The organism is Mesorhizobium sp. M1252 (genome assembly GCF_040318265.1).
Classification (GTDB): Bacteria; Pseudomonadota; Alphaproteobacteria; order Rhizobiales; family Rhizobiaceae; genus Mesorhizobium.
Genome location: NZ_JAMYLX010000004.1, coordinates 1 through 450,601, shown reverse-complemented (window position 1 = coordinate 450,601; position 450,601 = coordinate 1). Strand labels below are relative to the sequence as shown.

The 450,601-nt window shown below is 62.7% G+C and carries 432 protein-coding genes, 3 tRNA genes and 2 pseudogenes (1 of these 437 cut by a window edge); 200 read left to right on the top strand and 237 right to left on the bottom strand.

The window, feature by feature from the left end:
- On the top strand, positions 1–974 hold the end of the coding sequence (gene gltB, locus NKH22_RS11385) for a glutamate synthase large subunit (protein WP_352909562.1). Its footprint begins 3,778 nt before the window's first position; only the last 974 of its 4,752 coding nucleotides appear in the window; the start codon falls outside the window, past its left edge; the stop codon is at positions 972–974.
- A 140-nt stretch (positions 975–1,114) separates the two neighbouring features.
- Positions 1,115–2,569 carry a glutamate synthase subunit beta gene (locus NKH22_RS11380; RefSeq protein ID WP_023710939.1) on the top strand — a complete coding sequence of 485 codons (1,455 nt, stop codon included), beginning with the start codon at positions 1,115–1,117 and terminating at the stop codon, positions 2,567–2,569.
- Here NKH22_RS11380 and NKH22_RS11375 read toward each other — a convergent pair.
- Positions 2,566–3,771 (bottom strand): SGNH/GDSL hydrolase family protein, encoded by a 1,206-nt coding sequence (locus NKH22_RS11375; RefSeq protein WP_023710940.1) that lies wholly within the window; start codon positions 3,769–3,771, stop codon positions 2,566–2,568. The two genes, NKH22_RS11380 and NKH22_RS11375, sit on opposite strands and share 4 nt — an antisense overlap.
- 103 nt (positions 3,772–3,874) lie before the next feature.
- On the bottom strand, positions 3,875–5,098 hold the full coding sequence (locus NKH22_RS11370) for a lytic murein transglycosylase (protein WP_023691763.1): 1,224 nt from the start codon (positions 5,096–5,098) through the stop codon (positions 3,875–3,877).
- A gap of 207 nt (positions 5,099–5,305) precedes the next feature.
- Here NKH22_RS11370 and galU point away from each other — a divergent pair, with 207 nt between their 5' ends.
- Positions 5,306–6,211: a UTP--glucose-1-phosphate uridylyltransferase GalU gene (gene galU / locus NKH22_RS11365; protein WP_352909560.1), complete on the top strand. Its 906-nt coding sequence runs from the start codon at positions 5,306–5,308 to the stop codon at positions 6,209–6,211.
- Here the strand turns inward: galU and NKH22_RS11360 are convergent, their stop codons facing one another.
- Positions 6,212–7,996 carry an outer membrane beta-barrel protein gene (locus tag NKH22_RS11360; protein WP_352909558.1) on the bottom strand — a complete coding sequence of 595 codons (1,785 nt, stop codon included), beginning with the start codon at positions 7,994–7,996 and terminating at the stop codon, positions 6,212–6,214.
- 150 nt (positions 7,997–8,146) lie between these two features.
- On the opposite strand from NKH22_RS11360, the gene NKH22_RS11355 reads away from it, so the two are divergent.
- A complete protein-coding gene (locus NKH22_RS11355) occupies positions 8,147–9,142 on the top strand; it encodes a KpsF/GutQ family sugar-phosphate isomerase (RefSeq protein ID WP_352757774.1) in 996 nt (331 codons plus the stop codon).
- Positions 9,143–9,225: 83 nt separating this feature from the next.
- Here NKH22_RS11355 and NKH22_RS11350 read toward each other — a convergent pair whose 3' ends face one another.
- The 12 genes from NKH22_RS11350 to NKH22_RS11295 all read right to left on the bottom strand — a co-directional run bounded on the left by NKH22_RS11350 (position 9,226) and on the right by NKH22_RS11295 (position 23,538).
- A complete protein-coding gene (locus tag NKH22_RS11350; protein WP_352909556.1) occupies positions 9,226–9,690 on the bottom strand; it encodes an NfeD family protein in 465 nt (154 codons plus the stop codon).
- A gap of 37 nt (positions 9,691–9,727) precedes the next feature.
- Positions 9,728–10,678: an SPFH domain-containing protein gene (locus tag NKH22_RS11345; RefSeq protein WP_023695711.1), complete on the bottom strand. Its 951-nt coding sequence runs from the start codon at positions 10,676–10,678 to the stop codon at positions 9,728–9,730.
- Positions 10,679–10,836: 158 nt separating this feature from the next.
- A complete protein-coding gene (hemH, locus tag NKH22_RS11340) occupies positions 10,837–11,901 on the bottom strand; it encodes a ferrochelatase (RefSeq protein WP_352909554.1) in 1,065 nt (354 codons plus the stop codon).
- A 156-nt stretch (positions 11,902–12,057) separates the two neighbouring features.
- Positions 12,058–14,085, bottom strand: a complete 2,028-nt coding sequence (locus NKH22_RS11335) for a bifunctional metallophosphatase/5'-nucleotidase (RefSeq protein WP_023823290.1) — start codon at positions 14,083–14,085, stop codon at positions 12,058–12,060.
- Positions 14,086–14,282: 197 nt separating this feature from the next.
- Positions 14,283–14,660, bottom strand: coding sequence for an Omp10 family outer membrane lipoprotein (locus NKH22_RS11330; protein ID WP_023735034.1), 378 nt, complete (start codon positions 14,658–14,660; stop codon positions 14,283–14,285).
- A 188-nt stretch (positions 14,661–14,848) separates the two neighbouring features.
- Complete coding sequence (locus NKH22_RS11325) at positions 14,849–16,294, bottom strand: homospermidine synthase (protein ID WP_023691759.1); 1,446 nt, start codon at positions 16,292–16,294, stop codon at positions 14,849–14,851.
- A 126-nt stretch (positions 16,295–16,420) separates the two neighbouring features.
- A complete protein-coding gene (locus NKH22_RS11320; RefSeq protein ID WP_352909552.1) occupies positions 16,421–17,659 on the bottom strand; it encodes a hypothetical protein in 1,239 nt (412 codons plus the stop codon).
- Positions 17,660–17,661: 2 nt separating this feature from the next.
- Positions 17,662–18,585, bottom strand: coding sequence for a heme-dependent oxidative N-demethylase family protein (locus NKH22_RS11315; RefSeq protein WP_352909550.1), 924 nt, complete (start codon positions 18,583–18,585; stop codon positions 17,662–17,664).
- A 52-nt stretch (positions 18,586–18,637) separates the two neighbouring features.
- On the bottom strand, positions 18,638–19,300 hold the full coding sequence (locus tag NKH22_RS11310; protein ID WP_031201345.1) for an aminotransferase class IV family protein: 663 nt from the start codon (positions 19,298–19,300) through the stop codon (positions 18,638–18,640).
- Positions 19,249–20,394, bottom strand: a complete 1,146-nt coding sequence (locus NKH22_RS11305) for an aminodeoxychorismate synthase component I (RefSeq protein ID WP_352909548.1) — start codon at positions 20,392–20,394, stop codon at positions 19,249–19,251. Before NKH22_RS11305 ends, NKH22_RS11310 begins: the two co-directional genes overlap by 52 nt.
- Before the next feature lie 163 nt (positions 20,395–20,557).
- Positions 20,558–21,286 carry a helix-hairpin-helix domain-containing protein gene (locus NKH22_RS11300; RefSeq protein WP_352909546.1) on the bottom strand — a complete coding sequence of 243 codons (729 nt, stop codon included), beginning with the start codon at positions 21,284–21,286 and terminating at the stop codon, positions 20,558–20,560.
- 413 nt (positions 21,287–21,699) lie between these two features.
- On the bottom strand, positions 21,700–23,538 hold the full coding sequence (locus NKH22_RS11295; protein WP_023814610.1) for a M3 family oligoendopeptidase: 1,839 nt from the start codon (positions 23,536–23,538) through the stop codon (positions 21,700–21,702).
- Positions 23,539–23,683: 145 nt separating this feature from the next.
- Between NKH22_RS11295 and NKH22_RS11290 the strand changes: the two genes are divergently transcribed.
- The 3 genes from NKH22_RS11290 (at position 23,684) to NKH22_RS11280 (ending at position 27,626) form a co-directional block, all read left to right on the top strand.
- Complete coding sequence (locus tag NKH22_RS11290) at positions 23,684–25,222, top strand: sigma-54-dependent transcriptional regulator (protein WP_352909544.1); 1,539 nt, start codon at positions 23,684–23,686, stop codon at positions 25,220–25,222.
- Positions 25,223–25,611: 389 nt separating this feature from the next.
- The gene (gene mepK / locus NKH22_RS11285) at positions 25,612–27,432 is read left to right on the top strand and encodes a peptidoglycan L,D-endopeptidase MepK (protein ID WP_352909542.1); all 1,821 of its coding nucleotides are present in this window, start codon (positions 25,612–25,614) and stop codon (positions 27,430–27,432) included.
- Between the two features lie 120 nt (positions 27,433–27,552).
- Positions 27,553–27,626, top strand: a tRNA-Gln gene (locus tag NKH22_RS11280).
- A 138-nt stretch (positions 27,627–27,764) separates the two neighbouring features.
- Here NKH22_RS11280 and NKH22_RS11275 read toward each other — a convergent pair.
- Positions 27,765–28,403 (bottom strand): 2-dehydro-3-deoxy-phosphogluconate aldolase, encoded by a 639-nt coding sequence (locus NKH22_RS11275; RefSeq protein WP_023710948.1) that lies wholly within the window; start codon positions 28,401–28,403, stop codon positions 27,765–27,767.
- A gap of 174 nt (positions 28,404–28,577) precedes the next feature.
- Between NKH22_RS11275 and trhO the strand changes: the two genes are divergently transcribed.
- On the top strand, positions 28,578–29,504 hold the full coding sequence (trhO, locus tag NKH22_RS11270; protein ID WP_023817277.1) for an oxygen-dependent tRNA uridine(34) hydroxylase TrhO: 927 nt from the start codon (positions 28,578–28,580) through the stop codon (positions 29,502–29,504).
- 23 nt (positions 29,505–29,527) lie between these two features.
- Here the strand turns inward: trhO and NKH22_RS11265 are convergent, their stop codons facing one another.
- Positions 29,528–29,890: a YybH family protein gene (locus NKH22_RS11265; protein ID WP_023817278.1), complete on the bottom strand. Its 363-nt coding sequence runs from the start codon at positions 29,888–29,890 to the stop codon at positions 29,528–29,530.
- A 205-nt stretch (positions 29,891–30,095) separates the two neighbouring features.
- On the opposite strand from NKH22_RS11265, the gene NKH22_RS11260 reads away from it, so the two are divergent.
- Complete coding sequence (locus tag NKH22_RS11260) at positions 30,096–30,833, top strand: tellurite resistance TerB family protein (protein ID WP_352498655.1); 738 nt, start codon at positions 30,096–30,098, stop codon at positions 30,831–30,833.
- Positions 30,834–31,190: 357 nt separating this feature from the next.
- Complete coding sequence (locus tag NKH22_RS11255) at positions 31,191–31,952, top strand: SDR family oxidoreductase (protein ID WP_023710952.1); 762 nt, start codon at positions 31,191–31,193, stop codon at positions 31,950–31,952.
- Positions 31,953–31,964: 12 nt separating this feature from the next.
- Here NKH22_RS11255 and NKH22_RS11250 read toward each other — a convergent pair whose 3' ends face one another.
- A complete protein-coding gene (locus tag NKH22_RS11250) occupies positions 31,965–33,149 on the bottom strand; it encodes a pyridoxal phosphate-dependent aminotransferase (protein WP_023710953.1) in 1,185 nt (394 codons plus the stop codon).
- Between the two features lie 83 nt (positions 33,150–33,232).
- On the opposite strand from NKH22_RS11250, the gene NKH22_RS11245 reads away from it, so the two are divergent.
- The 4 genes from NKH22_RS11245 to denD are packed head-to-tail and all read left to right on the top strand — an operon-like array spanning position 33,233 to position 36,166.
- On the top strand, positions 33,233–33,919 hold the full coding sequence (locus NKH22_RS11245; protein WP_352909540.1) for a GNAT family N-acetyltransferase: 687 nt from the start codon (positions 33,233–33,235) through the stop codon (positions 33,917–33,919).
- Between the two features lie 15 nt (positions 33,920–33,934).
- The gene (locus NKH22_RS11240; protein ID WP_023686391.1) at positions 33,935–34,906 is read left to right on the top strand and encodes a cation diffusion facilitator family transporter; all 972 of its coding nucleotides are present in this window, start codon (positions 33,935–33,937) and stop codon (positions 34,904–34,906) included.
- A gap of 58 nt (positions 34,907–34,964) precedes the next feature.
- On the top strand, positions 34,965–35,171 hold the full coding sequence (locus tag NKH22_RS11235) for a hypothetical protein (RefSeq protein ID WP_023686390.1): 207 nt from the start codon (positions 34,965–34,967) through the stop codon (positions 35,169–35,171).
- Positions 35,172–35,182: 11 nt separating this feature from the next.
- Positions 35,183–36,166, top strand: a complete 984-nt coding sequence (gene denD / locus NKH22_RS11230; protein ID WP_023733467.1) for a D-erythronate dehydrogenase — start codon at positions 35,183–35,185, stop codon at positions 36,164–36,166.
- A 10-nt stretch (positions 36,167–36,176) separates the two neighbouring features.
- Here denD and NKH22_RS11225 read toward each other — a convergent pair whose 3' ends face one another.
- From NKH22_RS11225 to NKH22_RS11210, 4 genes are all read right to left on the bottom strand, one after another.
- Positions 36,177–37,349 (bottom strand): nickel/cobalt transporter, encoded by a 1,173-nt coding sequence (locus tag NKH22_RS11225; RefSeq protein WP_502900247.1) that lies wholly within the window; start codon positions 37,347–37,349, stop codon positions 36,177–36,179.
- Between the two features lie 8 nt (positions 37,350–37,357).
- Positions 37,358–38,026, bottom strand: coding sequence for a DUF1007 family protein (locus tag NKH22_RS11220; protein ID WP_023695722.1), 669 nt, complete (start codon positions 38,024–38,026; stop codon positions 37,358–37,360).
- An 89-nt stretch (positions 38,027–38,115) separates the two neighbouring features.
- Complete coding sequence (locus NKH22_RS11215; protein WP_023671925.1) at positions 38,116–39,015, bottom strand: LysR family transcriptional regulator; 900 nt, start codon at positions 39,013–39,015, stop codon at positions 38,116–38,118.
- Positions 39,016–39,017: 2 nt separating this feature from the next.
- Positions 39,018–40,217 (bottom strand): amidase, encoded by a 1,200-nt coding sequence (locus NKH22_RS11210; RefSeq protein WP_023695723.1) that lies wholly within the window; start codon positions 40,215–40,217, stop codon positions 39,018–39,020.
- A 539-nt stretch (positions 40,218–40,756) separates the two neighbouring features.
- On the opposite strand from NKH22_RS11210, the gene odc2 reads away from it, so the two are divergent.
- Both odc2 and NKH22_RS11200 read left to right on the top strand, forming a co-directional pair.
- Positions 40,757–41,890 (top strand): ornithine/lysine decarboxylase, encoded by a 1,134-nt coding sequence (gene odc2, locus NKH22_RS11205; RefSeq protein ID WP_023671923.1) that lies wholly within the window; start codon positions 40,757–40,759, stop codon positions 41,888–41,890.
- 90 nt (positions 41,891–41,980) lie between these two features.
- Positions 41,981–42,577 (top strand): GNAT family N-acetyltransferase, encoded by a 597-nt coding sequence (locus tag NKH22_RS11200; protein ID WP_023728392.1) that lies wholly within the window; start codon positions 41,981–41,983, stop codon positions 42,575–42,577.
- A 69-nt stretch (positions 42,578–42,646) separates the two neighbouring features.
- On the opposite strand, the gene NKH22_RS11195 is transcribed toward NKH22_RS11200, so the two are convergent.
- The 8 genes from NKH22_RS11195 to flhA all read right to left on the bottom strand — a co-directional run bounded on the left by NKH22_RS11195 (position 42,647) and on the right by flhA (position 48,219).
- Positions 42,647–42,931, bottom strand: a complete 285-nt coding sequence (locus NKH22_RS11195) for an SCP2 sterol-binding domain-containing protein (RefSeq protein WP_023683274.1) — start codon at positions 42,929–42,931, stop codon at positions 42,647–42,649.
- Positions 42,932–43,126: 195 nt separating this feature from the next.
- Complete coding sequence (locus tag NKH22_RS11190) at positions 43,127–43,675, bottom strand: hypothetical protein (RefSeq protein WP_352802932.1); 549 nt, start codon at positions 43,673–43,675, stop codon at positions 43,127–43,129.
- Between the two features lie 28 nt (positions 43,676–43,703).
- Positions 43,704–44,120, bottom strand: a complete 417-nt coding sequence (locus tag NKH22_RS11185) for a hypothetical protein (protein ID WP_352909537.1) — start codon at positions 44,118–44,120, stop codon at positions 43,704–43,706.
- 13 nt (positions 44,121–44,133) lie between these two features.
- The gene (locus NKH22_RS11180) at positions 44,134–44,706 is read right to left on the bottom strand and encodes a rod-binding protein (protein ID WP_023671918.1); all 573 of its coding nucleotides are present in this window, start codon (positions 44,704–44,706) and stop codon (positions 44,134–44,136) included.
- 89 nt (positions 44,707–44,795) lie between these two features.
- Complete coding sequence (locus NKH22_RS11175) at positions 44,796–44,930, bottom strand: hypothetical protein (protein WP_023691742.1); 135 nt, start codon at positions 44,928–44,930, stop codon at positions 44,796–44,798.
- 67 nt (positions 44,931–44,997) lie between these two features.
- Positions 44,998–45,381, bottom strand: coding sequence for a hypothetical protein (locus tag NKH22_RS11170; RefSeq protein WP_023691741.1), 384 nt, complete (start codon positions 45,379–45,381; stop codon positions 44,998–45,000).
- A 1-nt stretch (position 45,382) separates the two neighbouring features.
- Positions 45,383–46,135 (bottom strand): flagellar biosynthetic protein FliR, encoded by a 753-nt coding sequence (gene fliR / locus NKH22_RS11165; RefSeq protein WP_023691740.1) that lies wholly within the window; start codon positions 46,133–46,135, stop codon positions 45,383–45,385.
- The gene (gene flhA, locus NKH22_RS11160; protein ID WP_023671908.1) at positions 46,132–48,219 is read right to left on the bottom strand and encodes a flagellar biosynthesis protein FlhA; all 2,088 of its coding nucleotides are present in this window, start codon (positions 48,217–48,219) and stop codon (positions 46,132–46,134) included. Before flhA ends, fliR begins: the two co-directional genes overlap by 4 nt.
- A 123-nt stretch (positions 48,220–48,342) precedes the next feature.
- On the opposite strand from flhA, the gene NKH22_RS11155 reads away from it, so the two are divergent.
- The gene (locus NKH22_RS11155; protein ID WP_023671907.1) at positions 48,343–48,642 is read left to right on the top strand and encodes a putative quinol monooxygenase; all 300 of its coding nucleotides are present in this window, start codon (positions 48,343–48,345) and stop codon (positions 48,640–48,642) included.
- 39 nt (positions 48,643–48,681) lie between these two features.
- On the opposite strand, the gene NKH22_RS11150 is transcribed toward NKH22_RS11155, so the two are convergent.
- A complete protein-coding gene (locus tag NKH22_RS11150; protein ID WP_155921527.1) occupies positions 48,682–48,996 on the bottom strand; it encodes a hypothetical protein in 315 nt (104 codons plus the stop codon).
- A 170-nt stretch (positions 48,997–49,166) separates the two neighbouring features.
- On the opposite strand from NKH22_RS11150, the gene NKH22_RS11145 reads away from it, so the two are divergent.
- From NKH22_RS11145 to NKH22_RS11110, 8 genes are all read left to right on the top strand, one after another.
- On the top strand, positions 49,167–49,451 hold the full coding sequence (locus tag NKH22_RS11145) for a hypothetical protein (RefSeq protein ID WP_023671906.1): 285 nt from the start codon (positions 49,167–49,169) through the stop codon (positions 49,449–49,451).
- 71 nt (positions 49,452–49,522) lie between these two features.
- A complete protein-coding gene (locus NKH22_RS11140) occupies positions 49,523–50,176 on the top strand; it encodes a helix-turn-helix domain-containing protein (RefSeq protein WP_027049833.1) in 654 nt (217 codons plus the stop codon).
- A 37-nt stretch (positions 50,177–50,213) separates the two neighbouring features.
- Positions 50,214–51,290, top strand: coding sequence for an extracellular solute-binding protein (locus NKH22_RS11135; RefSeq protein WP_023686368.1), 1,077 nt, complete (start codon positions 50,214–50,216; stop codon positions 51,288–51,290).
- A 22-nt stretch (positions 51,291–51,312) separates the two neighbouring features.
- Positions 51,313–52,185 carry an ABC transporter permease gene (locus tag NKH22_RS11130; RefSeq protein ID WP_023671903.1) on the top strand — a complete coding sequence of 291 codons (873 nt, stop codon included), beginning with the start codon at positions 51,313–51,315 and terminating at the stop codon, positions 52,183–52,185.
- Positions 52,185–52,982, top strand: coding sequence for an ABC transporter permease (locus NKH22_RS11125; RefSeq protein ID WP_023671902.1), 798 nt, complete (start codon positions 52,185–52,187; stop codon positions 52,980–52,982). Before NKH22_RS11130 ends, NKH22_RS11125 begins: the two co-directional genes overlap by 1 nt.
- Positions 52,979–54,094 (top strand): ABC transporter ATP-binding protein, encoded by a 1,116-nt coding sequence (locus NKH22_RS11120; protein WP_023735029.1) that lies wholly within the window; start codon positions 52,979–52,981, stop codon positions 54,092–54,094. The genes NKH22_RS11125 and NKH22_RS11120 overlap by 4 nt, the downstream gene beginning before the upstream one ends.
- 35 nt (positions 54,095–54,129) lie before the next feature.
- Positions 54,130–55,515, top strand: a complete 1,386-nt coding sequence (locus NKH22_RS11115; RefSeq protein WP_023710965.1) for an NAD(P)/FAD-dependent oxidoreductase — start codon at positions 54,130–54,132, stop codon at positions 55,513–55,515.
- A 58-nt stretch (positions 55,516–55,573) separates the two neighbouring features.
- Positions 55,574–55,942 carry a cupin domain-containing protein gene (locus NKH22_RS11110; protein WP_081725355.1) on the top strand — a complete coding sequence of 123 codons (369 nt, stop codon included), beginning with the start codon at positions 55,574–55,576 and terminating at the stop codon, positions 55,940–55,942.
- Between the two features lie 23 nt (positions 55,943–55,965).
- On the opposite strand, the gene NKH22_RS11105 is transcribed toward NKH22_RS11110, so the two are convergent.
- The 32 genes from NKH22_RS11105 to NKH22_RS10950 form a co-directional block, all read right to left on the bottom strand.
- Positions 55,966–57,609 (bottom strand): MFS transporter, encoded by a 1,644-nt coding sequence (locus tag NKH22_RS11105; RefSeq protein ID WP_023671898.1) that lies wholly within the window; start codon positions 57,607–57,609, stop codon positions 55,966–55,968.
- A gap of 223 nt (positions 57,610–57,832) precedes the next feature.
- A complete protein-coding gene (gene asnB / locus NKH22_RS11100; protein WP_352909535.1) occupies positions 57,833–59,701 on the bottom strand; it encodes an asparagine synthase (glutamine-hydrolyzing) in 1,869 nt (622 codons plus the stop codon).
- A gap of 71 nt (positions 59,702–59,772) precedes the next feature.
- Positions 59,773–60,039 (bottom strand): flagellar biosynthesis protein FliQ, encoded by a 267-nt coding sequence (gene fliQ / locus NKH22_RS11095; RefSeq protein WP_023671896.1) that lies wholly within the window; start codon positions 60,037–60,039, stop codon positions 59,773–59,775.
- Between the two features lie 24 nt (positions 60,040–60,063).
- Positions 60,064–60,471, bottom strand: a complete 408-nt coding sequence (gene flgD, locus NKH22_RS11090) for a flagellar hook assembly protein FlgD (protein WP_023671895.1) — start codon at positions 60,469–60,471, stop codon at positions 60,064–60,066.
- A complete protein-coding gene (gene flbT / locus NKH22_RS11085) occupies positions 60,471–60,914 on the bottom strand; it encodes a flagellar biosynthesis repressor FlbT (RefSeq protein ID WP_023671894.1) in 444 nt (147 codons plus the stop codon). The genes flgD and flbT overlap by 1 nt, the downstream gene beginning before the upstream one ends.
- Entirely contained in the window at positions 60,911–61,258 is a 348-nt protein-coding gene (flaF, locus tag NKH22_RS11080) for a flagellar biosynthesis regulator FlaF (protein ID WP_023671893.1), read from the bottom strand. Before flaF ends, flbT begins: the two co-directional genes overlap by 4 nt.
- Positions 61,259–61,288: 30 nt before the next feature.
- Positions 61,289–62,332, bottom strand: coding sequence for a flagellar hook-associated family protein (locus NKH22_RS11075; protein ID WP_023671892.1), 1,044 nt, complete (start codon positions 62,330–62,332; stop codon positions 61,289–61,291).
- 3 nt (positions 62,333–62,335) lie between these two features.
- Positions 62,336–63,790 carry a flagellar hook-associated protein FlgK gene (gene flgK, locus NKH22_RS11070; protein ID WP_352909533.1) on the bottom strand — a complete coding sequence of 485 codons (1,455 nt, stop codon included), beginning with the start codon at positions 63,788–63,790 and terminating at the stop codon, positions 62,336–62,338.
- A 176-nt stretch (positions 63,791–63,966) separates the two neighbouring features.
- Positions 63,967–65,220 (bottom strand): flagellar hook protein FlgE, encoded by a 1,254-nt coding sequence (locus NKH22_RS11065; protein ID WP_023671890.1) that lies wholly within the window; start codon positions 65,218–65,220, stop codon positions 63,967–63,969.
- Between the two features lie 94 nt (positions 65,221–65,314).
- Positions 65,315–65,983: a response regulator transcription factor gene (locus tag NKH22_RS11060; RefSeq protein ID WP_023683295.1), complete on the bottom strand. Its 669-nt coding sequence runs from the start codon at positions 65,981–65,983 to the stop codon at positions 65,315–65,317.
- 221 nt (positions 65,984–66,204) lie between these two features.
- Positions 66,205–66,792 carry a transglycosylase SLT domain-containing protein gene (locus tag NKH22_RS11055; protein WP_373420117.1) on the bottom strand — a complete coding sequence of 196 codons (588 nt, stop codon included), beginning with the start codon at positions 66,790–66,792 and terminating at the stop codon, positions 66,205–66,207.
- Positions 66,725–68,110: a flagellar hook-length control protein FliK gene (gene fliK, locus NKH22_RS11050; protein ID WP_352909532.1), complete on the bottom strand. Its 1,386-nt coding sequence runs from the start codon at positions 68,108–68,110 to the stop codon at positions 66,725–66,727. Before fliK ends, NKH22_RS11055 begins: the two co-directional genes overlap by 68 nt.
- On the bottom strand, positions 68,107–69,537 hold the full coding sequence (locus tag NKH22_RS11045) for a MotC family chemotaxis protein (RefSeq protein ID WP_023820678.1): 1,431 nt from the start codon (positions 69,535–69,537) through the stop codon (positions 68,107–68,109). The genes fliK and NKH22_RS11045 overlap by 4 nt, the downstream gene beginning before the upstream one ends.
- On the bottom strand, positions 69,534–70,880 hold the full coding sequence (locus NKH22_RS11040; protein ID WP_023686352.1) for a MotB family protein: 1,347 nt from the start codon (positions 70,878–70,880) through the stop codon (positions 69,534–69,536). The genes NKH22_RS11045 and NKH22_RS11040 overlap by 4 nt, the downstream gene beginning before the upstream one ends.
- 31 nt (positions 70,881–70,911) lie before the next feature.
- A complete protein-coding gene (locus tag NKH22_RS11035; protein WP_023710971.1) occupies positions 70,912–71,538 on the bottom strand; it encodes a hypothetical protein in 627 nt (208 codons plus the stop codon).
- A gap of 3 nt (positions 71,539–71,541) precedes the next feature.
- Entirely contained in the window at positions 71,542–73,182 is a 1,641-nt protein-coding gene (gene fliF, locus NKH22_RS11030; protein ID WP_023820679.1) for a flagellar basal-body MS-ring/collar protein FliF, read from the bottom strand.
- Between the two features lie 192 nt (positions 73,183–73,374).
- Positions 73,375–74,259 (bottom strand): flagellin N-terminal helical domain-containing protein, encoded by an 885-nt coding sequence (locus NKH22_RS11025; protein ID WP_023683302.1) that lies wholly within the window; start codon positions 74,257–74,259, stop codon positions 73,375–73,377.
- Between the two features lie 282 nt (positions 74,260–74,541).
- On the bottom strand, positions 74,542–75,426 hold the full coding sequence (locus tag NKH22_RS11020; RefSeq protein WP_023683303.1) for a flagellin N-terminal helical domain-containing protein: 885 nt from the start codon (positions 75,424–75,426) through the stop codon (positions 74,542–74,544).
- 210 nt (positions 75,427–75,636) lie between these two features.
- The gene (gene fliP, locus NKH22_RS11015; protein ID WP_023686348.1) at positions 75,637–76,368 is read right to left on the bottom strand and encodes a flagellar type III secretion system pore protein FliP; all 732 of its coding nucleotides are present in this window, start codon (positions 76,366–76,368) and stop codon (positions 75,637–75,639) included.
- Positions 76,365–76,865 carry a flagellar basal body-associated FliL family protein gene (locus tag NKH22_RS11010; protein WP_023673655.1) on the bottom strand — a complete coding sequence of 167 codons (501 nt, stop codon included), beginning with the start codon at positions 76,863–76,865 and terminating at the stop codon, positions 76,365–76,367. The genes fliP and NKH22_RS11010 overlap by 4 nt, the downstream gene beginning before the upstream one ends.
- A 17-nt stretch (positions 76,866–76,882) precedes the next feature.
- Complete coding sequence (gene flgH / locus NKH22_RS11005; RefSeq protein WP_023691727.1) at positions 76,883–77,587, bottom strand: flagellar basal body L-ring protein FlgH; 705 nt, start codon at positions 77,585–77,587, stop codon at positions 76,883–76,885.
- Positions 77,584–78,165, bottom strand: a complete 582-nt coding sequence (locus NKH22_RS11000; protein WP_027049841.1) for a MotE family protein — start codon at positions 78,163–78,165, stop codon at positions 77,584–77,586. Before NKH22_RS11000 ends, flgH begins: the two co-directional genes overlap by 4 nt.
- Before the next feature lie 3 nt (positions 78,166–78,168).
- Positions 78,169–79,407, bottom strand: a complete 1,239-nt coding sequence (locus NKH22_RS10995) for a flagellar basal body P-ring protein FlgI (RefSeq protein ID WP_352909531.1) — start codon at positions 79,405–79,407, stop codon at positions 78,169–78,171.
- A complete protein-coding gene (gene flgA / locus NKH22_RS10990) occupies positions 79,404–79,931 on the bottom strand; it encodes a flagellar basal body P-ring formation chaperone FlgA (protein ID WP_023807240.1) in 528 nt (175 codons plus the stop codon). Before flgA ends, NKH22_RS10995 begins: the two co-directional genes overlap by 4 nt.
- A gap of 6 nt (positions 79,932–79,937) precedes the next feature.
- Positions 79,938–80,726: a flagellar basal-body rod protein FlgG gene (gene flgG, locus NKH22_RS10985; RefSeq protein WP_023673650.1), complete on the bottom strand. Its 789-nt coding sequence runs from the start codon at positions 80,724–80,726 to the stop codon at positions 79,938–79,940.
- A 12-nt stretch (positions 80,727–80,738) separates the two neighbouring features.
- Positions 80,739–81,074: a flagellar hook-basal body complex protein FliE gene (gene fliE / locus NKH22_RS10980; protein ID WP_023673649.1), complete on the bottom strand. Its 336-nt coding sequence runs from the start codon at positions 81,072–81,074 to the stop codon at positions 80,739–80,741.
- Entirely contained in the window at positions 81,074–81,490 is a 417-nt protein-coding gene (flgC, locus tag NKH22_RS10975; RefSeq protein ID WP_023686341.1) for a flagellar basal body rod protein FlgC, read from the bottom strand. The genes fliE and flgC overlap by 1 nt, the downstream gene beginning before the upstream one ends.
- 2 nt (positions 81,491–81,492) lie before the next feature.
- Positions 81,493–81,873, bottom strand: a complete 381-nt coding sequence (gene flgB / locus NKH22_RS10970) for a flagellar basal body rod protein FlgB (protein ID WP_023691724.1) — start codon at positions 81,871–81,873, stop codon at positions 81,493–81,495.
- Positions 81,874–81,957: 84 nt separating this feature from the next.
- Positions 81,958–82,824, bottom strand: coding sequence for a hypothetical protein (locus NKH22_RS10965; RefSeq protein ID WP_031192940.1), 867 nt, complete (start codon positions 82,822–82,824; stop codon positions 81,958–81,960).
- Entirely contained in the window at positions 82,811–84,232 is a 1,422-nt protein-coding gene (gene fliI, locus NKH22_RS10960) for a flagellar protein export ATPase FliI (protein ID WP_023691722.1), read from the bottom strand. The genes NKH22_RS10965 and fliI overlap by 14 nt, the downstream gene beginning before the upstream one ends.
- Before the next feature lie 4 nt (positions 84,233–84,236).
- The gene (flgF, locus tag NKH22_RS10955) at positions 84,237–84,962 is read right to left on the bottom strand and encodes a flagellar basal-body rod protein FlgF (RefSeq protein WP_023691721.1); all 726 of its coding nucleotides are present in this window, start codon (positions 84,960–84,962) and stop codon (positions 84,237–84,239) included.
- 7 nt (positions 84,963–84,969) lie between these two features.
- A complete protein-coding gene (locus NKH22_RS10950; protein ID WP_023820680.1) occupies positions 84,970–86,781 on the bottom strand; it encodes a DUF1217 domain-containing protein in 1,812 nt (603 codons plus the stop codon).
- Between the two features lie 144 nt (positions 86,782–86,925).
- Here NKH22_RS10950 and motA point away from each other — a divergent pair, with 144 nt between their 5' ends.
- Genes motA through NKH22_RS10920 form a run of 6 tightly spaced genes read left to right on the top strand, consistent with a single transcriptional unit; the run spans position 86,926 to position 91,783 of the window.
- Positions 86,926–87,801: a flagellar motor stator protein MotA gene (motA, locus tag NKH22_RS10945; RefSeq protein WP_023691719.1), complete on the top strand. Its 876-nt coding sequence runs from the start codon at positions 86,926–86,928 to the stop codon at positions 87,799–87,801.
- Positions 87,802–87,836: 35 nt separating this feature from the next.
- Positions 87,837–88,769 carry a FliM/FliN family flagellar motor switch protein gene (locus NKH22_RS10940; RefSeq protein ID WP_023671752.1) on the top strand — a complete coding sequence of 311 codons (933 nt, stop codon included), beginning with the start codon at positions 87,837–87,839 and terminating at the stop codon, positions 88,767–88,769.
- 33 nt (positions 88,770–88,802) lie between these two features.
- The gene (fliN, locus tag NKH22_RS10935) at positions 88,803–89,192 is read left to right on the top strand and encodes a flagellar motor switch protein FliN (protein ID WP_023671753.1); all 390 of its coding nucleotides are present in this window, start codon (positions 88,803–88,805) and stop codon (positions 89,190–89,192) included.
- A gap of 44 nt (positions 89,193–89,236) precedes the next feature.
- On the top strand, positions 89,237–90,253 hold the full coding sequence (locus NKH22_RS10930; protein WP_352909527.1) for a flagellar motor switch protein FliG: 1,017 nt from the start codon (positions 89,237–89,239) through the stop codon (positions 90,251–90,253).
- A gap of 13 nt (positions 90,254–90,266) precedes the next feature.
- Positions 90,267–91,349: a flagellar biosynthesis protein FlhB gene (gene flhB / locus NKH22_RS10925; protein WP_023691718.1), complete on the top strand. Its 1,083-nt coding sequence runs from the start codon at positions 90,267–90,269 to the stop codon at positions 91,347–91,349.
- A complete protein-coding gene (locus NKH22_RS10920; protein ID WP_023820681.1) occupies positions 91,346–91,783 on the top strand; it encodes a BspJ family T4SS effector nucleomodulin in 438 nt (145 codons plus the stop codon). Before flhB ends, NKH22_RS10920 begins: the two co-directional genes overlap by 4 nt.
- 33 nt (positions 91,784–91,816) lie before the next feature.
- Here the strand turns inward: NKH22_RS10920 and NKH22_RS10915 are convergent, their stop codons facing one another.
- Together NKH22_RS10915 and NKH22_RS10910 are read right to left on the bottom strand one after the other, a co-directional pair.
- Positions 91,817–92,587: a helix-turn-helix transcriptional regulator gene (locus tag NKH22_RS10915; protein WP_023740997.1), complete on the bottom strand. Its 771-nt coding sequence runs from the start codon at positions 92,585–92,587 to the stop codon at positions 91,817–91,819.
- Positions 92,584–93,294, bottom strand: a complete 711-nt coding sequence (locus NKH22_RS10910; protein ID WP_352909525.1) for a helix-turn-helix transcriptional regulator — start codon at positions 93,292–93,294, stop codon at positions 92,584–92,586. The genes NKH22_RS10915 and NKH22_RS10910 overlap by 4 nt, the downstream gene beginning before the upstream one ends.
- Before the next feature lie 507 nt (positions 93,295–93,801).
- On the opposite strand from NKH22_RS10910, the gene NKH22_RS10905 reads away from it, so the two are divergent.
- Entirely contained in the window at positions 93,802–96,708 is a 2,907-nt protein-coding gene (locus tag NKH22_RS10905; RefSeq protein ID WP_352909524.1) for a M16 family metallopeptidase, read from the top strand.
- A gap of 61 nt (positions 96,709–96,769) precedes the next feature.
- Positions 96,770–97,963 (top strand): TMEM43 family protein, encoded by a 1,194-nt coding sequence (locus NKH22_RS10900; protein ID WP_023820684.1) that lies wholly within the window; start codon positions 96,770–96,772, stop codon positions 97,961–97,963.
- An 87-nt stretch (positions 97,964–98,050) separates the two neighbouring features.
- On the opposite strand, the gene NKH22_RS10895 is transcribed toward NKH22_RS10900, so the two are convergent.
- Both NKH22_RS10895 and NKH22_RS10890 read right to left on the bottom strand, forming a co-directional pair.
- Positions 98,051–99,082, bottom strand: a complete 1,032-nt coding sequence (locus NKH22_RS10895; RefSeq protein ID WP_023671761.1) for a histone deacetylase family protein — start codon at positions 99,080–99,082, stop codon at positions 98,051–98,053.
- A 24-nt stretch (positions 99,083–99,106) separates the two neighbouring features.
- Positions 99,107–99,760 carry a TetR/AcrR family transcriptional regulator gene (locus NKH22_RS10890; RefSeq protein WP_023686329.1) on the bottom strand — a complete coding sequence of 218 codons (654 nt, stop codon included), beginning with the start codon at positions 99,758–99,760 and terminating at the stop codon, positions 99,107–99,109.
- 277 nt (positions 99,761–100,037) lie between these two features.
- On the opposite strand from NKH22_RS10890, the gene NKH22_RS10885 reads away from it, so the two are divergent.
- The 8 genes from NKH22_RS10885 to NKH22_RS10850 all read left to right on the top strand — a co-directional run bounded on the left by NKH22_RS10885 (position 100,038) and on the right by NKH22_RS10850 (position 110,656).
- Positions 100,038–101,717 (top strand): amidohydrolase, encoded by a 1,680-nt coding sequence (locus tag NKH22_RS10885; protein WP_023737690.1) that lies wholly within the window; start codon positions 100,038–100,040, stop codon positions 101,715–101,717.
- Between the two features lie 156 nt (positions 101,718–101,873).
- The gene (locus NKH22_RS10880; protein WP_023699750.1) at positions 101,874–102,974 is read left to right on the top strand and encodes an ABC transporter ATP-binding protein; all 1,101 of its coding nucleotides are present in this window, start codon (positions 101,874–101,876) and stop codon (positions 102,972–102,974) included.
- Between the two features lie 2 nt (positions 102,975–102,976).
- Positions 102,977–103,897, top strand: coding sequence for an ABC transporter permease (locus NKH22_RS10875; RefSeq protein WP_023828190.1), 921 nt, complete (start codon positions 102,977–102,979; stop codon positions 103,895–103,897).
- Positions 103,890–104,690: an ABC transporter permease gene (locus tag NKH22_RS10870; RefSeq protein ID WP_023671766.1), complete on the top strand. Its 801-nt coding sequence runs from the start codon at positions 103,890–103,892 to the stop codon at positions 104,688–104,690. The genes NKH22_RS10875 and NKH22_RS10870 overlap by 8 nt, the downstream gene beginning before the upstream one ends.
- A gap of 23 nt (positions 104,691–104,713) precedes the next feature.
- The gene (locus NKH22_RS10865) at positions 104,714–105,748 is read left to right on the top strand and encodes an ABC transporter substrate-binding protein (protein WP_023683465.1); all 1,035 of its coding nucleotides are present in this window, start codon (positions 104,714–104,716) and stop codon (positions 105,746–105,748) included.
- Between the two features lie 59 nt (positions 105,749–105,807).
- Positions 105,808–107,004 carry a serine hydrolase domain-containing protein gene (locus NKH22_RS10860; protein ID WP_352909522.1) on the top strand — a complete coding sequence of 399 codons (1,197 nt, stop codon included), beginning with the start codon at positions 105,808–105,810 and terminating at the stop codon, positions 107,002–107,004.
- A 34-nt stretch (positions 107,005–107,038) separates the two neighbouring features.
- Complete coding sequence (locus tag NKH22_RS10855; protein ID WP_352909520.1) at positions 107,039–108,220, top strand: serine hydrolase domain-containing protein; 1,182 nt, start codon at positions 107,039–107,041, stop codon at positions 108,218–108,220.
- 117 nt (positions 108,221–108,337) lie between these two features.
- Positions 108,338–110,656, top strand: coding sequence for a Tex family protein (locus tag NKH22_RS10850; RefSeq protein ID WP_352909518.1), 2,319 nt, complete (start codon positions 108,338–108,340; stop codon positions 110,654–110,656).
- A 39-nt stretch (positions 110,657–110,695) separates the two neighbouring features.
- Here the strand turns inward: NKH22_RS10850 and NKH22_RS10845 are convergent, their stop codons facing one another.
- Genes NKH22_RS10845 through NKH22_RS10835 form a run of 3 tightly spaced genes read right to left on the bottom strand, consistent with a single transcriptional unit; the run spans position 110,696 to position 112,215 of the window.
- Positions 110,696–111,007 carry a type II toxin-antitoxin system RelE/ParE family toxin gene (locus NKH22_RS10845; protein ID WP_352909516.1) on the bottom strand — a complete coding sequence of 104 codons (312 nt, stop codon included), beginning with the start codon at positions 111,005–111,007 and terminating at the stop codon, positions 110,696–110,698.
- 3 nt (positions 111,008–111,010) lie between these two features.
- Positions 111,011–111,265: a type II toxin-antitoxin system ParD family antitoxin gene (locus NKH22_RS10840; RefSeq protein ID WP_352909514.1), complete on the bottom strand. Its 255-nt coding sequence runs from the start codon at positions 111,263–111,265 to the stop codon at positions 111,011–111,013.
- A gap of 53 nt (positions 111,266–111,318) precedes the next feature.
- Positions 111,319–112,215 carry a LysR family transcriptional regulator gene (locus NKH22_RS10835; protein WP_352909512.1) on the bottom strand — a complete coding sequence of 299 codons (897 nt, stop codon included), beginning with the start codon at positions 112,213–112,215 and terminating at the stop codon, positions 111,319–111,321.
- A 161-nt stretch (positions 112,216–112,376) separates the two neighbouring features.
- Between NKH22_RS10835 and NKH22_RS10830 the strand changes: the two genes are divergently transcribed.
- From NKH22_RS10830 to amaB, 8 genes are all read left to right on the top strand, one after another.
- Positions 112,377–113,573 (top strand): acyl-CoA dehydrogenase, encoded by a 1,197-nt coding sequence (locus NKH22_RS10830; RefSeq protein WP_352909510.1) that lies wholly within the window; start codon positions 112,377–112,379, stop codon positions 113,571–113,573.
- Between the two features lie 248 nt (positions 113,574–113,821).
- Entirely contained in the window at positions 113,822–117,181 is a 3,360-nt protein-coding gene (locus NKH22_RS10825) for a transglutaminase family protein (RefSeq protein WP_352909508.1), read from the top strand.
- Positions 117,182–117,187: 6 nt separating this feature from the next.
- Entirely contained in the window at positions 117,188–119,599 is a 2,412-nt protein-coding gene (locus NKH22_RS10820) for a circularly permuted type 2 ATP-grasp protein (protein ID WP_352909506.1), read from the top strand.
- A 1-nt stretch (position 119,600) separates the two neighbouring features.
- Complete coding sequence (locus NKH22_RS10815) at positions 119,601–120,485, top strand: transglutaminase family protein (protein WP_352909504.1); 885 nt, start codon at positions 119,601–119,603, stop codon at positions 120,483–120,485.
- A 59-nt stretch (positions 120,486–120,544) separates the two neighbouring features.
- Complete coding sequence (locus NKH22_RS10810) at positions 120,545–121,645, top strand: DNA topoisomerase IB (protein ID WP_352909502.1); 1,101 nt, start codon at positions 120,545–120,547, stop codon at positions 121,643–121,645.
- 82 nt (positions 121,646–121,727) lie between these two features.
- Positions 121,728–122,102, top strand: a complete 375-nt coding sequence (locus tag NKH22_RS10805) for a YciI family protein (RefSeq protein WP_023671781.1) — start codon at positions 121,728–121,730, stop codon at positions 122,100–122,102.
- Positions 122,099–123,373 (top strand): RNA polymerase sigma factor, encoded by a 1,275-nt coding sequence (locus tag NKH22_RS10800; RefSeq protein WP_023707663.1) that lies wholly within the window; start codon positions 122,099–122,101, stop codon positions 123,371–123,373. The genes NKH22_RS10805 and NKH22_RS10800 overlap by 4 nt, the downstream gene beginning before the upstream one ends.
- Positions 123,374–123,548: 175 nt before the next feature.
- Positions 123,549–125,063: an L-piperidine-6-carboxylate dehydrogenase gene (gene amaB, locus NKH22_RS10795; RefSeq protein ID WP_023671784.1), complete on the top strand. Its 1,515-nt coding sequence runs from the start codon at positions 123,549–123,551 to the stop codon at positions 125,061–125,063.
- A 207-nt stretch (positions 125,064–125,270) separates the two neighbouring features.
- Here the strand turns inward: amaB and NKH22_RS10790 are convergent, their stop codons facing one another.
- Complete coding sequence (locus tag NKH22_RS10790) at positions 125,271–126,140, bottom strand: hypothetical protein (protein ID WP_023671785.1); 870 nt, start codon at positions 126,138–126,140, stop codon at positions 125,271–125,273.
- 298 nt (positions 126,141–126,438) lie between these two features.
- Between NKH22_RS10790 and asnB (NKH22_RS10785) the strand changes: the two genes are divergently transcribed.
- Genes asnB (NKH22_RS10785) through nadE (NKH22_RS10770) form a run of 4 tightly spaced genes read left to right on the top strand, consistent with a single transcriptional unit; the run spans position 126,439 to position 131,234 of the window.
- Positions 126,439–128,376 carry an asparagine synthase (glutamine-hydrolyzing) gene (asnB, locus tag NKH22_RS10785; RefSeq protein ID WP_352909501.1) on the top strand — a complete coding sequence of 646 codons (1,938 nt, stop codon included), beginning with the start codon at positions 126,439–126,441 and terminating at the stop codon, positions 128,374–128,376.
- Between the two features lie 22 nt (positions 128,377–128,398).
- Entirely contained in the window at positions 128,399–128,662 is a 264-nt protein-coding gene (locus NKH22_RS10780) for an acyl carrier protein (RefSeq protein ID WP_023671787.1), read from the top strand.
- Positions 128,663–128,685: 23 nt separating this feature from the next.
- Positions 128,686–130,233: a class I adenylate-forming enzyme family protein gene (locus NKH22_RS10775; protein WP_352802866.1), complete on the top strand. Its 1,548-nt coding sequence runs from the start codon at positions 128,686–128,688 to the stop codon at positions 130,231–130,233.
- Positions 130,230–131,234, top strand: coding sequence for an NAD(+) synthase (gene nadE, locus NKH22_RS10770; RefSeq protein ID WP_352802863.1), 1,005 nt, complete (start codon positions 130,230–130,232; stop codon positions 131,232–131,234). Before NKH22_RS10775 ends, nadE (NKH22_RS10770) begins: the two co-directional genes overlap by 4 nt.
- A gap of 70 nt (positions 131,235–131,304) precedes the next feature.
- Here the strand turns inward: nadE (NKH22_RS10770) and NKH22_RS10765 are convergent, their stop codons facing one another.
- The 5 genes from NKH22_RS10765 to NKH22_RS10745 form a co-directional block, all read right to left on the bottom strand.
- The gene (locus tag NKH22_RS10765) at positions 131,305–132,420 is read right to left on the bottom strand and encodes a hypothetical protein (RefSeq protein ID WP_352802861.1); all 1,116 of its coding nucleotides are present in this window, start codon (positions 132,418–132,420) and stop codon (positions 131,305–131,307) included.
- On the bottom strand, positions 132,417–133,145 hold the full coding sequence (locus tag NKH22_RS10760; RefSeq protein WP_023696869.1) for a N5-glutamine methyltransferase family protein: 729 nt from the start codon (positions 133,143–133,145) through the stop codon (positions 132,417–132,419). Before NKH22_RS10760 ends, NKH22_RS10765 begins: the two co-directional genes overlap by 4 nt.
- Before the next feature lie 169 nt (positions 133,146–133,314).
- The gene (locus NKH22_RS10755; RefSeq protein ID WP_352909498.1) at positions 133,315–134,421 is read right to left on the bottom strand and encodes a glycosyltransferase; all 1,107 of its coding nucleotides are present in this window, start codon (positions 134,419–134,421) and stop codon (positions 133,315–133,317) included.
- Between the two features lies 1 nt (position 134,422).
- Positions 134,423–136,036, bottom strand: coding sequence for a GumC family protein (locus tag NKH22_RS10750; RefSeq protein WP_031197769.1), 1,614 nt, complete (start codon positions 136,034–136,036; stop codon positions 134,423–134,425).
- Between the two features lie 218 nt (positions 136,037–136,254).
- The gene (locus tag NKH22_RS10745) at positions 136,255–137,517 is read right to left on the bottom strand and encodes a VpsF family polysaccharide biosynthesis protein (protein WP_023671794.1); all 1,263 of its coding nucleotides are present in this window, start codon (positions 137,515–137,517) and stop codon (positions 136,255–136,257) included.
- 382 nt (positions 137,518–137,899) lie between these two features.
- Between NKH22_RS10745 and NKH22_RS10740 the strand changes: the two genes are divergently transcribed.
- Positions 137,900–139,003, top strand: coding sequence for an acyltransferase family protein (locus NKH22_RS10740; RefSeq protein WP_196815211.1), 1,104 nt, complete (start codon positions 137,900–137,902; stop codon positions 139,001–139,003).
- 42 nt (positions 139,004–139,045) lie between these two features.
- Here NKH22_RS10740 and NKH22_RS10735 read toward each other — a convergent pair whose 3' ends face one another.
- Positions 139,046–140,086 carry a glucosamine inositolphosphorylceramide transferase family protein gene (locus NKH22_RS10735; protein WP_023686303.1) on the bottom strand — a complete coding sequence of 347 codons (1,041 nt, stop codon included), beginning with the start codon at positions 140,084–140,086 and terminating at the stop codon, positions 139,046–139,048.
- Between the two features lie 609 nt (positions 140,087–140,695).
- On the opposite strand from NKH22_RS10735, the gene wecB reads away from it, so the two are divergent.
- From wecB to NKH22_RS10720, 3 genes are read left to right on the top strand one after another with little or no spacing between them, the layout of a single operon-like run.
- The gene (gene wecB / locus NKH22_RS10730; protein ID WP_352909497.1) at positions 140,696–141,850 is read left to right on the top strand and encodes a non-hydrolyzing UDP-N-acetylglucosamine 2-epimerase; all 1,155 of its coding nucleotides are present in this window, start codon (positions 140,696–140,698) and stop codon (positions 141,848–141,850) included.
- Positions 141,843–143,180 (top strand): UDP-N-acetyl-D-mannosamine dehydrogenase, encoded by a 1,338-nt coding sequence (gene wecC / locus NKH22_RS10725; protein WP_023820697.1) that lies wholly within the window; start codon positions 141,843–141,845, stop codon positions 143,178–143,180. The genes wecB and wecC overlap by 8 nt, the downstream gene beginning before the upstream one ends.
- Positions 143,177–143,980: a WecB/TagA/CpsF family glycosyltransferase gene (locus NKH22_RS10720; RefSeq protein ID WP_023725122.1), complete on the top strand. Its 804-nt coding sequence runs from the start codon at positions 143,177–143,179 to the stop codon at positions 143,978–143,980. The genes wecC and NKH22_RS10720 overlap by 4 nt, the downstream gene beginning before the upstream one ends.
- Positions 143,981–144,020: 40 nt before the next feature.
- Here NKH22_RS10720 and NKH22_RS10715 read toward each other — a convergent pair whose 3' ends face one another.
- The gene (locus tag NKH22_RS10715; RefSeq protein WP_023804770.1) at positions 144,021–145,460 is read right to left on the bottom strand and encodes a lipopolysaccharide biosynthesis protein; all 1,440 of its coding nucleotides are present in this window, start codon (positions 145,458–145,460) and stop codon (positions 144,021–144,023) included.
- 168 nt (positions 145,461–145,628) lie between these two features.
- On the opposite strand from NKH22_RS10715, the gene NKH22_RS10710 reads away from it, so the two are divergent.
- Positions 145,629–146,747 (top strand): glycosyltransferase family 4 protein, encoded by a 1,119-nt coding sequence (locus NKH22_RS10710; RefSeq protein ID WP_023671802.1) that lies wholly within the window; start codon positions 145,629–145,631, stop codon positions 146,745–146,747.
- Between the two features lie 18 nt (positions 146,748–146,765).
- On the opposite strand, the gene asnB (NKH22_RS10705) is transcribed toward NKH22_RS10710, so the two are convergent.
- Positions 146,766–148,655, bottom strand: a complete 1,890-nt coding sequence (gene asnB / locus NKH22_RS10705; RefSeq protein ID WP_023820698.1) for an asparagine synthase (glutamine-hydrolyzing) — start codon at positions 148,653–148,655, stop codon at positions 146,766–146,768.
- Positions 148,656–148,877: 222 nt separating this feature from the next.
- The gene (locus tag NKH22_RS10700) at positions 148,878–150,080 is read right to left on the bottom strand and encodes a glycoside hydrolase family 5 protein (protein ID WP_032901950.1); all 1,203 of its coding nucleotides are present in this window, start codon (positions 150,078–150,080) and stop codon (positions 148,878–148,880) included.
- Between the two features lie 55 nt (positions 150,081–150,135).
- Here NKH22_RS10700 and NKH22_RS10695 point away from each other — a divergent pair, with 55 nt between their 5' ends.
- The 3 genes from NKH22_RS10695 (at position 150,136) to NKH22_RS10685 (ending at position 154,489) form a co-directional block, all read left to right on the top strand.
- A complete protein-coding gene (locus NKH22_RS10695; RefSeq protein WP_245260519.1) occupies positions 150,136–152,142 on the top strand; it encodes a heparinase II/III family protein in 2,007 nt (668 codons plus the stop codon).
- A 203-nt stretch (positions 152,143–152,345) separates the two neighbouring features.
- Positions 152,346–153,338 carry a sterol desaturase family protein gene (locus NKH22_RS10690; RefSeq protein WP_023820700.1) on the top strand — a complete coding sequence of 331 codons (993 nt, stop codon included), beginning with the start codon at positions 152,346–152,348 and terminating at the stop codon, positions 153,336–153,338.
- Entirely contained in the window at positions 153,335–154,489 is a 1,155-nt protein-coding gene (locus tag NKH22_RS10685) for a GNAT family N-acetyltransferase (protein ID WP_023820701.1), read from the top strand. The genes NKH22_RS10690 and NKH22_RS10685 overlap by 4 nt, the downstream gene beginning before the upstream one ends.
- Positions 154,490–154,799: 310 nt before the next feature.
- Here the strand turns inward: NKH22_RS10685 and NKH22_RS10680 are convergent.
- Positions 154,800–154,876: transfer RNA gene (locus tag NKH22_RS10680), tRNA-Met, on the bottom strand.
- 236 nt (positions 154,877–155,112) lie between these two features.
- On the opposite strand from NKH22_RS10680, the gene NKH22_RS10675 reads away from it, so the two are divergent.
- On the top strand, positions 155,113–156,072 hold the full coding sequence (locus tag NKH22_RS10675; RefSeq protein ID WP_023699712.1) for a Gfo/Idh/MocA family protein: 960 nt from the start codon (positions 155,113–155,115) through the stop codon (positions 156,070–156,072).
- 64 nt (positions 156,073–156,136) lie between these two features.
- On the opposite strand, the gene mnmA is transcribed toward NKH22_RS10675, so the two are convergent.
- Positions 156,137–157,327, bottom strand: a complete 1,191-nt coding sequence (gene mnmA, locus NKH22_RS10670) for a tRNA 2-thiouridine(34) synthase MnmA (RefSeq protein WP_023683624.1) — start codon at positions 157,325–157,327, stop codon at positions 156,137–156,139.
- A 257-nt stretch (positions 157,328–157,584) separates the two neighbouring features.
- On the opposite strand from mnmA, the gene sciP reads away from it, so the two are divergent.
- Positions 157,585–157,860, top strand: a complete 276-nt coding sequence (sciP, locus tag NKH22_RS10665) for a CtrA inhibitor SciP (protein ID WP_013529904.1) — start codon at positions 157,585–157,587, stop codon at positions 157,858–157,860.
- A gap of 66 nt (positions 157,861–157,926) precedes the next feature.
- On the opposite strand, the gene NKH22_RS10660 is transcribed toward sciP, so the two are convergent.
- A complete protein-coding gene (locus tag NKH22_RS10660) occupies positions 157,927–158,856 on the bottom strand; it encodes an NADP-dependent oxidoreductase (RefSeq protein ID WP_023821626.1) in 930 nt (309 codons plus the stop codon).
- A 91-nt stretch (positions 158,857–158,947) separates the two neighbouring features.
- On the opposite strand from NKH22_RS10660, the gene NKH22_RS10655 reads away from it, so the two are divergent.
- On the top strand, positions 158,948–159,349 hold the full coding sequence (locus NKH22_RS10655; protein ID WP_023691645.1) for a winged helix-turn-helix transcriptional regulator: 402 nt from the start codon (positions 158,948–158,950) through the stop codon (positions 159,347–159,349).
- 108 nt (positions 159,350–159,457) lie between these two features.
- Here NKH22_RS10655 and NKH22_RS10650 read toward each other — a convergent pair whose 3' ends face one another.
- A complete protein-coding gene (locus NKH22_RS10650) occupies positions 159,458–159,835 on the bottom strand; it encodes a flagellar export protein FliJ (RefSeq protein WP_023669945.1) in 378 nt (125 codons plus the stop codon).
- 449 nt (positions 159,836–160,284) lie between these two features.
- On the opposite strand from NKH22_RS10650, the gene ctrA reads away from it, so the two are divergent.
- The gene (gene ctrA / locus NKH22_RS10645) at positions 160,285–160,980 is read left to right on the top strand and encodes a response regulator transcription factor CtrA (protein WP_006203583.1); all 696 of its coding nucleotides are present in this window, start codon (positions 160,285–160,287) and stop codon (positions 160,978–160,980) included.
- Positions 160,981–161,065: 85 nt separating this feature from the next.
- On the opposite strand, the gene NKH22_RS10640 is transcribed toward ctrA, so the two are convergent.
- Together NKH22_RS10640 and chpT are read right to left on the bottom strand one after the other, a co-directional pair.
- Positions 161,066–161,434 carry a response regulator gene (locus tag NKH22_RS10640; RefSeq protein WP_023821625.1) on the bottom strand — a complete coding sequence of 123 codons (369 nt, stop codon included), beginning with the start codon at positions 161,432–161,434 and terminating at the stop codon, positions 161,066–161,068.
- A gap of 244 nt (positions 161,435–161,678) precedes the next feature.
- The gene (chpT, locus tag NKH22_RS10635) at positions 161,679–162,308 is read right to left on the bottom strand and encodes a histidine phosphotransferase ChpT (protein WP_023669947.1); all 630 of its coding nucleotides are present in this window, start codon (positions 162,306–162,308) and stop codon (positions 161,679–161,681) included.
- A 391-nt stretch (positions 162,309–162,699) separates the two neighbouring features.
- Between chpT and NKH22_RS10630 the strand changes: the two genes are divergently transcribed.
- Both NKH22_RS10630 and NKH22_RS10625 read left to right on the top strand, forming a co-directional pair.
- Positions 162,700–163,236: a DUF1134 domain-containing protein gene (locus tag NKH22_RS10630; protein ID WP_245259859.1), complete on the top strand. Its 537-nt coding sequence runs from the start codon at positions 162,700–162,702 to the stop codon at positions 163,234–163,236.
- A 155-nt stretch (positions 163,237–163,391) separates the two neighbouring features.
- Entirely contained in the window at positions 163,392–164,606 is a 1,215-nt protein-coding gene (locus NKH22_RS10625; protein ID WP_023821624.1) for a coiled-coil domain-containing protein, read from the top strand.
- Here the strand turns inward: NKH22_RS10625 and NKH22_RS10620 are convergent.
- From NKH22_RS10620 to NKH22_RS10595, 6 genes are all read right to left on the bottom strand, one after another.
- Complete coding sequence (locus NKH22_RS10620; RefSeq protein WP_023691642.1) at positions 164,591–165,385, bottom strand: TrmH family RNA methyltransferase; 795 nt, start codon at positions 165,383–165,385, stop codon at positions 164,591–164,593. The two genes, NKH22_RS10625 and NKH22_RS10620, sit on opposite strands and share 16 nt — an antisense overlap.
- A gap of 71 nt (positions 165,386–165,456) precedes the next feature.
- On the bottom strand, positions 165,457–165,795 hold the full coding sequence (locus tag NKH22_RS10615; RefSeq protein WP_023669951.1) for an ArsR/SmtB family transcription factor: 339 nt from the start codon (positions 165,793–165,795) through the stop codon (positions 165,457–165,459).
- 153 nt (positions 165,796–165,948) lie between these two features.
- Positions 165,949–166,719: a HugZ family pyridoxamine 5'-phosphate oxidase gene (locus tag NKH22_RS10610; RefSeq protein ID WP_023691641.1), complete on the bottom strand. Its 771-nt coding sequence runs from the start codon at positions 166,717–166,719 to the stop codon at positions 165,949–165,951.
- Positions 166,720–166,754: 35 nt separating this feature from the next.
- The gene (locus NKH22_RS10605; protein ID WP_023691640.1) at positions 166,755–167,921 is read right to left on the bottom strand and encodes a CaiB/BaiF CoA transferase family protein; all 1,167 of its coding nucleotides are present in this window, start codon (positions 167,919–167,921) and stop codon (positions 166,755–166,757) included.
- A gap of 6 nt (positions 167,922–167,927) precedes the next feature.
- The gene (locus NKH22_RS10600; protein WP_023691639.1) at positions 167,928–168,689 is read right to left on the bottom strand and encodes a 3-hydroxyacyl-CoA dehydrogenase; all 762 of its coding nucleotides are present in this window, start codon (positions 168,687–168,689) and stop codon (positions 167,928–167,930) included.
- Between the two features lie 106 nt (positions 168,690–168,795).
- Positions 168,796–169,332: a GNAT family N-acetyltransferase gene (locus tag NKH22_RS10595; RefSeq protein WP_023691638.1), complete on the bottom strand. Its 537-nt coding sequence runs from the start codon at positions 169,330–169,332 to the stop codon at positions 168,796–168,798.
- A gap of 271 nt (positions 169,333–169,603) precedes the next feature.
- Between NKH22_RS10595 and NKH22_RS10590 the strand changes: the two genes are divergently transcribed.
- Entirely contained in the window at positions 169,604–170,590 is a 987-nt protein-coding gene (locus tag NKH22_RS10590) for a glutathione S-transferase family protein (protein WP_023821623.1), read from the top strand.
- A gap of 16 nt (positions 170,591–170,606) precedes the next feature.
- On the opposite strand, the gene NKH22_RS10585 is transcribed toward NKH22_RS10590, so the two are convergent.
- On the bottom strand, positions 170,607–171,107 hold the full coding sequence (locus tag NKH22_RS10585) for an NUDIX domain-containing protein (protein WP_031195394.1): 501 nt from the start codon (positions 171,105–171,107) through the stop codon (positions 170,607–170,609).
- Between the two features lie 71 nt (positions 171,108–171,178).
- Between NKH22_RS10585 and NKH22_RS10580 the strand changes: the two genes are divergently transcribed.
- On the top strand, positions 171,179–172,105 hold the full coding sequence (locus NKH22_RS10580; RefSeq protein WP_023683636.1) for a metallophosphoesterase family protein: 927 nt from the start codon (positions 171,179–171,181) through the stop codon (positions 172,103–172,105).
- On the opposite strand, the gene NKH22_RS10575 is transcribed toward NKH22_RS10580, so the two are convergent.
- The 4 genes from NKH22_RS10575 to leuA form a co-directional block, all read right to left on the bottom strand.
- Positions 172,106–172,723 carry a hypothetical protein gene (locus NKH22_RS10575; RefSeq protein WP_023817388.1) on the bottom strand — a complete coding sequence of 206 codons (618 nt, stop codon included), beginning with the start codon at positions 172,721–172,723 and terminating at the stop codon, positions 172,106–172,108.
- A gap of 84 nt (positions 172,724–172,807) precedes the next feature.
- Positions 172,808–173,611, bottom strand: coding sequence for an alpha/beta fold hydrolase (locus NKH22_RS10570; protein ID WP_023817389.1), 804 nt, complete (start codon positions 173,609–173,611; stop codon positions 172,808–172,810).
- A gap of 103 nt (positions 173,612–173,714) precedes the next feature.
- Entirely contained in the window at positions 173,715–175,484 is a 1,770-nt protein-coding gene (locus tag NKH22_RS10565) for a tetratricopeptide repeat protein (protein ID WP_352909491.1), read from the bottom strand.
- Positions 175,485–175,676: 192 nt separating this feature from the next.
- Positions 175,677–177,353, bottom strand: coding sequence for a 2-isopropylmalate synthase (gene leuA, locus NKH22_RS10560; RefSeq protein ID WP_023821622.1), 1,677 nt, complete (start codon positions 177,351–177,353; stop codon positions 175,677–175,679).
- Between the two features lie 482 nt (positions 177,354–177,835).
- Between leuA and NKH22_RS10555 the strand changes: the two genes are divergently transcribed.
- From NKH22_RS10555 to NKH22_RS10545, 3 genes are read left to right on the top strand one after another with little or no spacing between them, the layout of a single operon-like run.
- Entirely contained in the window at positions 177,836–179,002 is a 1,167-nt protein-coding gene (locus NKH22_RS10555; RefSeq protein WP_023821621.1) for an ATP-grasp domain-containing protein, read from the top strand.
- Between the two features lie 5 nt (positions 179,003–179,007).
- Positions 179,008–179,784 (top strand): esterase family protein, encoded by a 777-nt coding sequence (locus tag NKH22_RS10550; RefSeq protein ID WP_023821620.1) that lies wholly within the window; start codon positions 179,008–179,010, stop codon positions 179,782–179,784.
- Positions 179,784–180,098 (top strand): nuclear transport factor 2 family protein, encoded by a 315-nt coding sequence (locus NKH22_RS10545; protein ID WP_031198271.1) that lies wholly within the window; start codon positions 179,784–179,786, stop codon positions 180,096–180,098. Before NKH22_RS10550 ends, NKH22_RS10545 begins: the two co-directional genes overlap by 1 nt.
- A 10-nt stretch (positions 180,099–180,108) precedes the next feature.
- Here the strand turns inward: NKH22_RS10545 and NKH22_RS10540 are convergent, their stop codons facing one another.
- Positions 180,109–181,644, bottom strand: coding sequence for an MFS transporter (locus tag NKH22_RS10540; RefSeq protein ID WP_023821618.1), 1,536 nt, complete (start codon positions 181,642–181,644; stop codon positions 180,109–180,111).
- Between the two features lie 146 nt (positions 181,645–181,790).
- Between NKH22_RS10540 and NKH22_RS10535 the strand changes: the two genes are divergently transcribed.
- Positions 181,791–182,687, top strand: coding sequence for a LysR family transcriptional regulator (locus NKH22_RS10535; protein WP_023821617.1), 897 nt, complete (start codon positions 181,791–181,793; stop codon positions 182,685–182,687).
- A 53-nt stretch (positions 182,688–182,740) separates the two neighbouring features.
- On the opposite strand, the gene NKH22_RS10530 is transcribed toward NKH22_RS10535, so the two are convergent.
- The 5 genes from NKH22_RS10530 to NKH22_RS10510 all read right to left on the bottom strand — a co-directional run bounded on the left by NKH22_RS10530 (position 182,741) and on the right by NKH22_RS10510 (position 186,377).
- Positions 182,741–183,493 (bottom strand): SDR family NAD(P)-dependent oxidoreductase, encoded by a 753-nt coding sequence (locus tag NKH22_RS10530; RefSeq protein WP_023669968.1) that lies wholly within the window; start codon positions 183,491–183,493, stop codon positions 182,741–182,743.
- A 45-nt stretch (positions 183,494–183,538) separates the two neighbouring features.
- Positions 183,539–184,627, bottom strand: a complete 1,089-nt coding sequence (locus tag NKH22_RS10525; RefSeq protein ID WP_023711109.1) for an AbrB family transcriptional regulator — start codon at positions 184,625–184,627, stop codon at positions 183,539–183,541.
- An 80-nt stretch (positions 184,628–184,707) separates the two neighbouring features.
- On the bottom strand, positions 184,708–185,016 hold the full coding sequence (locus NKH22_RS10520) for a putative quinol monooxygenase (RefSeq protein ID WP_023691624.1): 309 nt from the start codon (positions 185,014–185,016) through the stop codon (positions 184,708–184,710).
- A gap of 79 nt (positions 185,017–185,095) precedes the next feature.
- Positions 185,096–185,875, bottom strand: a complete 780-nt coding sequence (locus tag NKH22_RS10515; protein ID WP_023686180.1) for an SDR family NAD(P)-dependent oxidoreductase — start codon at positions 185,873–185,875, stop codon at positions 185,096–185,098.
- A gap of 73 nt (positions 185,876–185,948) precedes the next feature.
- Positions 185,949–186,377 carry a DsrE family protein gene (locus NKH22_RS10510; protein ID WP_023686179.1) on the bottom strand — a complete coding sequence of 143 codons (429 nt, stop codon included), beginning with the start codon at positions 186,375–186,377 and terminating at the stop codon, positions 185,949–185,951.
- Between the two features lie 100 nt (positions 186,378–186,477).
- On the opposite strand from NKH22_RS10510, the gene NKH22_RS10505 reads away from it, so the two are divergent.
- The 3 genes from NKH22_RS10505 to NKH22_RS10495 all read left to right on the top strand — a co-directional run bounded on the left by NKH22_RS10505 (position 186,478) and on the right by NKH22_RS10495 (position 188,260).
- The gene (locus NKH22_RS10505; protein WP_023817394.1) at positions 186,478–187,566 is read left to right on the top strand and encodes a hypothetical protein; all 1,089 of its coding nucleotides are present in this window, start codon (positions 186,478–186,480) and stop codon (positions 187,564–187,566) included.
- Positions 187,567–187,631: 65 nt separating this feature from the next.
- Positions 187,632–187,877: an antitoxin gene (locus NKH22_RS10500; RefSeq protein ID WP_023724992.1), complete on the top strand. Its 246-nt coding sequence runs from the start codon at positions 187,632–187,634 to the stop codon at positions 187,875–187,877.
- On the top strand, positions 187,874–188,260 hold the full coding sequence (locus NKH22_RS10495; protein WP_023821616.1) for a type II toxin-antitoxin system VapC family toxin: 387 nt from the start codon (positions 187,874–187,876) through the stop codon (positions 188,258–188,260). The genes NKH22_RS10500 and NKH22_RS10495 overlap by 4 nt, the downstream gene beginning before the upstream one ends.
- 6 nt (positions 188,261–188,266) lie before the next feature.
- On the opposite strand, the gene NKH22_RS10490 is transcribed toward NKH22_RS10495, so the two are convergent.
- Together NKH22_RS10490 and NKH22_RS10485 are read right to left on the bottom strand one after the other, a co-directional pair.
- Positions 188,267–189,196, bottom strand: a complete 930-nt coding sequence (locus NKH22_RS10490; RefSeq protein WP_196815238.1) for a cation diffusion facilitator family transporter — start codon at positions 189,194–189,196, stop codon at positions 188,267–188,269.
- A gap of 23 nt (positions 189,197–189,219) precedes the next feature.
- The gene (locus NKH22_RS10485) at positions 189,220–191,409 is read right to left on the bottom strand and encodes an anthranilate synthase (RefSeq protein WP_352909488.1); all 2,190 of its coding nucleotides are present in this window, start codon (positions 191,407–191,409) and stop codon (positions 189,220–189,222) included.
- Between the two features lie 321 nt (positions 191,410–191,730).
- Here NKH22_RS10485 and NKH22_RS10480 point away from each other — a divergent pair, with 321 nt between their 5' ends.
- Positions 191,731–192,501, top strand: a complete 771-nt coding sequence (locus NKH22_RS10480) for an isocitrate lyase/PEP mutase family protein (protein WP_023691619.1) — start codon at positions 191,731–191,733, stop codon at positions 192,499–192,501.
- A 1-nt stretch (position 192,502) separates the two neighbouring features.
- Here the strand turns inward: NKH22_RS10480 and NKH22_RS10475 are convergent, their stop codons facing one another.
- The 4 genes from NKH22_RS10475 to NKH22_RS10460 form a co-directional block, all read right to left on the bottom strand.
- Positions 192,503–193,558: a succinylglutamate desuccinylase/aspartoacylase family protein gene (locus tag NKH22_RS10475; protein ID WP_023691618.1), complete on the bottom strand. Its 1,056-nt coding sequence runs from the start codon at positions 193,556–193,558 to the stop codon at positions 192,503–192,505.
- Between the two features lie 91 nt (positions 193,559–193,649).
- Positions 193,650–194,828: an MFS transporter gene (locus tag NKH22_RS10470; RefSeq protein ID WP_023691617.1), complete on the bottom strand. Its 1,179-nt coding sequence runs from the start codon at positions 194,826–194,828 to the stop codon at positions 193,650–193,652.
- A 115-nt stretch (positions 194,829–194,943) separates the two neighbouring features.
- Positions 194,944–196,335 (bottom strand): FAD-containing oxidoreductase, encoded by a 1,392-nt coding sequence (locus NKH22_RS10465; RefSeq protein ID WP_023807263.1) that lies wholly within the window; start codon positions 196,333–196,335, stop codon positions 194,944–194,946.
- Positions 196,332–196,793 (bottom strand): membrane protein, encoded by a 462-nt coding sequence (locus tag NKH22_RS10460; protein ID WP_023669981.1) that lies wholly within the window; start codon positions 196,791–196,793, stop codon positions 196,332–196,334. Before NKH22_RS10460 ends, NKH22_RS10465 begins: the two co-directional genes overlap by 4 nt.
- Before the next feature lie 153 nt (positions 196,794–196,946).
- Here NKH22_RS10460 and NKH22_RS10455 point away from each other — a divergent pair, with 153 nt between their 5' ends.
- Positions 196,947–197,504 (top strand): sugar O-acetyltransferase, encoded by a 558-nt coding sequence (locus tag NKH22_RS10455; RefSeq protein WP_023728279.1) that lies wholly within the window; start codon positions 196,947–196,949, stop codon positions 197,502–197,504.
- A gap of 15 nt (positions 197,505–197,519) precedes the next feature.
- Here NKH22_RS10455 and NKH22_RS10450 read toward each other — a convergent pair whose 3' ends face one another.
- The gene (locus NKH22_RS10450) at positions 197,520–198,515 is read right to left on the bottom strand and encodes a helix-turn-helix domain-containing protein (protein ID WP_023821615.1); all 996 of its coding nucleotides are present in this window, start codon (positions 198,513–198,515) and stop codon (positions 197,520–197,522) included.
- Positions 198,516–198,638: 123 nt separating this feature from the next.
- Here NKH22_RS10450 and NKH22_RS10445 point away from each other — a divergent pair, with 123 nt between their 5' ends.
- Positions 198,639–199,277, top strand: a complete 639-nt coding sequence (locus tag NKH22_RS10445) for an isochorismatase family protein (protein WP_023821614.1) — start codon at positions 198,639–198,641, stop codon at positions 199,275–199,277.
- A gap of 74 nt (positions 199,278–199,351) precedes the next feature.
- Here NKH22_RS10445 and NKH22_RS10440 read toward each other — a convergent pair whose 3' ends face one another.
- The 3 genes from NKH22_RS10440 to NKH22_RS10430 form a co-directional block, all read right to left on the bottom strand.
- Positions 199,352–201,031: a formate--tetrahydrofolate ligase gene (locus tag NKH22_RS10440; RefSeq protein WP_023821613.1), complete on the bottom strand. Its 1,680-nt coding sequence runs from the start codon at positions 201,029–201,031 to the stop codon at positions 199,352–199,354.
- A gap of 312 nt (positions 201,032–201,343) precedes the next feature.
- Positions 201,344–202,468 carry a DUF2333 family protein gene (locus NKH22_RS10435; protein ID WP_023686165.1) on the bottom strand — a complete coding sequence of 375 codons (1,125 nt, stop codon included), beginning with the start codon at positions 202,466–202,468 and terminating at the stop codon, positions 201,344–201,346.
- Positions 202,469–202,484: 16 nt separating this feature from the next.
- Positions 202,485–203,789 carry a DUF6638 family protein gene (locus NKH22_RS10430; RefSeq protein WP_023683664.1) on the bottom strand — a complete coding sequence of 435 codons (1,305 nt, stop codon included), beginning with the start codon at positions 203,787–203,789 and terminating at the stop codon, positions 202,485–202,487.
- A gap of 127 nt (positions 203,790–203,916) precedes the next feature.
- Between NKH22_RS10430 and NKH22_RS10425 the strand changes: the two genes are divergently transcribed.
- Complete coding sequence (locus tag NKH22_RS10425) at positions 203,917–204,054, top strand: hypothetical protein (protein ID WP_023701543.1); 138 nt, start codon at positions 203,917–203,919, stop codon at positions 204,052–204,054.
- A gap of 68 nt (positions 204,055–204,122) precedes the next feature.
- Here the strand turns inward: NKH22_RS10425 and NKH22_RS10420 are convergent, their stop codons facing one another.
- The 6 genes from NKH22_RS10420 to NKH22_RS10395 all read right to left on the bottom strand — a co-directional run bounded on the left by NKH22_RS10420 (position 204,123) and on the right by NKH22_RS10395 (position 210,913).
- Positions 204,123–206,033 (bottom strand): AAA family ATPase, encoded by a 1,911-nt coding sequence (locus tag NKH22_RS10420; protein ID WP_352909484.1) that lies wholly within the window; start codon positions 206,031–206,033, stop codon positions 204,123–204,125.
- A 24-nt stretch (positions 206,034–206,057) separates the two neighbouring features.
- The gene (locus NKH22_RS10415) at positions 206,058–207,203 is read right to left on the bottom strand and encodes a hypothetical protein (RefSeq protein ID WP_352909482.1); all 1,146 of its coding nucleotides are present in this window, start codon (positions 207,201–207,203) and stop codon (positions 206,058–206,060) included.
- Positions 207,204–207,230: 27 nt separating this feature from the next.
- Positions 207,231–208,319 carry a hypothetical protein gene (locus NKH22_RS10410; RefSeq protein ID WP_023669990.1) on the bottom strand — a complete coding sequence of 363 codons (1,089 nt, stop codon included), beginning with the start codon at positions 208,317–208,319 and terminating at the stop codon, positions 207,231–207,233.
- A 321-nt stretch (positions 208,320–208,640) separates the two neighbouring features.
- Positions 208,641–209,024 carry a c-type cytochrome gene (locus NKH22_RS10405; RefSeq protein WP_023669991.1) on the bottom strand — a complete coding sequence of 128 codons (384 nt, stop codon included), beginning with the start codon at positions 209,022–209,024 and terminating at the stop codon, positions 208,641–208,643.
- Positions 209,025–209,108: 84 nt separating this feature from the next.
- On the bottom strand, positions 209,109–210,287 hold the full coding sequence (locus NKH22_RS10400) for a glycosyltransferase (protein WP_352804000.1): 1,179 nt from the start codon (positions 210,285–210,287) through the stop codon (positions 209,109–209,111).
- A gap of 14 nt (positions 210,288–210,301) precedes the next feature.
- Positions 210,302–210,913 (bottom strand): thymidine kinase, encoded by a 612-nt coding sequence (locus NKH22_RS10395; RefSeq protein ID WP_023683669.1) that lies wholly within the window; start codon positions 210,911–210,913, stop codon positions 210,302–210,304.
- Between the two features lie 237 nt (positions 210,914–211,150).
- Between NKH22_RS10395 and NKH22_RS10390 the strand changes: the two genes are divergently transcribed.
- From NKH22_RS10390 to choV, 3 genes are all read left to right on the top strand, one after another.
- Positions 211,151–212,086 carry a choline ABC transporter substrate-binding protein gene (locus NKH22_RS10390; RefSeq protein WP_023686157.1) on the top strand — a complete coding sequence of 312 codons (936 nt, stop codon included), beginning with the start codon at positions 211,151–211,153 and terminating at the stop codon, positions 212,084–212,086.
- Between the two features lie 137 nt (positions 212,087–212,223).
- Positions 212,224–213,078, top strand: coding sequence for a choline ABC transporter permease subunit (gene choW / locus NKH22_RS10385; protein WP_352510465.1), 855 nt, complete (start codon positions 212,224–212,226; stop codon positions 213,076–213,078).
- Positions 213,075–214,256: a choline ABC transporter ATP-binding protein gene (gene choV, locus NKH22_RS10380; RefSeq protein ID WP_023669996.1), complete on the top strand. Its 1,182-nt coding sequence runs from the start codon at positions 213,075–213,077 to the stop codon at positions 214,254–214,256. Before choW ends, choV begins: the two co-directional genes overlap by 4 nt.
- Before the next feature lie 97 nt (positions 214,257–214,353).
- Here the strand turns inward: choV and NKH22_RS10375 are convergent, their stop codons facing one another.
- On the bottom strand, positions 214,354–216,369 hold the full coding sequence (locus tag NKH22_RS10375) for a transcriptional regulator (RefSeq protein WP_352909480.1): 2,016 nt from the start codon (positions 216,367–216,369) through the stop codon (positions 214,354–214,356).
- A 215-nt stretch (positions 216,370–216,584) separates the two neighbouring features.
- Here NKH22_RS10375 and NKH22_RS10370 point away from each other — a divergent pair.
- A pseudogene (locus NKH22_RS10370) lies at positions 216,585–217,669 on the top strand (PLP-dependent cysteine synthase family protein).
- Between the two features lie 19 nt (positions 217,670–217,688).
- Complete coding sequence (locus NKH22_RS10365; protein ID WP_352909479.1) at positions 217,689–219,158, top strand: pyridoxal phosphate-dependent decarboxylase family protein; 1,470 nt, start codon at positions 217,689–217,691, stop codon at positions 219,156–219,158.
- A 27-nt stretch (positions 219,159–219,185) separates the two neighbouring features.
- On the opposite strand, the gene NKH22_RS10360 is transcribed toward NKH22_RS10365, so the two are convergent.
- The 3 genes from NKH22_RS10360 to NKH22_RS10350 all read right to left on the bottom strand — a co-directional run bounded on the left by NKH22_RS10360 (position 219,186) and on the right by NKH22_RS10350 (position 221,806).
- Positions 219,186–219,590, bottom strand: coding sequence for a YciI family protein (locus tag NKH22_RS10360; RefSeq protein WP_023733367.1), 405 nt, complete (start codon positions 219,588–219,590; stop codon positions 219,186–219,188).
- 93 nt (positions 219,591–219,683) lie between these two features.
- Entirely contained in the window at positions 219,684–221,093 is a 1,410-nt protein-coding gene (locus NKH22_RS10355; RefSeq protein ID WP_023670001.1) for an ATP-binding protein, read from the bottom strand.
- A complete protein-coding gene (locus tag NKH22_RS10350) occupies positions 221,090–221,806 on the bottom strand; it encodes a response regulator (RefSeq protein WP_352909477.1) in 717 nt (238 codons plus the stop codon). The genes NKH22_RS10355 and NKH22_RS10350 overlap by 4 nt, the downstream gene beginning before the upstream one ends.
- 258 nt (positions 221,807–222,064) lie before the next feature.
- On the opposite strand from NKH22_RS10350, the gene NKH22_RS10345 reads away from it, so the two are divergent.
- The 4 genes from NKH22_RS10345 to clpS all read left to right on the top strand — a co-directional run bounded on the left by NKH22_RS10345 (position 222,065) and on the right by clpS (position 223,578).
- Entirely contained in the window at positions 222,065–222,367 is a 303-nt protein-coding gene (locus tag NKH22_RS10345; RefSeq protein ID WP_023705925.1) for a hypothetical protein, read from the top strand.
- 39 nt (positions 222,368–222,406) lie between these two features.
- On the top strand, positions 222,407–222,637 hold the full coding sequence (locus NKH22_RS10340; protein ID WP_023670004.1) for a hypothetical protein: 231 nt from the start codon (positions 222,407–222,409) through the stop codon (positions 222,635–222,637).
- Between the two features lie 154 nt (positions 222,638–222,791).
- Positions 222,792–223,139, top strand: a complete 348-nt coding sequence (locus NKH22_RS10335) for a hypothetical protein (protein ID WP_023705924.1) — start codon at positions 222,792–222,794, stop codon at positions 223,137–223,139.
- 133 nt (positions 223,140–223,272) lie between these two features.
- A complete protein-coding gene (gene clpS / locus NKH22_RS10330) occupies positions 223,273–223,578 on the top strand; it encodes an ATP-dependent Clp protease adapter ClpS (protein WP_023683679.1) in 306 nt (101 codons plus the stop codon).
- Positions 223,579–223,766: 188 nt separating this feature from the next.
- Here clpS and NKH22_RS10325 read toward each other — a convergent pair whose 3' ends face one another.
- From NKH22_RS10325 to NKH22_RS10310, 4 genes are read right to left on the bottom strand one after another with little or no spacing between them, the layout of a single operon-like run.
- Complete coding sequence (locus NKH22_RS10325; protein WP_023748150.1) at positions 223,767–225,851, bottom strand: membrane protein; 2,085 nt, start codon at positions 225,849–225,851, stop codon at positions 223,767–223,769.
- 4 nt (positions 225,852–225,855) lie between these two features.
- A complete protein-coding gene (locus tag NKH22_RS10320; RefSeq protein WP_023691600.1) occupies positions 225,856–228,681 on the bottom strand; it encodes a DUF4159 domain-containing protein in 2,826 nt (941 codons plus the stop codon).
- Entirely contained in the window at positions 228,678–229,592 is a 915-nt protein-coding gene (locus NKH22_RS10315) for a DUF58 domain-containing protein (RefSeq protein WP_023683683.1), read from the bottom strand. The genes NKH22_RS10320 and NKH22_RS10315 overlap by 4 nt, the downstream gene beginning before the upstream one ends.
- Positions 229,592–230,596, bottom strand: a complete 1,005-nt coding sequence (locus NKH22_RS10310) for an AAA family ATPase (protein WP_023670009.1) — start codon at positions 230,594–230,596, stop codon at positions 229,592–229,594. The genes NKH22_RS10315 and NKH22_RS10310 overlap by 1 nt, the downstream gene beginning before the upstream one ends.
- A gap of 144 nt (positions 230,597–230,740) precedes the next feature.
- Between NKH22_RS10310 and NKH22_RS10305 the strand changes: the two genes are divergently transcribed.
- From NKH22_RS10305 to NKH22_RS10295, 3 genes are read left to right on the top strand one after another with little or no spacing between them, the layout of a single operon-like run.
- Positions 230,741–231,370, top strand: a complete 630-nt coding sequence (locus NKH22_RS10305) for a DUF1285 domain-containing protein (protein ID WP_023670010.1) — start codon at positions 230,741–230,743, stop codon at positions 231,368–231,370.
- The gene (locus NKH22_RS10300) at positions 231,370–232,002 is read left to right on the top strand and encodes a CoA pyrophosphatase (protein WP_023691599.1); all 633 of its coding nucleotides are present in this window, start codon (positions 231,370–231,372) and stop codon (positions 232,000–232,002) included. The genes NKH22_RS10305 and NKH22_RS10300 overlap by 1 nt, the downstream gene beginning before the upstream one ends.
- Positions 231,999–233,270: a CCA tRNA nucleotidyltransferase gene (locus NKH22_RS10295; RefSeq protein ID WP_023691598.1), complete on the top strand. Its 1,272-nt coding sequence runs from the start codon at positions 231,999–232,001 to the stop codon at positions 233,268–233,270. The genes NKH22_RS10300 and NKH22_RS10295 overlap by 4 nt, the downstream gene beginning before the upstream one ends.
- Positions 233,271–233,276: 6 nt before the next feature.
- Here the strand turns inward: NKH22_RS10295 and NKH22_RS10290 are convergent, their stop codons facing one another.
- The 3 genes from NKH22_RS10290 to hemF form a co-directional block, all read right to left on the bottom strand.
- The gene (locus NKH22_RS10290) at positions 233,277–233,462 is read right to left on the bottom strand and encodes a DUF1059 domain-containing protein (RefSeq protein ID WP_023670013.1); all 186 of its coding nucleotides are present in this window, start codon (positions 233,460–233,462) and stop codon (positions 233,277–233,279) included.
- 231 nt (positions 233,463–233,693) lie between these two features.
- On the bottom strand, positions 233,694–233,954 hold the full coding sequence (locus NKH22_RS10285; protein WP_023691597.1) for a DUF1344 domain-containing protein: 261 nt from the start codon (positions 233,952–233,954) through the stop codon (positions 233,694–233,696).
- A 238-nt stretch (positions 233,955–234,192) separates the two neighbouring features.
- Positions 234,193–235,107 (bottom strand): oxygen-dependent coproporphyrinogen oxidase, encoded by a 915-nt coding sequence (gene hemF / locus NKH22_RS10280; RefSeq protein ID WP_023821609.1) that lies wholly within the window; start codon positions 235,105–235,107, stop codon positions 234,193–234,195.
- 275 nt (positions 235,108–235,382) lie between these two features.
- On the opposite strand from hemF, the gene NKH22_RS10275 reads away from it, so the two are divergent.
- On the top strand, positions 235,383–235,640 hold the full coding sequence (locus NKH22_RS10275) for a hypothetical protein (protein WP_023683688.1): 258 nt from the start codon (positions 235,383–235,385) through the stop codon (positions 235,638–235,640).
- On the opposite strand, the gene soxR is transcribed toward NKH22_RS10275, so the two are convergent.
- A complete protein-coding gene (soxR, locus tag NKH22_RS10270) occupies positions 235,637–236,083 on the bottom strand; it encodes a redox-sensitive transcriptional activator SoxR (protein ID WP_023691595.1) in 447 nt (148 codons plus the stop codon). The genes NKH22_RS10275 and soxR overlap by 4 nt on opposite strands.
- A 146-nt stretch (positions 236,084–236,229) precedes the next feature.
- Entirely contained in the window at positions 236,230–236,688 is a 459-nt protein-coding gene (locus NKH22_RS10265; protein WP_352909475.1) for a tRNA (cytidine(34)-2'-O)-methyltransferase, read from the bottom strand.
- Between the two features lie 445 nt (positions 236,689–237,133).
- Here NKH22_RS10265 and NKH22_RS10260 point away from each other — a divergent pair, with 445 nt between their 5' ends.
- The 5 genes from NKH22_RS10260 to NKH22_RS10240 are packed head-to-tail and all read left to right on the top strand — an operon-like array spanning position 237,134 to position 242,148.
- A complete protein-coding gene (locus NKH22_RS10260; protein ID WP_023821607.1) occupies positions 237,134–237,541 on the top strand; it encodes a hypothetical protein in 408 nt (135 codons plus the stop codon).
- Positions 237,542–237,568: 27 nt separating this feature from the next.
- A complete protein-coding gene (locus NKH22_RS10255; protein ID WP_352673265.1) occupies positions 237,569–239,464 on the top strand; it encodes an ABC transporter ATP-binding protein in 1,896 nt (631 codons plus the stop codon).
- Positions 239,465–239,474: 10 nt separating this feature from the next.
- Positions 239,475–241,358: an ABC transporter ATP-binding protein gene (locus tag NKH22_RS10250; protein ID WP_023821606.1), complete on the top strand. Its 1,884-nt coding sequence runs from the start codon at positions 239,475–239,477 to the stop codon at positions 241,356–241,358.
- Positions 241,359–241,361: 3 nt separating this feature from the next.
- Positions 241,362–241,838 (top strand): GNAT family N-acetyltransferase, encoded by a 477-nt coding sequence (locus NKH22_RS10245; protein ID WP_023821605.1) that lies wholly within the window; start codon positions 241,362–241,364, stop codon positions 241,836–241,838.
- Position 241,839: 1 nt separating this feature from the next.
- On the top strand, positions 241,840–242,148 hold the full coding sequence (locus tag NKH22_RS10240; RefSeq protein ID WP_023821604.1) for a DUF6665 family protein: 309 nt from the start codon (positions 241,840–241,842) through the stop codon (positions 242,146–242,148).
- Between the two features lie 21 nt (positions 242,149–242,169).
- Here NKH22_RS10240 and NKH22_RS10235 read toward each other — a convergent pair whose 3' ends face one another.
- Positions 242,170–242,514, bottom strand: coding sequence for a cupin domain-containing protein (locus NKH22_RS10235; RefSeq protein ID WP_352909474.1), 345 nt, complete (start codon positions 242,512–242,514; stop codon positions 242,170–242,172).
- A 314-nt stretch (positions 242,515–242,828) separates the two neighbouring features.
- Here NKH22_RS10235 and petA point away from each other — a divergent pair, with 314 nt between their 5' ends.
- The 5 genes from petA to NKH22_RS10210 all read left to right on the top strand — a co-directional run bounded on the left by petA (position 242,829) and on the right by NKH22_RS10210 (position 247,532).
- On the top strand, positions 242,829–243,389 hold the full coding sequence (gene petA, locus NKH22_RS10230; protein ID WP_023670027.1) for a ubiquinol-cytochrome c reductase iron-sulfur subunit: 561 nt from the start codon (positions 242,829–242,831) through the stop codon (positions 243,387–243,389).
- 16 nt (positions 243,390–243,405) lie between these two features.
- A complete protein-coding gene (locus tag NKH22_RS10225; RefSeq protein WP_023670028.1) occupies positions 243,406–244,749 on the top strand; it encodes a cytochrome b in 1,344 nt (447 codons plus the stop codon).
- A 23-nt stretch (positions 244,750–244,772) separates the two neighbouring features.
- Entirely contained in the window at positions 244,773–245,645 is an 873-nt protein-coding gene (locus NKH22_RS10220) for a cytochrome c1 (protein WP_023670029.1), read from the top strand.
- 186 nt (positions 245,646–245,831) lie between these two features.
- Positions 245,832–246,977, top strand: a complete 1,146-nt coding sequence (locus NKH22_RS10215) for an alpha-hydroxy acid oxidase (RefSeq protein ID WP_023821603.1) — start codon at positions 245,832–245,834, stop codon at positions 246,975–246,977.
- Between the two features lie 9 nt (positions 246,978–246,986).
- A complete protein-coding gene (locus tag NKH22_RS10210; protein ID WP_013529989.1) occupies positions 246,987–247,532 on the top strand; it encodes an adenine phosphoribosyltransferase in 546 nt (181 codons plus the stop codon).
- 100 nt (positions 247,533–247,632) lie between these two features.
- On the opposite strand, the gene NKH22_RS10205 is transcribed toward NKH22_RS10210, so the two are convergent.
- The 7 genes from NKH22_RS10205 to NKH22_RS10175 all read right to left on the bottom strand — a co-directional run bounded on the left by NKH22_RS10205 (position 247,633) and on the right by NKH22_RS10175 (position 253,973).
- The gene (locus NKH22_RS10205) at positions 247,633–248,097 is read right to left on the bottom strand and encodes a MaoC family dehydratase (protein ID WP_023748156.1); all 465 of its coding nucleotides are present in this window, start codon (positions 248,095–248,097) and stop codon (positions 247,633–247,635) included.
- Positions 248,094–248,555, bottom strand: a complete 462-nt coding sequence (locus tag NKH22_RS10200; protein ID WP_023670033.1) for a MaoC family dehydratase — start codon at positions 248,553–248,555, stop codon at positions 248,094–248,096. Before NKH22_RS10200 ends, NKH22_RS10205 begins: the two co-directional genes overlap by 4 nt.
- A gap of 78 nt (positions 248,556–248,633) precedes the next feature.
- The gene (corA, locus tag NKH22_RS10195; protein ID WP_023701569.1) at positions 248,634–249,608 is read right to left on the bottom strand and encodes a magnesium/cobalt transporter CorA; all 975 of its coding nucleotides are present in this window, start codon (positions 249,606–249,608) and stop codon (positions 248,634–248,636) included.
- A gap of 209 nt (positions 249,609–249,817) precedes the next feature.
- Positions 249,818–250,921, bottom strand: coding sequence for a redox-regulated ATPase YchF (ychF, locus tag NKH22_RS10190; RefSeq protein ID WP_352909472.1), 1,104 nt, complete (start codon positions 250,919–250,921; stop codon positions 249,818–249,820).
- 95 nt (positions 250,922–251,016) lie between these two features.
- Positions 251,017–251,757 carry an aminoacyl-tRNA hydrolase gene (pth, locus tag NKH22_RS10185; RefSeq protein ID WP_023701571.1) on the bottom strand — a complete coding sequence of 247 codons (741 nt, stop codon included), beginning with the start codon at positions 251,755–251,757 and terminating at the stop codon, positions 251,017–251,019.
- 21 nt (positions 251,758–251,778) lie between these two features.
- Positions 251,779–252,423: a 50S ribosomal protein L25/general stress protein Ctc gene (locus NKH22_RS10180; protein WP_023686131.1), complete on the bottom strand. Its 645-nt coding sequence runs from the start codon at positions 252,421–252,423 to the stop codon at positions 251,779–251,781.
- A 263-nt stretch (positions 252,424–252,686) separates the two neighbouring features.
- Positions 252,687–253,973 carry an ROK family transcriptional regulator gene (locus NKH22_RS10175; RefSeq protein WP_023825363.1) on the bottom strand — a complete coding sequence of 429 codons (1,287 nt, stop codon included), beginning with the start codon at positions 253,971–253,973 and terminating at the stop codon, positions 252,687–252,689.
- Between the two features lie 187 nt (positions 253,974–254,160).
- On the opposite strand from NKH22_RS10175, the gene NKH22_RS10170 reads away from it, so the two are divergent.
- From NKH22_RS10170 to NKH22_RS10155, 4 genes are all read left to right on the top strand, one after another.
- Complete coding sequence (locus NKH22_RS10170) at positions 254,161–256,722, top strand: ATP-binding cassette domain-containing protein (RefSeq protein WP_023821601.1); 2,562 nt, start codon at positions 254,161–254,163, stop codon at positions 256,720–256,722.
- Positions 256,719–257,708 carry an ABC transporter permease gene (locus NKH22_RS10165; RefSeq protein ID WP_023691580.1) on the top strand — a complete coding sequence of 330 codons (990 nt, stop codon included), beginning with the start codon at positions 256,719–256,721 and terminating at the stop codon, positions 257,706–257,708. Before NKH22_RS10170 ends, NKH22_RS10165 begins: the two co-directional genes overlap by 4 nt.
- Positions 257,709–257,754: 46 nt before the next feature.
- The gene (locus NKH22_RS10160; RefSeq protein WP_031198263.1) at positions 257,755–258,756 is read left to right on the top strand and encodes a rhamnose ABC transporter substrate-binding protein; all 1,002 of its coding nucleotides are present in this window, start codon (positions 257,755–257,757) and stop codon (positions 258,754–258,756) included.
- Positions 258,757–258,934: 178 nt separating this feature from the next.
- Positions 258,935–259,696, top strand: coding sequence for a glutamine amidotransferase (locus NKH22_RS10155; protein WP_023691578.1), 762 nt, complete (start codon positions 258,935–258,937; stop codon positions 259,694–259,696).
- Between the two features lie 22 nt (positions 259,697–259,718).
- On the opposite strand, the gene NKH22_RS10150 is transcribed toward NKH22_RS10155, so the two are convergent.
- On the bottom strand, positions 259,719–260,150 hold the full coding sequence (locus tag NKH22_RS10150) for a MarR family winged helix-turn-helix transcriptional regulator (RefSeq protein ID WP_023705903.1): 432 nt from the start codon (positions 260,148–260,150) through the stop codon (positions 259,719–259,721).
- 151 nt (positions 260,151–260,301) lie between these two features.
- Between NKH22_RS10150 and NKH22_RS10145 the strand changes: the two genes are divergently transcribed.
- Positions 260,302–261,144, top strand: a complete 843-nt coding sequence (locus tag NKH22_RS10145) for an alpha/beta fold hydrolase (RefSeq protein WP_155929564.1) — start codon at positions 260,302–260,304, stop codon at positions 261,142–261,144.
- Between the two features lie 80 nt (positions 261,145–261,224).
- On the opposite strand, the gene NKH22_RS10140 is transcribed toward NKH22_RS10145, so the two are convergent.
- Both NKH22_RS10140 and NKH22_RS10135 read right to left on the bottom strand, forming a co-directional pair.
- Positions 261,225–262,139 (bottom strand): alpha/beta fold hydrolase, encoded by a 915-nt coding sequence (locus NKH22_RS10140; protein WP_352909469.1) that lies wholly within the window; start codon positions 262,137–262,139, stop codon positions 261,225–261,227.
- A gap of 141 nt (positions 262,140–262,280) precedes the next feature.
- Entirely contained in the window at positions 262,281–263,525 is a 1,245-nt protein-coding gene (locus NKH22_RS10135) for an MFS transporter (RefSeq protein ID WP_023670046.1), read from the bottom strand.
- 203 nt (positions 263,526–263,728) lie between these two features.
- On the opposite strand from NKH22_RS10135, the gene NKH22_RS10130 reads away from it, so the two are divergent.
- Positions 263,729–264,601 (top strand): AraC family transcriptional regulator, encoded by an 873-nt coding sequence (locus tag NKH22_RS10130; protein WP_023711149.1) that lies wholly within the window; start codon positions 263,729–263,731, stop codon positions 264,599–264,601.
- Positions 264,602–264,637: 36 nt separating this feature from the next.
- Here NKH22_RS10130 and NKH22_RS10125 read toward each other — a convergent pair whose 3' ends face one another.
- The 9 genes from NKH22_RS10125 to NKH22_RS10085 form a co-directional block, all read right to left on the bottom strand.
- Complete coding sequence (locus NKH22_RS10125; RefSeq protein WP_023691573.1) at positions 264,638–265,609, bottom strand: Bug family tripartite tricarboxylate transporter substrate binding protein; 972 nt, start codon at positions 265,607–265,609, stop codon at positions 264,638–264,640.
- A gap of 146 nt (positions 265,610–265,755) precedes the next feature.
- Positions 265,756–266,271 carry a hypothetical protein gene (locus tag NKH22_RS10120; RefSeq protein WP_023686120.1) on the bottom strand — a complete coding sequence of 172 codons (516 nt, stop codon included), beginning with the start codon at positions 266,269–266,271 and terminating at the stop codon, positions 265,756–265,758.
- A 92-nt stretch (positions 266,272–266,363) separates the two neighbouring features.
- Positions 266,364–267,299, bottom strand: coding sequence for a ribose-phosphate pyrophosphokinase (locus tag NKH22_RS10115; RefSeq protein ID WP_023686119.1), 936 nt, complete (start codon positions 267,297–267,299; stop codon positions 266,364–266,366).
- Between the two features lie 141 nt (positions 267,300–267,440).
- Positions 267,441–268,037 carry a hypothetical protein gene (locus NKH22_RS10110; RefSeq protein ID WP_023713943.1) on the bottom strand — a complete coding sequence of 199 codons (597 nt, stop codon included), beginning with the start codon at positions 268,035–268,037 and terminating at the stop codon, positions 267,441–267,443.
- 55 nt (positions 268,038–268,092) lie between these two features.
- Positions 268,093–269,244, bottom strand: a complete 1,152-nt coding sequence (locus tag NKH22_RS10105) for a M24 family metallopeptidase (RefSeq protein ID WP_023683716.1) — start codon at positions 269,242–269,244, stop codon at positions 268,093–268,095.
- Positions 269,244–270,038, bottom strand: coding sequence for a peptidoglycan editing factor PgeF (gene pgeF, locus NKH22_RS10100; protein WP_023695793.1), 795 nt, complete (start codon positions 270,036–270,038; stop codon positions 269,244–269,246). The genes NKH22_RS10105 and pgeF overlap by 1 nt, the downstream gene beginning before the upstream one ends.
- A gap of 151 nt (positions 270,039–270,189) precedes the next feature.
- Positions 270,190–271,254 carry a class I SAM-dependent methyltransferase gene (locus NKH22_RS10095; RefSeq protein WP_352626093.1) on the bottom strand — a complete coding sequence of 355 codons (1,065 nt, stop codon included), beginning with the start codon at positions 271,252–271,254 and terminating at the stop codon, positions 270,190–270,192.
- Positions 271,251–272,135 (bottom strand): prolipoprotein diacylglyceryl transferase, encoded by an 885-nt coding sequence (gene lgt, locus NKH22_RS10090; RefSeq protein ID WP_023672032.1) that lies wholly within the window; start codon positions 272,133–272,135, stop codon positions 271,251–271,253. Before lgt ends, NKH22_RS10095 begins: the two co-directional genes overlap by 4 nt.
- Positions 272,136–272,238: 103 nt before the next feature.
- Positions 272,239–272,478, bottom strand: a complete 240-nt coding sequence (locus NKH22_RS10085; protein WP_023683720.1) for a BrnA antitoxin family protein — start codon at positions 272,476–272,478, stop codon at positions 272,239–272,241.
- A 397-nt stretch (positions 272,479–272,875) separates the two neighbouring features.
- Between NKH22_RS10085 and NKH22_RS10080 the strand changes: the two genes are divergently transcribed.
- The 3 genes from NKH22_RS10080 to NKH22_RS10070 all read left to right on the top strand — a co-directional run bounded on the left by NKH22_RS10080 (position 272,876) and on the right by NKH22_RS10070 (position 274,361).
- On the top strand, positions 272,876–273,178 hold the full coding sequence (locus NKH22_RS10080; protein ID WP_023672029.1) for an accessory factor UbiK family protein: 303 nt from the start codon (positions 272,876–272,878) through the stop codon (positions 273,176–273,178).
- Between the two features lie 316 nt (positions 273,179–273,494).
- A complete protein-coding gene (locus NKH22_RS10075; protein WP_006202532.1) occupies positions 273,495–273,995 on the top strand; it encodes a type III secretion system chaperone family protein in 501 nt (166 codons plus the stop codon).
- A gap of 6 nt (positions 273,996–274,001) precedes the next feature.
- Complete coding sequence (locus tag NKH22_RS10070) at positions 274,002–274,361, top strand: tRNA-binding protein (RefSeq protein ID WP_023672028.1); 360 nt, start codon at positions 274,002–274,004, stop codon at positions 274,359–274,361.
- A gap of 10 nt (positions 274,362–274,371) precedes the next feature.
- Here NKH22_RS10070 and NKH22_RS10065 read toward each other — a convergent pair whose 3' ends face one another.
- The 4 genes from NKH22_RS10065 to NKH22_RS10050 form a co-directional block, all read right to left on the bottom strand.
- On the bottom strand, positions 274,372–275,394 hold the full coding sequence (locus NKH22_RS10065; protein WP_023821595.1) for a glycosyltransferase family 4 protein: 1,023 nt from the start codon (positions 275,392–275,394) through the stop codon (positions 274,372–274,374).
- Between the two features lie 222 nt (positions 275,395–275,616).
- Positions 275,617–277,032 (bottom strand): ATP-binding protein, encoded by a 1,416-nt coding sequence (locus NKH22_RS10060; protein ID WP_023672026.1) that lies wholly within the window; start codon positions 277,030–277,032, stop codon positions 275,617–275,619.
- 75 nt (positions 277,033–277,107) lie between these two features.
- Positions 277,108–277,827: a response regulator gene (locus NKH22_RS10055; RefSeq protein ID WP_023672025.1), complete on the bottom strand. Its 720-nt coding sequence runs from the start codon at positions 277,825–277,827 to the stop codon at positions 277,108–277,110.
- A complete protein-coding gene (locus NKH22_RS10050) occupies positions 277,814–278,347 on the bottom strand; it encodes a MarR family winged helix-turn-helix transcriptional regulator (RefSeq protein ID WP_023683723.1) in 534 nt (177 codons plus the stop codon). Before NKH22_RS10050 ends, NKH22_RS10055 begins: the two co-directional genes overlap by 14 nt.
- A gap of 244 nt (positions 278,348–278,591) precedes the next feature.
- On the opposite strand from NKH22_RS10050, the gene NKH22_RS10045 reads away from it, so the two are divergent.
- From NKH22_RS10045 to NKH22_RS10035, 3 genes are all read left to right on the top strand, one after another.
- Positions 278,592–279,485 carry a branched-chain amino acid aminotransferase gene (locus NKH22_RS10045; RefSeq protein ID WP_023691566.1) on the top strand — a complete coding sequence of 298 codons (894 nt, stop codon included), beginning with the start codon at positions 278,592–278,594 and terminating at the stop codon, positions 279,483–279,485.
- Between the two features lie 145 nt (positions 279,486–279,630).
- Positions 279,631–279,945, top strand: a complete 315-nt coding sequence (locus tag NKH22_RS10040; protein ID WP_023821594.1) for a hypothetical protein — start codon at positions 279,631–279,633, stop codon at positions 279,943–279,945.
- A 230-nt stretch (positions 279,946–280,175) separates the two neighbouring features.
- Entirely contained in the window at positions 280,176–280,814 is a 639-nt protein-coding gene (locus tag NKH22_RS10035; protein ID WP_023711154.1) for an MBL fold metallo-hydrolase, read from the top strand.
- A 65-nt stretch (positions 280,815–280,879) separates the two neighbouring features.
- Here NKH22_RS10035 and NKH22_RS10030 read toward each other — a convergent pair whose 3' ends face one another.
- The 3 genes from NKH22_RS10030 to NKH22_RS10020 all read right to left on the bottom strand — a co-directional run bounded on the left by NKH22_RS10030 (position 280,880) and on the right by NKH22_RS10020 (position 282,275).
- Entirely contained in the window at positions 280,880–281,305 is a 426-nt protein-coding gene (locus tag NKH22_RS10030; RefSeq protein ID WP_023672020.1) for a BA14K family protein, read from the bottom strand.
- Positions 281,306–281,497: 192 nt separating this feature from the next.
- Positions 281,498–281,710: a cold-shock protein gene (locus NKH22_RS10025; protein ID WP_023672019.1), complete on the bottom strand. Its 213-nt coding sequence runs from the start codon at positions 281,708–281,710 to the stop codon at positions 281,498–281,500.
- 352 nt (positions 281,711–282,062) lie between these two features.
- Entirely contained in the window at positions 282,063–282,275 is a 213-nt protein-coding gene (locus NKH22_RS10020) for a cold-shock protein (RefSeq protein WP_006202520.1), read from the bottom strand.
- Between the two features lie 473 nt (positions 282,276–282,748).
- Between NKH22_RS10020 and NKH22_RS10015 the strand changes: the two genes are divergently transcribed.
- Positions 282,749–283,165, top strand: a complete 417-nt coding sequence (locus tag NKH22_RS10015) for a Kazal-type serine protease inhibitor domain-containing protein (RefSeq protein ID WP_023821592.1) — start codon at positions 282,749–282,751, stop codon at positions 283,163–283,165.
- A gap of 554 nt (positions 283,166–283,719) precedes the next feature.
- On the opposite strand, the gene NKH22_RS10010 is transcribed toward NKH22_RS10015, so the two are convergent.
- From NKH22_RS10010 to NKH22_RS10000, 3 genes are read right to left on the bottom strand one after another with little or no spacing between them, the layout of a single operon-like run.
- The gene (locus tag NKH22_RS10010) at positions 283,720–283,857 is read right to left on the bottom strand and encodes a hypothetical protein (protein ID WP_023683725.1); all 138 of its coding nucleotides are present in this window, start codon (positions 283,855–283,857) and stop codon (positions 283,720–283,722) included.
- Between the two features lie 37 nt (positions 283,858–283,894).
- Positions 283,895–284,161, bottom strand: coding sequence for a hypothetical protein (locus NKH22_RS10005; RefSeq protein WP_023683726.1), 267 nt, complete (start codon positions 284,159–284,161; stop codon positions 283,895–283,897).
- Positions 284,158–284,427, bottom strand: a complete 270-nt coding sequence (locus NKH22_RS10000; RefSeq protein WP_023672014.1) for a hypothetical protein — start codon at positions 284,425–284,427, stop codon at positions 284,158–284,160. The genes NKH22_RS10005 and NKH22_RS10000 overlap by 4 nt, the downstream gene beginning before the upstream one ends.
- A 327-nt stretch (positions 284,428–284,754) precedes the next feature.
- Here NKH22_RS10000 and NKH22_RS09995 point away from each other — a divergent pair, with 327 nt between their 5' ends.
- Both NKH22_RS09995 and NKH22_RS09990 read left to right on the top strand, forming a co-directional pair.
- Positions 284,755–284,928: a hypothetical protein gene (locus NKH22_RS09995; RefSeq protein WP_245260589.1), complete on the top strand. Its 174-nt coding sequence runs from the start codon at positions 284,755–284,757 to the stop codon at positions 284,926–284,928.
- Between the two features lie 203 nt (positions 284,929–285,131).
- Positions 285,132–286,766, top strand: a complete 1,635-nt coding sequence (locus NKH22_RS09990; protein WP_352909464.1) for a tetratricopeptide repeat-containing sulfotransferase family protein — start codon at positions 285,132–285,134, stop codon at positions 286,764–286,766.
- 7 nt (positions 286,767–286,773) lie between these two features.
- Here the strand turns inward: NKH22_RS09990 and NKH22_RS09985 are convergent, their stop codons facing one another.
- Both NKH22_RS09985 and NKH22_RS09980 read right to left on the bottom strand, forming a co-directional pair.
- Positions 286,774–287,127, bottom strand: coding sequence for a DUF1428 domain-containing protein (locus tag NKH22_RS09985; RefSeq protein ID WP_023683729.1), 354 nt, complete (start codon positions 287,125–287,127; stop codon positions 286,774–286,776).
- Between the two features lie 71 nt (positions 287,128–287,198).
- Complete coding sequence (locus tag NKH22_RS09980) at positions 287,199–287,627, bottom strand: VOC family protein (RefSeq protein ID WP_023821590.1); 429 nt, start codon at positions 287,625–287,627, stop codon at positions 287,199–287,201.
- 215 nt (positions 287,628–287,842) lie between these two features.
- On the opposite strand from NKH22_RS09980, the gene NKH22_RS09975 reads away from it, so the two are divergent.
- Positions 287,843–288,457, top strand: a complete 615-nt coding sequence (locus NKH22_RS09975; protein WP_023728227.1) for a glutathione S-transferase family protein — start codon at positions 287,843–287,845, stop codon at positions 288,455–288,457.
- Positions 288,458–288,506: 49 nt separating this feature from the next.
- Here the strand turns inward: NKH22_RS09975 and NKH22_RS09970 are convergent, their stop codons facing one another.
- The 4 genes from NKH22_RS09970 to NKH22_RS09955 form a co-directional block, all read right to left on the bottom strand.
- Positions 288,507–288,680, bottom strand: a complete 174-nt coding sequence (locus NKH22_RS09970) for a hypothetical protein (RefSeq protein ID WP_023672009.1) — start codon at positions 288,678–288,680, stop codon at positions 288,507–288,509.
- A 148-nt stretch (positions 288,681–288,828) separates the two neighbouring features.
- A complete protein-coding gene (locus NKH22_RS09965) occupies positions 288,829–290,355 on the bottom strand; it encodes an ABC-F family ATP-binding cassette domain-containing protein (RefSeq protein WP_352909462.1) in 1,527 nt (508 codons plus the stop codon).
- Between the two features lie 340 nt (positions 290,356–290,695).
- Positions 290,696–293,872, bottom strand: coding sequence for an excinuclease ABC subunit UvrB (gene uvrB / locus NKH22_RS09960; protein ID WP_023821589.1), 3,177 nt, complete (start codon positions 293,870–293,872; stop codon positions 290,696–290,698).
- Positions 293,873–293,994: 122 nt separating this feature from the next.
- Complete coding sequence (locus NKH22_RS09955) at positions 293,995–295,260, bottom strand: hypothetical protein (RefSeq protein WP_352909460.1); 1,266 nt, start codon at positions 295,258–295,260, stop codon at positions 293,995–293,997.
- Between the two features lie 146 nt (positions 295,261–295,406).
- Here NKH22_RS09955 and NKH22_RS09950 point away from each other — a divergent pair, with 146 nt between their 5' ends.
- Positions 295,407–296,453 (top strand): CapA family protein, encoded by a 1,047-nt coding sequence (locus tag NKH22_RS09950; protein WP_023741082.1) that lies wholly within the window; start codon positions 295,407–295,409, stop codon positions 296,451–296,453.
- Between the two features lie 46 nt (positions 296,454–296,499).
- Positions 296,500–297,477, top strand: coding sequence for a DUF3137 domain-containing protein (locus NKH22_RS09945; protein ID WP_023741083.1), 978 nt, complete (start codon positions 296,500–296,502; stop codon positions 297,475–297,477).
- Positions 297,478–297,505: 28 nt separating this feature from the next.
- On the opposite strand, the gene NKH22_RS09940 is transcribed toward NKH22_RS09945, so the two are convergent.
- From NKH22_RS09940 to NKH22_RS09930, 3 genes are all read right to left on the bottom strand, one after another.
- Positions 297,506–298,507 (bottom strand): serine hydrolase domain-containing protein, encoded by a 1,002-nt coding sequence (locus NKH22_RS09940; RefSeq protein WP_023823422.1) that lies wholly within the window; start codon positions 298,505–298,507, stop codon positions 297,506–297,508.
- A gap of 11 nt (positions 298,508–298,518) precedes the next feature.
- Complete coding sequence (locus NKH22_RS09935; RefSeq protein ID WP_023823423.1) at positions 298,519–299,013, bottom strand: YegJ family protein; 495 nt, start codon at positions 299,011–299,013, stop codon at positions 298,519–298,521.
- A 101-nt stretch (positions 299,014–299,114) separates the two neighbouring features.
- On the bottom strand, positions 299,115–299,630 hold the full coding sequence (locus NKH22_RS09930) for a hypothetical protein (protein WP_023672002.1): 516 nt from the start codon (positions 299,628–299,630) through the stop codon (positions 299,115–299,117).
- A gap of 287 nt (positions 299,631–299,917) precedes the next feature.
- Here NKH22_RS09930 and NKH22_RS09925 point away from each other — a divergent pair, with 287 nt between their 5' ends.
- Complete coding sequence (locus NKH22_RS09925) at positions 299,918–300,550, top strand: hypothetical protein (RefSeq protein ID WP_155923215.1); 633 nt, start codon at positions 299,918–299,920, stop codon at positions 300,548–300,550.
- 118 nt (positions 300,551–300,668) lie between these two features.
- Here NKH22_RS09925 and NKH22_RS09920 read toward each other — a convergent pair whose 3' ends face one another.
- Complete coding sequence (locus tag NKH22_RS09920; protein ID WP_023683739.1) at positions 300,669–300,905, bottom strand: hypothetical protein; 237 nt, start codon at positions 300,903–300,905, stop codon at positions 300,669–300,671.
- 659 nt (positions 300,906–301,564) lie between these two features.
- Between NKH22_RS09920 and NKH22_RS09915 the strand changes: the two genes are divergently transcribed.
- A complete protein-coding gene (locus NKH22_RS09915) occupies positions 301,565–302,503 on the top strand; it encodes a diacylglycerol/lipid kinase family protein (RefSeq protein WP_023689702.1) in 939 nt (312 codons plus the stop codon).
- A 92-nt stretch (positions 302,504–302,595) separates the two neighbouring features.
- Here the strand turns inward: NKH22_RS09915 and NKH22_RS09910 are convergent, their stop codons facing one another.
- The 3 genes from NKH22_RS09910 to NKH22_RS09900 are packed head-to-tail and all read right to left on the bottom strand — an operon-like array spanning position 302,596 to position 306,337.
- Entirely contained in the window at positions 302,596–303,513 is a 918-nt protein-coding gene (locus NKH22_RS09910) for an NAD(P)-dependent oxidoreductase (RefSeq protein WP_023683741.1), read from the bottom strand.
- The gene (locus NKH22_RS09905) at positions 303,510–304,724 is read right to left on the bottom strand and encodes a mandelate racemase/muconate lactonizing enzyme family protein (protein WP_352789464.1); all 1,215 of its coding nucleotides are present in this window, start codon (positions 304,722–304,724) and stop codon (positions 303,510–303,512) included. The genes NKH22_RS09910 and NKH22_RS09905 overlap by 4 nt, the downstream gene beginning before the upstream one ends.
- Positions 304,721–306,337, bottom strand: a complete 1,617-nt coding sequence (locus NKH22_RS09900) for a GMC family oxidoreductase (protein ID WP_023724935.1) — start codon at positions 306,335–306,337, stop codon at positions 304,721–304,723. Before NKH22_RS09900 ends, NKH22_RS09905 begins: the two co-directional genes overlap by 4 nt.
- 224 nt (positions 306,338–306,561) lie before the next feature.
- On the opposite strand from NKH22_RS09900, the gene NKH22_RS09895 reads away from it, so the two are divergent.
- The gene (locus tag NKH22_RS09895; RefSeq protein WP_023671995.1) at positions 306,562–306,957 is read left to right on the top strand and encodes an acyl-CoA thioesterase; all 396 of its coding nucleotides are present in this window, start codon (positions 306,562–306,564) and stop codon (positions 306,955–306,957) included.
- A 500-nt stretch (positions 306,958–307,457) separates the two neighbouring features.
- Here the strand turns inward: NKH22_RS09895 and NKH22_RS09890 are convergent, their stop codons facing one another.
- A complete protein-coding gene (locus tag NKH22_RS09890; RefSeq protein ID WP_023683744.1) occupies positions 307,458–307,826 on the bottom strand; it encodes a winged helix-turn-helix transcriptional regulator in 369 nt (122 codons plus the stop codon).
- A gap of 89 nt (positions 307,827–307,915) precedes the next feature.
- Here NKH22_RS09890 and NKH22_RS09885 point away from each other — a divergent pair, with 89 nt between their 5' ends.
- Positions 307,916–308,521, top strand: coding sequence for an NADPH-dependent FMN reductase (locus NKH22_RS09885; protein ID WP_023671992.1), 606 nt, complete (start codon positions 307,916–307,918; stop codon positions 308,519–308,521).
- A 165-nt stretch (positions 308,522–308,686) separates the two neighbouring features.
- On the opposite strand, the gene NKH22_RS09880 is transcribed toward NKH22_RS09885, so the two are convergent.
- Positions 308,687–309,982, bottom strand: a complete 1,296-nt coding sequence (locus tag NKH22_RS09880) for a glucoamylase family protein (protein ID WP_352909457.1) — start codon at positions 309,980–309,982, stop codon at positions 308,687–308,689.
- Positions 309,983–310,239: 257 nt separating this feature from the next.
- Between NKH22_RS09880 and NKH22_RS09875 the strand changes: the two genes are divergently transcribed.
- Positions 310,240–311,118, top strand: a complete 879-nt coding sequence (locus NKH22_RS09875) for a DMT family transporter (protein ID WP_050588054.1) — start codon at positions 310,240–310,242, stop codon at positions 311,116–311,118.
- A gap of 28 nt (positions 311,119–311,146) precedes the next feature.
- Here the strand turns inward: NKH22_RS09875 and NKH22_RS09870 are convergent, their stop codons facing one another.
- Both NKH22_RS09870 and NKH22_RS09865 read right to left on the bottom strand, forming a co-directional pair.
- Positions 311,147–312,457 (bottom strand): hemolysin family protein, encoded by a 1,311-nt coding sequence (locus NKH22_RS09870; protein WP_023683747.1) that lies wholly within the window; start codon positions 312,455–312,457, stop codon positions 311,147–311,149.
- A gap of 70 nt (positions 312,458–312,527) precedes the next feature.
- Positions 312,528–313,235 carry an LssY C-terminal domain-containing protein gene (locus NKH22_RS09865; RefSeq protein ID WP_023711169.1) on the bottom strand — a complete coding sequence of 236 codons (708 nt, stop codon included), beginning with the start codon at positions 313,233–313,235 and terminating at the stop codon, positions 312,528–312,530.
- 112 nt (positions 313,236–313,347) lie between these two features.
- On the opposite strand from NKH22_RS09865, the gene NKH22_RS09860 reads away from it, so the two are divergent.
- Complete coding sequence (locus NKH22_RS09860) at positions 313,348–314,091, top strand: gamma-glutamylcyclotransferase (RefSeq protein WP_023821585.1); 744 nt, start codon at positions 313,348–313,350, stop codon at positions 314,089–314,091.
- On the opposite strand, the gene NKH22_RS09855 is transcribed toward NKH22_RS09860, so the two are convergent.
- The 3 genes from NKH22_RS09855 to NKH22_RS09845 all read right to left on the bottom strand — a co-directional run bounded on the left by NKH22_RS09855 (position 314,088) and on the right by NKH22_RS09845 (position 316,712).
- Positions 314,088–314,879, bottom strand: a complete 792-nt coding sequence (locus NKH22_RS09855) for an extensin-like domain-containing protein (protein WP_023821584.1) — start codon at positions 314,877–314,879, stop codon at positions 314,088–314,090. The two genes, NKH22_RS09860 and NKH22_RS09855, sit on opposite strands and share 4 nt — an antisense overlap.
- Positions 314,880–315,011: 132 nt before the next feature.
- Positions 315,012–316,088 (bottom strand): extensin-like domain-containing protein, encoded by a 1,077-nt coding sequence (locus NKH22_RS09850; RefSeq protein WP_023748179.1) that lies wholly within the window; start codon positions 316,086–316,088, stop codon positions 315,012–315,014.
- Positions 316,089–316,286: 198 nt separating this feature from the next.
- The gene (locus NKH22_RS09845; RefSeq protein ID WP_023683751.1) at positions 316,287–316,712 is read right to left on the bottom strand and encodes a DUF3775 domain-containing protein; all 426 of its coding nucleotides are present in this window, start codon (positions 316,710–316,712) and stop codon (positions 316,287–316,289) included.
- Between the two features lie 248 nt (positions 316,713–316,960).
- Between NKH22_RS09845 and NKH22_RS09840 the strand changes: the two genes are divergently transcribed.
- Positions 316,961–317,497 carry a tetratricopeptide repeat protein gene (locus tag NKH22_RS09840; protein ID WP_023683752.1) on the top strand — a complete coding sequence of 179 codons (537 nt, stop codon included), beginning with the start codon at positions 316,961–316,963 and terminating at the stop codon, positions 317,495–317,497.
- Positions 317,498–317,785: 288 nt separating this feature from the next.
- A complete protein-coding gene (gene greA / locus NKH22_RS09835; RefSeq protein WP_023683753.1) occupies positions 317,786–318,259 on the top strand; it encodes a transcription elongation factor GreA in 474 nt (157 codons plus the stop codon).
- 24 nt (positions 318,260–318,283) lie between these two features.
- Here greA (NKH22_RS09835) and waaC read toward each other — a convergent pair whose 3' ends face one another.
- The 3 genes from waaC to rfaD are packed head-to-tail and all read right to left on the bottom strand — an operon-like array spanning position 318,284 to position 321,185.
- A complete protein-coding gene (gene waaC, locus NKH22_RS09830) occupies positions 318,284–319,258 on the bottom strand; it encodes a lipopolysaccharide heptosyltransferase I (RefSeq protein ID WP_352909456.1) in 975 nt (324 codons plus the stop codon).
- Positions 319,255–320,262, bottom strand: a complete 1,008-nt coding sequence (gene waaF / locus NKH22_RS09825) for a lipopolysaccharide heptosyltransferase II (RefSeq protein ID WP_023828098.1) — start codon at positions 320,260–320,262, stop codon at positions 319,255–319,257. The genes waaC and waaF overlap by 4 nt, the downstream gene beginning before the upstream one ends.
- Positions 320,235–321,185, bottom strand: coding sequence for an ADP-glyceromanno-heptose 6-epimerase (gene rfaD, locus NKH22_RS09820; RefSeq protein WP_023683756.1), 951 nt, complete (start codon positions 321,183–321,185; stop codon positions 320,235–320,237). Before rfaD ends, waaF begins: the two co-directional genes overlap by 28 nt.
- Positions 321,186–321,319: 134 nt before the next feature.
- Between rfaD and NKH22_RS09815 the strand changes: the two genes are divergently transcribed.
- The 5 genes from NKH22_RS09815 to NKH22_RS09795 all read left to right on the top strand — a co-directional run bounded on the left by NKH22_RS09815 (position 321,320) and on the right by NKH22_RS09795 (position 325,984).
- The gene (locus NKH22_RS09815; RefSeq protein WP_023754553.1) at positions 321,320–321,952 is read left to right on the top strand and encodes a LysE family translocator; all 633 of its coding nucleotides are present in this window, start codon (positions 321,320–321,322) and stop codon (positions 321,950–321,952) included.
- Between the two features lie 124 nt (positions 321,953–322,076).
- Positions 322,077–323,570, top strand: a complete 1,494-nt coding sequence (gene rfaE1 / locus NKH22_RS09810) for a D-glycero-beta-D-manno-heptose-7-phosphate kinase (RefSeq protein WP_023671976.1) — start codon at positions 322,077–322,079, stop codon at positions 323,568–323,570.
- An 8-nt stretch (positions 323,571–323,578) separates the two neighbouring features.
- Positions 323,579–324,151, top strand: a complete 573-nt coding sequence (locus NKH22_RS09805) for a D-sedoheptulose-7-phosphate isomerase (RefSeq protein WP_023671975.1) — start codon at positions 323,579–323,581, stop codon at positions 324,149–324,151.
- The gene (locus tag NKH22_RS09800; protein WP_023754552.1) at positions 324,144–324,797 is read left to right on the top strand and encodes a D-glycero-alpha-D-manno-heptose-1,7-bisphosphate 7-phosphatase; all 654 of its coding nucleotides are present in this window, start codon (positions 324,144–324,146) and stop codon (positions 324,795–324,797) included. The genes NKH22_RS09805 and NKH22_RS09800 overlap by 8 nt, the downstream gene beginning before the upstream one ends.
- 206 nt (positions 324,798–325,003) lie before the next feature.
- Entirely contained in the window at positions 325,004–325,984 is a 981-nt protein-coding gene (locus NKH22_RS09795) for a phosphodiester glycosidase family protein (RefSeq protein WP_245260033.1), read from the top strand.
- Positions 325,985–326,406: 422 nt separating this feature from the next.
- Here NKH22_RS09795 and NKH22_RS09790 read toward each other — a convergent pair whose 3' ends face one another.
- Positions 326,407–326,883, bottom strand: coding sequence for an Lrp/AsnC family transcriptional regulator (locus tag NKH22_RS09790; RefSeq protein ID WP_023689719.1), 477 nt, complete (start codon positions 326,881–326,883; stop codon positions 326,407–326,409).
- A gap of 256 nt (positions 326,884–327,139) precedes the next feature.
- Between NKH22_RS09790 and trxB the strand changes: the two genes are divergently transcribed.
- On the top strand, positions 327,140–328,114 hold the full coding sequence (gene trxB / locus NKH22_RS09785; RefSeq protein ID WP_023711176.1) for a thioredoxin-disulfide reductase: 975 nt from the start codon (positions 327,140–327,142) through the stop codon (positions 328,112–328,114).
- Positions 328,115–328,194: 80 nt separating this feature from the next.
- The gene (locus tag NKH22_RS09780) at positions 328,195–329,091 is read left to right on the top strand and encodes a LysR family transcriptional regulator (RefSeq protein WP_023671970.1); all 897 of its coding nucleotides are present in this window, start codon (positions 328,195–328,197) and stop codon (positions 329,089–329,091) included.
- A gap of 22 nt (positions 329,092–329,113) precedes the next feature.
- Here NKH22_RS09780 and NKH22_RS09775 read toward each other — a convergent pair whose 3' ends face one another.
- The 3 genes from NKH22_RS09775 to NKH22_RS09765 form a co-directional block, all read right to left on the bottom strand.
- The gene (locus NKH22_RS09775; RefSeq protein WP_023711177.1) at positions 329,114–329,611 is read right to left on the bottom strand and encodes a methyltransferase family protein; all 498 of its coding nucleotides are present in this window, start codon (positions 329,609–329,611) and stop codon (positions 329,114–329,116) included.
- A 725-nt stretch (positions 329,612–330,336) separates the two neighbouring features.
- Entirely contained in the window at positions 330,337–332,388 is a 2,052-nt protein-coding gene (locus NKH22_RS09770; protein WP_023683761.1) for an elongation factor G, read from the bottom strand.
- A gap of 246 nt (positions 332,389–332,634) precedes the next feature.
- Positions 332,635–333,495, bottom strand: coding sequence for an alpha/beta fold hydrolase (locus tag NKH22_RS09765; protein ID WP_027049932.1), 861 nt, complete (start codon positions 333,493–333,495; stop codon positions 332,635–332,637).
- A gap of 148 nt (positions 333,496–333,643) precedes the next feature.
- Between NKH22_RS09765 and NKH22_RS09760 the strand changes: the two genes are divergently transcribed.
- Both NKH22_RS09760 and NKH22_RS09755 read left to right on the top strand, forming a co-directional pair.
- Positions 333,644–334,195 carry a methyltransferase family protein gene (locus NKH22_RS09760; protein WP_027049933.1) on the top strand — a complete coding sequence of 184 codons (552 nt, stop codon included), beginning with the start codon at positions 333,644–333,646 and terminating at the stop codon, positions 334,193–334,195.
- Positions 334,196–334,243: 48 nt separating this feature from the next.
- Positions 334,244–334,639: a (R)-mandelonitrile lyase gene (locus NKH22_RS09755; RefSeq protein WP_023683764.1), complete on the top strand. Its 396-nt coding sequence runs from the start codon at positions 334,244–334,246 to the stop codon at positions 334,637–334,639.
- 59 nt (positions 334,640–334,698) lie between these two features.
- Here the strand turns inward: NKH22_RS09755 and NKH22_RS09750 are convergent, their stop codons facing one another.
- A complete protein-coding gene (locus NKH22_RS09750) occupies positions 334,699–335,901 on the bottom strand; it encodes a pyridoxal phosphate-dependent aminotransferase (RefSeq protein WP_027049934.1) in 1,203 nt (400 codons plus the stop codon).
- 274 nt (positions 335,902–336,175) lie between these two features.
- Between NKH22_RS09750 and NKH22_RS09745 the strand changes: the two genes are divergently transcribed.
- A complete protein-coding gene (locus tag NKH22_RS09745) occupies positions 336,176–337,075 on the top strand; it encodes an EAL domain-containing protein (RefSeq protein WP_023691538.1) in 900 nt (299 codons plus the stop codon).
- Positions 337,072–337,932, top strand: a complete 861-nt coding sequence (locus NKH22_RS09740; protein ID WP_023689726.1) for an EAL domain-containing protein — start codon at positions 337,072–337,074, stop codon at positions 337,930–337,932. Before NKH22_RS09745 ends, NKH22_RS09740 begins: the two co-directional genes overlap by 4 nt.
- A 100-nt stretch (positions 337,933–338,032) precedes the next feature.
- Here NKH22_RS09740 and NKH22_RS09735 read toward each other — a convergent pair whose 3' ends face one another.
- Entirely contained in the window at positions 338,033–338,233 is a 201-nt protein-coding gene (locus NKH22_RS09735; RefSeq protein ID WP_023689727.1) for a hypothetical protein, read from the bottom strand.
- A 230-nt stretch (positions 338,234–338,463) separates the two neighbouring features.
- On the bottom strand, positions 338,464–338,676 hold the full coding sequence (locus tag NKH22_RS09730) for a cold-shock protein (RefSeq protein ID WP_015316174.1): 213 nt from the start codon (positions 338,674–338,676) through the stop codon (positions 338,464–338,466).
- Between the two features lie 298 nt (positions 338,677–338,974).
- Between NKH22_RS09730 and NKH22_RS09725 the strand changes: the two genes are divergently transcribed.
- Positions 338,975–339,301 (top strand): hypothetical protein, encoded by a 327-nt coding sequence (locus NKH22_RS09725; RefSeq protein WP_023689728.1) that lies wholly within the window; start codon positions 338,975–338,977, stop codon positions 339,299–339,301.
- A gap of 164 nt (positions 339,302–339,465) precedes the next feature.
- On the opposite strand, the gene NKH22_RS09720 is transcribed toward NKH22_RS09725, so the two are convergent.
- A complete protein-coding gene (locus NKH22_RS09720; RefSeq protein WP_023691537.1) occupies positions 339,466–340,047 on the bottom strand; it encodes a methylated-DNA--[protein]-cysteine S-methyltransferase in 582 nt (193 codons plus the stop codon).
- A gap of 177 nt (positions 340,048–340,224) precedes the next feature.
- On the opposite strand from NKH22_RS09720, the gene NKH22_RS09715 reads away from it, so the two are divergent.
- Both NKH22_RS09715 and NKH22_RS09710 read left to right on the top strand, forming a co-directional pair.
- Positions 340,225–341,154 (top strand): lytic transglycosylase domain-containing protein, encoded by a 930-nt coding sequence (locus NKH22_RS09715; protein ID WP_023805970.1) that lies wholly within the window; start codon positions 340,225–340,227, stop codon positions 341,152–341,154.
- Positions 341,155–341,159: 5 nt separating this feature from the next.
- Positions 341,160–341,648, top strand: a complete 489-nt coding sequence (locus NKH22_RS09710; protein WP_023711187.1) for a GNAT family N-acetyltransferase — start codon at positions 341,160–341,162, stop codon at positions 341,646–341,648.
- A gap of 287 nt (positions 341,649–341,935) precedes the next feature.
- Here NKH22_RS09710 and NKH22_RS09705 read toward each other — a convergent pair.
- Positions 341,936–342,275: pseudogene (locus tag NKH22_RS09705) on the bottom strand (hypothetical protein).
- 332 nt (positions 342,276–342,607) lie between these two features.
- Here NKH22_RS09705 and NKH22_RS09700 point away from each other — a divergent pair.
- From NKH22_RS09700 to NKH22_RS09680, 5 genes are all read left to right on the top strand, one after another.
- Positions 342,608–343,159, top strand: a complete 552-nt coding sequence (locus NKH22_RS09700; RefSeq protein ID WP_023691533.1) for a DUF4142 domain-containing protein — start codon at positions 342,608–342,610, stop codon at positions 343,157–343,159.
- Positions 343,160–343,458: 299 nt separating this feature from the next.
- Positions 343,459–343,923 carry a cupin domain-containing protein gene (locus tag NKH22_RS09695; protein WP_023724916.1) on the top strand — a complete coding sequence of 155 codons (465 nt, stop codon included), beginning with the start codon at positions 343,459–343,461 and terminating at the stop codon, positions 343,921–343,923.
- A gap of 238 nt (positions 343,924–344,161) precedes the next feature.
- A complete protein-coding gene (locus tag NKH22_RS09690) occupies positions 344,162–344,554 on the top strand; it encodes a Rid family hydrolase (RefSeq protein ID WP_023672419.1) in 393 nt (130 codons plus the stop codon).
- Positions 344,555–344,824: 270 nt separating this feature from the next.
- Complete coding sequence (locus NKH22_RS09685; protein WP_352909453.1) at positions 344,825–345,760, top strand: HD domain-containing protein; 936 nt, start codon at positions 344,825–344,827, stop codon at positions 345,758–345,760.
- Positions 345,757–346,710 carry a hypothetical protein gene (locus tag NKH22_RS09680; RefSeq protein WP_352909452.1) on the top strand — a complete coding sequence of 318 codons (954 nt, stop codon included), beginning with the start codon at positions 345,757–345,759 and terminating at the stop codon, positions 346,708–346,710. The genes NKH22_RS09685 and NKH22_RS09680 overlap by 4 nt, the downstream gene beginning before the upstream one ends.
- 28 nt (positions 346,711–346,738) lie before the next feature.
- Here the strand turns inward: NKH22_RS09680 and carB are convergent, their stop codons facing one another.
- The 3 genes from carB to NKH22_RS09665 form a co-directional block, all read right to left on the bottom strand.
- Positions 346,739–350,242: a carbamoyl-phosphate synthase large subunit gene (gene carB / locus NKH22_RS09675; protein ID WP_023823448.1), complete on the bottom strand. Its 3,504-nt coding sequence runs from the start codon at positions 350,240–350,242 to the stop codon at positions 346,739–346,741.
- 221 nt (positions 350,243–350,463) lie between these two features.
- Positions 350,464–351,516 (bottom strand): SH3 domain-containing protein, encoded by a 1,053-nt coding sequence (locus NKH22_RS09670; protein WP_352626131.1) that lies wholly within the window; start codon positions 351,514–351,516, stop codon positions 350,464–350,466.
- A gap of 248 nt (positions 351,517–351,764) precedes the next feature.
- Positions 351,765–352,541, bottom strand: a complete 777-nt coding sequence (locus NKH22_RS09665; RefSeq protein ID WP_023705854.1) for a metallophosphoesterase family protein — start codon at positions 352,539–352,541, stop codon at positions 351,765–351,767.
- 179 nt (positions 352,542–352,720) lie between these two features.
- Between NKH22_RS09665 and NKH22_RS09660 the strand changes: the two genes are divergently transcribed.
- Entirely contained in the window at positions 352,721–353,191 is a 471-nt protein-coding gene (locus tag NKH22_RS09660; protein ID WP_023691527.1) for a nucleoside deaminase, read from the top strand.
- Positions 353,192–353,211: 20 nt separating this feature from the next.
- Here NKH22_RS09660 and NKH22_RS09655 read toward each other — a convergent pair whose 3' ends face one another.
- Complete coding sequence (locus NKH22_RS09655; protein WP_023689740.1) at positions 353,212–353,568, bottom strand: ArsR/SmtB family transcription factor; 357 nt, start codon at positions 353,566–353,568, stop codon at positions 353,212–353,214.
- A gap of 200 nt (positions 353,569–353,768) precedes the next feature.
- On the opposite strand from NKH22_RS09655, the gene NKH22_RS09650 reads away from it, so the two are divergent.
- The gene (locus NKH22_RS09650) at positions 353,769–354,947 is read left to right on the top strand and encodes an MFS transporter (protein WP_023683782.1); all 1,179 of its coding nucleotides are present in this window, start codon (positions 353,769–353,771) and stop codon (positions 354,945–354,947) included.
- Between the two features lie 29 nt (positions 354,948–354,976).
- Here NKH22_RS09650 and NKH22_RS09645 read toward each other — a convergent pair whose 3' ends face one another.
- Positions 354,977–355,441 (bottom strand): MarR family winged helix-turn-helix transcriptional regulator, encoded by a 465-nt coding sequence (locus tag NKH22_RS09645; protein WP_352909449.1) that lies wholly within the window; start codon positions 355,439–355,441, stop codon positions 354,977–354,979.
- Positions 355,442–355,622: 181 nt separating this feature from the next.
- On the opposite strand from NKH22_RS09645, the gene NKH22_RS09640 reads away from it, so the two are divergent.
- Positions 355,623–356,417, top strand: a complete 795-nt coding sequence (locus tag NKH22_RS09640; protein ID WP_023689743.1) for an SDR family NAD(P)-dependent oxidoreductase — start codon at positions 355,623–355,625, stop codon at positions 356,415–356,417.
- A 162-nt stretch (positions 356,418–356,579) separates the two neighbouring features.
- On the opposite strand, the gene NKH22_RS09635 is transcribed toward NKH22_RS09640, so the two are convergent.
- The gene (locus NKH22_RS09635) at positions 356,580–357,179 is read right to left on the bottom strand and encodes a LysE family translocator (RefSeq protein ID WP_023689744.1); all 600 of its coding nucleotides are present in this window, start codon (positions 357,177–357,179) and stop codon (positions 356,580–356,582) included.
- Positions 357,180–357,266: 87 nt separating this feature from the next.
- Here NKH22_RS09635 and NKH22_RS09630 point away from each other — a divergent pair, with 87 nt between their 5' ends.
- Complete coding sequence (locus NKH22_RS09630; RefSeq protein WP_444848984.1) at positions 357,267–358,145, top strand: LysR family transcriptional regulator; 879 nt, start codon at positions 357,267–357,269, stop codon at positions 358,143–358,145.
- A gap of 63 nt (positions 358,146–358,208) precedes the next feature.
- Here NKH22_RS09630 and NKH22_RS09625 read toward each other — a convergent pair whose 3' ends face one another.
- The 3 genes from NKH22_RS09625 to NKH22_RS09615 all read right to left on the bottom strand — a co-directional run bounded on the left by NKH22_RS09625 (position 358,209) and on the right by NKH22_RS09615 (position 361,245).
- Entirely contained in the window at positions 358,209–358,859 is a 651-nt protein-coding gene (locus NKH22_RS09625; RefSeq protein ID WP_023731609.1) for a dihydrofolate reductase family protein, read from the bottom strand.
- Positions 358,860–358,975: 116 nt separating this feature from the next.
- Complete coding sequence (locus NKH22_RS09620) at positions 358,976–359,833, bottom strand: protein-L-isoaspartate O-methyltransferase family protein (protein WP_023821924.1); 858 nt, start codon at positions 359,831–359,833, stop codon at positions 358,976–358,978.
- A gap of 53 nt (positions 359,834–359,886) precedes the next feature.
- The gene (locus NKH22_RS09615) at positions 359,887–361,245 is read right to left on the bottom strand and encodes an Nramp family divalent metal transporter (RefSeq protein ID WP_023672432.1); all 1,359 of its coding nucleotides are present in this window, start codon (positions 361,243–361,245) and stop codon (positions 359,887–359,889) included.
- 257 nt (positions 361,246–361,502) lie between these two features.
- Here NKH22_RS09615 and mntR point away from each other — a divergent pair, with 257 nt between their 5' ends.
- Positions 361,503–361,958, top strand: coding sequence for a manganese-binding transcriptional regulator MntR (gene mntR / locus NKH22_RS09610; RefSeq protein WP_023672433.1), 456 nt, complete (start codon positions 361,503–361,505; stop codon positions 361,956–361,958).
- A 91-nt stretch (positions 361,959–362,049) separates the two neighbouring features.
- On the top strand, positions 362,050–362,238 hold the full coding sequence (locus NKH22_RS09605; protein WP_023672434.1) for a hypothetical protein: 189 nt from the start codon (positions 362,050–362,052) through the stop codon (positions 362,236–362,238).
- A 28-nt stretch (positions 362,239–362,266) separates the two neighbouring features.
- Here the strand turns inward: NKH22_RS09605 and NKH22_RS09600 are convergent, their stop codons facing one another.
- Positions 362,267–364,333 (bottom strand): hypothetical protein, encoded by a 2,067-nt coding sequence (locus tag NKH22_RS09600; RefSeq protein WP_352909448.1) that lies wholly within the window; start codon positions 364,331–364,333, stop codon positions 362,267–362,269.
- A 188-nt stretch (positions 364,334–364,521) separates the two neighbouring features.
- On the opposite strand from NKH22_RS09600, the gene ypfJ reads away from it, so the two are divergent.
- The 3 genes from ypfJ (at position 364,522) to NKH22_RS09585 (ending at position 367,816) form a co-directional block, all read left to right on the top strand.
- The gene (gene ypfJ / locus NKH22_RS09595; RefSeq protein ID WP_023672436.1) at positions 364,522–365,457 is read left to right on the top strand and encodes a KPN_02809 family neutral zinc metallopeptidase; all 936 of its coding nucleotides are present in this window, start codon (positions 364,522–364,524) and stop codon (positions 365,455–365,457) included.
- A gap of 176 nt (positions 365,458–365,633) precedes the next feature.
- On the top strand, positions 365,634–366,899 hold the full coding sequence (locus NKH22_RS09590; RefSeq protein ID WP_023713902.1) for a TCR/Tet family MFS transporter: 1,266 nt from the start codon (positions 365,634–365,636) through the stop codon (positions 366,897–366,899).
- Positions 366,896–367,816: an aldo/keto reductase gene (locus NKH22_RS09585; protein ID WP_023713901.1), complete on the top strand. Its 921-nt coding sequence runs from the start codon at positions 366,896–366,898 to the stop codon at positions 367,814–367,816. The genes NKH22_RS09590 and NKH22_RS09585 overlap by 4 nt, the downstream gene beginning before the upstream one ends.
- Positions 367,817–368,078: 262 nt before the next feature.
- On the opposite strand, the gene carA is transcribed toward NKH22_RS09585, so the two are convergent.
- A complete protein-coding gene (gene carA, locus NKH22_RS09580; RefSeq protein WP_031197557.1) occupies positions 368,079–369,296 on the bottom strand; it encodes a glutamine-hydrolyzing carbamoyl-phosphate synthase small subunit in 1,218 nt (405 codons plus the stop codon).
- A gap of 260 nt (positions 369,297–369,556) precedes the next feature.
- On the opposite strand from carA, the gene NKH22_RS09575 reads away from it, so the two are divergent.
- Both NKH22_RS09575 and NKH22_RS09570 read left to right on the top strand, forming a co-directional pair.
- Positions 369,557–370,006 (top strand): GatB/YqeY domain-containing protein, encoded by a 450-nt coding sequence (locus NKH22_RS09575; RefSeq protein ID WP_031197556.1) that lies wholly within the window; start codon positions 369,557–369,559, stop codon positions 370,004–370,006.
- Positions 370,007–370,115: 109 nt separating this feature from the next.
- Entirely contained in the window at positions 370,116–370,673 is a 558-nt protein-coding gene (locus NKH22_RS09570; protein WP_023672441.1) for a GNAT family N-acetyltransferase, read from the top strand.
- A 7-nt stretch (positions 370,674–370,680) separates the two neighbouring features.
- Here the strand turns inward: NKH22_RS09570 and NKH22_RS09565 are convergent, their stop codons facing one another.
- Together NKH22_RS09565 and NKH22_RS09560 are read right to left on the bottom strand one after the other, a co-directional pair.
- Entirely contained in the window at positions 370,681–371,862 is a 1,182-nt protein-coding gene (locus NKH22_RS09565; RefSeq protein WP_023751200.1) for an MFS transporter, read from the bottom strand.
- 95 nt (positions 371,863–371,957) lie between these two features.
- Positions 371,958–373,622: a Na/Pi cotransporter family protein gene (locus NKH22_RS09560; protein WP_352497543.1), complete on the bottom strand. Its 1,665-nt coding sequence runs from the start codon at positions 373,620–373,622 to the stop codon at positions 371,958–371,960.
- 388 nt (positions 373,623–374,010) lie between these two features.
- On the opposite strand from NKH22_RS09560, the gene NKH22_RS09555 reads away from it, so the two are divergent.
- From NKH22_RS09555 to NKH22_RS09535, 5 genes are all read left to right on the top strand, one after another.
- Positions 374,011–374,379: an RcnB family protein gene (locus tag NKH22_RS09555; protein WP_023697079.1), complete on the top strand. Its 369-nt coding sequence runs from the start codon at positions 374,011–374,013 to the stop codon at positions 374,377–374,379.
- Positions 374,380–374,550: 171 nt separating this feature from the next.
- A complete protein-coding gene (dnaG, locus tag NKH22_RS09550) occupies positions 374,551–376,491 on the top strand; it encodes a DNA primase (protein WP_352909445.1) in 1,941 nt (646 codons plus the stop codon).
- Positions 376,492–376,903: 412 nt separating this feature from the next.
- Positions 376,904–378,928: an RNA polymerase sigma factor RpoD gene (rpoD, locus tag NKH22_RS09545; protein ID WP_023672446.1), complete on the top strand. Its 2,025-nt coding sequence runs from the start codon at positions 376,904–376,906 to the stop codon at positions 378,926–378,928.
- A gap of 190 nt (positions 378,929–379,118) precedes the next feature.
- Positions 379,119–379,412, top strand: a complete 294-nt coding sequence (locus tag NKH22_RS09540; RefSeq protein WP_023672447.1) for a GYD domain-containing protein — start codon at positions 379,119–379,121, stop codon at positions 379,410–379,412.
- A 69-nt stretch (positions 379,413–379,481) separates the two neighbouring features.
- Complete coding sequence (locus NKH22_RS09535) at positions 379,482–379,862, top strand: thiol-disulfide oxidoreductase DCC family protein (protein WP_023697082.1); 381 nt, start codon at positions 379,482–379,484, stop codon at positions 379,860–379,862.
- Between the two features lie 44 nt (positions 379,863–379,906).
- Here NKH22_RS09535 and NKH22_RS09530 read toward each other — a convergent pair whose 3' ends face one another.
- Positions 379,907–380,164 carry a DUF2798 domain-containing protein gene (locus tag NKH22_RS09530; protein WP_023683797.1) on the bottom strand — a complete coding sequence of 86 codons (258 nt, stop codon included), beginning with the start codon at positions 380,162–380,164 and terminating at the stop codon, positions 379,907–379,909.
- Positions 380,165–380,436: 272 nt separating this feature from the next.
- Here NKH22_RS09530 and NKH22_RS09525 point away from each other — a divergent pair, with 272 nt between their 5' ends.
- From NKH22_RS09525 to greA (NKH22_RS09515), 3 genes are all read left to right on the top strand, one after another.
- Complete coding sequence (locus tag NKH22_RS09525) at positions 380,437–381,114, top strand: PadR family transcriptional regulator (protein WP_023689755.1); 678 nt, start codon at positions 380,437–380,439, stop codon at positions 381,112–381,114.
- Positions 381,115–381,215: 101 nt separating this feature from the next.
- On the top strand, positions 381,216–381,509 hold the full coding sequence (locus tag NKH22_RS09520) for an HlyU family transcriptional regulator (RefSeq protein WP_023672451.1): 294 nt from the start codon (positions 381,216–381,218) through the stop codon (positions 381,507–381,509).
- 101 nt (positions 381,510–381,610) lie between these two features.
- Positions 381,611–382,093: a transcription elongation factor GreA gene (gene greA / locus NKH22_RS09515; protein ID WP_023683799.1), complete on the top strand. Its 483-nt coding sequence runs from the start codon at positions 381,611–381,613 to the stop codon at positions 382,091–382,093.
- A 47-nt stretch (positions 382,094–382,140) separates the two neighbouring features.
- Here the strand turns inward: greA (NKH22_RS09515) and NKH22_RS09510 are convergent, their stop codons facing one another.
- The gene (locus NKH22_RS09510) at positions 382,141–382,719 is read right to left on the bottom strand and encodes a hypothetical protein (protein WP_245260622.1); all 579 of its coding nucleotides are present in this window, start codon (positions 382,717–382,719) and stop codon (positions 382,141–382,143) included.
- A 218-nt stretch (positions 382,720–382,937) separates the two neighbouring features.
- On the bottom strand, positions 382,938–383,573 hold the full coding sequence (locus NKH22_RS09505) for an FMN-dependent NADH-azoreductase (protein WP_023689756.1): 636 nt from the start codon (positions 383,571–383,573) through the stop codon (positions 382,938–382,940).
- A 109-nt stretch (positions 383,574–383,682) separates the two neighbouring features.
- Between NKH22_RS09505 and NKH22_RS09500 the strand changes: the two genes are divergently transcribed.
- A complete protein-coding gene (locus NKH22_RS09500; RefSeq protein WP_023683802.1) occupies positions 383,683–384,639 on the top strand; it encodes a LysR family transcriptional regulator in 957 nt (318 codons plus the stop codon).
- Here NKH22_RS09500 and NKH22_RS09495 read toward each other — a convergent pair.
- Entirely contained in the window at positions 384,572–385,198 is a 627-nt protein-coding gene (locus tag NKH22_RS09495) for a TetR/AcrR family transcriptional regulator (RefSeq protein ID WP_023672456.1), read from the bottom strand. The genes NKH22_RS09500 and NKH22_RS09495 overlap by 68 nt on opposite strands.
- A gap of 66 nt (positions 385,199–385,264) precedes the next feature.
- Between NKH22_RS09495 and NKH22_RS09490 the strand changes: the two genes are divergently transcribed.
- Both NKH22_RS09490 and NKH22_RS09485 read left to right on the top strand, forming a co-directional pair.
- Positions 385,265–385,690: a VOC family protein gene (locus NKH22_RS09490; RefSeq protein ID WP_023689757.1), complete on the top strand. Its 426-nt coding sequence runs from the start codon at positions 385,265–385,267 to the stop codon at positions 385,688–385,690.
- Positions 385,691–385,784: 94 nt separating this feature from the next.
- Entirely contained in the window at positions 385,785–386,768 is a 984-nt protein-coding gene (locus NKH22_RS09485; protein ID WP_352909443.1) for an arginase family protein, read from the top strand.
- Here NKH22_RS09485 and NKH22_RS09480 read toward each other — a convergent pair.
- Positions 386,700–387,650: a S1C family serine protease gene (locus NKH22_RS09480; protein WP_023689759.1), complete on the bottom strand. Its 951-nt coding sequence runs from the start codon at positions 387,648–387,650 to the stop codon at positions 386,700–386,702. The genes NKH22_RS09485 and NKH22_RS09480 overlap by 69 nt on opposite strands.
- A 169-nt stretch (positions 387,651–387,819) precedes the next feature.
- Between NKH22_RS09480 and NKH22_RS09475 the strand changes: the two genes are divergently transcribed.
- The 3 genes from NKH22_RS09475 to NKH22_RS09465 all read left to right on the top strand — a co-directional run bounded on the left by NKH22_RS09475 (position 387,820) and on the right by NKH22_RS09465 (position 390,394).
- Positions 387,820–388,692, top strand: a complete 873-nt coding sequence (locus tag NKH22_RS09475) for a S1C family serine protease (RefSeq protein WP_023689760.1) — start codon at positions 387,820–387,822, stop codon at positions 388,690–388,692.
- Positions 388,693–388,700: 8 nt separating this feature from the next.
- On the top strand, positions 388,701–389,408 hold the full coding sequence (locus tag NKH22_RS09470) for a helix-turn-helix transcriptional regulator (RefSeq protein ID WP_155922376.1): 708 nt from the start codon (positions 388,701–388,703) through the stop codon (positions 389,406–389,408).
- Between the two features lie 119 nt (positions 389,409–389,527).
- Entirely contained in the window at positions 389,528–390,394 is an 867-nt protein-coding gene (locus NKH22_RS09465) for an SDR family oxidoreductase (protein WP_023672462.1), read from the top strand.
- A 130-nt stretch (positions 390,395–390,524) separates the two neighbouring features.
- Here the strand turns inward: NKH22_RS09465 and NKH22_RS09460 are convergent, their stop codons facing one another.
- Together NKH22_RS09460 and NKH22_RS09455 are read right to left on the bottom strand one after the other, a co-directional pair.
- Positions 390,525–391,040 (bottom strand): TIGR00645 family protein, encoded by a 516-nt coding sequence (locus NKH22_RS09460; protein ID WP_023672463.1) that lies wholly within the window; start codon positions 391,038–391,040, stop codon positions 390,525–390,527.
- A gap of 326 nt (positions 391,041–391,366) precedes the next feature.
- Complete coding sequence (locus NKH22_RS09455) at positions 391,367–393,562, bottom strand: OmpA family protein (protein WP_023691506.1); 2,196 nt, start codon at positions 393,560–393,562, stop codon at positions 391,367–391,369.
- A gap of 202 nt (positions 393,563–393,764) precedes the next feature.
- Between NKH22_RS09455 and NKH22_RS09450 the strand changes: the two genes are divergently transcribed.
- Complete coding sequence (locus NKH22_RS09450; RefSeq protein WP_023672465.1) at positions 393,765–394,211, top strand: YcgN family cysteine cluster protein; 447 nt, start codon at positions 393,765–393,767, stop codon at positions 394,209–394,211.
- 220 nt (positions 394,212–394,431) lie between these two features.
- Complete coding sequence (locus NKH22_RS09445; protein WP_023672466.1) at positions 394,432–394,776, top strand: hypothetical protein; 345 nt, start codon at positions 394,432–394,434, stop codon at positions 394,774–394,776.
- Positions 394,777–395,044: 268 nt separating this feature from the next.
- On the opposite strand, the gene NKH22_RS09440 is transcribed toward NKH22_RS09445, so the two are convergent.
- A complete protein-coding gene (locus tag NKH22_RS09440) occupies positions 395,045–395,755 on the bottom strand; it encodes an SIMPL domain-containing protein (RefSeq protein WP_352909441.1) in 711 nt (236 codons plus the stop codon).
- 134 nt (positions 395,756–395,889) lie between these two features.
- On the opposite strand from NKH22_RS09440, the gene NKH22_RS09435 reads away from it, so the two are divergent.
- The 3 genes from NKH22_RS09435 (at position 395,890) to NKH22_RS09425 (ending at position 397,501) form a co-directional block, all read left to right on the top strand.
- Positions 395,890–395,965 (top strand) — tRNA-Ile (locus NKH22_RS09435).
- A gap of 521 nt (positions 395,966–396,486) precedes the next feature.
- The gene (locus NKH22_RS09430) at positions 396,487–396,678 is read left to right on the top strand and encodes a hypothetical protein (protein ID WP_023670878.1); all 192 of its coding nucleotides are present in this window, start codon (positions 396,487–396,489) and stop codon (positions 396,676–396,678) included.
- Between the two features lie 637 nt (positions 396,679–397,315).
- The gene (locus tag NKH22_RS09425; protein ID WP_023681021.1) at positions 397,316–397,501 is read left to right on the top strand and encodes a hypothetical protein; all 186 of its coding nucleotides are present in this window, start codon (positions 397,316–397,318) and stop codon (positions 397,499–397,501) included.
- A 173-nt stretch (positions 397,502–397,674) separates the two neighbouring features.
- Here NKH22_RS09425 and NKH22_RS09420 read toward each other — a convergent pair whose 3' ends face one another.
- A complete protein-coding gene (locus NKH22_RS09420) occupies positions 397,675–397,878 on the bottom strand; it encodes a hypothetical protein (protein WP_155921622.1) in 204 nt (67 codons plus the stop codon).
- Between the two features lie 371 nt (positions 397,879–398,249).
- Positions 398,250–398,621 carry a response regulator gene (locus NKH22_RS09415; RefSeq protein ID WP_023670881.1) on the bottom strand — a complete coding sequence of 124 codons (372 nt, stop codon included), beginning with the start codon at positions 398,619–398,621 and terminating at the stop codon, positions 398,250–398,252.
- 486 nt (positions 398,622–399,107) lie between these two features.
- On the opposite strand from NKH22_RS09415, the gene NKH22_RS09410 reads away from it, so the two are divergent.
- A complete protein-coding gene (locus tag NKH22_RS09410; RefSeq protein ID WP_352909439.1) occupies positions 399,108–399,800 on the top strand; it encodes a N5-glutamine methyltransferase family protein in 693 nt (230 codons plus the stop codon).
- Between the two features lie 54 nt (positions 399,801–399,854).
- Here NKH22_RS09410 and NKH22_RS09405 read toward each other — a convergent pair whose 3' ends face one another.
- The 5 genes from NKH22_RS09405 to NKH22_RS09385 are packed head-to-tail and all read right to left on the bottom strand — an operon-like array spanning position 399,855 to position 407,484.
- On the bottom strand, positions 399,855–400,121 hold the full coding sequence (locus NKH22_RS09405) for an acyl carrier protein (RefSeq protein WP_023670883.1): 267 nt from the start codon (positions 400,119–400,121) through the stop codon (positions 399,855–399,857).
- Between the two features lie 55 nt (positions 400,122–400,176).
- Positions 400,177–401,733, bottom strand: a complete 1,557-nt coding sequence (locus NKH22_RS09400) for a class I adenylate-forming enzyme family protein (RefSeq protein WP_352909438.1) — start codon at positions 401,731–401,733, stop codon at positions 400,177–400,179.
- On the bottom strand, positions 401,723–403,750 hold the full coding sequence (gene asnB, locus NKH22_RS09395; protein WP_352909437.1) for an asparagine synthase (glutamine-hydrolyzing): 2,028 nt from the start codon (positions 403,748–403,750) through the stop codon (positions 401,723–401,725). Before asnB (NKH22_RS09395) ends, NKH22_RS09400 begins: the two co-directional genes overlap by 11 nt.
- Positions 403,751–403,756: 6 nt before the next feature.
- A complete protein-coding gene (gene nadE, locus NKH22_RS09390) occupies positions 403,757–404,737 on the bottom strand; it encodes an NAD(+) synthase (RefSeq protein WP_352909591.1) in 981 nt (326 codons plus the stop codon).
- Positions 404,734–407,484 carry an AMP-binding protein gene (locus NKH22_RS09385; protein ID WP_502908567.1) on the bottom strand — a complete coding sequence of 917 codons (2,751 nt, stop codon included), beginning with the start codon at positions 407,482–407,484 and terminating at the stop codon, positions 404,734–404,736. Before NKH22_RS09385 ends, nadE (NKH22_RS09390) begins: the two co-directional genes overlap by 4 nt.
- A gap of 338 nt (positions 407,485–407,822) precedes the next feature.
- Between NKH22_RS09385 and NKH22_RS09380 the strand changes: the two genes are divergently transcribed.
- Positions 407,823–408,569, top strand: a complete 747-nt coding sequence (locus NKH22_RS09380; protein WP_352909434.1) for an AAA family ATPase — start codon at positions 407,823–407,825, stop codon at positions 408,567–408,569.
- Between the two features lie 60 nt (positions 408,570–408,629).
- Here the strand turns inward: NKH22_RS09380 and NKH22_RS09375 are convergent, their stop codons facing one another.
- Together NKH22_RS09375 and NKH22_RS09370 are read right to left on the bottom strand one after the other, a co-directional pair.
- Positions 408,630–408,842 carry a DUF768 domain-containing protein gene (locus tag NKH22_RS09375; protein ID WP_023670889.1) on the bottom strand — a complete coding sequence of 71 codons (213 nt, stop codon included), beginning with the start codon at positions 408,840–408,842 and terminating at the stop codon, positions 408,630–408,632.
- Positions 408,843–408,931: 89 nt separating this feature from the next.
- A complete protein-coding gene (locus tag NKH22_RS09370) occupies positions 408,932–410,410 on the bottom strand; it encodes a M10 family metallopeptidase C-terminal domain-containing protein (protein ID WP_352909433.1) in 1,479 nt (492 codons plus the stop codon).
- Positions 410,411–411,412: 1,002 nt separating this feature from the next.
- Between NKH22_RS09370 and NKH22_RS09365 the strand changes: the two genes are divergently transcribed.
- The 6 genes from NKH22_RS09365 to NKH22_RS09340 all read left to right on the top strand — a co-directional run bounded on the left by NKH22_RS09365 (position 411,413) and on the right by NKH22_RS09340 (position 421,762).
- On the top strand, positions 411,413–412,639 hold the full coding sequence (locus tag NKH22_RS09365) for a glycosyltransferase family 4 protein (RefSeq protein WP_352909432.1): 1,227 nt from the start codon (positions 411,413–411,415) through the stop codon (positions 412,637–412,639).
- Positions 412,636–413,895, top strand: a complete 1,260-nt coding sequence (locus NKH22_RS09360; protein ID WP_352909430.1) for an O-antigen ligase family protein — start codon at positions 412,636–412,638, stop codon at positions 413,893–413,895. The genes NKH22_RS09365 and NKH22_RS09360 overlap by 4 nt, the downstream gene beginning before the upstream one ends.
- A gap of 1 nt (position 413,896) precedes the next feature.
- Positions 413,897–415,894, top strand: coding sequence for an asparagine synthase (glutamine-hydrolyzing) (asnB, locus tag NKH22_RS09355; RefSeq protein WP_352909428.1), 1,998 nt, complete (start codon positions 413,897–413,899; stop codon positions 415,892–415,894).
- A 1-nt stretch (position 415,895) separates the two neighbouring features.
- Positions 415,896–418,097, top strand: coding sequence for a GumC family protein (locus NKH22_RS09350; protein ID WP_352909426.1), 2,202 nt, complete (start codon positions 415,896–415,898; stop codon positions 418,095–418,097).
- Between the two features lie 69 nt (positions 418,098–418,166).
- Positions 418,167–420,335 (top strand): polysaccharide biosynthesis C-terminal domain-containing protein, encoded by a 2,169-nt coding sequence (locus NKH22_RS09345; RefSeq protein ID WP_352909425.1) that lies wholly within the window; start codon positions 418,167–418,169, stop codon positions 420,333–420,335.
- 221 nt (positions 420,336–420,556) lie between these two features.
- Entirely contained in the window at positions 420,557–421,762 is a 1,206-nt protein-coding gene (locus NKH22_RS09340) for an acyltransferase family protein (RefSeq protein ID WP_081731308.1), read from the top strand.
- 49 nt (positions 421,763–421,811) lie between these two features.
- Here the strand turns inward: NKH22_RS09340 and NKH22_RS09335 are convergent, their stop codons facing one another.
- Both NKH22_RS09335 and NKH22_RS09330 read right to left on the bottom strand, forming a co-directional pair.
- Entirely contained in the window at positions 421,812–422,948 is a 1,137-nt protein-coding gene (locus tag NKH22_RS09335) for an NAD-dependent epimerase/dehydratase family protein (protein ID WP_081731307.1), read from the bottom strand.
- A gap of 159 nt (positions 422,949–423,107) precedes the next feature.
- The gene (locus tag NKH22_RS09330; RefSeq protein ID WP_023689781.1) at positions 423,108–423,785 is read right to left on the bottom strand and encodes a helix-turn-helix transcriptional regulator; all 678 of its coding nucleotides are present in this window, start codon (positions 423,783–423,785) and stop codon (positions 423,108–423,110) included.
- 254 nt (positions 423,786–424,039) lie between these two features.
- Between NKH22_RS09330 and NKH22_RS09325 the strand changes: the two genes are divergently transcribed.
- Positions 424,040–425,758 (top strand): sensor histidine kinase, encoded by a 1,719-nt coding sequence (locus NKH22_RS09325; protein WP_023689782.1) that lies wholly within the window; start codon positions 424,040–424,042, stop codon positions 425,756–425,758.
- 96 nt (positions 425,759–425,854) lie between these two features.
- On the opposite strand, the gene NKH22_RS09320 is transcribed toward NKH22_RS09325, so the two are convergent.
- The gene (locus NKH22_RS09320) at positions 425,855–426,532 is read right to left on the bottom strand and encodes a LuxR C-terminal-related transcriptional regulator (RefSeq protein WP_023681040.1); all 678 of its coding nucleotides are present in this window, start codon (positions 426,530–426,532) and stop codon (positions 425,855–425,857) included.
- Between the two features lie 633 nt (positions 426,533–427,165).
- Here NKH22_RS09320 and NKH22_RS09315 point away from each other — a divergent pair.
- The 9 genes from NKH22_RS09315 (at position 427,166) to NKH22_RS09275 (ending at position 437,735) form a co-directional block, all read left to right on the top strand.
- Positions 427,166–427,894: a nucleotidyltransferase family protein gene (locus NKH22_RS09315; protein WP_023681041.1), complete on the top strand. Its 729-nt coding sequence runs from the start codon at positions 427,166–427,168 to the stop codon at positions 427,892–427,894.
- Positions 427,895–427,943: 49 nt separating this feature from the next.
- Positions 427,944–429,095, top strand: a complete 1,152-nt coding sequence (locus NKH22_RS09310; RefSeq protein ID WP_023681042.1) for a DegT/DnrJ/EryC1/StrS family aminotransferase — start codon at positions 427,944–427,946, stop codon at positions 429,093–429,095.
- A complete protein-coding gene (locus tag NKH22_RS09305; protein ID WP_023681043.1) occupies positions 429,092–429,766 on the top strand; it encodes a sugar transferase in 675 nt (224 codons plus the stop codon). The genes NKH22_RS09310 and NKH22_RS09305 overlap by 4 nt, the downstream gene beginning before the upstream one ends.
- Before the next feature lie 44 nt (positions 429,767–429,810).
- Positions 429,811–430,815 carry an SDR family NAD(P)-dependent oxidoreductase gene (locus NKH22_RS09300; RefSeq protein ID WP_023691489.1) on the top strand — a complete coding sequence of 335 codons (1,005 nt, stop codon included), beginning with the start codon at positions 429,811–429,813 and terminating at the stop codon, positions 430,813–430,815.
- Positions 430,812–432,089 carry a hypothetical protein gene (locus NKH22_RS09295; RefSeq protein WP_023821910.1) on the top strand — a complete coding sequence of 426 codons (1,278 nt, stop codon included), beginning with the start codon at positions 430,812–430,814 and terminating at the stop codon, positions 432,087–432,089. The genes NKH22_RS09300 and NKH22_RS09295 overlap by 4 nt, the downstream gene beginning before the upstream one ends.
- The gene (locus tag NKH22_RS09290; RefSeq protein WP_023821909.1) at positions 432,076–433,335 is read left to right on the top strand and encodes a polysaccharide biosynthesis/export family protein; all 1,260 of its coding nucleotides are present in this window, start codon (positions 432,076–432,078) and stop codon (positions 433,333–433,335) included. The genes NKH22_RS09295 and NKH22_RS09290 overlap by 14 nt, the downstream gene beginning before the upstream one ends.
- A gap of 72 nt (positions 433,336–433,407) precedes the next feature.
- Positions 433,408–434,322 (top strand): class I SAM-dependent methyltransferase, encoded by a 915-nt coding sequence (locus NKH22_RS09285; protein ID WP_023727376.1) that lies wholly within the window; start codon positions 433,408–433,410, stop codon positions 434,320–434,322.
- Positions 434,323–434,658: 336 nt separating this feature from the next.
- Positions 434,659–436,371, top strand: a complete 1,713-nt coding sequence (locus NKH22_RS09280; RefSeq protein WP_023737037.1) for a type I secretion system permease/ATPase — start codon at positions 434,659–434,661, stop codon at positions 436,369–436,371.
- Positions 436,372–436,397: 26 nt separating this feature from the next.
- On the top strand, positions 436,398–437,735 hold the full coding sequence (locus NKH22_RS09275; protein ID WP_023701101.1) for an HlyD family type I secretion periplasmic adaptor subunit: 1,338 nt from the start codon (positions 436,398–436,400) through the stop codon (positions 437,733–437,735).
- A gap of 289 nt (positions 437,736–438,024) precedes the next feature.
- Here NKH22_RS09275 and NKH22_RS09270 read toward each other — a convergent pair whose 3' ends face one another.
- Positions 438,025–439,455 (bottom strand): coiled-coil domain-containing protein, encoded by a 1,431-nt coding sequence (locus tag NKH22_RS09270; protein WP_023821907.1) that lies wholly within the window; start codon positions 439,453–439,455, stop codon positions 438,025–438,027.
- A 481-nt stretch (positions 439,456–439,936) separates the two neighbouring features.
- On the opposite strand from NKH22_RS09270, the gene NKH22_RS09265 reads away from it, so the two are divergent.
- A complete protein-coding gene (locus NKH22_RS09265) occupies positions 439,937–440,407 on the top strand; it encodes a pyridoxal phosphate-dependent aminotransferase (RefSeq protein WP_081726094.1) in 471 nt (156 codons plus the stop codon).
- A 1,129-nt stretch (positions 440,408–441,536) separates the two neighbouring features.
- Here NKH22_RS09265 and NKH22_RS09260 read toward each other — a convergent pair.
- On the bottom strand, positions 441,537–442,049 hold the full coding sequence (locus NKH22_RS09260; protein WP_023753040.1) for a response regulator: 513 nt from the start codon (positions 442,047–442,049) through the stop codon (positions 441,537–441,539).
- Positions 442,050–442,228: 179 nt separating this feature from the next.
- On the opposite strand from NKH22_RS09260, the gene NKH22_RS09255 reads away from it, so the two are divergent.
- From NKH22_RS09255 to NKH22_RS09245, 3 genes are all read left to right on the top strand, one after another.
- Positions 442,229–442,525 carry an ATP-dependent DNA ligase gene (locus NKH22_RS09255; RefSeq protein WP_023821906.1) on the top strand — a complete coding sequence of 99 codons (297 nt, stop codon included), beginning with the start codon at positions 442,229–442,231 and terminating at the stop codon, positions 442,523–442,525.
- The gene (locus NKH22_RS09250) at positions 442,512–442,745 is read left to right on the top strand and encodes a hypothetical protein (RefSeq protein ID WP_023733242.1); all 234 of its coding nucleotides are present in this window, start codon (positions 442,512–442,514) and stop codon (positions 442,743–442,745) included. The genes NKH22_RS09255 and NKH22_RS09250 overlap by 14 nt, the downstream gene beginning before the upstream one ends.
- 97 nt (positions 442,746–442,842) lie before the next feature.
- Positions 442,843–443,088 carry a hypothetical protein gene (locus tag NKH22_RS09245; RefSeq protein ID WP_023714697.1) on the top strand — a complete coding sequence of 82 codons (246 nt, stop codon included), beginning with the start codon at positions 442,843–442,845 and terminating at the stop codon, positions 443,086–443,088.
- A gap of 69 nt (positions 443,089–443,157) precedes the next feature.
- On the opposite strand, the gene NKH22_RS09240 is transcribed toward NKH22_RS09245, so the two are convergent.
- The 8 genes from NKH22_RS09240 to NKH22_RS09205 form a co-directional block, all read right to left on the bottom strand.
- On the bottom strand, positions 443,158–443,478 hold the full coding sequence (locus NKH22_RS09240; RefSeq protein WP_352909422.1) for a hypothetical protein: 321 nt from the start codon (positions 443,476–443,478) through the stop codon (positions 443,158–443,160).
- 352 nt (positions 443,479–443,830) lie between these two features.
- Positions 443,831–444,070 (bottom strand): hypothetical protein, encoded by a 240-nt coding sequence (locus NKH22_RS09235; protein WP_023696398.1) that lies wholly within the window; start codon positions 444,068–444,070, stop codon positions 443,831–443,833.
- A gap of 101 nt (positions 444,071–444,171) precedes the next feature.
- On the bottom strand, positions 444,172–444,924 hold the full coding sequence (locus tag NKH22_RS09230; RefSeq protein ID WP_352909420.1) for a GGDEF domain-containing protein: 753 nt from the start codon (positions 444,922–444,924) through the stop codon (positions 444,172–444,174).
- Between the two features lie 165 nt (positions 444,925–445,089).
- Complete coding sequence (locus NKH22_RS09225) at positions 445,090–445,797, bottom strand: thermonuclease family protein (protein WP_352909419.1); 708 nt, start codon at positions 445,795–445,797, stop codon at positions 445,090–445,092.
- Between the two features lie 13 nt (positions 445,798–445,810).
- On the bottom strand, positions 445,811–447,010 hold the full coding sequence (locus NKH22_RS09220) for an ABC transporter substrate-binding protein (protein ID WP_352909417.1): 1,200 nt from the start codon (positions 447,008–447,010) through the stop codon (positions 445,811–445,813).
- 98 nt (positions 447,011–447,108) lie between these two features.
- A complete protein-coding gene (locus NKH22_RS09215; protein ID WP_460221843.1) occupies positions 447,109–447,645 on the bottom strand; it encodes a lytic transglycosylase domain-containing protein in 537 nt (178 codons plus the stop codon).
- A 258-nt stretch (positions 447,646–447,903) separates the two neighbouring features.
- Positions 447,904–448,272, bottom strand: coding sequence for a hypothetical protein (locus NKH22_RS09210; protein WP_023821900.1), 369 nt, complete (start codon positions 448,270–448,272; stop codon positions 447,904–447,906).
- 72 nt (positions 448,273–448,344) lie between these two features.
- A partial coding sequence (locus NKH22_RS09205) for a beta strand repeat-containing protein (protein WP_352909415.1) occupies positions 448,345–450,601 on the bottom strand: 2,257 nt, incomplete at its 5' end.

The window sequence follows — 450,601 nt, the reverse complement described above, 5'->3', positions numbered from 1 at the left end:
GCAAGATGTTCTTCAAGCCGGACGCGCCGCATGAGGCGGTGCACTGGACCGAACGGCAGAAACACCCGATCGACGATGTACTCGATCGCAAGCTGATCGAACTGGCGAAGCCCGCGCTCGAAAGCAAGCAGCCGGTCAAGATCGAGGTCGACATCCGCAATGTCGATCGCTCCACGGGCGCCATGCTGTCGGGCGAAGTCGCCAAGCGCTTCAGGCACAAGGGCCTGCGCGAGGACACGATCCAGGTGAAGCTGACCGGCACCGCCGGCCAGTCGTTCGGCGCCTTCCTGGCGCGCGGCATCTCGTTCGATCTCGTCGGTGCGGCCAACGACTATGTCGGCAAGGGCCTGTCGGGCGGACGCATCGTCATCCGGCCGCCGGAGGAGTCCAGGATCGTCGCGGCGGAATCGATCATCGTCGGCAACACCGTCCTCTATGGCGCGACCGAGGGCGAGGCCTATTTCGCAGGTGTCGCCGGCGAGCGCTTCGCGGTGCGCAATTCGGGCGTCGCCGCCGTCGTTGAAGGCGTCGGCGATCATGGCTGCGAATACATGACCGGCGGCATCGTCGTCGTCATCGGCCAGACCGGTCGCAACTTCGCTGCCGGCATGTCGGGCGGCGTGGCCTATGTTCTGGATGAGGCCGGCGATTTCGCCGCGCGCTGCAACATGGCGATGGTCGAGCTGGAGCCGGTTCCGGAAGAAGACGATCTGATGGAAAGGCTGCTGCATCATGGCGGTGACCTCGACCACAAGGGTCGCGTCGACGTCTCGGGCGACATGACCACCCATGACGAGGAACGGCTTTACCAGCTTATCTCGAACCACGTCCATTTCACCGGTTCGGTACGCGGCCGCGAGATACTCGACGACTGGACGACCTTCCGGCCGAAATTCCGCAAGATCATGCCGGTCGAATACCGCCGCGCGCTGATCGAGATGGAACGCATGCGCATGGGCGTGGCGGCGGAATAGGTTTTTCGACTTGCCGGGAGGCGCAGGCTTCCCGGCGGAACTTTCAGCGACAGTTTGACCTCGGATGCAAGGTTGCCACGGCTGCCTCAAGGGGTTAACGGGTGCGAAAACCGCACCATCTGGACAGCAGGAACTGGACTATGGGCAAGGTAACAGGCTTTCTCGAAATCGACCGGCAGGTGCACAAGTACCAGCCGGCCTCCGACCGCATCCGGCATTTTCGTGAATTCACGCTGCCGATGTCGGACAAGGAGGTCGAGAAACAGGCCGCGCGCTGCATGGATTGCGGCATCCCGTTCTGCCACGGGCCGACCGGTTGCCCGATCCACAACCAGATCCCGGACTGGAACGACCTCGTCTACAATGGCGACTGGGACAATGCGATCCGCAACCTGCATTCGACCAACAATTTCCCCGAGTTCACCGGCCGCATCTGCCCCGCGCCCTGCGAGGAAGCCTGCACGCTGAACCTCGAGGACATTCCGGTTGCCATCAAGACTGTCGAACAGGCAATCGCCGACAAGGCTTATGAAACCGGCCATATCCGGCCTTATCCGCCAGAGAAGAAGACGGGCAAGCGGGTCGCTGTCATCGGCTCCGGCCCGGCAGGGATGGCGGCGGCGCAGCAGCTTGGCCGCGCCGGCCACGAGGTCAGCGTCTATGAGCGTGAGAGCCGTCCCGGCGGGCTGATGCGCTACGGCATTCCCGACTTCAAGATCGAGAAGCACTATATCGACCGCCGCATCGAGCAGATGCAGGGCGAGGGCGTGACCTTCCATTGCGGCGTCAATGTCGGCGTCGACAAGCCGGTGGCAGAGTTGCTCGCCGGATACGATGCGGTGCTCTATTGCGGCGGTTCGGAATCGCCGCGTCCGGCCAACATTCCGGGCGACGATCTCGGCGGCGTCTATGACGCCATGCCCTATCTGGTGCAGCAGAACCGTCGCGTCGGCGGCGAGCCGATCCAGTCGGTGGCCTGGCCGTCGCATCCGATCATCGCCGGCGGCCAGCATGTCGTCGTCGTCGGCGGCGGCGATACCGCGTCCGACTGCGTCGGCACCGCCTTCCGCCAGGGCGCGGTGCGCGTCACCCAGCTCGACATCCGCCCGCAGCCGCCGGAGAAGGAAGACAAGCTTTCGGTCTGGCCTTACTGGGCGACCAAGATGCGCACCTCGTCCTCACAGGCCGAAGGTGCGGAGCGCGAATTCCAGGTGGCGACGCTCGAATTCATCGGCGAGGACGGCCAACTGACCGGCGTCAAGTGCTGCGAGGTCGACGAGAAGCGCAAGCCTATCCCCGGCACCGAATTCGTCATCCGTGCAGACCTCGCCTTCATCGCCATCGGCTTTGCCGGCCCGGCCGCCGTGGGCGTCGCGAAAGAGCTGGACGGTGAGATGAAAATCACCACCGACAGCCGCCGTTCCCGCAATGTCGAAGCCAACGATCGCGACTACAAGACCAGCGTCGACAAGCTTTACGCCGCAGGCGATGTGCGCCGCGGCCAGTCGCTGGTGGTGTGGGCGATCCGCGAAGGCCGCCAGGCCGCGCGCTCGATCGATGAAGCGCTGATGGGGTCGACGGTACTCCCCCGTTAACGGTTGATCGCCGTCGTCGTATCCGTCGCGGCAGCGGCCTTGGGCGGCCACGAGAAGTCGTCGGCGCGGCCGGGCGAGGCCTCGGGCGCCTTGCCTTCGAGGATTAGTTTTTCGCCGGGCAGATCCGGATTGGCTTTCGGCGCCGCCGCCGCACCGAGAAGCTCGGTCCCGCCGTCGAGCGCCGGATCGTTGAGCAGCATTGGAACGGTGCGGTCGACCACGATCGGGGCGGCGGGCAGCGACGGCGCCTCGACCGGGGCGCCGGCCGGCGCGGCAGCCGTCACCACGCTTCCCGGCGCTGCCAGGCCGAGGATCTTGGCCAGCGGCTTTTCGGTGTAGAAGGCGAGCTTTCGCTTGCCGGCTTTCGAGACGTTGATGCCGTCGTCGGAGCGCAGCCGCACGGCCTGGCCGTTAATGTCGGGGCCGGTCGAGACAAAGGCGCCGTTCTCGTCGACGAACCCGTCCCAGACATCGACGAATTCGCCGCCGTTCTTCTCGGCTGCCGAGTGGTAGATGTCGTTGAATGCCAGCATGTCGGAGGTCATCTTCGGCGTCTTGAAGGCTGGCATGCCGACCCACAGATAAGGCACCTTGGTCGCCGCCAGTGCCTTTCCCAAGGCTTCGGTCCGGCGTTCGTATTCCTTGGTCCAGTTCTCGGAGCGCGGCTGCTCGCGCACATCGTTGACGCGCATCTGCTGGCGGTCGTTGGAGCCGAGCATGACGACGACCACGGAGGGTTTTTCGGTCTCGACCAGCGATTTGACCTGTTCGGGCCAATTGTAGACATCATCGCGCACGAAACCCGAAGAACCGTTGGCGCGCTCGACGATCCTGACGTTGGCATTGTCGGCAAAGGCTGTTTCGAGGCCTTCGGCCAGGCCGTTGGCCATGAAATCGCCGATCACCAGAACGACGCGGGCATCCGGTGTCTTCTCGACAATCGGAGCGGAAGGTTCAACGGGTGCACGGGGCTTCTTCTTGACCTTCGGCTTTGCCTTGCGGACGTCGAGCGGCGGCTCGATGCGTTCGCTGCGGCGCGGGAACAGAAGGTCGCGCAGCGACCAGCCGCGGTTCTGCGGTTGTTCCTGCGCCAAAGCCGGTGTGTGGAAACTGCCGGCGAGTCCCGTCGCCAGGACAACGATGGCCAGAACGAGGATCGGCAAGCGGAAAACGATCACACGGATACGCGCTGCCGAAACCAAGCACCCTCTCCATCCCTTGGTGCATGGCCCTCGCAGCGGATCATGCACACATCAATGCTACGGCATCGCTTGTGCGCCGCAATGCGCGGCGCTGCCGATGGCTCTATTTCTTTCTGAGCCATTTGAGCACTTCCATGCTCGGATACCCGTCCTGGGTCAAGCCGACCGTTGCCTGATAGGTCATGATGGCGGTTTTCGTGCCGTCACCGATCTTGCCGTCGAACTTGCCGTCGTAAAGTCCGTGCTGCGAAAGCCGCTTCTGCAACTCCTGCCTTTCCTCGAAGGACAGTTTGGTGAAAGGCCGCTTCCAGTCCTGCACCAGACCATTAGAGCCGGCGATTTCGTCGGCAAGAAGGCCGACGGCCAGGGCATATTTGTCGGCGTTGTTGTAGGCCTTGATGACGGAGAAGTTCTTGATCATCAGGAAGGCCGGTCCGCCGCGGCCGTCCGGCACTTTCAGCGTCGCCTTGTCGGTTGCGTTCTTGAACGGCTTGCCATTGGCCCTGGCGACGCCGAGCGCCTGCCACTGCGCCAATGTCTTCGAGCCGGCCGGCAGTTTGCCCGCCGGAATGGTGACCTCGTAGCCCCAGGTCTTGCCGCCCTGCCAGCCATTCTTCTTCAGCAGATTGGCTGATGTCGCCAACGCATCGGGGATCGAATTCCAGATGTCGCGCTTGCCGTTGCCGTCCATGTCGACGGCATAATGCTGGTAGCTGGTCGGGATGAACTGGGTCTGGCCCATGGCGCCGGCCCAGGAGCCCATCAGGTGGCTTTCGTCGATGTCGCCGGTCTGCAGGATTTTCAGCGCGGCGACCAATTGGGTGCGGGCGAATTTCGAACGCTTCGGGTCGCCATAGGCGAGGGTTGCCAGCGAGCGGATGACATTGCGCATGATGTCGTCGCGCTTGAGGATCTCGCCATAATTCGATTCCATCGACCAGATGGCGAGCAGGATGTAGCGGTCGACGCCGAACCTCGCCTCGATCCGTTCCAGCCACGGCTTCCATTTTTTGGCCATCTGCTGGCCGACGGCAACGGACTGGTCGTGGACGCGGTTGTCGAAATAGTCCCAGGCAGGTGCGGTGAATTCGGGCTGGGTGCGTGCCTTTTCCAGCACCACCGGGTCGGGTTCATTGATGCCCCGGAACGCCCGGTCGTAGACCCCGCCGGAAACGCCGCCCGCCACGGCCGTGGCGCGGAAGCCGGCGACCCATTGCCGAAAACCGGCATCGGCGAAGGCCGGTCCGGCCGGCATCAGCAAGGCGAGCGAGAGGCTGGCCGCCGTCAGCACGCTGGTAAAGAGTTTTGCGGCACTGCGAACGGACATATTTTCCCCTTTCTCTATCTCAGGAAAGACCATTCATCGCCGAACCGGGTTAGCAATTGGTTTACCATAGGCGGCGCCTGGAACGAAAAGACACCTGGATGCTTTACCGGTTGATGTTTCCCTCAATGGCCCGATAATCCACAATTCCGGCGCGAAAATGTCGCGAGGCGGGATTGCCGGGCACGCCCTCAAACGGATAATTGACGCATGAAGCGAGTTCGCAAGGCAGTTTTCCCGGTCGCCGGTCTCGGCACACGGTTTCTCCCGGCCACCAAGGCCATTCCCAAGGAGATGCTGACCGTCGTCGACCGGCCGGTCATCCAGTATGTCGTCGATGAGGCGCGCGAGGCCGGCATCGAACATTTCATCTTCGTCACCGGCCGCAACAAGGCGGTCATAGAAGACCATTTCGATATCCAGTTCGAGCTCTATGATACGCTGGCACAGCGCGGCAAGGACGACCAGCTGGCCCGCTTGCAGCGGCTGCAGCCGGCGCCGGGGCAGACCTCGTTCACCCGCCAGCAGGTGCCGATGGGGCTCGGCCACGCCGTCTGGTGCGCCCGCGACCTGGTCGGCGACGAACCCTTCGCGCTGTTGCTGCCCGACATGATCATGCAGTCGGAGAAGAGCTGCACGAAGGCCATGGTCGAGCTCTACGAGGAGACGGGCAACAACATCATCGCCGTGCAGGAATGCGATCCGGCCGAGACCCACAAATATGGCATTGTCGGCCGCGGCGAGGACACGCATCACGGCTTCCGCATCACCGAGATGGTCGAAAAGCCGAAGACCGGCACCGCGCCGTCCAATCTCTACATCAACGGCCGCTACATCCTGCAGCCCGAGATTTTCAAGATCCTCGAAAGCCAGGAAAAGGGCGCCGGCAACGAGATCCAGCTCACCGACGCGATGCTGAAGCTGGAAAAGCAGCAGCCCTTCTTTGGCTACCACTTTCAGGGCCGCACCTTCGATTGCGGCTCGCCGGAAGGCTTCGTCGAGGCCAATGTCGCCTTCGCGCTGTGGCGCAGCGACATGAACGAGAACATGGCCGGCGTCATCCGCACGCTGCTCGATGAGATGAAGCCGTCCGAGCGTCGCGGCGCTGCTTTTTAGCTATCGCTGCAGCTTCAGCCCCAAATAGATGCTGTTGGCGGTGTAGTTGCGCCCGGGCAGATTGCTGGTCAGCTTTTCGGTGCGGGCGCGGCTGGTGAGGCCGACATAGCGGTTCAGCCACCAGGTCAGCCCGGCCTCTGCACTTAGCGTCATGTCATGGCCGTCGGAGCCGGTGTAATTGCGCCAGTCGAGCCCAAGGGCTGCGTTGCCGATCAGGTCGGCGCGGATCTGCCGCTCGCCGGTGAGGCGGCCGGAATAGAGGATGTCGCCGCTCTCACCGGCATTCGTTGTGCCTTCGACCGTGGTTCGCCCGGTGACGCCGATGATGGTGCCGCGCTCGGGCGACCATTTGAGGTCGGCATTGATGGTGGCTCCCGAAATCGCCTCCAGGTTCTTGTCGTCGATCGCTTCCCGCAGCCAGCCGGCCGAGAACTCACCTTTGAGCTTCTCGCCCATGTCGACTTCGATACCGGCGCGTGCGCCAAGCCGGGTCGAAGAGCGCTCGAAGCCCTTGTTGTCGATCCGTTGGTCATATACCCGGCGGCCGAGCTCAATCTCGGCAAAGGGCGTCAGAGCCGGGGAAATTTCATAGCCGGTCCGCAACGTTGCGGTATAGAGCGTGTTGTCCTGGTCCTTCTGCGACAGCGAGGTGCCATCGGTAAGTTCGGCATCGCCATAGATGTCGTGGGAGACTGCGCCGGTCAGCGCAAAGCGCATCTTGCCAACGTCCTTCTCGACGCCGAGGCTGCCGTCGACCGTCTGGCGGATCGGCTGCGATTTGACGCCGGCAATGGCGTCGGGCGCGGAGGCCGATTCCGGCGCAATCTCGTAGCCGAGCTTGGCGATGGCGCGCAGTTCATTGTCGAGGTCGACATTGTACGTGCCTTGGATACGGCCGCGTGCCTCATTGATCTTCTGGCCCGAAATGGTGTTGCGGAAATTGCCGTAGCCGTCGATGACCGCCGAATTCTCGCGCCAATCGGAGGCGGCGGAGAAACGCAGCGCCGTTTCGGACAGCACCGCCGACTTGCCGCCAGCGCTGGAATCGGCGTTCGACGTGACGGCAACGCCCTGCTCGAGCGTCGGCCGCAGCAGGAACGAGCCGACCTTGATGCCGGTTGCCGCGTACGGGTCGTCCTCGAGCTTCTTCTTCTGGCCCTCGATGGCGTCGGTGCGCTCGGCGCCGGGGTCGAGCTTTCGTCGGTCGACGCCGTCGACGGTGAGGACACGGCGGTTGGCTGTGTCCTGATCGGCGTCGCCTGCCGCAGTGCCGTCCGGGGTCGCGGCGGTGGTGGTCTGGTCCGTGGCTTTGCCAGGCTTCTTCTTGTCGGCAGCCTTGGTTTTGTCCTTGGCCTTGTCTGCATCCGCGGCGGCGCGTTGCTTTGCCGTCGACGGACGGCGTGGCTGGACGGTTGGCGGCTTGTCGGCGAACGAATCGTCGATGGTCGCCGGCGGGTCGAAAATGCTGTTTGCGCCGGCCTGTGACGGGTCGGTGTCGTCAGGCAAGGCGCCATCGCTGGCCGGCACATAGGCGGTTGGCGTGTTTCCCGTGGGGGCGGTGTCGGCAGGGGCGGGCTTGACCTGCGTGTTGGCCTTGCTCAATTGCCTGGCCCGGCGCTGCTGGTCGGACAGGATCGCCGATTCCGAAACTTCACCGCGCAGCTCGGTCTCCTGGGCATGAAGCCCAGTTGGCCGCAGCAAAGCGAGCACGCTGGTCGCCAGAAGCAGAGCGCAAAAGGCTCTGCCCGTTCGACCTTTTTTCTCCTGAGGCTGGGCCCGCGACATCGTCACCACTGCTTGCGCGGCGCAAGCGCGCCATACTTACCGAACCGTAAACGGGGATGGTTAACGGAGGGTTGAAGGTGTGCCTGTACGACATGGCTGGACGGCAATTCTGTTGGACAGGCGAACGGCAAAGCGCTAATCGCATCAGCCATGCATGCGGGATCCCCAGAAAAGAAGCCTTTGGAGGCTTCGGTCGCCTCGGCGCTGAGAACGGTAGCCACGGAACAGGCCGGCGTGGCGGCATTGGCCGCCGCGCTGGAGAACGAATTGGCCGAACCTTTCGCCAGCGCCGTCGACATCGTGTCGCGCATTGATGGCCGGGTCATCGTCACCGGCGTCGGCAAGAGTGGTCATATAGGCTCCAAGATCGCGGCCACGCTGGCCTCGACCGGTACGCCCGCCTTCTTCGTCCATCCGGCGGAAGCAAACCATGGCGACCTCGGCATGATCGCCAGAGACGATGCCATCATCGCCATGTCATGGTCCGGCGAGAGCAAAGAATTGATGGGCATCGTCGCCTATTCCAGGCGCTTCTCGATCCCGCTGATTGCGATTACCGCGGGCGCGGCCTCGGCGCTGGCGCGCGCGGCCGACGTGGTGCTGCTCCTGCCGTCCGTGCCGGAAGCCTGTCCGCACGGTCTGGCGCCGACGACATCGACCCTGCTGCAACTGGTGGTCGGCGATGCGCTGGCCATCGCGCTGCTCGAAGCGCGCGGCTTCACACCCGACCATTTCCGCACGTTCCACCCCGGCGGCCAGCTCGGCGCCAATCTGACTCTCGTCTCCGAGATCATGCGGGTCGGCGATCAGATTCCGCTAGCGGCGCTCGGTACCAAGATGCCGGAAGCGGTCATGACGTTGTCGAACAAGAAAGTCGGTTGTGTCTGTGTCGTCGACGGGAAGGGCGAGCTGGTCGGGATCATCACTGACGGTGATGTCGCGCGCAATCTGCATCGAAACCTGGCCGATATCGCCGTGGACGACATCATGACCCGCACGCCGAAGACGGTCGATCCGCAGACGCTGGCTGGTACGGCGATCGCGCTTCTCAACGAATACAATATCGGTGCCCTGGTGGTGACCGAAAACAGGATGCCCGTTGGGGTGATTCACTTCCACGATTTGCTGCGTATCGGCGCGGCCTGAGGAAACTAAAACCGCGTCGCGTTGGGGTGATCTACGCGACGCGCTTCGATTTCTGCCAAAATGCGCTGCGGGCTTTCGGGCGCTCAGACCGCTTCGACGGTCAGTTCCAGATCGGTCTCGGCTGAACTGACGACGCGCACCTGCGTGCCGGCCGGCAGGTCGGGACCGGAGACGCGCCACAGTGTGTCGCCGAGCTTGATGCGGCCGCGACCGTCCTTGATCGGCTCGGCCAGCGTTGCCATCCTGCCGACCAACTGCGCGCCGCGCCGGTTGAGCAGCGGCTGGTCGCTAGGGGTATTACGCCCACCAGCCAGCTTCTTTCCGGCAAGGGCCGAGACCAGCGACAGGGCCAGGAAGGCGAGGACCTGGACTTCCCAGGCCCAGAAGCTTGCGTCCCAGATGAGCAGGGAAATCACACCGATCACCAATGCGGCGATGCCGATCCACAGCATGAATATTCCTGGCGCGATGACCTCCATCACCAGGAGGACGAAGCCCAGAACCATCCAGTTCCACGGACCAAGTTCGGAAATGATGCGGTCGAACATGGGAGTGCGCTCCTATGATCTCAGTTCTCAGCTAGCCTCAATTCTCGCCTGGGCGAACCACCGGAGGGCGGGCGGCCTGCCTGGCGGCGCCGGCGGTGCCTTCGCTGCGGAACACCTCCCTGGCGATCTCGCTTATGCCGCCGAGCGTGCCGATCAGCGCCGAGGCTTCCATCGGCATCAGCACAACCTTGCTGTTGTTGGCGGTGCCGATCTTGCCCATCGCTTCGGTGTATTTGAGCGCCACGAAGTAGTTGAGTGCCTGCACGTCGCCCTTGGAGATGGCTTCCGATACAACCTGGGTGGCTCGCGCTTCGGCTTCGGCCGAGCGTTCGCGCGCCTCGGCGTCGCGGAAGGCGGCTTCCTTGCGGCCCTCGGCCTCGAGGATCTGCGACTGCTTGAGGCCTTCGGCGGCGAGGATCTGCGCACGCTTGTTGCGTTCGGCGGTCATCTGACGGCCCATCGATTCGATGAGGTTGGCCGGCGGATTGATGTCCTTGATCTCGACGCGGGTGATCTTGATGCCCCACGGATGCGCCGCTTCGTCCACAACGCGCAGCAGGCGCTCGTTGATGGCGTCGCGGTTCGACAGCAATTCGTCGAGGTCCATCGAGCCCATGACGGTACGGATGTTGGTCATCGTCAAATTGAGAATGGCGTTCTCCAGGCCGGCGACCTGGTAGGCGGCCTGCGCCGCATTGAGGATCTGGTAGAAGGCGATGCCGTCGACGCCGACAATGGCGTTGTCGCGCGTGATGATTTCCTGGCTCGGAACGTCGAGCACCTGCTCCATCATGTTCATCTTGGCGCCGATTCGGTCGACGAACGGCACGATGAGGTTGAGGCCGGGGCTTAGTGTTTTGGTGTAACGACCAAAGCGCTCCACCGTATAATTATAGCCTTGCGGGATTGTCCGGATGCCTTTGATAAGAAGCACCAATACCAGAAAGGCAAGCGCACCAATCGCAATACCGAAACCACTGAAGTCCATTTGAATCTCCCTCAGATGCCGGCCATGGCGTTGATTCCATGCAACCGACTTCACCAAACACTTAGGTGTGTTTCAATAATGTTACAATCAGGTGATCGTTGATTATTAGTGCATGGAATAGCGCAACTGCGGCGATCGATCGCCGCAACGTGGCGGCCTCAGACCCAGCCCGACAGCTCGCGCCGCACCATCGCCTCGATCACCGCCATGCCTTCTGCACTGTCGTTGAGGCACGGGATGTGGGCGAATTTCTCGCCGCCGGCGTGATGGAAGGTCTCGGCCGCCTCGCGGCCGATTTCGTCCAGCGTCTCGATGCAGTCGACGGAAAAGCCTGGGTTGACGATGGCGATCGATTTCACGCCGTCCTTCGCCAGTTTCTCGACCGTCTTGTCGGTGTAGGGCTGCAGCCATTCCTGGGCGCCGAAGCGCGACTGGAAGGTGATGATCAGCTTCTTTTCATCCCACCCCAGTCGTTCACGCAACAGCCGTGTCGTCTTCTGGCAGTGGCAGTGATAGGGATCGCCCTTCTCGAAATAGGGCTTCGGGATGCCGTGATAGGAGGTGATGACCACCTCGGGCTCGAAGTCTAGCGTTGCCAGATGCCGTTCGATCGAACGGGCGAGCGCCTCAATGTAGACCGGCTCGTCATAGTAGGGCGGAACACTGCGCACGGCAGGCGCGCGGCGCATCTTCATCAGCGCGCGAAAAAGCTGGTCGTTGGCGGTCGCGGTGGTGGTCGCGGAGTATTGCGGGTAGAGTGGGAACGACAGGATGCGGTCGCAGCCTTGTTCGACCAGCCTTTGAGCGACGCTCGCGGTCGAGGGGTTGCCGTAGCGCATCGCCCAGTCGACCACGACATCGGGTAGGTCGATGAGCGCTGCGGCCAGCTTTTCGCCCTGCGCGCGCGTGTAGGTGCGCAGCGGCGACTCGTTCCTCTCGCGGTTCCATATCCTGGCGTAATTGGCGCCGGACTTCTTCGGTCTGGTGGTCAGCACCAAGCCGTAGAGGATCGGATACCAGATCGCCTTGTTGAGCTCGATGACCCGCGGATCGGACAGGAATTCGCGGAGATAGCGCCACATCGGCTTGAAATCGGTGCCGTCCGGCGTGCCGAGATTGACCAACATGACGCCGATCTTGCCTGCCTTTACCGGCGGATGTCGGGCCGGTAGCGGGTCGAGCGCTTTCGCGGCTTTGGGGTCGACAGGCGTGGAAAGCGTCATGAAGGTCTCCCGACACCGCGAAAACCGACGATGTCGGGCGAACCTAGCGATGCGGAGCAAGTTTTCAATGCTGCGTCTGGCCGCACCTTACCTTGAAAGCCAAAAACCCGTCCGGTTACCCGGACGGGTTTTGCTGGTCGCAAGTGCGAAGCGAGGTTACTTCGCCGGAATGGTCAAGGTCGCGCCGACAGGAAGCCGGCGTGGTTCGTAGCCTTTGTTGGCCTCGGAGATCACCTTCCACTTGGCGCCGTCGCCGTAGGCCTTTTTGGCGAGATCCCAATAGGTATCGCCGGCGACGATGACATGGCTGGCTTCGGCCGGGGCGGCGTCAGCCGGCTTTGCCGGAGCAGGTGCGGCTTCGGCCGGTTTTGCCGGTTCGGCCGGAGCCGGCGTTGCCGGGGCGGTTTCCGCCGGGACAGTCGGCGGCGTGGTGGTGATGTCGCCGGAGCCTGCCGGCAATGCGGGCATCGCCGGCTCCGCCGGTGCAGCCTCGGCCGGTTTTGCCGGTTCCGCTGGAGCAGGTGCCGGTTCGGCTGGTTTTGCCGGCTCGGCGGCCGGGGCAGCCGCTACGGTTGCGGCAACCTCGGTGATGCGGCCGTCGAGCTTGGGCGTATAGGGCCGGTGCGCGGCGAGATAGTCGGCGACCACCTGTTCGAGGCCCGGGCCGTAATCATAGGCGTTCTTGGCCTTCTCGGCGAAGACCTTGTAGCCGTCGCCGCCCTGGCGGACGTAATTGTTGGTGGCGACCAGATAGTCCTTGTCCGGATTGATCGGCGCCCAGGTACCGTTCTGCATCACCTCGACCGACTTGACTCGGCCTGCATTGGGCGCGACCGACTTGTCGAAGGAGTATTTGAGACCTGCCACCTGCGGGAAGCGGCCGCCGCCGTCCTCGACCTGGCTGACGCCGTTTTCCAGCCCGGCAACCAGATCCTTGCCGGAAATCTGGAAGGTCGCCAGCGTGTTCTGGAACGGCAGCACGGTCAGCACCTCGCCCATGGTCACGGTGCCCTTGTCGATCGAAGCACGCAGGCCGCCGCCATTCGAGACGACGATCTCGACGCCCTGTCCCTTGACGCGGTCGAGGATGGCGTCGGAGACGAGGTTGCCCATCGCGCATTCCTTGGTGCGGCAGCTTTCGCGGCTGCCGTCGATGGCCTCGGTGGTCTCGGCCACTTCCTTGTTCTTCAGCGCCTCGATCGGCGCACCGAGTTCCTTGATGCGGGCAAGAACGGCCCGATCGGGAGTGATCGACTTGTCGAGGAAGATCGGGTCGCCGCTGGCTTCCTTGACGTTGCCATTGTCGTCGAACACGACCTTGAATTCGCCGAGATATTTCGAATAGGACGCGGCCTGCACGACAGGCACCTTGGAGCCGTCGGGGTTGTCGACCATCGTCGGATAGGGGCCTTCCGCCTTCGGGTCGGTGTTGGACAGAAGCGAATGGCTGTGGCCGCCGACCACCACATCGATGCCCGGGATCTTGGCGATGACATCGCGCTCGCGCCTGTAGCCGATATGGGTGACGGCAATGATCTTGTTGACGCCTTGCGCCTTCAGCTTCTCGACCTCGGCGGTGATCGACTTCACGTCGTCCTCTATGGTAATGTTGGGGCCGGGAGAGGCGAGTTCCGGCGTGTCGTTGGTTACGGCGCCGACAATGCCGATCTTCTGGCCGCCGACCTCAAGCACAATCGACGGCTTGATCTTGCCTGCGGCGCCGGACTTGTCGTTGGGCACGACATTGGCGCTGACGATCGGGAACTTCGCCTTGTCGAGATAAGGCACCAGCGCGCTCTCGCCATCGTCGAATTCGTGGTTGCCGAGCGTCACCGCGTCGGGCTTGATCTGATTGAGGAATTCCTCCTCCGCCGTGCCCTTGTAGGTGATGTAGAACAGCGATCCCTGAAAGCTGTCGCCGGCATTGAGCAGCAGCACGTTCTGGCCTTCGAGCTTCTTGCGCTCCTGTGCGATCGCGGTGACCAGCCGGCCGGCGCCGCCGATGCACTCACCCTTGGTCTCTTCCTCGGCCGAGCAGGTCGACTCGTATTTGTTGTTGCCTTCGATGCGGCTGTGCCAATCGTTGAAATGCAGGATGTTCAACGTGTAGTCGGCAAAGGATGGTGCGGCCGACAGGCCGAGTGTCGAGGCAGAGAGGGCGGCAATGGCGGCGAGCTTCTTCATCTTCGTCTCCCGGATATGATCAAAGGCGTTTAACGCTCTTGCCCGACTGCAGGATAACAGCCAGCATTTCGGGTATGTTCACATCGCGGTTGTGGCGATGCAAGAAGAATCAGGGCGGATAACCGGCATCGGTTTGCCGGCATAAAAAAGGCGGCGGCATCGCGCCGCCGCCATCCGCAAAGCCGCATGGGAAAGGTTCAGCCACGCCTGGTCAGCACGAAGTTCTGCCCGGCGGAGCTGGTGCAATTCAGCTGGTTTATGGACACCAGCAGGCAGTTGAAAGCGATTGGCTGCTGCCGGATCAGCGAGGTTCCGTTGATCTCGACCGAGGTGGCGCCGGTCTTGGTGTAGCTGCCGTCAGCGAATTTCTCACCGGTCTCCGCCGAAACGGTGGTGAAGACGCCGCCGTTCAATGTCGAGACCGCCTTGCCTTCGGCGTTCAGCCATGAGCCTTCGACGCCTCGCGCCTGCGCTGAGATCGGTGGCCCGTCGGAGCCGCCGGTGGTGCAGGCGGCAAGCATCGTCGCAAGAACGCCCGCCGCGCCCGCAGAAAGAATTTTGCGCGCAATCGTCATATCAAATCCTCTCCTGACGCATCGGCCCAATCGTCAAACGACGTTTTGGGGAACACGATGTGCGTGGCCTCAAGTTTCCAGAGCCGTCCCTCGTGCGTCCAAATGGATGCACACTGCTCTCGTCCGCATCCCTTCAATCGCCCGATTTCCGGGCGATTGCAAGGCAGTGAGGCAGGGGTATGGAACCGCTATCGAACGAGGATGTTGCGGAATTGCCACGGGTCGCTTTTGTCGAGGTCTTCGGGAAACAGGCCCGGACGGTTATCGAGCGGCGTCCAGTCGGTGTAGTAGCCCTTGACCGGTCCGAGATACTGGGACTGCACTTCCAGGCAGCGCTTGTAGTCCATCTCGTCGGCCTCGACGATGCCGGCTTCCGGGTTTTCCAGCGCCCAGACCATGCCGGCGAGCACGGCCGAGGTGACCTGCATGCCGGTAGCGTTCTGGTAGGGCGCCAGCTTGCGGGCTTCGGCCAGCGACAGCTGCGAACCGTACCAGTAGGCGTTCTTGGCATGGCCGTAGAGCAGCACGCCAAGCTCGTCGACGCCGTCGACCAGCTCGTTTTCGTCGAGCACATGGTGGACCGGCTGCGGCTTGCCGGCAGCGCCGAACATTTCGTGGAGTGACAACACGGCGTCGTTGCAGGGGTGATAGGCATAGTGGCAGGTCGGGCGGTATTGGACCTTGCCCTTCTTACCGCGCACGGTGAAGAAGTCGGCGATCGAGATCGCCTCATTATGCGTCACCAGGAAACCGTATTGCGCGCCCGGCGTCGGGCACCAGGAGCGCACGCGGGTGTTGGCGCCGGGCTGTTCGAGATAGATCGCAGCCTTGGAGCCATGCTTGTGCTCCTTGCCGTTCTTCGGCATCCATCTCTCATGCGTGCCCCAGCCGAGCTCGGCCGGCTGCAGCCCTTCCGAGATGAAACCTTCGACCGACCAGGTGTTCCAGAACACGTTCATCGGCTTCGGCTTCTTGGTGCGCTGGGTGTCGCGCTCGGCGATGTGGATGCCCTTGACGCCGGCCTTCTTCATCAGCTTCGCCCAGCCGTCACGGTCGTCCTGCGCGGGTTCGGAAAACTCGAGGCCGAGGTCGCCGGCAAGGTTCAGCAGCGCCTGCTTGACGAACCACGAGACCATGCCCGGATTGGCGCCACAGGTCGAAACCGCGGTAGCGCCGCCGGGCTTGTCGTGCTTCTCCTTGATCAAGGCTTCGCGCAGCGCGTAGTTGGTGCGGCTGGCATTGTCGGCCTTGGCGTCGAAATAGAAGCCGAGCCACGGCTCGACGACGGTGTCGATGTAGAGCACGCCGAGCTTGCGGCAGAGCCGCATCAGGTCGACCGAGCCGGTATCGACCGACAGATTGATGCAAAAGCCCTGGCCGCCGCCATTGGTCAAAAGCGGCGTCAACAGTTTCTTGTAGTTTTTCTCGGTCACGTGCTCCTGGACGAAGGCGATGCCGCGCTCGTCGAGCAGCTTGCGGTCGGTGTCGAGCGGGTCGATGACCGTCATGCGCGACTTGTCGAATTTGAAATGGCGCTCGATCAGAGGCAGCGTTCCCCGTCCGATCGAACCAAAGCCGATCATCACGACAGGGCCGGTGATTTCACCGTAAACGGGCCAGTTTTCATTCGCCATTTTATCGAGCACTCCTTCAAGCAACGCGCCAAACGGCCGTTCGACCGCCGCGCGACAAACCATAGATCATTGTCACAATAAAGCGAAAAGCAGGGATAAGGTTAGTTCCCGGCCGCGCAGATACGCCTACGGTTCGAGCAGTTTCGCGAATTCCGGTGTGAACAGCGCTTGTGCTTCGGAGACCGGCATTTCAACGAGATCGCCGCCGCAAGCCTGGACGACGTTGGGCAAACCTTGCAGCCCGAAGACCAGAACCTGCCTGTCGCCATCGCGCTTCAGGCTGGCGCCGAGATAGTCGCTGATCAAATCGTCGATGCCGCATTCGGCCTCGTAATCCACCTCGGTCTGGTCGCTGGGCTTCTTGCGCTTCTCTTTGACGAAGGTGGCCAGCGAGGGGCCTGGCTTGCCGTCGACCGTATCGGAAAACATGTCCTGAAGGGTAAGCAAGGCGCCACGGCGCACGTCCATGACATAGGCGTCGGAATAGTTGTTCGGATGCGCACCGCCGCAATAGAGGCTGCCGGATTCCGACCAGCTCATCAGCTTCGGCGTCAATGACGTCACTTTGGACGTCGTGTCTTCGTAGCCGCCAAGCGAATCGTCATCCATGCCCTCCATCGGTGGTCCATCGTGGAAGCCGGCATATTGCAGCGCCGCGCAGGTCAAGGCGCTGAGGCTGTCATGCCAATGGCGGTTCTGCAGCAAGGCATTGGCGGCTTCGATCGGCGCGCCGCCGGCGAGATCGACGATGCGCGGCCTGGCGAATTTGGTGCGTGGATCGGTGACATAGTTGTAGGCTGCATCCGGCCAACCTTCCTTGGCGTCTGCCTCGGGCGCGAAATCCAGCTTGAGATAGTCGTAGGGCGATGCCGCCATGGTGATCGGCGCATCGTCACCCGAGAATGTCATGTCGGTGAAATCATAAAGATCGCGTGGCGTCGTCGCCGGCGTCTCCGTCTGGGCACGGCTGGCGATCCTTGTCAGCTTCAGCGGCAGGGTCTTTTTGGCCGTCCAGGTGCCTTCCAGCGTCTTGCCATTGTCGGCGGAACTCAATCGCCAGACGGCGCCGATGGGTGGAGCCTGGCCGTCGCCGCACTTCTTGGCATCGCAGGCTTCTTCCTCGGCCAATTGAAAGGTGGCGCCCTTGCTCGACTTCGCCTGCAGAGGAATATCGACGCCCTTGGAGCGGTAGAAATAGCGGCCCGCCAGTGCCTCTCCAGCCGTCGCCGGATCACCGGTAAACTCGACGACGATGTCGATGTTGCCGAGCTTCCCCGCATAGGTCACCGGTTCCGCATGCGCTGTTGCCGGCAACGCCATCAATGCACCGAGCAGGACGGCTAGCTTCAGAACATGTCGGATCATCGTCACTCCTGAGCCATGGTTTGCAGGCGTTGCACCAGCCGGTCACGGTCTGATGTCATCCCCTTATAGTCGAGTTGAGCCTCATCCAGCGCCTGCAATTGCGCCGCGAAAGAGGCGGCAAGCGTTGCCCGGTCGGGATGCCGCGCCAGCACTTTCAGCGGGTCGAGATGGATGCGGATGGTGAACAGGATGTCGCGCGACAGAGGCAGTTTGCGCAGCGTCTGGCGCTCGACGCGGATGAAGGCGTGGGCGTTGACGTCGCCGTCGGGAAATCGCGAGGGGCGGTTGGTGGCACGGTCGATGCGCTCGACATTGGAGAGCGGATGATAGAGCGCGTCGCCGGCCTGGATCGACCAGTTGAAGCGTTCGACGGCCTGACCCTGCAGGCCGTCGAACATGCGGTTGATGAGCTCGGCCGGCCTGGTGCCCGGACCGAAGCCCGGCACCGGTGCGTGGATCTGCTGCAGCGGCCGGCCGAATTTTTCGACCAGCGACCAGGATGACGGGAAACACAGCGAGCCGGCGGCGAGCCGCCAGCCGGTGTCGTCACGGCGCATCAGGATCAGGTCTTCCTGAACGAGCAGCGACGCTGCGACCAGCGCGGCATCGGGGAAGGTGGCGTCAGAGTCGGCTTTGGCGCCAATGACCTCAACCCCGGCATTGGTGCGCCGGTACATCCCGGGAAATGTCGACAGCAGATGTGCTTCGATGAGGCCGCCCACTTCGCGCTGGGCGTCGCGCGTGCCGCCTTCCTCGACAAACACCTTGTCGGGAATTTCGGCATACAGCCGGCGCTTTTCGGCGAGATGGTCGAAGAGATACCGGTCGACCTCGATCCACTTGTCGAGTTCGAGCGGCTTCAGCCCGATGGTGAAGAGCTTTGAGGAGCCATCATAGGGCGTGTGCGTGGGCTGACGAGAATTCATGCTTCGCTAGAAAGTGTCCAATGCCGGCGGTTATTCTCGCAGCCGCTTCGTATCAGGCCAATGTTGCCGGGATCAAGCCGCGCAGAGAATTGCCGACGAACAGTGTTTTGGCGGATTTCAACTCGTCATAGCTGTAGATCGCCTCCTGGGCGCGGCCTTCGTCCAGCAACTCGGCGCGCAATACGCCAGGCAGCAGGCCGCAGTCGAGCCTGGGTGTCATCAGCATGCCATCACCGAAATCGGCGAAGACGTTGGTGATGGTGCCTTCGCAGATTTCACTGCGCTCATTTGCGAGCAACACTTCGTCGGCCTGGGTGATCAGATATTCGGAGCGGGCGTGAGTGTAGACTTGCCGCCGGCCGGTCTTGTGGCGCAGCAGCGTGTCGGTGGAGGAGAGCCGGACCCGCGCCAGTCGCAGCCGCCAGACCTTGTCGGCGGCGAGTGGCTCGTAATGCTGAACAGAAGCCGTCACCTCGCCATTGCGCTGCAGGACGAGCCGGGTGCGCAGCGCCGTCTGCTGCGCCCCGATAGTATTCGCCAGCACCTCGCCGATCCGCTGCGGATCGCAGGCAAAGCCGAGTTCTTCCGCCGAGCCGTAAAGGCGTGCGAGATGGCGTTCGAAGCGCAGAAAGCCCTGGCCGGGCTCCCAGCGCATCGTCTCGATCAGCTCGAAATCGGCGGTGTCCCCGTCGCGAAGCGCGCCTTCAGCAGACACTCCTGATACTCCCCTTGCGCCGTCGAATCGAAGACGACGCCGCCGCCGACATTGTAAACGGCCTCGCCACTGGAAAAGAGCGATATAGTGCGGATCGCCACCGAAAAGCGCATCATGCCGCCAGGCGCGATCCAGCCGCTGGCGCCGCAATAGACGTCGCGCGGTGTGTCTTCCAGCTCGTGCAGGATTTCCATCGCGCGGATTTTCGGCGCGCCGGTGATCGAGCCGCAGGGAAACAGCGCGCCAAAGATTTGGCGGATGCCGAGATCAGGCAGAAGCTTCGCCCGCACACGGCTCACCATCTGATGGACGGTCGGGTAGCTCTCGATGCGGAACAGTTCCGGCACTTCCAGCGTGCCGATCTCGCTGATCAGGGAGATGTCGTTGCGCAGGAGATCGACGATCATCCGGTTCTCGGCCTGGTTCTTTTCATCGCTGCGCAAGAAGGACTTCAACCGCGCGTCCTCGGCCTTGGTCGCGCCGCGCGGTGCGGTACCCTTCATCGGATGGGTTTCGATCATGCCTTCGGCATTGATCTCGAAGAACAGCTCGGGCGAACGCGACAAGACGATGGGATCGCCGAGCGAAATCAGCGCACCATACTTGACCGGTTGGCGCCCTGTCAGTGCATCGAAGGCAGCAAGCGGATCGCCCGACCATTGGGCACGGACCGGAAAGGTCAGGTTGCCTTGGTAGCAATCGCCCTTGCGGATGTGGTCGTGGAGGCGCGCGAAGCGTCTGGCGTAATCCTGAGCGGACCAACTGGCCCTGGCGTCGAAGATGGGGCCATTGGTGGCCGGCGCATCGTTGCGCGGCACCGCCTCTTCGACCGGAGCATCGAAGACACCCAGACAAACCAGTGGCGCGCGCCGGCCTTCAGGCAGCAGCGGCACGAGTTTCGGTTCGAGCAGATAGCCCGCTTCGTAGGAGAAATAGCCGGCCAGCCATTTGCCGGCATCGCTCGCCGCCTGCGCGGCCGCCAGCGCCGGCAGAAAATCCTTGGCATCATACGCAATGATGATGTCGGCCGGGTGGTCGAAGACCAACTGACGGCCGCTTTCATCGTTGCGGAAAATGGCAGAGGGCAGGGGCATGGGGCTCGGGTACTGCGGTCGATGACGCCAGAACCGCTCTATATGGGGGCCGGGCGGCGTGCAATCGAGGGAGCGGCGTCGCAGGGCGCAAAGACAGTGGCGAATGCAAAAACAAAGACGGCGCCCGAGAGCGCCGCCTTCTGGTTATGTTGCCGATGACAGATCAGCTGTTGTTGGCGGTCCCGGCGCTCGGGAATTGGCGTGCGAACTCCTTTTCGTCGCCGGCGGCAAGCAGCTTGGCCTGCTCGACCCACTTTTCGCGAGCGATGCGGCCGTCGAAATTCAGCGTGTTCTCGATGCGCTTGACGTCGGCCGCGGTCCAGCCGGCGATCTGCGCGTAGGTCGTGACGCCAAGGCCCTTGAGCAGTTTGTCGTTGACCGGGCCGATACCGATCAGGCGACGCAGATTGTCGGCCTTTCCAGCTGCCGGGGCGGCCTTCTTCGGGACGGCGGGCTTTGAAGCCGCGGCTTTGGGCGCGGCCTTGGCGGCGGCAGGTTTGCTGGCCGCTGGTTTTGCGGCCGCGGATTTGGCCGCAGCTGGTTTGGCCGCAGCTGGTTTGGCCGCGGCGGGTTTGGCGGGGGTCGGTTTCGCGGCCGGGGCGGACTTGGCCTTTGCCGCTGTCGATACCAGCGCGGCCGGCGCCGAACTTGAAGGCTTGGCGGATGGAGCTGATGTTTCACGCAGCCGGCGTTCGAGATCGGCGCGGGTCTTGCCGCAGGCGTCGAGTTCGCCAGTCAGGCGATCGGCGTCGGCGCGCAGTCTGTCACGCTCGCTGCGGGTGCGGTCGAGATCGCCGCGCAGGCTGTCGAGTTCGCCGCGCAGCCGGCCCCAGATAAACCAGCCAACCAACACACCTACAAGGAACGCCAGGACAATGTAAAAGAAGGTCATCGTCTCTCTCCAGTCGGATCCGTCCGCCGCCGTCCCAAGTCATGACCTTGGCAGATCGGATCATCCAATGTGGTTCGGCGGCTCAGGGAACAGCCGGTCTGTCGTCGAGTGTCGGCGTTCGGCTTTCCGCCCATTGCCAACCGTCGCTGTCGCATTCGTCAGACCGCTGCCATGGGCCGGGATACTGTCCGGCCTTAAGCCGCGCGCCCGGCTGAGCTTCAGTCGGAAAGCTATCATACGGCTTCGGGAAAGCTAACGGAATTTTCGCCGGAGAGTTATTCAAGAACAGATATTTAGAACAAGAACAGAGCTGCCGTCACATGCATTCCGGCTAAACTGTTCTGCGATTCTGGCAAAGTCGAGGCCGCTGCTGAACCTGCCACTCTGCGCCATCGGTCCAATGGGTGCGCGCATTAACTGTCGAGCGCTTCCAACTCGTCGATCAGGCCGCCGATCACGCCAAGCCCGATCTGCCAGAAGGCGGGGTCGGTGGCGTCGAGGCCGAAGGGCGCGAGAAGCTCCGAGTGATGCTTGGTGCCGCCGGCGCGCAACATCTCGAAATACTTGTCCTGGAAGCCATGCTCAGCGTTCTGGTAGACCGCGTAGAGCGAGTTCACCAGGCAGTCGCCAAAGGCATAGGCGTAGACGTAGAAGGGGGAGTGGACGAAGTGCGGGATGTAGGTCCAGAAGACCTCATAGCCCTCGCGCAGCTTGATCGCCGGCCCCAGGCTTTCTGCCTGCACCTCGAGCCAGAACTGGCCGAGCTTGTCGGAGGTCAGTTCGCCGTTCTTGCGCTCTGCATGCACTTTGCGCTCGAACTCGTAGAAGGCGATCTGGCGCACGACCGTGTTGATCATGTCCTCGACCTTCTGGGCGAGCATCGCCTTGCGCTCGCGCTTGTCGGTGGTCTGGTCGAGCAGCGAACGGAAGGTCAGCATCTCGCCGAACACCGAGGCCGTCTCGGCCAAAGTCAGCGGCGTCGAAGCCATCAGCGCGCCCTGGCCGCCGGCCAGCACCTGATGCACGCCGTGGCCGAGTTCATGCGCCAGTGTCATCACATCGCGCGGCTTGCCCATGTAGTTGAGCAGCACATAAGGGTGCGCCGAAGGCACGGTCGGATGGGCGAAGGCGCCGGGCGATTTGCCGGGCCTGACCGGCGCGTCGATCCAGTTGCGGTCGAAGAAGGTGCGGGCGATCTGCGCCATGTCGGGGGAAAAGCGCTGATAGGCCGATAGCACAGTGTTCCTGGCATCATCCCAAGGAATCACCGCTTGCGGCGTTTCGGGCAAGGGCGCGTTGCGGTCCCAGTGGTTCATCACCTCCATGCCCAGCCAGCGCGCCTTCATCGCGTAGTAGCGATGAGACAGGCGCGGATAGGCCTCGCGCACGGCCGATGCCAGCGCGTCGACCACGCTGCGCTCGACACGGTTGGCGAGATGGCGTGAGTCGGCGATGTCCTCGAAGCCGCGCCAGCGGTCGGAAATCTCCTTGTCCTTGGCCAGCGTGTTGGTGATCAGCGTGAAGGTGCGCAGGCTCTTGCGGAAGGTTGTGGCCAGCGCTTCGGAGGCGCGGCGGCGGACCTCCCCATCGGCGTCCTGCAGGCGGTTCAGCGCCGGCTCCAGCGTCAGTTCCTCGCCGTCTATGTCGAAGCGCAGATCGGTCATCGTCTCGTCGAACAGCCGGTTCCAGGCACCGCGTCCGGTGATCGATTTCTCATGGAACAGCTGCTCGACCCGGTCCTCGAGCTGGTAGGGCTTGTCCATTCTGAGGTCGAGCACCCAGGGGCGGTAATGGGCAAAGCCGGCGTCGGCGGCGAGGGCTGCTTCGAGCGCCTTGTCGTCGATCAGGTTCAGCTCCAGCGCGAAGAACAAAAGATGCGCGCTGGCGTCGGTCATCTTCTCCTGGATGTCGCCATAGAGCTTTGCGCGCTGCGGATCGGCGGTGTTGCCGGCATAGATCAGGCCGGCATAGGAGACGATGCGGCCGATCAGTTCCTCCAGCGCCTCATAGGCTGTCAGCGCCTCGCCAAGCCTGCCGGCGCTGCCGCGCCCGGCCTCCGCAGCCAGCGTGCCCTTCCAGCGGTTCTCGAAGGCGACGGCATCGGCCGCCGCCTTGGCAAGGTCGCGCTTCAGTTCGGGTGCTTCCATGCCGGAATAGAGGTCGGCGAGATTCCATTCTGGCAGGTCGCCGAGTTCCGCCGCGCCCTGACCGGACGCTACCGCCGCAAGCTGCCGACCGAGAATCCTGCGCATCAACAATTACCTTCTGGAATCAAGGGGAAAGGACAAGCCGGTCAAATCCTAAGGAATTCATTCACCGGGTTTTTTGAAACCTTGTTTAGAACCCTGTGCCAAGATGATCCATGGGAATTTCCCAGGCGGGCAACTCAAATCAGTCATGACAGGTTCCATTCTTATAGTCGATGACGATCCCGTGCAGCGCCGGCTGCTCGAGGCGGCGGTGACGAAATTCGGCCACAGCGCCATCGTTGCCGATGGTGGCGAGGCCGGTCTGAGCGCACTTGACGGACCCAATGCGAGGGATATTTCGGCAGTCATCCTCGACCTTGTCATGCCGGGCCTCGACGGCATCGGCGTGCTGAAGGCGATGCGCGAGCGCGGCATCACTGTTCCCGTCATCGTGCAGACTGCGCAGGGCGGCATCGAAACGGTGGTTTCGGCGATGCGCCACGGCGCTTTCGATTTTGTCGTCAAGCCGGCGTCTCCCGACCGGCTGCAGACCGCGGTCGGCAACGCGCTCAAGGTCGAGGCGGTCGAGGACGAGGTCAAGCGCACGTCGCGGCGTCGCGGCGGCCACCTGACCTTCAAGGACATGATCACGCACAGCCCGGCGATGGACCGGGTGATCCGCCTCGGCCAGAAGGCTGCGGCCTCCAACATCCCGATCCTGATCGAGGGCGAATCGGGCGTCGGCAAGGAATTGGTGGCGCGCGCCATCCAGGGCAGCGGCGAACGCCGCACAAAACCGTTCGTCACCGTCAATTGCGGCGCCATCCCCGACAATCTGGTCGAATCGATCCTGTTCGGTCACGAAAAAGGTTCGTTCACCGGCGCCACCGAAAAGCATACCGGCAAGTTCGTCGAGGCGCATTCGGGCACGCTGTTCCTGGACGAGATCGGCGACCTGCCGCTCGACGTGCAGGTCAAGCTGTTGCGCGCCGTGCAGGATGGCGAGGTCGATCCGGTCGGCGGCCGTTCCACCGTCAGGGTCGACATCAGGCTGATCTCGGCCACGCACCGCAACCTTCTGCAGCAGGTCAAGGACGGCAAGTTTCGCGAGGACCTGTTCTACCGGCTCAACGTTTACCCGATCGTCGTGCCGCCGCTGCGCGACCGCCGCGACGACATCCCCTATCTGGTCAAGCATTTCATGGACAAGGTGGCGCCGGCGGGCAATCGCCTGCACGGCATCTCGGATGCCGCACTGGCCATGCTGCAGGCCTATGATTGGCCGGGAAACATCAGGCAGCTGGAAAACGCCGTGTTCAGGGCCTCGGTGCTTGCCGAAGGCGATGTGCTCACGACTGACGAATTTCCGCAGATCCGGGCGCAGGTCGACGGCACCGTCAATCTCGACGCCGATGCGTCCTTGTCGGACCCCGGCATGGCCTTGAGCACCGGATCGCAAGGCGATGGCGCGCAGACTGACGACGCCGGTACTGCAGCTGCCGAGCCCGCCCCTCCGGCGAGGCTGCTTCAGCGTTTCGGCACGCTGCGGGCGCTGGACGAGCGTGGCAATGTGCGTGCGCTGGCCGATGTCGAACTCGAAATGATCAAGCTCGCCATCGACCATTATAACGGCCAGATGAGCGAGGTCGCGCGGCGTCTCGGCATCGGCCGCTCGACGCTCTACCGCAAGCTCAAGGAATACGGCATCGACCCGGAAACCGGCCGCCTCGACCGCCTTGCCTCCTGAACGCCGAATTCCACAGCTTGCCAACGCAAGGCCGGGACCAGCTTGCCATGCCACATCCGGCGCTGCATAAGGGTTGGGGCGGGAATATGACTGATGCGGACAGCGTTGTTCACGCATTAAGGCCAGCGGTAACAGATCGTGTAGCGGGAAAAGGCTGAATCTTGATCTAAACCAGCAGTTTACCAAGAAATCCTGTGTATTATTTTTGACGGGATATCGCCACGGTGTTACCGCATTTCGGCTTCAATAAGCGATGATTAACCATTAGGATCGATATTCGGATGTAAGAACCACGCATCCGTTTGGACAAATCCGGGGACAAACGGCAGCCTGCAAGGCCTTTTGATTTGAACAAAGTCGAACGACACAGAAACGGGCGGCGCGATCACATGGGCGTCTGGCCGAGATGGCTGGCAGCGGTGATCGTTGCGTTCGCTTTCCTTGCCGCTACTGCTGCCGGCGCCAGCGCTGAAACGCGCTCGCTCAAGCTCTATCACCTCCACACGCACGAAAAGGCCGAGATCGTCTACAAGCGCAATGGCCGCTACGATCCGGCAGGCCTCAGGAAGATCAACATCATCCTGCGCGACTGGCGTCGCAACGAACCGACCAAGATGGATCCGCGCCTGCTCGATCTGGTGTGGGAAGCTTATCGGCAGGCCGGCGCCACCGACTATATCCAGGTCGTTTGCGGCTATCGCTCGCCGTCGACCAATTCGATGCTGCGCAGCCGCAGCCGCGGTGTCGCCAAGGAAAGCCAGCATATGCTGGGCAAGGCGATGGACTTCTACATTCCGGGTGTGCCGCTGAAGAAGCTGCGCAACATCGGCCTGAAGATGCAGGGCGGCGGCGTCGGCTACTATCCGTCGTCGGGTTCGCCCTTCGTCCACATGGACGTCGGCAATGTGCGGCACTGGCCAGGCATCAGCCGCCAGGAACTGGTCAGCCTGTTTCCCAATGGCAAGACGCTGCATGTGCCGAGCGACGGCAGGCCGTTGCCGGGTTATGACCAGGCGCTCGCCTCCTACAAGGCGCGCAAGGGCGCCGGTTCTCCTGCCATCATGATGGCCAGCGCAGGCGGCAGCACCAAGAAATCCGGTGGCTTCCTGTCCGCTTTCTTTGGCGGTGGCGGTGAAGACGAAGCCGACGACAGCGCCGATGTCGCTACCGCCGCGCCGCCGCCGAGAAGCGTGAAGCCGGTGCTGGCTGCCACGAGCAACAACAACAGCAATCTGCCTGGCATCGCGATCGTGTCGCCGCAGAACGCCAAGCGCGCCAACATTCCGCAGCTTGCCGACGACAGCGCTGACGATGCGGAGCCGCAGGACACGCCGGAGACGATCATCGCCGCGCTGCCCGCCAAGGAAGTGCCGCTGCCCGCTTTCGCACCGCGGCCGAAGGCCGATGTCGGCGCGCAACAACCTGAGACCGTGCCGTTCGGCGTGGCCGATGCCACCACCGAACAGACGGTGGCGACGGCGCAGGCGCCGGCCAATGTGCCGTTCGGCACGGCCGATGCGAGCAATGCCGACCAGGGGGCCGATCAAGCTGCCGCTCCGGCGCAGGTCGCGGTCAACGTCCCGTTGCCGACCTGGCGTCCCGACCGCTCTTCGCCGCCGGCTGAGCTTGCGCCGCAGGACAAGGGCGTTCTGCTGGCGCTGGCCGATACGGCTGCCCACAAGCAGACCGCAACCGACGCGTTCTCGGCGTCGCAGCGTCCGGACGAGGTCAAGGCGGTTCTCGAACAGGCCAGCGCCGCCGATACAGCCGGTGCTACCGACGACTATCAGGTTGCGTCGCTTGAGCCGCGCTCGGCGTTCAACGATCCGTCAGGTGTCGATGCCGCATCGCCGCGCGGCGCTATTGCTGCCCGTCCCGCCGGTACCGATCCAGCCTCGGTGATCGGCGCCGGCGTCAAGACGACACGCAAGGAAGCCAGGGCTTCGGCCCGCGACCTGAAGCCAGGACCGAAGGCAGTGGTGATGGCGGCCGAACCGCAGGCGGCCCGCTGGGCGCTGAGCAGCGGCGACAACATCGCCACCGTTTCCAGCCCGACGACAGCGCCGCGCTATGCCTACAACATCGTGCATACGCCGCCGAGCGAGGTCTACACCGCAGGCTTTCAGGCGGACAACCAGATGGCCGATGCCAACCGCTTCACCGGCAATGCCGTAAAATTCCTTTCGGTCGCCCGCTTCCAGACGAAGTAAGGGCGTGACCGGGGCGTTATCGACTCGAAGCCGCGCTGGGCAACCTGTGCGGCTTTTGTTTTTAGCGAGATCTCGAGCACTGGCTTCCATCGCCACAGAATGCTAACCACCAAGCTGCATTCCCGCTTCGTCTAATGGTAGGACAGCGCCCTTTGAAGGCGTGAATCGTGGTTCGAGCCCATGAGCGGGAACCAAAATCTCAACGCGTAGCAAACCCGGTCGGCGCAGCTGGCGGGTTTTTGTGCCGAGTGCAATTCCGGGAACACTGTGATTTTCCCGGAAAAGCGCGGAGCGCTTCCCTTGGGAATTGCGCAAAGACAAAGTAGCGGAGGTTATTTTCCGAGCTTGCTCGCGGTCTGTGCGAGCGCCTCGATCTCATCCCACTTGCCGGCCTTGACCAACTCGTCCGGCGCCACCCACGAGCCGCCGACGCAGATAACGTTGGACAGGCTGAGATAGTCGGCGGCGTTCTTGGCCGAGATGCCGCCGGTCGGGCAGAATTTCACGTCGGCCAGCGGCGAGGCAAAGGCCTTCAGCGAGGCGATGCCGCCGGATTGTTCGGCCGGGAAGAATTTCAGGAACCGCAGGCCGGCCTCGCGGGCAGCCATGATCTCGCCGGGCGTGATGGCGCCGGGCAGCAAGGGAACGTCGCTGTCCTTGGTCGCCGCCAGCAACTCTCGCGTGATGCCGGGGCTGACGATGAATTTCGATCCGGCGGCCGCTGCCTCGTCGAACTGCTTGGCATCGAGAATTGTGCCGGCGCCGACAATGGCGCCCTCGACCTCACCGGCGACGCGGCGGATCGCTTCCAGCGCATCGGCGGTTCTCAGCGTGATCTCGATCGCCGGCAGGCCGCCGGCGGCGAGCGCCCGGGCGAGCGGGACGGCGTCCGCGACATTGGCGATCTTCAGCACCGGAATGACCGGCTGGCCATTGAGCAGCGACAGGAGCGTTTCGGTCTTGCTGAGCATTGGCTTGTCTCTCCCTAGGTGATTTCAACCGATTAGCAGAAGGCCGATTCCGAGTCCACGAAACCCGGCCTGCCGCGATGTCACATGTCGGCCAACGAGCCTGCTGGCGAATACCGACAAGGTGTCTTTAGCTCTGCCTTGAATCCGCTTTGACCACGGTTTAGTGGCTTGGCGATGACCAACCGTGAACCCGTGCGCGTCGCTGCGCTCTACAAATTTGCGAGGCTGGGCGACTTCGACGCGCTGCGAGAATTGCGCACGCCGCTTGCCGCCTTCTGCTGCGGGCGCGGCATCAAGGGCACATTGCTTCTGGCGCAGGAAGGTATCAACGGCACGGTCGCCGGCAGCGAAACCGACATAGCCGACCTGATCGCTTATCTCGAGGCCATCGAGGGTCTTGCCGATCTCGAGGTCAAATACAGCACTGCCGCCGAAATGCCGTTCCATCGCATGAAGGTGCGGCTGAAGCGCGAGATCGTCACCATGGGCGTCGAAGACCTCGACCCGGCGACGGGTGCGGGGACCTATGTCGCGCCGGCCGACTGGAACGCGCTGATCTCGGACCCCGGCACCATCGTCATCGACACACGCAACGCGTACGAAGTGTCGATAGGCACGTTCGAGGGTGCGGTGGATCCACGCACGTCGAGCTTTCGCGAATTCCCGGCCTGGGTGGAAAAACACCGCGACCAACTCGACGGCCGCAAGGTCGCGATGTTCTGCACCGGCGGCATCCGCTGCGAAAAGGCGACGGCCTATGTGAAGTCGCTCGGCTTCGAGGATGTGTTCCATCTCAAGGGCGGCATCCTCAGATATCTTGAAGAGGTCCCGGCCGAAGACAGCCTGTGGCAGGGCGAGTGTTTCGTCTTCGACGAGCGGGTCTCGGTGTCGCATGGGTTGACCGAAGGCGAGGCCGAACTCTGCCGCGCCTGCCGGCATCCGCTGACGCCGGAGGACCGGCTGTCGCCGCATTTTTCCACCGGCGTGTCATGCCCGCATTGTTACGAGGCACGCTCGGATGAGGATCGCACCCGCTATGCCGAGCGCCAGCGCCAGGTCGAACTTGCGCAGGCGCGGGGCAGGGGACATATCGGCAGTTAAGTGCCGCCGACGCCCTGACTGGATCACCACACGACAGAATAGCGGTCGATCACCCACAGCCATGTGCCGTCGGCCTGCCGGCGCGCGACCTCTGAGGTTATCGAGCCGTCGGCAAGCCTGGTCGACGTCAACGCGAGGTCGCCGTTAATGGCCGCCGGGCGCTGCTCGCCGCGCTGGAACTTTCGTCCGCTCGCGGCAAAGGCTTCGAGCAAAGCGCGGATCGCCTCGTGGCCACGCGTCAATTCGGCTGCTCCGGTGTCGATGGCGGCATCGGGTTGGAACAGCGCCACCATGCCGTCAATGTCTCCGGCCCACTGCCGGTCGATCAACAAACGTTCCAGATCCTGCGGATCGCGCGCCGGTTCCCGGCCAGGTTGATCGGTCACGGCAAGGTTCCTCCCTCGGCAATGCGGCGGCGACATTAGCGCAAGCCGAGGCCGGTATCGACACACCGATCACCGATTTGGGGCATTGCCGGCGCCGATAGCAAAGCGCGTCTCCGTCATTGTAATGTCAGTGTGCGGGACCTACCTCTGCAACGTCCAAAACCTGCCCGTTCACGTTTGGCGCGGGCCCTTTTCTGGAGGCACCATGTTCGACCCCAAGAAGCTTCTCGACAATCTGCTCGGCTCGCAAGTTCCCGGCACAACCGGCACCGTTCGCGACAAGGCCGGGCAGGCTGTGCAGATGGCCAAGGACAATCCGCTGGCCGCCGGTGCGCTGGCTGCGGTGCTGCTTGGAACCGGCACGGGACGGCAGTTCACCGGCACGGCCGTGAAGCTCGGCGGACTGGCTGCGATCGGCGGTCTCGCCTACAAGGCCTACCAGAATTACAAGGCCGGCAATGCACCCGAGCAGGCGCCGGCGGCCGGCCAGCCGGAATTGCTGCCGCCGCCCGCCGACACCGGCTTTCATCCTTCACAGGCGCCACAGGGGGAGGACGAGTTCACGCTGACCCTGGTGCGGGCGATGATCTCGGCGGCCAAGGCCGATGGCCATGTCGATGACGCGGAGCGCCAAAAGATCGCCGGCAAGCTCAGTCTGGCCGGCATCGGCACGGAAGCGGAAAAGTTTCTGATGGCGGAGCTGGACAGCCCGCTCGACCTCGATACGCTGGTCGCCGGCGCCAAGACCGATGAGCAGAGGCTCGAGCTCTACACGGCGTCGCGACTGACGATTGACCCCGATACGCGCGCCGAACGCGGCTATCTCGACCTGCTCGCCGGCCGGCTCGGCCTGCCGGATGCGCTCGTCGATCATGTCGAGGCGACGGTGTCGGCGGCCAAGGTGCCGGTTCCGTCAGGCACGGCGCCGAACCCGCGCTGGTAGACAACGCAGCCGCGCGCCTGGGGCAGGGGGGCCGAGGCCGGAAAAATGCGTTAACGTCTCGTTTACCGAGGAAGCGCATGATTTTAGTCAGTCGGATCGGCTTTTCCTCCTCCCAAGCCCGGTTCAGATCAGGGGGCGGTCGCCAATGACCGCCCTTTTTGTTGGACCGATCACATAAAGCGCGTGGCGCTTCATGTTTTTGTCCTGATGCATGTCGTTCTCTTAGAACCGGGGCCACTTTTGAGCGACATGCATTAGTGTCCGGCTTGCCATGATCGCCCTCATTTGCGATGGGTCGGTGCATTCGGATGCACCCCGATCTGTGCCGGGGATGCGCGGCGCGCAGGAGCAAAATCCATGACAGCCCTCACAGAGAAAACCGCCATCGTCACCGGCGCCGGCACCGGCATCGGCAAGAGCGTCGCCACGGCGCTGCTCAAGGCGGGCTGGAACACGGTGTTTTGCGGCCGCCGCAAAGCGGTGCTCGACGCCGCCATTACCGAAGCCGGGAAAGCGGACGCCAAGGCGCTGGCAGTTGCCTGCGACATCAGCAAGGCCGGCGAAGTCGATGATCTGTTCGAGACGGTGGCCGCAGCCTTCGGCCGCGTCGACCTGCTCTTCAACAATGCCGGCATGAGCTACAAGTCGACGCCGATCGACGAGATACCGGTCGAGGTTTGGAACGATATTGTCGGCGTCAATCTCACCGGATCCTTCCTGTGCGCCCGCGCCGCCTTCGGCGCCATGCGCAAGCAAAAGCCGATGGGCGGCCGCATCATCAACAATGGCTCTGTGTCGGCCTATGCGCCACGGCCGGGCTCGGTGCCCTACACCGCGACCAAGCACGCCATATCGGGGCTGACCAAGACGCTGGCGCTCGACGGCCGGCCCTATGATATCGCCTGCGGCCAGATCGACATAGGCAACGCGCTGACCGATATGGCGCATGCCATGACGGTCGGCGTGCCGCAAGCCAATGGCACCATCGCCGCCGAAGCGGTGATGGACGTCCAACGCGTCGCCGACGCCGTCGTCCACATGGCCAGCCTGCCGCTCGACGCCAACGTGCTGTTCATGACCGTGATGGCGACCAAGATGCCGTTCGTGGGGCGTGGGTGAGCAGCCGAAGGCCTACTTCTTCAAAAACGCCTCGATCCGCTCCAGCGCTCGCAAGATGTTCTCTTCGGAATTGGCGTAGGAAAGCCTGATGTAGCCTTCGCCGAGAATGCCGAAATCGGGACCGCCGATCAGCGCCACGCCGGCCTCCTCGAGCAGTGCCGAGGCGAGCTTCTTGGCCTTCCAGCCGGTCTTCGAGACATTCGGAAAGGCATAGAAGGCGCCCTTCGGCGTTATGCAGGAGACGCCGGGCAGCGCGTTCAGCCCCTCGACCACGATCTTCCTGCGGTTGTCGAAGGCGCGCATCATCTTGTCGACATCGTCCTGCGGGCCGTCGATCGCGGCGATGCCGGCGAACTGGCTCGGCGCGTTGACGCAGGACCAGCAATTGACCGCCAGCTTGCGGACCTTGTCGTAGAGATGCCCGCCCTTGTCGCCATTCGGCCAGATCGACCAGCCCATGCGCCAGCCGGTCATCGCCCATGTCTTCGACCAGCCGTTGAGCACGATCAGCCGGTCGCGAATTTCCGGAAAATTGAGCAGCGAAAAATGCGTCTCGCCGTCATAGGTCATGACGTCGTAGATTTCGTCGGAGAGGATGGCGACCTGCGGATGCGCTTGCAGTCCCTTCACCAGCTTCTCGATCTCGGCGCGCGGCGTGACGCCGCCGGTCGGGTTGGCCGGTGAGTTGAGGATTAGCAGTCTGGTCTTCGACGTGATCAGCGCCAGCGTCTCTTCTGCCGAGAAGGCAAAGCCGTTCTCCTCGCGGATCGGCACCGGAATGGGCGCGGCGCCGGTGAACTCGATCATCGAGCGGTAGATCGGAAAGCCTGGGTCTGGATAGAGGATCTCGGCGCCGGGTTCGCCGAACATCAAGATGGCCGCGAACATGGTCGGCTTGCCGCCGGGCAGGATCATTACATTCTCGGGCGAGACTTCGACGCCGGTAGTGGTCAGCGTGCGCCGCACCACCGCTTCGCGCGTCGCCAGCAGGCCATTGGCGGGGGTGTAGCCATGGTGGCCGTCGCGCAGCGCCTTGATCGCGGCCTCGACAATGTGCTGCGGCGTTTTGAAGTCGGGCTGGCCGATGCCGAGATTGACGATGTCGCGGCCCTGTTGAGCCAGTGCAGTCGCGCGCGCCAGCACGGCAAAGGCGTTTTCCTCGCCGAGACGGTCGAAGGCCGAAATCGTGTGGAGCATTTTTCCCGTCCGTGTGGTTCTTGCTGTTAGGTCGCGTTTTTGTGAGCGTCTGCTCACAAAAGTCAAACGGATTGGAGTTTTGCGTGTCGGAAAATCTCAAAGATTGGCAAGCGCGTCCGCGGCCCGAGCGCAAGCCCATTGACGGCCGCTATGTCCGGCTCGAACCGCTGAGCGCCGAAAAGCACGGCGATGGGTTGTACGAGGCGTCGTCCGTGCCCGACATCGATGGACGCTTTGCCTGGCTGCCCGACTACCCGCCGCAAACCCGCGCCGATTTCCAGCCATGGCTGGACAAGGTCGAGGCGAGCGAGGATCCGCTGTTCTTCACCGTCATCGACAAGGCCAGCGGCAAGGTCGCCGGGCGACAGACGCTGATGCGCATCGATCCCGCCTATGGCGTCATCGAGATCGGCAACATCTATTGGGGGCCACTGATCTCGCGCAAGCCGGCAGCGACCGAGGCGCAGTTCCTGTTCATGAAGTACATTTTCGACGGGCTCGGCTATCGCCGCTACGAGTGGAAATGCAACAACCGCAACGACCCTTCGAAGCGCGCTGCGGAGCGGTTCGGCTTCAAGTTCGAGGGCATTTTCCGCCAGCATCTTGTGGTCAAGGGTGAAAACCGCGATACGGCATGGTACTCGATCATCGACAAGGAATGGCCGGCGCTGCGCAAAGCCTATGAGGCATGGCTCGATCCTGCCAATTTCGATGGCGAAGGCCGGCAGAAGCGGCGGCTCGAGGATTTACGCGCCGAGTTCGGCGCGTAACAGGAGTTTTTTCCGATGGCGCACAGCCATGATCATGGTTTGCATGCTGGGCATGGCGCCGGCCATGTGCATGGCTCGACCGACAAGAAGCGTGTGCTGATCGCAGCCTGCCTGACCGCCGGCTTCATGGTGGCCGAAGGGCTTGGCGGCCTTTTGACGGGATCGCTGGCGCTGCTGGCCGACGCCGGCCACATGCTCGCCGACTCGATCGCGCTTGGCCTTGCCTGGTACGCCTTCCATCTTGGCGGGCGGCCGGCGACGGTGCGCCTCACCTACGGCTTCGGCCGAGTCAAGACGCTGGTTGCCTACACCAACGGCATTGCCATCTTCGCGATTGCGCTGTGGATCGTCTACGAAGCCTGGGGCCGGCTGATGACGCCGGCGCCGGTGCTGGGCGGGCCGATGCTGGTGGTGGCGATCGCCGGCCTTCTGGTAAACTTCGCCTCGTTCTTCGTGCTGCATGGCGGCGACCGCGACAGCCTCAACATGCGCGGCGCCATCCTGCATGTGCTGGGCGACCTGCTCGGTTCGGCGGCGGCGATCGTGGCGGCGCTGGTCATCCTGGCCACCGGCTGGACGCCGATCGACCCGATTCTGTCGGTGCTGGTCTCGGTGCTGATCCTGTCCACCGCATGGTCATTGATGCGCGAAGCCGCCCACGTCCTTCTCGAAGGCGTACCGGCAAGCCTCGACCGCGACATCATCGCCAAGGACATTGCCGGCACCGTCAAGGGCGTGCGCGAGGTGCACCATATGCATGTCTGGTCGCTGGACGGCTCCAGCAACATGGCGACGCTGCATGCCTGCCTCAACGATGGCGTCGATCCGCACCAGGCGGTCAGCGCCATCAAGAAGCGGCTCGCCGCCGAACACGGCATCAGCCACGCGACGGTCGAACCGGAATTCGGCCAGTGCGCCGACAGCCATGACGAGCACGATCATGACCACGACCATGGTGCGCCACCGCATCACGGCCATTATCACTGACAGGGAATTTCATGGCATTGGCATCCGAGTTGACGAGTTCCCGCTGTGGCGGGACGGCATGATGGATCGCGACACGCGAAACGCGCTGATTGCCGCAGCCTGGATCATGCTGCTGTTCGGCATCGCGGCGTTCTATCTGCCGACCGTGATGCTGGCCGTCGGCAATGTCTCGACCGTGCTTGCCGGCATCGTCGGCATCGCCTTCGTGCTGGCATTCTTTCTGGTGTTCTGGTTGCGGGGTCGCAGCCAGAACAAGGGCAAATAAGAGGCTTTGAAATGCGCATCCTGATTACTGGCGCCGCCGGCATGGTCGGCCGCAAACTTGTCGACCGGCTGGCCAAGGACGGCACGCTCAACGGCCGCAAGATCACCGGGCTCGACCTGCACGACATCGTGCCGCCGCAGGCGCCGGCGATGGACGGCGTCAGCATCGCCACGCATACCGGCGACCTTGCCGACGCCGGTGCTGCCGAGAGCCTGGTCGCCTCACGCCCCGACGTCATGTTCCATCTCGCCGGCATCGTGTCGGGCGAGGCGGAGGCGAATTTCGATCTCGGCTACCGCGTCAATCTCGACGGCACACGGGCTCTGTTCGATGCGGTCCGGCTGGCGGGCTTTTCGCCGCGTCTGGTCTTCACCTCGTCGATCGCGGTGTTCGGCGCGCCGTTCCCCGATGTCATCCCGGACGACTTCCATCCGACGCCGCTGACCTCCTACGGCACGCAGAAGCAGATGAGCGAAGCGCTGCTGGCCGACTATTCCAGGCGCGGCTTCTTCGACGGCATCGGCATAAGGCTGCCGACCATCTGCGTGCGGCCCGGCAAGCCGAACAAGGCGGCGTCAGGTTTCTTCTCCGGCATCATCCGCGAGCCGCTGAGCGGCCACGAGGCGATCCTGCCGGTGCCGCGCTCGGTGCTGCACACCCATGCCAGCCCGCGCTCTGCGGTCGGTTTCCTGATCCATGCCGCCGGGCTCGACGGTGCCGCTGTCGGGCCGCGCCGCAACCTTACAATGCCCGGCGTTGCCGTCACCGTCGGCGAGCAGATCGAGGCGGTGGAGCGCACTGCAGGCGCCGAGGTGGCGAGCCTGATCCGTGAGGAGCCCGACGAAACGATCTGGGCGATCGTCAAGGGTTGGCCGACGCGCTTCGAGGCGCGCCGTGCAAGGGACCTCGGCTTCAGCGCCGAAAACAGTTTCGATGAAATCATCCGCGCTCATATCGAGGATGAGCTGGGCGGAATGATCGCGGGTCAGGCCTGACCCGCCGAGGTCACACAGCTCCGGACAGGCTCGCCGACAACAGCAACAGCCCGAACAGGAAGACGAAGGCGGCGCCGCCGATTTCGACGACTGTGTGGATGCGGTTGCCCATGCGGCCGTCGCCGGCGAAATAGACCGCCCAGTTCTTGGCGGTGACTGCGATCGTTGCCAGCGCCGAGACTGTGATGGCGGTTCCAATCGACATCGCCAGCACCGACAGCAGGCCGCCGAGCCACAGGCCGTTGAGCAAAGCGAAGCTCAGCACAATCAGCGCGCCGGAGCAGGGGCGGATGCCGACGGCGGCTACAGCCGACCAGGCCGTGCGCCAGTCGAAGCGGTCGCCCGACAGCAGCGCCGGATCGGGCGCATGTGAGTGGCCGCACGTATCACAGACCTCGCCGGCTGGGTGATCGTGAGCGGCGTGATCGTGATGAGCGTGGTCGTGATGGGAATGATCGTGTGTGTCGTGGTCGTGCGCAGCGTGATCGTGATGATCATGCGAATGGTCGTGATGCACATGCAAGGCATGCGAATGCGCATGCGCCGCGTGGCTGTGAGCGGCATGCGAATGGCCGCCATGGGAATGACCGGCGTGGGCTGCCGACAGGCTGTAGGCGGGCGCCCTGCCGAACCAGCGCTGGACCGTGGGCCCAAGCTTGCGCCACAGCAGCCAGGCGCCGAACAAAGTGACGAAGACATAGCTCATGATCTCCATGAACCAGGCTGCGTCGGTCATCGAGATCGCGGTGCCGCGCAGGACGAAATAGGCAAGCAGCATCACCAGGATCGCGGTCAGGCCCTGCAGCAGCGCCGAGACGAAGGACAGCAGGATACCGCGCCTGAGCGCCACTTCATTGGCCACCATGTAGGACGAGATCACCGCCTTGCCGTGGCCGGGGCCGGCGGCGTGGAAAATGCCGTAGGCGAAGGACAGGCCGATCAGCAGCCACATCTTGCTGCCGTCCTCGCGCATTGCTTTCATCGCCGTGGCCAATGCGCGGTAGAATTCCTGCTGGCGCAGATTGATCCACATCAGGATGTGGGCGAACGGGCCGGTGGTGGGCGCCATGCCGTCATTGACACCGATGCCGAGTGAGCTCTGGGCATGGGCCTGCCCGAGAAAGTGCGTCATCAGCAGGGCAGCGGCCACAAGGCCGAATGCCAAACGCAGGGACGGTTTCATCACCGGATCTATCCTTCTGGCGGGCAATTCAGTTCGAGCTTGGTGGCGAAGATCTTGCTCATGTCGGTGCCTGTCGGGTCGTTGAAGAACGCGTCCGTCAGGGTCTTCTGGTTTTCCTTGATCGCCTCGTCTGGATCAGGCCGGATGACGCTCTTGGTGCAGTTCGAGGGCAGGCCTTCCACCGTGATGTTGCTATCCTCGGTGAAGTCGATCGCTGTGTAGAAGGTTGGATCGTAGACGCCGAAATCGATCTTGCCGGCGAGCTTGATCGGCACCTTGGGTTCGGATTCGAACAGGATGATCAACTGGTCGTTGTCAAAATTGGCCATCAGATGCGGTGGCGGCGTCATAGGCACGTCCTTGCCGTCGACGGTGACGAGCTGGAAATAGTTGAATTCGGCCAGCGAGGCATGAACTGTGTCGGCGACATCCTTCAGCTCCTTGTCGTCAAGCTTCAGGTCGGAGTTCTTGTCGAACTCCATCATCACCGTACTCGAAAACAGATCATCGAAACGCCAGAGGTGACGCAGCGCTTTCACACTTTGGTGATCCGGAGAGAGGATCACGTCGAGGCGGGCCTCGGCGAAGACATGAGGATGCGCGCCAGCCGCTCCGACGGCGGCAAAAGGCGCCGCCAAGGCCGAAGCCAGCATGATTGCGTGCCGTTTCAGATGCATTCTCGGTCGCTGTTCCATCGGCCTCGGAGAGATTTCGAGAGGTTACCAGAAACGGGGCGAAATTGGGACCGCGGCACGGCAAGACCGGGTCAGGCGCTCTCGCGGTTCTTGAACCACTGCACCAGAAAATCGACGAAGACACGGACCTTGGCCGGCAGATAGCGGCGGTGCGGGTAGACGGCGAAAATGCCGCTGCCCGACTGGATGCGGTCGTCAAGCAAGGACACCAGCAGCCCGGATGCGAGGTCGGGTGCGGCGATGAAATCCGGCAGGATGGTGAAGCCCAGACCGGACACGGCGGCGGCTCGCGCGGCCATCGGGCTGTTGACCTCGATCGGACCCGATACGTTGACACTGACAGACTCCTCGCCATCGCCCCTGAAGCGCCAGTTGGCGAGCGAGCGGCCATTGGTGTCGACGATGCAGGGCAAGTTGGCGAGATCCTGCGGGCGCGTCGGCTTGCCGTGCTTGGCGATCAGCTCCGGCGAGGCGCAAAGCTTGATCGAAAACGGCCCCAGGCGGCGGGCGATCAGCGATGAGTTCTCCAGGCGCGAGATGCGCACGGCAAGATCGAAACCTTCCTCGACCAGATCGACAAAACGGTCGTCGAGATGGATGTCGAGCACGATGTCGGGATGCTGCTTGGCGAAGTCGATCAGCGACTGGCCGATCGGTGCATCGGCAAAGGTGCGCGCCGCCGACAGCTTGATCCTGCCGCGCACGTCACCGGAGGATTCGCGCACGGCGTCGGCTAGGCTGTCGACCTCGCGCACGATTTCCGAAGCGCGGCTGTAATAGGTATGGCCGGCCTCAGTCAACGAGAACTGCCGCGTGGTGCGGTTGAGCAGCAGCGCGCCGAGTTCGTCCTCGAGTTCGCGCACATATTTCGACAGCAGCGCCTTGGAGCGACCGATCTTGCGCGCGGCCGCCGAAAAGCCTTCGGCCTCGACGACGTCGATGAAGGCGCGCATGCGGGTCAGTGTATCCATCATCAGGCCTTTCGTGCCGCATCGAGAATTCGCCGGCCGAGCCGTATCAGGGCAATGTCGCTGCCGGGAGGGCCGAGCAGCGAGAGGCCGAAAGGGGCACCGTCAACCGAGCCCAGCGGCAGGGTGATTTGCGGAAAGCCTGACAGACCCGAAAGGCACAAAAGATGCAAGGCCCTTTCGCGGTAGGCCTGGAGCTGCTGCGGCTCGCTTTTGACCAGAGGTGCGGGGCCTGGAACGGTGGGCAGGACAAGAAACCCGTCCTGGCCGAGCAGCGCGGCTAGCTCGGAGCGGAACGTCAGGCGGCGCACCGCCTCGGCGCGCGCGGTCTTTTCGTCGATCGTGCGGCCAAAACCAAAGCGCTCCTCGACGCCCGGCCCGAGATCGCGCTCGCCAGAAATGATCCAGGCGCCATGCTGCTGCCAGGCCTCGGCGGCCTGGAGGCGGCGAAAGCACCAGTAGAGCTCGTCGGGGAAGGAGGCGAAGCTGTACTCTTCCGGCGCCGGCTCACCGATAAGACTGGCGGCCAGCGCTCTCATCCTGGCATATTCGGCTGCCTCGGCGGGGCCGGCCACGAAAGCGTCCAGCCAGCGGATCGAAAGCGGCCGGGTGAGCGGATATGGATGCGGGTCGCGGCCGAGCAGCAATTTGCCGATCGTCTCATAGGTCTCGATGTCGTCGGCGAACCAGCCGAATGTGTCGAAGCTCGGCGCCAGCTTCATCGTGCCTTCGAGCGAAATGCGGCCATGCGTGGTGCGCAGCCCGATCAATCCGCAAAAGCTCGCCGGGGCGCGGATCGAGCCGCCGGTGTCCGACCCGGTAGCGATATCGGCAAGCTTGCCGGCCACCGCCGCCGCCGAGCCTGACGAGGAACCGCCGGTGACGCGATCGGGAGCGGCCGGGTTCACCGGAAACGGAAAATGCGCGTTCTGGCCCATCAGCGAGAAAGCGAACTCGTCGGTCTGCGTCTTGCCGATGAAGCGCGCGCCGGCGTCGAGAATCATCTGCACGGCCGGTGCCGTGCTGGACGCGGCATGCGCCTCGTCGAACTTCACCAGATTGCCGCAACCGGTGCGGTAGCCGGCGACGTCGTAAATGTCCTTTACCGCCAGCCTGAGCCCGGCCAGCGGCCCCAGTTCCGCATTGGCGACCGGCATGCGGCGCAGGTCAAGAAAGGCGTTGAGCGGGCCGTGCGTGCCTGGCATCGTTCGATATCCGTATACAGTAGGCCCAGCATTGTTCGATGCCGGAAATTTTACAACCTGGGATACGATTTTTATTGATTGTGAAATCTTTCGATCTTATATCGCGCTTGCCCAAAGTCGCACGTGCCTGTGGGTGTCCGCCGATCCTCGAATGGTGAGGGAAATCGGTAAGGTAACTGGAGCTAACCCCTCCAGTCGGTCTAGCGGCCAACCGCCAGCCCGAGGACACCTTGAAGCAACGACGGTGCGGGCCTTTCTGGTGTTCTGCCGGTCGTCCAAAGACCGGGGTTACTGAAGAGGCACACCTTCATTGCCGGCAGTGCGGACGGGTCTCCCATCCAAGCCAAGGCAGACAAAGCGAACCGAGGCCGGGCAAGGCCAAGGTTCACCGCCGCGAGACGGCGTTTCATGGTTCCGGGGTCTCCACCGGCTGGTTCCATGAATTTCCGTCCCGCCTTTGTTTGACCGCGCGTCGCGAGGCCGAGAGCCCGCGTCCGCAGCCTTATTGCGCGCCGCAAGGCGTTAATGGAGAGACCCCGATGGCCACTCAGCGCATCCTCGACTTCCTCGCCACCCGACGTCCGTCCGGCCCCTGCCTCGTCGTCGACCTCGATGTCGTGCGCGACAATTTTCGCGCCTTCGAAAAGGCGCTGCCCGATTCCCGGATCTACTATGCGGTGAAAGCAAATCCGGCGCCGGAAATCCTGCGCCTGCTTGCTGCGATGGGCTCATCCTTCGACACCGCTTCCGTTGCCGAGGTCGAGATGGCGATGGACGCCGGTGCGCCGGCGGACCGTATCTCCTTCGGCAACACCATCAAGAAGGAGCGTGACATTGCACGCGCCTACCAGCTCGGCATTCGGCTGTTTGCCGTCGATTGCGTCGAGGAAGTCGACAAGATCGCCCGCGTCGCTCCCGGCGCCCGCGTGTTCTGCCGCGTGCTGACCGACGGCGAAGGCGCCGAGTGGCCGCTGTCGCGCAAGTTCGGCTGCGTGCCGGCGATGGCCGTCGACGTGCTGCGCCATGCCAGGACGCTCGGCCTCGACGCCTATGGCGTGTCGTTCCATGTCGGCTCGCAGCAGACCGACCTGACGGCGTGGGACCGTGCGCTGGCCGACGCCAAGAAGGTGTTCGCCACGCTCGCCGATGAAGGCATCGTCCTCAAGATGGTCAATATGGGCGGCGGTTTCCCAACGCGCTACCTCAGGGACGTGCCGGCGGCCCAGGCTTACGGCCAGGCGATCTTTTCGGCGCTGCGCAAGCATTTCGGCAATGCCATCCCGGAGACCATCATCGAGCCGGGCCGCGGCATGGTCGGCAATGCCGGCGTCATCAAGTCGGAAGTCGTGCTGATCTCCAAGAAGGCCGAAAACGACAATGTGCGCTGGGTGTTCCTCGACATCGGCAAGTTCGGCGGTCTGGCCGAGACGATGGACGAGGCGATCCGCTATCCGATCGTCACCCGCCATGACGGCTCGGAGACAGCACCTTGCGTGCTCGCCGGCCCGACCTGCGATTCGGCCGATGTGATGTACGAGAAGACGCCGTATCCGCTGCCTCTGTCGCTGACCATCGGCGACGATGTGCTGATCGAAGGCACCGGCGCCTACACGACCACCTACTCGGCGGTCGCCTTCAACGGCTTCGAGCCTCTCCGATCCTACGTGATCTGACGGCTTCGGCCTTCAGATCACCTCAGACGGACGTTTGCGTCCGCTCGGGTTCGCCTGTGGAACAAGCTCCGCTCGTGAAGGATCGCGGAAATGGACATTGTAAATTACATTGACGGCATTGGATTCTCCCCCTCGAGGGGGGAGATTGCCGGCGCCATTCCCATCGTCGCCGAAACTGCGGCAGACATTGCATCGCGTGAAGCGTTGCTCGATCGCGCCATGGGGCCGATGCGGCGCAAGAAATCGTCGGAGAAGCTGCGGCGTGGCCGCCGGCCTTCCGAAGGTCTCGCTTTTGTCGTGCGGGATGCCGCCGGCGCGGTTGCCGGCACGGTGCGGCTGTGGGACGTACGTCTGGGCGAGGGCGGCCCGGGAGCACTTCTGCTCGGACCGCTCGCCGTCGATCCGGCGCTGAAGAACGCCGGCATCGGCTCGGCGCTGATGCGCCATGCTTTGGCCGAGGCCGCGCGTCTCGGCCATGCCGCGGTGCTGCTGGTCGGCGATGCGCCTTACTATGGCCGCTTCGGCTTCTCGGCGGAGAAGACCGGCGCGCTCGCCATGCCTGGTCCGTACGAGCGGCACCGCCTGCTGGCGCTGGAACTGATCGATGGTGCGCTCGACGGCGCGCGTGGCACGCTGAGGGCTGCAGGTCGCAAGCTCAAGGCACAGAGGCTGTCGCTGGCCGCCTGATTGTCCAAAAACAAACGCCGCCGGTCCTTTGCATTTCAGCGAGGGCGGCGTTTTGTTTTTGCGAAGGGCTCAGCCGATCAGTTGGCTGAGCGCCATGGCGACCGACATATCGCCTTCGACCTTTATCTTGCCGGACATGAACGCCATGGTCGGGTTGAGGTCGCCGGCGATCAGCGAATCCAGATCGTCGAGCGACAGCTTTATGGTGCAGTCGGTCGGCGCGTCGGTGGTCGAGACGGTTGCGCCGTCGATGACGATGACGCCGTTGCTGCCGGTATCGAACTTCACGGAATGTTCGAACCCGGCGCTCGCCACGCGCGACCTCATCTTCTCGGCAATGTCCTGAACGCTCATGACTGTTCTCCTGGTCTCGTTGCGTTTTGCCGCGCTTCAGTGACCGGCCTCCGCCGAAGTCACTGTCTCGCGCGTACCGCGATCCGGGTCGCTTGGCGCATATAGCTTCGAGTTGACGTAAACGTCAACGCGCGATGCGTCATCTCGTTTCAGTCGGAAGGAATGCGGCAGAGAACATTCGCCGTGCGACGAAGGTTAGTGTTCAGCACCGGGCTTCGCCGCCTCGGCCTGGGCCGATTCCGCCGGGGCCGGTTCGGTCGGCGTGGCCGGATCCTTGCGGCGGCGCATGGCGTTGTCGCGGATTTCGTCCTTGGTCAGGAAGTTGACCTGGTCGATCAGCACTTCATGCACCAGGTCGGCGCCGACGCGAGCGTTGACGGTGTCGCGTATGGCCTTGCGGAAGGCATCGAGATCGATGGTTTCCTTCTTGGTGAAGTCGATCTGAGGATTGGAGTAGAGATAGGAATACACCTGATCGGTCATCAGCGCTTCGGCCGGGATCGACATCTTCTTTATCTCGGCCGGCTCGACCGTGTAGACGAGCTTGGTGAGGAAATAGCCGTCGATCTTGGAATCGCGGATCAGCGGCACCGAGATGATGTCGGTCTTGACGTAGTCGAGGCCACCCAGCATCGGTTTCGGCGTCTCGCCGACGCCGCGCTCACCGGCCGCCTGGAACGAATAGAACACCGCGCCAAGCGTGGCGGCGCAGATCCAGATCGCGGCGGCGATGAATTTGATCACCGGTTGTTCCCGCCTGTTGCCGAGATCATCAGCTCGCCCAACCGAATTCGCCGGCCGAGTATGTGCCGTCGGCTTCGGCGCGCTGAATGGCGTTCTTCAACAGCGTGGCGACTTCGTTGACCGCGTTGAGGTGGGCGAGGATTGCAGCCTCGTTTTTCGCGAGCTTGTGGCGCAGCCGCGCCAGACTGTCGCGATGCTGTTCCAGGAATTCGATCTCGTTGGCGCCCTTCATGGCGCGGGTCAGCTCATAGAGGTAGCGGCTCTTGCGGGCGTTGGAGGCCTTGAGGTCATAGCTGGTGTCGTTCTTCAAACCGGCCGTCTCTTCCTCGACCGCTTCCTCGATGCGGCCGATGATGGCGGCAAGGTTGCCCGGCCGTGCAAACGGGATCGGCGCTTCGGACGTACGCGCCGGCAGGTTGGAAGAGTATTTTGAAAAATCGGCCATTGAAAATCCTGGTCTAGATCTTGATTTCGGTTTTGATGGTCGTCTCGTCGCCGGTCATCGACCGTGCGGCCTTGCGCTGCAATTCCTCGACCAGCGAGGTGGACAGCCGGGTCTGCTGGTCGATCTCGGTCTTGTGCGGCCCGGTTGACACCGGGCCGATCGGCACGGTGCGCTTGCCGTCCTTGTAGTGGTCGGCGAGCAGCGATTTGGCGATGCCGATCCCTCCGCGCTCGGCCATGACGTCGGCGACACGCTCGGCAAGCTGCGATTTCCACATGTCGCCGGCCAGCCCCTTGCCGTAGACGCCCTCTGTGTCCTTGGGCAGCATGTTCTGGATGAAGGTCTGCAAGACCATCGCCTCGAACTTCTTGAACTTGCTGGCGGGATCGGCATTTGCGGCGGCCTTGTCGGCGGTGGCGCGCGACAGGATCGAGCCGGCATCGACCGAAGCAGCCATGTCGACAGAAAAATTACCGCCAACGCCGTTGGCCCGCTTGGCCAGCGCGGCACGGGCAGCCTCGATATCCGCCGGGTCGACGGCTCGGGCAACATCGAGAACGATGTCGCTGGGTGGAGAAATCGCCAAGAAAGTCCGCCTCTTTGCCGGGTTTCCTGAGCGACCATGCCGCAGCAAGCTTGTGGCAGGCTTGCCGGCTCGAAATCCTTCGCCGGATGCTAGGCCATTGCTATCAGCAGCGGCAACTCCGGCTGGGTCGATGCGATCTGGTCGTTTGCGGTGGGCGCTGCCGGCGTCGCCATGGTCAGATCGTAGGTGGCGTAGGCGCAGAGGCCGAACACGGCGCCGTACACCCAACACAGCCCGCCGCACGGAACGAAACCGAACGCCGTCCGCAGGTGACCCGGCTCTAACTTCCGATTATTCCTGCCCTCGCCTCTGCGCGATCAGATCGAGCCGGTCGCGGTCGGAGCGTTCGCGTTCGTCCTGTCGGCGCACGTCCTTGTAGGCGCGCTCGACCATGTTGGTGCGCGCCGTCGCAGTGGCGATGAGCGTGACCTCCTGCCTGGCGCCTTCCAGGCTCGCTTCCTGCCGGACCAGCGCATTGGCGATGCGGCGATGGTAGAGGTCAGGGAACAGCACCGCCATCGACTGGTCGGCGTCGAAATGCTGGACAAGTTCCCTGGCCTCGGTTTCGGCGGTTGCCGCTGCCGCCAGGAAGGCCGCATGGCGCGTCTCGTGCAGGGCCTTCAACTGCTCCTGCACCTTGACCAGTTTCTTCAGCCGTTCCTTGCGCGTGCTCATCTCACCTCGCCAGCGTCAGGTCGACAAAGCCGTCGACGAACAGCGACAGCATGGTGCCGATGGCGAAGTAGAAGATGATCATGCCGCCGGCGATGACGAAAGGCAGCGAGATAAAATAGACCGGGATCTGCGGCGTCAGCTTGTTGACGAAGCCGATCGTCAAATTGACGAGAATGGCATAGGCGATGAACGGGCTGCCGAGCCGGATGACCAGGAAGAAGGCGTCCGACACCGTGTCGGTGAGATCGACCAGGGCGGCCTGGGGATTGAAGAAGACGTTGACCGGCGCCACCGTGTAGGAGGCGACCAGAGCGCGGATGATCTCGTGGTCGAAATCGAAGACGAAGAGCAGCAGCAACGCTGAAAACGAGATGATGGCGGCGAGAGCCGCCTGCGGTTCTGGCTCCTCGATGGCGGGGCCGCCGGTGCCGCCATAGCCGATCAGCATGGCGATGGCCGAACCCATGAAGCGCAGAGCCTCCATGTAGAGCCTCGTCATCGCGCCGATCAGCCCGCCGACCAAAAGTTCGGAGATGATCATCGGCGCCAGCACCTGCGGACGCGCATCGACGAAGGGAAAGATCTTGTCCCACAGGAAGGCGAGCAGGCCACCGGTGGCGGCGATCGACACGAACAGCCGGACCTGGACCGGCACGCGGGCGCTGGACAGGCCCGGCATCAGCATGAAGCAGGCGCCGATGCGACAGAAGGCGAGGAAGGCGGCGATGACGACGCCTTGCGACAGTATGTTCACGAGATCGTCCCGAGCACCTTGATCTCGACGCCCTTGGCGATTTCGACATGGGAGAGAACGGGAAGCGTCGTGAACAGGCGCTCGATGATCATGCGCACATAGGGGCGAGCATCGGGCGCGGTGACGAGGACAAAACGCTCGCCGGCCTCGAGATGCTTGCGGATCGCCTTGGTCGCGTCCTGGCCGAATTCCTCCAGCTGGCGCGGGTCGATGTCGAATTCGCGCACCTCGCCCTTGGCGTCGCGCTTGAGGCTCTGGTGGAAGGCGAGGTCCCAGCGGTTGCCGAGGCGCAGCACCTTGAGCATGCCGCCCTCGGAGAGATCGCCGCAGATCTGCTGGGCCATGCGGATGCGGACATGCTCGACGATCTGCTCGGTGCGGCGCACATGCGGCGCGATCTCGGCGATAGCCTCGATGATCAAATGCAGGTTGCGGATCGATACGCGTTCGGCCAGCAGCAATTTCAGCACCGCCTGCAGGCCGGGATAGGAGATGTGCGAGGTGCAGATCTCGTCGGCGAGCTTGCGGTATTCCGGATCCTGGCGCTCGAGCAGCGCCTTCATGTCCTTGTAGGACAGAAGCTGCGGCAGGTTGTTGCGGATCACCTCGGACAAATGGGTGAGCAGCACCGACATGTTGTCGGCAAAGGTATAGTTCTCGCGCTTCAGATCCTCGGCGAAGGTTTCGAGCACCGAGAAGGCGCGCATGCCGAAGGCCGGCTCGCGGATTTCCTCGCCGGGAACGTCGGGCAAATCCCGGTTCCCCAGCAGCACCATGATCTCGCCGACGCGCATCTGGTATTCGGCGACGACGGTGCCGTGGACCTTGATCTGATAGCTTTTCGGCGGGATGCCGAAATCGTCGGCGACGCGCACTTCCGGCACGACGAAGCCGTATTGCGTGGCAAATTTCTTGCGCATCTTGGCCATGCGGAACACCAGTTCCTGATGCGACACCAGCAGCCGCGTCGACAGCTGCTTGCCGATCAGAAGCTCGATCTCGGCGGTGGTCAGCGAAGCCTTGACCGAGTTCTTCTCTTCCTCGACCTTGTTCGCCTTCTCCAGATCCTTGATCGCTTCGGCGGCGGCAGCCTCGCGGTTGGCGCGCATCGGGATGACGTAGCCAAGACCGGCCATGCCTGCAGCCAGCGTGAAGAACGGGAAGAACGGCAGGCCGGGCATCAGGCCGAGCAGGACGAGCAGCGAGGCCGCGACATAGAGCGCGCGCGGATGCGCGCCGAGCTGGCCGAACACCGCCTGGTTGGTCGAGCCGCGCGTGCCGCCCTTGGACACCAGCAGGCCGGCGGCGAGCGAAACGATAAGCGCCGGGATCTGGGTGACCAGGCCGTCGCCGACCGACAGCTTGATGAAGACATCGGCGGCTTCGCCCATGCCCATGCCGTGCCTGATGTAGCCGATGGCGATGCCGCCGACGATGTTGATGGCGGTGATGATGAGGCCGGCAATGGCATCGCCGCGCACGAATTTCGAGGCGCCGTCCATCGAGCCGAAGAAGGACGATTCTTCCTCGAGTTCTCTGCGGCGCAGTTGCGCTGTCTTGTCGTCGATCATGCCGGCGGACAGGTCGGCGTCGATCGACATCTGCTTGCCGGGGATAGCGTCGAGGGTAAAGCGGGCGCCGACTTCGGCAATACGGGTGGCGCCCTTGGTGATGACGATGAAGTTGACTACGATCAGGATCATGAAGACGATCAGGCCGATGACGAAATCGCTGGCCATCACCAGTTTGGAGAAGCCGGCGATGACATAGCCGGCGGCGTGCGTGCCCTCATTGCCATGCGACAGGATCATGCGCGTGGTGGCGATGTTGAGCGACAGCCGCAACATGGTGGCGATGAGCAGCACGGTCGGGAAGGACGAGAAATCGAGCGGCCGCTGGATCCACAGCGCCACCATCAGGATCAGCACCGACAATGCGATCGAGAAGGCGAGGCCGATGTCGATGAGGAAGGCCGGGATCGGGAGGAACAGCACGGCCAGGATGATGACGATGCCGATGGCGAAGAAGACATCGCGGCCGTTCTTGGCCACTGTTCCTGTCGCTAAGCTTTCGCTGACGGCCATATCGTCCCCAATCACAAGCCTGCCGAGCACGCGACAGCCCTTCGAGCCTAACCGGTCAAGCTTGCGCGAGGGTGGGAGGACTGGTTACTTGCCAGGACGACAGAGGCCTTGAGGAGAGAGATCATGCTGGTGATCATCGGCACCATTCGCCTGCCTGCGCAACTGCTCGACGAGGCAAGGCCGGCCATGCGGCGCATGATACTGGGCAGCCGTGCGGAGCCCGGCTGCATCGAATACTCCTACGCGCAGGACGTGCTCGACGTCGGGCTCATCCATGTAACCGAGGTGTGGAGCGACAGGGCCGCGCTCGACGCGCATTTCCGCTCGCCTCACATCGCCGATTGGCGGGCGAGCTGGGCATCGCTCGGCATAGGCGAGCGCAACCTCATGCTCTATGAGGCCGGCGAGCCGAAGCCGATCTGAGGACCGGGCACAGTCAAGAAGGCGTGGGCCCAAGAAAATCTAGCAGGCGTTGACCTGTCTGCAGGACCATCCGCCGCCATCGGTATCGTGGCAGTCTTCATAGCTGCCGTAGCAGGTGTTCGTCGAATTGCGATACCAAGGGTAGCCGCCGGGACAGCAAACATCTTGTTGTGCAGTCTGGATAAATTCCTTTGCCGGCCGGCTTTGGTTTTCCGGATTGCCTCCCGCCAAAAAAAGAGACATCGGGTGTGACACAACAGACCTAACCGGCATATCCATGCTTGAATTGCTCACCGCAGACGAGCTCAAAAAAATCATGCCAACAGCTAATGAAAAAAATCCCCGCGCACTCATCTTCTCCTCCTTGAGGGAAATAGAGACGGCCAAAAATAACACAGCTGCGTCGATTGCGTAAGCGATCGCTCATATACCTCGACACGCTCGCGGGGAATTGAAGCGGGGCGGCAAGCCTGACTGCGCCTCAGCGCCAGAATGGCGCCGCAAGCAGCCGGCATTATGTCGGCGTGCTGATCGTCGCCGAACTGCACAGCGATCCGTCCGATGGTGAGACGCCGGTGCTGGCGCCGGCCAAATTCCGGCATGCGGTGCTGGTGCCGACCATGAACGTCCGGTCCACCGCCGAAACCATCCAGCGCGCCGTCGCCGAGGAACTGGCGGTGGTCGAGAATTTCGACAACCGGGCCGTTGTCGGGCTTTTGACCGAGGGCCATCTGATGCGGCGCTACGCGGAGGAACTCGACAAGGCGCGGCGCGACCGGGCGAAGACTAGGCCTCGGCCGGCATCTTAAATGTCCCTACTCGGCGCTTGCCACGTGTACAGTGTCACTGTACAAATTGTTCAGTGGGAGAAAAAGACGGGATGAGCACCGACCAGGCTCCGGTCAAGAATGGCGTCGCCTCGACGGCGACGCATGCCCATCAGATGCTGGGCCAGCGGCTGAAGAGCCTGCGTCTCGGCCGGCGGCTTTCGCTGCGCGAACTCGCCGAGCTGACCGGGACCAGCGCCAGCTTCATCAGCCAGCTCGAGCGCGGCCTGACCGGCGCCAGCACCGCCTCGCTCAACCAGATGGCCTCGGCGCTGGGTGTAAGCGTGGCGATGCTGTTCGAGGATAGTGCCGCCGGGCAGCGCGGGGTCTTGCTGCGCAGCGAGCGGCCGAGCCTGCCGCCCAGCGACGGCTGCCGCAAGATGCTGCTCTCGCGTCCCCCTTTAAGCGACATGGAAGTCTATGTCGGCGAGTTCGAAATCGGCGGCTCGACCGGCCCAGCGCTCTACACCCATGGCGACGCGCACGAGATGCTCGTCGTGTTGCGCGGCATCGTCGAGGTTTCGCTCGGCGATGTCAGGCATGTGCTGGAAGAGGGCGACAGCATCGAATACGCGACATCGACAGCACATCGCTCAGAGAACATCGGCAGTGGCCGAGCCGAGGTGATGTGGATCATTGCGCCACCGACTTCGGTGCGCGCCGAACTCGATCAATACAGGGCCTGGAAACCGCTCGCAGCCAGGTAGGTTCAATCCATGCGGGTCAAATGGGAGAACAATAATCATGCTGAAAACAAGACATCTTGGCCTTGGCGCCGTGCTGGCGCTCGGCGTTCTGGCAACCGCAGCGTTCGCGCAGGAAAAGCCTGTCGCGGGTGAGGTCAAGGAAGGCTCGCTCAAGGGCAAGACGCTGACGCTCGTCTCTTATGGCGGCATCTACCAGGACGGCCAGGCCGCCGCGCTCAAGGAGTTCGTCGAAAAGTCCGGCGCCACGCTGCTCAATGACGGGCCGACAGAGATCGCCAAGCTGCAGGCGCAGGTCGAATCCGGCAACGTCACCTGGGACGTCGTCGACACCGCCGACCTGCCGCCTTACGTCTATTGCGGCAAGCTGTTCCAGAAGCTTGATTTCAGCAAGCTCGACGTCTCCAAGGTGCCCGAGGGCCAGGTCGGCGAATGCTCGGTGCCGGCCATGAACTACGGCGTCGTGCTGATGTACAACAAGGAGAAGTATGGGGATAACCCGCCCAAGAACTGGGCCGATTTCTTCGACACGGCAAAATTCCCCGGCACGCGCGCGCTCGACGGTTCGGGCGACCCGACGGGCGGCCTGCTGGAGCAGGCGTTGAAGGCCTCTGGCGGCGACCCGAAGGCGATGACGGTGGCCGACATCGACAAGGCCATCGATGTCATCCGCAAGCTCGGTCCCGACACGATCTATTGGAAGACCGGCGCTGAATCGCAGCAGCTTGCCGAATCTGGCGAAGCCGACATGCTGATGATGTGGACCGGACGTGCCATGACGGCGGTGAAGAACGGCGCCAAATATGCGCCGGCCTGGCAGGACTGGCTGGTGGTGATGGACCAGATGACCATTCCGGTCGGCGTCAAGGATACGGATGCGGCTTATGCGCTGCTCAATGCCTATCTCGGCAAGGGGGCGCAGGAGATCCTGGCGCAGCAGACCTCCTATACGCCGATCAACAATGACGCGCAGCCCAAGGTCGATGCGTCGGTCGCCGCCTTCCTGACCAACACGCCCGAGCGCCAGAAGCAGGGTTACAAGCAGAACATCAAGTTCTGGGTCGAGAACTTCCCGGTGGCGCAGGAGAAGTGGTCGGCGCTGATGGCCGGCAACTGAACAGCCAAGTGAGAGCCAGGCCGTGAGCGCGTCCGAACCCATCGCCCAACCCGCCGCCCATGCGCGGTCGGGTCGGGCATGGCGGCCGTTCGCGCTCACGGCGCCGGCGCTCATCCTGCTCGTCGCGGTGATCGGGTATCCGCTGCTCACCATCGTGCTGCGCAGCCTGTCGGAACCTGAGTGGGGGCTGCAGAACTATGCCTGGTTCTTCGGCGCGCCGGTCAACCTGACAGTGCTGCAGCGGACTTTCGTCATTTCGGCCTGGGTGACGCTGGTCTGCGTCATCGCGGCCTATCCCTATGCCTATCTGATGACCGCGGTCGGGCCGCGCGTCCGGCTGGTGCTTGTGCTTTGCGTGCTGATCCCGTTCTGGGTGAGTGGTGTGGTGCGAACGCTGTCATGGGTGATCCTGCTGCAGGATTCGGGCGTCATCAATTCGTTGCTGCGCTCGGTCGGGTTCGGCGCGGTCAAGCTGATCCGCACCCAGACCGGCGTGGTCATCGGCATGGCGCAGGTGCTGTTGCCGTTCATGATCCTGCCGCTCTATTCCGTGATGCAAGGCATCGACCTCAGGCTGATGCGTGCGGCGCAAAGCCTCGGTGCGCGGCCGTCGCGCGCGTTCTTCACCGTCTATCTGCCGCTGTCGCTGCCCGGCGTCTATGCCGGCGCGGTCATCGTCTTCATCCTGTCGCTCGGCTTCTACATCACGCCGGCTTTGCTCGGCGGCCCGCGCTCGACCATGCTGTCGACGCTGGTGCAGACGCAGGTGCTGAGCCTGCTGCAATGGGGCAGGGGCGGCGCCATGGGCGTCGTTCTGCTGGTCACCACCTTCGTGCTGCTGGCGCTGGCAGCACCTGTGATGCGGTCCAGGCATCGGGAAGCGGGGCGGCGCTGATGGAGATGAAGCCGCTCACCCGCGTTCTTCTCGGGCTCGTCTGCCTGCTGGTGGCGATATGGCTGGTGGCGCCGACGCTGGTCGTGGTGCCGATGTCGTTCAACGAAAACAAATCGCTGGCGTTTCCGCCGCAAGGCTTTTCCTGGCAGTGGTACCAGAATTTCGCCACCAATCCGGACTGGTCGAACAGCTTCCTGAATTCGCTGAAGGTCGCCTCGATCGTGGCGGTGCTGGCGACGGTGCTCGGCACGCTTGCCACCTTCGGCCTCGACCGCATGAAGGCGCGGCCGGCGAACCTTTTGCGTATGCTGATGCTGACGCCGATGGTGGTGCCGGGCGTGGTGCTGGCGATCGGCATCTATGCCGTCTATCTCGACACGCAGCTCGTCGGGACGCTGCTCGGCTTCGTGCTGGCCCACACCATCCTTGCGCTGCCCTTCGTGCTGATCGCGGTCTCGGCCAGTCTCGAAGTGTTCGACCGCCGGCTGGAGACAGCCGCAGCCAGCCTGGGCGCCGGCGCACTGACCACGTTTCGCACGGTGACGCTGCCGCTGATCGCGCCGGGCGTGCTCTCGGGCCTGCTGTTCGCCTTCGCCACCTCGTTCGACGAGATTGTCGTGTCGCTGTTCATCACGAACCCCTATCTCAAGACATTGCCGGTGCAGATCTTCGCCTCGATTACGCGCGATGCCGACCCGACGGTGGCGGCCGTCGGCACGATCCTGCTTTTCGCGACCACGATCCTGATCGCCGGCGGCATGCTCCTTCTTGGCCGCGAGCGGAAAGGACGCCAATGAATCCGAAGCCGACAAGCAAGGGCGCCTCGATCGATCTCGAAGCGATCAGCAAGGCCTATGGCGGCTTCAAGGCGCTGGACGGCGTGTCGCTGCGCATCGAGCCCGGCGAGTTCATGACGCTGCTTGGCCCCAGTGGTTCGGGCAAGACGACGACGCTCAACGTGATCGCCGGTTTTACCGACGTCACCAGCGGCAAGCTTTTGGTTGGGGAAAAGAGCGTCGTCGGCGTGCCGGCGCACAAGCGCAACATCGGCGTCGTCTTCCAGCACTACGCGCTGTTCCCGCATATGAGCGTCGGCCGCAACGTCGCCTATCCGCTGACGCTGCGCGGCGTCGACCAGGCGACGCGGCAGACACGCGTGGCAAGGGCGCTCGACATGGTCAAGATGGGCGATTTTGCGCATCGCTATCCCAGCGAATTGTCGGGAGGCCAGCAGCAGCGCGTGGCGTTGGCACGCGCCATCGTCTTCGACCCGCCGCTGCTCTTGATGGACGAGCCGCTCGGCGCGCTCGACAAGAAGCTGCGCGAATGGCTGCAGCTCGAGATCAAGCGCATCCACCGCGAGCTCGGCACCACCTTCGTCTATGTCACGCATGATCAGGAAGAGGCGCTGGTGCTGTCCGACCGCATCGCCGTGTTCAACCGCGGGCGCATCGAGCAGGTCGGCACCGGCCGTCAGCTCTATGACGAGCCGGCAACGCTGTTCGTCGGCCGCTTCATCGGCGATTCCACCGTGCTGCGCGGCAAGGCGCGCAGCGATGGCAACAGCACCGCGCTGAGCATCGCCGGCGAGACGGTGACGGTACCGCGTAAGCTGTCGGGAGAAGCCAGTCCGGTGATGCTGCTGCGTCCCGAAAAGCTCGCGATCCAAAGAGCCGGCCAAAGTGCTGCCAATGGCGCCAACCGCCTGTCGGGGACGATCGCGGAAGCCATCTATCTCGGCTCGGAATCGAAATACGAAGTTAAGCTCGCCGACGGCTCGGCCGCGATCGTGCGCTCACCGGTGACCGGCGAGAGTTTTGGCCTCGGCGACAAGGTCGAGCTCTGCTTCGACGGCAGCGACGCCAAGCTGCTGGCGGACGACGCAAGCGCCGAGACCACACTCACCTGATCCCATCTGGCCTGATCCCATCTGAAAGTCATTCCATGCAAGCCAAGCGCAACGGCGACATATCGTTCTGGTATGCGGATCTGGGGGCGGTTCCCGTTCCGCGCCCGCCCTTGCCTGGAAACATCGAGGCCGATGTCGCCATTGTCGGCGCCGGCTATACCGGCCTGTGGACCGCCTACTATCTGAAAAAGGCGAAGCCATCGCTGCGCGTCGTGATCGTCGAGCGCGAAATTGCCGGCTTCGGCGCTTCGGGGCGCAATGGCGGCTGGCTGTCGGGCGGCTTCAGCTGGTCGCGCGAAAAATATCTCAAGACATCGAGCCGCCAAGGCGTGATGGCGATGCAGGCGGCGATGGCAGGCTGCGTTGATGAAGTGATCCGGGTCGCGACCGAGGAAGGCATCGACGCCGACATTCGCCGCGTCGACAATCTGACGGTGGCCACCAACGCAGCGCAGTTGGAGCGCGTGCGCGAAGAATGCGAGACGATCCGTTCCTGGGATGTCGACCCGAACCGCGTCGAGATGCTGGACGCCGCCTCAACGCGCACGCGCATCAACATCCGTAACGTCATGGGCGGCTTCGTCGTCCATGGCCAGGCGCGGGTGCAGCCGGCCAAGCTGGTGCGTGGGCTTGCCGATGCCGTCGAGCGGCTGGGCGTGCCGATCTATGAGAAGACGACGGTGACAAGCATCGCCAAGGGCAGCGTGACGACAGACCGCGGTACGGTGCAGGCGGAGACGATCATCCGCGCGACCGAGGGTTTTACATCAGGCATCCCCGGCGAGGAGCGGACCTGGCTGGCGCTCAACAGCGCGCAGATCGTGACTGAGCCGCTGCCGCCCGACCTGTGGCGCGACATCGGTTGGGAAGGGCACGAACTGCTCGGCAATGCGGCGCATGCCTATTGCTATGCCCAGCGCACGCGTGAGGGACGCATCACGATGGGCGGACGCGGCGTGCCTTATCGCTACGGCTCGCGCACCGACGTCAACGGCCAGACGCAGCAGGCCACGATCGACCAGCTGCACACGATCCTGACGACGCTCTTGCCGCAGACCAAGGGATGCCGCATCGATCACGCCTGGTGCGGCGTGCTCGGCGTGCCGCGCGACTGGTGCACCACGGTCGGCCTCGATCCCGCGACCCGCATCGGCTGGGCCGGCGGCTATGTCGGCCTCGGCGTGTCCAGCTCCAACCTTTCGGGGCGCACGCTGGCTGACCTTGTTCTCGGGGCAAACACCGAGCTGACGAAGCTGCCCTGGGTCAACCGCAAGGTCAGGCCATGGGAACCGGAGCCCTTCCGCTGGCTGGGCGTGCATTCGATGTACCAGCTTTATCGCATTGCCGATGGCCGCGAGGCGGCAGGGCTTGCGCGCACCTCGAAGCTGGCCGCGTTGGCCGACAGCATCACCGGCCACTAAAGCCATTTGTTCTCACGCAATTCCGGGGCAGACCCCTTTCCTGGAATTGCTCTTATCCATGGAGCTAGACTTGATCGATCTTTCGACCTTCCACGATCTCGCCAAGGCCGAGATCGGCGCGTTCTCTCCTAAGCCAAGCTCGATTGAAGGCGATCAGGTCGAGGCCGTGCGCTCGTTCTTTCAATCGCCTGACGGGACTGTCGATGTCGGCATCTGGGAATGCACGCCCGGCCGCTTCACCGCCGATCGTTCGGACTCGTCGGAGATCTGCCACATCATTTCGGGGCGCGTGGAACTGAGCCGCATCGATGGCGAGGTGCGGGAACTCGGTCCGGGCGATCTCCTCGTCCTGCCGCAGGGCTGGAAGGGCGAGTGGCTGATACGCGAGACCACGCGCAAGCTCTACATGATCCAGAGCGCCGGCTGACCGGCGCTACGGCTATGGCGAGCTCAGTGATCGATCGGCCCCTTCGGCGAGACCAGCGCGGTGCCGGCGGTCGTCGGGCGCTCGATCAGGCGGCGCACGCGCGGCGGTTCGTCGCCGCTGTGCAGCGCCCGCACCCGCTCGCCGACGACGGCGTCGGCATGGGTGGCGCGCCGGTTGTGGCGGATGTATTCCAGCCAGGTCGGCGTGTGGTAGTGTTCGATCCAGACTGCGGGATTTTCTAGGTCCCGAGCCAGCGTCCAGTTGCGGGCGCCGTCGCGGCGGCGGATGCGCCCGCGCTCGGCCATGGTGGCGAGGAATTCGGGTACATCTTCGTCGCGGATAATGTACTCTATCATGATGGCGATGGGGCCGCTGCGCGGCTTCAGGTCGAGGCCGAGATGCGGCTCCTTGAAGCGGTTGAGCGGGTCGAGGTTGAGAGTCGTCTGCTGCGGCAGCGGCAGGAACAGGCCGATGGCGCCGCCAACAAGCATCGCGATGGCCGCCGCAATCAGCGCGGTTTCGGCGCCATGCGCATCGGCAACGACGCCCCAGATCCAGCTGCCCAGCGCAATGCCGCCGAAGGTCGCCGTCTGGTAGACCGACAGCACCCGGCCGACGACCCAGCGCGGCGTCGACATCTGCACCGTGACGTTGAAATGCGACAGCGCGATCACCCAGCAGGCGCCGCCGATGAGCAAACCCGCCGCAGTCTGCCAGGCATTGAGGCTGATGGCGGCATTGAAGGCGCAGACGGCAAAGCCGGCGAAGGCCATCCGCACCATCGTCTCGCTGGACAGCAATTGTCTGAGACGCACGCTTATCAGCGCGCCGCCGACGGCGCCGATGCCGAAGGCGCCGAGCATGATGCCGTAGGTCAAGGCATCGCCCTTGACGACGTCGCGCGCCACCAGCGGCAGCAGCGCCAAAACCGCGCCGGCGCTGAAGCCGAAGGCGGAGCCCCTGACCAGCACCTTGCCGATGTTGGGCGACATGGCGACATAGCGCAGGCCGGCGCCCATGGCGGCGCCCAGCGTCTCGCGCGGCAGCGTCGAGACCGGCAGCTCCGGCTTCCAGCGGAAGAGCACGATGATGAGACCTATATAGCTCAGCGCATTGGCGGCGAACGCAGCAGCCGCACCAGCGGCGGCAACGATGATGCCGCCGATCGCCGGGCCGACGCTGCGTGTCAGGTTGAAGCCCAGTGAATTGAGTGCAACCGCGGCCGGCAGCTTGTTGCGCGGCACCATGTCGCCGACCGATGCCTGCCAGGACGGGTTGTTGAGCGCCGTGCCGCTGTCGATTAGGAAGGTGAAGGCAAGCAGCGTCCACGGCGTCATCCAGCCGTTCCAGGTGAACAGCGTTAGAAGTGCAGAGACGACCAGCATGAAGATTTGGGCGATCAGCATCACCTTGCGCCGGTTGAAGCTGTCGGCGATGGCGCCGGCGACGAGTGCAAACAGCATGATCGGCAGAGTGGCCGAGGCCTGGACCAGCGCCACCTGATAGGGCGACGTGGCGATGGTGGTCATCATCCAGGCGGCGCCGACGCCCTGGATCAGGCCACCGAAATTCGACACCAGGCTGGCCGACCAGACGGCGCGGAAGATGCCGTGCCGGAACGGCGCCAGCGCCGAAACGCGTTCGCTGTCCGGCTCGTCATCGATCATCAGACCTGTCCCACCTTAACGTGCTGGTTTCGTCCGCGGGGACGACAATCATGGCATCCGTTTGAAATAGAGCACGACATCCAAAAGGGCGAACGCGTCTTCGAAAAAGATCATGGTCCAACAACAGGATAGCAAGGCGAAAATACGTCAGCCGGGAATGGTCCGCTACCCAGAGCGATGTTCTCATTGGTCCACTGCGCGGGGCTGTCGGCCGCGCGCGAAGTCAGCTTCTGTCCCGGGCAGCGGTATGCAAGGCTTCGGTCAGCGTGCCTGTCGTCTCGCCGCCGGCGTGAAGGCGCAGGAAAAGCTCCATGCCGACAAGCCGCAGCCTGGACGGTTGCTCGCGCCGCGCCAACTGGACCATGTCCTCCAAATTCGCGGCGGGCCATTTCAAGGCATCGCGCAGGAAACCGCCGCGTAGCAAAGTCTCCGTGCCGGCCGAAAATTGCGACGACATCTCGAAGCCGATCTTGCGCGCCTGGACGTTCTGGCGCGGAATATGCTTTTCAGCGACCTTTCGCAAAAGCCATTTTCCTGTTTTGTCGCGGTATTTCTGCCGCCTCGGCAAATGGATGGCGAAGTCGATCAGGCGGTTTTCCAGGAACGGGACCCGCAGTTCCACGGACGCCGCCATGCTCAGCCGGTCGTGCCGGTGCAGGATGTCCTGCAGATGCGAATAGAGGTCGTAGAGGCAACTACCGAGAAAGGCGCGATCCGCGGGCGGCATAACCGGCTCCAGGCGGTCGAAGATCTCGGTTTGCAGAAAATTCAGCTCCGGCGACAAAGCACGCAGGACCATGCTGCGATCCATTTGTGAGTGGCTTCCAGCCGAGACCTTGTAGGGGGCATGACGCTGTTGCTCGAATCTCCGGTCGAGCGAGCGCTTCGAATGGACCAGGCGCCGGGGCCACGACCAGGAACGCCACTTCTTCATGCTCAAGGCCTGCAAGGGGTAGCCGCCAAACAATTCGTCTGCGCCTTCGCCGGTGAGCAGCACCTTGACGCCATCGGCCCGGCATCGTTCGGCAAGCGCCAGCAGTGCGACATGGCTGGCGTGCCAGCCATCGCTTTCAAGATGCCAGATTACCCTTGGCCAAAGTTCGAAAAACCGGTTCCTGTCGACCGGCATCCGGCGCAAGGGCACGCCGACATGGCGGCCGGTGCGTTCGGCGTCTTCGGCCTCGCTGTTGCCGAGCTGCGGGTCGACGACATAACCGTGGACTTCCGGCCTGAACCGCTTTGCCAGCGCCGTTATCAGGCCGGAATCGACACCGCTGCTGCAGGCGGTGGCAACGCTGGTATCGGCGATGCAGTGAAGTCCGACGCTGTCCTTGAGCAACGCCTCGAGCGTCGCCATGTGTTCAGCATCAGCGGATGCATCGCCGGTAATGCGCGCGGTCTCCAGCACGTCCAGCACATGCCAGAAGCGGCGCTTCTCGATAACGCCATCGGTGATCTTCCACAGGCCGGCGGGCGGCAGGCGCTCGATGCGGTCGAACAGGCTGTAGCTGGAATCGCGGCTCTGCCAGGCAAGCCGCAAGGTGATCTCGCGGCTGTCGATGTCGCGCGGAAAACCGTCGCAGGCGAGGATCGCCTTGTCCTCCGAGGCGAACAGGATTCGCTCCGGCGTGTCGGCCACCGACATCGGCTTGATTCCAAGACGGTCACGCGCAAGCCACAGCGCACTGCTGCGAGCGTCGAAATAGGCGAAGGAAAACATCCCGTCGAACAGCGGCACGGCTTTTTCGGGGCCCCAGTGATGCAAGGCTTCGAGAACCACTTCGGCATCGCAGATGGTTCGAAAGACGACGCCTTGCGCCTGCAGCGTTTCGCGCAGCGAGCGGTAATTGTAGACCTCGCCATTGTAGACGAGAACGCCATCGCCGGAAGAAGTCAGCATCGGCTCACGGGCGGCGGGCGAGGGATCGATGATGGTAAGTCGGCGGTGACCGAGCGCCAGCCGATTGTTGTGCCAGCTGTCATGATCGTCGGGGCCGCGATGTACCAACGCCTGCATCATGCTGGCGACATCCGACAGGTCGTTGGCGTCGATCGGGTTTCGTTTGCGCCAGACGCCGGCTATTCCGCACATGGCCTGCCGGTGAGTTCTGCCTGAGTCATGGCCTGCAATCTAGCCGGAACACAGCCGCCTGCAAGCGCTGCCTAGAACCCGTTTTCAATGCGCTCGAAAATGACGTTGGTGAAGGCCGAGATCTGGCTGCCGATGAACGGACCGGTCAGCGCCACGACCAGCATGATGGCGACGATCTTGGGCACGAAGGTCAGGGTGATTTCCTGGATCTGGGTCAGGGCCTGGATCAGGGCAATGCCGATGCCGACCACCATGGCGACCAGCACCACCGGCGCGGAAGCAACAAGCACCGTCCATACCGCGTACTGGACGATGTCGAGTGCGTCGGCCTCGTTCATGTGAGCGCGCCTCTATGGAACTGTCTAGCTGGCCGGCTTTATCGAAACGCCCGCGCCGACCGGCACTTCGGTGCCGTTCTGCAACACGGCGATCACGCCGTTGCTTGCAAGCTTGACCGAGGCCACGACGCCGGTCGTCTTGCCGTCGGCCGAGGTGATCGAGCGGCCGATCAAGGCATCGGCCTGCGACAGCGCCGAGGACTGCATGATCTGGTCGAGCTTGGTGTTGGTCTGCACCGATTGCTCTACCTGCGAGAAGGTGGCGAGCTGGGCGACATACTGCGTCGAATCCATCGGTTTCGTCGGATCCTGGTTCTTCATCTCGGCGATCAACAGCTTCAGGAACGACTGGTAGTCGACCGCTGTCTTCGACGTCTGCTGGGTGCCCTGGTTGGCGCCCGTGGGGATCGTCGTCGTCATGTCCACATTCATCAGTATTGTGCTCCCACGGCCAGCGGGCGCTTCGCACCCTGAACATCGTCATTGCCGCCAAGTGCGCGGCGTTCGAGCGGATAAAGCGCACGGATAGCCTTCAGCGCTTCATAGATATGGTCTTCGCCGACCATGCGGTCGATCTGCTTCAGCGCGCCACTGATCTGCTCATCCTCGAAGCTTGCCAAAAGCAAGGGCAGCGAGCGGCGGAACATGGCGCGCGCCTCGATGGCGCCGGCCGGGTTCATCAGCATCACCTGCAGGATGAAATAGAGCTGCTTGAGCGGCGTCAAGGCATCGTCGGCCTGGATGACATGGTTCTCGAGCAGGAACTGTACGTCGTTCATCAGCTCGACGGTGACCTTGCGGTCGACGCGGATGACGGCGCCGTTGATGTAGATCTTCTCGTTCGGCTTCAGCGATATCTTCAGCGTGTTGGTCATTGAATGCCGTCCCGGATGATCTGGGACACTTCGATCAGCCCTTCGAAATTGTCGGTGCGGCCCTGGCGGATGTCCTCGGCCTCGCGCAGCAGCCACAGGCCGATGGAGATGAGGTTGGCGCGCAGTTCCTTGGGCAGGACATTGTCGCTGGAACCGAGATCCTCGACGAAGGTGGTCCAGACCCGGTTGGTGAAGTGCAGCGCTTCGACCGCCTCCATCGAGGTGTGGCCGACCGCCGCCGCCGCCGCCAGCATTTCGATCGAGCGGGTCAAAAGCTGCCGCTCGCGATCTTTCGCATCGGCAACGGAGTCGGTCTGGATGTCGGCGTAGGAGAATTGGTACATCGTTTGGCTCTACCGTTGCGGTTGAGATTGTCAGGTCAGGTAGTTCAGCAGGCTCATCTGCTGCAGGCGCGCGGTCAGCGCGAAGGACGTCTCGATATGCTGCGTCAGATCCGCGACGCGGGTGGCTGCCTCGGCGGGGTCGACGCCTTCCAGATCAAGGATATGGCGCTCGAACAGGTCGACCTGCGTCTTCATGCGGTCGCTGGCGTCGGAGACCCGCTTCTCGGCAAGGCCGGTCTCGGCCTGCAGTTGCCCTAGCCCGCCCAGCGCCTCGCCGACCATCGCCTGGGCGCGGCCGACAACGGTGGTCTTCGCCGCCTGGCTGATATTGCCGGACAGCAGGCCGGTGATCAGGGCGGAAGCCATGGCGAGCTTGCGGATGCTGTCGTCATTGGCGCTGGCCGAGGTTTGGGTGGTTTCGCCCAGCGAAATGCGGCTGACGATCTGCTGGTCGGTGGCGTTCGACCAGTTGGCCTGCCAGCCGGAGCCCATGAACTGCGGCAAGACATTGCTGGTGATGAAGCCGTCCATCTGGGCGGCGGTGATGTTGGCAGCGAGCGGATCGGCCTGCGTGAAGCCGAAATACGACGAGAAGGAAGCGTCGAACGCCGCCTTGGCCGGCGAGCCCGCGGCGGTGAAATCGTCGATCGGCTTGACGTCGGTGTTGGTGCCGGCAAACAGATATTCGCCGTTGACGCTGGCGTTGAGGATAGAGGTCATCTGCTGCACGGCGGCCTTGCCGGCTTGCTGCGTGATGGTGCTCGAGGAATTGCCGGCGGCGGTCAGCGCGGTCAGCAAATTCTGCGCAGTGTCGGAAAGCTGGCCAAGCGCAGCCTGCGTCGAGGACAGCCGCGCGGTGACCAGCGAATTGGAATCGATGATGACGTTCAACCGGTCGAGGTCGCGCGAGAAGGTGACCGCCTGCGAGGTGCGCGCGCCGAGCGCCAGACCGACATCGGCGACGGTGCCGGTCGTCGATTCCTTGGTGGCTTTGACCAGTTCGGCCTGCATGCGCATCTGCTGATAGCGCGCGGCGTTGGAGAGGGCGGCTGATGAGACGGATGTGGCTTTCATGGCTTATCCTACGGCATCGAGCAGGGCCGACAGCATGTCGTCGACGGTTTTCATCATGCGCGCCGAGGCCTGATAGGTGTGTTCGAGGTCGAGCAGCAGCGACATCTCCTGGTCGACATTGACGCCGGTGTCGTTGGACAGCGCCTCGGCGGTGCGCGATGCCAGCGCTTCCTTGGCGTCGGCGTTGCTCGAGGCCTGCTGGCGCTGGCCTTCGAACCAGCCAATGGCATTGGCGGCGTAGTCGGACACGCTGGACGTGACGGTGATGCCGGCCGCAGCGTCGAAAGGCATCGGCTTGTCGAGCTTGTCGCCATAGCCGATCAAGAGCTGCGAATAGGAGGCGTTGCCGGCAGTGTTGGCGATATAGGCCGCACCATTGGCGCCGCCGTCGCGCAGCAGCACCGGATTGCCGCCGACGCTCGGGTCCATTGCGGCGTTGACCTTGATCGAGCCGGCAAGGCCGTCGATCAGTGTGCCGGCGGCCGGAATGGCGGGCGCACCCGACCAGGTGAACAGGCCGGTTCGGTCGGGCTGCGAAGGTGCTGTTTCGGCAAAGGCGGTGATGAGGCCGCGCGCCACTTCGTCGAGCTGGCTCTGCATCGTCGCCGCGACGCCGTCGCGCAAGGTGATGAGCCCGGCGAGCTTGCCGTCGGCGCTGGTGTTGCCGCCAGCCCCGGCGCTGACCGGCACATTGTCGATGTAGATGGTGTTGCCTGGTGTGCCGGCGGTGTAGCCCGCCGACGGGGTGAAACTCACCGAGCGCGGAATGGTCTCGAACAGCGTCGTGCCGTCCCTGGTGGTGATGACCATGTCGTTGTCGCCCCGCGTGAAGGTCGACACCGGCACATAGTCCGCGATCTTCTTCAGCAAAGCGTCGCGCTGGTCGAGCGCGTCGGATGCGTCGGTACCCGAACGGGTTGCGGAGATGACCGCCTTGTTGGCGTCCTGGAACTGACTAAGCAGCGAGTTGAGATCGTCGACCGCCGTTGATATCTCGCCATCGGCCTGGGTGCGGAAATCCTGGATCGCGTTGGTGCCGTCGTTCAGAGCGCGCACCACCTGCTGGGCCGCGTCGATGACGCTGGAGCCGAGGTTCTGGTTGGATGGCGTAGCGGCGTAAAGCTCCAGCGCGTTCTGCAGCTTGCCGATCGCGGTCGAGGCAGAGGAGGAGTTGTCGACGCCGTTGACTGCAACGGCGAGGCGGTCAATGCCGCTGTAGAGCGTGCTCTGGCCGCTCCAGGCCGATTGCGCGCTAAGGTTCTGGCGAAACAGCAGGGCGTTGGTGGCGCGCTGGATCTCGACCGAGCGCGCCCCGGGCGCGCTGCTGACGACGACCGCCGTGCGGCGGGCATAGTCGGGGTTGCTGGCGTCGGCAATGTTGCGGGAAAGGACGCTGGTCTGCTTCGATGTGGTCTGAAGCGACTGTTGGGCTATGGTCAATGCGGAAGTCAGCGACATGCGGGTCTTTCACGAGGCCAGTGGGGAGGGGATGACGTCTCTGCCCTGTCGGCGGCGTCGGCGTTCGGAAACCTGCAATCCCAGACCACCCCGGCCGGTTTGCCGGTGTGGCCTTGAATTCGAAATCCGCGCACCGCGCTGCTCTGGTTTGGGTTCATTCCCCTGGCGCCCGTCGTTTATCTCTTCAGGTTGACAAGGACATCCATGAGGTCGGAACCGGTCTGGAACACTTTCGAGTTAGCGGTGTAGCTGCGCTGCGCCGCGATCATGTTGGTCAATTCCTCGGCGATATCGACGTTGGAATTTTCCAACGCGCCGGAGATGATGCTGCCGAGCTTGCCTTCATTGGCGAAGCCGATGCGCACGGTGCCGGAGTCGGTGGACTGCGCATAGACATTGCCAGGCAGTGCGGTGAGGTTGTCGGCGCTCTGGACGTCGGCCAGTGGGATCTTGAACAGCGGCTTGGTCGAGCCGTCCTGATACTGGGCGTAAATGACTCCGTCCTCGCCGATCTGGATCTTTTCGATCGTGCTGGGCGCGTTGCCGTTGACCTTGGCTTCGGAGACCGTGAAGCCGGTGCCGAGCTGAGTCAGCTTGGACAAATCGAGGTCGAGCGACGCACCGCCCGGTACGGGGATCGTTATGCTGTCGACCGCGCCGGTTAGCTTGCCGGTGGTGGTGTCGAAGGTCAGGTTGGCCGTGGCCAGCGCGCCGCCCGTATAGGGGAAGGATGTGCCCGGCGTCGCCTGGGACTGGTCGAACACAGAGACCGACCAGGCGCCGGTGCCGGTGTTGGTGAAATAGACGTCGAGCAGCTTCTTGTTGCCGAGATTGTCGTAGGTGACCATCGAGGATTTCGACGTGTATTCGGCGGTCGGGCTGTTGGTGGAAGGCAGCGGACCGGCGGGCGGCGTGGCGCCAGCCGGCAGATTGGCGTTGAAATTGCCTGTGGTGCTGGGCGTCGCCGTCATTTCTTGGTCGGAGATCTGGACCGGCACCAGTCCTTCGAAACCGTTGGCGGTGGCAGCCGGCGTGCCGTTGGCGTAGCTGTAGGCCATCAGTTGGTAGCCGGCGGCGTTGACCAGTCTGCCCTGAGCGTCGGGAACGAATGCGCCGGCGCGGGTGAGGAAGGGCGTCCCGCTGGGGTCCTGGACGACGAAGAAACCGTTGCCGTTCACCGCAAGGTCGGAAACCGAAGTCGTGTACTGCAGCACGCCCTGGGCGCTGATGGCCGAGCGGATGGTGGTGTTGACTCCGCCGGAATTATAGGCGCCGCCGACCTGCGGCATGATCAGCGTCGAAAACTCGGCCGAGGATCGCTTGTAGCCGGTGGTGTCGGAATTGGCGATGTTGTCGGCTGTCGCCGAAAGGCGGTTGGCCTGCGCGTTCATGCCGGAAACGCCGGTCCGCATCATTCCGTAAAGGCTCATCGAAACGTCTCCTCAATGCCCAAGATCGTTGGGCCCATGTCTGTGGTCGCGAGGATATAATTTTTGTCTTGCGCGAGGCTGGCGCAGACCGGCATCAGAACACCAGCCGGTAGCCGAGGAAGCGCTTGGAATCTATCGGGTCCTGACCAAGCTTTTCGCGCAGTTTCTTGCGCAATTTGGAGATGTGGCTCTCGACGACGTTCTCCTCGACCTCTTCGTCGAAGATGCCGTAGATGGCGTTGAAGACCTGGGTCTTGGTGACGCGGCGTCCGCGGTTGCTCGCCAGATATTCGAGGATGCGGCGTTCGCGGCGCGGCAGAGGCAGCGGCTGGCCATCGATCTCGGGATCGCGGCCATCCATGAAGATGCGCATGGCGCCGATCTCGGTGTAGCTGACGTCCTCATGGGCGCGGCGGCGGATGGCGGTGATGCGGGCCAGGATCTCCCGAATATGGACCGGCTTGCGGATGACGTCGTCGACACCGCTCTCGAACAGCCGCAGCGTATTCTCGAGCGAGTGCTGTTCGCTCAGCGCAATGACCGGAGCGCCGGTGCGGTCGCGGATCTGGCGTGGCGAGATGGCGCCTTCGCGGCAGTCGCCGATGAGGAAGGCTCGGACTGATCGCAAATCCGTGTCGGCGGCCGATGTCACCCACTCGCCGAATTCACCGGACGCGAAGCCTGCACAGGCAACGCCCTCACGATCGAAAAGTGAATTATAGCCTTCAGTTACGAGCTCTCGCTCGTCAACGATTACAATCATCGGCCCCGCCTCCGAATCAGATCATCTGCCCCGTGGGAAGAGGCGTAACCGGTGCAGGGAATCCTGAACAACCGTCATTTCTTGTAGCTATTTTCTTGGGAGTTATTTCGAGTTTCGAAATAACCGCAATCACGAGGTTGTATCGTTGGTTGCCGAAACGGGTGACTTGGAACGTCACCCGCCGGGCATGGATTTGCAGCCGTCCGCAAAAGCTGATTCCCCTACGGGTTGCAAAAGTTGCGGGCATTCGGGGTCCATTTGCCGAAGCGGGTGGCGACCATATTGGCGATGACGCGGCAGACATAGAATTTCTGCGCGGGGTCATTGTCGGGGCCGGCGTGGTAGCGGGCGACGGCCATCGACCAGCTGACATGACGAGCATGCAGGCTGGCCAGGAAGCGCGCGGCATAGTCGACATTCTGGCGCGGGTCGAGCATGTCGTCGACGCTGCGGAAATGCGCGGCGTGATAGTGATGGTTGATCTGCATGCAGCCGAGGTCGATCAGCGTCTTGCCCTCACGCCGGGCTGCTTCGAAGGCGGCCAGGGCCTCGGTGCGGCTCCTTGGAAATACCGCTTTTCCCTCTATATTCAATGCATTAGGTTGCAAGCTACCCTTCTTGCCGGTCTCGGTCAGTCCGACCGCATAGAGGATGCCGGCCGGCACGCCATAGCGATCGGCGGCACGCAAAATCTCGGGCTCGCAAGGGTTGGTGGCGGCGGTGGCCGGCTTGGTGGCGAGGCTAGATAAACATATCGTCGCCAGCACGCTCGCGAGCAGGCGCGCCAGCGCGGCCGAATTCCTGGGCATCGTCATTGCGGTTTCTTCCCGACTGGTGGCCGCCCGAACCCGTATTGTTGCCGCTCGAGTTTCCGGGCTGAAAAGCGGACTGGTCGCGGCCTTGCGGCATTGGCTGCGAGTTCGCTGCATCGCTGCGGGCCGCTGCGTGGATCGCTATCGAGGGTTGCAGGATGGTGACCTTGTCGACATCGAAGCCGAGCCCGCGCAACGACTTCACGATGGCGTCGCTGTCGGTGGCGAGACGGCGGTAAGCCTCATGGGTTTCGGGCTTCAATTCTATCGAAAGTTGTTCTCCGGAAAGCCTCAGACTGGCGGTGACCATGCCGAGCTCTGCCGGGTGAAGCTCGATCTTCAATATATGTGTCGGAACGGCAACAGAACCGGCCGTCTGGGCGGTCGTCGACGGCGTCGAAACCGCTTGCCGCAGGCCGTTGTCCGAAGCCAGCGCGTCGAGAAGCGCCGAAGTCGTCTGGTTCATCGGGCTTTGCGCCGGGGCCGGGAAACTCTGCTCGGCGACAATGTCGACGCGCGCAGCGGATAGCGCCTGTTTCCCCGGTGTGGACGATGCCGCGGAATGGGCTCCATCGACGGCCTTCGCCGACGGCGCGGACCGTTTTGCCTCGGGTGCCGAAACGTCGCTTGCCGTCTGGTCCGCCGGTAGAGGAGGCGTCGGATCATCCTGGTGCGGCAGTTTGCCGGACTGGAGCCCGATCGCGGGCAGCTTTTGCCCCTGATCCCGTGCTGATACGCTGGTACCGGTCTTGGCCCGTTCGGATCGCGTCGTCGTGTCGAGTCTGTCGTCAATGCCGGAAGCTGCGCGGTGTCTCTTCAGAGGCGACGTCTGTGCAGAAATGGCCTCGCCAGCGGGCGCTGGTTGCCCAGTCTGTCCATTCGTCGCGATGCCGTTCCCGCTTGTCCGGACCGTTGAGAAATGCCTGATATCCTGCAGCGCCAGCACCAATGGCAAAAGATCCTGCAGCGGTCCTGCATCCGCGTCTCGTCCGGCCACTTCAGCGTCGTTGGATGGTTTGTCCGGGCCACTGTCGGCATGTTCTTTTGCGGCCTTGCCGGCAGCGGACTTCGCCACCGTCTTGCCAGACTGGGTGTGTGGGATTTCGCTTTTGCCGGGACCGGCAGGGCTGCGTTTGGCCCAATGCGGCTCGTGCGACGCGGCCTCAATTGCTCCCTGGCCTATCGGTGTCGGCGCATCGTCGTCGCCGCGCACCATGTCGCCGAAGCTTTTGTCGCCACCTTTGGCGTTTGAGGCCGACTGCTTCGATCCGGCGTGCGCGGGAGCCGGCAGGGCCTGGCCAACATTGGTGGTCATTTCGGGGCTGCTCCAAGCATCTGGTCGATCAAATCGAGCTGGCGACGCGTCCTCGCCATGGCGGCGTCGGTGGGATCGGTAGGCTCTACTGCGGCTGGGGCCGGCACCGATGCCGGCACGACCGGAGCCGCATCGCTGGCCGAGGCGACTGCAGGCGTTTCCGCCGCCTTTGCCTCTGGCGTGCTCGGTGCCTGCGCGGCCGGCTCACTTGCCGCCTTCGGTTGGTCGGTTGCGGGCTGTTCACTCGACGTTGTGGCGGCTGGCTGTTCCGGCATCGCGCCTTCGACCGGCGGCAGCTCTGGCTCGTCGGGTCTTTCCACTGCCGCGGTCTTGACCGGCTCCTGCCTGGCCGCGGCAGGTGCGGGCTTTTCGGCAGGCAGCGGCGCCGGCGGGGCGATGACTTCACCCGCCACGGCCTGCGCGGCATCGAGCAGGTCGCGGTCGCTTTGCGAAAGCTGGTTGCGATCGATCTTGTCCAGCTTGGCGCGGACCTCGCCGATGGTGCCGGACGTTACCGTGGACAGGCTGGAATAGAGCTGGGCGCGCGGATCGTCCTGATTGTGGATGCCGTCGCGGCCCCGTTCAGCCCTGGCCGAGGCAAAGGCGGAGAGATCGGCAAAGCCGTCGATTGCGGCGCGGCGGGCGATGCGCAGATAGATCACCTTCTCGCGTTCTGGATCCATCATTGCGGTGATGTCGGCGAGCTTGTCCTGGCTGATCGCCATGTGCAGCGTGATGACGCCGGAGACGAAGGCGTCGGCGAACTGGCTGGCATAGGGCGAATAGAGGTAGTCTTCGACGTATTGGGTTGAGGCAAGCGCGAAACGCGCACCGTCGCCTTGCGCGGCGGCGATGCCGACCGAGCGGCGCAGCGCTGCTTCCTCGACCAGCGTGCCGGGGCTGAGCAGGCGAGCATCGTCGAGCAGCGCAAGCGCGCTGACCGGTTGCTCGGTGGCGAGAAGCGAGCCCTTGACCAGCGCCAGAAAGGCACCGACATCGGGGGGCAGGGTCATCGGATCGATCGGCTTCAGCGCCTCGATCGCAGCCGCCTGCCGGCCGTTCAGATAATCGACAATGCCCTTGGCGATGGTCAGGCTTTGCGGGTCGGTCTTGGCGCGCGACACCGCCGCCTCGACGGTGACGGGGTTGCCGCCACTCATGCCATAGACCAGCAAGGCGCGAAAATTCTTCGGGTCGCTGAAATCATCTGCGTCCGCCGCGCGCAGCCTTGTGTCAGCCATTTCGAGCAGCTTGGCCTGCATCGGCAGCGCGGCGTGATCGCCGGCGGCGATGCGGTCCTGCACAAGCTGCAGCGAGCGCACCAGCTGATAGGGCTGCAAGCCGTCCTCGGCGAAGGCCGATGGCGGATGGACAGCGCTCAGCAGCAGCAGCCCGACGGCGCGGCCGATGATGGCGGCGCGCCTCATCCGTCGGTCGCCATCAGGATTTCGATGCGGCGGTTCGCGGCCGCCATCGGGTCGGCTGCGATTTTCGGCTCGCGATCGGCGAAGCCGGCGACCTCGGTGATGCGGCGCTCGTCGACGCCGCCGCGCACCAGCATGTAATAGGCGGAATGGGCGCGCGCCGTGGACAGCCGCCAATTGTCGTAAGTGTCGCTGCGGAACGGCCGCGCGTCGGTGTGGCCGTTGATGCTGATCGTGCCTTTCTGCTCGTTGACGATGCGGCCGATCTTTTCCATCGCCAGCACCAGTTCACGCCTAGGCACCGCCGATCCGATCTCGAACATGCCGAAATCGAACTGGTCCGTGATCGAAATGACGACACCCTTGTCGGTGGCTTCGACGGAGACGCCATTATGCAATTTGTCGCCTGGCTTGAAGGCCTCGGCCAGTTCCTGCTTGACCTGCGCCGCGGCTCTAACAGTGGCGGCCGTCGGCGCTTTTTCCGCGGCTTCGGGTTTGGGTGCGGGTTGTGCTTCGGCGGCTTCGGCCTTTGCAATTTCGGCCTTCGCTGCTTCAGCCTTGGCCTCTGCTTTGGCTTCAGCCTTGGTCAGCGGCTTATCGGAAACGGATTTCGCCAGCGGCTCGAGCGGCGCCGCGGCCACTGGCGGCGCGGCCGGCACGGCCTTCACCTCCGCCACTTGCGTCTGTGCCGCCTTGTCACCCGGCTTCAGCGGATCGCCTTCGATCTTGGTGCGTTCGGCGGTGGCTTCGGCGCCTGGTGCAGCCACCTGCTGCGACCAGAAATCCGGCGCGAACGGGTCGCGGTAGGATTGGCCACCGGATGCGCCGGTAGCCGGGCCGGACGCCTGCGCGCCGCCATCGCCCTTCTCGCTGACATTTTGCATGACGCCGGTGTCGGTGGCGATTTCCGACAGCACCGCATAGGGATCGGCAAACAGATGCTCGTCGGAAAGATCGGTCTTCGGCGCCGATTCCTTCGATTGCTTCTTGTCGGAAGTACCGGCGCCGCCGACGCCGTCCTGTCCGGCCTTGCTGGTCTTGTCCCGCGGGTCGTCCGCCGTCAGCCCGACCTTGCTCGGGCCATCGCCGAGGTCTTCGAGGCCCTTGCGGCTGGCGTTGCGATCGACCAGCTTGACCGGATTGAAGTAGCTGGCGACGGCTGCCTTGGTCTGCTCGTTGGCGGCGTTGATCAGCCACATGACGAGGAAGAAGCACATCATGGCAGTCATGAAATCGGCAAAGGCGATCTTCCAGACGCCGCCATGGTGGGCGTCGTCGTGGTCGTCGTGGTTGCGCCGCACGATGATGATCTCATGCCTGGCGTCTGCGGCCTCGACAACGCTCATGACGTCCACTCGTTCGTAAGAGGGCCCTCGCTCATGACAGGGCCTCCGACAAGGCGGCCGACCATTCGGCAATGCGGGTTTCGAACACCGCCTCGTCAATGGCGACGGTAAGGTCGAAGCCGGGCGCCTCGACGAAATCGAGATTGGCCGCGCGTGGGCCGAGCGAAGCCTTCAGCGTCTCGAACAATGACAGCGGTCCGCGCACGGCGATGCGCACCGCCTCGCTGTCGCCGACGGCTTCGCGGATCGTGCCGGCAAGAGCTTCCAGCGAACGCTTCTGCAGATCGTCGCTGACAAGGCCGCCAATGATGCGCGCAATGGTGGCGCCGACGAGGTCGCTTACCTTGGCCTCCATGATCTCGATACGGGCAGTGACGACCGCGCCGAGATCGCCGCCGAAACTTTCCAGAAAGGCCTTTGCTTCATCGGCGTTGGCCTGTCTCTGCGCCTCGAGCGCTGCCTGGTGGGCGATGGCAAGGCGGGCTTCAAGGGCGGCTTCGGCATCGATGACCGCTTCGGCGATCAGCGCGCCGATGTCGGCCTGCGGCGCCGACGTCTCCGGCCTTGGCTCGGCCATGGCCGCGAGCGAGGGCTGGCCGGCACGCTGGCTGCGTGCGCCGAAATCCGGCAAAAGGTCGAAAAGCGCTGCCGAGGCCATGGTCTATACCGCTGCTTCCTGGGCCGCCCATTTGCGCAGGATCTGCGCGGTGCGCTCCTCATTGATGTCGACCATGCGGGCAAGCCGCTCCTGTGGCGCCGGCCTGATCTTCTGGCGAAGATCATCGAGTGGAGTCGGGCCGGGGCGGCTGCCGGGCAAGGCAGCCGGCGCCTGTTCGGCGCCGGCGGCTTCGGGTGTCGGCAGTGAACGCTGGACGTCGTCGAAGCTCGGACCGGCAAGTGCCGGCGTCGGCCGCGCGCTCAGCGCGGTGGCCATTGGCCTCAGGCCGAAGAAGGCGACCAGGAACACCACGACGATGAACGCGCCGGCGTTGATCATCGTACCGGCATGGGTTCCGATCGACGCCATTATGCCCGGCTGTTCGACCGCCTCGCCGTCGAGCCCGTCGATGAACTCGACGGCCGAGACATCGATGATGTCTCCACGCTTGTCGTCGAAGCCAGTGGCCGAAGCCACCATCTTCTGGATGTCGGCAACGCGCTTGGCGATCTGCTCGGGCGTTGCGTCCTTGCCGAGGATGGTCATCAGCCGCTGCTGATTGACGACGACGGCGATCGACATCTTGGTGACGGAATAGCCGTTCGAGACTGTGGCGATCTTCTTGGAGTTGATCTCGTAATTGGTGATCTCCTCCTTGCGGTCGTTCGCCGATGACGTCTGCGGACCATCGGTGCTGGTCGCCTGGGTCTCGGGCAGGTTCTGCTCGACGGTGGCCGGGGTCGAGGCCTGCCTCTGGTTGCTGTTTTCGTTGGCGCGCACCGACTGCACCGAACGCTCGACGCGCGACTCCGGATCGAAGATCGTCTCTTCGGTCTGGCGGGTGTCGGTGTTGACATCGGCCTTGACGCTGGCGCGGAAATTGTCGGGGCCGAGATAAGGCGTCAGCGCGCGGCGGATGTTGTCGCCGATCTGCGCCTCGACGGTCTGCTCCACGCCGAGCGTGCGGGCAGCACTTGTGTTGGAGGGATCGTCGCCGGCGGCGAGAAGGTTGCCGTTGGAATCGAGCACGGTAACCTTGTCGGCCGACAGGCCCGGCACGGCGGCGGCGACGAGATGGCGGATCGACATGGCGCTCTTTTCAGCGTCGATGCCGGAATAGCGGATGACCACCGAGGCGGAGGGCTGCTGTTCGTCGCGGCGGAAATTGGCGCGCTCGGACATGACGATGTGAACGCGGGCGGCCTTGATGCCGGATATCGACTGGATGGTGCGGGCGATCTCGCCTTCCAGGGCGCGCACGCGGGTGATCTGCTGCATGAAGGAGGTCAGCCCGAGCGAGCCGACATTGTCGAACAGTTCGTAGCCGGCATTGGCGCTGGTCGGCAGGCCCTTTTCGGCGAGCAGCATGCGCGCCTGCGCGGTGGTGCCGGCCGGCACCAGCACGGAGGTGCCGTCGGAGCCGACGTCGAAGCCGATGCCGGCTTCGCCGAGCACCAGGCCGATCTGGTTCACGTCGGAGCGATCGAGCCCGACATAGAGCGTCTCATAGGCCGGGCGGTTGAGATAGACCGAGCCGATGCCGATGACGGCCATCACCAATGCGGCAATGCCGGCCAGCATGGCAAGGCGCCTGACGCCAAATGCCCTGAGATTCGAGATGATGCTCTGGATCTGTTGCGGCACGATTCAAGCGCTCCCAGCATGATATTCCGTGGGAACACTAGACCGCGAAGCTTGTGCGAAGATGATAGAGCATGTCGCCCGGAAGTGCAGCGGTTTCGGGTCAACGACATGCGTCAAAACACAGCCACAAAGCGAAAGGGCCGCGCTGTCGGCGCGGCCCTTCAATTCAAGAAGGAGAAAGCCGGGTCAGGCTTACTGCTTGAACAGCGCCAGGATCGACTGCGAGTTGCCGTTGGCGATCGACAGCGACTGGATGCCGAGCTGCTGCTGGACCTGGAGGGCCTGCAGCCGCGTCGATTCCTTGTTCATGTCGGCATCGACCAGCGCGCCGACGCCCTTGTCGATGGAGTCCGAGAGGTTCGACAGGAAGCTCTTCTGGGTGTCGATGCGCGACTTGGCGGCGCCGAGATAGGCGGCACCCGTGGACAGCTTGGCAAGCGCCGTTTCAACAGCGCCGAGTGCGGTGTCGATGGCCGCCGGGAGGACCTGGGTGGTGCTGGGATCGAAGAAGGTCGTCGCCAGCAGAGCGCCGACGATGCCGCCAGTGCCAGGAAGATCGAGAACCTGCGTGTCGGCCGCCTTGACGTCGATGGTGTCGATGGCGACGGTCGTGCCGGTGCGGTTATAGGACGCGACGATCTTCAGGTCGGAGGTCGCGGCAGCGTCGTTCTGCAGCAGGTTCGAGCCGGCATAGGAGGCGTTGGTGACCGACGACTTGATCTGGTCCTGGATGGCCTTAATTTCGGTCGCGATCTTCTGCTGGTCGTCCTTGCTGGCGCTGCGCGCAGTGACCAGCTTGGCCTTGATCAGGTCGACCTGGTCCTTGATGTCGGTGATGGCGGTGTAGGCGGTGTCGACCTTGCCGGCGCCGAGGCCAAGCGCGTCCTGAACGGCCGAAAGCGCCTTGTTGTCGGACTTCATCGTGGTGGCGATCGACCAGTAGGCGGCGTTGTCGCTGGCGGTGGCGACGCGGTAGCCGGTCGAAATGCGCGACTGAGTGGTTTCAAGCTGCTTGTTGGTGTTGTTCAGGCTCTGCAGCGCGGTCAGAGCCGAAGCGTTCGTCATGATGCTAGCCAAGATATTTACCCCTTTTCAAACACTGGCGTGTCCCGCACACGCCGGATCAACTTCATCAAGGGGGTAGGCATAAGCCCATCGACCGTATGGTCTGCCCGCCATGGAATGGTTAACCATGACTACCGGGATATGGTTAATGGCCTGTTAAACCAAGCCATTCAGGGCGCTGGCCAGAAGCAAAAATCGGCCGCCATTTAGGAAGAAAATCAACAGCCGCAAAAAGAAATCGGGCCGCGCTGTTGGCGCGGCCCGACGGATGGTGACAGTCGTAAAGTCGAGAGATCAGCCGCGGAAGAGCGACAGGATCGACTGCGAGTTGCCGTTGGCGATCGACAGCGCCTGGATGCCGAGCTGCTGCTGGACCTGGAGGGCCTGCAGACGGGTCGATTCCTTGTTCATGTCTGCGTCGACCAGAGCGCCGACGCCCTTGTCGATCGAGTCCGACAGGTTCGACAGGAAGCTCTTCTGGGTGTCGATGCGCGACTTGGCAGCGCCGAGCGAGGCAGCGCCGGTGGACAGCTTGGCAAGCGCCGTTTCAACAGTGCCGAGCGCGGTGTCGATGGCGGCGGGGGTAACCGCCGTGGTGCTGGGGTCGAAGAAGGCCGCGGCGAGCAGGCCACCGACGATGCCGCCCGTGCCGGCGACATCGAGAACCTGCGTATCGGCAGCCTTGACGTCGATGGTGTCTATGGTGACGGTCGCGCCGGTACGGTTGTAAGCGGCAACGATCTTCAGGTCGGACGCAGCGGCAGCGTCGTTCTGCAGCAGGTTCGAGCCGGCGAAGTTGGCGTTGGCGACCGAGGACTTGATCTGCGCCTGGATGGCGTTGATTTCGGTCGCGATCTTCTGCTGGTCTTCCTTCGAGGCGCTGCGGGCAGTGACCAGCTTGGTCTTGATCAGGTCGACCTGGTCCTTGACGTCGTTGATGGCGGTGTAGGCGGTGTCAACCTTGCCGGCGCCGAGGCCGAGGGCGTCCTGCACGGCCGAGTTGGCCTTGTTGTCGGACTTCATCGAGGTCGCGATCGACCAGTAAGCGGCGTTGTCGGAAGCGGTGGCAACGCGGTAGCCGGTCGAGATGCGGGCCTGCGTCTGCTCGAGGGATTTGTTGGTGTTGTTCAGGCTCTGCAGCGCGGTCAGCGCCGAGGCGTTCGTCATGATACTGGACATGGCTACTCGTACCTTGATTTTTACAGGGTGTTTTTGACATACCGGCTTTTCCGGTATGACGGAGCGGCATCATGCCAATGATCGTGAGACCCGATCACCCGCCATCTGCGAGCAATATGCGGGCAAGTCCCTACCAAAGGGCTAAACGGGACGGTTAACCGGAAATATATTGCATAAAATTTTAGCAAGGCGCCAAGGGCGCGCGGACGGTCAGGTGAAGGAGCGCACCAGGCTGCCGACAAGCAGGTTCCAGCCGTCGATGAGGACGAAGAACAGGATCTTGAAGGGCAGCGAAACGACGGTCGGCGGCAGCATCATCATGCCCATGGCCATGGTGATGGTGGCGACGATCAGGTCGATGACGAGGAACGGCAGCACGATCAGGAAGCCGATCTCGAAGCCGCGGCGGATTTCGGAGATCATGAAGGCCGGCACCAGGATGCGCAGGTCGACGGTGTCCCTGGCAACGACCTGGCCGCGTTCGCGGGCGAGATCGGCGAACAGGTCGAAGTCCTTGTCGCGGACATTGTGCAGCATGAAGGTGCGGAACGGGTCCGAAATCTTTTCGAACGCCTCGGTCTGGCTGATCTGGTTGTCCATCAGCGGCTTGACGCCGGTGTTCCAGGCCTGGTCGAAGGTCGGCGCCATGACGTAGAAGGTCATGAACAGCGACAGCGAGATCAGGATCAGATTGGCCGGCGTCGACTGCAGGCCGATGCCGGCGCGCAGGATCGAGAAGGCGATGACGAAGCGGGTGAAGCTCGTCACCATGATCAACAGGCCCGGCGCCACCGACAGCACGGTGATCAGACCGAACATCTGGATGATATAGCCGACGGTGGCGCCGTCGGCCTTGCCGATGCCGCCGAGATCGAGCTGCTGGGCGGCGGCGACAGAGGTGGCGGCGACGACGATCGCGGCGGCGAGGACGAGTTTTCTCATTCGAGCAGCAATGTCCTGATCAGAACCTGTTTGGCATGGCCACCGCTGCGGATTGCGGCGCGCTCCTCGAGGTCGGCTTTCAAATGCTGGTAGCCGCTGGCGCCTTCGATCTGATGCATCTTCAGGGTGCGGACCATGGCAAGCAGGTCCTGGTGAATGCTTTCGGTAAGTTCCGGCGGCTGCGGCGCATCGTAGACCACCGACGCTTCCAGCCTTATCCAGGTGTCAGCAGGCGAAGCCAGATTGGTGGTGATCGGCGCCAGCTGGACAAGCGTCGGCCCGGTGCCGGGAGCATGTTCGGCCGCCTTGCTCGGTTGCTCGGCATTGGACTGGTTCTCCGGTGCGGCGGGCACAGGCACCGGTCCCCCGACGCCCTTCAGATAGCCGCCGGACATCCAGCCCATGCCGATCGCGGCGCCCGTCACCGCCAGCAGCATCGCAAGCTGGATGACAAGCGACGGGCCCTTTTTTTGCTGAACCTGTTCGACATTTGCCACGGCGCCGTTCTCCAGTCCTAAAAGGGGAGGACTTGGTCGAGGATCTGCTGACCGTAAGCGGGCTGCTGGATTTCGCTGACGCGGCCGCGGCCGCCATAGGAGATGCGCGCCTCGGCGATGCGTTCATAAGAGATGGTGTTTTCAGCGCCGATATCGGATGGACGCACCATGCCGGCGATGGTCAGCACTCTGAGCTCGTAATTGACGCGCACCTCCTGTGAGCCCCGGATCATCAGATTGCCGTTGGGCAGGACTTCGGTGACGACGGCGGCGACGTTGAGCTCGAGGTTCTCCGAGCGCTTGATTTCGCCGTCCGCATTGGTTTCGGTGGTGGAGCTCAGCCCCGCGTCGCCCTTGCCGCTGGTGGTGGCACCTTCCCATCCGAGGTTGACGTCATAGCCGAGCTTGCGCCCGGCGGTGCGGCTGCGATCGTTCTGGTTCTTGAAGTTGGCCTTGTCGTTGAGCTTGATCCTGACGGTCAGGATGTCGCCGTCGCGCAGCGCGCGCGGGTCGGTGAACAGCCGGCTCTGGCGGTCGTCCCACAGCGAGAATTTCTTCACCGGCGCGGCTGGCGTTTCGGGATAGGAGTAGGGCGCATTGACGCTGCCGGTAATGCCGGTGCCGACCGGCGACAGCGCCGGCTCCCTGCCGATCTCCCTGGGGTCGGAGGCGCAGCCGGCAAGTGAAGCCGTGGCGACCAGGGCGAGAATATGCGACTTCATGACGGATCTACCCTTCGGGCCGCGCTGGCCATGATGCCGGTGAGTGTGGCCGCTGCCTTCTGGTCCATCTCGTTGAGAATGACGCCGGCCTTGCGCGAATCGAGTTTCATCAGGATGGCGGCGGCGAGATCGGCGTTGACCATGGCCAGGCGCTCGGCCGCGGCATCCGGTTTCATGCCGGCATAGATCTTGACGACGCCATCCTCGGCGCGGGCCAGGAAGACTTCACGCCGTTTCAGCCATTGCTCGTATTCGGCGCGCTTGTCGTCCAGCGCCTTCATGCGCAGGTCGATGCCGGCCTGCAGCTGCTTCAGCTCTTCGGCCTGCAGCGCGTAACGGCGGTCGCGGGCGGCGTCGGCGATGTTGGAGCAGAAGCGCTGGATCTCGCTTTCATCGGGCACCTTCTCGCGGACCAGCTGCTGCACTGCCGCCGGCTGTTGCCCGCCAGGCAGAACCTGCCGCACCGCTTCTTCCGCGCGGACAGTGCCGCCGGCAAGGACGGTGGCGGCGATGACGCAAGCTGCCAAGGCTGCGCTGCGGCGGTGCTGCTTTTGGGAAAAGAAATCGATCATCGGCATGGCCTATTGGAGAACCAGATCGGCCTGCAAAGCGCCGGCCGACTTGATGCCTTGCAAAATGGCAATGATGCCGTCCGGCTTGACGCCGAGACGGTTGAGGCCCGACACCAGCGTTTCGAGGTTCGGTCCGTCGAGCACATTGACGCGGGCGTCAGGCCGCGTGGCGTCGATGGTGGTGAACGGTTCCTCCGCTGTCACGCCCTTGGAGAACGGTTCGGGCTGGACGATCTTCGGCTGCTCGGTGATCCGCACGGTGAGCGTGCCGTGGCTGATCGCCACCCGCGAGATCTTGACCTCGTTGCCGATGACGATGGTGCCGGTGCGTTCGTCTATGACGACGCGTGCCGGCGTGTCTGTCTCGACCACCAAATTCTCGATCTCGGCGTAGAAGCGCGCCGCCGAAACATTCTTCGGCCGCCTGATCTGCACGGTGCGTGCATCGCGCTCCGCCGCCACGCGCATGCCGAAGCGTTGCGAGGTGTAGCCGTTGATGGCGTCGGCGATGCGGACGGCAGTGGAGAAATCGGGGTTGCGCAATTGCAAGGTGAGCAGCGCCTGGTCCTCGAATTCGGCGCGCACAGTGCGCTCGACGATGGCGCCGTTGGGCACGCGGCCGGCCGTCGGCACGCCCTGCGTCAGCTTTTCGGCATCGCCTTGGGCAGTGAAGCCGGAAACGATGACCGAGCCTTGCCCGACAGCATAGATCTCGCCATCGGCCGCCTTCAGTGGCGTCATTATCAGCGTGCCGCCGGCAAGCGATGTGGCGTCGCCCATGGAGGAGACGTCGATGTCGATGCGGGCGCCCGACTGCACGTAAGGCGGCATGTTGGCGGTGACGATGACGGCGGCGACGTTCTTGGCCCGCGCGCTGCCGCCTTCGGTGGCGATGCCGAGATTTTCGAGCATGGCGCGGATCGACTGTTCGGTGAAGGGCGAATTGCGCAGGCTGTCGCCCGATCCGGCGAGGCCGATGACGAGGCCGTAGCCGACGAGCTGGTTGTCGCGCGAAGCCTGCAGCTGCGCAATGTCCTTGATGCGCGATGCGACCTGGCCGGGTGGCAGAGAGCTTGGGCCGTTGGAGACCCTGAACATGCGGTTGGTGGCCGGATCGTATTCGGGATCGACAAAGGCGCCGCCATTCTGGCCGGCAAGATCGCGCTTTTGCTTCGGCGTAAGACCGTCGGCCAGCGCCGGCTGCAGGCCGACAACGGCCGCGAGCAGAAGGGCAGCTCCGCGTCTCATGACGCGCTGACCCGGATGGTGCCGTCAGCCATCACCGTGCCGGAAAAGATCTTGCCGCTGTCGGTGTTGCGGACCTTTATCAAATCGCCGGCGGCACCCGGCTGCAGCGACACCGCCGTGGCCGAAATGGTGAGGTCGCCGGCGATGAAATAGACCTGCACGTCGGCGCCCTGTTCGACCAGCCAGGCGTCGCGGATGGCGGCGACCGGGATATAGCGGCCGGGCAGCAGCGTGCGCTTGGCGACCTTGCCCTGGAGTTCCATGGCCCGCGTGGCGACCGCATCTGGCCTGTGCTTGCCGGGGAGCAGCGTCACCGGTTTCAGCGCGCCGGTGTCGATCATCTCGCCGGGATAGATGACCCGGTTGGGGATCAGCACGATCTCGCCGGTTGCCTGACTGCTTGCGACCTGGGTGGTGGTCTCCTGATTTGCCGCTTCCTGCGCAAACGCCGGGACACCGCCGGCTACCAGCGCGAGCATCAGCGCGGTGCGGCAAAGCGCGGAGCGGGAGGCCGGAGAGACCATCAAACCTTACCTGATGTTCTTGGACACGACCGAGGCCATGTCGTCGGCGGCCTGGATGACCTTGGAGTTCATCTCATAGGCGCGCTGCGCCGAGATCAGCTCGGTGATTTCCTTGACCGGATCGACGTTGGAGGCCTCGAGATAACCCTGCTCGACCGAGGCGAAGCCGGGATCGCCGGGCACGCCGACATTGGCCGGGCCGGAGGCCGGCGTCTCCTGGAACAGATTGTCGCCGAGCGGCGCCAGGCCGGCTTCATTGGCAAAGTTGGCGAGCTGCAGCTGGCCCAGCAGCTGGAGGTCGGTCTGGCCGTCGATGCGGGCAAAGACCTGGCCGGTCTTGTTGACGACAACTTCGATGGCATCGGTCGGCACGGTGATGGCCGGGATGACATTGGCGCCGTCGACGGTCACCAGCTGGCCGGTGGCGTTGGTGTTGAAGGCGCCGGCGCGGCTGTAGAGCGTGCCGCCGTCGCCGCCCTCGATCTGGAACCAGCCGCGGCCCGTCAGCGCCATGTCGAAACTGTTGCCGGTCGAGGTCAGTTCGCCCTGCGTATGGACGTTGCGCACCGCCGTCGTCTTGACGCCGAGGCCGATCGACACGCCTTCCGGCACAAGCGATGAATTGGAGCGGTTGGGCACGCCCTGCGTGCGGTCGACCTGGTAGAGCAGGTCGGAGAATTCGGCGCGCGCGCGCTTGTAGCCGGTGGTGTTGATGTTGGCGATGTTGTTGGCGATGACTTCCAGATTTGTCTGCTGGGCATTCATGCCGGTCGCTGCGATGGCGAGTGCTTTCACGGCAAGTTCTCCTCAGATGCCCATACGGCTGATTTCGAGATAGGCGGAGACGACCTTGTCGCGAATGGCGATCGTGGTCTGCAGGGCCTGCTGGGCGCTCATGACGGCGTCGACGACCTGGCGGGTGTCGGCGTCGCCCCTCAGCGCCTGGATCGACACCTGCTCGGCATTCTGCAAGGTGTTGACGGTCTTTGAAGCAGCCTGGCTCAGCGCTTCGGCGAAGGTGGTGCCGATTTCGCTGCCGGCCATCGGCGCCCTGGTGCCCTGGAACAGGTCGGTCGTGGTATCGGCGCCACCGATCTCCGGCTTGAGGGGAAGCGATCCGATACCGCCAATGCCGCTGATCATTACTGGTTCCTCATCAGGTCGATGGTCATGGAGATCAGATCACGCGCCTGCTTGATGACCTGAAGGTTGGCTTCGTAGGAGCGGTTGGCCTCGCTCATGTCGGCCATCTCGACCAGCACGTTTACATTGGGCATCTTGACGTAGCCCTTGTCGTCGGCGGCCTCGTTGCCGGGCTGGAATTCGACGGGAAAGTCGCTGGGGTCGCGGTCGATGGAGTTGACCTCAACTGTCGTGCCACCCGAGGCACGGTCGAGTTCCGAGACGAAACTGATGGTCTTGCGGCGATAGGGGTCAGCGCCCGGGGTGTTGCCGGTCGACTGCGCGTTGGCGAGATTTTCCGAAACGACGCGCAAACGGTCAGACTGGGCGCTGAGGCCGGACGCGGCGATCTTGAGGGCTGAGGTCAAGGCGTCCATTGTCAGCTCTTCACCGCCATCATCATCATCGAATGGAAGGCCTTGACGATCGCGGTGTTGAGCTCGAAGGAGCGGCGGACCTCGCCGGCCTTCATCAGTTCGTTCTCGACCACCACCGTGTTCTTCGAGGGCATGATGGCGCCGGTCGTCTCTTCTGGCTTGACCGTGAAGCCGGCATTAGTGGCGGCAGTGCCGAGGTGGCCTGCCTGGGTGGCGGTCAGCGACACTGCCGTGCGGTCGAGCACCTTCTCGAACGGCTCGACATCGCCGGCGGTGTAGCCGGGCGTGTTGACGTTGGCGATGTTGCCGGCAATTGCGGACTGGCGCACCGACAGCCATTGCGACTGCTTGGCGGCGAGATCGAAAAGGTTGATGGGCTCCATGGGGATCTCCAGGCTGGTACGTACAAGACTAGGCTGCCAGTCTTGCGCGGACCTTGCGCGGGCCAGGCGTAAGCCGGTGTGCCGCTATTTGGAGAGTTCGATCACCTGGTCGGTGCTGGTGACCATGACCCACTTGCCGCCGCGTTGCTCGATCGACGAGACGACGCTGGAGTCGGGCAGCTTCGAGCCGCGCTGGACAATCCACAGGCCGGCATCGTCCTCGATCATGGCGCGGCCATTGGCGACATGAACCATGCGAAATTTGGGATCCGCCGGGAAGGGCTGCTCGTCGACGCCGGGAGGCCGGGTCTTGTCCTCGGGGTCCTGCAGCGTGCCGGTGGCGAACAGGTCGACATCGGGAACATCGTTTGCCGTCAGCGGCTGACCGCTGTTCTCCATCTGCGAGCCGCCGCTGACCCGCCCTGCATTGGTGCCGCTGCCGCCGAACTTGATCGCCTGCACGCCGAACTGGTCCTGATTGAAGAAGATATACCAGGGAAACAGCGCGCAGATCAGGCCAAGCGTGATGCCGAGCGCGGCAAAGACGATATCGCTGCGGCGGTCGGATTTCTTGTCGAGCCTGGGATATTGCGGCCTTGGCGGCTGCGGCCATTCGGTGACCGGGAACAGCCCGTCGAGAAGCGAGTCACGACTGGTCTCGATCGCTTCTTTGGGGCCGGCGCGAGGGGTCCTTGGCAATTCAGGCTTGACGACGCTGGGCAAGGCAGGCTCGGCCAAGCGAGGCACAGTGGACTCGACTACGCTGGCTACCCTGGGCAAGAATGGCCTGGCGGCCCTGGCCAGAATGGCCTCAGCCTTGGCGGCCTTGTCGAGATCGGCCTTTGCCCTGACAGCTCTCGCTTCGTTGGCCCGGGCTTCCTCGGCGGCACTGGCCTCTGCGATCATCTCGCGCAAAAGCCGCTCGGTGTACTGAAGCTCAGTCTCCTGCATCGACACTTTGCTTGCCTTTCAGATGACGGGCGAGGTCGGAGAATGCGTCGCTCGAGGCGCGATCCCTGGGCGACTGCGTCAGCGCCTCGTAGATCAGCGGCACCTGGCGCACGGCAATATCGAGCTCGGCATCGGCGCCGCCCTGATAGGCACCGAGCAGGCGGATGTCGCGGGTGTCCTCGAAGCGCGAGATCATCGATTTCAGCCTGGTCACCAGCATGCGTTGCTCGGGGCTCCATGCCTTGTCGGCGAGGCGCGAGATCGACGACAGCGGATTGACCGGGGGGTAGCGGCCCTGTTCGGCAATGGCGCGGTCGAGCACGACATGGCCGTCGAGGATGCCGCGTACCGAATCGGCGACCGGGTCGTTGTGGTCGTCGCCGTCGACCAGCACCGAGATGATGGCAGTGATCGATCCCTGTCCTTTGATACCGGGGCCTTCAGCGCCCGGGCCAGCGCGTTCGAGCAGCTTGGGCAAGTCGGTGAAAACCGAAGCGGGATAGCCGCGGGCGACCGGCGGCTCGCCGGTGCCGGTCGCCACCTCGCGCAGCGCATGGGCAAAGCGGGTAATCGAATCCAGCACCAGCAGCACGCGATGGCCCTGGTCGCGAAAATGTTCGGCAACGCGCATGGCGGTATCCGGCGCGCGCCGGCGCATCATGGCGCTCTCGTCGCTGGTGGCGACGACGGCGACCGTCTTGGCCATGCTCTCTGCGCCGATCGTGTCTTCGAGGAATTCGCGTACCTCGCGGCTGCGCTCGCCGATCAGCGCCACGACCACGGTGTCGAAGGCGTCGGCGCCGGCCAGCATGGCGAGCAGCGTCGACTTGCCGACGCCGGAACCGGCAAAGACACCGAGGCGCTGGCCGAGGCAGAGCGGCGTGAAGATGTCGATGACCTTGACCCCGGTCGTGAAGGCGGTGCCGACGCGCTGCCGCGCCATCGCGCCGGGCGTCGTGCCGTCGCCGCTTGCTGCCTCGCCGACCCTGATCAGCGGCGGGCCGCCATCGATGACGCGAGTCAGCGCGTCGATGGCACGCCCGCGCCACGAGGCATGCGGCGTTACCGTCAGCGGGCCGCGGCGAAACACGGCGTCGCCAATGCCTGCGTCGGCGCTGCGTTCGAAGGGAGCGATGACGACTTCGTCGCGGCCGATCCTGACGATCTCCCCGCGGCGCGTTCCGGCATTGCCGCGCTGCTCGACGAGGTCGCCAAGCCTAGCGACTTCGGACAGGCCGCGCACCTTGTAATGCGTCGGTGAAACCTCTGAAACACGGCCGCCGCGCCGCAGCAACGTCTCTGTGTCATCGAATCGGCGCCAGATACGCTCCAGCGCAGCTAGCCGGTTTTCCGGTGCTGTCTCGGGTTGCCGTTCAAGCGCGCGTATCGATGATTTGCTGCTCGACATGCTGCTACGACTTGGAGCCGAGCGTCTTGATGGCGTCATCGGTCGAGGCATCGGTCTGGCGCATCAGCGCCGCCGTGTTCTCGAAAGCGCGCTGGACCATGATCAGGCGCGTCATCTCCAGCACCGGATTGACGTTGGATTCCTCGACATAGCCTTGCGCGACGCCAAGATCGGAACGGTCGGTGACCGGCTCGGGCGCACGCGCGGGCACGATGCCAGAATTGCCGTAGCGGACGAAGTTCGGACCGGGGTCGAAATTGAACAGGCCGATGGCGCCGACAAGCTTGTCGCCCTGGCGCAGCGAGCCGTCGGCGCCCGCCTTGGGCGGACCGTCGCGCGGGTCGAGCTGGATCGGCGCGCCGCCGGCATCCAGCACCGGATGGCCCTCGAGCGACATCAGTTCGCCATTCTCGTTCATCGAGAAGCGTCCGTCGCGCGTCATCACGGTGCCGGCCGGAGTGTCGATGCCGAACCAGGCATCGCCCTGGACGGCGAAGTCGAACGGGTTGCCGGTCTGCGTCATCGCGCCATGGGCGCCGGACAAATAGGTCTTGCCGGAGGACGCGAAGGACACGGATTTGGGACCTGTGCCGGAGACGACATCCTCGAACTTCACGCCGGTGGCGCGAAAGCCGATGGTCGAGGCGTTGGCGACATTATCGGCGATGGTGTCGAGACGGCGCTCAAGCGCGATCTGCGAGGAGAGGGCGACGTAAAGGCTGTCCTGCATGGTGTTCTCAGAATCTCAGTTTCTGCATGGCCATCATCAGATCGGTCGAGATGCCGACGGTGGTCGGCTGCGCAAACAGCACACCGACCGATGTCTGAGCGGTCGAGGTCGGATGATTGATTTCCCAAAGGCTGGTGAAGCGGGTGAGGAATTTCTCGAGCTTGGTCGGGTCGGTAAAATCGGTGAGGTCGAGTTTTGCCTCGAAGGCCTGCGCCTGCTTGTCGATGTCGGCCACGGCGAAGGAATCAGGCAGGCCGAGTGCGGTGCGTACCACGCTGGCCAGGGCCGTGTCGGCCAGCACGTCGTACCAGTTGGTGATGGTCGAGGCCTTGCGCTCGAAATAGAGCGCCAACCGCACGCCCTCATTGGTCTTGCCGGCGTCTTCTTCCAGGGTCTGGCGCATGTATTTGTCGACCACCGGCTGCTGCGACGGGCTGCGGGTCGTTGCCGCTTCGCCGTAGGCCTCGAAATTCAACGAGGTGGCGAGCCTGGCATAGGCCTTGTTGGAGAGCTTGTTGGCGACACTGGCGGGATCGCGGACACCGCCCTCAAGGACATCACGGACGAGATCCTTGTTGGTGGTCGCCGGATCGAGCCCGCTTGCGGACAGCGCATAGTTGTAGAGGCGGCTGTCGGCCATCAGATCGTCGACGGATTTCACCTTGGTGATGTTGGCGAGGTAATAGCTGGTCTCGGCCTGGACAGCGTCCGCATTCGGCTTGATCAATCCAAGGCTGGACTCGGTCGTGTACAGCTTCAGCGTCGTCTTCAGCACGGCGTCGCGGGTGGTCGTCTGATCACCATACTGGGCGAAATTGAAGGCCGTGACGAAGTTGGCGTAGCTTTTGTCGGTCAACAAATTGGCGGGGCTCAACGGATCGGTGACGCCGCCATTGACCATGGTGCGGATCTGCTTCGTCGTCTGGGTCGATGCATCCAGCCCATAGGCTGCCATGGCGAAGGTCAGCAAGCGCTTGTCCTTCAGCAGGTCTTCGATGGACTTCACCTTGGAGATGTTTGCCGCGTAGTAGTCGGCCTCGCCCTTGATGTATTGCGCGGTCGGCTTGACCAGCAGCAGCCCGGTCCCGCCGACCACAGCTTTTGGGACCGCCTGCTGGACGGCGTCGCGCGCCGTAGCCTGGGCGCCATATTGGGCAAAGTCGAAAGCCGCGACGAAAGCCGCATAGCCCTTGTTTGTCGACGTGTTTGCGGGGCTGTTCGGGTCGGTGACGCCGCCTTCCAGCATGGCCCGCACGGTCGCAGCCGGCTCGGCGTCGGCGTCGAGGCCGAAGGCGGCCATCGCATAGGTGAGCAGGCGATCGTTGCCCATCAGGTCGTCGATCGATTTTACGTTGGAAATGTTGCTCAGGTAGTACGAGGTTTCGCCCTTGTAGTAGGTGAAGCCGTTCTGCGAAGGGCCGACCGAGACCTGGAGACCATAATTGTTGGTCACGCCCTGCTGTGCCGAATTGTAGCTCGTGGCATTAGCGCCAAGTGCGGCGAAATTGAAGGCCGACACGAACTCGGCATAACGCTTGTCGCTCAGTTTGTTGGCGAAGCTGTCGGAATCCGACACCCCTTCCTTCAGCGCTTTGACCATGAAGGCCTTGGCGTAAGCCATGTCGCCGAGACCGAAGGCTTTCATGGCATATTTGAACAGCCGGTCTTTCTTGACGAAATCGTCGATCGATTTCACGCTGCCGATGTTGGCGAGATAGTAGTCGGTGTCGCGCTTGGTGATCGGCTCCGCCTCGATGCGGTCGATCGCCTTGGGGATGTCCCTGGCGATGAGCTGGTAGCTGGTAAAAGTGCTCAACACGACATGCCTCCGGTCGCAGCTTCAAAAGCAAGACTATGCGGACTTGCTTGCGCGAGGCTGAATCGCCTCACCTTGCATGATTCAAGCCTCACACAAGGCACGGGGGCTATCGGTTAGGCCTGACGTGATGCGGAAGGATCTGGCGTGGGCATTCTGATCGGACTTGTGGTGACGCTCGGCTGTGTTCTCGGCGGCTTCATGGCGATGGGCGGCCATCTGCATGTGCTGATGCAGCCTTGGGAAGCGGTGGTCATCTGTGGCGCCGCACTTGGAACCTTTCTCGTCGCCAACCCGATGAAGACGGTCAAGGACACCGGCAGGGGTATCCTCGAAGCGTTCAAGCAGGCGGTGCCGAGGGAGCGCGACTATCTGGAGACGTTGGGCGTGCTGCACAGCCTGATGCGCGAACTGCGCTCGAAGTCGCGCAGCGAGGTCGAGGCACATATCGACAATCCGGAGGAATCGGCGATCTTCCAGGCATTCCCGACCGTGCTCAAGAATCACGATCTGACGAATTTCATCTGCGACTACTGCCGCATCATCATCATCGGCAATGCCCGCTCGCATGAGATCGAGGCGCTGATGGACGAGGAAATCCAGACCATCAAGTCCGACAAGATGAAGGCTTACCACGCGCTTGTGGCGGTGGGCGATGGTCTGCCGGCGCTCGGCATCGTCGCCGCCGTGCTCGGCGTGGTCAAGGCGATGGGCGCGCTCGACCAGTCGCCCGAAATCCTCGGCGGCCTGATCGGCGCTGCCCTTGTCGGAACCTTCCTCGGCATCTTCCTGTCCTATGCGGTGGTCGGGCCGGTCGCCACCAAGATCAAGACGGTGCGCGAGAAGAAGAACCGCCTCTATATCATCGTCAAGCAGACGCTGCTTGCCTACATGAACGGCGCCCTGCCGCAGGTGGCCATCGAGTTCGGTCGCAAGACCATCTCGTCCTATGAGCGGCCGACGATCGATGCCGTCGAGCAAAGCACGATGAACACAGCTTCCGCCGAGAAGAAAGCGGCTTGAGCCATGCATGACGACAGACAGGACCGCACGCCGTCATGACAAGTCCTGGCAGCCCCTCGCAAGCCCGCTCGCTGATCATTGAGCGTCTGGTCGGTGACAGCGGTGAGGCCGCTCATGTCATCGGCACCGGGCGCTCGATGGGCGAGCGCGCCCTGCCGCTGCTGCAGAAGAGCCTGGCCGGCGAACTCGGCGCACCGGTCACCGTCGACCTGCGCGCGGTCGAGATCAGCCGTGTTCCCGATGCCCGCACGAATGCCGGCGATGCCTTTGCCATGGCCATCATAGCATCGCCGACGTCTTCGGATGCGATGACGCTGGTGGCAGATGCGCCGGCCATCGCCGTGATGGTGTGCGCGCTGTTCGGCGGCGATCCGGATCAGCCGGTTTCGCCGATCGAGCGCGCTCTGTCGCAGATCGAGACCGATGTTGCGACCACGGTCTTCCAGGAAGTTGCGCAGGCGTTGAACGGATCAGGCCGGCGCTCGCTCGAGCTGCGGCTGCCGGTGCCGCGGGCGCTTTCGGGCAGCGAAGCCAAGCGCCGCGTGCTGCGCGATGGCGCGGCGGTGCGCATCGTCTTCGGCATCTCGACGCCGACCGACAGCGGAACGGTCACGGTGATGATCCCGCAGCGCATCCTGCTGGCCACACGCGGTATCGCCGATGTCCACGACAGCGAAGGCACGACCTCCGACTGGCGGGCACGTTTTTCCGAAGAGGTCATGCGCTCGACGGTGACGCTCGAAGCGACCATGCCGCTGGCCCGCCTGACGCTCGGCGATCTCGCCGGTTTCGAGCCGGGCCAGGTCATCGAGTTCGAGGAAACCGCGCAGTCGCACGCCAAGCTGAGCGCGCGCGACAAGACGCTGTTTGTCTGCGAGTTCGGCAAACTCGGGCAGAACTACACCGTCCGGATCAGGCATCCTTACGATGCCGGTCAGGATTTTATCGACGGGCTCATGCCGGGCTGACGCCGGGCAAGCTCAAGCATTTGGAGACGACTGATGGCCAAGACCAAGGTGGAAGCCAATATCGACCAGCCGGACGAACAGCTCGACCGCGCCATCGAGGAATTGCGCGGTGTCCTCCAGGAGGAGGAAAAGCGCCCCGACGCCGCCTTGCGGGCTGCCACGTCCGGCGCCAATTCGAACATCATCATGAGCATCCCGGTCGATGTGCAGATCATCCTCGGCAGTACGGAAATGCCGGTGTCGGACCTGATGGCGCTGCAGAAGGGCTCGACGGTGGCGCTCAACCGGCGCATCGGCGAACCGGTCGATGTCGTGGTCAACGGCCGCAAGATCGCGCGCGGCGAAATCACCGTGCTGGAAAGCGATCCGTCGCGCTTTGGCATCAGGTTGACCGAAATCATCGCTGCCGCCAAGAGCGCCTGAGGATTAGACGACATGCGGTCTCAGCAGCGATCGGAGCTTATGCCATGACGACGCCGGTGACGCTCACGCGCCCGCAAAAGGCCGCCGCCATCCTGGTGGCGATGGGCAAGCCTTCGGCCAGCCGGCTGCTGAAATTCTTCAAGCAAGAAGAACTGAAGGCACTGATCGAAGGGGCGCGGCTGCTGCGCATCATTCCGCAAAGCGACCTCGAACGCATCGTCGCCGAATTCGAGGCCGAGTTCACCGAAGGTGCGGGCCTGCTCGATTCCGCCGACCGGATGGACACGATCCTCAATGAATCGCTGTCGCCCGAAGAGATGAGCGCCATCATGGGCGACAAGCGCTTCGAGGTTGCGCCGGAAGGGCCACCGCCGATCTGGCCGGAGCTGGAAAAGCTCGAACCGACGCGTCTGGGCACATTCCTTGCCGCCGAGCATCCCCAGACCGCGGCCATGGTGCTGTCGAAGCTTGCGCCGCAAGCCGCCGCCAACATTTTGCTGACCATGGAAAAGCCGATGCGCAGCGAGATCATCAAGCGCATGGTGACGATGGCGACCATTCCGGACGCGGCCACCAGGATCATCGAGAACCAGCTGCGCGCCAGCGTGCTGGCGCAGACCGCGACCAAGGATATCTCGGCGGGACAGGCGCGCGTCGCCAGTATGCTCAACGAGATGGACAAGCCTCAGTTGGAAGAGGTCATGCAGGATCTGGAAGAGGCCGGCACGCCGGACCTCGGCGGTGTCCGCTCCAGGTTGTTTGCCTTCGACGATCTGCCGCTTTTGACGCAGAAGGCGAGGGTACTTCTGTTCGACGGGCTGTCGACCGAACTGATCACGCTGGCGCTGCGCGGTGCGGCGCCCGCATTGACGGAGTCGGTGCTGTCGGCGATCGGCGCACGGTCGCGGCGCATGATCGAGTCCGAGCTCGGACAGGGCTCGGAAGGCATTCAGCTTGCCGACATCATGACGGCGCGCAAGAACATCGCGGTGGCGACAATCCGGCTTTCGCGCGAGGGGGCTTTCGAACTGCCCTCATCGCAGCAGAGCGAAGCGGCTTAACGCCGAGCGCTGAATGGCTGAAGCGGCGGACAAAGACTCCAAAACCGAAGACGCGACCGAAAAGAAGATCCGCGACACCATCGAACAGGGCAAGCTGCCCCATTCCAGGGAGGCCGCACTTCTGGCGTCCTTCATCGCTATACTGGTGTTCACCGTCTTCTATGCCAAGGACGCGGTCGTCAATCTCGGCATGTTCCTGTCGATGTTCCTTGAGAAGCCCGAGGCGTGGCCGATGGACACCGAAACCGACGTCATCGCGCTCTACAAGACCGTGATGATGGAAATAGGCAACGCCGTCGTCAGCCTGCTTGTGCTGCTGGTGGTGGCCGGCATCGGCGCCTCGGTGCTGCAGAACATGCCGCAAGTCGTCGGCGAGCGGATCCGGCCGCAACTGTCGCGCATCTCGATAGCCAAAGGCTGGACCAGGATGTTCGGCATTCAGGGCTGGGTCGAGTTCCTGAAATCGCTGGGCAAGCTCGGCTTCGCCAGCATCGTGCTCTACTTCACGCTATCGCAGGACTACCGCCAGCTCCTGGCCGGCATGATCACCAACCCCGTCGCTTTCGGCCTCGTCATCAAAAGCATCACCGTCGACATATTGGTGGCGATCGTCTTCGTCATGGGGCTGATCGCGGCGATCGACGTCGTCTGGTCGCGCTTCCACTGGAAGCAGGATCTGCGGATGACCAAGCAGGAGGTCAAGGACGAGTTCAAGCAGTCCGAGGGCGACCCGATCATCAAGTCGCGGCTGCGCTCGCTGGCGCGCGACCGGGCGCGCAAGCGGATGATGACGGCCGTGCCTCGCGCGACGCTGATCATCGCCAATCCGACGCACTTTTCCATCGCGCTCAGATATGTTCGCGACGAGGATTCAGCGCCCCTGGTGCTGGCCAAGGGCCAGGACCTTGTGGCGCTCAAGATTCGCGAGATTGCCAAGGAGCACAACATCCCGATTTTCGAGGACGTGGCGCTCGCCCGCTCCATGTACAAGCAAGTTTCGGTTGATAGCGTGATCCCGTCGCAATTCTACCAGGCCGTCGCCGAACTGGTGCGGATCGTCTACTCCAAAAAGGCTGAGCGGAGACAAATTTCATGAACCGCCAACCGCACGCAAAATCCCGCGAACTCATCGTCGCCAAGGCCATCGAGCAGGTGGTCGACGAGTTGCGGCTGATCGACGTCGCCGACTACATCGCCTTCATCCGGCTCGAGCATTTCGCTTGCCTGTCGGATCTGGTGGATTCGGCTGTGGAGCTTTTTTTCCTGCCAGGCACGCTCAGGCTCGGCCATGGCGGAGAGGCACATGTCGACTGGAGCGGCAGCCCGCGCATCGTGCTCGATCTCGAGCTTCGGCCGCCGGGCGTCACCGTCTATTTCCAGCTGACGCTGAGCCAGGAGAGGTCTTCGGTCGCGGTCAACTATGTGTCGTTTGAAAAGCCCGGGGAGGACCCCGAGCACAACACCGCTTTGCTGGAGACGGTGATCGAAGAGGCGCGAATCCGCAGGACCGAGCCGCTCGCCTATCGCTGATTTTCTTTCGCAAGCCGAATCGCTCGACGCTGACTACTCGATCAGCCCCAGCCGCAGCGCCTTGGCCACCGCCTGGTTGCGGTTGACCGCGTTGAGCTTCTGCGTCGACTGGGTGAGATACTGGTTGGCGGTGTGGACCGACAGCTTCAGCAGCCTGGCGATCTCTTCGCTGGTGTTGCCGTTGGCGGTCAGCTTCAGGCACTCCAGTTCACGCTTGGAGATCGACCGCATCCGGCCGGCATCGTTCGGACGAATTCGGGCGACGGCGGCGAACAGCGAAAAACAGCGGGCGTGGATTTCGTAGAGCGTGTCCTCCGGCAAAGCGATCGTCGAGCCGAGGAACACCACCAGCCCGCAATGGCCGCGATCGGCATGGACGGGAAAGGCAATGCCGTTGGTGCCCGGCGCCAGCGGCGCCGTCCGCTCCGCCCAGGCGAGGTTCTTGAAGACGGCGTCCGAGCCGGCGATGCCGTCATCGGCCCACCAGCGCGGCGCTGTCGAGGCGCCGCTGTGGCGAACCATCTCCTCGCCATTGGCGCCGGCGATGAATTTGGTCGCAACAGCAGTGGCTGGATAGTCGGAATCGAAGCTCGGCACCAGGCGCGCCCGTTCCGGCGAGGGGCTGACGAAATAGAGGCCAAACGCCGACGCGTTGATGTCGACGGCGATCCAGCGGCAGCGGCGCACCGCGTCCGGGATGGTAACGGCATGGTGCGTCTCGGAACCGATGGAGAAGGCGCCGAACGGATTTCGCTGCTCGTTGAAAAGGGCTTCGGCCGCCGCCTTGATGTCAGCGTGTTTCAAATGATGCCGCTCCTGATCGCCGTGGCGATGGCCATCGCGCGGTTCGAGGCCGCGAATTTCTGGATGGCGTGGGTGATGTAGCTGTTGACGGTGTTGGACGAGACCCCGAGGATCACCGCGACCTCATCGGTGGTCTTGCCTTCAGACACCCAGAACAGGCATTCGCGCTCACGGTCGGACAGCGGGTCCTGCATGGCGGCGGCGGCGATCAATTGCGGGATGGCGGACAGCGCGTAGCAGCACTTCAACTGAGCCTTCATCAGCGCCGGCTGGTCGATACTGCCGGCCTCGGCCGCCGAGAAAAGCGCAAACAGCCGCTGGCGACCGACATTGAGCCGCAGTGAATAGACTTCGGCATGGCCAAGCACGTCGAGCAGGCGCGCCTCTTCGCCGGTGAGCAGTCCGCCGGCGTCGGGCGCCGCGGCGGCGACCAGTGGCCTCGGGCGGATGCCAGGTGCAACGGTCAGCGGTCCCTGGGCAAGGCCGGCGATCAGCCGCTTGCCGATCAGTTCAATGGCGTCGAAGATCCAGTTGGATGAGACGATGCGGGCGTCGTTGCGATCCTGGTCGTGGACGATGGCGACGAGCATGTAGCTGTCGGCGCCGATCTCGGCGGCAAGCTGCATGAAAAAGGAGGTGAGATCGCCGCGCGATTCGAGACGCGAGCCTAACGTATCGGATTGGAAAAGCGCGGCGGAACTGCTCATTGGATGCTTTGGTTGTATGTCATGGCCGGAGTCTTTTCTTGAGCCCGGACGCTGGGGTTGGCAGCGGCCGAACTTGAAGACGCATCACGTTTACGAAGCACTCACACGGCGCGGCGGTCGCGCTGATCGCCGAATCCATTCAGGGAACGCGAAGCCGTCCGCGTCTGGTGCCGGTCATTGGCCGGAACTTGAGACTTTGGGTGGTCGCCGCGCCCCCCAAGGACCGGCTGATTCGGGTCTAATCTACCCGCAGATGAATCCGACATCAAACGCGATTTGACAAAATCAATATTATTGGACTCAAGCGACTCAGGGGCGGCTTTCGCGGCCTTTTCCGCCGCAAAAGGCCTGAAACGCCGACACGAAAAAGCCAGAGGGTGTTGCGATACTGCCGTATCGAGGGCCGATCGATTCCGATAGGGTCTCGGCAGCCGTGAGGGGTGGGCATCCCTTCGGTCATACGGCGGATTTGGCGGCGCTTGCTCGCGGCCATCGGCATCGGGGGTCATGATGAAGCAGGTTTTCCTGGCGTTCACGGTGGTGCTTGCGGTTCTTGCCGGCATGGCAGCGCCCGCCAAGGCTGAGCCGACCGTTACCTATGCGCTCGACAACGGGCTGCAGGTGGTGCTGGTGCCCGACCATCGCGTGCCGAAGGTGGTGATGAACCTGCGCTACCGCGTCGGGTCGATGAATGAACCCGCGGGACGCTCGGGCTTTGCGCATCTGTTCGAACATCTGATGTTTTCCGGCACGCCGGCCTGGCCGAACGTGTTCGGCGCGCACGCCGCGCTCGGCAACGAGATCAATGCCTGGACCACCGAGGACGGCACGGTTTATTATGTCGACGGGCTGTCGTCGTCACTGCCGATGATCTTGTCGCTTGAGGCAGACCGCATGGCCAATCTCGGCCGCTCGGTGACTCAGGCCAAGCTCGATCTGCAGCGCTCGGTGGTCAAGAACGAGATGCGCCAGAACGTGCTCGACAAGGCCGGCGCATCCGGCTGGGAAGCTTTCTGGTCCGGGCTGTTCCCGAAGCCGCATCCCTATAGCCGCATGGTTATCGGCTCGGTCGCCGATCTCGATGCGGCGACGCTCGACGATGTCAGGGGTTTCTTCAACAGCTACTATCTGCCCAACAATGCGGTGCTGGTGCTGGTCGGCGACTTGGAGATCGACGACACCAAGGCGCTGATTGCCGACACGTTCGGCCGCGTGGCGCGCGGCGCCGATGTGGCGCGGCCCGCCGTGCCGGCACCGACGCAGGCCCGGCTCAAGCTGGTGCTCGAGGATCGTGTGCCAAGCCCCATCGTCGTGGTCGGCTTCAGTGGCCCGGTGGCGCAGTCGCCCGACAATGGTGCGCTCAGCATTGCCGCCGAACTGCTCGGCAACGGCGAATATGGTTTTTTGCGCAACCGGCTGGTTTCGCAGTTGGGCATTGCCACCTATGCCAGCGCGAGCTGGACCGGCGGTCTGCTCGGTGGCCGCTTTACCTTCGAGGCGGGTGCCGCCGAAGGTGTGGCGCCGGAAGCGCTTGAAAGCGCGATGAAAACGGCGTTCGCGGATTTCCTGAAGACCCCGCTCGATCCGGTCGATGTCGAGCGTGCGCGCACCGGCATCTTGCAGGCAGCGCGGCTCGGCAGCGAAGCACTGAAGGATCGCGCCGGCGTCGTCTCCTACAATGCCGACGTGCTCGGCGATGCGCAGAGCGCGCTGGTCGACGACCCGCGGGTGAAGGACGCCAGCGTGGCGGATGTCGAGGCAACGATGAAGCGGCTGTTGAAACCGGAAGATGCCAGCGTGCTGATGCTGAAGCCCGGCCCGCGCGGCGGCTATCCCGATGCACTGATCGGCTCGTCCGGCACACCGCAGCCGTTCACCGCGCCGGAGCGACCGGCGATCGACATTCCGAAGCATGCGGCCGGGCAAGCGCCTTCGGCAACACTGCCCGCCATGGAAACGGCGACGCTCTCGAATGGCATCAAACTCGTCCACTACACAATGCCGGAAGCGCCGATGGTGTATGTCGCGGCCAGTGCCGCCGGCGGCTGGAACAGCGTGCCGGAAGGCAAGGAGGGATTGCTGGAGCTTGCAGCAAGCATGGCGACACGCGGGGCCGCCGATCGCGGCTCGGCTGATTTCGCCAAGGTGGCCAGCGACATCGGCGCCGGCGTCGGCCACCAGGCCGGAACGCTGACCACGATGATGACGCTTGGCGTGCCGCCGGAAAAGCTCGACCAGGGTATTGGCCTGCTCGCCGACGCGGTGCTGAAGCCTCGTTTCGACAAGACCGAATGGACGGTGCTGATGGCGCAGACAGTCGACTGGCTAAACGGCCGCGAGGCGGATCTGCCCGGCGTTGCCGGCCGCATGGCAAAGGCGACGCTGATCCCGCAGGTGCCGGGCAAGGCAGCGGTGGACTGGTCGGCAAAGGCGCTGGCCTCGATCTCGCTCGACGAGGCGAGGGACGCATTCAAGGCGGAGTTCACGCCGAAGGCGGTGACCTTCTACAGCGTCGGCCCGATGCCGGTCGCGACCGTCGCCGCCAGCCTTGAAAAAGCATTTGGCGCGTGGACAAGCGACACCGCCGGCTATGCCGTCGAGCCGTCGCCGGCGGCGCATTTCAACGGGGGACAGAAAGTGCTGCTGGTGCCCGAACCCGGCGCCAGCCAGTCGGCGCTGTTCGTGGCGCGGCCGGCGCCCGGCACCGACGAGAGCGAGCGCGCTGAATCGACCGCGGTCTCCAACCTGCTTGGCGCCGATTTCTCCAGCCGGCTGAATTCGGTGATCCGCGAGGAGAAGGGCTACTCCTATGGCGTGTCGAGCTATCTGATGAGCCCGATGAAGGCCGGCTCGGGATTGGTCGTGGCAACCACCGTCGAGCGCGCCAACACCGGGCCGGCGATTACCGAAATCCTGAAAGGATTTGCCGGCCTGACCACCTTGCCGGTGGCGCAGGACGAGGTCGACCGCACGGTGACTGTCTATCGCCGGGCGCTGGCTGGACCGGCCGAGACGTCGGCTGGTCTGTTCTCCTCGCTGATTGGCGCGGTCGGCAGCGGATCGACGCTGGAGGACCAGCAAACCCGCATGGCGGCGCGCACAAAGCTGACGCTCGATGCGGTTCAGAAACAGGCGCTGGCCCTGGCGTCGCTCGATCCGTCGCTGATCGTGGTGGCGGGCGACCCCGATGTGGTGATGCCGCAGCTTGCCGCGATCGGCCTCAAGGACGTCGAGATCGTCAAGCGTGACGAGGCTGGTGAAGAGACGGCGATGCGGGCGCTCGATCTTCTCGGGGGCAATCGCCAGGCGCCGCTGTCCGCATCGCCATGGCGGGTTGGCGATGGCGGCACGACGCGCGCGGTGCATTCCTGTACAGGCGGTAGGGACTGCGGCGCGCAGATCCACGCCGACTGATCGATACGACGCGGCCGCCGGCCGCGTTTAAATCTTGGGCAACTTTGTTTCGGGGGAAACGATGAGCGATTCATTTCGGGAAGTCACATCCGTCTCGTGGTTCGGGCGGATCAAGCGTGCGGTCGGCGGGGTCATCTTCGGCCTTATGCTGATCGTGCTGATGGTGATCGGGCTGTTCTGGAACGAAGGCCGCGCCGTGCAGACGGCGCGCTCGCTGGCCGAAGGTTCTGGAGCGGTGGTTTCGGTCGGCGCCGACAGCGTCGATACCGCCAATGACGGCAAGCTGGTTCATGTCAGCGGACCGGTAACGGCGGACAGCGGCCTGGCGGATCCGGATTTCGGCATTGCGGCGCAAGGGCTGCGGCTGTCGCGGAGCGTCGAGATGTATCAGTGGAAGGAAGAGTCCAAGTCGGAGACGACGAAGAAGCTCGGCGGTGGCGAAGAGACGGTGACCACCTACAGCTATTCCAAGGTGTGGGACGACAGCCAGATCGACTCGTCGGACTTCAAGAAGCCGGACGGCCACCAGAATCCGCCGATGGAAATCCACGGCCGGACCTTCCAGATTCCTGAGGGCAAGCTTGTCGCCTTCGATCTCGATACGCCAGTGCTGGACCGTATCGAGGGTGACAAGGACTATTCGCTCTCAGCCGACCAGTCGGCGGCGATAAAGGCTGCCTATACCGGAACGAAACCGCTCAGCATCGTCGATGGCAAGATTTTTCTCGGCAATGACAACACGACGCCCGCTTTGGGTGACTATCGAATCGGCTACGAACTGGCGCCGCTGGGCGTGATCAGCATCATCGCGCGCCAGGCCGACAGCCGCTTCGAGCCCTACCAGACGCAAGCCGGCGATGCGCTGCTGATGGTCGATACCGGCAACGTCCCGGCCGAAAAGATGTTCGCCGACGCCGTCAGCGCCAACACGCTGATCACCTGGCTGCTGCGCGGCGCCGGCTTGCTGTTGCTGACCATAGGCTTTGCGCTGTTCCTCAGCCCGATCGGGGTGATCCTCGACGTCATACCCTTCCTCGGCAGCATGGCGCGGATGGGCACCGGCATTATCGCCTTCGTCCTGGCGATCCTAGTCGGCACGGTGACGATTGCGATTGCCTGGTTCTGGTACCGGCCGTTGCTGGCGGTGGCCATCCTGGCGACAGGCGTGATTGCGGCGGTGATTGTCTACCGCATCGGCCGGTCGCGAAGGCCAGCCGTTCCGGTGGTTGCACCCAACCCGGCTGCGGCCGCCTAGATGGTCGGGGCGGCCGGAGCCGCCCCATATCTCCTTGGCGCAATTCCGGCCGGAAAACCGCCTCACACTTATCCTGGAATTGCTTTCCTATTTGTCCTCGAAGCCGGTGAGCACGCCGACGGCGTTGATGCCGATCTCCTCGACGGCGTAGCCACCTTCCATCACGAACAGCGTCGGCAGGCCGAGCTTGGCGATGCGATGGCCGATCTTCGGATAGTCCGGGCTTTTCAGCTTGAACTGGCTGATCGGGTCCTTCTCGAAGGTGTCGACGCCGAGCGACACGATGACGATATCGGGGGCGTAGGCGGCGAGCTTGGCGCAAGCGTCCTCCAGCGAGGCGTTCCAGGCGTCCCAATTGGTGCCGAAGGGCATGGGATAATTGACGTTGAAACCTTCGCCGGCGCTGGCGCCGCGTTCATCGGCATGGCCGAGGAAGAACGGATACTCCACCATGGGATCGCCATGCAGGTTGAGAACCTGCACGTCGGCGCGTTCATAGAAGATCTCCTGCGTGCCATTGCCGTGGTGATAGTCGACGTCGAGGATCGAGACGCGTTTTGCGCCCTGATCGAGGAACCACTGCGCGGCGACCGCGGCATTGTTGATGTAGCAGTAGCCGCCCATGAACCCGGCACCGGCGTGATGGCCGGGCGGGCGGCAGAGCGCGAAGGCCGACCGCTCGCCACCCTTGACCAAGGCCGCCGCCGTCAGCGCCACGTCATAGGACGATTTGATCGCGGTCCATGTGCCTTCGACGAAGGTGGCGCCGGCGTCGAAGGAATAGTAGCCGAGCAAGGCGTCGACGCGCTTGGGTGGCACGTCGCCGCGCAGGCCGCGCGTCGGCCAGGTGAAGGGCATCGCCGTGCCCTCGAAGCCGGCGGCCTTCCACGCCGGCCAGACGGTCGGCAGGAAGTCGATATAGTCGGCCTTGTGGATGCGCTTGGCGGCTGTGAGATCGTGCTCGACAGGTCCGATGATCGGCCCCAGCTTCTCGCTCTCGACCCGCGCCTTGATGAACTCGGCCCGCGACGGCTTTTCGAAACCCGGCACGATTGCCGACGTGACCAGTTCCATCTGGCCGGCATGGCCGGCATGAAGCGGCGAATAGACAGTCTTCATGAATTTCCTCTCGAAATAGCGAAATCAGTCAAGGTTGAGATAGGGGGTGACCAAAGCGAGCCACATTCTTTCCACATCGTCCTCGATGAGGTCGTATGTCTTGCGATCCCGCTTCAACCCCACAAGCCGGCAGGCGTGCCCGACATCCATCATCAGCACGCCGAGCCGGCTGGCGATCTTGTCTTCAAGGGCCGGGTTCACATGCTGCAGCCACGCGGCGTAAAGCGCGATGATCTGCTCGTCATATTCGTCCTGGATCGGCCTGAGGTCGGCATTGCCGGATATCGCCTCGATCACCGGCATCAGGGTGGCGTTTTCGAGATATATTCTGGAGGTATCGATGAAGAGCTTGCGCACCTCCTGCCGAAACTCGTCGCGGTTGGTCGGTGGGGTGACCTCGATGCGCCTGGCGATCACCTCGGGAAACGACGACAGCCAGCGCCGGGCGAGGTCGAGGAGAATGGCTTCCTTGTTGGGAAAGTACTGGTAGACCGAACCGACCGACAGGCCCGCGCGCCGGGCAATGGCGAGCGTCGTCGGCGTCTTGGTTCCCTGCTCCCGCGTCAGGATCAAAGCCGCGTCGAGTATCCGGTCGACCACCTTGCTCGACCGTTCCTGCCGCGGCTGCTTGCGCGGTTCGAGCGCCATCCTGGTTTCGCGGCTGAGACTGCGCTTCACGGATTGATGCCTTCGTTCCCTGCCGGTTTCAACACAGGTCCCGGTCTCAACATTGGCGTGGTGTGTTGTCCACAATACATTCGAAATTCGGCACGTTGACAAACGCGAATAATTAGTCGCATTCTTTTATCCACGCTGTTTTGAGAGATCACAAGGGGAATTTCGAAAGAGCGCACTGGCATCAGTTTTCGTCCGATAACGCCGCTCCAGCGGAGTGGCAGCTTGTCGGACAAGAGGGTTGTCGGTCTCAGCCAGTCGTCAAAACCGCGGAGTCGCGATGTCTGTCACGGGTGCGGGTCAAAATGCTGATCTGATCGTCATCAATGGTCGCGTGCGGACCATGGACGATGACAATCCCGCCGCCGAGGCGATTGCCGTCAAGGACGGCGCCATCATCGCCATCGGCAACCACGCCGCCATCGAAAAACTCAAGGGAACGACCACAGAGGTGATCGACGCCAAGGGCGGTTCGGTCCTGCCCGGTTTCATCGAAGCCCACATGCATCTGTTCTCGGGAGGGGCCGAGCTCGCGCATCTTCAACTCGGCGGTATCCATGGCTTCGAGGCGCTTCAAAGCGCCATCCGCGACTACGCCACGACGTGGCCCGAGGCGAAGATGCTTGTGGGACAGGGCGTCGACTACACCGTGCTCGGCGACGAGCGGGTGACACGCCATCATCTCGACGCCATCCTGCCCGACCGCCCCTTCTGCATGGCGGCACCCGACCACCATACGATGTGGGCCAACACCAAGGCGTTGGAGATGGCCGGCATCCTGAAGGGACGCACGCTCGGTCCGGGCAACGAGATCGTGATGGGTGACGACGGCCTGGCCGCGGGCGAATTGCGCGAGGGCGAGGCCTTCGGTCCGGTGCTCGACCTTGCCGGCGAAAGCCGGGTGCGGCTGGGGCTGTCGACCGGCGGTGAGCCCGACCCAATGCCGTCGACCGCCGAGCGGGCCGCTGACCGTGACATCATGCGGCGCGGGCTTGCATGGTGCGCGCGCCACGGCATCACCTCGATCCAGAACATGGACGGCAATCTCTACCAGCTCGAACTGCTTTCCGAGATCGAGGCCGAGGAGGGATTGCCCTGCCGCGTCAAGATCCCGTTCCACTACAAGAATTTCATGACGCTCGACATGCTCGAGAAGGCGTCCGTCATGGCCGAGCGCTACCACAGTGAGTGGCTGTCATCGGGCATGGTCAAGGTGTTCTATGACGGCGTGCTCGATTCCTGGACCGCTGTTATGGTCGAACCCTATGCGGATCGTCCCGACTGGGTCGGCGAGCCGCTGTTCACGCCGCAGCAATTTATCGATCTCGCCGTGGCTATCGACAAACGCGGGCTGCAGATCGCGGTGCACTCGATCGGTGACGGCGCGGTGCGCGCAGTGCTCGACGGTTACGAGGCGGCGCAGAAGCTCAATGGCAAGCGCGACAGCCGGCACAGGGTTGAGCACATCGAGGTCACCACAGCAGCCGACGTGCCGCGTTTTGCCGAACTCGGCGTCATCGCCTCGATGCAGCCGTCGCATCCGCCCGGCGCCATGGATTTTCCACTGGAGCCGACGGTGTCACGCATCGGACCGGCCCGCTGGCCGCTGAGCTATGCCTGGCGCACCCTGAAAAGCGCCGGCGCCCATGTCGTGTTCGCCTCGGACTGGCCGGTGGCGGCGATCGACCCGATCCTGAGCATTCAGGCGGCAGTGCAGCGCAAACCATGGGCAGAAGGCGATCCTGACCAGAGTTTCTCGCTGCAGGAAGCCATTGCCGCCTACACGGTCGAGGGCGCCTATGCCGAGTTCGCCGAGCATCGCAAAGGCGTTCTGAAACCCCGCTATATGGCGGATCTGGTGGTTTTGTCGGCCGATATCGAGAAGACGGCGCCGGCCGATCTACACAAGCTGCGGCCGGTGACGACGGTCTGCGGTGGCAAGGTCACCTACCAGGCCTGACAATGGCATGCGGCTTGCACAGCTTGCCGCTTGCAAGACGAAATGACCGACTGAACTGTGATTCAATGCCGGACTTGCCAACCTACCGGCCGTGTGGTCACATCGAACAGGGGAAAAACTCCGCCAGCAAGAGCGGGGTCAACAGTGAGGCGTATCGTGCCGGAAAAACCGGATCGGAATGCAATTGAAGTCGTAAACGTCAGTAAAATTTTCGGATCGGGTGAGGGGCAGGTCGCTGCCCTCGATACGGTCTCGGTATCTATCCGCGAGAATGAGTTTTTTACACTGCTGGGACCATCCGGCTGCGGCAAGACCACGTTGCTGCGGCTGATTGCCGGCTTCGACTTTCCAACCGCCGGCGAAATCCTCCTCTACGGCCAGGACATCGCGCCGTTGCCGCCCTTCAAGCGACCGGTCAACACCGTCTTCCAATCCTACGCGCTGTTCCCGCATATGACGGTCGCCGACAATATCGGCTTTGGCCTGGAAATGCTGGGCAAGCCGAAGGCCGAGATCAAGGCGCGCGTCGCCGAGATGCTGAAACTGGTGAAGATGGAGGCGCTGGCGGGCCGCCGCACCAGCCAGATCTCCGGCGGCCAGCAGCAGCGCGTGGCGCTCGCCCGGGCGCTGGCGCCGCAGCCCAAGGTGCTCCTGCTCGACGAACCGCTCTCGGCCCTGGACTACAAGCTGCGCAAGGAAATGCAGATCGAATTGAAGCGGCTGCAGCACGAGACGGGCATCACCTTCATCTTCGTCACCCACGACCAGGAGGAAGCGCTGACCATGTCGGATCGCATCGCGGTGATGTCGTCGGGCAAAATCCTGCAGGTCGGCTCGCCGCGCGACATCTACGACCGGCCGGCCGAGCGTTTCGTCGCCGACTTCATCGGCGAGTCGAACTTCCTCAAGGCGGATGTGGTTAGCGCGACTGGTGGCCGGGCGACGGTGAAGCTGCCGTCTGGTGTGGAAATCCCAGCCTCGCTGCCGGAAGGCTTCAGCCCCAGCGGCAAGGTCACCATCGTCGTGCGCCCAGAGCATGCGCAGTTGGGCACGGCCAGCCCGAGCGCTTCGCTGTCCGGCACCGTCGAAAACATCGTCTATCTCGGCACCGACACGCACTTCCATCTGCGCCTTGCCGGTGGCGAGCCGTTCATCGTGCGGCGTCAGAACAGCCGCGGCGCCGGTGACGGCTTCGTGCAGGGCGGCCAGATCGGCATCACGATCGGCAACGACGCCGCGCAAGTGCTGAAGGACTGATCATGGCGACCGCGGAACAAGTCGCCAAGGCAGCGCAGCGACGCGATGTGCGCGACCGCTGGCTGCTGTCAGCGCCAGCCTTGCTGGTGATCTTCCTCGCCGCGACCGGCCCCTTGCTGATCGTGCTGATCTACTCGTTCCTGACGCCTGGCCCCTATGGCGATGTGAAGTGGCAGTTCTCGCCCGATGCCTGGCTGTCGGTGTTCATGGAACGCGACATTTTCGACGATACGCTTTCGCTTGCGGCAGCGCATGTCACCATCTTCTGGCGCTCGATCAAGCTGGCGGTGATAACGACGATCGCCACTTTGGCATTGGGGTTTCCAACCGCCTATTTCATGGCGACGCGCAGCGAGAAAACCAGGGATCTCTGGCTGTTCCTGATCACCATTCCGTTCTGGACCAACCTTCTGATCCGCACCTTCGCCGTGCTGCAGATCATCCGCAACGAAGGCATCATCAACACCATCCTTATCAAGCTTGGTATCGTCTCGGCGCCGGTGCAGATCCTCTTCACCGACACGGCGATTCTGATCGGCATGGCCTATGTCTATCTGCCGCTGATGGTGCTGCCGATCTATGCCAGCATGGAGAAGCTTGATTTTCGCCTCGTCGAGGCGGGCTACGACCTCTACGCGACCCGATTCAAGGTATTGCGGAAGATCATTTTCCCGCTGGTCAAACCCGGCGTCATTGCCGGCTCCATCCTGGTCTTCATTCCAGCCCTTGGCGCCTATGTGACGCCGAGCGTGCTTGGCGGCGGCAAGAACATGATGCTGTCCAACCTGATCGAATTGCAGTTCGGGCAGGGCCGCAACTGGCCGCTCGGCTCGGCGCTGTCGATCACGGTCATGATCATCGTCATGGTGGCGCTGCTTGCCTATGTGCGCAATGCCGGCAAGTCGGGGGTGCGGCATGGCTAAGAACTTTTCCATCAAGCACCAGACCGGCTTCACGGTGATCGCTGCGACCTGTTTTATCGTGCTCTATCTGCCGATCATCGTGCTGGTCGCCTATGCCTTCAACGCGGCGAACTCGACGTCCGAATGGGGCGGCTTTTCGATGCGCTGGTTCCAGTCGGCTTGGCAGAACGTGCAAGTTATCGACGCGACGCTACGCTCGTTCCAGATCGGCGCCGTCGCTGCGGTGCTGTCGACAATCTTTGCCACCATGGCCGCGCTCGCCACCACGCGCACCGCGTCCTATCCGGGCCTCACCTTCAAATATGCGGCGATCAACCAGCCGCTGATGGTGCCCGAGATCGTCACCGGCGTGGCGCTGCTGATCTTCTTCTCGCGCATCAAGATCTTCACCGGCTATTCCGGCATTGGCTATCTGATCGCCGCGCACACGGCGTTCTGCATCCCGTTCGCCTATCTGCCGATCCGGGCGCGGCTGGAAAACATGGACCTGACGCTGGAGCGCGCGGCCGCCGATCTGTACGCGACGCCTTGGAAGACCTTCCGCCGCATCACGCTGCCGCTTTTGTGGCCCGGCATACTGGCCGGACTGATGCTGGCATTCGTCATCTCGCTCGATGACGTCGTCATCACCGAGTTTGTCAAATCGGGCGGCCAGGATACGCTGCCCACCTACATGCTCGGCCAGATCCGCCGCGGCATCACGCCTGAGATCAACGCGATATCGACCGCCTTCCTGCTGCTTTCGGTCGCGATCGTCACGTTGTTTTTCTTCGTCAGCAGGAAAAGAGACTGAACCGACAAATGGGAGCTAAAACCATGAACTGGAAAACAACGACAGCCGCCATGGGGTTGGCGCTGCTCGCAACGACGAGCCTGGCCAGCGCCGATGGCGAGCTGAACATCTACAATTGGGGCAACTATACCAGCCCCGACGTGATCAAAAAGTTCGAAGCCAAATACAACGTCAAGGTGACCATCACCGATTACGATTCCAACGATACGGCGCTCGCCAAGGTACGCCAGGGCGGCACCGGCTTCGACATCGCCGTTCCGTCGCAAACCTACGTGCCGATCTGGATCAAGGAGGGCCTCGTGCAGGAGACCGATCCGGGCAAGATGGAGAACTTCAAGAACGTGGCGCCGGAATGGGCCAATCCAGACTTCGACCCCGGCCGCAAATATTCCGTGCCGTGGGCGCTGGGCACCGTCGGCGTCGTCGTCAACACCGATGCCTACAAGGGACCAGCCGACAGCTGGGGCATCATCTTCAACACGCCGGACGAGCTGAAGGGCAAGACCAATGTCGTTCCCGAGATGAATGACGTTATCTTCGCGGCGATCAAATATGTCGGCGGCCAGCAGTGCACCGACGACAAGACGGTGCTGAAGAAGGTGCGCGACACGCTTGTCGCGGCCAAGCCAAACTGGATCGCCATGGAATACAACACCATCGAAAAGATGGGCGCCGGCGACTTCAAGGCGACCAGCGACTGGAACGGCTCGGCGCTACGCCAGCGGTTGGCCAATCCGGCCATCCACTACAATTATCCGAAGGAAGGCTACGGCCTGTGGAGCGATAACGTCGTCGTTCTCAAGGAAGCCAAGAATGTCGAGAACGCCAAGCTGTTCCAGAACTTCATCATGGATCCGGAAAACGCGGCCGGCCTCTCGGCCTTCCACCGTTACGCAAACGCCATTACCGGCTCGGACAAATACATGCCGGCCGATATGAAGGATGCGCCGGAAGTCGTCATTCCGGAGGCTGCGAAGGCACAGGGCGAATTCCAGAAGATGTGCGCGCCTGAGATTCAGGACATCTACACCAAGATCTGGACCGAACTGCAGAAATAACCGCAGTCTGACAGACCCGGCGGCATAGGCCGCCGGGCTTTTCCTTTGGAATGGCTTTCATGGACTCCTATCGCAACAGCGATCCGCGGCCACCGATCATGCAGGGCTCACCGCCGCAGATGGCGCTGCCGAAGCTCGATTGGGACCGGCCGCCATGGAATCGCTGGGCCTTCCAACACATCCGCGAATTCCTGCCGACCATCGAGGTCTGGCGCGGTAATGGCCATCGCCATCGTCTTGAGCGCGCAGAGACCGATCTCGACGCGCTGCCGGTGGAAGACAGCAAGGGCCGTCCGACGACGCTCGTTGGCCTGCTCGACGAGACCTACACGGACGGCTTCCTGGTGCTCAAAGACGGCAAGGTCGCCTATGAGCGCTATTTCAACGGCATGGCCGAGCGCACGCTGCATCTGTCGCAGTCGATGGCGAAGTCGGTAACAGGCTCGGTGTTCGGTATTCTGGTCGGGCGCGGCCTGATCGATCCGGCCAAACCGGTGACCGAATATCTGCCGGAACTCGGCGAGACCGGCTGGGCCGGCGCCAGCGTGCAGCATGTGCTCGACATGACCACCGGCGTGCGCTTTTCCGAAGAATACACCGACCGCTATTCTGATATCGGCCAAGTCGATGTCGCCACCGGCTGGAAGCCGGTGCCGCCGGACAGCGATCCCGCTTTCCAATGGCCGTCGCATCTCTTCGAACTGATCCTGCGGCTGAAGGACAAGGCGCGCCCGCATGGCGCCGCATTCGAGTACCGCTCGATCGAAACGGATGTGCTTGCCTTCATCATGGAGCGGGTGATCGGCAAGCGGCTGGCGCAACTGGTCTCAGAGGAACTCTGGCAGAAGCTCGGCGCCGACGAGAGCGCCTGCTTCACCGTCGACAGCGCCGGCTATGCGCTGGCCGATGGCGGCTTCAACGCGACGCTGCGCGACTATGCCCGCTTCGGCCAGCTGATCCTCGACAATGGCCGCGGCATCGTGCCGGCCGACTGGATCGAGGCGACGCGCAACGGCAGGCATGGGCCGGACTTCAATCCGAGCCTGCCGGAAGGCAGTTACCGCAACCAGTTCTGGATAGAGAATCCGCGCTCGCGCGCTTTGATGTGCCGGGGCGTGTTCGGGCAGATGATCCATATCGACTGGGACACAAGCATGGTCGTGGTCAAGCTTTCGACCTATCCGGATTTCAGCGATGTCGCCTATTCCGTGGCGACGTTGAAGGCGGTGCACGCCATCGCCAAGGCGCTTGGCTGATCCCACAACAAACGCTCTTTGGAAGGAACACGCCATGACCGCCAAGACCGCGTTCGAGACCCGCTACGGCTTTCGCCGTAACGAGGTGTTGCTTTCCAACTGGCGCGAAAGCCCGTTCAACCGGTGGTCGTTCCAGAACCTTGGTGAACTGGTGCCGACCGCTCCCGTGGCGGCGACGCCTGGAGGCGTCGAGGCGCCGGCGCGGGACCTTGGCGGGCTGCTCGGCGAAAAGGTTTCGATCGCCAGCGCGCCGGAAACGGTGGCCGAATTCCTGGCGCGTTCGAGCAGCGACGCGCTGACGGTGATGAAGGGCGGCAAGATCATCGGCGACTGGTTTGCGCCCAATATGGATTTCGGCGCCCGCCACATCATCTTCTCGATCAGCAAGTCGGTCACCGCGATCGTCGCCGGCATATTGGAAGGCGAGGGCGTGTTCGACCCTGAGGCGCCGTTGACAGCCTACATCCCCGAAGCCGCCGGCTCGGCCTACGCCGATGCAAGCTGCCGGCATGTGCTCGACATGAGCGTCAGCCTGGATTTCGAGGAGGCCTATCTCGACCCGGAAAGCGCCTTTGCCCGCTATCGCCGCGCGACGCTGTGGAATCCGGGCGGCGGCACGGAAAGCCTGCGCGAATTCATCCTGACCTTGCAGCGGCTCGCCGAACCGCATGGCGAAACCTTCCGCTACCGCTCACCCAATTCCGACCTGCTCGGCATCCTGCTCGAGCGCGCTTCGGGACAGCGCTTCGCTGACCTGATGCGCGAAAAACTATGGCTGCCGCTCGGCGCCGTCAGCGAGGCCTCGATCGGCGTCGACATGGAAGGCACGGCGCGCACCGCCGGCGGCATTTCGGTGACGCCGCGCGATCTCGCACGCATAGGCGAGATGATACGGCAAGGAGGCGTGGCTAATGGCCGCCGCATCGTGCCTGAGGCTTGGGTGCGCGACACGACGGTTACCGGTGGCAGTGCGGAAGCCTGGCAGCGCGGCACAATGGTGTCGTTGTTCCCGAAGGGCCGGTATCGCAACAAATGGTACCAGACGGGCCACGAAAACGGCGCCTATTGCGGCATCGGCATCCATGGCCAGTGGCTTTACGTCGACCCGAAGACGGAAGTTGTGATTGCAAAAATGGGGTCGCAGCCGGTGCCTGAGGACCATGCGCTCGAACGCGAGATCGTTGCCTTCTTCGAGGCGCTGAGCCGTATGGTCTGACCGGCGGAAGCACGGCGCTTTCCTGTGGACCTCCTTGCCGCTTGAGAACGCTGCGGTTGGCGTGGCTGATATCAGCGCCTATGGTCGCCGCTCATTTCGACTGGGCACAGGAACAACATGGCATCCGACATCAAGCGCATCGCAGCCATCATCGCGGCCGAGATCGGCGCGCGGCCCGAACAGGCTGCCGCGGCGATCGGCCTGCTCGATGAGGGCGCGACGGTGCCGTTCGTGGCGCGCTACCGCAAGGAGGCCACAGGCGGGCTGGACGACACGCAATTGCGCGACTTGGCGGAACGGCTGGCCTATCTGCGCGAGCTCGATGCGCGCCGCGACACCATCCTCAGTTCCATCCGCGAGCAGGGCAAGCTGACGCAGGAGCTTGAAGGCAAGATCGTGGCTGCCACCACCAAGGCGGAGCTGGAAGACATCTATCTGCCCTACAAGCCCAAGCGCCGCACAAAAGCCGAGATCGCCCGGGAGCGGGGGCTCGGGCCGTTGGCGGAGGCGATCTTGGCCAACCGCGCCCTGGTGCCGGCTGAACTGGCACTGACCTATGTCACTGAGGAGGTGGCCGACGCCAAGGCGGCGCTCGAAGGCGCACGCGACATCCTGTCGGAACAGTTCGCGGAAAATGCCGATCTGGTCGGCAAATTGCGAAATTACATGAAGGAGCGCGCCTTCATGCGCGCCCGCGTCGTCGACGGCAAGCAGGAGGCCGGCGCGAAATTCTCCGACTATTTCGACCATGTCGAGCGCTGGGCAAATGTTCCGAGCCACCGTGCGCTGGCCATGCTGCGCGGCCGCAACGAAGAGGTGTTGTCGCTCGACATCGAGGTCGATGCCGACGATGCCTCGCCGGTGAAGCCGGTGGAGCGGATGATCGCCAATGCTTATGCGATCGGCGCCAGCCTGCCCGGCGACCGCTGGCTGATGGAGGTCGCCGGCTGGACCTGGCGCATAAAACTGTCGCTGCACCTGACGCTCGATCTGATGCGCGACCTGCGCGAGCGGGCGGAGGAAGAGGCGATCCACGTCTTTGCCCGCAACCTCAAGGATTTGCTGCTGGCGGCACCTGCCGGCTCGCGGCCGACCATGGGGCTCGATCCCGGCATCCGCACCGGCGTCAAGGTCGCTGTCGTGGATGGCACCGGCAAGGTGCTGGCGACGACGACCGTCTATCCATTTCCGCCGCGGAACGATGTGCGCGGCACACAGGCGGAACTCGCCAAGCTCATCCGCCTGCACAAGGTCGAGCTGATCTCGATCGGCAACGGCACCGGCAGCCGCGAGACTGAAAAGCTGGTCGCCGACATGCTGTCCGACATGCCTTCGGATGGTGGGCCAAAGCCGCTCAAGGTGATCGTCAGCGAGGCCGGCGCCTCGGTCTATTCCGCTTCGGCCACTGCGGCAGCGGAATTCCCCGGGCTCGACGTGTCGCTGCGCGGCGCGGTGTCGATCGCGCGGCGGCTGCAGGACCCGCTCGCCGAACTGGTCAAGATCGAGCCGAAATCCATCGGCGTCGGCCAGTACCAGCACGATGTCGACCAGTACCGGCTCGGCCGTTCGCTGGAAGCGGTGGTGGAGGACGCGGTGAATGCTGTCGGCGTCGATCTCAACACCGCCTCGGCGCCGCTTTTGGCCCGCGTGTCAGGCCTAGGCGCGTCGCTTGCCGATGCCATTGTCGCGCATCGCGATGCGACCGGGCCGTTCGCCAGCCGCAAGGAGCTGCTCAAGGTAGCGCGGCTCGGATCGCGCGCGTTCGAACAGTCCGCAGGCTTCCTGCGCATTGCCAATGGCAGCGAGCCGCTCGACGCCTCGTCGGTGCATCCGGAAGCCTACGGCGTGGCCAAGAAGATCGTCGCCGCCTGCGGTCGCGATCTGCGCTCGCTGATGGGCGACAGCACTGCGCTCAAGGCGCTCGACCCGCGCGTCTTCGTTGACGAACGCTTCGGCCTGCCGACGGTGCGCGACATCATTGCCGAACTGGAAAAGCCCGGCCGCGACCCGCGCCCCGGCTTCAAGACCGCAACCTTTGCCGATGGTGTCGACGACATCAAGGATCTGAAGCCCGGCATGCTGTTGGAAGGCACCGTCACCAATGTCGCTGCCTTCGGCGCCTTCGTCGATATCGGCGTGCACCAGGACGGGCTGGTGCATGTCTCGCAACTGGCCGACCGCTTCATCAAGGACGCGCATGAGGTGGTGAAGGCCGGCGACGTGGTGAAGGTGCGTGTCGTGGACGTCGACATCAAACGCAAGCGCATCGCGCTTTCCATGCGCAAGGATGGCGGCGAGGGCGGTGCACCGAAAGGACCGCGCGACAATGGCGGCGGCAAGCCGGCGCCACGTTCGCCGGCGCCGCAGCGCCAGCCGGAGAGGCCGTCGCAGGGTGCGTTCGGTGCGGCACTGGCCGATGCGATGAAGCGGAAGTAATTATTCTACTGCGACCGTAAGCAATTCGCTTCAAAGGGTTCAAGGCTCACTGAGCGGATACTCTCCCTCGAGAATTGCCGTGATGTCGCGAGCGCCATGCAAGATACGCTCGATGCGCACTTTATCGCCTTCGGCGGTGTAGAATATCACATAGCGCTGAAATGCGATGGAACGCAGGCCGGGCCTAAGGGTCGGACGAGGAACGCCGCCACGTGGCGCATCTGCAATCCGGCCACATCGTTCCCTGAGTGCAATGATGAAGCGCCGGGCTGCGGCTGGATTTTCAGCGTGGATGTAATCGCCGATCTCTTCGGCATCCTGAGCAGCGGCCGGCGCAAAGATGACCGCCATTGGTCATCGCTTTCCGCCGCTGTATTTTGCTGCCAGCCGATTGAACACTTGGTCGGCCGGAATGCCTGGACCGCTCTCTACACCCTTGCGAATCTCTTCTCGCAGCGCTGCAAGCTTCGCCTCGCGTTGCTCCTCGCGCTCTTCCAGCAGACGCAGGCTGTCGCGCACAACTTCGCTGGCGCTTGCATAGCGGCCACTCTCCACCAACTCGCGTACCAATGTCTCATAGCGATGGCCGATGCTGTAGCTTGCAGGCATGAGTTGTCCTTACGCTTTATCCATTATTATCAATCTTTGATAACCGAGCCAAGTCAAATCTGCTGAGCAACCTGCCCCAGCAGCCAGTCGCGAAAGCTGGCGACCGGTGGGTGGCCGCGTTTGTCGTGTGGGACGACGAGGTAGTAGGCGCTGCGGCTCTGCATCGGCTGTCCGGGCGTCGCCACGAGCTGGCCGCGCTGCAACTCGCCCGCAATCAGGACCTGCGGCAGCAGCGCCACGCCAAGCCCCGCCATGCAGGCCTGGGCGACGGTGCCGAACTGTTCGAACTGCATGCCGGGCCCGGTCGGCGCACTTAGGCCCTGTTCCTCGAACCATTCGCTCCAGGCGCCCGGACGCGTCGCCATGTGCAGCAGCGGCAGGCGGCTGATGTCGGCCGCAGTAGTGATGTCGCGGCTGGCCAGAAATTCGGGCGAGACCACCGGCATCACGGTTTCGCGCATCAGAAGCGTGGAGTCGGCGTCTGGCCAGTCCGGCTGGCCATGATGGATGGCGGCGTCGAGCCGCTCACGGGCGAAATCGAAACGGCCGATGCGTGTGACGAAATTGATGGTAATGTCGGGGTTCTTCGTGACGAAATCCGGGATCAGCGGCATCAGCCACCGTGTGCCGAAGGTCGGCAAGATGGCTAGGTTCAGCATGCCACTATGCCGATTGCTCATCAATCCGAGTGCTGCATCGCGCAACTGCCCGAGTGCTGTGCGAACCGCTTCGGCATAGATATCGCCCGCCGCCGACAGCCGGACATTGCGGCTATCGCGTTCGAACAGCCGGCGACCGAACTGCTCTTCCAGCAACCTTATCTGCCGGCTGACGGCCCCCTGGGTCAGGTCGAGTTCCTGAGCAGCGGCGGTGAAGGAGCCAAGTCGGGCCACGGCCTCGAAGGCGGCAAGGGCGCTGGTGCTCGGCAAAAGGCGGCGCTGGACGTTCATGGTCTATTACTAATGCTCATTGATCGGTGATGCAATTTCGTTTGATTTTTTCGGGGTGGAGGCCGATAAGCCCGGCATCCGAGATTTTTTGTTTATGCATGTCGTTGCCCCAAAACCGCTGAACACTTTTGGGCGACATGCATTTGGGAGAGACCGAAGCCATGGCCGCCGACAAGAACGCGTTCATCTGGGAAGACCCTTTCCTGATCGAAAACCAGCTTTCCGAGGATGAGCGCATGGTGCGCGATGGCGCGGCCGCCTTTGCCGCCGACAAGCTCGCGCCGCGCATCGAGGAGGCCTATCTCGAGGAAAAGACCGACGCCGGCATTTTTCGTGAGATGGGCGAGGCCGGCCTGCTCGGCATCACCATTCCCGAGGAATATGGCGGGCTCGGCGCCAATTACGTCACCTACGGGTTGGTGGCGCGCGAGGTCGAGCGGGTCGATTCCGGCTACCGCTCGATGATGTCGGTGCAGTCGTCGCTGGTGATGTATCCGATCCATGCCTATGGCTCGGAAGAACAGCGCAAGAAATTTCTGCCGAAGCTGGCCTCGGGCGAATGGATCGGCTGCTTCGGCCTGACCGAACCGGATGCGGGTTCCGATCCCGGCGGTATGAAGACGCGGGCCGAGAAGACCGCGAACGGGTACAGGATTTCCGGCTCGAAAATGTGGATCTCCAACGCGCCGATCGCCGATGTGTTCGTCGTCTGGGCGAAGCTCAAGGGCGACAACGGCAAGGACGAAATCCGCGGCTTCGTGCTGGAAAAGGGCATGAAGGGGCTTTCGGCACCGAAGATCGGCGGCAAGCTCAGCCTTCGCGCGTCGATCACCGGCGAAGTGGTGATGGAAGGCGTCGAGGTTGGCGAAGATGCGCTGCTGCCCAACGCCAAGGGCCTCGGCGGTCCGTTCGGCTGCCTCAACCGCGCGCGCTACGGCATTTCCTGGGGCGCGATGGGCGCGGCCGAGGATTGCTGGCACCGGGCCCGGCAATATGGTCTCGACCGCAAGCAGTTCGGCAAGCCGCTCGCCGGCACGCAGCTGTTCCAGAAGAAGCTCGCCGACATGCAGACCGAGATCGCGCTGGGCCTGCAGGCCAGCTTGCGGGTCGGAAGGCTGATGGACGAGGGCAAGATGGCACCGGAGATGATCTCGATCGTCAAGCGCAACAATTGCGGCAAGGCGCTCGACATCGCCCGCCAGGCCCGCGACATGCATGGCGGCAACGGCATCCAGATCGGCTACCACGTCATGCGCCACGCGCAGAACCTGGAGACGGTCAACACCTATGAAGGCACGCATGACGTGCATGCGCTGATCCTTGGCAGGGCTCAGACGGGGATACAGGCGTTTTTCTAAGCTGTGCCGAATTCAAGTGAGGCCGGCCTGCAAATGGCCGATACCTGCGCTTCCGGTGCTCGCGTACCAAAAGTACGCTCTGCTCCGGTTCTCGGTATCAGCCATTTTCGACTCGGCCTGACCTGAATCTCGACACAGCGTAGCCGGCTTCGGCTGCTTAATTTAGGTGCAGCGCAACATCTCTGCTTGGAGAATGGCCAATAGATGTGTCAGGGTTCGGCTGAAGAAACGCCGATCTCCGGGGCCCCATGGCAATACTGGCAGCCGTCTACCACCTGACCCATTACAAATATGACCGGCCGGTGGTTCTCGGGCCCCAGGTCATCAGGCTGCAGCCGGCACCGCATTCCCGCACCAAGGTGCTCAGCCATTCGCTGAAGGTCGGGCCGGCGAACCACTTCGTCAATCTGCAGCAGGACCCCTACGGCAATTTCCTGGCCCGCTTCGTCTTCCCGGAACCGGTGACGGAATTGAAGATCGAGGTCGACCTCGTCGCCGACATGACGATCTACAATCCGTTCGATTTCTTCGTCGAGCCATCGGCCGAGACCTTCCCGTTCGAGTACCCCGAAGACATCAGGGACGATCTCGCCATCTACCGCACGCCGGAGCCGGCGGGGCCGCTGCTGTCTGCTTTCCTCGCAACCATCGACCGTAGCGCCACCAACACCGTCAATTTCGTCGTCGACCTCAATGCGCGGCTGCAGCGGGAGATCGCTTATATCGTGCGGATGGAAACCGGCGTGTTCTCGCCGGAGGAAACGCTGGCCGCGAAAAAGGGATCGTGCCGGGATTCGAGCTGGCTGCTGGTGCAAATCCTCAGGAATCTCGGCCTCGCCGCGCGTTTCGTCTCCGGCTATCTGATCCAGCTGAAGCCCGATCTGGTCGCGCTCGATGGCCCAGCCGGAACCGCTGTCGATTTCACCGACCTGCACGCCTGGTGCGAGGTCTATCTGCCGGGCGCCGGCTGGATCGGCTTCGATCCGACGTCCGGCCTGCTCACCGGCGAAAGCCATGTGCCGCTGGCGGCCACGCCGCATTTCCGCAACGCCGCGCCCATTTCCGGCATGGCGAGCTTTGCCAATGTCGAGTTCGGCTTCGACATGCGTGTCGACCGCATTGCCGAACATCCGCGCATCACCAAGCCATTCTCGGACGAAAGCTGGCAGGCGCTGGATGCGCTGGGCAACAAGGTCGACGCCGCACTTCAAGCGGGCGACGTCAGGCTGACCATGGGCGGCGAGCCGACCTTTGTCTCCATCGACGATTTCGAGTCCGCCGAGTGGAACACCGCCGCCGTCGGCCCGACCAAGCGCGAAAAGGCCGATGCGCTGATCCGTAAATTGCGCGAACGCTTCGCGCCGGGCGGCTTCCTCCACTACGGCCAGGGCAAATGGTATCCGGGCGAAAGCCTGCCGCGCTGGACCTTTTCGCTCTATTGGCGCACCGACGGCCAGCCGGTGTGGAGCGATCCGTCGCTGATCGCACGCGAAAAGAGCGACGCAAAGGTGGGGCCGCAGCAGGCCGAGAGCTTGCTGACGGCAATCGCCGGCGAACTCGGCATCGACAAGGCGATGGTCAGCGAGGCCTATGAGGACCCGGCCGAATGGCTGCTGAAAGAAGGCAAGCTGCCCGACAATGTCGATCCGTCCAACTCCAAGCTGGAAGACCCGGAAGAGCGCAGCCGCATGGCGAAAGTGTTCGAGCGCGGGCTGACCAAGCCGTCGGGCTACGTGCTGCCGGTGCAGCGCTGGAACAGCCAGGCTTCGGACCCGCGCTGGCGCTCGGAGAAGTGGAAGACCCGGCGCGGGCGGCTGTTCCTGGTGCCGGGCGATTCCCCTGTCGGTTACCGCCTGCCGCTGGGCACGCTGCCCTATGTGCCGCCGGCGCAGTTCCCCTATATTGTGCCGGTCGATCCGTCGCTGCCGCGTGGACCGCTGCCGGCGCGGGAAGCCATACTGCCAGAACCGGCTCCGGCCGAGCTGGAAGGCGCCGACGAGATGGCACGACGCCAGCAGGCGATTTCTTTCACGGCGACGACCGGCCAGCAGGATAGGGTCGAACAGGAGATCACCGAGATCGGCGGCGCGGTGCGTACAGCACTTTCGGTCGAGCCACGCGACGGGCGGCTGTGCGTGTTCATGCCGCCGGTCGAGGCGCTGGAAGACTATCTCGAACTCGTCGCAGCCGCCGAAAACGCGGCCAAGGCGATCGGCCTTCCCGTCCATATCGAAGGCTATGGACCGCCGCACGATCCGCGCCTCAACGTCATCAGGGTGGCACCCGATCCCGGCGTCATCGAGGTCAACATCCATCCGGCTGCCAACTGGCAGGACTGCGTGGCGACGACGACGGCGATCTACGAGGAAGCACGGCAGACGCGGCTTGGCGCCGACAAGTTCATGATCGACGGCCGCCACACCGGTACCGGCGGGGGCAACCATGTCGTCGTCGGCGGCGCGACGCCCAATGACAGCCCGTTCCTGCGCCGGCCCGATCTGTTGAAGAGCCTGGTGCTGCAATGGCAGCGGCGCCCGTCGCTGTCCTATCTATTCTCCGGCCTGTTCATCGGCCCGACCAGCCAGGCGCCGCGCTTCGACGAGGCGCGGCACGATTCGCTTTACGAACTCGAGATCGCGATGGCGCAGGTGCCGCACCCGGGCCAGGGCAACCCAGCGCTGCCTTGGCTGGTCGACCGACTGTTTCGCAATCTGCTCACCGATGTCACCGGCAATACGCACCGCTCGGAAATCTGCATCGACAAGCTGTTTTCGCCCGATGGCCCGACCGGCCGGCTTGGGCTTGTTGAGTTCCGCGGTTTCGAGATGCCGCCCAATGCGCGCATGTCGCTGGCGCAGCAATTGCTGGTACGCGCCATCATCGCCCGTGCGTGGAACAACCCGCTTGATGGCCGCTTCGTGCGCTGGGGCACCTCGCTCCATGACCGTTTCATGCTGCCGCACTATGTCTGGGCGGATTTCCTCGACGTGCTCGACGACCTCAAGCTCAATGGCTTCGAGTTCCGTCCGGAATGGTTCGATGCCCAGCTCGAGTTCCGCTTCCCCTTCTGCGGCGAAGTCCAGCACGCGGGCATCAAGCTGGAGCTCAGGCAGGCGCTTGAGCCTTGGCACGTCATGGGCGAGCAGGGCGCCATCGGCGGCACCGTGCGCTTCGTCGATTCCTCGGTCGAACGGCTGCAGGTCAGAACCGAAGGCCTCAATCCGGAACGTCACGCCATCGTTTGCAACGGCCGAATCGTGCCGATGAAGGTGACCGACAACCGCGAGGTCGCGGTGGCGGGCGTGCGCTTCAAGGCCTGGCAGCCGGCGTCCGGCCTGCATCCGGCGCTGCCGGTCAACACGCCGCTGGTGTTCGATATCTATGACCGCTGGTCGGGGCGGGCGGTGGGCGGCTGCGTCTACCATGTCGCGCATCCCGGCGGGCGCAGCTATGACACTTTCCCGGTCAATGGCAATGAGGCCGAGGCGCGGCGACTTGCCCGCTTCGAGCCGCGCGGCCACACGCCGTCGGCCTATGTGCTGCGCAACGAAGAAGCCTCTGAAGACTTCCCGATGACCCTTGACCTCAGGCGGCCACCCAGACTCTGATCAGCGATGGCAAAGGGGAATCAGAAAAAGATACGCGGCAAGCCGCTGAGGCACAGTCTGCTGGAGCACTACCAGCCGATTGACGGCGTCGTCGACGAAATGGTCGATGCTTCAGGCCATCCGCGTCCGGCCTGGGCGCCCTTCATCGAAGCGCTGGAGGAACTGGGTCCCGAAAAGCTCGGCCAGCGCTTCGCCCGCGCCGACCAGTATCTGCGCGATGCCGGCGTCTATTACCGCGTCTATGACAAGGCCGGCGCCAATGAGCGCGAATGGCCGCTGGCGCACATCCCGCTGCTGATCGAGGACAAGGAATGGGCCGAGATCAGCGCCGGCCTCGTGCAGCGGGCCGACCTGTTCGAGGAGATCGTCGCTGATATTTACGGGCCGAACCGGCTGATCGAGAAGGGCATCCTTCCCGCCGGATTGATTGCGGCGAGCCCTGAATATTTGCGGCCGGTCGCCGGCACCAGGCCGGCCAGCGGTCATTTCCTGCATTTTTGCGCTTTCGAGCTCGGCCGTGGACCCGACGGCAACTGGTGGGTGCTGGGTGACCGCACGCAGGCGCCGTCGGGTGCCGGCTTTGCGCTGGAAAACCGCGTCGCCACGACACGCGCGCTGTCCGATATCTATGGCGAGATGCATGTGCACCGCCTCGCCGGTTTCTTCCGCCGCTTTCGCGATGCGCTGATCGGCATGGCCAAGGAGAATGACGGCCGCGTCGCCATACTGACGCCGGGTCCGCTCAACGAAACCTATTACGAACATGCCTATATCGCCCGCTATCTCGGCATCATGCTGCTCGAGGGCGAGGACCTGACCGTCTCCGGCGGCAAGCTGATGGTGCGCACGGTTTCCGGGCTGATGCCGATCAGCGTGCTGTGGCGACGGCTCGACGCCGCCTTTGCCGATCCGCTGGAACTGCGGCCCGACTCGCAGATCGGCACGCCGGGGCTGGTCGAGGCGATCCGCCGCGGCGCCGTTTCGACGGTCAATGCGCTGGGTTCGGGCCTGATGGAAACACGAGCGCTGCTCGCCTTCCTGCCGAAGATTTCGCGCGAATTGCGCGGCGAGGAGCTATTGTTGCCGAGTGTCGCCACCTGGTGGTGCGGGCAGGACAGCGAACGCCGGCATGTGCTTGCCAATCTCGACCGCATGGTGGTCGGCCCGGCGCTGTCGACGCGGCTTGCCTTCGAAGACGACGACCAGACCAGGCTCGGTTCGGCGCTATCGCCGGAAGAACGCACCGCACTGATTGCGCGCATCGAGAGCGACGGCGGCGGCTTTGTCGGCCAGGAAGCGGTGACGCTGTCGACGACGCCGGTCTATGTCGGCGGCTGGCTGGAGCCGCGGCCGGCAAGCCTCCGCGTCTATCTGGCGCGCACGCCTGAGGGCTGGACGGTGATGCCGGGCGGCTTCGCTCGCGTCGGCCTCTTGCTCGACCCGACGGCTATCGCCATGCAGCGCGGCGGCCAGGCGGCCGACGTCTGGGTGGTCAGCGACCGGCCTGTCGAGCGCGAGACGCTGCTGCCGCAGGAGCATGACAGTTTTGCCCGCACCATGCCGGGGAGCCTGCCCAGCCGCGCGGCGGAAAACCTGACCTGGCTCGGCCGCTACATCGAGCGCTCGGAAGATACGGTGCGCATTCTGCGCGCCTATCATGTGCGGCTGGCCGAAACGTCCGATCCGGACATGCCGCTGCTCGCCGATGTCAGGGATTACCTGGAACCGTTCGGCATCGATCTCGAAGCGGCCATTCCACCCGGATTGATCGGTACGCTGGACAGCGCCGTCTACAGCGCCGGACAGATCCGCGACCGTTTTTCGCCCGATGGCTGGCTGGCGCTGAAGGACCTGTCGAAGACCATTCATCAGTTCGCCACCACGGTGGCGCCGGGTGACGACGCGACACGGGCGATGACGGTCATGCTGCGCAAGCTCGCCGGTTTCTCTGGCCTGTTGCATGAGAACATGTATCGTTTCACCGGCTGGCGTTTCCTAGAGATCGGCCGGCGCATCGAGCGCGGCATCCAGATCGCCCGCACCCTTGCCTGTCTCACCCGAGCCAGTGCGCCGGACGGTTCGCTCGACATGATGCTGGAGATCGGCGACAGCGTCATGACCCACCGCCGACAGTATCCGGTGCGGGCGGGGCGCCGAACGGTGATCGATCTCTTGGCGCTCGATCCGCTCAACCCGCGCTCGATCCTGTTCCAGCTCGAGCGGCTGAAGGCGGAGATCGGCCTTTTGCCGTCGGTTGGCCCGGAGGGGCATATGTCGGTGGCGGCCAAGGAAATCCTGCAGCTCAACACGGCAATTGCCGTCATGGAGCCATCGGAGATGTCTGCGGAGGTGCTGGACGATCTCGCCACCGAGATCGGCAACCTCTACAACAGCCTCGCCAAAGCGTACTTCGGTTAACATGCTGTACGATATCAGGCTTCATCTCAGCTACGATTATGACGCTGCGGCCGGTGGCAGCCGGCATCAGGTGCGTGTCTTGCCGCAGACCATTGCTGGCGTGCAGCGCGTGGTCGCCGCCTCGCTGTCGTTTGTGCCGACCCCGTCGGAGCGCACGGATTTTGCCGATTTCTTCGGTAACAATGTCACCGCGATCGCCTTTCGAGATGTCCATGACGGGCTCGATATCAGAATGAGCGCGCGCGTGTCGGTGTCGCGGCCGGAGCCTGGGCTCGACGTGTCGCCCGACTTGCAGCGCCTTAGGGAAGAACTCGGCACGGTGCGGTCACTGGCGCCTGATGCACCGCATCACTTTCTCACAGCCAGCGATCATGCCGGCATCGATGCGGCGATCACCGCCTATGCACGCGGCAGCGCCAGCGGCTCGACGGTCGGCACGGCCATCGATCTGTGCAACCGCATCCACCGCGACTTCACCTATGATGGTGAGGCGACCACGGTGCATACCAGCGCCGGCGACGCCTTCTGTTTGAAGCGTGGCGTGTGCCAGGATTTCTCCCACATCATGATCGCCGGCTTGCGCGGGCTGGGCATTCCCGCGGGCTATGTCAGCGGCTTCCTGCGCACCATTCCGCCGAAGGGCAAGCCGCGGCTCGAAGGCGCTGACGCCATGCACGCCTGGGTCAAGGTGTGGTGTGGGCGCGATGCCGGCTGGCAGGAGTTCGACCCGACCAACGGCATGCGGGCCAGCAACGACCACATCACCGTCGGCTATGGCCGCGACTATTCCGATGTGGCGCCGATCGTCGGCGTGCTGAAAACCACCGGCGGTCAGGTCGGTGACCAGGCCGTCGACGTCATTCCGGTCGCGCTGGAAAAGGCCTGAGGGCGGAACCAGCTGTCTGCCTGGCGCTTATCCTACGAGAAAAATCTCGTGGAGCGGGCATGCTGGACAAATCCGGGGCGCCACCGGGCCGATCTGTTGCCGGACAGGGCGACGATGACACGCCGAGGAATGGTGCGCAGGCCTCTGCCGATCAGGCCTCGCTTACCTATGTCAGCGACAGCGAGCCCGGTATCCGCCGCCTGAAGGCGGGCGAAGGCTTTTCCTACAAGGGCGCGAAAGGACAGGCCGTCGGCGCGGCAGCCATTGCCCGCATCAAGGCGCTGGCCATTCCGCCGGCATGGACGGATGTGTGGATCTCGCCCGATCCCGCCGGCCACATCCAGGCGACCGGCCGCGACCAGCGCGGGCGCAAACAGTACCGCTACCATCCGCTGTGGGCCGCCGAGCGCGACGGCGCCAAATACTCCAGCCTTGTCGCCTTTGCCGAAAGCCTGCCGGAGTTGCGCCGCCGGATCGATGCCGATCTGCGCCGCCGCGGCCTGCCGGCCGAGCGCGTCGTGGCGGCAATTGTCTGGCTGCTCGACAACACGATGATCCGGGTCGGCAATGCCGCCTATGCCCGTGACAACAAGAGCTTTGGGCTGACGACGCTGCGCGACCGCCACGTCGACATCAAGGGATCCAGCCTGCGCTTTGCCTTCAAGGGCAAGTCCGGCAAGGAATGGAAATTGAAGCTGGTCGACCGCCGCATCGCCCGGGTCGTGCGCGGCGCGCAGGATATTCCGGGGCAGCAACTGTTCCAATATCTCGACGAGGACGGCGAGAGGCATGGGGTGCGTTCCGACGATGTCAACCGCTATATCCGCGACGCGATCGGCGCCAATTTCAGCTCCAAGCATTTCCGCACCTGGGGCGGTACCATCCATGCCGCGTCGCTGTTTGCGCGGACGGATCTTCCCGAAAGCCAGGCGCAGACCAAGCGTGTAATGAACGCCGTCATCGACAAGGTGGCCGAGCGGCTCGGCAACACACGCGCCGTCTGCCGCAAATGCTACATCCATCCACAGGTTTTCGAAGCCTGGGTGGAAGGGCGGCTGCTTAGCGAAATGACCGAGGCCAACAAGCGCAAGCGATCGATAGACGGTCTCGATGATGAAGAGGCTCTTGTGCTGAGATGGTTGAAGGCAAGCGAAGGCTGACAAAAATGGCGTAACTTTTTTGTCGACGCCATGTCGGCACAGGCCCTACTGTTTCGTCCTTTGAGACAGAAAAGGACGTCCCATGCTCTACGCTATCCTCTGCTATGCCTCCGAAGATGTCGTCTCCTCCTGGAGCAAGGCACAGGATGACGAGGTCATGGCAAAGCTCATGCATGTGCAGGAAAAATACGCTCAAGCCGGCCGGCTTGGGCCGGTGGCGCGGCTTTTGCCCACCACCGCCGCGACGACGCTGCGCAAGGTCAAGGGCGAATCGGTCGTCATCGACGGCCCGTTTGCCGAGACCAAGGAACAGTTCCTCGGCTTCTACACGCTGGAATGCGCCGATCTCGACGAAGCCGTCGACTTCGCGCGCGAGCTTTCCGAGGTCAATCCCAGCGGCGGATCCTATGAGATCCGACCGGTTTCCGTCTTCAACCCAACCAGAGTAGCCACATGACAGACCTCGCCTGGATAAGCTCGGCGATCAGCGCTGCCCGCCCGCAGGCTATGGGTGCGCTGCTGCGCTATTTCCGCAATCTCGATACGGCGGAGGAAGCTTTCCAGGACGCGTGCCTGAGGGCACTCAAGAACTGGCCGCAGAACGGGCCGCCGCGCGATCCCGCGGCCTGGCTGATCTTTGTCGGCCGCAACACCGGCATCGACGCGGTGCGCAAGCGCGCCAAGCAGGCGCCGATGCCGGAAGAGGACCAGATCTCGGACCTGGAAGATGCCGAGAGCGATATCGCCGAACGGCTGGACGGCGCGCACTACCGCGACGACATATTGCGGCTCTTGTTCATCTGCTGCCATCCGGATCTGCCGCCTACGCAGCAGATCGCGGTGGCGCTGCGCATCGTCTCCGGTCTCACCGTCAAGCAGATCGCGCGTGCGTTCCTGGTCGGCGAAAGCGCCATGGAACAGCGTATCACGCGCGCCAAGGCGCGCATTGCCGATGCCGGCGTGCCGTTCGAGACGCCCGGCGCGGTCGAGCGCTCGGAGCGGCTCGCCGCCGTTGCCGCCATGGTCTATCTGATCTTCAACGAAGGTTATTCCACCAACAGCGGCGAGGCGCCGGCGCGTGCGCCGCTTTGCGAGGAGGCAATCCGGCTGGCGCGCCTGTTGCTGCGGCTGTTCCAGACCGAGCCGGAGATCATGGGTCTGACGGCATTGCTTTTGCTGCAGCATGCGCGCGCGCCGGCCCGCTTCGACGAGAACGGCGAGATCGTGCTGCTCGACGACCAGGACCGCTCGCTGTGGAGCCGCAAGATGATCGACGAAGGCCTGGCGCTGGTCGACAAGGCCCTGCGCCACCAGAAGCCCGGACCCTACCAGGTGCAGGCGGCGATCGCCGCCCTTCATGCGCGGGCGGCAACCCCCGAGGAGACCGACTGGACAGAGATCGACCTGCTCTACAGCCTGCTGGAGGCGATGCAACCTTCGCCGGTGGTGACGCTGAACCGCGCGGTTGCGGTCGCCAAGGTGCGCGGGCCGGAAGCTGCCCTTGCCATGATCGAGCCGCTTGGCGAGAGGCTGTCCGGCTATTTCCACTTCTTCGGCCTCAAGGGCGGTCTGTTGATGCAGCTCGGCCGTGGCGAAGAGGCGCGTGTCGCCTTCGATCGCGCCATTGCGTTGGCCAACACGGCAGCGGAAGCCGCCCATATCCGCATGCATATCGACCGGCTGATGCGAGACGGAGCCGTGAAGGCGCCGGCGAAGACAGCGCACTAAGCCTGTTCCTCCTCTGGCTCAATCGTGCAATCTCGGCTTGGACCATGCCGGGGTGGCGATTTTCCCCTGAAACGAGTAATGGCACGCCATGACAGCGCTTGCGGCATGCGGGCGATAATGGCGCCAAGGCTCGACCGCCGCCCTATGATGGCGAGCGGATCTGAAAGGGACAAAAATGACGATAGCGAAGGAAACGGCCGAACTTCTGGCGAAACTGGGTGTGGCCAAGGACGCGCTGACCGGCGGCGACCTCGTCGTGCGCAGTCCGGTGACGGGTGAACAGATCGCGGCGCTGAAGACGATTTCGCCGGCCGATGCGGCCAAGACCATCGATGCCGCGCACACGGCGTTCCAGGCCTGGCGGATGGTGCCGGGTCCCCGGCGCGGCGAACTGGTGCGGCTGCTCGGCGAGGAGTTGCGCGCGCACAAAACCGAGCTTGGCCGGCTGGTGTCGATCGAGGTTGGCAAGATCCCGTCGGAAGGCCTCGGCGAAGTCCAGGAAATGATCGACATCTGCGATTTCGCCGTCGGCCTTTCCCGCCAGCTCTACGGTCTGACCATCGCCACCGAGCGTCCGGGACATCGCATGATGGAGACCTGGCATCCGCTCGGCGTCGTCGGCGTCATTTCGGCCTTCAACTTCCCGGTCGCGGTGTGGTCGTGGAACGCGGCGCTCGCGCTGGTCTGCGGCGACGCCGTGGTGTGGAAGCCCTCGGAAAAGACGCCGCTGACGGCGCTCGCCTGCGAGGCGATTTTTGCCGGCGCGGTCAAGCGCTTCGGCGCAGATGCGCCGCAGGGCCTGGCACCGGTGCTGATTGGCGACCGCTCCGTCGGCGAGATCCTGGTCGACCACCCGAAGGTGGCGCTGGTTTCGGCCACCGGCTCGACCCGCATGGGCCGGGATGTCGGCCCGCGTCTGGCCAAGCGCTTTGCCCGCGCCGTGCTCGAACTCGGCGGCAACAATGCCGGCATCGTCTGCCCGACCGCCGATCTCGACATGGCGCTGCGCGCCATCGCCTTTGGCGCCATGGGCACCGCCGGCCAGCGCTGCACGACGCTGCGGCGCCTGTTCGTGCATGACAGCGTCTATGACGCGCTGCTGCCGCGGCTGAAGAAGGCCTATGAGAGCGTCTCGGTCGGCAACCCGCTGGAGACCTCCTCGCTGGTCGGGCCGCTGATCGACAAGGCGGCCTTCGACGCCATGCAGAAGGCGCTCAAGGAAGCCACCGCTCACGGCGGCAAGCTGACCGGCGGTTCGCGGGTCGAGAATGGCCATCCCGATGCCTATTACGTGCATCCGGCGCTGGTCGAAATGCCGAAGCAGGTGGCTCCTGTCACCGAAGAAACCTTCGCGCCGATCCTCTACGTGATGAAATATTCCGATTTCGATGCCGTGCTCGACGAGCACAATGCGGTCGGCGCCGGACTGTCGTCGTCGATCTTCACCCGCGACCTGCAGGAATCCGAGCGCTTCCTCGGCGTCGATGGTTCGGATTGCGGCATCGCCAACGTCAACATCGGCACGTCGGGCGCCGAGATCGGCGGCGCCTTCGGCGGCGAGAAGGAAACCGGCGGCGGGCGCGAGAGCGGCTCCGATGCCTGGAAGGCCTATATGCGCCGCGCCACCAACACGGTGAACTATTCCAAGGCGCTGCCGCTGGCGCAGGGCGTGTCATTCGACATCGATTGAGATGCTGCGCCCGGCTTTTGACCAGTTGATCCACCCGAACCCGTCGGGCGGATCGCTGCCGCTCGCGCGGATCGTTCCGCTTTCAGGCTTCGCCCCCGCTGTCCAGATGTCCGTATCCCGACGGCGGAAAGGCCACCTCGGCCCTGCGCCCGGACGGGTCCTCGCGGTCGGCACGACCGGCTGCGCAACAGCGTCTGCGCCGAACGTTCAGCCAGCGTGCGGCGACGCCGGTCGGCAGGCTTCGAACGCGGCATCGATGACGGCAAGTTTGGCGGCCTGCACGGTCATGTATTCCTGGTAGAAGCTGTTCGAGACCCACATTACGGAATGCCCGCGCCGGCCCAGCCAGCCGACGCTGCCGAGCTTTTCGGCGTCGCGCAATTTGCGCGCAAGATGGGTGCGCGAGAGTTTTAGCCAACTGGCGAATTCGCCGATCGAAACCACGCTGGTCGGGATCCGGTCGAGGGCGGCATTGTCGGGATCGATGCCGGACATCAGCCAATCCATGACGATGCCGCCATTGTTGAGCCAGATGAACAACGAAAAGGTCTGCTTGGGCTCACGCACTGGGTTGGAGGAGAGCAGGCCTTCCGCCACCAGCGGCTGCAGCCTGGAAATCATGCCGTGCTGCTCGAGAAAGGCGGCGAGGCGGCTGCCGCTGTCGAGACCGTCGAGCGTGCGCAGATGCGCAACCACCCAGCCGTCGAATTCCTTCAGCGTCGCTGCCGTCACCTGAAACGGGTGGGCTCGTCCGTCACCGGTGTGCGGCAGGTATTCGATGATGTGATAGTGCAGCATCTCCTTGATGAAGGCTTCGGCCGTGTTGCGGCTAGCGACGGAATAGTGAAGCACGGCATCGATGAAGCGGGCCAGTGTCAGTTCCGTGCGGGGATCGCGCGGGTCGCGGGCGAAATGCAGGGCTAGGCCGGTGTGAGCCAGCAACCAGCGCTGTTGCGTGGCGAACACGGCGGCCAGGCGTGGGCTCGTTTCATAGATATGCAGCAGCGCCTTCGACTGCGCCTCGACATGACGGTGCAGCGCCGGATGGCCGGCAATATATTCGAAATTCAGCGCCATCCTCCTCGTCCTCCGGCCAGCCCCCCGGCAGCGAAGACGTGCAATCACATTTCCAGCCTTAGCCGCCCGTGTCCAGCCATGCCAACCCGGACAAAAGGCCTAGAGCGAGCCTGGGCTATCGTTCCGGCTATTACGGCCGCAACCGCGAGGTGATGGAGAGCCATCGCGTCCTAGCCACGAACACCACATCGTGGCAAACTTCTTGTTAACCACATGCTCGGTGAAAATATCGGATTAACCTCAGATGCCACTATCGAGGTTATGTTCCGTACCTTAGCGTTCAATATGAGTTCAAGGGATGTGTGGATTCGGGGGTTATTTCGGGTCAATCCGGGATGCGGAAGCTTTGCTCACGCACATGGTAGCCGCAATTGCCCATCGTGGGCCGGATGAGCAAGGGAAATTCGTAGCACCCGATGCCGGGCTCGGGCATGCGCGGCTGTCGGTGATCGGCATCGGAGACGGCCAGCAACCGATGTCCGACGAGGCCGGCAATTTGACGATTGCGTTCAACGGCGAGATTTTCAACTACATAGAACTGCGCGAAGGGCTGATCGCCAAGGGCCGACACTTTCGGACGTCGAGCGACACAGAGGTCATCCTTCAGCTCTATGAGGAGATGGGCGAAGACTGCTTGTCTCTCCTGAACGGTGATTTCGCCTTGGCGATATGGGACAATCGGCAGCGACGAATGGTGCTTGCACGAGACCGGATGGGTGTCCGGCCGCTCTTCTACACAAGTAATGACGGGGTGCTTTACTTTGCCTCGGAGATCAAAGCCCTATTGAAGGTCCCGGGCGTCTCCGCTGAAATTGATCCGATTGCGCTGGATCAGATCTTTACGCTGTGGGCGCCGATCGCTCCGCGCACGGCGTTCCGCAATATCCACGAGTTGGAACCGGCAAGTGTGATGATCGCGACGCAGGGGCAGGTCACGGTCAAACGATACTGGCACCTGGACTATCCGCATCGTGATGAGCCGTCGAAGATCATGAACGAGGACCACGCGGCAGAGGAGTTGCAAGCCCTTCTGACCGATGCGGTGAGGCTTCGCATGCGGGCCGACGTGCCGGTCGGTTCCTATCTTTCGGGAGGGCTCGATTCGTCGCTCGTTTCGGCGCTTGCCGCCGGCATGACTCCTCGGAGACTGGAGACATTTTCCGTAACCTTCGACAGCGCCGAGCATGACGAAAGCGCCTTTCAGACCGAAATGGCCTCGGCGCTCGGCACGCGCCACCACGCCATAGAATGCGGCGCCCGCGATATCGCCAGCGTCTTTCCTGAGGTCATCCGCTTTGCCGAGCGGCCGATCATCCGCACGGCGCCAGCGCCACTCTACAAATTGTCCGCCCTGGTTCGCCAGGCCGGCCTGAAGGTGGTGCTGACGGGTGAAGGCGCCGACGAGGTCTTCGCCGGTTACGACGTCTTCAAGGAGGCGCGTGTCCGCCGGTTCTGCGGGCGGCAGCCCACATCGCGCATAAGGCAGCAGCTGTTCCGCCGGCTTTACCCGTATCTGCCGGGCCTGCAACAGCAATCGGTGGAGTATCTGGCTGCCTTCTTCGGCACCAGCAACGCTGCCCTCGACGATCCGCTGTTCTCGCATCGGCCACGCTTCAAGACCACGGCGGCGGCGAAAATCTTCTTTTCCGGCGACCTGCGCGCGACGTTGAAGGGTTATGACGCGGCTGAAGAGCTGACCAGCCGCCTACCCGAGGCGTTTTCCCTATGGCATCCGCTGCATCAGGCGCAATATCTCGAAACCCGCTTCCTCCTGCCCGGCTACATCCTCTCCAGCCAAGGCGATCGGATGGCCATGGCGCACGGCATCGAAGGGCGGTTTCCTTTCCTGGATCATCGCGTGGTAGAGTTCGCGGCAAGACTTCCGCCGGAGATGAAACTGAAAGGCTTGATGGAGAAGCACATTTTGCGCAAGGTGGCCAGGCACCACCTTCCGGCGGCGATCGGCAAACGCACCAAGCAACCTTACCGCGCCCCGGAGGCCCGCTCCTTCGTCGGGGCGGAGGAACTAGACTATGTGCGTGACTGCCTGGCCGAGGCGAGCATTACCGCCGGCGGCCTGTTCAACGCCAAGGCGGTGGCCAAGCTCCACGAGAAATGCCGCATGGAGACCGCGACCGGATTTCGCGACAACGCCGCCTTCGTCGGCATTCTGTCGACGCAGCTGTGGCAGAAGAATTTCGCCGGCCAAGCGGTCGGCGCGGCAAGAGCGGCCTGAGACGGCGAGGAAAAGGAAAGACATCATGACGGCAATCAAGGACAGGGTCAGAAGCTTTATCGTCGACAACTTCCTGTTCGGCGACACCTCCTACAAACTGTCGGATTCAGCCTCGCTGATCGAGAACGACATTATCGATTCGACTGCGGTGCTTGAGCTGGTGGCCTTCATCGAGGACAATTTCGGCATCGCGATGGTGGATGCCGACATCGTTCCAGCCAACCTGGATTCGCTTGACCGCATCTCGTCCTTCATCGAGGCGAGAGCACAAACGCTGGCAGCGTAAGCGCCAACGGCGAGGAACGTCCCGTGCGGATCGAGCATTTTCTGGTGGCGAAGGCTGCTGCCCACCCGGCCAAGACGGCATTGGTCACTAGGGGCAAAAAGCTGAGCTACGAAGAACTCGACGACCTTTCGAGCCGGCTGGCCACCGCTCTCTTCATGAATGGGATCAGGCGCGACGACCGCGTCCTGATCTTCATGGACAATTGCTGGGAGGCCGCCGTATCGATCTTTGCCGCACTCAAGGCAGGTGCGACCTTCAGTCCGATCAACCCCTCCACAAAGGCCGACAAGCTCGGTTACATCATCGCCGATTGCGACGCCAGGGCGGTCCTGACGCAGGCGAAGCTGATGCCCGTGGTCACCGAAGCCTGCGCATCGCAAGGCAAGACCGGCATCTTCGTGGCTTCCACCCCTGGGGCCGATGGGCAATGCCCGGCAGGGGCCGCGTCCCTGACTGACTGCCTGACGTTCGATGGCGCGGAGGTAGACCATCGCGGCATCGACGTCGACCTTGCGATGCTGATCTACACGTCAGGTTCGACCGGCCGGCCCAAGGGTGTGATGATGACGCATCGCAATTGCGACGCTGCCGCGGGGTCGATCGCCACCTATCTGCGCAACGCGCCGGACGACATCATCCTGAACGTCCTCCCGCTTGCCTTCGACTATGGCCTCTACCAGTTGCTGATGGCAGTCAGGCTCGGGGCCACGCTGGTGCTCGAGAAGTCCTTCGCCTTCCCGCACGAGATCTTCGAACGCATCCGCAAAGAGGGCGTCACCGGCCTTCCGCTGGTGCCTACCATGGCGGCGATGATCCTGCAGATGCGTGATCTGGCGCCGGGTTTCCTGCCCAGCCTCCGCTATATTTCCAACACCGCGGCCGCCTTGCCGCCAGCCCACATAGAACGCCTGCGCTCGCTGCTGCCCGGCGTCCGGATCTATTCGATGTATGGGCTGACCGAATGCAAGCGCTGCACCTATTTGCCACCTGAGGAACTTGACCGCCGGCCAGGGTCGGTCGGCATAGCCATCCCCAACACGGAAGCCTTTGTCGTCGACGACCTTGGACAACGCGTGCCGGCGGGCGTGGCAGGTGAGCTCGTCATCCGCGGTCCGCACGTCATGCAGGGCTATTGGCGCAACCAGGCCGCAACGGAACGAGCGCTCCGGCCGGGGCCTAACCCTTGGGAAAAGGTGCTCTATACGGGCGACCTGTTCCAGACCGACGAGGACGGCTTTCTCTATTTTGTCGGGCGTAAGGACGACATCATCAAGACGCGTGGCGAGAAGGTCGCCCCCAAGGAAGTGGAGGCCGTGCTCCACGCCCATCCAGGTATCGCGGAAGCGGTGGTCGTCGGCGTGCCGGATCCGGTGCTGGGGCATGCGATCGGCGCGCTCGTCGTGCGGTCCGACCCGGCGCTTGGCGGAAAGGACATCATTCGTCACTGCGCGCGCCACCTGGAGGATTTCATGGTCCCCAAAATCATAGAGTTCCGCAGCGAATTGCCGAAGACGGAGTCGGGCAAGGTCAGCCGCCGGCTCGCGGCTGAGATGATGGAGGCCGAGCAATGAACATCGGCTCAACCCAGGATGCGCCGGCCTTCACGCAAGCCCTCGCCATCGATCCCGCCGCCGAAACGGACAGGATCGTGGCGGCCCTGCGCGAGCAGTTGCGCGGCATTCGCAAACGCGGCCTCGTGCTCGGTCTTTCGGGCGGTATAGATTCCAGCGTTTCGGCTGCATTGGCCGCGCGGGCCGTCGGCCACCAGAATGTGCTGTGCGTCCTCATGCCGGAAAGCGATTCCGACCCCGAAAGCCTGCGGCTCGGCCATCTGGTCACCGACACTTTCGGCGTCGAGGCCGTTGTGGAGGATATCGGGCCGACCCTGCGGGCAATGGGCTGCTATGAACGCCGCGACGCCTTCATCCGCGAATTGGTCCCGGACTACGGCGAGGGCTGGGCCTCGAAGATCGTGATCGCGAACGTGCTCGAAGGCGAGGGCTACAACATCTCGTCGCTGGTGGTGCAGGACCCGCAAGGCAAGCAGACGAAACTGCGGATGCCGGTGGCTGTCTACCTCGGCATCGTTGCCGCCACCAACATGAAGCAGCGCACCCGCAAGCAGCTCGAATATTATCATGCCGACCGGCTGAACTTCGCCGTGCTCGGCACACCGAACCGGCTGGAATACGACCAGGGGTTCTTCGTCAAGAACGGCGACGGCGCCGCCGACGTCAAGCCGATCGCGCATCTCTACAAGACGCAGGTCTATGCGCTAGCCGCCTATCTCGGCATTCCGGAAGAGGTCCGCAACCGGCCGCCGACCACCGACACCTACTCGCTGGCGCAGACGCAGGAAGAATTCTACTTCTCCCTGCCTTACGATCGGATGGATCTGTGTCTCTACGGCCTCAACAACGGCGTGTCCGCCGAGGTGGTAGGGCAAGCGGCGGGATTGGCCGCCTCACAGATCGAACGCGTCTGGGCCGACATCGCCGCCAAGCGAAAGGCGACGCGCTATCTGCACCTGCGCCCACAGCTCGTTGACGGCGTGGACGAAGTCGGCTCCTGACCTGATGCATTATGCCATTCCAGACGGAAAACCGCGCACCCTTTCCTGGAATTGCTCTAGGCGGAACGCTTCAGGTGAAGCGGCCGCCGATCAACTGGCTCCACTGCTCGCCCGCAAGCCCGTTCAGAAAGACCTGCGCGTTCTTCATGGCATCGAGAAGCTCGGGATCGCGTGAATGCACGACGGTCGAGGCGACCGGTATGAAGGCTATGCGTCTTACAAGCATGGCGTCCAGAAGCGCGGGCTGGACGCGGCCGCGCAAGCCGGAGACACCGCGCCGGGCGGCATGCTCGACCAGGCAATCGATCACCGGCCCGGCCTGGCCGGGAAGAGCGAGGACCTGCAGCACGCGGCCGATCCCGTCCGGTCGAGCGTAGTAGGCGAAAGCGCCGACATTGGCGCCGTTCGGCGATGCCACCGACACGCAGACAAGCTCTCCGAAATCCGGCTTTTGCGCCGCATCGCCCAGAATATGGTTGAGCTGACCTTCCGCCCACTGCGGACGTAGCGGAAACTGGGCGCAAAGCGGCTCCAGCAGCCCCGCAAAGCTGCCGCTGTCGATCTCGGAGGTCCGAAATGCCCCCCGGCTCGATGCGTTGGCGACGACGCCGGTCCAGCGTCGTTGACCGCCCTCCATTTTGCGAAGGTAGAGCCGGTCGACCATCCGGGCGAGCGGGTTCAACATCCAGGCAAGCTTCATGTGACTGGCAAAAAGGCTGAGCACGAAGGTCGCCGGCCGCATCACGCGAACCCAGTCAAGGCTGTATTGCGGCAGCACAACGCCGCGAAGCCGCGTCCACAGTTTCACGGACGTATCATTGGCGGTTTCGCTGAAGGAGATGTTCTGCGGACCATCGAGGAAGGCCTTCAACAGGCGGGCACCGGCCATCGGATCGGTCTCGTGATCCTCGACCATCAGCGAGCTGCAGATGGCAGCGTAGAGCTGCCGTCCGTTGAATTTCATCGGCAGCGCATGAACGCCGACGAAGCCGGAAACCTGGCCGGCGTCATTGACATGGACAAGCGAACGGAGCCCGCTGCCCCAGTCGGGTGCGTCCAGATAAAACCGCCTCATGTAATCGACGAGGGAGGCCGGCGCTGGCCCCCGCTTCTTGCGCAGCATGCGTTGAAACATGCCCGCGACGGCCGCAAGGTCGGCCTGATCGAGGGCGCGGACGACGCTCACGCCGGGCTCCCGGTTCCGGGAACCCGGCCACCATGTTTGCGCGCCATGGCGACACGGGGCTGGCCGTCGGCCGTCACGGCAAAGGTTGGGGTTTCGTAGGATTTCGTTCTCGATAAAAGGGTTGCTATCTGCCGATCCTGACCTTCGCCGAACTCAAACAGCAGCCATCCGCCTGGCTTGAGGAAAGCTGCGGCATCCCGGACCAGCCTTTGGAGGATCGAAATACCGTAAGGGCCGCCGTCGAAAGCTTCCCGAGGTTCGTTCTCCAACAGATGCGCGCTTTCGCTATCGAGACGGGACGACGAAATATAGGGCGGGTTGCACAAAACCATGTCGGCAGCGCCGTGGAGGCCGTCACCCTCGATCGCGGCAAATAGGTCGCCTTGCCGGACCTTGATCCTGTCCTGCAGGGCGAGGCGCACAACATTGCGGCGGGCAAGCGAAACCGTGCTGTCGGTCAGGTCCGCCGCCCATGCCCGAGCCCGAGGACATTCGCTGACGATGCCCACGGCAAGATTGCCGCTGCCGCAGCACATGTCGATCAGGATCGTTTCGTGCGCCTGTTCGCCAAGAATGGCCGCGGCCGTCCGGCCAAGCAGTTCCGTTTCGGCTCGCGGCACCAGGACGTCAGGCGCGAGTTCCAGCTCAACCCGCATGAAGCGGTGCAATCGCGGCCAATTGCGATCGTTTGCACGGCCGGCAGGAAGGCTGTGATGCTGGGGCAAGGAAAATCCCTATCCTGAGGATAAAACGCGGGTTCCCTGTTGTTACCAACTCCGGGTAAATTGATGTTAAAGATCATGATTGGATTGGGAGTAACCGGCCTATGTTGGCGGCGTCCTGTCCCATCAATGGCGGATTCCTGTGCCGCCGCAAGCCGATCCATGCGCTAATTCAGAGCAACGCCTCGTACCGGTCTCCGATCTTTTCAATTTCGAAATCCGCCGCCCTGCTTTTCAGGATCGCGGCGGTTGTCGGCTGGTCGAGCATTCCGGCCATCGCCACTGCCAGGGCCGCGGCATCGCCGACCGGCACCAGGGCGCCGAAGCGGCCGTCATCAAGTATTTCGCGCGGGCCGTGCGGCGCGTCCGTGGAGACCACCGGAATCCCCGCTGCCATGGCCTCGACCAGAACATTGCCGAAGCCCTCGCTGGTCGATGATAGGACGAACAACTCAGCTACGGCGTAGCAGGCCGCCGGATCATTGACATAGCCCGCAAACAGAACGTCTGCGCCGATACCGGATTCTTTGGCATAGGCGCGCAACTCGTCGGCCAGCGGACCCTCGCCGAAGATGACAAGCCGGGCCCGGCGGCCGGCGCGCAGCACAGCGAAGGCCCGCAGCAACGTCCAATGATCCTTAACGGGCACCAGGCGTCCGGCGGTGATGATGATGGGGCCGTCGCCCATCGCCGCGAGCTCTGCCTGCCAGGCGTAGGAGCGTTGCTGGGATGCCGCAGCCGGCGGCAGCGGGTTGTTGATGACCACGACCTTGGATTTCGGGAAGCCTCGGGCCACAAGATCGCCGCCGACACCCTCAGAAACCGCGATGGCCCTGGTGGCGCGGGCCGCAACCAGGGCCGAAAGCCAGACCGCCATTTTCGCGCCAAGGCTGCCGGAAGGCAGTGAGGCGGCGGCGTGGAAACTCGGGAAGAACCGCGCCCTGCTTCGCGCGAGGGAAAGCGCCAGCGCCACGACCAGATTGGCGAATTCCGGGGCGCTGTAGATCGCGTCGGGAGAAAGGCGGCCAAGCAGGCCCGCGCTTCGCACGATGCCTTTCAATGTCGCCCACTTGCCATAACCCTCGCCGCGAATGGGGAGGCCGAAATCGACCAGATGCACGGCAGGCGAAAGCAGGGCGGCATTGGGCCCCTGCGCGTTCCAGGTAAAAAGCGTGACGTTGTGGCCGCGCGATGCCAGCTCGTTCGCTATCAGGACGAACACACGCTCGGCGCCGCCGCCCCTGAGGCTGGCAATGTGAAAGACAATCCGCTTCGCCATTTCAGGCGCGGCTGGCAATGACATCCGGGCGGTTCGGCGGAAGCCGCATGTCGCGCACGATACCCAGGGTAATGGCGAGCAACATGCCGAGGATCATGCCGCCAATGGCCCCCAGGCCGATCATCACGACGGTGCGCGGGGGCCATGAACGGCCCTTTGGCGGCACTGCGGTGGAAATCACCTGCACATTGGTGCTGTCGATCTGTTCGCGCTCGGTTATCTGGCGTGCCCGCGACAGGAAGCTCTCATAGATAGCCGTCTTCGACGCGGCGTCACGTTCAAGCTCACGCAAGGCGACCTCGGAATCGCTATCCGAGAACACGTTGCCCTTCAAGTCATTCATCTTGGCATTGAGGGAGGCCGACGAGGTTTTGGCGGCATCGAGATTGACCTTCGCCAGGCGCAGGGTGCGCGCGTATTCGGCGCTGAGTTGCGCGCTGACCGTGTTGTACTCCGTCTTCAGCCTGACGATCGACGGATGACGGGGGCCAAAGGTCATCGACTGCGAATCGATCTGCTGGCGCAGGCCGTTGGCCGTTGCGCGCAGCGCCACAAGCGCCTCCGACGTGGCGGGACCGGAATTGGTGCCGTTTGCGCCGGCGGCAAGCAGGGCGTCGTAACTTGCCTGCGCGGCGATGACGCGCGATTGCGTCTCCACGATCTGGCCGTTGAGCTGGGTCATGGTTTGCGAGGAAACAAGCTGCCCATTGCTGGTGGCCAGATTGTGGCTGCGCCTATAGGCTTCGACCTTCTCTTCGGCCGCCTGCACATCGCTCTTGAGCTGGCCCAGCCGCCCGTCCAGCGCCGCCGCGGCACGGCTGGCGCCGGAAGCCTCGGCGCTGGCCAGCTCTTCCTGGAAAGTCTTGACGATATCCTGCGAAATCAGGATCGCCTTGGCGGGGGTTTCCGCCGATACCATCAAGGTCGTGACAAACGACTTTTCATCCGCGATGCTGCTAACCCGTTCCGCCAGGTTCTTCAGGGCGGTAAGCTTTGGATCGGGTTTGGCGCCGTCCGTCCCTGTGCGGCTACGGTCCGCGTCGAAGAACTCCGGGTCACTGGCCAGGTCAAGATCGTCTACAACACGTGAAAGCACGCTGCCCGAGGTCAAGATGCGCTCTTTGCTGCGCGCGCTGAGCAGCTGTCCATCGACCTGGGCCGATTGCGGGTAAAGATCGTTCGGAACAACCTGAAGATTGGCGGGATTGATGAGGATGTCCGTGGTCACGGTGTAGCGCTGCTTGCTCAGCAGAGCGTAGGCACCGCCGATGATCCCGCCGGCTATTGCCAGCAGGCATACCAGAGCGAGGCCGGCGCGCAGCCAGACAAACAGACGCCCGAAATCGAGTTCGAGAAAGGTTCCGATCTTGTTGAGCGTCACCGTCGTGACGGGCTCGGCTACAGGCGGCGCCACGGGTGCAGGCGACACAGGGGCCGACGTTACAGGGGCCGACGTTACAGGGGCCGACGTTACAGCGGGTGCCGCCGCATGTGCCATGATCGGCGCGGTTTGTTGCGGCTTTGGCCTGCTGGCGCGCCGCGCATTTTCGATCCGTTCATAGGGGCTAATGCCGGCGGCGGCCGCGGCTGGAGGAGGACCGGAAGCGGCGGACATCATGCTAACCCTTTAATATTCAATACGCACAGCCTGCTTTACGGAAACATCGTTAACATTTCATTTTCCAGGCGTGTCAGGCGCGTTCCGGAACAGCGATCTATCCACCCTTGGTCGGTATTCTGCCACGCCCGTCGTAGCCTGGCAAAGCGTGCAGGCGTTTCAAATGGAAATACAAGAGGTCGTCGCGAGGGCACCCGCAAGGAGCGGGCTTGGCGTCATGTCGCTGTTGATGCTGGTTGGCCTTGAAGGGGCGTGCCGGTTTGGCGCCCATCCGGCTTTCGATAAGCGAGCAACAAGATGACGAGCAGCATGATATCCGGCGCCTTCGAAGAAAGAGCATTGTTTGACAATGCCGCGAGAATGGACGCGGCCGCTGCGATATGGGCGGCCCGAGGCGTATTGCGCAGGAGCTTGAAAAGGAACCGGAAGAAAGCAAACGCGAAGAGCAAGGCGATCGGCAGGCCAAACAAAAGCGTAAGAACGACCGGCGTGCTTTCGATGAAGGGGAGGTTGAGCTTTTCGTTGACGATCTTCAACAACTCGTTGGGATTCATGCCAAGCAGGATGTCCCTCCATTCAACGAACTTGAATACATCGTAGATCTTGACGCGCGCGTCGTAATTTTGATCAAAGAGCGTATTGCTGAAGCGGTTCAGCAGCCCCGCCGAAAAGAGTATCGCAATCAGTATGGCGCCACCGGCCAGCGTCAGCATCAGCACCAGGAGTTTGGCCTGGCGTTGATGTCTGGGTGACAAGTCCGGCCAAGGCAGGAACACGAGCAGGAACAGGATCTCGCCGCAAGCGAGCAGCAGGGCGGTGCGCGCGCCCGAAGCGGCCGTGCCGATGAAGAGAATGAAGATGCAAAGCGCGCACACCCAGATACGCCACCGCGTCAATGCAACGAAACCTATGGCGGTGGTGCAAAGCGCGCCCAGCGCCAGCGGATGGGCCGACAGTCCGATCGGCCGAAAGTCCAGCTCAACGAGGGGATAGGGCAGGAATCGATGCTGGGTGACGGCCTCGATCGTTCCGATGATGGCGCTGAGGACAATCATGCCGACGATGACATTGCCAAGCGCCCTGCGCACATGGTCACCCAGGGCAAGCATGATCATCGCCGCGGCACAAGAGACCAGATAGGAATCGATTATGAAGCCGGCCGAGCCGGCACGGCCTATCACGAAGAGATAAGGCACCAGCCACAACAGCAGCAGCGAATATAACAATGTCGCCTTGAACAGCCTGACTTCATCGCCTTCGAGCCGAATTGGCCGGGTCGTGGCGATGACGACAAGCAGCAGAAAGATGGCATAGGTCCCGATATGCAGCTTTTCGGGAAACGACCCCCCCTCCGTCGAATAGGACATCACCATGTTCATCAATTGCGGAGAGATGGTCGAGCGGAGCAGGAAAGCGAAGGCCGCGAGGAGAAAGAACAGGAGTGTGAGGGCGTCTTGGCGGCTGGCCTGCGCGGTCACGAACTGTTGCTCTGTGGGGGTGACACTCACGATTATCTGACCAGCGTTGCGGCTTGCGATTGAGATGGCAGGGGACGAACGCACCCCCGGGTACATTTTCCTGCAAGAACGTAAAGGAATATGGATAACCCGATCTTAACAGTGGCGATGCCCGGCATGGGCCGCCACATGTCAGCTTTGTCGAAAAGCCGGACACCCCTCATTGAAATCTCACCAAAGTGCGCCGAGAGGGAACGAATGCACGCAATGCACTTGTTGCGCGACATGCATCGGCAGCCGGATTTACGCTATTTCATGAAGTCGGTAACCCACACTTAATTGGCCGGTCGTATTGATGGCGATGCTTTGCACGGCGCCCGACGCGCTGCCTGTGGACGGCACAATGGCATCAGGCGCCGGCAAAGCGCAGGAGATCAAGGTGAAGAAATTCTATTCCATTCAGTATCTTCGCGCCTGCGCCGCCTTGCTGGTTCTGTTCGCACACGCCTTTTCCTACCAGATTGGCGTGGACAATCTGATTATTGTGACGGCGGGCCGCCTGGGCGTCGTTCTGTTCTTTGTCATCAGCGGTTTCATAATGGTCCATATTACGGGAGATGGTCCGTTTTCCGCTGCCACCTTCCTGAAACGCCGAGCAATCCGGATCATCCCCCTTTACTGGCTTTTCACCAGCCTCGCCGCGGTTCTGGCGGCGCTCGCGCCAAGTCTCTTCCAGAAGACCGTCTTTACATGGCCCCACTATCTTCAGTCGCTCCTCTTCATTGTTCACGAAGCGCCTGGACGGGATAGCGCCAGTCCAATACTCTCACTCGGCTGGACGCTCAATTACGAGGTATTTTTCTATATCGCTTTTGCGGTGTTCGCATTCCTGTCCGTGACCTCGCGCGTATTTGTGCTGACGGTCTTTTTCATTGCGATGTGGATAGCCGGGCTGTGGCTGGCTCCCACCAACCCTGTTATCCAGTTCTATCTCAACCCTTCTCCGGTGGCATTCGTCATCGGCATGTGGATAGGGCGGCGCTATTTGGACGGTGATTTCACTTCCGACATACGCCATGCCTGGATATTCGGCGTAATGACCGCTGCAGGCGTGGTGCTTTCATTCGTCGATGACGGTACGCCGCTCTTGGGTCAGATCAGCTTCGCGGGACAAGCAATGTGGGCGGCGGGCCTGCTTCATCTCAGCCTCATTCTGGAGCCGAAACTCAAGCACTGGAGCCTTCTTGAGCAGTTGGGCGACGCTTCCTACGCGCTTTATCTGTCGCATATCTTCGTGATCGGCGCTGTGGCGTACCTGGCCAGACGCACCGTCGGATTCGAGCATCCGACAACGGTATTGTTGGTGTCGGTGGTCAGCATCGTGGCAGCCTGCCTCGTCAGTCTGGTGATTTACGAGATGATCGAGAAGCCGATTCTTCAGACCCTGAACGGCAGAAGGAAGACGAGAAACACACCGCTTCCTCATATTGCCACGGAGAACAAATAAGCAGGCCACGCAACGGGACGCTCACGGCTTTCAGCGCTTCAGTCAGCCCGCGCTGTCCACGACCTCGACATTGCCGGCGCGGTTAAGCGTATGAATGCCCGTGCGTGCCCATGCCGGACCCGCGCCGATCGGCCGGGGCGAGGCAAAACGGACATCGGACGCGTCGAGTCGCTCAAGCCGCATCAGCCCCAGACCACCGCCATAGGCCCTCGATCCGTTCTGCACCGGCAGCACCAGGGCATCGTCGTGGCGGATAAAGGCGCCGCCCGGCCGGGTGGCCGAATGATCGACGGCAATGGGATTGAGCGGATGGGCGACCCATGGCCCGCGCAGCGAGGGTGCGCAATAGACCGCCATCGTGTCCGACGCGCTGCCGTAGCCGAACCGCTCCGTTCCAACCAGCCAGAAGCGACCGTCGGATTCGAGCAGCGTCGCGTCGTTGAAATCCCTGTCCGCCATCAGCACCGTGTCGCGGACCCAGCGGTCGGGAAACTGCGCGGCGCGATAGAGCACAAGTTCGCGAGCCGAACCACTTTCGGGGATCATGAAAATCTCGCCATCGTGTGCGAACACCTGCGGATACGACAGGTGGTGCGCTTCCTCCAATACAACCCTTGGAACACCGAAAGTGCCATCGTCACCGAGCTCGGCGACGGAAATCACGCCGCGACTCGTCGCGTAGGGGAATTCCTCGACAAACAGATGATGGCGGCGGTCGGCCTCGAAGACGAACGGGTCGGCATAGAAGCGTTGGCCATCGTCCGGCAGGACTGTGAACGGTTTGCCGTCGAGTTGCCCGGTTTCGGCGATGCCTGGTCCGTCGATCACCCGATAGGCAACCTGCCAATAGAAGGGGCGTCGTCCCCGCCTGATTTTTTGCACGGCGCGATCGATCAAAGCCCTGCCGAAAAAGGGCACATAGTGTCGAACAAAACTGTCGTTCTTCAGGATCGGCACCGGGTTGTCGCTTACCGGCACAAGCTTGCCCGCAAAGAAGCGGGCGACGGTTTGCATGATCAGCGACATGGCGCCGGCGAGCAGGTCGTTGCAGCTTCGAGATAGCCAGAGCCTGTCTGCCAGCATCGGTCTAGCCTGGGCCACGACAACGCCATCGAGGCGAGCGCCAAGTTCAGGCAATTGTCCGCTCGCCAACATTGCGGCAACGCCGGCTGGAAAGCTGTTGCGACCGCAAAATTCGAGCCTCAGGACTGGCGCGTCTTGCCCCGTTGCGCTGGCAGTGAGATCTATGACGAGGTCCGGAGGGCCGCGATCGATGGGCGGCAACGGCTCGGACCGGCCCGCCAGCGAGGGACCGAAACGCCGGCTCTCGATCGCCAAGACAGTGTCCAGCCCCCGAGCGGTTGGCGCCGGCGCCGGCGCGTGGCAACTCGAGACCACATAACCTGCCGCACCCAACCGCATGAAAAGCTCATTTTCCCAGCGCCGGGATGCGACGGCGTGGCCGATGATTAAAATATTAGTCAACCCAAGTTATTCTCGTTAAAGCAAAAAATGGCTTTGCTCTGGTATCTTTCCCCACAGTTCCTGGCAAGGGTTGCCCAAGGGGGGCTGCGGACTCTAGCGTTAATCATACGTTAATTTTTTTGAATACGAAGGCGGTTCAGGGCGCTATTGTTAGGCTGAAAGCACATGTCAGCCGGGCGCCCACGCTTTCGGTGACCAGGGTCAACCATGAACGCCGTTTCACATCCGAGATTGCCCTCAAGGCGAAAACTGCTGATCGTGTTCGGCACGAGGCCGGAGGCGCTCAAATGTTTTCCGGTGGCGCGCGCCGCGCTCGCCCATTCAGGCTTTACCACGGAAATATGTGTGACGGGCCAGCATCGCGAGATGGTCGATCAGGTCATTGAATTGACGGGCCTGCCGGTGCACTACGATCTCAACATCATGCAGCCAGGTCAGACGTTGTTCGACGTGACCTCGCGCGTGCTCCTCGGAATGGCGGGGGTGCTGGAGAAGGCGAAGCCGGACATCGTCATCGTCCAGGGCGACACAACCACCGCGATGACCGCGGCTCTAGCTGCCTTCTACAAGCGGATTCCGGTTGCCCATATCGAGGCGGGATTGCGCAGCCACAACATCAACTCTCCCTTTCCGGAGGAACTGAACCGCAAGATTGCCGGCAACATCGCCACCTGGCATTTTGCGCCGACCACCGAGGCGCGCGACAATCTCTTCGCCGAAGGAAAGGCTGCGAACACCATCTTCGTAACCGGCAATACCGTGATCGACACGCTGCTGCATTTCTCCAGCGAGATCGATGCCGACAAGCTGATGAACGCCAAGCTCGCCGCTCGTTTCCCCTTCATCGATCCGACCAAGAAAATGATCCTCGTCACCGGTCATCGCCGTGAGAATTTCGATGGCGGCATCCAGAGGATCTGCACCGCGCTGAAGGCATTGTCGGCGCGCAGGGATGTGCAGATCATCTACCCGGTCCATCCCAACCCGAATGTGCGCTCCGTGGTCGACGCCGAAATCGGGACGGTGCCGAACATCCACCTGATCGACCCGCAGGACTATTTGCCGTTCCTGTACCTGCAGAAACAGAGCTACCTGGTGTTGACCGACAGCGGCGGCGTGCAGGAAGAGGCGCCTTCACTCGGCAAGCCGGTGCTGGTGATGCGGGAAAACACGGAGCGACCCGAAGGGATCGCCGCTGGTACTGCCCGGCTGGTCGGTACCGATATCGAAAAAATTCTGGCCAATGCCAATAGCCTGCTCGATGATGAGAGCGTCTATCGCGGCATGGCCGAGAGGCACAACCCATACGGCGATGGCCAAGCTGCGACCCGGATCGTTGAGGAATTGCTGAATCATGGCTGAAATCAAAACCGTTTCCGTTATCGGCATGGGCTATATCGGCCTGCCGACCTGCGCCATTTTTGCCAGCCGCGGACTCGAAGTCATCGGTGTCGATATCAATGAGGCGGTGGTCGCGAAGGTCAACCGCGGCGAAATCCACATCATCGAACCGGACCTGGATGGTTTGATCCAGAAAGTCGTCGCCAATGGCAAGCTCAAGGCATTCAGTACGCCTCAGCCGGCCGATGCCTATATTATCGCCGTTCCAACTCCGATCACCCCGGACCGCAAGCCGGATGTCAGCTACGTGCTTGCGGCAGCGCGAAGCATCGCTCCGGTGCTAAAACGGGACGACCTGGTGGTGCTGGAATCAACATCGCCGGTCGGTACGACGCGTGTCATGACAGCGCTGCTCGCGGAACTGCGACCCGATCTCAAATTTCCCGTCGCACATGGCGAGGAAGCTGACGTCCTGGTCGCCTACTCTCCCGAGCGCGTGCTGCCGGGAAAGGTGCTGACCGAACTGATCAACAATGATCGCTCGATCGGCGGGCTGTCCCGAAAGTCTTCGGAGCGGACAGCGGCACTCTATTCAAGCTTCGTCGCCGGCGACCTGTTCATAACCCAGGCCGAAAGCGCGGAACTGGTTAAGCTGACCGAAAATGCGTTCCGCGATGTCAATATCGCCTTCGCCAATGAGCTTGCGGCGGTGTGCCAGGATCTGTCGCTCAACGTCTGGGAGGTAATCGATCTCGCCAACCGGCATCCTCGCGTGAACATCCTGCAGCCGAGCCCGGGCGTGGGCGGCCACTGCATTGCGATCGATCCGTATTTTATCATCGACGCCGCACCGAACAATACGCGGCTGATCAGTTCGGCACGGCGCATCAATTCCGAGCGACCCTTGTCGGTGGTCAGGGACATCGAGGCATTGCTCGACCCGACCCGCAAGCAGACGATCGCCTGTCTTGGCCTCAGCTTCAAACCCAATATCGACGATATGCGCGAGAGCCCGGCTGTCGAGGTTGTTAAGCTTCTGTCCAAGATTCCCAATATCAAGATCGTCGCTGCCGAGCCCAATGCGCGTCAGTTGCCACACGAGCTCGAGGGCAGCGGCGTCATGTTCACCGATGCACTTTCCGCTATTGACCAATCCGATATCGTCGTCCTGCTGGTCGACCATCGACAATTCAATCTGATCGATCCCGAAGCGCTCAAGGACAAGAAGCTCGTCGACACACGGGGCCTGTGGACCTGGCGCAAGGCGCGCAAGCCCGACGCCCGCATCGAAGGCAAGAAATCCGAAATGGAACGCTCGCAGTCTCTCGCTCGCACCGGAGAAGCGGCATGAACTCGCATGACCCGGCATGGGCGCAACACTCTCTATTGGCATCACGCCGCCGCGAGTTTCTCGGTGCGACCATCCATGCGCTGACCATGGCCGAGACGCTGGCCATCGCAGACGAGGCGATGGCGACGCGGCGACCGCTTCATCATGTTGTCGTGAACGTCGCCAAGCTTGTGAACATGCGCAAGAATGCCGAACTGCGCGAGGATGTCGTCGGGGCGGATATGGTCAATGTCGACGGCAAAGGCGTGCTTTGGGGCGCGCGGCTCTGCGGCGTCGAGTTGCCGGAGCGTGTGACCGGCGTCGACGTCATGATCAACCTGCTTGCGCTGTGCGCCAAGCGTGGCTATCGCCCCTACCTTTTGGGCGCTGAACAGCACATTCTCGACGCAGTTGAAAGCCGACTTGCCAGAGATCATCCGAGCCTGGCCATTGCCGGCCGGCGCAATGGGTATTTCAAGGCGGAGGAAGAGGCCGCGATCGTCGAGGCCATCAACGCTTCAGGTGCCGACTGCCTGTTTGTGGCGATGCCGACGCCGAGCAAGGAGCGCTTTCTCAAGCGCTATCGCGACGTACTCGCTCCGAGTTTCGTCATGGGCGTGGGCGGCAGCTTCGACGTCTATGGTGGAAAGGTCGCCCGGGCACCGAAACTGGTTCAGGCGGCGGGCCTGGAGTGGCTGTTTCGCGTGGCGCAGGAGCCGCGACGCTTGTGGCGCCGCTACTACGATACCAACACCGCCTATGCACTGCTGCTGTGGCGTGAGTTCTGGTCTCGCCGGGGACGCCGAAACGTCAATCCGTAGGCTCGCGACTTTCAGACAAGCATGCCTCATTGCGCGGGATTTATGCGATCCGGAGCCGTGCCCTTAGCTTGCCGATGAACTGCGTCACGGCCGCGGGGTGAAACAACCAGGTCAGTCCCAGGAAAGCCGCAGCGCCGGCGACACCGCCCGCCGCGAGCGGAAAGATCGCCGGCATATTGCCCAGCGCAGTGCTGGCAAGGCTGGCGGCCAGTCCGGTGCAGATAGAAATGATGGCCGAGACAGCGATGTCGCGCCAGGGAACCGGCACCGGCGTGAGCCTCTCGGCGATGACGATGCAGGCTGCAAGACCTGCCAGCGATCCGCCCGCCAACGCCAACGCCGCGCCAACCTCCGCCATGGTGGGAATCAACAGAAAAGACAGTGAAATCGTTGCCACCGAGCCGAAGGAATTGGCGATGATCAGCAACCACGGCCGCTTATGTGCGTGCACCACGACGCCATAAACGAAGCTTGTGAGATTGGCACAAAGAACGCTGAAGGCGATGATCGGAAACAGCAGACCGAAGCGACCATGATATTCCGCGGGCAGCAGGAGTCGCGTGATGTCGCCGCTGAGCGCGATAAGCGTTGCTGCGACCGGCAGGCAAAGGCGTATCATCAAGGCCATGAGTTGCGACAACAACCGCCCGGACGCCTCGGATCCCTCTTCGTCGAAGCGGCTGACCACTTCTGGAAATGCGCCCATGTTGATTGCGTTAGCGACCATATCGATCGGCTGCCGAGCCAATGCGTAGGCGGCTGCGAAGACAGCCACCGCGCCGGCATCGTAGTAGAGCTTGAGGAAGACGCGTTCAGCGCTGTTGAGACCGAAACCGACCAGCGCCATGATGACGAGGGGCACGCCGAGGGCGAAAAACTCCTTGTGGGTGAAGCGCGGCGGGCCGCCAATAACGCGCCCGGATGCCACCACGCACGCCACGATGCCGGCAATCAGCACGGCGAGGCTCGAGCCGAGCGATACCGTCAGAAACGAGCGTTGGAAGATAAGGATGGCGGCGATCGGCAAGGCGAGTTGCAGCAGGCCGCGCAGATATTCAAGCATCGAATAGAGGGAATGACGCTGCTGCATTTGCAGCACCGTCAACGCGAACCGGCTGATGGAGCCGGCAATCAGATAGCTGCAGACGGCGATTGCAAATTCGATCCAGCGCTCCGGCACGATCACCGCCGAGGCGATCACGGATATGATCAGGGCCAGCACCGTGGTGACAAGCAATACCTGTCCGGCAAGCATCAGGCTGCCACGGCTGACGTCGCCTTTTCCGCCAAGCCGCAGCAAGGCAATGCGCAGCCAGTTGGTAACGGCAACATCCGTCATTTCGCCCACGGTGACCACCAGGGTCAGCAGGCCATACTCGGTCTGGTCGATCAGCCGCGTCATGACGACCAGCAGGAGCAGAGCGGAAACCCGCGTCAGCAGAATAGCTGGGCCATAGATGAGTGTGGAACGGAGCAGCAAAGGGTTGTTCCCGGAAAATTTGCCGTCGATTAATCGTTGACCGACGGGAATTCCAGCATGATGACGGCAAAGGGTGAACGGATACAGTTTGAACCAAAAGATTTGTCGTAAACCTTTTTTGGAACCTTTGCTTTACGGTCACCCGGCATCCGCAATCCAAATGGTGTCATGTTGCAGCGTCTCGCCCACAATAGAAAAATACATGTCCTGGTCGCAACGCCCTCGGGCGTTTCGGGACAAGGCGGCATCGACCGGATCATGGGGGCGCTGAAGCAGGAGTTCGAACGGCAAGAGATCGCCGACATCGATCTGCGCTTTCTTTCCAGCCGTGGCCCGGGACATGTCGGGCTTTCGATCTTCTACATGCTTGGTTTTTGCGCGCGGATGCTTGCGGCCCGCCTCGACAGACGCGCCGACGTCATTCACATCAATATATCGGTCTCCGGCAGCACCTATCGCAAGATGATGATCGCCGCCTGCGCCAGGCTGTTGTCGATACCATATGTCCTTCATCTGCATGGGGCGCAGTATCAGACATTCTGGAAAGATGATCATAGTTTCATGAGCCGCCGTATCAGGGCTCTGTTCGAGCATGCCGGCCGGGTGATTGTCCTGGGGGGGCTTTGGCGCGATTTCGTCGCCAGCCGGGCACCGGCGAACGGCGGCAATATTGTCATCGTTCCCAACGCCACGGCAGTTCCTTCCCTGGCGCATGTCGGCGGAGGCGATCACGTGCACATCCTGTTCCTCGGCCGCATCGGCGAGCGAAAGGGCGTGCCGCAGTTGGGCGAGGCGCTGGAGCGGATGAAACATCTCAGGGGTTGGCGTGCCACGATCGCCGGCGATGGTGAGGTCGAGCCGGCACGAGCGAGGTCGGTCGCTCTAGGGATTGCCGACCGTATTGCTTTTCCGGGCTGGGTGGGACCTGACGAGGTCGCATCACTGATCGCTTCGGCCGATATTCTGGTGCTCCCCTCGTTCGCCGAAAATCTGCCAATGTCGGTGATCGAAGGCATGGCGGCCGGCCTGGCTGTCGTGGCCACCCCGGTTGGCGCGGTCGAGGACATCATCACCCACGAACAATCCGGTCTGTTGGTGCCGCCCGGCGATGTGGCGGCGTTGACCGAGGCGTTAACTCGGCTGGTCGAGGATACGGCGCTGCGCGCGCGGCTTGGCGCCGCCGCCATGGCGGTGCACCGGGAAAGGCTTGAGCTTGCACCGTTTGTCGACGCGATCTGCGATGTCTGGAGATCGGTCGCGTCCGAGGCGCGATCGGTCAAGCGCTGACGCTGTCCTTCATTGTCGTCACTGCGGCGGGCCAAGCGCGAATTCGCGGTGGAATATCTCCAGGTTCAAAAGCGCCCATATCAGTTTTTCGTGGTCCGCGGCGCGCTCGGCGTGCTCCCTGACCATCTGGTCCAGCTTCTTGGCGCTCAAATAGCTACGGATGACCGAATGGGACGAACACAGATGGTCCCGTACATAATCGCTCATCGGCCCGCGGAACCATTCGGCGACGGGCACCTTGAAGCCGATCTTTGGGCGGTTGAGGACCTCGTCGGGAACCATGCCGGCCATGCAGTCGCGCAGGATCTGTTTGCTGTGCAGGAGGCCCAGCCTGTAACGATCGGGCAGTTGGCTGACGAAGGAAACCAGATCGCGATCAAGGAATGGCATTCGCCCCTCGATTGAACCGGCCATCATCACTCGGTCGCCCCGTTCCAAGAGGTTGTCGGGCAACCACGATGTCTGATCAAAAAACAACACACGGCGCAGATGAGATTCCGTCACACTCGAAGAGAACGGGAAATCATTGCGGTCATGGCCGCAAGTGGCCAATCCACCGAGGAGCGAATCGCGTTCCCGCGCCGTCATGGCTCCAAACCAGGAGATCATCCGGGTGGCAAAGTCCCGTTCACCCGCGCTTCGGGCAAATATGTCGAACTTGGCCGATGCGCCGGGCAATGCGCGCATCAAAGGGGCGAGGAGATTGTTGTGAAGCGACGCTGGAACAAGTGACCGGTAGACACCCGCCAGAGACTCTGCGCGATGTTTGGGGTAGCCGCCGAGAATCTCGTCCGCCCCTTCGCCCGTAAGCACCATCTTGACGTCCCGCGAGGCTCGAACCGACATCAGGTAAATTGGAATGTCCGTACTTTGTGAAACAGGTGCCCCCCGATGGCGGACCATCTTGGGCAGATGATTCATCAGGTCATCCGCCTGGATGACGATTTCGCAATGATCGGTCTTGAAATGATCGGCGACGCGCCGGGCGAATGGAAGCTCGCTGTAAGCCTGTTCGCTGAAACCGACCGAAAACGTACGAATGGGGTTGTCGCTGTGCCTGGTCATCAGGGCAACGATTGCCGACGAGTCGAGCCCCCCGGACAGAAAGGCGCCAAACGGCGCATCACTGCGCATCCTGATCTCGACAGAACGGTCGAGCAATTCCAGAAATCGTCGCTTGGCGGTTCCTGGATCGATATCCGCTGTCAGATCGGTCTGATCCGGGGGCGCATAATAGCGCGTTTCCGTTACTTCCCCTTGCGACCACACAGCGTAGCTTCCCGGGTTGAGCTTGCGGATCTGTTTGAAAAGCGTCCGCGGTCCAGGCACGTAACGCCAGGTCAGATACTCGCGCACTCCATCCAGATCGAGCTGCTGGCCATCTGGCTGCGCAGACAACAACGCGCTGATCTCCGAGGCAAACGACAGCAAATTTCTGCCTTGCATGAGGTAAAGGGGTTTTTTTCCAAAGGGGTCGCGGGCGAGGATCAATTCGCGCCGTTGAGCGTCCCACAGCGCAAAAGCGAACATCCCGCTCAACCGGTCGAACATGGCCAGGCGCCACTGGTCATAAGCCCTGAGCAGCACTTCCGTGTCGGAGCGTGTGCGAAAACGGTGACCGAGACCGATCAACTCCTCACGCAGCTCGATGTAGTTGTATATTTCGCCGTTGAAAATAATCCGGAGCCGTCCGTCCTCGGTCTGCATCGGCTGATTTGAATCGGCGTTTAAGTCAATAATCGCCAGGCGGCGATGCACCAATGCCAACTGGTCCTCGCCTGTGTTCAGGTCCAGGAGTTCGATGCCTTCGGCATCGGGACCACGATGCTGCAAGGCATTCGACATCCCGGCGGCCCGATCTTGTGGCTTCTCGACCCTGCGCCCAATCCAGCCGGCAATTCCGCACATTCTTTCCCTTGGCCCTCTTTCCCTTGTTTGCGTATGATCGAGGACACCAATCTACAGCGAATATATTAAATAGCTGCTCGGTGGAGTGATTTTAAAACTGAGCCTGATTTGGTTCGATCAGGCCCTCTCGGCTGCAACTGGAGACGACAGTCCTTGGGTTTCACGCGATTGATCGCCAGCAACCAGGCAGACCGCTCGAACCGATCCTGACCCGATGACGAGTTATGGCAGGCCCAGTGCCCGCAACATCTCCCGGTCCGGGATCGCAGGCCCCTTGGGTTGGATAACACTCATTCCGTAAGGATTGGAGAATTCCCAGGCCGACCACGGCATCGCGAAGCGTTCCGCCTCTCTGCGCACTGCGATGAGATAGCGCAGGCGATCAGCATCGAAAGCTCCCATGCGGCCATCCGCAGACATCAGGATAACGCCGAATTCGCCCACGAACAGGCGTCGGCTCGCTATGCCATGGGCTTCAGCCCAGTCGACCGCCTGACGGAAACCCGCTTCGAGCTGGCTCTGCCCCCAATTCTGCTCAAAGTATCGGGCGATCGTTTCACGCGCCGAGGCCATGTTCATCACCTCTTCGATCTGGCTCAAGCCGGCGGCGTCCATCTGCGCCTTGAGGGTTTCGGCGACCACTTCGGGCGTGCTGGCGTCGGCAGGCCAGGGAAGGCCGGAGGAGAAAGCGTTCTTGTCATCGGCCCGCTGGTGCGTGAAGCTGTGCGGATCATACATGTGGAAACTGTAATAGACGTTGGGGTCGTCGAAGTTGGGGTCCAGGTTGACCAGTCCCGCGATGCTCCCGCCGCAGGCGCCGGTCGCGACGATGGTGAGTTCGCTGCTGACGGCGCGAATATCGCGAACCGTGCCTGCCATGATCCGCTGCCAGTCATCGCTGCCGCTTGAATCGCAAGGGTAGTAGGCGGGCTCGTTATAGGGCTCGAGGGCGACCTTGTCGGCGCCAATTTTGATCAGCATGGCAGCCACCGCCACTACCATTTTGCGATAGCGGGCAACACCCTCGCTGTCGGCCCCGCCATAGATCATTTCCATGCTGTAGGCCGGAACCTGGCTGACGCCATGCAGATCGAAAACCACCTTGAGCCCGCTTGAAACGACCCGCTGCACCGCAGCGGCAAGCATGTCCAGCGCCTGTTGTCGTTTGGCGCCCTCGCTGGCAAGCAGAGGGCCAGGGTCGACACTCAGCCGGACAAAGTCGAAGCCCATGGATCGAATGCGATCAAACTGGTCGCCGTCCGGCCAATCGGTGAGCGGCCTGCCGCCCGCAAGCCATTCCTTCTCGCTGCGATAGGGCGGCCATTTGTAGGAACCATCTTTCTCCACCGGCGACCAGTTGAGCCATTCATGGACGCCGACGCCGCGCTCAAGCGGGATCGGCGCCGCCTCGGCTGACATAGCCATGCCAAGCGCGCACGCTATGACGTAGACAACTTTTCTCATCGCAAAACTCCGCGTCATGGCCGAAGATATTAACCGCGGGAACGGAAAAGAGGATGCCGCCACACGCTTTTTCGACGGGATGGTGTATGAGGATCAAAATCTTGGCGGAGCGCGGATGAGGGTCGGGTGGTATTTCAACCGATTACGCAGCATGGAGTTGGCCGAGATATTGCATCGGTTGGACGAGCAGCGCCGGAGGACCGTTTCGCGCCGCCGCGACGACGGCTGGCAGCGCTATGCGTCGCCGCAGTTGCACCCGGTGCTGCACGGATTGCGGAATGCTGTGCCGGCCGCTGCGACACCAGCCCAGCGGCAAGCTATCCAGGCGGCTGCGCAAAACACTCTTCGGGGCCAGTTTTCAGCACTTGGCCAGACCTGGCCACAGCGAGACCCCCATACTCTCTTTCCACCCGAGCTCTGGCGCCTTGATCCGGTGACCGGCCGGCTTTGGCCAGGCCCCAAGACCCATACTTTCGATATCGATTTTCGCCATGCCACCGGCCGTGGCGATGTAAAATATGTCTGGGAAATCAACCGGCTGCAGCAACTGCCGCCACTGGCTGCCCATCTGCTTCTCACCGGCGATGATCAATCCCGTGCGGCCATCGAGGCGGCGATCGAGAGCTGGCATTTCGCCAACCCACCATTTCAGGGCGTTGGCTGGGCCTCGGGCATCGAGGTCGCGCTACGAGCCATCAGCCTGATTGTCACGCTCGACCTCGTCGGCGACCGGCTTGGCGCGGCGACGCGAGAAAAAGTCGGTGAAATACTGGCGGCAAGCGCCTATTGGCTGCCGCGGTTTCCCTCCCGTTTTTCGTCCGCCAACAACCATCTCGTCGCGGAATTGGCTGGCGAATATTTGATCGGTCTGGCTTTCGGGGCCGAGGTGGCTCGCGAGTCGCTCCTGGCTGAGGTGCTCAAACAGATCCTGGCCGATGGCGCCGGGGCCGAGCAGACCCCGACCTACGCCGCCTTCAGTGCCGAACTTTTCCTGCTGTGCGCTGCGGCGGCGCGCCAGGCCGGACTGCCTTTTCCCCAGCCCGTCGAAGCGCGTTTGGCCGCTTTCGCCAATTTCGCAGGCTGGCTCCCGCCGAAAACCAGCGGCTTCGGCGACAATGATGAAGGCCGCGTGATCACGCTGGGGGGCGAAACCGATTATGTCGGATCGGTCGCGGCCGCCATCCGTGGTTTTCTACGGATGCCGGGCAGCGCACCGGAGCCTGGCGATTTTCGTGCGCTTTTCTTCGGCGCGCCACCGCGGCCGGCGCCGGTGCCGAATGGATTGCATACATTCACGCAAGGCGGGCTCTCCGTCTGGCGCGGCGAGATGAATGGTCGCAACGTCCATCTGACATACGACCACGGCCCGCTGGGCTACCTTTCGATAGCGGCGCACGGTCATGCCGACGCGCTGTCGCTCACCCTGTGCATTGACGGCGATCCGGTGCTGGTCGACCCCGGCACATGGCTCTATGGTTCGGGGGGAGGCTGGCGCGACTGGTTCCGCTCGACGCCGGCGCACAACACGCTGAACCTAGAGGGTAAAAGCCAAAGCATCATCTCCGGGGCGTTCAACTGGTCGCACAAGGCGGTTGCGACATTGGTGGAGAGCGAGCCGGGGCCGCACTGGAGGCTGTGTGCCCGACATGACGGGTACAAAGGCCGCTTCGGCGTTGTGCATCAACGCGCCGTGACACGCGATGGCGACGGCATCCTCGTGACCGACCAACTGCTCGGCGGCAGCCGCGTCGCTGAGATCGTCTTCCAACTCGCCGCCGACCTCCACGCCAACAGGGATGGAAACATTGTCACGATATTGCGCGGCGCTGAACCTTTGATGACTATCCACTTTCCAGACGCAGCGATCCACATCCGTTCCGGCGGCGACACACCGGGCCAGGGCGGCTGGGTTTCGCCGCGTTTTGGTGCAAGGCAGCCAGCCGAACGCCTCGCATGGCGTGGCCAAGTAGGCGAAAAGGGAGTAGTCATCCGGCTCGCGCCAAGTCCGCCGCAGACCCGATAACGGGCAGGTTGCAGGCGCAGCGTTCGACATTAATTACGTTCAGATATTTAGCGGTTTTGACACCGTTGATCTGCTAATTTGGCCATGATTGTTCTGCCAGTCGCATCCCGATACACAGTTGCGGGCAGCATATGATGGGCCTGGCAATATGTGCTTCGCGACGAGCCGGGTCACCATTTCACCACCTAGGAGCCACTGCATCGATGTTTTCGGAATTCGCCAGAGTGATCGTGGAAAAACTCTCACACATCAATCTGCTGACACTCGGTCTCCTGTTGCTCACGGCGCTGGGGAGCGCGGTGGTCGCCTACTGGCGAACGGTCGAACAGAAATCCTTCCGGGACTTTTTCGACTTCGCCTTTCCCGCGGAAGTCATCATGCACCCATCGGCGCGAGCGGACGCATTGTTCTGGATCACGAAAAGGCTGGTGATGCCCTTCCTGCTCATTCCCGCCGGTGTCACCTTCGTTGCCGCCACGGGATATGCAACAAACCAGGCAGTCGGCTGGCTCTTCAGCATCTCGCAACCGCTGATACCCGGCCCCGCCGGCCCAGTGACGATCATCCTCTTCACCGCAACCATGCTCGTTGCTTACGATATCTCCTACTACCTATATCACGTTGCCCAGCACCGTTTTCCGTTCCTGTGGGAATTGCACAAGGTGCATCATTCGGCCGAAGTGATGGTTGGGATCACCAAGGACCGGGTTCACCCCCTGGACGATCTGATGAACCGGATCTGGGACGGCGTCATACCGGGGATCAGTTTCGGCTTGTGGAGCCTGATTGCGCTTAATCCGGTCGAGATCGCCATATTTGGCATCAACGTCTATGTCATTCGCAACATTCTCATGATGGACTTTGTTCGCCACACGCATCTGAAGATTTCCTTCGGCCGGTTGAACGGCGTCATCTTGTGTCCGCACTGGCACCAGGTGCATCACAGTGTCGACCCTCGCCACTACGACAAGAATTTCGGGCTGCTTTTTTCATTCTGGGATCGCATATTCGGAACGCAGTTCATCCCGGATCCGGACGAAGACCTCAAGTTTGGACTGATAGATCGCGACGTACGCGACTATCAGTCACTTTTCGGACTTTACGTGCTGCCGCTCAAGAAAATGGCAAACCATATCATGCGACTTTTTCAAAAGCGCATCGATGTCGCGCAGCCGCAGGACCGTCTCCAACCATGAACAAAATGGCTTCGATTGACGCTGTTGGTGCGGAGCGACTGGAAATCGTCAGTTCGACGGATCGCCTGGCCGCCATCGAAGCCGAATGGGTAGACCTATGGCATCGTACCGATGCACTGATCTTTCAGAGCCATGCCTGGGTTTCGGCATGGTGGAGCACCGTGCGTGACCGCGCCCGGCGCTCGCTGCGGATCGGCCTGGTATGGAGCGATGACAGGCTGGTCGCTGTCATTCCCCTGGCGATCGGCAGACGAAAAGGACTTCGGCTCCTCGAATGGGCCGCCAATAGCTATACGGACTATGGTGATATTCTTGTCGCGCCGGAATGCTCCCTATCGGCCCTCCAGGACCTCTGGAACCGGATCTGTTCGGCGGGTGGCTTCGATCTTGCTTTTATCAATCGTCTGTCGCCGGATGCGGGAGCCCGCAGGATTTTTACACCGGGCTCTTCCAGCGGCGTCAAGCTTCGCGCCAATCACCGGGAGGAAGTCAGTTATCGCGTCGCTGGACAGTGGGCCAGCGGAGCAGCGTGGCTGGCGGACCAGCCGAAAAAGATGCGCCAGAACTATCGGCGCGGCATCAAGATACTGGAGGAAACAGGCGAAGCGAAATTCCGCCTCCTGTCGGCCGACGAGCCGCTGCAGCCATTGCTGGAGCGACTATCGGCGCTGAAGCGCAGATGGCTGGAAAAGCACACGCGTGAATCCGACCTTTTCGAAGAGGGCGAGCCGGTTCTTGCCGCCCTGGTGGACGCGCTGTCACGCGCCGGTGTGCTGCGCATTTTCGTACTTGAATGCAATGGTGCGATGGTCGCGGTTTCCATCAACATCGTCCAGCACAACGTCATGATGGCATTCGTTACGACCTACGACCCTGATTTTAGCCGAGCGTCGCCGGGTGCGGTCCTGATTACGGAGTATATACAGTGGTCGTTTGATCACGGCTTGGGATTGGTCGATTTCCTCTGTGGCGGAGAGGCCTTCAAACATAGGTTTGCAACACAGGCCGTTACCCTCCAATCCGTTCTTGGGGCACGCACTGTGCAGGGCGCGCTCGCTTCTCTCGCTGATCGTATCTGTCAGACGATCCGCGTACGCACACGCGGATTGGCGTCGGCGAATCCAGAGCGCCCGCCCGATGAGACTGCTTAATTTAGCTGGATAACTCGGGCATAAGCCGCCGAGCGTTGAGGGCTTGGCGTGCGACATGGGCGCGCCATTCGAAAATCCGCGTCTATTGCGCCTCGGAATCGGGACCGAATGTGGTCCGCAGGTGGAGGCTTCAGCCAATTCTCGCAAATCACGTCTCTCGAGGCGCAGTTTGTCGTCTGCGAAGCGTCGCAACACGTTCGTTGGCGTCACAACGGTAGCAGGCTAGGTCCTGAAAATCATTGAAGATTTTTTCGGACAGGGCGCCTACCATAGGTCCGCGTTTTACTGTGATTCAACACCTAAGGTAGGCTGGTAGCGGGAGAGGGACTTGAACCCCCGACCCCAGGATTATGATTCCCGTGCTCTAACCAACTGAGCTACCCCGCCAGGGCGGCGAAAGGCCCGAAATCCGCCTTAAATCGAAAGGCATTTCGAGGCGTTCGCCAAGGTCGCGCGGATATAAGGTTGGGAGGGCGAGCCTGTCAAGCATCGATGCGCGAGGGGCGCCGGCATATTGTCGCCGGTAAAAGCTTTGCCGGGCTGGCATTTCCGGTAAGCCACCGGGGTTGAGTTCGACGGGGCACGCCGCTATGTCTCGGCCAAGAAATTAGAGTTTGAAGCTGATGAAGCCGCGCATTGCAGTCCTCGGTTGCGGATACTGGGGCAGCAACCACATCCGCACCCTCAAGGCGCTCGGCGCGCTGCATGCGGTTTCCGATGCCAATCGGGCGCGGGCCGAAGGCTTTGCCAGCGAGCAGGACTGCCTGGCGATCGAGCCCGACCAGCTGTTCGTGCGTGATGATATCGACGCCATCGTGATGGCGCTGCCGCCGCAGTTCCATGCCGATCTTGCCGTGCGCGCCGCTGAGGCCGGCAAGGACGTGCTGGTGGAAAAGCCGATTGCGTTGACCGTGCCCGACGCCGAGCGCGCCGTGCAGGCGGCCAGGGACAACGGCCGCGTGTTCATGGTCGGCCATGTCTTGCGCTTCCATCCCGCCTTCGAGACGCTGAAGGCGCTGATCGACAATGGCGAGCTCGGCGAGGTTCGCTACATCCACTCGCACCGGCTCGGCCTCGGCAAATTCCACACCGAGAACGACGCACTGTGGGATCTGGCGCCGCACGATCTGTCGATGATCCTGGCCATCACCGGCACCGAGCCGATCGACGTCAGGGGCGAGGGGGCCGCACTCCTCGACAATCTCAGCGATTTCGCGCATCTGCACATGCGTTTTCCCAATGGCTTGCGCAGCCATCTCTTCACCTCGCGGCTCAATCCCTATCGCGAGCGGCGGCTGACCGTGGTCGGCACCAAGGCAATGGCGGTGTTCGACGATGTCGAGCCATGGGAGCGCAAGCTGGCCGTCTACCGCCACGCGGTGTGGCAGGACAGCGGCCAGTGGGCCTTCACCACCAACGAGCCGTCCTATGTCGCGGTCGGCCAGGGCATGCCGCTGACACGCGAGCTCGAGCACTTTATCCAGTGTATCGAGACGCGGGCCGAGCCGCGCACCAGCGGCGAGGAAGCCATCAGGGTGCTGCGCATCCTGACGGCGGGCACGGTCACGCACACAAAGTCCTGAGACCGTTTCGAAACTCTGCTCTTAAGGCAGATCGAAACTAAAACTGTCTCCGAGAGGGTAGTGTTTACTCTGCGGGAATCTGCGCCGGCCTGGCTGCGAGCCGGCTGAGCATGGCTTCGGCCTCGGCGCCGCGCTCGGAGCGCTCGATGAAGCCGCCGCCGAAGACGCGGGCTTCGTTGCCGTCGTCAGAATAGAGCACGCAGGCCTGTCCGGGCGCGATGCCGGACTCGCCGTCGACCAGTTCGACAAAGGTGCTGCCGGCGCGGTGATGCAGCACGGCCGGGCGCGGCGGCCGCGTCGAGCGGACCTTGGCGAACAGCTCCATGCCGGCGGCCGGAATGTCGGACAGCGCGCGATCGCCCAGCCAATTCATGTTGCGCAGATAGATCTTGTGCGTCTCCAGCGCCTCGCGCGGACCGACGATGACGCGGGCCCGGTCGGCGTCGAGATGGACGACGTAAAGCGGCTCGCCCGAGGCGATGCCGATGCCGCGGCGCTGGCCGATCGTATAGCGCAGGATGCCGTCATGGCGACCGAGCACGCGGCCGTCGATATGGACGATGTCGCCTGGGTTGGCGGCAGCCGGCTTCAGCTTGGCGATGATGTCGGAATATTTGCCCTGCGGCACGAAGCAGATGTCCTGACTGTCCTGCTTGGCGGCGACGGTCAGCCCCATTTCTTCGGCGATGGCACGCACCGCAGGCTTGGACAGCCCACCCAGCGGAAAGCGCAGATAGTCGATCTGCGCCTGCGTGGTGGCAAACAGGAAATAGCTCTGGTCGCGGTCGGCATCGACGGGCCGGAACAGCGCGCGGTGGGCGCCATTGGCCCCGGAGCGGATATAATGGCCGGTGGCGAGCGCATCGGCGCCAAGGTCCTTGGCGGTGGCCAAAAGGTCGGCGAACTTCACCGTCTGATTGCAAGAGACGCACGGAATGGGCGTTTCGCCGGCAACGTAGCTCTCGGCAAACGGGTCGATGACCGCCTTGCGGAAGCGCTCCTCATAGTCGAGCACGTAATGCGGAATGCCCAGTGTCTCGGAAACGCGGCGGGCATCGTCAATGTCCTGGCCGGCGCAGCACGACCCGGCCCGGTGCGTTGCGGCGCCATGGTCGTAGAGCTGCAGCGTGACGCCGACGACATCATAGCCTTCGCGCTTCAAAAGGCCGGCAACGACAGACGAATCCACACCGCCCGACATGGCGACGACGATGCGGGTGTTTTGCGGGCTGGCGGGAAGGTCGAGGCTGTTCATGGTTCTTTCGTTCTGCGCGGCGCTTCAATGGCAGTGGCGCGAATATAGGTCAACCACACCAGCGGCGCCAGCTTTGCGGCGGTGCCGATTTTGCGGGAAAATTGCGCGCCTGCCCGCCGTTGCCTCAAATGCCGACGAAAAGACTAACGCGGCGTTCATGATCCTTACCTACTCATTAGGGTTCGCTTAGGCAATTTTTAAAGCTGTGGCGGTAATGTGGTGGGGATTGGGTCTTTGAGTTTTTAGTAGAGAGTACGATGACCGATCTTGTTAGACCGCGAGTCAAATATGTTATTGGGCCTGACGGCAGCCCTCTTACGATTGCCGATCTTCCGCCGACGAATACACGTCGCTGGGTTATCCGGCGCAAGGCGGAAGTGGTTGCTGCGGTGCGCGGCGGGCTTTTGAGCCTCGACGAGGCATGCCAGCGCTACAAGCTGACCACCGAGGAATTCCTGTCCTGGCAAGCGTCGATCGACGAATATGGCCTTGCCGGGCTGCGCACGACGCGCATCCAGCAATACCGGCACTAGAGCCAGGACCACAACAGAAAAGGGCGCGGTAACCGCGCCCTTTTGCCTGTCGGTAATGCCTGCTGCTCAGACCGTCAGCACCACCTTGCCGATCGGCCTGGTGGCGAGAAAAGCGTGCGCGGCGCCCGCCTGTTCGAGCGGAAAGCTCTTTGCCACATGGACCGCAAGCTTTCCCGCATCGACCAGTTTGCCAAGTTCGACGAGGCCTTCACGGTCGGGCACGACGGACATGCGCTCGACGCGGATCCCACGCGCAGCAGCCTTGGCTCGGGTGGTGTCGTGGACATTGAGCAGCGACACCAGGACCCCACCGTCCTTCAGGACTGTCAGCGATTGGTCGGCATGGTCGCCGCCCATCGGCTCCAGCACCAGGTCGATGTCGCTGACCTCGGCGGCGAAATCTCCTTTGGTGTAGTCGACCACTTCATCGGCGCCGAGCGAGCGGACGAAATCGAGTTTCTTCGGGCTGGCGGTGGCGATGACATAAGCGCCGTGCGCCTTGGCGATCTGCACCGCCAGATGCCCGACGCCGCCGGCCGCAGCATGGATCAACACGCGCTGGCCGCGCTTCAGGCCGCCATGGCGGACAAGGCCTTGCCAGGCGGTCAGACCGGCCAGCGGCAGCGCGCCGGCATGATTGTGGTCGATGCCTTGCGGCTTCGGTGCGATTTCATCGGCCGGGGCCACAGCGAGCTCCGCATAGGCCGCGGCCTGCTTGGGAAAACGCGGCATGCCGAACACGGCGTCACCGACCTTGAGGCAGCCATCGACGCCTGGGCCCACCGCCTCGACCGTGCCTGAAATATCCCAGCCCAAAGTGAAGGGCGGTTCGCCCAGCAAAGGATAGTAACCGGCGCGCACCGAGCCATCGACCGGATTGATACCGGCGGCATGCACGCGCACGAGCACTTCGCCTGACTTGGGCGAGGGCGCGGGGCGATCGGCCATGACGAGGACGTCGGGTCCGCCGACTGAATTCTGGACAACGGCACGCATGGGAGGCTCCTGCTGAGGTTTCTGTGCCACTATCATTTGGATAGTAATATTCCCTTGTCCAGTATGTACCTTTTCCATATATAGGCACCTCATGGATAGTGATAATGATTGCGGCTCCGGTTATGACGCCTTCCAGCGGACGTGTCCTTCGCACGCCGTGCTCGAGATGCTGGCCAGCAAATGGGTCTATCTGACGGTTTGTGCGCTGCGCCGTGGCCGGATGCGCAACGGCGAACTGGCGCGTAAGCTCGAAGGCATCACGCCTAAAATGCTGACGCAGACGCTGCGCGTCCTCGAGCGCGACGGGCTTGTGCGGCGCGAAATCTTTCCGGTGATCCCGCCGCGGGTCGAATATGAATTGACCGAACTTGGCCAGAACCTGGCGGGGCTGCTCACCCAGATACGCTCCTGGTCGGAAGAGCATGTGCCTGACATCAAGCAAGCGCGGGCGAGGGCAGCGGCGAACCTGGACAGGGATTTGGCACGGGCCTGAAGCTGCGGCCGCCTTGCGGCCGGATCAGCAGCGCCGGAGCCTTTTGGCGCGCTACACGCAAAGCAAAGCGCGGCGTCAGGCGGCGCCGGTCGGGTTAAAACCCTGCCGTCAGCCGATCATGGCGCTGCGACCGCCGAGTTCCGCGTCGCGGATCTTGGTGTCGCGCGATTCCAGCATCTCGGCCTTGGAAAGCTCCGCTTCAGCTTCGCCGAGTAATGATTCGGCAGCGCTTCGCTGCTGGGCGAGGTCGCTTTGAGAGTTTCTGAGGTTATCACGGCGCAGACGCGCCGCCTTGGCGAAGGTCGGATAGGCAAAATGATTGATGTCGGTGATGCCGGCCTTCTTCTCCTCGGCGGTGATCTGAAGCTCCAGTTCAACGGCCATGCGCTCGAACTCGGCGATCATCATGTCGAGCTGCAGCAGCTGCCGCCGCTTCTCATTCACCTGAAATTGCTTCAGCCGAACGAGGTTTTCACGTGACTTCATGATTCGGTACTCCCGGAAACGCACACCTGCACATATCGTCCAATCCGCCCGCCAGGGCCTGGCGCCGCCCGTATCCACCGGCATTCCCCGTACTATGGGAAACAAATCCCTAAAGTTTTTTGCCGGCAGTAACCATTCGTTTACGCGCATTGTTAATCATAAGGGCGAGGACTTAAGGCCGGGTAAAAATTCCGGCTCCCGATACGGAAGCCGGCCAGCGAGTCCCTTGAGTCACTTAGTCCGACTTATTAATGTGTTGCATTAGCGATTTGGTTCTGTGATTCATCATTAGATTCAAGAGGGTGTAGAAAGGGGTTAAAAAATCTGGTACCGTCCTTGGTGCGGAATTAGGTTTTGTTAACCATTCGATGGCAGCCTCTGTTCAGGCAATCACTGCTCCGGTCCCGGATGGGTCGTGACATGGTCCGGCGGCAGAAAAGGGGAATGAAATGCGCGTTCTGCTGATAGAAGACGACAGTGCAACCGCTCAGAGCATCGAGCTGATGCTCAAATCTGAAAGTTTTAATGTTTACACGACCGACCTCGGCGAAGAAGGTGTCGATCTCGGTAAACTTTATGATTACGATATCATTCTTCTCGACCTCAACCTTCCCGATATGTCCGGCTACGAAGTCTTGCGGACACTTCGCCTGTCCAAGGTGAAGACGCCGATCCTGATCCTGTCCGGCATGGCCGGCATAGAGGACAAGGTGCGCGGCCTGGGCTTCGGCGCCGACGACTATATGACCAAGCCGTTCCACAAGGACGAGCTGGTCGCCCGCATTCATGCCATCGTGCGCCGTTCCAAGGGCCATGCCCAGTCGGTCATCACCACCGGCGACCTGGTGGTCAATCTCGACGCCAAGACCGTCGAAGTCGGCGGTCAACGCGTGCATCTGACCGGCAAGGAATACCAGATGCTGGAGTTGCTCTCGCTGCGCAAGGGCACCACGCTGACCAAGGAAATGTTCCTCAACCACCTTTATGGCGGCATGGACGAACCGGAACTGAAGATCATCGACGTCTTCATTTGCAAGCTGCGCAAGAAGCTCGACGCAGCATCCGGTGGCCAGAACTACATCGAGACGGTCTGGGGTCGCGGCTATGTGCTGCGCGAGCCGGAAGACATCCGCGTCAGCGCCTGAGCGAACACCATCCGATTGAACCAATGCAAAAAACCCGGCTCAGGCCGGGTTTTTTGCTGTCCTTTTTGGCCGAAAACGAGCCGAATCAGGCGGCAACCTTCAAGGTACGAAAACGTTCGAGCAGTTGCGTCCGGTTGAACGGCTTCAACAGATAACCCTGGGCGCCGGCGCGCTTTGCCTTCATGATCGAGGCAACATCGACCTCGACCAGTGAGATCAGAATCTGCGGTTTGATCGTGCTCTCCATGGCGCGAACCTGGCGAATGACGTCGACCGCTTGCATGTCCGGCAGGGCGCCGTCGACGACAATCACATCAGGCATCTCGGCAGCGCACATCTCGACAGCATCAAGTCCAGTTGCCGCTTCGATCACCACCATGTCGGAGCCGCCAAGAATCCGTTTTGCAACCTTTCTGATGACGCTCGAATCGTCGACAAACATGCAGCGCTTCATTTCCGGGTCCTCTTTGCCATGGTGCGAACCGGCGGCATCCGGGTATCGGGATGCACACTAGGCCGATCTGGTAAAGAAGCAGAAAAGCCGTTAGGTAAAGTTTTTACAAACATGTCGTTTGCAGCCCCATTCGGCAGGGGCGTTGCCGGCAATGAAACTTGCCTGTTCTGAATTGCCGCAAATATCAGCGGGAAAAGATACTTGATTGTTCTTGATGCTCGGACGTCCTGCCGAGCGGCTTCGCTCAGGCCGCGGACAGCACGATCTCTTCGGCGGTCGCGTGAATCGAGATCGTCATGTTGGCCTCACGCGCCAGCAGCAGCGTGTAGTAGGGCTGGACGGTATGGGCGTCGATAGGCTCCTCGGGCTTGTTGCCGGAATGGAGCTCGAGGAATTTCGGCGGCACGCGCAGCATCGGGCCGCTTGCGGCAAGCGCAAAGCGCGGCTCGGTGTCGAGGTTTTCCAGCGTGACCACCAATCTGCCACCGCGCGGGATGGCGGCATTGGCGACGAGCAGCAAATTGAGCAGCAGCTTGACCTTGTTCTTGGGCAGCAGGGCGCGAACCCCGTTCCAGATCAATTCCGGCTTCTCGTTCTTCAGGAAGGCGATGGCGACGGACTCGGCATCGCCGGTGTCGATCATCATGCCCGCCGAACCGGCGGCACCGAAGGCGATGCGGGCGAATTGCAGGCGGGCCGAAGCGTTTCTGGCGCTCTGCCGGATCAGTTTCATGGCGTCTTCGTCGGCGCCGCCCTCGTCCAGGAGTTCAAGGCCGTTGTTGATGGCGCCGACCGGCGAAATGATGTCGTGGCAGACTCGGCTGCACAACAAGGCTGCGAGATCGGGTGCGGAGAGAGAGAAAAGCTCAGCCATCGGCGAAAAATCCCTGCTAAAATTCACATCCTGGTGGCCGCGCGGCCGACAGCCACGCTCACCACCCGAATCACGCTCTCTCCCCCCAGGCATTCTGAATACACAGCGCCCGAGCGTGCAGCAACAATCCACAATTCTTGTGAGAAAAACGGCATCTTTGCACAGGATGGGAGCCCGCGCAGACCGTCAGAAACAGCCTTCGAACCGCCATGTTCATGTGGGAGGTTAATGGTTGAAAAAGGATTACGGCATAGTTTGCCCGTAACAGTCATCCTTAACGGCCGCCTAAAGAGCCGGACGGGGTGCGAGGCGTCGGCGAAAGTGCTCCCTGACGGAGATTGGAAGCATGGTTTCCCGATTCTACGACCGGACGTTTGTCCGCGTCTTCTTCATGGCGATTGCCCTCATGGGCGCTCTCGCTTTCTCAACCTCTGCGTCGCGGGCACAGGAATACACCGCTCAGGAGATCGTCGATTCCGGTCACAAGTTCTTCGGCGCGACGTCGGGCGGTCTCGCCACCGTCGTCGAGAAGATTTTTGCCTCCTACGGCCTGCCCAATGGCTATCTGCTCGGCGAAGAGGGATCCGGCGCGCTGATTGGCGGCCTGACCTATGGCGAAGGTACGCTCTACACCAAGAATGCCGGCGACCATAAGGTGTTCTGGCAAGGGCCTTCGCTCGGTTGGGATTTCGGCGGCGAGGGATCGCGGGTGATGATGCTCGTCTATAACCTCGACGACGTCAGCAATCTCTACAATCGGTTCGGCGGCGTTGCCGGTTCGGCCTATGTCGTGGCCGGCGTCGGCTTCAACGTGCTGCAGAACAACAGGGTGCTGCTGGTGCCGATCCGCACCGGCGTCGGCGCGCGGCTTGGCGTCAATCTCGGCTATCTGAAGCTGACGCAGAGGCCGACCTGGAATCCTTTCTGAGCGATTCCGACCACACTTCGACCCGATCAACAGATTCTGACCCGGTGCAGCTGCGGCAAACCCTTGCCGCAGCGCTGGATTTGCGTCATGCGAACATGGCAAAGTCCAGACTTGGCGGTTGCCGGATAGCGGCCCGCCCGTAACGGGTAGTCACCTTGGTTCAGTCGATCCTGTTCTTCGCCCTCGGCTTTCTGTGCGCAGGCTTTCTGGCGCTGCTGGTCGCGCCGGCCATCTGGCGGCGGGCGGTCGCGCTGACACGCAAGCGTGTCGAGGCGTCGGTGCCGCGAACGCTGGCCGAGATCCAGGCCGACAAGGACAGCTTGCGGGCCGAGTTCGCCATGACGACGCGCCGGCTCGAAATCAGCATCAAGACGCTGCGTGAGCAGGCGAATGAGCAACTCGTCGAAATCAATCGCGGCCGCGAGGCGCTGAAGGGCCTGGCGGTCGAGCGCAAGGACAAGAAGCAGGCGCTCTCGGAGCTCGGGGAAAAAAACGAATTGCTCCTGCATCGCGAGCAGCAGATACAACAGCTGTCTGACAGGCTTGCACAAACAGAGCGCATGATGGAAAAGCGCGCGCTCGAGCTGGAAAAGCTCGAACATATGTACGACGACGCGTCCTTCTCCTCCAGCAATCGTCAGATCGAACTGGTGGCGCGCGAATCCGAGCTGGAAAAACTCGCCAACGACATTTCAGTGCTGCGCGGCCAGCGCAAGGAGGCCGACAAGCGCCATCAGGAAGTCGTCGCCGAAGGCAAGGCCACGCGCGATGCCTTGAAGGCCGAAAAGAAAAGAACCGCCGACCTCGACAGAAAGCTCGAGCGCCTGCTCGCCACGCTTGCCGATCGCGAGGACAAGCTCGATCGCCGCGAAAAGGAACTGGCCCGGCTTCGCGAGCGGGTGAAGGGCGAGGCTACAGGAGGCGCCGTGGCTGCTGGCCTGGTTGGTGCGCAAGACAGTGCCCGCGCCAGGAACGAGGACATCGACAAGACGCTCGCCAAGCTCGAAGGCGACCGAGAGCGGCTCGAAGCCAGGCTGACGACGCTGGCCCGCGAAAACAAGCGGATGAAGGCGGAGCTTGGCGGTTCTGGATCCGCGAAGCCCGGGAATGGCCCCGGCAATGGCAATGATGCCGGTTCTGCCTTGCGCGAACAGATGAACAATCTGGCGGCTGAGGTCGTCCATTTGACGGCCAAGCTCGAAGGACCGGATTCACCGATCGCCAAGGCGCTGGCGGCGCCGCAGGAAACGCGGTCAGGAACCACCAGCCTCGCCGATCGCGTCCGGGCGTTGCAGAAGGCGGACTCGCCGAGCCGAGTTTCGAGCCTCGGCTTGGAATTGCCCGACTACCCCTATCAGCGCGAAAAATGATGCAGCGCGATGGCTGAGGCGGCCGCAACATTCAGGCTGTCGAACCCTTCCGACATCGCGATCCGCACCGTCCGCAGGCGAGTGAGCAGCCTCTCCGGGAGGCCCTCGCCTTCGGTGCCGAGATAGAGCGCCAGTCGTTTCGGTCGCGCGGCATCGCGAATGTCAGCCTCACCACGCGGCGACAAAGCGACCTGGCCGAAGTCCAACTCGCCGAGCTTCGCGATGAAAGCTTCAGTGTCGCCGAAGGACGCAAAGGGCACCTTCAACGCGGCGCCGACGGAGACGCGGATCGCCTTGCGATACAGTGGGTCGCAACAGGTGGCGTCGACGAAGACGGCATCGGCGCCGAAGGCGGCGGCATTGCGGAAGATCGATCCGATATTGTCATGGTTGGCGATGCCGATGAGAACGACGATCAACGCTTCGGCAGGCAAGGTGTCGAGCAAGGCCTCGGCGGGCTGTGGCGTGCCCTTGCTGCAGATCGCCAATATACCGCGATGCATGTGGAAGCCGGCGATCCTGTCCATGACGGCGCTTGCCGCAACGTAGACCGGCAGGTCGGCAGGGGCCTTGCGCAGTATGTCGTGGAGCCCGGCCAGGCGGTTTTCGAGAACCAGGACCGACTCCGCAGCAAAGCGTCCGGCTGACAGCAGGACGTCCAGCACCACCTTGCCTTCGGCAACGAACCGGCCATGGCGGCCGGTGAGATCGCGCTCGCGGATGTCGAGATAGGCGGCGACCCGCGGATCGCGCGCGTCGTCGATCTGGATCGGATCCATCAATACCTCGGCCGGCGAAAAATCGTCAGCGAGGTAAGGAGCGATCGGAGTCGCCAGTCAAGCCCTGCAGGTCAAGTCCCGGCGCGGCGCAGACGCGTTGCCATCTGGGACAAGTCGCCTATCCCGAAAATGCCGTCCAGCATGCGCAACAGTTCGCGCACCGCTTCGGACTTGCAGGAATAGTAGATCATCTGCCGGTCGCGGCGGGTCTCGACAAGATCGAGCGCCCTGAGCTTGGCCAGATGTTGCGACAAAGCGGACTGGCTGAGCATCACCTTTTCGGCGATGGCGCCGACCGACATTTCACCGTCGGCCAGATAGCTCATGATCAAGAGCCGCTTTTCGTTGCCCATAAGGGTCAGAAATGTCGCCGCCGATTCGGCATTGGCGATTAGTTTGGTCGAGACCATCGATGCCCCATGTTTTCCTGCTCATCCAAACGCTATGGGGGCAAATAGCGTTGGCTGCTATAATTCAGCTATGGATCACGCTGCTGATTCAGCGTCGCCTGAATCGTAGATCATTTCGCCCAAATCTCAAGACGTGCTTTTGATTCATGACGATTATCCTTGCGTAGCTGGCGCACGACCGGCTTTGGCCATGTCGACCAGAACCGGCCGCAGGTCGCGCGCGGTCTTCAATGGCTGCGGAAAATAGATCCTGCAAACGGTGTCGCCCGATGCCAGGTCCATGCCATCGGCATCGAAGCCGGTCATGGTCCAACCATCACCTTCAACCCTGGCGAAATGATGGGCATAGACGGCGATGGCGTCGAGATGGTCGGCATTCATGTGGTCGAGAGCGGATTGTTCGCTGGCGGCCAGCTCGTCGACGATCGGCCCCTCGGTGATGAGATCGGCGCGGTCGAGCAGGTAGGCCTTGCCGAAGCCGCCATTCAGGCTGGCGCGCTCCGGCTCGAGGCGAAAGATCGAGAAATCGCCGAGCTCGGCATAGAGCTTTGCCTTGGGATTGCGGTTGAGATAGCGCCGCTCGGCGCGGGCATGCGCGCTCGACCCGCGTTCCAGCGGCTGCGCCCGGCAGACCAGCGTTATCCTGGGATGCGCCAGCGGATCGCCCTTGCCGGGTTCGCCGACAAGCAGCGAGCAGCGCGGCTCGGCAAGGATGGCGCCGGTATGGGCTGACAGCGCCGAGACAAGGATTAGAGGCGTGCCATCGATGTCGGTGGCGACTCCGACCCTGGAGGCCAGCGGTGCGCCGGTCGAGGGCTCGATCACCGCGAGGGCGCCGAAACGGGCGCTGCGGATCAGCGTTGCGGCCAGCCTGATTGCCTCGGCGTCCGTCGCGCGAATGACGTCCTTCTTCGGCTGGTCCAAAATGCTCACCAGGTAAGTTGATTTTCTAAATCCAGTTATTGGCCAATCATGCCGGCTTTGACAAGCGCTTTGATCTCGGCTGTCGAAAAGCCGAAGCGCGCCAGCACGGTCTGAGGTCGCTGATCGTCATCTTCAGGCATGCCGGCAAGCGCCGGCTGCGAGGTCGAGAAGCGTGGCGCGGGTGCGGGCCGCTCGAGCGCACCGGCTTTCACAAATGCGTGACGCGCCCGGTTGTGCGGATGATCCCTGGCTTCGGCCAGCGACAGAACCGGCGCCACGCAGGCATCGCTTGCGGCAAACAGCGCGTCCCAGCCGTCGCGTGTCTTCTGCCGGAACCGGTCGGCAATGGCCGCGCGCATGTCCGGCCACAACGCCTTGTCGTATTGGCCGCGGACAAAATCCTCGCCGAGCGGCAGCAGCCTTGCGAATGCGGCGAAGAAGCGCGGCTCAAGGCAGCCGACCGCAACGTGGCGTGCGTCCGCCGTCTCATAGGTGTCGTAGAAGGGCGCACCGGAATCGAACAGGTTGGCGCCGCGCCGGTCGCTCCACAGACCTGCCGACATGAAGGCGTGTATGGGGGCCGCCAGCATCGAAGCGCCCTCGACCATCGCCGCGTCGATCACCTGGCCTTTGCCGGAGCGCGAGCGCTCGAACAGCGCTGCAAGCACCCCGGCGATCAGCATCATGGCGCCGCCGCCATTGTCGGCGATCAGATTCAGCGGCGGCACCGGCCGACCTTCCTCCCGGCCGATGGCATGCAACACACCCGAATAGGCGAGGTAGGTGATGTCGTGGCCGGCACGACCTGCGAGCGGCCCGTCCTGGCCGAAGCCGGTCATGCGGCCGTAAATCAGCGCCGGATTGCGCGCCAATGCAGCATCCGGGCCGAGACCAAGCCGCTCCATCACACCGGGGCGAAAGCCTTCGACAAACAGATCGGCCTTTTCGGCAAGGCGCAGCAGCAGTTCCGTTCCTTTGGCCTGCTTGAGGTCGACGCGCAGGATGGAGCGGCCGTGACGGTCGAGATTGTACGCATCGGAGAGCGGCAGCAAGGGTTGGTCCGAACCGGTGCGCTCGATGCGCAGCACCTCGGCGCCCATGTCCGACAGCATCAGCCCCGCCAGCGGCACCGGGCCGAGCCCAGCCATCTCGATGACTTTAAGGCCGGCCAGCGGACCGGTCTTCACTGCGCCGGCCGCCATGGCCGTCTATTTCGGCGCCATGCGGATTGCCCCATCGAGGCGGATGGTTTCGCCGTTCAGCATCTGGTTTTCGACGATATGCAGGGCGAGCGCGGCATATTCGGACGGCTCGCCGAGGCGGGACGGGAAGGGCACGGCCGCGCCGAGCGAATCCTGCACCTCCTGCGGCATGCCGGCCATCATTGGCGTCTTGAAGATGCCGGGCGCGATGGTGCAGACGCGAATGCCGGAGCGCGCCAGGTCGCGGGCAACCGGCAGCGTCATGCCGACGACGCCGCCCTTGGATGCGGCATAGGCGGCCTGGCCGATCTGGCCATCATAAGCGGCCACCGACGCGGTGTTGACGATGACGCCGCGCTCGCCGCCCTGCAGCGGTTCGAGTTTGGCGGCACGGTCGGCAACGAGGCGGATCATGTTGAAGGTGCCGATCAAATTGATCTCAATCACCTTGCGGTACTGGTCGAGCGGATGTGGACCATCCTTGCCGATGGTCTTCAAGCCGATGGCAATGCCCGCGCAATTGACCAGGATGCGCGCTGGCCCAAGTCTCTTTTCCACCTCGGCGAGCGCGGCCGCACCGCTGTCGGCGCTGCTCACATCGCACTGGATGGCGGCGCCGCCAATGTCGCCCGCCACCTTCGATGCCCGGTCGATGCCGATATCGAAAATGGCGACGCGCGCGCCCTTGTCGGCCAGCGCGCGGGCGGTTGCCTCGCCGAGGCCGGAGCCGCCGCCGGTTACGATCGCAATCTGGCCGTTCGGGTTCATGCTGCGTGCTCCGTGCTGCTCCGGGTCATGCTACGGAGGTCGCCGCCATGGTGCAACCTGACCAATGGGGATCCATCGCGGCCGCTGCCGCGACCGATCCTGGAGCTCAGGCCATCACTGGTGCCTGCTCGGCGATCCTGGCCAGGTTGGCATGGCCGACCTCGCCGGAGAGCCGCGCCACGGCACCGGGCACGATCTCGTGCGACAGCAGCCGGTCGAGGTCGACCGGGCGCGGCATGGAGATCTGGCCGCGGGGGATCTTTCTGAAGCCGAGCGGGCCGTAATAAGGCTCGTCGCCGACAAGGATCACCGCCGGCGCGCCGGCCTTGGCGGCCGCCTCCAGCGCGATCGCCACGAGCCGGCGGCCGATACCGAGATTCTTGAAGGCGGGCCGCACGGCGAGCGGCCCGAGCATCAGCGCGCGTCCGGCGCCGGCGGCGATGCGGGTCATGCGCACCGAAGCAACTACGATGTCGCCATCCATGGCGACAAAGGATAGCGAGCGCTCGTGGCCGCCGGTCTCGCGGATCTTGTAGGCGGCCAGCACGAAACGGCCGGGGCCAAAGGCTTCGTCGTTGATGGCTTCGATTTCGGGATCATGCGCCGGAGTTTCCGGCAGGTATTTCACGTCGGCAAGGCTCATGGTCTTCGCGGTCCGATAAAGAGGAAAGGTTGCTGCAAGCGGCAGCGTTCGCCAGTCAGCGCTTTCTAAGCGCGGGCGCCCTTTCGTCGTCGGTCAAACCGGATCAAGCCAAGATCGAACATGCGGAGTGTCCGCTAGCATCAATTTCCGGCGGCTGCAATCGGCTGTTTTCATCCGGCGTTTCATACGAGTGACGCTCTGTTCAGCAGATGACGGCTTCGGCATTGCCGCCTTGCGACTACATTGGCCAAGGCAAGCAAGGAGATTTCGTATGGGATTGCTGGTCGAAGGCAAATGGCAGGACCGTCCGGCCAATGTCGATAGCAGCGGCAGGTTCATCCGCGCCGAGACGCAGTGGCGTGACTGGATCACGCGCGACGGCGCGCCGGCGCAAGGTCGTACGCGCGGCTTCAAGGCCGAGCCCGGACGCTACCATCTTTATGTCTCGCTCGCCTGTCCGTGGGCGCACCGCACGCTGATCTTTCGCGCGCTGAAGAAGCTAGAAGACATCATCCCGGTTTCAGTCGTGCATCATTTCCTCGGTGCTGAGGGCTGGACGTTTTTGGCCGAGGATGGCGCCACCGGCGACACGCTCTACGGCCTCGACTTCCTGCATCAGATCTACACCAAGGCCGATCCAGCCTATTCGGGCCGGGTTTCGGTGCCGGTGCTGTGGGACAAGAAGGAAGAGACCATCGTCTCCAACGAATCCGCCGAAATCATCCGCATGCTCAATTCGACCTTCGACGAGTGGGGCGATGCCGCTCTCGATTTCTATCCGCCAGGCCTGCGCGGCGAGATCGACAAGGTCAATGCGCTGGTCTTTCCAGCCGTCAACAACGGCGTCTACCGCGCCGGCTTTGCCACCACGCAAGCGGCCTATGAAGAGGCGTTCGGCGAGCTGTTCGCGGCGCTCGACACGCTGGAGGGCCGACTGTCAAAACGGCGCTATCTCACTGGCGAGCGTGTCACCGAGGCCGATTGGCGGCTGTTCACCACGCTGGTGCGTTTCGACCCGGTCTATGTCGGCCATTTCAAATGCAATCTGCGCCGCATCGCCGACTATCCGAACCTTTCGAACTATCTGCGCGACCTCTACCAGGTGCCCGGTATCGCCGGCACGGTGAACCTGCACCACATCAAAATGCACTATTACGGCAGCCACGAGAGCATCAACCCGACGCGCATCGTGCCGGTCGGGCCTGGGCTCGACTATGGCGCGCCGCACGACCGGGCGCGGTTCAGGCAGGCGGCGTGAGCATCGGATTGACAGCCTACCAGTACGGCGATACCGGCTCGCCTTCAAAAACCTCGGCAAGCCGCCGCAGCGTCGCCGGCGTCGTGCCATGCGGCAAGCGGTCGAGCGGAAAGAAGCCTGCTTCGGCGATCTCGTGGTCCGGCAGTTTCGGCGCGGTCTGGTTGAAGGTTTCGATGAGATAGAGGCCGACATGGTCGCGGCGGCTGGAGCGGCGGTTGAAATGCATCGATTTCAGCACCGGCTGGGCTGTCAGCGCGATGTTGCCTTCCTCGGCCAGTTCGCGCACCAGCGCCTCACCGAGCGTCTCGCCGACTTCGACGCCCCCGCCCGGCAATTGCCAGCCGGGAACGTAGGTGTGGCGGATGAGGAAGACAGTGTTCGAGGCGCGATCGTGGATCAGGCCGCGCACGCCCAGTGTCATCGGCCGCCGCAGCAGGAAATAGAGATGGAACAGCCTTGCCCTGAGGCCTGCCCAGCCGGTCTGGCGAAACGCCTGCTCCGGGTCCGATATAGCCATGACTAGCGAAACCGTGGATGGGCAGGAAACAGTGAGTGGAAAGCGGGGAGCGCGTCGCCTATGAAGGAAGGATGTTCAGGCTCGCGCATATTTCCGATGTCCATCTGGGGCCGCTTCCCGGTGTAACCTATCGCGAACTCGCGTCCAAGCGCGTCGTCGGCTACGTCAACTGGCAGCGCAACCGCCGCCGCCATATGCACGATGCCGTCATCGACACCATCGTCGCCGACATGAAGGCGAGCACACCCGACCACCTCACCGTTACCGGCGATCTGGTCAATCTGGCGCTCGACGGCGAGATCGAGATGGCCAAGCACTGGCTTGAGACGCTGGGTTCGCCGGAGGATGTCTCGGTGGTGCCGGGCAACCACGACGCCTATGTGCCGGGCGCCTTCGACAAGGTCTGCCGCTCCTGGGCGGCGTGGATGAGCGGCGACGGCGTGACTGCGCCGATCGACCGCAACGCTTTTCCCTATCTGCGCGTACGCGGCAATGTCGCGCTGATCGGCGTTTCGACGGCGCGCGCTACGGCGCCGTTCATGGCCAATGGCTTCTTCCTCGAAGGTCAGGCGCAAAGGCTGGCGACAGTGCTCGACGCAACGAACAAACGCGGCCTGTTGCGGGTGATCATGATCCATCATCCGCCGGTGCGCGGCGCCGTCGCCCAGCAAAAGCGCCTGTTCGGCATCTCCCGCTTCCACAAGACCGTTCATAGGCATGGCGCCGAACTCGTGCTGCACGGCCATTCGCATCTGCCGTCGCTGTTCTTCATCGGCGGGCGCGGCGCCAGGATTCCGGTCGTCGGCGTCGCCGCCGCCGGGCAGTCGCCAGGCAGCAAGAACCCGGCGGCACAGTACAATCTGCTCGATATTGACGGGGAGAAGGGCAATTGGCTGATTCGCCTGACGCGGCGCGGCCTGACCGGGCCGGCCTTGCCGCCATCGGACCTGCAGGTCATTGAACTCGGCGCGCAGACACCGAGGCCTCCAGATCGTTGATCAGAAGCTGATCTTCATCGCCATCAGGCGATCCCAAAACAGCGCGGCCGCCACCGCCAGGCCAACAAGCGCGCCGGCGGCGACCAAGCCGAGACCGGAAAGGAACGTCGACCAGCCCCTGCGGGGCACGGCTGCTTGCAAGGGCGGCTCAGCTTCCGGCACGGCGGCGCGTTTCAGGTCGGCGACGGCCGGCTCGACACCGCCCTCCATCATGCGCTGGCGCTCGACGATACGCTCCGCCACATAGCGCGTGACCTGATCGGCGACCGGTTTCATATCGGTCGATTCGGCGAGCACGACGCGGCCGATGCGGGTATCCCTGAGAAAGCGGTAGGTGCGGCGGTCGCGCCCCATGGCGACATGGCTGACGGCGTCGATCCACAGGCGGGGCTGCAGGCCGGAGGAGATGACGAAGTCGAAATTGTCCATGTCGGCGGGCACGTCGGCAAAGACCGGGGCGAGCTCAGCGGCGAGCAGATCAAGCCGCATCCGGTGCGCCTCGCGCATGTCGACCACGACATCGTCGCGATCGGCGAAGGCATTTTTCACATCGCGAACGGCGTCGGACAGTTTGCGGGAGGTGTCGATGGGGGTGATGTTTTCGCCAGTGTCCTTCATCGGCGTCGCCTCGCTGATATGGTTAATTGCGAGTTAACACAGGCGGCGGCAAAATGCACTGGCGAGATGCGGGGCGCAAGTAAGTTAGCTCGCCGCGGCCTCGAATGTCGGACGCAGGCGCCTGCCGCGGCGTGCCATGTTTCGGCGCACGGCCTGGGCGACCACATCAGGTACTTCCTCGACCAGCATATGGCCGGCATCGAGCACGTGATGAATATGAAAATGCGCCGGCAGACAATCAGCCTGGGTAAAGGGCAGCACCGGATCGTCCGTTCCCCAAACCACCATCACCGGCATGTCGAGGGTGTCCAGCTGTTCGCGGGGTATGACCCCCTGCCGCTCGTTCCTGGTCATGACGGCCGATATCTCAATCAGCTTGCGCAACTGGCCGGGGCGACGGCGTAGGTCCGCCAGGACGCCAACGATGCGTTCGGGCGGCGGGCTTCGCGGTCCCGACATGGCGGCAAGGCAGGCGCGGATTTCCCGTCTGTCGGCGGCCGCGGCGTAGCGGCGCAACAGCGGTCCGTTGATCTCGGGGCCAACACCGCCCGGCGCCAGAAGCGTCAGCGAGCCTATCCTTTCAGGCTCGGCAAGCGCCATCAGGGAGGCGACCGCGCCGCCCATCGAATGACCGGCGACATGCACCCTTGCTATCCCGCGTGCGGCGATATCGGCGAGAACCGCTCGCGCCGCTGTTTTGGCCGGGCCGCTGCCAGGAAATTCGAGAGACAGTCCGTGTCCCGGAAGATCGTAGGCCAAGGTCCTGACATCGGGCCCTAGCGACGCGGTCACCTCGCGCCAGATATCATGGCAACGACCGAAGCCATGCAGCAGGACGACCGTCTTCGGCCCGGCGCCCCGCTCGGCAACATAGAGGGATGAGACCATGAAAATGTGCGATTATTGCAAGACTGGAGAGGAAATTCGAATCGAGGCTGGATTGCTCCCAGTCCAGACCGATGGCCAGTAAAGTTTTCGCGATCCGGAAAGACTAGCTGGCGTTGTCGAGGCCCGCGGCGCGCAGCGCCTCAACCAGCCGGTCGGTCAGATCGGCGGGATATTTGCGCTCGGCGAAGGCCGCGCGCGGATCGGCGGCGAATTTCGGGAATTTGGTGGTCAGCTCATCCAGAAGCTTGGCTGCCAGCTGTTCGCGGCCGGCAGCCTTGGCGCCGATCAGCCGCGCCGCCAGATAGTGCGATTTCATCGCCGTCGTGCGCAGCGACTCGCTGGCTATCGCGGCCTTGTTCATGTCGCCCAGCATGAATTGCCCGGCGAAAAGCCCAAAATCCCACCATGTCGGATGGCCGCTGAACGTCTCAACGGCATGGGTCAGGATGGGTGTTCCCTCGGCATATTTGCCGGCAAAGATCAGGCCATAGCCGTAAGCGGCAGCCATGCCGAGGTCGTAGGGGTTGAGCTCATAGGCCTTGCGCATCCAGCGGATCGATTCCTCGGTGTTGCCGAGGCGCGAGTTGAGGTAGCCGTAGGCGCGGTGCGCATAAGGGCTGGTCGGTCCCATCTGGATGGCGCGATGGGCGAAAGACATTGCCTGTTCGACCGTCGCGCCAGGTGGATAGGCGTAATGATCGGTGGCGGCCTCAAGGGTCAGGGAGGCCAGTTCCGAATAGACCAAGGACGATTTCGCACCCTGGCCGGCGAGCTTGTCCAGGCAGCGATAGGCAGCCTCGTGCGTCCTGGTGCTCTGGTCGAGATAGTATCTGTCGTTGAGGATCAGGCAGCTCGTCAGCCCGGTCTGAATGCCGTTCTGTTCGATGTAGCTGTAGAGCGGGCCGGAGGCGGGAATGGTCGAGCTGAGGATGGCGGCGATACGATCCTCGACGGTGCCAGGTGCGCTGTCGGCGGCCGTCAGACTGCGGGACAAAAGCACGCGGCCGGTCGCCACGCTCTGCAGTTCGAGCGTCACGTCACCTGCCATTGGTCCCGGCAGGACATCGAAAACGAAGCTGGTCGGGTCGGTGCTTGGGTCGCGCTTGCTGTCGGCGTCGCGGCCGATGAAGTCGATGGTGTCGAAACCGGCAAGGCCGGCGCGCAGCGAAGCGGTGACGCGGCCGGCCTCGGGGCCGGTGGCCTTCACGGCGATGTAGACGAGGGGCAGGGCCTCCATCGACGGCGATGCGATGCTGCTCGTTACGCCAGCAGTCTCGACCACCGAGGTCGGATCACTGCTGGCAAGCAATGCGCCGCTGCCCTGGCGCAGGATGAGCACGCCCAGCATGAGGATGACCAGCGTCATGGCGACCCAGAAGAACTGGAGATGGCGCGCCAGCGAAGGCCCAGGTTCTGTAACCCCCGCGGCCGTCGCGCCAGCGGGAACGGCGTCAAGAGCCGTCTGGTCGGGCGATCCGGGCAAGGCGGCTACCGCCGCCGCAAGCGGCTCCTGCCCAACCGGCAGGCGTATGGCGTTGAGCTCATAGGACGGCACGTAGCCGCCGCGCGGAATGGCAATGCGAACCGGTTCGGCTATGCCTTCATTGGCGAAATAATGCTGGAGAAGTTCGCGCAGCCGGCCTGCCTGCACCCGGACAACGGCGTCGGTCGACGAATCGAAATCGCCGTCCTTGCCGAAGACGTCCATGGCGATGGAGAAACCCTTGAGCCTGTCGGCTTCGCCGGCCTGCTCGCGCTCAACAAGATAGCGCAGCAACTTGCGCGCGCGCTCGGAACGTCCGAACGTTTCGCTGGCGAGCAGTCGCTCCAGTGTCTCGCGCACTGCGGGGGCGGCAGGCGTGGCATGCTGCAAGTGTCGATCCTCTCGAAGTCGGCACAGGTTGAGGCGCAATCATATAGAGCCTGCACTTCCATACAAGCATGCTTATGTTATGCGATCGCGTAACACACCGGATAGTTGCCGGTGGTTGACACAAAAAACCGGAATTTCCCTCGGCAAATGGGGGATTTCCGGGCGCCGCGGACATTCGGCGCCCGGGAAATATCAGCCGGCCTTGCGGCCGATTATCCGGTTGGCGGCCGAAACAACGGCTTCCAGCGAGGCGGCGACGATGTTGGTGTTGATGCCGGCGCCGAACAGCTTGCTGCCGGGATATTCCATCTCGACATAGGAAATCGCCGAGGCGTTCGAGCCGCGCTGGAGCGAATGTTCGGAATAATCAAGCACCGACATGTCGACGCCAACATGACGCGACAGCGCATCGACGAAGCCGTCGATCGGGCCGGTGCCGGAGCCGGCGATTGTCGTCTCCTTGCCGTTGTCGAGGATCACCGCCTCGACCACGCGCCGGCCCTTTTTCTCGGTATCGGGATAGGTGTGATGGTCGAGGAACTTCAGTCGTGCGCCGGGCTGGTCGACATAGGTTTCGATAAAGCGGTCATGGATGCGTTTTGCCGGCACTTCCTTGCCTTCGGCGTCGGTGATCGCCTGGATCTCCTGGCTGAACTCGATCTGCAGGTTGCGCGGCAGATTGAGGCCGTAATCGGCCTGCAGTACATAGGCGATGCCGCCTTTGCCCGACTGCGAGTTGATGCGGATGATCGCCTCGTAGCTGCGTCCGACATCGGCCGGATCGATCGGCAGATAGGGCACTTCCCAGACCGGCGTGTTGGCCTTCTTCAAGGCCTTCATGCCCTTGTTGATGGCGTCCTGGTGCGAGCCGGAAAAGGCGGTGTAGACGAGTTCGCCGACATAGGGATGGCGCTCGGAGATCTTCAGCTGGTTGGAATATTCGTAGACGTCCTTCATCCGGTTGATGTCGGAGCAATCCAGATGGGGATCGACGCCTTGCGTGTACATGTTGAGCGCCAGCGTCACGATGTCGACATTTCCGGTGCGCTCGCCATTGCCGAACAGCGTGCCTTCGACGCGGTCCGCACCCGCCATCAGGCCGAGCTCGGTGGTGGCGATGCCGGTGCCGCGATCGTTGTGGGGGTGCAGCGAGATCAGCAGGTTCTCGCGGTCGTCCAGGTTGCGGCACATCCATTCGATCCGGTCGGCATAGATGTTGGGCGTCGACATCTCGACCGTCGACGGCAGGTTGATGATCAGCTTGTTGTCGGCTGTCGGCTTCACGATCTCGGTGACGGCGTTGCATATCTCCAGCGCGACTTCGAGCTCGGTGCCGGTAAAGCTTTCGGGCGAATATTCGAAGCGATAACCGCCGCCGGCCTTGGCCGCCATGTCGGTGATCATCTTGGCCGCGTCGGTGGCGATGCGCTTGATACCGCCGACATCCTTCTCGAAGACGACGCGACGCTGCAACTCGCTGGTCGAATTGTAGAAATGCACGATCGGGTTGGTGGCGCCCTTCAGAGATTCGAAGGTGCGGGTGATGAGTTCGGGACGGCACTGCACCAGCACCTGTAGCGAAACATCAGCCGGCACATTGCCTTCCTCGATGCACCAGCGGGCGAAATCGAAATCGGTCTGCGAGGCCGAGGGGAAACCGATCTCGATCTCCTTGAAACCCATGTCGAGCAGCAGGGCGAACATGCGCGCCTTGCGCTCATGACCCATCGGATCGATCAGCGCCTGGTTGCCGTCGCGCAAATCGACCGAACACCAGATCGGTGCCTTGTCGATGACCTTGTTGGGCCAGGTGCGGTCGGTGAGACCGACCGTCGGGTAGGGCTGGTATTTTCGGGCCGCGCCCGGCATGTGGCCGGCCGCGCGTTTTACGCTTTCGGCTTCGCCGGCGCGGATGTCTTCTCGTGCGTTCATCGTCTTGTTCTCCCGGCGGCTCGCGGATCGGTCTTCGGACGGATTCCAGGGCGAGCAGCGCCTTATCAGATTTTCGTTCGCTTGATGTGAATTGCCAATTTCTGAACTGGCCAAGGAGCGTGCGCGTAAGCGGCGGTTCGACCGCCGGGCGCTCCTTCAGCGAACCCGGCGATCGCCGATAAGGCCGAGAAGAAGCAGGGTCGATGCCAGCGCGCGCACGGTCTCGCCGGCAAAGCCGGTCGGACGGGAAGCGACGGAGGAGACGCGCGTGTTCATGGCGGGGTTCATACAGGAGCCGTCATGGACAGGCAAGTGGGCTGCCATTCCACCACTCGCGAGCACTCTTCCCCATGCGCGGCAAATGCGCCAGACTTGCGTGTGGCCGAGGCCGCAATGCTTCGCCGTCGGAGGGATCATCCGTGAATTTTGTTTTCTTCTCGCCGCATTTTCCCGCCAACGGCGCCGATTTCTGCGACCGGCTGAAAAAGGCCGGCGCTACGGTGCTGGGCATTGGCGATGCGCCTTATGAGGCGCTGGACGGGAAGCTGAAGGTGGCCCTGTCGGAATATTACCGCATCGCCGACATGGAGGACTACGATCCGGTGTTCCGGGCCATGGGTCATTTCATCCACAAATGGGGCCGGATCGAGCGCTTCGAGTCACTCAACGAGCATTGGCTGGAGCTGGAGGCCAACATCCGCACCGACTTCAACATCTACGGCACCAAGCTCGATTTCGTGAAGAATTTGAAGCGCAAGAGCCGCATGCGTGCATTCTTCCGCAAGAGCGGCGTCGACACCATCGCCCAGCGCAAATGCTCCGACCGGGCCGGCGCCATGACCTTCATCCGCCGCGTCGGCTATCCCGTGGTGGTGAAGCCCGATTCCGGGTCCGGCGCCTCGAACACTTTCAAGATTTCCAACGCCAGGGAGCTTGACCAGTTCTTCAGAGACAAGCCCGAGGACGTGACCTTCGTCATGGAGCAATTCATCGAGGGGCTGGTGGTGACCTTCGATGGGCTGGTCAACCGTGACGGCGAGGTGGTGCTGGCGGCCAGCCACCGCTACGACCAGAGCATCATGGAAGTGGTCAACAAGGATCGCCACATGAGCTACACCTGCTTTCCCAAGGTCCGACCGGCGATCGAAGAGGCCGGCCGCAAAATCCTCAAGGCGTTCGACGTGCGCGAGCGCTTCTTCCACATCGAGCTGTTCGAAACCAAGGACGACCGCGTCATCGCGCTTGAGGTCAACATGCGGCCGCCCGGCGCCTGGATGACCGATGCGATCAACTACACGTTCGACATCGACGTCTACGCGGCCTGGGCGGACATGGTGGTGAAGGATGCCGCCGGCGGGCCTTACGAGGGCAAATATTTCACCGCCTATGCCAGCCGCAAGCAGCACCTCCACTATTTGCACAGCCATGAGGACGTGATAGCCGCGCATCGCGACAAGATCGTCCATCATCAGCCAATTGAAGAGGTTTTCAGCCGCGCCATGGGAAATTACGCCTACCAGATGCGCTCGAAAGACGAAGCAGCACTGCGCGCGGCCGTCGCCTACATCCACGCGGAAAAGGCTTGAACGCGATGGACATCTCCTATCACAAGCATTTCTCCGGCAACCTCGGCCGCGACATGGAATACAAGCGCTACGGCCATGCCGGCCGGCCGGTGGTGGTGTTCCCGACGTCGCAGGGGCGGTTCTACCAGTTCGAGGATTCCGGCGGGGTTGGAGCGCTGGCCGAATTCATCAATACCGGCCGCATCCAGCTGTTTGCGGTCGACGGCGTCGATTCGGAATCGTTCTTCAACAAGCATGCCGGCGCCGCCCACCGTATCGGTCGCCACGAGGCTTATTTCCGATATGTGCGCGAGGAGGCGCTGCCGGAGTTTCTGGCGACCGCCGAGCAAGCCAATGGCGGGCGCAAATTAAAGCCGCTGTTCACCGGCTGTTCGATGGGCGGTTATCATTCCTCGAACTTCGTCTTTCGCTTTCCCGAACTCGCCAGCGGCGTCATCGCGCTGTCGGGCGTCTATTCGGCGGGCGACTTCTTCGGCAAGGTGCTGGAAGGCGACATTTTCTACAATTCGCCGCTCGACTATCTGCCCGGCATCGTAGACCCAAAACTGCTTGCCCGGCTGAAGTCGCTGAGGATGATCTTCTGCTGCGGGCAGGGCGCCTGGGAAGAGCGGATGCTGGTCGAGACGCGCAGGCTGGAACAGATCCTGCGCGACAAATCCATTCCCGCCTGGGTCGACTATTGGGGCGGCGATGTCAGTCATGACTGGCCATGGTGGCACAAGCAGCTGGTCTATTTCTTCGGCCGCTGGCTGGATGACGATCTGATGCACCGGCTCGATTGATGACCACACCCGAACCTATCCGCCGCTTTATCGAGGCCACCAATGCGGGTGATAGCGAAGCCGTTCTCGACACGTTCACAGCCGACGCGTCCCTGACCGACTGGGGGCGGTCCTTCCAAGGCCGCCAGCAGATCGCGCGCTGGAACCAGTCGGACAATATCGGCGTGAAGTCCAATCTTAGCATTGTCCGCATCGCCGAGGTCGAGGGCAGCTACCGCGTCCGCATCGCCGTGAAAGGCAATGGCTTCAACGGCGAGGGTGACATGACCTTCGTGCTGGACGGCCACCGCATAGCGAGCCTCGCCATCTCCTGACACGGCTCAGCTACCCTTCCTGGCAAACCGGCAGAGCAATGGTCTCGTGTTCCACCGCCGATCCACGGCGCAAGCCGAGAAAGACGACAAGAGCGGTGACGATGGTGATTGCCGCCAGCACGATCAGCAGCCTGTCGAACGCGGTCTCATAGGCCTGGACCAGGACCGTGGCTCCGGCACCCGGCAAGTGGGCTGCCGCTTCGCCGATGTTGCCGGTCACCAGCAGCTGCGCGGCGGCGGTTGCATCCAGGGAAGATGCCGTTCCCTGAGCCGCCAGTTGGGCTGCCGTGAAACCCGACAGGACTGCCATGACGATCGCCAGCGCCACGCCTTCGCAAGCGACGCGGGTGGTGTTGAAGATGCCGACCGCCATGCCGGCACGCTCTTTCGGCACGACGCCGACGGCAAGTCCGTCCATCAGCCCCCAGGGCAGGGCGATGCCGACGCCGATGAGGATCAGCGGCGCCACCAGCGCTGCGACGACAGGCGGTGTCAGGCTCAGCCAGACAAGGCCGCCGGCGGCCACAAGCAGGCCGACACCGCAGATCGTTGCCGGAGCGATCCAGCGCGCTACCTGGCCGGCGAGCAGTGGCAGGATCAACAGCGGTCCCGACAGGCAGATCATCAACTGCCCCGCCTTGATCTCGCTCATCCCCTCGATGCCGATGAAGCGGATAGGCAACAGCACCAGCAGGACGACGAAGCCATAGGCGGGAGCGGCCGCCAGGAACTGGACGCCGACGAAGCGGGGAAAGCGGAACAGCGAGAGATCGAGCATCGGCCGGCGCACGCGCCGCTCGACGACGACGAAAGCGGCAAAGCAAAGGGCGGCCGCCACGAGAAGCCCGATCACCAGGGGATCGGTCCAGCCGCTCTGCGGCGCTTGCAGCACGCCGTAGGTCAGCGATGCCAGCGCGATCGTAAAGGTGCCGGCTCCCGCCCAGTCGAGGCCGGTCGAATCCGGATCGCGCGATTCCCTGATGGTGCGCAGGCCGAGCAAAGCGGCTGCAATCGCGAGCACTGCCACCAAGACGAAGATCGATCGCCAGCCGAAAGCATCTATGAGCAGGCCCGACGCGATCGGCCCAAAAGCGAGGCCGATGCCGAAACTGGTGCCGAGGAAGGAGAAGGCGCGCAGCCGCAATGGCCCATCGAATTCCTGGGCAAGAGCGGAGGCGCCGCCGGCAAAGGCGGCGGCACTGCCGAGCCCTTGCGCAGCCCTGAGCACATCGAACCAGACGATATCAGGGGCAAACATCGATCCCAGCGATGCCAGCACATAGGTGGCGAGGCCAACAAGGAAGAGCCGCTTGCGGCCATGATTGTCGGCCAGTGCGCCTGATGCCATCAAGGTGGCGGCGAAGGTCAGCATGAAGGCGTTGGTCACCCAGTTGAGCGCGATCGGGCTGCCGCCGAGGTCGGCCGCAATGCGGGAAAGCGCGACGGCCGGGCCGGTGAAGGTCAAGGGCATTGTCATGGCGGCAAGGCATACCGACAACAGGACAAGCCATGGCGCGACCGCGCCGTTTGTGGTCTTCGAGGTCATGGATTTCCTATCTGAACCAGGATCCGCCGGCCTGCCGCAAGCTTGCTGCGCCGGTCGTAACGGGAAGATAGGCTCGCGACACTTCGAGAAAAATAGTGTTAAATCTCCAGATATACCGGACTGAAACGCTCGAATGGAGAGATGCGATGGAACGCCTCAATGGGCTCCTGGCCTTTGCCCGCACGGCTGAGTTCGGCAGCTTCATCGCTGCGGGCCGCACGCTCGGCATCTCGGCATCGGCCGTCGGCAAGAGCGTCGCCAGGCTCGAGCAGGATCTCGGCGTCAGGTTGCTTCAGCGCAGCACGCGCCGCATCGGCCTGACCGAAGAGGGCAAGCTGTTCAACGAGCGGGTGCGGCGCATCCTCGACGACATCGACGATGCCGAGGCGATGCTGTCGCGGAGCCGCGAAACACCGCATGGGCGGCTGCGCGTTTCGACGCCGATCGTGACCTATCATTTGCTGTTCCCGGTGCTGTCCGAGTTCATGGCGCGCTATCCCGAAATCGAACTCGACATCGACTTTAACGACCGCATCGTCGACCTCATCGACGAAGGCGTCGACATCGCGATCCGCAGCGGCGACCTGCCGGATTCGCGCCTGGTGGCGCGGCCGCTTGCACCCTTCCGGCTGCTGTTGTGTGCGGCAACCTCCTATATCGAGCAGCACGGCAACCCGAGCCGCCCGGACGATCTCGTGAACCATTACGGCATCCGCTTCCGCTTTCCCAACAGCGGCAAGCTGCAAGGCTGGCCGTTCATCGGCGGCAGCGCCGAGCCGCAGGTCCGCTCGATGCTGACCTGCAACAACACGGAGGCGCTGAAGGGCGCCACGATGGCCGGGCTCGGCATCAGCTCGATGCCCGATTTCCTGGTCCGCGAGGCGCTGCGTGACGGCCTGCTGCGCACGGTGCTGGACGATCATGTCGACGGCCGCGGCCAGTTCCGGTTGCTTTGGCCGTCCAATCGCCATTTGTCGCCAAAGGTTCGCGCCTTCGTCGACTTTCTTCCCGACCGGCTTGCCGCGACGCTGAGCGGCTCTTGAATTAGTCCTTCGCGGCCGACAGCGACGGCGACAGCAAGGAACAGCGGCGCTTCTCAGTAGGTGGCGCGGCCGCCGGAGAGATCGAACGTTGCGCCGGTGGTGAAGGAATTTTCGTCCGATAGCATGAAGGCGATCATCGCAGCCGCCTCTTCGACTTCGACGAACCGGCCTCGCGGCACCTTGCCCAGCATGTAGGCGACCTGGGCCTCAGTGAGCTGTTCGAGGATGCGGGTGCGGGCGGGCGATGGGGTCAGCGCATTGACGGCGATGTCGTGGCCAGCCAACTCCTTACCGAGCGATTTTGTCAGCGCGAGCACGCCGGCCTTGGCGGCGGAATAGGCGGCGGCATTCGGATTGCCTTCCTTGCCTGCGACCGAGGCGATGTTGACGATGCGGCCGTAGCTGCGCGCGATCATGCCGGGCACCAGGCGCTTGCAGCAGTAGAAGACGCCGTTGAGGTCGATGTCGATTATCTGGCGCCAGGCGGCAGGATCATAATCCGCCACCGTCGCTGCCGGTCCGGCGATGCCGGCATTGTTTACCAGCAGATCGACCGGACCAAGCGAGCGCTCGGTTTCGGTCGCGGCGCTGTCGACGGCCTCCATCAGCGATTGATCGCACAGCAAACCCTCGACCCGGCCGAGCGGGGCGAGTTCGGAAACGGCCTTCGCCATGGCGGTCTCGTCCACATCCCAGATGGCGACGCTGGCGCCCGATGACAGCAGTCGCCGGGCGACAGCAAGGCCGATGCCTTGCGCGCCGCCGGTCACCACGGCGACCCGGCCTGAGAGATCGACGGCATTCACACGACGTTTCATGGGCACTTTTCCTCTTCCCTGGATATTTGAATCTCAGTCCCTGACGGCTCTCGCCACCAGCCGCGCTATGCTCGGCCCGGCGATGAGCACGACCAGGAAGCGGGTCGACTGCAAGGCCATGACGAAGGATATGTCGACGTTCTGCGCGGCGGCGGCAATGATGGCGACGCTGTCCATGCCGCCGGGGCTGGTCGCGAGATAGGCGGTCAGCGGATCGATACCAAGGACGTGGCTGATCAGCCAGGCTAGCCCGCCGCAAAAGGCGATCAGCACGACGATAGAGCCGACGATCTGCGGCAGCGCCCGTGTCGCATGACGCAGGATCGCCCGGGTAAAATTCAGCCCTATCGACCAGCCGACCATCGCATAGGAGAGCGCCAGCAACCATGGCGGCAATTGCATCGCCACGCCGAAGCCGAGATGGACGATGGTGCCGATGATGAAGGTGCCGAGGAAGAAGGGTGACGGCAGCCGGCACAACCGGCCGAGCAGGCCGCCGACCAGCGCCACGCCGAGCGTGGCGGCAAAGGCTGCCGGTTCGATCGGCGGGAACCAGACGATGGCTGGTACCTCGATGCCCGAAGTGTCGACCCACATCTTGGCGACGAGTGCTGCCGTCATCGAGACGAAGATGACGCGCAGATACTGCATGAAGGCGACGAGGCGCTGATCGGCGCCGAAGGCACCGGCCATCAGCACCATGGCAGTGGCAGCACCCGGCGACGAGCCCCAGACCGCGGTGGTGCCGGGCAGGATGCGCCAGCGGCTGATCAACCAGCCAAGCAGGCTGGACGCCGCAAGGGTCGCCAGCACCACGACAAGGACCAGCGGCCATTCCTTGTAGAACACCGAAAAAATGTCGGTGGAGATCGACGCCGCGACCAGACAGCCGACCAAGGCCTGGGCGGCGGCGAACAGCGGCCGCGGCACGCGCACCGTGGCGCCATTGGTGCCGGCAAGGATCGCCGCCAGCATCGGGCCGATCAGCAGCGCCGCCGGCAGTGCGGCGTATTCCAGCGCGCCGGCGAACAGCAGCGAGACGATCAGCAGCACCAGCCACTGCCGAACCGGACGCATGCGCGCCATGCGTTCGACGGCCGGTTGGTCTGGCGAAGAGTCCATGTTTGGGTCTTAGACCTGGAAGAGAAAAATGCGAACGCTGTCTCGGACGAAATTCACGACCCCGACCCCGCGTTGGGATGTCACTCGTTCTTGATGGCGGGCAGGCCGAAACCGCCGGCCGGATGGGTCTCGACCTGGAATTCGAAGCCGGCGATGATCGGCCGGGCCTTGGCGATCGCTGCCTGGACCTCCGGCAGCTGCAGCGAAGCCTTGTGGCTTGCGGCGTCGGTCCACACTTCGGTCACCCAGATCGCGTCGGCATCGGCCGGGTCGCGGGCGATGACATAACTCAGGCAACCCGGCATGGCGCCGGTCGAGGCTAGCAGCACATCCATGATCGCGTCGCGCTGGCCGCGCGCCGCCCGCATCTTTCCGATCAATCCGTACATTGCCTCTCCCCTTTCTTCCAACCTCAGCAAACGTGCGCACGACATGCATGGTTGCGAGACGCAGTATGCAATTGCCGGCTCACGGCATCAACTGGCCACCGTTCACCTCGATCACCTGGCCGGTGATGTAACCACTCAGGAGATCGGAGGACAGGAAGAGATAGGCGCCGACGCAGTCTTCGGCCGTGCCGGCACGCCCTTGAGGAATGGTGGCGACCATGCCCTTCATCTGCTCGTCGGTGGAATAGCGCTCATGGAAGGGTGTCGCGATGGTGCCCGGCGCCACCGCGTTGACGCGGATGCCGAAGCCGATCAGTTCCTTGGCCATGCCGCGCGTCACATTGGAGACAAAGGCCTTGGCCGAACCGTACAGCCCGGCGCCGCCGCCAGCGCCATTGCGCGCCGCGATCGACGAGGTGTTGACGATGAAGCCGCCCTGCTTCTTCAGCCATGGCATCGCCTTGCGCGAGGCCGTCAGCACCGAGCGGGCATTGAGGTCCATCACCGCGTCGTAGTGCGCCTCGGTCTGCTCCGCATAGGGCACGCGGCCGAGCATGCCGCCGGCATTGTTGATCAGCCCGTCGAGCCGCCCGAATGTTTCGGCGCTCTCCTCGACTACCCGCTCGACATCGGCTGCCTGTGAGAAGTCGCCCTGTGTCAGGAACACCTCACCGCCGCTGTCGCGGATGTTTTTGGCCAGCGTTTCTGCGGCCTCCCGGCTCGAATTGTAGTGCAGGGCGACCCGGCATTTCTGGGCGGCGTAGGCCAGTGCAAGGGCGGCACCGATGCCGGTCGAAGCGCCGGTGACCAGCACCGCCTTGCCGGCAAGATCGGGGATGACGAGGGTGGTCGCGGTCATGAGCACTTTCCTTCGGGCTGTTTGGCCACCCTTCGTAGGCTCTCATGGCCTTCACGTTCAAGCCCGTGGCGGCTCAGGGCCGGAGATAGGCGTAGCCCTGGCGCTGCAGTTCGGCGAGCTTGACGACGCCGCCCTTGTCGGCGGCGTGGAAGCCCTCGAGCAGGTCGGCAAGCGTGATCTCCATGCCTTGCATGGTGTTGCCGCAGGCATGCGGCTCAAGGCCCTGCTGGACAAGGCCGGCAAAGCGTCCCGAGATCGCCGCCGATATGCCTTTCGACTTGAAGCCGGCGAGGGCCGGACCATGCACGACCAACACGATGTCGACATTGCCGCCGGTGCCTTCATAGTGGTTCTTGATGTTGCCGAGCACGAAGTTGACCTTATCGAGGTCGCTGAGATGATAGGCGACCTTCGGTCTGTCTTCAGCGGCGGCGGCCCGGCTCAGCCCGAACAGGCCGGCGGCACCGGCAAGGCTGGCCCGGAACATGTCGCGTCGACGCATGGCATCCTCTCGGCTTGGCGCTCCCCGCAAATTGCGTGGCTGCGGCCATGATACTAGCATAAATTCACGTTACGTCCTGTCGATGCGAGGAGGGGGTCACATGGCGTTCAGGAAGTGGAAGGTTGTTGCCAGCGCTGGATTTGGCGCCGTGCTGCTCGGCGCGCTTGCAAGTTCGGCCCTTGCCGGCGATGCGCTTAAATTACCCGAACTCAGCCCGAATGGCGCCGATGCGTGTTTCGGCCGCGTCTATGATGCGGCGCACCTCAAGGCGCATCCAAAGCAGAAGGTGGCGCGGATCTTCTTCCTCTATGGCCATGATCCGGTGAGCCATCCGAACGAAGAGCCGATGGCAAACGCCGACACCTCCTACAACGGTTTTCTCACCACCACGGTGCGCGGCGCCAAGGCGCCGCAATGGGCCGGCGGCTGGTGCAATCACGAGTCCGAGGACGGCAAGTCAGGTCCGATCCGCTGCGGCATGGACTGCGACCGCACCATGGCGTCGCTGAAGCTCGATGACAAAGGCCGCCTGATCCTCACCGACGTCTCGTCCGATCTCTATCTCGACGCCGGATCGGAAGACGAACTGGGCGAAGCCGAATATGACCGGCAGGCGCTGGGCTCGGAGGACAATAATTTCCGCCTCGACCCGATGCCGGCCGCAACCTGCCAGGCTGAATTCGCCAAGATCGACCCGATCGATCCGGCGCTTGGGGCTCCCTTGCGCGAGCGACTGAAGCCGGACCAGCCTTTCTGTTTCGGGCGAGACTACGATGCCGCGCATCTCTCCTCGCATCCCGACCAGGTGACGCAGTCGATCCGGGTCTTCCGCGGGCCGGTCGAACTCGCCTCCTTTGCCTCAGGCGATGTCGCCAACTGGCCCGACGGCTCCGATGTCGCCGTTTCGGTGACCACCAGGAAGAACGGGACGAAGGTCACGCAGACCTATTCCTGCCAGGGTGAAGCGGATCAATGGCGCTGCGCGGCCAGTTCGAAGATGAGCAACTTTTCCTGCGATATCGCGCAAAAGGAAATCTTCCTCAAGCGCGGCGCCAACGGCACCCTGATGCTGGCCAATCCCAATAGCAGCCTGGCGATCGTCGATTTGTGCTCGGCGGATGGCAAGACCAAGTCCGATGACAAGGTCTACCGGTTGGAGGCTATGCCGCAGTCGGCCTGCACTCGTTGAGTTCGATCTTGTCTATGACGCTACCATGGTATATATCTTTGCTATATCTCATTTGAGGATAGCACATGGACAAGGCAAAGGTGTTCTGGTCAGGCCGGTCACAAGCTGTGCGCTTGCCTAAGGAGTTTCGGTTCGAGGCAGACGAGGTTTCGATCCGTCGTCATGGGCAAACTGTCATCTTGGAGCCGCTTGCGCAGGATTGGGCATGGCTCGACCAGGTCATCGGACCGGTTGACGACGATTTCGTCCAGGGAGCGCTGGAGCGTCAGGATGGTCAGGATCGACCTGCTTTGGATGACCTCTTTAAGTGACCTACCTGCTCGACACCAATGCCGTCATAGCGATCATCTCGGGCGACGAGGGTCTGCTGGCTTTGCTCAAACGGCATGCACCACAAGACTTTGCTCTCTCGGCGGTCGTTTTGCATGAGCTGTACTACGGCGCTGAAAAGAGCCAGCGAAAGGTCCAAAATCTGGCGCGCATCGACGCCTTGCAGTTCCCGGTACTTGAATTCGACCGAGACGACGCGAGACATGCCGGTGAGATTCGTGCTGGGCTTGCGGCACTGGGAACCCCGATTGGTCCCTACGATGCGCTGATTGGCGGGCAGGCACGTGCTCGGGACCTCACGCTGATAACCCGCAATATCCGGGAATTCGAGCGGATCAAAGATCTCACTATCGAAACGTGGTAACTCGCCTCACGCGAACGGCACCGCCGTCGTGCCTTTCGGCAGCTTCGCCTCGTCGTCCGGTTCGACATGGATGGTGACGCGCACCGAGGGGATTTCGGCCTTCAGCGCGTCCTCGATGCGGTCGCAAATGACGTGGCTGGCGCCGACCGTCATGTCGGCGTCGACGACCAGATGGAACTCGATGAAGGTGGCGCGGCCGGCGATGCGGGTCTTGAGGTCATGAACCTCCAGCGCGCCCTTGCAATTGGCCGAGATGATGTCGCGAATGTGCATGTGTTCGGACGTGTCCACTGCGCGGTCCATCAGCCCGTTCATCGACGAGCCGATGACGTGCCAGCCCTGCCACAGGATGTTGAGCGCGACGATGACGGCAAGCGCCGGATCGAGGATCTGCCAACCGGTCAGGATAGCGCCGACGAGGCCGCCGAAGACGCCGACCGAGGTCACGACGTCGGTCATGATGTGCCGGCCGTCGGCGACCAGCGCCGGTGATTTTGCGCTGCGCCCGGCGCGGATCAGCGTCCAGGCCCAGAAGGCGTTGATGACGGTGGCGACGCCGTTGATCGCCAGGCCCTCCCAGGGTTGTTCGAGCGGGGTCGGCGTCTGCCAGGAGCGCCAGACCTCGTTGAGGATCAAAAGCGCGGCGAGCACGATCAGCACGCCTTCCAGCACCGCCGAAAAATACTCGGCCTTGTGGTGGCCGAACGGATGGTCCTGGTCGGCCGGCTTGTAGCTGACCAGGACCGCCCAATAGGCGGCGGCCGAGGCTATGACGTTGACGATCGACTCCAGCGCATCCGAATAGAGCGCAACGGAGCCGGTGACGTACCATGCGGCAAGCTTGAGCGCGAGCACCACGCAGGCGATGACAATCGACCAGAAGGCAAGGCTGGCGATCCTTTGCCTGGCCGCTGCCTTCGCTGCGATCGCCGCCATGTTGTCCGTTGCCGCCATCGTTTCTAAGCGGCCTTTTCCTTGGCCTTGCGCGGCAGATGCGCAACGATGTTTTCGATGATGCGCATGCCGGCATTGTGGCCGAGCGTCATGATCGATTCCGGATGGAACTGGACGGCGGCGATCGGCTCCTTGCGGTGTTCGAAGGCCATGATGATGCCGTCCTCGGTCTCGGCGGTGACGATGAAATCGTCGGGCAGCCGCACCGGATCGGCGAAGATCGAGTGGTAGCGGCCGACGGTCACTTCCTTGGGCAGGCCGGAGAAGATGATTCCAGGCTTGGAGACGCGGATGCGCGACGGCTTGCCGTGCATCGGCACGTGCAACTGCCTGAGTTCGCCGCCATAGGCCTCCGCCAGCGCCTGCAGGCCAAGGCAGACACCGAAGATCGGCAGGTCGCGGGCGCGGGCGTTCTTGATGGTCGCGGCGCAGTCGAAATCCTTCGGCGTGCCCGGTCCGGGCGACAGCACGACGAGATCGGGCTTCAGCCGTTCGAAGACTTCTTCCGGCACCGGCGAACGCACGGTCGAGACATTGGCACCGGTCTGGCGGAAATAGTTGGCCAGTGTGTGGACAAAGGAGTCCTCGTGGTCGACGAGCAGGATGTTGACGCCGTCGCCGACGCGCGCGGTGGTGCGTTCGGCGCCTGCGGCATTGCCCAATTTGGCGTCGCGAATGGCGGAGAGCATGGCGGATGCCTTCAGTTCGGTTTCGGCTTCTTCTTCCTCGGGGATGCTGTCGAAGAGCAACGTGGCGCCTGCTCGCACCTCGGCAATGCCGTCCTTGATGCGGATGGTGCGGAGCGTCAGGCCGGTGTTCATGTCGCCGTTGAAATTGACCATGCCGATGGCGCCGCCATACCAGGCTCGCGGGCTCTTTTCGTTCTGCTCGATGAAGCGCATGGCCCACAGTTTCGGCGCGCCGGTGACGGTGACCGCCCAGGCATGCGACAGGAAGGCGTCGAAGGCATCCATGCCTTCGCGCAGGCGCCCTTCGATGTGATCGACGGTGTGGATCAGGCGCGAATACATTTCGATCTGGCGGCGGCCGATGACGCGCACCGAGCCCGGATCGCAGACCCTGGACTTGTCGTTGCGGTCGACGTCCGAGCACATTGTCAGCTCGGATTCATCCTTCTTGGAGTTGAGCAGCTTCCGGATCTGCTCGCTGTCGGAAATGGCGTCGTCGCCGCGCTTGATGGTGCCGGATATCGGGCAGGTCTCGACGCGGCGGCCATTGACGCGCACGAACATTTCGGGCGAGGCGCCGATCAGATACTCGTTTTCGCCGAGATTGATGAAGAAGGAATAGGGCGACGGGTTGATCGACTTCAGCTTGCGCGAGATTTCGGAAGGCTGCGTCTCGCAGCGTTCGTAGAACATCTGCCCGGGCACGACCTCGAACAGGTCGCCGCGCTTGAAACTGTCCATCGCCTTGCGCACCAGATTGGCATATTCGCCCGGCTCATGGTCGCCGCGCGGCGGGATGCGGTCGGCGGTCTTGAACGGTTCGGCGATTTCGTCGCGCGGCAGCCCCTCGGTTGAAAAACCGTCGCCGGAATAGTCGTAGCGGTCGGTCCAGGCCTTGGTCGAATAATGGTCGACGACCAGGATCTCGTCAGGCAGGAACAGCACGAGATCGCGCTGGCTCTGTTTGCGCTCGAGCTTGTAGTCGACTGGATCGAACTGGAAGGCGAGGTCGTAACCGAAGGCGCCGTAAAGGCCGAGATTGGCGTCTTCATCGGTCTTGAACAAAGCGGTGATGGCGCGCAGCACAGTAAACACAGAGGGGACGCGGCTGCGCTCTTCCTCGGTGAAGACGCGGCCGGGCTTGGCGACATCGAGGCGGATCAGCTTTTTCGAGGTTTCAGCAATCGTCACCTCGGTAATGCCGGCCAGCGTCTTGCCGATCATCGGCAGCAGCACTTCGCCACGGCCGTTCAGCGCCTCGATGCGCATGGCGCGGCCACGCGCGGAAATCACCAGCGGCGGATCGATGATGGCCGTATCCCAGCGTGTGTAGCGGCCCGGATATTCGTAATTCGAGGAAAACACCGCACCACGGCGCGAGTTCAAGCCGTCGACATAAGCGTCGATCGCACCGGCGTAAGGCTTGTCGTGGCGTTCGCGGGTGATGGTGACACCACCTGCGGTCACGAAGCTTTCCGCGCCGTTTTCCAGAGCCTTGATCGTCATTGCCGTCTCCATATGGCTTGTTGGGGCAACGGACCCGGGACTGGCTTTGAAAAAACAAATGGCCGCCCGGACATTCCGTTGCGGCCACCCTCTATTTTCACGCGCACGCGTTCGAACAGGCCGCTGTCAGCGGGCCCACCACCAAATGGTCTTGATCGAGCGCATGTTCATGGGCGAAATCCATAGCGGCGAAAAGCCGGATGCGCAACAGGTTTGAAAGGCCTGTTTGTGGCCGCCGCTTCCGCAGCCCATGGCACATCGCCAAGGCTTGGGGTCCTGCCTAGACTGTTCGTCCAACATCGGAAAGACGGGAAGACAGCAATGACCGAGCAGATCGAGCGCGCACGCACGTTCCATGCCCTTCATGTCAAGGGCAACCCGATCGTTCTCTACAATGCCTGGGATCCGGGCTCGGCCAAGATCGTCGAGAGGGCGGGCGCCAAGGCGATCGCCACCGGCAGCTGGCCGGTCGCGGCTGCTTTCGGCTATGCCGATGGCGAGAAAATCCCGCTGGAGCTAGCGCTGGACAACATCAAGCGCATCGTGGCGGCAGTCGACCTGCCGGTGACCATGGACCTCGAAGGCGGCTACGGCGTCGAGCCGGAGACTGTCGCCCAGACGGTGACACGTGCCCTGCAGGCCGGCGCCATCGGTTTCAATTTCGAGGACCAGATCGTCGGCGGCGCTGGTCTGCACGACATCGCGGTACAGGTGAAGCGGATCGAGGCGGCAGCGGCGGCGGTGAAGGCTTCCGGCATTCCCGCCTACATCAACGCCCGTACCGACATTTTCCTCAAGGCCAAGCCGGATGTGCATGACAGCGTGCTGCTCGACCAGGCCATCGAGCGGGCGCACGCTTATGAAAAGGCAGGAGCGAGCGGCTTCTTTGCGCCGGGGCTCGGCGACGAGGGTCTGATTGAGGCGCTGTGCAAGGCGACGGCATTGCCGGTCAACATCATCGCGCTGGCGCATGTGCCGCCGCGCCAGCGCCTGGCCGAGCTTGGTGTCGCCCGTGTCAGCCACGGCCCGGTGCCGTACCGGCAGATGGCCGAATGGCTGGAGGCCAAGGCGCGGCTGGCGATTTCGGGTTAGCTCAGTCCTCCAGCGTGCCTGACCTCGCGTCGGCGCTCTTCTTGTCGCCGACCAGCTTCAAGAGATCCTCGCCGGCGCGGATGATGCGGCGCGAGCGGCGGGTCAGGATGACGCCGTCCTGCGGCGCCAGCACTTCGGTGCGGCCGCCGGCCTCGCCCGGTGTGTGGACGATGGTGGCGAGGCGCGCGCCCTTGGCGACGCGGTCGCCGGGCTTGACGTCGTAGAGGATGGCGCCGGCCCGGGGCGCCGGCATCATGTCGATGTTCTCCAGCGGCGCGACGAGGCCCTTGAACGCGCCGGGTGCGGGAAGGGCGGTATCGGCGATGACGCCGCGCGCCGCCAGCAGTCGGTAAAGGCCTTCGGCATCGGAACTTGCCAGCGCGCCGTCGACATCCAGCATGCCACGGTATTCTACCGTGGTGGCAACGCGGCGGTCGAGCTTCGCCACGTTGGCGGGGACGTTCTGGTAGGGCATGATCGTGGCGCCCTCGAAGGTGCCGTCGGTGTCCTCGCTCCACAACACCACGGCGTCGACACCCATGGCGGCGGCGCAATCGGCCATCGCCGGCCACAGGCTGGCGTGGACGTAGAGATAGGCAAGGCCCTCGTCGTCGCAATGCAGGTCGAGCACGATGTCGTGGCCGAGCGACAGCTGCACCAGACGGGTCTTCAATCGCTGGTCGGGGGTGCCAAGCGTGGTGTCGGGCAAAAGCTTGGCGTCCGGTGCTGCGAGCAACGGAAAGCCGCGGTTGAAATTGTTGCGGGTGCCGAGATGGAAGCGGCCCTGGTGCTCGCCGAAATGATATTGCGCGCGGCCGATCGGATTGGCCCAGGGCACGACCGTGATGTTGCCCTTGATGCGGCCTTCGGCTTCGGCCTTGTTCAGCGCCGGCATCAAGGCGTCGATGGCGACGACACCAGGCAATTCACCGGCGTGGAGTGCTGCCTGCAGATAGGCCGAAGGTGCTGCCTTGTCGGCGCCGGCGAAGCGGAACACCGGGAATTCGTAGGAAACGCCTTCGGTATCGCCGGCGATGCGTTCGATCGATTTCTGCATGGGATGCCTCCAGGATAAGAGGCAGAACACATGCACGTTTGCCGAGGGGCTGTCGATTGGTCCAGTTCGCGCCGCCATGGGCGCAATGGAATTATTCGGCGGCGGCCGGAACCGTCGTTATCGGCGCCGATCCTTCGAGCGCCTGCGAGACAACGGCGACGCTGACCGCCAGCAGGGCCAGCACCGCGCCGACCAGCGGCAAATGAGCATAGGAAACGCCGGCCGACAGAGCCACGCCGCCGATCCAGGCGCCGCTGGCATTGCCGACATTGAATGCGCCCTGGTTGAGCGTGGCGGCGAGGTTCGGCCCTTCCGAAGCCGCTTCGACGACGCGGATCTGCAGCGGCGGCACGACGACGAAGATCAGCAGTCCCCACAAGAAGACGATGCCGATGGCGACGCTGGCGATCGCGCCGTACTGCATGAAGCCGACAAACAGAACTGCCATCAAAAGCAGCGTGCCGATGACCGTCGGCATCAATTTCCAGTCGGCCAGCCGGCCGCCGATGATGTTGCCTATGGTCATGCCGGCGCCGAACAGCAGCAGGACCCAGGTGACCGCGGAGGTCGACAGGCCGGAGACATCGGTAAGGTAGGGCTTGATGTAGGTGAAGACGGCAAACAGGCTGGCCGAGGCCAGCGAGGCGATCAGCATGGCGAGCCAGACCTGCAGCTTGCCCAGCACGCGCAGTTCGCTGCGCAGGCCGCCGCCGCTCGGTTTGACGACATTGGATGGCACCAGCCAGGCGATGGCGGCAACAGAGATCAGGCCGATGCCGACGACGGCAAAGAAGGTGGAGCGCCAGCCGAAGGCTTCGCCAAGCGCGGTGCCGGCAGGAACGCCGAGAATGTTGGAGAGCGTCAATCCCGCGAACATCATCGCCATGGCGCTGGCGCGCTTGTTGCGCGGCACCAGGCTGGCGGCAACGACGGAACCAATGCCGAAAAAGGCGCCATGACCAAACGCGGTGAAGACGCGCGCGGCCATCAGAAGCCAGTAATTGGGCGCAATGGCGCAGAGCAGATTGCCGACGACGAACATCGCCGTCAGCGTGACCAGCACTGGCTTGCGCGGCAGATGCGCGGTGGCCATGGCGACGATGGGTGCGCCGAAGACGACGCCCAGCGCATAGCCGGTGACCAGCAGGCCGGCCGAGGGGATCGACACGCCGAGATCGGCCGCAACCTCCGGCAACAGGCCCATGATGACGAATTCGGTGGTGCCGATGCAGAAGGACGCAATGGCAAGCGCAAGGATCGGCAAAGGCATGGAAAATCCAGACTGAATCGGTTCAATTCAGACTGAACGAGAAGCCTTGCCGCGCGCAATGCACATTGCTGCAACGCACCAATGCAGAAAGCGCTGAGCTTGACGCGGAGTCATATCAGGCGAGCGGCTTCAGCTCCTGGGCGATGGTTGGCAACAGCTCCGAGACGTTGGGGTGGATATGCACGGCGCGCGCCAGCGTATCGACCGGCGCCTTGGCGTACATCAGGTCGAGCACGCAGTGCACCGCCTCGTCGCCGCCGGGGCCGAGCACGGAGCAGCCGAGGATTTGCTTGGTGTCGGCATCGACCAGGATCTTCATGAAACCTTGCGTCTCGCCCTTTTCGATGGCGCGGCCGACGCGGGTCATTGGCCGCTGGCCGACCAGCGCCTTGCGGCCGGATTTCTTCACCGCAGCCTCGGTCATGCCGCAGCGGCCGAGCGGCGGATCGATGTAGAGCGCATAGGCCTCGATGCGGTCGCTGACCTTGCGCGGATCGTCGTCGAGCAGATTGGCGGCGACGATCTCGTAATCGTTGTAGGAGGTGTGGGTGAAGGCGCCCTTGCCGTTGCAGTCGCCCATCGCCCAGACGCCGGGCACGCTGGTGCGCAACTGGTCGTCGACGGTGACGAAGCCGCGCAGGTCGACCGCGACACCGGCCTTGTCGAGACCGAGATCGTCGGTGTTGGGGGTGCGGCCGAGCGCCAGGAGCACGTGCGAGCCGACAGCCGGCGGCTTGCCGTACGAGAAGGTCACGGCGATGTCCTCGCCCTGTTGGGCAAAGCCGATGTTGTCGGCGCCGACATGGACCGCTACGCCTTCATTCTCGAGGACCGACAGGATGGCCGCTGAGACGTCCTCGTCCTCGCGGCCGGTCAGGCGCGGGCTCTTCTCGATGACGGTGACTTCCGAACCGAAGCGGCGGAACATCTGCGCGAATTCGAGCGAGATATAGCTGCCGCCGACGATGACGAGGTGGCGCGGCAGAATTTCGAGGTCCATCATTGAGGAGTTGGTGAGGTAGTCGACGTCGTTGACGCCGGGCAGGTCGGGCACCGAGGCGCGGCCGCCGGTGTTGAGGAAGATCTTTTCGGCAGTCAGAAGCTCGTCGCCGACGCGCACCGTGTTGGCGGATTCGAAGCGGGCATGGCCGCGATAGAGCGTGCAGCCCTTCATGCCGGCGATCCAGGTCTCCAGATTGGTGCGGGAGTCATTGGTGACCTTGTCCTTGCGCGCCTTGATCCTCTTGTAGTCCACGCCGACAGGGCCTGAGAACGTCACGCCATAGTCCGCGGCACGCCGCGCCAGATGCGCGGCATAGGCGCTGGCGACCATGGTCTTCGTCGGCATGCAGCCGGTGTTGACGCAGGTGCCGCCGACCAGCTTGCGCTCGATCAGCGCCACGCTCATGCCGGCTGACGTCAGCCGGCCGGCGAGAGGAGGGCCGGCCTGTCCGGCGCCGATGATGATGGCGTCGTATGTCTTGGCGTCTGAGGCTTGGGCAGTCATACCACCGCCGCCACGATCAGCAGGCCGCCGATGATCGCCACCGCGTCCTCGATGAGGGCGGCAGGCAAATCCTTGCCGAAGGCGGCGGCCAACCGGCCGCGCGCTTCGGCGCCGCCATAGGTGCCGATGACGGCACCGATGGCGCCGGCAATCAGGCCACCAATGGTGGAACCGGCAGTGGCGCCGATCACCGCGCCGCTGAAGGCGCCAAGCAGGATGCGGGCGCCGAATTGCTGCGGCACCTTGCGGCTCGGCGTCGAGGGCAGCTGGTCGGTGACCAGTTCGACGATGGCGAGGATGGTGAAGATACCGACGGCGGCCCAATGGCCCATGAAACTTGCCCAGGTGCCGGCCACCGGCAGCCATCCGAGATACGCGCCCCAGGCGATCGCGCCCGGCGCGGTCATGGCGCGAAGACCGGCAATGACGCCGATCAGAAGTGCAAGCAAATAGAGCATTTAGATCCCCTCGAAAGCAGGCCCGGGACTGGCCCACGAGGCAAGCTAGCATAGGTCCTACGTTTGACGAGAGTAGGCGATGGTGCTTCTTCCATCAGTGAGCATTGTACTTTGGTAACCAGTCGAACACGACGAAGGGACGGAGTCGCTGTGATGGCCGGAAGCGAACGCACAAGGATGATTGCAGGCGAATGGTACACCTGCATCGACGACGAACTGGAGGCGCTCCGCGTGATCGCGCGCGATGCGGTGTTCGAGCACAACGCGCTGCCGCCCCAGCAACGCGGCAATATCGGCCCGACGCTATTGGCGCTGCTCGGCAGCGCGGGCGCAGGCTCCCGGATCGAGGCGCCTTTCCACTGCGCCTACGGTTTCAACATCCATCTCGGCGACGGCGCCTTCCTCAATGCCGGCTGCACCATCCTCGACCCCGCGCCGGTGCGTATCGGCAGGCGGACGCTTCTCGGCCCCAATGTGCAGATCTACTGCGCCGAGCACCACAAGGAGGCCGCGGGCCGTCAGTCGGGACTGGAGATTGCCCGGCCGGTCACCATCGGCAATGACGCCTGGATCGGCGGCAGCGCCATCATCCTCGGCGGCATCAGCATCGGCGATGGCGCCATAGTCGGCGCCGGCGCGGTGGTGACGCGCGACGTGCCTGACAACACCACGGTGGTCGGCAATCCGGCGCGGGCGGTCAAGCGGGGCTGAACTCGTCATGGGCGGTCAGTATGAAGCCGTGCGTGCCATACGCTCGTCCGGACCGGCTCGCCGCGAGAATTCACGCCGGTATTGGGCCGGTGACGTCTTGAGCCGTGCGGCGAAATGCTGGCGCAGCGAGGTGGCGCTGCCGAAGCCGGCTTCGAAGGCCACCATGTCCATCGATTTTTCCGTCGCCTCCAGCAGCTGTTGCGCCAGTTCGATGCGTTGGCCGGCCAACCATTCGCCAAAGCTGGTGCCGATCGATTTCTGGAAACGGCGGGTGAAAGTGCGCCGGGTCAGGCCCGCGGCCTCCGCGACGCGGTCGAGGTTGTGCGTTTGTCCGAGCGTCGCCCGCACCGTGTCGAGCGCCAGGGTGAAGCGGTCGGTGGCCGGGGTTTTCGCCAGCGGGCGCTCGATGAACTGCGCTTGCCCACCCTGCCGGTGCGGCGACAGCACGATGTGCCTGGCCAGCCGCAGCGCTACCTCGGCGCCATAGCGGGCGCGCACAATGTGCAGGCAGCAATCGAGCCCGGCGGCGACGCCGGCCGAGGTGACGATGTCGCCATCGTCGACATAGAGCACGTCGGCGTCGACTTCGATGTCGGGATGCAGCGCCTGCAACCGGTCGGTGGAGGACCAATGCGTGGCCGCCCGCCGGCCGGCAAGCAGCCCGGCGGCAGCGATGGCGAAGGTGCCGAGGCAGAGGCCGACGATCAGCGCGTCGCGCCGGTGCGCGTGGGTGAGCGCTGCCAGGAGCGGCGGGGGAAGCGGGGTGTCGAGATTCTTCCAGCTCGGAATGACGACAATGTCGGCATCGTCGAATGCGGAAAGGCCATACGGCACCGCGATGGTCAGCCCGGCATCGGTGTGGATCGCTCCATCGTCGAGCGCGCAGACGCGAAAGTCGAAACGCGGCAGGCCAAGCTTGGTGCGGTCGGTGCCGAACACCACGCACGGCACGGAGAGGTGGAACGGGCTGATGCCGTCAAAGGCGAGAACGGCAATGATCGGGTCGGCCATGCGTGTTTCCAGCAAGCGAAAAGCGGATTGTCCCAATTCTTTCGAATGATGTCAATCGGGCCACTTTTGGCAGTCGGGTGATTCGCCTATTTCCTGTCCGATTCAAGCTCGAAGGAGAACACCATGTCCACCAATATCACGCCGCGCCGCGCACTCATCGTTATCGATGTCCAGAATGATTATGATGGCGGCAATCTCGCCATCCAGTGTCCGCCGTTCCGCGACAGCGTCGTCAATGTCGCGCGCGCTATGGATGCCGCCGCTGCGGCCGGCGTGAAGGTGGTGGTCGTCAAGCAGATGGCGCCCGAGACCTCGCCAGTCTTCGCCAAGGGCAGCCATGGCGGCGAACTGCATCCCGAGATCGCCCGGCGAAGCCGCGACCACTATGTCGAGAAGTCACTGCCTAGCGCCTTTGCCGGCACCGACCTCGAGGCGTGGCTGCGCGCCAATACCATCGATACGATAACGGTGATCGGCTACATGACGCATAATTGCGACCTGTCGAGCATCATCCACGCCGCGCATGTCGGCTTTGCGGTCGAGTTCCTGTCCGACGCCACCGGTTCGCTGCCTTACGCCAACAGCGCCGGCTACGCCTCGGCCGAGGAGATCCACCGCGTGGTGTCCATCATCCTGCAGTCGCGCTTTGCGGCCGTGCTCAAGACCGCCGAATGGATCGATTGCCTGAAGACCGGTGCTTTGCCCGAACGCGACACGCCCTATGCGTCCAACCAGCGCGCGCTGGCGCGCAACGCTGCATAGGCAAATCTGTCCCCGAAAAGCAAAAGGGCGGCCAGTGGCCGCCCTTCTTGGATCTCGCAACGATCTCGAAATTTTCAAAACAGGCCTTCGATCTGGCCGATCTCGTTGAGGAAGATTTTTTCCGAGGACGGCGCCTTGGGCAGGCCGGGCATGGTCATGACCTCACCGCAGATGACGACGACGAAGCCGGCGCCCGCCGAAAGCCTGACCTCGCGTACCGGCACGGTGTGCCCGGTCGGCGCGCCGCGCAGGTTCGGGTCGGTCGAGAAGGAATACTGGGTCTTGGCCATGCAGACCGGCAACTTGCCGTAGCCGGCGTCTTCCCAGGCCCTGAGCTGGTCGCGCACCGACTTGTCGGCGATCGCCTCCGAGCCGCGATAGATGCGCTGGACGATGGTGTTGATCTTCTCAAACAGCGGCATGTCATCGGGATAGAGCGGCGCGAACTGCGACGCCCCGGATTCGGCCAGCGCCACCACCTTGTTGGCGAGTTCCTCGATGCCCGCGGAGCCATTGGCCCAGTGCTTGCACAGGATCGCCTCCTCGCCCATCGAGGCGACATAGTCCTTCATCGCCTGGATCTCGGCGTCGGTATCGGAATAGAAGTGGTTGATCGCAACCACCGCCGGCACGCCGAACTGCCGGATGTTCTCGATGTGGCGGCCAAGGTTGGCGCAGCCCTTCTTCACCGCCTCGACGTTTTCCTTGCCGAGGTCTTCCTTCTTGACGCCGCCATTCATCTTCATGGCGCGCACCGTGGCGACGATGACGGCAGCCGCCGGCTTCAAACCCGCCTTGCGGCACTTGATGTCGAAGAATTTTTCAGCACCGAGGTCGGCGCCGAAGCCGGCTTCGGTGACGACGTAGTCGGCGAGCTTCAGCGCCGTCGTGGTGGCGACGACCGAGTTGCAGCCATGGGCGATGTTGGCGAACGGACCGCCATGGACGAAGGCCGGGTTGTTTTCCAGCGTCTGCACCAGGTTTGGCTGCATGGCGTCCTTCAGCAGCACCGCCATGGCGCCGTCGGCCTTGAGGTCGCGGGCATAGACCGGCGTCTTGTCGCGGCGGTAGGCGACGATGATGTCGCCAAGGCGCTTTTCCAGATCCTTGAGGTCGGTGGAAAGGCACAGGATAGCCATGACTTCCGAGGCGACGGTGATGTCGAAGCCGGCCTCGCGCGGATAACCGTTGGCGACGCCGCCGAGCGAGCAGATGATTTCGCGCAGCGCCCGGTCGTTCATGTCCATGACGCGGCGCCAGGCGACGCGGCGGGTGTCGATGCCGAGCTCATTGCCCCAGTAGATGTGGTTGTCGATCAGCGCTGACAGAAGGTTGTGCGCCGTGGTGATGGCGTGGAAGTCGCCGGTGAAGTGGAGGTTCATGTCCTCCATCGGCACGACCTGCGCGTAGCCGCCGCCGGCAGCACCGCCCTTGACGCCGAAATTCGGGCCGAGCGAAGCCTCGCGGATGCAGACGATCGCCTTCTTGCCGATGCGGTTCAGACCGTCACCAAGGCCGACGGTGGTGGTCGTCTTGCCTTCGCCGGCCGGCGTCGGGTTGATGGCGGTGACGAGGATCAGCTTGCCGTCCTTGTTGCCCTTCACCGATTTGATGAATTCGGCCGAAATCTTCGCCTTGTCGTGGCCGTAGGGCAAAAGGTGCTCGGTCGGGATGCCGATCTTGGCGCCGATCTCCTGGATTTGCTTTTTCTTGGCGCCGCGCGCGATCTCGATGTCGGACTTCACTTCGGCCATGACGGCTTTCCTTCGGATTGGACGGTGGAGGGGACGGGTTTGATCTCACTCGCAGGCATGTTGAACCCGGGCGCGGGCATGTTCTAACCCTGTCGCTCCCGCGGCGTCAACTTGCATGCAACTATGTTTCCTATGAAGAAAGTGTCTCCGCGGCCGGCCGACCTGTCGCCGGTTCTTCCTGGCTCCGTTGCCGCGCCGTATAGAAGCCAGAGGACGCGACGTTCCGCCGTCTCAAAACAGCCGCCCAATGCACGGAATGCGACAGAGGCGACGGCGCAAATTCGCCATCGCTCGCCGGGAAAGCTGTGGACGCTACTGAGTCAGGACGTTGCTGATCTCGACCATGTTGGAGCGCACGCGAAGCACGTAGAAACCCATCGTCGTCAGGTGCGTCGGCATGATCCAGCCATCCTCGCGGCCATTGGCGATGATGAAGGGCTGGATGCGCAGGGCCGAGACGAATTGCGCATCCATCGTGTCCCACAGATTGCCGAGATGCTTTTCCTTGATGACGTCCTCGAAGTCGGCCTGGGCGCCCTTCATCAGGCCGTAATAGGCATAGAGCTGGCCATAGGCGAACCAGAAGCGGTCGTCGGCGCGGAAGTCGAACCAGCCATTGTTATGGTTTTCGGCGCGCTCCTTGAGGATCGCCGATGTCGAACCGATGTCGGAAGAGATGCGGTCGATATACTGCTTCAGATTGTCGGCGCGGGCATCGAACGTCGCCTGGCAGCTGCCGAGGCGGGCGTTGAAGGAGCGCAGCTTGGTGACGGCATCGCGATAATAGCTCGGCGTCGGCGTCTTGGGGCCGAACGGGTTGAGGCCGAAATACCAGGTCTCCTCGTCGAACTGCAGATTGCCGCGCGCATCCTGCAGGTCGCCGTCGATCTGCGATGTGGTGCGGACACGGCCGAGATTGTCGGCAAGCTCGGTGGCGGTGCGCCGCACCGCCTGGTTGATGCCGCGCTGGAACGAGGCCTTGTTGTCCATGAACGGCGTGTTGTCCCAGTCGATGCCGAACAGGCCGAGTTTGTAGAGGATCATCGACGAGATCCAGGCATTCTGGTTGACGTTGAAGTCCGTCAGGTCGGCCGCCACCTGGGCGATGCCCGAATTGCCGCAGGTCTTGGCGGTGTCGGTGCCGGCGCCGGCCGCGACCTGTTCGCCGGCGGAAATGTTGCGGTTCTCGAAGGTGTATTTGTCGACGTAGTTGGGATCGAACTTGTTCCACCACTGGGTGGCGTAGAAGAAATTGGCGTAGAGGCCGATCAACACCAGAAGCGCGAGGCCGACCACAGCCTTCAGGATCCAGCCGCGCTGCGTATACCAGCGCCCAGCCCAGAGGAACGGCCACAGGATCGCGCCGATGACGAGGCCGATGCCGCGGCCTATCCATTGGAAGATGCGGGTGAAGAAATTCACGATCGGATCAAGCATGGCTCTCGTTCACCCCTCAGTCAGTCAGGCCGTAAAGGCGCGTGCGAAACGCCACTTTGTCTTTCAAATATGTGGTTTTCAGAACGTCCACAACATGCGACCGCCAGGCGTCGCTGTAGCCGTCATAGTCCTTGTAGAAGCCCGGCTTGTTGAAGACGTAACGCGAGACAAAGTCCTGCGGCACGAAATCCGAGATCAGCTGGTTGGTCAGCCAGGCGTCGGGATGGTCGGGCTTGCCACGCACGACCAGGAAGCGCTGTTGCGGAAACACATCCTCGATCTTGAGATGGCCGAGCTGGGCGATCTCACGCTTGGCGGCGTTGAGAAAGGGGAAATTGCCGTCCTTGGTGATCAGATCGGCATGGCCATGGATCCAGGTCTGCAGCCAGACCTTGTCGACCTCGGTCAAATTGCGGTTCGGCTCTGTGTCGCGGATGAGAGAGCGCACCACCATCTCGGCGCGATGCTCGAGATAGCCCGAGCTTTCGACCCATGACGCGCGCGGCAATTCGATGCGGCCGGTGCTGGCCAGGAACTTGAACACCTTGTCGGCATCGTTGATCGAGAGATAGCTGACCTGCCAGGGCCGCGAACGGCGAAAGCCGGGGGCGGCCGGGTCGCCGATGACGGTGGTCATATCAGGATCGACGAAGACGTAGACGCCGCCGAAATGGCTGGTCCAGTAGGCGTTGTGGCGGAAGATCACCTGGTCGGGCACCAGCGCATTCTCACGGATATCGCCGCAGACCTTCGCCAGCTCCACCATACGGCTCAGCATGGTGTTGTCGCGCCAGGCATCGGGCTCCTGCTTCAGCCGGTCGACCAGCTTGCCGAGTTCGGCGGCCTTGCCCAGCACGTCCTCGGCCGAAAGCACCCGGAACTCGACCTGGCTGATCGACAGCAGATCCTCGATGTCGTTGACCAGGGGAACGGAATCCTCGATCTCGCCGTAGATGACATCCTTGATGGTCAGCGCATCGATGGCGCGCTGGTTCTTGGACATGAACTCGAACATCAGCTGCGAGGTGTTGGAAAAGGCGGTGTGCACCACCGGCAGATCGATCTGCGAAGGCGTCAGGATGATGAAGCGGCGGTTGACCTCATTGGGGTCGAGATAATCGTAATCGCCGCATTCCTCGGCCACTTCGGGCGAGAAGCCGGTGCGGTCGATCTGGAAGCTCTTCAGCTTGGTGGGCTTGAGGCCGAAGGCAACAAGCGCCTTGTTGTAGCGCTGGATGAGGTGCGACTCGTCGACGGTGAGCAAGCGGCCGTAGATCAGCTCATTGTCGCGGAGAAGGTCGGGTTTTTTGGCGTGGCTCATGCAGAACGTTCCGAGCGGCGTTGCCTGTTGTGGCGAAGCGCCAACGCTGACGCCTCCCTCTCCCCGTTCTTCACGGGGAGAGGGTAAGGGTGAGGGGCAGCGCTAGCATTCAAGGACATGTCTCCCCATGGCCTTTGGCGTCAATAAATCGAAGATCATTGGTCCGGATGTCCCGATCGAGGCGCTGTTCGATAGCTGCCAGTATGGTCGTAGCGATCTCTGGTCCACGCATGCGCCGCCCCTCACCCTTGCCCTCGCCGCGTGAAGGACGGGGAGAGGGGGGCGTCAGCGTTAGCGCCAAGCCTTTCAGCACCCGCGGGCAGCGAAGGAAGTTCACGCATTCCAGAGCCCCTTCTTCTTCATCTCCTCCATCTCGCGCCCCGCCCGTTCGCGCAGGCGTGCGTCGCGCAGCAGCTTCTCCACCGCGGCGTCGTCGGATTTGTCGGAATAGCGGAACTCCGAGTCGGCGTAGCGGTTGATCTCCTGCATGACCATGTCCATCGAGAACGGCCCCCGCAGTTCCTCGATCATGGCCTTCTTTTCGTCGTAGCCCTTGTGCATGAAGACTTCCGGCTTCTCGAACCAGTCGTCGGGCAGCTCGATGTCCATGGCGCGCATCTTGATGGCGTCGGTGACGTTCTTGATGGCTCGGCCGGTGAAGCGCGGCTCGGCATCCTTGATCAGGTGCAGATAAGTGCCGATGTCGGCCATCGATTTCGGCGCGCCATTCTCCTTCATGTAGCGCTCATAGACCTTCATCAGCCCGTCTTCCTGAGGCTTCTCGTGCTCCTCATAGGCTTCGGTCACCGCGCGCTGGATCTCCTGCGCGGCGTAGAGCTTGTGGTCGCCGAGTGGGATCTTGTGGTTCTTGCCGGCAAGCAGGACGAAGATGTCGATATAGTCGTCGCGGCTCTGTGGGCCGTCGACCAGCCAGCGGGCCCCGGCGCGCTGGCGCAGCGCATCGTCGACATTTTCGGGATAGTTGGAAAACATGCCGAACGAGCAATTGCCGCGCACCACCGTGCCGGCGCCGGCAAAGGCGTCCATCAAGACGCCGGTGATTTCCTGTTGGCCGGCCGAGGCGCGGTCGTCGGAGCGGCGGGCCGCCACCTGGTCGATGTCGTCGACGGTGCCGAAACCGATGACGCGTGGGTTCAAGACATTGTTGATGAACTGGCGGCAATTCTGGCCAGATTTGCCCTGGTAGGACGAGATCTGGTCGACGCCGAAATTCTCATAGGCGAAGGGATAGCCGGCAACCTGGCAATAATTGTTGACGAGGCCGGCGATCATCTGGATCAGCGTCGTCTTGCCGGTGCCCGGCGCGCCGTCGCCGATGAAGGTGAAGAGGAAGCCCCCGAGTTCGACGAACGGGTTCAACTCGCGCTCGAAATCGTAGGCCATCAGCATCTTGGCGAGCTTGACCGACTGGTATTTGGCAATGTGGTTGCCGACGACCTCTTCCGGCTTCTTGAAGGTCATCACCAGCGGCTTGGAGCGCTTGCCGGGCGCGACGTCGAAGCCGTCGAGGGTGAAATCGTCGGCGTCGATGCGGATATGGGCGTTCTCGAACGGACCGATGCCGTCGAAGCGGCCTTTGCGGGCCAGCAGCCCATCAATGGCGACCCGTGCAAAAGCTCGCGCGCGCGTCGTCAGGTCGCCATCGTCCTTGGAGCCTGCAATCGCCTTGTCCAACCCGGCGACAATCGACTTCACCGCGTCCTGCGGCGTGTCGAACAGGAAGTCCGGTTCGGCGATATCGTTGGGAGCCTCGCCGTCGCTGTCGATCAGCTGGAACAGGTAAGAGGCGAGGCTGAAGGCTGAAACGTAAGCCGAGGCTGACAGAAGCTTCTTGAAGGTCGCCGCCTCATCGCCCTCAAGAGGCGCGCGGGTGTTCTTGGCCTGGAGGCTTTCGAGGTCGGAGCCCTCGGCGAAGACGTCGGAGATGGCGAGCGCAATCGCCAGGCCGCGGCGGGCGCGGAACAACAGCGTGTGCTGCGGGATGCTCATCAGCTGGTCGTCGGGATGGATCGCGGCGACGGTCTTGGTAAGCTCGACCTCGCGGGTACGGCGCACCGAGCCGACCGAGACTGTCGAGACAAAGCGGCGATTGGTGCCGGCAAGTGCTGTGCCGGATTCGCGCGCAGGATCCTCCAGCACGACGAGGCGAGTGATGAAGCTTTGCGCGGTTGCGCGGTGCTTTTCGATAGCCGCTTCCGGAATGGTGGTCAGGCCGGTGTCCATGAAGGATGCTCCGCGATGTGACGGTCAGACATCTGAAATCACCTGCCCATTTGACAGGATGTGAACCTTGTAGCCGGAAAAGATCTTTTGAGCTTCGCCGGCGGCGTAGAGTGCTTGATAGGCTTCGTGCGGGATCAGGGCGTGGTTCTCGTAGCTCGACACACCCTGGCGCGCGGCTTCGAGATCGTCGGTGTTGATAAAGAATTCCTGCGTCGTCTTATCGCTCGAAAACAGGCCCTTGCGGCCGGGTTTCTCGCCCTTGGAGTAGACCTCCTGGATGGTCCAGGTGAGCAGCCAGGCATTTTCCGGTTTGCGCACCTTGGCCAGCACCTCGGTCACGGTCGAATTGTTGTCCGTAATGCCTTCGGAATAAAAGGGGCCGAGCACGACGCGGCGCAGCTGCTTAGGGTGCAGCGGCTCGAAATCCTTGTCGAGATTGACCGCAATCGTTGCGGGCGAAAGCGTGTAGGCGGAATTCTTCTCGGTGAAATCGTCGAAGCGATGGGCGAGTTCGGGGTTGAGCAGGCCGTCCACCGGCAGCGGGATGTCGACCCGTTCATTGAGCTTGCCGCTGCTGTCAACGAGCTGCCGGATCATGCTTTCGGAGGAATCCTCCACCGTCACCATGTAGACCAGCGGCAGGTTGGCGCTGCCGTCGAAGCTCGCCCAGTGCACGAGGTAATAGGGGCGCCCGGTCTTTGGATTGACCGAGACCTTGGCCGTCTGCGCCAGCGAGAACGGGCCAAAAGTCTGTTCGCTCTTGACGTCCTCGAGATAGAGCCGCTCGGCCATCGACTTCTGCAGCGCTTCGGGGAATTCCTTGTGGCGCAGGATGAAGTCGGCCATTTCCTCGCGCAATTCGCCGGCCAGCGGAATGTTGGCCAGCCGCGCCTCGGCCTGGCGGCGGTCGTTTTCCAGTTCGAGCAGGTTCTGGAAGACGGGATAGCCGCTGTCGGCGCGCGAAATGCGGAACGTGTCCATGAAGCCGAGCCGGTTGCGCCAGCAGGAAAACGATTTGTCCAGCCGGGCAATGTATTCGGCGACAATCTTGGCGACGATGCCGTGCCGGTAAAGCGGCGAGCGGTCGTCGCGCATGAACACTTCGAGGCCGCTGAGTGCCGCCGTGATGGCGGAAAAATAGCGCGCCGCCGCTTCGTTTTCGGGAGTCATGCCGGTGTGCCCGCGTGCAGCCGCTCCTTACGACTGCACGTAGTTGGCCGAATTGTGCTTCTTCATCACGTCGTCGAAACGGCGGGCGAAGGCGTCGTCGGCGAGCTTCTTGCGGCGCTGGATGTCGGAGCTGGCGACCATGTTCTTCTCGTGCATTTCGAGGAGATCGCCGATGTGCTTTTGCGAGGCGGCGCCAATGCCGGCCATGGTCTCTTCGGCGGTGTTGTCAACCTGGCTGCCCAGCGTGTTGATCTTGTGGGCGACATCCTGCTGGGCGGCGGTCTTCAAGGAATCTTCCAGTGCCTTGTAGAGCACGATGCGCTGCTCGGTATCGATGGTCAGCTTGTTGATCAGCGTCGACTGCGCTGCGATCTGATTGTTGAGCGAATCGACGAAGGTCTGGAACATCGAGGTGTAGCGTTCCAGCGTCTGGCTTTCGGCCAGAAGCTCCTGCTCCTTGGCCTGCTTTTCATTGTATTCGGTCGCCAGTTTCGAGCGCTCGCCCTCAAGCTGCGTGCGCTCCTTCTGACTGGTAGAAGCGGCGATCTTGTTTTCGATGTCGAGCAGCAGCGGATTGACCTCCTCGATGCGCTTCTGCACCGCCTCGAGGTTGGTCATGGTGACCTTGCGGCGCTCGATCACCTGCGACAGGCTATTTTCCGAGGTCTTGTAGCGCTGGTCGAGGACCTCTTTCTGCGCTTTCAGGATGCCGACGATGGTGTCGGACTTGACCAGAAGCTCCTGCAGATTGCCGGCCAGCGACATGTTGCGGACGCGGTCGGTGCGCATGCGCTGCTTGCGTTGCGCCGAGAAGACGCCGACGAAGCTTTCCCAGCCGGTGTAGTTCTTCATGCTCTCGAATTCGGTGCCGAAGACGTTGGTGGCGTCTTCCAGCCCGATGATCAGGTCGGCAATGTTGCCTTCCATCACCTTCTGCTGCTTCAGCACGTCCTCGATGCGGGCATTCTCGATGTCGAAATTGGCGTCGCCGATCTTCTTGTCGGCGGTGGCCAGCGTATCAAGCACCGTGCCCGACTGCTCGATCTTGGAGCGCATGTCCTGCACGACCTGCCTGGTCTTGGCAATTTCGGCATCGAAATTCTGCAATGTCGCCATAGGGGCCTCCCGCTTCGGCTTCCGGTCGCTGGCTGCGAACAGCGGCGAATATATGTGGGGTATCAGGGGATTGGAAGACGCAAGACAAGACCCGCCCCGAAAACAAAAAAATGCCTGGTCGTCTTGAAAGGCAATGAAGGCGGGGTCATGGCGTGATTAACCAGCCGGCCAAGTATTGTTCAATTGTCATTGAACTTTGACGGCTGCGAAGAAGTCGATCTCGGACAGTGTGGGTGTGCTGAATTCGACAGAGGGCTCAATGAGTTGCAAGCGCGAGACAGCTGGCGGAAGCCGTCGCCATCACGCTACGCATCGCGCCGTTCAAGGCTTCGGATCGGCCTTCAGATAGGCGATGACGTTGGCGATGTCCTCGTCGCTGCTCAGGCCGGAGAAGCCCATCCTGTTGCCGGGTACTTTCAGCTTGGGAGCGCCGAGATAGGCTTTGAGGTTGGCTTCGTCCCAAACGAGGCCGGCCGCGCCGGCGTCCTTCATGGCCTGCGAATAGTTGAAATTCTGGGCGGTGCCGGCGGTGCGGCCGACGATACCGAGGAGATGCGGGCCGACCTTGTCGCGGTCGCTTGCCGCCTCGTGACAGGCCATGCAGCGGTAGAACACTTTCTTGCCAAGTGCTGCATCGCCGTCGGCCAGCGCGGCGAGGATACCGGCCAAGTAAATGACAAGGCCTGATGAAATGGCTCGAAGCATGGCGGTTCCCGGCTGGCTCTGGCTGAGGGCAAAATAGGCTGCAGGCCTTAACAAACGCCGTATGCCGGTGGATAGCAGCCGGGCTCAATCCGTGCGCGGGATCGCTGCGACCGCCTGCTTGACCTGCTTTTCAATCGCCGCCGACGAATGATTGTCGCGCACGAAAGCGCGGCCGATCTCCGCCATCTCGGCGGCCGCTTGCGGGCGTGTCGCGAGATCGATGATTTTCAATGCCAACTTGCCGGCATCGTCGCTGGACAGGAAATGCCTGCCCGCCTGCAGGCCAAGCCCTTCGACGGCCTTTTCGGTGGCGGCGACGACCAGGCCCGCCGCCATCGCCTCCAGCACCTTGATGCGGGTTCCGCCGCCGAAGCGCAGCGGGATCGGCGCATAGCCGGCGCGGCCAAGCAATTCCGGCAGATGCGGCGGGTTCTCGATCAACCGCAGACCATGCCTGGTGCATAGACCGCGTACGACATCGCGCGGGTTTCTGCCGGCGACGGTGATCGACCAGGGCCGGCCGGAGGCGGCGAGGCACGGCGCCATCGCGCGGCCGATCTGCTTGACGGCGTCGATGTTGGGAAAATAGCCGAGATGCCCGATGAAGCACAGGCTGAGCTCACTGAAGCGCTCGGCAGCAATTGGCAGGGAGAGCACGCTCTCGTCTGGAATGGGGTTGGCGACGAACCTGATGTCGTTGACGGGGCCGAGAGCGGACAGAAGCGCTTCGTCGGCCCGCGAACAAACCCAGACCTGGTCGGCCAGGGCAGCCGCACACCTGTCGGCTTCGCGCGCCTCTGCCTTCCTTCGCCTGTTTTGGCGCCAGTCTCGAATTTGCTGCCACAGCGTCAGGCCGGCGATCCGGTCGGACACCGTCCGGGAATCAATGTTGTGCTGGTCAAGGACGGTGCGCGCGCGATGCTTCGGCGCCAGCGTCAGCAGCTGCGAAAGCACGATCTCCTCGATCACCACGAGATCGGGCGCGAATTCCCTCCAGATGACGTCGGCTTCGGCCAGCTCGTCGTCCGGCATCATATGCACGGTCGGGTGCGGGCTGCGCCTGCCCCAGGGCGCCCTGCCGCGCGCTGCCTCGATGATCCGGTGACGGATGTTCGGCGGTGTGGAGGGTGCCGGGGCGCCAGTCAGGCTTACCGTCAGGACCTCGCCCATCGATGCCAGGGCGCGTGCATTGGCGGCGTTCCGGATCTCTCCGCCGGAGACCGGCGGAAACGGGCAATCAACTGTGAACTGCAGAATTTTCATGTTGTCCCGGCCGTTCAGCCTCTGGTGAAGCCAATGAAATCGTCGGGCGCGGCGCGGCCCATTTCCTCTTCCCAGTGGCGGCGGCAGAGCGAGATATAGACGTCCTTGCCGATCGCCACCTGTTCGCCTTGTCTGGCCACCTTGCCGTCAGCGCCGAGACGCACGACCATCGTCGCCTTGCGGCCGCAGCGGCAGATGGTGCGCACTTCGCGCAGATCGTCTGCGATGGCCAGAAGCGCTCGCGAACCGGAAAACAGATTGCCCTGGAAATCGGTGCGCAGGCCGTAGCACATCACAGGGATGTTCAGCCGGTCGGCGATACGGGCGAGCTGCCAGACCTGCTCTTCCTCGAGAAATTGCGCCTCGTCGACAAAGATGCAATGCACCGTCGTATGTTCGTGATGCTCGGCGACGCGAGCGTAGAGATCGTCGCCGTCGCGGAACATCTCGGCCTCCGTCTCCAGGCCGATGCGCGACGAGATCAGCCCGGTGTCGCCCTTTCTGTAGTGGCCGGCGACGAACAGCATCGTCGTCATACCGCGTTCGCGATAATTGTAGGACGCCTGCAGCAGCATTGTCGTTTTGCCGGCATTCATCGTCGCATAGTGGAAGTAGAGCTTGGCCATGCCGTCCTTTTAAGCCGAGTTGGCGCGGCGCGGGGAGAGGGCACCGCTGCATTTCATGGGAAAAGCCGTCTGCAATCCAAAAAGCGGCGGGCGTGTCGCTGTTTGGCCAGTCCGCGCCGTTGATCGTGATTGTCTTAGCGCTTGAAACCACACCAGAATGGTGTTTGGCTGACGAAACAAGGCGGGCAGAGAAACCGTAACTACGCTTCGCCAAAGAATCACAATGGGAGACTGCCAATGTCGCGTATGAACACCTTCGTCGCCGGCCTCGGCCTGGCGACTTTTCTGTCCACGAGCGCTGCACTTGCCGGCGATCCGGAGAGCTGCAAGGCGGTGCGCCTTTCCGATGTCGGCTGGACCGACATCCAGGCAACCACCGGCGTCGCTTCGGTGCTGCTCACCGCGCTCGGCTACGAGCCGCAGACGATCCAGCTATCGGTACCGGTGACCATGGCGTCGCTGAAAAACAAGGATCTCGACGTCTTCCTCGGCAACTGGATGCCCTCGATGACCAACGACATCAAGGACTACACCGCCGATGGTTCGGTCGAGACGATCGGCACCAACCTGACCGGCGCCGGCTACGGCATCGTCGTACCGACCTATGTCGCGGAGGCCGGCGTCAAGTCGCTGACCGACATCGGCAAGTTCAAGGACAAGTTCAACGGCAAGATTTACGGCATCGAGGCGGGCAATGACGGCAACCGCATCATCCTCGACATGATCAAGAACCCGAAGGACAATCTCGAAGGCTTCGAGCTGGTCGAGTCCTCGGAAGCCGGCATGCTGACGCAGGCCGAGCAGTCGATCAAGAACAATGAGTGGATCGCGTTCCTCGGCTGGACGCCGCATCCGGTGATGGGCGCCATGAAGCTCACCTATCTCGACGGCATGGGCGACAGCGGCTTCGGCGCCGCCACCGTCTACACCAATGTGCGCAAGGGCTACACCACCGAATGCCCGAATGCCGGCAAGTTCATCGCCAACCTGAAGTTCAACCTGGACATGGAAGGCGAGATGATGGACGCGATCCTGAAGGGCGGCGACGCCAACACGGTCGCAGCCGACTGGCTGAAGAAGCACCCTGACGCGGTTGCGCCGTGGATTGCCGGCGTCACCACCTTCGATGGCGGCGATGCGGCAGCGGCGGTCAAGACCGCGCTCGGAAGCTGAGCCGACTGAATTCGGCAAAGCCGAACCAGGAAGGGCAGCCAATCTAGAAAGGGCTGCCCTTTTTCATATCCTGTGAGAAGATGACCTAACGACAGCGGAGGCCGGAAGCAGGCGGTCTCTCGCATGAGAGGGGCGATATGGATCCGATTTCGAAATTCATGGTCGATCACAAGATACCGATCGGCGCCTGGGGAAAGGCGTTCTTCGGTTTCCTCACCGACAATTTCGACACTGTGTTCAGGGCCTTCTCGAATGGCCTCAATTTCCTGCTCGACGGGCTGGTTGGCATCCTGTTGGTGGTGCCGCCGGTGCTGCTGGCGCTGATCATCGCCATCGTCGCCTGGCTGCTGCAGCGCTCGCGCCCGCTGGCCATAGGCGTCTTTCTCGGCCTGATCTTCATCATCAACCAGAACCTCTGGAAGCAGACGGTGCAGACGCTGGTGCTGGTCGTGGCCGCCGCCGCCATGGCGATGGCCATCGGCGTGCCGCTCGGCATCTGGGCCGCGCACAAGCCGAAGGTCTACCGCATCATGCTGCCGGTGCTCGATCTGATGCAGACGCTGCCGACCTTCGTCTACCTGATCCCGGTCCTGACCCTGTTCGGTCTCGGCAACGCGCCCGGCCTCATCGTCACCATCATCTTCGTCATCCCGACCGCGGTCCGGCTCACCCATCTCGGCGTCGTCTCGGTGCCGAAGTCGATCATCGAGGCCGGCGAGGCGTTTGGCGCCACCAAGCAGCAGCTGCTGTGGAAGGTCGAATTGCCCTCAGCGCTGCCGACCATCATGGCCGGGCTGACGCAATCGATCATGCTGTCGCTGTCGATGGTGGTGTTTGCAGCACTGATCGGCGCCGGCGGCCTCGGCACTGAAATCAACCGCGCGCTCGGCTCGCGCCGCATCGATCTCGGGCTCGAGGCGGGCCTGGCGATTGTCGTACTCGCCATCGTGCTCGACCGGATGACGCGTATCGGCGTTGGAGGCAAGAAATGACCGTCGCCGTTGACTTCAAGAATGTCGATATCGTCTTCGGGTCCGACCAGGCCGGTTCGCTGGCGCTGATCGACGGCGGCGCCACGCGCGCCGAAATCCTCGAAAAGACCGGCAATGTGCTGGGTTGCGCCGGCGCCAGCCTGACCGTCCATGAGGGCGAAATCTCGGTGCTGATGGGCCTATCCGGCTCGGGCAAGTCGACGCTGCTGCGGGCGGTCAACCGGCTCAACGTGGTGTCGCGCGGCCAGGTGCTGGTCAAGGACGGCGACAATATCGTCGATGTCGTGACCTGCGATCAGGCGACGCTGCGGCGGCTGCGCCAGAAGCAGGTGGCGATGGTGTTCCAGCAGTTCGGCCTGCTGCCTTGGCGTACGGTGGAGGAGAATGTCGGCCTCGGCCTCGAACTCGCCGGCGTGCCGGAGCAAGAGCGCAAGGAGCGCGTGCAACGCCAGCTGAAACTGGTCAATCTCGACCAGTGGTCGAAGAAATACGCGCATGAACTGTCCGGCGGCATGCAGCAGCGCGTCGGCCTGGCCCGTGCCTTCGCCACCGAGGCGCCGATCCTGCTGATGGACGAGCCGTTCTCGGCGCTCGATCCGCTGATCCGCACCAAGCTGCAGGACGAATTGCTGCAGCTGCAGGCGGAGCTGAAGAAGACCATCATCTTCGTCAGCCATGATCTGGAAGAGGCGCTGAAGATCGGCACCCACATCACCATCATGGAAGGCGGGCGCATCGTGCAGACCGGGGCGCCGGAAGACATCGTGCTCAAGCCCGCCAACGACTATGTCCGCGACTTCATCGCCAATGTGAATCCGTTGTCGGTGCTGACCGCCTGGAACGTCATGCGCGACAGCCGCGACCTCGAGCACGGCGATAATGGCTGGGTGTGGCTCGACCGGCGCAAGACGACGCGTTTCAAGATCGACGAGCACGGGCTGGTGGCGGCGGCCGAGCGCGACGGCAAACCGGCGGTGTGGGTGTCGTGCGCCGATGTCGAGGCGCAGCCGGAGGAGACGGCGCAAGTGTTCTGGGCCAACCCCGGAACCTCGCTGAAGACGGTGATGCTGGCCATGCACCGCTCGCAGACGGCACCCGTGGCGCTGTTCGACGACCAGTCGCGCTTTGTCGGCGCGATCGGGATACGCGATGTGCTGAGCGCGGTGTTGCGGCGCTAGATCATGATGAGATTTGGTTGAAATCTCATCATGATCTAACCCTTTGTTGGAGCATGATCTTTTCCAAAAACCGGTACCCACTTTTTGGGATCATGCTCTAAGCCAGCCCGATGCGCGTGGCGCCGAGCTTGAACAGGGCTGTGGCATCCCGGTCGAAGCGGAAGGTGTGGATGAAGTCGTCCGCACGGTAGTCCGGAAGCGTCTTGCGGATGGCGGCGGCGAAAGTTTTCGCCTCGTCCAGTCGCCCCGCCAACGCCAGGCAGTGAGCGGCGATCGACAGGATGATGACATGGGCGTTGGGGCGGGCAGCCGCTTTCAGCGCCCATTCGGCTGCCTCGTCGAACTGGCCGAGGCGGACATGCGCCATGGCGCGTGCGCCCAGCATGCCGAACAGCATCGGGTCGAACGGCGACAGATGGCGCGAATGATCCGACGATCCGATCGCCGCGTGCGGGTCGCCCGACTGCGAATGCACGAAGGACAGCGCATAGTGGCCAAGCGCGAAGTTCGGGCTGAGGTCGACGGCTTTTTGCAGTTCGAGCACGGACGCGTCACCCTCGCCGCGCAGCCACAGCGCCCGGCCCATCGCCCAGTGCGCGGCGGGATTATGATCGTCGACCAAAAGGCTCTGGCCGGCCGCCTCAAAGGCAAGCACGCTGTCCTGGTCGCGGTCGCCCCAGCGCTGGAAGGCGCTCTGCCAGTGGGTGAAGGAGAGGCCGGCATAGGCGCGGGTGAAGGTCGGATCCTGCCTGACAGCAATGTCGAAGAAATGCCGTGCGAGGTCGTTCTCGCTGCGGGTGAAGCGATACATGTGCCAGAGGCCGCGATGGTAAGCCTCCCAGGCGTTGAGCGAATTGGGCGCCTTCAGCATGGCGCGGTTGCGCTCGACCATCTCTATCTCGGATGAGATAGAGGCCACGATGCTGTTGCCGATGTCGTCGAGGACAATGAAGATGTCCTCGGGCTTGCGCTCGAAGGTCTCGGCCCAGACGATCCTGGCCGTGCGAACCTCGACAAGCTCGACGGTGACGGTCAGCCGGCCCGCCAGACTGCGCACCGAGCCGGTGGCGACATAGTCGACATTCAGCCGGCGGCCGGCATCCTCCGGCGCGATGTTCTTTTCCGCCAGGGCAAAGACCGAGCCGCGGGCAATGACGAAAAAATCCCTGAGCTTGGCGAGGCGGGTAATGATGTCATGGGTCAAGCCGTCGGCCAGCCCACCACGAACGCCGCCGGCATCTTCGGCGAACGGCATGACGGCAAGCGAAGCCTTGTGCGGTGTCGCGGCTTCGGTGGGGGCACGCGCGATCGGGCTGTGGCCCGCCACCGGCGCCACCGCAGGCTGTGCCGGCAAAGTCGCGCAGTGACGTTCCGCGCGAATGGCAAGCCACGCCTGGCGCACAGGGCCGAAATCCAGCTCTTCCGATTGGAAGAGCGATGCCGCAGCGGCAAGATGGTCTTCGCAGGCGCCGAACTGGCCGCGCCGCGCCAGCCTCACCAGGAGTGCGACATGGGCGCTGCTGTCGAACGGGGTCAATTCCAGCCATTTTTCGAGATGGGCGGAGACGTCTTCGGAATCGGCCGGCAGCGTCTTGACCAGATGTTCCAGTATAGCAGCTTGGCAGGAACCGAAACGGCGGCGCTGCGCGGTCAGCCAGCTGTTGAAGAGAGGGCTGCGGTCGATCTCCAGCCCTTCGAGGAAGTCGCCGACGAACAGGTCGGAGAGCAACTGCAGTCGCGTCGGCTCGAGCGTTTCGATGCCTGCGGCAGTTGCCGCGCCAACATCCAGCACGTCGACCGAGATACCGTCGAGATCAAGCACGATCGTATCATGCACGGTTACGATCCGGCCGCGGCCCGGTTCGTCGAGCGCGGCCCGCAGCTTGCTCAGGCACCAGCGAAGCTCACCCCTGGGATCATTTGGAACGTCCCACAGCAACTCGCAGAGCTTGCCACGTCCGACCGGATGGGGCGCCAGCGCCAGATAGGCCAGCAGCGCGCGCAGCTTGCGCGATGCCGGCAAGGCCACCGGAGCGGCGTCGCGCACAATCGCCAGCGGGCCGAAAAGCCGCAGAGACAGGCCTTTCCGGCTGCTTGCCTGGCTCGATTCCACGCCTGTTTCCACGCCTTTTCCCACGCTTGCCCACCGGACCTTGTTTTATCACCGAACGCGACAAAGTGCACACCCGGCTCGCAGATTGTGTGCCGAATGTGGTGCTTTCCACATTGTGGCACTTCAAAGACCTGTAGTGCGGCAAGGTGTCGAAACCTCGTCGCCCAAACCGCCGGTGTGTAACCGGCCCGTGAGCAAGAACCAGGAGTTTACCCATGTTGCATCAGCAGAAAATCAGAACCACGGCAGGCCGCGGCCGCCTTTTCGACAGCATTCTCGATACGGTCGGCGACACGCCGGTCATCCGCGTCAACAATCTCGGCCCGGCGCATGCGACCATCTACGTCAAGGCCGAGTTCTTCAATCCGGCTGCGTCGGTGAAGGACCGGCTGGCGCTCAACATCATCGAGGAAGGTGAACGCACCGGCGCGCTCAAGCCGGGACAGACCATCGTCGAGGCGACCAGCGGCAACACGGGCATCGGTCTTGCCATGGTCTGTGCGCAGAAGGGCTACAAGCTGGTGGTGACGATGGCCGACAGTTTCTCGGTCGAGCGCCGCAAGCTGATGCGGATGCTGGGCGCCAAGGTGGTGCTGACGCCGCGCGCCGAGAAAGGCTTCGGCATGTACAAGAAGGCGGTGGAACTGGCCGAAGCCAATGGCTGGTTCCTGGCCCGCCAGTTCGAGACCAAGGCCAACGCCGACATCCATGAAGCAACCACGGGACGCGAGATCGTCAACGATTTCGCCGGCTCGCGGCTCGACTATTTCGTCACCGGCTACGGCACCGGCGGCACCGTCGCCGGCGTGGCGCGGGTGCTGCGCCGCGAGCGGCCTGAGACCCGGATCGTGCTCACCGAACCGGCCAACGCGCAGCTTGTCGGCAGCGGCAAGCCGCAGATGCGTGGCGCCGGCGGAGCGCCGGCCGCCAGCCATCCGGCTTTCGAACCGCACCCGATCCAGGGCTGGACGCCGGATTTCATCCCGCACGTCCTGCAGGAGGCCATCGATGGCAACTTCTATGACGAGGTGATGCCGATCGCCGGGCCGGAGGGCATGAAATGGGCCAAGGCGCTGGCGCAGCAGGAAGGCATCTTCACCGGCATTTCCGGCGGTCGGCTTTTGCCGTGGCGCGCCAGATCGCCGGCACGGCACCGGCCGGATCGGTGATCCTGTGCATGCTTCCCGATACCGGTGAACGCTACATGACCACGCCTTTGTTCGACGGCATCGAGGCCGAGATGAATGCGGAAGAGCTTGCTCTCTCGCGCTCGACGCCCGGTTGCCAGTTCCCGGCATGATGACGCGGGAGCAAATTGCATGGACGCGATGCCTGTCACCTCGGCTGCCGAGGAAACGCTTGACCCCTCGGACTGGGCCGATGTGCAAAGCCTGTCGCATCGGATCGTTGACGATGCCGTCGCTTACCTGCGCGATGTCAGGCAACGGCCGGTGTGGCAGGAGATGCCTGGAGATGTGAGGCATTTCTTCACCGCCTCGCTGCCGCAATCGCCGACCCCGCTTGCCGACATCTATGGCGATGTCGTGGACAAGGTGATGCTCTATCCGATGGGCAACATCCATCCGCGCTTCTGGTCCTGGTATATGGGGTCGAGCAATTTTACCGGTGCGATCGGCGATTTCCTGGCGGCAATCCAGGGCTCCAATCTCGGCGGCGGCAACCATGCCGCCGCCCTGATGGACGGCCAGGTGGTCGACTGGTGCAAGCAGATGATGGGCATGCCGGCTTCGGCCAGCGGCACGCTGGTCAGCGGCGGTTCGATGGCCAACATCATCGGGCTGACCGTGGCGCGCAACACCAAGGCCGGCATCGACGTGCGCGAGCACGGCGTTGGAGCAATCGAAAAGCCGTTGCGTTTCTATGGCTCGGACCAGGTCCATTCCTGTCACCGCAAGGGGATGGAAGCGCTCGGCCTCGGCAACAAGGCGCTGCGGCGCATTGCCAGCGACGCCGGACTTCGCATCGACATCGAAGCTTTGCGGGCGGCGATATCGGAAGATCGCGCGGCCGGGTTCAAGCCGGCCTGCATCATCGGCAATGCCGGCACTGTCAACACCGGCGCCATCGACGATCTGCAGGCGCTGGCCAAGCTGGCGCCTGAGGAGGATCTCTGGTTCCATGTCGACGGCTGCATCGGCGCGCTGATCGCGATCGCGCCCGAGAATGCGCGTCGTGTCGCCGGCATCGAATGGGCCGATTCCATCGCGCTCGACCCCCACAAATGGCTGCACGCTCCGTTCGAGGCAGGCTGCGCGCTGGTCAGGGATGCCTCGGCGCATCGCAAGACCTTCGCGGTGACGCCGGAATATCTGGAATCGACAACGCGCGGCCTCGCCTCCGGCCAATGGCTGCACGATTACGGTCTGCAGACGACACGCGGCTTCAAGGCGCTGAAAGTGTGGATGGCGCTGCGGGAACACGGCGTCGAAAAATTCGGCCGTCTGATCGACCAGAACATTGCGCAGGGGCAGTATCTCTCAGGCCTGATCGAGGCTCAACCGGCGCTCGAACTGACAGCGCCGACCAGCATCAACATCGTCTGCTTCCGCTATCGCGCGGAAGGGCTCGATGGCGAGCGCTCGAAGGCGCTCAACACCGAGATCATGCTGAGGCTGCAGGAAGAAGGCATCGCCGCCATTTCCGATACCACGGTGCAAGGCCAGCATTGCCTGAGGGTGGCGATCAACAACCACCGGACCCGGCGCGAGGATCTCGACCTTCTCGTCGCCGACACGGTCCGCCTGGGCAACGAGATCGCTTCTGCCTGACCGGCCATGGGGTAGGGCAAGCGGCTCTCAGCCGCTGGCGGCCTCCTGGAAATCGCCCTTCGTCACGGGGAACGCCAGGCCGGGAAGGTAAAATGTGATCGGCCGGATCTCGTACACCGCCGAGGGGTTCACGCGGCGCAAGTCGCGCGCAGCCGCAATCGCCGCCTCCTGCGTGGCGCAGTCGAGGACATAAAGACCCAGCAATTGTTCCTTGGTCTCGGCAAACGGCCCGTCGATGACGATGCCGTCTCCCGGACCACGCAGCGTGACGGCGTCGGCGGTCGCGCCCAGTCTTGCCGCCGGCCCGAGCTTGCCTTCGCGGGTCAATCTGGCATTGACCTCGAGCAGGTCGTGCATCAGCGCCGCGTCCTGCTGCGGCGTCAGGGACTGGATGGTCTGTTCGACGTGATAGGCCAAGATGGCGTAAAGCATGCGGCGATCTCCTCCTGTTCGAGCGGCCGCACTATTGCAAGGTTGGGTTGGTTGATCCACCCCCGGTGCCCATCGAGACGCTAGTCTGCTGCCTTATGCCGCCAGCGGCAGGCTGAGCTCCGTCAGCAGGCCGCCGCGAGGATGGTTGGACAGGTTGACATCGCCGCCGGCGGCACGCGCAATGTTGCGGGCAATGGTCAGGCCTAGCCCGAGACCGCCGGTCTGGCGGTTGCGCGATTGCTCCAGCCGCACGAAGGAACCGAACACCTGGTCGAGCTGCGCCTGCGGTATGCCCGGCCCCTCGTCGCGGATAACCAGCGTGACCGTGCCGTCCGACTGCCGCAGGCTGACATGGGCTTTCTTGCCGTAGGTCACGGCATTCTGGACCAGATTGTTGACGCAGCGCTTGAGCGCCACCGGCCGCGCCATGCAGATCATGCCACGCGGCCTGGCGCCGTCATGGTCGAACGTGACGTCCTCGAAACTGTCGGCGATCGATTCCACCAGCGACCAGAAATCGATCCGCTCGCTCTTCTCCTCGGTGACTTCGAAGGTGGCGAAGTCGATGACGGAGCTGGCGATGCTCTCGATGTCGGCGAGGTCGTGGGCGAGCGCCTCGCGCGCCGTCGATCTGCGCAACAGCTCGAGGCGCAGCCGCATGCGGGTCAGCGGAGTGCGCAGATCGTGGGCGAGCGCGGCGGCCAGATGTTCGCGGTCCTCGACATAGTCGCGCAGCCTCACCTGCATGGCGTTGACGGCTTTGGCCGCGGCGCGGATTTCGCGGCTGCCGGTCTCGGCGATCGGCGGGCTCTTCAGGTCCGTGCCGATCCGGTTGACCGCCGTTTCCATCATCCGATAGGGCGCCGTCAGCCGGCGTAGCGACCAGATCGACATGATCACCACCAGGGCCGCGATCAGCGAATAGAGCGGCAGGCTGTCGAAGCTCAATATGGGTCCGACCGGCGTGTTGGGCTCGGTGAAATTCAGCCATTGGCCGTCGGCGAAGCGGACAGAGGCCGTCAGCTTGTCGCTTTGGGCGAAGCTGGCCGCCAGCGATAACAGGTCGCGCTCCACCGCGCCAACATCCTTGGTCACGGCCACACCGCCAGGCGCGTTGGCTGCCTGGGTTGCCGGATCGCGCCGGACGCGGGCGTCGGTGATGCCGAATTTCGACAGCCGCCCGACCAGAATGTCCTCGAGCTCGGCCAGTTCGTCGTCGCCGGCGATCGACGAGGTGACCGCGGGCGTGTCCGAAACAGTGAGCGCATAGGTGGCGTTGAACAGACCGGAGGCCGTCAGCTTGCGCTGCTCCGGCGTGTCGTCATGCATCAGCTGCACCAGCGAATAGGCGCGGTCGTTAAGCCGGTAGAGATCGACCTCGTCATTGGCGACGGCACGATCGCGCGAGACGATGTAGAGCGTGGCGACCTGGCTGATCAGCAGGCCGGCAATGACGATGAGCAAAACCCAGACCGGCAGGGTTTGCGGCAGGAAACGTCTCATTCGGAGGTGGTCTCGGGCAGGAACTGGTAGCCGCCGCTGCGCACAGTCAGGATCAGTTTCGGCGTCTTGGGGTCGTCTTCCATCTTGCGCCTGAGACGGCTGACCAGGATGTCGATGCTGCGGTCGAAGGAATAGTCGCTGTCACCGCCGGAAAGCTCGATGAGCTGGTCACGGGTGAGGACGCGCTGCGCGCTTTTGACGAAGGTCTGCAACAGGTTGAACTCCGCCATCGTCAGTTCGACCCTGACGTCGCCCGGCGCCATCAGCCGGCGGCGCGAGCAGTCCATCGTCCAGCCGGCAAAATGATAGATCTGCTTGGTGGTGGCCCGCTTCGGCTCGGCAGCACCATTGCGCCTCAAAACGGCGCGGATACGGGCCAGCAGCTCGCGCGGATCGAAGGGTTTGGGCACATAGTCGTCGGCGCCCATTTCCAGGCCGACGACGCGGTCGGTGGTCTCGGTCACCGCCGTCAGCATGATGATCGGCGTCGAGTAGCTGGCGCGCAGGTCGCGGCAGAGCTCCAGCCCGCTCTTTCCTGGCAGCATCACATCAAGCACGATCAGGTCTACCTGCGTGCGGCGCAGTATGTCTTCCATCCCGACGCCGTCGGCGGCAACCGTGGTGCGCAGGCCGCGCTTCTGGAAGAATTCCTGAAGCAGGTCGCGAATGCCCTTGTCGTCGTCGACGATCAGTATGTGCGCATCGGATTTCACGGCGATCCTGTCATTGCTGGCGGCCCGTCGGCGGCTGCCTTCTGAGTCTGCTTCTGTGGCGTCACCCACACGATAGAATTCTGGCCACATGTTGGCGAGCGGCGATGATCGCCCGCAAAGCCGATTTGCCAGAAACAGTCCAGAAACAAAATTCTATAGTCCGGAAAAACTCCCGAAAAGAATCAAGGGCATAAAGGGTGCCGTGGCGGTCAGGACATCGGCTGCGACGCTAAGTCTCCGGAGTAACGGACATTACCGATGCACAGGTTCACGATCAGCTTGATGGGTGCGCTGCTCAGCATTCCGCTCGTCACAGCCGCGATCGGAGCCACAACCGCAAAGGTGACGCCGATCACAAGGAGCGAGCGCTGCATCGATCTCAATCGCCAGGTAGACGAAGCCCTCGAAACCCATGCCGCGGCAACGCAGGTCACCGCGGCGAAAGCACTGCAAAGAAAGGGAAACCGGTTCTGCGCCAACAAGAAACAGGCACAGGGTATCCGGATGCTCGCGAACGCTTTGAAGCTGCTTGGAGTGACACCGATCGACCCGGTTCAGTGACACTCGAAAATCGACCCGCACAAAGAAGGAAATGAAGCCATGAAAAAGTCCATCCTCTCCGCCACCGGTCTCGCCGTCGCTCTCGCTTTCGCAATGCCGGCTCTGGGCAATGCCGCTGCCACCACGACCGCTGCTCCGGCTGCTTCCACGACCACCGCTCCGGCGACCACGACCGCCAAGCCCCCGGTGAAGAAGGTCGTCGCCAAGAAGCCCGTCAAGAAGCACAAGAAGGCGAAGAAGGTCGTCAAGACGGACGCCCCGAAGGCCTGATCCAGACAGCCAACAGGTTTGTCTGTAACAAGGCCGCTCCAGCACCCCCCGGCTGGAGCGGCCTTGTCGTGTGAGAGCATCATTACCCGTTGATGGGTGCCGGCCACCCAGGACTTTAACCCGTTTGCAATGCCGGTCCGGTAGGATAGCCCGCATGAAGAAGCGGCTTTCATCCATTCTGCGCTCGATGGCCATCGGCGGCCTTGTGGCCTCGGCCATGGTCAGGGTGCTGATCCAGTTCACCGCCAGCCCGGTGCCCGATCCGGTGAGCGGGCGCACGGAGCCGTCGCTGTTTGCACCGGCAATCTCCAGCAGCTGGCAATACATCACACCATGGCAAAGCCTGCTGCTGACCGTGATCACCGGCGCGGCGCTGGCCTGCTTCTTCGGCTGGCTCGCGGTCGCCTGGGTCGAATACAAGGCGGCCGGATCAAGGCCCGATGCGGCATCCAGCGCACGGCAATTCCAGGCTCGTCGCGTCGCCGACCGCCAGGGCCGTTGAACCGCAGCGCACAGTTCCTAAATTTGTGAACGGCAGCACTTCCGGGAAGCCGGTTTGGCGCGCCGATCAAAATGGACGACGGCTTTCCCCCATGACAAAGTGAGAGCGACCCCTCGCGCGATACCGGTTCCCGATGCCTGAAATCAGCTCCAAACCCCGGACCAAGACCAAGCCGCAGACCGAGCGACCGAAGCTCTACAAGGTCATCCTCATCAATGACGATTTTACGCCGCGCGAATTCGTGGTGACGGTGCTGAAGGGCGAGTTCAAGCTCAGCGAAGACCAGGCGAACCGGGTGATGATCACCGCGCACCGGCTCGGCGTTTGCGTCGTTGCCGTCTTCACCAGGGATGTGGCCGAGACCAAGGCGACACGGGCCATCGACGCGGCCAAGGCCAAGGGGTACCCGCTGCTGTTTACGACGGAGCCGGAGGAGTAGGTTGAGCGTCTTTCTCCCCGTCACTATACGGGGAGAAATGTCCGGCAGGACAATGAGGGGCAGCGCCGAGGTCGATGACAGTTCGCTTGCGCGGGCCGAGGAGATTGCCAACAACCTCAGGCTCGCGCTGCCCCTCATCCGCCCTTCGGGCACCTTCTCCCCGTGAACCGGGAGAAGGATAAGCGGTGCTACCGTCCCTCTCTGTACCACATCGCGCCCATGGCCAGCAGCAGCAGGCAAAGGCCGAGGAAGCCGCCGAACAGGGGTACGCGCGAGACGGCTTTGAGCACGCTGTCGTCGGTGCTGCGCAGGCCGATCCAGTCTGCGCCCGAGGCCGCACCGGAGGCGCGGACCGGGACGATGGAGGGCAGGGCGACACTGCCGGTGATCTGGCCAAGGGTGGAGGAGGCCGCCAGCCGGCGCACGCTGCCGCCGGTGGCCTCAGTCGGAGCCTTCAACCGGTCCTCGGTGGAGACGACGTCGGAGAATTCCGGCGCGTTGACCGGGCCGACATGGGCGAGTGCGGTCAGGTCACCATTGCCGATCTGGTAGAGGCCGATCTCCTTGGTCTCGATGCTGCCCAGGAAAACGCCGGGTTCGGACTTCTCCAGCTTGACGATCAGCGCCTTGCCCGAAGGGGTGATCACCTGCGCCGGGCCGGGATCGTCGCTCATCGTCTGGCGGCGGATTTCCAGCATCATGCCGCGGCCGTCGGCAGTCAGCCGCTCTTCCTCGAGTTCAGGTTCCTTCATCAGCCAGTGGGCGATGCGGCGGTAAAGCTGGACATGCGGGCCGCCACCCTCGAAGCCGCGCGCCCATAGCCAGCCCTGATCGGACAGAAGCATGCCGACGCGGCCTTCGCCCTTATGATCGAGCAGAAGCAGCGGGCGGTTGTCGGCGCCCTTCATCACCACTTCGCCTTCGGGGTTCTGTACGCCGATGGTGCGGAACCAGCGGCTCCAGCGCGGCGGCTCGGTCGCCGAGCCGTCGAGGCCGCGCGTCACCGGATGGCGCTGGCCGAGATCGGTGAGGCGCGGATAGAAGGCCTTGTCGATGACTTCGCCGGTCGGCATTGCCGGCAGCGACGACATTAGCGGGGTGCGGGCGATCGAGGCGTCGCCGGCATATTCCGGCCCGGCGGCGATCAGCAGCGCGCCGCCCTTTTCGACATATTCGGAGATGTAGTCGTAATAGAGGATCGGCAGCACGTCGCGGTGCTGGTAGCGGTCGAAGATGATGAGATCGAAATCCTTGATCTTCTCGACGAACAACTCGCGGGTCGGGAAGGCGATCAGCGACAGTTCGTTGATCGGCGTGCCGTCCTGCTTTTCCGGCGGCCGCAAAATAGTGAAATGGACGAGATCGACCGAGGCGTCGGATTTCAGCAGATTGCGCCACGTGCGCTCGCCGGCATGCGGTTCGCCGGAAACCAAAAGCACGCGCAAGTTCTCGCGGATGCCGTCGATCAGCGCGATGGCGCGGTTGTTGGCGTCGGTCAGTTCACCCGGCTCGCGGTCGATGGAGAGTTCGACGATGTTGCGGCCGGCGCCGGGGATGGTCACCTGCAGCGGCATCGCCTGGCCGATGGTCGCCTCTTCGACCGCGACCTGCTCGCCATTTACCGAGACGCGGACATCGACCGGGCCGGTTTCGCCGTCGGTGGCGATGACGCGGTAGGTCATGTCGAGCGGCTTGCCGACGAGGCCGAAGCGCGGCGCGTTCTCGAAGCGGATGCGGCGGTCCTTCTCGTGCTCGTTGCCGGTGATCAGCGCGTGCAGCGGCGCATTGAAGTCGGGGGCGGCCGGTGCGTCATGCACCTCGCCATCGGTGATCATGATGGCGCCACCGATGCGCGAGGGCGGCACGTCGCGGAAGGCGCCTTCAAGCGCTGCAAAAAGCTTGGTCTCGGTGCGCTCGTCGGCGGCTTCCGACTTGCCGGCCTCGACGACGCGGACGTCGAACTGCTTGAAGCGGCCAAGGCGCTGCTGCAAACCGGCAAGCGCTTCGTCGGTCTGTTTGGTCCGGTCGCCGATATCCTGGCTCTGGCTGCGGTCGACGATGACGGCAACGACGCTCTTCAGCGCCTCGCGCTCCTCATCGAGGAAGACCGGATTGAGGAGTGCTGCGCCCAGCGCAATCAGCGCCGCGAAGCGGAAGATCGCGCCGCGCTGGCGAAACCACAAGCCGACAGCGGCCAGCACCAGCAGCGGTGCGAGCACCAAAGCCAGCAAGGGCCAGGACAGCAGCGGTTCGAACGAAATCGACCAGTTCATAGGCTTACTGCCCCAGCCGTTCGAGCAGGATCGGCACGTGCACCTGGTCGGATTTGTAGTTGCCGGTCAGCATGTACATCATGATGTTGACGCCGGCGCGCAGCGCATAGATGCGCTGCATCGGATCCGATGGCACGGTCGGCAAAAGCGGGTCACCATTCTCGTCGACGGCCCAGGCGCCGGCAAAATCATTGGCGGTGATCAGGATCGGCGAGACGCCGTCGCCGACGCGTACCGGCCGATTCTCGGCATTGCTGGCCTCGAGCGAGGCTTCCACCCAGAGCGGGCTGCCGGAGAAGCGGCCGGGAAATTCGGGCAGGATGAAGAAGGATTTGGTCAGCACATGGTCGGCGGGCACCGGCTCCAGCGGCGGCACGTTGAGATTGCCGAGAATGTCGCGCAACCGTTCCGTCGCCGGGCTCGCCGAATCCGCACCGATGCCGTTGGCGAACTGGTCGCGCGTGTCGAACAGCACCGTGCCGCCCTGCTGCATATAGGCGTCGATGCGGGCGATCGCGGCTTGGCTCGGCATCGGCGCGGAGGGATCGATCGGCCAGTAGATCAGCGGATAGAAGGAAAGCTCGTCCTTCGAGATATCGACGCCCGCCGGCGCGCCCGGCTCGAGCGCGGTCTTCTCGATCAGGAAGCGGGTCAAGCCTTCGAGCCCTGCGCGGCTGATCGAATCGTCACCGGGCACACCGGTCAGCACATAGGCGATGCGGGTCTTGGCAATGTCCTCGATAGCGGCGGCATCGCCGGGCTTGGCGTCGTCGGCGCGGGCGAGGTCGGCATGGCCAAACAGCATGCCAAGGCCAAGCAGCAGCGCAGTTGTCGTTGCCGCGGCCGATCGGGCGCGGCGCGGCCGGCGCGAGATCAGCCCGCCCATCCAGAACACCGCCAGCGTGTCGAGCAGCATAAGCACAAGTGCCGCTGTGACCAGCGATCCCTTGAGGTCGCGCGATTCATCGAAAGCGTACTGGATATTGGTCACCGGCACTGTGAATTGCGGGCGCACCAGCGGCGCGAAGGCGGTGGCCGGGTCGAGCAGATTGTGGGCGAAAACGCCGGTTTCCGAGCCATAGAGGCCGGGCGGGTTCTCGAACGTCACCGGCAGCGAGCCGGCGCCGGGGACCAGCGGTCGCGCGTCCGGCGTCGGCGGCACCAAAGTGCCGTCGGCGGCTATCATGCGATAAGGCGCCAGCGACGTAGCAGCGGCTTCAGCGTTGGCAACCGCCGCACCCTGGTTGCGCGACAGTTGCACAATGCGCCGCAGCATCTCGACGAAGCTGCCGGAGATCGGCAGCGTCGACCATGTCGCTTCCGGGGTGATGTGGAACAGAACCAGCGTGCCCTTGCCCTTCTTCAACCCGGTCACCAGCGGGGTGCCATCGGCAAGAGTTGCCCAGGTGCGTTCGACGATGTCCGGCGTCGGTTCGGCCAACACCTGCCGGCTCACCGTGACCTCGGCCGGCGGTGCGAGGTCGGCGAACGGGCCGTTCTTCGGGAATTCGGTCACCGCTTGCGGCGTCGTCCATGACAGCGCGCCGCCAAGCGAGCGCTCGCCGGTGCGCAGCCTGACCGGCAGAAGGTCGTCGTCATTGCCGGCGGCGGCCAGCCGCGAACCGGCGAAGCGCACCAGCGTGCCGCCATTGTCGACCCAGTCGACCAGCCGCTGATGGACCTGCGGCGGAATGGTGCCGATGTCGGCCATGACGATCATCGCCGGCTTCTGGTCGAGAAGCTGCGGGATGGCGTCGGCGAGATCGACGCTCGACGGTTCGACCAGATCGGCGAAAGGCTGCAACGCCCGCCTGATGTAATAGAGCGGCGACAGAAGCGGCTGCGCCTGGTCGGCCTCGGCCTGCGATAAAAGTCCGACGCGGCGGCGCTTGGAGCTTTCGTCGAGCACGCGCACCGCACCTGCCTGGCGTTCGCCGTCGAGCGCGATCGAGGCGAAGTCGTTGCGCAGTTCGAACGGCACCCCCATCGTGCCGGTGGCGGTGGTCTCACCCGGCGCGAAGGTCAGCGTCGCGTCGGCGATGCGGCGGCCCTTATCGTCGAAGGCGCCGGCTGTGACTTGGGCCGGCGCCGGATCGCCGGGCGCGCGGATGGCGGTCAGGGCGAAGCCGTCGACCTGATTTTCGGCGCCAGTGAGCCCAGTCAGCGCCAGCCGGTCGGAATTGGCCCAGACGACGCGGGCGGCGTTTTTCGACAGCAGTGTGTTGAAGGCGGCCTCGTCGCCCTTTGCCGCAAGGCCGTCGGTGAGAACGGCAACGCTGGCGCCGGGCAAGGTTCCCAGCACGCCGGCGACGCGGGCATAGACAGCGGGTCGGTCGGTCGGGATCGGCCTCGGCTTGGCGGCGCGCAGCCGGTCGAGGGCAGCCGCCGCATCGAAGGGGCCGATCTCGGCGTTCGGCTTTTCGGCGGTGAAGGCGATGACGACCGGTACGCCGTTCGAACCGGCATCGGCGATCAGCCGCTGGGCGGTGGCGACGCGCTTGCCCCAGTCGGCGGCACTCGCCCAGTCATTGTCGATGACGAGCGCCAGGGCGGCGCCCTCGGCCGGCAATTTTTCGCGCGGATTGAAAACGGGTTCGGCTAATGCCGCGACAACAAGGGCTGCCATCAACAGCCGCAGCAGCGTCAGCCACCACGGGCTCTGCTGCGGCGTTTCCTCGCGCTTCAGCACGCGAGCGAGGATCTTCAGCGGCGGAAACATTTCGGACTGCGGCTTGGGCGGTGTGAGCCTGAGCAGCCACCAGATCACCGGCAGCGCGAGCAGGCCCCACAACACCATGGGAGCGCCAAAGGAGAGCGGCAGCCAGCTCATGCGCCGGCCCTTCCCACGAATGCGCCATCGGCGGTCATCGCCATGTGGATGCGCACCAGCGCCTCGGAAGCGAGGCGATCAGTGTGGTTGACGGTGTAGCTCCAGCCGAGGCGCTTGCACCAGCTGGCCATCTCCTGGCGGCGGGCGGTGTAGAGCAGGCGGTATTCGTCGCCGAGCATTTCGGCGCGGCCGGCGGTCAACTTGTCGCCGGTCTCGGGATCGGTGAATTCGGTGCGGCCGGCATAAGGAAAGGTCTCCTCCGCCGGATCGGCAACCTCGATCAGATGCGCACGCACGCCATGCCGCGCCAGCACATCGAGCCATTCCATGGTCTCCTCGACCGGGTCGAGGAAATCGCTCACGACGACGATGTCGCAGAAGCGGCGGATGGCGGACAGGTCAGGCTTTGCTGGCAGGTCCGCGGCGTGCATCAATTGCGCTGCGATGCGCTCGGCGCCGTTGCGGGCGGTGAACGGATCTGTCAGGCCGGGCCATGCGATGCGCTCGCCGCTGCGAGATAGCAATTCGGCCATGGCCAGTGCCAGCACCAGCGCGCGCGATTCCTTGGAAACGCTGGCGCCAGTCGATTTGTAGAGCATGGAGGGCGAGGGGTCGGCCCAAAGCCACACCGTGTGGGCTGCTTCCCATTCGCGGTCGCGCACATAGGTGTGGTCGTCCCGGGCCGAACGGCGCCAGTCGATGCGCGAGGAATCGCCTTCGACATAGGGGCGGAACTGCCAGAAATTCTCGCCGATGCCGCGCTTGCGGCGGCCATGCCAGCCGGCAATTACCGTATTGACGATACGGCGCGCCTCGACCAGCAGGTCCGGCACCAGCGAAGCCCGCAACCGGCCCCTGGCGAGCGCGTCGCGCGTCGCTGCCGGTGCCTGGACTTCGCCGATACGCGCCATCAGATTCCTTTGGCCAGTTTCGCCACCACGTCGCGCACGGTCGTGCCCTCGGCGCGCGCGGCAAAGGTCAGCGCCATGCGGTGCTGCAGCACTGGTTCGGCCAGCGCGCGGATATCGTCGACCGACGGCGCCAGCCGCCCGTCATAAAGCGCGCGCGCACGGGCGCACAGCGTCAGCGCCTGGCTGGCGCGCGGGCCGGGACCCCAGGCGACATGCTTGTCGGTCTCGGCATTGCCCTGGCCGGGACGCGCCGAACGCACCAGTTTGAGGATGGCGTCGACGACGCTTTCGGGCACCGGCATACGGCGGATCAGCGTCTGGATTTCCCTCAGCCGCGCCGGCTGCAGCACGTTTTGCGCCTTGGCGTCCTCGATGCCGGTGGTCTCCAGCAGAATGCGCCGCTCGGCCTCGATTTCGGGATAAAGGATGTCGACCTGCATCAGGAAGCGGTCGAGCTGCGCTTCGGGCAGGGGATAGGTGCCTTCCTGCTCCAGCGGGTTTTGCGTCGCCAGTACATGGAAGGGCGCGGGCAGGTCGTGGCGAATGCCGGCGATGGTGACGTGATATTCCTGCATCGCCTGCAGCAGCGCCGACTGGGTGCGCGGCGAGGCGCGGTTGATCTCGTCGGCCATCAGCAATTGCGCGAAGATCGGGCCGGAGATGAAGCGGAAGGAGCGCTTGCCGGCCTCGTCCTGTTCCATCACCTCTGAGCCGAGAATGTCCGACGGCATCAGGTCGGGTGTGAACTGGATGCGGCGCGAATCGAGGCCGAGCACGACACCGAGCGTTTCGACCAGCTTGGTCTTGGCAAGGCCGGGCACGCCGACCAGCAGCGCATGGCCGCCGGCAAGCAGCGCCACCAGCGTGCGCTCGACCACCACTTCCTGGCCGAAAATGACACGGCCGACGCCGTCGCGTACCCTGGAAATATCGGCCAGCGCCGTCTCGGCCTGGGCGATCATGTCCTTTTCGCTGATTGGGCTTTCCTTGACCATTACGCTCATGCCGCATCGATCCTTGTGCTGGAAGTACCGGCTTGCACTGTAGTGCCTTAGAATGCCGCGATTCGGCTTCGCCTGGCGCCTACGAATGAATTTAAATCACAGACTTAGGCTGACAAGCGGAACAACAGTGACTATTTCGTGACCATGACGGAACGCTCCGAACATCGCGAACACAGCCTTGCTGCCGCAACCGAGGCGCGCGGTCTCGAAGCGTTGATCTCGCGTGCGGCTCGCGCCGGCAAGGGCGCGGCGCCGGTGGAGCGCTGGAATCCCGACTTTTGCGGCGATCTCGACATGGAGATCAAACAAGACGGAACGTGGTTCTATCTCGGCACGCCGATCGGCCGCATGCCGCTGGTGCAGCTGTTTTCCAGCGTGCTGCGCAAGGACGAGGATGGCAGGACCTATCTGGTGACGCCGGTCGAACGGGTCGGCATCCGCGTCGTGGACGCGCCTTTCATCGCGGTTGAAATGGATGTTTCCGGCGCCGGCGCCGAGCAGACCATCACTTTCCGCACCAATGTCGGCGATGTCGTCGAGGCCGGACCTGGCCATCCGCTGCGCTTCGTCGACGAGAACGAGACCGGCGGCCTGAAGCCCTATGTGCTGGTGCGCGGGAGGCTGGAAGCGCTGGTGGCGCGGCCGGTGATGTACGAACTGGTCGAGCATGGCGAGGAGATCGATATCGGCGGCAAGACGATGTTTGCCGTACGCTCGAAAGGCGAAATCTATCCGATCATGCCGGCGGAAAAACTGAAGCGGCTGAGCGCATGATGGATCAGGTGAGGCCGCCGCCGTTTTCCACAGCGGATTTTCGCGCGCGGGTCGCGGCGCAAGCTGAAGCCCATGCCGGCGACGATTATGGCGATCATCGCTTCAACCCCGGCCATCCACGGTTGACGCAGCTCAAAGCGCTGCGCGACGCCGCAGTGCTGATCCCGGTCGTCGATCATGGACGCGATGCGACCGTGCTTTTGACCAAGCGGGCGGAAAAACTGCGCAGCCATTCGGGGCAGGTGGCTTTTTCCGGCGGCACCATTGATCCCACCGATGCGACCCCGGAAGCAGCGGCCTTGCGCGAGACATTCGAGGAGATCGGCCTCGGCCATGACCGCATCGAGATCATCGGCCGCATGCCCGATTATGTCGCCGGCAGCGGCTATCGCATCGCCCCGGTGCTGGCGGTCGTGCAGCCCGGTTTTACGCTGTCGCTCAATGCCGACGAGGTCGATGCCGCCTTCGAAGTGCCGCTCTCGTTCCTGATGGATCCGGCCAACCACACCAGGGACAGCCGCATGTGGAACGATCTGGAATGGTTCTTCTACGATATGCCCTATGGCGGCCAGCGCATCTGGGGCGTCACCGCCGGCATCATCCGCACCCTCTATGAAAGGCTCTATGCTTGAGTGATCCGGTATCGCTGGCGGGCAGAGCCGACTGGCTGGGTGAAAAGCATCTGCAGCGGCTGCTTGCCGTGCTGGCGCAGGGCGGCGAGGAAGCCCGCATCGCGGGCGGCGCGGTGCGCAATGCGCTGATTGGGCAGCCGGTCGCCGATATCGATGTTGCTACCACTTGCCTGCCCGAGGAAACCGTTCGCCGGGCCGAGGCGGCGGGCTTCAAGGCGGTGCCGACCGGCATCGAGCACGGCACGATCACGGTGATTGCCGGCGGCGCGCCCTATGAGGTCACCACGCTGCGCGCCGACATCGAGACCGATGGCCGCCGCGCCAAAGTGTCGTTCGGCCGCGACTGGAAGGCCGACGCCGAACGGCGCGATTTCACCATCAACGCGCTCTATGCGGAGGCTGACGGGACGGTGGTCGACCTGGTTGGCGGCGTCGGCGATATCGAGGCACGAAGGCTGCGCTTCATTGGCGATGCGGAGCAGCGGATCCGCGAAGACTATCTGCGCATCCTGCGTTTCTTCCGCTTTTTCGCCTGGTATGGCGAGGGTCGGCCCGATGCCGAGGGATTGAAGGCCTGCGCCCGGCTCAAGGACGGTCTCGCCCATCTCTCGGCCGAACGCATCTGGTCCGAGCTGAAGAAGTTGTTATCGGCCCCAGATCCGTCGCGCGCCTTGCTGTGGATGCGCCAGGCCGGCGTGCTCACCAGCGCCCTGCCGGAAAGCGAGAAATGGGGCATCGATGCCATTCATGGGCTGACCAAGACAGAAAAGGATCTGGGCTGGGCGCCGGACCCGCTGCTCAGGCTGGAGGCGATCGTGCCGCCCGATGCGGAGAGGATGAAGACACTGGCCGAGCGGCTGAAACTTTCGACCACTGAGGCGGAGCGCCTGCGCCACTGGGCGCTGACGGCTGCCGTCGAGCCCAAGACAAGCGAAGCGGAACTGGCCAAGAAACTCTATTCCGGCGAGCGCCAGGGTTTTCTCGATCGCCTGCGGCTGTCGCTGGCGTCGGCGCGAGCGCGGGCTCTCGAGGACAATGACGCGCTGGTTCAGGCCGGCGGGTTTTCGCGCCTGCTCGCTTTTGCGCTGAAATGGGAAAAACCGGTGTTCCCAGTCAAGGGCGGCGATCTGACGGCGCTTGGCGCGTCGCCGGGGCCAATACTCGGTGCGATTCTGAAAAACCTGGAAAAGGAATGGATCGGGTCCGGCTTTGCGCTCGATCGCGACGCGCTGCTGGAGCGCGCCGCGGAAGCCCTGAAGGCCAGATAGGACTGCTCAGGCCGCGTCGCGAACTTTCTCGATGCGCGAGCGGATCGCCTCGATCATCGTCTCGCGAATGACCGTTTCGCCATGTGTCTCGCGCATATGGTCGACGGCGCGGCGCATGACCTCGGCTTCCTCACCGGCACGGGTGTGCCACTCACAGCCGGGAACCAGCGAGCCGCAATGGAATTCCTTCATGGGGTTTTCTCCTTTTCCTCCTTGGAGCCTGTGCCTCTCATGGGCACACGAAGCTCCGCCATCTCTGTTCCGCGCCCTGTCACAGCAGTCGGTTTCGGGGGCACGCACGGGGGAGCTAGCATAACACGGTTCGACGGTTTTGGTTGCCGTGGGTGCGAAAAGGCGGAGCAGCGCTGCTCCGCCCCCTCTTGTCAGGCTAAGCCAAGGCAAGACCGTTCGGTCTTGTCCCCATCACTTCACGATCTTGACGGACTCGGCAACCTTGTTCTTGCCGCTCATGTCCCAGGAAACGCGGACCTTTTCGCCGGCCTTCAAGCCTGGATCCTTGAAGGTCTGGGGCAGCGTGAAGGTGGATCCATCGTCCAGAACGAGGCTCATGGCCGTGCCATCATAGGTCTTGACCGTGCCCGTGGTGTGCTTGACCGCGGCAAAGGCAATCGAGCCGGAAGCGAGAAGGGCAGCGGCGGCTGCCGAAACAATGAGCTTTCGCATGTAATACTCCTGGAAATGCGGGCATCCGTTTGGAAAATGCTCCGCCTTGTTCAGGGCCGTCCGGTAGCGTCGTGTCGCGGTTCGGGACTGAACCGCCGGCGCTTCCCGGCCCGAAACGACAAATAGTCGTTTTATTTCAATTGCCTATTAGACGAAAAAGATAATGGCGATGCCACATTGGCTGCCCAGATTCGGCGAATGGGACGTCAATGCGGCTCACGTTTCGCTCACCGATTTTTTACGGCCACCTGACCTCCGGCGGCAGGCTGGACAGGATCGAAGCGACATTGCCGCCGGTCTTCAGGCCGAAGATGGTGCCGCGATCGTGAAGAAGGTTGAATTCGACGTAACGGCCGCGGCGAATGAGCTGCTCGTCGCGGTCGTCGTCGGTCCAGTTCTCGTTGAAATGGGCGCGAACCAGGTGTCCGTAGACGACAAGGAAAGAACGCCCGACATCCTGAACGAAGTTCAAATCGGCATTCCAGCCGCCTTTCTCCTCCCCCGAATGCAGCCAGTCGAAAAAGATGCCGCCGACGCCGCGCGGCTCGTGGCGGTGCGGCAGATAGAAATACTCGTCGCACCAGGCCTTGAATTTGGGGTGGTCGGCGATCGCAGCGTTCTTCTCGCAGGCGAACTGCATGGCTCGATGGAAGGCGACCGTGTCGGGGTGATCTTCCGTGCGGTTGCGGTCGAGCACCGGCGTCAGATCGGCGCCGCCGCCAAACCAGTGGCGCGACGTCACGACCATGCGGGTGTTCATGTGCACGGCCGGCACGTTGGGGTTCCAGGGATGCGCGATCAACGAAATGCCTGATGCCCAGAAGCTCGGGTCTTCCTCGGCGCCGGGCATCTGCTTCCTGAATTCGGGCGAGAATTCGCCATAGACGGTCGAAGTATGGACGCCGACCTTCTCGAAGACGCGGCCGCGCATCATCGACATGGCGCCGCCGCCGCCCTTTCCATTGTCGCGTTCCCACGGCGTCTTCTCGAAGCTGCCGGGCGACCATTCGGCCAGTGGTCCCTGCAGTTCCTGTTCGATCTGCTCGAAGGTTGTGCAAATGCGCTCGCGCAGCGTCTCGAACCAGAGCCTAGCCTTCATTTTCTTCTGTTCGATGTCGGGTGGCAGGCCTGCCGGTATTTCTGGTCGTTCCAAAATGCTGTCTCCGGTCGCGGCCGACAAAGGACCTAGTGGAGTGAATTTGACATTTGCACACAGCGTGGCGCAGGGCACGATGCAAATGTCAAATTCGAAAACTCCACCAGAAACATAAACTTGCTAGCGGTCCTTGTGATTCCAACATTCGCAACGGCGCCTGGGGACTAGGGAGGCGAATGTTGGAATCGGACCACTAGCCTTTTCCGGGCGCGATCCCTAATCTCCTAGGGGCAAGGGTCAAGTGTCATCTGGTTCGGCCCAGGAGTTCTTTCATGCGCACGCCGGCAAGACCGCCGCTGCATGGCCTGAAGAAAAGGCTCGATCGTTCACGCGCCGAGCGCGAGCGCATGCCGCGTGACGGGTTTTTGCGCGAGACCTTCGTCCTGCCGCGCCCGGATGCGCGGCTCAAGGCCAAGGAATGGTTCGAGCGTTTTCCAAAGCAGGCCTACTGGACCGAGATCGAAAGCTGGTTCGAGCGGCCGGGCGACGTAATCGAATTCACCATACGGCGGCTGCCCGCGGCGGATTAGGATTCCACAAGCAGTCGCCTTGCGCCCGGCCCTTGCGCACTCAAGCGATCTTCCCTGTTTCGCAGCGGGCATTTGTCGATCGACATGCAGCCGCAGCCGATGCAGTCGGTAAGGCCGTCGCGCAGCTTCTTTAGCTGAGTGATCTTGCGATCGAGGTCGTCGCGCCAGCCGGTCGACAACAGGTTCCAGTCCTCGCGCGTCGGGGTACGGCCTTCTGGCAGCGATTCAAGTGCGGCGCCGATCTCGGCCAGCGAGATGCCGACCTCCTGGGCGATCCGGATGATTGCCACCCGCCGCAGCACGTCGCGGCCATAGCGCCGCTGGTTGCCCGACGTGCGGTGGCTGCGGATCAGCCCGCGCGCCTCGTAGAAATGCAGCGCCGACACCGCCACGCCGCTGCGCATGGCCAACTGGCCGACCGTCAATTCCTTTACCGGAGCCATCTCGATTTTCCGCTTGACCTCAACTTAAGTTGAGCTTGTAGCCAGGAAATGTCGATAGGGTAATTGAGGAGAAGGCGATGTGCGCCTGGGTGAGAATGATGCAAGACGCAACGGCCGTTGGCGATGACGACAACGCGTTGAAGGGTCTAGCCGAGTTGCCGGATGGCTTCACCGGCGACCATGGCGACGGACAGCGCGACGTTGATGCTGCGCGTGCCCGGCTGCATCGGGATCGTCAGCCGCGCATCCGCCGCCTGATGGACAGGATCCGGCACGCCGGCGGATTCGCGGCCGAACAGCAGGATGTCGCCTTGGGCGAAGCTGAAGCCCGTATAGGGGGTCGCGGCTTTGGTGGTGAGCAGCACCAGCCGGCAGGCTTCGCCCTTGCGCCAATCCTCGAAGGCGTTCCAGTCAACATGCCGGGTCAGGGCAGCCATTTCGAGGTAGTCCATCCCGGCGCGCTTGAGGGCTTTGTCGGAGAGCGGAAAGCCGGCTGGTTCGATGATGTCGACGCCAAGGCCGAGGCAGGCGGCGAAGCGCAGGATTGTGCCGGTGTTGCCGGCGATGTCAGGCTGGTAGAGGGCGATGCGAAGACGGTGGTTCATTTCCGCGTCTTTCTAATAAGTGGCAGATCGGCCACAGCGGGTGGCTGGTTTTGGAAATTGCTGGACCTGCGGGTGGCCATTTTCTGCGAAGTCGATTATACCGCACGCATTGTCAACCCGAACCGATGGAGGGGTATTTCATGATGACCATGCACATCCAGCGCCCCTCCCGTGGGCTTACCTGCCTGCTGGCGGTTTCGGTACGACGATTTACCTGATCTCTTAGATCTGATCGCACCGATTCCCGCCGAACCCAATTTTCGGCTCTCGAAGGAATCCTGCGATGTTTTTCAAACGGTCAAAGGGGCCAAGCGCCCCAGCTGAGCATGTCGCGACCGAGGCCTATCCTCGTGTCCCGACGGATGCAATCCGTGCCTCCGGCCGAAGGCCGGCGCACGACATTGCTTCGCCTTTTTATGTCTATTTTCACACGGAGGACGGACCGATGTTCGATCCCTATAAGATACCTGGTTCAAGAAGCCTGCACGAACGCAAGACGGCGACCTGGGCGTTGCTAGTCGGCGAGACCTATTCGTCGGCGGTTCATGCCGAGACGCGCCGGCGTCCGCATCGCGGCATGTTGCCGGATGTCGATTTCTCGCGTGCGGTTCCCGACCACAGCCGGCCGTCGCTGGTGCGCCGGATCATCCGGCTGATCCGGCCGGGCGCGAAAAACCGGACTGGCGGCGGCGTGCCGTCAGCACAGTCGAAGGCTTCTGTCGGTGAAAAGCCCGCAAGTCCCTATATTGCGCGAAGCAGGACCGATGGCCCGGGTGATTCCGGGCCGTCAGTCCCCGCCGACGTACGGTCTGGGGAGGCGGAGCGCCCCGGGGATTTTTCCCGCGCCGCATGAGCGGACAACAGTTTTGTGAGCATCACTATGTTTAGCTGGTTTGAAAGAAGGCTCGATCCGTTCCCCGCAGCGGAACCGGTCGAGCCGCCGAAGACGCTGGTTGCCTTCTGCGTGCATTATACGCGCGGCGCCTGGCCATACATCATCGTCGACGCGGTGCTGGTGACGGCGATTGCCATCGCGGAAGTGTGGATGTTCGGCTTCATGGGCCACATCGTCGACTGGCTGTCCGGGCAGAACCGCGAAACCTTCCTGCAGACCGAGAGCTGGAAGCTTGCCGGCATGGCCTTCGTCGTGCTGTTCGCGCTGCCGGGTACGGTATGGCTGCATTCTTTGCTCAACCAGCAGACGCTGATGGGCAACTACCCCATGCGCATCCGATGGCAGGTGCATCGTTATCTCTTGAAGCAGTCGATGAGCTTCTACCAGGACGAATTTGCCGGCCGCATCGCCACCAAGCTGATGCAGACGGCACTCGCCGTGCGCGAATGCGTCATCAAGGTGATCGAGGTGCTCAATTACGTCATCGTCTATTTCCTCGGCATGCTGTTCATCGTCGGCTCGGCCGACTTGCGGCTGGCGGCACCTCTCGGCGTCTGGCTGCTCGGCTATATCGGGTTGTTGCGCTATATCATCCCGAAGCTGGGCAAGGTCGGCGAGGCGCAGGCCAATGCGCGCTCGACGATGACCGGCCGCGTCGTCGACAGCTACACCAACATCCAGACGGTCAAGTTGTTTTCCCATGCACGGCGCGAAGCAACGTTCGCCAAAGAAGGCATGGCAGGCTTCCTCGACACGGTCTACCGGTCGATGCGGCTGGTGACGGTGCTTTACGGGCTGCTCTATATCCTCAACGCGCTGCTCCTGTTTTCGGTGACGGCGACGGCGCTGTGGCTGTGGCTCGGCCAGGCGGTGACGATCGGCGCCGTCGCCGTGGTCATCGGCCTCGTGCTCCGCATGTGGGGCATGTCGCAGTGGATCATGTGGGAAATGTCGAGCCTGTTCGAGAACATCGGCACGGTGCAAGACGGTATCGCCTCGATCTCGCTGCCGCGCCTGGTCGAAGACCGGCCGGGGGCGAAGGACATTGCCGTCACCAAGGGCGAGATACGCTTCGACGACATTCGTTTCCACTATGGCAAGCAGAAGGGCGTCATCGAGAACCTATCGCTGACGGTGAAGCCCGGCGAGAAAGTCGGCATTGTCGGGCGCTCGGGCGCGGGCAAGTCGACGCTGGTCAATCTCCTGTTGCGGTTCTACGACCTCGAGAACGGCCGGATCCTGATCGACGGCCAGGAGATCGCTTCGGTGACGCAGGATTCGCTGCGCTCGCAGATCGGCATGGTGACGCAGGACACCTCGCTGCTGCATCGTTCGGTGCGCGACAACATCCTTTACGGGCGGCCCGATGCGACGGAGGAAATGCTTGTCGAGGCAGCCGGGCGGGCCGAGGCGCTGGAGTTTATCGGCAGGCTTTCGGATCACACCGGACGTAAAGGGCTCGATGCTCATGTCGGCGACCGCGGCGTCAAATTGTCCGGCGGCCAGCGGCAACGCATCGCCATTGCTCGCGTTATGTTGAAGGACGCACCGATACTTATCCTTGACGAAGCGACGTCGGCGCTGGATTCCGAAGCCGAGGCCGCCATCCAGGAGAATCTCTACAAGCTCATGCAAGGCAAGACCGTCATCGCCATTGCGCACCGGCTGTCGACCATCGCGGCGATGGACAGGCTCGTCGTCCTCGACAAGGGCCGTGTCATCGAGGAAGGGTCGCACGAGGAACTCGTTGCCAGCGGCGGGCTCTACGCGCAGCTCTGGCAGCGCCAGTCGGGCGGGTTCCTGCTCGACGACGGTCCGGTCGATGCCGCCAATGACGCCGTTGCCAACGACATCGGCGTGAAGGGTGAAGCCGCAGAGTGATGACGTCAGCATGATGACAGCCGTCTATCGCTGGTTCGAGGACTGGGTCTATCCGTTCAGGGAGCCGGCGGACCTTCGGCCACCGCCAAGCGTCGGCGGCTTCCTCTGGCACTATGTCGGCCAGGCGAAGTTCGCCTTCTTCGCCATGCTGGTCATCGGCGGCATCGCGCCGCTGATCGAGGCCGGGCTGTTCTACTTCGTCGGGCGGCTGGTCGATATTCTCGACCAGCTTCCTGGCGAGCGCAGCTGGCATGCGCTGTGGACCGCCGCCGGGCCTGAGCTTGTTTTCATGATCGCAGTGGTGCTGGTCATCCGCACCGTCGTCGTCGGCCTGTCGGCGCTGGTCAACGAACAGACGATCACGCCGGGCTTCTACAATCTGGTGCGCTGGCAGGCGCACCGGCATGTGTCGCGGCAGTCCTACACTTTCTTCCAGAACGATTTCGCCGGCCGTATCGCGACAAAAGTCTGGCAGGCGGGGCAGGCGACCGGCGACCTGATGGAGAGCTTCATCGAGGTCATCTGGTTCATGCTCATCTATACGGTGACGACCTTGGCGCTGGTCGCCGGGCTGGATCTGCGCCTGGCCGTGCTGGTGGTGATCTGGATTCTCGCTTTCGCCTGGCTGGCCAAGCTCTATCTGCCCTCGATCCGCAGGCATGCCGAGGCCACGGCTGAAGCGGGCTCGATGATCAATGGGCGCATCATCGATTCCTATTCCAACGTGCAGACGCTGAAGCTGTTCTCGGCCGACGGCGACGACCGCTACATCCGGAACGGCTTCGACATCTATCTCGATGCACTACGGCCCTTCACCCGCCGGCTGACCGGCGTGCGCATGGCGCTGACGACGCTGTCGGGCATCATGATCACCGCGATTGGCTGCTTTGCCGTCCATCTCTGGGTCGAAGGGTCGATCACCGTCGGCGCCGTCGCGTTCACGCTGTCGCTGGTCTTGCGGCTCAACATGCTGCTCGGGCGCGTGATGATGCAGCTCAACGGCATATTGCGAAATCTCGGCGTGCTGGAAAACTCCAAGGCGCTGATCTCGCAGCCGCTTGGCCTTGTCGATGCGCCGGATGCGAAAGAGCTTGTCGTCGCCGGCGGCCGCGTCGAGGTGAAGAATGTCGAGTTCCACTACGGCAAGGGTTTTGGCGTGCTGAATGGCATCGACCTTGTGGTCAAGCCTGGCGAGAAGGTCGGGCTGGTCGGGCCGTCCGGTGCGGGCAAGACGACGCTCGCCAATCTCATCCTGCGCCTCTACGACCTCGAGAGCGGGAAAATCCTGGTCGACGGGCAAGACGTCGCCGAGGTGACGCAGAACTCGCTGCGCGCCAATATCGGCGTGGTCAGCCAGGAGACGGCGCTGTTCCACCGCTCGCTACGCGACAACATCAAGCTCGGCATGCCGGATGCAACTGACGCCGAGGTGATCGCGGCGGCGAAGAAGGCCGAGGCGCACGAGTTCATATTGGGCCTGCGCGACAACCGGGACCGTACCGGCTACGAGGCTTTTGTCGGCGAGCGCGGCGTGAAACTGTCGGGCGGCCAGCGCCAGCGCGTCGCGATCGCCCGCGTCTTCCTCAAGGATGCGCCGATCCTGATCCTCGACGAGGCGACCTCGGCGCTCGATTCCGACATCGAGGCGGCGATCCAGGAGAATCTGGCCAGGCTGATGGAGAACAAGACGGTCATCGCCATAGCGCACCGGCTGTCGACCATCGCCGCGCTCGACCGTCTTGTGGTGCTGGACGGAGGCCGCATCATCGAACAGGGCACGCATGACGAGCTGGTGGCGCTCGACGGGCTCTATGCGCGGCTGTGGAAGCGGCAGTCCGGCGGCTTCCTCTACCACGAGGAAAGCGTGCTGGAAGAGACACGGCCGGCGGAGTAGGGCATGGCAGCGTCGCCTGATATCGGCTACGTCCTCAAGCGGCTGCGGCCAACCGCGCCGGCCTTCGATGCGCTGAAGGAGGAGAGCCGGCTGGAGGGCTACTGGATGCTGGTGCGGCTGGCGGATGGCTGGGCAGGCGGCTGCAATAAGTTCCTGAAACGAGGCGAGGCGCTGTTTGGCGCATGGCATGGCCGAGAACTCGCTGGTGTGTGCGGGTTGAACATCGATCCTTATTTCGAAGGCAGGGACCACGGCCGGGTCAGGCACCTGTTCGTCAGCGCGCGTCATCGCCGCAGCGGCATTGGCCGCATGCTGGTCGAGACCGTCATTGACAGGGCACGTCAGCATTTTGCCGTGCTGAACACCCGCGCGCCACAAGAAGCCTTTGGGTTCTATGAACGGCTTGGTTTCCAGCCGGTGGTGAGCGAAGAATTCGTCACGCACCGCATGATGCTCTCTCAAGACAGAAAAGGAGGCTGAGATGTCACTGCATCCGCCATCCCTAGGCGCCTCGGCTGCCGAAGCCGCGTTCGACGCCCTCGGCCATGAGATACTGGCTGAAAAGGCCGCAGCGCTCGGCCGTGCCGGCCAACGGGTCGAGGAAACGCTGGCCAAGCTCCGTCAGAACAACGGCGACGAGGAGCAGCGACCGCGGCTGCTCAAGGAGGCTGCCGCGGCGGTGCACGCCTATTTCATCCAGCGTGAACTCTGCGGCCTGCGCCGGCATGAGTCGGTCATCCGCGAATACGATATCCCAAGGGCCGTGCTGGTCAGGCTCGGTGCAAGCTGAAAGCCGCCGGCCGGCAAACGATCATTCCAGCCATTCGGTGATGAAGCTGCCGTTTTCGTGGATGTCGGTCGTTTCGAGCGGGCCTGGGCCAAGATTGGTGAATTTGTGCGGCGTATCGGGAGGGACGATCAGGATCTGGCCGGCCGTGGCCTCGATCTGCTGGTCGCCGATCGTGAACAGGCCGGTGCCTTGCCGGATGATGAATATCTCACAATAGGGATGCGTGTGCAGGCGCGGGCCGCCGCCAATCTCTTCCTGATAGTTGAAAATCAGGCCGGAGTTGGAGCCGTAGGCGCCGCATTGCAGTTCGCCCTGCCAGCGGCCGGACGTCCTGGTCCAGGTCTCGCGGTCGATAATATGTGCCATGCCGGCGAGACTAGATCACGGCAACCTGTCCTGTCGAGACAGGTGGGGAGCCTCGGATTTGCTGATATTTCCCTGTTGTTTAGCCGCCTTTGCCGACCTTTGGGCATCTGGCCAACTGACGCGCTGTTCTGTCCCCGCGACAATCTGCCCTTGTGGCCTCAGCCCGCTGGACAAAAACGGGCTTCACGCATAAACCGAAATCCAAATGCCGGAGGAATTCGCTAGCTTGTTCGCCATGCGCTGTCGGGCCGGCGCGATGGAGCGGGGACAAAGCTCGGCCGCCGGCTCGGAAGAGGCGAAAGGATCAGGCACCCGTGAGCGCAACCGACACCCAGGATCCCAACCGTCGTGATTTTCTCTACGTCGCCACCGGCATGGCCGCAGTGGTTGGCGCAGGCGCCGTTGCCTGGCCCTTCATCGACCAGATGCGCCCTGATGCCTCGACGCTGGCGCTGGCCTCGGTCGAGGTTGATGTCGCCTCGCTGACGCCTGGCATGTCGCTGATCGTCAAATGGCGCGGCAAGCCGGTCGTGGTGCGCAATCGCACCGAGCAGGAGATGAAGGACGGCGAAGCCGTGAACCTTGCCGATCTCAAGGATCCTATTGCCCGCAACGCCAATCTGCCCGCCGATGCGCCGGCGACCGATGCCAACCGCACCACGCCCGGCAAGGAAGCCTGGATGGTGATGGTGCAAGTCTGCACGCATCTGGGGTGCATTCCGCTTGGCCAGGAAGGCGATTTCGGCGGCTGGTTCTGCCCGTGCCACGGTTCGGTGTACGATACCGCCGGCCGCATCCGCAAAGGCCCGGCGCCGGAAAACATGGCCGTGCCGGTATTCAAGTTCATTTCCGATACCAAAATCCTTATCGGTTGAGGCAGGGGATAATTCGATGAGCGAGGGACACTCGACCTATACGCCCAAGACCGGTATCGAACGCTGGTTCGACGCCCGCATGCCGCTGCCGCGCATGGTCTATGACAGCTTCATCGCCTATCCGGTGCCGCGCAACCTCAACTATGCGTGGACCTTCGGCGGCATCCTCACGATCATGCTGGTGGCGCAGATCCTGACCGGTATCGTGCTCGCCATGCACTATACCGCCGACACCAATCTCGCCTTCAATTCGGTCGAGAAGATCATGCGCGACGTCAATTCCGGTTGGCTGTTGCGCTACATGCATTCCAACGGCGCCTCGTTCTTCTTCGTCGCCGTCTACATCCACATCTTCCGCGGGCTCTATTACGGCTCCTACAAGGCGCCGCGCGAGCTGCTGTGGATCCTCGGCTGCATCATCTATCTGCTGATGATGGCGACCGGCTTCATGGGCTATGTGCTGCCTTGGGGTCAGATGAGCTTCTGGGGCGCCACCGTCATCACCGGCTTCTTCAGCGCCATTCCGCTGGTCGGCAACTGGATCCAGGAACTGCTGCTCGGCGGTTTCGCCGTCGACAACCCGACGCTCAACCGCTTCTTTGCGCTGCACTATTTGCTGCCGTTCATGATCGCCGGCGTCGTCGTGCTGCACGTCTGGGCGCTGCACGTGGTCGGCCAGTCGAACCCGACCGGCATCGAGGTGAAATCGAAGACCGACACCGTTGCCTTTACGCCCTATGCGACCATCAAGGATGCATTCGGCATGATCGTGTTCCTGTTCTTCTTCGCCTATTTCGTCTTCTACCTGCCGAACTTTCTCGGCCATCCGGACAATTACACGATCGCCAACCCGCTGAAGACGCCGGCCCACATCGTGCCGGAATGGTACTTCCTGCCGTTCTACGCGATCCTGCGCGCGATCACCTTCAACATCGGGCCGATCAACTCCAAGCTCGGTGGCGTGCTGTGCATGTTCGGCGCCATCGTCATGCTGTTCCTGGTGCCGTGGCTCGACACCTCCAAGGTGCGCTCGGCGGTCTACCGGCCCTGGTACAAGCTGTTCTTCTGGCTGTTCGTCGCCGACGCTGTCCTGCTTGGCTGGCTTGGCTCGCAGCCGGCGGAAGGCGGCGGTCTGTTGACCCTCCTGATAGGTGAGGTCTCGGGCAACTACGTTGGCTACGCTCAAGCGGCGACACTGTTCTACTTCGCCTTCTTCCTCGTCATCCTGCCGGTGCTTGGCCTGATCGAGACGCCACGCAGATTGCCGAATTCGATCACCGAGGCGGTGCTTGAGAAGAACAAGGGTGCCGGAGGGGGACATCCGGCCGGTGCGACCGCCGCGCCGGAAACCAAAGGCTGAGTGAGAATCTAAGGGGATTTGGCATGAAAAAGATTCTCACCTCGCTCGCCCTGCTAGGCGTGTTTGCCGCTGGCATCGGAGCCGTCGGCAGTGTGGCGATCGCCGCTGAAGAGGCGCACAACGCGGCGGCACCGACGCATTTCCCGATCCACGAGCCGAAGGAGATGGACTGGACTTTTGCCGGTCCGTTCGGCACCTACGACAAGGCGCAGCTGCAGCGTGGCTTGAAGGTCTACAAGGAAGTCTGCTCGGCCTGCCACTCGATGAATTTGGTGGCGTTCCGCACGCTGGAGGACCTCGGCTATTCGGAAGCGCAGATCAAGTCCCTGTCGGCCGAGTACACCATCCATGATGGACCCAACGATGCCGGGGACATGTTCGACCGCCCGGGCAAGCCGTCCGACCATTTCCCGGCGCCGTTCGCCAATGAGGAGGCGGCTGCCGCTTCCAACGGCGGCGCTGCCCCACCGGATATGTCGCTGCTAGCCAAGGCGCGCGGCGTCGAGCGCGGCTTCCCGCGCTTCGTCTTCGATATCTTCACGCAATATGCGCAGGGCGGCCCGGACTACATCCATTCGCTGCTGACCGGCTACGACGAGACGCCACCTGCCGGCATGGTGATCCCCGAAGGCACCCACTACAATCCATACTTCATGTCCGGCGTGTCGCTGAAGATGCCCAAGCCGCTCTCCGACGGCCAGGTGACCTACGATGACGGTTCGCCGCAGACGATCGACCAGTATTCGCGCGACGTCTCGGCGTTCCTGATGTGGGCGGCCGAGCCGCATATGGAAGACCGCAAGAAGACCGGCTTCCGCGTGCTGGTGTTTCTGCTTCTGTTCGGGGCGCTGATGTATCTGACCAAGCGCAAGGTGTGGGAAGGCGTGGCGCACTAAGCCGCATCTTATTCCTCGGAAATGGAAAGGGCGTCTTCGGACGCCCTTTTTGCTTGCCAAACCGGGCATGGTTCGCATCTTGGCGCAGCAGCCGTCCAGTAAGAAGTCCGTTGGCACGGCGCCATGCGATTGGTATTGCACGCGCGCCCGGCGGATCGCGGGCTAAAGGGGCATTTGGGATCGATGATGCGGCTACGCGACTGTCACAACTTTTCCGATTTCCGGCGCATGGCCCAGCAGCGGTTGCCTGGGCCAATCTTCAACTACATCGATGGCGCGGCCGACGACGAGGTCACCTATCGCCGCAACACCGAGAGCTTCGAGCGCTGCGACCTCGTTCCCAACGTGCTGCGCGGGGTAAGCGAGATCGACATGTCGGTGACGGTGATGGGCCAGAAGCTGGCCATGCCCGTCTATTGCTCGCCGACCGCCTTGCAGCGGCTGTTCCATCATCAAGGCGAGCGCGCGGTGGCCAAGGCTTCGGCCAAATTCGGCACGATGTTCGGCGTGTCCTCGCTCGGCACTGTCAGTCTTGAGGAAGCGCGCAAGATCACCAGCAGCCCGCAGGTCTACCAGTTCTATTTCCACCGGGATCGCGGCCTCAACCGGGCGATGATGCAGCGGGCGAAAGCGGTTGGAGTCGAAGTGATGATGCTGACCGTCGACAGCATCACCGGAGGCAACCGCGAGCGCGACAAGCGCACCGGCTTTGCCATCCCCTTCAAGCTCAACCTTGCCGGCATGCTGCAGTTCGCGCTGAAGCCGGGCTGGGCAATCAACTATTTCACCCATGAGGGGTTCAAGCTGCCGCAGCTCGACGAGCATGTCGACATGGGCGGCGGCACGATGTCGATCAGCCGCTACTTCACCGAGATGCTCGATCCGTCGATGACCTGGGACGATGTTGCCGAGATGGTCAGACTGTGGGGAGGTCCGTTCTGTCTCAAGGGCGTCATGTCGGTGGAGGATGCCAAGCGCGCCGTCGAGATCGGCTGCAGCGGCATTGTGCTGTCCAACCATGGCGGCCGGCAGCTGGACGGCTCGCGGGCGGCGTTCGACCAGTTGGCCGAGATCGTCGATGCCGTCGGCGACAGAATAGACGTCATCATGGATGGCGGCGTGCAGCGCGGCACCCATGTGCTGAAGGCGCTGTCGCTCGGCGCCAAGGCTGTTGGCGTCGGCCGCTATTACCTGTTCCCGCTAGCGGCGGCCGGACAGCCGGGCGTCGAGCGGGCGCTGGAGCAGATGCGGATCGAGATCGAGCGCGGCATGAAGCTGATGGGCTGCAGTTCGATCGAACAATTGTCGCGCAACAACCTCCGTTTCAGGTAATCTCGACCCATGAAATCCTCGCTCGAAGACACGCTGCTCGCCGCGATCCGCACCATTCCGGACTACCCCAAGCCCGGCATCCTGTTTCGCGACATCACCACTTTGCTCGGCAATGCGCGCGCCTTCCGCCGCGCCATCGACGAGCTGGTGCATCCCTATGCCGGGCAGAAGATCGACAAGATCGCCGGCATCGAGGCACGCGGCTTCATCCTCGGCGGTGCGGTCGCGCACCAGCTTTCGGCCGGTTTCGTGCCGATCCGCAAGAAGGGCAAGCTGCCTTACGAGACGGTACGCGTCGCCTACAGCCTGGAATACGGGCTGGACGAGATGGAGATGCACAAGGACGGCGTTGCGCCGGGCGAGAAGGTGATCCTGGTTGACGACCTGATCGCGACCGGCGGCACGGCGGAGGCGGCGGTCAAGCTGCTGAGGCAGATCGGCGCCGATATTCTTGCCGCGTGCTTCGTCATCGACCTGCCGGATCTCGGCGGACGGGCGAAGCTCGAAGCGCTGGGCGTGCCGGTGCGGACGTTGATCGGGTTTGAGGGGCATTAGGGAGTAGGGAGTAGGGAGTAGGGAGTAGGGAGGAAGCTCCGCATTCCGTGCAAGGCGCAGCACCCACTGCTGCCTAATCCCTACTGCCTAAACCCTAGCCCTACCCAGCCTTCACCAGCACCGCGCTGTCGAACTCCAGCACCTTGTCGCCCGTCGAATCGAATCCTTCCGAGCGCAGCGCGAGCAGCCGCCAGCCGGGGCGATTGGCCAGCGGGCGGTGGGAGACGGCCGTGCGGGTGAAGGTGACGGTTTCGCCGGCATAGACCGGCTTTGGCCATTTCAGGTTCCTGAAGCCGGGGGAGGGGCCGAATTCTGGTACCGGGCCGGGTCCGGTCCATTGAGAAGCGTCCATAGGATTTTTGAGATTGAGCTTCATCCAGGTGGCCGCGGTGTGCCAGCCTGAGGCGCAGAGGCGGCCGAACACGCTTTTCTTCGCCGCCTCCTCGTCGACATGAAAGACCTGTGGATCGTATTTGCAGGCGAACGCCTTGATCGCCTCGGTTTCGAATGTGTGCGAACCGAGGTTGATGGTATCGCCGATGCGGAAGAACGCGTCGAGGCTCATGCGCCGGCCTCGCGGGTCAAGAACATGACAGTGTTCTCAAGTTCGAAGACGCTTTCACCGCGCTGGTTGAACAGTTCGCTGCGCAAGGTGACGAGGCCGAGCTGAGGCCTGGATTTCGACAGGCGCCTGGCAAGCACGCTGGTGCTGCCGGCCAGTGTGTCGCCGGCCAGCACCGGCTTCTTCCATTTGACCTGGTCGATGCCGGGCGCGCCTTGCGCGGTCGAGTCGAGCAGGAAGGCGTCGCACAGCATGCGCATGAAGATCGCGCAGGTGTGCCAGCCGGAGGCGGCCAAGCCGCCAAGGATGCTGGCCTTGCCGGCGGCTTCGTCGAGATGCATCGGCTGCGGGTCGAATTCGGTGGCGAATTCGATGATTTCGGCCGCACTCACCTGCTTGGCGCCGAGGTCGATCGATGCGCCCTCGGTGAAATCCTCGTAGGCCCAGCTTTTTGCGGTCATGATCTCAATCCGGTTGTACGATCACCGGGCATCCGGATGCCGTCCGGGCGGCGTTTGGTCAAGCGAATTCTATTGGGCCTACAACCAGCCGCGGCGGCGGAAATACCAGAACGGCAGGATCGCCGACAGGATCATCAGGCCGATGGCGAAGGGATAGCCGAGCTCCCATTTCAGCTCCGGGATGACGTCGAAATTCATGCCGTAGATCGAAGCCACCAGCGTCGGCGGCAGGAAGATGACGGCGGCGACCGAGAAGATCTTGATGATGGCGTTCTGCTCGATCGAGATCATGCCGAGCGTCGCGTCGAGCAGGAACGAGATCTTCTGCGACAGGAAGGTGGCATGGTCGGCGAGCGACAGCACGTCGCGCGATACTGTCTTGATGCGGGCGCGGACGTCCTTGCTCATCTTGATCTGGGTCGCGACGTGGGCAAGGAAGCCGGTGAGGCGCTGCAGCGAGATCAGGCTGTCGCGGATCGAGGAGGCAATGTCTTCCTTGCGGCCTATGGCCTTGAGCAGTTCCTGGAAATCGCGATTGCGCTTGTTCACCTTGGTCGACCGCGCCTCGAAGATGTCGCGCGAGATCGTCTCGATGTCACGGCCGGCGCGTTCGAGAATATCGGCTAGGCGATCGACGATCGCCTCCAGCAGGCCGATCAGGATGGTGTTGCCGGTGGTGCAGCCTGTCGCCACCTTCTCGGCGCGCAGGGGGAAGGTCTTGAACGCCTTCGGCTCATGATAGCGGATGGTGACCAGTCTCGGGCCGGCAAGCACAAAGGTAACCGGTGACATCAAGGGATCATCGATTTCGGTCTGCGCCGGCAAGGTGGCGGTCATGAAGTAGGCGCCGTCCTCGATGTAGAGGCGGCTCGAAATCTCGATCTCCTCCATCTCCTCGCGCGTCGGGATGGCAACGCCGAGCCAGGTCTCGATCGTTGTTTCTTCTTCCTTGGTCGGGTTGAGAAGGTCGGCCCAGACGACCTGATCGCCATTGGCCACGAGATCGTCGGCGAGGCGCAGGCGATCATTGTCGACGACGAAGGCCTTGATCATCGCCGGTCTCCGTTGGTTGAGCCCAAGGTTTCGTTTAATAGCGATGGGTCTTGCACGCGCCGCCGTTCCCACGGGGACGGCCAAGTCGCATGCAAACGGCCATAGACCCGGTGCCAAGGGCAGTCAAGCGAAGCGGCATGCCGGCTCCTCCACTTGACGAAGCCGTGATCGGCCGCCGTCAGCGCGCGAGCCGCGAGAGCCTCGGCGTCTCAGGTGTTGAACTTGAACAGCAGGACATCGCCATCCTGGACCACATATTCCTTGCCTTCGTCGCGCGCCTTGCCGGCTTCCTTGGCCGCCACTTCGCCGCCTAGCGTGATGTAGTCGTTGTAGGCGATGGTCTGGGCGCGGATGAAGCCGCGCTCGAAATCGGTGTGGATGACGCCGGCCGCCTGCGGGGCCTTGTCGCCCTTGTGGATCGTCCAGGCGCGCGTCTCCTTCGGCCCGGCGGTGAAATAGGTGATGAGATGCAACAGATCGTAGCCGGCGCGGATGACCTTGTTGAGGCCAGGCTCGTCGAGGCCGAGCGAGGACAGGAACTCCATCTCTTCCTCGTCGGAGAGCTGGGCGACTTCGGCCTCGATCGCGGCCGAGATCACCACGGTGCCGGCGCCTTGCGCGGTCGCCATCTTTTCCACGGCTTTGGTGTGCTCGTTGCCGGTGGCGGCGTCGGCTTCGGCGACGTTGCATACACAGAGCACGGGGTGCGAGGTCAAGAGGTTCAGTCCCTGCAGGATGCGCAGGTCTTCCGCTGAAATGCCGTTGAGCAGGATGCGGGTCGGCTTGCCGGCCTGGAGGAGCTCGAGTGCTGCCTCCATCATCGGCAGCACGGTGGTTGCTTCCTTGTCCTTGCTGCCGGCGCGCTTGCGGATCTGCACGATGCGGCGCTCGAGGCTGTCGAGGTCGGCGAGCATCAGCTCGGTCTCGACCGTATCGGCGTCGGCGACAGGGTCGATTTTGCCCTCGACATGGGTGATGTCGTCATCCTCGAAACAGCGCAGCACATGCACGATGGCGTCGACCTCACGGATGTTGGCGAGGAACTGGTTGCCCAGCCCTTCGCCCTTGGAGGCGCCGCGCACCAGGCCGGCGATGTCGACGAAGGAGATGCGGGTCGGGATGATCTCCTTAGACTTGGCGATTGCGGCGATCTTCTGCAGCCGCGGATCAGGCACCGCCACCTCGCCGGTGTTCGGTTCGATGGTGCAGAACGGATAGTTGGCGGCCTGCGCCGCCGCCGTCCTGGTCAACGCGTTGAAAAGCGTCGACTTGCCGACGTTGGGCAAGCCAACGATGCCGCATTTGAAACCCATGTGTCCGGTCCTATCGGGAAACTAGAAATTTGATGAGGGCTATGGGCGATAGGAGTGAGCAACGTCAAGCCCCGCGGTCCCGATCCTGTCGACGCTCAGTCCTTCTTGCCGAACAGTTTCTTCAGCATGGCGGCCATCGGGCCGCTTTCCGGCAGCTTGGCCGGCGCCTGCTGTGGCCGTGCCTGGCGGATGTGGCTTTGAGCTTTCGGGCCCTCAGCCTTCGGCGCCTTTGGCGGCGGCCGGTCGTCGTCGCCGGTTGGCGTTAGTTTGTCGCGCAAGGCCAGCGTCACCCGGTTCATGAAAGAACTGTCGTCGCCCTTGGCCAGCAGCCCGGCATCGTCGGCGATGGTGTCGAGCAGCACGTCCAGCCATTCGCGGTCGGCCTTGGCGAAATCGCCGAGCACATGGGACTGCACCATTTCCCGGACGCCGGGATGGCCGACGCCGATGCGCACGCGGCGAAAGTTCTTGCCGACATGCTGGTCGAGCGAACGGATGCCGTTGTGTCCGCCGGCGCCACCGCCGACCTTAACCCGCAATTTGCCGGCCGGCAGGTCGATCTCGTCGTAAAAGACGGTCAGCGCCTCGGGGCCGAGCTTGTAGAAGCGCAGGGCTTCGCCGACCGGCTGTCCCGACAGGTTCATGAAGGTCTGCGGCTTGATCAGAAGAATCTTTTCGCCGGCAATCGTGCCTTCGGCGATCAGGCCCTGGAACTTCTTCGACCAGGGCGAAAACGAATGGCGGCGGGCAATTGCGTCCGCCGCCATGAAGCCGACATTGTGCCGGTTATCAGCGTATTTCGCGCCCGGATTGCCGAGGCCTGCAAAGACAAGCATCGTGAACTCCGGGCCCGAAAATTACTTCTCTTCGGCAGCAGGAGCCGCCGCTTCGGGGGCTGCCGCTTCCGCCGTCTCTTCCGTCTCCGGCTTCATCGCCGAGGAGCCGGCAATGGTCGCGATGGTGAAATCGCGATCGGAGATCACCGGCTTGACGCCGGCCGGCAAGGTAACCGCCGAGATGTGGATCGAATCGCCAATGTCGGCGCCGGTGAGATCGACGGTGATGAATTCCGGGATCGCATTGGCCGGGCAGTGGAACTCGACTTCATGACGCACGATGTTGAGCACGCCGCCGCGTTTGATGCCGGGCGACTTGTCTTCATTGATGAAGTGGACAGGCACGTCGACGTTGACCTCGGTGTCCTTGCCGATGCGCAGGAAGTCGACATGGACCGGGAAATCCTTGACCGGGTCAAGCTGGAAATCCTTGGGCAGAACCTGGATTTTCTTGCCGTCGACATCGATCGTGGCGATCGTGGTCAAAAACCCGCCGCCATGGATTTTGTAGAAGACGTCCTTATAGTTCAGCGCAATCGCCAGGGGAGGCTGTCTGTCGCCGTAGATAACTGCAGGCACTTTACCGTTGCGGCGAACTGCACGGGCGGACCCCTTACCGACCTGTTCGCGCGCTTCGGCCTTGAGCTCGTAAGTATCGTGGCTCATGGCATTTCCTTTCGCGTTTTATGGAGCGTTTGCGGTGGCAGTGTGCCTGGACCGTAAACGTCGAAAGCCGCCAGGCCTGGATGTCCGAATGCCAGAAACCGCATACGCGGAGCTTTGTTCGGGATCACAAGGGAAGGCAGCCTTCCGCCGCGTTGCCTCCAAGGGTGTCTACGCGGGTGGCGGCTCTATAGCGGAAGGCGGGCAGGCGTGCAAGCCATGGCGGGCAAGGGTGGCCGATGCCTGCGTTGGGCGCCGCATTGCGCTCAGGCCGGCAGGTCGGTGGGCGGATTTGATCCGTTTCCCTTGGCGCCACCGAGCGTGGACAGAGCGCTCAGCAGTTTCGTCCGGTCCTTGCCGATCATGAGCACGCCGCTGTCGGGCGCCAGCAGCGCCGAGAACGGCAGCATGGCGGCGCCGATCGAGGACGCTTCGGGGCCGAATTGCCCCGGCACGATCTCCGGCGCCACGATGCCGATGGCGCTGGCCTGGTTGAACTGGGCCTGCACCCTTGCCAGCAGTTCGAGATGGATCGGCCTGGGCAGGATCGAGTCGAGAACGATGGCCTCGATATCGATGATGGAGGTGATGGCGATGATCGCCTCGACCAGCGCGCTCGCGCAATCGTCGATCCATTCGAACAAGGGCGCGCGCGCCTCGGGCGGCAACGGATCGAGCTCTCGCACGCGGTTGATCACCACGCCGCGCGACCTCAGGTGATTGACCAGCACATAGATCGAGGCGCGATGCAGCAGGCTCTGGTAGCGCGCAGGCTTCGCCGCCACCGAATCGAGGCTTGAGGGCGAGACCGGCAAGGGTCCGAGGGCAGCGCTGTTGCCATGCGGCCCGGTATGGACCCTGCCGCCTTGCACCAGGCCGCCGCCGACAAAAGTGTCGATCGAGATGTGCATGAAATCGCGGAAGCGGGCGCCGGCGCCCTGGACAAGTTCGGCCAGCGCCGCCGACGTGGCGTCGTTTTCCACGAACACCGGCGTCTTCGCCGGCGTGGCAAAGCATGTCGTCAGGTCGATCGCCTCCCAGCGGCTGCCGAGATCGTCGGGAAAGCCGAGTTCCTCGCTCCAGCCGCCGAGGAAATAGGGTGAGGCAATGCCGACGCCGACGATGCTGGCATCGCCAAGCCCATCCACCAGCTTTTCGAAGGTGGCCAGCGCCATGTTGCCGGCCTTCAGCACCAGATCAGGATCGGGGAAGCGGTATTCGTGCGACTCTCTTGCGCGGATTTCACCGGCGAAGTCGACCAGAACGGCTTCAAGCGCACGCCGGCCGATCTTGATGCCGACGCTGTAGATGCGTTCCGGTGTCAGCCGGTAAAGCGTGGAGGGCGATCCGCGTTGCCCGAACCTTTTTCCCACTTGCTTTACGAATCCGGATGATTCCAAGCCGTCGACGATGGCAGCGACGGCCGCCGGCGTCAGGCTGGCCGCGCGCGCCAGATCGGACTTGGAGGCTTCCTTGAGGCGACGGATGGCGTCGAGCACGAAACGCTCGTTGTAGTGGCGAACTTTGACAGAATTGCTGCCTTTCCCTGACAAAACCCGCGTCTCCTCAAATGTCGCCGTTCTTACCGCAAGAGGCCGAAACCACCTTCGGCCGAAGCATCCTGCGATGCCTGTGCGAGAGGCGACAGTGCGCGTCGGAACCATGGAAGTCAATTTTGCCGTTGCGCCTTTGCGCTATTTAATATAGCAAATTGAAAAAATAACTAGTCAGGGAGGAGACGTGCTGCACTCGGGCACACAAAGCGAAGCCGACGCTGCGGTGGTGCGGGCTGTTCCTGTTGCCCTGGTTCAGGCGACGAAGGCTTTCGGCGGCACGATTGCGCTCAAGGACGCCTCCTTCGAATTGCGCTCCGGCGAGGTGCTGGCGCTGCTTGGCGAAAACGGCGCCGGGAAGAGCACCTGCGTGAAGCTTCTGGCCGGTGTGCATTCTCCCACCAGCGGTCATGTCGAGGTTGACGGCAAATCAGCCGTCTTCCATTCGCCGCATGACGCGCAGGCGGCCGGCATTGCGGTCATGCACCAGCATCCTGGCTTGTTTCCCGATCTGTCGGTGGCGGAGAACATCTATCTCGGCCACATGCCGCGCGACCGCTTTGGCGGCATCGACAATGCCGCCATGCTGGCCGGCGCGCGCAAGGTGCTGGCGACCGTCGGGCTCGACGTGCCGGCGGCAACGCGGCTGGGAACCCTGCGTACCTCAGAACAGCAACTGGTCGAAATAGCCCGGGCGCTATCGCTGGATGCGTGCGTGCTGATCATGGACGAACCGACGGCGGCGCTGTCGCAGCGCGAGGTCGAGCGGCTGTTTTCCGTCGTTGCCGATCTCAGGCTGCACGGCGTGGCGATGATGTTCGTCGGCCACCGTATGGACGAGATCTTCCGCATCGCCGACCGCATCGCGGTGCTGCGCGACGGGCGCCTGATCGGCGTCAAGCCGAAGGCCGAGCTTGGCCGTGCTGCCGCCATCAGCATGATGGTCGGGCGTGAAGTCACCGACCTCTATCCCGAACGGCGCCATGCCTCAGGCGCGCTGGTGCTGGAGGCGAAGGGACTTTCGCGCGCCGGCGGGTTTGCCGGTATCGACCTCAAGCTTCACGCCGGCGAGGTGCTGGGGCTTGGCGGCCTGGTCGGCAGCGGACGCACCGAGATTGCGCGCGTGCTGTTCGGTATCGACCGGCCCGACGCCGGCGAAATCCTGATCGACGGCAAGCCCGTGCAGTTCGCCTCGGCGCGCGACGCCATGGATGCGCGCATCGCCTATGTGTCGGAAGATCGCATGGGCCAGAGCCTGGTGATGGATTTCTCCATCCTCGACAATGCGGTGCTACCTGTTCTCGACAAGGCCGCACAACGCGGTCTCTACGGCACCGACCGCGCCATCGGTCTGGTGGCGGACTGGCTGAAGCGCATGAAGCTGCGCTTTTCCGGCTACGGGCAGCCGGTGAAAGAGTTATCCGGCGGCAACCAGCAGAAGGTGGTGCTGGCCAAATGGCTGCGCACCGAGCCGCGCGTGCTCATCCTCGACGAGCCGACGCAAGGCATCGATGTCGGTACCAAGGCGGAAGTGCATGCAATGATCGCTGACCTTGCCGCGCAAGGCATGGCGATCCTGCTGATCTCGTCAGAGATGCCCGAGCTGATCGGCATGTGCGACCGCATTGTCGTGCTGCGCGAAGGCCGCCAGACTGCCGAGTTTTCGCGCGGGCAAGCCACGCAGGAAAAGGTACTGGAATCGGCGACCAGGACCGATGAACGTGCCGGCCAGGCAGCGCAGATAGAACGCGCCGCCGAGGAGGAAAAGGCAAAAGGACCGTTCGATTTTCTGAAGCGGCGGGAATTCGGCCTGCTTGCGGCGATGCTCGCCGTCGCCATTCCGGTCACCATCATCAACTCGCGCATGGTGAGCGCGGCGAACCTCACCGCTGTGTCGATGGACGCGGCCTTGCTGATTGTCGCCGCACTGGCGCAGATGCTGGTGCTGATCACCCGCAACATCGACCTGTCGATCGCAGCTGTGATCGGCCTCTCCGCCTATATGGCGGCCAGCATGGTTCAGGCCTATCCCGGACTGGACATCGGCATCGGCCTGATCACCGCCTGCGCCGTCGGCGGCTTTGCCGGACTGCTCAACGGCCTTGTCGTTACCAGGGGAAAGATCCCGGCCATCGTCGTTACGCTGGCTTCGATGTCGATCTTCCGCGGTTTCAACTCGATCTGGGCGGCGGGCGACCAGGTCAGCGCCGACGAAGTCACGCAAGCCTGGCTCGACATGACCGGGCTGAAGATCGCAGGCGTGCCGCTGATCGTCATCATCGCTATTGTCATCCTGTGCGCCGGCTATGTGCTGCTCTATCGCACCGCAACCGGGCGCGAGCTGTTTGCCACCGGTTCCAACCCGGACGGCGCAAGGCTGATCGGCATTCCGGTCGACCGGCGCATCCTGCTGGCCTTCGGCATGGCCGGCCTGCTAGGCGGCCTGTGCGGCGCCCTGTGGGCTTCGCGCTACGCCACCATCGATGCCCGCGTCGCGCTCGGCTTCGAACTCACGGTGATCGCCTCTGCGGTGGTCGGCGGCGTCGCCATCCGCGGCGGCTCGGGCACGCTGCTCGGCATCATCCTTGGCGCGCTCACGCTCTTGGTCATCAAGAACGGGCTGACGCTGGTGCGTGTCGACCCGCTCTGGCTGCAGGGCGTCTATGGCCTGGTGATCCTGGTTGCCATCGGCATCGACACCTTCATCGCGCGGCGTGCCGAACAGGCAAGACAGGCGAGGGCGAGATGAAAAAGTTTATCCGCTCGATCGACTTCTGGGATCTGCTGCTGGCGACCGCCTGCCTCGCTGTCTTCGTCTATGCGGCGGTCTTCGTGCCGAATTTCGTTTCCGGCTTTAACCTTTCTCAGCTGGCGGCGAGCGCCTCGGAAAAGGCGTTGCTGATCCTGCCGATGACGCTGCTCATCATCACCCGCGAGATCGACCTGTCGATCGCCTCGGTGCTGGCGCTGACATCCGTGGTGTTTGGCCTGCTCGTCCAGGGCGGCGTGCCGACGCTGGCGGCCATTCCGCTGACGCTGGTCTTCGGCGGCCTGCTCGGCGCCTTCAATGGCTATCTGGTTTCAGGGCTGGGGCTGCAGTCGCTGGTGGTGACGCTCGGCACCATGGCGCTCTATCGGGGCATTGGCTACATCCTGCTCGGCACCGGTTCGGTCAACATATTGCCGCCGGCGGTCGTCGATTTCGGCATCAGCAATCTGCCGGGCACACAAATCCCGTGGACCATCGTGCCGTTCCTGCTGCTGGCGCCGATCTTCGCGGTGGTGCTGCAGAAGACGCCGACCGGCAAGCGCATCTATGCGCTCGGCGGCAGCCCCGAAGTGGCGCGTTATTCCGGCATCGATACGCGCAAAATGGTGCTGAAGCTGTTCGTCGTTTCGGGCATGGTCGCAGCCATCGCCGGCATCGTCTACACCGCGCGCCTCTCCAACGCCCGCGCCAACAATGCGCTCGGCATGGAGCTCGATGTCATCACCATCGTGCTGCTCGGCGGCGTCAGCGTCTTCGGTGGTAAGGGGCGGCTCACGGGGGTCATGCTGGCGCTGCTGTTGATCGCCATCATCCGAAATGTGCTGGCGCTCAACCAAATCGGCGGCGACGCTCAAGGCATGATCATCGGCCTGCTTCTGATCGGCTCGCTGCTGGTCGGCAATTACTGGCGCTCCCTGGAGGAGCGGCTGTCAAGATCGCGCGTCCTGCGCGAAACCAAGGGGTGATCTCGGGCCCCTTTCTTCAAGCCCGAATTCTGACGGAGGAGACACAATGAAAGCGTTTAGAATAGCCCTGCTCGCATCCGCGGTTCTGCTTGCGCCGGCCTCGCTGGCCTACAGCCAGGAATGCGCCAAGGAACCGGTGACCGTCGGCTTCCTGCCCAAGCTCGACACCGATCCCTACTTCAAGGTGGCTTTCGGCGGCGCCGAAGAGGCTGCGAAGGAAATTGGCGGCACCGCCACCCAGGTCGCCCCGTCGCAGGCGACGGCCGAGGCACAGCTCGAATTCATCAACAGCCTTGTGTCGCAGAAGGTCGGCGTCATCGCTATCGCCGGCAACGACGCCAATGCCGTTGCGCCTGCGCTGAAGCGCGCCGTTCAGCAAGGCGTCCGGGTGATCTCGTACGATTCCGACGTCGCGGCCGATGCGCGCGCGGTGTTCGTGAACCAGGTGAAGGGCGACAGTCTGGCCGAAATGATGCTGGAAAGCGCATTCAACCTCAGCGGCGGCGAAGGCGAGTTCGCCATCCTGTCGTCGACGCCGACGGCGACCAACCAGAACGCCTGGATCGACTTCATGAAGGCGAAGATGGCGGCAGAGCCGAAATACGCCAAGATGAAACTGGTGCAGGTCGCCTATGGCGAGGAGAGCGAGCAGGTCAACCAGCAGCAGGCCTTGGCGCTGGTGCAGGCGTTTCCGGATCTCAAGGTGATCATCGTGCCGGCAGGCATAGGCCTTCCGGCGGCCGCGCGCGCACTCGAGGAAGCCGGTATGATCGGCAAGGTCAAGCTGACCGGCCTTGCGCCGGCCACTTTGATTTCGAAATACATCAAGGATGGCGCTGCCCAGGATATCTGGTGGAATGTCACCGATCTCGGCTACCTGACCTATCAGGCGGCCCAGGCGCTGGCGCAGTGCAAGATCACCGGCAAGGAAGGTGAGAAGTTCACGGCAGGCAGGCTCGGCGAGTACACGATCGGCGCCAGCGGTGAACTGATCCTCGGCCCGGCCAAGATCGTGACGCCGGAAAACCTGGCCGAGTTCAAGTTCTAGAGCGTTTCACCGTTTCACGGAAACGGCGAACCGCTCTATCCCTTTGTTTTACGCAATTCCGGACGGAAAACCGGTCACACTTTTCCTGGAATTGCTCTAAGCCTCCCAAGGCGTTGCGGGCGCCGGTTCGAGCCGGCGCTCGCCTTTCAATCCTCAGTCGAACAGTGCGAGGGCGACGATGAAACTCTTGCTGGCAGGCGAGACCTTCGCGGCGACGACCTCGGTCGCCGCCGGCGGCGATGTGCTGACGAGTGCGACGTGGGTAAACGGCGCGACGGCCTTCAATGCCGCACTTGCCGCAGAGGGCATAGCGGTGACGCAGATCGGTGGCGATCGCTGCGCGGCCGAATTTCCGTATGACCTCGACGCGCTGGCCGAATACCAGGCGGTGGTGATCTCCGATGTCGGCGCGCTGACCTTGCTGGTCACGCCGGAGGCCCGCGCCGGGCGCATCGGCGTCAACCGCCTCGACGTCCTCAAGGCCTATGTCGAAGGCGGCGGCGGGCTGATGCTGGCCGGCGGCTATATGGGGTTCCAGGGCATGTTCGGCACGGCGCGTTTCCACGACACCCCGGTCGAGGACGTGCTGCCCGTGCGCTGCCTGCCATTCTCGGACGGGCTGGAAGTGCCGCAAGGCCTGCAGCCGTCGATCCTTCAGGCGTCGCATCCAATCCTTGCCGGTGTCGCGGGCCCGTTGCCGCCGATCCTCGGCATGAACAAACTCGATTTCAGGCGCGATGGCTCGTCCCAGCTGCTGGCGACCTGCCATTATCGTGGCACGGACTGGCCGCTGCTTGCTGCTCGCAGCGTTGGCCACGGCCGCACTGTCGCCTGGGCGACGGATATCGGCCCGCACTGGCTGTCGCAGGACTTTCTCGGCTGGCCGCTCTACGGCAAGCTGATGGGCAACGTCGTGCGCTGGCTGGCCGGCAAGGATTAAGCCTGGCGTGTTTGTAGGGCAGCTAGTCCGGCTTGCTGCTCAACGCTTCGCGCAGCGCCTGGATCCGCCGATTCAAGGCATCGAGATCAGCCATCGTCATGCCCGAGCGTTCGATCAGGGTTTCGTTGAGGCAGTTGCACTGGACGAGCAGCGCGCGGCCGGCAGGCGTCAGGTCGACCTGCACTTGGCGCTCGTCCGTCTGGCTGCGCTGGCGGGTGACGAGACCGGCCTGTTCCATGCGCTTCACCAGCGGCGTGATGGTGCTCGATTCCAAAGCGAGCCTGTGCGCAATCGAGCCGACCGACATCCCGCGGGCTTCGGCAAGTGCGTTCAGCACGAGATATTGCGGATAAGTGATGCCCATCTCGTCCAGCATGGGCTTGTAGGTGCGATTGATTGCTATGCTGGTGGCGTAAAGCGTGAAGCAGAGCTGGTTGTCCAACGGGAGAGGCACGAGGCATTCCTTTAGCCGACTGAGCACATCAATATGTACCACGAAAAATGATATCGCGATACATATTTTCTGTAGACAAGGATTTGGACCTGCGCTAGTCGTATGGTTATCGCGATATTGATTATCGCGGAAGCAATCAATGGAGAGCGAGATGACCAAGCCCGGCAGCAGCACGATCACCACCAAGGATGGCACCGAAATTTTCTACAAGGATTGGGGAACGGGACAACCCATCGTCTTCCATCACGGCTGGCCGCTGAGCAGCGACGACTGGGACGCCCAGATGCTGTTCTTCCTGTCCAAGGGCTACCGCGTCATTGCCCATGACCGGCGCGGCCATGGCCGCTCGACCCAGACCGATACCGGCAACGAGATGGACACCTACGCCGCCGATGTCGCGGAGCTTGCAGCGCATCTCGACCTCAAGAACGCCATCCATGTCGGCCATTCCACCGGTGGCGGCGAAGTGGCCCGTTATGTCGCGAAGTACGGCTCCGGCGGCCGTGTCGCCAAGGCCGCATTGCTCGGCGCGGTGCCGCCGATCATGCTGAAGACGGCGTCCAATCCCGGCGGCCTGCCGATCGAGGTGTTCGACGGTTTCCGCTCCGCCCAGGCAGCCAACCGCGCCCAGTTTTTCCACGACGTCGCGGCCGGCCCGTTCTACGGCTTCAATCGCCCCGGCGCCCAGGTGTCGCAGGCTGTCGTCGAGAATTGGTGGCGCCAGGGCATGATGGGCGGCACCAAGGCGCATTATGATTGCATCAAGGCGTTCTCGGAAACCGACTTCACCGACGATCTGAAGGCCATCGAGGTGCCGGTGCTGGTGATGCATGGCGACGACGACCAGATCGTTCCGATCGCCGACTCCGCGCTGCTGGCTGTCAAGCTGCTCAAAAAGGGCGAGCTCAAGGTCTACAAGGGCTTCCCGCACGGCATGGCGACGACCCATGCCGATGTCATCAATGCCGACCTGCTGGCGTTCTTCAAGGCCTAGAATCGTCCAGGCGGATAGGCAAATGCAGCCGCCGTCAGGCGGGTGCATTTGCTTTCGTCGAAATGTCAGCGGGACAGTGCCTATTTATCGAGAAAACCAGTGATCAGTTTGACGGTGTCGTCGGGGTTTTCCTCCATGATCCAGTGTCCGGAAGCGGGCACGATGCCGCCCGTTACATCGGTCGCAACAAGCCGCAGGAGATCGGCCTGCGTAGTGCCAGCGGATTTTTCACCGCCGACAGCCAGTAGCGGCATGGTCAGTTTGCCGCTGGCGGCAAGCATCGCCTGGTTGTCGATCGCGTCCTGGTCAAACGCCTTGAACTGCTCGAAAGCGTCATGCATCGCATGCGGGCGGGCATAGAGTTTGGCGTAGTGCCTGCGCGTCGCCTCGTCGATCTTCTTGGGGTCAGCCGACAGCTCGTTGTAGAAGCGGTCGAGATAGATGCGCTCGCGCCCCGCGACCAGCCGCTCCATATCAGGGCCGCGGAAGTTGAAGTGCCAAAGCAGCGGGCTTTGCTTGATCTTTTCCCAGTCGCCTATGCCGGGCAGCGGCGCGTCGATGATAACCCATTTGGTGATGCGCTTGGGATACTGAGCGGCGAGCGCATAGCCGACCATGTTGCCGATGTCGTGGGTGACGAGATCTGCCTTGTCGATCTTCAGGGCATCCAACACGCCGGCGATGTCGACGGCCTGGTTCTTCTTGGCGTAGCCCGCTTCCGGGTGGGCCGACAGACCCATGCCGCGCAGGTCCGGCACGATGACGGTGTGGTCCTTTGCGAGGGCGATGGCCGCGGCGCCCCACATGTCTCCGGTATCGGCAAAGCCGTGCAGCAGCACGACGGCGGGACCCTTGCCGCCAACGCGCACATAGAGTTTGGTGCCGTTGGTTTCGACGGACTGCGTCTTGAAACCCGGCGGAAAGGGAACGATGCGTGCCGTCGCCGGCAAGGTAACAAGAAGCACACCCAATACGGCCAATACGATCTTGCGCATGTCATCCCCCAGAGACGTCGAAGGCCCCAAGCCTTCGTTGATGACTATCTCTAGCAGGCTTTTCAACCAGCGCATGGTGAAAGAATCACAGAGGGCGCAGCAATGCCGCGCCCTGCGTCAAATCCGCAAAATCGACCGGTTTTATCTGGCCGCCGCTTGCGCCTTCCTGGCTTCCTTCATGTTGGGCAGGAACACCGTCAGCAGGCCGAGCAGCGGCAGATACGAGCAGATCTGGAAGACGAAATCGATGCCCTTCATGTCGGCGACGACGCCGAGCACGGCGGCTGCAATGCCGCCCATGCCGAAGGCGAAGCCGAAGAAGATCCCGGCGATGGTGCCGACACGTCCCGGCACCAACTCCTGCGCAAACACGACGATGTTGGAGAAGGCCGAGGACAGGATCAGGCCGATCAGCACCGTCAGCACCATCGTCCATTCGAAATTGGCGTAGGGCAGCGCCAGCGTGAACGGCAGCACGCCGACGATCGAGAACCAGATCATCGCCTTCTGGCCGTAGCGGTCGCCGAACGGTCCGCCGAGCAGGATGCCCAGCGCCGAGGCGCCGAGGAACAGGAACAGCATGACCTGGCTCATCTGCACCGACACGCCGAACTTATGGATGGAATAAAAGGTGTAGTAGCTGGAGAGCGAGGCGATGTAGGCGTTCTTGGTCAGCACCAGCAGCGTCAGCACCGCCAGCGCTCCCATCACCTTCTTGCGCGGGAAGGGGGAGACGAAGCTTGCCGCCTTGCGATTGCCCTGCGCGGCGCGCATCCGGCTGTACCAGCCGCCGACCCGCGACAAAACGATGATGCCGATCAGAGACCCGACGGCGAACCATGAAATGCTGGTCTGGCCGAAGGGCACAACGATGAAGGCAGCGAGCAGCGGCCCCATCGACTGGCCGAAATTGCCGCCGACCTGGAACAAAGATTGCGCCAGGCCAAAGCGGCCGCCGGAGGCAAAGCGGGCAATGCGCGAGGATTCCGGATGGAAGATCGCCGAGCCGATTCCGATCAGCGAGGCGCCGACCAGAAGCAGCGCATAGTGGCCGGCATAGGCCAGAACGATCAGGCCAATCAGCGAGGACGCCATGCCGTAGGGCAGCGAATAGGGCATTGGCCGCTTGTCGGTGATCATGCCGATGACCGGCTGCAGCAGCGACGCCGTGACCTGGAAGGTGAAGGTCAGAAGACCGATCTGCCAGAAATCGAGACCGTAATTCTCTTTCAGCAGCGGATAGATCGCCGGCAGCAGCGATTGCATGATGTCGTTGATGCCGTGGCAAAAGCTCACCGCCAGAATGACGGTGAAGGCGGTCGCCTGGGCTGAAGGGAGGCTGGCGCTTGGCTGCGGTGCAATGCTGGTGGCTGTCGTATCGGTCAAGGCAGGCTCCGAGGTCTTTTTGGCGGGTGTTTGCCCGCGGGCAGGCTTGGCGGCCGCTCCCGCGGACCGCCTTAAGGACGCTCGTCTGAAGCGCTTGGGCGACGCCCCTGCGGAGCGCCTTGGGGATGGCTGCCTTATAAGCCGCTTGCGAGGCGACTTCTTTCGTGGTTTGGTCCAATAGTTTCGCAAGTGGGCCATAGCCGATGCCACATGGCAGGGACATCTTCCGCGCCGGCAATGCCGATCTCGGCCGATTGCACGAAAGCCGCTGGCAGTGGCTGGAGGAGGTTTCCGGGCCGGCGGTGGCTTTGCCGACCGAATATCCGGACGGTTACCTCGTGCCGCAACACCGCCACAGCCGCAGCCAACTGCTGCATGCGCTGGTCGGTGTCGTGCTGGTGACGACCAGGTACGGGCGCTGGATGGTGCCGCCCGACCACGCAATGTGGATACCGGCCGGCACCGAGCATTCTGTCGAAATGCTGGGCGACGTCTCGATGCGCTCGGTCTATGTCATGCCGGGCGCTATCCCCGGCCTGCCGGAAGGCTTGCGTGTCGTCGGCGTCACCGAGCTGATGCACAGCCTGATCGTAGAATCGGAAAAGCTGCCGCAAGGTGGCGAACTGGAAGGCCGCGGCGGGTTGATCATGAACCTCTTGCTGCACGAGATCCCGACCTTGCCGGAACGGCCGCTCGGCCTGCCGTTCCCGTCTGATCCCAGGCTGGCGGCGCTCTGCCGACGCTTCGTGGCGGCACCGTCGCCGCATGCCACGATCGACGAGTGGGCCGATGCCGCGGGGATGAGCCGGCGCTCCTTCACCCGCGCCTTCCAGCGCCAGACCGGACTGTCCTTGTCGACTTGGCGCCAGCAGGCCTGCCTGTTTGCGGCACTTCCCAGGCTCGCCGATGGCGAGCCGATCACCAGGGTGGCGCTCGACCTCGGTTATGACAGCGTGCCGGCATTCATAACCATGTTCAAGCGCATGCTCGGGGCCTCGCCGCGCGGCTATATGCGCGGCGCCCGCGACGAAGGCATGCGGCGGGCTCAGCCTCGACTTGAGGCCCCGGCGCCGTAGCGCCAGGAAAAAGCCCGCAGCACTTTGTCGTAGGCCCTAGTCCAGCTGAACGCCGCTGGCCTTGACGATCGGTTCCCATTTGGCGAGTTCGGCCTTCACATGCGCTCCAAGCTCTTCCGGGGTGGAGGCCACTATCGAGGCGCTGAACTGGGCCATGCGGGCGATCACATCAGGGTCTTTCAGGGCTTCAACTGCCGCCTTCTGAAGAACGGCGACGACCTCCGGCGGCGTGCCTGCGGGCGCGAACAGAGCGTTCCAGCTGTAGGTTTCATAGCCGGGAATGGTTTCGGCAATGGCCGGTATGTCGGGGAAGGAGGGAACGCGCTCCTTGGTGGTGACGCCAAGCGCTCTCAGCGTCCCGCTCTTGATATGGCCCGATGAAGAGGGGAGGTTGTCGAACATCATCGGCACCTGATTGCCGATAACGTCGTTCAAGGCCGGTCCGGCGCCCTTGTAGGGAATGTGCTGCATACTGACGCCGGCCATCGTCTTGAAAAGCTCGCCGGAGAGATGCAGCGGGGTGCCATTGCCTGATGAGGCGTAGGCATATTTGTCCGGGTCCTTCTTCAGCATCTCGATCAGTTCCTTGACGTCCTTGGCGGGGAATTCAGGGTTTACGACCAGGACGTTTGGCACCAGCACGAGCAACGATATCGGCGCAAAATCCTTCTCCGCATCGTAGGGCTTTGTCTTCAGGATCAGCGGGTTGAGCGCGTGGGTTGCGACCGTGCCCATCAGGATCGTGTAGCCGTCCGGTTCGGCTCGGGCGACCTGGGCAGCGCCGATGCTGCCCCCGGCGCCGCCGACATTTTCGACGACAATCTGCTGGCCCAGCTTTTCGGACATCTTGTTGGCGACCAGGCGCGCGACCAGATCCGTCGAGCCACCGGCGGAAAAGGGGACAACCATGGTGATGGTCCGGTCCGGAAAATCGGCGGCCCAGGCCGCCGGTGCTGAAAGGGTGGCTGCGATGGAAACCGCGAGCCCGAGCAAAGTCCTACGCCGCATCTGCTACTCCTCCGTTGATTGGAGGGGCAGTATGGCCATGGTGAACTCCTCGCACAATGCAACCATGGACTGACTGCCCGCCTCAGGAGATCGGGCTTGACACCGATGCTTCGGTTGGCGTGCGCGAGAACGCCTCACCCCTCAGTTCAATCAGCCTTGGTCCAGCTGAAAACAAGCCATTTGTATCGTGACGTCTCTTCAGGCTCGGCCGTGTAGGTCATCTGCATGTCGCCGCCCTCGGCGTAGATGTCGAGCCTGGGCGCCGTGTCCAGTTCGAGCCACAGGGAATCGTTCTTGAACGACCATGTCCCGCACCAGACGCAAGGCCCCGATGCCGGGTCACCCGGTTGGTGAAAATTGTAGCGGCCGTCCGCCGTGATCTCCAGATAGTCGAAGGCGCCATAAAAGGCGGTCACAGTCTGCTGAAATTCGGTCGCAGACGCTTCCTGGTCGGGCTTCGCCGGCTCTTTCAGATCACGCGGTGGCCGGATTGCGGACCCTGCGATGCTCCATTTGCCGATGAAATCCTTTTCGGTGGGAAGATATTCCGTTTGCGCCTGCGCGGTCGAAACCGGAGCGATTGTCGGCGCATAGGCCGCGCTGGCGATGCCGATTGCGAGAAGCATTCCTGCGATGCCTGCAGCCTTGATTCGATTGCGCATCAGCTGGCTCCTTTCACGACGGTTTGGGGCAGATTCCAAAAAGGAGATTACCCCCGAGCCAGGCCCGTGGGCACGCTTTTGGGCAACATGGATTAATCGAACAGGCTCGACACGGACTCTTCGGTCGCTGTGCGCGAAATCGCCTCGCCCATCAGGTCGGCGATGGAGATGACGCGGATATTCGGGGCGTCGAGCACGCCTTGCGTCGGCTGGATGGAATCGGTGATCACCAGTTCCTGCAGCTTCGAGCCGCTGATCCGGGCGACCGCACCGCCCGACAGCACGCCGTGGGTGATATAGGCGGTGACGCTGGTAGCGCCGTTGGCGAGCAGCGCATCGGCGGCATTGCACAGCGTGCCGCCGGAATCGACGATGTCGTCGATCAGCAGGCAATCCTTGCCGGCGACCGCGCCGATGATGTTCATCACTTCGGATTCACCGGGACGTTCGCGGCGCTTGTCGACGATGGCCAGTTGTGCGTCGAAGCGTTTGGCGAGCGCGCGGGCGCGCACCACGCCGCCGATGTCGGGCGAGACGACGACGACATTGGCAAGCTGTTTGTATTTTGCCTTCACGTCGCGGGCCATCACCGGCACCGAGAACAGATTGTCGGTCGGAATGTCGAAAAAACCCTGGATCTGGCCGGCATGGAGGTCGAGCGTCAAAACGCGGTCCACGCCGGCGCGGGTGATCATGTTGGCGACCAGCTTCGCCGAGATCGGTGTGCGGCCCGAGGCCCGGCGATCCTGCCTGGCGTAACCGAAATAGGGGATGACCGCGGTGATGCGCTTGGCCGAGGAGCGCATGAAGGCATCGATCATGATGAGCAGTTCCATCAGATGATCGTTGGTCGGGAACGAGGTCGACTGCAGGATGAAGACATCCTCGCCGCGCACGTTTTCCTGGATTTCGACGAAGATTTCCTGATCGGCGAAGCGTCTGACGCTGGCCTTGCCCAGCGGGACATTGAGATAGCGGGCGACCGCTTCGGCCAGCACCCGGTTGGAATTGCCCGCGAAAAGCTTCATGCACCGTTCCTGGCGAAGGATGGGGAGGTCCTCTTAATCGGGCTTGTAGCGAGCCGTGCCGGTATTGCAAGCCTCGTTGACGGGAATCCGCCGGCTAATCTCAAAAACGTCAACAGTGAACGGAAGCCGGTAACAGGCGGATCAGCCGGCGCTGCCGCCGAGCCAGGCCGCGAACTGGTCGATCGTCTGGTCGGCGATCGCCTGCATGGTAGCGGGTGCAACCGCGGGCCAGCCTTCGGCGGCATTGACCGAGGGCGCCTTCTGCTGGCCATTGATGCGGTGTAGCCGGTTGCCAGCGGGGTCATAGACGTCCCAGACATAGATAACGGTGGTATCCTTGCCTTCCGTCATGGTCGAGAAGTAGCCCTTCAGCACATGGGTGGCGGCCTGGTCGGCGCTGCCGGCAAGGGTGATGCCGCGCTGCTTGGCGCGTGTCTGCAGTTCGGCCGTCAGCGGCGTTGCCGCTTCCACGGAGGCGCCGACGATCGGCGCGATCTGCAGCCGGGTCTTCGACAAAGCGGCGGCGCTCTGCGCGGGGTTGGCGGGTGTCGTGGCGCCGACGACCGGCGCTGGTGTGGCGGCGGGCGCGATGCCCGGGGCAGCCAAGGGCTGAGCCGGTTGGGCCGAGGCTGCCGGCGGCGTGATGGCGGACGGCTCAAGGACGTCCTTGGCATTGGTGCAAGCGGCCAGCACAAGCGCTGCGAGCAATGACACGGTCGTCACATGCGATCGTCTCATCTGCCCGAAAACTCCTTAGTCGCGAACGCCCCCGCGTGGACCAACCATTATGGATTCACTGTACGATCAAGTCGAGATCATGGCGTGAAAGCGGCTTCGGCTGGGATTCGGTGGTCAGGTAGGTGCGGCCAAGCGTCATCGCCGTCTCGGTTTCGGAGTCCATGATGATCATGTGCGCGAACAATGTCATGTTGGGCGCGATCGGCTCGGGATTGCCCTGGTAGAACATCGGCATATCCATCCAGGACGGGGTGAAGCGGGCGCCGACGGAATAGCCGCAGGCGTTCAACCGATGCTTGGTCAGGCTGTGCGCCTCCAGCGTGCGGGCATGCGCGTCGAAGACGTCGCCGAAGGTGTTGCCGGGCGTCATCGCCTTCTCGACCGCCAGAAGAGCCGCGCGGGCGGCGTCGAACAGCTCCTGATGGCGCTTCGACGCCTTGCCGGTCAGCACGGTGCGCATCATCGGCGCGTGATAGTGATGGAACACGCCGGCCCATTCGAGCGTCAGCTGATCGTTCTTGGTCAGCTTGCGGCGCCCGGCCTTGTAGCGGCAGAGCAGCGCGTCGATGCCCGAGCCGATGATGAATTCATTGGCCGGATAGTCGCCGCCGCCGGCAAACACCGCGCCCTGCATGGCGGCAAGGATCAGCGCTTCGTCGCCGCCCTGCTTGATCAGCGGCAGGGCCGCGTCGAGCGCGTCGTCGGAAAGGTTGGCGGCCTTTTCGGCCTTGGCGATTTCAGCCGGGCTCTTGAACAGGCGCAGACGGCCGACAATACCGGAGGCGTCGGCGATCTGGCCGAAGGTCTGCAGCTGCTCGTCGACGCGGCGGCCATTGAAGGCGGTCAGGCCATGGGTGTCGTATTCGACGCCGATGCGGGCGCCGAGGAGATTGAGGTCGTTGAGCAGGTTGCGCAGGTCGACCGCCGGGTTGGCGCCGTCGCGGTCGGTCCACAGCACGATGTTGTCGATGATCGATGTGTGGCGCGCCTGGCGCAAATCGGCCGAGCGGGTGAGCAGCACCATCGAGCCGTCAGCCTTCACAACCAGGCACTGGAAGAAACAGAAGCCGAACGTGTCGTAGCCGGTTAGCCAGTACATGCTCTCCTGGGCGAAAAGCAGTACAGCATCGAGCTTCTTTTCCGTCATCTCGATCATCAACCGGTCACGCCGGGCGTCAAATTCCGACCGTTCGAAATGCAGCGCCATTATCCGTTCTCCAAAACAATTGCCGAAACCTGCCGACCGTAGTCCGGTTCCTTGCGATGCGTCGCGCGCCGGTAGGAAAAGAAGAGATCCTCCTCGGCATAGGTGCAGCGGCCAAGCCCCTGCGCGGTCACGCCAGCCTTCTTCAGCCGGTCGACCGTATAGAGGTTGAGATCGAACATTGCATGCGCCGGATTGGCCGAAGGCGCGAAATAGCCGATGTTTTCGGCATCGGCTTCGACGAAACGGGCGACGAATTCCGGCCCGACCTCGTAATTGTCGGGGCCGATCGAAGGACCGAGAACCGCAATGATGCGCTCACGGCGGGCGCCGAGGCTTTCCATCGCGGCAATGGTGTTTTCAAGCACACCGGTGAAAGCGCCCTTCCAGCCGGCGTGTGCAGCGCCAATGATGCGCGCTTGCGCATCGGCGAACAGCACCGGGCCGCAATCGGCCGTCGAGGCGCCGATGGCGATGCCCGGCCGGTCGGTGACGATGGCGTCGGCCTTGGGCCGCGGGCCGGGAAAGGGTTCCCTGGCAATAACGACATCGGGCGAGTGGACCTGATGCGCGGTCAGGAGATGGCTGGCCGGCACACCCATCCAGGCAGCGACGCGGCGGCGGTTCTCGGCGACCAGCATCTGATCGTCATCCGACCCGGTGCCGATGTTAAGTCCCTGATAGATGCCGCCGGAGACGCCGCCGATACGGGTGAAATAGCCATGGCGGATACCTCGCGGCTTGGCCGCTTCCAGCAGCGGCGAGCGAACAGGATCCGGTTTGGTCTGATTCAGCATGGATGGGTTTGTTGTCCGCGCCGGCGTTTTCGTCAAGGCGAAGTTCGGCCGAGTGATTGCGACAGTGCTGCTGCGTCGACTTTGCATTGGCCAAAAGCAGGCATGCGACCACAAGCGACATGGCGGGACGGCTTGTAACGATCTCTGAGGGTCAGACTGGCTGATGCGGCAGGATTTGCAGGATTTTGAACAGCGTGCCCATGCCGTCGGGTCCGGCCAGGCGCTCGACGGCATCGGCAATGGTTTGTCGTGCCTCTTGGCTTGCCTGGCTGCCCAACTGGCCAGCTCGCTCAAGCAATCCCATGCCAAGCAGAAAGTCGCCCTGCGTCGCCAATTCCACATCGAGGCCATGCGCCCGCACGACGGCGGCCAGTGCCGCGAAGTCGACATGGGCGGTGAGATCGGCTTCGCCGGGATTGGCCAGCACATCTTCTGGGGCGTGCCTGCGCACGGCCTGCAATGTGTCGCCGAAACCGGGCTGGAGATGGCCGTAATCGGGGAACAGCCCGGCGCCGCCGTGGTCGGCTATGCGTTCGGCAATGGTCGCCATCAGTGCCGCGCGGGCCGGTGCTATTTCGAAAATAGAGCCTTGTGGCGCCTCGGCGGCGTCTTCCGGCAGCAGCGTCGCCTCGACCGAGCCGGCGCCGGCGAAGAAGCTCAACTCGTCTGAGACATCGAGGCCGATCACCCGTTCGCGCCAGCCGGCGCCGGCGCGGATGAACTGGCGGATCGGCACAGCGTCGAACAATTCGTTGCCGACAATCAGCAACGGCGCCTGCGGTAGTGTGGCGATGGTTTCGTGCCAGCCGAGCTCAACCGAAGTTTCGGCAAGCGTCTGCTTCTGGATTTCAGTCAGCCGCGGACTGGTCTCGACCAGAGCGAAGGATGCTCCGGCGGCGATAGCCGGATCGAGCCGCGTCAGGGTGCGAAGCATGTCCTTCATCAGCGTGCCGCGGCCAGGCCCGATCTCCGCGATGGTGACCGGCAGGGGTCGGCCGATCGCCAGCCAGGCCTGATAGAGCCAGACGGCGACGAGTTCGCCGAACATTTGGCTGATCTCGGGTGCGGTGACGAAGTCGCCGGCGGCGCCGAACGGCTCGCGCGTGGTGTAGTAGCCGTCGCTGGGATCGAACAGGCAGAGCGCCATGTACTCGTTGACGGGGAGGGGGCCGAGCGCGCCGATCAGGTCGACGATGCGGGTCTTCAGCCGTGTCATGCCGGCTGTGGTTGCGGCGCCGGTTTGGCTGTGGCCATCGCCCAGATGCCGGCCAGCACCATCGGCAGCGACAGCACCATGCCCATGGTGAGCCAGCCGCCGAGGAGGTAGCCGAGCTGCTGGTCGGGCTCGCGGAAGAACTCGACGAAGATGCGTGACAGGCCGTAGCCGCAAATGAAGGCGCCGCCGACAAAGCGCGGCGTCTTCAGCTTCAGCCGCGAATGGGTGAGGAAGCGCAGGACCAGGAACAGCACCGCGCCCTCGAGCAGCGCTTCGTAGAGCTGGCTCGGATGGCGAGGCTCCAGGCCCGCGACACAACCCGCCACGGTCTGCTGGAGACGCTCGTTGCAGAAGACGACGCCCCACGACACGTCGGTCACGCGACCCCAGAGTTCGGCATTGACGAAGTTCGCGATGCGGACGAGGCCGAGCCCGACCGGCACGCCGGCTGCCACCACGTCGAACAGCGTCCAGGTGCGGATGCCGCGCTTGAGGGAAAACAGCGTCATGGCGAGGATGACGCCAAGCAGGCCGCCATGGAACGACATGCCGCCCTGCCAGACGGCGAAGATGTCGAGCGGGTGGTCGATATAGCGCTTTAAATCGTAGAAAAGCACATAGCCGGTGCGTCCGCCGAGCACGACGCCGACGGCGGCCCAGACGATGAAATCGTCGAGGTCGATCGGCTTCATCGGCAAGACGCCATCAGGCCACAGCCTTGTGTTGGTGACGAGCCGCTTGGCGTACCACCAGGCGAACAGGATGCCGACGATATAGCCGATGCCGTACCAGTGCACAGCCAGCGGGCCGATCTGAACCAGGATCGGGTCGATGTTGGGGAAGGACAGCGACGCCATCGGCAGCGGGAAATAGTCGTTCAACAGGATCTCCTGGGAGGGCTCGCGTTAGGGCGCGGACCATGCGGCAGGGTTTTGGCGGGGTCAAGGCAAGGTGACGACAGCCTGATCGTCAGAGATAATGGGCTCAACCCTGCGGCTTGCCGGCGACCAATTGCCTGAGCGCATCGTTGATCCTGTCTTGCCAGCCGGGGCCATCTTCCTGGAAATGGTCGAGCACGGCGCGATCGATCCTGATCGAGACAAGCTCGCGAACGTTTGGTGCGGCGGAGGGTTCGCGAATGGGAGGCGCGGGTTTCTTGACCGGCTTGAAGGCCGCTTCAGCGGCTTCCATCGGATTGGTCGGTCGGCGCGGGGGCGTTGCCATTGGTTGATCCTGAATGAGAGTGACTCTTGCCTGGAGCAAGTCGTGAGAAAAACTAGGCCGCTGGTCTGTGAAGACCAGTAACTTCACTTGGTTCTCTCTGCCATTGCCCTGTATTTGGCTTCAAGCCTGTCCAGCACCTCGTCGCCAGGCTAGACCCGGCCCGCACTGGCATCCGAAATGCCCTTTGCGAGTGCTGCATCGAGTGCTGCAAAGCGCTTCTCCAAGTCCGCACTGTCCGTCACGGCAACCGTCGTTCCAAGAATCCATTTGCGATAATAGCAATCTGTCGGCCGGACCGTGAGCCAAATCGCGTCCGACATGAAGCCGCACCAGCTTCAACGTTCTTGCATTCCGCAGGCAGTGCCACTACGTCAATTCCAGCAAGCGAGGATTTGCCATGTCGACCGGACCGAACCGCATTCTCGATGAATTCGCCAAGCTGATGACCGATGCCGCGGGTGCCGCACAAGGCGTGCGCCGCGAGGTGGAGACTGCCTTCAAGGGGCAGGCCGAGCGCATCCTCAACACCATGGATGTGGTGCAGCGCGAGGAGTTCGAGGCTGCCCGCGACATGGCTGCCAAGGCCCGCGAAGAAAACACCAGGCTGGCCGCCCGCATCGATGCGCTCGAGGCCAGGCTTGCCGAATTGACCGGACAGGCCGCACCTGTGGCTGCGGCAAAGCCCAAAGCAAAAAAATAAAATTTGAACTTTTCCACAAAGCACAATCCGAAAAAATGCTTTGCCGTGAATCGTTTACCGGCGATGCATGAATCTTTGTGACAGCGCCTTTCCACATGCTGATGACGCAGTGCGAAAAATTAGGCTGTTCACGCGACTCCCGATCAATAGACTGAATTTGTTGCATGATTCGGAGCAGGGTCATGCGGCCGGGCGGTGGGGTCCGGTCCGGGGTCTTTGTGTCGTGAAGTCCTGGCCGTCCGAGTTCAAGACAAGATTGTTCGTCGTGTGTGCCCCGCGGAGCGTGTGGCGCTCCCCTGAACACAGGAAGCATTCCATGGAACTTCTCGAACTCGAATTCTCCCGCGAAATCCATCCGGTGGATGTCATCGAGCAGGTCGCCCATAACAATGACTGGTCCTTCGAACGGGCCGGCGATGACGAAATCTCGATCTCGGTTGCCGGCAGCTGGACCGACTATCACGTCTCCTTCTCATGGATGGAGGATTTCGAGGCGCTGCATCTGGCCTGTGCTTTCGACATCAAGGTGCCGGAAGCCCGCGCGCTGGAAGTGATGCGGCTTTTGTCGCTGATCAACGAGCAGATGCTGTTTGGCCATTTCGATCTCTGGGAGCAGGAGGGCGCGATCATGTTTCGCCAGTCGCTGCTGCTCGCCGGCGGGGTCGAACCGTCGAGCCAGCAGGTCGAGGTGCTTTTGTCGTCGGCGCTTGAAGCCTGCGAGTGCTATTTCCAGGCCTTCCAGTTCGTTGTCTGGTCGGGAACCTCGGCCAAGGATGCGCTGGCCGGCGTCCTGTTCGAGACCTATGGCAACGCCTGAGCTTCCATGAGTTCGAGCAGCGCGCGCAAGCCCGAGATCAGCTTTGCCGATTTTGATCGTGTCGACATCCGTGCCGGCACGATCGTCGAGGCCGAGCCTTTCCCCGAGGCGCGCAAACCCGCGTTCAAGCTGAAGATCGATTTCGGCCCTGAGATCGGCGTGAAGAAATCCTCGGCACAGATCACGAAATACTATGCGCCGGAAACGCTGGTGGGACGGCAGGTGTTTGCGGTGGTGAATTTCCCGCCGCGCCAGATCGGTCCGTTCATGTCGGAAGTGCTCACGCTCGGCTTCCCTGATGAGGAAGGCGCCGTGGTCCTTGGCGCCATCGAGCGCAAGGTGCCGGACGGCGGCAGGTTGTTTTAGGAAGATTGCGTCAGGCGGCCAGCTTGCGCGTTGTGCTCAGCGCCTCTTCGACCGTGTCCATGAACATTTCGGCGCAGGCTTTCCAACTGTAGCGCATGGCGCGTTCGCGCGCCTCGGCGCGGTCGACATTGAGCGCGGCGAGCGAGGCCTCGCGCAGATCGGTCGACACCGCGCCGCCGATGCCGTCGCCGACAATGTCGATCGGTCCGGTGACCGGATAGGCGGCCACCGGCGTGCCGCTGGCCAGCGCCTCGATGATCACGTTGCCGAACGTGTCGGTGCGGCTGGGGAAAACGAAAACATCAGCCGAGGCGTAGATCTCGGCCAGCTCATCGTTCGGGCGATGGCCGAGGAAATGCGCCTGCGGGTATTTCGCCCTGAGCCTGGCCAGTTCCGGTCCTTCGCCGACGATCACCTTGCTGCCGGGCAGGTCGAGATCGAGGAAGGCGCTCAGGTTCTTCTCGATGGCGACGCGGCCGACGCACAGGAATACCGGGCCGGGAAAGCCGAGGTCCTTCTTCTTGTCCGGGCGGAAGTGATCGGTGTCGACGCCCCGCGTCCACGGCCTGAGCTTGGTGAAGCCTCGCGACGCAAGGTCCTCCGCCAGCGACTGGGTGGCGACCAGCGTGCCTTGTCCCGAATTGTGGAAATCACGCAGCCAGCGATAGGCCCAGCTCTCCGGCACCGGCAGGCGGGCGCTGAGATATTCGGGAAAGCGGGTGTGATAGCTGGTGGTAAAGGGACGGCCAGCATTGCGGCAATAGCGCCGCGCCATGATGCCGAGCGGGCCTTCGGTGACGATATGGATATGGTCGGCCTTGCGAGCCTCGATCAGCCGCGCGACATGACCGGGCGTGGTCAGCGCCAGCCTGATGTCGGGGTAGGTCGGCAACGGCAAGGTGCGAAAGATGTTCGGGGTCAGGAAGTCGACCGCAACGTCGAAGGTTTTCAGCGTTTCGGTGAGCCGCTCCAGCGTGTGGACGACGCCGTTGACTTGCGGCCGCCAGGCGTCGGTGACCATCAGGATGCGCATGGCGGTCCTTTGCTCGGGTCGACGGTTGCCTTGATGCGATAGCGGTACGGCCCGGCTGCCCTCGCTTCGCTCCACCGCACCCGGGCAGGCACGAGGTCGAAGTAAGGCGGCTGAGCCGAATCAACTGAGGTCGCGCGCTTCATGCGCGCTCTTGACCATGGTTTCATGACGGGCGGATGAAGGTGGTTTTTGGCCGAGCCCGCCTTCCAGATCATGCTTTGGTCAGGCGGGCACCTTGATCACCGCCCGCAGGCCGCCGAGCGGGCTGTCTTCCAGCATGATGTCGCCGCCATGGCTGCGGGCAATATCGCGGGCGATAGAGAGACCAAGGCCGGTGCCGCTGGCGTCGAGGTTGCGCGCCTCGTCGAGCCGCACGAATGGTTTGAACACGTCCTCGCGCTTTTCCGGCGGGATGCCCGGACCGTCATCGTCGATGGTGACGACGAGTGAGCCGCGGCCGTGATCGGCGCTGATCTCCACCGTCTTGGCATAGCGCAAGGCATTGCCGGCGACATTGGACAACAGCCGGGCGAAAGCGTGCGGGCGCACATGCACGTCCGGATCACCGGCAAGCACGGTCGATAGCTTGCGCTTGTGCAGCGACGCCTCCTCGCCGAGCTTTTGGAAATAGGCCTCGAGATCGAAATGGCCGGCATCTTCCGACGCTTCGCCGCGGGCAAACGCGATATAGCCTTCCAGCATCGACTGCATGTCGTCGATGTCCTGGTTGAGCGCGGCCTTGGTCTCGGGCTTGCCGCCGGCCAGCGCCAGCTGCAGCTTGAAGCGGGTGAGGATGGTTCTGAGATCGTGGCTGACGCCGGTCAGCATGGCGGTGCGCTGTTCCAGCTGGCGTTCGATGCGCTCGCGCATCTGGATGAAGGCAAAGCCGGCCCGGCGAACCTCCTCGGCGCCGCGTGGGCGGAAATCGCGCGGCATCGGCCGGCCCTTGCCGAAGCTTTCGGCGGCCTCGGCCAGAGACAGGATCGGCCGGATCTGGTTGCGAAGGAAGGGGATGGCAATCGTCAGCAGGACCAGTGACGTCCCGACCATCCAGATCAGGAAGATGTGGGTGTTGGAGGCATAGGCCTGGCTGCGGCGCACGAAGACGCGCAGCACCTTGCCCTCGAGCTGGATGCGGACCTCGACGATGTTGGAATTGCCGACCGTGTCGATCCAGAACGGGCGGTTGATCTGGCGGGTGATCTCGGTGGAAAGGACGTCGTCAAGGATCGAGAAGAAGGGCTTGGGTCCAGGCGCCGGCAACGGGTCGGGCGGCAAGAGGTCGACCTTCAACTGCATGCGGTCTTGGGCGATGCGGATGATGTTGGCGTAGTCGCCATCATGCGGATAGGTCTCGATCATGTCGATGATCGCGGCGATGTCGCGCACGGTGGCCTGCGACAGGCGCTGCGTCACGGTTGCCCAGTGGCGTTCCATGAAGTCGAAGGCGACGACCGACTGCAGAAGGATCATCGGCGCGATGACGATGATCAGCGAGCGGGCATAAAGCCGCTTGGGCATATAGAACGCAACCAGCCGCCAGAACCGCTTCCAGGCACGCGGCATTGCTTTCAGCGCGCGTGAAACGCGCGCGCCAAAGCCGCCCTGTTCCGGCCGTTCCAGTTGCGTGGTCGCCATTTGTCCTTTCGCTGGGTCAATGGCCGCTGGTCGATGGCCGCACATCTATGGCCAAGGGCGGCCGTCAGCGGCATTCTATTCCACGCTGAGCCGATACCCAATACCGCGCACCGTCTGCAGCCAGACCGGATTGGACGGATCGCGCTCGATCTTGCGGCGCAGCCGGTTGATCTGAACGTCGATGGTGCGCTCGCCGACTTCCGAATCGTCGCCGACAAGTTCATGGCGCGGGATCGTTTCGCCGGCCCGCGCGGCAAAGATCGCCAGGATCTCCTGCTCGCGGTCGGTCAGCTTCAGCGCCTCGCCGCCCCGCTTCAGCTCGCGCCTGGCGATCTGGAAAGTATAAGGGCCGAAGACCAGCTGCTCGACCTTGGGCGTCGTCGCGGGGCCGCCACGGCGCAGGATGTTGTTTATGCGCAGGATCAGCTCGCGCGGGTCGAAGGGCTTGGGCAGATAGTCGTCGGCGCCGGCCTCGAGCCCGGTGATGCGGCTGTCGGTTTCCGATAGCGCGGTGAGCATCAGGATCGGCACGTTCTTCTCCGCCCGCAGCGCCTTGGTGAGGTCGACGCCGGTCTCTCCGGGCATCATGACGTCGAGGACAAGGAGGTCGAAGTCGAGTCCGGCGAGCTTTCGCCTGGCCTCGCCGGCATTTCCAGCAACTGTGACGCGAAAACCGTTTTCGGTCAGATACTGCTTGAGCAAATTGCGAATGCGGGTGTCGTCGTCGACCACAAGCAGATGCGGCGCGTCATCGTCCGGCGCCGTCGGCTGGTCCACCCTCTCAATGGTCTCCATGGCTTTTCCCTGACATGTTTGCAGGCACAATGTCGATCTGCGCCCTTAGTTCCGGATTGACCATGGCTTCCAGGAATCGTTCGATCAAGGGACGCTCGCTGGCTCCGGAATCTTCCAATGCAGCACGGATGCGGCGTGACTGTGGCCGCGCCAGGGCCAGCGCCAGGGCGCGCCCCTTGGCTGTCGGATAGAGCTCCCGCTGGCGGCGGTCGCGCGGACCCTGCAATTGGACGATATGGTCGGTGTCGATCAGCTGCTTGAGCACCCGCGCCAGGCTCTGCTTGGTGATCTTGAGCACGTCGAGCAGTTCGGCGACCGTCAGTCCCGGCCGGCGGTTGACAAAATGCAGCACACGGTGATGAGCGCGGCCAAAGCCGTAATCGGCCAGGATCTGGTCCGGATCGGAAGTGAAATCGCGATACGCAAAGAAGAACAGTTCGATGATGGCGAAGTCGATGCCGTCCTCGTCGGTGATCGGCGTCTTGATCGGTTTTCCGGCAGCTGGGCTTCGATCCGTCATCATTCCTCCGTCCATAGAGGGAAATTATGTCAGTACTATTGACGTAATTTCCCCGCAATGGTAATTTTTGACAAGCTTTTCGGCTGAATGCGAACGACAAGGCAAGGGAGTGCGGTTTTTCCGGAACTTCCTGAGTTTGCCAGAGTTCGATTCTCCGCTTACGCTTCAAGGGCCGCCCGACGCGGCTGTCGCGCAACAAGAACAACACTAATGATGTGCGGGTCGCCGCCCGCGGGAGGTTTCCATGGCATCCGTTCCCTTCGACCAACTGGACGGCTTCATCTGGATCAACGGCGAGTTCGTCAAATGGGCCGATGCCAAGATCCACGTGCTGACCCACGGCCTGCACTATGCCAGCGCCGTCTTCGAGGGCGAGCGCGCCTATGGCGGCGCCATCTTCAAGCTCAACGAGCACACCGAGCGTCTGCATGAATCGGCGCGCCTGCTCGGCTTCAATATTCCCTATTCCGTGGCCGAGCTCAATGACGCCTCGACCACGCTTCTGAAGAAGCAGGGTTTCCAGGACGCCTATGTCAGGCCGATCGCCTGGCGCGGCAGCGAACAGATGGGGGTGTCGGCGCAGAACAGCCGCATCAACTGCGCCATCGCCATCTGGCAATGGCCGAGCTATTTCGACCCGGCGCAGAAGCTCAAGGGCATCCGTCTCGATCTGGCGGAATGGCGCCGGCCCGATCCGCGCACCGCGCCGTCGAAGTCGAAAGCCGCCGGCCTCTACATGATCTGCACCATGTCCAAGCATGCCGCCGAGGCCAAGGGCTATGCCGATGCCATGATGCTCGACTGGCGCGGCCAGGTCGCCGAAGCAACGGGCGCCAACATCTTCTTCGTCAAGGATGGCAAGATCCACACGCCGAAGCCCGATTGCTTCCTCGACGGCATCACCCGCCGCACCGTCATCGGCCTCGCCAAGGACCGCGGCCTTGAAGTCGTCGAGCGCGCCATCATGCCTGAGGAACTCGCAGGCTTCGAACAGTGCTTCCTCACCGGAACGGCAGCGGAAGTGACGCCGGTCTCCGAGATCGGTCCGTACCGATTCGAGGTCGGCGAGATCGCCAAGACTTTGATGAACGACTATTCTGCTGCGGTGCAACCTAAGCATGCGATAGCCGCAGAATAACGAAAGTCACAGCTTTTTTCGCAAGCAGGGGCGGTTTTGAGGCCGGCCCCTTTATTTCAGCATTTGTGCATTTGACTTTCGTATAATTCAGCGTCTCATGATGGTGTCGGCCCGGGAGGCTGGCAGCTATGGAGGGACTAGGTACATGGATACGAATACGCTCATTGCGCTCGTTGTGCAGGTAATTGCAGGTGTTGTCGGTGGTCAGGCGGTCGGCGTTGCGCTGAAGAATGCGGCGATGGGCCAGCTGACCAAAATCCTCGGCGGCGCCGTTGGCGGCGTCGGCGGCGCGGCGATCCTCGGCAGCCTGCTCGGCGGTACGGCCGACCCGGCAGCGGCTGCCACGGCAGCGGGCGGATTGGGTGATACGCTGAACCTCAAAAACCTGCTCGGCGGCGCCGGCGGCGGCGCCATCCTGACCGGCATCATCGGTGCGGTCATTGGCGCGATGAAGAAGTAAGCCTCTAGATCATTCGCCGTTTCACGGCGAATGATCTAGTTTGTTGTTTCACGCAATTCCGGACGGAAGACCGCTTTACACTTTTCCTGGAATTGCCCGAGACTCAGGCTTCGTCAAATGGGCGGCCGTTGGGCCGCCCATTTCTGTTTTGGGACGGACTGTTTGCCTTTCAGCAGTGGACGGCCTTCGCCCACGCCTCTACATCACGCTGGAACAGCGAAAGGACAATCATGGGTCAGCTCAATGCCGGCATCGTGCCGGTCACGCCTTTCCAGCAGAACTGCACCATCCTGTTCGACATGGATGACAAGCATGGCGTCGTCGTCGATCCGGGCGGCGACATCGACAAGGTGCTGGCGGTGCTGAAGGACAATGCGATCACCGCCGCTGCGATCTGGATCACCCATGGCCACATCGATCACGCCGGTGGCGCCATGGAGCTGAAGGAAGCACTCGGCATCGAGATCGTCGGCCCGCACGAAGCCGACAAGCTATTGCTCGACAATCTCGAGAACCAGGGCCAGCGCTACGGCATTACCGGGGTGCGCAACTGCGTCCCCGACCGGTTTCTCGCAGAGGGCGAGACGGTTTCGTTCGGCTCACATATGTTCGAGGTGCTGCACTGCCCCGGCCATGCGCCCGGCCATGTCGTATACTACAATCGCGCGGCGAAGTTCGCTCATGTCGGCGACGTGCTGTTTCGCGGCTCGGTCGGGCGCACCGACCTGCCGGGCGGCGACCATGCGGCGCTGATCGCCTCGATTAAGAACAAGCTTTTGCCGCTCGGTGACGAGATCGGCTTCATCTGCGGCCACGGCCCGGGTGGCCGCTTTGGCGAGGAGAGGCGGACCAATCCCTTCCTGACTTAGCGATGTCTTTCTGCCAAAAAAAAGCGCTGGCCTTGCGGTCAGCGCTTTTTGTGGGACAGGGAAGCTCAATTCGCGACGCAGAAATGCTGCTCACCGTCATTGCCGGTGAACGTGCCGCTGCGGGCATTGAAGCTCCGGTAGCGGTCCGAGCAGTATTCGTACCAGTCGCGGGTCCACGGCTCGGCATAGCGGTCGGCATAGACGACCCGCGGTTCGGCATAGTAACGGCGCACCGGCGCCGGCCGCACTTCGCGGTAGTCGTAATCGTCGTCATAGCTGCTGTAGCGCGGCTGCGGGTTGCTCAGCGCACCGGCGATCAGAGCGCCGGCCGCAAGGCCGACGACACCGGCCGCAAGCGCGTCGCCATTATGATGACGACCATGGCCATGATGCCAGCGGTTCCAGTCCTTGGCATTGGCGGCAGGCAAGGTGGCGAGGGTGGTCGCGGCGAGAGCGGCGCCCAGGATGGCGGTCTTGAAAATGCGATTCATTTTGGTCTCCTTCGTGCCGGCCCGGATAGTTTTCGGGGATGCGGTCCAGCCTAGGGGACGATTAATAGAAGACCGTGGCTGAACGGGGGCTGAACGGAATTGGCTGATACGATCCAGTTCTTGCGGCAAAACCAAGCGCGTACGCAAGGCGCTCCGCCTCGTCAATCTCCGTCCGGACTGTCTTGAGCCGGCTTAGCCGACCGACAGGTTGACGGCCTTCGGACCCTTGCCGCGCTTGTCCGGCTCGGTGTCGAATGTCACTTTCTGTCCATCCTCTAGACCGGAAAGACCCGAAGCCTGCACGGCCGAAATATGAACGAAGACATCCTTCTGCCCGTCGTCGGGCGTAATGAAGCCGAAGCCTTTGGCATGATTGAAGAATTTGACAGTGCCGGTCTGCGGCATGGGAAGCTCCCTTTGATCCCATAAAGTCCAGTTTCGGGCCGGCAAATGCCCGAAGGGAAATTTGTCCTTTATTTTAGCGCTATCGGCAAGAGAAAGTTTTGGCCAGGGCGGCAACGCTGAAGGCTGGTCAAATAGATTGTGGCACGGAAGGCAATTCGCGCCAGACGATTGCTCCGGCGATCAGCCACGCCATGGACCGGTAGAGCGTCCTTTGCCTGCGGCGACGGCGGACATGAAAAAGGCGCGACCAGAAACGTCGCGCCTTCGAAACTCTGGACGGCTGACAAAGCCGGTTCAAACACGCTTGAGGTGCTTTTTCGAGCGCCCTGACGGGCGCGCGGGCACCGCCGGTTCAGGCCGCGCGGAGGTTGACCGCCTTCGGACCCTTGCCCATGCGGTCGGGTTCAACGTCGAAGGTGACCTTCTGGCCGTCGACGAGGGTACGCAGGCCCGAGGCCTCGATCGCGGAAATGTGGACGAACACATCCTTGGCGCCGCCATCGGGCGTGATGAAGCCGAAGCCTTTGGTCGCGTTGAAGAATTTAACGGTGCCGGTCTGGGCCATTGGGGAAACTCCTTCACCCGTGTCAGTCTTATGGTTTGCCCGCCGCCTGGCATCGTGGGCAAGTCCCGGTGGTTGCTTCGGCAGTCCTGCATTTGCGCATGGTAAAACCCCCCGCCGAAAACGGGGCCGTCAGAGATTCACAGTATCGGGGAAAGGTCGTCCAAAACGTTCCGCTCTCCGGGTCGCAAATGCCCGAACACAAAATTTATCGCACGGAAACGTGATCGTTGCAAGATAGCGCCGCGGGCCGCGTCCATCGACGCATCCCAACGCAGGCGCTTCGATAAACCTGGGTTCTTAAGAGTTCATCAGCCAGAGCCCGGCCACGCATGGTCCAGCGGTCTGGTCCAGGGCCAAAGCAATGCGCGGGCCGGGCATCGCATGGCTCCCGCGCCGCAAACGGGGGTTGCATTTGGCAAGGGAATGGCGAGGATCGACAGGCGCGTTTTGCGCCGGCTCGAGGGAGGCATATCATGAGATTTCTTGCGACGATCTTCTCGCGCCAGGGTTTTACTATTCTCTTCCTGTCGGGTCTTCTTGCGGCCTGCACCGTCGTCGTCGATGACGGGCCGGGACCACGTCCGCGCCCGCCACGGCCGGAACCGGAATTCTGCACCAGGCAATACGAGCCGGTCTGCGCGCGGCGCGGCGGTGACCGCCAGACCTTCGCCAATGCCTGCCTTGCCGAACGGGAAGGCTACCGCATCGTTCGCGACGGCCCTTGCCGCGACGGCGGCGGTGGTGGCGGTGGTGGCGGCGAAGAGCCGACATTCTGCACGCGCGAATACGCCCCGGTCTGCGCCCGCCGCCATGGCGAGCTGCGCACCTTTCCCAACGCCTGCGAGGCCCGTTCCGCCGACTACCGCGTCGTCGAGGACGGCCCCTGCTGATTTTTCCTTCTCCCCTGTCGGGTGAGTCCGCCGGAGGCGAATTCACCGTCCCACTGGCACGATAAAAGGCGGCGAATGCCGGGACCCTGCGAAGCAGCGGGGACCGGGCGGGTGGACCGGACCACCCTTGGTCCTTCGCAGGCTCAGGGCGTTCGAAACTCGAAAAGCCAACAATTGGCTTTTCGTCTGCTGCGCGGACCGCTTCTCACCCCCAAGGGAGAAGGCAAGGTCGCGGATCGGAGTGGTTGCCTACGCCGAATACGCCCCGTCGGCCGGGCCGGCATAAAGCTCTGCGCCGTCCTCGTCGCAAATGCGCAGACGGTCGGGGATCTGCGGCATGGCGAGGCTGTGGAACAGCGCGGTGGCGCCCTGCAGGGCGGCGCGCAGGTTCGGCGCGTCCAGCGATACCTTGTCGAGCGTGGCTTCGTCGACGTCGCGCGAGCGGCTCGACGAAGAACGTCAAGCAAGCCTCCGTTGCAGAGTTTTGCGCGAGATCGTCAGTCCGAGATCGTCAGTCCATTGCCGGCAGGTACGCCAGGCGCGCCCCTGCCTTGTCAGCCCTTCGACTTCGGCTTCAGGCTGCTCTCGGCTTGCTTGACCGAGGAACCGAACGGGGAGGCGGCCTTGGCCACCACCTTGTCTTTCTTGGGCTTGCGAGTTTCGCGATTGCTGCGCTGCTGACCCTTGGCCATCCGTCTGCTCCTTCGTACGTGCTGGGTGGGTGCGGTGTCAGACGGCCGGGCTGTCGGGGACAGCCGGGGCGTCCGCCACTTCGAGGTTGTCTTCCGTGGTGACCCGCTCATAGGTCTCCTGCTCGCTGCGGATGCGATATTGCGGCGAGCCATCCTTGACCGGCAATCTGCTCTTTATCTGAAACAGCTCGGCGGTCTTCTGGGCGAGCCCGCTGCGGCTCTTCATGCGCACGGTCTGGCCGACGGCGAAGAGGTGCGAGGGCGTGTCGGTGCGCGGACGCGCATTCTGCTGGAAGCGGATCATGCTGCGTTCTCCTGGTCGCGCCTCAGCGCTGTTTCGAGTTCGAGGTAGTCGATGGCGACAAGCTGGCTGGTGGCCGGGTTCTTCACCGCCCTTGCCGGCAAATGGATGAAGGTGGCGACGCGACGCCAGGCAAGCCGCGACATGCCCTCGATCAGCTCTTCGTCGTGATCGATGTCATAGTCGCCGGCCGGCAGTTGCCCTTCCAGCCCGCCAAGCACGAAGGGTGCCGCGAAATGGGCGATGGAACGGGTGGTGCGATCCGGCATTGGCTTGGCTCTGGTTCGTCGATGCTTTCCGGCATCAACAGGGAACTCAACCATCGGCGATTGGAATGAGTTTGGCGGGTCGAGTATCTCCGACGCCGCTATATGCCAAGCTTGGCCCAAAAAACGATCTCAGACCAATAATCCGAAATTGCTGATTATTCAAGCTGATTTCCGCCACGGCTCGACCGATATAAAAATTTCTCGTATAAACCTCTAATAAATCTGCTATCCTGGAACAATATCAACCAGTTTCTTATTTAGAGAGCATCGGAATAAATTCCAGTGCCTAAGATTATTTTTTACGAAAGGGCAAAATATATGAGAATCATGAAAACGCCGGATCGTCCGACCGCAACAATCGAGCCAATCGTCCTCTTCCCCAAGGCAATGTCAGTGCGCCTGACGATAAGAAGCGACGAAGCGGCACGGCGCAAGATTGCCGACACCGACGGCACGCAGCGGCGGGAGCGCCGGCTCGCCGAAAGCAACCGGTTGATTTGAACGCTACATTTTCCTGGAATTCCTCTAGAGTTTCGAGGAGGTCCGCGCCCTTGGCGAGCCCACTCTTCCCTTGAACCTGCAGCGCCGATGGCCTAGATCGCGGCAAGCGGACAAAACACGGCAGGTTTCCCATCAACAGAGATCAGAGAAGAGCGGCGGGTGCTGGAGCTGGCGGACAGCCGCCGCTGGGCCTCGACCAATATGTGCAGCAGGCGCTGCAGCTGCATCAGGCCGGGCGCCGGCAGGAGGCCGAGACGCTGTACCGGCAGGTGCTGGCGCGCAAGGCCAATCACCCGGCAGCGGCGCATTTCCTGGGCCTGTTGCTGCACCAGACCGGGCGCAACCCCGAAGGGCTGGAGCTGATCGAGCAGTCTGTGCGTCTGCAGCCGAAGAATCCCGATTTCCTCAACAATCTCGGCACGGTGATGCGCGATCTCGGCCGCATCGCAGCGGCCGCCGATTTCTTCCGCGGCGCGGTAGATCTCAAGCCCGACCAGCTCGCGGCACGCGACAATCTGGGTTCGGCGTTGAAACAGCTCGGCCAGTTCGAGGCTGCGGAGGACATCTATCGCGGCACAATCGGGCGCAATCCCTTCCATGTCCGCGCCCGCATCGGGCTTGCCGAAACGTTGCAGGAAGCCGGTCGTCTGGACGAGGCGCTGGCGACCTTTCGCGAGGCGCTGACGATCCGGCCCAGGGATGCCGACCTGTTGCACGGGCTCGGCGTCGGGCTGATGGAAAAAGGCAAGCTCGATGAGGCGGCCGACCTGTTCCGGCAGGCGCTGGCGATCACGCCAGGCATGGCAAAAGCCTGGCTGATGCTGACGCAGGTCAAGCGCCAGAGGGAGCGCGACGCCGAACTCGCCGGCATGGAGGCCCAGCATGCCAAGGCGCCGGCCGACAGCCTGGCGCGCATGCAGCTGTCCTTCGGTCTCGGCAAGGCCAATGACGATTTGAAGGACTACAACAGGGCCTTCGACTATTTCGCTGAAGGCAATGCGATCCGCCGCAAGGGCATCGATTATGATCCGGTCAGGACGCGGGCCGAATTCGAGGCGATGAAGACGGTGTTCAACGCCGGCTTTTTCGAAAAGCACAAGCCAAGTGCAATCTCCGACGACACGCCGATTTTCGTCGTTGGCATGCCGCGCTCCGGCACCACGCTGGTCGAACAGATCATCGCCAGCCATCCACAAGTCTATGGCGCGGGCGAGCTCAGCATGTTGAAAACCGCGGTCGGCAAGCAATTTCCGCTGACCATGCCGGGAGGTTTCCCCTGGGGACTGGTCGATGTATCCGACGCGGAGTTTGCGGAGGCGGGCCAAGCCTATCTCGACATGCTGCATGAGCGCTATCCCAACTTCAGGCATGTCACCGACAAGATGCCCGGCAACTTCCTGCTCATCGGCTTCATCCATATGATGCTGCCGAAAGCCAAGATCATCCATTGCGCGCGCGATGCGGCGGCGACCTGCCTTTCGATCTACAAGGTGCATTTCCGCGGCGACAACCACCGCTACGGCTATGATCTGGGCGAGCTCGCCGATTTCCACAATATCTACACCGACATCATGGCGCATTGGCGCGATGTTCTGCCGGGCGTCGTGCATGACGTGCGTTACGAGGATTTCGTGGCCGACCAGGAGGGACAGACGCGGGCGCTGATCGCGCATCTCGGCCTGTCCTGGGACGACAAGGCGCTGTCGTTCCACGAGACCGACCGTCCGGTGCGCACGGCCTCGGCCGCGCAGGTGCGCCAGCCGATGTATCAGGGCTCGGTCGATCTCTGGAAGCGCTATGGCGACAGATTGAAGCCGCTGCTGGACAAGCTGGCCTGAGCAGCGGCTAAAGCTCGATGAAGGGCTGGAAGCCGCCGAAGATCATGCGCTTCATATCGAAGGGCATAGGCCCCAAATCGGGCGTCAAACGCGGATCGGCCATAACCTTGGCCATTACCGCGTCGCGGCTTTGCCTGGATGAATAGACGGCCCAGGCGAAGACGACGATCTCGTCGTCTTTTGCCTGAACGGCACGCGGAAACGAGGTCAACTCACCATAGGGCACGTCGTCGGCGATACATTCGACATAGGCGAGCGCTCCGTGTTCCTTCCATATCGGGCCTGCGAGGTTGGCCAGCTTCTTGTAGTCATCGATATTTGCCTTCGGCACGGCGAGCACGAAACCATCGACATAGGACATCAGGTTCTCCTTGGAGTATCTCACAAAGCTCCTTACCGGCGTCAGCCGGTGAGGAGCTTTGTCAGCGGTGGTCAGTCTCTCTTCGCCGGCGCGTTCATCGCCCATTCGACCCCGAAGGGATCGCGCATGTTGCCCCACTGGTCGCCCCAGAACATCAGCTGCAGCGGCACTGCGACTTCGCAGCCGGCATCGACCGCGCGCTTCCACCAGCCATCGATCTCGTCGGCGCCGAGATGGAGCTGCATGGTATAGCCCTGCGGCTTGACGGCAGGCATGCCGTTTTCGGGGTAGAAATCGGAAATCATCAGCGTCGAGCCGTTGATGTGGAGATGGATGTGCATGGTGCGGCCCTGGTCATCGGGCGGATAGAAGAACACCTGCTCGGCGCCGAAGGCCTTCTTGTAGAACTCGGCGGCCTTGAAGGCGCCGTCCAGTTGCAGATAGGGGGTCAATCCACCGAGAACTTTCGCGGCCGGCTGAATGGGGGTCTGGTCGGTCATGTCTTGTTCCTCTTTGGGTTTGGTCTGGGCGCTTGGTTGGCCTTGCGAAGCCTAGGACGAACGAGGCGGCGGCGATCCTACATGTCTGATGCGATTTTCTGGGCCGATGCGATTTTTGGGGTGAAATGAACTTGCGTCGGCGGCGCCCAATCAGAGCGCAATCCTCGGTATGAGCAGGCTAGAAAAGGGGACTGCTTCTCCAACCCGCTGAGACAATGATCCTCTATTACCAGACCCATTCGCCCTTTGCGCGCAAGGCGCTCGTCTTCGCCCATGAGGTCGGGCTTGCCGACCGGCTCGAGGTCATTCATCACGAGACCAGCCCGACCTTGCGCAATGCCCGTGTCTACGCCGAAAACCCGCTCGGCAAGGTGCCGGTGCTGCTGCGGCCGGATGCGTCGCCGCTCTTCGATTCCGATGTCATCTGCGCCTATCTCGATACGCTGCATGATGGCCGCAAATTGCTGCCGCAGGACGGCGAAGCGCGCTGGCAGGCGTTGCGGCTGCAGGCGGTCGCCCAAGGCCTGGCGCAGACGGGCATAGGCCTGCGCTGGGAGACGGAAAGGCGGCCCGAACAGTTGCGCTATGCAGCGCTTGCCGAAGGCTACCGGGAAAAAATCGAGGCCAGCTATGACTGGATCGAAAGCGCGCTGGACGACGAGACATCGCTCCATGTCGGCCACATAGCGCTTGCCACCACGCTGTCCTGGATGACGTTCCGCCAGCTGCCGTCCTTTCGCGCGCGGGCGCGGCTGACGCGCTGGTTCGAGGCGTTCGAAAAGCGTCGATCGATGCAGGCGACGCCGCTGTCGGGCGATACGCATGACTGAGCAACGGTCGCCCCGCGGCGGCCTGCATCAATTTTTCCCGACCGCATGGTCAGGGCGCCCTGCAGATCCGCGGGCCGTTTTGCGCGTCGATGAGGATTTCCGGCCAGCCGATATCCTTGCGCAGTTCGATCGGCAGGGCCAGAAGCTCGCGCTCGCTGCGATAGCGGGCGCGGTTCTGTGCGTAACGGGCGGCGACGCGGCCTATGGATGACAAAATGGACATGATGCGTTCTCCTCAGATGAAGCCGGCATCATCGTGTCGGCATCCCAAGGACGCAGCAGGTTCAGCCGATCCGACAGAACGCTGAAAATATTTGCGGGAGATGCGAAAGCATGGACCGCAACACGGTGCGGCCCATGGTGGTAGTTCCTCAGCCCACCGTTTCAGCCACCGAGCGGAAGAAATCCTCGGGGTCTTCGACTTCGGTCAGCTTCCGCTTGTCGACCAGCCAGAAGCGGTTGCCGACGGCGCGGATGAAGGAGCGGTCATGCGAGGCGAGCACACAGCTCGCCTGGTGCTTGAGCAGTTCCTCCTCCAGCGCTTCCTGGCCGTCAATGTCGAGATGGTTGGTCGGCTCGTCCAGCAGGTAGAAGTTGGGGTGGGTGAGCCTGAGCGCCAGCATCATCAGCCGCGCCTTCTGGCCGCCGGACAGCACACCGATCTTTTTCTCCTGCATCTCAATGACCACGCCGGCGCCGGCAAGCAGCGAGCGGGCGCGTTGCTCGCCGACATCGTAGCGGTGCGAGACCAGGGCCAGCGGCGTGTCGTCGCCACTGATGCCGGCCAGCGCCTGGTCGCTGTAGCCAAGCACCGTCGACGGCGTCACCTTGACGTTCGGCACCGTGTCCGGCTCGGCGATGGCGTTGCGGATCAGATCGACGAAACGCGACTTGCCGACGCCGTTGCGGCCGAGCAGCACAATGCGATCGCCCTGGCAAATGTGGCGCTTGCCGGTCTTGAACAGCAGCATGCCGTCCGGCGTTTCCACCGCGGCGTCGTCCAGCGTAATCAGCACCTTGGCATGGGTGCCGCGGTTGGCCAGTCGGATCGCGCCGGCCGATTTCTCGAGATGCGCCGATACCGCGGCGTCTTCCAGCTTCTCCGCCCGTTCCCTGAGTTGCTTGGTCTTCATCGTCAAAAGGTCGCTTCCGGAATTGATGCCGATGTTGTTGAGCTTGGCGGCCTGCTTGCGCAGCTGCTGCGCCACCTTCATGTCGCGCTCGAACCGGCGCGCCGTCGAAGCGTCCAGGTCGTCGAGCGCTTGCCTGGCCTTGGAATAGGGCAGTGCAAACACCGGCGAGTCCTCCGGGCGCAAGAACAGCGTGCGGTTGGTGACGGCGTCGAGAAAGGCGCGGTCGTGACTGGCGATGACCACCGGCACCTCGCGGGGCAGCGCGATCAGCCAGCTTTCCAGCTGGCTGATCTTGGCGAGGTCGAGATGATTGGTCGGCTCATCGAGCAAAAGCACATCCGGATCGGTGACCCAGACGCGGGCGATCAGCGCCAGCCGCTGCCATCCGCCGCTCAGCGCCTGCATCGGCCGTTCGCGCATCGGCTCGGGCACGTCGAGCGAATCCAGCACCACATCGACGCGCCACATCTCGCTGTCGGCCTGCTCGGCCGGCAAGGCATCGGCCACCACCTGATGGAAGGTGCGGCTAAGAAGGGCAGGCGGAACCGACTGCCCGACATGGCCGACACGCAGGCCGCGCGTGCGAGAAATGTCGCCCGAGGTCGGCTCCAGCGCGCCGGTCAGGCATTTGAGCAAGGTCGACTTGCCGCGGCCATTGGCGGCAACGATGCCGAGCCGGTCGCCGGTGCCGATGGTGAGATCGAGGTTGGAAAACAGCGGCGCACTCATGGTGACACCGAGGGATTTGAGGCTGATCAGGGCCATTGTGATTTCTCTGGTCTCGCCGGAGACAACTCCGGATGCACTTTGACGGTGTGCTTGCCGGCCATCAGGCTCAGCTTTGCGCACCACGAAAGGCAGACCAAAAAATCGAAACGGGAAAAAACCCGTAATGTCCCTGGTCAACCCTGCAAGCGAACTCGCAGGGCAGAAATCGGGCCACGCTGATGATGGTGATCGATAGACACGCAGCCCTCCTTTCAAGACAAAACTTTGAGTGTGTGGAGCGATTACACCAAAGGCGGGGGTGGAGGCAAGTGGGCGACGGATGCGGCGGTGGTGGAGCGCTCTTTCCTTCTCCCACAAGTGGAGAAGGAAAGAGGTGCTATTTCCCCGGCCGTCCCGTCTTGCCCGGCCGGCGCTTTTCGCGGCGGGCGTCGCCTGGGTCTTCGTAGGAGCCGATGCCGGCGCGCTGGCGAACGAATGGCTTTGGGGAATCGTCGCGTTCCTTCGCGCCCCCCTCTGCCCTGCCGGGCATCTCCTCCACTCGGGGGGAGATTGGCTGGGGCTTGGCCGGCACTTTCCCTTCGACCGGCTTTTCCGTGCGCCGCACGGTCATCTCGTCGAGCGAATTCTTCTTGAACAGTGGCTTGGTGGCGCCGCCCGGAATGCCGAAGTCGGAGCCGTGCGCTTCCTGCGCCGACTGTTTCTTGAACAGCGAGCGCGACACCGCGCCTGACGGTGTCGGCATGTCGGTACCAGGCCCCATATCGTCGATCGACGGCTTGGCAAATAGCGGTTTCTTCACCGGCACGGCGCCCTCGGCACCCATTTCGTCGAGCGCCGGCTTGCGGAAGAGGTTGGACCGGGCAGCCCTGGCCGCCTCTTCAGCCGCGCGTGCGTCGTCGAACTTGCGGAAACGCTCCTGTTCCTCAGCCGTACGGTGCTTGGCCACGCCCTTGTTGTGCTTGCCCTTCTCGCGGCCCGAGACCGGGCTTTCCATGTCAGCGTATTTGGCCAGCGGGTCTTCCGAGATGGACAGTTCCATCTCGCGCAGCCGCTTGATCTCGTCACGGATGCGGGCGGCCTTCTCGAAGTCGAGATTGGCGGCGGCGTCGCGCATCTGCTTTTCCATGGCGTCGAGATGGGCCTTCAGATTGTTGCCCATCATCGCGCCGGCGCCGTCGGTGAACTGCGAGATGTCGGCGCGGACATGGTCCTTCTCGTAGACCGAGTCCAGAATGTCGGAGATGCGCGACTTCACCGATTCCGGGGTGATGCCGTTGGCCGCGTTCCATTCCATCTGCTTTTCGCGGCGGCGGTTGGTCTCGGCCATTGCCCGCTCCATCGAGCCGGTGACCTGGTCGGCATAGAGGATGACCTTGCCGTCGACGTTGCGGGCGGCGCGGCCGATGGTCTGGATCAGCGACGTCTCGGAGCGCAGAAAGCCCTCCTTGTCGGCGTCGAGGATGGCGACGAAACCGCATTCGGGAATGTCGAGGCCTTCGCGCAGCAGGTTGATGCCGACCAGCACGTCGAAAGCGCCGAGGCGGAGATCGCGCAGAATCTCGATGCGCTCCAGCGTGTCGATGTCGGAGTGCATGTAGCGAACGCGCACGCCTTGCTCATGCAAATATTCGGTCAGGTCTTCGGCCATGCGCTTGGTCAAAACGGTGACCAGCGTGCGGTAGCCGGCGGCCGTGGTGTCGCGGATTTCGCCGACGACATCGTCGACCTGGCTTTTCGCCGGGCGGACTTCGACCGGCGGATCGATCAGGCCGGTCGGGCGGATGACCTGCTCGGCGAACACGCCGCCGGCCTGTTCCATCTCCCAGGCGCCGGGTGTCGCAGAAACCGCGACGGAGAGCGGTCGCATGGCGTCCCATTCCTCGAAGCGCAGCGGACGGTTGTCCATGCAGGAGGGCAGGCGAAAACCATACTCCGCCAGCGTCGCCTTGCGCCGAAAGTCGCCACGATACATGCCGCCGATCTGCGGCACGGTGACGTGGCTTTCGTCGATGAAGACCAGCGCATTGTCCGGGATATATTCGAACAAAGTCGGCGGCGGATCGCCCGGCTGGCGTCCCGTGAGATAGCGCGAATAGTTCTCGATGCCGGCGCAGGAGCCGGTGGCTTCCAGCATCTCAAGATCGAAGCGGCAGCGCTGTTCGAGCCGCTGTGCCTCCAGCAGGCGGCCGGCGCGCTCGAGCTCGACCAGCCGGTGCTTGAGCTCCTCCTTGATCGACTTGATCGCCTGGTTGAGCGTTGGACGCGGCGTCACATAGTGCGAGTTGGCGTAGATCTTGACGCTCTTCAGCTCGCCGGTCTTCTGGCCGGTGAGCGGATCGAATTCGGTGATCGCCTCGATCTCGTCGCCGAACATCGAGATGCGCCAGGCGCGGTCCTCAAGGTGCGCCGGGAAGATTTCGATCGTGTCCCCGCGCACGCGGAACGAGCCGCGCACGAAATTGATGTCCTGGCGCTTGTACTGCTGGGCGACGAGGTCGGCGAGCAGCGCCCGCTGGTCGAGCCGATCGCCGATCTGCATCTGGAAGGTCATCGCCGTGTAGGTCTCGACCGAGCCGATACCGTAGATGCAGGACACCGAGGCGACGATGATGACGTCGTCGCGCTCGAGCAGCGAACGCGTCGCCGAATGGCGCATGCGGTCGATCTGCTCGTTGATCGAGGATTCCTTCTCGATGAAAGTGTCGGTGCGCGGAACGTAGGCTTCCGGTTGGTAGTAGTCGTAATAGGAGACGAAATACTCCACCGCATTGTCTGGGAAGAATTTCTTGAACTCGGAATAGAGCTGCGCGGCCAGCGTTTTGTTGGGCGCCAGGATCAAGGCAGGGCGCTGCGTCTGCTCGATCACCTTGGCCATGGTGAAGGTTTTGCCGGAGCCGGTGACGCCGAGCAGTACCTGGGTGCGGTCATTGTTATCGACGCCCTCGACAAGATCCTTGATGGCGGTCGGCTGGTCGCCGGCCGGCTCGAAATCCGACACCATCTTGATAGCGATGCCGCCTTCGGATTTTTCCGGGCGGGCAGGGCGGTGCGGCGTCCACAGCACGCCGTCCTTGTGCAGCGGGTTGCCGGATTCGATCAGCGCCGACAGCGCCGCGACCGTCGCGGTGACGCTGCCCGAGGCCATCGTCTCGGCGTCTTCCAGCGAGATGTCGAGACCGGCGACCGGGTTGAGGCCGGCGGCGGTGCGCTCGCGCGCCGTTGCCGCGCCACCCATCGAGGTCCCGCGCGAACTGCGGCCGGGCGCAGCGGACCGCTCCGGGATCTTCTTCGCGGACCTTGGTGATTTGCCATCGCCCTTACCGGTGAGACGGCCTTCCTTCTCGGCCTCCTGCTCGATCTGCTCGGCCCAGTCGGCAATCGAGCCGCTCAGCGGCGTGCCGGTGAAGTCAGCCTGCGGCGCCTCGGCGAAGCCACCCTTGTGCAAGGGCTCCGAAGCATCGAGGAAATCGGTCAACGGGCTGCGCCGCTTGGGCAGCGAAGCGCTGTTGTCACCCGCCGGAGACGGTGTCTTTTTCTCGGGAAGTTTGGCCATGCCCCAAATATGGGCAGAGTCCGCCAAAATGGAAAGAGTGCAGTGGCAAGGGACACTAAGCGGGTCGAAGCTCCTGACACAAGGGTGTCAGGAGCTGTGTCACGCAAAGCCGGGCCTCCTGCTCAATTGAACCACAGCGCGAAGGTCAAAAACCCACCGCCACCGAACTGACGCTGGATCTGGTCGAACTCGCCGCTGGTCACGATCTCACCGCTCTCGAGGTAGGGCGCGATGGCCGGGCCGGTAATCGACAGCACTAGGTCGAAAGGCTTCGGTTCTTCGAAGAAACGCTTCATGTTGATGCCCTGGCCGGTGCTGGCCGTGATGCGGAAATGCGGCAGCAGCTTGCGGCCTTCCAAAAGGTCTTCGGCCATGGTCAGAGTGGCGAGCCAGGCCTCGACCTGCTCCTCGCCGACTTCGAGCCCGGTGAGCGGGTTCTCGCCCTTCTGCTGCGGTCCCGGCAGCCATTCGCGGTCATTGTCGGTCTCGGCGCGGATCGCCTTCCAGTCCTCGCGCGACAGCCGGATCATTTCGAGCAGATGGCGGCGCGCCGCTTGACGGCGCTCCGGCTCGACCACCGGCCAGTTCACGAGGTGAACCATGGAGATGAAATCCGCGATGCGCCATTCCGATGAGAAGATGCTGCTCCCCATGTCCCCGGCGGGAGGCACCAGAACGTCCTGCAGCGGCAGTTTGGCGCGCGGGAACAGCATGTGGAACGAGCCGTCGAACATGGTCCTGAAATCATGCGCCAGCCAGAAATCGGCCTGCGCCATCAGGAATTCGGCATAGCCCTGCAGCCAGAAACCGTCGGCCCGGTCGAAGCGGAATGTGAGCAAGGGAGCGGCGCCGTCCGACGAGATACCGCCGCGCGACAGCGAGGCCATGATCGCGGCCATGCTTTCATCCGGCGCGATGGCACCGTCTTCGTTGAGATCGATGCCGGCATGGGTGAGGTCGACGACCATGCCGATATCGGCATCGGCGGGTACCGAGCCCAGAGTGGCCGCGGATGTCTCCAGCCGGTCGCGGAAGGCGACCAGAATGGCGCGGAACTGCTCATAGGTCAGCGGTTCGGGATTGGGATTGTCCGGAATCGGCAGCCGCATCAGCGGCAGCATGAAGGATTGCGGGCTTTCGAACCCGTGGCGGTGCAGACCGCCGGCGAGGATTTCCAGCGCGGTGAAGAATTCGCCGGCGCCGGCGGCATAGGCTGACGCCGGATCGCCCTGGGCTGCAGCCTCGAGCGTGGTAAGCGCGGCGTTGCGCTCGGTCACCGTTTTGGCCTCGAACAAAGCGGTTGCCGCTTCGGGCGCGGCGGCGCGGGCCGAAGATAAAGGCACCAACAGGAGGAGGGCGGACGCCAGCAGGCCTGCAAAACGTGTCATCTCATCCCTCCACTATGCGATGCGCAGACATTACACGCATTTGGCGCCGTGTCTGCCGGCGGCAGTGTTTCAAGGACTGACGGTCGACACTTCCCGGGCAGACCGTCTACACAAGCTAACCGATTGGGCAAACGATTGGGCGTCGCGTGTCGAATTATCCGCTTTCCTACAAACTGTCATGGCTGCCGCGCTTCCTGAAACCATCTCTCGGCGGCGATGTCAGGGATTTCGCACCGAGGGCGGCGACGACGATCATCGATCCGCCGCCGGGGCGGAAGGTGCGGCTGGCCTTTGTCGGCGATATTTCGGCGGTGGCCAACCGTAGTGCGCCGGAGTGCGATCCGGAAATCGCAAAGCTCTTGGGCTCAGCCGATCTGGTGATCGGCAATTGCGAAAGTCCGGTCGTCGAGCGGCCGAGCGTGGCGTTTGGCACGCGGCTTGGCACTCACCATGCGATGAGCGAGCGGTTTCTTGCCGCGGCGCTTGCCGCCGTAGGCATCGCGCGTGAAAAGCTCGTGCTGTCGCTGGCCAACAACCATGTGCTCGACCAGGGCGTCGCCGGTTTCGACGAGACGGCTGCGGCGCTGAAGCGGCTTGGCATCCGCACCATCGGCACCGCGAAAAAAGGGCCGGTCGAGCAGGTCAAGGCCGGGCCGCTGACGATCGGCTTTGCCGCCTTCACACTGTGGCGCAATGGTGACGCCGGGCCATTCACCGAGCTTGTCTCGATGCAAGGCGATCCGGCGGCATGGCCGAGAGGCGCGGCCGACAAGAACATCGATCTCACCTGTGCGGTGCCGCACTGGGACTGGGAGTTCCGGCATTTTCCGCAGCCGCAAACGCAAACGCTGGCGAGGTTGCTGGCCGGTCACGGCGTGGGGCTGATTGCCGGGCACCACGCCCATGTCGTGCAGCCGGTGCAATGGGTCGGCAAGACGCTCGTGGCTTACGGGCTTGGCGACTTCCTCGGCACGGCGCTGGCGCGGCAGCCCTGGCCCGGCCGCATCGCCGGCATTTTCGTCGTCGATGTCAGCGCAGATCTCGGCATGCGCGGTGCGATCGCCGGGTACCGGATGCATCCCTTCATGCGGCTGCGCGCAGGCGGGCATGAGCGGCTGGTTCCGGTCGAGGCGCTGACTGGCCGGATGAAGGGCAAGGTCCAGGCCAGGCTGAAGGCGATCTTTGGCGACTGACAACTTTCCCGTTATCATAGGTATAATAGGACTTTGCGAGGGGGCGATGGAAGCAGCTGAGTTCATGCCTGATGAAGCGGTGGTCGCCGGCATCAGGAAGAATATCGAGATCTATGAGGCTGGACGGGCTTCGGCCTGCCGCCAGGTGCGCTGGCGGGTGCCGGTGTTTCTGGGGCTGCTGCTGGTTTTTGTCGTGCTGGTGGCCTGGCTGTTCAACAAGGTCGCCGACTTGAACGAGCAATGGTTCTCGACGCCGCATGTGTTCCTCTATGTCGGCGGTTTCTTCGCGGCGCTGCTGCTGTACTTCCTGGCGATCAGGCCGGCGACGCGGCTGCAGCAATCGTTCCGTGACACGCTGCTGCCGATCATCTTCGGCTTCATCAGGGATGTGCGCTATCAGCACAGCGTGACGCCGAATTCCTTCGACCGGCTGCCGCGCGCCGTGGTCGGCGCCTTCAACCGGCAGAGCTTCGACGACATCGTGTCAGGCCGCTACGAGGATTTTCCGTTCGAGCTCTACGAGGCGGAGTTGCGCCAAGGTTCGGGCAAAGGCTCGTCGACGGTCTTCAAGGGCGTCATCGTTGCGTTCGAGACGATCGCGCCGTTCCCCGGCATATTGGTCGCGACGCGCCGCAGCAACGCGGTGGTCGGTTTCTTCCGCGGCATCTTCGCCGGCAAGATGCAGGAACTGTCCAGCGGCGATCCGCTGCTCGACGGCGACTACGAATTTCGCACCGACAATGTCGCCGCCGCGCAGCCGCTGGTGAGCGGCCGGTTGGCGCAGGCGCTGAAATGGCTGCACGAGACATGGCGCGATGATCCGGCGCGGGTGGCACTTAATGGCAGCGATGGTTTCCTGCTCTTGCCGCAGCCGAAGAATTTCTTCGAACTGCCCGCCATTTCCGTGCCACTCGATTACACCAAGCACATCGCCCCGATGATCGCCGATATGGGCGCGATCCTGGCGACCGCGGCGCTGGTGCGCAAGATCGGCGCGACGGATGGCGAGGCGGCCGCAAGCTAGGCAGTTCCCGATTGCAACAAGCCGCCATTCATCCGGGTGCGGCTCTCGCGACAAGGCGGACAATATCGCCGAGCCTGCGCTGCTCCTCGGCGGATCTGGAGCGGCTGACCGCGAGGTTGACGACTACCAGTTCGGCTGCCGGCAAGACGCCGATCATCTGACCGAAACCGCCATGGGCGAAATAGCGAACCCTGGGCAAATCCGCATTGCGAAGAACGGTGGCTTCGGACTGGGCTTCGCCATCACGGCCGGTCGTCCACCACATGTAACCATAGCCGCTTCCGTCTGGAGTGATCGAATAAGCCTTTGTGCTGTCTTCGATCCACGCCCGCGGCACGATCTCCGTGCCGCGCCAGCTGCCTTTGCGCAGGTACAGAAGGCCGAATCGGGCAAGATCGCGCGCGGTCATGCGAAAATGATAGGCGGGGTGCTCCGATTCGGGGCCGCGCAAATACGCGCCGTCGTCAGGGTGAAAATCCTGCATGCCGAGCGGGACGGCGATGTCGGCATGGAAGCCGTCAAAAACGGAGCGGCCGGTTGCCCTCTCATAGATGGTGCCAAGGGCGTTGAAGTCCCAATTGTTGTAATACCAGTGGCTGTCCCTGGGGTGGCTGCCGCGGACGGGCCGGTTGGCTTTCATCTGTTCGGATTCGGCGAGCGCCGGGTGGTAAATCCCGGACCGAGCCTTGATGAGATCGCCGACTGTTGCCTGCTTTTCGGCTTCGCTCAACGACGGCGCGACATCATCGATGCCGAGCTCGCCCAGCGTGTTGTCCAGACGAATGCGTCCGCGCTTGACCTCGATGCCGATTAGAGCGCTCAGCAGGCTTTTGCGGACCGAGCGGATGACGACTTTTTTCGAGGCCGAACCGCTGGATGCGACGACAGATCCGCGATGGATGGCCACAGACGCTATCGAACCAAATTGCCGTGCCGCTGCTTTCGCCTCGGCGAGGAGATCGACGTTCCATCCGGCATCGGCCGCCGATACGACGTTCCATTTTTCGCCGGGATATTCAGCCCCTTTCATGTCGCCGCGCCTCAGCAGTCGAAGCCGTAGTTCTGGCGATAATATTCGACATCTTCTTGCGCCATCGTCTTGAACATCACGCAGACGGTGAAGCTGCCGACCTGGCGACCGTTTCTGGTGTAGCCCCAGTCGGAAATATCGTCCCGGTTAAATTCGAGTTCCTGGCCGGCCACGACATTGTGCACCGCTTGCGGCTCATTGGCCAATGTTCCTGCAAAGCCGGTCGCGGTCTTGTGGAAGGGGATGATCCAGAAATGTTCCGAGGCGTCTCCGTCCCTGACCTCGACCTTCAATTTGTAGCTGGTTGTCCCGGCTGGCGGCGCATCCGACAAGGACAGGAATTCATCGAGGCTGGCGCGCGCCTGCGCAATGGCCGCCGCCATTTCCGGATCGTCCCTGGCGACGCCTACAACCTTGTCGCCGCCCTGGCCGGAATCCTGCGCACCGGCCGGAATCGGCGCCAAGGCCAGCACCAGGGACAGCACGGTTCGAACTGCATGCTTCATGAAATGGCGCTCCTGCGTGTCGATGCCTGACACCATCATGCATCTATCTGGAGTTTTCAACGGCAGTGCGACAGCGTGGTATGGTCCGAACGGCAGGCCGCTCACAACCCGCTCGGCACCAGCCCTGCCAGCCAGTTCGCGGACCGCTTGGCAATGCCGACCGTTGCCGACGCGACGCGGCCGAGATCTGTCTTGACCACGGCGTAGCCGTTCCTGGTGCGGTAGAGCACGCCTGTTCCGCCATCGACCACTTGCTCGTAGGCGACGGGCCGTACCGCTGCTGCCTCCATGGCCGTCGTCGGGGAGCCGACGGGAACACTCGGCCGATGGCTCAGTTCCGGCGGCAACGGGGTTTGGACATTCCGGCTGGCCGGCTTCAGTTCCGGGCGGGATGCGGCCGCCGCCAGTTGCGAAGAAGACGCCGACCCCTTGCTGCGGCAGATGCCAGAGACCAGCGGATAGTCGAAGTTCTTCTGGTGCAGCATCTGGCTTTTCATCGCCGCTTCGCAGTCGGCGATAGTCGCCCACTTCGCCGGCGTCTCGCCGATATATTCGCAAAGCTTGGCGTCGCAGTCGCAGCCGACAATGGTCATGGCGACAAGGGCGGTCTTGATCACGGTCTTGTCCTTCGGATTGCCCCCCCGGCAGCCAGTCCTTCCATCGCGCGCGAACAAGGCGGGATTTTGGCCGCGATCACGCGATGAGCCGGGGGATGCGTTTTTCGGGTACGGCTCACTATAGGTGGATTTCGAGACACCCGGTAGCAGATAGGGCGGGAGCGTGATGCATTTGCAGGAAGAAGCCTGAATAAATCTTGTTGGCTATGGCCGCGACAACTGTTTCTTGGCCCGGTTTTCTACTACGATACTCACGGGGCGATACAACAATATAGGAGGGGTTTGTCATGGGAAGAATTGTTCGGTCCGCTGAGCCTGTGCCGAAAAGGGATTCAACGCTCGAGGGCATTCCAGGCGATGCTCCGCTCGGCGTCGACGATGACAAGCAAGAAGATCAAGGATCGAAAGGCGGCGACGGCTATCTCGACCGGGTGGCGAAGTACGTGCCTGCCGAAGTCGTGGCATTTTTCATCTTCGTCAACTCCATCCTGGTCAATGCCACTGAGCAGCCGGTTGCCAAGGCGTTGACCGATGCGGTGGCGGAAGAGACCAAAGGCAATCCGGGGGACATTCCGGGTAAGGTGCAGGCAGCCATCTATAAGATTGAAATGGCCGGTATCAGCGTCTGGACCATTTCATGGATCATGTTGATCGTCGCGCTGGCGATGACGCCGGTGTATCTGAAATCGGTCAGCGATTCAGCCGACAATGCGGAGGCTCCGGGAGCCAACATCGTCATGTCGATGCTCGCCTTCCCATTCTGGGCCTATGCCGTAAACGCGCTGGCCCTCAGGCCATGGCATGACGGTGCGCTGGCCAGCATCATGCTCGCCACCTTCACGCTCATCAGCGGCGCCATACGGCCGGAATATATAAACGCTGGCCTCAATTTGATCCCGGGCATCGGCCCGAAGAAGTAGCTTGGCCCGCCGGGCAGGCCGCGGTGCAGGGCGCGGCTTCAGTTGTAGACGCGCTCCAGCCTCGCGCCTGCTTCGAACAGCGCCGGCAGCACGATGTGCAGCTTGCGCACGGCGACGATCAGCCCGGTGCGACGGGTGGCCGGATCGATCGGAACGGTTGGCTGAACAGCGCCCGGGCGCCTTCGGGCGGAGCGAAGTCTGCCGCCGAAAGCACGGTGAGCATGATCGCGTCGTTGCCACCGATCTCGACGAAGGACACGCCTCTGTCGATCAGGCGCGGGATCATGTCGGTGAATTGCTGACCGCGCCTGGTGATGAAGATGGTGCCGTCAGCGCCGAAATCGCGTTCCAGCAAAGTATCGGCTTCTTACGCGTCGCTTCGCCGACCGGACCCTTGGCCCAAAGACAGTCGGCGCCGGGATTTCTCCCAGCGCCTCCCTGTCAGATCAGGACACGGTCGCGGCAGCAACTTCCGCAAAGTCGTCGCGCCATGCCGGCCTTGATTTTGACGGTCCTGCCAGTCACCGCCCGAGGGCAGTGCCCGTTCCAGACCACGCCGTTCTCCACCCTTGCGAGCTTCGTTCGGCGCGCCATCGAAGGTTTTCGCCGTCCTTCATGGCAGCATCGGTCCGCCGTTGGCGTTCGCACGCTTTCCGCGGCCCCGTAGGTCTCGGCATCCGTCCCTCGAACAGGCAAGCCTGCTCTCGCTTCGGGCCGTACGGGCCTCAGGAAATCCGCCTTTTCGCTTTGCCTTTCGGCGTGGCGATCGGTAGCCGCCTGAGATGGGCTAAACTTACGCCGGGTAAGGGTTTTGGGGAATGGGCGTGAGCCTGTGGATAACGGGATTATCGGGGATCGTTTGCCACAAAGCTCGGAATTTCGACTCCAGCTGCATTAGACAGCCCGCCCGCTTTTTGGCGCCTGATCGGCTGTGCCCCTTGCTCCGCCGGCTGGCGCGGGCTTCAATGCCGGCAAAGCATCGAGCCTATCGGCTCGGTGCGGGGAGGGTACGCATTGAAAGTCGGGGTGGTGCTCAATCCGATTGCCGGCGGCGGCCGGCTGAAACGGCATTGGCCGGAGGTGGCTGCGTCGCTGAAAAAGCATTTCGGCGAATTCGAGCTGCGCGAGACGCAGGCCGAGGGCGACGCCGAAAGGCTGGCGCTCGACCTCGCGGCAAGCGGCTTCGAGCTGGTGATCGCGGCCGGCGGCGACGGCACCGCCAGCGAGGTGGCCGACGGATTGCTGCAGGCATTCGATGAGAGCGGCCGGACAACCGAACTTGGCTTGCTGCCTTGCGGCACCGGCATCGATTTCGCGCGCGGGCTCGGGCTGCCGAAAGAGGTGGATGCGGTGCTGAAGCGGATCGCCGAAGCCAAGGCGCGCAAGGTCGATGCCGGGCGCATCTGCTACATCGACGACCATGGCGCGCTGGCCAGCCGGCACTTCATCAATATCGCCAGCCTCGGCCTGTCCGGCGCCACGGACCGTGCGGTCAATGCCGACAAGCGCAAGGGCAGGATGTCGGCCAAGGCGCTGTTTTTCTGGCGCACCGTGGTCGAGTTCATCCGCTACCGCTTCCAGGATGTCCGGATCACCGTCGACGATGGCACCCCGGTCGAGGCGCGCATGGCGCTGGTGGCGGTCGCCAACGGAAAGTTCTTCGGCGGCGGCATGATGATCGCCCCGGACGCCGAACTCGCCGACGGCCAGTTCGACATCGTCATCCTGCGCGCGGCTGGCAAGCTGAAGCTGATCTGGGATATTCGGCTGCTCTATGGCGGCCGGCACCGCAACCATCCGGCCATCACCATATTGCGTGGCCGGAAAGTGGTGGTCGAACCGATCGGCGATGTCGAGAAGAACGGCGCGCTGGTCGACATAGATGGCGAGTCGCCGGGGCGTATACCCGCGACGTTTGAGATCCTGCCCGGAGCGCTGACGCTGAGATATTGAATCAAGGCGTTGAGGGATTGATTCAGGTGGTTTGAGCGGCGATTCCGGCGAACCGGCCAAGGGCCTGAAATCGCAGGACATATTTACCCGGCTTAGCTTTCCAGCTTGGCTGGGAAACCGGGCGCGCGCAGATCCATATCGACGGCATCCTCGAGCAGTTTGACGATCTGGGTCGACCAGGCGCCGCCGCCATATTCCTGTTTGCCCATCAGGAAAATCTCACTCACAAGCGGCGCCAGTTGGAGTGGCAGTCTGAACTCCCTGCCCATCGCAAGCGCAAAGCCGAGGTCCTTCAGTGCCAGGTCCATGGTGAAGCCAATGTCGTAGGAGCCGTTGAGGATGAGCTGGCTTTCGGTCTCATGGACGAAGCTGTTGCCGGAGGAGGCGACGATGGCGTGGTAGGATTGCGCGAGGTCGAGGCCGCCTTGCTTGGCCAACATCAGCGCCTCGCCGGCGGCGACGAGATGGATGAAGGCCAGCATGTTGGTGATCACCTTGATCACCGCCGCCGAGCCGACCGGACCCATCAGGAACGATTTTGCGCACATCGCTTCGATGGCGGGACGATGGCGCTCGTAAAGCGCAGCATCGCCGCCGACAAGCGCGGTGATCTTTCCGACCGCGGCCAGATGCACGCCGCCGGTGACCGGGCACTCCAGCGTCTCGATGCCTTTGGCCGCGGCGAGGGCGGCGAGGCGCAGGATCTCGTCGCGGCCGTTGGTCGACATCTCGATCCAGGAGCCGCCCCTGGGCAGACCCTCGAGCAGGCCGCCGGCATTCGCCAGCACCGCTTCGCTGACCTTGGGCGAGGGCAGGCAAGTAATGGCATTGCCGGCCTGTGCCGCCGCTTCGGCCGGGCTGGTCGCGGCCGTGGCGCCGAGCGCCACGAGGCGCTCGACGGCGGCGGGGTCGCGGTCGAAGACGATGACGACAAAACCGTTGCGCAACAGGCTGGCGGCAAGGTTGCCGCCGAGATGGCCAAGGCCGATGAAGGCGTAGCGTTCGCTCACGGCATCAGCGGCATTTGCATCATCTGCAAATGCAGGTCCTTGCCGGTGTAGGGATGCGCCTCGCAGACCGCTTCGTTGAGTTCGACGCCGAGGCCGGGCTCCTTCGACGGAATGACATTGCCGTCCTGCCACTCGATCTTCTTCTTCAAGAGCGTGGCGTGGAAACCGTCCCACTGCTTCAGCGATTCCAGGATGAGGAAATTGGGCAGCGTCACCGCCAGCTGGATGTTGGCGGCGCCAACGATCGGCCCGCAATAGCAGTGCGGCGCGATCTGGATGTGGTAGGCCTCGGCCATGGCGGCGATCTTCTTGGTTTCGAGAATGCCGCCTGAGCGGCCAAGGTCCGGTTGCAGGATGGTGGCGGCGCGGTTCTCGATCACGCGAGCGAATTCGAACTTCGTGGTCAACCGCTCGCCGGTGGCGATCGGGATCGAGGTGCCGCGGGCGACATGCGCCATCACTTCGGGCATGTCCGGCGGGACCGGCTCTTCGAACCACAAGGGATCGTAGGGCTCGATGGCTCGTGCCATGCGCAGCGCACCCGACGCGGTGAACTGGCCATGCGTGCCGAACAGAATATCGGCGCGGGTGCCGACCGCTTCGCGGATCGCCTTGACCATGCGGGTGGAGACATCGATGTCGATCAGGCGCGGCTGGTGGCCGTCGAAGGCGGTATAAGGTCCGGCCGGGTCGAGCTTGACGGCGTTGAACCCCTGCTCGACATATTCGAGCGCGCAGGCGGCCGCCAATTCGGGGTCATTGTAGACGTTCCTGCCGTCCGGCGCGTCTTCCGAATGGACGCTGCCGGTGTGCGGATAGAGATAGGTGTAGGAGCGCAGCGTCTCATGCACCTGGCCGCCGAGCAATTTGTAGACCGGCTTGTTGGCTTCCTTGCCGACAATGTCCCAGCAGGCCATTTCCAGCGCCGAGAAACAGCCCATGCCGGTAACGTCGGGGCGCTGGGTAAATCCTGAGGAATAGGCGCGGCGGAAGAAGGTCTCGATGTCATGCGGATCGTGGCCGATCAGGTAACGCTCGGCCATGTCCTCGACCAGCTTGGCCGTTATGTGAGCCGAGAAGGTGGCGTTGTAGGCCTCGCCGTAACCGACCACGCCGCCATCGGTGGTCAGCTTGACGAAGATGAAATACTTGCCGCCGATGCCGGGCGGCGGGTTGCCGACTACCCAGGTCTTGACGTCGGTGATCTTCATTTTTGGTCCTCCAGAACCAGTTCGGCGCCCTTCCATCCGGTCATGACCGAGGCGGCGTTGGTGTTGCCGGTGATGTTGGCGGGAAAGATCGAGGCGTCGATGACACGCAGACCTTCGAGCCCGTGCACTTTCAGGCGCGGGTCGACGACGGCGGCCCCGGCGTCCGGCCCCATGCGGCAGGTCGAGACCGGGTGATAGACGGTGCCTGAGCGCTTCCTGAAATCCTGGATCAGGTCGGCATCCGATTGGATCGATGGGCCCGGCAAAACCTCCTCAGTGATGATCTCGGCCATGGCGGGCATCGAGGCTATCTTGCGCACGAATTTCACCGCCGCCAGCATCTCGTCGACATCGGCGTTGGTGGAATAGGCGTTGGCTACGATCCTGGGATAGTCCAGCGGATTGCTGGAGCGGATCATGATCTCGCCGCGGCTGGACGGGCGGCAGTTGGAGAGGCCGATGGAAAAGCCCGGCCACGGATCCGGCGTCAGGATCGGCCGCTCGCCGCTCTTCGGAATGACGGTCGAGAAAGCCTGGAAATAAAGCTGCATGTTGGGGCGCGAAAACGCCGGGTCGGTTCGGAAGAAGCCGCCGCCATGGTTCATCGACAGCGACAGCGGGCCGGAGCGGGTGAGGATGTACTGCATGCCGACCAGCAGCTTGCCCCACCAGGGCCGCAGGATTTGGTTGAGCGTCGGCACGTTTCCCTTGAAGGTATAGTTGATGCCGACATGGTCCTGCAGATGCGCGCCGACATTTTCGTTGGCGTGGACGACCGGGATGCCAAGCCCCTTGAGCAGTGACGAGGGGCCGACGCCGGACAGTTGCAAGAGCTGCGGCGAGTTGATCGAGCCGGCGGACAGGATGACTTCGCGGCCGGCCCGCGCCGTCTTGGTCTCGCCGTTCTGCAGATATTCGATGCCGACGGCTCGCTTGCCCTCGAACAGGATCCTGCTCGCCAGCGCATTCGTCTCGACGCGGACGTTTTTGCGCTTCATCGCGGGGCGCAGGAAGGCGCGCACGGCCGACATGCGGCGGCCGTTTTTGGTGGAGATCTGGTAGGTGCCGACGCCTTCCTGGGCGGCACCGTTGAAGTCGGGGTTGAGCGGCAGCCCGGCTTGCTGGCCGGCGGCGAGGTAGCGCCTGGTCAGCGGATGGACGGCGTTCGTCGTGTCGGTGATATGCAGCGGCCCGCCGGTGCCGCGCCATCTATCGGCGCCGGCCTCATTGTCCTCAAGCGCCTTGAAGCCCGGCAACAGATCGTCATAACCCCAACCGGGATTGCCGGCATCGCGCCAGTCATCAAAATCCTCGCGCGCGCCTCGGATCCAGACCATGGCGTTGATCGAGCTTGAGCCGCCAAGCAGCTTGCCGCGCGGCCAATGGTCGACATTGCCGGCAAGGCCGGGGTCCGGCTCGGGCTTGTAGTTCCAGTTGACCGCGGGGTCGAAGAAAGTCTTGCCGTAGCCAAGCGGCATCTGGACATAGAAGCGGCGGTCGCTGCCGCCGGCTTCCAGCACCAGCACGGAGTAACGGCCGGAAGCCGACAGCCTGTCGGCGAGAACCGAGCCGGCTGAGCCGGAGCCGACGATGATGAAGTCATAGGTCTGCATGATTGGTGTTGGCGGCTCCGCAAAACTGGCTGCAGCCTATCCGCGGCAGGCTTCCGAAGTCGCGGTGCCTTCCGGCATGCGTTGTGAAAAATGCGACCGTGAGACGCCTGGCCGGAAAAGCTGCCATGGAACCGACATTGCGCCGGGAGCCTCGCCCGTCGCGTTGACCTCTTGGGTCCATGACGCTAGGGGATCGAGGGCAATCGTTTCAGGGGATCCGGCAGATGGTGCATTACGCGGACGGACGGCCGATCGGCGATCTGACCTTGCGTACGCTCGCCATGCCGGCCGATGCAAATGCGGCCGGCGACATCTTTGGCGGTTGGGTGATGGCGCAGATGGATCTTGCCTGCGGCATCCGTGCGGCCGAGCGGGCCAAGGGTCGCGTGGTGACGGCGGCTGTCAAGGAAATGTCCTTCGCCAAGGCGATGAAGATCGGCGACACGCTGTGCATCTACACCCATGTCGAGCGCGTCGGCCGCACCTCCATGACGCTCAAGGTCGAGGCCTGGGCGCAACGCTACCTCTCCGACCTGATGGAGAAGGTCACCCACGCCGATTTCGTCATGGTGGCGCTGGATAGCGACGGCAAGCCGAAGCCGATTCCAACCGAAAGTTGACATCGTCGATTCTGCCAAGCTTGCGCTTATGTAACATCCCCCGCGCGGGCGATGCGCTGCGCGACATCCAATGGTTGCCTTCACATCCGATTCTGCGGGCGGCGGAGGGAAGACAATGCGTCAACACATGCTGAACGGCTGGCTCGTGGCGGCCCTCGTCGCGGTGATCTGCCTGCTTGGCACGACCGCTTATACCGAGATCAGGAAAGAGCTTCCAGGCGTTGCCTGCACGCACGACCGGACCGTTGGCAACGAGCGGACTGCCCAGCGGTCTGCAAGGGTAGAGACGTGCGGCGCAGTGTGTTGCAGCAACCCTGCGTCAAAGGCCTGAGGGCCCGTCAGCGGAAGACCTCGTCAGCCTCAAAATGATGATGCGCCGGCGAACGAAACGCTGCAGCTATGTCGCGATGGCGTGACCAACGATGCAAGGGCGGATCCAGTTAAACCCGGGTACGCGTCGTCGACGGCAAAATCCGTAAACCATTGCTGGGCAACGGTTTTCAGGCGTGCACGCCATCGAATCTTTCACGCGCCGCCTGGACCCGCGAGGTGTTCTTCCGCGCCCATTCGCCGAGCGCGCCGACCGGCACCAGCAACTCATGGCCGAGCTCCGTCAGCTCATAGTCGACGCGTGGCGGGATGGTCGGGAACACGGTTCGGGTGACGAAGCCGTCGCGCTCAAGACCGCGCAAGGTGGTGGTCAGCATCTTCTGCGAAATGCCGCCGACAGCGGCGCGCAACTCATTGAAACGCAGCGGTCCGCCGCCCAGCTTGCCGACGACCAGAACGGTCCATTTGTCGCCGACGCGCTGCAGGATTTCCGAGACGGCGCGGCAGTCTTCGGTGTTGTGCGGGTGCCTCAGTAACATAACGGTGCCTCCTTGCGCTGCCATTTGTCAGTATCTCATATAGCGCCGGTATCCAAACGATACCAGCTTTTGCATATATGGAGAGCCCCATGTCCAAGCCCAAAATCGCCATCGTCGTCGGTTCGACACGCGCCGCGCGTTTCGCCGATGTGCCCGCCCAGTGGATCGCCAAGATCGCGAAATCTCATGCCGACATCGACGTCGAGACCGTCGACCTGCGCGACTGGCCGCTGCCCTTTTTCGACGAGGTCGCCTCGTCCGCCTGGGCGCCGTCGCAGAACGAAGTTGCCCAGCGCTGGCAAAAGAAGGTCGCCGAATTCGACGGCTTCATCTTCACCGCCGCCGAATACAATCATGGCCCGACGGCCGTGCTGAAGAACGCCATCGATTACGCCGCCAATGAATGGAACAAGAAACCGGCCGGTTTCGTCGGCTATGGCAGCGTCGGCGGCTCGCGCGCTGTCGAACATTTGCGTCTTGCCGCGGTCGAATTGCAGATGGCGCCGGTCAAATCCGCCGTTCACATTGCCTGGAGCGATTTCCTGGCGGTGCGCCAGGGCGAGAAGAAGCTCGAGGAGATCGAGCATCTGAACCAGGCTGCCACGGCGCTGGTCAACGACGTTGCCTGGTGGGCCCGCGTGCTCAAGGCAGCGCGTCAGGCCGACGCGATTGCCGGCGAAGCCCAGGCGGCCTGAGCCTTATCCTCCCAAGGATCGATGATTTTTCCAAAGGGCGGCGTTTGCGCCGCCCTTTTTCATTCACGTGAAGAGGCGCTCTCGGCTCCCTTGGCCGGATGGTGGAGTCGGACCGGCAAGGTCGCGCTGATGCCTTGACGATCCCGCGCGAAGGATCGCCGCCTGTCACAGCCAACCGCCGGAAAACCCGGCCCGGCGCAGTCCTGTGGTGATGGCCGGCACGCGGCGCATCAATCGCCACAGGAAGTCGGACCGGTAGTTCTCGATCATCAGGGCGATCGGCCCCTGGTTGATGCCGACATGGTCCGGCGATACCCAACCGCAGGCGCGGCCGTCGTCGGCAGCGATCGTCGGGTTGAAGCTCGCGGTGAAGCCGTAAGGGTTGCCGTCGCGCAGGTCCATCTCGTGGAAATGGCGCAGCGCCGGCAGCACGATTTCCGGCGCAAAAGGCAAGGAGGCGATTGCCGCCCATGGCGACAGCGTGCCGTCATCGGGGCCAAACGGTGCGCCGCGGGCGAGATAACCGAAGAAGCGGCGTCCATCGGCTCGCCGCGCGATCGGACCTGGGCCGTCGCTGGCGGTGACGCCCCAGCAATTCTCGCCATAGCCCGCGAATCCCCTCGGATTGCGGATTGCGTAATCGCGCTGCAGATACGTCGCCTGGCGGCTGTTTTCGAAATAGTAGATGTCGTGACCCTGCATGAAGGTATCGCGGATGGCGCGAAAATCGATCCAGATATGCGAGAATTGGTGGATGAAAAGCGGGCCGGCATAGACCATCTCGCGGCCGTAGATTGTCTTCCACTTGTAGGTGGACAGCCAGGCCGCGTAGCTCTCGGGCGGCAGCGAGTGGGTCGGCGAACCGAGACCCAGAACGTACAGGATCAGCGCCTCGTCAAATCCTTCCCAGCGATAGCGGAGAAAGCCTTTTCCAGGCCGCCAGCCATGGGTGACGGTGGCGCCGCCGTTCCGCGCCCAGCGCCAGTCGGCGCGGCGGTAGAGCGCATCGGCAAGCTGGCGGATTTCCAGTTCGAGTTCATCGTCCTCGTCGAAATAAGCGCCGGCAGCCAGAACACCGGCAAGCAGAAGTGCGGTATCGATCGTGGACAGTTCGCAATTCCAGACGCGGCGGCCGGTCTTCATGTCGAGGAAATGATAGTAGAAACCTTTGTAGCCGGTGGCATCGGGCTCCGGCCCGTGCGGGGCGTTCCAGAAGAAGCGAAGCGTGGCGAGCGTCCGCTCGATTGCGGCATCGCGCGTCATGAAACCGCGCTCGACACCGACGGGATAGGACGACAAAGCGAGCCCGACGGCGGCTATGCTGGCAGGCGACGTCGGCGTGTTGCGGTCGGCGACCAGGCCGTTGGCAGGGTTGGCCTCGTTGAGAAAATACTCGAAGGACAGGCGCTGGATATCTTGGAGAAGCTCGTCGTTTAGCGCGTGTTCGTTCGATGCATCCATGACAATCGATATAGAGGCTTTGGCTGCTTTTGCCATTCTTCCGGCGGATCAATCATGGGTGAGGGCAGGCTGGGCCGACGGCGAAAGGCGCTGCCGCCGCACCGAATTCAAGCCTAGGGGCTGCGAAGACCGGTTGGACCGCCATATGCACGGCCCTGCCATCTGGCCCGGCCGTCCCGCTCTGATATATCCGGCTGCGATCCATCACATGAGCATGCCCCGTGAAGTTACCCAGCCCGTCAGGCGTCGTTTCCCCCATGACCCCGGTGCTGGTCTGTGCACTTGCGATCTTCCTTCTGTCCGCCATGGATGCGGCGATGAAAATCCTGGTGATCGCCGTCGGTGTCTACAACACGGTGCTGTGGCGAAGCATGCTTGCGAGCGTGGTCGCGGGCACGGCCTGGGCGGCGGGGCCGCGTTCCCTTCCCACGCCTTCCGTGCTGCGGCTACACGCGCTGCGCGCCGTGGTCGTGGGCATCGTTCTGCTGTCGTTCTTCTGGGGCCTTGCCAGATTGCCGCTGGCGGATGGGATCGGGCTTAGTTTCGTCGCGCCGCTGTTCGCTCTCCTGCTGGCGGCGCTGCTTTTGGGCGAACGCATACAGCGCCAGGCGATCTGGGCGTCGCTGGCGGGCATCGCCGGCGTCGTCATCATCATGGCCGGACAGTTCGGGCAAGGGAATTATACCGGGGATGCCCTGCTTGGCACGGTGGCGGTGCTCGCATCGACGGTGTTCTACGCCTACAATCTGATCCTCTCGCGGCGGCAGGCGCTGGTGGCCAAGCCAGTCGAGATCATGCTGTTCCAGAACCTGTGCGTTGCCGCCGTCCTTCTCCCCGCCGCTCCCTGGCTCGCGGTTGCCCTGCCGGGCAATCTCTGGCTTCCGCTGGCCGGGGTGACGGCGCTGTCGCTCTCCGGCCAGTTCCTGATGAGCTGGTCCTACGCGCGGGCCGAAGCGCAATATCTGATCCCGACGGAGTATTCTGCCTTCATCTGGGCGATCGTGTTTGGCTGGCTGTTCTTCGACGAGGCGGCAACCTGGACCACGCTGGCTGGAGCGGCCCTGATCGTGGCCAGTTGCCTGATCGCCTCGCGCTCCAATCCGAAGCTTGCCGAACCGATCGAAGCCGCGGTCTGAGCGCGCTATTCGCTTTGACGGCAGAGCGTCAACGCACCACTTCGCGATGGCCGCTGGGCAGCCGGGTGGCGATCAGCTTGTCGATGCGGCGGCCGTCGAGGTCGACGACCTCGAAACGCCAGCCTTGCGCGTCGACGCATTCGCCGGTCGCCGGCAGATGGTGCATGTGCGACAGCACATAACCGGCGACGGTCTCGTAATCCCGATTTTCCGGCAGGTCGATACCGAGAACGTCAGCCATCTCGTCGGCTTGCATGTATCCCGCGAGCAGCCATGAGCCGTCCTCGCGCTTGACGGCGTTTTCCTCGTCGCCGGCGTCGGTATCGGCCCGGAAGACGCCGGTGATGGCCTCGAGAATGTCGGCAGGTGTGACGATCCCTTCGAAATGGCCGTATTCGTCATGCACCAGCGCCATCGGCACGTCGGATTCCTTCAGCTTCTGCAGCACATCCAGCGCGTCGGCCTGGTCGTAGACGATGGGGGCGGCGCGCACATGCTTGCGCGGATCGAGTGCGCGGCCGGCGAGCAGGGCGGCCAGCACGTCGCGCGTCTGAACAACGCCAACCATGACGTCGACCCCGCCATCGCCGGCCGGGAGGCGCGAATGCTGGGTCTCCATCAAGAGCTTGCGGATGGCGCCCTCATCGGACTGCAAATTGATCCAGTCGACCTCGGTGCGCGGCGTCATCACGGCGCGCACGGCGCGATCGCCGAGCCGCATGACGCCGGCGATCATGCGCCGCTCGTCGGATTCGATGGTGCCGTGATGCTCGGCCTCGGCGACCAGCATCTTGATCTCTTCATCGGTGACCTTCTCCTCGCTCTCGCCGCGCTGGCCAAGCAGCCACAATATGGCGCGGCCGGAAATGTCGAGCAGGAACACCAGCGGCGCGGAGACGGTGGCTAGGATGGTCATTGCAGGCGCCGCGCGGGCGGCAACGCGCTCGGGATCGCGCAGCGCGATCTGCTTGGGCACCAGCTCGCCGACGATCAGCGAGAAATAGGTGATGATGGCGACGACGATCCCGACGCCGAGCGGGTCGGCGATGTTTTCGCGCATGCCGGTCGAGGCCAGGTACACCGAAAGCCTGTCGCCCAGCGTGGCGCCGGAGAAGGCGCCCGACAGCACGCCGACCAGAGTGATGCCGATCTGCACCGACGACAGGAATTTGCCGGGATTGGAGCCGAGCGTCAGCGCACGCCCGGCGCCATTGACGCCGCGGTCGATCATCGCCTTGAGCCGCGCCGGGCGCGACGACACGATGGCGAGCTCGGACATCGACAGAAGGCCGTTCACACAGATGAGGACGACCACGGTGGCGATTTCGACGTATAGCATCAGGGCTCAATAGCATTGCGGCGGGCCGCAGGAAAATAGTCCGCGATGATTTTTGGAAAATGACAGTGGTTCAGGGGAATTGCCTGAGCACCCCGACAACAGCCTTGCCGTCGGTGAAATAGGGATCGCCGCCGCCGTTGCGTCCGGTCCTGGTGGCGCCGATGCCCGGGATGTCGCTCGCCGAGGTCACCATGCCGGCCGCCGACAGGTCGTGGATCACGAGATCGCGCTCGGCGTCGATGTCAGGGGCGATATGGTGGGTGATGGCGCCGGTATCGCGGCTGAGACCAACGCCGCGGTCGAAGCTGGCCGAGCCCATCCAGAGCGTTCGGCCGTCGTCGCCGGTCGCATCGCTGCGCCAGAAGCGGACATGATGGCGCCGGTCGGCGCTCCCGCCGACCGGCTTTTCGAAGGCGAGATCCTGGGCGCGGCCTTCGAACAGCAGCCGGCTGACCGGGGCGTCAGGATAGGGATGGTCGAACAGCACGCTCTCACCGATTTCGATCGCGGTCTTTAGCGTCACGCCATCGGCCGTATCCCATCCGGTCATGGCGAAGGCATGGACCATCTCTTTTTCGGTACCGACAAGGCCGATATTGATCGGGTCGCCCGGAATGCCTTGCGGCGTGTGTGTCACCATCTCGAAAGTCTGCGTGCGAAAGCCGCGGTCGCGAACCGTCCAGAATTCCGGCGCAGCGACATAGGCGAGGGCCAGCCAGACCGCCAGAAGAGCGGCGAGCCAGGTCAATGCGCGTCGTTGCAGGCTTCGTCGGCTCATGAAAGCGGCTCGATCCGTGCGGTATCTGTGCCTGACGGACCCTGGAAATCAATGGCCAGCGGCGAGCAGCCGTTCTATCGTCGGCCATCGTTTTTGCGGGGGGTGAGCAGGAATGGATAAGAAGCCGGTGGGTCGCAGCTCGATGGCATTGACCGCGGACCTTGTCGCAAGGGTCGAGCGTGTCGAACCGGATCCGGGTCCCGAGCCCGGAACAACCGAGCATACAGACGCGGAGTTCGATAGTCTTGTCGAGCAACTTCTGTCGGAGCATCGGCCTGAAGCGCTATGGGTCTTTGCCTACGGGTCGCTGATCTGGAACCCCGAATTTGCCCATGTCGAGCAGCGCCCGGCCACGGCGCCAGGATGGCACCGCTCGTTCTGCCTGACGCTGACCCGTTGGCGCGGAACCCGTGATTTGCCGGCGCTGATGCTGGCGCTCGATCGAGGCGGCAGCTGCAACGGCATCGTCTATCGGCTGCCCGCGGAAGACCATGTCGGGCAACTTGGCCAGTTGATGCGCCGCGAGATCGATGCCAATCCGCCGACTAACGTGCCATGCTGGATCAAGGTCAAGACCAAGGATGGGCCGTTGCGGGCCTTGGCTTTCGTCGCCGCGCCAGACGGCAGGGCCTATGCCGGCCGGCTGCCATTGGAGCAGGTTGCCGACACGCTGGCGCGGGCTGCCGGGCATTGGGGCTCGTCGGCTCAATACCTGTTCCGAACCGTCAGCAAGTTGGAAGAAAGCGGTATCCGCGACAGGAACCTTTGGCGCATCCAGGATCTGGTGGCCCAGCAAATCATCGCTTCCACCAGGAACGCCAATCCCGACTCATTTCTGAACGGTGAAACGCCTTAGCGGCAGGCGCGGTAGCCGCTTTTGCGGTTCTTGATGTCGAAATGGAAATGGTTGCGGTGATCGTAATTGTAGCCGGGACCGAGCACGGTGGTGAAATACTGGCAGCCGTCGGCGCGCACATTGTTGAGGAAGCCGCGGGTGCGGAAGGCAAACAGGCCGGGCTTGCGCACGTCGATGTCGTCGCCGTTGTTGAGCTCGATGCTCATGACGTCGAGGGCGTTGCCCTTGCCGTGCTCGGACAGGACACCTTCGCCGGCGATGTTGCGGCAGGAATAGCTCGAGCCCTGGTGGATGGTCTTGACGCCCGAGAAATAGCGCCAGCGGGCGGAGGGAACCAGTTCGTTGCTGGTCCAGGCGGCGAAACTTGCGGCCATGTCGCAGGTCAATGTTGCGGCGGGCTTCATCTGGATGCCGCCGATGGCGGATACCTTGACCGGCCAGTCTATGCCGCACTGTCCCTCATGGATCGGCTGGACATCGGTGTAGACGACGCGAAGGCGCTTCAGCTCGCCACGGCAAACGGTTTCGCTGGCCGGCATCTGCTGCGGCTCCGACTCCGACATCGGCTCGTCCATGCGCGGATAGGCGGCAGTCATATAGGGATTGGACGGGACGAGCTTCTGCATGCCTTCATATTGCGGCACGGCCGCGGTCTGCGAGCCGACATCGACGGCCGGCTGCAGCGACAGCACGCTGCCAGTGTTGCAAGCCGAAACGGCGGCCAGCGCAAGACCGGCGGCCAGTATCGCTGCGCTTTTTGCCTTCGCGGCGCGAAATATTGCGGCCATGGGCGGAATCCTGTCCTTGATCGGTGGGATTTTAACGATCAAGGGTAAAGGAAAACTCAGCGTCCCCGTTCATGCCTGCGGCCGAAATGCGGCAGCCAGACCATCACCGGCATGACGATCACTGGAGGGCCATCACTGGCAGAAAGTGCCACCATTCCGGCGCGGTTCGAGATCGAGATGGAAATGCAGGGAATGGTCCGGGTCCGCGCCCGGTCCAAGCACGGTCTTGAACGGTCCGCAGGCGGCCTTGCGCACCGCATTGAGGAATTTGCCGTCCTTCTCGGGCGGCGTTGGACCGACTTCGACCTTTCTGCCATCCGACAACGTGAAGCTGGCAATATCGAGCGCGTTGCCGAAGGCATGTTCCGACAGATGGCGCGTGCCGTTGCGCGGCCGGCAGACAAAGGCCGATGCCTGGTTGATCGATTTCAGGTCGGCTCCGAACTCGGCTTTCGCCGCCGGCTGTATGATTTCGGCGGCAAAGCGGGCTGCCGCTTCGGCCATCGGGCAGTTGAGTTCGGTCGCGGGGCCGATGGCGATGGATTTTCCGAGCGACTTCAGCACCAGGGGATAGGGGATCGAGCAGCCGATGTCGGGATTGCTTTCCGCCTTATGCTCCTCGAATTCGACACCAAGGGCCGTCAGCCGCTCGCGACAGGCGACTTCCGCCGCCGGCATTTTTGCATCGGGCACATCGGCCGAGCGCGCATCGGGCAGCATCTTCTTGTCGCCGGCATCGGGTTTTTCAGGTGGTTGCGGAGCAACGGCCAGCGGCTGAGCTTCAGGTTCCGAAGTGTCTGGCTTTTGTGTCGGAATCGGCACCGCGGCCGGCGGCTCGGGCTCGCTTTGCTTATCGGTCGACGGCTTCGGGGCTGACGGTCCGGGCCGCGCCTGCTTTTTAAAACGGGACTTTTCTTCGTTGAATCGATCGTCATTGGACCGGTTGGGCGCGCCAAGGGGGTTCGGACCTTCGGCCTTTTGCTTTTCGATCGGTGCCGCGCCGGTCTTCGGCGCCTCTGAAGGACGCGCCTCGGGCAGCGGGACAACGCGCGAGGGCTGCACCGGAACATCGGCGGGCGAGGGCTCTTTATCCGGGGTCTTTTGTTCCACCTGCTTTGGCGTGATGTGCCGCTGTGGCCTGGGCTTCTGGCGGTGTTTGCTGCGCGGCTTAGGATGCGAGTCGACCCGCGGTGAAAACAGCTGCTCCAACCGCTGTGACAGCGGCGTGTAATGCTTTTTGCGCTGTTTGGCGTCAGCTTGCGTCAGCGGGGGCGCCAGCAGCAGAGCCGTGACGACCATGACCAGTGCAACCCTGCATGTTCGGGAAAGTACAACAGACCCCATCGTCCTCAACGGCGCGAACGCCTGGAGGTTGCCTGCGGCCCATCACGAACGGTAACGACGTCGTTACGCGCCAATCGCTTCCAGCCCTTCTTCCAGCCAGTCGGCCAAAAGCGGCATGCCGAGCAGGTATTTCGCCGTGCGCTTGTTGGCGCGGTCGCGCGCGGCGGCAACCGCATCGGACCATTCCGCTGCGTCATAGTCGCCGCGGCCGACCCAGGCCAGCGCGATCAACTCGGCCGCTTCGTCGACGTTGAGGTCGTTGATCAGCTCGCGCAGCTCTTCCTCGGTGAGGTCTTCCGCGCTTTCCTCCGCCAGACCGTCATGGTGGTGATTGGCATGTGATTCACCATCGAGCTCGACCTCATGCTCGGCACCGTCGGCATAGTCTTCGTTGACGGCAGCACTCAGTCCCTTTGCCTTGAGAATGAACAGGCGCACGGTGTCCGGGCCGATCGATAGCTCCCATTCCCGCTCACGGCGCTGTTGCACTCTCGGGCACCCCCGCTGATCATTTCCCGAATGATAGCGGATTTGCAGCGCGCGTCACGTCATGTTCTGATCCCTGACTCCCGCCTTTGACCGAATTCAGGTTAGGCACGGCCGCACAAATAGTTTCGGCGGCTGCGGGTTTCCGGGATGAAAAGTCTGCATCCCGGCGTTAGCTTTTCATTATCGTCATTTTCCCTCAAGATCGTCATTATCCCTCAAGATCGTCATTATCCCTCAAGGAGGCTTCGATGCATAAAAGAGTGTTGATCCAGGCGGCTGCGGCGCTTGTGGCGCTGCAGTTCTTTGCGGTTCCGGTGTTTGCGGCCGGCGGCGGTGGCGGTGGTACCGAGACCACCACCCAGTGCAAGAAGGGGCAGGTCTGGGACAAGAAAAAGCAGAAATGCGTCGCGCCGAAGTACGGCATGCTGGACGACGACAACATCTACGATGCTGGTCACGACCTGGCCATGGCCGGGCGTTATGATGAGGCGATCGCCGTGCTCAGCCTTGCCGCCAACAAGCAGGATCCACGCATCCTCAACTATCTCGGCTATTCGCATCGCCATTCCGGCCGTGTCACCGTCGGCCTCGGCTATTACGAGGAAGCGCTCCGCATCAACCCGGATTACACGCTGGTGCGCGAATATCTCGGCGAGGCCCATCTGCAGATCGGCGACCTGGCCGGCGCCCAGGCGCAGCTGGCCGAGATCGAGAAGCGGACGGGCAAAGATTCGCGCGAATACGGCATGCTGGCCGAACAGATCTACCATTTCATGAGAAGCTGACCCCACCCCAACGGCTTCTCTGGGCCGGCTGCGAGCAATCGCAGCCGGTTTTTGTTGTCGCAACTGCAACACGCTGCACATGCCGTGACGGCAATTGCGCAAGTCGGCTCATGATTTTTCAAAAAGCCTGCTTTTTCAGCGTGAAAAACGCGCGAGGATCGCTATATTGGGGAAAATTGCGGTGAAACGGTTCCGTTAGCCCGAGGCTGCCGGACCCGTTTTCTTTTTATACCCATCGACAAGGCTTTCCCCGAAATGCGGGGGTGGCGGCAGGAAAGGTCAGGCATCATGAACAAGGTCCCGATGACAGGCGAGGGGTTCGCGTCATTGAAGGAAGAACTGCGCTGGCGCCAGCAGCAAGAGCGGCCGCGTATCATCGAGGCGATCTCCGAAGCGCGCTCGCATGGCGACCTGTCCGAAAATGCCGAATATCATGCCGCCAAAGAGGCGCAGAGCCTCAATGAGGGCCGTGTCAACGAACTGGAAGACTATATTGCTCGGGCCGAGGTGATCGACGTCACCAAGCTTAGCGGCGACAAGGTCAAGTTCGGCGCCACGGTGGTGCTGGTCGACGAGGACACCGAGGAAAAGAAGACCTACCAGATTGTCGGCGACCAGGAAGCGGATGTGAAATCGGGCCGCATTTCGATCTCCTCGCCGATCGCGCGCGCGCTGATCGGCAAGGAAGTCGGCGACGCCATCGAGGTCAACGCGCCCGGCGGCGCCAGGGGTTACGAGATCGTCCAGGTGCAATTTATCTAGCACCTCAGATCCTTCTGAAAGGCTCTAGGCTGGTGCTCGTGATTTGAGCGCCAGCTGCTTCTCAGCTTCCGCCACCACCTTCGCCGGCGTTAGGCGCTCCCCCGATGCGGCCAGCAGCGTTGAGGCATATTGCCCGCGCGGGCCGGTCAAACCCGGCTCGGTCGCCAGGAACACCGCGACCGTCGGCAGGCCGAAGGCGCTGGCGAGGTGGGTCAGACCGGTGTCGGCGCCGATAACCAGCGTCGAGCGGCCAAGGATCGCGGCAATGTCTGCCAGCGGCGATCTCGGCACCACGATCGTTGACGGCACGGCTTTCGAGATCGCCTTGGCCACCGCCTTCTCACGCTCGTTCGACCAGGTGGTGACCGGCGTCATTCCGCTACCAACCAGCAGGCGAGCCGTTTCGATCCAGTCTTCGGCGGGCCATTTCTTGTCCTCGCGGCTGGTGCCGTGCAGCAGGAAGGCCGTCTTGCCGTCAATGCCGGCCAGGCCGCCGGGAGGCGGCACAATCCCGGATGCGAGCGCCGAAAGATCGGGCTCGTAGCCGAGCGCCAGCCCGAACAGCCGGCGCGTGCGTTCGATGGCGTGCAGGTTGCGCGGCACGGCGTATTTGCGCTGGTAAAACAACGTTGCCGAGGGCTCCCGCGCGCTCGCGCGGTCGAAACCTGCGATTGGTGCCGCTGCCTGTTTCGCCACCAGGGCCGATTTCAGCAGCCCCTGCGCATCGATGACGAGGTCGTACTCGCCTGCTTGCAGAGCGCGGCGCAAGCTTGTCGCCTCCCGCCATGTGCGGGCGTTGAACAGATGCTTGCGCCAGCGCCGGATGGCGACGGTATGGATCTTTGCTATCGCCGGATGCAGCGCGACGATGGCGGCAAAGGCTTCTTCGACGCACCAGTCGAAGGCGATATCGGGGCGCTTGCGGCGTGCATCTTCGACGGCGGGGAAGGTGTGGGTGACGTCGCCCATCGAGGAGGTCTTGACGATCAAAACCTTCATGCGGCGGCCGGGAGTTCCAGCAACCTGTCCGCCGCCGCTGCCACTTGGGCAACGTCCAGCGTCTTCAGGCAGTTGAGGTGGCCGAGCGGGCAGATCTTCCGGTGGCAGGGCGAACAGGACAGATGCAACCAGATCAGTTCGCGCTGTTCAGCCAACGGCGGCGTGTTTTCCGGCGAGGTCGAACCGTAGACGGCAACGACCGGTGTGCCGACGGCGGCCGCGACATGCATCAGCCCGCTGTCGTTGGACACCGCCAGCCTGGCCGCGGCGATCAGGTCGATGGCGTCCTCCAGCCGCGTCTTTCCTGCCAGATCGACGACACCGGGCGCGAGTGCTGCGATCTCGGCGGTGACGTCGCGATCGTTCTTCGAGCCGAACAACGCGACCTTGAATCCTTTCGCCATCATCTCTCCGGCGAGGCCGGCATAGCTTTCGCTAGGCCAGCGTTTGGCCGGACCGAATTCGGCGCCGGGCATCATGGCGACGAATTTTCCCGGCTGCACTGCGAAGCGAGCGAGCAGATCTTTCTGATTGCCGGCGTCGACGGTGAGCCGCGGCGGCCGGAAATGTCCGCCTTGGGCGAGGCCAAAATAGGCCTGCGCGGTGCGCCGTTTGACGGCATCGGGCAGCGGCACGATGTCGGTCAGCAGGCCGTAGCGCATTTCCCGGAGATTGCCGAAGCGGCGGGGGATGCGGGCAAAGAACGGGATCAGCGCCGATTTCCAGCTGCCCGGCAGGACGTAGGCCATGTCGTAGCGGCCGCGCAGCAGGCGGCCGAAGCGGCGGCGAATGGTGAATTCGAGCGCGCCCGGTTGCAGCGGGAAATCGATCTGCTGGCGAATCTCGGGCATGCGCTTGACCAGCGGGGCCGCCCAGGCCGGGGCCAGCACGTCGATGGCGGCGTTGGGATGGACGTCCTTCAGCGCTGAAAACAGGCACTGCGCCATGACCATATCGCCCACCCAGCGTGGGCCGATCACGAGGATCGTTGGGCTTTCAGCCATTCGACATAGTCTCTGACGCCGGTTTCCACGCTGCGGAATTGCCCATTATAGCCGGCTGCGCGCAAGCGGGACATATCAGCTTGGGTAAAACTCTGGTAGCTGCCCTTGAGGTGATCGGGGAATTCGATGAACTCGATCTCGCCCTGGCCCAGCGTATCGATCACGGTCTCGGCAATGGCGCGGAACGGCTGGGCGCGGCCGGTGCCGCAGTTGAAGATGCCGCTCGAGCCGCGCTTCCACAGCCACAGATTGACGTCGGCGACATCGCCGACGTGAATGAAGTCGCGGCTTTGTTCGCCGGGGCCGAAGCCGTCATGGGCGCCGAACAGCTTTGGGTTTTCGCCGCGCCCGACCTGATTGAACAGATGGAAGGCGACCGAGGCCATGGCGCCCTTGTGCGCCTCGCGCGGGCCATAGACGTTGAAGTAGCGCAGGCCCGCGACCTGCGAATGATCGGTGTCGAACACGGTGCGCCTGACATAGTCGTCGAATAGTTTCTTCGAATAGGCGTAGACGTTGAGCGGCCGCTCAAGTGCGGGATCCTCGCGAAACTCCGAACCGCCGCCGTAGACGGAAGCCGAGGAGGCATAGAGGAACGGTATGCGCAGCGAAAGACAGCCATGCAGCAAGCGCTTTGAGAAGGCGTAGTTCACGTCCATCATGAACTTGCCGTTCCATTCCGTGGTGGTCGAGCAGGCGCCCTGGTGGAAGACGGCCTCGACGCGGCCTAGGTCGCCGGCTTCCAAGGTGGCCAAGAATTCGTCCTTGTCGAGATAGTCGGCTATCTGCAAATCGGCCAGGTTGGCGATCTTGTGGCCGTCGGTGAGGTCGTCGACGACGAGGATGTCATCATGGCCTTCGGCATTGAGTGCGGCGACGATGTTGGAGCCGATCATGCCGGCCCCGCCCGTGACGATGATCATGAAGGCCTCTGGTTGCTTGCGATTCCGGTCCTTATAAGGGAGGCCAAGCGTACTGTCGATGAAGCACCACGACGCCACAGTGAGACCGCGAAGCGGCCCGCTTTATTCGAGGCCCGCAAGCTAGGGGACAAAAAATGCCGTCGACCGAACTGCTCATTGCGTTTTTCGCCACCACGGCGATCTTTGCCTATATTCCAGGACCGGCGATGCTCTATGCCGCCGCGCAGACCATGGCGCGCGGGCGCTGGTCGGGGCTGACGGCGGCACTTGGCATCCATCTTGGCGGTTATTTCCATGTCTTTGCGGCTGCCGCCGGGCTGTCGGTGCTCTTCCATGCGGTGCCGCCGCTCTACATGGCGGTCAAGCTCATCGGCGCGCTCTATCTGATCTGGCTTGGCGTGTCCTTGTTCCGCAAGCGCGGGGACGGTGACACGGCGCTGCCGGCGATCGAGCGCAAATCGGTGCGCCGGGCATTTTTCGAGAGCATCACCGTCGAAGTGCTCAATCCGAAGACGGCGATCTTCTTCATGGCGTTCCTGCCACAGTTCATCGATGCCTCGGCGGGTTTCCCGGTGTGGCTGCAATTCGTCGTGCTGGGCACCATCGTCAATTTAATGTTCTCTTCGGCAGATATTGTCTGCGTGTTGCTGGCAGGCATGGTGATCGCCCGGCTGAAGCGCTCCAGCCGTGCGCAGCGCATCATGCAGAGGGCGGGCGGGGCGGTGCTGGTCGGACTGGGCGTCCACGTCGCGTTGCAGAAGAGCTGACGGCCGCCCTGACGTTGCGCTGCGCGGATTTGCGGTATATCGGCTTCGCCATGAACGATCCGGCCCGTAAATTGACAATTTTCAGCGTGATTGAGGTCGGCCTTTCCCTCGCATTGCCAGTGACATGATCAAGCACAATCCGCCTTCGCCCGAACCTTTGCACCGCGCCATTGCCCGCTTTGGCGACGTTGCCGTGCTGGTGGTCGGCGACTTCATCCTCGACCGTTTCGTCAACGGCGTCATCGAGCGCATCTCGCCGGAAGCGCCGATCCCGGTGCTGCACGGGCGCGGCGAGACCTCGACGATGGGCGGCGCAGGCAACGTTGTCGCCAACATCGTCTCGCTGGGTGCCAGCGCTATTCCCATATCGGTGATCGGCACCGATGTGGCCGGCGACAATCTGGTGCGCATGCTGCGCGAACTCGGCGCCGATACGGCTGATATGGCGCAGGAGCGCGGTCGCATGACGTCGTCGAAGAGCCGCTTCAGCGCGCTCAATCAGCAGGTGCTGCGCTTCGATGAGGAAGAGATCAAGCCGCTCGACGACAAGGAACGGGCGGACCTGGTCCGGCATTTTCGCGCCGCACTCACGCGCGCCGACATCGTCATTCTGTCCGACTATGGCAAGGGCATCTTGCTCGACGGCGTCGCCGCCGACCTGATCGCCATCTGCCGCGAGGCGGGAAAACCGGTGCTGGTCGATCCCAAGGGCCGCGACTATGCGCGCTATGCCGGCGCGACCGCCATCACGCCCAACCGCAAGGAGCTTGGCGAAGCTGTCGGTCGCCCGGTTTTCGCCGACGACGAGATCGTCGCGGCGGCACGCCAGCTGATTTCGGCACATGGCTTCGACTTCGTCGTCGCCACCCGCAGCGAAAAGGGCATGAGCGTCGTCGGCGCGGATGAGGCGCGCCACATCGCCACCCAGGCGCGCGAAGTGTTCGACGTTTCGGGCGCCGGCGATACGGTAATCGCGAGCTTCGCGCTGGCTCTGGCCGCGGGCGCCGATCGCGTCATGGCCGCCTCCATCGCCAATGCCGCCGGCGGTGTGGTGGTGGGCAAACGCGGCACCGCGCGGCTGACCGTGGAGGAACTCACCGGCGCGCTGTTCCGCTCGCACGGCCCCACCGCCCATAAGGACGCCATCCTCGATGCCGCATCGGCCGCGCGCATGGTGGCGGCGTGGAAGGACGAGGGCCTGAGCGTCGGCTTCACCAATGGCTGCTTCGATATATTGCATGCCGGCCATGTCAGTCTTCTCCACGCGGCGCGCAGCCAGTGCGACCGGCTGGTGCTCGGCCTCAACAGCGATGCCTCGGTGCGTCGGCTGAAAGGCGCAGGGCGCCCGGTCAACGATCAGCATGATCGTGCCTGCGTGCTCGCCGCCCTGGCCTCGGTCGATGCGGTCGTGGTGTTCGAAGAGGATACGCCGCTGGCGCTGATCGAGGCGCTTCTGCCCGACATTCTGGTCAAGGGCGCCGACTACACGGTCGAAACCGTTGTCGGCGCCGATGTGGTGCAGAAGGCGGGCGGGCGCGTCGTCCTGGTCGACCTTGTCGCCGGCAAGAGCACCACCGGCACGATCGGCAAATTGCGCGCCGGCGGCGGTACCAACTGAGGGATTTCATGTCCGGACTGAATGACTATCTGGTCCGCTCGGCGGCCGCGATCACCGCGACAGTCGAGCGTGACCTGACCGCCGAGATGGAACGTGCTGTGAGTGCGGTCGTCGCCGCGCTTTCCTCGGGCAAGGCGCTGCTGGTCTGCGGCAATGGCGGCTCGGCCAGCGACGCCATCCACATTGCCACCGAACTGGTCGGCCGCTTCCTTAAGGAGCGCAAGGCCTACAATGTGATTGCGCTGCCGGCCAACGCGGGCATGCTGACCGCCTGGGGCAATGACTATGGCTTCGACACCGTGTTTTCGCGCCAGGTCGAGGCGCATGGCGCGCCCGGCGGCGTGCTGCTTGCCATCTCGACCAGCGGCAATTCGCCGAGCATTCTGGCTGCCGCCGAACAGGCTCGGATGATGGGCATGACGGTGGTCAGCCTCACCGGCGACAGCGGTGGCAAACTCAAGCCGCTCACCGACATACTGCTCAACGTGCCCTCGACCTCGACGCCGATCATCCAGCAGGGACATCTCTGCCTCTACCACTATCTCTGCGAGGTGGTGGAAGACCGTCTGTCGAATGGCTGACACCGGGGCCTACGGTCCATACCCGCTGGCTGAGCCCGGCCTGTGGGTTGAGCGGGTGGGTTCGCGGGTGTTTCCAGCCAACGCGCCGGCGCTGTTCCTCGACCGCGACGGCACCATCAATGTCGACACCGGCTATCCCGACGATCCAGCCAAAATGGCGCTGCGCGACGGCATCGTGCCGGTCATCGCGGCGGCCAACCGGGGCAACATCCCGGTGGTCATCGTCACCAACCAGTCCGGCATCGCGCGCGGCTATTTCGGCTGGAAGGAATTTGCCGCGGTCAACGGCCGGGTTCTCAAGCTGCTTGCCGCCGGCGATGCCTTCGTCGACATGGTTCTGGCCTGCGCCTACCACGAGGCGGGCAGCGGGCCACTGGCGGTCGCCGACCATCCAATGCGCAAGCCCAATCCGGGCATGCTGCTACAGGCCCGGCAGCGTCTCGGCCTCGATCTCAAGCGCTCGCTGATAGTCGGCGACAAGGCCGCGGATATGCAGGCCGGACAACGTGCCGGCCTGCCGCGCGGCTGGCTGGTGGATGGCGAGGGAAGTAATGAGCCGGGCTTCGAGGTTCTGCCGCTGCGCAACCCCGATGATCTGGAACGGCTTTTGAGAGCTGTCGAGTCGCTCGGATCGAGACTGAACTAGCTTTCCGGATCTGTTGCGACGCAATCTCAATGGGTTAGCTTGAGCGTTTCACCGTTTCGCAGAAACGGCGAGCCGATCCATTTCTTTGCTTTGACGCTATTCCCCAGGAAAGCACCACGCTCTTTTGCGGAAAAACTGCAGAGATCAGACATCATTCAAGCAAGAAATTTGCAGATGTCATTCCATCGAAGAACGAGGGGAATTCATTGAAGAAAGCAATCTCTGTTGCCGTTGTCTTGTTGATATTGGCTGTGCTTTCAGCCGTGGGGTATGTCTGGCAAAAACACGGCGTGTATGGGCTCAATGCACTTCTTCGCCGCGGCGGAAGCTACTGGATCGCCGTTGCACCCGACGATGCGCGTCTCTCGCCTGCCATGCAGCTTGCGTTGAAATCGGAAATTCCTGATGTGACCGCTGGAGCCAGCTCATGGAATGAAACCGAGCCTGGATTCCAGGTCAGAGAAATCCCCGTCATGGCGGGCGACCGTGAAATTGACCGGCTCTATCTCAACCGTTTCGATCCAGCCAAATTCCGTTTCGTTGCCCGTAACGAGCCCAGTGGTGCCAAGGACATCGACCAGTGGGAAGCGGCACTCAATCCACAAGGCACAGGCGGCACCGTTCTGATCGTCAATGGCAGTTATTTCGGACTGAAGGGCGAAGCCGACACGCCCTTTGTCAGCATGGGTGCGAGGCTCGGGCCGGATGAATACGATGCGAAGGCCGGCGCCTGGTTCGTGAATGCCTCCGGCACGCATGTGGTCGATCTCAATTCACGTGACTGGCGCGCAGTCACGGAGAATGCCGAAAACGCTATGGTTTCCTATCCATTGCTTGTCGGTGAGGACGGCCGCAACAATGTACGCGCCAAGAGCAACTGGTTGGCCAACCGCACCTTTATCGCGGAAGATCGTCAGGGCTGGATCATCGTCGGTTCGACCAAGGACGCTTTCTTCTCGCTGGACCGGCTAGCAAACTTCCTGTTGCAGACCGACCTCGATCTCAAGACGGCGCTAAACCTCGATGGCGGGCCTGTTGCCTGCCTCAGCGTCCGCTCCGGGAACTACCGGTTGAAACACTATGCCAAGTGGGAAGCCCAGGTCGCGGATGGCGACGTCTCACTGCTTCAAGCACCGCTAGATGTGCCCTGGGGATTGCCTGTTGTTCTCACGGTGGAGCGCAGGTAGCAGATCCTGCCCTTGGCAGGGTGGGTCAAAGTACTCCCGATTCCGTAGCTGAAACCGGATGGCATATTCAACCTTGGCCGCTCATGTTCACGCAATCTGACCCGGAATACCCTACGATTTCGGCGCCAGAATTCGCTTTCTGGCTCATATTCGTCGTCAACATGATTGTGATCGGCGCGGCGTTCTCGCGTCAAAAAACATTTTCCGTCTCAAATGGTTGCCGCATGTCATCACATTCGTCTGGCTTGCTTGCTCACCTATTTTGCTAGCCTTTTTAGCTTTGCCGGAGATGTCCCCTGGTGAGAGCCCCGGCCCTGGGGACGGCTTCATTCTTTTGCCAGTTGTCGGAGAGGTAGCAGTGTGTCTGTTGGGGTATGTCTTGGTCGGCGTCGCACATGCTTTTTCGAAGTTAATCTCGCTTATCAGGCGCTGAACGCCACCAGCCCTTCGTCCTTGACGCGGCGGATGGTCAGCGCGGTGCGCACCGTGTCGACATTGGGGGCCGAGGCCAGTTCTTCAATGACGAAGGTCTGGAATGTGCCGAGATCGCTCGCCACGCAATGCAGCAGGAAGTCGGATTCGCCCGAGACCATCCAGGCGTCGCGCACGATCGGCCAGCCGCGAGTGCGCTCGGCGAAAGCTTTGAGCTCCGCGTCGGCTTGGTGATGCAGGCCGATCAGGCAGAAGGCGACGACATCCATGCCGAGCGCCGGCGCGTTGAGCAAGGCGCGATAGCCTCTGATGATGCCGGTTTCCTCCAGCCGCCGGACACGGCGCAGGCAGGGCGGGGCGGAAATGCCGACACGGCTCGACAGTTCGACATTGGTCATGCGCCCGTCGGCCTGAAGCTCGCGCAGAATCTTCCAGTCGATGGCGTCGAGGTCGGCTTTCAGGGGCATGGCGGTCTCGGCTTAGCGCAAGAATCTTTCGCGCTCTCGTCCTTAAACGACTTTTGTGTCGATGCCAGCCCTTTGGTCGGGCGATTTCGCAACCGTAACGAAAGCGGCCATTGCGCGAATAAGCCTGTAGGCCGAAGCTTTCCGGGGACGACGGCCTGATCGTCTTGCTGGTGTGGTTGGCAACCCTTACATTGCCAGCAGCATTTCACGTCGTTTTCCAAGGCACACTCGATTGTCTGCCCCGCAGAGGCTTTAGATGACCACCAAGCACGCGCCTGTCCTTATCATCGGTTCCGGCCCGGCCGGCTATACCGCCGCAGTCTACGCCGCGCGCGCCATGCTCAAGCCGATGCTCGTAGCAGGCTTGCAGCAGGGCGGGCAGCTGATGATCACCACCGATGTCGAAAACTATCCGGGCTTCGCCGATCCGATCCAGGGCCCGTGGCTGATGGAGCAGATGCTGAAGCAGGCCGAGCATGTCGGCACCGATATCATCAACGACATCATCACCGAGGTTGACCTCAATGTGCGGCCGTTCCGCGCCACGGGCGATTCCGGCACCACCTACACGGCCGACGCGCTGATCATTGCCACCGGCGCGCAGGCGAAATGGCTGGGCATCCCCACCGAACAGACCTTCATGGGCTTCGGCGTGTCGGCCTGCGCCACCTGCGATGGTTTTTTCTATCGCGGCAAGGATGTCGCTGTCATCGGCGGCGGCAATTCGGCGGTGGAGGAGGCGCTCTATCTCTCCAATCTGGCGAAGAGCGTGACCGTCATCCACCGGCGCAACGATTTCCGCGCCGAGCGCATCCTGCGTGAGCGGCTGTTGAAAAAGGACAATGTCCGAGTCATCTGGGACACGATCGTCGACGAGATCACCGGCCGGCCCGGCAAGACGCCGCTGCCGCCTTCGGTCGAAGGGCTGAAGCTCAGAAATGCGGTGACCGGCGAGGTCAGCCATCTCCAGGTGGACGGCGTGTTCGTGGCGATCGGCCATGCGCCGGCGGTGGAATTGTTTGTCGGCAAGCTGAAGCAGAAGCCGAACGGCTATCTGTGGACGGCGCCGAATTCGACCCGCACGGACGTTCCCGGCGTGTTCGCCGCCGGTGACGTGACCGACGATATCTACCGTCAGGCGGTGACCGCCGCCGGGCTCGGCTGCATGGCCGCGCTCGAGGCGGAAAAATACCTGGCCGGCATCGAGGTGCACCGCGAAGCGGCGGAATAAAATCTATCAAGACGGCGTCGCAAGCCGTTCAAAAGCCTGATTTTTCATTCAGACGCCAAAAACAGAACGAGGGGAACTCAATGGCGTTGGACTGGGACAAGCTTCGCGTGTTTCACGCAGCGGCGGAGGCTGGGTCGTTTACCCATGCCGCCGAGACTTTGCACCTGTCGCAATCGGCGATTTCACGCCAGGTCAGCGCGCTTGAACATGATGTCGGGGTGCCGCTGTTCAATCGCCATGCCCGCGGCCTGGTGCTGACCGAGCAGGGCGAAATGCTGTTCCGCACGGCGCATGACGTGCTGATGAAGCTGGAGACCATCAAGTCGAAGCTGACCGAGGCCAAGGACCGTCCCTCAGGCGTGCTGAGGGTAACGACCACGGTCGGGCTCGGCGCCGGCTGGCTGACCGAGCGGGTGCAGGAATTCATCGAGCTCTATCCGGAAATCAGCCTGCAGCTGATCCTGGCCAATGAGGAACTCGACCTCACCATGCGCCAGGCCGACTGCGCGATACGGCTGCGCCAGCCGCAGCAGCCCGACCTTATCCAGCGCCGCCTGTTCACCGTGCATTTCCACCTCTATGCCTCGCCGTCCTATGTCGGCAAGCACGGCAAGCCGACCTCGGTCGCCGATCTGAAGAACCATCGCATCGTCACTTTCGGTGTGCCGGTGCCGTCGCATCTGTCGGAGCTGAACTGGCTGGAAACGATCGGCGATTTCGACGGTGGGCAAAGGGTGCCGACGCTGCAGATCAACGACATCTTGTCGATCAAGCGCGCCGTGCAGGGCGGCGCCGGCATCGCCATGCTGCCCGACTACGTGATCTCCAAGGAATCGGATCTGGTGCAGCTTTTGCCGGAGACCGAGGTGCCGTCCTTCGACACCTATTTCGCCTATCCCGATGCAATGAAGAACCAGGCCAAGCTGCACGTCTTCCGCGACTTCATCATCGCCAAAGCGCGCAGCTGGTCATTTTAAACATGCCCTTGGGAGGTGCTGGTCACCCCCGCCAAGGCGTCAGCCGTGGCAGCCAGCCGGGAACATTGCGGCGGTAGGTCTCGTATTCGCCACCGTAGCGGCGGGCGAGAGTCGGCTCCTCATAGAACCTGACGAAAGAGCCCATGACGATCGCGCCGATGGCGGCATAGGCAGCGACGCTCCAGCTTGAAAACAGCAACGCCTGGCCGAGGATGATCGACAGCACGGCGACGTACATCGGGTTGCGGACATGGCGGTAGACGCCGCCGATCACCAGTCTCTCGGTGGGCGCGACAGGCGCCGGCGTGCCGAGGCCTTCGAGCGCGAAGCGGGCAAAGGACTGGACGAGCAGGGCGATGGCCGCGACGATTAGGATGGAGCCGGCCGGCACGAAGCCGGGCACCGTCGACAGCGGCAGACGGTAGCGGTCCGTGAGCAGCCAGGGCACCAGCCCGGCGACGACACAAGGTGCGGCGATGAAGAAGACCGCGCTGCCGGCGATCGCCTGGGGTGTCCGCATGTCAGGTCTCCCTTCTTCCGGCCGACCCTTCCCATCCCGCTGCCGCAAAAATAAACGCCTGGTGCCCGATTCAACGTCATTCGGCTTTTTGCCCGCGAGCGCGAGAATCAGCCCGACTTGCGGTTCTGCGAAGGCAACAGCATGGTCGCGCCATTCATTTGGCAACTTTTCGTGGTCCTATGGCCCCTAGACATGGGTTAGACCACAGCCTGTACCTTTTTGCATGCGTGTGTTGCAAAATAGATGCTTGTTTCTTGGGCATGAACAGCACATATATAGATCATCTCCTGGGTGCGTTCTCCTCCCATTAGCGCCCTCGAGTGTTCCCCTCTGGAGGTTAGCCTTAACAGGCACTTCCAATCAAACTCAGCCGGATCTTCATTGATCCGGCTTTTTTGTTTCCGGGCCTGCCGTAGCCAGCGAAAAATCGAGCAAAATCGCCGCGTAACAGTGACATGTAACCTCAGGTAACATGCCGCAGGCGTGATTCATCGTTTAAGCAGATCATAGGACGCGGTGTGGTTCGACCGGGAGATGGGGGCATCACTCGGAAGATCCGGGCTCAGGCGGCTACCGCGTCCGAACCTATTCGTCTGTCAGTGCCGTATGGCGCGGCGGATACGTGCGGCGGACCTGCCGTTTTCCTCCCAAGAAGACGGTCCGCAATAAGAGCGGCGTCCGGATCATCCGGGCGCCGTTTTTTGTGCGGATCATCCTTCGGCCTGTCAGGCAGCCTTGCCGTTGGCGTTCATCGCCTCGTCGGCCAACCGTCCGGTCAGCTCGGCCATGTGATCGAAGGCGCAACGATAGCTGGCGACGCCGGAGGTCGCCGAGCGCAGTTCGATGATCAGGTCGCCGATCTCGGCCTGCGGCATGGTCGCCTCCACGACATCCCATCCCGGCCAGTCAGGCCGCGCGTCGTAGCCAAGGATCTGACCGCGCCGTTGCGGGATCAGCGCGATGATCTTCGAAGTGGCTTCGGACGGCGTGACGATCTCGACCTTCATGACCGGCTCGAGCAGCACCGGCGAGCAGGCCGCCATGCCTTCCTTCATGGCCAGCTTGGCCGCCATCTGGAAAGCCATGTCGGAGGAATCGACGGCGTGGTAGGAGCCGTCGGAGAGGTTGACGGCGACATCGACCACAGGGAAGCCGAGCGGGCCGGATTTCAGATAATCGCGCACGCCGGTTTCGACCGACTGGATGTAGGTCTTGGGCACGACGCCGCCGGTGATGGTGTCCGAGAACTGAAAGCCGGAGCCGCGCGGCAGCGGCTTGATCTCGATCACCACATCGCCGAACTGGCCATGGCCGCCGGACTGCTTCTTGTGGCGGCCGCGCTGCTGCACCGTCTTTCGGATCGTCTCGCGATAGGGGACGGCAGGCGCATGGCCTTCGACCGGAATCTGATTCTTGCCTTCCAGCCGCTCGCGCACGACCCGCAGATGCATCTCGCCATGGCCGGACAGCACGGTCTCGGCCGAGTCCTGATTGTGGCGCAAGGTGAGCGAGGGATCTTCCTCGGCCAGGCGCTGGATGGCCGCCGACATTTTGACCTCGTCCTTGCGCTCCTTCGGCCGCAGGGCAAAGGCAAAGACCGGCTGCGGCGGCGTCAGCGTGACCAGCGGCTTGATACCGCCCTTCGTGGAGCTCAACGTCTGGCCGGTCTTGACCTCGTCCAGCTTGCCCAACGCCACCGTGTCGCCGGCCTTGGCAGCGGTGAGCTTGGACTGGTCCTTTCCGAGCATCTTGTAGATGCCGGAGACCTTCGCCGTCTCGCCATTCGACAAATAGAGTTCGGCTGCATCGGCGATCTGGCCGGAGAGTACGCGCGACACGGACAGCTTGCCGCCATGCGCGGTGTGGATGGTCTTCATCACCTGGACCACGGTGTGATTGCCGTCGGGGACGCCGAGCCGTTTGCGCGTCGCCTCGACATCCGGTGCGTCATGGCGGATCGCCTTCAAAAGGCGCAGCACGCCGTTGCCTTTTTCGGCGGTGCCGATCAGCACCGGCGTTATGGCGCCGGCGCGCAGGTCGGCGGACAGATCGTCGAAGACCGCGTCTTTCGGCGGCTCGATCTCCTCCAGCAACTGCTCCATCAACTGGTCGTCATGGTCGGCAAGCGTCTCCAGCATGGAGAAGCGAGCCTCCAGTTCGCGCGCCTTGTCGTCAGTTGGAATTTCGGCAACCTGGCTTTCGGCATATTCGCGGTAGATGTAGGCGCGCTCCAGCGCCAGGTCGATCGAACCGATCACCACATTGTCCTTGCGCAGCGGAATCTGGCGCAGCAACAGCGGCGCCGCGCTCGTCGGCTGCAGCATCTTCAGCGTATCGCGTACGCCGGCGATTGCCTTGTCGACCTTGTTGAGGAACAGGATGCGCGGCACGCCGAGATCGTCGAGCTTGCGCATGATGAGCTGCAAGGCTGGGATCTTCTTCTCGTCGGCCTCGGCGACGACCACCGCGAGATCGCAGGCTGCCAGCACCGGCTCGGCCTCGAAGGAGAATTCGATCGATCCGGGACAGTCGACGAAGGTGATCTGCTCGCCCATGAATTCGGTGGTGGCAAAGGTCGCCTCGACGCTCATGGCGTGCGCCCGCGCCTCGGGCGAATGATCGGAAACGGTGCTTCCCGATGAAACGGGATTTTGGCGGGGGATGGCGCCCGTACGGGCGAGGATGGCTTCGAGAAGTGTCGTCTTACCGCTTGCAAAGGGACCGACTATGGCAATGCATTTCGGTCCCGTGCGTCGTCCTCCGGCGCGAGTACCCATGGCTGACCTCCACTCAGGCGTTGCCCTTGGAGTGCGATCAGCAAAAGTGGAAACGGTTTTGCGCCGATCGCACCCTGTCGTGAGCGGCGGCCGGCCTGTTCGACCGTCGCGGGCGGGGTTGTTTTCATTTAGCCACCTGCCCAACCCATCGTCCCACGGGTTAGCCGGGAGGGCAAGGAAAATAGAAATCGCGCCGCCGTCAGGCGGCCGAGGCAAGACCCCGGGGATCAGAACCGTCGGGCGATTTCAGCTTGCCTGAGTGCGGCGCGTGGGCGTGGCGGCTGCACTCTGCTTCACCACCATCTCGGCGTAGCGCGACAGCAACGGGTTGAACAGGTCCGGACGTTCCCAGAAGGGCGCATGGCCGGCGCCTGATATGACATGGCATTGTTCCCACAGCGAGCCATAGGCCACCGTCTCGAAGTAACTCAGCCGCACCAGCGGATCATGCTCTCCATTGATCACCGCAACCGGGAACGGGGCGTGCTCGACCACCTGTTTCTGGTCGGCGCCCTTGCCGGCAAACATGCTGCGCGCCACGCCGGCGCGAAGCCTGCCGTCGGTGCGCCTTATGGCTTCGCGGAAAGACGGACTGGCGGTATCGCCGAAGCAAAGCGCCTCGAAGCGCTCGATGTCGCGTTCGGAGTAGACCTTCTTGGAGGCCAGCAGCATGTCCCAGTTTGCGTGAAAGCCGCGCAGCATGCCGAACGGCCCCCTCGACACCGGCGGCGCTCCGGTCAGCACCAGGCCGTTCACCGCATGGTGGAAGCTGGCAAGTTCGACCGCCACATGGCCACCGAGCGACCAGCCGAAGATGATCGCGTGGCCGATGCCCAAAGCGTCGAGAAGCCGGGCTGAGGTCTGGGCAAGGCCGGTAATCGTATAGGCGGTCGCCGGGTCGCGGGCATCGGAGGACTCGCCATGGCCGGGAAGGTCGAAGGCGATCAGCCGATGGGCATCGGCAAGCGGGCTGTCGAACTGACGGGCAAACACGGCGCGCGAACTGCCCGAGCCATGGATCATGACGATGGGCATGCCGGACCCAGACGACTGGCTGAGGCGCAAGTCGGCCTGCGGCGTGCGGATGCTGCGGTGAGTGATGCTCATGCTGGATTAGACCTTGAGATTTGCCTGACCGCCAACATCGCATCGCTGGCTCTATATGTTCTTTAAACATGTGGTTAAGAAACGATTTCTAAAGAGATAGCCGGCACGAACCTCCGGCTCCATGGCAACCACCCGCGGAATCCCGACAATGGAACCAGTCCTCGATCTTCTTGTCTCGATCTGCAGCATCGCGACGCTTGGCCAGTATGTCTGGTCGATGCGGGCGCATTTCCAATCGCAGGCGATGTCTCCAGGCGCCATGGTGATTTCGGCGGCGGTCATCGCCACGGCGCTGTTCTTTCTCGCCATCCTTTGGATCCAATCGCAGCCGGGTTCGGCAAAGCTCACCGGACTTGCCGTCGAACTGGCGAGCTCTGCCCTGTTCTGGTGGGCGATTGTCACGTCGCGCAAGGCGCGATTGCGCTTCGCCTTCGCACCCGACGATCCGCACAGCCTGCTGACCGACGGCCCCTACGGCCATGTCCGCCACCCCTTCTATACGTCCTACATCGTCTTCTGGATCGGGTGGGGGATCGCGACCTGGTCGATCTGGGCGGTGGTGCCGGTCGCCGGAATCGCTATCCTCTATGTGTTTGCGGCGCTGGACGAAGAGAAGAAATTTTCGCGCACGCCGCTGGCCGGAGCCTACGCGGACTATCGCGTACATGCCGGCCTGTTCTGGCCTCGGCTGGGGTGGTAGCGAGCACCGGGGCAGGGTAGGTTCTACTGAACTCAGGGGTCACCAGAGATGAAGATCATTGCCTGCGGCAGCGTGCCGACCATCATCGCACCGGAGAAGTATTTCACCGGCCGCGTGCTGCAGACGCCCATCATCGAGAAGGAAGCGCCGGCGCGGCTGCGGGCCACGCTGGTCAGCTTCGAGCCTGGCGCGCGTACCCACTGGCACACGCATCCGCTCGGCCAAACGCTCTATGTCACGTCGGGCGCCGGCCTTGCGCAGACATGGGGCGGGCCGATCCAGGAGATCAAGGCGGGCGACGTGATCTCGTTCGAGCCGGGCGAGAAGCACTGGCACGGCGCGGGTCCAAAGACGACAATGACCCACGTCGCCATGCAGGAAGCGCTGGACGGCGTCCACGCAGATTGGATGGAAGCGGTCACCAGCGAGCAGTATGGCGGCTGAGGTCTGCTCCTGACAAAAACCCGGCTCGAAGCCGGGTTTCACGTCTCGGTGCCGCCAGTTCAGGTCAGCGATGCCGTGAACCGCTGGATGCGGGCGCAGGCTTCCTCCAGCAGCGTCTCCGACGTGGCGTAGGAGATGCGGAAGTTGGGGCCGAGGCCGAAGGCCGAGCCGAACACCACTGCGACACCCTCGCCTTCGAGCAATTCGGAGCAGAAAGTCTCGTCGGTGTCGATTATCTTGCCGGCTTTGGTCTTCTTGCCAATCAGCTGGGCGCAGGACGGGTAGACATAGAAGGCGCCTTCCGGCGACGGGCAGGTTATGCCGCGCGCCTGGTTGAGCATCGACACGACGAGGTCGCGACGGCCCTGAAAGATCGCCTTGTTCCTGGCGACGAAATCCTGCGGGCCGTTGAGCGCCTCGACAGAGGCCCATTGCGCGATGGTGCAGGCGCCCGAGGTCTGCTGGCCCTGGATCATGTCCATCGCCTTGATCAGCTGGACGGGACCCGCGGCATAGCCGATGCGCCAGCCGGTCATGGCGTAGGCTTTCGAGACGCCGTTCATGGTCAGCGTGCGCTCGTAGAGTTTCGGCTCGACCTCGGCGATCGTCCTGAAGACGAAGTCGCCATAGGTCAGGTGTTCGTACATGTCGTCGGTCAGTGTCCAGACATGCGGATGCTTCAAGAGCACGTCGGCCAGCGCGCGCAGCTCGGCTTCCGTGTATGCGGCGCCGGACGGGTTCGACGGCGAGTTCATCAACAGCCATTTGGTCTTCGGCGTGATCGCCTTTTCCAGCACGGCGGGAGTCAGCTTGAAACCATTGTCGATCGAAGTATCGGCGAACACCGAGGTGCCGCCGCAGATCGCCACCATTTCGGGATAGCTGACCCAATAGGGGCGGGGGATGATGACCTCGTCGCCTGGGTTCAGCGTCGCCATGAAGGCGTTGAACAGGATCTGCTTGCCGCCGGTGCCGACAATGGTCTGCTCGGGCTTGTAGTCGAGATTGTTCTCGCGCTTGAATTTTTTCGCGATCGCCTCACGCAGCGGCGCGATGCCCGAAACCGGCGGGTATTTGGTCTCGCCGCGGCGGATCGCCTCGATCGCCGCATTCTTGATGTTGTCGGGCGTGTCGAAATCCGGTTCGCCGGCGCCGAGGCCGATAATGTCGCGGCCGGCATTTTTCAGCTCGCGGGCTTTCTGCGTCACCGCGATGGTGGCGGAAGGCTTTACGCGGGCAAGGGCGTCGGCAAGAAAGGCCATGGCCAGATATCTCCAGAGGGGTCGGCGCAACCGCAAACAGCTGCGGCGCCTCTCATGTCGCATCGACCCGGCAAGTGCAAGCATTGTCGGATGAGCCAGGGTCAAGGACCCGTGGAGATCGGCTTTTTGGAGCGCGTGCATGACGGTTTCACTCTGCGTTGCGGGCTCTGCAATCGACGCCTATCCCCGGCAAGACTAAATTCATCAACGGCCGCTAAAACCTTTGACGGCAGGATCGCCAGCCATTTCGCCTGTCTCGCGGAGCGAGGGACCCTTGTCGCGCAGCACCGGGCTTGCCCACATCATCCGTCACGATGACGGCACCGCTTCAGGTGTCTGGGGTCCCTACACGCTGCAGAGCGCCTTTCAGCCGATCTTCGCCTTCAAGGAGGGCAAGCTCTCGATCGCAGCATTCGAGGGGCTGATCCGGCCGTTTCGTGACGGCGAGCCGCAATCGCCGATGAACTTCTTCCGCACCTGTCCGGCCGGCGACCGCCTGCATATCGAGGCGCTGACGCGCACGCTGCATTTGCTCAATGCCGGCGCCTGCCTGTCGCAAGAGGCTTCGATCTTCGTCAATTTCGATCCGTCGGTGTTTACCGAGCGCTCCATCGCCGATAACGCGCTGCGCGACATGCGGCTGGTGCTGCACGAAGCCGGGATCGATCCGCGCCGCATCGTGTGCGAGGTGACCGAGCAGAAGTCGGCGTCGCAGGAAACGCTCTACAGCTTTGTCGAGGCGCTGCGGGCCAATGGCTTTCGCATCGCTGTCGACGATTACGGCGCCGATGAATCCGACATCAACCGCATCAAGGAGCTCAAGCCCGACATCGTCAAATTCGATGCGCACTGGATCACGCAACTCATGGAATCGGGGGCCGGCTTTGCCCTGCTGACTGCCATGGTGACGAACTTCGAACTACAGGGCATCCGCACCGTGTTCGAAGGCATCGAGGAAGGCTGGCAGCTTGAATTGGCCGAGAAATCCGGCGCATCGATGGTGCAGGGCTTCGTGCTGGCGAAGCCGGAACTGGCGCCGACCAGCTTTCGCGCTTTCGGCAAGGATACGCAGCCGTCTGTCGCGGCGGCCGAGCCTGGCAAGACGCCTGCCGGCCCGACTGCAGCGCCTCCGGCGCGGCCGGGCAGGGTGTTCGGGCGCAGGACCGGGCCATGACCGGGCAGCGCGAGAGGCGTCGCGATATCGGCGAAGCGATCTTTGCCGACGAGGTCGGCATCGAATATGGCGTCTATGGCGCGTTCCGGCTGAAGAGCGCCTACCAGCCGATCTTTGCGCCACGCGGTGGCGCGTTGGCCGCGGTTGCCGTCGAGGCGCTGATCGAACCGCAGCGCGCTTCCATGCCGGTTGCACCGGCCATGTTCTTCGACAGTGTTGCGCCGGGCGACCGCCTGTTTGTCGAGACGATGTGCCGGATGCTGCATCTGAAAAACTTCCGCAACATCGGCGTCGACGGGCTCGACCTGTTCTTCAATTACAACCCGATGATCAACGATCATCTCGGGCGGGCGCTGGCCGAGATCCGGCTGATGACGCGGCATCTCGGCGATCTCGACCTGCATGCCGCCATGCTGGTCTGCGAGATCACCGAACAGGCGGCCGACGATAATGTGCTGGCCCCGCTGGTGCGCGAGATGCGGCGCCACGGCATCCGCATCGCCATCGACGATTTCGGCACCGGCCACTCGACCGCGGAGCGGATGAGCCTGCTTCAACCGGATATTGTGAAGATCGACGGCGGCTGGTTCGCCGAATTCTGCCGCCACGCTGCCGCCGAGCGCTTCTTCCGGCCGCTCGTCTCGTCGCTGCACGATCGCGGCGCCAAGGTGCTGGTCGAAGGCATCGAGCAATCCGTGCATCTGCGCGTCGCGCTGGATGGCGGCGTCGACCTGCTACAGGGGTTCCATCTCGGCCGCCCGGCGCTGGCCGGCACGATCTTCAACCGGGAGCCGCTGTCGATCGAGGCGCTGCTTGGCGCCGACAACAAGGTGGTGCCGCTGCATCTGCGGCGCTGATTTGTACTCGCGCTTGCCGCCGCTTCGCGGCTCGTTCCGGACGGGACGCCAACGGGCGCGATGCCCGGTTGGGCTTGCGGCCTTCGGCCGTAGCGCGCATTCAAAGAGGGCGAACTCGGCCCGCGTGAAGTTCAGCCAAAGCCTGCTCGGCAAACTTATCCAGCCGGCCAGCCTTGGCGTCCGCCTCGATCTGCATCTCCCACACCTCTGCCCGATACGCTGCGAACCATTTGGTAAAGGCCTTTAGTTCTTTGGTGTTCAGGGCTGCGATGGATCTTTCAATCTGTTCGAGCTTGGTCATGGGGCGAAACTAGCATGGCCATCGTCCAATTCCAGACAAACAAAAAGGCGGGATAAATCCCGCCTTCCCATTTTCGGTAGCCTGATCGGAGCTTTAAGTCCGGGCCGGCAGCTATCTGCTGATCCAGCTTGTCGGGTCTTTCCGCTCCAGCGCGCTTCTCGCGCGACCGTCAGTACATCCGTGACTTGCCGCGCGCCCCGAACTCTCGTCCGGCGCGCGCTATCGCAAAATCAGGCTGCCTTGCTCAGAGAACCAGCGGACGACTTGCCTGTGCGGCGGTCCTGCTCGATCTCGAAGTTGATTTTCTGGCCTTCGACCAGGGTCGACAGTCCAGCGCGCTCGACAGCGGAGATGTGAACGAAAACGTCCGCACCGCCCGAATCAGGCTGAATGAAGCCGAAGCCCTTGGTGGCATTGAACCACTTGACCGTACCAGTTGCCATATGAATAGTCCTCGCATTTGCTTTGGTTTGACCGAACCGAGGTTCAGCCGGTTTGTATCGAGATTTTGGAGATAGACGTCAGCAAACGCGAAGATCGCGAGGCCCGGATCGATCGGCCGAAATATCAATGGAGCCGATATAGGCGGGTTTCGCACCAAAAACAAGATGGCTCGAAAAATGGCGTTGCGGTGGCGCCGCCCAAAGGGCGCCCCAATCGCATGAAAGCGTCGAGCAATCGGGAAGACCGGGACGCCCGACGGCGTTAGTCCGGTTTTGGGAGACTGTCATGAAAACGGTTGTGAAAACCATTCTGCTTGCCGCCTGCCTGACGCTGGCGGCCGCCGAGGCGCAGGCGATCTCGCGCTACGACCCCACTCGTATGAGCTGCGACAGGGTGCAAGGCACGATCGCCCGCCAGGGCGCGGTCATCCTGCGCTATCAGTCCAGGCGCGTGCCGGGGCTGCCGCTCTTCGACCGCTATGTGCAGAGCCAGCAATTCTGCAATGTCGGCGAGGTCAGGAAGCGCGCCTATGTGCCGAGCGCCGACACCGAATCCTGCCCGGTCTATCTCTGCAAGCGGATCGAGAACGACCATTTTCATCGCCGCTTCCTGCGCCGTCATTAGGGCATATTGATATTCAGGTGAGGCCGGCCTGCGAACGATGGTCTTCTGCGCTTCCGGCGCCCACGTAGATTAAGTACGCTCCGCTCCGGTTCTCGAAGACCATAGTTCTCGGTGCGGCCTGGCCTGAATCTCAACATACCCAGCCGGCATACCCATTCAAGCTCTTAGAACCCGAACGAGACCTGCGCCGCCGGCGGCGGGCCGACGCGCACGCCTTCCATGGCCAGCATCTTTTCCTTGGTGGCCGAGCCGCCGGGCGCCGAGAAGCCGCCGATCTTGCCGCCCGCGGCTAGAATCCGATGGCAGGGGATGACCAGCGGCACCGGGTTGGCGCCCAGCGCTGCCCCGGTTTCGCGCGGCAGGCCGGCTTGGCCGGCGCGCTTGGCCAGTTCGCCATAGGTGGTGGTTTCGCCGTAATGCAGTTTCCGCGCCGCGTCGTAGATGGCGAGACGGAAGTCGTCGACGCCGTCGAGATCGACCGGCACGCCGGAGAAATCGACGTCCTCGCCTGTGGCATACGCCTTGATCGAGGCGATCAGCTCGACCACCCATTGCGGCTGCCCAGTGTTCGCAGTGGTATTGGCGGCAACACCGGCATGCCGCATCAGCCGGCGCTCCACTGCTTCGCGGCTCCTTTCGGGCAGGCAGAGCCGGATCAGGCCCTTTTCGCTCCAGGCGATGCCCATGAAGCCGATCACTGTTTCTAACACTGCGTGGCCGGCTGTGATCGAAGATGCCGTTTCCATGATGCGCTCCTTTCCGCAAAGCGGCGAAAACCGGGATACCAACCGGTACATATGCAGAACAATATGGCATCTGATCCCGGCTCTCGCCACCCGAAAACCACCAGATGGTCCCGATTGCCCACCAGGAATCGCTGGTGTAAGGACTTCTTAACAACCGACAAATCGGACCCGCGCGGCTTGCCAGCAAAATTCAACCTTTTCGCGATCTCTGTGATCGTCGGCGCAGCTGCCCTCAGCGGCTGCCAATCGACCTCGCAGATGAAGGCTACGCCTGCGCTAACCGAAACCGCGACCGCCGCCGGCAGCGATGCCGGCTTCACCTTGCCGCTGCCCGATACGGTTTCGGTGCTACCGCAATCCTCGGGCATAACACCCGTTCAGTCGGCCGAAGCGACGCCGGCCACGCCAGCGCTCGATGCCGCTGCGCTGCCGGTTGCCGCGACCGCGGCCTTTGCTGGCGCGACGCCCACGGCCCCGGCCCTGCCTGCGGTGATGGCCGCCAATGCCTGGCAGGCGCCTGCGCCCGCCAAGGCCGGACAGCCGGTCGCGGCGCAATATACGACCGCCGGCCTTGTCATGCCGGCGACCGCCAAGGGCGGCCAGAACGCCATGCCCGGCGTGCAGCAGGTAGCCTATGTCGTGCCGCAGAACCCTGCTTCCCTGGGCCAGTTCCCCGCCGCGCCCCTCGGTCTCCCGGAAGAAGAGCATGCGACCGGCATGCGCGGCGACGTCGACCGGCTGATCCAGAAATACGCTGCTCTCTACGAGGTGCCGGTCGATCTGGTGCGCCACGTCGTCAACCGCGAAAGCACCTACAATCCCAAGGCTTACAATAACGGCCATTGGGGGCTGATGCAGATCAAGCACGCGACGGCGCGCGGCATGGGCTATGACGGGCCGGCCAAGGGCTTGTTCGACGCCGAGACTAATCTGAAATACGCGGTCAAATATCTGCGTGGCGCCTGGCTGGTGGCGGGTGGCAACGCCAAGAAGGCCGATTGGCTCTACCAGACCGGCTATTATTTCGACGCCAAGCGCAAAGGCCTGCTCGAGGCCACCGGCCTCGGTGTCGACCGCAAGCGCCGCCGGCTGCAGCCCGACGCCTGAGCGCGATGCCTGAACCGCGCCCGCCGGCTCCAAACGACATCCGGCTGCGCAAGATCCTCGACGAGACGCTCGTTGCACCGCACTGGCCGGACGGCTTTACCATGCGCTGCTTCGAACATGGTGACGCGCAGCCCTTGCATGCGCTTTTGACCGAGGTGTTCGAGGACGGCGCTGACGGCCCGTTCGACGAATGGTGGCCGCGCATATCCAGCGATGCCGAATTCGACCCGGCGCTGTGTTTCCTGGTCATCGACGCCAAGGGACGGCTGGCGGCGGCAGCGCTGTGCTGGACCAGGGCCTTCGTCAAGGACCTCGCGGTCCATCCCGAAGCACGCGGCAAAGGCATTGGCGAAGCGCTGATGTGGCAGGCTTTCAACGCCTTTCGGGATCGGGGCGCGGCCCATGTCGACCTCAAGACCAACACGGTCGAGAACGCCGCCGCGCTCCGGCTCTACGAGCGGCTGGGAATGATGCCTGTCGCCTGGGAAGGGTAAGGGCTTTTTTCTTGCCGCAATTCCCTGGGGAAAAAGCTACGCGCTTTTCCCGGGAAAACCGGTTCCCACCTTTCCTGGAATTGCTCGAGCGCTGTTGAAAACCTCCGGATTGTGAACTGCTTCACATTGGCCGCCGCAACCGGATGCTACCTCACCATCCATGCCTTTCGACCGATGGCGGATCGACGACTGGCAGATGTGGGGCGGCTGCACCGGCATGTGTTCAGCCACTCCTTGGCGGGTCCCAGGCGGGGGTTTGGGGCCCGCCAGTCGTTTTGCGGTAGCCCTCAGATATCGGGCGCATTGCCGATCTTCTTTTTGAGCTCAAGCGCCCAGGCGCGGCCCTCGTCGCCGCCCCCACAGCAGCCAGGCGATATGGCCGGCCGATGGATTGTCTTCATTGCCGTAATTCTTGCCGCGCTTGTCGACCTCGTGGCGGGCGAAGTAGCTGACCATGCGGCGGATAGTGGATGGCGCCAGCTTTTCGCGGTTCTTGAGTTCCGTCGCCCGCGCCACGCCGATCTCGGTGCCGCCCCGGCCGAATTCTCTTCGCAGCCTCAACCCCTTGGCGGCATTGTCGGCCACCACTTGCGGGCAGCGCAGATCGATCTCTTCATCCTCTTGCATGTGTCTCCCCAGCTCCGGAAACCTAACCTGCAGACTCAATACAGGGAAGTGCAACCGGCTCCCAATGCAGCGCCGTCCATCAGGACCAGGATCAGCGCGCCATCGGCATCTGCGAGATCCTGTGGAACCTTATGGATTTCACGCCTGAGGGTCGGCCGAACTGGAACGAACAGCTGCAATATGGCGAGGCGTGCTGTCCTCAGGTTTGTCCGCCAGGGGCTCGGGACGGCCCTTCGGCAGATGGTCGCTGACGAATAGTTCTCCGGACGCAACCCTGCCGCCAATGCCGCGTTTGATTAGCCGAGGGAAATTTTCAAAATCGGAGACCTCAGATGAAAACGCTTCTCACCATTGCCGCCGTCGCCTTGTTCGCCGGTGCCCCTGCCGCCCTTGCGGCCAACTCGACCGCGGTCGCGCCTGCCATGGCCGCCAGCAAGGTCGATACCCCAACCTTCGTCAAGACCGTGCCCAGCTCCAACGAATTCGAAATCCAGTCGAGCAAGCTCGCGGAGGAGAAATCCAAGGCGGCTGACGTCAAGAAATTCGCCAAGCAGATGGTCAAGGACCACACCAAAGCCGGCAAGGAGTTCAAGGCGGCGCTGAGCCAGGGCCAGACCACCGGTTCGACCAAAGCCGCGGGACCGGCCCTGCAGCCGAAGGAGCAGGCAATGCTCGACGAGTTGAAGAGCGCAAGCGGCAAGGATTTTGACGCCAAGTACATCCAGATGCAGACGGACGCGCACAAGGAGGCAGTTGCCCTTTTCAGCAGCTATGCCAACTCGGGCGACGACCCGGCGATGAAGGAATTCGCCAAGAAGACGCTGCCGACGCTGCAGATGCACGAGAAGCACGTGAAGGAACTCGCGGCGGCGCATCAGGGTTGAGGGCTGGTGACTGGCCAGCAATAGCATTCTACGGCGCCCCCTCTGTCCTGCCAGACATCTCCCCCACGAGTGGGGAGATCAGCAGCGTCGGCGCCGTGCTTTTCTTGCGACGGTGAAAATTGGCGAAGGCTGAGGCGACAGCCAATCTCCCTCCTTGTGGGGAGATGTCCGGCAGGACAGAGGGGGCGCCGTAGAGTGCGACGGCCGATGCCTGCCGTTGGCAAGGCATTGCGGCAAAGTGGCTCTGTGGCTGCGCCGGCAGTGACATACACTGCCGCCACCAATTCAATGGAGCTCCCATGCCCAAGCTCGACCTGTCCACCGTGCCTGTCCGCAAGGGCTCCGGCTACCCCGCACCCTTCGACGCCCCTTGCGCCGAGCGCACACGCCACCGCCTCGGCGATGCCGGCGGCCTCACCGATTTCGGCGTCAACCTGATGACATTGCCATCAGGCGGCTGGTCCAGCCAGCGCCACTGGCACAGCCATGAGGACGAGCTTGTTTATGTGCTGGAAGGGGAACTGGTGCTGGTCGAGGATGGCGGCGAGACCCTGCTCAAGGCCGGCGACTGCGCGACCTTTGCCAAGAACAGCGGCAACGGCCACCACATGATCAACCGCTCGTCCACAACGGCGCGCTATCTCGAAGTCGGCTCGCGCAATCCGGATGATCTCATCACTTGCTCCGACATCGACATGATGAGCCCGAGTTCGGATGGCAGGTTCCTGCACAAGGACGGCATGCCCTATCCGGGGCAGGGGTGAGGGCTGGACCATGGTTCGGCGCTGGCGTTCGCTGGGCGGGGGGATAAGCTCCTCACGATTAAAGGTGGCGCAGGCCCCCTCATCCGACCGCTTCGCGGCCACCTTCTCCCCGCTGGGGAGAAGAGGGAAGCGCTGGCGCTGACCGGCTCCTCTCCCCTCGGGGAGAGGTCAGCCGAGCGAAGCGGAGGCTGGGTGAGGGGGCCTTGGCGCCAGCTTGGCAAACAAGGGGAAGATCACAGTGAAAAAAGAAGTCATCGAAGTGCCCGTCATGTCGGCCAAGGTGCGGGCGCTCGGGCTGCCTTGCTCGACGGCAGTAAGGGCCAATGGCTTCGTGTTCATCTCGGCGACGCCGCCGGTGGACATGGTGACCGGCGAGATGGTGCGCGGCGACATCGAAACCCAGACCGAGGCGTCGCTGAAGGCGCTGAAACACTGTCTGGAAGCGGCGGGAACCTCGCTCGACAACGTGGTGATGGTGCGCATCTACGCCGTCAATTCCGGCTTCTACAACGCCATCAACCGGGTCTATGCTAGGTATTTCAGCGTCAACCCGCCGGCGCGGAGTTTCGTGCCGGTGGCGTCATGGCCCATGGAGTTCGATATCGAGATCGAGTGTGTGGCGGTGGGGTGAGGGCTCTTCTTTCTCTCTCAACAAGGGGAGAAGAAAGTTCCGCTGCAATTGGCGGGGTGGTGGGCTCCTCCCAACTCACGGATTGGGCACTCAACATCCCTCCACACCGCAACAGACTGTCTAGTAAGGCCTTCACCCACTACCATAGAAAGTGCCAGATTTGGTCGAGCGGCAGGCCTCAGCGCGGCACGTGATATAAGTTGCCTTACATACGCTCGAGAAGGTAATAATTTAATGATCTGCGTAGCCTCCCTTAGTAGATGAAGAGCCATGAATTCCAGGTCAGGTAAGCCACCTCGCGCCGACGATTCTGAAAAAGAGCTCATAAAGGCCCTTGTCAGATCGGAAGCGTTTAGGCGTTTGCAAGAGGTCTCTTTTCTTGGTGCTATCGATTATTACAATTTTCACAAATCTAGGGAAAGCACATGGAATTTTACACGGTCCGACCACACTATTGGTGTTCTATTACTGTCGCAGAGGTTGATAGACAGCATAAACTTTTCTGCAGAAGATAGGCTTTATGTAATAGCATCCTCTATATGTCATGATCTAGGCCATAGCCCATTCTCTCATAGTACCGAGCGCGCCTTCAAGAAGATAAATCCCAGCATCAATCATAGAGTTATCTTGGAGTTGTTGCTTTCTGATCCTGAAATGGGGGTGTCTTCTGCACTTTCGAAGTTTAATTTAAAAGGGGAGAGGGTTCTGGCGATAAGCGTCGGATCTGACAATAAGCTAGGCTGGATTTTTCACAATCCCATAAATGTTGATACCCTCGACGGCATATTCCGTTTTATGGTTTCATTCCGACTTTTGCCGCCTTTCGATGTTCTTGAGGCCGTAAATTCACTTTCTGAACTCTTTTATGAAAGAACGCTGAGTGAGAGCTCAGTCGAGAATCTTGATAAATTTTGGGAGGTAAAGGCCGCTTTCTATGATGAATTCTTAAGGCATGGCGCTTATGCCAGATTCGAGAATGCGTACATCAACCTAGTTGTGTCTAAGAAGAGCAATATTGAGTACCGCGACTTCCTAAAGAGTGATCGGGAATTGGCGGACGAAATAGGTCTCGACCCGAATTTGTACTATGGGCAAACAGGTAACAAGTTGGAGCTTAGAGAGTCGAATTTCGACGTGGACAAGTCGATTGTGCTGGGTTCAATTTCCGATCTATACCGTAGATATATAAGAAGGGGGAAGCTGTGAAAATAGATGAACTTGACGGGCGTTTTATCAACATAAAGAACGCTCATTTTGCTTCAGAAAATACGCTAAAAAAGTTAGATAAGTTGAGCGCTTCTTGCGCAAATTCGGGCACTTTCCTAGTGGTAAATGGCTCGCTGGCTCGAAAGGAGCTCGTAAATGGGTCTGACTTTGATGCCTTTATAGTTAGGGGGAAGGCTCTGGACACCTCAATCCAAAAGCTTTGGAAGGATGCGCATGATGCAGTTGGGTTAAAGCTTCCTGGCTCTTCGGGGATATTCGGCAAAGACAGTATAGTTCAGCATGAGGAAATGCTCCTGAACATTGGGGGCGCCGGCGATAGCAATGAGAGCATCACTAGGCGGATGCTTCTAGTACTTGAATCAACTGGTGTCGGAGACATGGTTGCTTATCGGGGATTGATAAGCTCTATGCTTAGTCGGTATATTTCTGATCAAATAACTGACCATCAGCTGGGCCTTTTTCTTCTGAACGACATAATTAGGTACTACAGAACGGTTTGCGTCGATTTCGAATTTAAGACGGAGGAAGATGGGAAGCCATGGGGGATTAGAAATATCAAGCTGGTCTTTTCGCGAAAACTTATATATTTTTCCGGTCTTTTGATTTGTGCTGAAACCGCTCAAAGAAGTGCATTGGAAAAGAGGGAAATCTGCGAACGACTAGTGCGCCTGACTCCCATTGAGAGAGTGTTGAGCGTATTGGGCGAGGACGCGTTCGAGCCTCTCATATATTACGACAAATTCTTGGAAAGGATGGCTAAGACCGAAATTCGCAAGAAGCTGGAGAGCAATGATAGAGAGGAGCTCAGAAAAAGCGAGATATTTCGGTCCTTGAAGAACGACGGACATCACTTTTCGATGTCACTGAGAAGCGCCTTTGTTCGCCACTACGATGGTAGCCATCCCATTCATAGAGCGATTATGTTTTAGGGCCGACTACATAGATTGGCCAATCGTCCTAGGCAAAATACTCCTGCAACGGCCTGACCTCGAGGCTCCCCGCCTTCAGCGCCGCAATCGCCTCGGCCACCGCCGCCGCCCCCGACAGCGTGGTGTAATACGGCACTTTCTGCATCAGCGTCGCCCTGCGCAGCGACTTCGAGTCCGACACCGCCTTCTGGCCATCGGTCGTGTTGAAGACGATCTGAACCTGGCGGTTGCGGATGGCGTCTTCGATGTGGGGGCGGCCTTCCAGCACCTTGTTGATCTTCTGGGCGTCGACGCCGTTTTCGGCGAGGAAGCGGGCGGTGCCGGATGTCGCCAGCACCTTGAAGCCCTGGCCGGCGAGGCGCTTGACCGCCGGCAGGATGCCGGCCTTGTCCTCGTCGCGCACCGAGACGAACAGCGTGCCGGAGCGGGGGAGATCGACGCCGGCCCCTAACTGGCTCTTGGCGAAGGCGAGCGCAAAGTCGCGGTCGAGGCCCATGACCTCGCCGGTCGAGCGCATTTCCGGGCCGAGCAGGATGTCGACGCCGGGGAAGCGGGCGAAGGGGAAGACGGCTTCCTTGACCGCGATGTGGCCGGGATTGCGCGGATCGGGCATGGCGCCGTAATGGGCGAAGGCGTCTTCCAGTTTCTCGCCGGCCATGATGCGGGCGGCGATTTTCGCGATCGGACGCCCGATGGTCTTGGCGACGAAGGGCACGGTGCGTGACGCGCGCGGGTTGACTTCCAGCACATAGACCGTGCCGTCCTTGATCGCATACTGCACGTTCATCAGGCCGCCGACGTTGAGCGCGCGGGCAAGCGCCGCCGTCTGGCGCTCCAGCTCGTCGACCAGCTCGGAAGGCAGCGAGTGAACAGGGAGCGAGCAGGCGCTATCGCCGGAGTGGATGCCGGCCTCCTCGATGTGCTCCAGAATGCCTGAGACGAATGTCGACTTGCCGTCGCAGAGGCAGTCGACATCGACCTCGATGGCGCCGGAGAGATAGGTGTCGAACAGAAGCGGGTTCTTGCCCAGCAGCGTGTTGATCTGGCCTGTCTTGTCGTTGGGGTATTTCTGCTTGATGTCCTCCGGCACCAGGCCGGGCACGGTGTCGAGCAGGTAGCTCTGCAGCATGCCTTCGTCATGGATGATCTGCATGGCGCGGCCGCCGAGCACATAGGAGGGGCGCACCACCAGCGGGAAGCCGAGCTCGCCGGCGACTAGGCGCGCCTGCTCGACCGAATAGGCGATGCCGTTCTTCGGCTGGCTGAGGTTGAGCTTATGAAGCAGCTTCTGGAAGCGGTCGCGGTCTTCGGCGAGATCGATCATGTCGGGCGACGTACCGAGGATCGGGATGCCGGCCTTCTCCAGCGCATCGGCCAACTTCAGCGGCGTCTGGCCGCCGAACTGGACGATAACGCCGACCAGTTCGCCCGAGGCCTGTTCGGCGCGCAGGATCTCCAGCACGTCCTCCGCCGTCAGCGGTTCGAAGTAGAGCCGGTCGGAGGTGTCGTAGTCGGTCGAGACGGTCTCGGGGTTGCAGTTGATCATGATCGCTTCATAGCCGGCGTCGCGCAGCGCGAAGGCGGCATGGCAGCAGCAATAGTCGAACTCGATGCCCTGGCCGATGCGGTTCGGACCGCCGCCAAGGATGACGACTTTTTTCCGCGCTGACACTTGCGCTTCATTGGCCAGCGCGCCGGCGAAGGGCACTTCGTAGGTCGAGTACATGTAGGCGGTGGGCGAGGCGAACTCGGCCGCGCAAGTGTCGATGCGCTTATAAACCGGATGAACGTCGAGCTTTTCACGAATCTTCGCAATCACTTCGGCGTCGGTCTTCGTCAGCGAGGCGAGGCGGGCATCGGAGAAGCCCATCGCCTTCAGCATGCGCAGATTGACGGCGTCTTGCGGAATGCCGTGCTCGCGGATGCGGGCTTCCATGGAAACGATGCCGGCGATCTGTTCGAGGAACCACGGGTCGATCTTGCACATGGCGTGCACGTCTTCCAGCGAGGTGCCCATGCGGATCGCCTGCGCCACCATGCGCAGCCGGTCGGGCGTCGGCGTGCCGAGCGCGGCGCGGATGGCGTTGCGGTCGTCGGCGTGGTTGGCAGCCACGGCACCGTGGCCGAGGCCGGGGATCTCGATCTCGTCTAGGCCGGTGAGGCCGGTTTCCAATCCACGCAAAGCCTTCTGCAGGGACTCCTGGAAGGTGCGGCCGATGGCCATGACTTCACCGACAGACTTCATGGCGGTGGTCAGCACCGGCTCGGCGCCGGGGAATTTCTCGAAGGCAAAGCGCGGGATTTTGGTGACGACGTAATCGATGCTCGGCTCGAAGGAGGCGGGCGTGGCGCCGCCGGTGATGTCGTTCTCCAGCTCGTCCAGCGTGTAGCCGACGGCGAGCTTGGCCGCGATCTTGGCGATGGGGAAGCCGGTCGCCTTCGAAGCCAAGGCGGAACTGCGCGAGACGCGCGGGTTCATCTCGATGACGACGAGGCGGCCATCGGCCGGGTTGACGGCGAACTGCACGTTGGAGCCGCCGGTCTCGACGCCGATCTCGCGCAGCACCGCGATCGAGGCGTTGCGCATCATCTGGTATTCCTTGTCGGTCAAGGTCAGCGCGGGCGCGACGGTGATCGAGTCACCGGTGTGTACGCCCATCGGGTCGATATTCTCGATCGAGCAGACGATGATGCAATTGTCCGCCTTGTCGCGGACGACCTCCATCTCATATTCCTTCCAGCCGAGCACGCTTTCCTCGATCAGCACTTCGGTGGTCGGCGAGGCGTCGAGGCCGGACTGGACAATGTCGTAGAATTCGGCGCGGTTGTAGGCGATGCCGCCGCCGGTGCCGCCCATGGTGAAGGACGGGCGGATGATGGCGGGCAGGCCGACATGGTCGAGCGCCTGGGCGGCAATCGCCATGCCATGGCTGATGTAGCGCTGCTTGCGGTCGCCTTCGCCGAGGTTCCAGCGGGTTTCCAGCGCGTCGAGCGCGGCATCGAGGTCGGCAGGCGCCTCGGCCTTTACGGCGGCGCGCTCGGCCTCGTGCGTCTTGCGGTCGGCGTTCTTGACATCGGTGGCATTGGCAAGCATCGACTTCGGCGTTTCCAGGCCGATCTTCTTCATCGCCTCGCGAAACAGCGCCCGGTCCTCGGCCTTGTCGATCGCCGTGGCGTCGGCGCCGATCATCTCGACATTGTAGCGTTCGAGCACGCCCATGCGGCGCAGCGACAGAGCAGTATTGAGCGCGGTCTGGCCGCCCATGGTCGGCAGCAGCGCGTCGGGCCGCTCCTTGGCGATGATCTTGGCGACGACTTCAGGCGTGATCGGCTCGATATAGGTGGCGTCGGCCAGTTCCGGGTCGGTCATTATGGTGGCCGGGTTGGAATTGACCAGGATGACGCGAAAGCCCTCTTCCTTCAGCGCCTTGCAGGCCTGTGTGCCGGAATAATCGAACTCACAGGCCTGGCCGATGACGATGGGGCCGGCCCCGATGATCAGGATCGACTTGATGTCGGTGCGTCTTGGCATCGTTGTGAGTTCCGTTCGGCGAGCGGCTTGCACGAAAAACCGGGACGGGAAGACCCGGCCGGTTGTGCTTGCGATTCTGGTATCAGGCTAGGAGGGCCTTATAGGGAAGAGTTTTGGGAGATGTAACCCCGAAAATGAGGCTAGGCAGTAGGGATCAGGCAGTGGGGATTAGGCAGGAGCAAGGTTAAGGCGCCTATTGCCCATTCCCTACTGCCTGACACCTAATCCCCCAGCGCGAGCTGATCCGTAATCTCAAACCGCTCGGATACCCCGACGCGGATCATGTTGAGGCTGCCTTCCCTTGTGAAGCGGAAGTCCTTGCCCAAATCCGAGTTGGCCGGCATGCCGGCAGAGAAGGAGATGACGCGGGTGCCGCCGTCGGGCCAGGTCACGGTGATGTCTGCCTTGTCGGCGCCATTGTGGACGATGTTGACGGCGCAGCGGGTCATCGGTTGTCCGACATAGCGGGCGCAGGGGATCTCGGCGGTGGCGCCGAGGGCGGGCGGGGGTTCCAGCCGTGCAACGGTTTGCGTAGCGGTCGCAGCTTTGGCCTGGTCTGGCCGTGGCGTCGGGGATGGTACCCCCGGCGCGGACGCCGTATCCGGCGCTGCTCCCGCAGACGCGGCGGAATCCTGTACCGGCGTCCCCGTGGCCTCCGTCGCCGGAGCCTCCGTGGCGGGGATCTCGCCCGTCCTCGGGCTTTCATTGGCTGCGAAGGCGAGGCCGTAAGCATCCTGCATGGCGGTCCTGCCGATCTCGGCGGCGGACTTCGGCGCGCCCGGATCCGTGCTGCCAAGGCGCTCCGTCAGGTCGAGTGGAGCCGGCGCGGGTGCAGCCGGGGTGGGTGGAGCCTGAGTGGGTGCAGCCGGAGCGGCAGAGGCGGCGGGTGCAGTCGTCCGGGGCGCTGCGGCCACGTCGGCCGGCTGCGTCGGCATGTCGGGCGCGAGCGTCGGGCCGCCGGCTTCAGCGCTGGCGGTCGCCTGGGGCGGCGCGGCGTCAACTTCGACCACGGTCGGATTGTCGGGGATAAGATAGCGCGCGGGCGCCCAGCCTTTGACCAGTGGATTGTCGATCTCCTCGACCTTGCACCAGCGGTGGCCGTCCACTTCGCTGCAGCCGAAATTCCTGACGCTCGAGCCGATCGGCAGGCGCGCCTGGGTTCTGCCGACCGGCGACGGCGTGGCGCGGATGTTGAGGAGATCGCCTGGGCCGAGCTCGGTCACTATGGAAACGATGTCGGCAGGCGCGTCCTCGGCATTGGCCGGCAAGCTCACCAACAACGGGCCCACCACCAACGGACCCGCCAACAACCGGGCTGCCCGCAGGAGCGGAGCGCCAGTCAGTCGATGCAAAATGGTTCGGATTGTGCGCCTCATCATTTGGCCGTGCGCCGATTACCCTTGCGGCAGCAGTCCTGCCGTATGCCAAGGCGGTTTTATAAGGGACGATACGCGGCCATGTAAGTCTGAAAATGCGTCTGATGTTTGGTGCCGCGAGGCGGAAGCAGGGCGCAGCCATGCGGTCAAGCGGAGCCTTGCCAAGAGGGTTTGGGCATGAAGCCGGTCCTCAGCGCATGCGCCCATTCCGGTCGGCCCGCCTGTGCGGCCTGTCTCGCCGCCGCTTCGTGGTCGTAGTCGACGGCGATGGTCTCGAAACGGTCTGGACCATCGCCATCCAAGGTGAGGATGCCGTAGCGCGCATGCGGGCTGCCTTGCTCCGAAACATGCGCCGGGGGCGTGTCATCTTCATAGGCGGGGGCGCCGACGCTGCCGGGATTGAAGAGCAAGGGGCCGCCGGGGATACGGACCAGTTCCGCGCGGTGGCTGTGGCCGCACAGCACGATGCGGCAGGCCGGGTCCAGCGCCTGCAACCGCCGCTGAATAGCGGCAAGCGGCGCGCGCACCAGTTGGCCATCGACGATCGCGTCGAGCAGGTATTTCTCGTCATGGTCGGGCCGCGCATGGAAAGCGACCACGCCGGGAACAATCTCCAGCGTGAAAGGCAGGGCGAACAGCGCCTCGCGCTGCGTCTCCGTCAGCCGCTCCTGGGCGTACCGGTCAGAAGCCCACATCGTATCGTCGGCCGGATCGACGGCGACGCGGCGGTCATGGTTGCCGCGCACAGTCGGCAGGTCGAGCGCTTCGAGCCGCTCGAACGTCTCGCGCGGCCAAAGCGGACCGGAGACGCAGTCGCCCAGGTTGACGGTTAGATCGGCGCCGCCGCGCCGCGCCAGATCGGCGAGCACGGCATCCAGCGCCAGCACATTGCCATGGATGTCGGCGAGAACGGCAATGCGCATGCGGCCGGCTCCTTGGTGCAGCCCCGTTGGAGGCTTGCGGCCCGTCTTCCTATCAAGGCGCTGCCTTCATTATCAAGCCTTTGAGATCGTTCGAGACAGCCGGGAGCTGGCTATCGCGGAAGCACTCCATCTGCTAGCGTCCACGCCGTTCCAGAGTTCATCTGGGGAGGGACCAGGCGATGACCCGCGACCAGATGGTTGCCCACCTCCGCGCCGCCAATGACGTCGCGCGCGAGACTGCCGCGCATGGGCACCATCCTTTCGGCTGCGTGCTCGTCGGCCCCGACGATCGCATCCTGATGCGGCAAGGAAACATCAACACCGTGCGCCACGCCGAAACGGAGCTCTCCCGGCGTGCCGCGGACGCCTATCCGCCGGAATTCCTCTGGTCCTGCACGCTGGTCACAACCGGCGAGCCCTGTGCGATGTGCACGGGAACGCTGTACTGGGCCAATATCGGCCGGCTGGTCTACGGCTTCGAGGAGACCAAGCTTCTCGCGCTGACCGGCAACCACGCCGAGAACCCGACGATGAACCTCTCGTCGCGCACAGTCCTCGGCTCCGGGCAGAAACCGGTCGAGGTCCACGGACCCTTCCCCGAGATGGACGAGGAGCTCCTCGCCCCGCATATCGGTTTTTGGCAGCGCTAGGACCTTGACCTCTGAACCGGTTAGCCCGGCATTTCGATGTCGTGGCCACCGACGATGGGCAGTGCCGGATCATCTCCGGCCGCCGCAATCACGCTATCGAGCAGGCCGGGGAAGCGGGCGTCGAGGTCGGCGCGGCGCAGCGTGATCATCCGGTTGGTGCCGGCCACCTCGGCGCGGGTGACGCCGGCCTCGCGCAGTTTGGCCAGGTGATAGCTGAGATTGGTCTTGGAGCCGAGGTCGAGGAACCGGCTGCAGTTCAGCGGCACGCCTTCCTTGCTGGCGAGATAGCGCACGATGGCGAGCCGGGTCGGGTCGCCAAGCACGCCGAGCACAACCGGCAGGCTGATCTGGTCTGTATTGGGGTGCGGCAAAGTCATGGCCCGAAACTAAGCACAGTCGGTGGCGATTTCAACGCGTCGATCTTTCGCGGGCATGCACAGTCCGTTTTCGCGATTGGCCCAATGGCTGTCCTGACACAGGGCTGTCAGCAGGCTTCAGCTATTTTCACCTGGCTTCATTGACATCATGTCCTGTTATGTCCAATTGTTCAATAAGTTTTGAACTAAGGACACGCCCTATGGACAAGCGCCTCTTCTGGCTTGCGCTCGGATCGTTCACGATCTCGACCGAAGGCTTCGTCATCTCCAGCCTGCTGCCTGATATCGCCACCGACGCCCGCATTTCCATTCCGCTCGCCGGCACGCTGATCACCGCCTTCGCGCTGGCTTACGCCATCGGCACGCCGATCCTGGCAACGCTGACCGGCGAATGGGACCGGCGCCGCGTCATCTTGTGGACGCTGGCGTTCTTCGTCATCGGCAATGTGGTGGCGGCGCTGAGCTCGTCCTTCGAACTGCTGCTCATTGCCCGCATCATCATGGCGCTGTCGTCAGGCTTGTTTGCCGCGACCGCTCAAGGCACGGCGGTGGCGCTGGTCGATGACCACCACCGGGCGCGGGCCATTGCCGTCGTCGTCGGCGGAACCACGGTGGCGGTTGCGCTGGGTGCACCGCTCGGCGCGCTGGTTGCCACGATAGCCGGCTGGCGCGGGACCTTCTTTGCCATTGCCGGGCTCGGCGCGCTGGTCGGCGCCATCCTGTGGTACCGGCTGCCGCGCGGCATTGTCGGTACCAAGCTGCCGCTCAGGCGGCGGCTGGCTGCGGCGCTGCGCCCCGGCGTCATGCCGATCCTGCTGACCACCGCTCTTGCCCTGATCGGCGCCTTCTCGGTGTTTTCCTATATCGCGCCGCTGGCCATCCAGAGCGGCGGCCTCAGCCCGATTGCGCTGCCCGGCATGCTGCTCGCCTTCGGTGTCGGCGCCGTCATCGGCAACATAGCCGGCGGCCAGGCGGCCGACCGTTTTGGTGCGACGCGCACCGTCGGCTGGTCTCTGGCGCTGAGCGCCGTCATGCTGGTGATGCTCTCGGTCATCCCGACCTTCCTGCCGCAGCATCTCGCCGGGCCGGCATTGATGGCCATGATGGTGCCGTGGGGCATGGTCGGCTGGGCATTTCCGCCGGCGCAGGCCAGCCGCATCATCAAGCTGGCGCCCGACGCCGCCCCGATCGTGCTGTCGCTCAACGCTTCGGCCCTCTATCTCGGCGTGGCGCTGGGTGCTGTGGTCGGCGGCGCCGTGCTGCGCTACGGCGTGCCGGCCGATCTCGGCCTGGTCGCCGCCATCTTCCCGCTGATCGGGCTTGGCGTGGTGCTGGCCGGCCGCTGGGCGGCCCGGCCGGTCGCCATGCCGGCCGAATAGATCTTTGCAAAGGACCGGCGGCCGCTCTTTCAGCTTGAAGGGGCGGCCGTCGGCACGTCGTAGTCCAGCGCCGCGACTTCATCCAGCATAGCGCGCAGATCTGCCGCTCGCTGCTGGCCGACCAGCGCCTCGAAGCGCTGCTGGGCAATGGTCCACAATTTCGTCGTCTCCTCGAGCTTGGCCTGGCCTTGCGGCGTCAGCCGCACCCGCTTGACGCGGCGGTCGTCCTTGTCGGCGAAGGTGTCGACATAGCCGTCGCGGATCAGCGGCTTCAGCGTATGGCCGAGCGCCGACAGGTCCATGACCATCGCTTCGGCTATCGTGCCCATCGCCGGCTCGTTGCTGACATGGATCTGGTAGAGCAGGCCGTACTGTGTGCCCTTCAGACCCGAAGGCGAGATTACATCGTCATAAAAGCGGCCGAGCTTGCGCGCGGCGCGCCGCAGCGTGGCGTTGTTGCAAAGGCTGAATCCCGGCAGCGCGGTCTTGCTCATCACGACTCCTTGCCGGCAAAACCGCTGCCGGCCTGTCGCAGAAATAGTTTCTGCCGCCTCCGTTGACAAGATGGTGGTATATGCCTACTTCCCGGAAAGTGGTATATGCCACTAATTGGAGATCAGGGCGGGACAAGGGTTCATCGACCTGTCTCGCCGGGCAGAAAAAAGGAACAGGACAATGAGTGGACAGGACAACAAGGGTACCGCAGTCGTCACCGGCGCATCGGCCGGCATCGGCGCGGTCTATGCCGACCGGCTGGCCGGGCAAGGCTACGATCTGGTGCTGGTAGCGCGGCGCGCCGACCGGCTGGAGGAACTGGCTGAAAAGCTGCGATATGCTTACAAGCGCAAGGTCAGCGTGATATCAGCCGATCTTGCCGACGACAATGATGTGCGCCGCGTCGAGCAGGCGATCGCAGCCGACGACAGCGTCACGCTGCTGGTCAACAATGCCGGCATTGGTGGCCAGGCCGTGGTGGCAACGGCCGACGCCGACGAGGCCGAGCGCATGATCAAGGTCAACGTCATCGCCTTGACCCGCCTGACCCGCGCCGTTCTGCCGGGGCTTCTTGCGCGCAACCGCGGCGCCATCGTCAACATCGCCTCTGTGCTCGCCTATGATACCTCGTTCGGCGGCATCTACAGCGGCACCAAGGCCTATGTCGTCAACTTCACCGAGGCCCTGCACCGCGAAGTCGCCGGCACCAATGTGAAGGTCCAGGCGGTGCTGCCGGGCGCGACCCGCACCGATTTCTGGGAGCTCGCCGGTGGCGATATCGACAATCTGCCGAAGGAGATCATCATGTCCGCCGACGATATGGTCGATGCCGCGCTTGTGGGCCTATCCAGGGGCGAAGCCGTCACCGTGCCGGCACTTGCCGATGCGACCAAGCTCGACGCCTTCCTCGGCGCAAGGCAAGTCTTCTACGGCAGCCTGCACGCCGACAAGCCTGCTGCCCGCTACGCGGTCTGAGGAGAGAGCTGGTTCGCTTCGCGAACCAGGACCCCCACCCCGCTCACTTCGTTCGCGGCCCTCCCCACAAGGGGGAGGGTAAAGTGCGCGCTCCCCTACCTCCCCTTTGTGGGGAGGTCGGACCGCAGGTCCGGGTGGGGGTACTGGCGCCGACCTCTGCGTTTACGCTCCCCGCCACATAGGTATGATCGATGCAGCCAGCACCAGCGCCAGCACGATGTTGAGCGCGCGCCATTGCCATTCGGTCTCGAGCAGCCGTGCCAGCACCATGCCCGCCACGCACCAGATCGACAGCGAGACGGCTGCAGTGAGGCCGAAGGTCGAGCCGAGCAGCAGCGCGAGTTGTCCCGGCCCGTCGGCAAGGGCCGCGAACGAGGCCGCCGCCCCCAGTCCCATCGCCCAGCCCTTCGGGTTCATCCATTGAATGCCGGCGCCGCCGAAGAAGCTGTTGGGTTTTGCCATCGCCACATCGAGATTGGGCGGCCCGGCGCGGCCGATCTTGATTGCCAGCCAGATGAGATAGAGCGAGCCGATGATTTTCATCGCCAGTTGCAGCGAAGGCATGGCCAGCAGCAGACCGGCGAGCCCGGCGGCGGCAGCAGCGGTCACGGTGGCGAGACCGGCGGCGCTGCCGACCAATAGGGGAACGGAACGGCGAAAACCGAACTGTGCACCTGAGGCAGTCGACAGGGTGGTGGCGATGCCGGGCGTGACGGTGGCCACGAAGGCAAACAGGATGAGCGGAAAGATGGGCTGCAACATGAGGCGTCCTTCATCAAAAGCCCAATGGTAGACTTCCGCATACTTCAGTAAATGCAATGTTTGCGATGGTTGGCATTAGCAGATATAATGCCATCCATGATCCGCAACCTCGACACAGCGCTGATCCGCACCTTCGTCACTGTCGCCGACAAGGCCAGCATGACGGCGGCGGCGAACGCGCTGCATCTGACGCAAGGCGCCGTAAGCCAGCAGATCAAGCGGCTGGAAGAAGCGCTCGGCTGCAGCCTGTTCGAGCGCGACCGGCGTGGCTTGCGGCTGACGCGGCCCGGCGAGCGGCTGTTCGGCAAGGGCAAACGGTTGCTTGGCCTCAATGACGAGATCTGGGCCGAGATGGCGGGCACCGAGGTCGCCGGCCAGGTGCGGCTCGGTGTTCCCTATGACCTTGTCGGCACTTTGCTGGCGCCGGTGCTGAAGGCCTATGCCGAGACCTATCCGCAGGTCGAGATTTCACTGCTCTGTGCGGCTTCGCCGGACCTTGCCGCGGCCCTCGCGGCCGGCACCATCGACCTTGCCGTCATCGAGGAACGGGTCGGCCCGTCGGCCGGTGAGTGCCTGGCCATTGACCGGCTGGTCTGGGTGGGGGCCAAGGGCGGCGTCGCCCGCGCCAAGCGGCCGCTGCCGGTGTCGATCGTCGCCGACACCTGCGCCTTCCGCCCGGTGGTGCTGTCGGCGCTGAACGAGCACGGGCTGGAATGGCGCACCGTGTTCGAGAACGGCAACATCGACGCGACGACCGCGACAGTGCGCTCCGACCTTGCCGTCACCGCCTGGCTGGCCTCCACCGTGCCTGCCGATCTTGACATCCTGGCTTTTGATGCCGGGCTGCCGCCGCTGCCGAATTTTTCCATCAATCTGCATTTGCCGAAGTACGGCACGGCGCCGGCAGCGCAGGAGTTCGCGCGGTATATCCGGGGTGGGTTGGCACGGCGGGCTGTGGCGGCTTGACAGAACTTGCATTTCCTCTCCCCCGTCGATCGGGGGAGAGGAAAGGTGCCAAGCCTGTCCCTGTTACTTCCAGTTCTTACGCCGCTCGAGCTCGGCCTCTGACGGCTTCTGCGTAGCGAACGACCCGACCTTGACCTCACCCCCGCGTTCGTAGGTCGCCATGATGACGCCTGTGGTAGTGGCCTGCGACTTGACCAGCTTGAAAGCGGCGGGCATCGCACCACCATCGAACAGCCGCTTGCCCTTGCCCAGCAGCAGCGGGAAGATCATCAACCGGATCTCGTCGATCAGCCCGTTGGCGAGCAAAGTCTGGATCAGCTCGCTCGAACCCTGGATGAGCAGGTCAGGCCCATCTTCCTTCTTGAGGCGGCGCAACGCCGCGACGATATCTTCTCCAAGCCATTGCGTATTTTCCCAGGTGAGCGAATCCGGCCGATGCGTCGCCACATATTTAGTCGCAGGGTTGAAGGCATCTCCGATGGCATCTTTCTGGTACGGCCAGTAAGCGGCGAAGATGTCGTAGGTTCTGCGGCCGAGCAGCAGGGCGAAGGGCTTAGAGAACAATTCCTCCATGGCCACGCCCGCCACCTCGTCGAAGTAGTGGAACGTCCAGCCGCCGAACTCGAAGCCGCCAACCGGGTCTTCTTCCGGGCCGCCCGGCGCCTGCATGACGCCGTCGAGGCTGACGAAGGTAGCGGCGATGATCTTTCGCATTGGATTTTCCTTTTCCAGGATCCGCGCCGTCAGGGCCGGATTTCGATCTAAGGACGGACAGGCCGGCGGCCGCCCGACAGGCGTTGGCAAAAAAACGCTGCGGCCGACAAGAGTACCTACCGCCGTCGCCCGCCGCCAAGCGCCTGCGACGAAAACCAGACATCGCCGATGATGGCGGTGGCGGTCCGGTCCGGCGCCCTGTCTGATGTCAGCCAGATCGAACGGCTGCGCGCGGCCTTCTGGAGGTCGGGGATTTTGGCCGCCGAACCGGCGACCGAGGCGCCGACGCAGGGGATGAACCACGAGCGCATGAAGGGGTCGCAGGCAAAACCTTGTTTGGTGCGGGTCACCATTACGGCCAGGCCGACGCCCTGGGACGGGCGCCAGGGAAAGATCATGCGGCCGCCCGCTTTCAGCGCCCTCAGCCAGGCAGCCGGCGGTGCGACGACACCGGCATTGACATAGATGATGTCGGACGGCGGCAGATCGCCGGTGACGGCATCGCCGTGGACGACGCTTACATTGCCGTAGGTTTCGAGATTCTTTGTTGCTCTGGCAGCAAGATCGGCCTCCATTTCGAAGGCGGTCACCGGGCCGGGCGCAACCAGCCGGGCCAGCAAGGCGGTGTAGTAGCCGGTGCCGGCGCCGATATGGGTGACGGCCTCGTCCGGCCTGGGAGCGATCCTGCCTATCCACATGGCGTGCAGGGAGGGTTCGCCATTGTTGATGCCCTTGTCGGCATCGAGCGCCACCAGCACGTCCTGATAGATGTGAACAGGATCGGCGCTCGGCGTCATGATCTTGCCGTTGCCGGTGGTGAGCGCCCTGCCGGCGACGACCGCCCAGGGTCCGGGACCGAGAAAGGCCTCGCGCGGCACGGTGGCAAACGCCTCTTCGAGGCGCGGGTCGGCCGAGCCGGCATTGGCCGCCATCAGTTGCGCGTAAAATTTCCTGGCGTCTTCGACACTTGTCATGATGGCGATCAAGATAGCGCAAGCGGCCGGTTTGTCGCGGTCGGGAATGAAACTCAGCCGACGCCGAAGACGGTGTCGTAGAGCAGCTTGAAGTTGAGCACCAGGATGACCGCCGCGACGACCCAGGCGAGGACCGCCACGCCGCGGGGAATGGCAAGGTTGCCCATCTTCTTCTTGTCGGAGACGAACTGCACCAGCGGGATGACTGCGAAGGGCAGCTGCATCGACAGTACCACCTGGCTGAAGACCAGCAACTGGCCGGTGCCCTTTTCGCCATAGAGCGCGGTGACGACCACCACCGGGACGATGGCGATGCCGCGCGTCAGCAGCCGGCGCGCCCATTGCGGAATGCGCAGGCGCAAAAAGCCTTCCATGACGATCTGGCCGGCAAGCGTAGCCGTAACCGTCGAGTTGAGGCCGGAGGCCAGCAGCGCCACCGCAAACAGGATGGAGGCGATGCCGAGGCCAAGCAGTGGCGACAAGAGCTCGAAGGCCTGGCCGATCTCGGCGACATCCTGATGGCCGGTGCCATGGAAGGCCACCGCCGAGACGATCAGGATCGAGGCGTTGACGAACAGCGCCAGGACGAGCGCGATGGTCGAGTCCGTCGTCGCCCATTTAATGGCGTCGCGCTTGCCTTTTTCGGTCCGTTCATAGGCGCGTGTCTGTACGATCGAGGAGTGCAGGTAGAGATTGTGCGGCATCACCGTGGCGCCGATGATGCCGATGGCGATGTAGAGCATCGCCGGATTGGTGACGATCTCCGTCGACGGCACGAACATCGAATGCAGGATCGAGCCGACCGGAGGGGCAGCGGCAAAGATCTGGATGGCGAAACAGCCGAAGATGATGATCAAAAGCGCGATGACGAAGGCTTCGAGATAGCGGAAACCCTTGTTCATCAAGAGCAGCACGATGAAGGCGTCGAGCGCCGTCAGCAACGCGCCGCCGATCAGCGGAATGCCGAACAGAAGCTGCAGCGCGATCGCCGTGCCGATCACCTCGGCGAGGTCGCAGGCGATGATGGCGAGTTCGCAGGCGATCCACAGCACGAAACTGACGGGACGCGGATAATAGGCGCGGCAGGCCTGGGCGAGGTCGCGGCCGGTGGCGATGCCAAGCCGGGCGGCAAGCGCCTGCAGCAGGATCGCCATCAGGTTGGACAGCATGATGATGAACAATAGCGTGTAGCCGAACTGGGCGCCGCCGGCGAGGTCGGTGGCCCAGTTGCCCGGATCCATATAGCCGACCGAGACCATGTAGCCCGGTCCCATGAAGGCGAACAGGCGACGGAACCAGACGCCGGACTGCGGCACCGCGATCGTGGAGTTCACCTCGCGCAGGCTGGGAGGATTGTCCTCCGGCCTGTCAAATCGCCAGGATGATCCCAAGGTAGCGTCAGCTTCGGACATGGAGGGCTTTCCACTGGGTGGATCGGTTGACGTCATCCTATCTATGCCAGGGCTCAACATTATGCAATAGGCTATATTTCATTGTATGTGCTTCCTGTTGCGCCGACCGGCAGGCCGGCAGGGGATCGCAAACGCCGGTTGCGCCTACCATGGAATGGAAATAAACGGCTGGAACAGTTAAGCCCGTGCTATGAATGGCAAAGGGCGATTGCTTTGCCCAAAGCCGATTCTTGTCAAAAGATAGGAAGGAGCGCGTGTTGGCGCTGAAGCACAGACCGGTTGGACGCGAGGAGCCGCTGCCTGACGCCGAGATTCATTCGAAAGGGTTCCGGCAGCAGCGCGAAGCGCGCCGCGGCGCGCTGGTCGAGGATTATGTCGAGCTGATCGCCGACCTGATCGAGGACGGCAATGAGGCGCGTCAGGTCGATATTGCTGCGCGGCTGGGTGTCGCCCAGCCGACGGTGGCCAAGATGCTGACCAGGCTGTGCGCCGACGGGCTCGTTTCCAGAAAACCCTATCGCGGTGTGTTCCTGACCGACGCCGGGCGCAAGGTGGCGGAAGAGAGCCGCATCCGCCACCAGACGGTAGAAGCGTTTTTGCGTTCGCTCGGTGTCAGCGCCGAGACGGCGCGCATCGATGCCGAGGGCATCGAGCATCATGTCAGCGCCGAGACGCTGGAAGCCTTTCGCAAGGCGATGATCGCGCCGCGCTGAGGGGTGCCGGGGCCGCACCACTGGAACCTCCGCACGTCAGGCTCGTTGCTCCTGACGTTGCGCGTGGTTGTCGCGCGCCAAGGAGGAAAACATGGGCGTCGAACAGGCACCGACCGCGAAGGGCAAGCAGGCGGCCGAGGGTTTGAGGCAGGCAGCGGCAAAGGACGAACGCAAGACCGAGGTCGAAACCGGCCATGCGCTGAAAAAGGGCGCCGCGCGTTTCGAGGAACGCTCCAAAAGCTCGGACGGCAAAAGCGCCGGCACCAAGCAGAAGATCTGAGTTCTGTTCGCAAGCGGCAACCTGCCGCTCATTCCTCGGTGTCCTGCACCCAACTGCGCGGATGGCCGTCGACGCGGAACTGGAATATGAAATAGGGCGGAATGCAGGAGCCCTTGCCAGGCTTGGCTGCGGCCAGATCGTCGTAGCCGGCGGTGCAGATATAGTCCTCGCGGCAGGGATGCGCCTTGTCGCAGGCGCGCAGGCCGGCGGTCTTGGTGAATTCCTTGGTGCAGAATTTGTGGTCCTTGCCCGACGCGATGCAGTCGTTGAAACCGGTCTTGGCGAGGCGGCCGCAAGTCGCCTCGTCGGGAAGCTTGTCGCAGCTTGCCTTGCGCAGCATGCCCCCGGGAAAGCCACCGGTCTTCTGCTCGGGGTTGTCGTAGCGTTGGCGCGCCGCGCCATAGCCGGCGAGCTTGATTACCGGTTTCTTGTCGCGCGCCGGATCGATGGCGCAGGCTTTTGCGGTGGCCGGCGACAGGCGGCAATATTTGTCGCTGCCCCAGCTCGACATCTTAATCTCGCCGAACTCGACGGGGTCGCCGACTGCGGTGGCCGCCTCGCTGACGCAGGTGCCGAAGCCCGGATGGATGTCGCTTTCATGGACGCCGGCGCAGCGCAGGCTTTCGCCGCAGCTCCAGTCCTTGAAGCTGGCATCCTTGCCGCTGTAGCAGATCGAGCCCCAGCCATTGTAGAGATCGGTGCCTTTCAGCGCTTCGGCGAGTTTGGCGTCCGGACGGGCGGCGAAGCCGCGTGAGAAATCCGGATGGCCGCCGGCGGCGAAGTCCTCGACGATGGCGCGGCGGCGCGGCAGGTCGGCGAAGAACACCGCCGAGCCGGGGACGAAGACGGCGTTGCGGCGCGGCTCGCTGGCCGGATCGGCGCCGGTGTAATGGAAGCCGGCAATGCCGTGCGTCTGGTGGCAGCCGGTGCAGGTCATTTCGTTGAGACGCAGATTGAAGCCGGCCACCGATTTCACGCTGCGCAGCGTGTTGCCCCTGGCGACATAGTCCTGCAGTGCCTTGTCGATGTCGGCATCGTCGAGCAGCCCATAGGCGATATTGTTTTGCGACCTGGCCATGCCGCCGGGTGCGACCGAGACGGCGCTGGTCGCCAGGAACTTGTCGTCGATGACCAGCCGGCCGCGATCGAGGTCGTAGAGGTTGCGGTCGGTGAGCAGCCATTTGGCGAAGGCCGGCCGGTCGGCCAGAACCACTTTCCGGTCGATCTGGTTCTCCATCTTCGATTCCTGGAAGGTGGACGTCGTTGGGTCCCATTTGAAAATCTTGAGGAGATATTCGGCGTGGCCACCGAAGTCGCGGCGGCTCGAGGCCGACAGCCGGAGAACCTGCATGTTCAGCTCAAGCCGCATGATCTGCGACGAATTCAGCATGGCGTTGGAGAGCGGCCCTTCGTCGGAGCGCAGCCAGGCTGCCAGTTGCTCGGGCGCAAGGTTCTTCTGGCCGGCGGCGAGCCAGCGCTTGGCGATTTCGGCACAGGAAACGGCGGTGGCGCTTGGACGGTCTCTCGAAGCGCGGGGGCGAGCCTCGCCGGGCCTGGCGTTGAAGACCAGACCCATGGTCAGCGGCAGCCGCGACGAGATGCGTTGCGCTGTCTTTCCCTTCGTGGGCTTCTCCGCCACCGAATAGTGGAAGCGGTAGATCAGCCTGATCTCGCCGCATTCGGTGTGGCCGAGATAGCCGCGGTCCATGCGGTTGACGACGCCGGTCAGGTCGAGCGTCGAGCCGTCATCGTCGATGTATTTCGGGTTGAATTTCTGGCTGGTGTCCTTCGACTTGGCCATGGCCGCGACGTAAGGATCGGGGCTATTGGCAGGCTCGTCGGCGATCTCCTGCTTGACGGCGTTGCGCACAGGGGTCAGCGCGCGCACCGAAAACAGGCCCCGATTGTCGACCTCGCGCGTGAGACCCAGCGCCGGGCCGAGCAGGCGGCTGATCGAGAGGCCGCCACGCTCAAGCGCCTGCAATGTCTCGGGATCGGTTACGGCGACGCTGGAATCGAGCGTCACGGCGCGCGCCGGCGACGGGCCGAGGCATAGCACCACCGCCAGCAGCAGAAATCGACCGATTGTCCGCAAGTCCCCGACACCCCCGTTCGAACCGGATGCTACAGCGCGCATGCCGCCTCGACCAGAGTGCGAACGCGATGCCGCCGCCACGAAAAATACTGTGACTTGGCGCAACCATTGCGATAATTGTCTGTTGGGTCGGACTGGGCCACGACAATCGGCCAGGCCAGCCGAAAATTTGCATACGGGGAGTTGCCATGCTCTGGAAGGGCCGCCGTCAGAGTGACAATGTCGAGGACGAGCGCAGCGACAGTGGCGGCGGTGGTGGTTTCGGCGGCGGCAGCCCTGGCCAGTTCCGCATCCCGATCGGCGGCCGCACCGGCGGCGGCGGCAGCATCCTGCTGGTTGTCCTCGTGGTGCTGGCCGGATGGTATTTCGGCTTCGACCCGTCGCAGATCCTGGGCAGCGGCGACGGCGGCGGCGTGCTGCCGGGTGGCGGTGGCCAGATTACCGACAACAGCGGCGGCCAGGACGACGGCGCCGGCACGCCTGCTTCCGACGAGATGAAGCAGTTCGTGGCGACCGTGCTGGCCGAGACCGAAGAGACCTGGACCGGCATCTTCCAGTCGCAGGGCCTGAAATACGAGGACCCGAAGCTTGTGCTGTTCAGCGGCCAGATCCGCTCGGCCTGCGGCTCCGCCTCGACGGCAGCCGGACCGTTCTATTGTCCCGGCGACCACAAGGTCTACCTCGACACCACCTTCTTCCAGCAGCTCGACCAGCAGTTCGGCGCCTCGGGGGATTTCGCCCAAGCCTATGTGATCGCTCATGAAGTCGGTCACCATGTGCAGAACCTCACCGGCATCCTGCCCAAGTTCAACCAGATGCGGCAGTCGATGGGTGAGGCGGAAGCCAACCAGATGTCGGTGCGCATCGAGCTGCAGGCCGACTGCTTCGCCGGCGTTTGGGCGCATTTCACCGCGCAGAAGGGCATTCTGGAACAGGGCGACATCGAAGAGGCGCTCAACGCCGCCAAGCAGATCGGCGACGATACGCTGCAGAAGAAGATGCAGGGCTATGTCGTGCCGGAAAGCTTCAACCACGGGACGTCGCAGCAGCGGCAGACCTGGCTTGCGCGCGGCTACAAGAGCGGCAAGCTGTCGGACTGCAACACGCTGACCGGTCCGGTTTGAGGCGCTCGCAAGTTCCAGCCGACCGCGGTCCAAAGCGCATCCGTCGGCGGGCCGATTCACCACCGGCAACAGATGTCAGGAGGAGAACGCCTGAGGCGTTCTCCTATTGTTCCAAAGTGGCGCCTCGCCTATAACGGGCGCCCGCCCAAGGGCGGTCTCAGGGAGCAGACGCCATTATGATCGACCCCAAAACCGCCAGGCGGGGCCTTGCGCTCGTCTTCACCACGCTGCTGCTCGACATTATCGGCTTCGGCATGATCATGCCGGTGTTGCCGGCCTTTCTCAGGGAGCTTTCCGGCGTCGGCATCAGCGAAGCGGCGATCGAAGGCGGCTGGCTGTTCTTCGTCTATGCGGCGATGCAGTTCTTCTTCGCGCCAATCATGGGTGGATTGAGCGACCGCTTCGGGCGGCGGCCGATCCTGCTTGCCTCGGTGCTTACATTCTCGATCGACAATCTGATCTGCGCCATCGCCTGGTCCTATCCGATGCTGTTCATCGGCCGCGTGCTGGCCGGCATTTCGGGCGCCAGCTATTCGACGACGTCGGCCTTCATTGCCGACATCTCGAACGATGACAACCGGGCGAAGAATTTCGGTCTGCTCGGCATCGCCTTCGGCGTCGGCTTCGTCATTGGGCCGGTGCTGGGCGGGCTGCTCGGCACGTTCGGGCCGCGAGTGCCGTTTTACTTTGCCGCCGGGCTTGCCTTCGTGAACTTCCTCATCGCCATGTTCTTCCTGCCTGAAACGCTCGATGAAAAGCACCGCCGCCGCTTCGAGTGGAAACGCGCCAACCCGGTCGGCACGCTGCTGCAGATGCGCCAATATCAGGGCATCGGCTGGATCGGGCTCGCCTTCTTCCTGATGACGCTCGGCCACATGATGTATCCGGCGGTGTGGTCGTTCGTGTCCAATTATCGTTATGGCTGGAGCGAGCAGCAGATCGGCTTCTCGCTCGGCGCCTTCGGCCTGTGTGGGGCGATCGTCATGGCGACGGTGCTGCCGCGCGTGATCCCCAAACTTGGCGAGTGGAAGACGGCGGTGATCGGCCTGACATTTACGGCGGCCAGCGCCTTCGGCTACGCCTTCGCCTCGCAAGGCTGGATGATCTATGCGGTGATCGTCGTCGGCTGCCTGGAAGCACTGGCCGATCCGCCGCTGAGAAGCCTCGCCGCCGCCAAGGTGCCGCCATCGGCGCAAGGCGAATTGCAGGGCGCGATGACGTCGATCTTCTCGATCACCTCGATCATCACGCCGCTGCTCTACACCGCGATCTTTTCCTGGTTCACCGGACCGAATGCGCCCGTAGTGTTCGGCGGCGCCCCCTATCTGGTTGGCGCGTGCTTCCTGACGCTTGCCGTCATTGTCTTTGTGACGAAAGTTGCGAGGCCGACGGCGGTGAGAAGCGTTGCCACCGGCGCTGCGGAAGATGGAGCCCAGATATGAGCCATGACAGCCGCATAGAGCTGACCAAGGACGGTTTGTCGCTGTCGCGGCTGGTGTTCGGCGCCTGGCGCCTGCTCGACAGCGCCGCGCGCCCGGACGCCGACCAGATCGCGCGGCTGATCGGCACTGCGGTCGATCTCGGCCTTACCAGCTTCGACCATGCCGATATTTACGGGCATTACCAGGTGGAAGCTGCCTTTGGCGCCGGCTTGTCGCGCTGGAAGGGCAAGCGCGACAGCATCGAGCTGATCTCGAAATGCGACATCATTCTGGCATCGGCCAACCGGCCTCAGAACCGGCTGAAGCATTACGACACCAGTGCGGCCCACATTGCCGCCTCGGTCGACCGTTCGCTCGCCAATCTCGGCACCGACTATCTCGACCTGTTGCTGCTGCACCGGCCGGATCCGCTGATGGATGCCGACGAGACGGCGGCGGCCCTTGCCGGGCTGGTCAAGTCGGGCAAGGTGAGAGCGGTCGGGGTCTCCAATTACACGCCGTCGCAGTTCGACCTTCTGGCTTCGCGGCTGCCGTTTGCCTTGGCCACCAACCAGATCGAGATGTCGGTGCTGAAAACCAATGCGCTGGTGGATGGCAGCCTCGATCACGCGCAACGCCTCGGCTATGCGCCGATGATCTGGTCGCCGCTCGGCGGCGGCTTGCTGTTCACCGGCAAGGAAGGGCGCGAGGCGCGGGTCAGGGCGGCAATCGCGGCGGTGGCTGCCGAGATCGGCGCCGGCGATCTCGCCGCCGTCGCCATCGCCTGGCTGCTGCGTCATCCGGCGCGGCTGGCGCCGGTGCTCGGCACGATGAAGCCCGAGCGGCTGGCCGTCATGGTCAAGGCGCTGGAGATCGACCTCGGCCGCCAGCAATGGTTCGCCATACTGGAGGCCAGCGAAGGTCGGCCGGTGGCGTAAGGTCACCCAGGCGCGAACTTCGAACCCGCCATAGGTGTGTGCTTCGTCCCTTAATGCGGCGCGCAAGCGAAGCGATGAGGAGGGCTTGGGCTCACGGGATTGCCGTCGGCGCTCTCGAAGCCTTCGTCGCTTCGAGCCGTCACAAACAGACCAGTGACCGGTTTATTCCATTGACCAAGACAAGGGCAATCGCGCCGCGTTTGTAACTCCGGCTATTCGGAGCATCACGATCTGGGCAACGGCTAGACGAAGACCTGTAAAATCAAACCCGTTCGGCCAGCAGTTCCTCGCCGCGCTTTTCGCGGATCAGGTTGACGAAGCGGCGGAACAGATAGTGCGAGTCCTGCGGGCCGGGCGAGGCCTCGGGGTGGTGCTGGACCGAGAACACCGGACGTCCGGTCAGCGCGATGCCGCAGTTCGAGCCATCGAACAGCGAGACATGGGTTTCCTCGACGCCCTCGGGCAAGGAGTCGGCATCGACGGCAAAGCCGTGGTTCATCGAGACGATCTCGACCTTGCCGGTGGTATGATCCTTGACCGGGTGGTTGGCGCCGTGATGGCCCTGGTGCATCTTGGCGGTCTTGCCGCCGAGCGCCAGGGCCAGCATCTGGTGGCCGAGGCAGATGCCGAACACCGGAATATCGGTCTTGAGCAGGTCCTGGATGACCGGCACCGCGTAGTCGCCGGTGGCTTCCGGGTCGCCGGGGCCGTTGGAGAGGAAGATGCCGTCGGGCTGCATGGCCAGGATTTCTTCCGAACCGGTACCGGCCGGAACCACGGTGACCTTGGCGCCGAGGCCGGAAAGCAGGCGAAGGATGTTACGCTTGACGCCGTAGTCGATGGCGACGACGTGCATCGACGGCTCGGCCTGTTCGCCAAAGCCTTCGTTCCACACCCAGGGCGTTCCACGCCAGACCGAGGACTGGCCGGAGGTGACTTCCTTGGCGAGGTCAAGCCCGATCAGGCCCGACCAGGCGGCGGCCCGCCGCTTCAAATCGTCGAGGTCGAAGATGCCGTCGGGCGCGTGCGCAATGACGGCATTGGGCATGCCCTTTTCGCGGATCAGCGCGGTCAGCGCCCGGGTGTCGATGCCCGACAGCGCGACGATGCCGCGCTTCTTCAGCCACTGGTCCAGCCCGGTGCCGGCGCGGTAGTTGGACGGGTTGGTGACATCGGCCTTGAACACCGCGCCGACGGCGCCGGCACGGGCGACCGGGTTCAAGTCCTCGATGTCCTCGTCATTGGTGCCGATGTTGCCGATATGCGGGAAGGTGAAGGTGACGATCTGGCCGGCATAGGACGGGTCGGTGAGAATTTCCTGGTAGCCGGTGAGCGCGGTGTTGAAGCAGACTTCGGCAACGGCGGAACCGGTGGCGCCGAGGCCGCGACCCTCGATGACGGTGCCGTCGGCCAGCACCAGAAGGGCGGTCGGCTTTTCGGTTGCCCAAGGCGGGGTCAGTCCGGGGGTCATCTCGGCCATGGCGACGCTCCTGTCACGCTGCGCGCTTCGATGGCGGGCCATCTGCGCAGCAAACGGCGCGGCCGATCTCTCGAGCCTGCGCGCATCAATTCTTTGTCTTGTGCAAGGCCGAGTACATAGGGGAAGGCGCCAGAGCGGTCAATGATGCCCGTGCCAAAAACGGCGAGCATTTGTTTCGTCGAACAATATCAGAGGCTTGGCGTGTTTGCTTTACGAGTTTGCCACCGTTATTGTCCGCACCGTTCGAAGGAGAAAGCATCATGCGCGCAAAAATCGCCGAATCCCTGAAGAGCGCGATGAAGGCGCAGGACAAGCACCGGCTGCCGACACTGCGGCTCATCCAGGCCGCCATTCACGACCGCGACATAGCCAATCGCGGCTCGGCCAAGGACCCCGCCAGCGACGAGGAGATCCTGCAGATCCTGGCCAAAATGGTGAAGCAGCGCGAGGAATCGGCCAAGGCGTTCGAGGACGGCAAGCGCCCGGAACTGGCGGCGCAGGAGCGTGGCGAGATGGAGATCATCCGCGGCTTCCTGCCGACGCAGTTGGACGAGGCGGCGGTGACTGCAGCGGCGCGCGAAGCGATCACTGCTACCGGTGCGACCAGCCAAAAGGACATGGGCAAGGTGATCGCTGTGCTGAAGCAGAAATATGCCGGCCAGATGGATTTCGGCAAGGCTAGCGGCATCGTCAAAGGCCTGCTGCAGTAGGAGCCGACACCACTTCAATGGCGAAGGAGAGCAGGGGCATTACCTCTGGGCAAGAAACGGTCCGCACCGGCTTAAGCGAGCAAGCCTTGACCTGCCGGAGAGACCCACCATGATCGAAATCGTCAAACCCACGCTCGAACATCTGCCCTCCTACAAGGCGGCGCTCGAGCGTGGCTGGTCGCCGGACAATGTCCGGCTGATGGAAGCGACGCGCGAGCAACTTGCGGCGATCGACGAGGATCCCGCGGCGTTCCTTGCCAGCCTCGACGATCCCGAGGCCAAAGGAGGCCCGATTACCTTGCCGGACGGCACGACCGTGCCGCGGCTGCCGGGCTTCCGGCGCTGGATCTGGGACGGCGAGGCCGCCGGCTCGATCGGCTTTCGCTGGCAGCCGGGTACGGCCGCACTGCCGTCGCATGTGCTCGGCCATATCGGCTATGCCGTGGTGCCGTGGAAGCGCGGACGAGGCTATGCGACCGAGGCGCTGCGGCTGATGCTGGACGAGGCGAGGGCTGTTGGTTTGCCATATGTCGAGCTCACCACCGACCTCGACAATCCGGCCTCGCAGAAGGTGGTGCTGGCCAATGGCGGCCGTGTGGTCGGTCCGTTCATCAAGGACGCCGCGTATGGCGGCGCCGAGAGTTTGTTGTTCCGGATCGATTTGTAGTCCGATGCTATTCGGCCGCTGCTGGCAGCGGCGGCGCTGCCCGGCTGCGCCCCTCCCAGATGTAGGAGGCAAGTGCCACCACCACCGCCACCAGCATGGCGGCAGCGCCCACAACCGGCAGGCTGCGATAGCCGTAGCCGGCGTTGAGCATGGCAGCGCCCAGCGACGCGGCGAGCGCGATGCCGACATTGAAGCCGGAGGGGATGAGCGAGGAGGCGAGGTTGGAGGCGTCCGCCGTCCAGGCCAGGATGCGGGTCTGGATCGGCGTGCCTATGGCGAAGTTGAGGCCACCCCAGATAACGATGGCGATGACCATCGGCACGGGGTAGGGGCTGACGGCATAGATCACGCCCAACATCACCGCTTGCAGCGCAAGCATTGTGATCAGCGACGGCATCAGCTTCCAGTCGGAAAGCTTGCCGCCGAGAAAGACGCCGACGGTGGCGCCGACGCCGTTGAGCAGCAGCACCCAGGGGATCAGGCCCTCGTCGAGATGGGTCACCTCAAGCAGGGTCGGGGTGATGTAGGTGAACAGGCCGAACTGGCCGATCATCAACATCAGCATCAGGATCAGCGAGGTCCAGACTTGCTGGCGCGCCAGCACGCGAACCTCGCTGCCAAGACTGGCGGATGGCCTTGATGCGCCTGTCGTGCGCGGCAAAAGCGCAGCCATGGCGGCAAAGGCTACGACGCCAAGCGCGCACATCACCCAGAAGGTGGCGCGCCAGCCCCAGAGATTGCCGATTGCGGTGCCGGCCGGGACGCCGATGACATTGGATACGGTGAGGCCGGAGAGGATCACAGCCACGGCCATGCCGCGCTTGTCCTCGGGCACGAGGCCGACAGCCACCACCATGGCGACGCCGAAATAGGCGCCGTGTGCGACGGCGACCGCAATGCGCAAGAGCAGCATCGAGGTAAAATCGGGCGCCAGCGCGCAAGCGGCCTGGCCGATGGTGAAGGCGACGGTCAGGCAAAGCAGCAGCGTCTTGCGGGGAATGCCCTTGGTGGCGAGCGCCAGCAATGGCCCGCCAACCGCGATGCCGCCGGCATAGCCTGAGACGAGATAGCCGGAGGTCGGGATCGAAACGCCAAGGCCGTCGGCCACTTGCGGCAGCACGCCGGCAATGACGAATTCGGTGGTGCCGAAAGCGAAGGCGGCGATGAACAGGGCAATGAGCGGAAGCATGGCGCGGAAGCGATCCTTGAACGAGTTGGCCTCAAATCATGGATGGCGCTTGCCGGCAATGCAGAAATTTTTGCGGCCGGTTTAGGTTTTCTTGATCAGCTCGCCTTCAACCTGGAGCCGCCGAGCAGGCCGCGCTCTTCCAGCACCGGGTAGGCCATCGACGCCAGCAGCGAGTTGATCTGCTTCAGGTCGCGGATGGTGTCGAGGTGGATGGAGCTGGTCTCGACGCTCTTGGCGGTGCCGTCGCGCAGCCGCACGAAATGGCTGGCGCTGGTTTCCTTTTCGCGGTCGCGCAGCCGGTCCTTTTCCAGCACCAGCTGGCGGGCAGTCTCAGGGTCGCGCGACACCAGCACGTTGAAGGCAAGCCTGGCATTGGCCAGCACCGAGGTGTGAAAGGCGAGCAGCTCGCTCCAGCCCTCGGGCGTGAACTCCAGCCCGCGCTCGAACTTCTTCTTCACATGCACCAGCATGTTGCGCACGATGATGTCGCCGACCTGCTCGAGCTTGACGCAGGCGCCTATCAGCTCCTGGCAGCGCAGCGCCTCGTCCTCTGTGAGCGAGTTCCTGGTCAATTTGGCCAGATAGAGCTTGATCGCCGCGTGCTTCCTGTCGACGCGGTCGTCAAGGGCGGCCAGCGCCTTGATCTTGTCGCCGTCGGCGCTTTCATACAGCTCGATGATACGCTTGAGCATGATCTCGACCGTCTCGCAGACGCGGACCACCTCGCGGGTGGCGTTGGCCAGCGCCTGGCTCGGAACGTCGAGCGCGCCGTCGTTGAGGGCGGAGAGTTCGACCACATCGAGCTCTGTAGCCGGCGCCGGCTTGGTGCCCATTGCGACGATCTTCTCGGAAGCACGATAGATCAGGCTGGCAAGCGGCAGGCCGGCGAGCAGGATCAGCACATTGAACAGGATGTGGGCGTTGACGATCTGGTCGGGCACGGTGGCGCCGAGGAAGGCGACCGGTGGCTTCAGCGTCATGAACAGGATCAGCATCACCAGCGAGCCCATGCCGCGCATCAACAGATTGCCGATCGGCACGACGCGCACGCCAGGTTCGGCACTTCGGGTGAGCAGCGGCGCGATGATCGACGAGCCGAGATTGACGCCGAGCACCAGCACGATGCCGAGTTCGGGCGGGATGAAGCCGCGGCCGGCCAGCGTCACCATCAAAAGCACGGCGGCGATCGAGGAGTGGAAGAGCCAGGTAACGAGCGCGGCGAGCAGATAGGCGGTGACGTAGTCGCTGGAGAAATATTCGATGATGAGCGGCATCAGCGTGCTCTGGCGCAGCGGCTCCGAGGCCTGGCCGATCATCTCCAGCGACAGTACCAAAAGGCCGATGCCGACCAGGATGCGGCCGAACTGGCGCCAGTCGCGCCGCTCGGTGGCCATGAACATGACCGTGCCGGCGACGAGGCAGATCGGCACCAGCAGCGTCAGATCGAAGGTCAAGAGCTTGACCACCAGCGCCGAGCCGATCTCGGCGCCGCGCACAGCCAATTGGCCCGACATGCCCGAGACGATGCCGGCGCCGGCGAAGGAGCCGACGAGAAGCGTGACGGCGGTCGAGCTCTGCAGCGCGATGGACAGGCCGCAGCCGGCCAGCACCGCCATGATCGGATTGCGCATGGTGGAGCGCAGCCGGTGACGCAGCACGTCGCCATAGGCGCGCTCGACGCCTGTCTTGACCATGCGGGTGGCAAACAGCATCAGCGCCACCGAGCCCGCCAGATGCAGCAGGACGACGGAGCCGCTCATTTCGAAACCCGCACGCAGACAGCTACCGCGACGCGGAGGGCGCGCAGTGCAGGGATGAAAACGGGGCTGCGAATCATGGTCATGACAGTCTTGAACAATATCCGGAATATTTTAGCCGGGTAATAAAATCTTGTCGATTTCAAGAGCCGTCGCGGCGCGACAGGGCGTGTCGGAAAATGGACGGATGCGCAAATGGTTGCATGGCGGATCCCTGGTGATGGCAGCGGATCGTCCCGGTTTGCCGGACTCCCGGCAATCGCCTTTGCGATGATGTTCAAATATCCAGGATAAGCGCCGGATTTCATTGCGTAAATGTAATGCTAGTGTTCAGTTTCGGTTCATCCTTCGGGCGCTATTCCCTAGGCATCGACAACCAAGGAGCCCCGCTATGAAACGTATTGTTCTTTCCGCCCTCGCTTTCTCGATGCTGGCCGCCACTTCGCTTACCGGCCAGGCCGCACCGGTGAACGCACCGGTCGCACCGCAGTCGAATTACACGCAGGTCGACTGGCAGAGGCCCGGCAAGCATGTCGATATCAGGAAGCGCGTCGTGAAGAAGACGGTGGTCGTCAAGCGCAGCCATTGGCGCAATGGCCGGAAATATTCCAGCTGGAAGCGGCACCAGCCGATCCGCGATTATGGCCGCTATGGCCTGCATCGCCCCGGCCCCGGCCAGGAATGGATCCGCGTCGGCAACGACTATGTGCTGGTCAGCGTCCTGTCCGGCATCATCTTCGGCGCCATTGCCGCGCATTAAGCCCGGCCTCGCCGGCGCAATGCAGAGACTTGAAAGGAGGCGGCCCGAAACGGCCGCCTTTCTTTTGGCTGTAGAAACCGGGCTTTTTGGCTGTGGAAACCGGGTATGGTCCGCAATAAGGGTCGTCGGATTCCGCGAGCATGATTATATGAGGGACAAACGAGTTCCCCAATGCGCTTTCCGCCCGCCTTTCTCGATGAGATACGCGACCGTGTGCCGATTTCATCGGTTATCGGCCAGCGCGTCGCATGGGACAGGAAGAAGACCAACGCCTCGCGCGGCGACTATTGGGCCTGTTGTCCGTTCCATGGCGAAAAGAGCCCCTCCTTCCACTGCGAGGACAAGAAGGGCCGCTATCACTGTTTCGGCTGTTCGGTGTCGGGCGATCATTTCAAGTTCCTGACCGAGCTCGACGGATTAAGCTTTCCCGAAGCGGTCGAGAAGATCGCCGACATGGCCGGCGTGCCGATGCCGGTGCGCGACGAGCGGGAAGAACAGCGTGAGAAGGAACGCGCCAGTCTGACCGATGTCATGGAGATGGCGACTGCCTTCTTCCAGGAGCGGCTGCAAGGACCGGAGGGTGCAAAAGCCCGCGCCTATCTCAGGGATCGCGGGCTGACGCCGGCGACGCAGCAATCGTTCCGGCTGGGCTTTGCGCCCGACAGCCGCAATGCGCTGAAGGAACATCTTGCCGCCAAGGGTGTGCCCAAGGCCGACATCGAGGCCTGCGGGCTGGTGCGTCATGGCGACGACATCCCGGTCTCCTATGACTGGTTCCGCGATCGCATCATGTTCCCGATCCCGGATTCTCGCGGCAAGATCATCGCCTTTGGCGGCCGCGCACTGGCGCCCGATGCGCTGGCCAAATACATGAATTCGCCCGACACCGAGCTCTTCCACAAGGGCAACGTGCTCTACAATTTCGCCCGCGCCCGCAAAGCGCTGGCGAAAGGCGGCACGGTGATTGCCGTCGAAGGCTATATGGACGTGATTGCGCTGGCGCAGGCCGGCTTCGAGAATGCCGTGGCGCCGCTCGGCACCGCGCTCACCGAAAACCAACTCGAACTTCTGTGGCGCATGGCGCCTGAGCCGATGCTGTGCTTCGACGGCGACCAGGCCGGGCTGAAGGCGGCGTGGCGCGCCGCGGATCTCGCGCTGCCGTCGGTGCAGGCCGGGCGGTCGGTGCGCTTTGCGCTGTTGCCGGAGGGCAAGGATCCCGACGATCTGGTCAAGGCAGAAGGGCCGGACGCGTTTCGTGCCGTGCTGGCGGAAGCGCGGCCTCTCGCTGATTTGTTGTGGATGCGTGAGACATCCGGTGGCGTCTTCGACACGCCGGAGCGGCGGGCGGGGCTGACAAAGACGCTGCGCGAACTGACCAGCCGCATCCGCGATGAGAGCCAGCGCTACCACTACCAGCAGTGGATGCGCGAGCGGGAGCTGACCTTCTTCAGCGCCCAGCGCGAAGTGCGGCAAGGTCGCCAGGACTGGAAACCGGGGCAGGGCAAAACGCCCGCACCCGGCGGACAGTTCGCCAAAGGCAGCGGGGCAGGCGCGCGCGCCGCGATCACCGAAAGCCTCGGCCGCTCCGCCATGGTCAAACGCGGTGGCGAGATGATGTCGGTGCGCGAGGCGACGATCATCGTAGCCCTCGTCAACCATCCGGCGCTGATCGACGAGAACTTCGCCCATGTCGAGTTACTCGATCTCGCCAACACCGATTTGCAGCGGCTGCACGCCGCCATCCTCGATGCGATGGCGCACGACATGGCCAATGACCGTAGCGCGGTGATCGCCACCATCGAACGTGCCGGCTGCAGCGATATCTGGGGGCGCGCCGTGGCGCTCATCCAACGGGCCAGGCAATGGCCCGCGCTGGAAACCGCAGCGCTTGACGATGCCCGCGACGCCTTCAACCAGGCGCTGCACTTGCAGCGCAGCGCGCGCACCTTACATAAGGAGCTGAAACAGGCGGAAGCAGCGCTCGCCAGCGATCCCACTGACGAAAACTACCGGCACCTCATCGAGATTCAGGCGCAATTCCGTGATGTACAAGCAACGGAAGCGCTGATCGAAGGCTTCGGTGTGTCCTCGGGCAGGGGTGGGCGCGTGTAGGTCGAAACCTGCGCAAGAATGGATGATGTACGTGCTGCGCGTCGAATCGACGCCTCTAAGTCGGGTAATTGATTCGCTTTTTTGATGCGAATCATGCGAGAGGCGCTTGACCTTCTGGCAGAATGACGGAATCAGGACGATTCGAAACCTTAACCCGCGCCGGCGTCGATGGAAATGCACTGACGCGAGGTGCTGATCACTGGACAGGCTGTCAGCCTGCCACAGATATCAGGGTTAATCTGGACTTAATGCATATCGCCCAAAAGTGAAAACCGGTTTTGGGGGCACGATATGAACAAACAAAAGAGTTGATTCGGTTACCGGCCCGGTTAAGCGCCACCAGCGCATGTAGTTTGACCGGTGCGGCAGCTACGCGGCTTCGATGCTCGGCCGCTAGGAGAAGATAAAGACTATGGCGACAAAGGAAAAGGAAGAGGTCGAGACCGAACGTGAAGGCGCCACCGATGGGCCTCTGCTCGACCTTTCCGATGATGCTGTCAAGAAGATGATCAAGGCCGCCAAGAAGCGCGGCTATGTGACTCTCGACGAACTGAACGCGGTGCTGCCGTCGGAAGAGACCGATCCGGATCGCATCGAAGACATCAATGCGATGCTGTCCGACATGGGCATCAACGTGGTCGAGGACGACGATCAGAGCGAGGAGCCCGAGGCCGCCGACAGCAATGCCGACGCCGAGGAAGACGCCAACGAGCTGGCCGAGCAGACCGGCACCGCCGTCGCCGCCACGACCACCAAGAAAGAGCCGACCGACCGCACCGATGACCCGGTGCGCATGTATCTGCGCGAGATGGGCTCGGTCGAGCTCCTGTCGCGCGAGGGCGAAATCGCGATCGCCAAGCGCATCGAGGCCGGCCGCGAGACGATGATTGCGGGCCTCTGCGAAAGCCCGCTGACCTTCCAGGCCATCATCATCTGGCGTGACGAGCTCAACGAATCCAAGATCCTGCTGCGCGAGATCATCGACCTCGAAGCCACCTATGCCGGCCCCGAAGCCAAGCAGGCGCCGGTGGTCGAGCGCATCGAGGAGGCGCCCAAGGCCGAGGACAAGCCGAGGCGTGGACGCGACGAGGAAGACGACATCACCAATGTCGGCGCCGACACGCGCGGCCTGGTCGATGACGACGAGGAAGACGAGGACGAGGCGAGCCTGTCGCTGGCGGCGATGGAAGCGGAACTGCGCCCGCAGGTGATGGAGACGCTCGACGTCATCGCCGACACCTACAAGAAGCTGCGCAAGCTGCAGGACCAGCAGGTCGAGAACCGTCTGGCCGCGACCGGCACGCTGTCGCCAAGCCAGGACCGCCGCCTGAAGGAGCTGAAGGACCAACTGATCAAGGCGGTGAAGTCGCTGTCGCTCAACACGGCGCGCATCGAGGCGCTGGTCGAGCAGCTCTACGACATCAACAAGCGGCTGGTGCAGAACGAAGGCAAGCTGCTGCGCCTGGCCGAAAGCTATGGCGTGCGCCGCGAGGAGTTCCTCAAGGAATATCAGGGCTCCGAGCTCGACCCGAACTGGACGCGCTCGATCGGCAACCTGACCTCGCGCGGTTGGAAGGAATTCACCAAGAACGAGAAAGACGCGATCAAGGATCTGCGTTCGGAAATCCAGAACCTCGCAACCGAGACGGCGATCTCAATCCTGGAATTCCGCAAGATCGTCAACCAGGTGCAGAAGGGCGAGCGCGAAGCCGCGATCGCCAAGAAGGAAATGGTCGAGGCCAATCTGCGCCTCGTCATCTCCATCGCCAAGAAATATACCAATCGCGGCCTGCAGTTCCTCGACCTGATCCAGGAAGGCAATATCGGCTTGATGAAGGCGGTCGACAAATTCGAATACCGCCGCGGCTACAAGTTCTCGACCTACGCGACATGGTGGATCCGGCAGGCGATCACGCGTTCGATCGCCGACCAGGCGCGCACCATCCGCATCCCGGTGCACATGATCGAAACGATCAACAAGATCGTGCGCACGTCGCGCCAGATGCTGCATGAAATCGGCCGCGAGCCGACGCCGGAGGAACTGGCAGAAAAGCTCGCAATGCCGCTCGAAAAAGTGCGCAAGGTGTTGAAGATCGCCAAGGAGCCGATCTCGCTCGAAACCCCTGTGGGTGACGAAGAGGATTCGCATCTGGGCGATTTCATCGAGGACAAGATGGCGATCCTGCCGATCGATGCGGCGATCCAAGCCAATCTGCGCGAGACCACCACGCGGGTGCTCGCCTCGCTGACGCCGCGCGAGGAGCGGGTGCTGCGCATGCGCTTCGGCATCGGCATGAACACCGACCACACGCTGGAAGAAGTCGGCCAGCAGTTCTCGGTGACGCGCGAGCGTATCCGCCAGATCGAAGCCAAGGCGCTGCGCAAGCTCAAGCACCCGAGCCGGAGCCGCAAGCTGAGGAGCTTCCTCGACAGCTGATACCGGCAACAGACCAGCATTCGAAAAGGGCGCCGATGGCGCCCTTTTTGTTGCCGGGTGAAGGCTCTTGTCGCCCATCTCCGTCGGGAGGATACTTGCCTGGTCGGATGCATGTTCTGGGCGAAAAACCGGATGTCCGCCCCGGCTGATGTCCTCAGCCGTGCTCCGTGGCGCCGGAGGGAGGTGTGTGATGACAACCTACATCCTGCTGATGAACTGGACGGAACAGGGCGCCAGAAATATCCGAGAGTCGCCGAAGCGGCTCGATGCCGCCAAGAAGCAACTGGCCGACATGGGCGGCTCGTTCAAGGCGTTTTACCTGACTATGGGCGAATATGACATGGTGGCGATTATCGAGGCGCCCGACGATGCTGTGCTTGCTCGTTTCGCCCTGATGCTGGCAACGGGTGGCAGCGTCAAGACGCGAACGCTCAAGGCTTTCCCGGAATTTGCCTATCGCGAGATCGTCACTTCGCTTGGATAGCGCTGGGCGTGGGTCCGTGCGGCTCGGCGTCATATTGCGGGGCCGTGCCGTCAAGGCGATAGTCGCGCCATGTCCAAGCCTGCGCTGACCGTCTGGTACAACACACGCTGCCCGGTTTGCGATGGCGGCATCACCCGGCAGAAACGGCGGCTGATCGAGGCGATCAAGGCCGGGCGGATCGAATTCCGCGACATCAACCTCGAACCGGCGGCGCTCTCTGGCTACAGCGCCTCGCTGGAGGACATACGCCGCCGGCTGCATGCCACCGATGCCGAAGGCAGGCTGCTGGTCGGCGCCGATGTCGCGGTTGCCGTCTGGCGGGCGACGCCGGGCGAGGGCTGGCTGGCGACGCTCTTCGGCAATCCGGTCGCGCTGCCGCTGACGCGCTTGGCCTATGATCGTTTCGCCGATCTTCTCTATGCCTGGAACCGGCGCAAGGGCCGCTGGTAGCGAGGCAAGGCCCGAAGAATCTGCGGGCCTTACCGTCATGGGCGTTACCGGGACGCCGGCTCGCAAAGCCAGCCGACAATGCGGCGCACCGCCGGCAGCACCATGAGCAACGTTGGGAACGCTACCAGCCAGGACAGGCCCCAGGCAGTGAGCCAGACAGCCGGCAAATCAGGTTGCAGTCCAAGGCTTTTCAGCGTCGATATGAACGAGACGATGAAGGTCATCAGCAGCGACAGCACCAGCGGGCTGACGATCGCGGCATAGCGCGCCGGCAGCTTGCCGCGCTTACGGTTCGTGGTCATTTTTGGATTTTCCTGAAACATCCGGTCCGTCGCATTTGGCATCCATTGCGCCGGGTTTCCGGCGGAACTGCCCGGAAAGACCGGGGTGGATGCGTTGCTTGACGTCAGACGCTTACGGAGAGGTTCTGGCCCTCACGCGCTTTCTAGCTGCCGGCGGCGGCGAAATCAACCTTCTGGCGCCGCCTTTAGATACATCGTAAGATATATCTTGACTCGTCGGCGGGGCAAGCCTAATTAAGATGTATCGTAAGATATAACTCAAGGAGCAATTCATGCATAGACATCATCCCTTTGGCGAGCGCGCCGAGCGCGCATTCCTGCACATGGCAGGCAAATTTGGTGGAAGAGGGGGCAGCGGCTTTGGTCCGTTCGGCCACGGCGGACGTGGCGGTGGACGCGGCGGCCCGGGCGACATGTTTCGCGCCGGGCGCATGCTGGCCGACGGCGATCTCAAGCTGATCACGCTGTCGCTGCTGGCCGAGGCGCCTCGCCACGGCTACGACATCATCAAGGCGCTGGAAGAGCGCACCAGCGGCATCTACAGCCCGAGCCCGGGCGTCGTCTATCCGACGCTGACCTTCCTGGAAGAGGCCGGCTATGCGGCTTCAGCCGCCGACGGCAACAAGAAGGTGTTTTCGATCACCGAGGCGGGCCAGGCGCATCTCGCCGAGAACCGCGAGATGATCGACGGCGTGCTGGAGCATCTCGAGCGCTTCGGCCGCAAGATGGCGAAAGCGCGGGACTGGTTCGGCTGGAACGACGACGGCGAGGAAGGCGGACGGCGTGGTGGACGGGGTCGCTCGGATGCCCGCGAGGAGTTCCGCGCCGTGCGCCACCGGCTGCGTGCCGCGCTCGGCGATCTCGTCGACGCGCCGGCTGAAAAGCAGGCCGAGGCGATTGCAGTCCTGGAAGCCGCCGCTGAAGCCCTGGAAGCGCTATCGCGCGGTTGACCCCTGGCGAGAACGCTTGCCCGTTCGACTGAGGAACGGTACTGAAAATCATCCTGCACCGCGAGACGTGGTGCAGGATGATTGCCGTTGGAGGAAGCCCCATGTCTTTTCTGAAGCGTCTTTTCGGTGGTGGCGGTGAGGGGGGCGAGCCCAAGAGCGCAGCACCGGCAAAGCAGGTTGAGCACAAGGGATTTTTGATCAGCGCCACGCCCTACAAGGCGGAGGGGGGCCAATACCAGACCTGCGGCGTGGTTTCGAAGGAAGTCGACGGCGTGATGAAGGAACACAAATTCATCCGCGCCGATCGCTTTGCCGGACTGGACGACGCCGTCGACATCTCGATCAAGAAGGGCATGCAGTTGGTCGACGAGCAAGGCGAGAGGATGTTCGGGTAAGGGCCGAACTGGTCGAGGCGCCGAACATAGGTTTTGCGCCGGTCATCCGTCGCCAGAATCTCGAATAACGGCAGTGGGCGGCAAGCAGAAAGTATCGACAATTGAGCGTAGCGTTTGCCAAGGAGGAAAGCGCCGAGGCAGCATCGGAAACCATCCTGCCGGCTCGCCCTGTCTCCGATCGGGTCAACCTTGTCACGGAAGCGGGCCTCAAGACGCTGCAGGTTGAATTGACTCGCGCCCAGCAAGCTCTCGAGGCCGCTAGCGTGCTGGAAGATGTCAATGAGCGGCGACGCCAGTCAGCGGTTCCGGTTCGAGATATGCGTTACTATGCCGAGCGCGTCCGTACGGCACAGCTTATGCCGGTGCCCACCTCTAATGAGGTGATCGCCTTCGGGCACACCGTTACCTTCAAACGTGATGATGGCCGCACTCAGACCTTCCGCATCGTCGGAGAGGATGAGGCCAACCCGTCTGAAGCTTCCATATCGCATGGTTCGCCGGTTGCCATCGCGCTGACCGGAAAAACCGTTGGCGACTTTGTCCAGCTAGGGCCGCGCGAACTTGAGATCCTGTCCATTTCCTAGGACGCAGGTATGATGCGCGACCGAGGCCGGTGCACCTTGAGACGTGATCAGATGCCCGCAATTGCCAAAAGCCAAGCCAGGATGTCGAGCAGCAGAAAAACCAGCGCAATCTGCAACGCCAGCCGGAGCCGCTGGATAATTCGCCAGTTGCCGGCCATGTCCGCCTTGATCCGAAGGGCAAGCGCGCGGCGCATGGCCGACATTGTCGTCGGCCTGTCGCCGTCGACATATTGATCAAGCAGATCTTCCGGATCGAAGCGGAATGTATATTGGTGATAGGGCCAAAGCATGAAGACGATCAGCCCGCCGATGCCGAACAACAGGGCCACTGCGGTCCAATCCCAAAGCCCAAGCCCGTTGGAAAGCGCCGCACCGCCGAGTAGCGAGTTGGCAAATGCGATGGCAAAGACAAGGCTGCCGGCGCGGGTGCTCATGTTCTCCACAAGCGTCTGCTGTTGAGTGAGACCTCTCACCGCCTCCTGATAGATGAACGCGAGACGCGGATCATCGTCGGCAACAGCGCTTGCGACAATTCCGTTGTTCTCTCCTCCACTCGGACATTCGGCCATAAGTTGCCTCTCTGTTTTGACAGGGTTGCACGAGTTTAGCCCGATCCGTCGGTGCAAAAACAGATTGGCCGTGGACCAACGGCAAATCCGATGGCGATGCCGGGGGCTCCAAGCCTATGAGGGCCAGCTGATGAACGGGCAAGAATAGTTGGCAGCCATCGAAAACCCCGCCACGAACACCACGCCATCTGCCGGTGGACCCTGCTCTCGGCCCCGGACAGCAAGAAGGCAGGCGCCGAAGCGCCCGCCTTTTCAATGCGAATGACGGGGTGTGCTTACGCGGCGATTTGCGCGCTCGCGGTCTTGGCCACCACGGCATCGACCTTGGCGGTCGCCTTGGCAAGTGCGGCGGTGACGGCATCAGGGCCCATGCCGACGCCTTCGATGCGGATGACGTCGACATCGGTCATGCCGAGAAAGCCGAGCACGCCGCGCAGATAGGGGATGGCGTGATCGAACTGCACGGCCGCACCTTCGGAATAGATGCCGCCCGAGGCGAGTACGATATAGACCTTCTTGCCGGTGACGAGGCCCTTGGGACCACCCTCGCCATAAGAGAAGCTCTTGCCGGAGCGGGAGATGTGATCGACCCAGGACTTCAGGGTTGAGGAGATGTTGAAGTTGATGAAGCCGGTGGCCAGGATCACGGTGTCGGCTGCGAACAGTTCGTCAAGCACGATGTCGGAGACGCCGACGACTTCGGCCTGGCGCGGCGTGCGGGCTTCAACGGGGGTGTAGATGCCGGTCGCATAATCGGTGTCGATGTGCGGCAGCGGGTTGGCCACGAGGTCGCGTACGACGAGCGTATTCGACGGGTCGGCGGCGACGAGCTTTTCAGCGAATTCGGTAGCGATACGGGTCGAGTGCGAGGCAGCGCCGCGCGGGCTCGAGGTTACAAGCAGGATAGACATAGCGGTTCTCTCCAGTGGGAATTGATTTCTCCCGCCTGATATGGGCCTACCGACCCATTCAAAAAACTGGTATATTTTCTATACGATCCATCCATAAAGTAGGTATGCCGTGCAACCCAATCCGACGCTCGACCAATTGCAGATCCTGGTTGCGGTCGCCGACACCGGCAGCTTCTCAGCCGCCGGCCGCAAGCTTAACCGCGCGCAGTCCGTCATCAGCTACGGCATCGCCAATCTTGAAGCGCAGCTTGGCCTGAAACTGTTCGAGCGCGAGGGCACGCGCGAGCCGCAGCTGACCGAAATCGGCCGGGCGATGCTGGAGGACGCCCGGCGCATGGTCGGCGTGCTGCAGCGCATCCGTTCGCGTGCCGACGGTCACCATCAGGGGCTGGAGGCTGAAGTTGCGCTATCGGTTGACGCGGCGCTGCCCTCGCCGGTGCTGGTGCGGGTGCTGAAGGCGTTCGAGGCGCAGTTCCCGACCGTGATGATGCGACTGCATATCGGCACGCTCGGTCTGATCCCCGACCATGTCGTCAGCGGACAGTCGGATCTTGGCATCGGTGGCTTGCTGGGCGAGGTCGACGTGCATCTCGTGCGCATCGGCTTCATGTCGATCGTGCTGGCTGCCGCCCCCACCCACCCTCTGGCACTGCTGCCGAAACCGGTGGCGCTCGAGGATGCGCGAGAGCACACCCAGCTGGTTGTCAGCGACCAGTCGGAACGCACCAAGGGACGCGACTTCGGCGTCTTTGCCTATCGTACATGGCGGCTGACAGATGTGCGTATCAAGCATACGTTGATGCGCGAGGGGCTGGGCTGGGGCGGGTTGCCGCGCTGGCTGATCGCGGACGATTTGGCCAGCGGCAGGCTGGTCGAACTCGACCTTGAACCCTTTAGCGAGGTGCGCTCATCGCTCTATGCCATGCACCGCGCCGACCGCAGCCCGAAACCGGCGGCGGCCTGGCTGATCGACCAGTTCAAACGCCAGCTCGGCTGCTTCAACGAGTTCGACCCGGACGACCTGCCTGAGGATGAGCCGGAGACAGCCCATCGATCAGAGCCATGAGCACGGCGCGATAGTCTTCGGCCGAGGCGCCGGCCTCGACGGCAAGTGCTGCGCGGTCGAAGGCAGCGGCGAGCAAAGCGGTCAGCGCATCGGCCGGCAGTCTGGTCATCGACTGTTCGCGCATTGCCGCAACCAGGCCTTCGCGCAGCGACCGGTTGCCGTGGCGATTGTCGATCGCATCCATGGCGGCGCGGCCAAGCACGGCCGGCCCGTCGAGCAGCAAAAGCCGCGTGCGGCCGGGCGCGCGCATGGCGGCGAGATAGGCGTCCGAGCCGGCAATCAGCGCATTGCGGGCAAACAAAGAAGGCGGCGAGGCGCGCTCGATCTCTTGCGCCACCGCCGCCGCCTCCTGCTCGACCACGGCGGCAAACAGCGCCTGCTTGTCGGCAAAGTGGTGATAGAGCGCGCCGCGGGTGACGCCGGCGGCCGCAACGATCTCCGGCGTGCCGGTCTCGGCATAGGACTTTTCGATGAACAGTTTGCGCGCCGCAGCGATCAGGTCGGCCCGCGTCGCTTCGGTGCGGTCGCGGTTGGAGCGGCGCGGGGTTTCTCGTTGCATACATGCAGCCTGTATGTTATTTCGAATTACATGCAAACTGTATGTTGGCTAACGGGAGAAAGAAAGATGAAGACGACGAGCTATTATCCGGTGCTGATGACGGGCGACGTAGCCGGCACAAAAGCCTTCTATATCAATCACTTCCGCTTCAAGCCGCTGTTTGCGAGCAACTGGTATGTGCATCTGCAGTCTGCCGAGGATCGCCGGGTCAATCTCGGTATCGTCCAGGGCGAGCACGAGACGATCCCCGAGGGGGGGCGCGGCCGCACATCGGGGCTGCTGCTCAATTTCGAGGTGAGGGATCCTGATGCTGTCTATGAACGGATCGTTGCGGCCGGCCTGCCGATCCTGTGCCCGCTGCGCGACGAACCCTTCGGCCAGCGCCATTTCATCACCAGGGATCCCAATGGCGTGCTGATCGACGTCATCAAGCCGATCCCGCTCAGCCCGGAATTTCAGGCGCAATTCGCGGCGGGCGCGGCGGGCGCCTGAACAATGGCAGCAAATGTCGGCAGCGGCTCCGGCCGCTGTGGCCGGACCCGCACCATGCGGTCTATGTTGGTGATGTTGAAGCTGGGCCTGCCGCATGCGTGACATCTGCCTTGTTCGTGCGCCATCCAATCTCGGCCTTCGGCCCTTGGAGCCGGGCCATGTGCCCGGCACCTGGCGTGCGCCGCAGGCGCTGAGCGAAGCTGGTTTGATCGAGTCGCTGGCGCCGGGGCGGGTGGTCGATCTCGACAGACCCGCCTACAGTACCGAACCGCAACCGGGCACTAGGCTGCGTAATGGTCCGGCGATCCGCCGCTTCAACCTCGATCTTGCCGAGATCGTCACCCGTGCGCTTGGGCAAGGCGAGTTCCCGCTGATCATCGGCGGCGACTGCTCGATCCTGCTTGGCGCACTGGTCGCCGCGCGGCGCTCGGGCGCAGTCGCCCTGATCCATTTCGATGGCCACAGCGATTTCCGCCATCCCGGCAACTACGATGTCAATGCCTCACTCGGCTCGGTTGCCGGCATGGATCTGGCACTTGCCACCGGACGCGGCGAGGCTTTGCTGGCGCAATGGCCAGGTGTTGTCGGTCCGCTCGTCGCCGACGAGGCGGTGGTTCAGATCGGCGAACGCGAGAGCCGCGATGCCGATTTTGCCTGGCCCGACATCAATGCGACCGCCGTGACGCGCATCGACGTCTTTGCCGCGCAGGAACTCGGCGCGGCTGGAGTGTTGCAAAAGACAAGAGCGACGCTGGCGCGCGCCGGCTGTCCCTACTGGCTGCATCTCGATGTCGATGTGCTCGACCAGACGGTGATGCCGGCGGTGGATTCGCCCGGCAGCCCCGGCATCGACCCCGATGAACTCGTTGCCATTCTGTCGGCGCTGGTAGCGGACCAGCGCTGCACCGGCTTGGACATGACGATCTACGATCCCGACCTCGACCCGACCGGTGACCTTGCGCGACTGCTGGTGTCGCTGCTCGGGCGGGTGCTCAGCCTCGATAAAGGCTCAGCTCGCCCTTGCTACCGGCGTCACCGTCACCTGGCTGACGCCGGTGCGGCGCACCACTGTGCATAGCGTCTCGCGGCCGATGCGTTCGGCGTCGAGCATGCGCACGAGGTCGTCGACGCCGGTGACCGGGCGACCGTCTATCGCCGCGATGATGTCGCCTTCCCTGAGGCCGGCCTTCGCCGCGGGTCCGTCTTTCTCGACGCTGCGCAGCCGCACCGCAGTACTGGTGGTCACCTGCGACAGGAGCGCTGCGCGGCGCGGCAAACTGGTGGTGTCGGCCGAGATGCCGATGAAGGCGCGCCGCACGCGGCCGAAGCGGATGATCTCCGAAATGACGAAGTTGGCGGTGTTGGAAGCGACCGCGAAGGCGATGCCTTGCGCGCCGTGGATCATGGCGGTGTTGACGCCGATGACTTCGCCTGCCGACGACACCAGCGGTCCGCCGGAATTGCCGGGATTGAGCGCGGCATCGGTCTGGACGACATCGTCGATCAGCCGCCCGGTCGAGGCGCGCATCGAACGGCCAAGTGCGGAGACCACGCCTGACGTTACGGTCCATTCGAAGCCGAGCGGATTGCCGATGGCAATGGCGATCTGGCCGCGCCGCAGCCGCTTGGAATCGCCGAGCGGCGCGACTTCGGTGAAGCTGCCATCGGCGCGCACCAGCGCGATGTCGGTGTCAGGGTCGCGGCCTAGCACGCGGCCTTCGCTGGAGGCGCCGTCGGGCATAGAGACGCGCACCGTTTTGGCATCGCCAACGACATGGAAATTGGTAACGACCAGCCCGTCCGGCGCGATGACGAAGCCGGAGCCATGGCCACCTTGGCCACCGACGCGCTCGATGCGGCAGACGGCTGGGCCGATGCGGTCGACGGCGTCGGCGACTGTCGTCGAATAGGCGTCGAGCAGTGTGTCGTCGGTTTCGAATTTGTGGGCGGCGAGGGCCATTGGCGGGGCTCCGTGTTTTCAGGCGCGATGATGACTATATGTGCGGAGCGGCTCGAACTGCCGCGACCTGACCAGATGGCCAGTCACACCAGTAACTAGCCGTCAGACGAGTACCTCCGGGCGCACTGCCGAGCGATATCTGGGGCATGAGAAAACCCAGGAGATCATCATGAGTGACTTCAACCTTAATGCATTTTCCGACGCCATCGCCGATCTCGCCGCCAAGGCTGCGCCGGCAACGGCAAGTTTCACCACCCATCACCATCGCACCGCCAGCGCCTTCCACTGGCGTGACGGCTATTTCGTCACCGCCGAGGAAGCTGTCGAGGCCGGTGAGGAGATCGAATTGACATTGGCTTCGGGCGAAGCGGTGAAGGCCGAACTGGTCGGTCGCGATCCGTCGACCGGCGTAGCGCTTCTGAAGCCGGCCGGCGCTGCCGCAGCGCCTGCGCTGGCCAAGGCTGACGCGGTACGGCCCGGCAATCTTGCCATCGCCATCGGCAGTAGTCAGGGTTCGGCGCTGGCCGTATCGGGTTCGGTCGGCGAGGTCGGCCCCGCCTGGCGCTCGATGCGCGGCGGCAGCATCGATCGGCGCATCAATCTCGCCGTCAATGCCGGCGGCCGTTTCGAGGGCGGGCCGGTGCTTGACGCCAAGGGCGCGCTGATCGGCATGCTGCTGTTTGGGCCACGTGGTCGTGCGCTGGTCATGCCTTATGAGACGATCGAGCGGGCCGTGGCGACGCTGCGTGAAAAGGGCCATGTCGCGCGCGGCTATCTCGGCGCCGGCCTGCACCCGATCCGTGACGGCGCGGCGCGCGGCGCCATCGTCATGAGCCTCGACGACAATGGTCCGGCCAAGGCCGCCGGCCTTGCGCTGGGCGACATCATCGTGGCGTGGAATGGCGAGGCCGTGCACGGCCCGCGCGAACTGATCCGAAAGCTTGGGCCGGATAGCGCGGGCGCCGCGGTGACGCTCGGCGTGGTGCGCGGCGGCGAGCAGCGCGACGTCGCGCTGACCGTCGGTGAAAAACCGCTGAGCTGAGAGGGGCGATGGAAAGCGACACGCTGACAAGGCCGGAGGCGGGTGGGCCGGAGGTGGGTGGGCCGGAGGTGGCGGGCGGCGGACGCCAGCTCGTGGTGCTGATCGCGCTGCACGATGCCGCGCGTGCCGAGCGCCTGTCAGCTTCGCTTGCCATGGCGGACGATCTGCTTCCGGTCGTGGCCGGCAGCGGGATTGCCGACGTCGCTGTCGTCGATGACGCTGTTGCGAACAGTCCGGCCTGGCTCGATCGGGCCGATGGTGGCAACAGCGCAATCCCACGGGTGCTGCTATCCGCGAGCGCTGGCCGGCCGGAAAACCGGGTGCTTGCCGTGCTGCCTTTGGCGTCGGATGCGAATCTGATCGCGGCTGCCGTCAGACTTGCGGCGGCCGGCTACCGGGTGTCCAGGGATGGGCGTTCGACGCCCGCTCGCCACGACGATTTCGATGGCGCCGCCAACGGCGGAAGCCATAGCGGGCTGTTCGGCGAGGAGCCGTTGGACGATGGCGCTACCGCCCGTCCGGCGCTGTCGCCGCGCGAGGCCGAAGTGCTGGCGCTGCTGGCCGAAGGCGCGCCCAACAAGGTGATCGCGCGGCGGCTGAACATCTCCGTGCACACGGCAAAGTTCCACGTCGCCGCGATCCTGATCAAGCTGGGTGCTGCGAACCGCACGGATGCCATCGCGATCGCGATGCGGCAGGGCCTGGTGCTGGTCTAACCCCCTTATCCATTTGAGCCTACGTTGCGTAACCCGTTGCAGGCTGCCGAGGCCTTGCGCAGTGCATTGCCGCCGCGCAATGGTTCGCGTCAGTGATGTAGCAAGGGAGGTGCCAAGACATGTCGCTCAAGGGAAAGACGCTGTTCATCTCCGGCGGGTCGCGCGGCATCGGTCTTTCGATCGCGCTGCGAGCTGCGCGCGACGGCGCCAATGTGACGATCGCGGCCAAGACCGCCGAGCCGCATCCGAAGCTGCCGGGCACGATCTACTCGGCAGCTGAGGAGATCGAGCAGGCCGGCGGCAAGGCGCTGCCTGTTTTGTGCGACATCCGCGAGGAGGCGCAGGTGGCTGAGGCGGTTGCCAAGACCGTCGAAAAGTTCGGCGGCATCGATATCTGCGTCAACAATGCCAGCGCCATCCAGCTCACCGGCACGCTGGAGACGGACATGAAGCGCTACGATCTGATGCACCAGATCAACACGCGCGGCACCTTCCTGGTGTCGAAAATGTGCATTCCGCACCTGAAGTTGGCAAGCAATCCTCACATCTTGAATCTGGCGCCGCCGCTCGACATGAAGGCCAAATGGTTCAAGAACCATGTCGCCTACACCATGGCCAAGTTCGGCATGTCGATGTGCACGCTGGGGATGAGCGCCGAGTTTGCCAAGGACGGCATCGCGGTCAATTCGCTGTGGCCGATCTCGACCATCGACACGGCTGCGGTGCGCAATCTGCTCGGCGGCGCGACGGTGGCGGCGATGAGCCGCTTACCCGACATCATGGCCGATGCCGCACACGCCATCTTCATGCGCTCATCGCGCGAGACATCAGGCAATTTCTACATCGATGAAGAGGTGCTGCGGGCCGAGGGCGTGACCGATTTCGCGGTCTATGCGCCGGGCGCGACCGGGCCGCTGGCCGGCGACTTTTTCGTGCCGGACGCGGTATTTGCCAATTCGCCGACGAACGTCAAAAGCATCTACTGACGGAAATCACGGGCCGACGGCGCTGCTTCCTCATCCACCTGCCGGCGTTTTTCGAAAAACCAAGCAATTGGCTTTTCGCCCGCTGTGCGGACCAGCCTCACCTCCCCATGAACGGGGAGAAAGGGGCTCATCACTCCTCGCCCTTCTTGCCTTTGCTCAGTCCCATCAGCCGGTCGATATAGGCCAGCATCAGCGCCGAGACGACGAAAGCGAGGTGGATGATGGTCAGCCACATCAGCTGGTCGATCGTATAGGAAGACGAATTCAGGAACACCTGCAACAGGTGGATCGAGGAAATAGCGACGATGGTCGAGGCGACCTTGACCTTCAGCGAACCGACATCGATCGTACCCAGCCAGTGCACACCGCCATCCTGGTCGTCGAAGCGGCTGACGAAATTCTCGTAGCCGGAGATGATCACCATCACCACCAGCGAGGCGACAAGTGCGGCGTCGATGAGGCCGAGCATCTTCAGGATGGTGTCGGTGTCGTCGAGTGTGAAGGCGACCATGACGAACTCGTAGAGTTTTTTGCCGAAGGACAGCGCATAGACGGCGAGCGCCAGGGCCAGCCCGATGTAGAAAACCACCAGCAGCCAGCGTGAGGCGAGGATGATCGATTCGATGGCGAGTTCGAGACGTTTCATGCAGCGGTTCCGGTCAGCTTTCTGAGGTCGACTGGGGTATTTCGATCAGCTTGCCGCAGTTTGCAAGGCAAATTGCGACGCAAAAAAACCCCGCCGGGAGGGCCGGCGGGGTTCAATGCATCCCGCTGGAGTCGGGACGGGGCAGGGAACGCCCAGGCTTGAATCTGGGGAGGGCGGCCGCTCTATTCAATGAGCCGGTTCTAATACCAGTACAATTCTTGCTGAACCGGGATTGCTGTCCGCAGCTCGACCCATCCCGATCTGCCGGGATGGGTCCTTGTTGTCGATCTGATTCCAGAAAGCTGCTCAAGCCATTGGAAAGCAGATCAATTGTTACTCGCCACCGGTGCCACCAGCGAGGTGATGCGACGGATGCCGACACGGCGGTTCTCGCGGTTGGGCGCCGTGGTGTTGACCTTCAGGTATTCCTCGCCATAGCCCTGAGTGGTCAGGTTTTCCGGCGGGATCCCGAAGGCATTGGTCAGCGCTTCGGCGACAGACTCAGCGCGCCGGTCGGACAGAGCAAGGTTTGCTTCCGGCGTGCCAACCGCATCGGTGTGGCCTTCGATCAGGAAGGTTTCGGCCGGGTTCTTCTTCAACAGTTTCTCCATGGCCGTGGCGACGCCTTCCAGTTTCTGCACTTCGGTGTCGGATATCGAGGCCGAGCCGAACTCGAAGTTCAATGTATCGAGGTCGACGCGACGGGCAATGTCGCGCACGCGCGCCGAACGCTTCACTTCGTCGATGGAATAGAGGCGCTGGACCTTCTCCACCGGCGGTTGTTCGAGGAACTCGTAATAATCGTCCGGGCTTTCGACATCTTCCGAATCGAGGATGTACTCGCGGCGCGGGATGGTGAGCCGCATCGGCGGCAGGTCGTCACCGGGATCGCGCCAGTCATTGTCGTCGTCATAGCTGCGCTCGTCGACATAGCTCAGCACATATTCGTGCCCATCCGGCGTGATGCGCGATCGCCTGATGACGTCGCCATTGCGGTTGCGGATGGTGACGATCTGGATGCCATTGTCGCGCTCGACGATTTCCCGAGAGCGATCGCCCGACAGTTCCTCATAGTAAACATTCCTGGCGCCGCGGTGCATGCGCGGAGCGTCATTGCTTTCCACGATCGTCTGGTTGTTGAACTGCAGGATGACGCGGTCGCCGAGTTCCTTGACGACGTCGACGCCTTTCGGACGCCGGCGGTCGCGGACGTTCTCATCGGGTGCACGCTCGACGCGTTTGCCTTTTTCCTCCGTCACCGGGGCGATCTTTTCTGGCTGAATTGCCTGCTGAGCTGACTTGTCGTCGGTGGGCGGCGGTCCCTGGTCGACCGGAGCCGGCTTCGGGGCTTGCGCCTCGGTGCCGCCCTGCGCGGGCTGCTCGCCCGTCTGGCCGCCAGCATTCTGGCCGTTCCCATTTTGGCCGTCGCCATTCTGGCTGTTGCCGCCCTGGTCCTTGCGGTGCTTGCGCCTGGCATCCTTCTGGCTGTCCAGGATGGGTGCTTCGTCGGGGTTGGCCGTGGCTTCGCCTTGCGCCGGCGTCTCACGTTGCGCGGGCTGCTCGGCATTGGCCGGTTGCTCCGCAGGCTGTGGTTCACCGGTCGCAGGCTGCTGTTCGCCCGTCACCGGCTGTTCGCCGACAGTTTTTTTGCCGTGCTTTTTCGCCTGATCCTTCGGCTGTTCACCTTCGGCGGGAGCCGCTTGCTGATCGGCCGGGGGCTGAATCGGCTCGGCCTGCGGCGCGGGCTCTCCGGCAGGCGCAACTTTGACGTCTGGCGCTTTGTCGGCAGGCGCGGCCTCAATCTGCTGATCCTGCTTGCGCTTTTTCTTGCCCGACTTGTTGTCGTTTGCCGGCGCCACCTGTTCGGTGGGCGCTGCCTGCTCGGCAGGCTGCTGGGCCGGCTGTTCAGCGGGCGCCGCTTCGATCTGCTGTTGGTCGCGCTTCTTCTTGCGTGGCTTTAGCGGCTGTTCTTCATTTGCCGGAGCTACCTGTTCGGCCGGTTGTTCAGCCGGTGCTGCCTCGATCTGCTGCTGGTCACGCTTCTTCTTGCGTGGCTTGAGCGGCTGCTCATCGGTCGCCGGCGCTGCCTGGGCGCCGCCCTCATCCGCAGGCGCCGCCTCGATCTGCTGCTGTTGATTGCGCTTCTTTTTGCGCGGCTGCTGTTCCTCGGCGGCAGGTGCGGCCTGTTCGGCCGGGGCCTGCTCGGTCTGCTGCTGATCCCGCTTCTTCCTGCGCGGCTGTTGTTCCTCGGCGGCAGGGGCGGGTTGCTCTGCAGCCGGTGCAGGCTGCTCGGCGGCCGGCGCTGCCTGTTCGGCCTGCTGGCGTTTCTTTTTGCGCGGCAGTTCCTGGTCGGTCTGCTGACCATCTGCAGCAGGGTCGTCCTGGACCAGGATCAGTGGCGCGGCCGTGTGCTGCAAGGGGCCGAAAACGGCGTTGCCCTGCAACGGGGATGCGCCCAACGGCGCGGATGCCATAAGCAGGCCAAGTGCCGTACCTGCCAGTACCCGTGGTTGGCGTTTCATCTTAAATTCTCCTTGTGGGGTCCCATCCCTGCCCAAACTGTCCTTGACCGGATTGGTTCCGGTTTGCAGGCATTACCCGCACCCAAGGACGATTGACCGGCGTTTTGAAGGCAACTTCATGTTTTTCCTATGGTGCGGCCGGAACTTGAAGTCACACAACAGCTTGACCTTGCCGCATGCGGAGGCCACATCTCGACCCATAATGGAAACGCCGTTCTGGAAGACCAAGACGCTGGAAGCGATGACGCCCACCGAGTGGGAATCGCTGTGCGACGGCTGCGGAAAATGCTGCCTGTCTAAACTCGAGGACGAGGATACCGGCGAGATCTACTGGACATCAGTCGGCTGCCGGCTGTTCGATGGGCAAAGCTGCCGCTGTTCGGACTATGCCAACCGGCTGGCGCGCGTGCCGGACTGTGTCGGGCTGACGCCGCAGAATGTGCGCACCATCACGTGGCTGCCGAAAACCTGTGCCTACCGGCTGGTTGCCGAGGGGCACGACCTCTATTGGTGGCACAGGCTGGTGTCGGGAAGTGCCGAGACCGTTCATGATGCCGGCATCTCCATGCGCGGCCGCGTCCGCGCCAGTGAGACCGATCTGGCCGAGCCGGACGATTATTTCGACTATATGCTCGACGACGAGCCCTGAGCATTCTGGAACGGACGTTGCCATAGGGCGTTCCGCGCCATTGGACGTTTTTGACGGTCAGGATCGTTTGCAGCGGTGGAAGGGGCGGTTGCTTTTGACCTGTCGGGCAGATTAACCGAAAATGAACGGCCGGTTCGCGAAGAGTTCAGATTGCAAGGAGCATTCTCCCCCCATCGGTTCGACCAAGACGGGCGCAAGCCCTCAACAAGGAGAGAAGACAATGTTCAACTCATTCAAGACGGCAGCCCTTTCGGGTCTCGTAGCTCTCGGCACCCTTGCCGCAGTGCCCGCCCAGGCGGACTCGATCTATCTCGGCTTCGGCAACAACCATGACCGCCGCGTCGGCGTCTACACCGGCGACGATGAGGACGGCTTTCGCCGTGACCGCAATTGGCGCCGCTGCTCGCCGGACCGCGCCCTCGACAAGGCCGAGCGCATGGGCCTGCACCGCGTCCGCATCGTCGATGTCAATCGCCGCGTGGTGAAGGTCGCCGGCCGCCAGTATGGCGATCGCGTAGTGGTCGTGTTCGCCAATGAGCGCGGCTGCCCGGTTATCTATCGCTAAGAGAACCAGACTGATCTTCTGCGAAGATCAGTCTGGGATACGACCTTCTGCGAAGGTCGATCCGGAGGCATGTTCCTCTGCCAGGATCAGCCTGGAGTACCTGGAGTAGCGGCATGACCCTTCTAGGGTCAGCCAGGAGCCCCTTTCCCTCCGCGGAAAGGTGCGGCTCGAAAAAACCCCGGAGGCCAGTCCTCCGGGGTTTTTCATGTCGGAAATCTGCGGTTCCGGCCGACGGGTTCAGCAGAACCGCGCCCAGCCCGGCGGCCTGCTACTTAAGCTCGAATGTCACTGTTACCTGCACGGCGTAGGCATTCTCGCCGGCCTGCACGGGAACCGCGGCGCCTGCCGCATCGAAGGCCTTTGCATTGATCGGCATCGGCGCCGGCGCAACGTTCTGGTCGGTGATTTCCAGCACCCGGCCTATGCTGACGCCGGCGGCTTCGGCCAGCGTCTTGGCCTTGGCCATGGCATCGGCGACCGCCTTCTTGCGGGCTTCGGTGACGGCAGCTTTCGGATCCTCGTTGGAGAACGAAATGCCTCCGCCCTGATTGACGCCGAGCGACACAGCCTTGTCGAGAATCTGACCTGTTTTGTCGATGTCGCGGATGCGCACCAAGAGTGTGTTGGTCACCTGGTAGGCGACAAGCTCGGCTTCCTGGCTGCCGTCCGGTTTGTTGGTGTAGTTGTAACGCGGGTTGATCTGGATGCCGGCGGTCTGCAGGTCGCGGTCCTTGATCCCTGCCGACTTCATTGCCGCGATCACGGCGGCCATGGCGTCGTTGTTGGCGTCGAGTGCCGCGCGTGCGGTCTTGGCCTCGCGCATGACGCTGAGCGTCAGCAGCGCCAGGTCAGGCGCCACGGTCGACTGGCCTTCACCCGACACGATGATGCGGGGCGGGGGCAGCGAATCGGCAGCGCTTGCCATCGCCGGAAAAGCGATCGCGGCGGCAAGTGCGAGCGGCAAAATATGTCTGGTCATGAAAATCTCCTCGGTGTGCGATCCAGTCGCGCCTGTCGACTAGGGCGCGAATATGGGCTGATTTGGGCGATCTCGGCCAGCCCGTCCGGAAAGCCTTGTGCCGCGCAAGGAAAAACACTAATCCAGCGCGCGTGGGGCCTGTAGCTCAATGGTTAGAGCCGGCGGCTCATAACCGCTTGGTTGGGGGTTCGAGTCCCTCCGGGCCCACCAGTCGCCTTGGTGCACAAGGCTTTGCGTCGAGGGTAGACAACCTGGTTAGACAGTCGGTTAGACAAACCGCTTCAGAAGCTTCGCCATGCCATCCATGGCGAGCCGCTCCTGCTCCGTCCTTGCTGTAAAGCTCTACGTGGTCCAGGTCGTCGTGGCCGAGAATGCCTGCCGATTGTTTCGAGGTCGCGCCCCTCCTTGGCCAGGTACTTCCCCAGCGTCTTCCGAAGTCCATGCAGCGTGCAGCCGGGCCCCATGCCCGCCATCTTGGTTCGGTGCGCCATCATGCCGGTCAGCGACCTCTCCGAGAAGGAATTGCCGTAGGCGTTCAAAATCACCGTGTCGGCCGAGCCCCAATGCTTCGGTGAGCACATAGGTGATCTTAGCGGACTTCAAATGCGATCCGCTGCTCACTAATTACTTGATCCCGTAAATTACATGATCACGTACCGACTTTTTTATTGAAATCCCGAATTCGGTGGCCTTATAAGACCGATGTTGCCATTGCTCGTAGGTCGGCTGTGATGGATAACGTGGTTCCATTCCGCAAGGCCGTGCCTTGCGTCGAAGTGACAGAAACCTGCGGCGAATGGTTCGTCCGCGTGGTTGAGAAAGATCAGGAAATTGCCAGGTCATTCAATCAGGAATCGTTCGCGTTGTCCTTTGCAGAAGGCCAGCGGATACGCCTAGGGCTAGCGAAGGTCGTGCGCCTGTAGGGCGCTGTGGGGCGGCATTGTAGGCATTCAAGCATGAGCGGAACCTAATTTGCAGCCGCAAATTAATGTCCAATGAATGAACTCCCAAACCGGAAAAAACTCGTGCCTGACCCTCAACCTCGGCGCGGCTCCAACAAAGGTGTGTTGCTAGCGGCTGCAGCGCTGCTGTTTGCCTTTCTCGCTCTTATTCTGTTTGGGTTTTTTCGGTAAGTGCGCGCGGCGCCGGCTTCCCAGAGAGGGCAGAGCACCTGCCGACGTGATCTTCGATCGCTCGCGTCCTTGCGGCGGGGCGACTATCCAAGCCGGCTCGGTTCGTCGCTCCTGACGGGTTCGGCGGTCCCACCACAGCAGGATGATCATTCGGCAATTCTTGGCAGCGCCGGTATTCAACTCACGCCCAAAGCGATTGAACTGAAGCTGGCCGTCGATGTCGTGACTGACGCAGCATGAGCCGAACAGGCGAGGCAAGCGCAAGCCTTGGGGCCAACCTCTGACAGACGAAGCACGCTCGTGCAGTCTGGAGACAGCGCAACGAGTTATTCATTCGGGCGCCTTCGCATCACCAGCGGAACGAAAGAGTTAACTGGCGGTTTACTAGGGAAGGATTGCAGGACGAAAAACATTGAGGATTTCTGCCATGACAATGTTGTTCGAACCACTCGACTCTGAAGGTTACAAGCGCAGCGTGGTCTACCATGCGGCACGCTTGTCCATGCTCCACAATCGAATGCTGAAGCGTTTCGACAAGGTCGATAAAGCGGCTGAAAAGGTTGAAGCCGAGGTGGAGCTGTTTGATGAAGCTGTTCGCACTCTCTACGAATGAGCGGCATGTTGACCGCCGACGTTCCTGCTAGCGCGTATACGGGCGCGGGGTTCACCGTTGCGTCACCAGGCGATGTCGCGCCGCGTATTTGGGCTTGATAAGCACGATCTAATGTATACGATTCACCCAGCCGGCCTGGCTCCCCCGCCATCGGGCCGGTCAGGCCCGACGGTTCAACGCACCACCCCAAACGACTGTCGGGCCGCCAGGACGCTCACTGCGCAGCCGGGTTCATGCTTTGCCTTTTTTTCTCGAAAAGCGCGAGCTTGGTCATATAACCAATTCTGATTTTTGCATGGCATTGGGTGCAGTTGAAGTTGGATATCACCTTCAACCACGATCCCTTTTTTATGATGACATGAGAACAGTTTGGACATTCCAGTTCCAGGTACTCGTCCCCCATATCGTTTGAAATCGGCACTACGACACTCCCCAACAGTTGCCCGTGAAACTTGCGCTTCGAGATCGGCCGGCACCTCCGTGCTCAAACCCCGAACGTGGGTCCTTGGCAGATGTTCCGCAATCCGACCTCTGGCGACCGGGATCGGACCTAAGTCCAAATCGCCGCCAACAGGCCGAGAAGTGGAACCCCGGCGGATGCTTTTTGAACGCTGAATTTCCGTCCTCGCCGGTCGTAGTCCGCCGTCCTCATGGCCAAAGCGCCAATGTTGCCCTTTGTGAGACTGACCTCGTCCGGCCTACCAGGTCGCCAGGGCGCAACTCCGGTAATAATGCGGCGGAGCGAATGTCAGCGCGAAGCTGTGCGCAGGGACGCCAACTCGCTGACAGCAGCAAGGATGACAGCATCGGTTGCCGGCTTCGGCAGGAATCTGCAGTCGCGGAAAGCCGCGGGAACGTCGGCGGGGCCAAATCCCGACAAGAAGGCAAAGGGGATGCCTCGCGCCTGCAATATCCTCGCCACCGGCAGACCCGTTTCACCGTTCAGCTGGATGTCTAGCAACGCCACGTCAATCTTGTCCGATTCAACAAGACGCAGAGCGGCGGATACCGACGGCACAGGTCCGACCACCTGATAACCGGCGCGACGCAGCCGCGCGGCAGTGTCCTGCGCGACTAGCCATTGATCCTCAACAATCAGAACACTCACGCTTTCGCTCACGGCCCCTCTCTGCGATTGACCGGAAATGAGATGTCGATCCGAGACCTTCGGACAGTTGTTTCGACATGTCCGCAAACCTATAGGTAACCTCTCCATGCAGCAAGGTGAGGCTGATGCTGGAGCGGAGGCGCTTCCACCGACCACTTGCTGAATTACCGGAGCCGAAGATTAGCGCGTCAATGGAGCTGCGGTCCGCGCCTCCGCTCCATCAGAGTTGGATAGGCGTTTACCCCTCTCCACGATCCACAAAATCTAGAAGCCGCCGTACCGCGCCATTGGCTCTTCAAAGCATGAGCAGCACCTCTCTCTCCATCTTGGGCGACATGAGATTGCAATCGGTCAATGAGCGTCAGAAGTGCGATGCACCGAGTTTGTGCCTGCAGTTTTTCGAAGGAAAGGCTTGAGAATTCATGATTTCGGAGCAGGTTTGGCTGGCGCATGAGCGCCGCAGATCTATACTGGGGAGATCAAGCGATGGGGTCGGCCATGAGCAAAGAGTTCAGTGTAGCTGATGCCTATGGCGCCGGCCGCGCCATGTTCATGGGACTTGAACTGCTGGTTTCGCCCGGTGCGCTCGTCCCCAGACCTGAGACCGAGTTGCTCGGCAAGACCGCGCTTGGTGTGTTGCATCAGATGAACCTGCCGGCTCCGCGCATAGTTGATATGTGCTGCGGCACTGGGAATCTGGCGTGCGCGATCGCCTACCATGTGCCCGGCGCCCTTGTCTGGGCAAGCGATCTCACCGATGAATGCGTCGAAACGGCACGCCGCAACACCTCACATCACGGCATGGCTGAGCGTCTTTCGGTGCTTCAGGGCGACTTGTTCGACTCTCTCATCGGCCTTGGGCTAGACGGAACTATCGACGTAATCGTCTGCAATCCGCCTTACATTTCTGAAAAGCGGCTCGAGGGCGACCGCGCCCATCTGATCGAGCTTGAGCCGCGCGAGGCGTTCGCAGCCGGCCCTTACGGCCTGAGCATTCATATGCGCGTACTGAAAGACGCACCGCGATACCTGCGGCGTGGCGGCATCCTGCTCTTCGAGGTCGGGCTTGGCCAAGACCGACAGGTAGCGGGTCTGCTGGAACGCAGCAAGGCATTCGAGAACATCCGTTCGGTCTCGAACGAAGCGGGCGAGGGCCGGGTGGTTCTGGGGCAAGTCAAGACGCAGGCATGAATCCTGCGACAATCAGACCAAATACGGGGCTGCTCTGGGCGTTACGCTTACTCATCAGTTCATTTTGCGGATGATGTATTGCTCGATCCCCTGGATGGAATCGAGGTTTTCAGGCAGAAGTTCGCTATCCTCGACGGTAATGCCAAAGGTCTCCTCGATGAAGCCGATAATCTCAAGCACACCCGTCGAGTCGACAATGCCTTGATCGAGCAAGGATGCGTCATCCAGCAATGCCTTGACGTCGCTGACGTAGAAATTTGAAACCAAGAAACTACGAATCTGCTCGCTGTAGATTCCGGTGCGTTCCTTGATGGTCAACATGAATTCGTCCTCCGTGGCGTCACCATTAAATCAGCGACTTGGTTCTGGCCCCGCATCATGACAGCGCCGTTTTCTTGAGTTTTCCCGTGTCCGTCATCGGCAGGTTCGCCACAACGACGATGGATTTCGGGACCATGAAGTTTTCCAGACGCTTCTGGCACTCCTTCTGCAGTTCCCTTTCGCCAATGGCTCTTCCATGCTCCATCACCACAAAGGCTTTCACCGCTTGCCCGAGGAGCTCGTCGGGAACACCGATGACAGCCGCTTCTCGGACTCCTGGAATGTCCATGAGTACGTTTTCCACTTCCCTTGGCGCCACCTTCTCGCCTCGCGACTTTATGATCTCATCCCCACGGCCGACGAAGTAGAGGTAACCCTCCGTATCCACCCGGCAGTAGTCGCCGGTGTATAGGACCTGCTCGCCGGGCAGCGGGCCGGGTTTGAGTTTCCTGGCCGTTGCCTCGGGCTTGCCCCAATACCCCTTCATCACCGTTGCGCCGCGAATGACGAGTTGGCCGACAACGCCGGGGCCTATCCGCCTGTCATGCTCGTCAACGATCCACATCTCCGTATTCGGGATTGCGATCCCTACGCTCAATGGCTTTCGCTCGAGGTCCTCTGGCGGCAAATAGGTGCAACGTTTGCATTCGGTGAGACCGTACATCGAATAGATGCGTGCACCCGAAAACAGCTCGCGAAGCATGAAAATATGCTTGAGGGGTAGGGCTGCCGCAGTGTTTGTGACGTAGCGGATGCTCGAGAAATCCTGGTCTTTGAGGGACCTGAGTTCGGAGAGTGCGGCAAAGATTGTGGGCACGCCGGGAAAGCCCGTAACCCCCTCCTGCCTGATCAACCCGAGGATCTGTGCCGGGAAAGCGAACGAGCGTTCGAGCACCAGCCGGGCGCCGGTACGAAAAGCCATGATCATCTGGTACAGTCCATAGTCGAAGGCGAGGGGTAGGACATTGAGGATCACCTCGTCCTCGGCAATCGCCAGGTAGGAAGCGATAGACGCGCACGCGGTCATCATGTTTCTGTGCGTCAGCATCACGCCCTTGGGTTCGCCCGTCGACCCGGACGTGTAGATGATGGCTGCCAGATCAACATCGATGCACTGCCGTGCCGGCGGCGTATCCGCGCCATTGGCGAGGGCGGCGTCCCAGCGCACGGCAAACGGCAGCTGGGCGAGTTCGACGTCGTCGATCGGTCCCGATACGATCACCCGCAGAAGTGACGGGCAGCCGCGCGCCGGCTCGCGGAAGATCGCTTGCAGATGGCCGTCCGTGATGAGCGCCGTCGGCCGGCAGTCGTTGAGCAGATAATCGAGCTTGTCGCTCTTGGTGAGCGGGTTGACGATGCACACCACCGCATTCGCCTTTAGCACCGCCCAGAAGCTAACCACCGTCTCGACGGTGTTGTCGGCGAAGATCATCACGCGATCACCGCGAACGACTCCGCATGCGGCCAGGTCCCGGGCGATCGCGTTGGCTCGCGTTTCGAGTTCGAGGTAAGTGACACGCTGCTTGTTGCACACCAGCGCCACCTTACTTCCGTGTCGGACGGCGGAATGGGCGAGGTAGTCATGCAGCAGTGGTACGGCATCATGCAACATACAGGCGCTCTTCCCGATGTTCGCAGTCGACGTCGACGCTGAGCGTGCATTCGAGCGTTGCACTGGGACAACCCGCGACGAACTGCTGATGAAGAAGTTGGGTCGACAACACGCCGACCAGCGCCATGTTGTCGGCATTGGACAGGTCGCCATCGCCAGTTCTGGCCTGGCATTTGGCAAGCAGGTGCGTGACCGCCTTTGGATCGAAGACATTCGCCTCGCGCAGGGCCGCCTGCGAAACCGCCTCGCGAGCGTAATCCGGAGCGTCTGCGCCGACGAAGCAAAGCGCGTTGGGCGCGCGGAAGGGCTGCTTCTTGCGGGCTACGATCTCGGAGGGCAGGATGGGTGCCGCCATGCGCTTCAGCACGTGCTTCTCATCGAGGCCGCGGAGTTTGAAGGAGGGCGGCAGCGAATTCGCGAGCCTCACAAGTTCATCGTCCAGGAACGGGAAGCGGCCCTCGACGGAGTGAGCCATCAGCATCCTGTCGCCTTGCGAGGAGAGCAGATAGCCCGACATCAGTGTTTGGACCTCGAGATACTGGTCCTGCGCAAGAGGGCCCCAACGGGCAAACTGCGCGGGCAGACGGGCGAGCAACTCGGACACGGCGTCGCGGCCCTGCGTTTGAGCGCGCATGTCGGTCGTAAACAAGCGCTTGATGGCCCTGGTGGTTTGCCAGCGCGTTTCATGAGCAAAGCCCGGCGCGTCGTAAGCCTGAATATTTCGCCCGAAGAACTGACGCGCCATCGCCTGCTGTTGCACCGGCGAGCGGGTGAGATAGGGGTAAAGGCGTTCCAGGAGCCGAGAGCGGCGTGTCGATGTCGGGTGGCGCCCCCAGAAGCGGCGGACCTTGCCTTCGCGGAACAGGTCGTAGCCGGCGAACATTTCGTCAGCGCCTTCGCCGGTCAGCACGACCTTGATGCCACGCTCGCGCACCAGGCGCGAGAGCAGGAAGAGCGGCGCCGGGGCAGTCCTCAGTATCGGGCGTTCGGTGTGTTGGATTACCTCCGGAAAGATTCCGGCTATATCTCTGCGCGAAACGACCACTTCATGGTGCTCACTGCCGATCGTCTCGGCAACCATACGCTGGAAGCGGGTCTCGTCATATTCGGCGTCAGCAAAACGTAAGGAGAAGGTTTGGAAGCGCTCGCCCGCGAAGCGCCTTGCGAGCGCGGCCACAAGCGAACTGTCCAGCCCTCCGGAGAGGTAGCACCCGACAGGCACGTCTGCGCGCGCCATTCTGAGCGCCGTCGCGGCTTCAAGAGCGCTAGATACGCGGTCCACCGCGTCATCGCTGGACCCGGTGAACTCGCCCTGCCGCGATCCGAACTTGTCGGGATAGGAAGGCTGCCAAAAAATCCGCTCACGAACGGTGCCATCCTGATAGATGCGGACATGACCCGGCTCGAGTTCGTTGATTCCGTGGAAAACTCCTTGCGGCGGAACGACCGTCCAGAGCGTGAACGTCTGATCGATGCCGGCTGGATCAAGGGCGCGAGGTATGGTTCGATCGGCCGCGAAAATGGCTTTCACTTCGCTGGCGAAATAAAGCCGGTGCGCATGCTCGCTGAAATACAGCGGGCAAATGCCGAAGCGGTCGCGCGACAATACGAGACGATTGGCCACTGAATCCCAGATTGCAATTGCCCATTGGCCGTTCATCCGCTCGAAGGCCGTTTCTCCCCACTCACGATAGGCGTGTAGCGCGACCTCCGTGTCGCTGCGGGTTCGGAAGCGGTGGCCGAGCGCCGTGAGTTTTTCACGCAATTCGACGTAGTTGAATATCTCGCCGTTGAACACGATCCACGTCGTATCGCCTGTATCCGCCATCGGCTGCTGGCCACTGGAAAGATCGACGATGGACAGGCGCACATGCGCCAGCCCCGCGCGTCTGTCCCGGTAGAGACCGCGCCCGTCGGGACCGCGATGCGCCAGCACGCCCATCATCTGCATCAGCGCCTGCCGCGAAGGAGAAGCCGCTGTGGCATTCAGCGCCACGATTCCAGCGATGCCGCACATGCTCGGTCAATCTCCGCCTTCGGCGGACAGCAAAGACCGCGCGTGAAGATAGTGGGCCGCCCTTCGTTTCGCTTCGATGTCCTTGAACACTTTCTGAAGCTGGGGCTCGGTGAGGCCAGCAACCGCCGCGAGCTCATTGCTGGCGACCCCGTGGTTCAGGCCGTAGAGGCATAGATCCATCAGGTGATAGGGCAGCGCGAAATAGAATTCTTCCTGGCTTTGGGCCATGGAAAAAGTGTCGGTGGTCGGTGGCCGCCGCCGGATTTCATCATCCACCTCGAGATATTCCGCGAGTTGATAAACCTGGGTTTTGTAAAGGTGAACGATCGGCATCACGTCGGCGGCTCCGTCGCCCTGCTTGACGAAAAAGCCCTGGTCGTACTCGAGGCGATTTGGAGTGCCGACAACCGCGTATTTGAGGCGGTCGGCGTGATAGTATTCCGTCATCTTACGCAGGCGCTGCTTGTAGTTTGTCGCAGCAACGATCTGCAGATAGGCAGCTGGCGGCAGACGCACGGTATCTACTTTACCCTGCGGATCCTGGACCGTGAGGCGGGTTATATTGAGCCCGCTGCTCTCCAGAACCGACGCGATCACCAGCTTGCATTTCCACCCTTCCCCATAGTCGGGAACGACGGTCTGGATCGCATCGATCTGCCGGCGGTAGGCCCCAATGGCCTCCAGTGCCGGTGCTATGTCCTCAAGGACGCTTTCAATGCCAAGCTGTGCCGCGACGCGGCGGCCAAGTCTCAGGGAGTCGCCGGAAGAATCCCGCTCCGGCATGAACAGTCCCAGGACCTTGTCTTTCCCGAACGCGCGCATGCACAAGGTCGCGACGACGGAGCTGTCGATACCGCCGGAAAGACCGACAACCACGCCGCGACGATGCAGGGTGCCGAGAACCTGAGTGCGCAAGGTGCCAACGATGCGATCGACCTCCGCGCGGGCATCGAGCGTCAGCATGTCCTTGCTGAATTCCGGAATTATGTCGATGACAAGTCCTCCCTTTTGCGAGATTCGGCGGGGGAATAGGTCTGCACGATGGCCGTCTCGATAAGCGGACGGTTGGTGGCAAGGTTTGGTTCGACGACAAGGTCGATGTGGCTGCCCGTGATCGAAATGACGTCCAGGTGTGCCAAGACGCTGTCCCAGCCCAAGGCCCGCGGCATTCCCTCCCTGCGACATCGGAACAAGGTACCGGAGAGGGGCAGAGCCGGTTTCGGTGCCTCAAGCCACTGGAAGAATGACTTCGCCCTTAAAACCTCCTGCAGTTCCAGTTTGGTCCTGAAGATCGTCGGGTTGAACTCTCCATTGGCAAATCTGTCCAGAATCCTGGCCAGACGCGCTTCGCCGCCCACGGCGACGGTGATCTTCGCAAGGGCTCTGCAAGCCATCCGGTGCGCGGATATGCGGTTGGTGCGAATACGATAGAACGTACGGGTAAGAGTCTCCCAATGGTTGCTCGGCTCGTCCAGAAGGCTCGTGTCGAGGATGCCCAGGAACCGCACCGTTCGCCCGGCCTTCATGAGCCGTGCGGCAACCTCGAATGCAACCGCGCCACCCAGAGAATGGCCGAGAAGTCGCACGGGGCCCGCAGGTTGGATGCGGCTTATCTGCTCGAGTGCGGCGCCAGCCATGGCGCTGAGGGTGTTGTGTCCGTCCAGTATCGCCGCAAGGCTCGGATATCGGATCGGGTTTACACGGGCGACTTTTCCCATGGCGGCTGCGAACGCAGCCAGGCTCGGACCATAGCCGACGGACCCTGGAAACAGGAAAAGAACCGGGGGGTGGTGCTTCTTTTCGCGCCCTTCGCCTAACCGTGCAGAGACGACCGCCTCAACCATCTCGTCCAAGCTCATGCCGACGGTGAATGCCTCGAGGCCCAGCTCTTGCCCGATGGCGTTTTCGACCGCCATGACGCAGTGCAGCAGCTGCAGCGAATCTCCTCCAGCATCATCCCAGTTTCCCGTGGCAGTGCCTGTGTTGAGAACCTGCGTCCACGCGTGCTGCACTATTTGACGCGTGTCCTTTGCTCCTCCGGCGGGCGGAGCATCGAGAGTGGACGACCGGGCGGCTCGCGCCCTCCTTCCGTGCGAACGATCTATCTCGGCCAGTGTTGCCAAATCGACCTTACCTCCCGACAGGCGTGGGATTGCGTCAACGGTGTGCAATCGCAAGGGACGCAATGGTGCCGGCAAGGTCATTCTGAGGAGCCTGCGAAGGTCGTCTGCAAAAGCGCCGCCTGCGAAGCGCTGGGGAACCGCGAAGGCGATGAGTTCCTGCGCGGCAGTTACCATCACCACGGCATCCGCCACCGAAGGCGCGCAACGCAAGACCCGTTCGAGTTCGGCGGGCTCGATGCGTCGACCATTGATCTTGATCTGGCGCCCTTTGCGGCCGACGATCCTCAAGATGCCATCATCGTCGAGCCGAACGAGGTCCCCGGTCGAAAAAAGCCGAGCCTCGGGATCGTCGGGGTCCGGCTGCGCGGGAACGACCACACCGTTCTCCCAATGACCAAGCAGGACATAGCGGCTTTTGATAAGAAGCTCTCCACTTTCGCCTGGCCCTACATTGCGCTCCGCTTCGTCGACGATAGCGAATGTCATACCAGGGAGCAGCCTGCCGACGGGAACCGACGCGTCTTGCTCGGGCCAGTCAGGCGGCAAGAACCATTGCGAACCGATGGTTTCAGTCGATGAGTAGCCGATCTGGATCAGACACTGGTCCGAAACGGCTTTGCGCAGCAAAGCGATGTCCGTCCATGACACTTTCTCCCCACCGATCCGCGCCACTCTGAGCGGCCAGGAAGCGTCGGCGGGCGCCTCAGCCAGGAGGGCTCGAAGCAGTGCCGGCACAAGATAGGCGATCGTCACACCTTCGGACTGCAATCGAGCGCGCGTAGCGCGCAGGCCGACAGCCTCCACCTCGAGAAGATGCAACGTGGCGCCCGTCAGCAGCGCCGCAAAGATCTCCCGGCAACCGGCGATCGTGGCTGGCCCGGTCAGCGGCAGGAAAACGTCATCCGCGCTGATATGGCACGCATCGACATATTGCCGGACCCGCCATAGCAGGCTGCGTTGGCTGTTGACGATTCCCTTGGGGCGCCCGGTGCTGCCCGAAGTGTAAAGCACCAATGCGGGCGCATCGACCGAAACCATAGGGGGCTTATGCTGCTGTTCTGGGTGTTGATCGTTGGACGCCACGGCGGCCGCAATTTCGATCCAGATGATCTCCTGGGCCAATTCGACCGGGCGAACATCTTCGGCGCCTATAATCGCGCCGAGCCCCGCGGCACTGACTATATCGAAAATGCGAGAGGCGGGATCTCTTGTGTTGAGCGGAACCGAAGGCCGTCCCGCCGCCATGGTCGCCAACATCGCCACAGGATACCAAGCGGAGTTTGCTTGCAGGATGCCGATGGCCTGCCCTTCGGGGACGACGGCAGCGATATGAGTTGCCAGCGTCTCGACCGCACGGAAAAGCTCAGAAAAAGTCAGGCGGTTCGCGCCGTCGCTGATTGCGAGCTTGTCAGGATGCCGCCTGGCGACATCTCCAAGGTGGTCGAAGATTGGAATGTCTGCAAATTTGGCACCCATCTGTCGGTAACGGCGCCAGACTGGCCCCCCTTGGTCAAGGTCATATTCGGGAACGACTGACCACCTTCGGGTGGGTCGCAGATCCACCTGTAGGTTTTGATTTGCCACTTCCGAATGCAAACACACTGAGGACATTCAGGGCCCCGCCAAGCTGTCGGTCGAACATCGCTCGCCGCGGAGATCTTTTCATCAATCATTCGGATGATGCCTCGATCTTGCCTAGCCAGCGCTTCCCGAGCGTCCTTCAGAAGTTTTGCCATTTGTGTCCAGCACCGGTCGTTTTTCCTTGCAAGCTCCGTGGAGCGCAAGACGGCTTGCCCAGGCGAACGGATGCGATCGGCATCTCCGCTAGAATCCGGGCTCGGTAGATTCACTGACTGGAACAATCATTCAAATGAACGTTGGTGTGATCTGAAATCCGGCTAAGCTTGATCCGTAGGGGAATGACTGCTCGTTCGGAGACGCTTGAGCATATGATCATCGAGTTGTTTGGGCCGCCTGGCGCGGGTAAAACCACGCTGCTTCGCGGCCTCTGCCAAGGGCTGGCGAGACACGGCATCAATGTGAAGACAGTAAATGGGTATCGCCTGATTGAACCTGGATCGGCTCAGGATGACGCTCCGGAAATCCGCCATGGCATAGGAAGAATTGGCAAAAAGATTGCCACATCCGGTCCTATCTTGCTGTCGACCTTGCCAAAGGACAGTGTCGCGGCCCGGCTTCTGGCATCGATCCCTCTTCGAAGCCGCGTGTGGTCATGGCGAATGAAGGTCGACATCGCCCAACTGTGCCAGTCCTGGCGCCAAGCGCGGGAGTCGCCCGGTTGCTTCATCTTCGAAGAGGGCATGATTCAGGCTTTGTGTGCGCTGGGTGTGCTGGCTAGAACTCCAAGCCTCGACGCGGTCCGCGAGTGCCTGGCGTTTCTGCCGCGGCCGGATCTCGTTGTGCAACTCGACGCGCCCCAGGAAACGTTACGCCGCCGTCTTGTGGATAGGCATGCGCAGCAACCGCTCCTCGAGGTTATGCTGTTCGAACTTGGCGTGGACAAAGGATTAAGGCAGGCCGAAATCTCAAGAGAGGTCGGCGAGTGCCTGCGCCAGGACCGATGGCCGTTGATACAAGTCAATGGTGCTGAACCTCACGACGTGGACGGGGTCGTCGCGCGCGTTCTGGGAGAGCATGTTGGTCATGCTACCCCCAGGCTGGCCCATGAACTATGATCCATGACACATTTATGCATTTGGCGCCAAGCCGGGCAGCATCTGCCGCCAAGCGCGCAATCATGTCGAATCGTGCTGATCGAGCACTTCGAGCATGGTCGTCAACATGCTTCCGACTTCCTCAGAAATTTCCTCGGGGCGGATTCCCGCTCTGATGGCATCCGCCGTTGCTTGGTCCGCAAGTTTCGCCGCAAGAGCCGGATCGGCCTTGGTGTAGAGTGGGATCTTATCCTCTACCCATTTCTGCAGGAATTCGATGCCGCGCGCGCTCATACCAAGTACAAGCTCGGCGGGGCTTCTTGGTTCCGTCAGCCATATTCAAGAACGTCAGACCCATCTTGCTCAGGCTGACGTTCCCACGGTCACGTCACGATGAACGAGGACGCCGTCAGAGCCAGATGTGGCGATAGAGTGGCAAATTGGATCTGATGTGCGCCGCCCGAGCCGTCGCTGTCAAAGGAAAGCGCACCGGTCGTGCTGTTATAGACGATGTGATCGCCGCTGTCGTGCGCGGCCCTGCCGGCGTAGAACGCCGAAGAGGGAAGGGCGCCGGTATGCAGGCCGGCAAACACAGTGTGGTCGAGTTGGATCTTGTCGTGGCCCACTTTGAAATCGGTGACCTTGTCGATATTGCCGACCTTGAGAGCCGAATCGAAGACAAAGACGTCGTTGCCGCCATGTCCCGTCAGAACGTCTCTCCCGCCACCGCCGTTGATAGTGTTGCTCCCGGAATTGCCATCAATGGTTTGGGCGAATTCGTTTCCCGTGAGCTTGATGGCGGCAGTTCCCAATTTGCTGGTGGTCGCAAGATGCTCGACCTGCGAGCCGGCCGACAGCGCGTAGCTGACCGATGCCAGCACGCTGTCGTTGCCGCCGTGCCGCAGTTCCACCACCTTGTCGCCGGCGTTGTTGACATAGTAGGTGTCGTTGTAGCCGCGGCCCATCATCGTGTCCGCGCCAGCGGTGCCGCGAAGCACATCCGCGCTACCCGTGCCGTAGAAAATGTGATCGCCGGTGCTGGTCGGAGGGATACTTGTGGGCGGAGGCACTGTGCTGGTAGGCGGCGGCGTCGGTTCGCTGGCCGAAGGACCGCTTGCGGTGCTCTGGTTGTGTTGAAGGAACAGAGCCTGCAGCGTCGGCGAGCTCTCAAGCGCCGTGTCGCCCTGTTGAGAACCCCAAGCATAGGCATAGTCGAAGGCCGGCGAAGGCGCTACCTTGGCCCAGTGGTCCAACATGGTCTTTTCCTGAGCAACGCTGGGCAGGACATAGCGACCGCCCGTGTCGGTCGTCCAGTCGCCGCCGCCGAAGGTCTGATACACGGGAACGACCTGACTGAGCGGGATGCCCGAGGCGACGGCCGCCGCCACAGTCCTGTCGATCATGTTGTAATCAATCGTGCTTGTTCCGGTCCGTACCGGGTAGGGATCCAAGCCGTAATAGTCGATATGCGTGTTGGCAGGATTGAATGTGTTTGAAAAGTCGGGGTTAGCGGAAGACCCCATGTTCATCATGGTTATGAAGGTCTTGGCGCCGGGCAGGTGGCTGTGGATCCAGTCTGACTCCGCCTTCAGATCAGCGGCGGTGGCATAAGTTCCCCATTTGCCGGTCGGGTCCGGCTCATCGACCAGGAAGAAGCCAAACACTTTCGGATTGCCGATGAAGGGCGTGACCTTCTGGATAAAGGAGGAGGTTGCACCATCTGCTTCATTGAGCCACACCAGGCCTTTCTGGCCGGCCGGCAAGGCGTTGAGCTGGTCCAAGGAAGATACATCAACAAGATTGAATCCGGCTTTCGCGACCTCGGAGGCCGACCCGCCCGAGGCGTAATGGAGTGTTGTCATTGACATACCCTTCGTCCGATTCGGTAGGCGCCCCACACCTGCCTAGGGAAAGGAACCATTAGCGACAAATCAAATACCGGCGCCCCTTGATAGAATCTTTGATCAGCGTCCGAAAAACACAACAGCCTCGATGCTACGCTTGCCTCAGAGGTATGTAGATGATCCAAGTATGGGGTGCTCAAGCCTGCAACGAAAGCATTGCAGCGACGTCTGCCGGAGCGCCTTGTGCGTTTGCAGTGGCGGTAATCGGCCAATGCGCGCTTCGGTTGAGCCACCGCCCAAATGCGCGCTCCCGCAGGATTTCTTCGAGCTCGGACCGCAAAGGAATCGCGTCCTGGCGAAGCCCTCCCATTGCAGCCGCTCAATGCTCTTCGTGAAAAGCCTCGGCGCCAAAATGAGCAAGGCAGTACTCCACAAGGTCATGCGAGGCGCGCGCCGCTGGCAATTGCGGAGAGGCACTGAACTGGATCCCACCGGGTTCAACGGAAAGGCGGGCGTGCCGGTCCGAATGACGGCGAGCATGGCAACGCGGTCGCCCATCCGCGGGAAGAGGCGGCTGGTGGTCCGACCATATCCAGAGACCGGGTGAAAGCCTGTTCCAGACGAAGCGCTCGGGAGAACTGGCGGTGCGAGTCATCACACCATCTGGGCGCGATGTTGATCCGGCGTGAGAAGGCGGGCGGAAGTTGCTTTGAACGCGGCGCGCGGACCTTTCGAACACAGCCCTTTTTTATATCCGGCCCGCCGTGTCGTACGCGAAGGTGCCGTCATTGCACCGTCAGACCGGATGAATCCAACTCACTGACCGAGGTGACAGCGATTGTGGCTGCATTGCCGCATCGTTGATCAGCTTGCTTCATGCAAACAGACGAGGACAGCACGAAAGCCTGCTCCTAGCGTGGGACTGGCTGTTGTGTGTTCAGGGGCGATGAAACCGGCCATGGAAACCGCGGATAGGATCAGCTGTTTTACGCGATTGGTATCGCATCCAGGAGCGACAGGATGAGTCCGCATCTGGTTTGCGTTGGAGGCGAGGATCATAGACTAAGAATCCCGTTTCTTTTGGCGCTTCGCGAAAGGGGTTTTCAAGTCACTGCCGTTTCGAGTGATCTCGGAGCCGCCTTTTCACCCCATGGCATTGCCCATCGCCGATTCGGGTTCGACCGCTTTGGCAGCGGCGGTGCAGAATGGGGTGCTGTCAGCGCGATCCGTGAACTGATGTCCGAACTGCGTCCGGACATCATTCAAAGTTTCGACACCAAGCCCAATCTCCTAACTCCACTGGCGGTGCGCGGGCACGTTCCCGTCGTTCGCACCATCAACGGGCTTGGTTGGACATTCTCGTCGCGGGAGCCGCGGGCCCTGGCATTGCGTCCTTTCTTTTGCGGCCTTCAGGGGGTGGCGTCTCGTTGGACAGCCATGACCGTCTTCCAGAATAGTGATGATCAGGCCTTCTTCGAGCGCTACCGGCTGGTGGCTCGCGGCAAAGGGCGACTGATCCGGAGTTCTGGCATCGACCCCGATGCATTCTCGATGGCAAGGTATCGTGGTCCTTCGGCTGCCACGATGCGCGAGGTACTTGGCCTACAATCGGCCCAGGTCATAATATTTGTCGGTCGGCTCACGCGGCAGAAGGGGATTCCAACCCTCATCGAGGCGGTTCCTCGCGTTATCCGCGAGAGGCCCAACGCGCGTTTCGTACTTGTCGGCCCGCAAGACTCCGAAGGTCCGTTTGCCGTCAGCAGAGCCGATATCGAGCGCCATGTTCCCCACGTTGTCGCATTGGGGCCAAGGCGCGACATTCCAGCCCTCCTTGGCATGGCGGATATCTTTGCGTTTCCGACGCAATATCGCGAGGGAATTCCGCGTGTCCTGCTGGAGGCGGGATTGTCCGGATTGCCGATCGTCGCCTCGAATATGCCGGGCTGCAACGATGTGGTTGAGGATGGTTGGAACGGTTATCTCGTGGCGCCGCGCGATGCGGATGGCTTGGCCTCCCGGATAGTCGATCTTCTTTCCGACCCCGCCCGTGGCAAGACGATGGGCAGCCGTTCCGTCGGATTCGTGCGGGAGCGGTTCTCGCTGTCGTGGGTGATCGACCAGTATTGCGACCTGTATAAGACAATCCTGGGTGGCAGATATCGCAGCAGGCTTGTTCAAGCTGCGCAGGCGAATCCGAGGGAAGAGGCGGTGCCAAGCCCCCATCGACTGGGTGAGGCGCGGCAATGATGCGTGATGCGCTTCTGGCCTTCGGCGTCGCGATGTCCTACGCGGCGCAACTCAGCATCCCAGGGCTGCCCTTCGGCTACAGCGAACTGTGCCTCACGCTCTGGATAATGCTGTCGATGACGCGAATCCTTGCTGGCGGCCAACTGGAGGTTACGCCGGCCCTGGCCAAGCTTGGGCTTTTCTGGCTGATCCTGGCGCTTGCCATGGGCGTGGGTTACATCATCGGTTTTCTGACAACCACGTTGTTCCTGGATCCGTTGTTGCACGACACGCTGGCCTATGTGCTGTTGGCGTGCGTCACCTGTCTGGCCGCTGCGGAGCCCAACGCGTCTTTCCGTTTGCGTCGTATCGCCTGGTGGATGGTTGCTATCGCGAATGCGGGCTTCATCATTCAGGTAGGACTTGGCTTCGGCTGGCTCCATCAGGCTGGGGTCGAGCCCTGGTACTGGGACCGCTTCTGCGGATGGTCCGACAATCCGAACCAGCTTGCGCTCTACTGCGCCCTGCTCGGTCCACTGGCCTTGCATCTTGCCACAACCACCAGCAATAAATGGGGAAGATGCCTTGCCCTATGCAGCCTCATATTCACCATTTACGTCGGAAGGCTGACAAAAAGCGATACCTACCTTTATACCACGGCCCTGGCTTGTCTGATCCTTCTCGGGCTGCGGGTCCGGGCCTGGCTGACGAGCGACGGCAATAAGGCGAGCCTTTCAAGGCAGCTTGCCGTCCTGATGGCCGTTGGCTTCCTGCCGCTGGCCCTGTCTATAGCGCCCTATGCCCTCAGCGAGGCCTCCAGCGCCGAAGACTTCGCCAAGAGCCTGACCAAAGACAAGGGCGGGGAAGCGACTGCCCAAACCGCGGCGCTTCGCCTCTATCTCTGGAATGCAGCCTTGGAGAAGGGGGCACGATCGGGATCGCTTGGACTGGGTCCGGGCCCGCACCTAGATAGTCCCCCCGTGGTCAATCAACAGTTTTTGCCGCGGCCCTTCGAGGCGCACAGCACCATCCTGGATCTCTACACTCAGGGCGGCCTGATTTCGGTTCTAGCCCTGATGTGGATCTTCGGCTCAGCTGCGTTGTCCGCCTGGCGGGCGAAGCTGGATGCTCTGGTGGCGCTCGTGGCATCGATCGCCGCCTTCAGTGCTCCGCATTTGGTCATCCGCCATCCGATCGTGTGGTTCTGTCTGACCCTCTGCCTTGTCGCTGGGACGTCGGAAGCGATCCCCGCGATTGTTCGCCAGAGGAGATGCTAGAATGTGTGGGATCGCCGGAATTTTGTTGGCGCCCGATGCAGCCAACGCAAGTGCGCTCAGGGCCATCGGGCCGATGGCGACGGCGCTTCGTCATCGCGGACCTGACGGTGAGGCCTTCTGGGTGAGCCGTGAAGGGGGGGTAGCCTTCGGCCACCGGCGACTGGCCATCGTCGACCTGTCCGAAGCGGGTCGCCAGCCAATGCTCTCCGCGAGCGGTCGGTATGTCATCACCTTCAATGGCGAGATATACAATTTTCGCGATCTGCGCCGTGAACTGGAAGGGGCGGGCCATCATTTCCGCGGCGCCAGCGACACGGAGGTCATGCTGTGCGCGATCGAAAGCTGGGGCCTTGATGCGGCCCTCGCGCGCTTCGCTGGCATGTTTGCTTTCGGGCTGTGGGACCTGAAGAACCGAACGCTTCAGCTTGCCCGCGACCGAATGGGCAAGAAGCCACTCTACGTCGCCTTAACACGTGACGCGCTCGTCTTCGCCTCGGAGTTGAAGGCGATCACTTGCTTCCCAGGCTTCACCCCGGAACTCGATGTCGATGCGGCGACGACGATGGTTTCCAACGGCTGGGTGCCGGATGACCGTTGCATTTGGCAGGGCGTGTTCAAGCTGCCGCCTGGATCAGTCCTGTCGGTCACTGCGGCGCAATTCGCCGACGCCCGAGGCACCGGTTCGCTTGCGCATCGCATTCACCCTTGGTGGTCGCTGGCCGATGTCGCCGGCAAGGGACAGCGCGATCCGATAGCCGCCAGCGACGAGGACCTCGCGACCGAGCTCGACAGTCTGCTCCGCCTGGCCGTCAAGCAACGAATGATTGCAGATGTGCCGCTGGGCGCCTTTCTGTCGGGCGGAATCGACAGCTCGACTGTCGTCGCCCTGATGCAGGCACAGTCCCGAAACCCCGTTCGTACGTTCACCATAGCGTTCGGCGAAGGTGGGTTTGATGAAGCTCCCCATGCGGCCGCGGTTGCTCGCCATCTGGGCACCGATCATACGGAACTTCATCTCTCGCCGGCCGCTGCGCTTGAGGTCGTTCCGGAGCTGCCCCGGATTTGGGACGAGCCGTTTGCCGATGAATCGCAGATACCGACGCTGCTGGTGTCGCGCCTCGCGCGGCAACACGTAACCGTGGCGCTTTCAGGCGATGGTGGCGACGAGTGCTTCGCAGGCTATTCTCGACACTTCCTGGCAACCCGCCTCACAAAGCAGCATGAGCTGCCATTGTCATTTCGCCGGCTGTTGGCATCGGGGGCTGGGTTGCTGGCCCAGGCCTCTCAGAAAGATATCTTCGGCAATCTGCCGCTTTCGGCGAATATGCGGCATGGCTTGCGCGGTGACCGCCTGGCTCGCCTTGCCCGCCTGCTCGCGGCGCGAGATGAGGACGAACTCTTTCTGCAACTGACAAAATCTTCAGCCAATGACCTTGTTGATAGCAAGCCGCCGACAGCAGCTACCGACACGACAAAGCTCGACGGCCTGCTCTCGCGTCTCCTATTCGCCGACATGCAAGGCTATCTACCGGGCGACATTTTGGTGAAGCTCGATCGAGCCACCATGGCCAACAGCCTCGAGGGGCGATGCCCGATCCTGGACCATCGCGTCGTTGAATTCGCCTGGCGCTTGCCAGCCCGTGCCAAAGTCCGAAACGGGAAGGGCAAATGGTTGCTTCGCCGACTGCTTGATCGTTATGTACCACGCCGACTGGTCGACCGGCCCAAGCAAGGTTTCGACGTTCCGGTCGGGACTTGGTTGAAAGGGCCCTTGCGCGGCTGGGCAACCGATATCATTGCCACGATCGGCCGGTCCGGGGACGGGGTCATCGACCATGAGAAGGTCGACGCATGCTGGCGCAATCATCTGCATGGAAGCCAAGATAATTTCCGCGACCTGTGGCCGGTGCTCATGTTTCAGGCGTGGCGCAACGAAGCCATGCGGCCATCGACGGTCGCCACGCACCCTTCTTACCATATCGAACTGACAGGGGATTGAGATGGAAGGTTCCATAGCCAACCGCGCCCGGCGTCCGCGCGCCAAGCAGATGGAAGTTGGGACACTTGAAACCAATCTGCGCTTGATGCGGCCGCCACGCGAGCCAACGCAATCGTCACCCTTCCACCAGCTCGTCATCATCCTGACGACGCGAAAATGGTTCTTGCTTGCCATGGCCCTTCTGGGCGGCATCCTGGCCGGACTGGCAGGCTTCACCCGCCCGGTGCTGTTCGAGGCAACGACCCAGGTCATTATCGATGCCCCGAGCAGCAGTGCTTCGGGCGGCGTGGCATCCGCCCAGGACTCGCTGGAATCGAACATCGATGATCATCTGACGATGCTCTCCTCGCAAGGCCACCTGCGTCGGGTCCTGGCAGCACTGCGCAAAGCCCAACCAGTCGACGGTAACGGAAAGACCGTCGTCAATGCCGTCCCGCCCGCGGCTGGCTCGTTCCTCATCGATCTCCTGAGCAGGGCCTGGAGACAGGATAACACGGTGGCGGAAAATCCGGACGCAGCGGACGCGCCCGAGCTGAAGGCGCTACGCAACGGAATGAGGGTCGGACAAGAGCTGCGATCACGCGTCATCACCATCGGCTTCACCGATCCAAGTCCGGCGCGTGCGGCACTTGTCGCGAACACGTTTGCCCAGGTCTACATTCAAGATCTGGTACAAAAAAGCCGGGCATCGGATCAGGTTAATCTGGATTCGATAGTCGCCAGCCTTCCGCAAGTACAAAGGGATCTTGTCGAAGCGACAGATCGGCTGGAGACATACCGGCTCACGCATGGCGCCGTCGATCAGACTGCGGCCAACAACGCAGCCAGTGAGACAGCGGAACTCGGCCGGCAGATATTCCTATCGAAAGCCAGTCTTTCCGCGTCGGAAGCGCGCCTTCGCCGTATTGAGGACCTGCGCAAGGCGGGCGCCCCGGTCACGGCCATCGCTGAAGAAATCGGGTCGCCCGTGTTGACGGACCTGGTGACACGCCAGTCGGGTGCCGCCGCCGACGGCGATCTGCGCAACGCGATCGCCCGCGAAATGGAGCAAAGCGTTGCCCGAATCGCTGCCGAGGCAAATGTCTACCGGTCTCAGGCTACGGCTCTTGAAAGTCGCAAGGCGATGCTCGACGCGGCCGTGGCCGACACGGCGAGCCAACTTTCGGGGCTGCGTTCCCTTGAGCCTAGGGTAGCCATCGTGACGCAGCATTACAACGAACTCCTGAGCCGGCAGCAGGATCTGATACGTCGCATCGCCGCTCCTTCGCCAGGCGTAGCAGTCCTTTCGACCGCCTGGCCGCCGTCGACCCCCGTGACATTGTCGCCGATTTTCCTGATTCCCCCCGGCATGGTCGTCTTTGGTCTCATGGGGGCGGTCATTGTCCTGGTCCGCAACGGTTTCAACCAAACCTTGCGCAGTGAAGCCGAAGCCGAGACCGAGCTTGGGGTCCCGTGCGTAGGACTGCTTCCCAGGGTTGCGGGACTTAATGCCAGAAAGCTGCGGCATCTGGTTCTGAGCCAGCAGAACTTGCCGTTCAGCCGCGCCGTGACTTCGCTGCTCGTCACTGCGGCGCCAACTCAGGGGAAGGGGCAGCCGCCGCATATCATTCTCGTGACGTCCAGCATCCAGGACGATGCCAAGACCGAGTTGGCATGGAGCCTGGCGCTGGCGGCAACGCGGCTGGGAGGAAGAGTGCTTTTCCTCGATCTCGATCGCAAGGATGTACGGCTCACGAACGGGTTTCGTGGTGAATTCAGCACCGACAAGGCCCGGAACTCCTTCGGCGACTATGTGAATGAACGTTGCGTGCTGAAGGATGCAATTACGAGGATGCCGGAAATCGGTATCGACCTCATGGCCGCTCCAGCACCTTCCGATGATCTCCTGACGCTTCTGTCCACCGTCGACAAATGCCAGTTCACCGAGGAGCTGCGTTCGGCCTACGACGTGGTCATCATGAACGGTCCCCTGGGCCTCGGGGGGCCTGAAACCAGGCTGCTCAAGCGCTGGGCCGATTCGGTGCTTTTTGCCGTTCGCTGGGCAAGGACGAGGCGCAGCATTGCCCGTGGTGCTCTGGATGCAATAGGGGCCGGCGGATCCGCCACCGTTCCAGTAGGGAGTGTGCTCACCCGGGTGAACCTGAAGAGGCTAGCCGGCTCCAGGCTCGGAGACAACGCCGATCTTCTGTTGGAGAGGGTTTGAAGATGCGTGTGCGATCTTCAACAGAAGCTCCAGGGAGCGATCGCGCCCCTAAATCGAGCCAGCTACACGATGATCATTGAATTTTTCGGACCTCCAGGATCCGGCAAAACAACCTTCGCACATGCGCTTGCGCAGCAGCTGCGCGGGAAAGGCTATCACGCCAAGGTCGCTCTCAGCTACAAGCCAAGCACCAAGGCGGCCAAATATGATCTCGGAATCTTTCTGTTCATATCACGGATCGTATCGGCGATATTTTCAACCGCCAGAATACTGCTTTTTTCGGCAGGGCGAGCCGATGATATCTCCAGTTCCTTTGCAATGGTGAGGATGATACCGCCAAGAAACCGAATTTGGCGCGCGCGAATCTGGCGATACATCCTGCACCTTTCGCGTTGCTGGAAGTCTGCTGAGCAATCGCCCGAAATTATAATTTTCGATCAAGGATATGTTCAAGCGATTGGTTCGCTTGCGATGTTTAATGGGAGCACCAACCCCAGAGCGCTGGAAAAGGCGCTCAGCCTCGCACCGGCGGCCGATCTCACCGTCAGGCTCTTGGTGCCAGCTGCGGTCGTGGAAAGTCGCCTTCGTCGGCGGATGGAGCTTGAGCCGCCGGCGGAACGGATTTTCGAGGCCGACTTGAACGTGAACATGCGCTCGTTCGCCGTTTTTGAAGCGATGCATGACCTCCTGACAACATCTGGCCGGGAAATCATCTCCGTCGAAAACACCGATGGTCCATCGACCTTTAAAAGTATTTGTCGGATTGAGAGACAAATACTTTCTGCATTGTCGCGCTTCGATAGGGCGGTCGGCGAAAAGCAAATTGAGTTGCCGGCTCATCGCGCAGATGTAACTGGTTCAGCAACCGCACCGCCGCGCAACAAGGACATGGGCTCGCGGCTCGCTTGGGCAAGCATATTCGCCTTGCTGATCTATATTGGTGGCGCTGGTTTGACCAGTCTTGCCCAGTTGGCAATTGCACGCCTTATCGGACCTCACAACTACGGCATCTATTCCTACGTTCAGGCTTGGACGTCAGTGCTCGCCTATCTGGCAACGCTTGGTTTTAATGTATCATTGTTGCGTTTCCTCCCGGCCTATAGGGCCAGTGGCAGGCTTGATCTGGCCCGCGGCGTGATAAGATTTGCGCTGCAGAGATCGCTGATAGCGGCAACCTTGTTCGGGATGATCGGCGCTGCGTCCGTCCTGTTCCTTTCAGATCCAACGGAAAGAGGGCTTGAGACAAGCATCGTGCTCGGCATGATGGCTGTGCCCTTGGTTACGGCCTATGCTCTCGGAGCCACGCTTGTGCGTGCTTTCGGCGGCGTTGTCTCGGCGTTGTTGCCGGAGCGCATCATGCGAGACGGGCTCCTGCTCGTGTTGGTAGCGCTCCTGGCATTGTCGGGATTTCGAACAGTGGATGCGCCCTCGGTGACGCTGGCGGTGCTTGTGAGTTCCGCTTTCACAGCGGCGCTGGTGTTCATCATCGCGAGGAGGTTTGAACCACCCGGCCTGGGACACGCCAAGCCAAGTTATGCCTCGAGGGAATGGTGGCTTGCCGTCCCCCCGCTCATGCTCATCACTGGGCTCGATGTTTTCGTCAGTCGGGCAGGAGTCCTGGTTTTGGGCTGGACAAGCCATATTGCTGAAGCGGGTATTTTCGCGCTGGCCTTGAATGTCGCGATGCTCGTGGGCCTGTCCCGTATCGCCGTGGCAACCATGTTTTCGCCAACAGCAGCCGATCTCTACGTCAGAGGCGATCGCAGAGGCCTACAACAGCTGTTCGCGCGCGCAACCCTGCTTTCTGCTGGCGGTGCCATCCTGGTGGCCGTCCCAATGATGGTGATAGTCGAGCCGTTCTTGAGCTATTTCGGTGAGGGTTATAGCGCGGGAGCGCCGATCGCACGGGTTCTGATTTTGGGATATGTCTTTGTCGCGCTGTGCGGGCCCCAACAGAATCTCCTGACCATGACTGGAAATGAATGGGCTGCGGCAACGACGATGGTAGCGGGTGCTGTGGCCAATATAATTGCCTGTGCAGCCGGAGTTGCGGTGTACGGCCTGCTTGGCGCTGCGGTGGGTGTGGCACTTGCACTGAGCATCTGGAGCATTGCCATGGCCGTTTATATCCGCAAGCGACTGAAAATCATGCCAGGCTTGGTTTTTGCCTTGCTGTCGATGAGGCCGAGCGCGGTCGATGCCCGTCAATGGCATTGGTTCTTGAGGGCGAGCAAATGAGACCACTGTTTTCGCTACGGTGATCGCCGTCGTTCGGGCAGGAAGTCACGAAGCCCGGATCGCACAAAGGCCATAGGGCTGCGCAAACGCTTCGGCGTATACCTGTTCCGGACACCCGCGTCCCCGCGGGCAGCCGATACTTTGCGGGCGGTGTCCGTCATTTGAAGGATGCATCAGTTTCGGAGGTGCACCACGGTGTGCTCACAATCTGCGGAGCATCCATGGAACAAGCCCGAATGGCGAGCGCCTCGGCGCCTGCAGTGCGCCGTCGCTCGGAGAGATCGACGCCTGTCGAGCGCAGCCAACGCGAAACCCTCACCCAGGTCCAGGTCCTGCGCGCCCTCGCGGCTAGTTCGGTCGCGCTGCGACACGCCCAGCATGATGCGGCCACCCTGGAATTACAGGCCGGCCGCACCTTTCAGAGCTGGAATCCGATACCATGGAGCGCTGGAGTCGATATTTTCTTCGTGATTTCCGGGCTTATCATGGTGCATACGTCGCGACAGCTGTTCGCAAAGCCCGGGGGCGCGCGTCTCTTCATTTCCCGCCGGATCGCGCGAATTGTCCCGCTATATTGGGCGCTCACCTCGCTCTACATTGCGGTAGCGGTGGCCGCCCCAAATCTTCTCAACCAGAGCTACGTCGATTTCAGGTTTGTAGTCGAATCCTACTTATTCGTTCCGGCCAGTCGCCCTGACGGCGTCGTTCAGCCGGTCTACGAGTTGGGTTGGACGCTCAATTATGAGATGCTGTTTTACGTGCTGTTCACGGCGACGATCGTGCTGCCCATGCGGTGGGCAGTTACGGTCCTGCTCGCGATCCTGGTTGGGATGGTGCTCTCGGGCGCCCTTGGGGCTCCTTTGCCTGAGCCCTGGGGTTTCTGGACCAATCCGATCATCCTCGAATTCGCTTTCGGCGCGATGATCGGGGTCATGTGCGCCTCAGGCCTGCGGCCTTCCGGCCCAATCAGGGCCTGTATGGCCGCAACGGGACTGGGTGCCCTGATGCTTGCGGCGGCGTTTCCCGATATCTCGGCCGGCTTTGGTCGCTCTGTCGTGTATGGCATTCCGGCGTCTCTAATTGTTTGGAGTGCTGCCTTGGCACCGCCGGGTAAACTGAGGCATGACAGCGTGGCGGCGAGGTGGGCCGCTGGCGTTGGCGATGCGTCATACGCTCTTTACCTCATGCATCCATTCGTGATCCGCGCCATGCGCATATTGTTCTGGCGTACAGGGTTGATCTTTGTGCTCGGTCCGTGGGCCTTCATCGGTTCGGCCTTGGCGATAACCCTCGGCGTGGCATTTATCACCCATCGTCTGTTCGAGAAGCCGCTCACCCGCTATGCGCGGCGCCTTTTGGGGGTCGGGCACAGTACAGGACGGCAGCTTGGGCCCCTTCCAGTGCCGGCGTATCCCAAGACAGATTGAAGGCGAGCCGCCACCCTGTCACACCAAGGAAATGGCGGCGTTGTGCTCACTATGCCGTTGCCGGAAGGCCAGCTGGTCGCACCTGCCCCACAGGGCGTGCATGGAATTCCCGATACCATTCCACGAAACGTTGCACGCCGTCCTCCAGTGTTGTCGCCGGTGCGAAGCCAACGGCGCGGCGGAGGTCCCTGACATCGGCGCGGGTTTCCAGGACGTCACCTGGTGGTAAAGGTACGTTGACGCGAACGGCGCGGCGACCAAGGGCCGTCTCGATGAGCGCGATCAGATGGTTGATTTCTTCAGGCCGATCATTGCCGATATTGTAGAGCCGATACGGCGCCGAACTGGTGGCAGGATCGGCAGCGCGACCGTCCCAATCGGGATCCTGACACGGTGGTTTGGCGAGCACGCGAACAACCCCCTCTACGATGTCGTCGATATAGGTGAAATCCCGCCATACGCGCCCGGCATTGGCGATTTCGATCGTTCGGCCCTCGGCGATGGCATGGGTGAAAGTATAGACAGCCATGTCGGGCCTGCCCCAGGGACCATAGACGGTGAAGAAGCGCAGTCCGGTTGCGGGCAAGCCGAACAGATGGCTGTAGGAATGCGCCATGCACTCGTTGGCGGCCTTGGTGGCGGCGTAGAAGCTCACCGGATGATTGGCACCATGATGCTCGGAAAAGGGTATGCGTCGATTGGCGCCATATACGGAGCTCGACGAGGCATAAACGAGATGGCTGACGCCGGTGTGTCGGCAGCCCTCCAGAACGTTGAGAAACGCGACTATGTTTGACTCCACATAGGCATGCGGGTCGACGAGCGAATGACGTACCCCGGCCTGGGCGGCCAGATGCACGAAGTGCGATGGCTGGAATTCGCAGAACAGCGCTTTCACCAGCGACCGGTCCGCTAGGTCGAAGCGCATCGGCGTGAACCTCGGCTCGGCGCAGAGCCGTGTAAATCGCGCCTCCTTCAGCTTCAGGTCGTAGTAAGGCGTGAAGTTGTCGACGCCGATGACCTCGGCGCCGAGCCGCAAAAGGCGTGACGCAACATGAAATCCGATGAACCCAGCGGCGCCCGTGACGATGATCGGCCCCGTGTGCGGAAGGTTCGACGCAGCACCATCCTGCAGCCCGTGAACGATATCCGCCAGCTTGTTGACCTTCGAATCTGCTTCGGCCATGGCAAGTCACTCCCGTTTCCAGGTTCCGCGTTCCGCGCTATCTCGGCAGCGCTTGAACGATCGGAAATGGCGCCGCCGGCCTTGTGATCTACGCGACAGCGCGCTCAATGCGGGCCGCCGCTGTCTGAATCAAAGCGGATGCAGACAGCAGTCGATTTCTCATGGCAAAACCGAAATGCGCCCCAAAAGAGCCACTAGTTCCGCCTGACGCCTCGTGTCGGTCTTGGCGAACAGCGAGGCGAGCTGAGAGCGAATAGTCGTGCGACTGAGATGCCAGCTACGGGCGATCTCCAGGGGCGCGTCGCCATGGGCGAGGCGTAGCGCCAACTGCGTTTCCGCGCTGGTCAAACCGAACATCCTTTGCAACGTGCGAGGGTTGGCCGCCGATTTGTTATCCCGGTCCAGCAATGCGACGACGGTTGTCCCGTCCGGTGTAACGACGCCCGTCTCGTTCATGGTCACCGGCCTGTCGCCTCTGCTGTGGATCACTACCCATGAGAGTGAGCCCGGCTGGAGGTGGACCGGAACATTCGCGACCAGCCGCCTCAACCCGGCAGCAAGCTCGACGGCTGTATCAGTTGCTTCGCCCTGGCGTGCGAGGGTGTCCCGAGCGGCAGCGTTCCATTCTATTACTTTCTTGTCTCGGTCCAGGACGAGATAGCCGCAACCCATACGATCAAGCATGCCGGTGATGGATTCCAGGCTGCGTCGTCGAGATCCGCCGACCCTTGCGTCCGGTCGGTCCACAAGGCTTATCGGCCTTTCGTGGCGGGTATCGTTCAATACAATGTATTGCCTGCCTGCAAGCGCATCGTTTCGCGTTTCAATCAGTGTCATCGCTTCCACCCAACCCATTGCTACTGACGCAAATCAAATCTGATGAAGTTGCTGCTTCAACTTGAATTTCCACATACTGCGAGAAATCTGCGAATGGTTTTTCCGCAGCGTCTCTTGGATATATCTTTCTGAAGAGCGCTCCTGACACCATGATTTTATTCGCCGGCAAAGTCATGGCAATCGGGCATTGGGATTAGGTGCCACCCCTTCGGCCTAGTCTCGACGGACTAGACCGAAAGTTGTAGTCTTTGCGCATGGGTTCGGACCTGCGCTGGCTCAAATCGAATGTGTCGAGCACTACGTGGGCTCATCTAGCTTCGCTTTTGGTGTTTGCAGCATCGATAGCATTCGAGGCGATAAGTACGGTATATGGCGGCCAGCCGTTGCCGCTTGTTGCGTTTATCCCCATAACCGTTGTCATCGTGTATCTTGAGGGCCGTTTTGTTGCCATCGCAGCAACGCTTCTGATGGCGGTCGCCGGCTTGTGGATGCGACACCTGTTGGACGGTCACCTCACTGGTCGAGACTGGACCGGGGCCGTCTTCCTTCTGGGTTCGGGTAGCCTGATCGCAACCGTGTTCCACCGCCTGCGACAAGATCTGCACGGCGCGCTCAGGGTGGCAGAAGCGAGGCTCGCTGCCATCGATGCTGCCGCCTTGGGCTTTGCTAATACCAATCGCCATGGCGAACTGCTGCAGTCGAACAGACGGCTTTTGGAGATGACCGGCTACGCGCACAAGGAACTTGCCCAACTGGAGCTGGAGGAACTCATTTTCCCCGACGATCGAGGTACTGTGCGGAAGCTTTTGCAAGATTTGGGCAATGGGACCGCGTCGGCGACGGATATCCGCGTTTTGCGCAAGGATGGCACGGCATTTTGGGCTCACCTGGCCCTGTCTTCGTCGCGGCCGGACGAGGCGCCAAATGAGAGCGTATTCGTGGTGGTTGACGATATTTCCGAGCGACAAGCGGCACGCGAGGCCCTTCGGGCTCAGAAGGAATGGCTCGATCTCGCCGTATCTGCCGGGCGCCTGGGCACATGGCAAATAGACATTGAGGATGGGACAGTCGCCGGCTCCGGCAAGTTCTGGGACATCCTTGGTCTGCCTCCGGCCCCAGTCCGCCGCTTGGAAGAACTCTCGGCCGTAATCCATCCCGTCGACTGGCCGAAGTTGTCCGCCTCGGCAAAGCCTTCATCGGCATTGAACTTTGACGTCGAGATTCGCGTCCGGCAAGTGGATGGTCACACACGCTGGATTGCATTGCGTGGACGGCAGGAAGAGCACGGCGACCGCAAAATGCGCATCGGGGTGGCGGCGGATCTGACCGAACGTCGACAAACAACTTTGCTTCGCGCCGCCGTAAAGAGACGCGAGCGCATAATGCGCGAAGAGCGCCATCGGTTCAGCAATGTGTTTCCAGTGATTAGAGCTCTGGTCAACATGATCGATACTCCCGACAATGATGTTGCCAAATACAAGGAGATGTTGATCGATTGGATTCGAACACTGGAGGCGACCCATCGCATCCTTTCTCGTCATGCCAACCTGTCAGGGATGCTCCATGAACTCGTGGACCGGGAATTGCAGCCCTTCAAGGAGACACGCGACATTACGATCAGTGGACCTTCCCTCACTGTGCCAAGCGGCGCCGCCGAGGGCTTGGCGATGATCCTTCACGAGTTGACGACAAACTCGGTGAAACATGGTGCGCTGGGTGACCCGAATGGCAAGGTCGAAGTTAAGTGGCGATTTGCATCCGAGGACGAAGGCGACGACCTCGTGTTCGATTGGGTGGAATCGGGCCGACGGAAGAGTTCAAAAGTCGTACGCCGCGGGTTCGGGTCACTGATAATCGGTGTGGACAGCACGCCGCTTGTCGGGCATTCCCCGAATATGGAAATAACCGAAGATGGCCTTCGATATTCGCTGCGTGTATCGCGCAAAGAAATTGAGGAATTTGGACTGCAATAGAGCCCCTCCAAGTCGAAGCCGACCAATTAACCGATGGTGTGGGCCCTTTGCTGCGATTTCCTGCAAGCAAACTCGGGCCGGTTCGAGGGGCATGCGTCAACTCGCCTGTCTCGTAAGCCAGCTTTGGAGCAACACAGCTGCTTCGGTACGGTTTCTAACCCCAAGCTCACGCAGCACGGCTGCGGCATGGATTTTCGTTGTCGCCTCGGCAATGTCCAGATTGCGGGCAATCTCCTTATTCGAGTACCCCTCTGCCATCAGCTTGAGGACGTCCTTCTGTCTAGACGTCAGCCTAGCGACGTCGCCCGAGCCCTCGTGCCGGCGGCTGGCATTTTGAACCGGAGGTGGGGGGGCATGCGATCTCTGGTCGGCAGACGTTCGAGATAGGAGAGATGGCACATAGATCCGGCCAGCGAGGATTTCGTTTACAGCCAGCACGACTTCTTCGTCGCTCTGCGATTTGACGATATACCCGTGAAGTCCGATCGAAAGCGCGGTCAGTATCTCCGAGCGGGAATCATCCCCGGAAACGATCGCAAAGCGAGTGTCAGGATAGGCAGCCATAAAGTCGCTGAGCACTTCCTGATGGAACAGCCCAGGCATGTTCAGATCGAGGATCGCAAGATCGATGGACGCCTGCTCCTCTAAAAGATTGACCGCGGCATCGAAACACGAAGCTTCGAATATTTCGGCGCTTGGAATTCCAGCCATGAGTGCCAGCCGGAGACCACGCCGATATAAGCCGTGATCGTCGGCAATGACGATCCGAGCCATGCAACTACCCCAACGCGTTACTCGGTTCCCGACGAGAAAACCCGCTGGAACCTCCCATTCGCCTATGATCGACAATCCGTGGTGGTCCTAAAATGGCGGCCATCCACTGGTCAACGCATCACAGTGATGTCCGCAGCGTCCCATCCACGCACATCCAGAACGTCTAATATAATACTAAATTGCGAAGCTCATCCATAGATTTTTAACCCTGGCGTGCGGTGCCTGTCCGCAAAACGATGCCGGTTTCCCATCTCTGGGTCCAAGCCAGCTGTTCAGGACCATCGTAATCATGTGGCATCTGTTATGTCGCCACCCGCTGTCGCCGGACCTGTAGGCCGGTCCGGCCCTGGCGGATCGCAGCTTTCTTGAAAGCAACTGCTTTCGTTTTATCGGCGTCATGATCAGTGCCCAATCGCGCTTCTGTAGGCTGTTGATCTCGTGGCCATCTAATACCTTGAACGTTTTGAATCCCTACCATTCGAATGCACGACGACAGCCGCCCCGGCTGTCACATACCTTTTCGCATATGATGTTCGGATTGCCGCCGAGGTTTGGCCGGATTTGAGGGGGTGCCCTGGCCGGACAATGGAACACCGATCCCGAACAAAGCCAACTGCAGATCAGGAGGATCGAATGAAAGCGGTGATTCAATGTGGTGGGATGGGTACGCGCCTTCGACCGTTTACATCGGTCCTGCCGAAACCATTAATGCCGATAGGGGCCCGGCCTGTTCTTGAGTTGCTTTTGAAGTGGCTGCGGCGCAACGGCATTGAAGAGGTATATATTACGACAGGGTATCTAGGACATTTGATCCGTAGCGTCTGCGGCGACGGATCGCAATGGAACTTGAAGATCAAATATACCCAGGAAATGGAGCCACTCGGCACCGTCGGACCTCTCTCTCTGATTAGGGATGAACTGAACGAAACATTTGTCGTTCTGAACGGCGATGTCCTCACAGATCTAAGCCTGAGCCGGTTTGTAGCCGCGCACCGCTTGCATAGGGATCCCGTTACGATTGCCACGGCGTGCCGTCATATCAAGATGGACTTCGGGGTCATCGACGAGATCGACAATACCGTCCAGCTCTTCCGGGAAAAGCCGACGCTTTCCCATCTCGTCAGCATGGGGATTTACTGCATGAACCCAGATGTCCTGCGGTTCATTCCGTCCGGGATCCCATTTGGGTTCGATGACCTGATGCTGCAGATGATGCAGGGCGGCACGACCGTGCATGTTTACAAGCATGACGGTCTTTGGCTCGACATCGGTCGTGTCGATGACTTCCAGAATGCACAGGCAATTGCCTGGGAAGATCAGTCGTCCTCAATCGAGGTCGCGGCTGCCGCTGCAGCCGCATGAAAGTCTGATGCAGAGGTCTAGCCACTAACAAGGCTTTCAGGAGGTCAAAATGCTCTTGGTGAGCGCCCCGATCCTAGGCGTGCCAGAGAAGGCAGCCCTGTCGCAGGTGATTGATAGCGGCTGGCTTACGATGGGGGACAGGGTACGAGAGTTCGAACAGGCCTTTGCCGGCATGCATGGCGCGCGAGATTGCGTTGCGGTTGGTTCCTGCACCGCAGCGCTCCATCTTCTCCTCCATGCTTTGGGCATCGGCCCTGGCGACGAAGTACTGGTTCCTTCGCTGACGTTCGTGGCGACGGCGAATGCGGTGCTGTATGTAGGGGCGACGCCGGTCTTCGTCGATATCGAGTCCGTCGACGTGCCGTTGATCTCGGTTGCGGAAGCCGAAGCGCGGTGCACGACGCGCACGAAAGCGGTCATTCTCGTTCACTTCGCCGGGTATCTCCCCGATCGGGAACAATGGCAGCGGTTCGCCCGGCTTCGCGGGCTGCATATCATCGAGGACGCTGCGCACGCGCCCGGGCTTAGGGAAGTCGGGACATTCGGCGCCGCGGCCGCGTTCAGCTTCTATGGCAACAAGAACATGACAACGGCCGAAGGGGGCGCCGTGATCGCACGTGACCCCGATCTGCTCGACAGGGTTCGCCTGGCCCGCGGGCACGGAATGACCACGGGGACGCATCAGCGGCTGAACAGTCGTACGCCGCAATATGATGTCACGATGCTCGGGTTCAACTACCGAATGGACGAGATGCGAGCGGCAATAGGGCTGGTTCAGTTGCAGAACCTGCAAGAGTGGAACGAAATCAGGCGTATCATAGCTGTCTTGTACCGACGCCTGATCGCGGACCGTTGCCCAGCCATTGTCATTCCATTTAGCGAACCCCGGACGTCGGCTTACCACATCATGCCGATCGTCCTGCCGCGCTACGCGAGCCGGCAGGATGTCATCGACGAGCTGCGGACACAGGGCATACAGACCACCATCCACTACCCGCCGGTGCACCAAATGACGTTCTACCGCGAGCGCTTTCCCGGCGTGAGTTTGCCCCGAACAGAGGATTTCGCTGAGCGAGAGCTCACAATTCCGCTGCACCCCCAGATCACTTCCGCCGCCGCCGAATCAGTCGTGGCTGCCCTGGCAGCCGCGCTCAAAACAGGCGCGCTCAAAGCAGGCGCCCAAAGAGGAACTGCTGCATGAATGCGTTAGACCCTGCCTTTCACCGGATGTTCGTTCCAAATCCTGATCACGGCTTTGCGAGACGCGCAATCGATCTTGCGGTGGCGGGCATCGCTACCGTCGCATTGGCGCCATTGATGCTGCTGATCGCCGGAGCGCTTCTGCTCGAGGGCGGTGGCTCGATCTTGTTCGCTCAGACCCGCATCGGGGCCGGCGGCCGAACCTTCCGCATGTACAAATTTCGCAAATTCGGTGTGAACTGCGGCTCTCAAGGCCTTGCGCTGACGGTCGTGGGCGATACACGCATGACCACCGTTGGCCGCTTTCTCGCAGCGACGAAGCTGGACGAACTACCGCAGCTGTGGAATGTCCTCAAAGGCGAAATGGCGATCGTCGGCCCACGGCCCGAGAGCCTGGCTTTCGCCGATTGTTTCCGGGGCGAGCTTAGGGCCGTGCTGCAATACAAGCCAGGCCTGCTGGGACCAGCCCAGGTCGTTTTTCGGCACGAAGCGCATTACTTCCCCCAATCCGTAGATCCGATCGTGTTCTACCGGGAAGTCATGTTCCCCGCCAAGGCAACACTGGACCTCTCATATTATCCGCGACGCACCATCGTCTCCGACCTCGCGTGGATGGTGCGGGGAGTGCTGGCAGTGGTCGGTTGGGTTCCGGTACCGCCGATCGACGTTTGAATATCCAAGGGAAGCGTTCCAAACAGCCAAGGGAATGCGCAGTGATGAGCTACAATGGAAAGAAAGTCCTGGTGACCGGCGCGGACGGATTCATCGGTTCGCATGTCACCGAGGCGCTTGTTCGCAACGGGGCAGATGTCACAGCCCTTGCCCTTTACAATTCCTTCGACAGCCATGGATGGCTAGACGATCTGCCGGACACCATCCGCAGCCAGTTGAGGCTCGTCCGTGGTGACGTCCGCGACAGTGCGTTCCTTAACCGGATCATGCGCGGCCAAGCCGCGGTTTTTCATCTGGCGGCGCTTATTGCGATTCCATATTCCTACGCCGCTGCCCAGTCCTATGTGGAAACCAACATCCTGGGCACGGTGAACGTCCTCGAAGCGGCGCGCCTATGGGAGACGGAGCGGGTGATCCATACCTCCACGAGCGAGGTCTATGGAACTGCCCAAACCATGCCGATCGGCGAAACACACCCCCTGCAGGGACAGTCACCATATTCGGCATCCAAAATCGGCGCTGACATGATGGCGGAGTCTTACGCCAGGTCGTTCGATGTCCCTGTGGTCATCATGCGACCCTTCAACACGTATGGCCCGCGCCAGAGTGAGCGCGCCATCGTGCCGACCATTATCCGGCAAGTCCTCGACCCGAAATGTCCTGCGATCATGGTCGGCGATACCAGCCCGATCCGCGACCTGACCTATGTCGAAGACACCGCGACAGCGTTCCTGACCGCAGGTCTCGCCCAGCTCGAGTTCGGCCACGCCTACAACGCTGGCAGCCAACGCGCTGCGACCGTCTCGGACGTATTGGCCATTGTTCTTGAGTTGACCGATTGCAAGAAGCCGGTCCGTCGTGATGAAAGGCGCCTGAGGCCGCAAAATTCCGAAGTTCGCGCCTTGCTCGCCGACTCCTCGCGCTTTGAACGCGAGACTGGATGGCGGACACAGACCAGCCTGCGCGATGGGCTGGAGCGAACAATCACGTGGTGGCGCGAGCGCCTTAGTGAAGGCCGGGTACGGCGCGAAGTGGGTTACATGACATGACCCTGGGCGGCCGTCATGCGTTGGCGCTGTTGCTGGCTGCCGGTGCCATATCTCCCAACATCTACGTTGCCGGTGGCCGTCAAAGCAAGGCAGCGGAGGCGGCGGCCACCGCGGTTGTGGACAACCTGCCGGGCCATGTGCCCGAAACAAGGGATCCTTGGTCTGGCATGGTTTTCGCACGGATCACCAGACCGGGCGTTCTCGGCGGGGCGGGTGTATGCGGGAAGAAGTACTGCACCCACCGTTACTCAAGCGCACAGGCTTGGAATGCCGACCAGAGCCTGCTCCTGATCGCCAATGGCTGCGGTGGCCTGTGCTTTCTCGACGGACAAACCTACTTGCCTTTGTTCCACCGCAACCGCGCGACCGAATGCGAATGGCATCCCACTGATCCCGAGTTGATGATCTGTGTCGGGGGCCGGCAGATTGCGACATGGGCCCCACGTACCGATCATGAGGACGTCGTGTTTGCCTCCGCAGCGTACTCCAACCTCAAATTTGGACCCAACAAAGGCAATCCGAGCCGCGACGGCAGCCGGATTGCGGTGCGTGCAACGAACAATGACGGCAGAGCGGTGGTCTTTGGCTACGATCTAAAGCTACGGCGGAAATTCCCCGATATCGATCTTGCCGAATTCCCGGGAACAACCGGCTCCTGCTCAATCTCACCACTCGGAATCAACATAGTGTGTTCCCAGCAATTACCGGACGGAATTGAAGCGAGTTTCGTCTTCTCCATAGACGGCATATTGCGCCAGAAGTGGATGGAGCACCATCGACCAGGCCATGGCGACATGACGGTCGATTCCGACGGAAGCGAAATCTATGTCGGGATCAGCAAATCGGATCCTGACAAATATCAGGTGATCAAGCGCCGCTTGGCTGATGGCAAGGCTACCTCGCTGATGAAATATGGCGAGGCCATGCATGCGTCACTCAGGTCGCTCGGCAGGCCCGGCTGGGTGTTTCTGAGTTATGGCGGCACGCCAGCCGAACTATCGCAGCACCCGGATTGGGCGCCTTACGCTCAGCAAGTCATTGCTCTGCGTCTAGACGGCAGTGGAGAGGTCCGCCGTGTCGCAGACACGCACAACGCGCCCTTCGACTACTGGAGCGAGACGCATGCCTCTCCCTCTCCGGACGGCTCCCAGGTGGTCTGGTCCAGCAACTGGGGCGTGCCCGGTGGCCCGGTATATGATTTCGTTAGTCGTGTTGAATGGCCTTTGAAGCCGGTGTTCGACCGGAAGGAGATTGTCGCAAATGACCTTCAGTAGACGATACGTTCTTGGCGCAGTCGTGATGATGTCGCTAACCTCGATGGCTTGCGCAGGCGAGGTCGAGCCCTATCAACTCTCACCTGGCGATACGGTCGAGATAGGAATAGCGCCGATCCCTGATCGGACGCAGCGCGCCGTAGTCCAGATGGATGGCAATATCGCCCTTCCGGAGGCTGGAATGATCATGGTCGCAGGCCTGACGGCGTCCCAACTGCAAAGGCGCATGCAAGAGGTCTTGCCAAGCAAGATTTTTCACGTGCGTCTGACTGATGGGCGGGAGCAGACAGTTACTGTCGAGCCCGACGATGTCACAGCGATCATAGCGGACTATCGCCCGATCTATGTAACGGGCGATGTGCTCACCCCGGGACAACAGGCCTACCGTCCGCTCATGACTGTACGGCAGGCGCTGGCCGTTTCCGGCGGCTTCAGTCTTTTGCGATCACGGGCAGGCCAGGCCGGGCCTGATCCGGTCGATCTCAAGCGCGATTACGAAATGCTCTGGGGAGATTACACGAAAGAATACCTTCACGCCGCCCGCATTCGCGCCGAGCTTCAGGGCCAGGCGGATTTCGACAAGAAGACACCACAGGGATCACCTCTTTCGCCGAGCGTTGTAGCCGCGATGGCACAGGCTGAAGCAGAGGCGCTGAAGGTTGCGCTGAGTGATTTCCGGCAGGAACAGGATTTTCTGGAGAAGGGCCGGACGGACGCTGCCGAGCAAATTGACGTTTTGCAGAAACGCGAGCAAGTCGAGGGCGAGAGCGTGAAGGCGGATGAGCAAGATTTGGCGCGAGTGACGAAGGCATTCGATGCAGGCAATCTGACCAACACCCGGCTCGCGGATGTCAGGCGCGCGTTGCTTCTGTCTTCAAGCGGCGCGCTTCAAACCTCGGTCGAGCTGATGAGGGCGCGGCGCCAGCAGGAGGACTTTGTCAGACAGCACGAACGCAACGACAATCAAAGAAGGATTGGCTTGCTGACGGATCTGAAGGACACCAACGCTCGGCTAGCGGATGTCACCGCCAGGCTCCATGCCGCCAGCGAGAAGCTGCAGCCGACTGGAGCATCCACACAGCCATTGCCGATTGCCGGCGAAACGGTACGGGCCCAGGTGACCATCGTGCGCAAGATCGGCAATGAATGGCGCAAGCTGTTGGTTGACGAAGATGCGATTGTGCTGCCGGGGGATACTGTCGAAGCCAGATTCAGCAGTGAACTGCAAAGTGTGGCGGTCCAATAGGGCGTCAGCCGCAGTCCGTGCGGACCTTACTGTTCTATCGGGGGGGCGAACCCAACTGAACGGAGATCCAAGGTGAGGCGCATTTTCAACCAGGGAGCGACCCTGACACCCTCAACGAACGCGGATCAGATGACGCAGTCTGCAAGTTATGCTTCCCATATGCCGTCAGCGCGAATTGTGCGGTCCAGGTCGCGCGCCGGTGAGTCCGGAAATTGGCAGGAATTTACGTCCAGCAAGGAGAGCAATGCGCAGGGCGGCTGGGTGTCGGACGGCTATAGGACCAGCCATTGCGCGCCCGGCTACGGCCTACATTACAACAAAACGCACAGTTCCGGCTATTATGGCGCGCTTTGGGAGAACATCGAAAAGCCCCTGATCCTCAACGTTCTTCGCCCCTTGAGCGGAGCGAGCCGAAACTGCCTCGATTTCGCATGCGGAACAGGTCGCATCGCCGAGGTAGCCGCCGGCCTCTTCAGCGAGGTGGTTGGCGCCGACGTTTCCAGAACTATGCTCGACAGCGCTCAAGTACCGCCCAATGTGAGTTTGCGTCACGTCGACCTGACAAGGGAGAATTTGGGTATGACGTTCGATGTGGTAACCGCATTTCGTTTTTTCCTGAACGCAGAGGATGAACTGAAATGGCATGCACTGAAAGCGATCAATGAGCACCTGAAAGATGGCGGGCGGCTTGTGTGCAACGTTCACATGAATGCGACGTCGCCCGTCGGCCTGGCGTGCCGGCTGCTCAATCGAGTGTCTGGACGCACAATTCGCCACACGCTGAGCGCGGCGAGGTTCAAGGCCCTCCTGACTGCCTCGGGATTCACCGTCGAGCAGACGATACCGTACGGTTACCTGCCTCGGCCGGGAAACCTGTTGCCAGGGTTCTGTGAAATGATGATGCAGCCTGTCGAGAAGGCCTGCAGAAGGCTTTGCGTTCCTGGCCAGCTGGCGCAACACTTCCTGGTTGTTGCGAGGAAGCGCTAAAGCGCGAAAATGTCCCGAAAAAAGGGCAGGGGGTGGTTTTCTTGGGCCGCTCCGCTCGGCATGAAGCCCCGCCCAAATACCATGGAACGGCAGTTTTCCCCCGATTTGACATGTGGGTTCCGGGTTTCTGAGGGCAGCGCCACGATTTTGCTACATTTTGACTAAAGTCCAAGCATGTTAGTGGGGCGTAATATTAGAAGGCTAAGGGGATACGCTCCTGAACAGCAAGAGATTGTCGGTGCCCAGTGGGGCCAGTGAGCTTGCGCAACGATCTCTCACGGGAGGTCGAAGCCTATGAACCCTGGTGGAAGGAGTTCGTCGGATCTGCGAGGCGCAATGCTTGGGACCGTGCCTGGCCTGGTAGGCGTCGGCATCTTCTCGGCAGTCATAAACCTTCTCGCCCTGACCGGCTCGGTCTATATGCTGCAAATTTACGATCGCGTTTTACCTTCGCAGAGCGTTCCGACGCTTGTCGGGTTCACCATCGGAATGCTGGGTCTTTACGCTGTCTACGGGCTGCTGGATTTCGTGCGGCTGCGCCTGCTGGTTCGAGTGGGCAATCGTGTCCATAGGAATTTGAAGCAGAGGGTGTTCGGCCTCTCGCTGTCCTTGCCGCTCATCGGCGGGCAGGATGCGAACCGGATACAGCCCCTCCGTGATCTCGATCAGTTACGCGGCTTCCTTTCCGGAATGGGGCCGACTGTTATATTCGACGCTCCGTGGATTCCATTTTACCTGCTGATCATCTATTTCCTGCATCCTGCGCTCGGTCTGTTGTCCACAAGCGGTGCGATCATTGTCGTGCTGCTCACGGTCATGGCGGAAGTTCTTGGCCGCACATCGGTGACACGCGCGTCCGAGACGCTGGTGTCGCAACGCAATCTCGCCGAATCCGGACGCCGCAACGCGGAAGTCGTACGCGCGATGGGCCTTTCCGCACGGCTTGCCCACCGCTGGGGCGAGATCAATAACGCATATCTGCGGCACCAAGAGAGGCTTTCCGACGTCGTCGGCGCCACCGGGGCACTCTCTAGGGCACTGCGTTTGGCCTTGCAGTCCTGCGTTCTTGGACTGGGTGCCTACCTGGTGATAGGAGGCGAAGCCTCGCCAGGTGTGATCATCGCATCCTCCATCTTGCTGGGTCGCTCATTGGCTCCTGTTGACGCCGCTATCGCGAACTGGCGAGGCTTCGCCGCGTTCCGGCAAAGCTATTCGCAACTGGCAACGGCGCTGGCCGCTTTTCCTGACCGGGACGAACATATGGAACTTCCGCGCCCCCAAGCGGAGCTTGCGGTCGAGGACCTGACCATAGCGCCACCGGGCCAGCAAAAACCGACGGTAGCCAATGTCAACTTCCGCCTGGCTGCAGGGACGGGAATGGCCGTTGTCGGCCCGAGCGGCTCTGGCAAAAGCACGCTTGTGCGCGCGCTGGTGGGCGTCTGGCAGCCACTTCGCGGCACGGTGAGGCTGGACGACGCCTCGCTTGACCAATGGGACCAAGAACACCTTGGAGCACATATTGGCTACCTGCCCCAGGACGTCGAACTGTTTGATGGAACGGTTGCCGATAACATTTCGCGATTTGGCGGGAAGGGCGACGCCAAGGGCGTGCTGGCAGCTGCCAAGGCAGCGGGCGTCGACAAAATGATAATGCGATTGCCGAACGGTTTTCAAACACGCATGGGCGAGGGAGGAACAGCCTTGTCGGCTGGACAGCGGCAACTCGTAGGGCTTGCAAGGGCACTTTACGGCGATCCGTTTCTTGTCGTTCTGGACGAGCCGAATTCAAATCTGGACGTCGATGGCGATACCGCCTTGGCCGGCGCGATCCTGGCAGTGCGCAGACGTGGAGGCATCGTCATCGTAGTTGCGCACCGTCCTTCTGCCCTTACCAACATCGACAGGGTACTCGTAATGTCCAATGGGATGCTTCACGCCTTCGGCTCACGCGAGGAGGTCCTGGCCAACGTCATCCGCCCCTTTGCTGCGCCGGTTGAACGCCCGGCAGCGGCCGTCGCGATGCACAAAGGGGTGAGCGGTCACGCATGAGGAATATTTTTTTGTCTGAGGCGACGATGGCTCCATCGGCCCCGATCGGCAATGGGAGCCGGCGCAACGCGATTTCGGGCACGCGCGATGGAATCGGGGCCAACCTGATCCTGGGTGCGGCGGTCACGGTTATGTTGCTTGCCGGCGGCGGGCTCTGGCTCGGTCTGACCAAGATTGCTGGCGCGGTAATTGCGCCGGCGACCGTGGTGGTCGAGAGCAACATAAAGAAGGTGCAGCATCTGACGGGCGGCACGATAGGTGGCATCTTCGCGCAAGACGGGGATCATGTACGGGCCGGCGATGTGATGGCACGGTTGGACGACACACTGACACGAGCCAATCTGCAGATAATTAGCAAGGATCTTGATCGGGCAACGGTTCGGCTTGTGCGGCTGGAGGCAGAGCGGCAAGGCCTGTCGGAGATGCAGCTTCCGTTCAGCCTTCAAGCGCGAATGGGCGAGCCGGAGCTGGCTGCGCTGGTGAACGGCGAGCGCACGCTGTTCGACAGCCGCGCTACGGCCCTCAACGGGCAGAAGGCACAATTGCAAAGCCGCTCAAAGCAACTCGAACGCCAAGTTGAGGGCCTCAAGGCGCAACAGACCGCGGAAGAACAATCCGTGGTCCTGCTGGATGGCGATCTTGTCGATGTACAGGCGCTTTTTACAAAGAAACTGGTGTCCAAAGAGCGACTTAGCAACATCAGACTGGATGCCACCCGGGCGCACGGAGAATCAGGGCGCCTCGCGGCGGCAGTTGCCGAGGCGCAGGCCCGGATCAGCGAGACCGAATTGCAGATTCTTCAGCTCGATGAACAAAGGCGTAGTGACGTAACGAGCGAACTTCGTGAAACGGAAGCCAAGCAAACCGAACTCAGCGAGCGCAAGGTTGTGGCACAGGACGAACTGGCCAAAACCACCATCCGCGCGCCGCAATCGGGAACCGTACAGGAATCTTCCATTCACACGATCGGCGGCGTGATTGCCGCGGGCGAGGTTCTCATGATGATTGTCCCTGACACCGGCAACCTTGTCGTCGACGCGCTGATTGCGCCGTCGCGCATAGATGACGTTCGTCCAGGTCAGCGGGTCTCGATCCGGTTTCCGGCTTTCGACGCCGGCACTACGCCTGCCTGCCAAGGGTCTGTCAAGCGCATCTCGGCGGACCTGATAAAAGATCAACAGCGCCAGCTTTCTTATTTCTCGGCGCGCATCAATGTCGAAGACAAGTCCACCTGTCTGACCGATGCCAAAGTGCTCAAACCCGGTATGCCAGCGGAGGTTCACATAAGTACGGACGAACACAGCGTCTGGTCTTATCTGCTGAAGCCGCTTACCGACCAGATGTCGAGGGCTTTCCGGGAATGACATGGCGGCTGTGAGCGGTCGACCGCGGGAACACGGCAGGCGTGCTTGCTGACATATTAGGGTAGGCGACGTGATGCCACAGGGGTGACGCCTGCGGCCGACGCGCGAGGCTCGTCTGGGACATTGTCCCGGCTACAAGGATGCCCCAACAGGATTTTCCTGGCCGCCTCACCAAGTCCTGCCCCGACAACAGCGTTAGTGTCCTGTCATCTTTTGCGCAACAAACAGCGCATACCGTTCCACGATCATCGACATGGGCAATTGCCTCACGAGGAGAGGTTCTTTGCTCCTACGACGCGGCGAGGGCCCTGCGGCGGACACGGCGTGCGGCATGCACCGTTCGGTCTGCAGTCACCGCTACATTTGCCACGTCAGATGTATGCGGCAAGGCGTTCGCGCTTCCATGCGACCTCTTGTAGGGCAGCAATTCCCTGACCCGAGCATTGACCGAGGCAATCTCGACCCGCAAGTCCTCGCATTCCTGCCGTCTCACATCGAGTTCAATCTGATCGGACGCCTGCTGCATGGACAGCTGTGCAAAATCTGCGGCGATCTTGGAAAGGTTCACCTTGTTGGTTTCGGCCTCCTCGGTGAGTGCGGCCAACCTTTCGTCGGTCACCTGTTTTTCGGCCAGGGCGTCGCTCCATTGTAGCTGGAGCCTGGCGATCTCGGCCGCGGCCTCGTTGTTTGCGTTTGAGGCGAGTTCGAAGCGCGATTGGAGACTTTGAATTTCTGAGCGCAATCCTCGGTTCTCAGCCTGGCAGCGTTTAAGCTCGCCATCCATGTCCGCCTGCATAATCCTGGCTGCTTCGGTCACCTCCCATAGCTTCGCCTGCGCAACCTCGAGTGAGGTGTGCAATTTGATTGCCTCTTTTTCGCTCTTGCCGAGCGCACTCAGCATTTCGGAATTTCGCGCAGCTTCGTTGGCATGGATCGTGGAGAAGGCATCCAGCCTATGCCGTGCCTCTTCCTCCCGCTTCATGGCCTTTTCCAGGTCAATAGACAGGCTCACATTCTTTTCACGCAGCTGTTTGTTCTCTCGGGAGCGCCTGTCGGCCTCGACATTTGCGGCGGCAAGCATGTTCGTGAGGTCGCCAAATTCCGCTTCGTTCTTTGTGGTGGTGTTCGCCGCTTCGACCAGCTCCAGCCTTGCCGCGGCCAACGCGCCACGGAGCACTTCACACTCCTGAACAAGGCTTGCCTGGCGCTGCTGCAATGTCTCGACGGTGCCTTGACGCTCACAGTACCGTCTGTTCAGGTCATTGAGTGTTTCCGACAAGTTCCTTTGATCTGCGATCAGATTTTGATTCGCCAACTCCAGTTCGTTGGCACGGAGAATGTCCGCGTGAAGGATGTGAAAAAACTCGGACGTCAGTTGACATGTGCTTGTAATTTCGGAGATTTTTGCGTTGATCTCCTCGAAATGGAGCTTGGCATCGTGGAACAAGCCGTTAAACGAGCTCACGGCAGCAATTCGGCTCTGCGTATGTGAGGTCATCCGATGCGCTGGTATCGGCGAGCTATCATCGTCGTCGCCGGCACCGTCCTCGCTTGGTACGCTGTCATCCTGTTCGTTGTTTTCGCCTGCCATGTTTGGCACGTCGGCGACATCCTCCAAATCGAGGCACTGGTCGACAGCGTTAGCCAAGTCAGCTTCGAGATCGTCGAACGACCTCTCCACATTGTCCTCGGCGCGTCTGATCAAATCCCTGAACTTCATGACTTCATCCCCTGCAGCCGCATGCCCGGACCATTGAGGCACGAGGACTGAGATGCTTTTGTATCGAGAGCTCAACTCAGCGTCTTCGTTCAATCAAACGATGCCAGGGCGCCGGCGCCGCGAGGAGCCGAGAGCTGCGATCGGAAGGCCCTACATCGGTCTAGGTGCCTGCTGACTTATTCTTGAGGACTGCGCGGCTCCCCTTCTTGCCATCGTCTTGGCGTCAATGGTGTGTTGCCTGGGCACATTAACAACTCAGGTGCAGAAGCCCCGACGAACGGCCCGGCACAGCCTCTTGTGGGGCGCATCAGGCGGCCGGGCCTAACCGGCGGTTGAGTGTTTTGGTTTGCCGGCTGACTCACCATGCGACATTGGCGAGGCAAGCGCATCATTCGAACGAATTGGGGACCGGCCGCCTGGCCGCTCAATCGCACTAAGCTTCCGTTGCCGGAGCTGGCGACGAGGTGCTTTGCCTTGAGCCTTGGTATCTACATACGAAGCGGCAATACGCGCCGATGGAGCAGTGGTCCGACCCGTCAAACTATCGCTGCAAAATGCGCGGCGGAAGGCATCCGAGGATATTCTCCGTTCAGCGGTAGGAGATCGAACGCGGGCGATCTTGCTGAACTCCCCAAACAATCCCGGCGGATATGTGTTCGGCAAGGAGGATCTGGAAACCATTGCCACATTTGCCGAGCGGCACAATCTATGGATCATCAGCGATGAGGTTTACCGCAGCACAGTGTTCGACGGCGAGTTCCTCTCAATAGCATTCAGTCCCGGAATGAGAGAGCGGACGATAATTGTGAACAGCCTGTCGAAGTCTCATGCAATGACCGGCTGGAGGCTAGGGTGGACGCTTGGGCCGGTCTCGGCATCAGTTCATCTGGAAAATCTTGCGCAATGCATGCTCTTCGGATCGCCGACCGTATTCAGGATGCCGCAGCGGTGACTCTCGATGAGGCGGTGACGCAGAGATGCGTTTCTTTTCGGACGCCCTTCTGCCGTTGATGTTGACCAATGCTGTGCGGATGTTCGCCGGGGATATGCGTGAACCTTATCGTCCGCTGCGGCGCTCAATTTGCTTGGGGTTCTTGGAACCGTTCCGAACTTTCTCCTTGCGCCTCCGATCGAGTTGCGCGTGCTCATGCGGGGCGCTGAGGTGTCTCGATCCGCAGTGGCGCGGCCATTATGCGACGATCAGCTTAGTTGAAATTTGTCCCCAGCGGACGGGAACGACGCTTGGCCATGTTAGTTGATGTGAATGGAGCAGCTAAGAAAAGATCTGGCATTGCTTACGCGACCCGGCTTCTGGATAGCTTTCGGCATTTTGTTGCTGCTTTACGGGATTCAGGTCTTTTTTCTAATTCGGGCATGCCAATGCCTTTAGCCTGGAACATCGATACCCCTAGCTGGAACGCGGTCTGTCCATCTCCCGGCGGCTGCGCCGATAGCGTTGATCAACGATATATTCATTTATAAGCCTGCTATTCCCGGGGATGCCGAGGTTGGCAGCGCCTGCATCGTTGACTACGCACGTGGCGCTCCCCTCAAGGTAGGTGGTTACCATTCTCGCGCAGCCGGTGAGCATTGGAGCCCGCACTGTGTTGGACGTGCGCTCATGCGTCGGGAAATTTCTTATAGACAGGGGAGGGTCTGTCAGGCTGGAAAATCACAAGCTGCCCCGCGAATGAGGAAGCAAAAAAGGTGCAAGACCAGATCGATTTCTTCCAGGCAACTCGGTCCTCGCATCATCGCCGATCAGCGGCCGTACCGTCGAGAACCAAAATGCGCACGATCTCAGCCGGTCGGCTTCGACCAAAACATGCGGACTACCGGACGGGGACAGTCGGTGCCGCGTCCCATCCTGTGGCCGGCGCTATGCTGACGCTCCAACGGTATCCCGTTCACCGCCCGCGCAGGAGGGCGAATTTCCTCCGTCCTGCGCGCGACAACCGTCCACTGTTGCGGCCGCACGCAGGACTGCGGCTTATACGCCGTTCTTCCTTTGAGCGGCGTCCAGTTCGCAGGGCTAAATCACCATTGGTATGCAGACGAGCCTCTCGGCGTCTGGACAGAGATCAATTGCGCTTTGCACCAGGGTTCCTGGATCGTAAGCTCCAAACACGCTGCAGTCGCCTGATATGGTCCACTACGTTGGCCGGCTCATACGGCTTCGCAAGGTGCGGGCCTTCCTGACAAAGGTCGCCCGCCGCGATCGCAGTTCGTTCTACTGCGGCGGAAAGCACTATTTTGACCTCGGGCTTGTTCTCGCGAACCCACTTCGACAGTTGGAACCCGTTCATGTTGCCCGGCAGGTCAACGTCACACAAGACGGTGTCGACACCGAACTCCGCATAGTTCAACGCTTGTTGCGCCTCACGTGCGAAATGGGCCTCAATCACCCTGTAGCCACAGTGGCGGAGATAGTCCGCGATGACGCATCGGGCGATGACGTCGCCGTCAACCACGAGGATCGTTTGGCTCTGTTGGTTCGGGGCTTCCATTGACGGAGAACGGTCAGCAACCGGCAGGGTTCCACGCATCATGACCTGCGCGGGATGCCGACCGAAGATCGCGGCGAGATCCTGCACGAAATGATCCCTGCCGGCGGGCGCATTCAATTCAGCGGAGCGATGCCGCACTGGTGACGCCGTCTACCACCTGGTCGACGAGACGGGCTAGAAGACATGGTCTCGAAGCTCAAGGGCAGCCCATATCGCAGCGGCAAACGAGCGCTTGGCGCAAGATCAAGTGCTTTGAGGAAAAGGAAATGCAAATCATCGGTGCACAGCGCGAGCGCGGCAAAGCTACCCAGGTGATCATCGCTGAAAAGGGCCTCTATAAAGGCGGCGCACTCGTCAACTTCAGTGCCGCTGAGCGGCAAGCGCTTTGGGATCGCGTCCAGGGCAAGGTTGGCGGCCCGGTCCCGAAGGGGCATAAAAAGGACAAGGCCGAGTGGCTGAAGCCCGGACTGGTTGGCTGGGTCAAGACCCTCAAAGGCGAAGAGAAGCTGGGGCACGCAAGGCTGCTGGATTTCCGGGAGGATGATGCAAATGGCCATGCCTAAGAAAGATCAGGAACGCGCCACCTACGCTTGGATGTACGGCGCCCAAGCGCGCAAGGATGGCAAGGAGCGTGAGGTGCCAGCTTACTGGCAGGAACATGCCGACGCGTGGCAGCGGGGCTTTGACGGTGTGGCGATGGACGGTTTTGGCAAGACCAAAACCGTCAACGACGAGATGGAGGCCGAGGTCGACGAAGCTGCCGTCGAGCGCCCCGACGAATAGCCATTTTGCCGTATGCCGTATGGTCGTTTTTAATTGGAGAAGGGTTTCGTTGGGCCTATAAAGATTGCGTTTACCATTGCCTTTTTAGGAGGATGCGATGGTTGCAACGCCCATAGATATCGCTCAAGCGGCCACTGCGACTACGGCTACCTTGCTGAAGTGGCAGAAGTCCATGGAGGAACGCGCCACGTTTCGCCAGAACATGGATCAATCGCGCAGGGCGATCCAAGCCTCACGCGAACTGCTGAAGCGCCTTCGCCAACGTCATCGCGACGAGATGTCGGAAAGTTCGGAAAATGCCGACCCGTCTACTGCGCCGATATCGCAACGCGCCGGCAGCTAGCGGGAGGCGACCAGAGCCGATGTGATGGGGAAAGTTTCAGTGGGCTGTTCCTGGGGTCGGCAACGAAGTTTAAGCCTTGTCAACCAGCGACTTTTTTGGCCCGCGTGGAAGTGCCACATGTCTTTCGACAAGGCGCACGTGCTCGGCCTCGACAGTCACCAATGGCCGGAGGCTGACGGTTACCTTGTCCCCGTCGATGCGTGTGACAGGGCCGATCAATTCCATATGCTGGCCAATCACAGTCTTCCAAGTCGAATCGACAACAGAATGCGGGAAGTCGTAGGAGGGGATCGTCACGCTCATGCGATCGGGCGTCACCCGGCCGCGCACAATCGCCGTGACTGCGACCTCGTCGCCAACTTTGATACTTCCCCGAGCGATGCCCAACACTTTGGAGCAGCCGGCGCCGGCGTCAAGATGAGGGCGAGCTAATAAAACCCCTCCGCGCCGCGATTGTGACGCGGGGCGATCCGATCGCCGCCAGCGACTTAGCAGACCAATTGACGACAGCGGCCGAGAAGCCTGGCATCCCTGCCGACCAAATCAACGGCGAAATCGAAAGCGTCTTCGAACTGTGAGAGAGGGCCGGGGCTGTGGCCGGCTGGCTTGCGGTTAATATCGACCACAAGCTGAATGGACGAGGCGACGAGGTCATCAGCCTTGCTGGTTCCGACGTCGACGTGCTTGTGATCCCCACGGATGAAGAGAGAGCCGTGGGGATCCAGCTGCTATCTGTGCGCCCTCAAGCTTTGTCGCTCGTGCCCTGAGCGCCGAACCTGATGCTACTCGCGCGGCGGGTGTCTCGACCTGTCAGGAGTTCGGCGGCAGCAGCATGGTCCGATAGCCGGCCATCAAGGCGATCAAGGTTGCTGCAACCAGCGGCAACCAGAACTTGGTCGGTCCGGCAAATACTGCCAGCGATGCGCGGCGATGCCGTCAGCACCGTCAGGAACCAGACCTCCCACGGGTTGAAACCGCCCATGGGTCAATCGTCCGGTTGGCAACAAGGGCCAAGATGATCGCTGCCGCAGCCGTGCGGCAAGACATTTGCGGCGGTGTTCCTCCGGCAACGACTTGTTTCAGCTAGTTGTGGAGGTGCGACAATTGAAATCCGGGCTGGCGTTCGACGCCGGATAACAGCGATTCCGCCGATCGGAACATGTCCTCGAATTCCAACTCGTTTTCAAACACCACGCCGCCGACGCTGATGGTCAGCGTGTCCGCGGTTCCTTTTGGCGCGAAATAGGCTTGGGCCACGCGCGCCCGGATACGGTCGCCGATCTCCCTGGCGTCGTCTTCTGTCGCACCGGGCAGAAAGACCCCGAACATGGAGGTTCCGATCCGGCCCACCAGATCTTCCTTGCGTACCGATGACTGGATGGTCGAGGCTATGAGCCGCAAGGCTTCGTCACCCCAGCCAAGGCCGAAGCGCAGATTGATGGACCTGATGTGTTCGGGATGAATGACCAGGAAGGCGCCAGATCTTGGACCAGACGATTCCGGCCTGGTTGCTCTCCTTTCGACCATCGACGTGAAGACTGTCCGGTTGAGGCAGCCTGTCAGGCTGTCAAAGGTCGCCGACTTGTTGAGTTCTCTTCGATAACGGACGAGCTCGGTCCGCTGCAGGCCAATGAACAGCAAAAGCGGGCCACCGACGATGACCGGCAACAGGATCGCTGTGACCATGCTGCGGCCGAACGGCGTCAAGGCTTCCGAGAACAGAAGCAGATAATTTAGGCCAGCCGAGAGGAGCAGAATTCCCGCCGATCCCAGGGCAGTCAGCCATGCGATATCTTTCCATTGCCGGGGCGAGCTATTCGCCATTGGTGTCATCATTAGCCAATCTCCCGCCTGATCGGCTGTCATAAGGCCAAGGTGCTGCACTTTCAGTTTCGAGGAAACATACAATTTTAGTAATGGCGCAATCACCTACCATCGGCCCGAAATCAGGCCTTCAAAAGCAAGGCTACGGCGGTAAAAGCGACGACACCGAATTATCGGCTATTGCGGCGGGCCGAATATCCCCATCTGCGCGTCTCTGGCCACTGCCTCCGCCTTGCCGTAGATGCCACTCGCCAGGGCCGTCGCCCAGCCATTGGAAACAAGCCACGCGCCGACATCCTGCTTGCCCAAGCTGCACGGTGCTCCAATGGCAAAACGATCGATTTCCGGCGGCACGACGCATTTCAGCGCCCGGCCGCGCAGCCAGGAATTGAACGTCGCGCGCGCACGCTGGCCGCAAGGCCAGGCGATGCCACGAAAGGAACAGGTCTCATCCAGGTCAATGCCTTGGATCCCGCTGATGGCTACCTTGCGCCCCATCGATTTGAAGGTTGCCGACGAGGTGGCAACCGGTTGGTACAGCAGGACCTCTTTCCAATCCTTTGGCATCCGCATCCCTGCAGGCGAAGCCAGACCAAGGTCGCTGAGCGGCGGGCGCGGCTCGACCCGTTCGATTTGCGCCGGATCAAGCTGTGGCGGCGCGATAAGGTCCTGAGCAATCTTGCGTGCCCGTCCTCGCCATGGCGTATTGGCGACGGTCGCAACTGGTCGCATTGCCTGGCTATGATCGATGGATTGACGTGGCGCCGGCCGATTGTTCGGAAGCAGATCTGCGGCCCGGATGATCAACAAGACCCCTGCCAGGAGGAGCAGGCTTCCGAGCGCTATCAAGCGATTGTGCCTCAGCCAGCCCATCAACTCAAGCAAGGTTCCTTGCCCCTCAATACCCCGATGTCGATTTGGCGACCAGCTTGAGTACGCCTTTTCGAACCTGGTAGAAGGGCATGGATCGCTCACTGGAGCCATCCGCCCGAAACCGGAACAGGCCGGTCGATCCGCGAAATCCGCTCCGATTTTCGAGCACCTGCTTGCTGAAGCCGTCAGGCCCGGCCGAACTTGCAATTCCTGCTGTCAGGGCGACCATATCATAGGCGTAGGCGACATTGGCGTCGGCTGGATAATTGTAGGTCGTCTTGAAGCGGTCGGCGATCGGGCCGGTTTCGGTTGGGTCGAGCGTGGCGATGTAGGAGCCTTCAAACAGCGGCTCCATCGGATGTTCCAGCCAGCGGTTGGTTCCAACGACGGCAATTGCTTTTCCAGGAATGCCTTTCGTTTTGAGCGCCGCAAGGATCTGCGCCGGATTGTCGTCGCCGCTGGCGATGATGATGGCATCGGGAGCCTCGACCAGCGAGCCCATATCATTGACCACTTTGGTGCCGCCATCGCCGGCCGGATACGGAATGGTGACGGCGAGCGTCGCGCCATAGATGCTGAGGCTGTTGGCGACCCGCTTTTCAACCGCGCCGGCATTCGCTCCTGCCGCAACGAGCAACACGAACTTCTTGCTGCCTTTGGCCGCCAGGCCGGCTGCGCCCGCGGCCGCGCTGTCGGCCTCGTTGAGGCGCACCGCATAGACGCCCGGGCCGCCGGCGAAATTGTCGGCCAGCGCCAGCACCGGCGGCCGCTTCGATCCCGACAGCTTGGCAATGTGCTGAGCCGCGGCAAGTTCCACCGGGCCGATGACGATCGTGGCTCCGGTGGTGATAGCCTTCACCGCCAATTCGCTGGCGTGCGCGCTGTCGCCCATGGTGTCCTCGACCGTGACCGTGAGCAGGACATTTCCAAGGTCGGCCATCGCCAGCTTGGTCGCATCGAGCATCTTCCTGCCGTTTTCGCCGGCGTTGCCCGGGGCCGACAAAGGCAGCAGCATCGTGACCTTCGTCGATCCCGTGCCGAGCGATTGCGTCGCCTGGGCGGGACCGGCAACGGCGCCGGTGACCGGCGCTCCAGGTGCGGCGATCGCCGCCGGATCGAGCGCGTCCGAGACGCTGCCTTTCGACTGGCAGCCCGACACTATGCCCGCGAACGCAAAGACGATCGCCCACGTCCACGAACCGTGTCGCTGCCGGCCAGAATCCATGATGCCTCCCTCATATCCCGCCGGGTATTTGTCCCGGTCTCATCCGTTCATCTTACGGCAGACTTGCCTCGCCGTCTTTGCAATTGCTGGATTATGGCTCAGCCGTCGAAAAGTCTTGCCCGGAGCGCCTTGATCATTCTGGCTTGCCCGGCGCTTCGATAGTCCGTGCATTTCATGTATCGCGGGCCCGGCACGAACAGCCGGCGCACACAAATCCGCCTCGCCGGGGCAGGGGCACCATCGTCTCCTGCTGTCGGGAATGCGGAGAATCCGAACGTCGCCACCGGCAATGGCCCGGCCACCGCAAAACCTTCTCTCGCCAGGATTGCACGCGCACGCCGGCAGTAGCGGACCGAAAGTTCGGAGAACCGGGTTTCACCGTGCCCGGCACGATACTTCATGACGGTGGTGCAGAGATCGCCTGCGGCAAGGCTGTTTGCCTGCGCCAGATATCTGACGCCGAGCGCTATGTTGGTCGCCGGCGCGCCAAGCTCGTCGAGGGAGCCACGAAAGCCCAGCATTCGGGCCGTCGCGGGCATTACCTGCATCAACCCGACCTCACCATCGGCGCCGTGCACATCGGGATCGAATCCGCTTTCGATCTCCATCACCGCGTGCGCCAGCACCGGCTCCAAGCCGTAGAGCGATGCCTGGCATGTCGCAAACGCCTTGAATGTCGCGCGCGTCCATGATTCGGAGGCGGTGTCGCAGCGAACCGGCCGCCTCAAGCCGAACGGTGCTGGTCTCTCCAGGCTAGGTCGTTCCAGCCAGTTGGCGCAGGCTTGAGTGGCAAGCTGGCCAAAACCGGTCAATGCGATCGCTCCGGCGATCGCCCTCGTCAATCGTCCGCCGACCATCGGGTCAGCCAACCGGCACTGCCGGATCCCTTCCGGTCAGTTCATGTACTCGACCATGCGGTCGTGGAAGCATTCACACTTGTTGAGGGTATCTTCGTCTTTGTAGTTCGTCTTGAGATAGCCATAGGCCATGCCGCAGGCGACTTTGGCTTCCGATGCCCAGACGAAAGCGGGGCGCGAAGAGTTGATCCATTCCGAGCTGTTGGCGACGGCCACCGACTCGTCCATCAGCTTCACCACCTCGGCCTTGAGATCGACGATGTTGTCGGTCAGCACCAGGTTCGATGTGCCGACGGTCCGGCAATAGTCGGCCACCGGCCCGTCGATGATGTCGGCGGCGAAGCCAGTCGATCCAGCCAACAGCAGCGCCGCGGCCGAAGCCAGCAATCTTGCACAACGCTTCATTTAAGTCCCTCTCCAAACTGCGGTTTTATGTTTCGCTAATATGTAGCATGAGAGTACGGCCACGCATAAGTGCTAAATCGTGGCCGTGTGCTGTTGATGTTGTGTGTCGTCGTAGAGGATGTTGATCGTGCCGGTGGCAGGCGCATTCTGCAGAACGGCGACATCCACGAAGTTGGCCGCGTTGCCCGAGCCGCTGGTATCGACGCTCACGGTGCTGGTCGCGGTGTCGTAATGCACATAGTCGGCCATGTTGCCGGCCGGCGCCTTGTCGAACAACGCGCTCAAGTCGATCTTGTCCCCTTCACCGGCATGGTAGTCGGCGATCAGATCCTTGATGTTTAGATTGTCGATCTTGAACGTGTCGGCTCCCGAAGTGCCGGCGATGGCGGCCGTGCTTCCGGAGCCAGCGTTATCGTAGTTGCCGAAGCCGATGTCGCCGACCGCGGCTATCTGACCGTCGGCGGTCGTGAAGGTGGCTTCGCCATAGGTCAAGACCGAGCCGTCCGCCGAAACCGAGTGCTGATTGTTGCTATCGAGGCCGATCTCGACGATACCCAAGGCGGCCAGAGATTTGAACTCGCCCGAATCCGACACGCCGTTGCCGTTGGCATCTTGCCAGACACCAAATTGCGCAAAGTCGTGGTCGGCGGCAGTCAGCTTGCCATCATGATTTGTGTCATAGAGCTGCTCGAGCGCGGCAAGGTCGGTCGCAGCGCCGGCGGCATGTTGGGTGAACACGATCTCCGAACCGTTGTTCACCTTGCCGTCGCCATTGAGATCGATCGCCAGGATACCGTCATGCGTATCGACCCAGGCGGTTTTCGAAGCGACGCCATCGCCGTTATAGTCGAACGAAACGGTGGAGTGCGTCAGATCGGTGGTGTGGATTCCATCATTGTTGAGGTCGAGTACGACCGGAGCGGCAATGGCAAAAGGTATCAGTCCGGCCGCCACGTGGACAGTGAAATTCGCCGTCGTTGTTGTGTCCCCGTCGCCATCCGTGAGTTGCAACGCGACCGGAATTGTATGGTCGACCGTGGTGCTCGTGACCCCGACATCCGTCAGGTTCAGCTTGGTCTTGCCCGACGACTCATAGGCGTCGACCCATGCGATCTGCGTTCCGGCAGGCGATGTGATCGTCAGCAACGTCGCACCGACCGCCGGAGTGAAGGAAGCCGTGGTTCCGTTGGTGTAGTGGGCGACGAACTCGATCTTGTCGCCGGCGGTAACCGCATCGAACGAAAACTTGGCATAGCTAACAGTCGCGAGGGTGATGGCCGGGGCCGTATAGCCGCCCGGGCCGTCATAGTCGTCCGGCGTCCCGAAATCGAAACGCATGAACTCGCCTCCGTCGAAATTGTTGTTGCCGAGGCCCCAACCTGCTGACGAACCGTTGACGTTGCTTGTTTGTGTCAACGATGGCATGCCGCCGGCCAGCCATGCCGTCTCGTGTGGTGAGGTGAAGGAGCCGCCGGCATCCGTTGGCGCCCATCCGGTCACCATCACGACATTCTGGCCGCCCGCCGTCACCACGATGGAATTGCTGGGGCCGGAGCCGAAGGCGCCGCTCGATGCAACGGAGACATTACTGACAGTGCCGTCCAAAGGTGCCAAAAGGTCGAACGTGTACTGCCCCGACGTACCGGCATTCGGATTAACGGTGATGGTAAAGACCGCCGTGTCGCCTGCATCATGGCTTCCGTTGTTGTTGTTGTCGGCATAGGCGGTCAACACACTGCCGGACTGCTCCGTGATGAGGTTGTGGCCGGCCGAAGTGATGCCTGTTGTGTTGGCAGTGATCGTCATGGTGGCCCCGGCGCCGTCGGCGCCGGCGACGAAGTGGAGTGTTCCAACGGCCGGCGTTTGCGACGTATCGGTGCTTGCCTGCTGGCTTTGCACGGTTCCCAATGTCGGCACGTCATCGACGATGTTGACGGACAGCGTGCCTGTGGCGTTCTGGCCGTCCTGGTCGGTGAGCGAGACGGCAAGGTTCTCGAACAGGCTGTTGGTGGAGGCGCCGGTAGCATGGGCCTCGTTGTCGAGCAGCGTGTAGGTATAGCTGACGGTGCCGGTTGCGGGATTGTAGCCGGTCACGTTCAGCGTATTGCCGAGCGCGGTGGTGAAGGAGCTGGCGGTGAACACGCCGTTGGTGATGAAGGCATGGCCGTCGATGGTCAGCGAGGCGATGCCGTCGGGCGAGGAGATGGTGAAGGTGCCGCCCTGGGTGGTGCTTTCCTTCGAGGTGTCGGAGCCGGCCGATTCGCCAACGCCGCGGCTGGCCAGGAGGTCATCCTCATTGACGGTGACGTCGCCGCCGTTGGCGGCCGGC

Excerpts from the sequence above, each read along its gene's own strand:
- NKH22_RS11380 (WP_023710939.1), top strand. The coding sequence starts at position 1,115 with ATGGGCAAGGTAACAGGCTTTCTCGAAATCGACCGGCAGGTGCACAAG.
- NKH22_RS11370 (WP_023691763.1), bottom strand. The coding sequence starts at position 5,098 with ATGTCCGTTCGCAGTGCCGCAAAACTCTTTACCAGCGTGCTGACGGCG.
- galU (WP_352909560.1), top strand. The coding sequence starts at position 5,306 with ATGAAGCGAGTTCGCAAGGCAGTTTTCCCGGTCGCCGGTCTCGGCACA.
- NKH22_RS11360 (WP_352909558.1), bottom strand. The coding sequence starts at position 7,996 with ATGTCGCGGGCCCAGCCTCAGGAGAAAAAAGGTCGAACGGGCAGAGCC.
- NKH22_RS11355 (WP_352757774.1), top strand. The coding sequence starts at position 8,147 with ATGCATGCGGGATCCCCAGAAAAGAAGCCTTTGGAGGCTTCGGTCGCC.
- NKH22_RS11350 (WP_352909556.1), bottom strand. The coding sequence starts at position 9,690 with ATGTTCGACCGCATCATTTCCGAACTTGGTCCGTGGAACTGGATGGTT.
- NKH22_RS11345 (WP_023695711.1), bottom strand. The coding sequence starts at position 10,678 with ATGGACTTCAGTGGTTTCGGTATTGCGATTGGTGCGCTTGCCTTTCTG.
- hemH (WP_352909554.1), bottom strand. The coding sequence starts at position 11,901 with ATGACGCTTTCCACGCCTGTCGACCCCAAAGCCGCGAAAGCGCTCGAC.
- NKH22_RS11335 (WP_023823290.1), bottom strand. The coding sequence starts at position 14,085 with ATGAAGAAGCTCGCCGCCATTGCCGCCCTCTCTGCCTCGACACTCGGC.
- NKH22_RS11330 (WP_023735034.1), bottom strand. The coding sequence starts at position 14,660 with ATGACGATTGCGCGCAAAATTCTTTCTGCGGGCGCGGCGGGCGTTCTT.
- NKH22_RS11325 (WP_023691759.1), bottom strand. The coding sequence starts at position 16,294 with ATGGCGAATGAAAACTGGCCCGTTTACGGTGAAATCACCGGCCCTGTC.
- NKH22_RS11320 (WP_352909552.1), bottom strand. The coding sequence starts at position 17,659 with ATGATCCGACATGTTCTGAAGCTAGCCGTCCTGCTCGGTGCATTGATG.
- NKH22_RS11315 (WP_352909550.1), bottom strand. The coding sequence starts at position 18,585 with ATGAATTCTCGTCAGCCCACGCACACGCCCTATGATGGCTCCTCAAAG.
- NKH22_RS11305 (WP_352909548.1), bottom strand. The coding sequence starts at position 20,394 with ATGCCCCTGCCCTCTGCCATTTTCCGCAACGATGAAAGCGGCCGTCAG.
- NKH22_RS11300 (WP_352909546.1), bottom strand. The coding sequence starts at position 21,286 with ATGACCTTCTTTTACATTGTCCTGGCGTTCCTTGTAGGTGTGTTGGTT.
- NKH22_RS11295 (WP_023814610.1), bottom strand. The coding sequence starts at position 23,538 with ATGCGCAGGATTCTCGGTCGGCAGCTTGCGGCGGTAGCGTCCGGTCAG.
- NKH22_RS11290 (WP_352909544.1), top strand. The coding sequence starts at position 23,684 with ATGACAGGTTCCATTCTTATAGTCGATGACGATCCCGTGCAGCGCCGG.
- mepK (WP_352909542.1), top strand. The coding sequence starts at position 25,612 with ATGGGCGTCTGGCCGAGATGGCTGGCAGCGGTGATCGTTGCGTTCGCT.
- NKH22_RS11275 (WP_023710948.1), bottom strand. The coding sequence starts at position 28,403 with ATGCTCAGCAAGACCGAAACGCTCCTGTCGCTGCTCAATGGCCAGCCG.
- trhO (WP_023817277.1), top strand. The coding sequence starts at position 28,578 with ATGACCAACCGTGAACCCGTGCGCGTCGCTGCGCTCTACAAATTTGCG.
- NKH22_RS11260 (WP_352498655.1), top strand. The coding sequence starts at position 30,096 with ATGTTCGACCCCAAGAAGCTTCTCGACAATCTGCTCGGCTCGCAAGTT.
- NKH22_RS11255 (WP_023710952.1), top strand. The coding sequence starts at position 31,191 with ATGACAGCCCTCACAGAGAAAACCGCCATCGTCACCGGCGCCGGCACC.
- NKH22_RS11250 (WP_023710953.1), bottom strand. The coding sequence starts at position 33,149 with ATGCTCCACACGATTTCGGCCTTCGACCGTCTCGGCGAGGAAAACGCC.
- NKH22_RS11240 (WP_023686391.1), top strand. The coding sequence starts at position 33,935 with ATGGCGCACAGCCATGATCATGGTTTGCATGCTGGGCATGGCGCCGGC.
- NKH22_RS11235 (WP_023686390.1), top strand. The coding sequence starts at position 34,965 with ATGATGGATCGCGACACGCGAAACGCGCTGATTGCCGCAGCCTGGATC.
- denD (WP_023733467.1), top strand. The coding sequence starts at position 35,183 with ATGCGCATCCTGATTACTGGCGCCGCCGGCATGGTCGGCCGCAAACTT.
- NKH22_RS11225 (WP_502900247.1), bottom strand. The coding sequence starts at position 37,349 with ATGAAACCGTCCCTGCGTTTGGCATTCGGCCTTGTGGCCGCTGCCCTG.
- NKH22_RS11220 (WP_023695722.1), bottom strand. The coding sequence starts at position 38,026 with ATGCATCTGAAACGGCACGCAATCATGCTGGCTTCGGCCTTGGCGGCG.
- NKH22_RS11215 (WP_023671925.1), bottom strand. The coding sequence starts at position 39,015 with ATGGATACACTGACCCGCATGCGCGCCTTCATCGACGTCGTCGAGGCC.
- NKH22_RS11210 (WP_023695723.1), bottom strand. The coding sequence starts at position 40,217 with ATGCCAGGCACGCACGGCCCGCTCAACGCCTTTCTTGACCTGCGCCGC.
- odc2 (WP_023671923.1), top strand. The coding sequence starts at position 40,757 with ATGGCCACTCAGCGCATCCTCGACTTCCTCGCCACCCGACGTCCGTCC.
- NKH22_RS11200 (WP_023728392.1), top strand. The coding sequence starts at position 41,981 with ATGGACATTGTAAATTACATTGACGGCATTGGATTCTCCCCCTCGAGG.
- NKH22_RS11195 (WP_023683274.1), bottom strand. The coding sequence starts at position 42,931 with ATGAGCGTTCAGGACATTGCCGAGAAGATGAGGTCGCGCGTGGCGAGC.
- NKH22_RS11185 (WP_352909537.1), bottom strand. The coding sequence starts at position 44,120 with ATGGCCGATTTTTCAAAATACTCTTCCAACCTGCCGGCGCGTACGTCC.
- NKH22_RS11170 (WP_023691741.1), bottom strand. The coding sequence starts at position 45,381 with ATGAGCACGCGCAAGGAACGGCTGAAGAAACTGGTCAAGGTGCAGGAG.
- flhA (WP_023671908.1), bottom strand. The coding sequence starts at position 48,219 with ATGGCCGTCAGCGAAAGCTTAGCGACAGGAACAGTGGCCAAGAACGGC.
- NKH22_RS11155 (WP_023671907.1), top strand. The coding sequence starts at position 48,343 with ATGCTGGTGATCATCGGCACCATTCGCCTGCCTGCGCAACTGCTCGAC.
- NKH22_RS11150 (WP_155921527.1), bottom strand. The coding sequence starts at position 48,996 with ATGAGTGCGCGGGGATTTTTTTCATTAGCTGTTGGCATGATTTTTTTG.
- NKH22_RS11140 (WP_027049833.1), top strand. The coding sequence starts at position 49,523 with ATGAGCACCGACCAGGCTCCGGTCAAGAATGGCGTCGCCTCGACGGCG.
- NKH22_RS11135 (WP_023686368.1), top strand. The coding sequence starts at position 50,214 with ATGCTGAAAACAAGACATCTTGGCCTTGGCGCCGTGCTGGCGCTCGGC.
- NKH22_RS11125 (WP_023671902.1), top strand. The coding sequence starts at position 52,185 with ATGGAGATGAAGCCGCTCACCCGCGTTCTTCTCGGGCTCGTCTGCCTG.
- NKH22_RS11120 (WP_023735029.1), top strand. The coding sequence starts at position 52,979 with ATGAATCCGAAGCCGACAAGCAAGGGCGCCTCGATCGATCTCGAAGCG.
- NKH22_RS11115 (WP_023710965.1), top strand. The coding sequence starts at position 54,130 with ATGCAAGCCAAGCGCAACGGCGACATATCGTTCTGGTATGCGGATCTG.
- NKH22_RS11110 (WP_081725355.1), top strand. The coding sequence starts at position 55,574 with ATGGAGCTAGACTTGATCGATCTTTCGACCTTCCACGATCTCGCCAAG.
- NKH22_RS11105 (WP_023671898.1), bottom strand. The coding sequence starts at position 57,609 with ATGATCGATGACGAGCCGGACAGCGAACGCGTTTCGGCGCTGGCGCCG.
- asnB (WP_352909535.1), bottom strand. The coding sequence starts at position 59,701 with ATGTGCGGAATAGCCGGCGTCTGGCGCAAACGAAACCCGATCGACGCC.
- fliQ (WP_023671896.1), bottom strand. The coding sequence starts at position 60,039 with ATGAACGAGGCCGACGCACTCGACATCGTCCAGTACGCGGTATGGACG.
- flgD (WP_023671895.1), bottom strand. The coding sequence starts at position 60,471 with ATGAATGTGGACATGACGACGACGATCCCCACGGGCGCCAACCAGGGC.
- flbT (WP_023671894.1), bottom strand. The coding sequence starts at position 60,914 with ATGACCAACACGCTGAAGATATCGCTGAAGCCGAACGAGAAGATCTAC.
- flaF (WP_023671893.1), bottom strand. The coding sequence starts at position 61,258 with ATGTACCAATTCTCCTACGCCGACATCCAGACCGACTCCGTTGCCGAT.
- NKH22_RS11075 (WP_023671892.1), bottom strand. The coding sequence starts at position 62,332 with ATGAAAGCCACATCCGTCTCATCAGCCGCCCTCTCCAACGCCGCGCGC.
- flgK (WP_352909533.1), bottom strand. The coding sequence starts at position 63,790 with ATGTCGCTGACTTCCGCATTGACCATAGCCCAACAGTCGCTTCAGACC.
- NKH22_RS11065 (WP_023671890.1), bottom strand. The coding sequence starts at position 65,220 with ATGAGCCTTTACGGAATGATGCGGACCGGCGTTTCCGGCATGAACGCG.
- NKH22_RS11060 (WP_023683295.1), bottom strand. The coding sequence starts at position 65,983 with ATGATTGTAATCGTTGACGAGCGAGAGCTCGTAACTGAAGGCTATAAT.
- NKH22_RS11055 (WP_373420117.1), bottom strand. The coding sequence starts at position 66,792 with ATGCCCAGGAATTCGGCCGCGCTGGCGCGCCTGCTCGCGAGCGTGCTG.
- fliK (WP_352909532.1), bottom strand. The coding sequence starts at position 68,110 with ATGACCACCAATGTTGGCCAGGCCCTGCCGGCTCCCGCGCACGCCGGA.
- NKH22_RS11045 (WP_023820678.1), bottom strand. The coding sequence starts at position 69,537 with ATGAGGCGCGCCGCCATCATCGGCCGCGCCGTCGGGCTGCTGCTGCTG.
- NKH22_RS11040 (WP_023686352.1), bottom strand. The coding sequence starts at position 70,880 with ATGAGCGTTGTCGAGGCCGCAGACGCCAGGCATGAGATCATCATCGTG.
- NKH22_RS11035 (WP_023710971.1), bottom strand. The coding sequence starts at position 71,538 with ATGGCCTCGGCAGCGCTTTTCGACCTTTTGCCGGATTTCGGCGCACGC.
- NKH22_RS11020 (WP_023683303.1), bottom strand. The coding sequence starts at position 75,426 with ATGTCCAGTATCATGACGAACGCCTCGGCGCTGACCGCGCTGCAGAGC.
- fliP (WP_023686348.1), bottom strand. The coding sequence starts at position 76,368 with ATGAGAAAACTCGTCCTCGCCGCCGCGATCGTCGTCGCCGCCACCTCT.
- flgH (WP_023691727.1), bottom strand. The coding sequence starts at position 77,587 with ATGAAGTCGCATATTCTCGCCCTGGTCGCCACGGCTTCACTTGCCGGC.
- NKH22_RS11000 (WP_027049841.1), bottom strand. The coding sequence starts at position 78,165 with ATGCCGATGATCGATTTCTTTTCCCAAAAGCAGCACCGCCGCAGCGCA.
- NKH22_RS10995 (WP_352909531.1), bottom strand. The coding sequence starts at position 79,407 with ATGAGACGCGGAGCTGCCCTTCTGCTCGCGGCCGTTGTCGGCCTGCAG.
- flgA (WP_023807240.1), bottom strand. The coding sequence starts at position 79,931 with ATGGTCTCTCCGGCCTCCCGCTCCGCGCTTTGCCGCACCGCGCTGATG.
- fliE (WP_023673649.1), bottom strand. The coding sequence starts at position 81,074 with ATGATCAGCGGCATTGGCGGTATCGGATCGCTTCCCCTCAAGCCGGAG.
- flgC (WP_023686341.1), bottom strand. The coding sequence starts at position 81,490 with ATGGACGCCTTGACCTCAGCCCTCAAGATCGCCGCGTCCGGCCTCAGC.
- flgB (WP_023691724.1), bottom strand. The coding sequence starts at position 81,873 with ATGGAGCCCATCAACCTTTTCGATCTCGCCGCCAAGCAGTCGCAATGG.
- NKH22_RS10965 (WP_031192940.1), bottom strand. The coding sequence starts at position 82,824 with ATGCAGGAGACTGAGCTTCAGTACACCGAGCGGCTTTTGCGCGAGATG.
- fliI (WP_023691722.1), bottom strand. The coding sequence starts at position 84,232 with ATGTCGAGCAGCAAATCATCGATACGCGCGCTTGAACGGCAACCCGAG.
- flgF (WP_023691721.1), bottom strand. The coding sequence starts at position 84,962 with ATGCAGGACAGCCTTTACGTCGCCCTCTCCTCGCAGATCGCGCTTGAG.
- NKH22_RS10940 (WP_023671752.1), top strand. The coding sequence starts at position 87,837 with ATGACAAGTCCTGGCAGCCCCTCGCAAGCCCGCTCGCTGATCATTGAG.
- fliN (WP_023671753.1), top strand. The coding sequence starts at position 88,803 with ATGGCCAAGACCAAGGTGGAAGCCAATATCGACCAGCCGGACGAACAG.
- NKH22_RS10930 (WP_352909527.1), top strand. The coding sequence starts at position 89,237 with ATGACGACGCCGGTGACGCTCACGCGCCCGCAAAAGGCCGCCGCCATC.
- flhB (WP_023691718.1), top strand. The coding sequence starts at position 90,267 with ATGGCTGAAGCGGCGGACAAAGACTCCAAAACCGAAGACGCGACCGAA.
- NKH22_RS10920 (WP_023820681.1), top strand. The coding sequence starts at position 91,346 with ATGAACCGCCAACCGCACGCAAAATCCCGCGAACTCATCGTCGCCAAG.
- NKH22_RS10910 (WP_352909525.1), bottom strand. The coding sequence starts at position 93,294 with ATGAGCAGTTCCGCCGCGCTTTTCCAATCCGATACGTTAGGCTCGCGT.
- NKH22_RS10905 (WP_352909524.1), top strand. The coding sequence starts at position 93,802 with ATGATGAAGCAGGTTTTCCTGGCGTTCACGGTGGTGCTTGCGGTTCTT.
- NKH22_RS10900 (WP_023820684.1), top strand. The coding sequence starts at position 96,770 with ATGAGCGATTCATTTCGGGAAGTCACATCCGTCTCGTGGTTCGGGCGG.
- NKH22_RS10895 (WP_023671761.1), bottom strand. The coding sequence starts at position 99,082 with ATGAAGACTGTCTATTCGCCGCTTCATGCCGGCCATGCCGGCCAGATG.
- NKH22_RS10885 (WP_023737690.1), top strand. The coding sequence starts at position 100,038 with ATGTCTGTCACGGGTGCGGGTCAAAATGCTGATCTGATCGTCATCAAT.
- NKH22_RS10875 (WP_023828190.1), top strand. The coding sequence starts at position 102,977 with ATGGCGACCGCGGAACAAGTCGCCAAGGCAGCGCAGCGACGCGATGTG.
- NKH22_RS10870 (WP_023671766.1), top strand. The coding sequence starts at position 103,890 with ATGGCTAAGAACTTTTCCATCAAGCACCAGACCGGCTTCACGGTGATC.
- NKH22_RS10865 (WP_023683465.1), top strand. The coding sequence starts at position 104,714 with ATGAACTGGAAAACAACGACAGCCGCCATGGGGTTGGCGCTGCTCGCA.
- NKH22_RS10860 (WP_352909522.1), top strand. The coding sequence starts at position 105,808 with ATGGACTCCTATCGCAACAGCGATCCGCGGCCACCGATCATGCAGGGC.
- NKH22_RS10855 (WP_352909520.1), top strand. The coding sequence starts at position 107,039 with ATGACCGCCAAGACCGCGTTCGAGACCCGCTACGGCTTTCGCCGTAAC.
- NKH22_RS10850 (WP_352909518.1), top strand. The coding sequence starts at position 108,338 with ATGGCATCCGACATCAAGCGCATCGCAGCCATCATCGCGGCCGAGATC.
- NKH22_RS10845 (WP_352909516.1), bottom strand. The coding sequence starts at position 111,007 with ATGGCGGTCATCTTTGCGCCGGCCGCTGCTCAGGATGCCGAAGAGATC.
- NKH22_RS10840 (WP_352909514.1), bottom strand. The coding sequence starts at position 111,265 with ATGCCTGCAAGCTACAGCATCGGCCATCGCTATGAGACATTGGTACGC.
- NKH22_RS10835 (WP_352909512.1), bottom strand. The coding sequence starts at position 112,215 with ATGAACGTCCAGCGCCGCCTTTTGCCGAGCACCAGCGCCCTTGCCGCC.
- NKH22_RS10830 (WP_352909510.1), top strand. The coding sequence starts at position 112,377 with ATGGCCGCCGACAAGAACGCGTTCATCTGGGAAGACCCTTTCCTGATC.
- NKH22_RS10825 (WP_352909508.1), top strand. The coding sequence starts at position 113,822 with ATGGCAATACTGGCAGCCGTCTACCACCTGACCCATTACAAATATGAC.
- NKH22_RS10820 (WP_352909506.1), top strand. The coding sequence starts at position 117,188 with ATGGCAAAGGGGAATCAGAAAAAGATACGCGGCAAGCCGCTGAGGCAC.
- NKH22_RS10815 (WP_352909504.1), top strand. The coding sequence starts at position 119,601 with ATGCTGTACGATATCAGGCTTCATCTCAGCTACGATTATGACGCTGCG.
- NKH22_RS10810 (WP_352909502.1), top strand. The coding sequence starts at position 120,545 with ATGCTGGACAAATCCGGGGCGCCACCGGGCCGATCTGTTGCCGGACAG.
- NKH22_RS10805 (WP_023671781.1), top strand. The coding sequence starts at position 121,728 with ATGCTCTACGCTATCCTCTGCTATGCCTCCGAAGATGTCGTCTCCTCC.
- NKH22_RS10800 (WP_023707663.1), top strand. The coding sequence starts at position 122,099 with ATGACAGACCTCGCCTGGATAAGCTCGGCGATCAGCGCTGCCCGCCCG.
- amaB (WP_023671784.1), top strand. The coding sequence starts at position 123,549 with ATGACGATAGCGAAGGAAACGGCCGAACTTCTGGCGAAACTGGGTGTG.
- NKH22_RS10790 (WP_023671785.1), bottom strand. The coding sequence starts at position 126,140 with ATGGCGCTGAATTTCGAATATATTGCCGGCCATCCGGCGCTGCACCGT.
- asnB (WP_352909501.1), top strand. The coding sequence starts at position 126,439 with ATGTGTGGATTCGGGGGTTATTTCGGGTCAATCCGGGATGCGGAAGCT.
- nadE (WP_352802863.1), top strand. The coding sequence starts at position 130,230 with ATGAACATCGGCTCAACCCAGGATGCGCCGGCCTTCACGCAAGCCCTC.
- NKH22_RS10755 (WP_352909498.1), bottom strand. The coding sequence starts at position 134,421 with ATGGCGAAGCGGATTGTCTTTCACATTGCCAGCCTCAGGGGCGGCGGC.
- NKH22_RS10750 (WP_031197769.1), bottom strand. The coding sequence starts at position 136,036 with ATGTCCGCCGCTTCCGGTCCTCCTCCAGCCGCGGCCGCCGCCGGCATT.
- NKH22_RS10740 (WP_196815211.1), top strand. The coding sequence starts at position 137,900 with ATGGCATCAGGCGCCGGCAAAGCGCAGGAGATCAAGGTGAAGAAATTC.
- NKH22_RS10735 (WP_023686303.1), bottom strand. The coding sequence starts at position 140,086 with ATGCTGGCAGACAGGCTCTGGCTATCTCGAAGCTGCAACGACCTGCTC.
- wecB (WP_352909497.1), top strand. The coding sequence starts at position 140,696 with ATGAACGCCGTTTCACATCCGAGATTGCCCTCAAGGCGAAAACTGCTG.
- wecC (WP_023820697.1), top strand. The coding sequence starts at position 141,843 with ATGGCTGAAATCAAAACCGTTTCCGTTATCGGCATGGGCTATATCGGC.
- NKH22_RS10720 (WP_023725122.1), top strand. The coding sequence starts at position 143,177 with ATGAACTCGCATGACCCGGCATGGGCGCAACACTCTCTATTGGCATCA.
- NKH22_RS10710 (WP_023671802.1), top strand. The coding sequence starts at position 145,629 with ATGTTGCAGCGTCTCGCCCACAATAGAAAAATACATGTCCTGGTCGCA.
- asnB (WP_023820698.1), bottom strand. The coding sequence starts at position 148,655 with ATGTGCGGAATTGCCGGCTGGATTGGGCGCAGGGTCGAGAAGCCACAA.
- NKH22_RS10700 (WP_032901950.1), bottom strand. The coding sequence starts at position 150,080 with ATGGCTATGTCAGCCGAGGCGGCGCCGATCCCGCTTGAGCGCGGCGTC.
- NKH22_RS10695 (WP_245260519.1), top strand. The coding sequence starts at position 150,136 with ATGGCCGAAGATATTAACCGCGGGAACGGAAAAGAGGATGCCGCCACA.
- NKH22_RS10690 (WP_023820700.1), top strand. The coding sequence starts at position 152,346 with ATGTTTTCGGAATTCGCCAGAGTGATCGTGGAAAAACTCTCACACATC.
- NKH22_RS10685 (WP_023820701.1), top strand. The coding sequence starts at position 153,335 with ATGAACAAAATGGCTTCGATTGACGCTGTTGGTGCGGAGCGACTGGAA.
- NKH22_RS10675 (WP_023699712.1), top strand. The coding sequence starts at position 155,113 with ATGAAGCCGCGCATTGCAGTCCTCGGTTGCGGATACTGGGGCAGCAAC.
- mnmA (WP_023683624.1), bottom strand. The coding sequence starts at position 157,327 with ATGAACAGCCTCGACCTTCCCGCCAGCCCGCAAAACACCCGCATCGTC.
- sciP (WP_013529904.1), top strand. The coding sequence starts at position 157,585 with ATGACCGATCTTGTTAGACCGCGAGTCAAATATGTTATTGGGCCTGAC.
- NKH22_RS10660 (WP_023821626.1), bottom strand. The coding sequence starts at position 158,856 with ATGCGTGCCGTTGTCCAGAATTCAGTCGGCGGACCCGACGTCCTCGTC.
- NKH22_RS10655 (WP_023691645.1), top strand. The coding sequence starts at position 158,948 with ATGGATAGTGATAATGATTGCGGCTCCGGTTATGACGCCTTCCAGCGG.
- NKH22_RS10650 (WP_023669945.1), bottom strand. The coding sequence starts at position 159,835 with ATGAAGTCACGTGAAAACCTCGTTCGGCTGAAGCAATTTCAGGTGAAT.
- ctrA (WP_006203583.1), top strand. The coding sequence starts at position 160,285 with ATGCGCGTTCTGCTGATAGAAGACGACAGTGCAACCGCTCAGAGCATC.
- NKH22_RS10640 (WP_023821625.1), bottom strand. The coding sequence starts at position 161,434 with ATGAAGCGCTGCATGTTTGTCGACGATTCGAGCGTCATCAGAAAGGTT.
- chpT (WP_023669947.1), bottom strand. The coding sequence starts at position 162,308 with ATGGCTGAGCTTTTCTCTCTCTCCGCACCCGATCTCGCAGCCTTGTTG.
- NKH22_RS10630 (WP_245259859.1), top strand. The coding sequence starts at position 162,700 with ATGGCGATTGCCCTCATGGGCGCTCTCGCTTTCTCAACCTCTGCGTCG.
- NKH22_RS10620 (WP_023691642.1), bottom strand. The coding sequence starts at position 165,385 with ATGGATCCGATCCAGATCGACGACGCGCGCGATCCGCGGGTCGCCGCC.
- NKH22_RS10615 (WP_023669951.1), bottom strand. The coding sequence starts at position 165,795 with ATGGTCTCGACCAAACTAATCGCCAATGCCGAATCGGCGGCGACATTT.
- NKH22_RS10605 (WP_023691640.1), bottom strand. The coding sequence starts at position 167,921 with ATGGCGGCCGGCGCAGTGAAGACCGGTCCGCTGGCCGGCCTTAAAGTC.
- NKH22_RS10600 (WP_023691639.1), bottom strand. The coding sequence starts at position 168,689 with ATGAACCCGAACGGCCAGATTGCGATCGTAACCGGCGGCGGCTCCGGC.
- NKH22_RS10595 (WP_023691638.1), bottom strand. The coding sequence starts at position 169,332 with ATGAGCCTTGCCGACGTGAAATACCTGCCGGAAACTCCGGCGCATGAT.
- NKH22_RS10590 (WP_023821623.1), top strand. The coding sequence starts at position 169,604 with ATGGGATTGCTGGTCGAAGGCAAATGGCAGGACCGTCCGGCCAATGTC.
- NKH22_RS10585 (WP_031195394.1), bottom strand. The coding sequence starts at position 171,107 with ATGGCTATATCGGACCCGGAGCAGGCGTTTCGCCAGACCGGCTGGGCA.
- NKH22_RS10580 (WP_023683636.1), top strand. The coding sequence starts at position 171,179 with ATGTTCAGGCTCGCGCATATTTCCGATGTCCATCTGGGGCCGCTTCCC.
- NKH22_RS10575 (WP_023817388.1), bottom strand. The coding sequence starts at position 172,723 with ATGAAGGACACTGGCGAAAACATCACCCCCATCGACACCTCCCGCAAA.
- NKH22_RS10570 (WP_023817389.1), bottom strand. The coding sequence starts at position 173,611 with ATGGTCTCATCCCTCTATGTTGCCGAGCGGGGCGCCGGGCCGAAGACG.
- leuA (WP_023821622.1), bottom strand. The coding sequence starts at position 177,353 with ATGCCGGGCGCGGCCCGAAAATACCAGCCCTACCCGACGGTCGGTCTC.
- NKH22_RS10550 (WP_023821620.1), top strand. The coding sequence starts at position 179,008 with ATGGACATCTCCTATCACAAGCATTTCTCCGGCAACCTCGGCCGCGAC.
- NKH22_RS10545 (WP_031198271.1), top strand. The coding sequence starts at position 179,784 with ATGACCACACCCGAACCTATCCGCCGCTTTATCGAGGCCACCAATGCG.
- NKH22_RS10540 (WP_023821618.1), bottom strand. The coding sequence starts at position 181,644 with ATGACCTCGAAGACCACAAACGGCGCGGTCGCGCCATGGCTTGTCCTG.
- NKH22_RS10535 (WP_023821617.1), top strand. The coding sequence starts at position 181,791 with ATGGAACGCCTCAATGGGCTCCTGGCCTTTGCCCGCACGGCTGAGTTC.
- NKH22_RS10525 (WP_023711109.1), bottom strand. The coding sequence starts at position 184,627 with ATGGACTCTTCGCCAGACCAACCGGCCGTCGAACGCATGGCGCGCATG.
- NKH22_RS10520 (WP_023691624.1), bottom strand. The coding sequence starts at position 185,016 with ATGTACGGATTGATCGGAAAGATGCGGGCGGCGCGCGGCCAGCGCGAC.
- NKH22_RS10515 (WP_023686180.1), bottom strand. The coding sequence starts at position 185,875 with ATGACCGCGACCACCCTCGTCATCCCCGATCTTGCCGGCAAGGCGGTG.
- NKH22_RS10510 (WP_023686179.1), bottom strand. The coding sequence starts at position 186,377 with ATGCGTCGACGCGACATGTTCCGGGCCAGCCTTGCCGGTGCCGCCGGC.
- NKH22_RS10505 (WP_023817394.1), top strand. The coding sequence starts at position 186,478 with ATGGCGTTCAGGAAGTGGAAGGTTGTTGCCAGCGCTGGATTTGGCGCC.
- NKH22_RS10500 (WP_023724992.1), top strand. The coding sequence starts at position 187,632 with ATGGACAAGGCAAAGGTGTTCTGGTCAGGCCGGTCACAAGCTGTGCGC.
- NKH22_RS10490 (WP_196815238.1), bottom strand. The coding sequence starts at position 189,196 with ATGGCGGCGATCGCAGCGAAGGCAGCGGCCAGGCAAAGGATCGCCAGC.
- NKH22_RS10485 (WP_352909488.1), bottom strand. The coding sequence starts at position 191,409 with ATGACGATCAAGGCTCTGGAAAACGGCGCGGAAAGCTTCGTGACCGCA.
- NKH22_RS10480 (WP_023691619.1), top strand. The coding sequence starts at position 191,731 with ATGACCGAGCAGATCGAGCGCGCACGCACGTTCCATGCCCTTCATGTC.
- NKH22_RS10475 (WP_023691618.1), bottom strand. The coding sequence starts at position 193,558 with ATGCAGAAATCGATCGAACGCATCGCCGGCGATACCGAAGGCGTTTCC.
- NKH22_RS10470 (WP_023691617.1), bottom strand. The coding sequence starts at position 194,828 with ATGCCTTTGCCGATCCTTGCGCTTGCCATTGCGTCCTTCTGCATCGGC.
- NKH22_RS10465 (WP_023807263.1), bottom strand. The coding sequence starts at position 196,335 with ATGACTGCCCAAGCCTCAGACGCCAAGACATACGACGCCATCATCATC.
- NKH22_RS10460 (WP_023669981.1), bottom strand. The coding sequence starts at position 196,793 with ATGCTCTATTTGCTTGCACTTCTGATCGGCGTCATTGCCGGTCTTCGC.
- NKH22_RS10455 (WP_023728279.1), top strand. The coding sequence starts at position 196,947 with ATGGCCGGAAGCGAACGCACAAGGATGATTGCAGGCGAATGGTACACC.
- NKH22_RS10450 (WP_023821615.1), bottom strand. The coding sequence starts at position 198,515 with ATGGCCGACCCGATCATTGCCGTTCTCGCCTTTGACGGCATCAGCCCG.
- NKH22_RS10445 (WP_023821614.1), top strand. The coding sequence starts at position 198,639 with ATGTCCACCAATATCACGCCGCGCCGCGCACTCATCGTTATCGATGTC.
- NKH22_RS10440 (WP_023821613.1), bottom strand. The coding sequence starts at position 201,031 with ATGGCCGAAGTGAAGTCCGACATCGAGATCGCGCGCGGCGCCAAGAAA.
- NKH22_RS10435 (WP_023686165.1), bottom strand. The coding sequence starts at position 202,468 with ATGCTTGATCCGATCGTGAATTTCTTCACCCGCATCTTCCAATGGATA.
- NKH22_RS10430 (WP_023683664.1), bottom strand. The coding sequence starts at position 203,789 with ATGAGCCACGCCAAAAAACCCGACCTTCTCCGCGACAATGAGCTGATC.
- NKH22_RS10425 (WP_023701543.1), top strand. The coding sequence starts at position 203,917 with ATGGCCTTTGGCGTCAATAAATCGAAGATCATTGGTCCGGATGTCCCG.
- NKH22_RS10420 (WP_352909484.1), bottom strand. The coding sequence starts at position 206,033 with ATGGACACCGGCCTGACCACCATTCCGGAAGCGGCTATCGAAAAGCAC.
- NKH22_RS10415 (WP_352909482.1), bottom strand. The coding sequence starts at position 207,203 with ATGACTCCCGAAAACGAAGCGGCGGCGCGCTATTTTTCCGCCATCACG.
- NKH22_RS10410 (WP_023669990.1), bottom strand. The coding sequence starts at position 208,319 with ATGGCGACATTGCAGAATTTCGATGCCGAAATTGCCAAGACCAGGCAG.
- NKH22_RS10405 (WP_023669991.1), bottom strand. The coding sequence starts at position 209,024 with ATGCTTCGAGCCATTTCATCAGGCCTTGTCATTTACTTGGCCGGTATC.
- NKH22_RS10400 (WP_352804000.1), bottom strand. The coding sequence starts at position 210,287 with ATGAAAATTCTGCAGTTCACAGTTGATTGCCCGTTTCCGCCGGTCTCC.
- NKH22_RS10395 (WP_023683669.1), bottom strand. The coding sequence starts at position 210,913 with ATGGCCAAGCTCTACTTCCACTATGCGACGATGAATGCCGGCAAAACG.
- NKH22_RS10390 (WP_023686157.1), top strand. The coding sequence starts at position 211,151 with ATGTCGCGTATGAACACCTTCGTCGCCGGCCTCGGCCTGGCGACTTTT.
- choW (WP_352510465.1), top strand. The coding sequence starts at position 212,224 with ATGGATCCGATTTCGAAATTCATGGTCGATCACAAGATACCGATCGGC.
- choV (WP_023669996.1), top strand. The coding sequence starts at position 213,075 with ATGACCGTCGCCGTTGACTTCAAGAATGTCGATATCGTCTTCGGGTCC.
- NKH22_RS10365 (WP_352909479.1), top strand. The coding sequence starts at position 217,689 with ATGGACGCGATGCCTGTCACCTCGGCTGCCGAGGAAACGCTTGACCCC.
- NKH22_RS10360 (WP_023733367.1), bottom strand. The coding sequence starts at position 219,590 with ATGCTTTACGCCATCTTGGCCTATCACGTCGAACAGACCATCCAGTCC.
- NKH22_RS10355 (WP_023670001.1), bottom strand. The coding sequence starts at position 221,093 with ATGAGACGTTTCCTGCCGCAAACCCTGCCGGTCTGGGTTTTGCTCATC.
- NKH22_RS10345 (WP_023705925.1), top strand. The coding sequence starts at position 222,065 with ATGCACAGGTTCACGATCAGCTTGATGGGTGCGCTGCTCAGCATTCCG.
- NKH22_RS10340 (WP_023670004.1), top strand. The coding sequence starts at position 222,407 with ATGAAAAAGTCCATCCTCTCCGCCACCGGTCTCGCCGTCGCTCTCGCT.
- NKH22_RS10335 (WP_023705924.1), top strand. The coding sequence starts at position 222,792 with ATGAAGAAGCGGCTTTCATCCATTCTGCGCTCGATGGCCATCGGCGGC.
- clpS (WP_023683679.1), top strand. The coding sequence starts at position 223,273 with ATGCCTGAAATCAGCTCCAAACCCCGGACCAAGACCAAGCCGCAGACC.
- NKH22_RS10325 (WP_023748150.1), bottom strand. The coding sequence starts at position 225,851 with ATGAACTGGTCGATTTCGTTCGAACCGCTGCTGTCCTGGCCCTTGCTG.
- NKH22_RS10320 (WP_023691600.1), bottom strand. The coding sequence starts at position 228,681 with ATGAGCTGGCTGCCGCTCTCCTTTGGCGCTCCCATGGTGTTGTGGGGC.
- NKH22_RS10315 (WP_023683683.1), bottom strand. The coding sequence starts at position 229,592 with ATGGCGCGTATCGGCGAAGTCCAGGCACCGGCAGCGACGCGCGACGCG.
- NKH22_RS10310 (WP_023670009.1), bottom strand. The coding sequence starts at position 230,596 with ATGAGCGTAATGGTCAAGGAAAGCCCAATCAGCGAAAAGGACATGATC.
- NKH22_RS10305 (WP_023670010.1), top strand. The coding sequence starts at position 230,741 with ATGACGGAACGCTCCGAACATCGCGAACACAGCCTTGCTGCCGCAACC.
- NKH22_RS10300 (WP_023691599.1), top strand. The coding sequence starts at position 231,370 with ATGGATCAGGTGAGGCCGCCGCCGTTTTCCACAGCGGATTTTCGCGCG.
- NKH22_RS10290 (WP_023670013.1), bottom strand. The coding sequence starts at position 233,462 with ATGAAGGAATTCCATTGCGGCTCGCTGGTTCCCGGCTGTGAGTGGCAC.
- NKH22_RS10285 (WP_023691597.1), bottom strand. The coding sequence starts at position 233,954 with ATGCGAAAGCTCATTGTTTCGGCAGCCGCCGCTGCCCTTCTCGCTTCC.
- NKH22_RS10275 (WP_023683688.1), top strand. The coding sequence starts at position 235,383 with ATGCGCACGCCGGCAAGACCGCCGCTGCATGGCCTGAAGAAAAGGCTC.
- soxR (WP_023691595.1), bottom strand. The coding sequence starts at position 236,083 with ATGGCTCCGGTAAAGGAATTGACGGTCGGCCAGTTGGCCATGCGCAGC.
- NKH22_RS10265 (WP_352909475.1), bottom strand. The coding sequence starts at position 236,688 with ATGAACCACCGTCTTCGCATCGCCCTCTACCAGCCTGACATCGCCGGC.
- NKH22_RS10260 (WP_023821607.1), top strand. The coding sequence starts at position 237,134 with ATGTTCGATCCCTATAAGATACCTGGTTCAAGAAGCCTGCACGAACGC.
- NKH22_RS10255 (WP_352673265.1), top strand. The coding sequence starts at position 237,569 with ATGTTTAGCTGGTTTGAAAGAAGGCTCGATCCGTTCCCCGCAGCGGAA.
- NKH22_RS10250 (WP_023821606.1), top strand. The coding sequence starts at position 239,475 with ATGATGACAGCCGTCTATCGCTGGTTCGAGGACTGGGTCTATCCGTTC.
- NKH22_RS10245 (WP_023821605.1), top strand. The coding sequence starts at position 241,362 with ATGGCAGCGTCGCCTGATATCGGCTACGTCCTCAAGCGGCTGCGGCCA.
- NKH22_RS10240 (WP_023821604.1), top strand. The coding sequence starts at position 241,840 with ATGTCACTGCATCCGCCATCCCTAGGCGCCTCGGCTGCCGAAGCCGCG.
- NKH22_RS10235 (WP_352909474.1), bottom strand. The coding sequence starts at position 242,514 with ATGGCACATATTATCGACCGCGAGACCTGGACCAGGACGTCCGGCCGC.
- NKH22_RS10225 (WP_023670028.1), top strand. The coding sequence starts at position 243,406 with ATGAGCGAGGGACACTCGACCTATACGCCCAAGACCGGTATCGAACGC.
- NKH22_RS10220 (WP_023670029.1), top strand. The coding sequence starts at position 244,773 with ATGAAAAAGATTCTCACCTCGCTCGCCCTGCTAGGCGTGTTTGCCGCT.
- NKH22_RS10215 (WP_023821603.1), top strand. The coding sequence starts at position 245,832 with ATGCGGCTACGCGACTGTCACAACTTTTCCGATTTCCGGCGCATGGCC.
- NKH22_RS10210 (WP_013529989.1), top strand. The coding sequence starts at position 246,987 with ATGAAATCCTCGCTCGAAGACACGCTGCTCGCCGCGATCCGCACCATT.
- NKH22_RS10205 (WP_023748156.1), bottom strand. The coding sequence starts at position 248,097 with ATGAGCCTCGACGCGTTCTTCCGCATCGGCGATACCATCAACCTCGGT.
- NKH22_RS10200 (WP_023670033.1), bottom strand. The coding sequence starts at position 248,555 with ATGACCGCAAAAAGCTGGGCCTACGAGGATTTCACCGAGGGCGCATCG.
- corA (WP_023701569.1), bottom strand. The coding sequence starts at position 249,608 with ATGATCAAGGCCTTCGTCGTCGACAATGATCGCCTGCGCCTCGCCGAC.
- ychF (WP_352909472.1), bottom strand. The coding sequence starts at position 250,921 with ATGGGTTTCAAATGCGGCATCGTTGGCTTGCCCAACGTCGGCAAGTCG.
- pth (WP_023701571.1), bottom strand. The coding sequence starts at position 251,757 with ATGCTTGTCTTTGCAGGCCTCGGCAATCCGGGCGCGAAATACGCTGAT.
- NKH22_RS10180 (WP_023686131.1), bottom strand. The coding sequence starts at position 252,423 with ATGAGCCACGATACTTACGAGCTCAAGGCCGAAGCGCGCGAACAGGTC.
- NKH22_RS10165 (WP_023691580.1), top strand. The coding sequence starts at position 256,719 with ATGAAAAAGTTTATCCGCTCGATCGACTTCTGGGATCTGCTGCTGGCG.
- NKH22_RS10160 (WP_031198263.1), top strand. The coding sequence starts at position 257,755 with ATGAAAGCGTTTAGAATAGCCCTGCTCGCATCCGCGGTTCTGCTTGCG.
- NKH22_RS10155 (WP_023691578.1), top strand. The coding sequence starts at position 258,935 with ATGAAACTCTTGCTGGCAGGCGAGACCTTCGCGGCGACGACCTCGGTC.
- NKH22_RS10145 (WP_155929564.1), top strand. The coding sequence starts at position 260,302 with ATGACCAAGCCCGGCAGCAGCACGATCACCACCAAGGATGGCACCGAA.
- NKH22_RS10140 (WP_352909469.1), bottom strand. The coding sequence starts at position 262,139 with ATGCGCAAGATCGTATTGGCCGTATTGGGTGTGCTTCTTGTTACCTTG.
- NKH22_RS10130 (WP_023711149.1), top strand. The coding sequence starts at position 263,729 with ATGCCACATGGCAGGGACATCTTCCGCGCCGGCAATGCCGATCTCGGC.
- NKH22_RS10125 (WP_023691573.1), bottom strand. The coding sequence starts at position 265,609 with ATGCGGCGTAGGACTTTGCTCGGGCTCGCGGTTTCCATCGCAGCCACC.
- NKH22_RS10120 (WP_023686120.1), bottom strand. The coding sequence starts at position 266,271 with ATGCGCAATCGAATCAAGGCTGCAGGCATCGCAGGAATGCTTCTCGCA.
- NKH22_RS10115 (WP_023686119.1), bottom strand. The coding sequence starts at position 267,299 with ATGAAGCTTTTCGCGGGCAATTCCAACCGGGTGCTGGCCGAAGCGGTC.
- NKH22_RS10110 (WP_023713943.1), bottom strand. The coding sequence starts at position 268,037 with ATGAGACGATCGCATGTGACGACCGTGTCATTGCTCGCAGCGCTTGTG.
- NKH22_RS10105 (WP_023683716.1), bottom strand. The coding sequence starts at position 269,244 with ATGGCGCTGCATTTCGAACGGTCGGAATTTGACGCCCGGCGTGACCGG.
- pgeF (WP_023695793.1), bottom strand. The coding sequence starts at position 270,038 with ATGCTGAATCAGACCAAACCGGATCCTGTTCGCTCGCCGCTGCTGGAA.
- NKH22_RS10095 (WP_352626093.1), bottom strand. The coding sequence starts at position 271,254 with ATGACACGGCTGAAGACCCGCATCGTCGACCTGATCGGCGCGCTCGGC.
- NKH22_RS10085 (WP_023683720.1), bottom strand. The coding sequence starts at position 272,478 with ATGGCAACGCCCCCGCGCCGACCGACCAATCCGATGGAAGCCGCTGAA.
- NKH22_RS10080 (WP_023672029.1), top strand. The coding sequence starts at position 272,876 with ATGTCGACCGGACCGAACCGCATTCTCGATGAATTCGCCAAGCTGATG.
- NKH22_RS10075 (WP_006202532.1), top strand. The coding sequence starts at position 273,495 with ATGGAACTTCTCGAACTCGAATTCTCCCGCGAAATCCATCCGGTGGAT.
- NKH22_RS10070 (WP_023672028.1), top strand. The coding sequence starts at position 274,002 with ATGAGTTCGAGCAGCGCGCGCAAGCCCGAGATCAGCTTTGCCGATTTT.
- NKH22_RS10065 (WP_023821595.1), bottom strand. The coding sequence starts at position 275,394 with ATGCGCATCCTGATGGTCACCGACGCCTGGCGGCCGCAAGTCAACGGC.
- NKH22_RS10060 (WP_023672026.1), bottom strand. The coding sequence starts at position 277,032 with ATGGCGACCACGCAACTGGAACGGCCGGAACAGGGCGGCTTTGGCGCG.
- NKH22_RS10055 (WP_023672025.1), bottom strand. The coding sequence starts at position 277,827 with ATGGAGACCATTGAGAGGGTGGACCAGCCGACGGCGCCGGACGATGAC.
- NKH22_RS10050 (WP_023683723.1), bottom strand. The coding sequence starts at position 278,347 with ATGACGGATCGAAGCCCAGCTGCCGGAAAACCGATCAAGACGCCGATC.
- NKH22_RS10045 (WP_023691566.1), top strand. The coding sequence starts at position 278,592 with ATGGCATCCGTTCCCTTCGACCAACTGGACGGCTTCATCTGGATCAAC.
- NKH22_RS10040 (WP_023821594.1), top strand. The coding sequence starts at position 279,631 with ATGGATACGAATACGCTCATTGCGCTCGTTGTGCAGGTAATTGCAGGT.
- NKH22_RS10035 (WP_023711154.1), top strand. The coding sequence starts at position 280,176 with ATGGGTCAGCTCAATGCCGGCATCGTGCCGGTCACGCCTTTCCAGCAG.
- NKH22_RS10030 (WP_023672020.1), bottom strand. The coding sequence starts at position 281,305 with ATGAATCGCATTTTCAAGACCGCCATCCTGGGCGCCGCTCTCGCCGCG.
- NKH22_RS10025 (WP_023672019.1), bottom strand. The coding sequence starts at position 281,710 with ATGCCGCAGACCGGCACTGTCAAATTCTTCAATCATGCCAAAGGCTTC.
- NKH22_RS10020 (WP_006202520.1), bottom strand. The coding sequence starts at position 282,275 with ATGGCCCAGACCGGCACCGTTAAATTCTTCAACGCGACCAAAGGCTTC.
- NKH22_RS10015 (WP_023821592.1), top strand. The coding sequence starts at position 282,749 with ATGAGATTTCTTGCGACGATCTTCTCGCGCCAGGGTTTTACTATTCTC.
- NKH22_RS10010 (WP_023683725.1), bottom strand. The coding sequence starts at position 283,857 with ATGGCCAAGGGTCAGCAGCGCAGCAATCGCGAAACTCGCAAGCCCAAG.
- NKH22_RS10005 (WP_023683726.1), bottom strand. The coding sequence starts at position 284,161 with ATGATCCGCTTCCAGCAGAATGCGCGTCCGCGCACCGACACGCCCTCG.
- NKH22_RS10000 (WP_023672014.1), bottom strand. The coding sequence starts at position 284,427 with ATGCCGGATCGCACCACCCGTTCCATCGCCCATTTCGCGGCACCCTTC.
- NKH22_RS09995 (WP_245260589.1), top strand. The coding sequence starts at position 284,755 with ATGAAAACGCCGGATCGTCCGACCGCAACAATCGAGCCAATCGTCCTC.
- NKH22_RS09985 (WP_023683729.1), bottom strand. The coding sequence starts at position 287,127 with ATGTCCTATGTCGATGGTTTCGTGCTCGCCGTGCCGAAGGCAAATATC.
- NKH22_RS09980 (WP_023821590.1), bottom strand. The coding sequence starts at position 287,627 with ATGACCGACCAGACCCCCATTCAGCCGGCCGCGAAAGTTCTCGGTGGA.
- NKH22_RS09975 (WP_023728227.1), top strand. The coding sequence starts at position 287,843 with ATGATCCTCTATTACCAGACCCATTCGCCCTTTGCGCGCAAGGCGCTC.
- NKH22_RS09970 (WP_023672009.1), bottom strand. The coding sequence starts at position 288,680 with ATGTCCATTTTGTCATCCATAGGCCGCGTCGCCGCCCGTTACGCACAG.
- NKH22_RS09965 (WP_352909462.1), bottom strand. The coding sequence starts at position 290,355 with ATGGCCCTGATCAGCCTCAAATCCCTCGGTGTCACCATGAGTGCGCCG.
- uvrB (WP_023821589.1), bottom strand. The coding sequence starts at position 293,872 with ATGGCCAAACTTCCCGAGAAAAAGACACCGTCTCCGGCGGGTGACAAC.
- NKH22_RS09955 (WP_352909460.1), bottom strand. The coding sequence starts at position 295,260 with ATGACACGTTTTGCAGGCCTGCTGGCGTCCGCCCTCCTCCTGTTGGTG.
- NKH22_RS09945 (WP_023741083.1), top strand. The coding sequence starts at position 296,500 with ATGGAAGCAGCTGAGTTCATGCCTGATGAAGCGGTGGTCGCCGGCATC.
- NKH22_RS09940 (WP_023823422.1), bottom strand. The coding sequence starts at position 298,507 with ATGAAAGGGGCTGAATATCCCGGCGAAAAATGGAACGTCGTATCGGCG.
- NKH22_RS09935 (WP_023823423.1), bottom strand. The coding sequence starts at position 299,013 with ATGAAGCATGCAGTTCGAACCGTGCTGTCCCTGGTGCTGGCCTTGGCG.
- NKH22_RS09925 (WP_155923215.1), top strand. The coding sequence starts at position 299,918 with ATGGGAAGAATTGTTCGGTCCGCTGAGCCTGTGCCGAAAAGGGATTCA.
- NKH22_RS09905 (WP_352789464.1), bottom strand. The coding sequence starts at position 304,724 with ATGAAGATCACCGACGTCAAGACCTGGGTAGTCGGCAACCCGCCGCCC.
- NKH22_RS09900 (WP_023724935.1), bottom strand. The coding sequence starts at position 306,337 with ATGCAGACCTATGACTTCATCATCGTCGGCTCCGGCTCAGCCGGCTCG.
- NKH22_RS09895 (WP_023671995.1), top strand. The coding sequence starts at position 306,562 with ATGGTGCATTACGCGGACGGACGGCCGATCGGCGATCTGACCTTGCGT.
- NKH22_RS09890 (WP_023683744.1), bottom strand. The coding sequence starts at position 307,826 with ATGTTACTGAGGCACCCGCACAACACCGAAGACTGCCGCGCCGTCTCG.
- NKH22_RS09885 (WP_023671992.1), top strand. The coding sequence starts at position 307,916 with ATGTCCAAGCCCAAAATCGCCATCGTCGTCGGTTCGACACGCGCCGCG.
- NKH22_RS09880 (WP_352909457.1), bottom strand. The coding sequence starts at position 309,982 with ATGGATGCATCGAACGAACACGCGCTAAACGACGAGCTTCTCCAAGAT.
- NKH22_RS09875 (WP_050588054.1), top strand. The coding sequence starts at position 310,240 with ATGACCCCGGTGCTGGTCTGTGCACTTGCGATCTTCCTTCTGTCCGCC.
- NKH22_RS09870 (WP_023683747.1), bottom strand. The coding sequence starts at position 312,457 with ATGCTATACGTCGAAATCGCCACCGTGGTCGTCCTCATCTGTGTGAAC.
- NKH22_RS09865 (WP_023711169.1), bottom strand. The coding sequence starts at position 313,235 with ATGAGCCGACGAAGCCTGCAACGACGCGCATTGACCTGGCTCGCCGCT.
- NKH22_RS09860 (WP_023821585.1), top strand. The coding sequence starts at position 313,348 with ATGGATAAGAAGCCGGTGGGTCGCAGCTCGATGGCATTGACCGCGGAC.
- NKH22_RS09855 (WP_023821584.1), bottom strand. The coding sequence starts at position 314,879 with ATGGCCGCAATATTTCGCGCCGCGAAGGCAAAAAGCGCAGCGATACTG.
- NKH22_RS09840 (WP_023683752.1), top strand. The coding sequence starts at position 316,961 with ATGCATAAAAGAGTGTTGATCCAGGCGGCTGCGGCGCTTGTGGCGCTG.
- greA (WP_023683753.1), top strand. The coding sequence starts at position 317,786 with ATGAACAAGGTCCCGATGACAGGCGAGGGGTTCGCGTCATTGAAGGAA.
- waaC (WP_352909456.1), bottom strand. The coding sequence starts at position 319,258 with ATGAAGGTTTTGATCGTCAAGACCTCCTCGATGGGCGACGTCACCCAC.
- waaF (WP_023828098.1), bottom strand. The coding sequence starts at position 320,262 with ATGGCTGAAAGCCCAACGATCCTCGTGATCGGCCCACGCTGGGTGGGC.
- rfaD (WP_023683756.1), bottom strand. The coding sequence starts at position 321,185 with ATGATCATCGTCACGGGCGGGGCCGGCATGATCGGCTCCAACATCGTC.
- NKH22_RS09815 (WP_023754553.1), top strand. The coding sequence starts at position 321,320 with ATGCCGTCGACCGAACTGCTCATTGCGTTTTTCGCCACCACGGCGATC.
- rfaE1 (WP_023671976.1), top strand. The coding sequence starts at position 322,077 with ATGATCAAGCACAATCCGCCTTCGCCCGAACCTTTGCACCGCGCCATT.
- NKH22_RS09805 (WP_023671975.1), top strand. The coding sequence starts at position 323,579 with ATGTCCGGACTGAATGACTATCTGGTCCGCTCGGCGGCCGCGATCACC.
- NKH22_RS09800 (WP_023754552.1), top strand. The coding sequence starts at position 324,144 with ATGGCTGACACCGGGGCCTACGGTCCATACCCGCTGGCTGAGCCCGGC.
- NKH22_RS09790 (WP_023689719.1), bottom strand. The coding sequence starts at position 326,883 with ATGCCCCTGAAAGCCGACCTCGACGCCATCGACTGGAAGATTCTGCGC.
- trxB (WP_023711176.1), top strand. The coding sequence starts at position 327,140 with ATGACCACCAAGCACGCGCCTGTCCTTATCATCGGTTCCGGCCCGGCC.
- NKH22_RS09780 (WP_023671970.1), top strand. The coding sequence starts at position 328,195 with ATGGCGTTGGACTGGGACAAGCTTCGCGTGTTTCACGCAGCGGCGGAG.
- NKH22_RS09775 (WP_023711177.1), bottom strand. The coding sequence starts at position 329,611 with ATGCGGACACCCCAGGCGATCGCCGGCAGCGCGGTCTTCTTCATCGCC.
- NKH22_RS09770 (WP_023683761.1), bottom strand. The coding sequence starts at position 332,388 with ATGGGTACTCGCGCCGGAGGACGACGCACGGGACCGAAATGCATTGCC.
- NKH22_RS09765 (WP_027049932.1), bottom strand. The coding sequence starts at position 333,495 with ATGAGCATCACTCACCGCAGCATCCGCACGCCGCAGGCCGACTTGCGC.
- NKH22_RS09760 (WP_027049933.1), top strand. The coding sequence starts at position 333,644 with ATGGAACCAGTCCTCGATCTTCTTGTCTCGATCTGCAGCATCGCGACG.
- NKH22_RS09755 (WP_023683764.1), top strand. The coding sequence starts at position 334,244 with ATGAAGATCATTGCCTGCGGCAGCGTGCCGACCATCATCGCACCGGAG.
- NKH22_RS09750 (WP_027049934.1), bottom strand. The coding sequence starts at position 335,901 with ATGGCCTTTCTTGCCGACGCCCTTGCCCGCGTAAAGCCTTCCGCCACC.
- NKH22_RS09740 (WP_023689726.1), top strand. The coding sequence starts at position 337,072 with ATGACCGGGCAGCGCGAGAGGCGTCGCGATATCGGCGAAGCGATCTTT.
- NKH22_RS09735 (WP_023689727.1), bottom strand. The coding sequence starts at position 338,233 with ATGACCAAGCTCGAACAGATTGAAAGATCCATCGCAGCCCTGAACACC.
- NKH22_RS09730 (WP_015316174.1), bottom strand. The coding sequence starts at position 338,676 with ATGGCAACTGGTACGGTCAAGTGGTTCAATGCCACCAAGGGCTTCGGC.
- NKH22_RS09720 (WP_023691537.1), bottom strand. The coding sequence starts at position 340,047 with ATGGAAACGGCATCTTCGATCACAGCCGGCCACGCAGTGTTAGAAACA.
- NKH22_RS09710 (WP_023711187.1), top strand. The coding sequence starts at position 341,160 with ATGCCTGAACCGCGCCCGCCGGCTCCAAACGACATCCGGCTGCGCAAG.
- NKH22_RS09700 (WP_023691533.1), top strand. The coding sequence starts at position 342,608 with ATGAAAACGCTTCTCACCATTGCCGCCGTCGCCTTGTTCGCCGGTGCC.
- NKH22_RS09695 (WP_023724916.1), top strand. The coding sequence starts at position 343,459 with ATGCCCAAGCTCGACCTGTCCACCGTGCCTGTCCGCAAGGGCTCCGGC.
- NKH22_RS09685 (WP_352909453.1), top strand. The coding sequence starts at position 344,825 with ATGAATTCCAGGTCAGGTAAGCCACCTCGCGCCGACGATTCTGAAAAA.
- carB (WP_023823448.1), bottom strand. The coding sequence starts at position 350,242 with ATGCCAAGACGCACCGACATCAAGTCGATCCTGATCATCGGGGCCGGC.
- NKH22_RS09665 (WP_023705854.1), bottom strand. The coding sequence starts at position 352,541 with ATGCGCATTGCCGTTCTCGCCGACATCCATGGCAATGTGCTGGCGCTG.
- NKH22_RS09660 (WP_023691527.1), top strand. The coding sequence starts at position 352,721 with ATGACCCGCGACCAGATGGTTGCCCACCTCCGCGCCGCCAATGACGTC.
- NKH22_RS09655 (WP_023689740.1), bottom strand. The coding sequence starts at position 353,568 with ATGACTTTGCCGCACCCCAATACAGACCAGATCAGCCTGCCGGTTGTG.
- NKH22_RS09650 (WP_023683782.1), top strand. The coding sequence starts at position 353,769 with ATGGACAAGCGCCTCTTCTGGCTTGCGCTCGGATCGTTCACGATCTCG.
- NKH22_RS09645 (WP_352909449.1), bottom strand. The coding sequence starts at position 355,441 with ATGAGCAAGACCGCGCTGCCGGGATTCAGCCTTTGCAACAACGCCACG.
- NKH22_RS09640 (WP_023689743.1), top strand. The coding sequence starts at position 355,623 with ATGAGTGGACAGGACAACAAGGGTACCGCAGTCGTCACCGGCGCATCG.
- NKH22_RS09635 (WP_023689744.1), bottom strand. The coding sequence starts at position 357,179 with ATGTTGCAGCCCATCTTTCCGCTCATCCTGTTTGCCTTCGTGGCCACC.
- NKH22_RS09630 (WP_444848984.1), top strand. The coding sequence starts at position 357,267 with ATGCCATCCATGATCCGCAACCTCGACACAGCGCTGATCCGCACCTTC.
- NKH22_RS09625 (WP_023731609.1), bottom strand. The coding sequence starts at position 358,859 with ATGCGAAAGATCATCGCCGCTACCTTCGTCAGCCTCGACGGCGTCATG.
- NKH22_RS09620 (WP_023821924.1), bottom strand. The coding sequence starts at position 359,833 with ATGACAAGTGTCGAAGACGCCAGGAAATTTTACGCGCAACTGATGGCG.
- NKH22_RS09615 (WP_023672432.1), bottom strand. The coding sequence starts at position 361,245 with ATGTCCGAAGCTGACGCTACCTTGGGATCATCCTGGCGATTTGACAGG.
- NKH22_RS09605 (WP_023672434.1), top strand. The coding sequence starts at position 362,050 with ATGGGCGTCGAACAGGCACCGACCGCGAAGGGCAAGCAGGCGGCCGAG.
- ypfJ (WP_023672436.1), top strand. The coding sequence starts at position 364,522 with ATGCTCTGGAAGGGCCGCCGTCAGAGTGACAATGTCGAGGACGAGCGC.
- NKH22_RS09590 (WP_023713902.1), top strand. The coding sequence starts at position 365,634 with ATGATCGACCCCAAAACCGCCAGGCGGGGCCTTGCGCTCGTCTTCACC.
- NKH22_RS09585 (WP_023713901.1), top strand. The coding sequence starts at position 366,896 with ATGAGCCATGACAGCCGCATAGAGCTGACCAAGGACGGTTTGTCGCTG.
- carA (WP_031197557.1), bottom strand. The coding sequence starts at position 369,296 with ATGGCCGAGATGACCCCCGGACTGACCCCGCCTTGGGCAACCGAAAAG.
- NKH22_RS09575 (WP_031197556.1), top strand. The coding sequence starts at position 369,557 with ATGCGCGCAAAAATCGCCGAATCCCTGAAGAGCGCGATGAAGGCGCAG.
- NKH22_RS09570 (WP_023672441.1), top strand. The coding sequence starts at position 370,116 with ATGATCGAAATCGTCAAACCCACGCTCGAACATCTGCCCTCCTACAAG.
- NKH22_RS09565 (WP_023751200.1), bottom strand. The coding sequence starts at position 371,862 with ATGCTTCCGCTCATTGCCCTGTTCATCGCCGCCTTCGCTTTCGGCACC.
- NKH22_RS09560 (WP_352497543.1), bottom strand. The coding sequence starts at position 373,622 with ATGAGCGGCTCCGTCGTCCTGCTGCATCTGGCGGGCTCGGTGGCGCTG.
- NKH22_RS09555 (WP_023697079.1), top strand. The coding sequence starts at position 374,011 with ATGAAACGTATTGTTCTTTCCGCCCTCGCTTTCTCGATGCTGGCCGCC.
- dnaG (WP_352909445.1), top strand. The coding sequence starts at position 374,551 with ATGCGCTTTCCGCCCGCCTTTCTCGATGAGATACGCGACCGTGTGCCG.
- rpoD (WP_023672446.1), top strand. The coding sequence starts at position 376,904 with ATGGCGACAAAGGAAAAGGAAGAGGTCGAGACCGAACGTGAAGGCGCC.
- NKH22_RS09540 (WP_023672447.1), top strand. The coding sequence starts at position 379,119 with ATGACAACCTACATCCTGCTGATGAACTGGACGGAACAGGGCGCCAGA.
- NKH22_RS09535 (WP_023697082.1), top strand. The coding sequence starts at position 379,482 with ATGTCCAAGCCTGCGCTGACCGTCTGGTACAACACACGCTGCCCGGTT.
- NKH22_RS09530 (WP_023683797.1), bottom strand. The coding sequence starts at position 380,164 with ATGACCACGAACCGTAAGCGCGGCAAGCTGCCGGCGCGCTATGCCGCG.
- NKH22_RS09525 (WP_023689755.1), top strand. The coding sequence starts at position 380,437 with ATGCATAGACATCATCCCTTTGGCGAGCGCGCCGAGCGCGCATTCCTG.
- NKH22_RS09520 (WP_023672451.1), top strand. The coding sequence starts at position 381,216 with ATGTCTTTTCTGAAGCGTCTTTTCGGTGGTGGCGGTGAGGGGGGCGAG.
- NKH22_RS09505 (WP_023689756.1), bottom strand. The coding sequence starts at position 383,573 with ATGTCTATCCTGCTTGTAACCTCGAGCCCGCGCGGCGCTGCCTCGCAC.
- NKH22_RS09495 (WP_023672456.1), bottom strand. The coding sequence starts at position 385,198 with ATGCAACGAGAAACCCCGCGCCGCTCCAACCGCGACCGCACCGAAGCG.
- NKH22_RS09490 (WP_023689757.1), top strand. The coding sequence starts at position 385,265 with ATGAAGACGACGAGCTATTATCCGGTGCTGATGACGGGCGACGTAGCC.
- NKH22_RS09485 (WP_352909443.1), top strand. The coding sequence starts at position 385,785 with ATGCGTGACATCTGCCTTGTTCGTGCGCCATCCAATCTCGGCCTTCGG.
- NKH22_RS09480 (WP_023689759.1), bottom strand. The coding sequence starts at position 387,650 with ATGGCCCTCGCCGCCCACAAATTCGAAACCGACGACACACTGCTCGAC.
- NKH22_RS09475 (WP_023689760.1), top strand. The coding sequence starts at position 387,820 with ATGAGTGACTTCAACCTTAATGCATTTTCCGACGCCATCGCCGATCTC.
- NKH22_RS09470 (WP_155922376.1), top strand. The coding sequence starts at position 388,701 with ATGGAAAGCGACACGCTGACAAGGCCGGAGGCGGGTGGGCCGGAGGTG.
- NKH22_RS09465 (WP_023672462.1), top strand. The coding sequence starts at position 389,528 with ATGTCGCTCAAGGGAAAGACGCTGTTCATCTCCGGCGGGTCGCGCGGC.
- NKH22_RS09460 (WP_023672463.1), bottom strand. The coding sequence starts at position 391,040 with ATGAAACGTCTCGAACTCGCCATCGAATCGATCATCCTCGCCTCACGC.
- NKH22_RS09455 (WP_023691506.1), bottom strand. The coding sequence starts at position 393,562 with ATGAAACGCCAACCACGGGTACTGGCAGGTACGGCACTTGGCCTGCTT.
- NKH22_RS09450 (WP_023672465.1), top strand. The coding sequence starts at position 393,765 with ATGGAAACGCCGTTCTGGAAGACCAAGACGCTGGAAGCGATGACGCCC.
- NKH22_RS09445 (WP_023672466.1), top strand. The coding sequence starts at position 394,432 with ATGTTCAACTCATTCAAGACGGCAGCCCTTTCGGGTCTCGTAGCTCTC.
- NKH22_RS09440 (WP_352909441.1), bottom strand. The coding sequence starts at position 395,755 with ATGACCAGACATATTTTGCCGCTCGCACTTGCCGCCGCGATCGCTTTT.
- NKH22_RS09430 (WP_023670878.1), top strand. The coding sequence starts at position 396,487 with ATGGATAACGTGGTTCCATTCCGCAAGGCCGTGCCTTGCGTCGAAGTG.
- NKH22_RS09425 (WP_023681021.1), top strand. The coding sequence starts at position 397,316 with ATGACAATGTTGTTCGAACCACTCGACTCTGAAGGTTACAAGCGCAGC.
- NKH22_RS09420 (WP_155921622.1), bottom strand. The coding sequence starts at position 397,878 with ATGTCCAAACTGTTCTCATGTCATCATAAAAAAGGGATCGTGGTTGAA.
- NKH22_RS09410 (WP_352909439.1), top strand. The coding sequence starts at position 399,108 with ATGAGCAAAGAGTTCAGTGTAGCTGATGCCTATGGCGCCGGCCGCGCC.
- NKH22_RS09405 (WP_023670883.1), bottom strand. The coding sequence starts at position 400,121 with ATGTTGACCATCAAGGAACGCACCGGAATCTACAGCGAGCAGATTCGT.
- NKH22_RS09400 (WP_352909438.1), bottom strand. The coding sequence starts at position 401,733 with ATGTTGCATGATGCCGTACCACTGCTGCATGACTACCTCGCCCATTCC.
- asnB (WP_352909437.1), bottom strand. The coding sequence starts at position 403,750 with ATGTGCGGCATCGCTGGAATCGTGGCGCTGAATGCCACAGCGGCTTCT.
- NKH22_RS09385 (WP_502908567.1), bottom strand. The coding sequence starts at position 407,484 with ATGTCCTCAGTGTGTTTGCATTCGGAAGTGGCAAATCAAAACCTACAG.
- NKH22_RS09380 (WP_352909434.1), top strand. The coding sequence starts at position 407,823 with ATGATCATCGAGTTGTTTGGGCCGCCTGGCGCGGGTAAAACCACGCTG.
- NKH22_RS09375 (WP_023670889.1), bottom strand. The coding sequence starts at position 408,842 with ATGAGCGCGCGCGGCATCGAATTCCTGCAGAAATGGGTAGAGGATAAG.
- NKH22_RS09370 (WP_352909433.1), bottom strand. The coding sequence starts at position 410,410 with ATGACAACACTCCATTACGCCTCGGGCGGGTCGGCCTCCGAGGTCGCG.
- NKH22_RS09365 (WP_352909432.1), top strand. The coding sequence starts at position 411,413 with ATGAGTCCGCATCTGGTTTGCGTTGGAGGCGAGGATCATAGACTAAGA.
- NKH22_RS09360 (WP_352909430.1), top strand. The coding sequence starts at position 412,636 with ATGATGCGTGATGCGCTTCTGGCCTTCGGCGTCGCGATGTCCTACGCG.
- asnB (WP_352909428.1), top strand. The coding sequence starts at position 413,897 with ATGTGTGGGATCGCCGGAATTTTGTTGGCGCCCGATGCAGCCAACGCA.
- NKH22_RS09350 (WP_352909426.1), top strand. The coding sequence starts at position 415,896 with ATGGAAGGTTCCATAGCCAACCGCGCCCGGCGTCCGCGCGCCAAGCAG.
- NKH22_RS09345 (WP_352909425.1), top strand. The coding sequence starts at position 418,167 with ATGATCATTGAATTTTTCGGACCTCCAGGATCCGGCAAAACAACCTTC.
- NKH22_RS09340 (WP_081731308.1), top strand. The coding sequence starts at position 420,557 with ATGGAACAAGCCCGAATGGCGAGCGCCTCGGCGCCTGCAGTGCGCCGT.
- NKH22_RS09335 (WP_081731307.1), bottom strand. The coding sequence starts at position 422,948 with ATGGCCGAAGCAGATTCGAAGGTCAACAAGCTGGCGGATATCGTTCAC.
- NKH22_RS09330 (WP_023689781.1), bottom strand. The coding sequence starts at position 423,785 with ATGACACTGATTGAAACGCGAAACGATGCGCTTGCAGGCAGGCAATAC.
- NKH22_RS09325 (WP_023689782.1), top strand. The coding sequence starts at position 424,040 with ATGGGTTCGGACCTGCGCTGGCTCAAATCGAATGTGTCGAGCACTACG.
- NKH22_RS09320 (WP_023681040.1), bottom strand. The coding sequence starts at position 426,532 with ATGGCTCGGATCGTCATTGCCGACGATCACGGCTTATATCGGCGTGGT.
- NKH22_RS09315 (WP_023681041.1), top strand. The coding sequence starts at position 427,166 with ATGAAAGCGGTGATTCAATGTGGTGGGATGGGTACGCGCCTTCGACCG.
- NKH22_RS09310 (WP_023681042.1), top strand. The coding sequence starts at position 427,944 with ATGCTCTTGGTGAGCGCCCCGATCCTAGGCGTGCCAGAGAAGGCAGCC.
- NKH22_RS09305 (WP_023681043.1), top strand. The coding sequence starts at position 429,092 with ATGAATGCGTTAGACCCTGCCTTTCACCGGATGTTCGTTCCAAATCCT.
- NKH22_RS09300 (WP_023691489.1), top strand. The coding sequence starts at position 429,811 with ATGAGCTACAATGGAAAGAAAGTCCTGGTGACCGGCGCGGACGGATTC.
- NKH22_RS09295 (WP_023821910.1), top strand. The coding sequence starts at position 430,812 with ATGACCCTGGGCGGCCGTCATGCGTTGGCGCTGTTGCTGGCTGCCGGT.
- NKH22_RS09290 (WP_023821909.1), top strand. The coding sequence starts at position 432,076 with ATGACCTTCAGTAGACGATACGTTCTTGGCGCAGTCGTGATGATGTCG.
- NKH22_RS09280 (WP_023737037.1), top strand. The coding sequence starts at position 434,659 with ATGCTTGGGACCGTGCCTGGCCTGGTAGGCGTCGGCATCTTCTCGGCA.
- NKH22_RS09275 (WP_023701101.1), top strand. The coding sequence starts at position 436,398 with ATGGCTCCATCGGCCCCGATCGGCAATGGGAGCCGGCGCAACGCGATT.
- NKH22_RS09270 (WP_023821907.1), bottom strand. The coding sequence starts at position 439,455 with ATGAAGTTCAGGGATTTGATCAGACGCGCCGAGGACAATGTGGAGAGG.
- NKH22_RS09255 (WP_023821906.1), top strand. The coding sequence starts at position 442,229 with ATGCAAATCATCGGTGCACAGCGCGAGCGCGGCAAAGCTACCCAGGTG.
- NKH22_RS09250 (WP_023733242.1), top strand. The coding sequence starts at position 442,512 with ATGGCCATGCCTAAGAAAGATCAGGAACGCGCCACCTACGCTTGGATG.
- NKH22_RS09245 (WP_023714697.1), top strand. The coding sequence starts at position 442,843 with ATGGTTGCAACGCCCATAGATATCGCTCAAGCGGCCACTGCGACTACG.
- NKH22_RS09235 (WP_023696398.1), bottom strand. The coding sequence starts at position 444,070 with ATGGGCGGTTTCAACCCGTGGGAGGTCTGGTTCCTGACGGTGCTGACG.
- NKH22_RS09230 (WP_352909420.1), bottom strand. The coding sequence starts at position 444,924 with ATGATGACACCAATGGCGAATAGCTCGCCCCGGCAATGGAAAGATATC.
- NKH22_RS09220 (WP_352909417.1), bottom strand. The coding sequence starts at position 447,010 with ATGGATTCTGGCCGGCAGCGACACGGTTCGTGGACGTGGGCGATCGTC.
- NKH22_RS09210 (WP_023821900.1), bottom strand. The coding sequence starts at position 448,272 with ATGAAGCGTTGTGCAAGATTGCTGGCTTCGGCCGCGGCGCTGCTGTTG.